The organism is Candidatus Symbiopectobacterium sp. NZEC151 (assembly GCF_025962655.1).
Taxonomy (GTDB): Bacteria; Pseudomonadota; Gammaproteobacteria; order Enterobacterales; family Enterobacteriaceae; genus Symbiopectobacterium.
On the sequence record NZ_JAGFPE010000001.1, the window covers coordinates 173,015 to 634,387 of the forward strand.

Sequence of the window (461,373 nt, forward strand, 5' to 3'; positions counted from 1 at the left end):
CACCAGCCCGTATCCGCCGGGCGAGGCGGCGCTGACTTCCTGGTTGATGGTGTGATAGTCGCCGTCAGCCTGATAGAACGTGCGGTTGAACCAGTCGTAAGCGCAACTGGCGGAGAGCAACGCGCCTTCAATCACGATGTTGCCCGGCAGGGCAGCGTGGTTGTAGGCAAAATGGCCGTCGAGTGGTGCAGTGCTTAGCGTTGCGGCCATGCCCATGACGTAGGCACCGGTGCCGACATTGACGATCACCCGGTCTGAAGCGAACTGCCCCATGCCCAAGGCGCAGCACTGCTGATCGCCACCGGCGCTGATCACCGGAATGCCCGCCGGCAGACCGACCTGCGCGGCGATCGACGGTTGCAGTGCACCGACCACGCTGCCGGGAGGGAGCAAGGTGCAGAGCTTGTCCTTATCGAGCTCGAACAGCGCCAATAAGCTGTCATCCCACTGCCGGGTGCGCAGGTTAAACAGGTTGGTGCGTGACGCCAGCGAATAGTCGGTACAAAAACGGCCGGTCAGCCTGTGTAGCAGGAAGTCGTGGATGCCGACCAACTTTGCGGCGCGGTGATACAGTGCCGTTTGGTTTTGCTTCAGCCATCGCATCTTGGCGGCGGAAAACACCGGTGAAATCGGCAGTCCGCAGCGTTGATGCACCTGAGGGGAGGCATCAGCCAGGCTGTCGCACAGCGCCTGTGAGCGCGTGTCTTGCCACATCAGCGTGGGTGACAGCGCGTTGCCTTGCGCATCGACAGCGATAATTGACGAACGCTGTGACGTCAACGCCAGCGCGTGCAGCGCCAACCCCTGAGCGGAGAGATACTGCGCCGCCGCGTGCAGCAGCACCGCCAATGCATCATGCCAACGCTGCGGATCCTGTTCCACGCGTCCGTCATCGAAATAGCGTGGCGTGGTGCTGACGGCGTGCTGAAACTGCGTGGCACCCTGTATGTCGAACAGCACCAGCTTCATCTGTGTGGTGCCGGTATCAATTACGGCGATCGTCATCTGTGCGGCCTCCCTTGTTTCAAATCTGTCTCGGCTCAAGCCTGCGTGGCCTGAGTGCGCATGGTATTATCCAGCCGTTTGAAAAATGGATAGTAAATCAGCGTGTTGAGCACGATCAGAAACACCTGTAGCAGCGCAAACAGCCAACTGCCCTGGATAAAGGCGTTAGCAAACACCGGCATACCGATCACGTTGAACACGCCAATCATGCGTGGCAGCACGTCGGTTGCGATCAGGAAATAGGCGACGGTGACGTTCAGTGCCGGGGCCAGCACGAACGGAATCGCCAGCATCGGATTAAGTACAATGGGAATACCGAAAATAATCGGCTCGTTGATGCACAGGAACGAGGTTGGCAACGCCATACGGCCTAACTTCTTCAACCCTTCACTTTTGGCTTTGAAGGCCATCAACAGGTTCAGACCCAGCGTGGAGCCACTGCCACCCAGACTGGCCCAGATGCCCCAGAAGGCATAGCCGACAATGTGCGGCAGCGGATCGCCATTTTGAAACGCGGTCAGGTTTTCCAGATCCATCGCCAGATAAAGCGGTTTCCAGATAGTGCCGGTGACCATCGGACCGTGAATGCCAAACAGCCACAGCACGTGCGCTACCACCACAAATGTGATCATACCGCTGTAAGAGCCGGTGATGCCGAGTAAGGGCTGCTGGATAATAAAGTAAATGTAGGCGTGCAAGCTGCCGGCGGAGGTCAGTTTGAACAGGGCCGCAATGGTGGCAAAAATAATGACGTTGATGATGGCGGGGATCAGGCCGTTAAAGGTCTCCGCGACCACTGGAGGGACGTTGTCGCCCATACGTATGGTGAGCTGGCGATCGACAACAAAGGAATAGATTTTATTCACCAGCAGGGCAACCATAATCGCCACAAACAGCCCGCCCGCCCCGAGATATTTAAACGGCATGACCTCCGCGCCATCCACTATCGTCACCGGACTGGTGATCAGAAAGCACATGATAGCAATCGAGCTGACCACCATTTCATTATGGCCCAGCGAGCCTGCCAGTTTATAAGCAATAAAGAAACACACGTAAATCGACATTATTTTTAACGTCACGCTGGCGGGTAATGCAATCGCCTGCTGTAATCCGTGTGCCTTAATAAAAGCCAAATAACTGTCAATCGGCAGATTCGCCAATAGCGTGGAAAATGCCCCGATAATAAATACTGGAAGTGCAGCGGTAAAACCGTTGGAAATTGACATCAAATATTTGTTGCTTTGCATGTGCGAGGCGGCTAATTGCAGCCCGGACATGGCATTTTGTAGGTTAGCCATCTTTCTTTCCTTTATAATTATACGTACCGGATAGAAAATTTTTGGTATAGAACGCCCGGCAACGTGACTCGCCTGGTCGATGCTTTATATATTTTCTACACATTCATTATGGATATGCGTTAATAACCTCTTTTGTTGATTGACTGATGTCCTGTGAAATAAAAAAACGGCAAAGGGTACATATTTCGTCTTCACTGATGTTCAGCGAAAACGCCTGTTCAATGGCGACCAGCTCGTGACGAATAAGACGAATCATCGCGTCATGCTGTTGTAGGTAACGCACCTTGTCGGGAAAGTCGCTATGGGTTGGCCCCTCCAGCAAACGATCGAGCAGGCACGCCAGATGCATGGTCAGCCCGATAAGCATATTGGAAGAGAGTGTTATCCCCAGCGCCGCAGACACGCGCGCGTTAAACCCTTTGATGGCAAGCAGCGCCGTATCGGGTTTCACATGCTGCAAAATCTGTGTCAGCGTTTCGGCTACCAGCAGATAGGTAGATTCTCGCTCGATCAGCCGATCCAACGCCGTCACGCCGTCGTAGTACAGCACATCGGCCAGATCGAACTGGGTGAGCGCCGTGGCGAGGGGGAACGGGCTGACCAGCGCAACCAGCGTATAGCGTTGGCCCAGTACGGCCAGTTCCTGATTGAGCTGGGCATCGTTATCAAAACGCTGCGAGAGCACGGCGACGCGCTGCATACGACTCGATAGCGCCTGTGACAGGCGGTTTTCCAATACTTTTGCCGTGCCTTCTCCGGTGGTGCAGATCATCACGATGGCCAGTTTCTTCTCGGCGGCGGCGGGCACGCGGGCGGGTGCTGGCTCTCGATCGCGCGGCACTTCCTGTTCAAGCAACTGGTTAACCATCAGCACGTTATGGTACACCTCCTGTAACGGTAGGCCGTTCATGGCGCTCTGGATCGCCTCGACAATGTGCATGGTGCTGATTAACTGTATGGTACGCGTTGCCACATCGCAGTGTTGCGCCAGGGCGGCACCAAAGGTAGTCAGTGAGCCCATATCGACCAGCAACAGCACTTCCGACACGCCTTCGCTGGCCTGAATGTGACGAATAATCCGCTCCAGCACCAACTGCGCCTTTTCGTACAGAGGAACGTTAAAACCCACCGCATAATTGACCCCGAGCAGCTCGTTGGCGGTGGCAACCAGCGCGCTGGCGGTGTCTATCCCATGCGCCACCACGATCACCTTGACATCGGTCTGTCGCTGCTCCAGATCCCGTTCGCTGTAGACAAAGAACATGGCGAGAAATCCCGCTTCATCGATGGGCAGCGTGATTTCCATCACTCGCTCTATCATGCGCAGGCAATCCAGCGCCGCATTGAAAGCCTCCGGGTGACCGGTGCGAATACGGTTTAGCTGCGGATGGACAATGCTTTTGTTGCGACGCACGCGATCGAGCGCATTTTCAATATGGGTAGCCAAACCGTAATAGACTTTATTGTCCAGCGTGCGCTGCAATTTCCCTTCGGCATAGCGGATGATCTCTTCGGTCAGGCGCAGCACCGCTGCCGTGACCAGATTCTCCAGACGACGCGTATCATATTTGCCCTGATAGCGGCTAATCCGAGTTTGGAAGTAGTCCGCGATATCTTTCTCAATCTCCTCTTCCAGGGTATTGCCATCAATCCCCTGGCTGCGCAGTTCCGACATGCGCAGATTAAGCATGTCGTAAATGTCGTTGAGCGCATCGTCTTCAAACAGCGGCGTGTTGCTGGTGCCAGAGAAGGTGACGCTCTTCTTGTTGATGCCAATAATGGTGTTCCAGATTTGGCGATGCTCAAGATGGGTATACAGCGCCTGACTGACGTGGTTAGGCAGCGTTCGACTGTTGATGGCGAAGCTGGTTTTTTTGCCGGTCATGAATTCCGCATACGCGCCCGCACAGGCGAAACGAATATCCGCTTTGAGCTGACCAATGTTGTTCGGGCAGTCATAGCTCAGCAGGGCGCGCAGGGCATTTACGGAAACGCTGATACTCTCCTGCAAATGCGCCGCTTCCTGATTGAAAAAAAACTGGATCAGCGCAAAACGTTCCTGAAAGGTGCGTTTTCGCAAGGCAGGTAAATGGATAACCATCGGAAAACGGCGGGTAAAGGTACGTAACAGGCTGGAGTCCGGCTCTTCCGTGGTGGCGGAAAAAATGCGCACGCTGGCGGTGCGTTCGACCTGCGTTTCCCCTAAACGGCGGAAAATTCCCTTATCGATAAAGGTGAAAAAGATTTCCTGTCCTTCTGGCGGCAAGCGGTGCACTTCATCCAAAAATAGCACCCCGTGATTCGCCTTTTCCAGCAGGCCAACCTTATCTTCATCGGCACCGGTATAAGCCCCTTTTTTACAACCAAACAACTGCGCCAGCAGCAGTTGCGGATTGTTGGCATAATCGGCGCAGTTAAAAATCACAAACGGAGCCTGTGCCGGCAGTTTGCCGATGGCTTTGGCATACTGGTACATCAGCTCGGCAAACAGGGATTTTCCCACGCCGGTTTCACCCAGAATCAGCATATTCATCCCGTTGGGGGGATAGAACACCGCCGCCTTGGCCTGCTCTATCGCCGGAAACAGACTGGCGTTGCTGCCGATAAACTGCGCGAATTCGCCTTCACTGCTGCGGGCCAGGGTTCCTGGGTTGATAGCCTGAAACAGAACGGGTTTACCTTTGATTTTGACCGCTTTTCCTTGCGCGACCAGGCTGTTCAGATCGTTGCTGACATTGGCTCTGGCATAGCCAAGCGCCTCCGCCAACTGCGGGGCGGAGATGCCAGATTCGACGCTAAGCGCCTTCAATTTGTCATAGACGATGTCGATCCGCATGCTCTGGTGCTCCTGATCCATTTGCGCAAAATAGTGCTGGTGCAAGGACTATCATTAGCCTGAGAACTATCTGCTGCCAATATACCGAGTGACGCACGGCGCGGCGAAACAATGCGCCAGTAATAACTACATGCTCACAAATTACGGGCGAATTCGAGTACCTTTCCACCGTTCATTGAGCCGTAATCCACGGCGTTAATCACCGCTATTTTCAAATTTGGGTAGCGGCTTTTCATCGTGCCTTCAATAAAACTCACCTGCGGCCCGATCAGTAAGACGTCGGTTTTGTCGGCGAAGTTTTTAAAATTGCTTTCGGAGGTTGCGTTAATTTCAACATCGAGCGCTTGTTTGACGGCATCCTCACGCATTCTTTTTACCAGCATGCCCGTGGAAAAACCGCCCATACAAACCAGCGTAATATGCAACATGGCCTACTCCTTGTTTCAATAATGTGCCTGGGTAAGTGAGAGTGCTTGCACCTGTTTGCTTAATTCAGCCATGTGCTGGTAGCAAGCCACCTGCTGCCGGGCCAAATCTTTCACCGTGATGGCGTTCATCAAATGATCCTGAGCGTGCACCATCAGCAGCGTGACGGGGTGATGCACACCGCGCGCTTCATCTTCTATCAGGTTAGTTTGTGCCTGATGAGCAACACGCAACGCCTCGGTGGCTTGTTCCAACAACTCCTGTGCAGGAGCAAACTCCTGACGTGCCGCGCACTCAATGGCCTTGATGGCATGGCTTCTCGCCTGACCTGCGTTGACAATGATGTTAATCACCAACTCCTCAAAATCGCTATCCACCTGCTCGTTCATCACTACCAGCTCCTTAAATGATGACAATCACTGCTCTGTTTTTCACTGACAAGGTATAAGCAATAACGATGCCAAGAAAATAAAATGATTATTTTCAATGTATTAAATGGTGTTTTGGCAAACTGTATCGATCTGTTTTACCCACAGCGCGTTATTGGCAATCGGGATAACGGGGTGAAATACGACACCCAGAAGGGCAGAAGCGGAGGACGTGCTCGCACAGGGGGAGAACGGCGCGAGTGTCTAGCCAGCGCGTCTTAACATAAGACGCGCTGGTGGCGTAGGGTTTAGACTTTGTCGAATCGTGTTAACGCGAACACTTTATTGCCCGGCTGACGCGGTAGAATAATACGCACAAAATGGGTGGAGTTGCGCTTAAACCATCGAGTTGCTGATTCATCTTCGTAATGAATGGGAATCTGCATCTCTGCGCCCAGTTTTAAGTTAGAAAAATAACTGATGTTTTTACCTGGCGCAGCAGCAGAAATCGAGAGGAAAAGTATTGGTTTGTCGCGCTTGGGTAACAATGGATAATAACCTTCTACCAAGTCAGTTCGATCGAAATAAATGTTTCTTCGCGCTGCATTTTGCAAATTGACGTGAACGCCCTGAATGACTGAAGAGTGAAAGTAAACATTGGCCGAATCACTTTGTTTATTGGTATTGGAAAAAAACTCCAAAAAATAATCCGTTACCGGTTGATCCTGATCGTCAGTAACGTAAAAGTTTGCCTGCAAATATTGATGGTAATAGTCGGCGTTTTCTTTTCTTTCCGCTGTTTTTTCACTGAATGCCTGCCACTCTAGTTGAATTTTCAGGTATTGGTCAAATGCGTCGCAGGCCAGCGCCTCTAATATAAACGTGCCCAATTGCGCTTTTTCTTCTGGTGTTTCTTCAATATCGTCCTGATTGCTTTTATCTGCTCTGTCAGGATCAATGACAGAGCCGTGGGTTCGGGTAGGTAATACGGCAAGCGGTATGGAAAAACCATCAAGCCGTGATTGCCAACAAGTGACGGCTTTATCAATGTCACTTTCCCGGAAATCAATCGTGATTCCTTGGGTATTCAAATTGGCGGCACAAACTCTTACTGTGCCGTCAGCGCCATCTTCATTGACGATTTGGCGTAATAGGGAGGTATAAGGATGGGTGCCCACAATTACAAACGGCCAGACTTTATCTTCACCGTAATAGCGTGCCGTGTCGTCAGAATCGGGGCCAATGAGCATGTCGCGCTGGGCTAATTCCCACTGGTAGGGTGAGCTCAGTTCAAGATCGTTAAGGATACCTTGCCCGGTATGAAACCAGTTGTTATAGCCCTTGACGATACGCCCCAGCATACTCTTGCCCGTTGCTGCCAGTTTGGATCCATAATTGGCGGGGGCGAGCATAATAAAACGTTTCATCGGACAGGCTTCGGCTTTACCACGGTAGTGTGAGGTGAGCCATTCACGCGTTACCAGTCCCCCGGTACTGTGAACAATAACGTCGAATAAGGGGGGCAACTCTGCTTTTTCCATCATGTCATCGATGACTTGCCCCATCTTTTTGCCGACATCGGCCACACGCACATCGTCATCCAGTGATATATAGTCTCCTAACCATAACTCGGTGGCTGCATAGTTATTTTTTCGTAAGAATTCAGCCAAAGCATAAAATGATTTAGAGGTGTCACTCCACCCATGAATAATTAACACATGTTTTTTCATTGAGGTATCTCCTCGATTGTGTGTGTAAGTCTGAAGTGAATTTTTATTGAAATAAAAAGAAGGTTATTATTTTATTATCAGTGGGTTCGGGACTTGATTTATGTGCAAATATATGCCATAGCACGATAATGTCGACGGCTACATGTAAAAGCAACGTGAGCGTATATCGGAATTTAAAGCCATCTTCAGCAAAGGCGAGAGATAATTTTTTACTTGTGAAAGGGATATTTTGTGCTTGCAAACGGATTTCATCACGCACGCTGGCGGCCAGTCGTGTACAAGGTAATAGCACGCCTAAATTGGCAAAGAAAAAAACGGCTGCGCCCAAGGCGATCCCTATTTTTTGATCAAGAATGAGCGTCTGTTTTCCTGAAAATAACCAACCCGCTATCGCAAATATAGCGACAGACCAATATGTCCAATAAGCATTAATACGGCTTTCAAGTCTTTCATGCAAATCAAGAAGCTCTTTAAATTCCATAAAGGTATGCCGCAAGATTGAACAATCTATGTTGTCAGGGGAGTCTATTCATAATGATTAATCATGAGTGATTATTTTATATTCGCTTTATTTATGATGGCTTTTTGTGATCGATATCAAAAAACGATTCTTTATATTTTTGCTTAGCGTGCAATGCTTTATTTCGGGTTGGGGTTTACATCTACCAACCCGATAATAAGGAAAGCATTATTCCATTAGGTGTGCCAGAGATACCCGAAACTCGATCAGCCTTCCGCCAACCGACGATAACGTTCAAAGCGATCTTTGGCATCCTGCTCGGTTTGCTCAAACAGGCTGTCGGCCACTGCCGGATGCTGGCGTTTGAGCGAGGCGTAGCGCACTTCGCCCATCAGAAAGTCTTGAAAATCCTCTTCCGGCTCGTCCGAATCGAGCACAAACGGGTTTTTGCCTTTATCCTGGCGCAGCGGATCGAAGCGATACAGGTGCCAGTAACCGGCGTCCACCGCGCGTTTTGCCTCGCGCTGGCTGCATCCCATGCCTGCGCTCAGTCCGTGGTTGATACAGGCCGCGTAGGCGATGATCAACGACGGGCCCGGCCAGGCTTCCGCTTCGGCAATGGCGCGCAGCGTTTGCGCCTTATCGGCCCCCATGGCAATCTGCGCCACATAGACGTTGCCGTAGCTCATCGCCATCATACCGAGGTCTTTTTTGCGCGTGCGTTTCCCCTCTGCGGCAAACTTGGCGATGGCCGCTACCGGTGTGGATTTGGACGACTGGCCGCCGGTGTTGGAATACACCTCGGTATCGAATACCAGCACATTGATATCTTCCCCGGAAGCCAGCACGTGATCCAACCCGCCATAGCCAATATCATAGGCCCAGCCGTCGCCACCGAAGATCCACTGCGATGGTTTCGGCAGATAGTCGCGATTCTGGTAGACGCGTGCCAGCAGCGGTGAGGTGGTGTGCTCCTGCGCCAACTGGGCGATAACGGCTTCAGCCCGTGCCCGCGTGCCATCGCCGCGCTCTTTGTGCTCCAGCCAGTCGGTGAGCGCGGTATGCAATGCCGGGGTGACAGGCAACGCCAGCGCGGTTTGAATATCGCTCGCCACTTGTGCACGCACGGCCCGGCTGCCGAGTAACATCCCTAAACCGAATTCGGCGTTGTCTTCAAACAGCGAGTTGGCCCAAGCCGGGCCTTGCCCCTTGTGGTTGGTGGTGTACGGGATCGACGGTGCGCTCGCGCCCCAGATTGACGAGCAACCTGTCGCATTGGCTACCAACATGCGATCGCCAAACAGTTGCGTCAGCAAGCGTGCATAAGGCGTCTCTCCGCAACCGGCGCAGGCGCCGGAAAATTCCAGCAGTGGCGTTTCAAACTGGCTGCCTTTGACGGTGGTTTTGCTAAACGGATTCACTTTGGGCGACAGTGCCAGCACATGTTCCCATAGTCCAACCTGATGCCGCTGGCTTTCCAGCGGTTGCATGGTGAGTGATTTGCCGCGTGACGGGCAGATATCCGCACAGTTGCCGCAACCGGAGCAATCCAGCGGCGATACCGACAGATGATACTCCATCGTCTTGGCCCCTTGTGCCGGGGTGCTGAGCAAGAAAACCGGTGCTGCTGCGCGCTCTTCCTCATTCAACAATGCCGGGCGGATAGCCGCGTGCGGGCAGATAAAGGCGCACTGGTTACACTGGGTGCAGCCTTCCGGCTGCCAAACCGGAACCTGGATCGCAATGCCGCGTTTCTCATAGGCTGCGGTACCGGGGGGAAAGGTGCCGTCTTCCATGCCGATAAAGGCGCTGACGGGCAACGCGTCACCTTCCTGGCGGTTCATCGGTTCCAGAATCTGGCGGATAAAATCGGGTACGGCGCGCGCGAGCGGGCGTGTGTCATCGGGCAGCGTGGCCCACACTGTGGGGATAGCCACTTCCACCAACGCCTGCATACCCTGATCGATCGCGGCATGGTTCATCTCCACCACCTTTGGCCCTTTACTGCCATAGGATTTAACCACCGCGCTTTTTAAATAGTCGGCGGCGGTTTCCGGAGGAATAATGTTGGTGAGCTTAAAGAAGGCGGCCTGCATGATCATGTTAAAGCGCCCGCCCAGGCCGAGACGTTGAGCAATCTGCACCGCATTGAGGGTGTAGCAGCGAATGTGGTTCTGGGCCAGATAGCGCTTCATGGCGGTGGGCAGCTTTAACGCCAGCTCATCCGGCGTCCAGGTGCAGTTGAGTAGAAAAGTCCCGCCCGGTTTCAGCCCGGCCAGCAGGTCATATTTTTCGACGTAGCTCTGTTGCGAACAGGCAATAAAATCCGCGTGATGAATAAGATAGGGTGAGGTGATCGGGCTTTGCCCAAATCGCAGGTGAGAGACGGTGATCCCACCCGACTTCTTCGAGTCATAGGAGAAATAAGCCTGGGCATAGAGCGGCGTTTTATCGCCGATAATCTTGATGGCGCTTTTGTTGGCACCCACCGTGCCGTCCGATCCCAGCCCCCAGAATTTGCAGGCGGTGGTGCCGACGCGCGCGACATCAATAACCGCGCTGGCCTGCGGCAGTGAGGTGTGGGTGACATCATCGGTGATGCCGACGGTAAAGCCATCCTGCGGCAGTGGCCGGGTAAGATTCTCAAAGACCGACACGATGTGCGTTGGCAAAATGTCCTTGCCGCCCAACCCGTAACGACCGCCGACGATCAGTGGCGGCTGAGCGTGACGATAGTAGGCATTTTTCACGTCCAGACACAGCGGCTCCGTTTGCGCGCCGGGTTCCTTGGTGCGATCCAGCACGGCAATGCGTTGTACCGAATCCGGGATCTGCGCAAAGAAGTGCGACAGCGAGAACGGGCGGTACAAATGCACCGTCAGCAATCCCACTTTCTCACCGCGCTGGTTGAGATAATCCACCGTTTCCTGAATGGTTTCGCATACCGATCCCATGGCAACGATCATCCGTTCGGCATCGGGCGCGCCGTAATAATTAAACAGATGGTATTCACGTCCGGTGAGTCGGGTGATGTCAGCCATGTAACTTTCCACCATCGCAGGCAGCGCGTCGTAAAAACGGTTGGCGGATTCTCGTTCCTGAAAGTAGATATCCGGGTTTTGCGCCGTGCCGCGCACCACCGGATGGTCGGGGTTCAACGCGTTGCGGCGAAAGCGGTTGAGCGCGTCGCGGTCCAGCAGCGGTTCCAGCTCATCGTACTCCAGCACTTCAATCTTTTGGATCTCATGGGAGGTGCGAAAGCCGTCAAAGAAATTGATAAAGGGCACGCGCCCTTTGATGGCCGTCAGATGCGCGACCGCAGACAGATCCATCACTTGCTGTACGCTGCTTTCTGCCAGCATGGCGCAGCCGGTTTGGCGTACCGCCATTACGTCCTGATGATCGCCAAATATATTGAGCGAGTTGGTCGCCAATGCCCGGGCACTGACGTGAAACACGCCCGGCAACAGTTCTCCGGCGACTTTATACAGGTTGGGGATCATCAACAGCAGCCCCTGCGAAGCGGTATAGGTGGTGGTGAGCGCTCCGGCCTGTAGCGCACCGTGCACCGCACCGGCCGCGCCGGCTTCGGACTGCATCTCGATCAAACGCACCGGCTGGCCGAACAGGTTTTTTTTATGCTGTGCGGCCCATTCGTCCACGTTTTCCGCCATCGGCGTAGAGGGCGTGATGGGATAGATAGCGGCCACGTCGGTAAAGGCGTAAGAGATGTAGGCGGCGGCGGCATTTCCATCCATCGTTTTCATTTTTCTGCTCATGCGGGCTTCCTCATTGGTATGGCGCGGGTGATTACGGGGCGCAGAGCGGTCGCGCCATCGATTCGCCGTTTCAGCGAGGCTTGAAGCACAGCCTGTGCCATTTCGCTATCGAGATGAAAAGATGTTTTTATTGAATGGGTTATGCGCTCTTCTTTGCCTCTGGTGCGGTGTGCCATCAGGGAAAATTGCATGAAATAAGACAGAAAGCACCACATCCTGTCGTGCAGCCAACAAACTGTCGTGCCTGTCACCGCAAAACCGCGTTGCCGCTCCTCCGTGGCGCGATTGTCCGCTTTACAACAATTGGTTTGCCCTTTGTCTTGTGTTTGTTTCCTCCCCGGCGGCTAAGCTTCTAACAAAATTAATACTTTCAATGTATTAACCGTTTTGGCATGGCTGGTACGTTCCCTGCAACAGGGAGAATGCAACATATTCGGCGTACCACACGCCGCCAACCCGAAACAGGAGAAGCAATCATGGCTTTGCGTCAATGTGCCATCTATGGCAAAGGGGGGATTGGTAAATCCACCACCACTCAGAATCTGGTCGCCGCACTGGCGGAAATGGGCAAGAAGGTCATGATCATCGGTTGTGACCCCAAGGCGGACTCCACGCGTTTGATCCTTCACGCCAAAGCGCAGAACACCATTATGGAAATGGCGGCAGAAGTTGGTTCAGTTGAAGACCTCGAACTGGAAGATGTTTTGCAAATTGGCTACGGCAACGTGCGCTGCGCCGAATCCGGTGGTCCGGAGCCGGGTGTGGGCTGTGCGGGACGTGGGGTGATCACCGCCATCAACTTCCTGGAAGAAGAAGGGGCGTATGAAGAAGATCTTGATTTTGTGTTCTACGACGTCTTGGGCGACGTGGTGTGCGGCGGCTTCGCTATGCCGATTCGTGAGAACAAAGCGCAGGAGATTTACATTGTGTGCTCCGGCGAAATGATGGCGATGTATGCCGCTAACAACATTTCCAAAGGGATCGTGAAATACGCCAAAACCGGCAAGGTGCGTTTGGGGGGGTTGATTTGCAATTCGCGTAATACCGATCGTGAAGATGAGCTAATCGTTGCGCTGGCAGAAAAACTCGGCACGCAGATGATCCACTTCGTACCGCGCGACAACATCGTACAGCGCGCTGAAATTCGCCGTATGACGGTCATCGAATATGACCCGAACTGCAAGCAAGCTAACGAATACCGCACGCTGGCCCAGAAGATTGTCAACAACACCATGAAAGTGATCCCAGTGCCTTGCACCATGGATGAACTGGAAGATCTGCTGATGGAATTCGGCATCATGGAAGAGGAAGACACCAGCATCATCGGTAAAACCGCTGCCGAAGAGAATGCGGCCTGATTGCTCAACGGCGTCAGCCCCCGCCCGTGGGAGCCTTGATGCAGAAGGAACAGTGAAATGACAAACGCAACCCGTGAACGCAATCAGGCGATCATCCAGGAAGTGCTGGAGGTTTTCCCTGAGAAAACGCGCAAAGAGCGCCAAAAACACATGATGGTTACCGACCCGGCGCAGGAAAGCGTGGGGAAGTGCCTGGTATCAAACCGTAAATCGCAGCCGGGCGTGATGACGGTGCGCGGCTGCGCCTACGCCGGTTCCAAAGGCGTGGTGTTTGGACCGATCAAAGATATGGCCCATATCTCACACGGTCCGATTGGCTGCGGCCAATACTCCCGTGCCGGACGCCGCAACTATTACACCGGGGTCAGCGGCGTAAACAGCTTTGGCACCCTGAACTTTACCTCGGATTTTCAGGAAAAGGACATCGTGTTTGGTGGTGACAAGAAACTCACCAAACTGATTGAAGAGCTGGAAATGCTGTTCCCGCTCAGTAAAGGGATCTCCATTCAATCGGAATGCCCGGTGGGATTGATTGGCGATGATATCGAAGCGGTGGCGAATACCAGCCGTAAAGCGATCGGTAAACCGGTGGTGCCGGTGCGCTGCGAAGGGTTTCGCGGCGTGTCGCAATCCCTCGGTCACCACATCGCCAACGACGTGATCCGCGATTGGGTGCTGGATAACCGTGAAGGGAAACCCTTTGAATCCACGCCGTATGACGTGGCGATCATCGGGGACTACAACATCGGCGGTGACGCCTGGGCGTCGCGTATTCTGTTGGAAGAAATGGGGTTGCGCGTGGTGGCGCAGTGGTCAGGTGATGGCACGCTGGTGGAAATGGAAAACACCCCTAACGTGAAATTGAATCTGGTGCACTGCTACCGTTCGATGAACTACATCTCGCGGCATATGGAAGAGAAGCACGGTATTCCCTGGATGGAATACAACTTCTTTGGCCCGACCAAGATTGCCGAATCGCTGCGCAAAATCGCCGAGCAGTTTGATGACACCATCAAGCAAAACGCCGAAGCGGTGATTGCCCGCTATCAGGCGCAAACGGAGGCGATTATCGCCAAGTATCGTCCGCGTTTGGAAGGGCGTCGGGTGCTGCTGTATCTCGGCGGTTTGCGTCCACGCCATATTATCGGTGCTTATGAAGATCTCGGCATGGAGATTATCGGTACCGGTTATGAATTCGGCCACAACGACGACTATGACCGCACGCTGCCGGATCTGAAAGAAGGCACCCTGCTGTTTGATGATGCCAGCAGCTATGAGCTGGAAGCGTTCGTCAAGGCGCTGAAACCCGATTTGATCGGCTCTGGCATTAAAGAAAAGTACATCTTTCAAAAAATGGGCGTGCCTTTCCGCCAGATGCACTCCTGGGATTACTCCGGTCCGTACCACGGCTATGACGGTTTCGCCATTTTTGCCCGTGACATGGACATGACGCTGAATAACCCCTGTTGGCGTGAACTGACGGCTCCGTGGCTGAAATCGGCCTAACCCTTATCCTGATATCCCGTTTGTTCACCGATTTGTGGCGCGGGAGGAGTACACCATGAGTCAAACTGCTGAAAAAACACAGTCCTGCTTTCCGTTGTTTGAGCAGGATGAATACCAGGCGCTGTTTCACAATAAACGCCCGATGGAAGAGGCGCATGATGAGCAGCGTGTGCGTGAGGTCTTCGAGTGGACCACCACCCCGGAGTACCAGGAACTTAACTTTGCGCGCGAAGCGCTGACCATTGATCCGGCGAAAGCGTGCCAGCCGCTAGGCTCGGTATTGTGCGCGCTGGGTTTTGCCAACACCTTGCCCTATGTCCACGGCTCTCAGGGGTGCGTTGCCTATTTTCGCACCTATTTTAACCGTCATTTCAAGGAGCCCGTCGCCTGCGTTTCCGACTCCATGACGGAAGACGCCGCGGTGTTTGGCGGGAATAACAACCTGAATGCCGGTTTGCAGAACGCCAGCGCGCTCTACAAACCGGAGATGATTGCGGTTTCCACCACCTGCATGGCGGAAGTGATTGGCGATGATCTGCAAGCGTTTATCGCCAATGCCAAGAAAGACGGGTTTGTGGACGCGCAAATGCCGATCCCCTACGCCCACACGCCGAGCTTTATCGGCAGCCATATCACCGGCTGGGACAACATGTTTGAAGGGGTTGCTCGCACCTTTACCGGCGGTGAAGACAAACACTACCAGCCAGGCAGCCTGGCGCGTCTGAATCTGGTTACCGGCTTTGAAACCTATCTGGGTAACTACCGGGTGCTGAAACGCATGATGGAACAGATGGGGGTGCCGTGCGCCATCCTGTCCGATCCGTCTGAGGTGCTGGATACGCCAGCCGACGGCCACTACCGCATGTACGCTGGCGGTACCACCCAGCAACAGATGCGTGACGCACCGAACGCCATCGATACGCTGCTGCTGCAACCGTGGCACCTGATAAAAACCAAGAAAATGGTGCAGGAGAACTGGAACCAGCCTGCCACCGAGGTGACGGTGCCGATCGGGCTGGATGCGACGGACAAACTGCTGATGGCGGTTAGCGCACTGACCGGCGTGCCGGTCGGCGAGGCGTTGACGTTAGAGCGCGGCAGGCTGGTGGATATGATGCTGGATTCCCACACCTGGCTGCACGGCAAACGCTTTGGCCTGTACGGCGACCCGGATTTTGTGATGGGGCTGACGCAATTCCTGTTGGAATTGGGCTGTGAACCGACGGTGATCCTGTGCCATAACGGCAACAAGCGTTGGCAGAAAGCGATGAAAAAAATGCTGAGCGCCTCGCCCTATGGGCAGGAGAGTGACGTGTATATCAACTGCGATCTGTGGCATTTTCGCTCGCTGATGTTCACCAACAAGCCGGATTTTATGATCGGCAACTCCTACGGCAAATTTATTCAGCGCGACACATTGGCGAAGGGGGAACAGTTTGAAGTGCCGTTAATCCGCCTGGGATTCCCCATTTTCGATCGCCATCATCTGCATCGCCAAACCACCTGGGGCTATGAAGGGGCCATGTCGATTCTCACGCAGTTGGTCAATGCGGTACTGGAGAAGCTCGACAAAGATACCATGAAGCTCGGCAAGACCGACTACAACTTCGATCTTGTTCGTTAATCCCCTGACCAAAGTGGCCTGCTTCGCGGCCCGGCACTGTCCGGGCCGTCACCTTGCCACTGAGGAGGTGTTTATGCCGATAGTGATTTTTCGTGAGCGCAACGCGCAGCTGTATTGCTATATCGCCAAGCAGGATTTGGAGGCGAGGGTGATCGGAATAGAGTTTGACCGTCAGGATTGCTGGGGGGGAGAGGTGGCGTTGGAAGGGGGAAAACGCTACTACGTGAACCCACAAACGGAAAAACCGCAGTTTCCCATCAGCCTGCGCGCCTCGCGTCCCGGCCTGGCATGAGGAGGTGAAGATGTCTGATGATGATCGTCTGTTCTGGCGACTGTTTGCGCTGATGCATTGCCTGCCAGAGCTGTCCTCCCCGCAACTGTTACGCTGGATTGCGCAACAGGATGAGGCCTCGCTCGATCTGGCCTATTTGTCGTCGCTGGATCAACCACAGCTGATGGCGCGTTTTCCCGGCGATCGCGCGGTGATGACCCGGGGCCGGTGGCAACGGGTGATGGCGTGTCTGCGCGGTGAACTGCCTGCGCATCTGGCGGTAATGTCGCCGCCGGGGCGCGAACCGCAACTGCTGGTGGCCTTTTCGTCACAGGATGGTATCGCGATTAACGGCCATTTTGGGCAGTGTCGCCTGTTTTTTATCTATGCGTTTGATGGCAACGGCTCGTGGCTACACGGGTTGCGTCGTTATCCCAGCGAACCGGGGGAGCAGGAAAGCAACGAAGTGCGTGCTCAACTGCTTGCCGGCTGCCACCTGCTGTTCTGTGAAGCAATTGGTGGTCCGGCCGCAGCGCGGATTATTCGCCACAATATTCATCCGATGAAGGTGCCGCCCGGTACCAGCGTCTCTTCACAACGTGACGCTTTACAAACGCTGATGGCCGATCGCCTGCCGCCCTGGCTGGCAAAACGGCTGGAGAAGGGTAACCCGCTTGAGACGCGGGTGTTTTAGCTATCGTAATAACCATACCGTTCCCGCGTAAGCGGGAACGGTTAACCGTGTAAATGCCTTTCTTGCTACAAAATCCCCTGATTCTCGTTTAATAGTGAAAAACGCTAATCTTGCTCCTCTCCGAGGATGAGCCCGCGCCGCGTTGCTATAGGTATAAGGGGGAACCTGATTCGTGAATTATCGCTTTTGTTCCATCAGCCGTGAGGAACAGGACGATAGAGTGTTGACGTGACAATGCGCCGTATATTTACCCGCATGATCGAGTCGTAAATTCAGAACCTGTACCCGTTGCGAAAATCAATGTTAACTCCCTGCGTGACTATCCTCTTTTTAATAAACGTACAAGGAAAGTAGACCATGCCAGTAATATCAACCGCGTCTCCTTTACTCAATGCTGTTTTGCCTCTCAACGCTGAAGCAGAGAAAAAGCAACATCACAAAAATCATTCAGTTAATAGCCATCTCGTTTTAATAACCTCACCGTCTGATGCTGATGCCAGACATTTAAAAAAAACCAGCGCCAGTGTTAGCCATAACCTACTGAGTTGGTTGAAGGCATGGTGTCCAATTAAAAACACCCAAAAGACCGCAGAAAATGATGAGCTCAGTGTCATGGGGCCTTCATTATTACAGCAGGCAGAGGCTATTTCCGCTCAGCGTCATGAGGGGTTGGCACCTTTCTCACCACCGCCCTTAAGGCTGAAGGGGAAAGCCGGATGGCTCATGGGGGCAGGTATTTTGGCGGGTGCAACAGCGGGTACATTAACGTTGCGTCACTACGCAGCGCATCAGTCGAGCGGCGCAACGGACTGGCCCGCAGGCACGCGTACACTCGCTGCACCCGGCAATGATTCGATTGGAGAATATCATCACATTGAAAATATCGGGTATTTTGAACATATTCCTCCCGCGTTACAAAGTGCCAACCTTATCAGCGAATCGTACCTGCACCCAGACGAAAAAGATCATTCAAATTCTGATAATAACCATGAAATAAGATCGGGTGTTATCGGGTTTTTGAAAAAGAATAATTTTCTGGATAAAAATGTAGTCAATAATCAAATCAAAAAAGAAGTTTTGGTCTCGGCGGTGGCTGAATATATTTATGGTGATGACGGTGATGCTGTTAAAACGCTAGCCAATAAAGAAATAAGCGTTGCCAAACATATTTTGGCGGAAACCGATCTCTACGGTGGAAGAAGAGGGGAGAGTATCTCTGCTGAATTTTCTCAGGCCGTAATCAGTCACTGGATGTTCAATCAGGTTCTCGGTATGTATCCGGGAGAGTATCTGGCGGATAAAATTAAATCTAACGACTACCCCTCCTATTTTACGGTCAGCAGCCTTAAGTACATTCTAGGATTGAATCAGATCTTTAATGATGGCCTGCTGAACTATCAAGAGATTCCTGCTGACCGCTGGGGGGAATTTAATAGCATGTGGTATTTATATGTAGAAAAAGAGATCCCCATGCTGAAATGGTCAGAAAAGAACATTGATAAAATTTCACTGGGGAGTCAGGTTTTTGCCGATCTCTATGCAGGGTCTGCCCTGTTAGATAAAACGCATGATTTGAAAAAATTCACCCTCAACGAAACGTTACAAATCGGAAGTGGGCTATGGGATATGGTGACCGACCAGGGCGCCGGCCTGGATAATATTGGCTATTTTTTGCTTCCCTCTCTCATTATTCCCGCGAGTAACCAGAAGAAACTGCCAGTCACCCGTGGACATTCATTCAGAACACAGGTTGCAGCTGTAGAGGATTATATTCATTATCGAAAAGAGGTAATGGCTATACAACAGGCGTTAACCAATCAGTTTGAAAGATACACCTCCGCTGTCAATGCCTGGCTCAGTAAAGGAAAACTGGCTGATAAAATTATTGCTGATTGCCCTACATCGGAGCTGCCAGGGTTGCCTGATTTAGCCGATGGGATTCGCTCTAAGCAACAAATGCGTGAAAAAAAAGAAAAACAAGCCAAGCAATTGTACTTGAATGAATTTGTAAAACCCTGCAAAAAAGCGCCAGAGAAACTCGATGATGAATATAATAAACTGACTCGCGAGGTAGTGAACAGTTTTCAAAAACTCGATGAGAATATTATTTTTTCTTCCTTTGGTACGATTGATAAAACTGAAGTGGATTTCATTTTATCATCAGATGTAAAAATAAATCCCGTGCAGTTTTATATGCGCGCCGATCGTCCCGTCGCTTGTGTGCACAGCGTCTGCCGAATCACTGATTTTGATGTCAAGTTAAAAGACACCGATCTGTTTTCTGTAAATAAAGATAATCAGGAGAGAATTTATGCGTTGAAGAGGGTGATGAGTCATTCAACCTTTTCCTATCGACTTATCCGTGTCGATCGTGATATCAGAAAGTATATTAATAACGGGCTGCTCGATAATGGTTTTACTAAAAATTACGTGGTTGAGACAGATCGAGTAATCGACAGCGATAATTTTAATTTCAGCATCACTACGCTACGTTCCCCAATCGAAAATAATAATACCGATGCTCATCCTTTGATAGGCTATCTTTCCAAAAAACACAGTGATGATTTCTATCATCAGTTATATGCTTCCGGTAATGATAAATCCGGATTGCAAAAAGCGTGGGGTTTTGTCAAACACGTAATTCCTTTTTATGATTGTATTGAGGGTATTGTTAATAATGATGCCGCACAAGCGGTTCCCGCTTGTATGATGGATATTATTGGTCTGATTCCTGTCGCAGGGCAGGCGGCAAACATGGCAGGTAAATTTGGAACGGGGCTGGCAAAAGGCTTACGCTATGGAGGTAGGTCGCTAATGCGCGGAACGGTAGGTGATGCCGGAACTGTGCTGCTTAAGGAAATCAGACTCCCCCACGCAAATGAATTCCTCGGGTTAAGTAAAAGTGCATTGAGAGCCGTAGACCCGGGGTTCGAATTATTAAGTAAGGGCGGTAAATTGTTGGACCGCAAATTAGAATCTTTTCTGAGAATGAAACAGAGTAGTATCCCGTTAGCGGATAAAATGTCTTCTTTTCGCTCGGTGGAACCATTACCGTTAACCACCAAAGCCTACATGACCGCGCGTTTGCCTCATTCAGAGATTGAAGTACCCATACAAAAAGTAGGTGCGGATTTACGCGGTGAATATTATTCATTGGTTAATCCTGAAACCGGCGGAATGTTTGGACGGCATTATCACCTATTAGACGACGGCAGGTTGAAACCTGTTGCAACGAGAATACATCAACAGAAAATCAGGCAAAAAAGCACAGTAGAAATAAACCGAATGGATCAAAACCATTTTCCTATGGCAGCCCATAGCCCTGCTATCGATATCACACACATCCCTCCGCTAAGGAAATTTTTGTCATCGTCTGCTTATCTTCCTCCGCATATGCAATTTAATCGCGCTCCCATTGTTCATCAGGAAATACAAAGGCATCTTTCTGACGATTTCACGCATATGGGGGTGGAGTTAAAAAATTTTGTTACCACCAACTATAACCAAAATGATGTCTATTTTGGTCGCTTTAGTCAGACTCCCGATGAAATTCCCGTGCGGTTTGCTCAATTGAAAAATAATCTTCAGCACTATAAAGAAGGTGTTTTATTGGCGAAGCACTGTGCCGATGCTTTGGAGTATGAATTTTCTCGTACGACGATGAGAAACATTCACGGTGAATTACAATTCGCCCCTAGGGGGAACAGGATTGAGTCCTATTTATCCAAAGTGATGAAACTGGATGAAATAGCAGATGCAAACATTGCTAAGATAATAAAGAAAGAAATGATGCAAAGACTGAGGTATCACACCGAAAAAATTAAAGATTATCTCAACAATGAGATTGATAATATCTATTTTGCCTCAAGTGACACTTATGCTCATCCTTATGTTTATAATCCTAATAGCCCAATGGGCTTTGTGGGCAAAGAGGATACTTTTAGACGAATCATTATCATGGTGGATAATTATCATGCCTCACCCCTACTCAGTACAAAATTACACCTTACGGCCTTACATGAGGCGTCACATTTTTCCGGAACACTCGATTTTCAGATTGCACCGTCAACCAGTTTGGTGGGCGATGCCAGTGAATTTATCGAAACGTTTAATGATGGATTGTTGGGGATCAATAACGAATACGTTCATATTGACGACGATTTTATCAATGCGTATCGGCGTGAATTCCCCCATATCGCCATTACTGAAGGCCAATTTAGAGAACTGCTCAAAAGAGATCCGGTGTTAAGAGCGAATGCCTTTATAGAGAATGCGGATTTTCTGGCAAGAATCATCTCCGATCTCGCCAGTCGCGCGCGCCACAATAGCGATATGTATCATCGGAGTAGGAGAGAAACTCAGTTACCTCGCTCGATGGTGTCCGTACTACTCTACCGATTGATGATTGCCAGCATGAAATCGGTAACACCGGATGCCCACGTCTAAGGCTGCTTCCGCCGCGCTGCATGGCGGTGTGTTGACGGGTTTTGCTCCTGTCTCTTTTACGTCATTGTCACGTTTGTTGCAAAGCGAACAATTGTATCATTATGAAATAAAGAGATTTATTCATGGCCCGCGAATTGCAATAGCGTCCTAAAGTCAACTGACATGACGAGGGCACTATGAAGGGGAATGACATTCTGGCGCTGCTTGATGAGCCCGCCTGTGAGCATAACCATAAACAAAAAACCGGGTGCAGCGCACCGAAACCCGGCGCCACGGCAGGGGGGTGCGCCTTTGATGGCGCACAGATCACCTTGCTGCCGCTGGCGGATGTCGCTCATCTGGTGCACGGCCCTATCGGGTGCGCGGGCAGTTCCTGGGATAATCGCGGCAGTCAGAGTTCCGGGCCAAGGTTGAACCGGCTCGGCTTCACCACCGATCTCAATGAGCAGGATGTGATCATGGGGCGCGGTGAACGGCGGTTGTTTCATGCCGTGCGCCATATCGTGGAACGCTACGATCCTGCCGCCGTTTTTGTCTACAACACCTGCGTTCCCGCGATGGAGGGGGATGATATCGATGCGGTGTGCCGTGCCGCAACCGTGGCAGTGGGCGTGCCGGTGATCGCCGTCGATGCCGCAGGTTTTTACGGCAGCAAAAATTTTGGCAACCGTCTGGCCGGTGAGGTGATGCTCAAACAGGTGATCGGCACGCGCGAACCGGCTCCGTGGCCGGAAAGCAGCCCGATCCCTGTCGCGCAGCGTCACGATATCGGCTTAATTGGCGAGTTCAATATCGCCGGTGAGTTCTGGCATGTACATCCGCTACTCGACGAACTGGGCATTCGCGTGTTGGGCAATTTGTCCGGCGATGGACGCTTTGCCGAAATTCAGACCTTGCACCGCGCACAGGCTAACATGCTGGTGTGTTCCCGCGCGCTCATCAACGTGGCGCGCAGTCTGGAGCAACGTTACGGCACACCGTGGTTTGAAGGCAGCTTCTACGGGGTACGTGCCATGTCTGACGCGCTGCGCCAGCTTGCCGCCCTGTTGCAGGACGATTCTCTGATGCAACGTACCGAAACGCTGATCGCTCGGGAAGAAGCCGCTGCGGAAAAGGCGTTGGCACCGTATCGCGCACGGCTTAAAGGGCGCAAGGCACTGCTCTATACCGGCGGTGTGAAATCCTGGTCGGTGGTATCGGCGCTGCAAGATCTCGGTATGACGGTGGTTGCTACCGGCACGCGGAAATCCACGCAGGAAGATAAAGCGCGCATCCGCGACCTGATGGGAGATGATGCCGTGATGCTTGATGAGGGCAATGCGCGCACCCTGTTGGACGTGGCCTATCGCTACGGTGCGGACATGATGATTGCCGGGGGGCGCAACATGTACACCGCCTACAAAGCGCGCATTCCGTTTCTTGATATCAATCAGGAGCGTGAGCACGCCTATGCGGGCTATCGCGGCATTGTCACGCTGGCAGAACAAATTTGCCTCACGTTGGAAAGCCCGGTCTGGCCGCAAACCCATCTCTCTGCCCCCTGGCGCTAAGGAGTACGCAATGGCTGACGTTATCCGTAATAAGAAACCCCTTGCCACCAGCCCTATCAAGAGCGGGCAACCGCTCGGTGCCATTCTGGCGAGTCAGGGTTTTGAGCAGAGCATTCCGTTGGTACACGGCGCACAAGGGTGCAGCGCTTTTGCCAAAGTGTTCTTTATCCAACATTTTCATGACCCGATCCCGCTGCAATCGACGGCGATGGACCCCACCACCACGGTGATGGGCGCGGATGGCAACATTATGACGGCGCTCAGCACCCTGTGTCAGCGCAATGCCCCTAAAGCCATGATATTGATCAGCACCGGGCTGTCGGAAGCGCAGGGCAGCGATCTGACGCGCGCGGTACGTGAATTTCGTGCAGAGCACCCGCGCTTTAAATCCACCGCTATTCTGACGGTGAACACGCCGGACTTCTATGGATCGCTGGAGAACGGGTTTAGTGCCGTGGTGGAAAGTGTGATTGAACAATGGGTGCCGGAAAAGCCGCCGGCGGGCGTGCGCAACCGGCGCGTCAACCTGCTGCTCAGCCATCTGGTGAATCCCGGTGAAGTGGAACTGCTGCGCAGTTACGTTGAGGCATTCGGCCTGCAAGCGGTGATGGTGCCCGACCTGTCGTTGTCGCTGGATGGGCATCTTGCCAGCGGAGACTACCAGTCTGTGACGCAGGGCGGGACAACGCTGCGCGCCATTGAACAGATGGGGCAGAGCCTAAGCACCATCAGCGTGGGGCTGTCACTCCAGCGTGCTGCCGGGTTGATGGCGCAGCGTAGTCGCGGTCTGTCGCTGACGGTGCCGCATATGATGACGATGGCAACGGTGGATGCGGTGATCCATCATCTGCAACAACTCTCCGGGCGCGAGGTACCGGCATGGATTGAGCGTCAGCGTGGTCAGGTGCAGGATGCGATGATCGACTGCCATATGGCGCTCCAGGGCAGAAAGGTGGCGCTGGCGGCCGAAGGCGATCTGCTGGCCGCGTGGAGTGATTTTGCACTGAGCCACGGCATGCAGCCGGGACCGGTGGTTGCTCCCGTCAGCCAGCCCGGATTGCTTTCTCTGCCGGTTGAACAGGTGGTGATTGGCGATCTGGAAGACATGCAGGATCTGCTGGTTAAACACCCGGCGGATATGCTGGTGGCGAACTCTCATGCTGCCGATCTGGCGGAACAGTTTGGTATTCCGCTGATACGCGCGGGCTTCCCGGTGTTCGATCGGCTGGGTGAATTTCGCAGGGTGCGACAAGGCTACGCCGGGATTCGGGATACCTTGTTCGAACTGGCGAACCTGATGCTGGAACACCATCATCCGGTCTCTGCCTATCACTCGCCGCTGCGTCAGCAATTTCGCAGCGCACCGCGTTCGGAGGTGGGGCATGCAACCTGTTAGCCGTCATCTTAGCACCATCAGTTCGGCCGTCTGGTCAATGCAGGTCGCCTTCGCCAGTTCGGATTACCACCATGTGGATCAGCATTTTGGTGCCACACCGCGGCTGGTGGTCTATGGCGTAAAACAAGATCAGGTGCGGCTGCTGAAGGTGGTGGATTTTAATGTGCAGCACGGCCATCAGGAAGAGAAGCTGGCCAGCCGCATCAATGCGCTGGAGGAGTGCGTAACGCTCTACTGTGTCGCCATCGGCGATGCGGTGTTTCGCCAACTGTTGCAAGTGGGGGTGCGCGCCGTGCGCGTGCCGCCGGAAACCTCTATCGCGCAACTGTTGCAGCAGATACAGCTGTGTTGGGCAGACAGCGAACAAAGTTCCCGTCGACGCCAGCGCGATCCGAACCGCTTTGTACACCTGCTGGCGGAATCCGAATGGCAGGATGAAGACGACGCCTGTTAAGCGCTGACAAGATCGTCGCTTGTGCGACAAAACCGACATAAACCGCGACATTGGTTGCGGTTTTTTTTGCCCATTAAACCTTATCACATTGATTATAGGCGATTTTTGTGAGTGGTATCACATTTGCTAGTTCCTTGTGAACCCGTCCATGACGTGCGTGTGGGAGGAAGACGACCCGTGAGGCCTTCCCCCGTCACCCTAGGGAGCAAACAGCATGTGGAACTATTCCGAGAAAGTGAAAGACCATTTTTTTAATCCGCGCAATGCCCGCGTGGTGGAGCAGGCGAACGCGATCGGTGATGTCGGCTCGCTGAGCTGTGGCGATGCCTTGCGGCTGATGCTGCGGGTGGACCCGATAACCGAAACCATTTTGGAGGCCGGTTTCCAAACCTTTGGGTGCGGCAGCGCCATTGCCTCTTCGTCGGCGCTGACTGAGCTGATCATTGGCCGCACCTTGCAGCAAGCCGAGCAAGTGACCAACCAGCAGATTGCGGACTATCTCGATGGCTTGCCGCCGGAAAAAATGCACTGCTCGGTGATGGGACAAGAGGCTTTGCGCGCCGCCATTGCGCAATACCGTGGTGAAACGCTGGACGACGATCACGAAGAAGGCGCACTGATTTGCAAATGCTTTGCCGTGGATGAAGGCCAGATTCGTCGCGCGGTGATGACTAACGGGTTGACCACGCTGCAAGAGGTGATCAATTACACCAAAGCGGGCGGCGGGTGCACCGCCTGCCATGAAAAAATTGAACTGACGTTGGAAGCGCTGCTGGCTGAGCGAGATGCCGCTCCGGTAATGGCAGTGGCCGCAGCGGTGGTGGACGTTAAAGATCCCCAGTGGCGTCAGGTAGCGGATGCAGTGGCGGAATTGCGTCCCCATATTCAGGCGGATGGCGGTGACATGACGTTGCTCAACGTCAGCGGCCATCAGGTCACGGTCAGCCTGTCGGGAAGCTGTAGCGGCTGCATGATGACTGATATGACGTTGGCCTGGCTACAACAAAAGCTGGTGGAGCGCACCGGGCGCTATATGGAAGTGGTTGTGGCACAGGCCGCGTGAGCTGACTGCGTATTCAGTGAGGCAACGAACATGAAAAATATCTATCTGGATAATAACGCCACCACCCGTCTCGATCCCATGGTGCTGGAAGCCATGATGCCCTTCCTGACGGATTACTACGGCAACCCCTCGTCGATTCACGATTTTGGTACGCCCTGTCGCGGGGCGCTAGAACGGGCGCGGCAGCAGGTCGCCAGCCTGCTCGGCGCGCGCCATGACAGCGAAATTATCTTTACTTCCTGTGCCACTGAGGCGACGTCTACGGCGATCCACTCCGCCGTTGCACTCGATGCCAAGCGGCGCGAAATTATCACCACCGCGGTAGAACACCCGGCGACGCTGGAAGTGTGTGAACATCTGGAGCGTCAGGGCTATACCATCCATCGCCTGGGCGTGTCGGCGCAGGGCGAACTGGATATGGCGCAGTATCGCGCCTTGCTAAGCGAACGCGTGGCGCTGGTGACGGTGATGTGGGCGAATAATGAAACCGGAGTGCTGTTTCCGGTGCGTGAGATGGCCGCTCTGGCCCATGAGCATGGCGCACTGTTTCATTGTGATGCGGTTCAGGCCGTCGGGAAGATCCCGATTGTGCTCTCCAGCTGCGAGATCGACATGCTCTCTTGTTCAGCGCATAAGATCCACGGGCCGAAAGGGGTGGGCTGTCTCTATCTGAAACGCTCCACCCGGTTCCGTCCGCTGCTGCGTGGCGGACATCAGGAGCGCGGACGCCGCGCGGGCACGGAGAATATTGCCGGCATTGTCGGTATGGGCAGCGCCTGCGAACTGGCAGACGTGCATTTACCCATGATGACTGCGGCGGTTGCCCCGCTGCGCGATCGCTTACAGCACGAGCTGAGCCAGATCATCCCAAGCGTGATGGTGATGGGTGGGGAGCAACCGCGCACCCCTAACACGCTCAATATCGCCTTTGAGTTTATTGAAGGCGAAGCCATCCTGCTGCTGCTCAACCACGCCGGGATCGCCGCTTCCAGCGGCAGCGCCTGCACATCGGGTTCGCTGGAGCCTTCCCATGTGATGCGCGCCATGAGCATTCCTTACACCGCCGCTCACGGCAGCATCCGCTTCTCCCTGTCGCGCTATACCCGTGAAAAAGAGATTGACGGGGTGATCGCCGCACTGCCGTCGATCGTGGAACGGTTGCGCACGCTCTCGCCCTATTGGCAGCAGGGAAAACCGCAGGCGACGGCGGGCGATTTTGCACCGACCTATGGCTGACACAGGGGAGAAAACATGGCGGATATGACGCTCAACGGCACGGTGATGATTAACGACACCACGCTGCGTGATGGGGAACAAAGCCCCGGTGTGGCGTTTCGCGCCAGCGAGAAGCTGGCGATTGCCGAGGCGCTGGTGGAGGCGGGCGTTCAAGAGCTGGAAGTCGGCACGCCTGCGATGGGCGGTGATGAGCGGGCACGCCTGTCGGTGATCCGCCGTCGTTTGCCGGAAACCGTGATGATGACCTGGTGCCGGATGAACGCGCAGGAAATACAGCAAAGTGCAGATTTGGGCATGAATTGGGTCGATATTTCCATTCCGGCTTCCGATCGCTTACGCCAGCAAAAGCTGCGCCAACCGCTTGATGCCTTGTTACCGCAGCTTTGCCAATTGATCGAGCTGGCGCGTCAGCAGGGGTTGCGCGTCTGCGTGGGGTGTGAGGATGCCTCTCGCGCCAGCGATGAAACCTTAGCCACGCTGGCGCAGGCGGCGCACGCTGCTGGCGCGCAGCGCCTGCGTTTCGCCGATACGCTGGGCGTGCTCGATCCTTTTACCACCTTCACCCGCATCAGCGCCTTGCGGCAGGTTTGGGCAGGGCAAATCGAAATGCACGCCCATAACGATTTGGGGATGGCAACGGCAAATACGCTGGCGGCGGTCAACGCCGGGGCGACCCATGTCAACACCACGGTGTTAGGGCTGGGCGAGCGCGCGGGCAATGCGGCGTTGGAAACGGTGGCGCTGGCGTTGGAGCGCTGTCTGGGATACGACAGCGGTATCCATTTTCCAAGGTTGCCCGCACTGTGCCAACGGGTGGCGAACGCCGCGCAGCGCACGATCGATAAACAGCAACCGCTGGTGGGTGAGCAGGTGTTTACTCATGAGTCGGGGGTTCACGTCGCGGCGCTGTTGCAGGACAGTGGCAGTTACCAGGAAATTGAACCGTCGCTGCTGGGACGGGAATATCGGCTGGTGCTGGGTAAGCACTCTGGACGGCAGGCGGTGGAAGGTATTTTTGCCCGACTTGGCTATCAGCCCGATGTGGCGCAGACCGCGGCGCTATTAACCGCCGTGCGCGAGTTTGCCGAAAGTACCAAGCGTAATCCGCTGGATTATGAACTGCTGGAGATGTTCCAGTCGCTGTGCGACAGCACGTTATTACCGGGGAGGCGGGACGATGGAATGGTTCTACCAACTGCCCGGCGTTGAAACGCTGGACAGCGCCGAGGCTTTTTTCAGGTTTTTCTCGGTTCCTTATGAAACCCAGGAACTTCAGGCGTGCAACCTGACGGTGCTCAGCGAGTTTCACCGTCGATTGCGCGCGGCGGTGCCGCTGCGCAATTCGCTGGAACTGGCGCCGGATGCTGATTGGCAACTGGCACGCCGTCTGTTGGCCGAGAGCTATCAGAGCAAACGACCGGGAGCTCTATCATGATGGCGCGCTTCGAATTTGGTGATGCGGTGCGCGTGGTGCGCCCACTGCGCAATGACGGCACGGTGGCAGGGCTAAAACGCGGTGAGCTGCTGGTGCGGCGTGGCAGTATCGGTTATGTGCGCGAATGGGGCACCTTTCTTCAGGACCAGCTGATTTATCAGGTGCATTTCCTCGAGGGAGACAAAATCGTCGGCTGCCGCGCACAGGAACTGATCGCCGCAGATGCCCCCTGGCACCGCGGCGAGTTTCAATACGGCGATTGGGTGGTTTGCCTGCACGCTCTGGCGGTAAACGGCGAGACGGTAGTCAGTGCGGGTCAGCAGGGACAGATTCAGGCGACCGATCAGGGCGAGCGCGGCGAATGTTACACCGTGGTGTTTGGTGAACGCTGGTTTCAGGTGCCCTCCAGCACGCTGGAACTGTGCGAGGAGACGTCCTGATGCTGGCCTGGCAGCGTTTTAGCCAGTGGCAACTGGCGCACAAACTGTGGAACAGCGCGCCTGATACGCTGCCACCCGAGCGCCAGCGCGCGCTGGAACGGCAACTGGCACCGCAGTTGCGCTTGGAGCAGGCCGTGGAGGAGGCGGCATTGCAACATCAGCCGACGCTTCCTGACGCCTTGACCCTTGCCGTAACCGATGCGCTGGCGGCTACGCTCGGCGAGGCGGGGTTCTCAGCGACCGATCGGCAGGCGGTGATTTTGCATCATACGTTGATGGAATGGCAGATGGCGCAGGTATCAGCGCGAGCAACTGAACCGACATCCTCAGAAGTGGACGACTGGTATCAGCAGCATGTAGATCGCTTTTGTCGCCCGGAGCAGCGACTGGCACGGCATCTGCTGCTGACGGTTGATGACGGAGAAGAGACGGTGGTGAAAGCGCAAATCCTGACGTTGCGGGACAAACTCACGCGTGAGGGTGAAACCTTTGCCGCGCTGGCGGCGCGTTACTCCCAGTGTCCGACGGCGATGGAAGGCGGCGTATTGGGCTGGGTCAGCCGAGGTTTGCTGTTTGCGCCGCTGGAACAGGCACTGTTTGCGCTGCCATCGGGCGCGTTGAGCGAGCCCGTGGCGACCGACCTCGGTTGGCATCTGTTGCAGTGCGAAGCGGTTCGGCCAGAAACACCGCTGGCACGGGAAGAGGCGTTGCCGAAAGTCTTTCAGCACCTGCTGCACCAGCGGCAAAAACAGCAGCAGCGGGCGTGGCTGCGCAGCCTGACCGATGCCTGGCGTGGCTAGCGCGTTTTCGTCATTTTCACATAGGCGACGCCCTCTTTGTGGCACACTTCGCCCGCCACCTGAAAGCCAAAACGCAGATAAAATTCCGTGGCGGTGAGTCGGGCGTTCAACATGATGTCATTGATGCCCTCCGCGTGGAGTTTATCTAACACCTGAGTTAACAGCCTGCTGCCATATCCCTGACGCTGAAAAGCGGCATCAGTGGCGAATTTGCGTATCTGCCGCGCTGTGTTGGTGAGTGGGAAAACAGAAAGACAGCTGACAAGCGTATCCTCCTGATAGAGCCCGTAATGCTGGGCCTGCTCATCGCCTTCCATACGCAGAAAATCGAGAGGGCGATCGGGCCACAACTCTTTTTGACGCAGTGGCAGACAGGTATCAACCGTGATAGGGCGGACAGTGATTGGCATGGTGTTCTCTTGCGGGGGCGTCGTCTCGGTGAGTATCAAGACTATGATGAAACCTGTAGGAGGGGAAAGCGGAAAATGCGGCGACGCTAAAAAAGACAAGGTGCATTTCGTCGTGGAGAAACACACCTTGTGCTCGATAACTGCATCAGGCGGCCAATGCGGTTTTTATCTGCTCAAGCCAACTGTCCAGTCGCTCTTCGGTCAGATCGTACTGGTTGTCCTGATCCAACGCTAACCCGACAAACCTGTCGTCAATCAGTGCGGCAGAGGTATTGAAATCATAACCTGCACTCGGCCAGGCACCGACCACGCGGGCTCCGCGATCGGTCACAGCGTCATACAACGCTTTCATGCCGCTGACAAAATTGTCTGGGTAGCCGACCTGATCGCCCAGACCGAACAGCGCAACGGTTTTGTCCGCCAGTTCCATGCCGGATAATCCGTCAATAAATTCCTGCCAGGACTCGCCTTCGCACCCGGCATCCATACCCGGTAGCTGTCCTTGCCCCAGCGTAGGCGTGCCGAGCAGCAGCACGGGATAGGACAGAAAACTGTCCAGCGTGGTTCGGTTGATATTGACCGGCGCGTCTGCCGCATCGCCCAGTTTTTGATGAATCAACTTGGCGATCTTGCGTGTTTTACCGGTATCGGTGCCAAAAAATATACCAATGTTCGCCATAACATGCTCCTGACTGACTCGATGAAAGTGGAAAAGCGGCGGTGGGTATCCGCACATTCTGGTGACTATCAGGGTGCGAAGATCGTGCCAGCTTTTGATAGGGTGCAGTTGGTGATAATTTGCACATTTATGGCGCAATATTGCACTATCAGTGACCGTTCTGGTGCTGATGCCACCCGAGAAAACAGGACAATGATCCAGGGAAAACGCCGCCAGCGCATGAAATGGCGAAAAAACCCGCATCAGGATCAATGTTCAGGCGAGTTAATGAATAAAAGGTGTAGTGTTTGCATGGTTATTCGCACCGGTAACAGGCCGGAGAAGGTTGTCGGATCGTGGCACAAATTGTTGCGAACCTGACATAACGGCGTCGGTTGTTGTAAGGATAAGCCATGACCATGAACCTGATGACGGAATCTTTCCCACTGGGGGAGATTGCCAGCCATTTATCGCGCCAGCATCCGGCGCTGTTTTCTACCGTGGTGGAGCAATCGTCGGTGGCCATTTCCTTAACGGACCCGCAGGCGCGTATTGTCTACACCAACCCGGCATTTTGTCGCTTGACCGGCTTTTCGCTGTCGCAGCTGCTAGGGGAGAATCACCGCGTGCTGGCGAGCCAGCAGACGCCGCGCGAGGTCTATCAGGAGATGTGGCATACCCTGCTGCAAGGAGAGGCCTGGCGCGGTCAACTTATCAATCGGCGCAGTGATGGCAGCCTTTATTTGGCGGATATCGACATCACCCCCATCGTGAACTCGCAGGGGGAGTTGGAGCACTATCTGGCCATGCATAAGGACATCAGCGCGCGCTATGCCCTCGAACAGCGGCTGCGTAACCACATGACGCTAACCACGGCGGCGCTGAACAATATCCCTGCGGCGGTGGTGGTGGTGAATGAAAACGACCGCGTGATCATGGATAACCTGGCGTACAAAACCCTGTGTGCCGATTGCGGGGGACAGGAACTGCTGGCGGTGCTGGATTACCACAATAATAAAGCGGCGCTGCGTGACGGTGTGCCGCAACCGGTGTCGGTGCGTGGCATGACGCGCTGGCTCACTGTGGGTATCTGGGCGCTGCCGGGCGTTAATGAAGAAGCCAGCCGCTATTTCACCGATAGCGCATTGCCGCGCACGCTGATTGTGATCACCGATTGCACCGAACAGCAACAACAGCAGCAGCAAGGGCAACTCGACCGATTAAAGCAGCAGATTACCAGCGGCACGTTGCTGGCGGCGATCCGCGAATCGCTGGATGCGGCGTTGGTGCAGCTTAACTGTCCACTTAACATGCTGGCGGCGGCACGGCGTCTTAACGGTGAGGATCGCAGCAATGTGGCGCTGGAATCCGCCTGGCGTGAGGGCGAAGAGGCCGTGGCGCGCTTACAGGCTTGTCGTCCATCGTTGGCGTTTGAAGCGCCAGGTGAATGGCCGGTTAAAACCCTGCTGGACGATCTCTGCGCCCTCTACCACACCCGTTTTAACGGCTTGCACTGCGTGTTGGCGTCGCCACACCTGACCGGATTTGGTCAGCGAACGCAGGTGCTGGCCTGCCTCAGTTTGTGGCTCGATCGCACGCTGGCATTGGCGACGGAGATTGTGCCCGCCGAGACCTTTCCTTTTTCACTGGCGGTACAGATCTACGCCCGGGAAGAAGGCGGCTGGCTATCACTCTACATTGAAGACAACGTCCCCTTGATGCAGGTGCGCTATGCCGCTGCGGCAGCAGCAACCATCAGCACACCGGGCAAAGGTATGGAGCTACGCTTGATACAAACGCTGGTGGCGCATCATCAAGGCGCTATCGATCTGACATCGCGTCCGGCAGGCGGTACGTGCCTTACGCTCCGCTTTCCCCTCTCTGCGGTTTTGACTGGAGGTGCAAAATGACTCGCGTACCTGATACCGGCACTGTGGTGTGGCGTTTCGATCTTTCACAGCAATTTACCGCGATACAACGTCTTAGCAGCGCCTTGAGCCGCTCAACCAATGTCCGTGAGGCGCTGCAATCCGTGCTGCGAATATTGCATGACGATGCCTTTATGCAACATGGCATGATCTGCCTTTATGATACCCAGCGCGGGGTGCTGGCGGTGGAAGCGCTGCACCAGGCAGATGAGCAGTTAATTGCCAGCGGCAGTCAGGTGCGCTATCGGCCCGGCGAAGGCTTAGTGGGCACCGTATTGTCTCAGCACCAACCGCTGGTGTTGCCGAGAGTGGCTGATGACCAACGCTTTCTCGATCGTCTTGGCTTGTACGACTACAACCTGCCGTTTATTGCGGTTCCCCTGTTTGGCGTGGAGACCCAACCCATCGGGGTATTGGCGGCCCAACCGATGGCGCGTTATGAAGAACGGCTTCCGGCCTGCACGCGCTTTCTGGAAACGGTCGCCAATATGGTGGCGCAAACGGTGCGCCTGATGCAGCCTGCGCGTCCGGGGGCGGAAGCGCCAAGCCCTGCCGAGCGCGCTCCTGTCTGTGCCGCTGCTCCGCGCCCGTTCGGGTTTGAAAATATGGTCGGAAAAAGTGCCGCAATGCGCCAAACCATGGAGATTATCCGTCAGGTATCGCGTTGGGACACCACGGTGCTGGTGCAGGGAGAAAGCGGCACCGGTAAGGAACTGGTGGCTAACGCCATTCATCACCATTCGCCGCGAGCCGCCGCACCGTTTGTGAAGTTCAACTGCGCTGCCTTGCCCGATAACCTGCTGGAAAGCGAACTGTTCGGCCATGAAAAGGGAGCATTCACCGGCGCAGTTCGCCAGCGTAAAGGACGGTTTGAACTGGCGGATGGCGGTACATTGTTTCTGGATGAAATTGGTGAAAGCAGCGCCTCGTTTCAGGCCAAACTGCTGCGTATCTTACAAGAAGGCGAAATGGAACGGGTGGGGGGTGATGAAACCCTGCGGGTCAATGTGCGCATTATCGCCGCGACCAATCGCAATCTGGAGGAGGAGGTGCGTGCCGGCCATTTTCGTGAGGATCTCTACTATCGTCTGAACGTGATGCCGCTGGCGCTCCCGCCGCTGCGCGAACGTCAGGAAGATATCGCCGAACTGGCACACTTTCTGGTACGCAAAATCGGGCAGCATCAGGGCCGTGCGTTGCGTATCAGCGACGGCGCAATCCGCTTGCTGATGAGCTATAGCTGGCCGGGCAACGTGCGCGAGCTGGAAAACTGTCTGGAGCGCTCCGCCGTGATGTCGGAAAGTGGACTGATCGACAGAGACGTCATTCTGTTCAATCACCGCGAAGCGGCCCCCAAGGCGAGCGTGGTGGCACCTGCGCACGAAGAGAGCTGGCTGGATCAATCGCTCGATGAGCGGCAGCGGCTGATTGCCGCGCTGGAGAAAACCGGCTGGGTGCAGGCCAAGGCGGCACGCCTGCTGGGCATGACACCGCGCCAGGTGGCCTACCGTATCCAGACGCTGGATATCAACATGCACCGTTTGTAATTATCCGCCCGTGTCGGGATTGTGGCATTAGAGACATTGTCGCGCCGCTGCGACAATCCCGACAAAGCCTCTCTAGGCAAAAATATGATAATTCATTGTTTATAAATGTTTTTTATATTAAATCCAATCGGTACGGCCTTTGCAACGCTACAGACAGGATTCCGTAACCGTAGGCACTATTATGACAGCATGTCCTTCCGCATCCGGCGCAGCAGGCTGCCGGACATCTCAATTCAACGGGTTGACGCCGTTGCAGGCCAGCAAAGCTGCGCACCATCCTTGCTATTCGGTGAATGGTCACCACCGGTACGCGCGTATGCATCTGGCAGTCGCTCCTGCCTGCAATCTGCAATGCAACTACTGCAACCGCAAGTATGATTGCAGCAATGAATCGCGACCTGGGGTGGTATCGACGTTGCTGACGCCCGAGCAGGCGGTGGCACAGGCGCGCCAGGTGGCCGCGGCCATTCCACAACTGTCGGTGGTGGGTATTGCCGGGCCGGGCGACCCGCTGGCGAATATGACGCGCACCTTTAACACCTTGACCCAACTGCGCGAGCAACTGCCGGATGTGAAACTGTGCCTGTCCACCAACGGCCTGCTGCTGCCCGAAGCGGTGGATCGTCTGCTGGACGTTGGCGTGGATCACGTCACCGTCACGCTCAACACGCTGGACCCTGCCGTTGCTGCACAGATCTATGCCTGGCTGTGGTTGGATGGCGAACGCTATACCGGCGAAGAGGCGGGCAGAATACTGTTGGCGCGTCAGGAAGAGGGCATTCGCCGCCTGACGGAGCGCGGGGTATTGGTCAAAATTAACTCAGTGCTGATCCCGGATATCAACGAGGTGTCGATGCTGGCCGTCAGTGAAAAAGCCCGCGAGTGGGGCGCTTTTTTGCACAACATTATGCCGCTGATTGCACGTCCTGAGCACGGTACGGTCTTTGGTCTGCAAGGACAGCCGGAACCGGATGCGGACTGTATGGCGCGCGTGCGGTCGCGCTGTGGTCAGGCGATGCCACAAATGTCGCATTGCCAACAGTGCCGTGCCGATGCAATCGGGATGCTGGGCGAGGATCGCAGCCAGCAGTTCCCGCTGTCGGCGCTGCCTGCCACGCCACAGCCGTACACACCGTTGATGCACCAGCGCGCGCAGTTGCATGCCAGCATGGCGACGCTCGGTGAGTCGGAGGAGCCTGACGCCTGTTTGGTGGCGGTGGCGTCATCGCGCGGCGACGTGATTGACCAGCATTTCGGGCACGCGCAACGCTTTCAGATATACAGCCTGTCGGCGGCGGGGGTGGTGCGGGTCAATGAGCGTTTTACCCCGCAATATTGTCACGGTAGCGCAGAATGCCCGCCGGAGGAAAATGGCGATCGCATGGCGCGACTGCTGGAACTGCTGGCGGATGTGCAGGCGGTCTTTTGTGCGCGCATCGGTTACGGTCCCTGGCAGCAGTTGGAACAGCGTGGCATTCAGCCCTGTGTCGAAGGTGCCTGGCAGAACGTGAACGAGGTGCTGGCCGACTGGTGGCAAACGCGGCAAGCACAGCCTGCTGTACAACCTAAGGCGCAAGGGGCGGCCTGATGACGCAAGCCCATTACTGGCTACGCCGACTGCTGGCACAATATGAATCGGGGGCAGCCAGCTTTCCTTACCATATGGGGCTATCCACGGCGGCCTGGCGCGCCTTGCTGGCGCAATTGCGCTGGTCGGCCGCGCCGCTCACCCCAGCGCATCAGCAGCGGTTGATACTGTTAACCGAGTTGCAATCACACCGCAACGCCGAGTGCGACCAGCTTGCCAACTGGCTGGACGAACATAGGGTAGACGACGCGGCACCGATGCACCGTGTGATTGCCAGCGCATCGCTGGGATTTAACCACCTGTGGCAGGATTTGGGGCTGGATTCACGGGCGGAACTGCGGGAGCTGATGACGGACTGCTTTCCATCGCTGGTGGCACTCAACGTGAACAATATGCGCTGGAAGAAATTTTTCTACCGTGAGCGGTGTCTGCACAGTGACGGGGAGCTGGTGTGCCGCTCCCCCAGTTGCGATGAGTGCTGTGAATGGGCGCACTGTTTCGCGCCCGAAGTGTGAGGGTTTAGAACGACGTGGTGACGCCCAGATAGTAGGCACGCCCCGGTTCGTTGTAGGTGGAAGCCCCATCTGCGGCGCGGTACAAGCGTTTATCAAACAGGTTACTAATGCCGCCGTTGACGCGCAGGTTTTTATTCACCTGATAGCTTGCGCCCGCCCCCCAGACGGCATAACTGCCGATGGTGCGTGAAGAAAGGCCATTTGGTACATTTTCTATGCGGTTAGTCGCGGTATGGCGCGGCTTCTGCTCGCCGTACTGCGTCCAGCTCAGGGTAGTGGAGAACGCCTCGGTAGCTTGCCATTCCAGTAGGGTGTTAACGGTGTATTTGGGAATGATGGAGAGCGGGTTACCGGTTTTCTTCTCTTTTGATTCGATCATGTAAGTGGCATTGGTGCGCCAGTTCAACACATCGTCGACCAGAGGAACCAGCAGATTGCCTTCTAGCCCTTGCACGATAGCCTTGCCGCCATTTTCCCAGCGCAGCACGTTATTGTTGCCGACTGTTGGGACAACCAGATTGGAGCCGGAAACGATTTTGTTGTTATAGTCGTTGCGGAAATAGGTCACACCCGCTTGGTAGCCCGCGTGATTAAACTCCAACCCGATTTCTTTGTTGATACTGGTCTCCGGTTTCAGATCCGGGTTTCCCAACAGGTAACAGCCGCCATTAGATATGTTTATCGGACAGCCGTTACCGCGCGAATAGAGGAGATAACCGGCCGATGACTGGTACAGGTTAGGGGCTTTAAACACACGCGCAATGCCAGCTTTCAGGCTAAACATGTCGCCCAGTTCCTGTTGCAGATTAAGGCTGGGGCTGTAGTTGCTGCCAAAACGGCTATGATAATCAAAACGCAACCCAGGGATCACTTTGGTTCCAGGCACCACTTCAATGTTGTCTTCCAGATAGACCGCGCTCAGATCCGCACTATTCTTGCTACTGCGCTGGCTGGGATCGATCGACGATCCTGGCAGTGTCACACCTGAATTGTCGGTATACGAACTGGAGGCCGGGTCATTTAACTGCTCGCGGTTCCATTCGGCACCCAGCGTCAGCGTCTGCTCGACCCATTGTTCCAGCGGAATATTCACTTCGCCATTAACGCGGTAGTTATCCAGTCGGCTGGTGTTGTAACGTCCCGGATCGGTGATCGAGCCTTCAAAACGACCATACAGCCCCTCTTCCAGACGGGTATTGTTGGTGTGATCGTAGGCAACGCCAACGCGTGATTGCCCCCAATCCCAAATGCCGTTATGGGTCAGCGCGTAGTTCTGGCGATACATGCGGTTGGTTTCTGCGCCACTTTCTGCCAGCGCCTGAGGTATTGCCTGGCTACTGCTGAATTGAGTGTCACCGGTATAGATATTGCCCTGACGGCTGTAGCCCGCATCGAAATCGATCATCTGCTGCGGCGACAGTTTCCATGACAGTTGGGTGTTGATGTCACGATTGCGCACCCCTTCGCGGCCCGCCGCGTAGGAACCGTTCTGATTATGGTTAATGTTCGGGTCATCCGCGTCAGTTTTATTGATATTGCCGTACATGCGCATGGTGAGTGCTTCACCGGCTAACGGGCCGGACAGCGTGAAATTGGTGCGTCGGGTGGCACCTTCCTTGCTGCTCTCTGGCTGGTTACCGTACAGGGATAGCGTGCCCGTCCAGTTATTGGTTGGGCGTTTGGTGATGATGTTGACCACGCCGCCGGCGGCACCGGAACCGTAACGCGCCGCTGCCGGGCCGCGCAGTACTTCAATGCGTTCCACGGCTTCGACCGGCACCCAGTTAGTATCACCGCGCGTGTCGCGTTCACCGTCCCACGAATAGCGGATGGCGTTGCGCGAAGTAACCGGGCGGCCATCAATCAGAATCAGGGTATTTTCCGGCCCCATGCCGCGCAGGTCGATTTGGCGGTTGTTGCCGCGCGCGCCCGTGGCGCTGTTACCGGTCAGATTCACCCCCGGCATCTTGCGGATGATCTCTGACAAATCGTTGACCGGCGGTGATTTTTGGATGTCTTCTGCTGTGATAATCGAAACACCCGGCTGCTGCTTTAGCTCCTGTTCGGCGGTGGCTCTGACGGTGATGGTATCTTCATCGGCAGCATACGCCATGCCGGAGACGGAACCGACCAAACCCGCGACGATCAGCGTCAGCGGCGTGAGTGTGAAGAGAGGCGCTTTGTGCATTGTCCTTTTCCCTTTTGTCAGTAATATGGGCTGCGCTGGCCCAAACGCTAATGATTCGCGTTCGCTAATCTGGCAAAAAATAGTACGTATGTACAGCTTTTTGTCAATAAAATGTAAAGGCACAAAAAGCATAAGGGAATGGCAATGCGTGGAGAGGCTCTCCCGCAGGAAAGCCGTCAGGGATTAACGGAAGGCGTGATACAGCGCGGCAATCGCCGGGTAAATTTGCCGATGGGTCAGCGGGTGTTCATGTTGCGTTAACAGCGCGCGAATGAAAAAGCCATTCATCAGCGTCCCGAGCGGCTGGGCGGCATTGTCGGGTACCACCAGTTTCAACAGCGCAATTACCGTGTTTGACCATTCCAGTGCCATAGGACGCAGGGAAGGGCGCGAAATAGCGGCGGTAAACAGTTCGTACTCGCGCGCCAGATCCTGGATGTCGGTGGTGCCGCGCAAAATAAACTGGGTCAGTACTTCGCAAGGGTCGTCATGGCGGCGCGCATTGAGCCAGTGAAACATATCTTCGCGAAACAGGGCGATGGCTTCACGCATCACTGCATTGAGCAGGTCGTCCAGGCTTTTAAAATGGTAGGTCGTTGATCCCAGCGGTACTCCGGCTTCAGCGGCGACCGCGCGGTGCGTCAGCGTGGCGATGCCGTCACGGCGGATAATCTGCGTAGCGGTGGCAATAATCTGTGCCGCGCGTGCATGCCTGCGCTCTACCGACAGGCTGACCCCGTTCACGCCGTTGGCGGATAACCAGGCGACCGCCGGTGTCGGGGGAAACGGTGGCGAACTGGGGGAATAGGCCTGTATTGAACCGCTAGGTCGTGCGGTTTCTTCATGGCTGTTATAGGCCGAACGCACCATATCGCAGACGTCATCAAGCATGGATTGGCGTTCATCCCGGCTGATGGCGGCAAAGCCGGTGCCGTGAAGCAAGAACACGCCTTCTGCGGCGAGAAAAGCAATGCGCAAGCGTTTGGTGAGCGGTGTCGCTTGTGCCAGACGCGCCAGTTGCGTGCGGTAAAAGGTTTGTACCGGTGCCAGCATGGCCGGGGCATGGACCAGCGCGGTCAGCAAGCCAATGGCGCGCGACGCAGTTTCTTCAGTCTCTTGTCCGATAGCGCTGATATGACCCAGCATGTCGGCACCCGGTGTGTCGCCATAACGCACGCATTGCTGCTCAGCGTCTTGCGAAAAACGAGTCAGTTCCCGCTGTAACAGGGTTTGAATCAGTTGATCCTTACTGGGGAAACGGTAAACCAGCCCACCTTTACTGATGCCTGCCTGAGCGGCAACGGCATCGAGGGTGAAACCGTGCACACCACTGCGCAGCAAAACGGTTTCCGCTGCATCAAGTATCTGATCGCTATCAATGGTTTGTTTGCGTGCCATTTCCCTACCTTGCATTTCCGACTGATCAGTCATATATTGCGCTGCGTATTACGCATGTTAGCCGATTGGTCAGCACTTTGCCGACGGTTATTACTTCTTTTGCATTGTTAACAAGGTTACATCAATGTCTGAGTCTTTACGGCCGGGCGTGCACCGTTTTACCCTTATCGCCATTCTCGGGATACTGTGCGCGTTTGACGCCATGTCCATCGACCTCTATTTGCCTGCATTCCCTGCGATCGCCCACGCCATTGGTGCCGATGCTGCTGGTATGCAAACTTCGCTTTCGGTGTTTCTTATCGGGTTGGCGTTCGGGCAGATTCTCTATGGGCCGTTTACCGATCGCTACGGGCGAAAAGGACCGTTGCTGTTGGGTATCGTGCTGTTTCTGGCTGCATCGCTGTGTCTTTCTCATGCGACCTCATTGACCGAGTTTGTTTTCTTCCGCCTGTTGCAGGGCATTGGCGGTGCGGCAGGGTTGGTGATCCCGCGAGCCATCGTGGCCGATCTTTACGCCGAGCGTGAAGCGGCCAAGGTGTTTTCGCTATTGATGCAGGTGATGGCGATAGCGCCGATTGTGGCACCGCCGTTGGGCAACCTGTTGTCGGGCACGCTGGGTTGGCAGGCGATTTTCTGGGGACTGGGTATCGTCGGGGCAATCATGCTGTTTGCCACCTGGCGCTGGGTGCCAGAGAGTCTGCCGCGAAGTCAGCGCATGCAGGGCAATATTGGTGCGGCTTTTGTCGGTTATACCGCGCTGTTTCGCCAGCGCATCTATATGGGATTCACCCTGTCCGGGGCGTTCACCATGGGCGGACTGTTTACCTATATTGGCGCATCGGCATTTATTTTTATCGATTATTTCCATCTCTCTCCCACCCTCTACAGCACCCTGTTTGCCGCGAATGCGCTGGGCATGGTGGTGTGCGGGCAGATCAACATCTTTCTGCTTAACCGCTGGCGCGAGCAGCAGATTCTCGCCGTGGGATTAGGGATACATCTGGTCGGAACCTTGTTGCTGGTAGGGCTGTGGTTGAGCGGTGGCGCGACGTTGTGGCTGTTAACGGCGCTGCTGTTTATGACCATGAGCAGCCTGAGCCTGGTGTTTGGCAACGGCGTGGCGGTCGCCATGGGATCGGCGGCGGGGCAGACCGGCGTGGCGTCGTCACTGCTGGGGGTGATGCAGTACCTGTTCGGCGGTGTGGTCGGCGTGCTGCTCGGCGTTTTACACGATGGCACGCTGTTGCCGCCGCTGCTCATGCTGGCCGTGTGTGCGCTGGCGGCGCTGCTGTGCTGGCGCGATGCGCATCGACAACAGGCGGGAAAACATGCCGCGTTGTCCTCCACCGCCTCTGAGATATCGCACTGATAGCTTGGTGAGCATAACAACGCTATCGCCAGCGAACTGGCGATAGCGCCGGGAAGGGCATTAATCCAGGTCGGATGCCTGATGGCGTTCTGCAACGCCATCGTTGCCAGTGCGGTTGACCTTACGGCCACGGATGGCTGCGGGGCGTGCCGCAATCTCATCAGCCCAACGTTTCACGTGGGTATAATCCTGTACGGATAAAAACTCGCTTGCGCCATACAAGGTGCCTTGCACCAGCCAGCCATACCAGGGCCAGGCGGCGATATCGGCGATGCTGTAGTCATCCCCCGCCAGATAACGGTTTTCAGCCAAACGGCGGTTTAATACGTCGAGCTGACGCTTGGTTTCCATCGCGTAACGGTTTATCGGGTACTCAAATTTTTCCGGCGCGTAGGCATAAAAATGGCCGAAACCGCCACCGACGAACGGTGCAGAGCCCATTTGCCAGAACAACCAGTTGAGGGCTTCGGTGCGCGTAGCCGCATCGTGTGGCAGCAGGGCACCAAATTTCTCTGCCAGATAGAGCAGGATCGAACCCGATTCAAACACCCGCACCGGTGTTTCACCGCTGCTGTCGAGCAGCGCCGGGATCTTGGAATTGGGGTTGACCTCAACGAAACCGCTGGAAAACTGATCGCCTTCGCCGATGCGAATCAGCCAGGCATCGTATTCGGCACCGGCATGTCCAAGCGCCAGCAGCTCTTCCAGCATTACCGTGACCTTTACGCCGTTCGGGGTGCCCTGCGAATAGAGTTGCAGCGGGTGCTTGCCGACCGGCAGCGCCTTTTCGTGGGTTGGGCCGGAAACCGGACGGTTGATATTGGCGAAAGCGCCGCCAGAGGGGGCTGGCTGCCATACGTTGGGCGGCACATAGGTCGAAGAACTGGCCATGAAAAACCTCCATTGATGGTTGACGTAGCGTGCAACAGCGCCTGAAACGCTGCTGCACACCCGAAAGGTAACGGTCCAGTTATAGCGCTGATGGGGGGTAAAGTCAGCACTGCGCCGAGAGTAAGCGCATTTTTCACCCCGAACTTCGCTAGCACCCCTTGCTGTGACGGTGTTATTTTCCTGCTTTAAAGCCGTCTTTTATCACGCGCTTTCCATCCATAGAGAGGGATGCCGTGACATATTTATTGATACCGTTGCTGGTTAATAGCCCATCCATTCTGATCGACAATACGTGCTTGTCATTAAACGGGCCCGGTTCATTTAGCGTTACGGAGTAAAGTGCGTGTTCGGAGAAATAGGTATCTAACCAGCTTTTTTTACCGTCAAGGAAAGGCTTGATGGCTGCGGCATCAACCTTGCTGAGCGCGATCAGGTAATCATCCAGTTTAAAGCTGTCGGCATTGCCCGTGACGGTGATTTTCACCGGAACCGGTGCTTTGAATTCGCCGGAAAAAGCATCCATATCGAGGCTGAGCAGTTTTTTGCCATCCTGCGGATCCTGGTATTCTACCGAGCAGGTTTTCAATACGCCTTTCGGTGTCACAAAGGCAGGGCTACTGCTCAATGCTTCGCCGGTGCCAAAAAAGGATTTAACCGACGTCACTTTGGTCTCTTTGCCCAATATCTCGACCACGCGGCGCAAGCAGATATCAGGGCCATCGGTTTGTAACGAATAACGATAATCGCTGGCAATGTCTCCACGCCGTTGTACCGGGGTTTTGGGTTTTTCCGCAGGAGCGGCAGCTGTCTGTTGTGTGGATTGATCGCAACCCACCAATAAGGTGGTGAATATCAGTGAAGCAAGCAGTGTTTTCGATTTCATCAGGTTCCTTCCTGCATTAAGAGTGACGCAGAAACCGAACGTCGGTTTATCACAAAATTAGCGCTACACGCTATTGCGCCAGCGACCTATTCCTTTAGCCACGCCGGTTTCTATCAATATCGCGGGGATTGTAGTAAAAGCTATTATAAATCTCTAGTATTTTCAGGTGACTAGGTGATTTTTCTCTTTTTTAATAATGGATGTGTCCCATAAAAGAAATTTTTATTCCAATAAAGAATAAAATCAACGTCGGGAATGGTTTATTTGCCGTTAACCTTGTGCGGTATTTTTTTGCTTTATATTTACCGCGTTAATTAATTATTTTCATCTGTAGGGTTGTGTTATTTTTGAAGTTGTATTTTTCATGAATCTTTTGTATTGTCGGAAGCGCATGAGGTCGTTTGAAAGGGTTCAAACGCACGCTGTACCCATAAAGGGGGATAAACATGCTACCTATTCCGCAGCAATGTATTCATACGCGGTCCACGCCTTTTTGGAATAAAGACACCGCGCCTGCCGGCATTTTTAAACGCCATCTGGATGCGGGCACCCAGCCCGGCGTTTACCCGCGGTTATCGGTGATACGCGGTGCCGTAAAGTATCTGGGTTTTGCCGATGCAACCACACCCGAACCTGAGCGTGAATTGCTGATTACTGCCGGACACTTTGGTGTATTTCCGCCAGAGAAATGGCACTGCATCGAAGTCATGACGGAAGATACCTATTTTAATATCGAATTTTTCGTTGAGCCCGACGTATTAAAATCTGCACCAGCAATGGTCAGTAACATCAAGGAATAATCATGATATTGATTCCTGAAAATTATATTCATAAATATGCCACGACGTTCTGGAGCAATACCACATTGCCAGAGCCGGTTTGCGGTATATATGCGAATAAGCCGGGCGTTTACGGACGTGTGTCGGTCATGCAGGGCGCAGTCAGCTATCAAGCGTTCTCTGCGGCGGATGCGCCGACGCCTGACAGCGAAACGCGCATTGAAGCGGGGGCATTCTTGGCAACGGCACCGTCGCAGTTTCAGCGTATCGCGCCGTTGACCGAAGATACCTATTTTATGATTGATTTCTTCGCCGATCCTGAGGTGAAGCTGCAAGGGTTTGGGTTGAAAAAAGTGTTGAACGCAGAGCGAGGTGTAGAATGAGCAAGATAACGTACACGGTGACAGTCACCAACAACAGCAACGGCGTGTCAGCCGATTATGAGACTGAAACCCCCATTACCTTATTAGCGCCGGACGTGGCGGCTGAAGTGATCAGGGAGTTGATTAATACCGTGCGCGCGTATGACACGGAAGATGAACATAACGTCTGCGGCTGGTAGTCAACAGGAAGTAGCAGACGCCGATTGACGTCTGCTTGATATCGCTATCCCGTCAGGCCAATGGCCTCAAACCGAACATCTGCCGGGCATCCTCCGGCGTCGCGACCTCGAAACCGATATTTTTGATGATGGTGCTCATGCGCTCAATCAATATCGCGTTGTGCTCCACTTTCTGCGTGGGCGACAGGTAGGCGCTGTCTTCAAACCCGACTCTGACCATACAGGCACCCAGACCCAACGCCGCCGTTAATATCGAAAAATCATCCCGGCGTCCGTAGTGGGTGATGCTCCACAGCGCATCGCGTGGGATGTATTGGCTAAACAGCGCCAGCGTGGCGGGCGTTGCCGGGCAGCCACCTTTATGGCCTAACACCATGGCATAGATAACCGGCGTCGGCAGCGGCATTTCCTGCGCGATAAGCTGCATGTTATGGATCATGCCCAGCTCGAACACTTCAATTTCCGGCACAATGCCGGTCTGCACACAGCGCTCGGTGACGTACTTGATCTCCGGCATCGGATTGCGATACACCACATCACCCAGATTCACGGAACCGGCATTCAGCGACGACATCTCCACCAGCGGGCAGTCCAGCGGTGAGCAGCGCTCTTCGATGGTCATAGCCGAAACGCCGCCCGTTGAGCCCTGAATAACCATATCGGTGTGTTGGCGGATCAAACGCAGCGTTTCCTGAAATTGCGTTGGATCGCGCGTCAATTGCCCATTACGCTCGCGCACGTGCAGGTGCACCATCGCTGCACCGGCATGGTAGGATTCGATCGCTTCTCTGGCGACATCTTCCGGATTGGCGGATGTGGTGTCTCCCGCCACCGGCGCGACGGAAATAACAATTTTTCTCATACCTTTGCCTCTGCGGTTAGTTCTGCGCATCCAGGCGCTGTTTCAACAACTGAATCCCGCGCTCTGGCGAGGTCAGCACCGGTACCGGCAGTTCACCCACTGACGCCAATACGCGCGACATTGACGCCTGAGCCAGCACGATGGCATCACAGTTTTTCCCGAGCGCTTCGTGAATACCCGCCGCCACGATGGCATCGTGTTTATTCAGTTCACCGGCCAGAAACGCGGTGAACGCGTCGGCCATCAACTGCGAGTGAATCACCGTCTGTTTACCAAGCTCGGCCGCTTTGCGTTGAATCAGCTCGAGTGTGGGTGCCAGGGTCGTGCCAACCGTCGCCAGTACGGCAATGGTGTCGTAACGTTCAACCGCCTCCAACGCCATGGCTTCATCAATACGCATCACCGGGATCGGGCTGATAAACTGGCAACGCTCCACGCTTGCACCAATCGAGGAGCAGGCGGTAAAGAAGATGTCGCAGCCAGCCAGATTCGCGCTGGTGACATAGGCGGCAATGCGCGCATTGATGGCGGGTGTGACGCCGCCTTGTGCCATGACATCGGCAATCATGGAATCTTCCACGATGTGCATCAGTGTGACGTCCGGCATGATGCGTTTTGCCAGCTCATCCACCATGGCGAGCGTCCCTTTACTGGTGTGAAATATGGCCGCTTTTTTCATTGTTAACCCCTTATTATTCTGAGATCGCGGAAACGATAAGTTCAGCTGCTTCGACATCTTCCGCAACGCTGATGCCACCCACGGCGACGGCGCCAATCACAGCCTGACCGCGCAGTACCGGGATGCCGCCGGGCAGCGGTGAAAAGTTGTCGTCAGCAAAATAGGAGAGCGAGAGATTTTCTTTTTGCAGCCGCTCCAGCAATTTTGCAGTGGGAATACCAAACTGTGCGGCGGTATAGGCTTTGCGCTGTGTCAGCGTTGCCGTGAAGGCCTTGGTGCCATCCATGCGGGCATAGGCCAGCAGTACGCCGCTGCGATCGCATACCGCGACCGTCAACGGACGACCCGCGTAGTTGTCTTGTGACAGCGCCAGTGCGACATTAACGGCGCGCTGCGCGTGTTCAAACGTCAGATTTTCCATGCTATTTCCTTATCCGCTGTCAACAGCCGGATGTAATGGTGTTAGCGGCTGCCGTTATAAGAACCCAATGGAAATCCACGGGAACATGGCAACAATAATCAGCCCGACCGTAGCTGCGCCCAGATAAGCCCAGATGTAAGGCAGCGGCTCATTGGGATCGGTTTTACTGACCGCACAGCAGCCGTAATAGCCGACGCCAAACGGCGGTGCGAACAGCCCGATGCCCATTGCCAGCACCACGACCATGGCGTAATGCACTTCGTGAACGCCCAAATCGCGTGCAATCGGGAACAGCAACGGCCCGAACAGCACAATGGAGGGAATGCCTTCCAGCACGCTGCCCAGAATGATGAACGCCACCACCGAGATAGCCACGAAGGTCATGCCGCCGCCCAGTGAGGCCATCAGTGTAGCCAGATCTTTGGAGAAGCCGGATTGCGTTAAGCCCCACGCCATGGCCGTTGCCGCACCGATGATAAAAATGATGGCACCCGACAGTGATGCGGTATCAATCAGCATCGACCAGGCGCGTTTCATATCAAAATGGCGGTAATACACGGCCCCAACCAGTGCGGTATAGGCCACGCCAATGGTAGACACTTCGGTTGCGGTAGCGACGCCTTCGATGACCGCGGCGCGGATGATGAACGGCAGGATCAGCGCGGGCAGCGCGATGACAAACAGCTTGGCGATCTCTTTTCTCTTATAGCGTTTGACCTGGCTTAAGTCTTCGCCCCGATTACGCCACCAGATAACCAGACACAGCATGGCACCGAGTACGGCAGAAGGCAGCAGCCCGCCGACAAACAGCGCGGCGATGGATACCCCGGTGACGGAGCCGATGGTGATCAGCACGATGCTGGGTGGAACCGTTTCTGTTTGCGCACCGGTGACGGAGAGCAGGGCGACCAAATCCCCGCGCTTGGCACCGCGTGAGGTCATTTCCGGCAGCAGCACCGGCGCAATCGCTGCCTGATCGGCGGTTTTAGAACCGGAGATACCAGACACCAGATACATGGCACCGACCAGCACATAGGAGAGCCCGCCGCGCACGTGGCCGAGCAGACTGGAAAGGCACTGCACCATGGCTTTTGCCATGCCGGTCATCTCGATCAACCCACCGAGGAACACGAACAGCGGCACCGCCAGCAGCATCATGTGCGACATGCCTTCTTCCAACCGACCGACCATGGTGGGCATCGGGGTCCGCGTGGTCAATGCCAGATAACCGAAGGTCGCCAGGGCAAATGAGAACGCGATAGGCACACCGGACAGCACGCCGATGGCGACAATCACCACAAAGAACAGGATCAGGTTCAGCTTGCCGAGCGGCATCAGAATCGAGCCGGAGAAGGAGAAGGCCACCACTGCGATCGCCACGACCAGCAAGCCGAGATAGGTTGCCTGTGAACGCGGTGCGGACAACATCAGACGCAGTAGCATGGTGATCAGCATCAGCGTGATGCCAACCGGGATCGACGCAGCGCGCCAGAATACGCTGATCTCCAGCGCTGGCGTCACCACGATCAACTCTTCCAGCGCGTATTCCCAAGCGGGTTCGAAAATCAGAATCAGGAAGGCCAATGACACGCCCATCGCCAGGGCTTCAACAAAGGCGCGTTTCCCCTCGGACAAATGTGACACCAGTGCCGTCATGCGCATGTGCTGTCCACGTCGCAGTGCAATGACCGCGCCCAGCATGGTCAGCCAGACGAAGCCAATGGTTGCCACTTCGTCGGACCAGACCAGCGGTGCGTGAAACACGTAGCGGGAGATAACGCCGGAGAGCAGGACGATAATTTCCGCCAGCACCAGAAGCCCCGCCAGTGCCTCGATGCCACGGCCCATATAGTCATAAAAAATTTCCAGACCAGTGGCCAGTCTCCCCGGTGGCAGGAGCGGCTTGATGTGATGTGAAACTTCCATTCGCTTTACTCTTGTGAATGTTTGATAAACAGGATCGTTCCTAACAGGCCGTGACCTTAACGGTTCGCCACGGTGCCAGGAGCGTTTACCTTGGAACGTGGCAACCGCGCGGAACGCCTTTAGGAAAGTTTGCCTACCGCCCCTTCCAGCAGGGCCCAGGCCTCATCACCAAATTTCTTGTGCCAGGTGGCGTAGTAGCCGCTCTCTTTGAGTTTTTGACGGAAACTGGTGGGATCGGTGGTGTTGAAGGTAAGACCGGTCGCTTTCAAATCGTCCAGCAGGCTGGCGTTCAGGCGGCTGATTTCCGCACGCTGATTCATCGCGCCTTCTTTGAACGCCGTGGCGACAATCTGCTGCAAATCAGGCGGCAAACTCTGCCAGGATTTTTTGTTCATGATGCACCAGTAGCCGTCCCAAATATGGTTGGTCAACGAGCAATACTTCTGCACTTCAAACAGCTTGCCGGTTTTCAGCACCACCAGCGGGTTTTCCTGCGCGTCGATCACGCGGGTCTGTAATGAGGAGTAGACTTCGGAATACTGCATGCCGACGGGGGCGGCACCCATGCCTTTAAACATGTCCACGATGATCGGGCTGACCGGCACGCGGATTTTCAACCCCTGCATATCGGCCACGGTGTTCACCGGCCCGGCATTGCTGGTTATCTGGCGGAAACCGTTGTCCCACATGTTTTCCATCGCGTGCAGTCCCACGCGGTCAAATCCCTGGCGCACCAGTGCACCGAGCGGGCCATCCATGGTTTTCCACACTTGATCGTAATCGGCGAAAGCAAAGCCAACGGCATTGATCGCCGCCACCGGGGCCAGCGTGGCAATCACCAGCGAAGAGGGGTTAAACATATCGATACCGCCGCGCCTTACCTGAGCCAGCATGTCGGTATCACCCCCTAACTGGTTGTTCGGGAACACATCAATCACCACGCGCCCTTGAGTGCGCTCTTTGATCAGATCGGCGGTTTTCTGTGTCCAGATGCTGAACGGATGCTCTTGCTGCAAATTGGTGCCGTATTTGAAATGGAATTCAGGCTGCGCAGCGTTTGCAATAAAAGGGAATCCCATAACCGCCGTGGCCGGCGCGACAACGGCGGCGGCTTTTAGAAATGTGCGTCGTGTGATGTTCGACATGATGTCCTCTCTTAATCATTCTGGTTAGGTACAGACTGGTTAGGTACAGAGAATATTGACCGGTTAGAACCGCTGGATCGGCCGGTTGGCTTATCTCTCGTTCAGTTCTGAAGCTGTTTTGTTGTTTTTTGTTAAATCTTGCGTCGGGCGGATTTACGAGCATCGACCGCTGGCGCGTTCTCGTTTTTATTTCTATAACGTGCTTATTTATCACGCTTTTATTATTATTTATAAATACTGTCACCTGAGTGTTAGCGCGTTTTGTGTCCAGCATCAGTATGCGTTAATCGAAATAAACCACAATGACCTAACGCCCAATTTGTGACTTTTGTATAATTTCTCGACCTTTTTTAAAAATAAATCACAAAAAAGTGCGCGAATCGGCGATAGTGTGACCCGTATTTAATATTTTTTCACAATCAGCGATGATAATGAGGCACTTTCCTCGACGACGGAACAGGGTTATCTCTATGCCAACCAACACACCACGGCCCCACGCCGTGCCGCCCAGAATAGGTGTTATCGCCGATGATTTTACCGGGGGCACCGATATCGCCAGCTTTTTGGTCAACGGCGGTTTGTCCGCTATTCAGGTGACGCAACTGGATGAACAAAAAATCACAACCGATGTGGATGCCATCGTTGTCAGCCTGAAGAGCCGTTCCTGTCCGGCAGAGGAAGCGGTCGCCCTGAGCCTTGAGGCGTTGCGTTGGTTGCAACAGCAAGGGTGCAAGCAGATCTACTTTAAATATTGCTCGACCTTCGACAGCACGGCGCAAGGCAACATTGGCCCGGTAACGGATAGTCTGCTGGACGCGCTGGCGCAGGACATCACGCTGTTATGTCCGGCATTGCCGGTGAACGGGCGCACCGTTTACCACGGTTACCTGTTTGTCAACGGCGTGCCGCTGGATGAATCCGGCATGCGTAACCACCCTGTGACGCCGATGCGCGATGCCAACGTGATGCGCTTAATGGAAGCGCAGGCGACAGGGCGCGCGGCAAACATTCCCTGTTCCGTGATTGATGCGGGCGTGCAGGCGGTGCTGCAGGCGATTGCTGATTTGCGTCAGGCGGGTTATCGCTATCTGGTGCCCGACGCGCTGAACTCCACGCATCTGGAAACCATTGCCGAGGCGAGCCAAACGCTGACGCTGCTTACCGGTGGCTCGGGTCTGGCGGGCGGACTGGCCGCCGTACAAACGCGGGGTTCATCGTCGGGTAACGTGGATGCCAGTGAGGCGGGCAAACCCGCTAACGGTGGCAAGACGGTGATTTTATCGGGTTCTTGCTCTGTCATGACCAATGTGCAGGTCGCCACTTATGCGGCTCAGGCCCCTGCGCTGCCGCTCGATGTTGCCGGTTGTATTGAACGCCTTGCGGATTACGTTTCAGAGGTGGCGGAGTGGGTCTGCCAACAGCAAGGTGCGCTTGCGCCGCTCGTCTATTCAACCGCTGGCGATGACGTTGCGCGCATTCAGGCGCGTTACGGTGCCAAGCCAGCCAGTGCGGCGGTAGAGGCTTTCTTCGCCGCGTTGGCGCTGAAGCTGGCTCAGCACGGGTTCGATCATTTTATCGTGGCAGGCGGAGAGACCTCTGGTGCGGTGATGCAGCGCTTGCAGGTGGGTGCGCTACTCATCGGCCCGCAAATCGCGCCCGGCGTTCCCTGGGTACGGGCGGCGAATGCAGCACGCTTTTTCGCGCTTAAATCCGGCAATTTTGGCGATGAACGCTTCTTTTTTACCGCACAGGATTTCTATCAGAAGGATAATAAATAATGGAACGTGAACTGCGTGAACAGATGGTTTCCTGCGGTGCGTCATACTATCAGCGCGGATATTCCGTTGGTTCTGCCGGAAACCTGTCGTTGCGCTTGCCGGATGGTCATATTTTGGCGACGCCCACCAACTCGTGTCTGGGATCGTTGAAGGCCGAACGGCTATCCAAAGTGACGATGGACGCAGAGCAAGTGACCGGCGATCGCATGTCCAAGGAGATCGCATTTCACCTGGCGATTTATCGCCAGCGCCCGGACTGCAATGCCATTGTGCACCTGCATTCGACCTACCTGACCGCGTTGTCCTGTCTGGACAGTCTCGATCCGGATAATATCATTCGTCCTTTCACCCCCTACTATGTGATGAAAGTAGGCAAGATGCCGCTGCTGCCTTATTTTAAGCCGGGCAGCATCAAGATTGCGGAAACGCTGGCGCAGCGAGCGCACGAGGCGAATGCCTTTTTGTTGGCAAACCACGGTCCGGTGGTGTTGGGAACCTCGCTGACGGAAGCGGCCAATGCCATGGATGAACTGGAAGAGACCGCAAAGCTGATGTTTTTACTCAAAGATAGCAACGTGCGTTATCTCACTGAGGCCGAAATCAGTGAGCTGCGTCCCTGAGGGCGAAAAGGAGACATGATGCCCAGATTTGCCGCTAATCTCTCGATGCTGTTTACCGAAGTGCCGTTTCTGGCACGGTTTGAAGCCGCTGCCAGAGCCGGGTTCAGCGCGGTAGAGTTTTTGTTTCCTTACGCGTATCCGGTGGAGGATATTCGCCAGGAACTGCGTCGCAATGGATTGCAACTCGCCCTGTTTAACGTTAACCCCGGTGATTATGCGGGCGGCGAACGCGGTTTGGCAGTGCTGCCCGGCCGCGAGCGTGACTTCGAAGAAGCACTGGAACAGGCTTTACACTATGCAGGGCACCTGGGGTGCAAAAAGCTGCACGTGATGTCGGGCAATACGCCAGCATCGCTCTCCACTGCTGATGCGACCGAACTATGGCTCACCAATATGCGGTTGGCCGCGGATCGGCTGGCGCAGCAGCAGGTAATGCTACTGTGCGAAGCGCTTAATCCGCGCGATGCGCCGGGCTATTTTCTGCACGACCAGCGCCTTACCGAGCGGCTGGTGAGTATGATTGACCGCCCTAATGCTCGCGTACAGCTGGATCTCTACCATGCCCAGATTACCCACGGCGATCTCAGCATGCTGATCCGCTCGCTGGCCGGGCGTATCGGTCACGTACAGATTGCGTCCGTGCCGGACCGGCATGAGCCGGTATCGGGGGAAATCAATTACGCCTTTATTTTTCGGGAACTGGCAAAGGCGGGATACCGTGACTGGATAGGCTGTGAGTATCATCCCGAATCCGGTACGCATGCAGGGCTCATCTGGCGGAAAGCGTTTGACGAACCATAAACAGAATTGAACAATACGCCTTGGCAATAAGCGTATTCCATCAGGCGGTTACCGGCGCATGGCCGGTGAAAAACAGTATAAAAAGGCGATAGATGATTCCAGCTAAAAGACAGCAATTGATACTCACAGCACTGGTTGAACGCGAGCTGATCTCGATCACCGAATTGACCGAACTGTTGGGTGTGTCACACATGACCGTGCGCCGGGATATCCAAAAGCTGGAACAGGAAGGACGCGTGCTTTCCGTGTCGGGAGGCGTGCAACTGTCGGAAAAAATCACTTCGGAACCGTCGCACCTGACCAAACGTGCGCTGCAATTTGCCGAAAAGACGCTGATCGCCCATGCGGCGGCGCAGTACGTTCAGCCGGGGATGTCACTGTATCTGGATGCGGGCACCACCTCGCTGGCACTGGCGCAGGCGTTGGAATCTCTGGACGATCTGCTGATCGTCAGTAACGATCTGATGGTGATCAACTACCTTATCGAACATTCCGACTGCAAGCTCTACCACACCGGTGGCTTGGTGTTGCGCGAGAACCGTTCCTGCGTCGGCGACAGTTCCACCCATTTTCTGCATAACCTTAACGTGGATATCAGCTTTATCTCCTCCTCGTCGTGGAATGCGCGCTGGATCTCCACGCCGACCGAGGCCAAAGTTGCCATCAAGAAAGCGGCGGTGGCGGCGGCGAATAAACGTATCCTGATTTGTGACTCCAGCAAGTACGGCAAGGTGGGCACGTTTAATGCGGTCTCACTGGAAGAGATGGATATCGTTATCACCGACAGTAATTTGCCGGAAAGCGCAAAAAGTGCCTTGCTGCAAACCGGCGTGCACCTGGTGGTAGCGGAGTAGGGAACGCAACACCGGAACATGCCCTTTCTGATCCACGGCCAGCGCAGCGGCTTTCTGATGGGCAAGGTGGCTGGCGATCAAAATGGGTTGTGTTGCACTAGATGGTGTCGACATCGCGCACTTAAAGTATGCCTTTCAGCGCGATGTACTGTAGCAACATGATGGTTTTGCCATCGGCGATCAGACCGCTGTCAATCGCCTCCAGCGCTTGCTCCAGGGGCATTTCCAGCACTTCGATATCCTCCCCTTCCGCTTTAATCCCTCCTCCGAAACCTGCACGATCGTGCGCGCGGTATTCGGCAATAAAGAAAAACAGCTTCTCGGTGACCGAGCCGGGGCTCATAAAGGCTTCAAACACTTTTTGCACGTTGGTGATGCGGTATCCTGTTTCCTCCTCCGCTTCCGCTTTTATCCGGCTTTCTGGATCCATGTTATCGAGCAGGCCAGCCGCGGTTTCGATCAGAAAACCGTGATAGCCATTGACATAGGTCGGAAAACGAAACTGGCGCGTTAACACCACTGTGCGCTGTTGCCGGTTATACAGCAGGATGGTGGCACCGTTGCCGCGATCGTAAACTTCACGGTGTTGTCGCTGCCATTCGCCGTCGCGGCGTTGTAAATCAAAGGTGTATTTTTTCAGCGTATACCAATCGTCAGAGAGAATCTGGCAGTTTTGTATGCGTATTTCTGCATGTTTAAATGGCATTTGGTGGCCTATTTGTGTATTTTAGGCATCATAAACAGCAAAAACACGCATGGTCAATTAATTTCGTGCATAAAGAGGACCCGATGCTCACGCCACAACGTAAAAAAGCCATTCTCGAAAAGCTTGCCAGTGATGGGCAGGTGTTATCTAAAGCACTCAGTGAGTGGCTTGAGGTTTCGGAAGACACGGTGCGTCGCGATTTACGGGAATTGTCCGCCCAAGGGCTGCTGCAACGGGTACACGGCGGCGCCGTGCCTGCCGCTGATGCCAAGGTCACCTTTTCCGAACGTCAGTCGCTACGCATGGATTCGAAGATGAGGGTGGCGAAAAAAGGGGCCGAACTGATTTCACCAGGCCAGGTGGTGATTATTGACGGCGGCACCACCACGGCTGAATTGATCAAATTTCTGCCTGTGGATTTATCCATTACCGTGGTAACGCACAGCCCAAGCATTGCGCTGGGGTTGGTGGCACATCCGCTGATCGAAGTGATTCTGATTGGTGGCAAACTCTACAAACACTCCATCGTGACCGTGGGTGCTGCCGCCTTGGAAGGTATTGCGCAGTATCACGCCGATATTTTCTTTATGGGCGTCACCGGTGTGCATCCGGAAGCGGGGCTCACCACCGGCGACTATGAAGAAGCCTGCATCAAACGTGCGTTATCAAAACGTGCTGCCGAGACCATTGTGCTGGCCTCGGCAGAAAAAATAAACGCTGCATCACCGTTTGTCATCGGTGATTTGTCAGTGATGAATACGCTGGTGGTGGAAGAGGACACCGATGTCACATTGTCAGCGGCACTGGCGACCCACGGTGTTAGCGTTATCAATGCTTGAGCCCCACGCTATAACTTATGCACCTTGAGTCCGTACTCTTGCGGGTTGGCGATGTTAACCAGTTTGCCAACCTGAGATAAATCCCCTTTGGATACCACGCTGCTGATATTGGTATCGGGAAAGCGCAGATTTTTCACTAAATGCACCACCGTCGGCCGGCCTTTGTTATCAATATCAAGGATCCAGCCCAGGAAACCGGCCGAGAATTTCGCCAGGCTACCGATGGGATAGGGGCCATAAATCTGGATATATTTCACCAACAGCGGCTTGTCATAGGCGTCGTGCGCTTCATGAATTTTGCGATAAGCCTCCAGCGGCGTGCGGGGCGAAACGCTGTTGCGCGCGTGTCGTAATGTGTTGACGGCTTTGATCACCGACACCAACCTGACCAGCGGTGACAGTTGAGTGCCCGATTTGCCCGCTGGATAGCCGCTGCCATCAAGACGTTCATTGGCATTCTCGATCACTTCACGGCAAATGGGACTCATTTCCCAGCCAAGTTCGCTTAATTTATGGCACAGTTCGGTAACATGGCCGCGCAGTATCGCTTTCTGCGCCGGGTTCATATTGACCTTCAGGGAGGGAAGGTTGGCATTGACTAACAGCGGCTTACCCATGGTGTGCAGCAGCGTACCGAGAACCGCTTCGCGTATTTGCGCATCGTGAGGATCGTGAAGCAGCAACATGTCGGCTACTGTTCCGGAGACCTGCACCGCATGCCGCACCCAGTCGGCTTCGTCGCGCAGAAAAGAGAGCGCGTACAAGAAGGCTTTGCGATCGTTTTTGACCAGATACAGCAAGGTGTCGACGCAGTCATAAAAAATTTCCAGCGGCAGCTGGTGGCGGGTTTTTACGTACATCAGTCCAATCTGGAGGCGATGTGCCACTTCCAGCACGCCGCGTTCCATCGGGGTTTGGCGCGTACGTTTCTCGCGTTCCTGATTTTCCCGTAACAGAATGCTTTTCTCCTTGGCACTCGGAATGAACAGCGGAGATTGATAGATCATGCTGCCGGTGATACCGGTACGAAATGCCGCCTCTCTTTCCACTTCGTTCGTGCAATGAAACAGCGCTTCAGATTGTGATGAAGATAAATTAATGAATTGAACACCCACTGCGGCATAACCGTTATTGCCAAAGGGGCGCATATGTCGAATTTTGCCTTGTGCAAACAGGGTGGTGCCATTAGGAAATTCTATGGTGATACCCGGAATGTCCTGACCCACTTCTACGGCAATACTTTCTACCAGATCGATTTCGACCAGGCAGCCACCGGTTGAAAGATTGCGTAATTTCCCGGTTACGGTCAGCACATGGCGATAGATTTCAACGCGCACGCGTGCCTGCATCCCGAGAATAAAAGGAATCCGAATCGCGCCTCGGTTTTCATTGATAAATACCGACTCTGGCAGTTGGCATTCCAGTCGGTACAGCATGCTGTCTACCTTAAACAACCGGGTCGGGATATTACACAGGCTGTAGGTTTCTCGCTCACTGCTATCGACGCCTTTGAGGGCCTCCAGATCGAAATTTAATCCCCCTTCATCGAGGTAGTGCTCAATATCAGACCCCGAGTATTCGACTTCCAATATCATACTGCTGGTATCGAGACTGAGCTCCCTGACATCGGCTTTCAGAGGATATGGCATATTTTTGGCATAAATTGACATCGCGTGAGGGTGTTGAATCAGCGAACGAATAACATTATTTGGCGGGGGGGCGTAATGCTCCATCATACGATATCCCTCTTGGTATAGATAAGCCCTGGTGTTTGGCGACGTTTCCGTTTTCTTAGCCGAATGGTAAGCAAATTATTTGATGGATTAACGTTGGTAATAATCAAAAAAATCTAATGATTTATTGGTTAAAAGCAAACGCCAATCCTGTTAATAAGCTAATAAACTCAGCGTTTTTTTCATCCTAACAAGGTTTATACGCGGTTACAATGACTCTATTATTGAGGTAAATCGAGGTATTTTGGGATAAAACGACATAATTTTCTTATTACAATTAAAATATTGAAATTTATCCTTATTAAATTCTTTTTTAATGGTTTTTAATGCTGCTTTATGATATAGATTTTAGCGATCATTAAATTGCGAGCAATAGATCAAACCTATCAAATGGGGATTATTGATCATTCTAAACAATTTTCAAATGCTTTGAATAAATGTTTAGAATTTATAAGGGCGAAATTAAAAAGCCTAATTCCTATGGAGAGGGAGTAAGACGGTAAGATGAACACGACTCTGTTATACGTTAATGGAAAACGGATTTGGCTAAAAGCCGAGTACCAACCTATCATTCATCTTCCTGAAAATAGAATCTTTAGGTATGAAACCCTTGCCCGGTTTTACGCTTCAAACGGCGAGTTAATCCCAACGCAATCAATGATAGAAGAGATCGAAGCGTGCGGATTGATTAACCAGGTCACCGATTTCATCTTCGATCTGGTCTGCCGGTTAATATATTGTAAGAAAACGTTATCAATCTCCTTCAACCTCTCGCCGCTTATTTTCAATAATATTGAGTATTTGGATAAGTTGCATCAAATATGCTTATTATATGATGTTGACCCGAGAAACATCGAAATAGAGTTGAGTGAAAAGATTACCCAAAAGCAATTGATTGAAGGCGTAGCGTTTTTAAACCAGGCAAAAAGGTATGGCTTCATGATCTCACTCGATGATTTTGGTGCTGGCTGCTTGAAAACCGATAGCCTTTCCTTGTTTAATTTCGATACGATAAAAATCGATCGCTCTATTGTTAATGGCATCGGTACCGATCCCAGCAAGTTGGAGAGGATGCAAAAATTATTGCATGTGTTAATTCCTCTTGGTGTCAATATCATCTGTGAAGGTGTCGAAAAAGCGGCGGATTTAAACAAGCTGAAACGCTATTTACCCATTTTTATTCAGGGTTATATTTTTTACCGTCCTCTGACGCTTAATCAGCTCAAGCTGTTGGAAAATTTTTAACCTTTCTCTCTGTCTCTCACCGTCCAGCGGGTGCCTGTGGGCACCTGAATCCCACCGTAGGCTAGCCGCACCCCAAAGCGGTTTAACACGCCATTGGCAAGGCGAACAGCACCTCGCCGGCCTTAAATCCACAAAATAATTGTGGAAATGCGGTGGCCTTCATAAATACACGGATACATTTCATCACTTCTTCTTACTTTTGATCAAAAGCAATATTTTGAATGCATCTTTTTGCTACTGATAGTCGCGGGTAATGTCATGACAGTTTTTGGGGTTATGTCGTATTGCTGTCATCAAGATAGGTAAAATGGCCGCCAGCGGGTGGCTCAATTCGGACATATATGCATGGTCAGGATCAGCATGTTAATCCCCTCTCTATGGGGCATGGTAGCCAGCCTTTTTATTCTTTTTTCCGCGCACGCGGAGGATGCAGCGCCTGCAAAAACGCCTGCCGCTGTTGAAGCACGTAACGATACCTTCACGCAAAAACATCCCGACCAGTACAACTCATGGAAAGCGACCAGTGAACAATCTGAGCGCCATGATGCCCTGGCCGAAGACCCCAGGATGGTGATCCTCTGGGCGGGTTATCCGTTTTCACGGGATTACAACAAGCCGCGTGGTCACGCCTTCGCCATCACCGATGTACGCCAAACCTTGCGTACCGGGGCACCCAAAAATGCAGAAGACGGTCCGCTACCGATGGCGTGTTGGAGCTGTAAAAGCCCGGATGTTGCCCGCCTGATTCAACAGGAAGGGGAAGACGGGTATTTCAAAGGGAAATGGGCGCGCGGCGGACCGGAGATTGTTAACGATCTTGGCTGTGCCGACTGCCACAACACCGCTTCGCCAGAGTTTGCGCAGGGTAAACCGGCACTGACGCTTTCTCGCCCTTATGCCGCCAGAGGCATGGCGGTGATTGGTAAGCCGTTCGAAAAAGCCGGTCGTTTCGACCAGCAAGCGATGGTCTGCGGGCAGTGCCACGTCGAGTACTATTTTTCCGGCAAAGACAAAGCGGTCAAACTGCCGTGGGACAACGGCACCAAAGTGGAAGACATGGAAAAATACTATGATGCCATTGCCTTCTCCGACTGGAACAACTCACTTTCTCGTGCGCCGATGATCAAGGCGCAACACCCGGAATATGAAACCTGGAGCGCGGGCATTCACGGCAAAAACAACGTGACCTGTATCGATTGTCATATGCCCAAGGTGAAAAACGCGAAGGGCAAATTGTATACCGATCATAAGATTGGCAACCCGTTCGACAACTACGAGCAAACCTGTACCAACTGTCACACACAAGACAAAGCATCTATGCAGGGCATCGTGGCTGAGCGTAAAGCCGCTATTCAATCACTGAAACTCAAAGCGGAAGATCAACTGGTTCACGCGCATTTTGAAGCCAAAGCCGCCTGGGATGCCGGTGCAACCGAAGCCGAAATGCAACCGATTCTGACCGACATCCGCCACGCGCAGTGGCGTTGGGATCTGGCGATCGCCTCCCACGGCATTCATATGCATGCGCCGGACGAAGGGTTGAGAATGCTCGGTACTTCTCTGGATAAAGCGGCCGAGGCACGAACCAAACTGGTGCGCCTGCTGGCGACCAAAGGGATCACGCAAGAGGTCAAACTGCCGGATATCTCCACCAAAGAAAAAGCGCAGCAGGCGATAGGACTCAACATGCAGCAAATCACGGCGGAAAAACAGGACTTCCTGAATACGGTGGTGCCGCAGTGGGATGAACAGGCGCGCAAAGCCGGGCGATTGAGCCAATAACCCCTCACCGCCCGCGTGCGGGCGGTCATTACGTGGAGTGGATATGAGCGTATTACGTTCGTTATTAACTGCCGGGGTGTTGGTGCTAGGCATGTTTTGGACCGTGCCGGGGCAGACGGAACCCGCATCTCAGGCAGCGACAGGAAAACGGTGGACGGTGATGCCACAGCGCAACCCCGATGAGGCGTGTTTGCAGTGCCATAAGCCGGAAGAAGAGGGCATGAAGGGGAAACACGCCAAGGCAATGAATCCGCAGAATCGGCAACCGATAACCTGTACCAGTTGTCACGGCAAGCCGTCGCTGCATCACCGTGAAGGGGTGAAAGACGTGATGCGCTTTAACGACCCGATGTATACGGTAGAGCAGCAAAACGGCGTCTGTATGTCATGCCATACCCCGAAACAGCTGCAAAAAGCGTTCTGGCCGCACGATGTTCATATGGCAAAAGTGGCCTGCGCCAGCTGCCATCAGTTGCACCCGACACAGGATAAAATGCAGGGGCTGGATGACAAGGGGCGCATCAAGCTGTGCGTCGATTGCCATAGCGATCAGCGCAACAACCCAGACTTCAATCCTTCCTCGGTTCATCTGGGTAAGAGGCAGCCATGAGTTGTTCTCGTCGTCAATTTATTGCTCGTATGGGCGGGTTGATTGCTATCACCAGCACCACCGGGCAGGTGATGGCGCAGACGCTGAATATCAACGGCGTGCGCTACGGCATGATCCATGACGAATCCCTGTGCATTGGCTGCAACGCTTGCATGGAAGCCTGTCGGGACGTCAATCAGGTGCCAGCGGGCGTATCGCGTCTGAAGATTATTCGCAGCGAGCCGATCGGCACCTTCCCGGATGTGAAGTACCGGTTTTTCCGTCACTCCTGCCAGCATTGCGACAACCCGCCGTGCGTGGATGTCTGCCCGACCGGTGCGTCATACCGCGATGCGGCAAGCGGCATCGTTGATGTCGATCCTTCCCTGTGCGTCGGTTGTCAGTACTGTATTGCCGCTTGTCCTTATCAGGTGCGCTTTATTCATCCGGAGAACAAGACGGCGGACAAGTGTGATTTCTGCCGCAAGACCAACCTGAAACAGGGAAAACAGCCGGCCTGCGTGGCGGTGTGCCCGACAAAGGCATTGACGTTTGGCAACCTTGACGATCCGGACAGCGACATCTCCCGTCTGCTTAATCAACGGGCGACCTATCGTTACAAAATTGCGCTGGGAACTCGGCCCAAGATGTATCGCGTACCGTTTAAATTTGGGGAGGTTCATCAATGACGCCTGTCTCTTCAAGCCCGTTCCACTTTGATTCATTAGTGTGGGACTGGCCGATCGCGATTTATCTGTTTCTGATCGGGATCTCCGCGGGGTTGGTCACGCTGTCGGTGCTGTTGCGTTGTTATCGCCCGGCTCTGGCAACGTCAGACAGTACCCTGATGCGCACCACGCTGTTGCTGGCACCCGGTGTGATTATTTTGGGATTGCTGATTTTGGTGTTCCACCTGACGCGCCCCTGGACGTTTTGGAAACTGATGTTCCATTATAGCTTTACCTCCGTAATGTCGGTGGGGGTGATGCTGTTTCAGGTTTACATGGCGGTGCTGGTGGTCTGGTTGGCGAAGATTTTCGATCAACAGCTGATTGGGCTGCAACAGCGCTGGTTGCCGAAACTCCGCATTCTGCCCGCGGTGCTGGCCCGGCTGACGCCGCTGATGAAAACGTTGGATATCGTGATGCTGGTGTTGGCGGTGATGCTCGGAGCCTACACCGGTTTCCTGCTGTCGGCGCTGAAAACCTATCCGCTGCTCAATAACCCAATCCTGCCGATACTGTTTCTGTTCTCGGGCATCTCCTCTGGCGCTGCCGTGGCGCTGATCGCCATGACGCTGCGCGCGCGCCGCAATCCGCACAGTGAAGAAGCGCACTTTATTCATCGGTTGGAAACCCCCATCGTTTGGCTGGAAATCTTTGTGCTGTTTGCCTTCTTTATCGGTCTGGCATTAGGCGATGAAGGGAAACACCGCGCACTGATCAACGCGCTGGCGGGAGGGTTTTGGGCCACATGGTTCTGGGTTGGCGTGGTGGGGATTGGGTTGGTCGCCCCGTTGCTGCTCAAATCCTGGGCCAATCGTTGGCATTCACCCTATGGCGTGCTGGCCGTCAGTGGCATGAGCCTGACCGGCGTGTTGCTGCTGCGTTTCTTTATTTTGTATGCGGGACAGTTAACCGTTGTGTAGCCCCCGACAAGAGGCATGTTGATGTTGCTATTGCCAGAGTTTGGCTATATTGCGTTGTTGCTTGCAAGCGTCGTCGGCGTGGCGACGACGCTGCTTACCGCATCAGGCTGCTACCGCCATTGGCACACGGTTTATCGATTGGCGCGCGTGTGGACGTGGGTGCTGTTCGGTCTGGTGCTGTTTGCGTTTGTCGTACTGACGCTGAGTTTCATGCTGAATGATTTCTCGGTCAATTATGTCGCACAGCACGGACACCGTGATTTACCGTTTGGGCTAAAAATAGCCGCCGTGTGGGGCGGCCATGAGGGCTCACTGCTGCTGTGGCTGCTCTGTTTGTCGGGATGGAGCGCGCTGTTTGCCTTTCGCTATCGTCACGCGCAAGGAAATCTGTTTCCGCTTACGTTAGCGGTGCTGGCCGCCATCGCCAGCGCACTGCTGATGTTCATCGTGCTTTTTTCCGATCCCTTTACGCGTCTGCTGCCGCCTGCGGTGGCAGGGCGCGATCTTAATCCGATGCTGCAACATATCGGCCTGATTCTGCATCCACCGCTGCTCTACCTGGGCTACGGCGGGTTGACGGTAAGCGCCGCGCTGGCGCTGGCGGCGCTGCTCAACGGGGAATTTGACGCACGCGCTGCCTGGGTGTGCTGGCGCTGGGCGCTGCCGGCCTGGTGCGCCTTAACCCTGGGCATCATGTTGGGGTCATGGTGGGCCTATAACGAGCTGGGGTGGGGCGGTTGGTGGTTTTGGGATCCGGTAGAAAACGCCTCGTTGCTTCCCTGGATCACCGCCAGCGCGCTGTTGCACAGTTTATACGTGACCCGGATGCGCGGGATCTTCCGCCATTGGTCGATGATGCTGGCGATATTGACGTTTATCCTCAGCCTGCTTGGCACCTTGATCGTGCGCTCCGGCATTCTGGTGTCCGTTCACGCCTTTGCGCTTGAACATGACAGAGCCGTGCCGCTGTTTATCCTGTTTTCCGCATTAAGCATGGCCGCGTTGCTGATTTATGGCTGGCGCGCAACAACCTACCGCCCAGCGGCGCGCTTCTGCGGCTGGTCGCGGGAAATTGCCCTTCTGCTGGCATTGTTGTTATTTGCCGCTGTTGCGCTGGTGGTGCTGCTGGGCACGCTCTATCCGATGGTCTACGGGCTGGCAGGGTGGGGCAAAATGTCGGTGGGTGCCCCCTATTTCAACACGGTATTACTGCCTTTCGCGGGCGTGATGTTGCTGCTGATTGGGCTGTCGGCAGGGGGTTTTTGGAAACGCAGCGCGCGTTGGTCAACGCGACGTATCGGTTGCACGCTGGCATTGAGCGTTATGACGATGCTGATGCTGTGGCCGCAGGGCGTTAACGTTGCGCTCGGTGCGGGGTTGGTGGTGTGGATGTTGACGGCACAGTGGTTACAACCGATAACGGCGCTGCGCCAGCAACTTCCTGCGCTGCTGGCGCATAGCGGCGTCGCGCTGCTGGCGCTGGGGATCATCTTCTCTGCGGGCAGCAAACAGGAGATCAGCGCCAATGTGGCGCAGGGTGAACAGATTGCGCTCGGGGATTACCGTTTCCATTTTCTTCAGCTTAATTTGCTGGTCGGGCAAAATTACACCGCCGAGCAAGCGGCGATCGCTATTTCTCGCGGTGACGTGCCCATCGCTACGGTCACGCCGGAACGCCGCCACTACAACGTACGCCAGCAGCAGATGATGGAGCCGGGCATCGCCTGGGGACCGATCCGAGAGTGGTACGCCGTGATGGGCGAAAAAACCGGTGAAAACCGCTACGCCATGCGTTTCTATGTACAAACCGGTATTCGTTGGATTTGGGGCGGCGGCCTGCTGATGATCGGCGGTGCACTGTTGGGATGGTGGCGCGGGAGGCAAGCGTATGACTAAACGTGCGATGCTGCTGTTCCTGTTACTGAGTGCGGTTGTGCAGGCGCAAGTGGTCGATACCTGGGCATTTTCCAGCCCTGTACAGCGCGAGACGGCGTTGAATATCGCCGGGGAGTTACGCTGCCCGCAGTGTCAAAATCAAAGCCTGCTGGAGTCGACTTCACCCGTGGCGGTCAGTATGCGGCATGAAGTGTTCTCCATGGTCGAACAGGGAAAAACCAAATCAGACATCATGGCGTTCATGACCGAGCGCTATGGCGATTTTGTGCAGTATAACCCGCCGTTAAAAATGCATACCGGCCTGCTGTGGTTCACGCCTCTGCTGCTGTTGCTGGCCATTGTTGCCATCCTGTGGCGCGTGGTACGCAAGCAAGCCAGGGGGCGGTCATGATAGTCACTGCTGCAACCGTGCTGGTGGTTATCGTTGGTGGCCTGCTGTGGCCGCTGCTTCCCGTTAAAAAAACCAAAGAAGACAACCGGCTGTCGGGTTTACCCCTGCATCTCTGGCAATGGCAGTGCCGACAGGCGAAAACGCAACTCTCGGCCCGTGACGCGCAGGCGTTGAGGGATGAGTTGGAGAAGGATCTACCCGTTGCCGAAGGCGCAGCGGCGGCACAGCGGACGATGCCGCTATTACCGCTGGTTATCGCCGTTGCCGTTATCGTGGTGAGCGGTTTTACCGGCTATTCCCTGAGTCACCGTGGTGAAGCGCTCGTGGCCGAGCGTCAGCGGCTTGCCGATCCGCTGCGTGGTTTTAGTGACGCGCAGCAGCAGGAAAAACAGCTTGCGACCCTGCAACGGGCGATTCGTGCCACACCGGATAACAGCGTGCTGTGGGCTGAACTGGGAGAGTATTACCTCTACCGTAACGCCTATGACAACGCACAGCGCGCTTACCGCCGAGCGATGGCGCTGAAAGGCGAGAATGCCGAGCTCTATTCGGCATTAGCCACCGTGCTGTACTACCAGTCCGGCCAGATAATGACGCCAGCGACGCGGGAAATGATTGATAACGCGCTGGCGCTGGATGCCAATGAAGTGACCGCGTTGATGCTGTTGGCATCGGATGCTTTCTTGCGCGCGGATTATGCCGCTGCCGTGACCCTTTGGCAGCGTTTGCTCGATGGCTACAGCCCGCGCATTAACCGGGTTCAGCTGATAGAAGCCATTAACACGGCAAAGCTGTTACAGCAGAGCCAGCAATAGACGCACGACAGTCCTCAATCGCCGGTTTTATTGATCTCGATAAAACAGATTAACTCTTTATGAGTAGGCCGCTGACGGGGGGAAACAAGGGCGTCATGGTATGCTAAAACCCTCTGTAAGGTAAGGAGTTAACGCCTGATGCTCGAAGCGCGCGATGTGGTCTGCATTCGTGATGAACATGTGTTGTTTAGCGCCTTATCGTTCACGGCCAGCGCGGGTGACATGGTGCAGATTGCCGGTGCGAATGGCGTCGGAAAAACCTCGTTGTTGCGCATATTAAGCGGCCTGGCAACGCCCGGTGCGGGTGAGGTGTACTGGCAAGGACAACGCACGGAGCGGGTGCGAGCGCGTTTCAACCAGCAGCTTTTGTGGTTAGGGCACCAGCCGGGTATCAAAGGCGTGTTGACCGGGGAAGAGAATCTGCGGTTTTTCTATCCGCAGCACAGCCAGCAATCACTGTGGCAGGCGCTGGCCTCGGTTGGCTTAGCGGGCTATGAGGATGTGCCCGTCGCGCGCTTGTCGGCTGGACAACAGCGGCGCGTGGCGCTGGCGCGGTTGTGGTTGACGGATGTCCCGTTGTGGATATTGGATGAGCCTTTGACGGCGCTCGATGTCGCCGGTGTCGACATGTTAACGCAACGCATGGAGCTCCATGTCGCGCAGGGCGGCATCATTATCCTTACCACGCATCAGCCGCTGCACCCGCGCGCTCAGAACATACGCTGTATCCAGTTAGTGCCGGATGAGGGAGACCGATAATGCGACGACTTATGGTGCGTGAACTGCGCGTCGCGTTACGCAACAACGCTGAAATCCTTAACCCGATGTGGTTTTTTCTGATTGTAATCATTCTGTTCCCGCTGGCGATAGGGCCTGAGCCGCAGCTGTTGCTGCGTATCGCTTCGGGCGTGGTATGGGTCGCCGCCTTGCTGGCGTCACTGCTGGCAATGGATCGCCTGTTTCGCGACGACTATCAGGATGGTTCGTTGGAACAGTTAACGCTACTGCCTTTGCCCTTGCCGTTAGTGGTTCTGGCGAAAGTGGTGGTGCATTGGATGGTCAGCGGGTTGCCGCTGTTACTGCTTTCCCCTCTGGCGGCACTGCTGTTTGGTCTGAGCTTTCGTGAGTGGTCGGTGATGGCGCTGACGCTGTTATTGAGCACGCCGACGCTCAGTTTTTTAGGCGCTATCGGCGCTGGGTTAACGGTCGGGTTACGCCGCAGCGGCGTGCTACTGAGCCTGCTGGTGCTGCCGCTGACCATCCCGTTATTGATTTTTGCCACGGCAGCCATTGAAGCCGCCATGATGCAATTACCGGTCGGTGGCTATCTGGCGATCCTCGGTGCCTTTCTGGCGGGTAGCGCAACGCTGTGTCCGTTCGCTACTGCCGCGGCGCTAAGGGTGGGCCTGAATTGATTATCGATCTTCGGATTTTATCGTCCCGCAGGGATGCGTTTTACGCAAAGTGAGCACACGATTATGTTGAATAAAAACCATCAGCATACCCCGCCACAGCGGCTTTATCACCGCTGTGGCACGCTTGTTCCCCTCTTTGCGCTGATCAGCGCAGTGATACTGATCGGCGGTCTGGTGTGGGGATTTGGATTTGCACCCGCAGACTACCAGCAGGGGCAGGGCTATCGCATCATGTACCTGCATGTGCCCGCCGCCGTCTGGTCCATGGGGGTTTATGCCACCATGGCGATTTTTTCCGTGTGGGCGCTGAGTAAACGCTCGCAGACAGCGGAGCTGATTATCGCGGCGATGGCACCCGTCGGCGCGGTGTTCACCTTTATTGCGTTGACCACCGGCTCCACCTGGGGGAAACCGATGTGGGGCACCTGGTGGGTTTGGGATGCACGCCTGACGTCTGAGCTGGTGTTGCTGTTTATCTATATTGGCGTGATTGCGCTCTACAACGCGTTTGACGATCGCCGGTTGGCCGGGCGCGCCATGGCTATCATGGTGTTGGTTGGCGTGGTGAATCTGCCTATCATTCATTTTTCCGTGGAGTGGTGGAACACCCTGCATCAGGGGTCGACGAAAATGCAAAAAACTATCGATCCGGCAATGCGTCTTCCACTGCGACTGATGATGTTAGGGTTTATGAGCCTGTTTGTGACTTTGTCACTGATGCGTTTACGTAACCTGATCCTGATGCAACAGCGCCGTTCCTCCTGGGTGGCTGCGCTGGTTAACCCAAAAGGAGCCGCACGATGAATATTGCGTTTACCAGTTGGCAAGCGTTCTTTGCAATGGGCGGTTATGCCTTTTATGTCTGGTTAGCCGCAGCGTTAACGCTGCTGCCGCTTTGTGCCCTGATAGGTCACACCCTGTGGTGCCGTCGCGTATTGCTGCGGGACATTGATCGTCAGCAGGCGCGTGAACAGCGCAAGCATCAGGCGCGCCAGAATCCCGGGGAGGTGATGCCGTGAGTGTAGCGCGCAAAACCCGACTTTATGCCATTGGGGCCGTTGTTTGCGGGCTGGCGCTGACGATGGGTTTGACGCTCTATGCGTTACGCTCGAATATCGATCTCTTCTATACGCCCAGTGAAATCCTGTACGGAAAAAATGAGACGCAAGAAATTCCGGTGGTCGGACAACGTTTACGCGTTGGCGGCATGGTGATGCCGGGCAGCGTGCGGCGTGATAGCCAAAGCCTGCAAGTGCATTTCACCGTGTATGACGCCCAAGGCTCGGTGGAGGTGACCTATCAGGGTATTCTGCCGGACCTGTTCCGCGAAGGGCAGGGTGTGGTGGCACAGGGCGTGTTGGAGTCTGAGAACCGCATTGCGGCAAAAGAAGTGCTGGCGCGTCATGATGAGAAATACACGCCGCCGGAAGTGAAAGCCGCCATGGACGGACAACATCAACACCAGCCATCGCCTGCGGCCAAAGAGGGTGCCCGCTTATGATGCCGGAAGTTGGGAATTATCTGCTGTGTCTGGCGCTGGGCGTGGCGTTATTGCTCAGTATTTATCCGCTGTGGGGGGCAACACGTCAGGATGCACGCTTAATGGCGCTGGCTCGCCCGCTTGCCTGTACGCTGTTTGCCTTGGTGTTGGCGTCGTTCCTGTTGCTGGTCTACGCGCTGGTCATTAACGATTTCACCGTGCTGTACGTAGTGAACAACTCGAATCGCGCTTTGCCGGTGTGGTATCGGGTCGCGGCGGCCTGGGGGGCGCATGAAGGCTCGCTCCTGCTCTGGGTGCTCCTGATGAGCGGCTGGACCTTCGCGGTTGCCCTGCTTAGCCGCGGCATGTCGAGCGACGCCGTGGCGCGCGTGTTGGCGGTGATGGGGATGATCAACGTCGGTTTTTTACTGTTTATCGTGCTGACCTCGAACCCGTTTATCCGCACGCTGCCGGATTACCCGATTGAGGGGCGCGATCTCAATCCGTTGCTACAAGACATTGGTTTAATCTTCCATCCGCCGCTGCTCTACATGGGCTATGTCGGGTTCTCGGTGGCGTTTGCCTTTGCGGTGGCGTCGCTGCTGGCGGGACGTTTGGACAGCGCCTGGGCGCGTTGGTCGCGCCCATGGACGCAGGCGGCATGGTCATTTTTAACCTTGGGGATTGTGCTGGGTTCCGGTTGGGCCTATTACGAGTTGGGCTGGGGCGGCTGGTGGTTCTGGGATCCGGTTGAGAATGCATCGCTGATGCCGTGGCTGGTGGGGACGGCGCTGATGCACTCGCTGTCGGTCACCGAAAAGCGCGGCAGCTTTAAAGCCTGGACGGTATTGTTAGCCATCGGCGCGTTCTCGTTGTGTCTGCTCGGCACCTTTCTGGTACGCTCGGGCGTGCTGGTCTCGGTGCACGCGTTTGCGTCTGACCCCTCGCGCGGGATGTTTATTCTGGCGTTTCTGGTGATGGTGATCGGGGGTTCGTTACTGCTGTTTGCCATCAAGGGCAACCGGGTGCGTTCGCGGGTCACCAACTCGCTCTGGTCGCGTGAAACCTTCCTGCTCGGCAATAACCTGATTCTGGTGGCGGCCACGCTGGTGGTGCTACTGGGTACGCTGTTACCGCTGGTGCACAAGCAGCTTGGACTCGGCAGTATTTCGATTGGTGCGCCGTTTTTCAACATCATGTTTACCGTGCTGATGGCCCCTTTTGCCCTGTTGCTGGGGGTAGGGCCGCTGGTGCGCTGGCGGCGCGATGAGCCGCAAAAACTGCGTAAACTGCTGATGATTGCCATGGGCGTGACGGCGCTGCTGTCACTGCTGCTGCCGTGGTTGTTGCAAGACACCATTATCGCCATGACGGTGGTCGGGTTGTCGATGGCGCTCTGGGTGTTCTTCCTGACGTTTTATGAACTGCACAGCAATGCGACCCGACGCCACGGCCTGCTACGCGGATTGACTTCGCTGTCTCGCAGTCAGTGGGGCATGACCTGCGCGCACCTTGGCGTTGCGGTCACCGTCGTGGGCATCGCGTTCAGCCAAAATTACAGCGTCGAGCGGGATGTGCGCATGAAGGCGGGCGACAGCGCGCTTGTCCATGATTACCGTTTTATCTTTGAAGGCGTGCGCGATGTGGCTGGCCCCAACTGGCACAGCGCCAAAGGAACCATTGTGATTACCCGCAACGACAAGCATGAAGCGACGCTGAAAGCGGAAAAACGCTTCTACACCACCAGCGGCATGATCATGACGGAAGCGGCGATCGATGCTGGCATCACCCGCGATCTCTATGCCGCACTGGGGGAAGAGCTGGATGACGGCAGTTGGGCGGTACGGCTCTATTACAAACCCTTTATGCGCTGGATTTGGTACGGAGGCGGGTTGATGGCATTGGGCGGTATCCTGTGCATGTTCGATCCGCGTTATCGCCTGCGCCGCGCCGTTCGGGAGAGTCAACCATGAGCCGTAGAGTGTTGTTTATTCCGCTGGCGCTGTTTTTGCTGTTGGCCGTGGCGCTGCTGTGGCAACTGGTGCGTAACAGCGGCGGTGACGACCCGATGCGGCTTGAATCCGCGCTGATCGGCAAACCCATCCCGGCATTCCGTCTCGAATCGCTGGACGTGCCGGGAAAAATCTACCAGCAATCTGAGCTGCAAGATGGTAAACCGCTGCTGCTCAACGTCTGGGCGACATGGTGCCCAACCTGCCGGGCGGAACACCGCTTCCTGAATATGCTGGCAGCGCAGGGCGTTCGCATTGTGGGGATGAACTACAAGGACGATCGCGTCAAAGCGGTTGACTGGCTGAAAGAGCTGGGCAACCCGTATGCCATGAGCCTGTTTGATGGCAACGGTATGTTAGGGCTGGATCTGGGCGTGTACGGTGCGCCGGAAACCTTTCTGATCGATGGTAAAGGTATTATTCGCTACCGCCACGCCGGCGATCTGAATATGCAGGTGTGGCAGGAGACGCTGAAGCCGCTGTGGGAGAAATACAGTCGCGAGGGGGGCGTATGAAACTGATGGCTTGGTTGGGCGCTCTGCTGCTGTCGTTTGGCGTACTGGCATCCTCGACTGACGCATGGCGTTTTGACAACGAGGTGCAAGAGCAACAGTTTCGTGAGTTAACCACGCAATTGCGCTGTCCGAAATGCCAAAACAACAGCATTGCCGACTCGAATTCGATGATTGCCTCGGATATGCGGCAAAAAGTGTATGAGCTGATGCAGCAGGGGCAGAGCAAGCAGCAGGTGGTTGACTACATGGTGAACCGCTATGGCTATTTTGTGACTTACGAACCGCCATTAACGCCCTTCACCATTTTGCTGTGGCTGCTGCCTGCGCTCTTTCTGATTGCCGGCATCTGGATGATTGTGCGACGTACGCGTCGCACCACGCGCACTGAGCCACCGATAAGTGAACAAGAGAAAAAACGGCTGCAAGCGTTGTTGGGACGCACGGAGAAACGACCATGATGTTACTGACAACCGTCATTATTTTATCGTTGGTGGGGCTGACTGCATTGCTGTTTGCGCCTTGGTCTTCGACAAGCGAATACTCGCGCGACGCGATAAATCAGGCGCTGTATCACGACCGCCTGCGTGAAATACACGCGGATATCGCCAATGAAGGCGAGCGCACGCCACTGGTGGAAGAGCTGCAACATACGCTGTTGCAGGACATTCCCGGCAGCGCGGGTGTGCCGCAACGTCCGCTGAGCCGCTGGGTGCTGTTGCCGGGCATTGTGCTGCTGGCGGCGGTAAGCCTGAGTGTGTTTTGGCACACCGCCTCGATCAATCGGGTGCAAGAGTGGCAGCAGGTGGTGACATTGACGCCAGACCTGTTGAAACGTGCACTCGACCCGCAAGCGGAGCCGCTGACCATGGAAGAGGTCACTCGTCTTGGTCTGGGGCTGCGCAGCCAGTTGGAAGCGCAGCCGGATAATGCACAGGACTGGTGGTTGCTGGCACGGATTTCGAGCTTGCTCAACAACTACGATATGGCGGTACAGGCCTATGCTAACGCCTATCGACGCGATCCGCACAACAGCGAGTTGGCGTTGGATTATGCGGATATCCTGTCGCGCTCTACCAACCCGCGCGACAGCGAGCGTGGCGGTGAGATGCTACGTGAACTGCTGCCAGCGGGTTCCACCAATGTGCGCGCCTTGAGCCTGTTGGCGTTCAATGCCTATGAAGGGCAACGTTATCAGGAAGCTATTGACGCCTGGAAGGGGATGTTGCGCGTCTTACCGCAAAACGATACGCGCCGTGGGGTGGTTGAACGCAGTATTCAGCAAGCGGAAGCCGCATTGGCGGCGACCCCGCAGCACCCGTGACGTTTTAATGCGTGGTCTGTTGTTGGTAAGTGTATTTTTGCCTCTACCGTTAGGGTTTCGTGCGCGCGGTTCGGACGGTATCTCTTTGTCCTCCTCGGCCTCTCTTTCGTCATCCCTGGCTTCCCACTCGTCATCCTCGGCTTCCCTCTCGTCATCCTCGGCGAAAGCCGGGGATCTCTGACAGAATAAACGCGTTTCTGCTGCAAGAGATTCCCGCCTGCGCGGGAATGACGGAGGTAGGTGGGAATGACGGAGGTGGATGAGAATGATTACTTTGGGTGAAATTCGCTATTTCAGTTAGGTTTTCAGCAGCAACGGAGTCAGTGTAAGCCGACCCCGTTGGGTAGAAAAGTGAGGATCAGAACTCGTTTTTGACACCGTGCATATCTGGCAACTGATGCGCGATGCCTTTATGGCAATCAATGCAGGTTTGGCCGGTTTTAATCGCCTCAGTGTGTTTTTCCATCGCCACCGTTTTTTGCCCTGAGTAGTCCATATAGTCAAAATTGTGGCAATTGCGGCACTCCTGCGAGTTGTTGTTTTTCATTCGTCGCCACTCGTTTTGCGCCATCGTCAGCCGGTGTGCTTCAAATTTTTGCGGCGTATCAATGGTGCCCATGATCTTACCGTAAAGCTCTTTGCTGGCCTGAATCTTACGCACCATCTTGGGCACAAACTCATGCGGAACGTGGCAGTCCGGACAGGTGGCGCGCACCCCGCTACGGTTGTTGTAGTGGGCGGTGGTCATGTATTCCTGATAAACGGTATTGTTCATCTCATGGCAACTGATGCAAAACGCCTCGCTGTTGCTGTTTTCCATGGTTTTCTGAAAGGTGGCCAGAAAGAAGATACCGCCAGCAAAACCGGCAATTAACAGCGTCCCTAACGCCAGCCGACTCGGTCGACGCCACCACTGCCATACGCTGCGTAGCCATCCCGCTTTTTCAGGTTGTTTCATTGAAAACCTCACTGTCCAAAACCTTTAGAAGGGGTGAAGGTGTTGCCGGTAATCGGTGTAGCATCCGTCTGCGGCACGTGGCATTGCAGACAGAAATAACGGGCAGGTGCGACATTGCCCAGCGTCTTGCCGTCACGATCGACAAAGTGGGTCGGGCTGACGCGCGGCGCGTTGGTGGAGCGGTAGTTTTCTACGCTATGGCATTGCAGGCAGCGGTTAAATGTCGGCGTCACCTGATAGCCATCCACGCTGTGCGGGATCATCGGCGGTTGGTTGACGTAGTTGAGCGCCATTTTTTCCTGCTGTTTGGGCATGCGCGTATTGCCCGGTTGGGCAGTGGAGACTTCCGGTGACTGGCTTAACAGATCGGCCTGCGCCGTTGCGAAGGTACTGACAATCATCGCCAGGGCGGGTATCCAGCGACACCATCCCGTTCTTAAGCTCTGGCTTTTCATGATTTTGCTCCCGATTTCCATCTAAGGGTTATTTTAAAAACGTCTTCTGCGCAGACATCAATACAGCGTCCGCAGGTTATGCAGTCACGGTCGGTAACCTGCACCGGACTGTGTTTATCAAGTAAAGGGGCGCGCAGCACCTGCGGTTCCGGACAGACATGAAAGCAGTCCATGCAGCGGGTACAGCGGGCGCGTTCGGTGGCTTCCACTACCAGTGCGCTTTTGCTGCCCAGTGCGCCATACAGCGCGCCCGTTGGGCAGAGGTGGCCGCACCAGCCGTGCTCAACCACCAGTAAATCAAATAAGAACAGTGCGATAAGCAGCCAGACGCCCGCGCCAAAGCCGAAAATCAGCCCACGGCCGGTTAATGACACCGGATTGACCCACTCCCACAGCAATCCACCGGTCACGGCGCTGCCGAGCAGGATCAGCCCCAGCAGCCAGTAGCGCAGACTGCGGGACAGCGTAGCGGAGGTGGTAATACCGAGGCGTCGCCGCAGCCAGGCCGCCAAATCGGTCAGCGGATTGACCGGGCACACCCAGCTACAAAACAGGCGCTTGCCTGCCAACGCATAGCCGACAGCAATAATCAGTGCGCCGACCAGTGCGAGCGTGGCGGGCAGGTGACCGCTGGCGAGGCTTTGCAGCACCATCAGCGGATCGCTGAACGGCACGGTATCAAGCAACCGACTGGCGCTGTAATTGCCGTGCAGGATCCAGACACCGAACAGCGGACCACTGAGAAACATCAGCAGTACCAGCGATTGTGTCAGTCGCCGCAGCGCCAGCCAGCGATGGCTGCGCCACCACCCTTTCCTGGCCTGCGCCTCGCGTCCGGCGTCTTGCTTACGATTTGCCATCGCGCGCCTCCAGCCAGCTAAAGCGGTAGTGATGCCCAAGTTCCCCTTTTGCCAGCGAACGCGGCAGCACCTTGATCGCCGGTTGCTCCAGTACGCAGGCTTTTTCGCATTTTCCGCAGCCGGTACAGGTATTGCTGTGTACCGTCGGCAGGAAGCGGGCGTGTTTGCCGGTGCGCGGGTTGCGTTCCGGTTCCAGCGTGATCGCGCTGTCAATCAACGGGCAGACGCGATAACAGACATCGCAACGTAACCCTTGAAAACTCAGGCAGTTTTCCTGATCCAATAGCACCGCTAATCCCATGCGGGCATCATCGATGGCTTCCAATGGCTGTAAGGCGCTACTGGGGCAGGCCGCGACACACGGGATGTCTTCACACATTTCGCAGGGGATATCGCGCGCGGTAAAATAGGGGGTACCCGCCGCCGGACCGGAAACCAGCGTCGCCAGTTTCAACGTCTGGTACGGGCACGCCTGTACGCACTGACCGCAGCGAATGCAAGCACCGGAGAATGCCGCTTCAGGCATGGCACCCGGCGGGCGCAGTCGCAGCACATCGGCCTGACTGCGCCGCTGCTGGAGACCGAGCACCGCCACCGCGGCCGATAATCCGGCAACGGTACGCACCGCGTCACGCAGAAAGCGACGGCGGGCAGGCGATGAATTTTCCGGGCGAGCCATCTGTGTTACACCTTAGCCAGCTTGACGGCACATTTCTTGAAATCCGCCTCTTTTGACAAGGGGTCGGTGGCGTCCAGCGTCAGGATGTTGACCAACTGGGCGGCGTCGAAGAACGGCATATACACCAGACCGCGCGGCGGCTTGTTACGGCCTCGCGTCTCGACCACGGAAACAATTTCTCCCCGGCGCGAGATAATCTTCACTTTTTCGCCGCGGCGCAGATTGCGCTCTTTGGCATCCAGCGGGTGGATAAACAGCACCGCCTCGGGAAACGCGCGGTGCAACTCCGGTACGCGGCGTGTCATGCTGCCGGTGTGCCAGTGTTCCAGAACGCGACCGGTGGAGAGCCAGAGATCGTATTCGCTGTCAGGGGCTTCCGCCGCCGGTTCGAAGGGCAGGGCGAAGATCACCGCTTTGCCATCCGGCTTGCCGTAGAAGCGATACTCTTCACCCGCTTTAACGTAAGGATCGTTCCCTTCGCTGTAGCGCCACTGGGTTTCTTTGCCGTCAACCACCGGCCAGCGCATGCCACGTACCTGATGGTAGGTGTCAAACGGCGCTAAATCGTGGCCGTGGCCCCGGCCAAAGGCGGCGTATTCTTCAAACAAGCCTTTCTGCAAGTAAAAACCGAGCTCGCGCGACTCATCGTTGAGCTGGTTTTCTGCCAGTTCACTGAGCGGGAAGCGTTTAACCGCATCGTTGGCGAACAGCACGTCATAGAGCGTTTTGCCGCGATATTGCGGTTTTTGCGCCAGCAGCGTTTCCGGCCACACCTCTTCGACTTTGAAGCGCTTGGCAAAGCTGACCACCTGCCACAGATCGGATTTGGATTCACCGGGCGCTTTAACCTGCTGACGCCAGAATTGCGTGCGACGCTCGGCGTTGCCGTAGGCACCCTCTTTTTCCACCCACATGGCGGTGGGCAAAATCAGGTCAGCGGTCAGTGCGCTGATGGTGGGGTAGGGATCGGACACCACGATGAAGTTGCGCGGATCGCGCCAGCCGGGCATACGTTCCTGGTTGATGTTCGGGCCGCCCTGCATGTTGTTGTTGCACATCACCCAATAGGCATTGAGCGTGCCGTCTTTCAGCGCACGGTCTTGCGCCACGGCGTGCAAGCCAATTTTTTCGGGGATGGTGCCAGACGGCAGTTGCCACAGTTTCTCCGCGATGTCGCGGTGTTTCTCGTTGGTGACCACCATGTCCGCTGGCAGGCGGTGGGCAAAGGTGCCGACTTCACGCGCGGTGCCACAGGCGGAAGGCTGGCCGGTTAACGAGAACGGACCACAGCCCGGTTGGGAGATCTTGCCGGTCAGCAGGTGAATGTTATAGACCAGGTTGTTGGCCCACACGCCGCGCGTGTGCTGGTTAAAGCCCATGGTCCAGTAAGAGATCACTTTCTTGTGCGGATCGGCATAGAGTTTTGCCAGCGCTTCCAACTGATCGGCGGGCACACCGCTGAGCGCTGTGGTTTTCTCCAACGTGTATTCCGCGACAAACGCTTTATAAGCCTCAAACGTCATCGGCTCAGACGCATCAGAACCGGGGTTTTTCGCTGCCTTTTCCAATGGATGGGTCGGGCGCAGGCCATAGCCAATATCCGTCGCGCCTTGACGAATGTTCACATGCGCCTTGAGGAATTTCTCGTTAACCGCATTGTTCTGAATGATGTAGTTGGCGATGTAGTTGAGAATGGCGAGGTCGGTTTGCGGCGTGAACACCATGCCGTTATCCGCCAGTTCGAAGCTGCGGTGTTGGTAGGTGGAGAGCACCGCCACGTTGACATTGGGGTTCGACAGGCGGCGATCGGTGATGCGCGACCAGAGGATCGGGTGCATCTCGGCCATGTTTGAGCCCCACAGCACGAATGCATCGGTTTGCTCGATATCATCGTAGCAGCCCATGGGTTCATCCATGCCGAAAGTGCGCATGAAGCCAACGACTGCCGAGGCCATGCAGTGGCGCGCATTCGGGTCGATATTGTTAGAACGGAACCCGGCCTTGAACAATTTGGCAGCGGCGTAGCCTTCCCAGATGGTCGACTGGCCGGAACCGAACATGCCGATACCGTTCGGACCTTTCTCTTTCAGCGCGGTTTTGAACTTCTGCTCCATGATGTCAAACGCCTGATCCCAGGAGACGGGGGTAAATTCCCCTTCTTTATCGTATTGACCATCACGCATGCGCAGCAGCGGTTGGGTCACGCGATCCTGTCCGTACATGATTTTCGGCAGGAAATAGCCTTTGATGCAGTTGAGGCCGCGGTTTACCGGTGCGTCGGGATCGCCCTGGCTGGCAACAATACGGCCATTTTGCGTTCCGACCAGCACGCCACATCCCACGCCGCAGAAGCGACAGGGCGCTTTATCCCAGTGGATGCTGTCCTGCTGCTCGGTCACGGCGCGGACAGCCGTCGGTATACTGATGCCTGCTACCGTTGCCGCCGCTGCGACAGCGTTAGCCTTCATAAAGTGTCGTCGACTGAGTTTCATGGTGTTTCCTCACCCTGAGGTTGTTCATCAAGCTGGTGATAAACCAGCGAAACCGCCAGTACGCCTGCAACTTCACGTATTGACGCTATGTGTTTTAACAGCGTGTCTTCTGAATCTGACTCCAGCACCACGGCCATTTTTCCGCTCTTGCTGTCGCAGGCGGCAACCTCCACGTTAGGGAGTGCGCCCACTGTCGCCGCCACGCTCGCGGTGTTTTGCGTGCGGGCGTGAACCACCAAACTGCAGACGTGCCAGACTGTGTTCATCGGTTTTCCTGTTGCGCCGTGAGACGCGGTGCGGGGGGGGGCGTAACCCCCGTTTTTATTATTGATATCGCGTGAGCGGGGCACCCGGCGATACAGGCGCCACAAGCGGTACAGACCGCCTCATCGAGTTGCGGTGTGGCAACGCGATGAAGCGTTGGGCGAAACAGGATGGCTCCCGCTTCGCAGCTATCCTGACAACTGCGGCACTCCACCCGCTGTTGCGCCAGACAGCGCTCGCCGATCGACAGGGAGTACTCCCAGGGCGTGGTGTGACGCTCGGCAAACAGCGCTTGCGGGCAGGCACTGGCGCAGTCATAACAAAACGTGCATTCACCGCGCAGGAAGTCGATCACCGGAAATCCCCCCGGTCCGCGTTGCACGATGCCGGTGTCGCAGGCATCAACGCAGGCGTTGCAGCGCGTGCAGGCATCGATAAAAACCGCTTCCGCACCGCTCCACGGAGGGCGCAGCGTGCTGTCTGCGCGCTGTCGGCCACCGCTGAACAGGAAACGACGGGAGAGATCGGTCATGGCAGTACGTTGCTCCGGCAGGGGAAAAATGCCCCCAGAAAAAACACTGTTTTTGTAGGGGTTACACTATTCCTCTTACCGTTTAGTGGATAATCACCCTTTAGAGGTAAATACGGATGCAGGATCAAGCTTATGCAGGATTACCCCACGGCCTGCTCGCCTGATTGACGGTAGAAAGTGATAATGGTGCCAGCAGCATTCTTGCTGCTTTCTGGGTGACTCATGTGATGTGAAAGGGGATTAATCGTCGTGATGGTCAAACGTCCTGTCTCTACCAGCCTTGCCCGCGCTTTCTTTTACATTGCCTTGCTGTCATTCCTGACAACCGGTATTGCGTTGTTAACCTTGGCCAGCGGCCTGCGCGATGCCGAAGCCATCAATATCGCCGGTTCAATGCGTATGCAGAGCTATCGCATGGGCTATGACTTGCAGGGCGATCGCGCCGAATTAACCCAGCACCGCCAGTTTTATGCGCAAACGCTGGATTCGCCGGTGTTTCATCTGTTGGCGCGTTGGTACGTGCCGCGTGAGGTGCATGAACAATACACGGCGCTGTTGGTGAACTGGACCCTGATGGACGAGCGGTTGGGCGCGGGGGATCTGGTCTGGTATCAACAGAATATTGCCCGCTATGTCACGCAGATCGACCATTTCGTACTGGCATTGCAGCACTATTCCGAGCGCAAAATGAAGATAGTGGTGGCGACATCAATGATTGGGGCCGTCACTATTTATATACTGATCTTCTTCACGCTGCGCCGCATTCGCCGTCAGGTGGTAGTGCCGCTTAGCAAACTGATGGCAGCCTGTGCGGCGGTGGAGAAAGGCTACTTCACCCATGCGCGCCTGGACACGTCGCTGCCAAATGAACTGGGGCTGCTGGCGCAAACCTTCACCCGCATGACGGACGAGTTGCATAAGGTGTACCGTTCGCTGGAGGAGAAGGTTCGGCAGAAAACGCTGCGCTTGCAAGAAGCGAACCGCATGCTGAAGGTGCTGTATAACTGCTCTCAGGCGCTGAATGTCAGCACCATCGACAGGCACTGTTTCCAGCGCATCTTGCAGATCGTCCACCGCTATGAAACGGTTGGCTGTCTGGAAATGTGTGTCGGTGAGAACTGGCGGCTGAGCGAAGGGAAGGAAAATGGGGGGGCGGCGTGGCAGGCATTGCCCATTCGCTTGCAGGACGTCGAGTTTGGGCAACTGCGCTGGCAGGCCTCCACGCAGCAGCCGTCGACGCAACTGATGGAGAGCGTCGCCAACATGCTGGGTCGCGGTCTCTATTTTAATCAGGCCCAGAAGCACTACCAACAGCTGTTGCTGATGGAAGAGCGCGCCACGATCGCCCGAGAGTTGCATGACTCGTTGGCCCAGGTGTTGTCGTATTTGAATATCCAACTGACGCTGCTCAAGCGCGCGGTATCGGAAGAAAATGTGCAGGCCCGGCATATCATCACAGATTTTGAGCAGGCGCTGAGCGATGCTTATCGTCAACTGCGCGAGCTGTTGGTGACGTTTCGTTTGACGTTGCAGCAGGCGGATTTACCGGCTGCATTACAAGAGATGATTGAACCGCTGCGTGCGCAAACCAGCGCCAGCATCCAGATCGATTGCCGCATTCCGACGCAGGCGCTGGATGCCGCGCAGCAGGTGCATTTGTTGCAGATCATTCGTGAAGCGGTGTTGAACGCCATCAAGCACGCGCAGGCAACGACTATCGTGGTCAGTTGCCGCACTCAGCCTGATGGCGGTCACTGTGTTGATATTCGTGATGATGGACGCGGTATCAGCAGCCACGAGGAGCCCGTGGGGCATTATGGCCTGAATATTATGCATGAACGCGCCGAGCGTTTGGGAGGCACGCTCTCTATCGGTTCCCATCCTGACGGTGGAACGCGGGTAAGCGTGTGCTTTTCAGCGCCAGCGACCGAACACAGCAGTACCAACAATATCAATGATAAAGAAGAATAAGATCTAGACCCTAAATAATTCGCGTGTTGTCTTGCAACGTGAAGTATGACGGGTATGTCCTTTGGGAGTGGGTAATGTCAGATACATTGAGCTACCGCGTGATGATTGTCGACGATCATCCGCTTATGCGCCGGGGCATCCGCCAGTTATTGGAAACCGATGCAATTTTTGAGGTAATTGGGGAAGCCAGTAATGGTATGGAGGCGCTTAGCCTCGCCAATCGCGATTCACCCGATATTATTTTGCTCGACCTCAATATGAAAGGGTTGAGCGGACTGGATACGCTCCACGCACTGCGGCGCGATGGCATCTGCGCGCGCATTATCGTGCTGACCGTGTCGGATTCACCGGGCGACATTTACGCGCTGGTGGATGCGGGGGCGGATGGGTATCTGCTGAAAGACAGCGCCCCGGAGAACCTGTTAGCGGCAATCCGTAACGGCGATGCCTTCAGTGAGCAGGTGAAGGAGGTTTTACAAAACCGCATGGCGGTGCAGGAGATCCCTTCGCCGTTTACCGTACTCACCGAGCGTGAACTGGACGTGCTTCAGGAAGTGGCGTCGGGGCTGTCCAACAAGCAGATCGCCTCTGCGCTGTTTATTTCGGAAGAGACCGTGAAGGTGCATATCCGCAATATCCTGCGCAAGTTAAACGTCAGTTCACGCGTGGCAGCTACCGTGCTGTACCTGCAAACGCGCGGTTTATAACGTCAGGGGCGTCAGATCTTCGGTTTTTTGATCAGCGCCCACTGGATCGACAATACGCTCACCATCACGATAATCAGCCCGGGCAACGCCATTCCCTGAATGCGCTGCCCGAGAAATACCCACCCGAGCACCACGGCCGTGACCGGGCTCAGCAGGCTCATCGCCGACACCGCGACCGGAGAAAGACGGCGAATGCCGCGGAACCACAGCGCATAGGCCAGCATCGCACCTGCCACGCACAACCACAGATAACCGGCAATCTGGGTGACTGTCAGCGTGGGTAGCGGCGGATCGACCAGCAGCGCCACCGGCAACAAAAAGATTCCGCCGAGCAGTAACTGCCATCCGGTCAGTGCCATCACCGGCATCGAGAGCGACCAGCGCCGTGACAGCCAGGTGCCCAATGCCATGCTGACCGCACCCAGAAATGCCGCGCCGATCCCGATGGTGTCTACCACCGTTTGCGGTGAAAGCAGTAACATCGCCATGCCAATAATACCGGTAACCGCTGCCAGGACGGCGGTTAGCGGGGATCGCTGCCGGTCAATACCCCAGGCCAGCAGCATCACCAGCAGCGGCTGTATCGCACCGATAACGGCAGCCATGCCGCCGGGTAAACGGTAGGCGGCGATAAACAACAGTGCCTGAAACGCGCCGATATTGAGGATGCCGGTGACGATGAGCTTCCACCATTCGTTTCGTAAAGGGAAATGGCGACACCATAACAGCAGCGCAAACCCGGCAGGCAGCACACGCAGCAGTGCCGCGATAAAGGGTCTGTCAGGCGGCAGAAATTGGGTGGTAACGATATAGGTTGTGCCCCAAATCGTAGGTGCCAGCGCGGTGAGCAGCAGATCGAAAAGGGGATAACGTGACAGAAAGGCCATGATTTTATCTTTGCTTCAAGCTAAATTAGTGAGCAAAGTATGCAATGATAATTATCTTGATATCAAGATAAATGAGCGAGTGATGACAAAAAAAACGCAGGCGGATGCCGTCGATCGAATTTTAGAACAGTGGAAGCGTGAACGCCCGGATCTGGATTGCAGCCCGATGGGACCGATTGGCCGCCTGAAGCGCTGCGCATTGCTGCTGGAGCCGCGTGTCGATGAGGCCTTCGTGGAGCATGGCTTGGTACGTTGGGAATTTGATATGCTTGCCACGCTGCGGCGCGCTGGTGCGCCGTTTGTGCTGTCACCCACGCAGCTGTTTTCGACCCTGATGATCACCTCTGGTACCATCACACACCGACTGAAAGCGTTGGAGAAACGCGCGTTTATTTCGCGACTGCCCAATCCAGAGGATGCTCGCAGCATGCTGGTGGCGCTGACGCCACAAGGCCGCGAGGTGATCGACCGCGCCGTCGAAACCCATATCGAAAACGAACGACACCTGCTGTCCGGGCTATCTGCGGCACAGCGCCAGCAGTTGAACGAGGCGCTATCCACCCTGATGCGCCTGCTCGAGGATGAGTAACGATCATCAGGGAAAATCTAGCGTAAGCTGCTGCGCCGCACGGGAAGGGCGTTGAACACGTGCCGCGACGGTGTTCCCGTTGCCGGGGCGATCACCAATTGGCACGCGGCTTCCGCCATCTCGGACAAAGGCTGGGCGAAAGTGGTCAGGTCATAGCCCAGCCAACTGGCCTGTTCGATATCATCGAAGCCGATGACGCTGATATCTTCTGGAATGCGTAGGCCGAACTCGTGCCGAGCGACGTCGATAAAGCCACAGGCAAGCAGGTCGGTGACGCAAAACACCCCGTCCGGACGCGATTCTGCGTTTAACAACTCGCGCGCGGCGGCAGCGCCAGTAAGGTAACTGGCGCTGCCCGGTTGGGTCAGCGTGACGTTAATCCCCCGTTCAGCCGCCGCATCGAGAAAGCGCGTTTCGCGCAGCACCATACTGGGAGAACGCGCCGATGACGACACCAGCGCAATCTGCTGACAGCCGGCAGTGAGCAACAAGTTCAACGCATCGGCCATCGTCGAACGGTAGTCAATCTCGATATTGTCCGCCCCGGAAAACTGTCCCATGCGGTTGATCAAAATCACCTGCTGTCCGCTTTGCAGGCAGGTTTCAATCAGCGCACCCGGCGGCTTTCCTGACAACACAATCGTTGCCGTCGAACGATAATTCAGGGTTTGTTGCAGGGCTTCCCTGACACTCTCTTCACCGTCGTCGGTGTTGATCACCATCACCGCGCGTCCGGCGTGGTTCAAACGACGGGTGAGGTGTTCCAGCAAACTGGCCTGATAAGGTGCAGCCAGATTACCGCCCAGAATACACACCGGGCGGCAGGCCTCTTTGGAGAGGCCGCGTGCCAGATGATTGACGTGGTAGTTAAGCGTTTGTGCGGCGGCAAGGACCTTGCGCCGCGTCTCCGCTGAGACGCTGCTGCCCGGCGTGAAGGTGCGCGATACCGCCGAGCGCGATACGCCTGCCAATTGCGCGACTTCGGCGGCGCTGGCAAACCCGCTGTTTTTGCTGTAACTGCTCTCACTCATCGTGCCATTCCGTTGCAATCAATGCCTTTTCACGCAGGATGGCATGTTCAGCCAGACGCGTCAGCGACGGCTTCGGCGTTTCAAACCATTCGTCCGGGTGTAGCTGACGCTTTTCTCGAATCAGCGCGATGGCATCGTCAAGCGTCGGGTAACGTTCCGGGCATTCAAGGTGCATAAACAGGGCGACCAGCGCCACAGAACGGCTGCGTCCGCCGCGACAGTTGACCAGAATATTGCCCCGACGGCGGTTGCGATAAGAGGGTTTATCGGGAATTTGCTGCAACAGCGCGGAGCGCATCAAGTGATAGCCCGCGTGAAGCATCTCCTGCGCATTGCCTTCGCCATCAATCAGCCCGAGTTTGTAATAGCGAACCGGTCCGGCACCGTGGGAAAGCAGATGGGCATCAGGTGCCGCTTCCTGGGTGGTCACCCAATCGATATCGAGATTCACCGCGCAATTAATCACAATACCGATATCGTGTTCGGCCAGCAGCGCGGCGTCGCAGACGCCGCTGGCACCGCCGATATAGATATCCATGCCCCAGCCGGGGAAGTTTTCGCTAATCAGGCTGATAGGCGGACGTGGGTATACCGGCGTGGACGGAGAAACTGGCGCAGGCGTGACCGTCCCGCTGGCCAACGGAATGCTGGCGGCGCGCGCCAACGCTGCGGCGACGCCCGGTGCTGCTGCCAGCACGGGCAAACCCTTATACAGGCCGGCGGCATCCTGAGGAATGATGCCGGTTTGCCCTCCCGCTTCGCGCACCAGCAATAATCCAGCCAGACAGTCCCAGGCGTTCATATGGATTTCCACATAACCCTCCGTGCGGCCTTCCGCGACCCAGGCCAGCGCCAGCGCGCCCGAACCGCCACGGCGAATGCTGGCACCCAGATTGAGCAGGGCGGCCATCACGTCCAGATAGCGGCGCTGGCTGTGACGCGCAGACCACCCCAGTTCAAAAGAGGCCAACTGCGTATCTGCGATGGTAGTGCAGCGCAGCGGTTGGTCGTTTTTCAAGGCGTAGTGTCCACGGCGTGCCAGATAGAGTTCCTGACTGACCGGGTTATAGATGGCGCCAAGCTCGGTGGTGCCACGATAAACCCAGGCGATGCACACGCAGAAATGGGCGATGCCGCGCGCAAAGTTGGCGGTACCATCAATCGGATCGACAACCCACAAACTAGCGGTGTTGGCGGGTTGGCGCGCGGATTCTTCACCCAAAACCAGATCGTCGGGAAAAGCTGCGCCAAGTTCCCGTAAAATCAGGGCTTCAACCAGGGTGTCTGCTTCGGTCAGGATATCCTGATGGCCCTTGAGTTCATATTCTCCCGCTTTGCGCGAAAGAAAATAGCGCAGGGCGGTATCGCCAGCGTCCAGAATGATGCGTTTTAATGCCGCTTCGCGCTGCTCAATGTCGATGTTCGTCAACGTAATCTGCCTGTTTAAAAGTGAAGTTGGGTAATGTCATGGTCAGCGTGAAACGTTATTTCTTGTAGTTCAGGCTCCAGATATCCTGCCAGTCCTGACGGCTTTTCCAATCCTCTTTAGCCGTGACCGTCAGGTATTCCATTAACTCTGAGCGGTACTTTTCGATCCCGGACGCTTCGTTGGCGGGCAGTGAGACCGTCTGGTTGGTGGACATTTTGCCATCGACGCTCTGCGGCTCAATCCCTTCTGCGGTCAGCAAATAGTGGATAAACAGCTTGGCGGCGTTAGGGCTGTGGCTGCCGGTGGCGATCACCCCCAGGCTGGGATAATTCCAGCCGATAAACGGTTTGAGTCCGTTACACAGTCCCAGCTTCATCCCCTGTTGGTTATCACGGAATTTCGCGGTTGAAACCAGACCGACAAAATCCGCATTGCCGTCCGGTGCGCCAATGGCAGAGGCCGCGTCATTATCGGAGTGGGTGAGCAACACGCTGTTTCCTGCCAGCGCTTTGACAAACGCCGCCGTAGCTGATTTCTCGCTGGTTTGCAGCGGCTTACCGAATTGTTGCTGATACGCATCACGAATTTGCTGATCGTAGTGGGTTTCCATCTGGCTAAACCAATCGGTGTAGGCAGGTTTGCCGGTCGGATCCTGCATCGCCACCTTGCCCCGCCACGCGGGTTGGGTAAGCTGCCAGATATTGGTGACAGGGCAGGTGGTGTGACGCGCGGTATTGTAGGCAAACACGTTAGGCGCCAGCACCACGGTTAATGGGTTTTGATAACGGGCGGCGATGTTGCCTTTCAGGTCATCCGGAACCCAGCTTTGCACATAGCCTTTACTGAGCAATTGCGTGATTGCCGCAGGGGTATCTTCCACGATGGCGACATCGGCCCTGACGTTTTTGGCTTGCGCTTCGCGGCTGATAATTTCGATGATTTGCGGCGCATCGGCTTTTACACCGGTGGCTTTAAGCCCGTATTTTTCGCTAAAGGCTTTGGCCTGCTGCACGATTTTACCGGTTGAAGCATAAACGGTGATCGGGTTCTCTTGCTGTGCGGCGGCGATCAGCGCTTGCAGTTCGGCGGTTTCAGCATGGGTTAATGGGCTGCTTAGCAAGGTACTGGTGACCAACAGTGCGGTGAACGTGCGCTTCATCATGACTCCTGATAATAAGTTAGGGGGTTACTGGGCGGCTATCTCGTGGCGCAGCCCGTGACGATTGAAAAAGTGCAGAGAGTGGGACGGCAACTGACAGAACACTTGCTGATGAGGCTGCCAGCGTGGCCGCAGTTGCGTCGAATGAAACAGGCGATCGTTGCCGGTGACCAGTTCAATGATCCAACTGCCGCCGGTAGGCATGATGTTATCGATGGTCATGGCAACGCCGTTATGGCCCGCATCCGCGCTGAGGACGATCTCTTCAGGTCGGATACCGCACAGCTCGGTGTGCTCGCTGTCGTGCAGGGAAAATCGCTGGTGCAGATGCTGTGCCAAATGGCTCAACGGCGGGTGTAACGGGATCATATTGAGCTTGGGCGTGCCAATAAATTCGGCGACAAAGCGGTTGGCGGGGGCGGCATAGATTTGGTCCGGCGTACCAACCTGCTGCATCTGCCCGGCGCTCATCACCGCGATGGTGGTCGCCAGGGTCATCGCTTCCCACTGATCGTGACTGACAAACACGATGGTGGTGCCAAAGGTTTCGTGTAAGCGACGCAGTTCGGCCCGCATTTCCAGACGCAACGTGGCGTCCAGATTCGAGAGCGGCTCGTCCAGCAACAGCACGCCGGGATTAACGGCCAGCATGCGCGCCAGGGCGACGCGCTGCTGCTGTCCTCCTGAGAGCTGTGCCGGATAGCGCTTGGCATAATCCGCGATGCGCAATTTTTCCATCACGTCCTGAGTGCGTGCGATACGCGCTTGTGTCGGGACTTTTTGCAAACGCAGACCAAAATCGACATTCTGTTCGACCGTCATATGGGGCCAGAGCGCGTAGCTCTGAAACACCAGACCGATGCCGCGTTTTTCGGGCGGGACATAAAGGCCCTGCGTGACGGAATCGACCACCTTGTTGCCGATGATAATCTCCCCGCCGCTGGCGTGCTCAATCCCGGCGATCATACGCAAAATCGTGGTTTTTCCGCAGCCAGACGGCCCGAGCAAACACATGAATTCGCCATCGTTGACGGTCAGACTGATGTTGTTGACTGCCGGACTGTCGCTGCCGGCGTAGGTTTTGGTGAGGTGGGACAACTGGATGGAAGGCATGTTAGTTCTCCAGCGCGTCAGCCAGACCGGTGCCGGTGATCTTCTGGATCATCACCGTACCTGCCCATGAAATCAGCGCAATCATCAGTACCACGGCGTTGGCCGCCTGCTGGTAGTTGTAGTCAATCAAACGCAGGGAATAGGTGGTCAGCACATCGGTTGCGGGGGTGGCGAGAATGACGAACAGACTGACGCCCTTAATGCCGGAGATAAACGGCAGCAGGATGCCGGTCGCCAGCGGGCCTGCTTGAATCGGAATCACGATGCGGCGCAGGCGCGCCAACCAACCGGCGCCGGCAATCTGCGCGGCTTCTTCGGCCTCTTTGCCGAGCTGGGTCATGGCGGCAATGCCCGAGCGGCTGGCATACGGCATTTTTTCTGCAATCAGCGCCAGAATTAAGATCAACGGCGTGCCGTACAGCGCCGGAATGGGGCCTCTTGCTACCGCAAACAGAGAGAGAAACGCGGTGGCAAAGGCAATGCCAGGCACCAGATAGGGCAGAAACGTCAACTGACGCAGGCAGGCGGCAATCCAGCGGAAGTGGCAGCGCATCACGGTATAGCCCACCAGCAGACCGAGCACGCCGCAGGTAACCGAGGCGGATCCGACGATAAGCAAGGTATTTGCCACCGTGCGCCAAAATTCAGGCGTCAGTAATATGCCGTTATGCAGCGCTACGGTATCGAGGTTGTGACCAACCCAGTAGGCCAGGGTGAAATTATCCGCCGTGAAGCGACCGGGCAGCAGCATCACCGTAGAAAGAAACAGCGTCAGCAGCGGAATGGCGACCCCTATCAAAATAAAAGTAAGCGGTACGGCGGCGGCCAACATCCGCCAACGCCCGAGCGCGCGGCGACGCTCCATGACCCCTTTGCCGCCTACCGTGACAAAGCGTTTCGCTTCGCGCAGCATTTTCATATCCAGCAGCAAGGTGATCATACCCATCAGCATGATCACCGTGGCGATAACCGCCGCCACGCCGGACTGTCGGGTGCTGATGGCCCGATACAGGCTGGTCGATAACGTATCAAAATGGACCGGCAGGCCGAGAATATAGGGCAGGGCAAACTCGCCGATGCAGTCGGCAAAAATCAACAACGACGCCGATAACAGCGCGGGACGCACCAGCGGGATAATGATTTTGAACGCGATCACCTTGCGTGAGGCACCCAGCACGCGGGCGCACTCTTCCATCTGACTGTCAATACGCCTCAGGGCATTGCCAACGATCAGGATAACCAGCGGTGTGTAGTGCAACGTCATGATGACCACAATGGGAAAATAGCCGTAGGCCATCCAGTTGGGCGTCTGGATCCCCATTGCCTCCAGCCAACCGGGCTGACCGCCAATCGCATGGTTCTTGAACAGGGTGGTCCAGGCCAGCGCGAAGGTCCAGGAAGGCAGCATAAACGGCACAATCAGCAGGGTGGCAAACCCTTTGCGCCCGGCAATATCGGTGCGGTGGATAAGCCAGGCCAGCGTGATGCCCACCACCAGTGCGCCCACGACGGTACTCACTGCCACAGCCAAGGTGTTCAGTAACGGTGTCCACAGCAACAGGTCGGACATTCTCGAGGCCAACGTGCGCAGCAGGTAATAGGCGGTAAATGCGCCCTCGGCGGCATCGGTGCGGCCTTCATCGCCGCTTTGCACCAGTGTTGCATTCAGCAAAACGGAAAGCACCGGTGACAGAATGATCCCGCTAAACAGCATCAGCAGCAGTGCGCCCAGTAAGTTGGCAGGCTCGTGGCTGGCGATAGACAGCGCATGGCGCAGCTTTGGCCACGCGATTTTGCGGTGGCGAATTTCGGCTTGGTAAGACACAGATTTACCCCTGTCTGTTGACAACAGGCAGGAATATAACGAGGCAATGTTACAGTTTGTCGAGTTGTTTGCACCTATGTGCAAATCCTATATTGCCGTTCATTGTTGTTAAGGTCAGGAGCCTAAATGGGCCCGTCTACAGAGAAGTGAGCCGCGACAACACCGCTTTTTTCAGGACGAACCAATCGCCACTGAATATTTTCTTTAGCGCAGCATGATGAAGTTTCGTCTATCGGCCCAGCCTTGGGCGTATTCTCTTTCTTCAACCTTGCTATTGATGGCACAGATTAACCTGATTGGTATCGAGCAATGAACGCGTTGCAGAAAGTTGCACTAGGGATTAAACGGACCCGCTGTTTTCAATTTGTGCGATGGCTTATTATAGGAATATTCTCATTCTGCTTCTTCAGAAAACTCCTCCCTACGAGCAGGCCCATAAACAAAGCATTGCGGGGCTGTTTCATTTTTGTCCAGTAAATCGATCAAATACGCAGATTTTCAGACTTTATTGCATTGCTCTTTTTGTCATTATCTGATTTTTAGGAATTTGTTTGCTGGCATTTGGTATAAGTGCGCGGATTTTATGGTTTATCATGTTGTTTTCCTCTGTGTTAACCCCAGAAAATAAAGGTGAGAATAATCCTAAATTAACACCGTGATGTTAATGGCTAATTCAGGAATGGTGGTATTTAATCGAGGTTTAAGAAAAAGGGAAAAATCAGAATAATATCCAAATGAATTACTTAACATGCTAACTATTTTATTTTTATTAAAATAAAAAGGGTATAAATACCTCTGTTTTTCCCTAATGAAAATCAGTCGTTTTTTGTTCGATTTTTTCGATTTTTAAAAAAAACTTATCAATGGATGTTATTTATATTGTTGTTTTTGATGGTTTTTTATTTTTTCCACGCTGTGCTTAGTGTCTGATTTAAGACCCGTTGACCGTTGGTTTATATTATGTGTATGATTGCGATACATGTGGCAACAGTTGTTTTTCTTCCTTTTTGGGTAAATATTTAGTTTGCTCCGTTTTACCGTGCATGCATGTCTTTAAATATTTATTTTCATTTTTTTAACACGGTTTTGAATTTTACATCGCTGGTCGAATGACAAATCTTATTTGCTCTCCGCAGGTTTGCTCTCTCATTACTGATGACAGCATCCAGTGGGATTCGGCTTTACTTTTCCCGGGTGATGGAGCCCTATACTGGTATAGACTTATGGCAAAAGGAACTGACGGTGCATCTGTCGCACCAAAAGAGCGTATTAATATCAAATATGTCCCCGCCACTGGAGGCCAGCAGGCAGAAATAGAGTTGCCGCTGACGTTGATGGTTGTGGGAAATATGAAAGGACGTACCGAAGAGACACCGATCGAGGAGCGTGAGACGGTATCAATCGATAAAAATAATTTCGCTTCGGTAATGAAAGAGGCCAAGCTGGAACTGAATTTCAACGTTCCGAATCGCCTGGAAGACGATTCTCAAGATGATATGCCGGTGAAGCTGAATATTGCTTCACTGAATGACTTTTCCCCCGATCGTATTGCTCAACAGGTGCCTGAATTGCGCAAACTGTTGGCGCTACGTGAAGCACTCGTTGCCCTCAAGGGGCCGCTCGGCAATATTCCCGCTTTCCGTAACCGTTTACAGGATCTGTTAGCCAGCGATGAAGCCAGAGAACAACTGCTGAAAGAGCTGGATCTGGTGAAACCGGCTGAATAATTGATGCCCACAACGAGATAGGGAAATAACGATGTCAATCATTGAAGCACAAACACAGGCCAACGCCGCCAGTGCCTCTGGCTCATTGCTGGATGAAATCATGGCGCAGGCGCGCATTACGCCGGTCGATGAGGGCTATAGCGTCGCCAAACAGGGAATTGCGGCGCTGGTGGCCAATATTCTTGACAACGGCAATGCCGCAGAACCGGTAAACAAAGCGCTGGTTGATAGCATGATCGTCGAACTGGACAAGACATTGAGCAAGCAGGTCGATGTCATTCTGCATGCTAAACCGCTACAGGAACTGGAATCCTCCTGGCGCTCGCTGAAACTGCTGGTCGATCGCACTGACTTTCGTGAAAACATCAAGCTGCTGGTGCTCCATGCTACCAAAGAAGAGTTGCTGGATGATTTTGAGTTCGCACCGGAAATTACCCAATCTGGCTTTTACAAACACGTTTATTCCAGTGGTTACGGGCAATTTGGCGGCCAGCCTATCGGTGGGGTGATCGGCGACTATGCCATGACGCAAAGCTCACCCGATATCAAACTGATGCAATACGTCAGCGCCGTGGGTGCCATGGCGCACGCACCGTTTGTTTCTTCCGTCGCGCCGACCTTTTTCGGTGTCGATAGCTTCACCGATCTGCCGACCATCAAGGATCTTAAATCGGTGTTTGAAGGCCCAGCCTATACCAAGTGGCGTTCGCTGCGTGAGTCCGAGGATGCGCGCTACCTGGGATTGACGGCACCGCGCTTCCTGGCACGTTTGCCCTACGATCCGATTGAAAACCCCATCAAGGGCTTCAATTACAAAGAAGATATTAGTTCCGATCACGATCACTACCTGTGGGGCAATACCGCTTATCTGATGGGCTCGGCCATCACCGACAGCTTCGCCAAATACCGTTGGTGCCCGAATATTATCGGCCCGCAAAGCGGTGGTGCTATTACCGATCTGCCCGTGCATGTGTATGAAGCCATGGGGCAATTGCAGGCAAAAATCCCGACGGAAGTGCTGATCACTGACCGCCGCGAATATGAGATGGCCGAAGAAGGTTTCATCACGCTGACCATGCGCAAGGACAGCGACAACGCCGCGTTCTTCTCTGCCAACTCGGTGCAGAAGCCCAAGGTGTTCCCCAATACCAAAGAGGGTAAAGAGGCGGAAACCAACTATAAGTTGGGCACCCAACTGCCGTACATGTTCATCATCAACCGTCTGGCGCACTACATCAAGGTGTTACAGCGCGAGCAGATTGGCGCGTGGAAAGAGCGTCAGGATCTGGAGCGTGAGCTGAATACCTGGATCAAACAGTACATCGCGGATCAGGAAAACCCGCCGGCAGACGTGCGTAGCCGTCGTCCGCTGCGTGCGGCGCAGATCAAGGTGCTGGATGTGGAAGGGGAGCCAGGCTGGTATCAGGTCTCGCTGTCAGTGCGTCCCCATTTCAAATACATGGGCGCTAACTTCGAACTGTCGTTGGTTGGGCGTTTGGATAAGGAATAAGGCCGATGCCGTCACTTTCTGCCTGGGAACGGGGAAATACGGCAAGTCTGTTCGATCGTATTCGGGGGGAGACGCAGCGCGCCTCCCCTGAAACGGAGCTTGAGACACTGATTTTGTCCATCAAACGCCAGTTGGACAACGTGCTCAATACCCGTCCGGGCAATTGCCGCAGTGCACCTGAGTTGGGCGTGATTGATTTCAATGACGCGACGCAGGGGGGGGCAGATATCTACGGCAAAATTTGCGAAGCGATCCGGCAGTGCATTTGCCGCTTTGAACCGCGCATTGTGCATGTGGACATCCTCGACTCGGGTTCGTTATCGAATCCTTTGGAGATGTCATTTCAGGTGACCGCTCACGTCAAGCTGGACGACTTGGAGCAGGTCACTTCGTTCAACATTCACATGGATAACCACCGCCATTACCGAATGGTCTGACCCTGTCATTGAGGCGTTATGTCATTGGAACAGTTTTTCAGGGATGAGTTGACCTTCTTGCGCTTGCAAGGGCGTGAATTCGCCAAGGCCCATCCTGAGCTTACGCGCTTTTTGTCCGAGCAGACTACGGACCCGGATGTCGAGCGGTTGCTCGAAGGGTTTGCCTTTCTGACCGGAAGCCTGCGCGCCAAGCTGGAGGATGAGTTTCCCGAACTGACTCACGGTTTGCTGGGCATGCTGTGGCCGAACTATCTGCGCCCGGTGCCGAGCATGACCATCATGCAGTTTTCGGTGCTGCCTGGGGCGCTGGCACAACCTGCTTTCGTGGCCGGAGGGTGTGAGCTGGATAGCTTGCCGATGGACGACGTGGTGTGCCATTTTCGAACCTGTCATGACGCGTGGATTTACCCGGCGGACATTCGCCACATCAATGTACAAAGCGGCAACGATCTCTCCACCATCACCGTTGATATCGCGCTGCATGGCCCGCAGTCGCTGCAACAGTTGCAATTGGACAAGCTGCGCTTTTACCTCGGCGGCGATACCTATACCGCCTCTGAGCTCTATTTCTGGCTTGCCAGTCAACTGTCGCACATTGAGCTGGAGGTAGCAGGACAGCGTTTTCGCCAGGAGGCGAGCGCGCTGAAGATGGTCGGCTTTGAGCGCGAAGACGCGCTGCTGCCGTACCCCGGTAATGTCTACTCCGGTTATCGCATTTTGCAGGAGTATTTCTGCTTTCCAGAAAGCTTCCAGTTTTTTGAACTGTCCGGCGCCCATTGGCCCGATTTGCCGCTGACGCTTACCTCGTTCCAACTGCATTTCTGCTTCGATCGTCCATTGCCAGCCGAACTGAAGATCCGATCGGACGCGTTTCTGCTCAACTGTGTGCCCGCCATTAACCTGTTTCAGCATGACAGCGAGCCTATCAACCTAAGCGGCCGTCAGACGGAGTATCCGCTCAAAGCCAGTTTCCGCCATGCTGACAGCTTCGAAATTTTCTCGGTGGATAACGTGGAAGGGTGGGTGGAAGGTCGAGCCGGGCGCTCGCGCGGCGTGCCACGAATCTACCAACCCTTTGAAAGTTTCCAGCATCAAATCGAACGTGCCAAAGGGCGGCTGGCGCTCTACTACCGTATTCGGGTGAAAGAGGCGGTAGAGGGCAATGGGTTCGAGCACCTGCTGTCATTTGTGCGCGGGGATGAACGTGAAGCGATCAATCTTGATGAATCGGTCTCGGTCACATTGACCTGCACTAACCGCGCTCGCGCCGCGCAACTGCCAGTGGGCAGCATCTGTGTGCCTACCGGCACATCGCCCACCTTTGCCACCTTTCGCAACCTGATGCGACCTACCCGGCCGCTGCGTCCGGCGATGGACGGCAGCCTGCACTGGACGCTGATCTCTAATCTGTCACTCAACTATGTGTCGCTGTTGCGCCGTGATGCGCTGGTGCAGATTCTGCGCACCTACGATTTTCCTGCGCTACACGATAAGCAGGCAGAACAGGCATCGCGCAAGCGATTGGCTGGGATAGAAACCATCGAAACCACACCGATTGACCGGTTGGTGCAGGGGATGCCGGTGCGTGGTCTGAAATCGGTACTGTCGGTGCGGCAATCGGCCTTTGGTAACGAAGGTGAGCTGTATCTGTTCAGTACCGTGCTGGCGCACTTTTTCTCACTGTACGCCAGCGTTAACGCCTTCCACCTGCTGGAGGTGGTCAATCTCGATAACAAGGAGCGCTACCGATGGCCGGTGCAGATAGGTCAGCACTCGATGATGTGACGTTCTATCAGGACGCATCGCGCTTTAATTTTTACCAGTTGGTGGAACTGCTTAACCAATTGGAAGGGGTGGATCTGGAACGGGCATTGGATTTCCGCCCGGAACAAGAGCGATTGCGTTTTCGTTCCACCGCGTCTATCGGCTTTCATCCCGGCGATATCGTACAGGTGGAGCGCGATGGGAACGGACGTCAGGCGCTCGAGGTGGCGTTTCTGGGCCTGCATGGCAGTCAGTCGCCACTGCCAGGCTACTACCTGGACGATCTCGCCTGGGAGTACGCGCAGGGTGAACAGAAACTGGGGCTGTTCCTCGATTTCTTTCATCACCGCTTGCTCACGCTGCTGCACCGTGCCTGGCGTAAATACCGCTATCACGTGCGTTTTCAGAACGATGGCGAAGATGGCTTCTCACGGCTGATGTTTGCGCTGGTTGGGCTGGGGAACGATGCAGTGCGCGACAGCTTGCCGGTCAACCGCGCCAAGATGCTCTCTTATGCCGGAGTACTCGCCAGTCCCAGTCGCTCACCGGAAGTGGTGGCGGGGCTGGTGAGCCACTGTTTTGATCTGGAGGACGTCGAGGTGCTGGCCTGGCAAAAACGGCGGGTGGCTATCCACGACAGTCAGCAGAACCGGCTGGGCAAGGCCAATATCGCGCTGGGCGGTGATTTTGTCATTGGTGACAGCGTCAATGACTGCGCGGGCAAGTTCCTGTTGAAGATTGGCAGCCTGAGCTTTAGCCGATTCCTTAGCTTCTTGCCCAACGGCGAGCACTTCCAGCCGCTGGTGCGTTTTGTCTCTTTTATCCTGCGCGATCAGTTGGCCTGGGATTTACGCCTTGGCTTTGCCGAGGGTGAAGCCAAAGGGTTGAGGTTGGGCAGTGAGCAGAGCGGCATTTTGGGTTGGAGCAGCTTCCTTGGGCAGCCTCCGACGGAGCCTTACGTAACCATCTGTGTTCAAGAGTAAATCGTGTCTTCACGTATACATTGCGTTCAGGAGTCAATGTGACCGTTAGTCATCCACTCACTCTGGTTGTTCTCAACAGCGAACAGCTGGATATCAATTCTCAGGTGCAGCACCAGTTTGACCACAATGGAGGCACGCTGGGGGCGTCAGGAAAGGACCATTGGCAACTGCGCGACAGGCTGGGTGCCGTGCTGCCGGAGCATGCCCGCATCGAGATGAGCGACGGCCATTTCAGTTTGTGCGATCTGAGCGGACAGTCTTTTATCAATGGCTCGCTGTCGCCGATCGGCCGCGGGCGTAAAGTGCTGTTGTCACACGGCGATGAGTTGGTTATTGGCCCATTTCGTCTCGGTGTCTATCTGAGCGACCTGATGCAGGAAAAAAGTATTGACCAACTGCTGGGGCAGGGCACCGCGCGTGGGCTCGATGGCTGGCTCGGGGATGCGACCAAACGTCAGACACAGACGGACGCCCCGCGCGATGACGTCACTAACGATCCGCTGTGGGCATTGCAGCAAGAACGGCGCCAGAGCCTGCTGAGTGCCCACGGTGACGATGCGCAGGCGGCGTTACCGACTGCGATTACCACTTTTTCAGCTGCTGAGGACACCATGGACCAGAAATTTGTGGAATTACCCGACATCAATAATCCCCTTGCGACGCAGGATGCCGCGGGTTCACTGGATAGCCACCTGTTGGCACCGTTGATGCGCGGGTTGGGACAGACGTTGACAGTGGAGGATGCCAGGCAACAGCGAGAGATGCTGGAAGAGATGGGAAAAAGCCTGCGTGCCATGGTGGAAGGGCTGTTGGTCTTGCAGCGCGGGCAAGGTGCATTGGCGGATACCCATCTGCGCCCGATTGAAGATAACCCGCTGCGTCTGGGCCTGGACTATGCCGACACCCTGCCATTGCTGTTTGCCGATGGGAAAAGTCCGGTACACCTTTCTGCGCCAGCAGCAGTCGCTGAAGTGCTGAATAACGTCCGGGTGCACCAGGCGGCAAACCAGCAGGCCATTACCGTTGCGCTGGAAACCATCCTGCAAGCGTTCTCTCCAGCGGCCTTGCTCGACCGTTTTGCCCACTATCGCCGCAGCGGCGAGCAAGATGTGGTGGATGACGGTTGGGCTTGGGAAATGTACCAGCACTACTACCGTGAACTGACCTCTGTTCGTCAGCAAGGTTTCCAGAAGCTGTTTCAGCAGGTGTACGCCCAGGCGTATGACCACGCGGTGCGCCAGCAGCAGGTACAACAATGATGTGGCGTCTGCTCTGTTTTGTCAGCCTGTTGGCTTTGCTGCCAGGCTGCACCACCCTTGGCAAGATGGCGAAAGTCGCCGCCAATCCCGATATTCAGGTGGGCAGCAACGATCATCAACCCTCCACGGTGGGGTTTAGCCTGCTGGCAGAGCCGGACGTAAACCCTAACGAGAGCGGTGATGCCGCGCCCATCGAATTCGAACTGGTGTTACTGGCTGAGGATTCACGCCTGCTGGCCGCCGACTACGACCAGATCACCGAGGATATCGAAAAAGCGCTGACCAAGAACTATGTCAGTCATCAGGACTATACCCTGCTGCCGGGGCAGTTTAAGTACCTGCCGCCCGAAGCGTTGGATGCCAAGGTGCATTACATCGGCGTTATCGCGCGCTATGCCGATCCAGAGAGTGCGGAATGGCGCAAGGTGATCAAACTGAAAAACACCGGGCGCAGTTATCAGGTTCTGGTGCACCTGCGCCGGGATGAAGTCGACATCAAAAAAGACCAGGAAGAAGAATAACCATGTCGAGTCGAAATCGCATTATTTGGCGGGAAGGGCTGTTCATCAAACCTCAGCATTTTCAACAGCAGCAACGGCATACCGACTACACCCTGCACGCGCGTCTTAGCGCGCTCAGCGACTATTTTTATGGCCTGCAAACGCTGGCTATTAACGAAGAGTACCTCAACTTTGGCCGTATCGCGCTGGTCAACGCCAGCGGCGTGATGCCGGATGGCACCGTGTTCAACATTCCCGGTGACGATGTGCTGCCACCGCCGCTGGAAATCACTGATGTGGCGCTGGCGAATCAAAAAGTTTATCTCGCCTTGCCGCTGGCGGTAAGCGGTGTCAGCGAAGTCGGGCAACCGGGGCAGGGGGTTGCCAGCCGCTTGCAGGCGCAACGCCACGATGTGCGCGATCTGCACAGCGAGGGCGGCGATGTGGTGTCGCTCGAGGTGGGCAAGGTCAGCCTGCGTCTGATGCTGGAGCGCGACGATCGCAGCGCCTACGCCTCATTGGCTATTGCCACTATTCTCGATAAACGCCCCGATGGCGGGTTGGTGCTCGATCCGAACTTTATGCCGTGCAGTGTGAGCATCACGGCCATTCCTGCCCTGAAGCGTTTTTTGGGGGAATCTGCCGGGCTGGTCGCCGAGCGTGCGCGCAGTCTGGCACAGCGCATCGCCGCGCCAGGACAACAAGGCGTCGCCGATGTGGCGGAATTTATGATGCTGCAACTGCTTAACCGCGCGCAGCCCCGCTTGTCCCACCTGGCGCGCCTGGGCACGTTGCACCCCGAAAGGTTGCATGAAGCGCTGGTCGCACTGTGTGGCGAGCTGATGACCTTTACCGATGAATCCCGACTGCCGCCAGAGTTTCCTGCCTATCGCCACGAACACCCGCAGAGCAGCTTCGAGCCGATAATGCTGGCGCTGCGTCAGGCGCTGAGCACCGTGCTGTCGCCGCGAGCCGTCTCGGTCCAGCTCATTAAGCAACCCTATGGGATTATGGTGGCGATGGTGGGCGACGCCGAGCTGTTGTCCAGCGCCGAGTTTGTGCTGGCGGTGAAAGCTCGGATGCCGCAGGAGCACCTGCGCAAGCAACTGTTGCAACAGACCAAGATTGCCTCCAGCGAGAAGATCCGCGAACTGATCAGTCTGCAACTGCCGGGCGTGCCGCTGCTGCCGCTGCCGGTTGCACCACGCCAACTGCCGTATCACGCCGGTTACAGCTATTTCCAATTGGACAGACAAAGCCCTTCCTGGCAGGTGCTGGTGTCCGGCAACACCCTGGCGTTCCACATCGCGGGCGAATTCCCGGAGCTGGATATGCAGCTGTGGGCCATCCGCGGTCAGGGTTAACTGAGGGGAAATGATGAGCATCGACGTGATTAAAAACGATCAACTGGGCGACCTGCTGTATGACCATGCCCGGCAACTGGATAGCGACTCCGATTACTGGTTCAGCCTGCGCGGACAAAGTATCAACCCGATGATCGATGCGGTGACGCCGCTGTTGGGGATGGTAGAGCGGGTGCGTCAGCTCTCGGCTTACGAGGGCGTGGCCGATCTCTACCAACGGGTGGTGTCCGAGATTCAGGCCATTGAGCAGGAGTTGCAGGCGCATGGCTACGAAAACGGCGTGATCCTGTCGTTTCGTTACATTCTGTGCACCGTTATCGATGAGGCGGTGATGGCGCGGGAATGGGGGGCGCAGAGTATCTGGTCCGCACATTCGCTGCTGACGCGTTTTCACAATGAAACCTGGGGCGGTGAAAAAGTGTTTGTGCTGCTGGATCGCCTTCAGGAAGACCCGGCTCGCTACCGCGACATCCTCGAGTTTATCTATCTGTGCCTGTGTCTGGGGTTTGAAGGGCGCTACCGGGTAATGGTGCAAGGACGTGAGGAGCTGGACCGTGTGGTGCGCAAACTGCACGACACGTTGCATCCGGAACCTGCTGCGATCCCTACGGTGTTTCACCAACATCTCGGGCAGCAGGCATCGCGCTATCGTCTGCGCAAACAGGTGTCGCTCAGCGTCCTGTTTCTCGGCCTGTGTGTCGTGCTGGCTGCGGCGTTCGGGGCTTACCACTACCAGTTGATTCACCAAACCCAGGATGTGCTACGCCAACTGGGCGAATTATTACAGTAACAGGAGCTGCACCGTGATTCGAATCGAACTGCCTACGCTGGTTGAACGTCTCAACCCTGTGTGTCGCCATATGCTGGAACAAGCGGCGGCGCTCTGCATACAGCATCAGGGCGCGGAAATCCGCATTGAGCACCTGTTGATGAACATGCTGGATACGCCGCTGTGCGACGTACGCCAGATCTGCACGCGCGCCGACGTGGATGTGCAGGCCCTCGGGGCTCTGCTCGAACCAACCGTCGCAGACAGCGATTTCGTGGCGGCAGGCTATCCCTCTTTCTCACCGCTGCTGGTGGAGTGGCTGCAAGACAGCTGGTTGCTGGCATCGGCTGAGTTCCAGCACAGTCACCTGCGCAGCGGCGTGTTGTTATTGGTATTGCTGATGATGCCAAACCGGTATCTGTCGGCAGTCGCATCGCGCCCACTGGCACACATCAACCGTGAACTGCTGCGCCAGCAGTTTGATGAGTGGGTGAAAGAGTCATCGGAAACTCCGGTTGCTGTGAACGCGATGGCTGCAACGGAGCAAGCGGCAGCGGTGAGCGCTCAGCTGGGCCGCTATACCCAGAATGTGACTGAGGCTGCACGGCAAGGACAGCTCGATCCGGTGCTGTGCCGCGATCGCGAAATCGATGTAATGATCGATATCCTTTCACGTCGCCGTAAAAACAACCCGATGGTGGTTGGGGAAGCCGGGGTGGGTAAAAGTGCACTGATTGAGGGATTGGCCCTACGCATCGTTGCCGGACAGGTGCCGGAACGGTTGCGCGAGGTGGAACTGCTGACGCTGGATCTGGGTGCGATGCAGGCCGGTGCTTCGGTGAAGGGGGAATTTGAGAAGCGCTTCAAAGGTGTGATGCAGGAGGTCAAAGACTCGCCCCGGCCTATCATTCTGTTTATTGATGAGGCACACACTCTGATTGGTGCGGGTAATCAGGCTGGCGGACTGGATGTCTCCAACCTGCTGAAACCCGCGCTGGCTCGGGGGGAGTTGCGCACCATTGCCGCGACCACCTGGAGCGAATACAAGAAATACGTTGAGAAAGATGCTGCACTGTCACGCCGTTTCCAACGGGTCAACGTGGGAGAGCCGAGTGCGAACGAAAGCGCCGTTATTTTGCGTGGGCTGCGCGCCATTTATGAGAAAGCGCACGGCGTACTGATTGATGAGGACGCGCTGCATGCGGCGGCACACCTCTCCGCGCGCTATATCTCTGGTCGCCAACTGCCGGATAAAGCGATTGATGTGCTGGACACTGCCAGCGCGCGGGTTGCCATCAACCTCACCACGCCGCCTCGTGCTGTCAGCCAGTTGCAAACGCGCCTGCATCAGCAGGAGATGGAAATCGCACAACTGGAGCGCCAACGTCGCATTGGGCTGGGTGATACCGCTGAACGACTGGCGACATTGCGTACCGAGTGTGAAACCTGTGTCGCAGAGCTGGCGCAGCAGGAAGCCGATTGGCAACAGCAGAAGCTGCATGTGCAGCGCATTATCGCCTTGCGCAGCGCTCTGCTGGCCGATGAACGACCTGATGATGATCAACTACCCGATGATATCGAAGCGATGGCTGATGAACTGACGGCGTGCGAGCGTGAATTGGAGGCGCTCCAGCAGGCGTCTGTATTGGTATCCCCACACGTGGACAAAACCCAGATTGCCGCCGTGATCGCCGAGTGGACCGGCGTGCCGCTCAACCGCATTTCGCAAGGAGAAATAGAGGTGGTGACTCGCCTGCCTGAGTTCCTGGGTGAAACCATCAAAGGCCAAACGTTGGCTATCGCACACCTGCACAAACATCTGTTGACGGCGCGAGCGGATCTGCGTCGTCCCGGTCGTCCGTTGGGCGCTTTCCTGCTGGTCGGGCCGAGCGGCGTGGGGAAAACGGAAACGGTGTTGCAGATTGCCGATCTGCTGTTCGGCGGGCGTAATTACCTGACCACCATCAACATGTCGGAATATCAGGAGAAACACACGGTATCGCGCCTGATCGGTTCCCCGCCCGGATACGTAGGGTTTGGTGAAGGCGGTGTGTTGACCGAAGCCATCCGTCAGAAACCCTATTCAGTCGTGCTGCTGGACGAAGTGGAAAAGGCCCATCCTGACGTGCTTAACCTGTTTTATCAGGCGTTCGATAAAGGTGAATTGGCCGATGGTGAAGGGCGGGTCATCGATTGCCGCAACGTGGTGTTCTTCCTCACCTCTAACCTCGGTTTTCAAACCATTGTTAACTATGCCGCCCATGCGTCACAGGATGTGCAGACGGAACGCTCGAATGATCTGCTGGATGCGCTCTATCCCGAGCTGGCGGCATTCTTCAAGCCGGCGCTGTTGGCGCGCATGGAAGTCATTCCCTACCTGCCGTTGGATCACGCCACGATGGTCGCCATCGTCCACGGCAAGCTGGCGCGCCTGGTGGCACTGCTGCAACAGCGTTTTGGTGCCGAAACCGTGATCGACGAGGCGGTGCCGGAAGAGATTCTGCGTCTGGCAAACCGCAGCGAAAACGGTGCACGAATGCTGGAATCGGTGATCGATGGCGCGCTGTTGCCACCGGTTTCATTGCAACTGCTGCAACGCCTTTCCGCTGGCGAGCCGGTTCGTCGGGTGCATTTCCAGGTGAAAGAGGGCCAGTTCCAGTCTGAGGTGGAGGGCTGAATATGCAACGAGCCCTCGATCTGGCGCTGGGACTCACGCAACCCCGCGACGAAGCGGCGTTGTGCGACTGGCTGCTGGAGACCATTCAGCGCGTCTGGCAACCGCAGGGGGTGCTGCTGGGCATGGTGGATGTCAGCGGCCGTCAACTGACGTGCCACGGGCACGTTCATGATGCGCCAGTATCGTTGCAACTGGCGGTGGATGATTTTAGCCACCCACTGGCCTACGTATTGCACAAAAATCAGGTGCGCACCTGGGATTCTTTGTACGGCGGCGCACGCATCGAGCATCACGATTTTCGTCAGATGTTGTGCCGTGTTGGCACGGCCTGCGGGCTGCATGCGTTACCGCTGTTGGCAGAAAATGGCAAACCGCTGGCGGTGTTGGCGCTGCTGGATTCGTCTGACCGCCTGTTTGCACTGCATCACAGCGGCGAGGGAGTGCGCCTTGGGCAAGTATTCTGCCGCCAGTTGATGTTGCTGCGTCAGTTAGCCATTACCCAGCGTGAACAGACGGCGCTGCGTGATTCGCTGCGCCAAATCAAAGATCAAGATGTGCATCGCCGCGATCGGGAGAAACAGGTTGAAGCGACGCTGATCGGCCAGTCTTCCGCCACCAAGGCACTGCATACCCAGATCTATCAGGCGGCGCATCATCGTCTCGCGGTGTTGATACTGGGCGAAACCGGTGTCGGCAAGGACGTGGTGGCACGCTTGTTACACCAGTGCTCGGACCGTGCGGATAAGCCATACGTCGCGATCAACTGTGCGGCTATTCCGGAGAATTTGGTGGAAAGTGAGCTGTTTGGCTACGAAAAAGGCGCGTTTTCTGGCGCGCAGAGCAACAAGGTTGGACTGGTGGCACAGGCTAACGGTGGCACGCTGTTTCTCGATGAAGTCGGCGATATGCCACCGTTGATGCAGGCCAAGCTGCTGCGCGTGCTGGAAACACACCGTTTCCGCCCGCTCGGCGCGGGCAAGGAGAGCCATTCCGATTTCCGCCTGATTGCTGCCACGCACCAACCGCTGGAGCAGCGCGTGGCAGAAGGCACCTTCCGTCAGGATCTCTACCACCGCCTATGCCAATGCCTGATGCAGATCGCGCCGCTGCGCGAACGCCCGGATGATATCAGCCTGCTGAGCGAACACTTTATCGTACAGATTAGCCGACAGCAGCAGAAACGCGTCGGGCCGTTGCACCGCGCTCTGTTGCGCCAACTGGTGGGATATGACTTCCCCGGCAACGTGCGTGAACTGAGAAACCTGCTGGAGATTGCCTGCGCGCATACGCCGGAGGGGGAAACGGTGACGTTAGCTGCCTTGCCACAAGAAATACGCGAACGCATGGCGGGAAGCGCGGAGGAAACCAAAGCGCATTTTCAGGAGATCCACGATCTGCGCGTCGCCACGCAGCAATATGAGGCCGCGGTGATCAAAGCACGCATGAGCCAGTTCCATGGTAACCGTCTGCTGGTGGCGGAGAGTCTCAATATTCCCAAACGTACACTCGATCACAAATGCCAGAAGCTGGAGGTGAACTGATGCTGCTGACTGCATTACCGCTGCTGTTAGCGACGACGGGCGCTCCGGATTCGGCTTGGCTGACATTGTGGGAACAGTGCCGCAGTGAAACCACCTCTGAGGTACGGCTGGCCTGCTATGACGCACTCAGTCGTGAAGGGGGGCGTGCGGGAGCAATGTCGTCTGCGGAGAAAAACGATGGCTTCCACTTACAGCGTGAGGCAAACGGTGGCGACATGACCTTAACGCGCTCGCTGGCTGACGGCAATCAACTGGTAGTGAGCTGTACCAGCAACATCACGCACCTGCGGCTGACGCTGGTGACGCCCTGGGTGGGAGAGGCGGTTAACGTGCAGTTGGACGGTATCCGCAGCGCAGACAGCTGGTTTGTGCGCAACCACGGTCAACTGCTGGAGTATGGGCGTGGCTTGCCGGCGATCGATGCACTTAAACGCTGGATGGGACATCAGCAATTAGTGTTAAGCGATGCCAGCGGCAAACCGCTCCGCATCGACCTTACCGGTCTTACTGAGGCGCTGACGCCGTTGCGTCAGCAGTGTCACTGGTGATGGCGGTGTTGAGGCATACCCATCCCTGGGCCGGGCGCTTGTTGACTCCATTGCCGGACGACCTGTTGCGCGCTGCCGTGGCGGCGGACGATCCCTTGTGGGAACAGGTGGAAAACGAGCTGGTCAAGCTGGGATCGCTGGCGCACAGCCAGGTGGATCTCAATGCGGTGGCGGGTCAATGCCTGACGCTGCTGGAGACGCGCACCAAAGATATGCGGGTGCTGGCGCAACTGTTGCGCTGTTTACAGCATCCCGCCAGAGCGACGCCGTTCACCACCGCGTTAACGCTGTTGGATGCCTGGCTGGCGCACTACTGGCAAGTCGCCTGGCCAGCCAGCCCGGTGCAGAAACAGAAAGTGATGATCTCTATCTTGCGCCGTTTTGAGAGCGTGCTACCGCGCGCCGTGGAAAACGCGTCTGCCAGCGAATTGGAACAGCTGGAGCGCCAGGCGCTGGCGCTATCAGAACGTTGGTGTCAGCTTGCAAACGACAAAACGGCACTGATGGATGAACTGGTCAGCAGCATCAGTCGTGTGCGGCAACGCCAGCAGGCTCAGGCCGATCGTGAGTCAACGCCTGCCGCAGCGCCGAGCCATGATGCGGCATCTTTGCACGTCACTGCACCAGCACCGGCCAGTGCCGTAGAGATCAATGCTTCCGATGAGCGCGGCTGGCGTCAGACACAACTCAATGTGGCGGCGCTGTTGGTTGAACGTCAACCGGATGCGCCGGTGGGTTACCGACTGCGGCGCAATGCCCTGTGGTCCGGCATTACCACGCCGCCGATGAGTACCCTGGGCAATAAAACCCCATTGGCACCGGTATCGCCGGACCGCGTGGATGAATACCAGGGCGCGCTGGCGCAGGCCGATCAAAGCCTGTGGCAGCGCATTGAACAGAGTCTGGTGCTGGCACCCTACTGGTTTGACGGTCATATGCTCTCGGCTACGGTTGCGACACACCTCGGGCACGCTGCGGTCGCCCACGCTATCGCGGATGAGCTATCCGTATTTCTCCAACGGGTGCCCGAACTTAGCGATTTGGCGTTTAGTGACGGTTCGCCCTTTTTAACCAGGAAGTGTCACCAATGGCTGCAATCCAGCCAGCCAGCACACGGTGGCGGCAGGCGTCAGGAGGGGTTGGCAACGGAAGTCGCCAACTGTCGCGTCGAAAAGGGCATCAATGCGGCGCTGGCGCTGATGGATGAACGGATGCATCGCCTGAAAGCGCCGCGCGATCGCTTTTATGCCGAGCTGGTGCTGGCGGATTTACTGATGGAAGAGGGCATGAAAGCGCTGGCCGCACAGCACTATCAGCATCTGTGGCAGACCTGTCAGCGTTTAGCGCTGATGCAGTGGGAGCCAGAAATGGTGGGCCGTGTGGAGCAATTGGCTGCGATCCGTCAACGATAAGAGATTCAGGAGTGAGTGGTTACCTATGTTCAAAACGATTTTAACGTTTTTGCGCAAGCAATTGCCAAAATTGAAACCCTCCTGGCTGTTGCTGGGTGTGCTGCTGTGGAGCATTGTGCTGATCGCGGCCTGGTGGTTCGGCCCACTGTTGCAGGTGGGGGAACGGCGTCCGCTGCAAGGGATATGGGAACGGGTGGTGTTCAGCGTTATCTGGTTATGGCTGGGATTTGCCTACAGCGCCTGGTGCGTTTGGCGACGCGTTCGACAACTGCGTGCCGAGCGGCGTGAACAGCAGGTCATCGAGCTGGATCCGCTGCAACGCGATGTTGACCATCAGCAAACCTTCCTCGATCGCTGGCTGGCGGCGTTCCAGAACCAACTCGGTGCGCGGGCGTTGTACACCATGCCGTGGTATCTGATGATTGGGCTGTCAGGCAGCGGTAAAAGCAGCCTGGTGCACCGCGCCAACCCGGCCAATAAGCTCAATCCCAAGCTGGATGCGGAACTGCGGGATATCGCTTCCGGCCAGCAGGTCAGCTGTTGGGTTGGAGAGTCGGCGGTGATTTGGGACCCTAGCGGTCACTTGTTAGCTCAGCCAGCGCTGGATGGCGATATGGACGGGCAGCGCCATGCGCGCCTGTGGCAGCATTTACTGCAATGGCTGTGCGAAAACCGTCGACGTCAGCCACTCAACGGCTTGGTGTTCACGCTGGATATCGCCTGGCTGGCTCAGGCCAGCGTGGCGGAACGTAAAGCCTATGCGCAGGTGATGCGGGCGCGGTTACAGGATATCGCGGTTAACATCAATACCCGGTTGCCGGTCTACATCGCCTTGACCCGGCTGGATATGTTGAGCGGTTTTGACAAAGTGTATCGTCAACTTAACCGTGAGGCGCGTCAGGCGGTGCTCGGTGTGACGTTTACCCTCGAATCGAGTCAGGGCAACGCGTGGCTGGATGATTTGGCTGGCTTTTGGGATTCCTGGACGGAACACCTCAACAGTAACTTGCCGGATATGTTGCTTAATCAGACCGATCGCGGCGTGCGCAATAACCTGTTTGCCTTTGTGCGTCAGTTGGCCGGCTTGAAAGCGTATGTGCTTGAGGTGCTGACGGAAACCCTGACGGCGGGCGATGAGCGCGCTTTCATGGTGCGTGGCCTGTATGCCTGCTCCGTGTACCAACAGGGCGTACCGTTTGATGCGTTTGCCCAGTCCGCTTCGCGACGCTATCAGTTACCGGAGCCGGTGAACAGCGCGATGCGCGGGGAGTCGACCACCTTTTTTGTACAGCGCCTTTTCCCTGAGGTGATCTTTTCTGAAGCGAGCCTGGCGGGGGAAAGTCGCCTGCATCATCTCTATCGCCGTCGCCGTTTGAGCATCGGCATCAGCGCTATGGTAGTGGCTGGCATTGCCTTGATGGGCGGCTGGCACCATTTTTATCGTGTCAACGAAGAAGCCGGGCGCAACGTGCTGACCAAAGCGCAAGCGTTTATCGGTACCAATGAACTGGAAGGCCAGCCGGGCTACGGTTTCCAGCAGCTACCGCGTCTTAATCTGATCCGCGACGCCACCTTGTCGTTCGGTAATTACCATGAGCGCACGCCGATGCTGGCGGATCTCGGCCTGTATCAGGGGGGGAAGATCGGTCCGTTTGTTGAAGGAACCTACCTGCAAATGCTTAATCAGCGCTTTCTGCCTGCGGTGATGCAGGGGTTGCTGGAAGATCTGATGCAGGCACCGGCCAACAGTGAACAGAAGCTGACCATTCTGCGCGTGATGCGCATGCTGGATGATGCCTCCGGGCGTAACAATGCGCTGGTGGAACAGTTTATGGCCCAACGTTGGCAGCGCGCGTTCCCGGGACAAGGCCCAGTGCAGGAACAACTGATGCAGCATCTGGATTACGCGTTGCTACATACCGACTGGCACCGTGACCGCGAGCAGAAAGACGCCGTGGCGATAAGCAGCTTTGAACCGTTCAATGCGCCGATTAGCGCGGCACAGCGGGAGTTGGGCAAACTCCCGATGTACCAGCGGGTGTATCAGAGTCTGGTGATGAGAGCAATGGAGGTGTTGCCACCGGATCTGGCGATTCGTGACGAAGTGGGGCCGACGTTTGAATCGGTATTTACCCTGCGCAATGAAAGCGCAGGCAGCGTGCCGCGCTTGCTTACCTATCCGGGGTTTAGCGACTACTACCTCAAGCAGGATAAGGCGTTGCTGGAATTGACGGCGCTGGATGCCTGGGTACTGGGACAGCGTGAACGCGCCCAGTTTAGCGACGCAGACCGGCGTGAGATTCTGCGCCAGGTGAACGATCGCTATATCACCGATTACATCAACCAGTGGCAAAAGGTACTGGCTAACATCGATGTGCAGACGTTGGCAACCCCGGAACAGGCGCTGGATATCCTGACGGATATCACCGGTAACGATCAACCCTTCCAGCGTGTGCTGACCACGGTGAACGACAATACCCGTATCCGTAAGCTGGCTGATGATGACAACGACACGGCGCAAAACATCAATACCCGCGCTGGTCGCCCCTTCATGGCTATTAATGCGGCATTGAGCGGCCGGGGAGAACAAGGCCCGCTGGTGCAGGAAGTGAACCAGAAACTGACCGATCTGTACCACTATCTGGATCAGATAGTGAATGCCACCGATCCCGGGCAGGCCGCACTTAAAGCCCTACAGGCGCGTCAGGGCAACAAATTTTCCGATCCGCTGTTTGCTTTGCAGCAATATGCGCGCGGCTTGCCGGCGCCGCTCGATCGCTGGGTGGGAAGGCTGGCCGCGGAGAGCACCAGCCTGGTTACGGGGCTGGCGATGTCGTCCCTCAATGATGAGTGGCTGAATAAGGTGGTGACGCCGTTTAACGAGAAACTGGCGAATCGCTACCCGTTCGATCCCACCTCTAACAAGGATGTACCACTGTCAGAAATAGAACAGTTCTTTATGGCGGGTGGCATGCTGGACAGCTTTTACCAGACCAACCTCAAAGCCATGCTGGAGAGCGGGATGCTGGAGGAGGGCATGTCAACGCCGGGCCAAACCGAGCTGATGAAGCAGCTGGAGCGCGCCAACCGCATTCGACAGACGCTGTTTAATGCGCAAGGCAGTCTGGAAGTGCATTTTGTGCTGGAGCCGCTGGAGCTGACCGCGAACAAGCGTCGCAGCGTATTGAACCTTGACGGCCAGTTGTTGGAATACACCCACGGTCGCCGTTTGAAAACGCCGCTGGTATGGCCGAACAGCATGCGCGATGGCGCGGAAAGCAAGCTGACGCTGGTACCGGACGATCGCGAGCGTTCGCCGCGCAGTGTGAGTTTTAGCGGACCCTGGGCGATGTATCGCCTGCTCGACAGCGCCCAGCTTACTCAAGTCAACGACAATACCTTTGACGTGCGCTTCGGGCTGGAACAGGGGGCGATGACCTATCGCGTCTACACCGATGCCAGCCACAACCCGTTTGCAGGCGGTCTGTTCAGCCAGTTTACGCTGCCAGAGTCTCTCTACTAACTAACCGGACGGGCATCCCGTGTGGTGCCTGCCTGCGAGATGAAGTGATATGCAAGATGCACAACAGGCCCTGAATGTGGGCCGCGATCCACGGATGTTGCCTGAGTTTGACGCGTTGCGGGCAGAGATCAACAAACTGAGTCACGCCTCGCGTCCTGATGTTGACTGGATGCGGGTGCATGATATGGCGACCACCCTGTTTGAAAAACAGGGAGTGGACTTGCAAACCGCCCTTTACTTCGCGCTGGCACGTTCACGGTTGGCGGGGCTGAGCGGTTTTACCGAAAGCTGCGAGTTTCTCGCCAATCTTATCGTCACCCAGTGGGACAACTTCTGGCCGCCGGTGCATCAGGAACGGGCACGCGTGGAGATGTTGGATTGGTTTATTGCCCGCATCAGTGAAGTGATTCGCCAGTACGACATCAGTCACGAAGATAAACGGCTGGTGTATCGCTGTGAACGCGCGCTGCAACTGATGAGCGAGAAGCTGCATAACGTTGGACTGAGCCGTATTCCGCGCGTGGAGAATTTGCTGCATTTTATCGAAGGTTATACCCACCTGTTTGATGAATCGGAAATCGTCATCGTGTCGGACGATCCGGCATTGAACAAGCATGACATGCAGGTCCCGCCGATGGTGTTTTTTCACTCCGAGATGGAGGCCGTGACGGCGGACCCGAGCGGCGTTGTCACGCGCGACGGAAAGGCGCCGTTACCAACGGGCAGCATACTTATCGGACGGGAGAAAGGGCAGATGAAACCGACGGTGCTGAAAATTGAGACACACAAGAAACCCACACCGGCCTGGTTGTGGTTCGCCGCTGGTGTGTTGAGCTGTGCGCTTCCCGTGGCGGCATTCAGCGTCTGGCAATACGTGCAGGAGCAAAAGGCGCAGGCGCTGGCATTAGTGCAGCAGTCGGCTTCTGCGCTGCCGAGTGCCCCCGATTACAACGCGATTCGCAGCGTACGCATTGCGCTGGGAGAACAAAAATTGCAAAGCATGGAAGGGACACTGATCGGTCATTATCAGACGCAACTGGAGCAGGTGAAAAATACCTCGCCGCTCTACCTCTATCAGTACGGCGATGGGCTGAAAAACGTCATGCATCAACTCTATCCCGATTCACTGGCGGTGAAGGAGATGGAGCGCCAGTGGCAACGCTCGCTTGACCAGCTCCAGGGAGAGCAACCGCGTATTACCGGCTACGAGCAGGCGCGTGCCAACGTTGACGATACCCTGCAACACTTGCTTGAACTGGAACGGCAGCGGCGTACGGTGACCCTCTCGTTCCTCAAATCCAAACTGTACGATCTGCAAAAGGATTTGGCCGCAGACGTGCCCTTTACCCTGCGCCTGCGTGAGCTTGAAGCGCGCAATGCCAAGCATCAATCGCTGTCTCCGGCTGAACTGCGCGGGATTGAGGATGAGCTGCGCGCTTTCTCCATCAGGCTGTATCGCCTGCAACAAGGCGATGTGGCGCGTTAATGATGAAACCAAACGGTCTAAATTGCATGTTCAAAGATAAACGACTCGCACTGGCGTTCGCGGCTTGCTGTTTGGTGGCGTGCCAGGCTCCGGTGACCACGTTGTCAGAGGCAGAACTCACTGCATCGGCGCAACGGGGCAACGGTGAGGCGCAGTATCAGTTGGCGAAACAGTTGGCGGGGCAGAGAAAGTATCCCGAAGCGATGAAATGGATGCAGCAAACGGTCGGAGAGACGCAACGTGCGGCGACGCCTGAAATGCGTGGCGCGGCGGCTCTGCAAGTCGGTGACTGGTATCAGGCTGGACTGGGGGAACCGAAGAATGCGCTTGCCGCACGGCACTGGTGGAACAGGGCCTCACGCCTTGGCAATGGTGAAGCGGGGTATCGTCTGGGAACGGATTGTCAGGCGCAGCATCAGGGCAAGCTGGTTGCCGCCTGTCTGGATGATTTTGAAACCTCTGCGGCCAATGGTTACGCACCATCACAGTTGAGGGTGGCGCAGTGGCATGCCAGCCGAACAGGCGGTGAGGCTGATGCCGCCAATTGGTTGCAGAAGGCCGCTGAGCGCGATAACCGGGATGCGCAATATCAACTGGCAAAACGCTATGAGCAGGGCAGCGGCGTGGCAGTTCGGCGCGATGTGGCGGAGCGCTGGTATTTCCGTGCGGCAACGCTCGGTCAGCCGCAAGCACAGCTGTGGATGGCGCAACATGAAAGCGGGCAGAACGCGTTGGCCTGGTATCAACGGGCGGCATCTAACGGCGATCCGAGCGCTCAGCTGTGGCTGGGTAAAGCGTATCGGGAAGGCACATTGCTACCGATGGATGGACAAAAATCCCACGACTGGCTGACGCGCGCGGCAGCTGGTGGATCGGGCGAAGCCAGCTATTTACTCAGCCAGCAGCAAACTCGACACGAAGGGCGTGAGCAACTGTTGCAGCAATCCTCTGCGGCGGGGTTTGTGCGGGCGCAGCGTGAATTGGGTGACGTGTTTTTCAAACGCAACGCGCTGGAACGCGCGCGCGAAGAGTATGCAAAGGCTGCGGCGAGCGGTGATACTGCTGCACGCGTGGCCTATGCCGATATGCTGCGGCTTGGGCAGGGTGGTAAAACTGATTATGTGGCGGCGGCAAAACAGTACGGACTGGCGGCGCAAACCGGGAGCCGCATGGCGCAATACCGGATGGGCATGATGCGCCAGGATGGGATGGGGGTTTCGCGTAACCGCATTCATGCTTATGCCTGGTACGCCATGGCGGCGACGGAGGGAATGAACGATGCCATTTATGCGCGCAACGATCTGGAAGCAGTGATGCAGCCCGATGAAATCAAAGCCGGGCAGCGGCTGGCGATGCACTGGTCGTCAGGGAAAATGGACGAGTAGACGGTGGATGTTTATCTGAGTCAAAAGGCGGCTAGTACCCAGTACTATGATGCACTGGGTCAACGTGCCGCTTTCAATCTTTTACTCACGCTAAAAAGGGCAGGTACAGGAAATAAGATACGGATTATGTCTAAGAGATATAATGAAGAGCCCTGTTATTTGTTTTTCTTACAATAGCGGTAAGATTTATAACTCAGGGGTAAAGCGCCAATATGAGATGTACAAAACAGGCCAAAGAGCGTCACGATAAAATTGCTTATAAACGATGGCGTACTGATTGGATATTTAAAATAAATGTTTAAAATAAACACTGCGATTATCAGCAAAACTATCGAAAATAGATTATAAAAGCGATTTTTTAAGGTATGCACTAAGGAAAGTAATGTTTCTTCGGTATCATCTTTTTTTACATCACGACTGATGATCTTTTTCATGTGCGCAATGTCTTTGGGCGTGAACCCCTTGCCCAGCAGTTTTTCTTCCATGTCATCGTTGCTCATGTTTGATCCTTCAATTTTTTGACTATCAAACAAGTATACATTATTCTATCTAATTGAATGTAGTGGTATTTGCTGCGTTCTCTGTCATTTTTGGGAATGATGGATATTATTCAGTGCCGATTCAAACGATAAGGATTTCGTAATGAGATGTTATACCCGTTTCACCGGCGGTGTGCTTTTGCTCGCCGCGCTTTCTCTCTGTCTGCCAGCCACAACCCTCGCACAAAACAGTCAAAAAAATGCAACAAGTATCGACAGTTTGAGTAGTGCGCGGGCAAAATTCAAGACCGAAATTATTGATACCAGTTTCCAGGGAGATGGTGAACCACAAACGCCACCTGCTGATATTTTTTCGCTGGTTCATTATCCCGCCAAAGATGGCCCCATGGCTGCTTTTCTTACGCCCAATCCTAATGATGGAAAAAAACATCCGGCTGTAATTTGGTTGGTGGGCGGGTATGGTGGTATCGGTGATGATGATTTTTTCTGGGCAGAGCATCCCAAAGATAATGATCAGAGCGGAAGCGCATTCAGACATGCTGGCTTGGTTATGATGGTACCAAGCTTTCGTGGAGAAAATAATAACCCAGGTCGCTATGAGATGTTTTATGGCGAAATTGATGATATAGCGTCTGCCAGAACGTATTTAGCCTCATTGCCGTATGTCGATCCAAACAGAATTTATTTGGCCGGGCACAGTACAGGCGGCACCCGTGTTTTGCTGGCGAGCGAAGCGCTGAGTGGTTTTAGAGCCGCGTTTTCTTTAGGAGGAATCCCCGATCTGAAAGCGCGTATTGAAGGCGGCCGCATGATGGTCGCTGTGCCATTTAACCAGAAAAATCCTGAAGAGTTCCGCCTCCGTTCACCCGGTATGTTCGTGACATCAATAACATCGCCAACGTTTTACTTTGAGGGTGAAGAAAGTTACTGGCCGGAATTTAATCGTTTAAAAAATCAGGCAAAAGATAATAACATTCCTTTTCATGTCTATGAGATTGAGGGGGCTGACCATTTCAATATAATTAGCCCTGTGACAGAAATGATTGCACAGAAAATAGTGAAAGATACGGGTGAAAAGGTAAATATTTCATTCAGTGCTGATGATATTAACCGAATAAAACGTGAGATTTCGCGTTGATTGGGGGCTACGCGGGCTAGCACTACACTTTTTTTGCTGGTCTGACGGAGAACGGCAAGGAGTGCAGAACCGCATTCAAGTAAACATGCTGTGCGTGTCTTGGCGACCACGCTCAGCATTTACGTCGGGCATCATGGGGCGCTGCTTACTCTGACTCGCAGGCTTGCTCTCGTCCTCAATGCCCGTTGATCCGTTCAAATACCTGGTCAAAGCGTCCTTCCCGTTCAGCCAGGCGCTGCAACCGGGCGCGTTCGACAACGATTTCTTCTGGCGTTGGCTTTTCGCAAAAGAGTGCCATTACCTCATCGATAAACGGCGTGAGCGGCAGATACCCTTCCCGGTCGGCCTGACCGGGCGTAAGTTCGGTCTGAACAGCGGGTGGAATCAGTTCGATGACTTCTATCTGCCCGGTAAGACGATGGCGTAAAGACTGGGTCAGGGAATGGATAGCGGCCTTGGTTGCGCTATAGATTGCCGCGTCAGTGCGCGGCACAAATGCCAGACCGGATGAGACATTGACAATGACAGGGGCCTGTTGCTTCCGTAGATGGTCAAGCAGGGCATTAGTGAGACGAACGGGTCCGAGTAAATTGGTAGTGATATGGGCCTCAGCATCAAACAAATCGCCGGTTGTACCGAGATCGTCGTAACGCATAATGCCTGCATTGTTGATCAGCACATTAAGAGCCGGATGCTCGTCCACCACCCGCTGTGCAAACGCGTTAATGGACTCGGGGTCATCGATATCAAGCTCAATCGCATATATATTTGCTCTTCCTGCGATCGTTTCTCTGAGGGACTGCAAGCGCCTGCCGCTGACAATGACGGTATTGCCTAGTTCGTGGAAACGCAGGGCAAGTTCCCGGCCAATGCCCGAACCACCCCCGGTGATGAGTATGGTGTTATCTGTTGTTTTCATGCTGAAGTCTGCCTTCTGAGTTGGCGTAAGAATGGGTACGCTTCAGACAGTAAGTGTATTTACTTTTTTTAGGAAGTAGGCACCGAAAAGTACCCTACTTACCTTTCGGTTAGATTTGGGCACACCTCAGCGGCGAGCCGTTTCATTCTGGTAAGAAAATTCGATTTGCCGCATACTTTCTGAAACAAACAGCCCAAAAGGGCGATAACCCTCGAAAAGAGAGTAAAGGTATGAGCGACAACACACTCGGTCATGAAGACGTGCAGAAAAAGCTCTCGCAGGCCGATAAACTGGACCCTCAGGTTGAAGCGCTGGTTAATGACGTCATCGCCAGGGTTGCAGACAAGTGGACCATGCTGATCCTCGAGGTACTGGCTGAACAGGGCAAACTGCGCTTTACACAACTGGCGAAACACGTGGCTGGGATCAGTCAGAAAATGCTCACGCAGACGCTGCGGGATATGGAACGGGAAGGGTTGGTTATTCGTACGGTTTATCCTGTCGTGCCGCCCAAAGTGGAGTACCAGTTGACGGATCTGGGTCTCAGTCTGGGGGCTGCATTTTGTGGCGTGTGGATGTGGGCTGAAGAAAACCTTGCAACGATCAAGCGTGCTCGCGCCACCTTTGATCAGCGAAAAAATGGCGAATAAAACGCACTGCTCCGGCGATCCAGCGTAAAAATGCGGGTGGGAGACGGGTACATTCATGTATTGATTGGGCAACAAAGCTCAGTAGACACGAACATGGCATTTCTATTGATGTGAATTGCCACTGGTTTAACAGGCATCTCGGAGTCGCAGTGCTAACTAACAGTCAAATTTTACTTCTGCTCCTCGCATATCGCTGCCCCACTTAACTTCCAGGCAGGCACCTTCGTGCCAGAAGAGGACTGTGCGTCCTTTATATTTAATAAATGACACATAGTCCTACGGGCATGTTACTCAGCTAAAGATTACCAACCCCGCCATCAACCAGCAGTTCTGTGCCAACGACGAATGAAGATTCATCAGAAGCAAGAAAAACTGCCGCTTTAGCTAATTCATACGGCGTTCCTAAACGACCGATAGGTACCAGAGCTCGAATCTCTTCTCGAAGCTTATCTTCATTTGCTCCGCCACTCAGTTTGTTCAATGCTGGTGTTTCAGTAGGCCCCGGACTTAAGCCATTTACCCGAATTCCACGGGGGTGAAGCTCCGCAGAAAGTGTTCGAGCCAGAGAAAGAAGAGCGGCTTTACTTGCAGCGTAAGCACTACTTTGTGGAAGACCAATCCGCGCGCTCACTGAGCCACAAACAATGACGGAAGAGGGATTAGCAAGCATTGGAAGCAGCGCCCTAATGAGGAAAAAGGGGCCTTTAAGATTCGTATTCATCAAACGATCGTATGCTTGCTCATCCCAGTTCTCCAGCGGTTTGTGCGTTACATCGCCTGCATTTATATACAAAATATCAAGTCTCGGCCATTGTTCCTGTAACGCTGCGGCCAGGCTGATTTGTTGGGCGATATCTCCGGCATCGCTTAGAAAAGTGGTGATGTCTCCGTACTCTTTTTTTATCTCCAAAAGTTTTTGTTCGCTACGACCTGTGATTGCTACCTTTGCTCCCTCTGCCAGAAACTGGCGCGCAGTTTCTAAACCAATACCGCTGTTGCCACCCGTAATCAGTGCATATTTACCATCAAGTCTGCCCATCGTTTCACCTCATGTTTTATTCGTGGCGTAATTATTTATCCTTTAGTATCCTTTGGGAAGTAGGCACCATTTGGATACTAAAGAACCACATGGGATGCTTTGACGTGAGGCGGGAGATGCTATGACACAAAATATTTTGCCCTTAACTGAGGCGGATGCAGGATGCCCGATGGTAAGTTTTGTGAGTCTGATTGCGGGGAAGTGGGCGATCCCAATCCTTTATCGTCTGATTTCATTAAATAAGCCTGTTCGTTTCAGCGATTTGCTGCGGGCTGTAGAGCCAATCACTCAAAAAGAACTTACTCGCCAGCTACGGCAGTTTGAGGCCCGCGGGTTAGTCACCAGAAAAGTGTTCGCTGAAGTTCCACCAAGAGTTGAGTACCAAATAACCGAGCTGGGGAAATCATTGCGTCCGACATTAGACTCATTGGCTGATTGGATGAGGGCTAACGCGGCTGCGTTGAAATGATTTGCCGCGGGCAATATTAATGGCCCTCAGCCATGAATATCATCATATCTGGTGTCTGCTTCTTGCTCTTATCAGCCCTGGAATCCCGCTAACGGGCGGCGCAATGCCAGAAGTGGTCGTTGCTAACATCACACTATGTTAATTTATGGGAAGCAGGTCATGAGGTGTGCTGTTCACGCACTGGGCAGACTGACTAAACGTATAGCATGCGTGGGGGAAATTTATGACAGATGATTTGATTGCACTCTCTGCTATTGGGATCGCAATCCTTTTTGGTGCAATGAGTCCAGGGGCCAGTTTCCTTCTCGTTGCCCGTACGGCCATGTCCAGTTCACGGCATGCGGCACTGTCCGTGGCAGCGGGTATGGGCCTTGGTGCGCTTATCTTTGCTGTTATCGCGTTAGCGGGCCTGCATGCTCTGCTGACGCTGATCCCATCGCTTTACACCGGTCTGAAAATTGCTGGCGGTTGTTATCTTTTATGGCTGGCGTTGAAAATGTTTCGTAGTCCCTCAAAGCCGCTTATCAACCCAACCGGTATAGGCGAAATGAGCGCGTTAAAAGCCTTTGCAACAGGCATCATTACACAAATCAGTAACCCCCATACGGCTTTGGTATTTGCCAGTATTTTCTCCGCCGCGCTCACCACGAATATCCAACCCGCCATGTATATCGTCTTGCCCGTAATGGCGTTTACTATTGATATGCTCTGGTATGCATTCGTCGCATTTTTATTATCAACTGACAGACCCCGTCAGGCGTACATTAAGTACCGTAAGCTCATCGACAAATTAAGCGGGGGAATAATGGCCTGGCTGGGAGTGCGGTTGCTGTTAAAGTGATCTGAACGCGAGGTGCTGGAGATATCCGAGTCTGTTGAACTCTGCGTTTATCAGGGCTGCAATACCAGCCCTGTGTGAGGCGTGGAAATTCATCACTGCATGCTAAATAAATCTGCACGACCATTAAGTATCATATCCAAGCCTTAAATTACATCAGACTGTGGAGACATACCAGAATAGCAAAACGGCTGAATTGGTCAGCATATGTGTCAATATTGGCATCAGCAGCCCTTTGCTGGTCAGGCGCGCGTAACATAGCAGCAATGATATTGTGATTAACTCAGTCAGCGTTACCGTGGATGTATATTGTGTATGCGCTGCGGCAAAGAGCAACGACACAAGAATACAACACGCCAGCCTATTGTTAGGCAACCACGTAAGAAGCCCTTGCAGCAAAAAACCTCGGAAAACGATCTCTTCAATGATAGGGCTGAAAAAGATCATCGCCAACACAACGCTCAGCCATCCTTGTTTCGAAAAATCAGCCATCTGCTGTACCCAACGCTCTTCACTGGGCATCATCATGCTTGTCAGCATCAAAATGAGCAGCACAACAAAGGCGAGTTTAAGCATCAAATGGGAGGAAAAAAGCCCGAGAGGCAGTAACCCATACCGTTTTGTATACCTAAACCAGAATGGCACAATGATAATAAAAGCCAGAAATGAAAAAAAAGCTAACGAATAGGCAGGATTAATCGATACACCGCGATATAGCCAGACCCCGGTAAAGATTGAAATACTGTACCAGAGTACGGGCAACCCGAAGCACCAAAGCGATTGTTCCAGACGATCTGTATGATGTGACATATCTTCCCTGAGTTAATGTAACTATCTCATCGTAAGTGAAATCTAATTTAGCAGTAACGAATATCACCTTCCTTCGACGCGCGCAAGGCATGGATTAATATGACGTAATTGAGTGAGGGGATCATGACTATTCGCCCTCCTGTTCGTTAGAAAAAGACAATTATGGTATCTGGTTGGAAAGATGCCCCATTATGAGCCAACAAGCGCCGCGCGATCTGTCGGAGTTGATGGACAGACTGGTGACGCTTTTGCTGGCGCGTTACATGGCCAGACAACAGACGATATCACTGGTAAACGACATGGTAGAGGTAGACGTAGAGGCTTTTTTCCGCGAACTGGCATACCGAGTGCCACAGCATGAGGAAGAATTGATGACCATAGTGCAGTGAACGCCTGGCTATACTGAAAATAGTTAACATCATGCGGCAGAATGACATGGATGATGCGTCTGTGATGAAAATGACAGGGCGGACAGCAGAGGAGTTGGCGCAACTGCATCAGTAATCGCTGATCAAGCGAAAACGTGTGCCGAGAACAGGGGCTATTGCTCTCAGCGCGTTACGTCATGTTATTCTTCTTCCCTTTAGAAAACTAAACTTACTACGTTCAAATTCTGCATTCCATTGATCATCTTCACGTTAAAACGTTGTGGTATCAACAATAAAGGTGTCAACAAAATAGCGTGCTGTCGGTAGTTTCATTATTGAAAATTGAAATTTTATTGATGTGCAGGAATAGCTGATTTACCGGTGATGGCGCTGATGCATTTATAGCGAGTGTCTGTGTGCGGTATGTTTTAGCTGGCGAGGAAGGCTATCTGTGTTAGAGAAGGGGATCGGGGCAATCTACAGACCATGCAAATCGGACAGTTTTATCAGGGTAACGGGAGGCTTTACGTTGCGGGTCTTAAGATCGTTAAGAGCCATTTGGGGGTCACTCCATTATCGAACCAATCTGACCCCAAATCTGACCACCACATTCTGCCGATACAGTGGGAAAAACGCACACGCATCGGGAAGGATTCTTGCGTTATTTTCTTGGATATAAAGTAAAGAGCAGACGCCCGAGGACATCTGCTTTTTTGAATTTGGCTCCTCTGACTGGGATCGCCTTTGCCAGTAACTGGCTAATAAGTAAACTAAACCTTGTTCCTCATTCTGTCAAGACCACCAGAATGACCACCAAGGGTTGTGGGTTGCACAAACTGATTTAAGCGCTCTGCTTTAGGAGGTTATCGTTCTCTGCAGGGGAAAAGTAGTAAGAACGAGCATCAAAGAGTCTACTTAAATAACTGATCCTAATACAGCTACACTTTTGCCAGACCATGTCGGCCATCCGGGAACAGGCTGGCTGTTTTCATAAAGTGGTGAACCTTTTTCAACAGTTGCCATATTGAGCGGCACTGATGGTTTGGGTAATGGTCTCATGCAGCGCCTGCCAGAGTCGTTCAATATGATTTATCCACGGCGAATAAACCGGTTGATAAATTACGATGAACTTCGGGTTGGCCTTCAGTCAGCGTTGTGTTTCATGGCTTTTATGAATGATGTAGTAATCCACGATTAGTGTGATGGTCTTATCCCGCCGGTGACTTTCTCTCAAGTGCTTCAACAGGCTGATAAACACCTTCGAACTTTTACTGCTGCTGACGACATGGCAGACCCACACGGTGCCGCTATTTAGCGCACCTGCAAGATAGTATTTTTCATTCTGATCGGTGCTCACCACCCGCTTTTGCTGGCCACGCAACTGCCAGTCAGCCCCGATTTTGGGGTCAGATAGATATCCACATAGTCTTCGTAAAAACAGGATTTTTTGCACAACACCGGGCCAGTACCGTGCTTATCACTGCCATTTTCTCCACCCGATGCTGATCACTGATACGCAGTGTGGGTGCGGCTCTGCGCCAGACCAGTCCTGCCGCTGGTAACCAGTTGCGCCAGTAGAGGGATGCAGATAACAGCCGGTTATCTGGTTGATTTTACCACCAGGAACTCTGTACTTCTGTGTGATCTCTGATAACCAAAGTCGCCGGGACTTCGTGCAACAAGTCGCTTCAGCAGGTTGTATATCTGTTCAAATAGCCAGCGTCGTCTTCTCCCTGCTGGCAGGGATTCAAGCCTGTCAAAGCTATAAAGTGTAAACCAGTTAATCCAGAGCTCGACGTAAGAACGGGCGCAGCAGGGCGCTCTGGCCACAACGCTGACGCGTTCACCCCGGTGCGACATCAGCATAGCGATAAGCCTGCGGGCGCGATTCTTATCGTGGGTATTGTGAATGGTTTTATGCATCAGGCATCGTTCACTACGGGGTATTGGTGCTATAATCGGCATCGCTTAGTCAGGTTGGTGATAGGGTTGGTTTGCGATTGATCAGATCGAAACATCCGGGCTGAGTTCCCTCAAAGTGATCTGCTATTCGGAACAGTTATTTAGCTAGCAGATGTGAATATTAGCCGAAATCACATAAAGGCATGCAGGTAAGGGAGACCTCTTGTCCACACCACGCTCGAAGCTGCAAAAGCCCTATGAGCACCAAGAGCCAGAAGTGAACGTTGCTAACCTTGTTTTATTCTAATCTAGGGCGAGACAAGTACATCACCTAACAATTCATCCGAAAGTTGGACTTTAGCTGAGATGGTGCCGCACATGGAAAACAAGAATATTGAATGGGGCAAGGAAATCGTCCAGGTAGGTAGTGACGTTGCTGGACTAGCTAAAGATGTTGGCATTCCCGGAGTCGGATTAGTAGCTAGATTCATCCAGCACTTCTACGATACACAACTCCAGAAGCGATTCGAGAAATTTATATCAGATGCGGAGATTGATGAGGAGCTACTTTCTAAGATTTCCAAGAGTGAAACATATTCAAACTGCTTCTACGGTATCTTGGAGACCGTGCGCCAAACCCACTCAAGGATCGGTCTTATTGCGCTGGCGCTCATCTACAAGGAGCGATGGAATGACGAGACATATCTGATCGCTGCAATGCAAGCATTCTCACAAGTTAGCGATGCAACAATCGATGCTTTTATCTCTCTATACGAATCAATCCCAGAAGATGATAACCACTTGATCCTCAAAATCCAAAATGGTGATGAGGGGCACTTCCACAATTTCTACAACGAAGCGGTAGAGCTGATTCGTCGGAATTTTTTTGTTATGAGCTCTGGGGCTAGTATGTACGCTAATGGCCCGGTGCAAGGAATGAAATGGGACCACACTGATTCGTACTACGCCTACTGCAAGTCGGCAAAAATTCTTGTTTAAGAATTAATTTTAGCTGATGCAGCTTCTTATCGTATTTAAATTTAGTCATTAATGCTGAGAAAAATTGGAGAAATCAGTGCCATTTCAAATTAAAGTTACTGAAATGATCGCTTACAGAGCTGCATATATCTGTAGTAACCCAGAATGCAATACTCTGACTATCGGTCCGGCTCTCACTGAAAGTGCATTAAAGAATAAAAAAGGTGAGGCCGCTCATATTTTTGGCGAAAAACCAGGTGCAGCAAGGTTCACCTCAAACCCAAGTGTTGATGTTAATGGTGTCGAAAATGGACTTTGGTTATGCGCTAACTGCCACACATTGATAGATAAAAATAATGGGATTGATTATAGTGAATTGAAACTTCTTGAATGGAAAAAAGAGCACGAAGAAACTATATCGGTGCTTCTGAGAACACATAAAAGCCCTCTTCCTCTGATATCGCGACAATCGACGAATCGCAAAATTGCTCAAAATATTGTTGATTATATTTCTTCAAAGGGCGTATTTTTTCAAAGTTCATTCATTGAAGATCCAATGCTTTGTATCAGCTCAATAGATCAAGTTAGAAAAATGATACAGAGAGAGATGCGAGAAATTGACGCTGATAAGCGTTTTAAAGAAATGTGTAGAGAAATTCAGGACGCGAACAGAGAATTTATGAATGAGCTTTCACTGGATAGCAGCATGCTTGATGCTCACTTGATTATATTACGAAAAAAAGTTGGTCGACAGTTAAAACGACTAAGAGATGAGATTGGTTGTGATATATCAGGGCAAATAACTAATATTATTCCATAGTAATTAAACTAACCGATGTTATCTAATAATTTTTCCTAGCTTCAGTATAGTACTACATAACCACTGGCTATGTTTGCTTCTCACTAATAGCAGATCTGCCGGCCTTTTAGCCTGACTTATAAGTGCCAGATATAGTCATTCGCCCCTGAGAATTACACTTTTAAGTTATTCAGGGTGTGCTACTCCCCGTTGATTAATACACGGTAATGTTAGTAATACCTCCAAGGTAGTGAGAGCAATTGCGAACTTCCGCTGTTCACTCATAGCCGCCTATGGTGTTCGTTGTGGTGCCTGGTTTGTGACAGAAGCTTACGTTCATCATTCAGGATCTTCAATTATAGCGTAGTGAATACGACTATCGAGAAAGAGCGTTTAGCGGAATGGTGCAGTCCAGTGATCTAATTGATCGCGGCACCCAATTCTGAAGCATAATTTATTGTTATTACCAATAATGCCAATATCCACAGCAATGATGAAAATTCTCAGGCTATTGTATTATCTGAAAATATTCTCTGAAGGAGAGCATATTGGGTTAACATGAAACAACTAATAGTTACCAACATCGAAGACAGTAAAGAAATTTTTTAACGCAGAAAACAGGTCTGCAATAGTGAGCGTGATTGTCACCACATTTAAATTATTTAAATAACTAACATGCAGTAGATCTCATTTAGAAATGTCAAATGAATCGATAAATTAATGATCTAGGATTTTTGAAACACCATAATTTGAGAATCCGGGAAAATCTGGATAAATAGTTGAATGATTATAACCGTAAATCTTCTCAAGGTCTTCTCTTATAGATTTTTTAGATTCTGCAGATATTTTTATTGAATAGACGGCATTTCGTGTATTATCACGGATATCTTTTGTTGGAATATTTTTCGGCTTAATGGCAAGGCATGTTAACTCTCTAAATTCATCTATCGGCAACCATTTTCCTGTGCTTGGGTTAACAACCTGAAAAGATGAGTTATTGTTTACGCGATTTTGGAAATCGATATACCCTTCACGTAATATAGTACCAACAACCCCACCGAAAATAAACCCTCCATTCTGTGCTGCTATCCTCCCGTCAAGTGATGGTGGCTTCCAAGCATAATAATGAGTAGTCCATTCATAATCCCAATTTTTAAGATATTCATCTAGCTCAATCGGATTTTCAAAAGATCCATGCTGAGATTTTTTAAAACTTTTACTCCAAGGCGTATCTAGCGAATCTTCCCAGTCCCTAAGATATTTATTTTCATTAATAATACGGTCTGTGATGTCAATTGCAAATATACGACCATTTTTTGATTCTTCATTTTTACTATATTCAGTAGCAAAAAAAGCAGCCACCAATGCATTGAAAGTAATATCGATAAGTCTTGTTGGTGTTCCATAATGTTGTAACATGGCAAGCTGGGATAAAATGGATAGTCTTCCTCCTATTCGTTGAGAGTGCAAACCCCACTTACGCAATTCAACGAGAATCCTTTGCTCAAGCTTGGAGAACTCTTTCTCAGTTATACGATACGGATTACTATTTATAAACGTTCTATAAAGCCTGCTTGTTAGCGGCCAGTTAGCATCAACTTGCCCTCGCCATACTATTGTTCTGTTCTTTTTTACTGCCATATGAGAAATTGAGGATATATGTCGTTGAAGATCTTCATAATTTCTGGCAGTTACTTCGTAATTTGACCAATAGTCAGAAACGTTCATTAACGTTTTTCCTTGATGAGATTTTTTCAGAATTTTATCCAAAGGCACGTTCACCTGCAATACTATGCTAATTCATGACAATATAGTTTTTTTTCATGCTGGATTATATCATTAAAGTGTAAAATGTCTCCAGAGTGTTATCCAGATAATGAAAAAATAATAATTTATGTCTATGCTAGTGTGGTTTTTCATTCATTTACTAGGAAAGTAAGATGGAGAATGTTAGCGCCGAAAAAGAATTAATTTATATAAATACGTATGCTCTTCACAACCAACTCTATCATAGTGATTACTAGCGTTTTTTTCAACAAAAATGTAAGCTACTTACTCTCTCAAGCAGGATATATAATTTGTACATCCTATGGATGTAGTATCTCTGGTCGATGGATGGATGCCTTGTGGAAATAATTGTCATAATATAATGAGTTTTTAATATTTTTCAGCTAATCAAATGTTAGGGGCTTGAAATAAATGCATAGATCTTGAAATTATTAACGTTTTTAGGCATAATTATTGCCATATTGAATGATACTAGTGAGTTAGGGTAAAAGTTAAATGTTTATCAGCTTCGATGAGTGGATTAATCAAAGGAAGATCACGTCATGGGGAACAAATTTCGGAACATCGCAAATAGCTTTTCAAGGTTGGCGACATTTCAAAGAGGCTTATGTTCCTGAATTAATTGAAAGAGCAATTAATGAAAGCCGAATACCGGTGACTAGCTGTCTGGATCCATTTGGTGGTTCTGGAACTACTGCATTAGCATGCCAGTTTTTAGGTGTTCACCCCTCGACAATCGAGGTCAATCCATATCTTGCTGACTTAATTGAAGCTAAACTTTCTACTTATAATATTCATTCATTAGTAGATGATTTTGGCTTCGTTATTAAAACTTCTTACGAAGATATACCAAATGTTGAAGAGTATATTAATTATTTGCCTCCAACATTTGTTGAGCCCGGAATTAATAATAGATGGATTTTTAATTTAGGTGTGGCTAATAGGATATATGCCATCATATCCGCTATAAAAAAAATAAATAACCCTATTAATGCAAGGTTATTTAAAGTGTTATTGGGTGGGATTTTGGTAGAGGTAAGCAATACCGTTGTCAATGGGAAAGGGCGGAGATATCGTAATAATTGGAATAATAGATTAGTTGAGAATTTCAAAGTTGATGAGCTATTTCAGATTTCTGTTAAAAGGGCGATATCTGACATTTCAAAATATTCTAATCGGAGATGCTTGTCGTTCGAACTTCTGCGTGGTGATAGTAGAGAACTTATTTCTTCAATAAAAAATATTGATCTGTGCGTTTTTTCTCCTCCTTACCCAAATTCTTTTGACTATACTGACGTATATAATATTGAGCTATGGGTATTACAATATTTAAACTCCAAAAATGATAATAAATTACTTAGAGAAAAAACATTAACTTCACATGTCCAGGTGCAACGAAGCTATAGTTCATACCCTGATGGTTCGGCTTTATTAAGTGAAACAATTGGAAATTTAGAGGTTTTGCAAAAGTCCCTATGGAATAAAAATATTCCGGCTATGGTTGGTGCATATTTTACAGATATGAAATTAGTAATAGATGAAGTATGTGAAAAGCTTTCTCCAAAAGGAGAGATATGGATGGTTGTTGGAGATAGTAAATATGCAGGAGTAAAAGTATCTACAGCACAAATACTTATAGAGTTAATGTCAAATAAAGGGATTAATCTCATTAATTATGAGGCTTTTAGATCAATGAGAACATCCGCCCAGCAGGGTGGGCAGAAGGGGTTAGATGAAACTTTAATTACTTTTCGGAAAGATTAATTTCAGATTGCCTTTTGCTTTCAGCTGAGTTATATAGTTTCCAACGCCATTGGTGTATGTTATTTTCTATAGAAAATTGTTTAGTATTGGCGAACCAATAATCATCATCATTGTCTGCATTACACATATCAAAACAGCATAACACTGTATGATATGGTTCGAGTGTTATGCTATACTCTTGAGCTTGCCTCATTCCTTTATCAATCCATCCTAATTGCTCGGAATTGTTATAAGTTTTTTTTCCAGAATTACTAAAAGAACGTAAAGCTTTTAATTCAAGCAATGCATGGTTAATTTGCTTTCCCTTTTCATGACTTTTTGAAATAAGGAGTAAATCTAATCGACCGCCAACAGTATTTATTTCTGGTAGAGCTAATAAATTACATCCAAAATGAGACGAAAAATGGCTATATAATCTTCCTTGAATGCCTTTTTCTATATTTTCTGCTGGAAAAAATTTCCCGGAATCTTCCCAAAGCTTAAATCCTGCATTTTGAGAAGCAATTGGTGTAATTAAGCTTGTTTGGTACAAGCTATCAATAGCATATTTAATACTATTTAAGTCTAAAAATTCTTTCTTAAGTGATATTATGTATTCTTCTGTAGAATTAAAACCTTTAGGGTACATACGTACTGTATGCTGACCATTATGTTTATCAAGCATTACAACAGGAGTATCGCCTAGACCATAATCGTTAATAAATACATCTATTAGATCATCTGGATTTGATAGATCCACTTCAAAATAACGCCCTCGTGTAAGGGTGAGGTTAACAAAGCAAACTTTATCCATAAAAGATATTCGGCCAGAGTCAAAAGTGATACTATTTTTTAATTTAATATTTTCATCTGATAACTCGGGTTTGTCGGGATGCAAGAAAAAAATACATGTGCCAAGATCGTTGTGATCTATTTTTCTTAACTCATAAAGTGTATATGCTAAAAACTGGCTATATACTGGTACTGATTCATCAAATACAGGCTTACCTGTGAGTTCTTCATTAACTGTATTCAATAAGTCTTGGGGATTCCATGCTCCAATGTTTTTACTCATTTAGCTACTCTCCCCATTAGAAGTTTTTGAGATAAATGCCTAATATAGAAATTAAGTTTCAATTCTTTTGTAATTAGATAGTTAGGTAAGCTCTCTTGGACAAATTCAGCTGCGTTTACACTTGGGTTATCATGAACCCATTCACCGAAATCTATTACATTACCAAAATCAACAGATTGATCTGCATATGTAGCATCAAATTCATTAGAGTTAATAATATCCTTATCAGACAATTCAGTCAGAGCAAGAGTCAGTTTTTTTAAGAAAGTAAACATTTCATACTCAGACCTCCAACTATTTAAATGTTCAATGGTTGAACTTGCCTTTTCTATATTTAATTCATAATCGGCAAAAACTCTCCAGTTATTTAAATCGTCTAAATAATGGTATTGCAAGTTTGATATCTTTATATATCCACCCAAAACAAGCCAATCGAGCTGATTTTGTAATTCTGGATAATAGGGACCGTTCTTAAGTCTTAGCACTTTCCCATCTAAAGCCTTGGCACTATATATAGGGGCTAGAATATTCGCGAAATATGCTATGTTATGAAAAACTTCAGCAGGTAAAGGTGTGATACCAGCACCTCGAGACGCTTCCAAAATCATTAAAGCTCTAACTTGTAGTTCTATGTTTCTATTAACAGGAGCCATATTCATAACTCCTCGTTCCTTGTCGTGAAGCGAGAAGATGATTCAATAATACTATTATATTTAGCATGATAATCATCTTTGTAATCATTTACAGCTTTCGAGGGAATGGCAATTTTAAGTAAGTTGATTATGCCGCTATTTAGAGCTTCATTATCATGAAGACTTGCCACTAGTCTAGGTAAAAGTTCTCCATCGATTAGATTTGATGTTAAGACTAATTTATTACCATCTTGGTTTGCAAAGTTGATAAATATATTTGCTGCATTCTTGACGAATATTGCATCTAATGAGGCCTCAGGAGTATCCATAACTATACTTCCAACACCGTTACTCCCCGTTGTTTTAATTAAGGCAATACGGAAAGCTAAATCAATGAACTCTCTTTGGCTTTCAGAAACTTGTGTCGGAGAGCTTCTTTCTGTTATTAATTGATGACCACCACTACGCATTTTAAAAATAAATGCAGGAAAATTAATCGGTTCGCCAGTTTGCCCCAATTTCCATGGAATTCTAAACCATGTGATTTCACATTCTTCGACTAAGAAATTTTGAACAATATTACTGAATCCATTTTTTATGACTTCAGTTTTTGATAGAAAATCAGCTTCCACAGTCTTTATAAATTCTCTAAATTCATCCTGTGCTGATTTAAGCTCTAAGTTTTTGTCTTTAACCATAGACTCAAGTGTTGATACCTTTAAATCAATAATATTACTAGGATCTCCTGTTTTAGCTAAATTAACCTCCATTGGCATTAATTTTAAATTTATTTCTTCAATGTCATTTTTATTTTTTTCGATGTGATAATTAAGTTCTAATATTTGTGATTCTAAATCTTTTTGTTTAACTGATTGTATTTCATAGTTTCTTTTTAAATTATGAATATTCTCTTCCAAGTATATTATCTTTTCATGAATGTCATTTTGATTGATTTTGTCTGATTTTATTTTGAAAATATTTGAAAGATAATATTGTATTAACTTTTGTAGTCGTTCTATTTTTTTTCCAGCCACATCAGAAGCACCAAAAATATCTTTTTGTGAGTTAATTGTGGCTAATATAAATAAAAGTGTATCATCCGCCTTTGGCAATGTAGAATCTAATATTTTGACTTTATTATTTTCTATATCTCTTTCTATACTGTCAATTTCCTGCTTATATCTTAATTGTAGAGAACGGATGGTACTTCTTTCATTACTTAAAACATCCAAATCATTCTGTAACTTATTTATATATTCAACTGTTTCTGCTCTAAGGCCTTTTAAAACGCCAATTTGATTTCGATGCCCAGTCTTATCCTCTGGGGTTTGGAAATTTTCTTTAATTTTTTTTATTTGTTTATTGACCGTGTTACGTAAGTTTCGAAAATCTGAGTCAAGCTCGAGTACCTTACGTGTCAGTTCTTTCCATTGAATTGATTTTTCATTGTCAAGAAGGAGTATCCGCAAAAGTTCTCTTTGTGCGCTTGTATCCCAAACCAATGCACGACGATTTTCCTGATAAAAAACAATATAATGTAATATTAAAAGCCAGTCCCCAAAGCTACTGACATTTGAAAGACCTTGAATTTGATCTTGGAATAATTCTTCATCATTAACTCGATTGGAAAGAGGTAACAATGTTTGACCAATTTTGATATCTATAATTGAAAGATTTGATAAATTTCTAGTTACGGATAACGTTGTGTTATCAAAATCAACTATTAATGTACATTTTGCATCTGTAGCATTATCGGAAACCCTATCAGAGAAAAAAGATTTCAAATCTTTTCTTTCTGCGGCGATGATATTTAAATTACCAAGTTCATCGTTTTGATCGAATTTTGCAAGGTCAAAAGGCCCTGATAACATCCTAAAAAGAATATTTATTAATGTGCTTTTTCCAAGACCATTTGCACCAAGAACAAGGGTCAGTCCTTGCTTAGAAAAGTCAATATGTAACCCTGGTTTTTCTGCTGTTCCTGGATAAAGGCCATACCCATCGATATCTAGTTGTTTTAAAATAGGAAAATTAACCACGTCCCCCCCAGTTCAATCAGTGATTCCTATCAATGATGGTTTTTTAAGACACATCCTATCTTATAGAAGAAGATAGAATGTTGAAGGTAAAGATTCAACACATTTATTAATTGAATATAATTGAATTAATACAATAACTTATGATTATTTTGTGATAATGATCAAAAATTCCAATTGATTGATGATTTAAATACATAATTGTGTAAACGATTTCATATCCAGTCACTCGCCTCTTGGTGTGACGTTACTCCCAGAAACTATGGGGCCAATGTGCGCTTATCTAGGTAGACCGGAGATAATAAGATCGCTGCTGGAATGAGTGTCTCGGTTGCAGGTTCTGCCCGCTGTTTGGCGTACTCTCCTAATGAAATCATTTCTTATATGTATGGCTTCGCTATGTGATACGACGATGTTAGTACCGACAAAAAGTTCCTGTCAGTGTAAGTTCAGGACCGAGTACTACCTGCCTATTTCACCTCTTCGGAGTAAGGGGGGCTACGTCCAGCAATGTAGTCTCCGATTTTTTCTTCCGCGCACTTTCCGTTCCCGTATCAGCTTCCGTCAAATCGTTTCCCAACACAACCCGTCCCGCAAGGGTAAATGGCACGCATGCTGCGCCCTTGCGTGCCGGAACGATGCCGGGAAAGCGAACCGTCAGGCGATACGAAGACGAAAATCACTCACTGACGGAGAAAAAACGATGACGATTTCCCTGCATACCACCCGGACAAGCGCCCCTAACACCGCAGCGGCGACCAGCGTATCCCCGCTGGAGCAGTCAGGCTCCTCAAAAACGAAATTTTCTAAAACCAGAACCGACATTTATCAGACCGTTACTGACAACATCATTGCAGCGCTGGAAGCAGGAGTTAAGCCTTGGGCGTGTCCGTGGCAGCGTGTAGCAGGTATGTCCGGATTACCTTCAAACTATGCTACTCAAGTGGCTTACAGCGGGATGAATATCATGTTGCTGTGGTGCAGCGCATCAAAACAGGGTTTCAGCGATTCACGCTGGATGACCTACAAACAGGCTCAGGCAGCAGGTGGACAGGTTCGCAAGGGTGAGCATGGAACAACAGCTATTTTCTACACCACCCTCGAAAAGGAAAACGACACCGGAGACATTGAACATATCCCGATGCTGAAAACCTTCACCGTGTTTAACGTTCAGCAAATCGACGGTTTGCCCCTGACAACGGAAACGGTCAGCCCAGAAGCGACATTTGACCCGTTACCGCAGGCTGAAAATCTGTTCAATAAGAGCGGCGCAAACATCATCGAGAAAGGACAAAATGCTTTTTTCAGCCCATCAACAGATGAAGTCTGGCTACCGGAACGCCATCTGTTTTCTGATGTGGCGAATTTCTACGCTACAGGCCTGCATGAGCTGGTTCACTGGAGTGGTGGCAAAAAACGCCTGAACCGTGAAATGAAAGGGAAGTTTGGCAGTGCGGATTATGCTCTTGAGGAGCTGATCGCCGAGCTGGGAAGCGCGTTCATGATGGCGGATCTGGGGATTGTCGGAGAGGTACAGCACGAGAGCTATATTGCTTCCTGGCTGAAAGCACTGAAGAACGACAAACGATATATTTTCAAAGCGGCCAGTACGGCATCAAAAGCGCATCGTTATTTGATGGATAAAGCTTGAGGGCAGGGTAAGAAGCCGCAAAGGAATGCGGCTTTGACCATATATTTCTGTGGGCAGATTCGTGGTGGTGTTAAAGATATAAGCTCTCTGCAAATTTTTCGTGGCACTGTGTGTCAGGAAAAATTCGCAGGCTGCGGGAGCGGGCGGCAAAGAGCCCGATCATCGCTCTAGATATATTGGCTCAGACTTGATCTGGCCGTGTTCTCTGTTAGCGCACCATTCAGCATGACAGTCGGCAAAGAGCTGTGAGTTCAACCGATGAACGCCTTTGTAGTTGAGCTATTTATTCTAAACCGTAATACTGTATAAATGCCGTTTATTAAGCTTTTCGTTTATTTCGGCTTTTCGCCCAAGGTAAACAAATTCCATTATGTCATTGAATTCTTCATTCTCAGTACTATTCTTATCAAGAACGCCTTCGTCTAAGTAGAGTGGTTTTGCCTGCTCAAAGTTATTGTAAAGCAACCCTTGCTTCTCAAGTATTAAGGCGACTTCCTCTAAACGGTCTAGGCAACAAATGTACATATTAGCAGGGGCGTTAGCTACAACTAACTCCGCATACAGTTTTCCATGGGCGACTTCAATGTCAGAAATAGCTTCAGGCGTGTACGGCAATATGCTAGATAACTCACTTTTCCTTTTGTTTAGCCAGTTTAATGCGTCTTTTTTGTCAAACGCTTTGAGCAGAACTAAACATAACTTATCAATTACTAGCAAATTGCTTTTATCACTATTATAAAGGTTGTCGAGAACAAAAAACCTAATGATTGGAGGGAGTATGGAAAATACGCTCACAATTTCATTGCTGGAGCCAAATTTATACTTTTTAAAGTACAAAATAAACAAGCTTGCATACAACTTAAACAACGCATCAATCGCAGAATCCACATCAGTATCAAGAATCGGTTTTGGGTTTTTTGTATGGGTGCATTTATTCCCTAATTTTTGTAGCTTTCTAACAGCCCCCATTAAAAATTTATCATTTGAACTTGCGGCCTTTAATTTTTTAATAACTTCGAAATTACCGAGTGTAACTTCTTCGCCTTGAGGGATGTCACATAATTTGCGTATGACAACTTCTGAATATTGTCGAATTGTAGAAATTTTACCTCTATTGGATCTGGATTCAATGTAAAAAGCGTCATTAATTAAATCTTTAACTAAATCTTCATAAACTTGATTTTTGAACTTCATTTTTCTGCATCCGTGAAAGTGAACTCTTGACCGGCTAGTATTTTAATAACACGCGTGCACGTTTAGCCACTTCGACCAGCCCGACCATGCTGTCAATGATTACTTAAGGTCAGACAATTACTGACAATTGTCAAATCCATTTTTTCACGATAACGCGTATGCGAGTTATCCCGCCAGAGAACACTTATAACTCATTGAATTTTCGATCACTACTGTACGCATGAATGATAAAGCTAGCACAAAATAAGTAGATCGCTTGTTGTTGCAAACTATGTGCGTGCCAACTAAGTCCGCTCCTGGCACAAAGCTACCTGCCAGATGAGGTTATGCACTGAGCCATAAAAATGTTAGCTCAAATCTGAGCTAACACACTCATAGAGGAATTTAACCCGTCTTCATTTATCAATGTGCCTTCCTGCATCATCAGAATGAGCTGTGGTACTCCGTGCTGCCGCAATACGCCTGCGAGCAGTTTTCACATAATCCTCTTCTCGCTCAATACCGATAAAACAGAATCCTTCCATCGCCGCAGCTTTGCCGGTGCTTCCACTCCCCATAAAGGGATCAAGTACAGTGCCACCTGAGGGGGTAATCAGACGGCAGAGGTATCGCATCAGTGCTGTGGGCTTTACACACATATGATTGTTCCCTTCATCGCGGTCATTTTTGCTGGCTTTCGCACAATAAAAGAACCGACTGGCGCTATTAATTTCCATCTGCTGAGGGGTATACGGGAACATCGTAAGTACTGCATCACTGCCATCATGGATAACATTGGCAGGCCAGCGACCATCAGGATTTCCTTGTCTGGCGATACCTCCATCACCTTTACTTCTGCCTCGCCACATATGGTTGGGCTCAGATCCACCCGGTCCATTTGGATAATCATAGGGGGATTCCCCCTCTGCCAGAGGGATCCTGCATTCGCCGATGTTCAGAACGCCGGTACCATACACGCCTACGTTGGATGCTATGGTTCCCTTGCTCGGCTTGCGGGCAAGGGTAATCGGTTCCAGCGCCGGTTTTAACGCGTGGTGAGATTTAGGAAAGCCCGAACCGTATACCCAGCCCAGTATTCCGTCACGTCCAAATGTCGCGTCCAGCAATTTGAGCTGGTCCGACGACAAACTTTCAATGAGGACCTGAGCAGCATTGCTGGTCTCGTAGAGAAATACGATCATGTCACGTATTTCAAAGCCCGCATCCTCAATACGCGCTGCCATCCGGTGTTGAGTACGGGATCCCGCGAAAGACAGCAAATGACCACCGGGTTTAAGTACGCGCAGACACGCTTCCCAGATGGCTTGTGAAGGGACATCATAGTCCCACGTTTTCCCCATGAATTTAATACCATATGGCGGGTCGGTCACTATGCTGTCCACAGAGTTGTCCGGCATATTGCGCAGAACCTCCAGGCAGTCGCCATGGTTCAAAATGTCATGCATGGCGTTCCCTCCCGACATCGTCACCAACTGATGAAGAGGGGCCCCCCTGTTTATCACTGACACTATTTTCCAGTTCATCAAGGGTGCGGAACAGGAACATCTCGCGTTGCTTCGCATCAAACGAAACAGGAACACTGTTTCTCATCACCGTTCTGATACTGACAAACAGCCTGACCAGCGATTCTTTAGTTTTATTATCCGGCATCACATACATGGCATAGTGCCAGCGACCGGCGTCGCTGGCTGCCAGATGACTGCCAATAATGCTGATGTAACGTGCGCAGGTTTTCATTGACCGCTCTGTTTCCACTGCGACGATGGCACCGCTGCTTAAGGTAATAATGCCGTCCGGTCGGTGCCGGATACCTGGGTACCGCGCCATAAACTCTCCCCGGTCGCCATTAAGCCAGCCTGTGCCGCCTTTTTCCTCCAGGGCGATCCTGACCCGCTGGTTTAACAGGCGATGTTCCAGCGTCGAGTTTTTGAGTTTGCCCGGCTCAAAATAGGCAGGGAAAACCTTGTCATTAGCACTAACCACCATTGCCAGTCCCTGCATGGTGATCCCCCACAATGATTTTTTCCCGGTCAATACTGGATACTCATGTTTATTTAGGAGACCCATTGAAACCGCTTTATTCAGCAGGTTATACATCGCATGGTTATGTTTACCTTTATAACCGACAACTCTTTTTAAGGTCCGGAAATCAGAGAATGTTTCTTCCTTGAGGAAATACAGCAATGCCCGCATTCTCCGATTCGCGGCTTCATTTCTTTCAGCAACATTATGAACAAGCATTGATAGCCTCATAGGTTAATGGAGGGTTTGTGAATTGGGCTTTCTTTTTCGCTATGCAGGTTTCTTTTATGTTCAAACGAAAACAGGTCGATATATTGTTTTTTCGCCGGTATATGGAATAGTTTGGTTGCCTTCGCCAAATCGTTTTGGGTAAAAACAAAACCAACGAACTTAGGAAGATTAAGCAGCATATTGCTGTCTATATAATATCGCTCAGCCTGGCGGATCATCCTGTCCGTTTCCATTTTCTCCGTCAGGGAGATATCCGTTTTAACTTTCCTCATTTCATCGTCAACCAGAATAGAGCCGGTCATCCTTGCCACCCAGTCGGCGGTGTCCGGATCGCGAAGGCGGTAAACCAGCATAAACTTGCAGTTCTCAATCACCGAACCAGCAACGGCATCACCCTCCAGATCTGCCGGACAATCATATAAATCTTTTACCGACTGGTGGGCCATTATTATATGCACACCTTTGTCCCTCGCAGCGCCAAGCCCCTCAAGCGCAGGGCGGGACAGGTGATATTTAAGTTCATCAAGAAAAATAGCGACAGGACGAGGTTTGCCTTTTATTCGATCACGCGTTTCGGCTATCTGAATCAAGCGAGTTAAAATTATGCGCTGAGCCGATATGATTTTCTGGTTACGCATCGAGCCGATGATGTAGCAGCATCCGCCTTCATCAAAAATGGTCTTTAAGGAAAATCCCTTATTGGCATTAATGGAGTTTACTAAAGCGATTTCCTCAAGCTCGCCATAAAAAGCAGGCACATCTTCACTGAGGGATTTCACAAAGTCAGTGTTAAATAAGTCGCGTAATGTCATTTCTTTTTCATAAATAGCTGCCGTATTTCTGGCTGCACGACGGTCGGCAATACGATAAAAGTCAGCACCTTCACCTTTTTTACCCAGGCTGAAACCTGCATTAAACAGCTCCTCCAGCTGTTCATGAGAAATATCAGCCAGTAAATCAAGCTGAAAATTAAGGTCATTCAGGTTAATAATGACAAATTGCTTTCCGGCTTTCTGACAAGCCTCCCGCAGTACATGCGGTGCCCACTCATCATTTTTAGGGTCTTCGACAAACACGCCTTCACCTGAAAGTATTGCCTGATAAAGCAGTACACAGGCACTGACGCCTTTACCGGAACCTGTGGTACCGATAAGGTCAGCGTGTTGAGTTTGAAATTCTTCGGCGGTGATATATTGCGGCTGGTTGTCTTTATCCAGCCCGATAAAAATACCGTTATTCAGGTCAATATAATCCAGCGGATTATACGCAATGCTGTCAGGTAACATGTCTCTGACTTCACGAACATCCGTTCTGACATTTCTTTCCAGCTTGCTTTTTTTAATCATCCGATGTTTCAAACTGTCGATTTCACCCGTCAGCAGCCTTCGGACTGCAATATGAAAAGCCAGACCTGCCAGCGTAAATCCGACAGTCAATATCCAGAGTGATAATCTGAGCAGGATGTCATTATCGAGCACTTTAAAGAAAAAACTCAGCCCCTGAATGGTCAGTGGTGACAGGGTGCCAAATATGAAAAAGAAGGTGGATACACCCGCTACCGATTTTAACCAGAGGGGGGCATTTTTTCTTTCTTCACGTGGCAGATGAAAGATGAATGGCAGCGTCAGCCCGGCAAATACGGACAATATTACCGGGTTGTGTTGTAGCCAGAGCAGAAAAAAAGAAAAGGCATCCGAAAAGGCATTCAGCCTTTGCATCAGATGGATTCCCATCGCAGTGATCTCCGGTCTGATTTCGGTGTGACGGGCGCATCACATGGGCGTCACCGATGGACGTTAAACCCCACGCCCACGCGCGACGCCTATTGAGGACGCCCATAAACGGATGAAGAGCACTGAACGTCTGCGACGCTCATGCCCGTTATCCGCGCTTTCAGAAAACAGCCGACGCATGGTCGTCAGCTCCCTGAAACGCCCGAATGACGGGCAAAGGCGTGTGACATACGCTCGTGCTGGACGCTCTCCCTGCATGTCACATGGGGGTAATGTCGTGGCTGGACGCCACCCCAAAACCCCCAACGGCAAAGGCGGCACACCGTCGCACGCTACGCGCGACCAACCCCTTTAAGACGCGCGTTTCGCCTGTTTTTTCTCGCAAGCTCCAAAAAACGGGAACGCTGCTTTAAAGGGGTTGGTCGCGCCTGATCGGCAATATTCCCCGCTGGGGCGGGAAATATTACCTGGCTTGACGGTGTGCGGGGCTTTGCCCCCCAAATAAACCGCTGTCGTGGGCGACAGCTTTTCGCTCGCTGGGGCGGCGAAATTTATTCGGCTCCCCCCGGCCTGCTCAATTCGCTTTAGGCGAATGTTCGCAGGTGGGCGCGGTGCCTGAAAATTAGCAATTTCTGCGAAATTAAATTTTCTGTCCGCGCTCCACACACTTATTTTACGGCTTAACAATTTCTCCGAAATTGAAGCCAAAATAAGCATGCTTTAAAACCGCCGTCTGTCAGTCTGTGGCGTCATTCGAGACATTATCAATGTTTGTTATTCACATCTGTTCGCGGGCTATTTCAGCCCGGCATTCTCGTTCCGCGTTTAATACCGCATGATAGGTGTCATCATCGACTTTCGTTCCCTGACTTTCGGCATACCGCCTGAGCTTCTCGGCGTCCGATTCATTAAGCTGTGACAGATGATGTCGCAATAAACCGGTAAATCGGCTTTCATAGATTTCGTAATAAAGCCCGCATCCCTGATTGGCTTCTTTTGACAGGGAATCATAGATACATGTGACAGATATTCTGTCGTGATGCGTTGAGTGAATATTGGCAATAAACAGGTCTTCTTTATTCACTTTTGTTTCTCCATGCAGGGAATATATTAAGATAGCGGCCAGGGTTCTATTACCCTCTGACCCTGCCAAATCTGGACAGGATTTTATTCACCGTCTCCGGGTTAGCACTGGCGCATTCTCCCAAAAAGGCTTTTCTGGCATTCAGTGTGTGGTTGGGTAAAAAACCGTGTTTATTCTTTTTAACGATATTAAAGAAAGCACGCTCCGCAGAACGACATTGACTTCCTCCACTGTTTCCGGTTGTTTTACCGTACATACAAAGCACAACTTCGCACGGGTCGGCAGCGAAAGAATAAACAGGCGTTCCGGCGACAATGCACAGCATTGCCGCCGCAATAGCGGAATATTCCATGATGACCTCCTTACGGTGAGGTGAATTTCAGGATGTGAGGGGGAAGATTTAATGCGAGAAATAAATTCGGGTGTCGCTGCATGTCAGTCTGCCAGAGACAGGCTGATATTCAATAACGTCTTTAGCGCCATATCGCCGTAGCCAGTTTTTTGCAGTAAAGAATTCTGCGCCTGATGGTGTAGCAACAACAATACGCGCAGAGTGGGCGACCGCGTAAAATATGGAGGGCGTCCAGCGAGTCTCATTAAAATTCCGTGCGTGAATGGTTAATAACCATGTATCTTTTACCACCGGAGAAGGAATAATAACCGGGTTGTCTCGCCATTGCGGTAAACCGGTATTGACTGACTTACCCGGTTTATCCCATTCAACAGGAACCGGTGGCGGGGGGGAAGAACAGCCTGAAAGCACCAGCGAAAATAACAGCATATGGATAACTTTTATCATGCTTTCATCTCCTCAAAAAAGGCGCTGCGGTGCAGTGGCCGGAAATAAATATCATTCATCCGACGCACATTACCGTCCAGGTCGATACTCACGATAACGTCCAGACTGTCCAGTACCTTGCGTAACATAAAGGTGTAAGGGAGTCGGGCGCATTGCGGGGTTTCATAACAGCGGGTAATAAAGCCGTCTACCGCTTCCATTGCCGAACCGGCATGGATAGAGGTCATACTGCCTTCATGGCCGGAACCGGTTATCTTGAGAAAATCCCAGGCCTCACCGCCGCGCACTTCGGTTAATAGTATGCGGTCGGGATTCATGCGGTAATTCCAGCGTAGCAGGCTGGCGGGCGTCACAATTGACCCTTTTTCATCTGCCGATTCCGACGGATAAAAAAGGTGGACGTAGTTTTTATGAATAAATAAGGTGATTTCTGGATTATCTTCAATGGTCGTAATACGAAGATGGCGCGGAATAAAACCAATAAGCATCTTCATATAGGTGGTTTTTCCGGTACTGGTTTCCCCGGCCACTGCGATGGTTTTGCCGTACTCCATGCACTTTTCCATAAAGCGTGGAATATCTTTTGCGTTATACAGGGCCAGTAATTCCTGATCGTGCGTCTGTATTTTTTCCGTGCCCGTCACTCTGTTATAAAACCCGGCGGCGATATAGTCCTGATGCGGGATTTGCACCTGTGAGGGTTTACGCAGGGTGATGGACACCGTGTTACGCTCGCAGGCCGGGGGCACAATAACCTGACAACGTTCGCCGGATTCCAGCGTGGCTGACAGCCCCGGCTTGATATCTTCGATATTGTCGCCGTGATGCTTAGCCAGACATCTGGCAAAGTTGTAGCAGCCCTCATAATCCAGCGGAACAGTATGCTGTTCCCAGATGCCATCAATTTTGGTGAATAGCTCGCCCGGGCGGTTGACGGCGATCTCTGTCAGTCCTCGGCGATCCAGAAAATCGCCAAAAAATCGCTGCTTATAGCGGTCGAGAGAGAGGTTTTTCATGTGATATCCTTTAATCGGATAAATGTGTGGAGGGAGCATGTCGAAGACGAAGGTACTGTTCGCTTATTGCCATGAACTGGGGCGCTGCTTGTCCATTGATGAAGCGCGAACGGAATTTTTTTCCAGAAAGCCGGAAGAAAGAAAGCGGTTCACTTTTTCCTGTAGCGATCGCAACTGTAATGTCACCATTAGCGGCGTTAACTATCACGTCAAAGCTGAAGATGGCGAAAAATTCAAGGCTGCACACTTCCGCTCTCCCCATCCTCACAAGTTTGGATGTGAATGGATCGCGTTCACCGAGGATGTCGATCAGGACAGACGGCCGGATGAATCAGAGGCTGATTTCACGGAAAGAAAAGCAAAGCAAAAGCTGACAGACTATATCAACTGCTTTGATCCTTCGATTGATGATCCTGAGGGTGAACCAGCCGATCCCGTTAAGCTTGTTACTCCAGCTTATGTAAAAAAACCTCTCGGGGATGATGAAGAGCCCGGTGCAGGTGAAGAGCCACGCTGGAGTCGATACACGCGAACCAACCAGCTGCAGCGGTTGATCGACACATGGCAGGAAGCGAAAGAAACGTTGCCTGATGAGTTCTGGGCGTTAAGACTCAGGATCATGAACTACGGTCAGATCTATCTTCATGAATATATAACGCATATTCAGCGAGGATTGACTAACCCGTACGCGGGCGTCATCTATGGCGGCGGGACGCTAATGCATCGGTATGGACGGGGTTTTCTTTTTAATTTCTTTGATAAACATGAGGGTAAACCTGTTCGCCTGTATGTCAGTAAAGATCTGATGGCGAAAGGCCGGTTTGGTCATTATATCGATGAAATACTGGACACAGAAAACGTCAGATATTTCCGTGTGTTTCTGCTCAATCCGGTTGTTTCTGAACGGGAAAACAGCGCAGGAAAATCTGTTATCAACCTTGAAATATCAAAACTACGTCAACTGGCGATTTACTACGAGCTGAACTCCAGCAAGGCAGATGATTCTCCATCACCGGAGAAGGATGGGGACAGTCCGGCATAGCGGGCTAATGTCGTCGCAAGAATGATAATATCGGTGACGTCAGGCAGCGATATCTGCTTATGTGCCAGCCGGATATCGTCTGAGGTAAAAGGCGCTACATCCAGAGAATCTTCACCGATGGTGAGGCAGAACGTTTGTTCTTCCCCAAAGTCAATGATGAACTCTGTCAATGCGCCCCCGGCACGATAACATGTCATGACTATTCTCCTGATCCCGGTAAGGTGTGACATTACGTCGTTGACTACAACATTGTTGTAATCGTCCCTGACGATGACGTCTGTCGCGGTGACGCCAAACAGAAACTTTCGATTATTCATTCTTCATCCTCAGTGTATAGATGCCGGAAAAATCAATATCCCGCCCTGTGATCAGATTGATGATCTCCCCCTGATTTTTGTAGAGGGTAGGCGGGATATTGATGCTGTTTTCCAGCGTGGAACGTGCCATATCCGCCATGGCCTGACGGCTGTTTTCGGTATAGTCCGTGTTACGGTCTTTCTGACCAGCACTGTTAGATGCCCATGCACCAATATCAGGGATCATCCCGACCAGTAATGCGCCACCGAAGCGCTCTCTGAAATGCGTGTCGATCCAGCCGTCAACGCCAGCCTCGCCCAGTTCTCCGGCAGCACGGGTATCGATCAGCGGAATATCAAGATAAGGGGGCTGGCGGGTACGCAGTTTTGTGATGATAAGAAAGGCGCGTCCCTGTCCTTGCGTCATTCCTGTCTCTGCACCAGTCTGATAAACGCCTGAAGCCGTGGTCCCTTTTTCAATCAGCTTCGTATTACCGCTGGCACTCCAGATATCGTCGGCGATCGTGCAGCGGATTTTCCCCGCCCGGTCCGAGACAAAGCGGTAATCCAGTGAACAGGGAATAGCGATATTTTCCGGGACGTACAGGTCCGGGTTGTAAGGAATACGCCGGACTGCTGCCGGGGAGAGTTCCGACGGTGGCGACGTGGTGTCTGGTTGCTGTCCGGCAGAGGCTGCCTGCGTCATCTCCTGCTGCCTGGTCCGGACCGGGTTTTGAGCCGCAGCGGCTGAACCATCACGCCGAACCAAAAAATGGGCTTTATCAAGTTGAGGCGGCATCTCAGGCTCCGGGGCTGTCGTCATGCGCGGGTTGTTTTCTGCCGGTTCGGATGCTTCGGCCCCGGTATCTTGCGTACCCAGATCGGTACGCTGCCGGTAATCGCTGCGGTTCGGCTGTGGCGTAGCATCCTGCCGCTTCTCTTCACCGGGTTGCCAGAGTAGATTGCGATATACCCAGTTGCCCGCCCATGCCAGCGCAATCAGCGCAACGGCGGCGATCGCCAGAAACGCGGTGGCTTTCCCGCGCCTGCGCTTTTTCAGTTTATTGACGGCGGGTTGTAGCGGGTCGTTCTCTTCATCGTCCTGCGCGGTGAGAAGCGTCGCTTCACGCCTTGCACGGGCTTCGCGCTCCAGCGCGGCAATATCGTCATCCTGTTGCGAAGGAGAAGGCTCTGCACCATCAGGCACCGGATGCGGGTGTTCATCGTTCATCTGCATGACTCCTCAGTTGTCAGTGGGTTGCGGGCTTTTCCACCCGGTCAACATGCGGTGAAACCGTGGCACCATCAGCGGTCTGGACTCTGCCGAAACCGCGATTTTCCAGGCCGACCACGGCGTTACCGGAACGCAGGACCAGACGGGGCGTGACCTCCTGAATGACCAATACGGTGAAGTTGCCTTTTCTGCGGATACTGCTGTTAACCACATGCTCCTGGCCGTTCAGCGCTTTTGTCACGGAGGGAATAGATTTGGCCGGGGAGAAGCCCACGAACGTAAAGCGGCCATCGTCATACGCAAAATCGGGGACAATACGGGTGCTGTCGCGCCCCGGATATTTGAGGTAGTCCCAGTTGCGTGGCGTCTGCGCGGCATTCAGGGCCTGCTGAATGTCAGTCTGCTGCTGTTTTTGCTCCCGTTCCAGCACTCTGGCCGCTGTCTCACGATTGACCTTCTCCCGGTCTTCGCCCGGATAACGGTAACTCACCTGGAAAGCGGGCTGCTGTTGTGACTTATCATCGATGACATTCAGCTCGACGTTGTACAGCCGACGGGTGGTGACGATCAGCAGGTTGGTATGCCAGTCCTGGCTGTTAGGGGGGATCACCACCTGCGTGGTGTTACCGTCCGCGCCGGGCGCACCCTGAACGAGCGCCACCGGGCGGACGTTCACCCGGTTGGCGTCCGGTGTGGCTTCCCACGCTTCTTCAAAACCGGGTCTGGCGCTGATAACCGCCTCGTCGCTATCAAAGACCAGTGTGGTCATGAAACCGGGACGGGTATTGACGACGGTAACGTTCAGCGGGTTATAGACAACCTGCTGAACGCGGGCATCATAGCGGCTCGCCTGCGGGATGGCCGCGCACCATGCCGTGCCACACATCATCAGCGCCAGCGGGATAAGAGAGATGCTTTTCATTATTCACCTCCCCGGATTTCACGGTCTGCCTGCCAACTGGTCACGATAAAACCGAACGGGTTAACCTCTCGTTCCGTATCGCTCATTTCTCGGCCGGGATCGGAGTGAAATGTCAGACGGGCATCCCAGTATTCGGTGCGGGTGCTGTTGTCTGCGAGGCGGCGGATGGTCTTTTTGTAACGAAGGGTGGCAACTTTATCGGGATCCGTGCCTGAGGTGATCTGGTTTGACAGAATGTCGATGCGTACGGTATTTGTCCCATTCTGGTACACCTTGTCCGGGGCGTCTTTTCCGGCATACAGCGCCAGATAGTCATCATTGACCTGAGGACTGTTATAAACCTGTACCGTGGCGTAATCGTCCTGCAGGGAAGGGTAAACGTACCGTTCACGCAGCCTGACGTAACCGGACGTCATCGCCTTCTGATAAGCTGCCTCCGCCGTCAGACTGGTTTTCGATGCACGGGTGACGTGCTCCACCCGTCCGGTATGATTATCCACGGTGTACAGTTCAACGACCGTCTGTTTCAGGGGCAGCATCAGCACCACGGCGATGAGTGCCAGTAGGGCGGTGAGCAGGCCCGCACCACCCACCATAAACCCGGCTTTTGTGGCACGTTTGTCCCGCTCAATCATCTGCTGCTCAAAGGTGCGAGAATCCGCAATGAGGGTCTGTTCACTCATGACTGTTTAACTCCGCCATTATCTGAGGGGTGTTCACCGGGATACCCTGACCACCAAAGGCTGGGGGACGAGGGGACTGCGAGCATCCGAAAAGCGCGCACAGCAAAACCAGCGCAATCAAGCGTTTCATGGGGTGTTTCCTTAGTGAGATGAAGACAGGGTTATGTTTTCGTCGGAGGAATTAACGGGAGTATTTCAGCAGGGATGACAGGTTTAACGATGGAATTTCTGAACGGCCGTTTCTCTTGATCGCGCCAGTCTCCGGGCTTCGTTGCGGGCGATCATCTGTTCAATCGCATTCTTACGTGCCTGAGCTGCGCTGTATCCCGGACCGCTGCCGGGTTTACCCGCACTGGCATCACTCCAGCCCTGGATAGTGTCCTGAAGGGTACGGGTAGTCTGCTTACCGGCTCCTGCTACCAGTTTCCCGGCACCAAACGCCGCCGCGCCGATACCCACCGCCGCGAGCCCCTGCATAGACACGGTTGCACTGGCCCCGGCCAGCGCGCTGGCCAGTTTTGCGGAGAGGTAGACCAGTATTGCTGCGCAGATACCGGCCAGACAGACCTGTGCACCTAGTTCCACAATGTTGGATTGTGCAGACAGTTGTGTTGCAATATCTAACCGCGAGTTTAAATAATTGACGACAATGCGTAGCGACAACGCAGAAAACAGAACCGTTAATATGGCGGCGAACACATTTTGCAGCCAGTTGTTAAACATGGGGCGTAAAAAACCATACAGCAGACAAAATATAAATATGGGGGCGGTAATACTCAGCAGTAAAACCATGACTTCCGCGATCATTGAAATAAAGGCGGTGATAATCATTAAAACGAATATCCCGAGCCAGACATAAAATTGAGCCGTCATACCCTCATCTTTTATGTATGTTGAGTTATCCATGTCGTGTAACGTTTTACCCAATACCTTCGCTTTACCCCATAAGCTGTCCAGTAACTGCCAGATATTATCGCTGCCGGAAAATCCCTCCTTCAGGCCATTAATGGCATCAATAACCCCATCGAGATAACCGCTGACATTTGCCACAAAGGACAGGAGGATTGCCATCCTCATGATGTCCCACGTGACATCCTCCATTGGCGTGGACAACTTACCTGCCAGGGTCTGGTATCCACGCCACATGATATAGAGCGTGGCTGACGTTGCCGCCAGCCCCACCATCATGGAGGAGTATGACATCATCAGTCCCTTTGTGGCGTCAGTAACTCCTCCTATCAGGTGTTTTTCAACACCGATAAATACACCACCGGGCATATTAACCTCACTATGAGTTCAGATCGGGAGTGGGAGCATTTAACTGCTGAATTTGATAATGGGCTTCATTGGCGTTTTTACAGTTATCTGAGGCATCGCCGGTTTTTTGGCATTTTTCATACACCGCTTTTAGCTCATCGGGATGATCTTTGTACCACTGAGTAGTTTTGGCTTCTTCTTTGCAGCCACTGATGATAAATAATAAAGACAGGAAAGAGAGGGTTAATAAACGCATGTGAGACTCCTTTAGCCGTTTAAATCAGGGGTTGGCGCAGTTAACTGTTGCTGATTCCACTGTTTAATACGCACATCCTCCAGTACTTTTTCGCGCTTTTCTGCTGCCTTCACGCTCATTTCCCACTGGTCAGTGAGCGTGTTCAGCATCACTGATTTTAGCTGAATACTGTTGGCAAGGTCCTGAGACTCCTTTGAGTCTTTGGATAGTGCGATACGGTTCGAGAGGCCGTTAATCTCGCCCAGCGTCTGGCTGACCTGCTCCTGGATCTCGCCAGTCTGCTCAAACTGTATCGCTTTGTTGATGACCAACTGTTTGCAGGTATTGGCATAACTTCCTGACTGTTCCGCATTGCAGGTATCGAAAACCCGGTATTTCGCGTACAGCGCATCGAACTGTCCTGAGGTGCCGCCGGAAAGTAGCAGATCATTGAGTGTCTGGCCTGGCTTGCGCAGTTTTTCCAGATCCGCTTTCAGACTCTTCGCCTGATCCACAAAATCTGCAATATCCCGGACGCCGGTGGCCGTCGCTAACTGATTTTTATACGCCTGGATCTGGCTCTGGTAATGTTGTGCGGTCTGCATCCAGCGCTGCGCTTCTTTCAGCCATTCGAGCTCACGCAGCGGGTCAGCATCAACAAGGACCGGAATACCAGCGTGCGCCAGCGGGCTGGCAATGACGCACGCGAAAATCAGGGCATGAAAACGCCTTTTCATCATGGATCTCCCTTGGGTTATCAGAGTGCCTGAGCCAGGTAGGATTCCAGCCATTCATGGGGCTGCATCCCTTCGCGGTACAGGGAATCAAAGATTTCGAGATTGTCGGCGCTGCCGCTCATGACCCGGGTGTATCTGCCGATACCGGAGAGGTCGAGCGTCACGCGTGCAGCAAAACGTTTTGTGTCGCCACGCCTGAACTGATTTTTCACTACCACATACTGACGGGCCTGCGGATCCAGATTTTTCACCACATCGAACACTTCCGGTTCAAACTTCATCCCGTCAACATAGTGCGCCCGGTCCGCACTGGGGTTGGCTGCCAGGATCTGTGTTCCGCACTGCTCAATGATGGCGGGCGCAATCTCATCCCTGATGATCTCCGCCGGGGACTGGGTCCCCACAACCAGCATACCGTTGAGCTTACGGATGGTTTTCAGGCGGTTATAGGCGAAATCCTTAAAGATCGGATCCCGTAGCCATTTCCAGAACTCATCCATGAAGATAACCAGTCGTCGGCCGTCGAGCAGAGTGGTGATGCGGTACAGCAGGTAAAAGGAGATCGGCGCACAGACGTTTGCATCATCCAGAAACTCCGTGCCGTCAATGCCGAAGTTATCGCAGTGGCTGATATCGAAGGTGTCTGATGCGTTATCAAACACCCAGCCAAACTCGCCACCCTGCGCCCACTGCGACAGGCGAATATTCAGACCGTTCTCCTGCGCCTCCCGGGTGGCAGGCTCTGGCAGATTCTCCAGTAAACGGGTGATCCCATCGATGCGATACTGTGGTTCATTACTCATCACCGCCAGCACGGCGTCATTCAGACGGCGTTCATCACGGGGTGAGATGGTCGCGCCGTTGCGTGTACACAACAGTTTTATCAGTTGACTGATAAAACTGATATTGCGTTTCGTCGGTGGCAGAGAAAACGGGTTCCACCCCGTGGGTTCGCCATGTGTGATGCGGTAGTAACGGCCTCCCAGTGCCCGTATATTCATCTCCGCGCCCCGATCCTTGTCCAGATAAACGGTAGTCAGTCGTTTGGTTTTCGCATCGGGGGAAAAACTGTCCTTACGCCCGTATTTCTGCTGCATGTTTTCAAGGAAAGTCATCAGCATGGTTTTACCCGAACCGTTGGTGCCGAGAATGCAGGTACTGGCCGGGTTCTTCTCATTGAATTCGTCCTTGTCCGCCAGCGTGTTATGCAGGTTCAGATAGTAACCATCGCCTGAGGGAGTGCGCAGTAGGGCCATCGCATCCCCCCAGGGCGCGTTATCGCGCTTGCCGGGGTAAAAATTGTGCAGTGCGGCCAGCTCAACAAAATTCTGGCTGCTCAGTTCGCCCTTGCGAGGCCGCAGATGATAATTGCCGGGCAGTTGCGCCATAAACGCTGCTGAAAGTGAAAGCGCGGCGGGAACCGGTGTAATGCCGAGGTTGTTCAGGGCATTGCTGATTTCACTGGTATCGGCCACCAGATTGGCCAGCGAGTGGGAAAACACCATGATGGAGAAATGGTGTTTTCCATAAGCGATTTTCCCCGATGTCAGCAGATCAAGTGCCACATCCAAATCCAGTCGCTGGGAAACGGCATCATCATCTGCACTCATTAACAGACGGCGGGTGCGCTTGATGGCCTTGCGGGCCTCTTCGCGAGACATGCAGGTGTAGGATTGCGTAACCACATAATCGCAAGGGGCGTACAGCAGTGAATCCATTATCCCTGTTGCGGTCTCCTCCGGGAATTCCTTTACCTCCAGCCCCCGGAAATACTGTGTGCCGCTGGCGTGGTTTATCTGCCCGGACTCCCCGGAAAAGAACAGCGCCGCCGACCCCATCATCGAATACGCCGGAGCGCGGGTGACGCGCACCTTGCGCCACTGGTGCGTCAGCAGGTACTCATAAAAGGATAACTGGGAGGAGAATACCGCGTGATCTTCGGTGAACGTGCCAAGAGAACGTGCGGCGTAGCGTGACAGTGCGGTATCGAGCGAACCTTTGATTTCCAGCATTTCCCGCAGCGCAGCGTCAAGCTCTTTCAGCTTCTGGCCGTCATTCATGCGTCTGCGCCCGGCCTTTTCCAGGCTGACAAACGGACGGTAACAGACGGTCAGGAACAGGCGGTTACGGCGAAACGGATCCGCCGCCAGCGAGGCATAATACAGACGGCTGATTTCATCGGCGTAAGGATTGCCGGACGCTTTATGCAGGGAATCGGTAAACGGCTCCCGCACGTTATGGATATAAAAGGTGACCGGCATCCCCTCGAATGAGCGGATGAGTCCGTGCAACTGGTTGCAGTCAATACTGAGGGTTTCTTCTGATTCGCAATCGAACGGGGTCCCCGTCAGTTCCCAGGTGCAGTAGAGATCACTGTGTGGTGAGCGAACAACATGCTGATGAATATGCGATGAATACGGAAAGTACTTCCTGAGCGTGGCACACTGATTCAGTTTCATAGCGTTGAGAAACTCCGCGATATCAACAGCATCATGCTCAACGGGCATAAATACTGTTGCACCAAACAGACGGTTTGCTGCCGGTTTTCCTCTTGCCCTGAGCCAGACGGCAATCAGGCTGAACCGCATGGGCTCATTCCGGGTGACGGATTTCATCACCAGAAATTCAACCGGGAGCAGGGCAAGGAAAGCGACAGAAGTCCAGACAGCGACGATGATGGTGATACCGGTGACGCCCAGCAGGGGCACCATCGGCACCCCCCACAGTGCCGCCGGGCGTTTCATTGCTTTGAGCAGCTTTGCCATAGACGACCTCTCAGCTCATCAGCAGCGCGCCGATCTCACTGCCCCCGCCAATCAGGATCCCGCCGATGATGATGTAGGCGCACTGGGACAGGCTTTCGCCTTTCCAGAGGGTCTTGTAACCCACCCAGATCACGGCCACGGTGATGGTGATGGCCGCCAGACCATGAAGGCCGGTGGAGACCTTTTCCATCACGGTATTTGCGCGAGTGAAACCATCGGCAAAGGCCGGGGTTGTAGAAAAAACCATGAGCACACCTACGGAAACAGCACTGACAGCGGTCTTTAGCTTGCGAAAAAGTGTCATTATTCTTCCTCACGGGGTGACTGAGAGAGGCTCCGGCGCACTGACGGCGCGGAGGTCTGTGCGATGGCGATTTTCCCCCGACGGAGTTTTGCGGGGACGCCCCGGACAACGGTCCCCGGCCAGATCACACGGGGAGGGGATGGCTTATCAGCAGGAATGGCTTCGAGGGGAGTCAGAGTTGTGGATTTATCCTCGCGGGTGCCCGGTACGGCATAACGGGGAGAAGCTGAAACATAACCCACCCGCTGCAGATAGCTGGTCCCTGAAAAAGCCGCTTCCGGCTGTTGTCCGGTATGGAAATTGCCGGAGTAATAGCAACTCAACGCTCTTTTCAGGGAACCGCCACGTTGGTAGCAGTCGCTGAGAATGCTTTCAAAAACTGACAAATTGGTACAGGGATCAAGCAGGTCAGAGGCCGTCACGCCGTAATGATGGAAATTGGTGCTGGTGATTTGCATCAGTCCCACAGAGTAACGGCGTCCCTGTGCCATAAGGCGGCGAATAATATGCTCAGCTTTGTCCCGGCTGGCGGGCTGATGGGAGATAACATTGTTATCTCCGAGGGCGCGAGTGGCCTTCGGGATAATTTCGGCGATGGCATAAGGGTTAAAACCGGATTCCACCCGTGCCACGTCGAGTGCAGTGGACGGATGAATGCTGGCGGCACACTGCATGGCCGCCGCCAGAAAGGCAGTGGTGGAAAGCATGATGGCCCCGGAATTGAATGAAGGCAACGTGCACAGTCAGTTGACCCGGCACGCTGCGGAGTAAGGAGTAATAAAGAAGGGTTAAAGCGCCGTTTCGCCGGGCTCCGCACTCTGTGGAAGATTGCTATCCTCCCGTGGCTCAAGCAGGACCAGTTTGCCGGAAACCGCAATACCGGGTGTCAGGACAATATTCAGGCCGGGTTTGCCGTTATGGGCAAATGCCACACCAACCCTGGTCCAGTAAGTGTTTTTTTCGCCCTGCATATCAGGCGGGCCTTCCTGGGTGACAAATACGTGGTAGATGGGTTTTCTCATGAATTATCCTCTCATCAGAACTACAACGAATGAAATAAACGAGTCACATCCCGATTCTGCATTCCGGTTTTAACGGGTCAGCGAGAACATTCAGCGGCACCCTGAATTGTGGTTTTGTGACAGCCCGTTCCGTATTATTAAAGAGCAATACCCGGCCCGGACGAATTAACGTCCATCAGGGCAACCATTCTGTAATGGCGTGTTCAGCATGAGTGATCTGGATCGAGTCATGAACGATAAACTCAAAACAAAAATGAAAGAGTTAATCGGATGGATAAATAAAGAAAGGGGGGGGCAGGAAAGGAAGTGGAAGTAAATTATGGGGGGTTATTTTTATTTTCTGATACAGATAAAGACGTATGAGAGTTTATTACTCATACGTCTTTTGGCTCACATTTAACACCGACGGCGTTCAAGTTTATCCTGACATTCCGTACAGGTTGTTACGCCCGGTAGTGCTTGCCGTCGTTTTTCAGGAATAGGTTTACCGCATAAACGGCAGTGGAATAATGATGGTGTTGTTCCTGGTTTGAAACGGCTCTGTTCAATCATCTCTTCCAGTCGTTGTTCATTGAACTCCTGATCGCGGTCGATCTCATCCGGCATGTGATGCCCTCCTGTTGGCGGCTTCCTTTTCGCAGAGTGTAATGCGCTTCCAGACTGTGGTGAGAGACAGTCTTTGGAACCTTGGTAGCAGGACTTCAGTTATCTGCATCATGGCCATCAGCGCATCTGGCGACTCCAAGTTTTCCACCCGGCGTTGTTGCCATTGCCGCCAGATAGAAGCATCCGTCTTCTCATCCGGTTCAGGCGTCCGGCCATACGGCACGCTGACACCCAGTAACCGACGGCGAAGGCAGACGTCATTAGACGTCAGGCCAAAAAACTGGTTGAGCAATGCGATAGAACCACCCAAGCGGATGGCCTTGTTAATCTGCTGATGTCGCAGGTATTCCTGGTGAGCCTGCGCCAGTAAATGATGCAAAACATCATGACGGACTGTGACCGCAATAAAAGGAGCTGCCATCCGGCTGACGGCAAAGAGTTCATCAAGTGATAGCTGACTGAGCGCATTCATTTCGTCGAAAGTAAATCCCAGTAATTCGCAGTAACGAATATTCCCTTCATGCAAAGCGCGCAAAGCATCTGTCAGAATGGTGTAATTAACTGATGGGATCATCATATTATCTCCTCACTCTGTAGTTCGGGAAGATGGTAAAACAGACAGGTGTCTTCAACTGGCTTCTCGCCCGGCTAATTTAAGGTTGATCCATTCATCAATTTCCGATTCGAGCCATGCCACACTTGCCGGTCCAATTTTTATAGACCGTGGGAACGAACCACTTTTCATATACAGGTAAATCTGGGAGCGTTTTAGGCCGGTTTTATCTTCGACCTGTTTTAAACGTAATAACTGATGTGATGTCATCGTATTCTCCTGTTGTGGAATAACTGGTATATGTCCAGAGAAAATAAAAAAACACAGCAGAAAACTTAGGGGAAGTCGAGGACCCCTTATTACGGACGGGAAGGCCCTTAGTACGGTTTTGTAGTAAAATAAATACGTCGTTAGTTGGATAATGATGTGGTGAAGGGGGATGCTGCAGGGCAGTTTCCAGCGTGTCGCTGTTGCAACGGCGTTATGGTTTAGCGTGATTATGAAGAGAATAAAAAGATGCGGTTAAATACATTCATTGCGAATTTCAGTCAGGGGGGCGTTACCACTCTGGTAGCAATACGCTATGAAGCATGGTCATAGAAGTGTTCTGTGTGGTCAAAACATATATGCTCAACTACTTCCTTGACACAATGCTAAATTGATTGTGCTTCCCGATCATGTATAGACCGATCCAGCAGATATAATACTGTCCTTTGATTCTTGTTATCGTTAAGGCGGCTGAGGCAATATGGTCCTGGCTGGAGGTTCCATGTGGTAAAGATTCTGTGGTGCGGTACCCCGCACAGGGAGACGGATACGTCAGGATGCTGCATACGGCTCTATGACTCACCTCTGGTTTCTTGGATAACCTGATGTCGCTAAATATCGGTTAAGTATGCGCTTGTTTTCCGTTCGGCAAAATAGTGCGCGGGTGTACTGCCCATTGTTTTTTTGAACATGGTGATAAACGCATTAACCGATTCATACCCCAGATTAGCTGCAACATTCTGAACCGAAACGCCGCTAGCCAGTTCCTGGAGAGCAATTATCAGTTGCAGTTGCTGACGCCAGCGTCCGAACGTCAACCCGGTTTCGCGCAGCATTAAACGCGCTAGAGAACGCTCGCTAAGCGCCAGTCTTTTTGCCCATGCTTTGAATGTGCTTCTGTCATCAGGTTGACTGACCAGAGCATCGGCCATGGCGCGGATTTTAGGATGCGACGACACAGGGAGGCTCAGTTTCTGCTGAGGCATGGTGGCTAATTCATCGAGTGTTACTCTGGTCAGTCTGGCGGGATGGCTTTCCGGTGGATATTCGACGCCCTCGCGGGTTAAACGGGCAACAAGTTCTTTAATCAGACTGGAAATTGCCAGAGTACAGCATCGCTCCGGCAGCGCGACAGCTCCGGGTTCGATAAACAGATAGTTGAGATGCGCATTCCAAGTAGCTTTGGCGCTGTGCGGCACTCCCCCAGGGATCCAGACGGCACAATCAGGCGGCACGATCCAGATATCATTTTCGGCGCGACAAATGACCGCCCCATAGAGGGCAATAATCAATTGCCCTTTGCGGTGCGTATGCACAGGCACTTCGGCCGCGTAATCGACAAAATCCAAATGACGCGCGACTGCGGGGCAGGGGGTGGCATCCGGATCAAACAGCGTATTGGCGAGTGGGGGTAACATAGATTGGCAACATTTAGGTATTTTTTGACAGAATAGAGTATTTAAGTGGATATGCAAGCCGGTAATAATTTCCGGCATGAAAAAAATTAACGCGAGTTACTTTCATTTTTTACACACGATATGCCAACGTCTTCGCGGTATGGCTTCTCCTTCACTACTGAATGATGCGAACGCTCTGCTCTATTCCGCGAAGAGTTTTGCCGCAGCGATGCTCGCATACTACATTGCACTGTCAATTGGCCTGGAGCGGCCTTCTTGGGCAATTATCACCGTGTATATTGTTTCCCAAACCTCCGTCGGAGCGTCGCTGAGCAGAAGTCTGTATCGTCTGGTGGGAACGGTAGTCGGCGCGGGCATAACGGTATTAATTGTACCTGCTTTTGTGAATATGCCGTTATTTTTCAGTGTGATACTGACGGGCTGGATCACCTTCTGCCTCTATTTATCTTTGCTGGAACGCACGCCCCGCGCCTATGGTTTTGTTCTGGCTGGTTACACTGCGAGTCTGATTGGCTTCCCTGCGGTATCCGATCCTGGTGCGATTTTTAACATCGCTATTGTTCGGGTACAGGAAATCATGATCGGTATCTTCTGCGCGGCACTTATTCATCGCTATGTATTGCCCGCGCGCATAACGGGCCAGTTCAACAGTAAATTGTCGCAGACGCTGCTCTCGGCGCGACAGCGTGTCGCAGATACTTTAGCAGGCAAACCCGACGCTGTTTCCGGGCCGCTGCATATGGCACTGGCATTACAGTTCCTGCAGGGTATCAGCCATCATATCCCTTATGATTTTGCGTTCTCTGTACCGGTCCGGCAAGCGAGAAAAAGGCTTCATGATCGGCTTGCCCGATTAGTCATTGTTAACTGTGAGTTACGCGACCGTTTAGCTCTGATAGCGACGATACCTGTAGATGTGCAAATTCTGCTGGGTGATGTTGAGGTCTGGCTGGCCTGCAAAGATGAAGGAAAATTCAAAAGCGAGGGTGAAGCGCTCAAAAAAAGGAGTGAAAAATTACTACAGCGCTATTCAGTGTATGAGCTGACGTTTGAAGAAGCGCTGCGTGTAAGTTTTATGCGCTACCTGTTAGAGGCCATTGTCCTTGTGCAGCAGTGCTATCGTCTTTCGGATGCCATTCATCACGCGAAACAGACGCCTGCGCACTCGGAAAAGAATACCGTGAAAGGATATGTATTCCACCGCGATCCTCTTACTGCTGCCCGCACCGCACTGGGCGCTTTCGCCATCATTATGAGCGGCTGTCTGGTGTGGATTTTCTCGGCATGGCCTGATGGTGGTACGGCGGTTTCTATCCTTGGCGTTTGTTGCACACTGTTTGGCAGCTTCGATACGCCTGCCCCGCATATTGTTAAGTACATTATCGGCTCCTTCTGGGGCGTTGTGATAAGCCTGATCTACAGCTTCGTTCTACTACCACAAGTCAGTGATTTTATCGTGCTGGTAACGGTTTTAGCTCCGGTATATCTGCTGGCCGGATCGCTCCAGGCCAGACCGCCTACCACGTTTATGGCTATGGGGATCACACTGACGCTGCCTATTTTGTGCGAGCTGGGTGCCCACTACAGCGGGGATTTTGCCGTGGCGGTGAATACCTCTATCGCACTATTTTTTGCTACTGGTTTTGCAGTGCTCGGCATGAGCCTACTGCAAACTGTGCAGGCTGATTCGGCGATAAAACGGCTGCTTCAATTATGCCAGCGAGATATTAACCGCAGCGTGGAAGGTAAGCTGAATACAGACGAAACCCTCTGGACCAACCTTATGATCGATCGGGCAGCGTTGATACTGCCGCGATTGCAGCGCAGCGGACAGTCACCGGAACGGGCACATCATTTGTTGTACGCCCTGCGTATAGGGCTGTGTGTAATGCGATTACGCCGATGTGATGCGCATGCGAACAAAGAAATAAAAGAAGTGCTCACTCTTCTTACATACTCGACAGATATTGACACCTTACTTCAACGGATCGCCAGTCTGACTGAGCGCAGCTTGAGCGTAACAGATGAACTATCGCGGCATTATGTTGATCAACTGGTTGATCTTTACTGCGCATTAAGCGTTCAGAAAATGGAGCCTGCTAATGATCAATGATTTCAATATTGAGGGCGTTTTTGTACCCGGTCTGCTGGTAATTGCCCTCGTTGCACTTACCTGTACACTATTTCTCGTACATCTTTTCTCTTTCAGCAAAGGTTACCGCCGCTTGCCCTTTAGACCGATGATCGATTTTTCCGTCTTCATTATTACTTTTTACCTGCTGTTGCAGGGACTGACCGAACTGGGGTTTTTTAAATGAAATCGTTACTTTCTCTACTGGGCCGCTACGTGCTGACGTTCAGCGCTGTGGCGGTGGCTACGCTTTTGGCTTTTATTCTCTGGAAACATTATGCGCAAACCCCTTGGACCCGCGATGGTCGGGTTCGTGCGGATGTGGTACAGATTGCGCCGAATGTCTCCGGACCGTTGCTGAATGTGTCCGTCCGCGATAATCAGTGGGTTAATCGGGGCGATGTGCTCTATTCCATCGACCCGCACTGGTTGAGGTTGGCAGTGGACAGCGCACAGGCAGATGTTGAGGCGAAACGTCATGAAATGCTGATGCGCCAGGATGCGGCGAGGCGACGCTCTCAGATTAAAGGGGTGATTTCCAGCGAGGATTTACAGCAAACAGCCAGCGCAGCCAGCGTCGCTGCGGCCAATTACCACGGTGCACTGGCTGCGCTGGACCTTGCAGAGCTTAACTTATCGCATGCTATTGTTCGGTCTCCGGTTGCGGGCTATGTCACACATTTGCGGCTTCGCCCTGGCGACTATGCCACAGTGGGAGAAACTAAAGTTGCCATCATTGATGCCCATAGTTTTTGGGTGGTTGGCTATTTTGAAGAGACTAAGTTGCAACATATCCGCACGGGAAATACTGCACACATAACGCTGATGGGATTTAAGCCGGTGATCACGGGTCATGTTGAGAGTATCGGACGCGGAATAGATGATAACAATGACGAGACCGGGGGGCTTGGCCTGCCTAATGTCGAGCCAACCTTTAGCTGGGTGCGGCTCGCGCAGCGTATCCCGGTTCGGATTCATATTGACAGATTGCCGGATGGAGTTGAATTGGTGGCTGGACTGTCTGCGAGTATATCCATCACACCATAATAAAAAGTATGGTCTCTATTGAGGATTTATGCAGAACTTATGGATTGTCAGTTCTTGATCTAACTGCCTGATGAGAATGTATTTCTGGTAGAGTAACTATGAGGTTTCGGTTATGAAAAACAGAAAATATTTTGTAAATGACTTAATTATTTGGATAAACAATAATATCGAGATGCCACTAAAAATTGATGATGTGGCTATCAAATCCGGATATTCAAAATGGCATTTGCAGAGAGTGTTTTTATCTGAAACCGGTCAGAGTCTAGGAGGTTTCATCAGAGAGAAAAAATTATGTCTTATTTTAGATGCTATTATCACAACAAATGAACCTTTGATAAACATAGCGATGCGATTTGGCTTTGACTCTCAGCAATCATTAACTAGGGCATTCCGAAAAAGATATAATGTCCCACCACACCGGTATAGGAAAAATGCCGTCAATATTAAAAATAACTCTTCCTGGGGGTAAGGTAATTACCCGTATCATAAGGATGAGTTTTTAAATCCTTAGTAAGCATCTGGATTATGGGCGGGGTTCATCTTGTAATAATGGTCTTAGTACCTCTGTTATAGATTTTTGAAGAAAATAAAAATTCTCATTTATTTCATTGTGAATGAACTTAAGGCTTTCTGTGCAATATGTTTTTTCATGCTTTTGCATGTGTAAGGTATCGGTTAGTACAGTCGGATTCATTAATTGGAATATAATTACGAACCCATGCATGTATTTAATAGTTGGATGAGCTAAAGTTAATCTATTTTGTGGATTTTGGATTCGATCGAACCTATGCAGGTCGGCTAAATCCTCCTTGAATAAGGAGTGGCTTTTATGTATGTGTGGGGTTGTGAGCATTTAAGTACTATTTTGTTTTTACATTTCTAATGCTTGGTAATTGATGATATGTATTTATACCCGTAATGCAGAAATATAATATCCCTTGAGGTGACAAGGAAAAAGGAGTCAAAAAAACTAATTATGTCCGTATTACTGATTTTAGAGTCCTTAATACGGACATTTAGGTTTGGTAAAATTCACTTGCGTCAATCCGACATTGATGTGGGGGAACCGCGTACGAGTGCAGTTTTTAACGTATCACCACTGAGCCTGTCGGTAATGCCTTCGTCAGATGCCCATTGTTCGAAAATAGATAGTAGTTTGTACGGTTTACTAATTAATGGACGGATGACTTCATTGTTTTTACAGGCCAGCCAGAAAAAACGAGATAGTGGTGTTGATATTCGCGTTGCAGATAATGGGGGCACTCTGCTATTGGTTATGATGTCAATGACTTTATCAAGTTCAGCATGTCGAATAACAAACCAGGCATCCCGAGGTAAAATATGAGCCGGGAAATACTCTTTCCCCAGGTAATTATTTATCCTCTTTGAGAATATCTCTTTATGTACATATGGTGAAATGTTTTTAGGGAGTTGCATAATTTTTTGTGTTATTCTTTCTTCCCATGTCATTTTATCGAATAGTTGAAATGGTTCTCCTTGTAAGCTAACTGTTATGCCATGATTAAAATCAATAGCTCCTGTTACAGGTAATGGTATTTTAAGGGATTGGGCAAGTAATTTTTGTACTAGAACATATTCATATCCAATCAATAGAGTGTCAATAACTCTCTCTGTGGGAATGATATATTTGCCAGTAGTGCTAACAATAAAATTATGTCCTTCAATAAACGCTTTTTTGTCAAGAAGGCATAAACGATTTATTGATGACATATCACATGCTCTGAGCCTTACTTTGTAGCCCGACCTCTGTATTTTTCGTAATGTAATTGGCGACTGAAAGTAAATAGAGAGATGAATGCTGCCATGTAATGCATGCCTGTAAATGTCACTTTTTTTTAATTTTCAGTCCTTTTTTATTTATCACTTCGACTGCTTCACGGATAGTCAGCCAGTCAGGCGAACTATAGTTTGTATTTGATAGTGTTTGTTTTTTTGACATAGTGGTTTGCCTCTATTTCTATTTTTTAAAAAAATACCATGAATTTTCCAGTGAAATTAATTTCATGGTGCGGGATCTATTACGTTATAATATTTGGATTATATTGACGCGGGGGCTTCTTGGCGTTTCAGTCCCCCATATCCGGCCTCATATTTCGCAGTGATTGAAAAGAAGAAAAAATATCAGGTTAAACTAATTCAATTCTCAAACATTATTTAAGTTGAATGGAAGACATTACATAAATCTGTCTGCTCCGCCTGATGCTTCAATTGTCTGTCCAGTAACAAACTGATTCCTCCCAGAAAGTAGGAACGCAGCAATTGCAGCAATATCTTCAGGAAGTCCAAAGCGGCCCACAGGCGTTTTCTCTTTACCCAGTAATGCCATTACCTCTTCGTCTGTTCTGTCAGCCAGTTCAGGACGACGATTGCGAACATTCGGTAGCATGTTCTGCGCCCAGTTATCCGTCGCGACAGCACCCACTCCGATCGCATTGACCAGAATGCCATCCGGAGCCACGCTAAGTGCTAAACTACGGGTCAGGTTGTTGATAGCGGCGCTCAGTGCGTGTGAGACGGTAAGTTGCGGATTAGGGTAGATACCGCCAATGGATGAGATATTGACAATACGCCCCCAGTTTCGTCTCTGCATCCCGGGGATGATTACCTTACAAAAACGTCGCATGGCGGAGAATTTGGTCTCAGTCATTATCTGCCAGTCTTCTTCCGAAGTGGTTAACAGCGTTCCCGTATGTGCTCTTCCGGCATTATTTACCAGTAAATCAATACGCTGAAAAACCTTTTCCACTTGTTCAACCACCAGGGAAGGGAGTTTGGGATCAGTCACATCCCCGGCAACAGGCAGCACCGAAACACCGTATTTCTCTGATATTTTTTTCGCAGCCAGAATCAGCTCAGGTTCTCGTCTGGCCACCATGACTAAATGCACACCATTCACGGCCAGTTCTTCACAAATGCTGAAACCAATTCCTGTTCGGGCTCCGGTTACCAGAGCCACTTTTCCAGTCAGTTTTAAATCCATTTGCTGCTCCTCAAGTTAAGCACAGTTAATAACATGAGCAGTATTAGTAACAAATCTCTTTTTCAGGAGCTTGTGCATCAGAATTCAGACGTCTGAAAAAAGCGGTCAAAGAGTTGGGATTTCCGTCTGCTTATACTCCAGACGATATTGAGTTTAGAGCCAGGAGTGGTCAATGCGAACGGACAATCATGAGCTTTCTTCTGCCAGGATTCTTATGCTGGCGATTATTTGCTGTATTGTTGTAGCTAATATTTATTTTAATCAATCTGTCCTGAATTTAATTGCCGGATCCTTTCCCAATGAATGGGGGGCTGTTTCTTTGATCCCCATGGGTACCCAGTTAGGCTATGCGGTGGGCTTATTCTTTCTGATCCCACTGGGCGATTATATTGAACGTCAGCGGCTTATCCTGCGTCAAGCGCAGGTGCTTTTCCTGGCACTGATCGGCATGATGTTATCGCCAACGGCGACAGTGTTGGTGTTCTTCTCCTTCCTTACCGGGATGGCTGCAACAGTAGCCCAACAGGTAGTGCCGCTTGCCGCCTCGCTCTCCAGAACTTCTGCACGAGGTAAAACCGTGGGTACGGTGATGAGCGGTGTCTTGGCAGGTATCCTTGCTGGCCGGGCTATCGGAGGCCTTATTGGTCAGTATTTCGGCTGGCGCGGTGTCTTTTTGTCCGGCGCGATGATGACATTGCTGGCTATATTTTTCATCTTGCGCATTTTGCCTGCTCAGTCGTTGCCAACGCCAAAGTTTAACTATCTGGCGGTATTACGTTCATTAGGACAGCTGTGGAAAAGCGAGCCGCAGGTGCGTGGTGCAACTCTTACACAAGCAATGCTGTTTGCCTCCTTCAGCGTGCTGTGGACCGTGCTCCCTTTCTGGTTAGCTCATCGCTACGATTACGGTGCAGGGGTAACCGGAACCCTAGCTGCTTTGGGGTTAATCGGTATTCTGTGCGCGCCTCTGGCGGGAAGTTTCAGCGATCGTCAGGGACCATTCCGAATGGTTGTTTTTGGTGTGATACTCATGCTGCTGGCTTGGGCTGTTTTTTGGAGATGGAACAGTATGGCGGGTATGGTGGTGGGCATTCTACTACTGGATGCGGGTGAACAATGTGTACTAATAGCTAATCAGCACACGATTTACTCTTTGCGTCCGGATGCCAGAAACCGCCTTAATACACTATTTATGTGCGTTATGTTTATTGGCGGAGCATGTGGCTCACTAACTGCCACCTGGATATGGGAGACAACTCATAACTGGGCGCTGATTTCTACAGCGGGGGCAGGGCTCGTGATCTTGGGGATGTTAATAACCGTGAGACGTAAATATTCAGGTCTCCATTCGGGCACATAGTGCCATAGCATTTCTTACATCCGCCGCCCTATCTGAGACATCAACATCATGTAAAGCGTCCTGTATCAATTGTTTAGCAGCCCATTTTTCCCCGGCTTCAGCCTGCAATGTCGCCAATGAATAAGCAATACGGAGGGCCCAGCCAGGAGCCTGTTGCTGGTGCGCTTTGTCTAGGGCCTGCTCCAACAGCAGGCGTTGCTCCTGAGGAGGTAATTGAGTGGCAGAAAGACGCATCAGCTCAGGCGTGCACCAGTTTTCATGATCCTGGCGGGCGGTTCTCAGCGATAACCCGGTATCAATTTCTGACAACAAGGGGGAATATTGCCAGTCTAATCCCATCGCCCGCAACGAGCTAAACAGTGTGGTCTGACTAACATCGGTATGACTGAACTGTTTGGCCCAAACAAGAAACAGCTCGCCGTATGTCTTCCAGAAATACAAATCATGCCTTTCTGCCAGATGAATAAGCCAGTTTGCGGCCCTTATAACCCAACGTGGATTACGATCCAGTGCCGCTGTCATACAAGCGCCTTCAGCCAGTGCACAGCAAAGAGAACAGACATGCTGCAAACGAGCGGCTTTTTTAACACCGCGCCATGCCATCTGTTTCGCGGCCTTATACTCACCCTGTAACCATAGTAAACGAGACAGAAAGGCCTGACCGGCGGTCTCTTGATCAAGACCAAAACGGAAAGAGTGACTTAATTCGCCATGTTCATACCAGTCAAGAGATTGCTGGAGATAATCACGCCCGACATAATGACGTCCCAAAAAATGCAGGGATACACCGAGAATACGCAGCCCGGTTGCCATCGCCTCCTCGTCACTAATGGACCGTGCTAGCTCGCACATAGATTGCGCATGCTCAAGCGCTTTATCCAGCTCGCCAGTACGGAGATAATACAACCATAATCCGTAATGAGCCTGTAAACGTATTTCTTTGTCGTCGAGCTTTTCTGCAAGTGCAAGCGCGGTTTTCCAGGCTGAATGTGTTTCAGGCGTAGGGCCTTTTGCCCAGGTTGACGCCTTACCTGCTACAGCGCTGAGATTCATTCTCTGGTGTAGCGTTAATACTACTCGAGAAGTATTTTCATAAAGCAGAGGATAGATATAGCGCTGACATTCATCGTAGAGTGAATATTCAATCCAAAAAGGGGTCATCTCTTGTAAGATCTCAAGCCCCTTAGAGGGATCGGCTCCCTCAGTCAACGTTTGCTGTAATACACTCCGCAAATCATTAAGCATATGGCTATAACGTTCACGCCACTGTCCCGTTGGCAGCATAAACCAATCACCTCGGGCCTCTTCTACCAGATCTTTATAATAACCGGCAAAACGGGCCTCAAGACCAGTATATTCACCCTGTTGCCTGAGTTTATCGCCTGCGAACTGGCGCATGGTTTCCAGCAGGCGGAAACGGGTCTCTGGTACCTGAGTACTGACCTGAATCAGGGATAAAGACAGCAATCTTTGCAGATCGTCAACAACCTGCCAGCGATGCTTGTCTTTAATCAGCAGAAAGTCGCTTACTGATTTCACACTGAACATATCGGTATAGATCCCCAGAGAGCAAAATAATCTTTGTTCACGTGTGTTGAGTAACTGATAAGTCCACTCCAGCGTGGTCAGTATTTTCTGATGTCTGGGCACCAGAGAGCTGTGCGTATTGCTCAATAGCTGGAAACGGTCTTCCAGTCGGCTATAGATCTCTTTGACACTCATGACTGGCAGACGGGAGGCCGCAAGTTCAATCGCCAACGGCAGACCGTCAAGATGACGGCATAACTCGCCAATCAACGACAGTTCGCTGGCTGATGGATGGAAATTATGTCGGTTGGCCTGCCCGCGTTCGATAAAGAGGCGGACACTGTCAAAAGTCAGTAACTCGTGGGTATCAGCCTCTTCGCTCTCAGGAACTTGTAATGGCGGTAATAGATATTGTTGCTCGCCGGCAACCTGTAACGCTACCTGGCTGGTCAACAACAGTTTTATATGGGGAGCCAGGTGCAGGAGAAACGTAATAACTGGTTCCAGTTCACTAATTACATGTTCACAGTTATCAATCAGCAGTAAACATCGACGCCGTGCAAGCTGTTGCCGTAAATCGGCATCATTATGAATGGCAGCTAATGGAAGATGGAGCGCTTGTGAAATAACAGATAGCAAGCTGGATGCTTCGGTGATATGCGCCAGTTCAGCCACACATATTCCATCAGGAAAATGCGAGTGTGTAAGGCTGACGACTTCCCATGCCAAACGAGTCTTACCCACGCCCCCTGAGCCTGTAATCGTCACCAGACGGTATTGATCCAATAAGGCGCATAATTCCTGCACAGCTTTATCACGCCCCAGAATCGACGCTAGAAAAGGGGTAACAGCGGGCTCAGGTATTTCTGATTTAGAGAGCGGTTCAGTTGGCAGTTTATTGATATTAAAGCGATAACCACAACCAAATTCAGTAATCAGTAGATGGCGGTCATGATCCAGTATGCGGCGTATAGCTGAAATTTGTGCCTGAAGATTATTTTCTTCGACAATTTCATTTCCCCACACTTGAGTAAGTAAAGATTCTTTACTTACCGCTTTACCTCCAGCACTCGCCAGAACAACCAGAACGTCAAAAGCTCTGGCAGAAATTCTTACTGGCTTACCCCGATGTAACAGAATCCTTAGCTGTGGCCAGATTTGCCAGTCAGCAAAGTGAATCTCATCAATTGATATCATAGTGTTGAGATCTTCTGTTTTGAGCATCACGAACTCTCGCTATGGAGTAAGCCATTTCTAACGAAAGCGGTTATCAGAATCAGGCTACATGTTGAATGTGTTGCATCGGAGTATCACTATTCAATACCACTTTTACCGTTAATGATTATAAAGCCAATAGTGCTATGTGGCATAGCTTTGCGATCAAACTGGTGATGAAAACTGAACTTCGACGAACGATCCACGCTGACAATAAGGCGACGATTGGCATCCAACGAAGCGATCAAAGGCTAATTATTGCGACGCCGGTCAGCACCACCACTGCACCGGCAATCCGGCGTGCCAGATGATTTTCACGAAACAGCCAGTACGAAAGAAGGGAGCCGACAATAATGGATGTTTCCCTGAGAGGAGCGACGAGTGCCAATGGCATGCTCTGCATGGCTGTCAGTACAAGGATGTAGGCAAGGGGAGAGCATACAGCAATGATAAGGATTGGGATGATATCCACACGTACAGCAGTTGGAATGCGATTTCGTCGCCGCATCGCACCAGGGGTAAGAATCAGACTCTGTAGCAGGAGTGTGCTGGCGTAGTAGCGCACTGGATCCAGGTGCAGAGAGATTACCGAATAACCGTCCCAGAGTGTATAGCCAGCGATGGCGGTGCCTGTCGCTGCCCCCCAAAGCATTCCCTGTAGTGGTCGGCTTCCGCTCCTGAACGGATTGCCGGTGACAACGAAAATACCAGCGATAACGATAAAAGCGCCGAGTAAAGCGCCTGGTGAAAGCCGTTCTCCCATGAGAAGGGTTGCAAACAGTATCGTCAGAACTGGTCCACTTCCTCGGGCAATCGGATAAACAACACCCAGTTCGGCGCGCTCGTAGCCAGCCTGCAAGATTAGAGAATAAGCGATATGAAGTGCAGACGAGATAACTGCGCCGACAGCGAGTCTCCAGTCGAGTTCCTGTTGTCCCTCAACTATCAGAATGAGGCTGAACGGGACCCACAGCAATGCTGAGGCACAGCTGTACGCCCAGACGAACACAAGAGTGTCTTCCCTCTTGTATTTTGAGGCTATATTCCATACTGCATGAGCTACCGCAGCAGTAAGAATCATTGCTACCGTGCTGAACTGCATCAGGACATATCGGGCAAATCAATACCCGCCCGTTCAGCCCGGCGACTTTGTTCTTTATCCCGCAGAGTGAGAGCAGCGACCAGCGTATCAATAACGACGAGCTGGGCCAGTCGACTCCCGGCAGCGGCCATCTGTGCCGGGAGTGGCATTCCGCCAACAACGAGCGAAACGTTGGCGAGTGTCGCCAGTGGGGTATCGTACTGGTTAGTTATTGCAATAAGCGATGCTCCTGCCGAGGATGCTGCATCAGCGATGGAGAGTGTGGATGATGTGCGCCCTGTTGAACTGACGACGATGATGACATCGCCTGGATCGAGTAGACGAGCAGCAATCATCGCTGATAAATAATCCTGGATACTGACGGTTATCACACCCGCCGTCCGCAAACGAAAGACCGCATCAGCGGCAACCGTCGCAGAGGGACCAGCACCAAATGCAAATACCTGGCGTGCGCTCTGGATTAAATCGACCGCCTCATCAAGTGCGGAGATTTCGATAGCACCGCTGAGCGCAGTCAGTGCGTCTACACCAGCACGAATTGATGTTTCCAGCACTGATGCCAGCGTCGCATCCGCTGTAAGAACTTCAGGCGGGGCAAAGAATTGGGCAGTGCCACGAGCCCGGGCAATCTCTATCTTAAGTTCAGTGAACCCGGTGAACCCGATCGCTCGTGCAGCGCGTATTACTGTCGGCGGTGATACACCAGCACGGGTGGCAACCTGTGCTGCCGTGCTTGTACCGACAAATAAAGGATCGACAAGCAGGAGATCGACAACTTTAGCCTCACTTGCAGCGAGGTCGCCGCTTCGGGCGTGAATGCTGCCAAGCCATTGCTGTAACCGCTGCTCACCTTCTGAAATTCTATTACCATTTTCTTTATTCATATGTAATATATTACATGTCCTTTGGGAAGGGCACAACCACCACGTAATTAGATTCTGTTGCAAGGAGTCCGCATTCATGAACACTGAAATCAATACAGTTGTTGCTGTTTTAGGTCCAGGTGCCATCGGCACAACAGTCGCGGCGGCGTTGCACGAAGTCGACCGCACACCATTGCTGTGTGGACGTACTCCCCGCGATCGCCTGACCTTGCAAGATGGCAACCGCTTTATCACCGTACCCGGTCCGGTACAGACGAATCCGGCACAAATCACTCGCACGGTTAATCTTATCTTTCTGGCAGTCAAGTCCACACAAATCGACGCGGCAGCAGAATGGCTCAGGGCGTTGACTGGCCCGGAGACGGTTATATGCGTGCTCCAGAATGGGGTCGAACAGTTGGACAGGCTCGCTACGTACTCTCTGCCCGGACAGATCGTTCCCGCTGTCGTGTGGTTCCCTGCGCAAGCGCAGTCCGATGGCTCGGTACGCTTGCGTGGTGAGGCGCGCCTCAGCGTGCCAGACGCACCAGCTTCCCGTGTAGTGGCCGCAGCGCTGCAAGGCACGTGGTGCTCCGTAGATCTGGCCGCGAATTTCAGCTCTCTGGCCTGGCGCAAGCTGATGCAGAATGCGGTGGCTGGACTCATGGCACTCACGCACCGCCGCTCAGGCATGTTTGGCCGTGCTGATATCGCCAGGCTTACGCTGGCTTATCTGCAGGAATGCCTGGCCGTGGCACGTGCAGAGGGCGCTGAACTCGGAGACGAAGTGCCGCAGGAGATCCTCGATAAGTTCCGGGCGGCTCCTGCAGACATGAGCACCTCCATCCTCACGGATCGAGAAGCTGGCCGACCGCTTGAATGGGATATTCGCAACGGCGTCATTGCGCGTCGCGGCCAGGTTCACGGCATTCCGACGCCTGTCAGCGACATCTTGGTGCCTCTTCTTGCGGCTGCGAGCGACGGCCCCGGTTGACCCCTGGAGCCGATGATCGCGCTATTAGTTCTCTTCTTCCTCGCCGTGCTGGCGTGCTCAGCGGCGTTGTCGGTACTGGCTCGTCGCTAATCATGCTGCCCGTCCTCACATGTGGACTTGCCATTGGCATCGCATTGCTCGTCGGTTCGATGATTGCGAAACGTCTCGTCCAGAAACTCCAGACGCACACGTTCGAGCTTCTCATTGATGCAGTTCTCGTCGCCGGGGCAGCTGGGATGTTCCTCGCTCTCAAATGAAATGGCACGCTTGGACTGACGGCGTAAGTGTGTTGTTATCGTGTAACAGCTTTCTACAGGCAGCGACGGGTCGAGATGAAGGGGCTGACAAGCTATTAGAAATGAATAAAGCCGTACCAGTGTATGCTGATACAGCTTTTTGTTATGGATCATGCCGCTTCGTTCTTTTTGCCCCGCTCTGTATTAAAAGGTGGTACGTATGCGAGCCGACATGTGTCCAGATAATCCGACCACCATTGCATCATCTCCTTGCGGGCTTCCAGATGCCCAGCCTTATGAATGTAGGCTGCTCGAACGCTATTACGTTCTTGATGGCTCATCTGCCGTTCAACCGCATCCTGCGCCCACAGTCCAGATTCCATCAGCGCACTACAGGCCATTGCCCGGAATCCGTGACCGCAGATTTCATCTTTTGTATCATAACCCATCAAGCGCAGCGCCTTGTTGACCGTGTTTTCGCACATGGGTTTATACGGATTATGGTCACCGGGGAATATCAGTTCCTGATGCCCGGATATATCCCGTATCTGTTTCAGAATAGCGATGGACTGACGGGAGAGGGGAACGATATGCGGTGTGCGCATTTTCGCGCCACGCCCGGAATAACGCACTCCGGGGATAGCCTCACGGGTTGCTGGAATGGTCCAGATTTTGTTTTTGAAATCGATCTCAGACCAACGGGCAAAGCGCAACTCGCTGGAACGGATGAACAGGTGCAGAGTAAGTGATACTGCCAAACGGGTTAATTCTCGCCCTTGCTTATAGTCCTCAATGCGAGTCAACAGTTCCGGTAGTTTCTCCAGCGGAAGGGCAGGGTAGTGACGTTGAACGGGAGGAGCGATGATACCGTGCAGATTGGCTGCTGGATTGTGTTCTATCAACTCTTGATGCACGGCATGACGCATGATGTTGCACATATGCTGCCGGGTACGCGCCGCCACTTCCAGCAGACCTTTTTTCTCAATCCCTTTCAGCAGCTCGATGAAGTGGCGAGTTTTCAGTTCTGTGACTGTCAGGTGTCCAATGATCGGGAAGATATGGTTATTCATGCTGGCAAGCAGGCGGGTGGCATGGTTTTCTGACCATGAGCGGTTGCTTTTATGCCACTCTAGTGCCACATGCTTGAATGTTTTATCTGGTGAGGAAGTGGCTCGTTCAGCAGAGCGCTGTTGTGCGGGGTTGATATTCTGCGCCAGCAATTTACGGATACCATCACGTTGCTGACGAGCGTCGGCCAAAGACACGTCAGGGTAGGCACCTAAGCCGAGGCGTGATTCTTTTCTATTGATGCGATATTTGAGATACCAGAGACGTGAACCGCCTGGATTAACTAAAAGGTACAGACCGTGAGAATCGGAAACTTTGAAGGGTTTTGCTGAAGGTTTTAAGTTGCGGATTTTAGTGTCGTTAAGAGACATTTGGGGGTCACTCCGTCATCGAACCAACTTGACCCCAAATCTGACCACCAAATTCTCCCGATGCGGAGGGAAAACTAAAAATGCACCGGGAAGATATTTCACGCTAACTCATTGAATCAGAATCACATAGGGATTCGCAGAGTGGCATGAAATCAAGAATTTGGCTCCTCTGACTGGACTCGAACCAGTGACATACGGATTAACAGTCCGCCGTTCTACCGACTGAACTACAGAGGAATTGCGTAAGCGGGGCGAATATTATCGGTCAGCTGGCAGGCTGTCAACGGTAAATTCGCCCGTATTGTCTGATTGCTTAGGCTGTGTACAGTTAAGGCTAATTCTTCATCAATAGAGTACGGGGGCCCGCTGGTTGGCCTGCTGCCAGGATTGTAATCGCGCCAGTGGGTCTTGCTGGTAGAAGCGACTAAAACAGCCATAAAGTGTCGGAAAACGTTCGAACAGAAGTTCTGGTGCACTAAAGAAGTATTCAGAGAGCACCGCGAAGCATTCCGTCGGATCCTGTGCTGCGTAAGGATCCATGCTGGCGGCATCCTCTCCTACTTGATCGATTTCATCTTGCAGTGCTTCCATTGCTGCATGTAACTGCGTTTCCCACTCCACCACATCGCGTAAGGGAATCGGTGGAATACCGGTGGCCTCCCCGCCGTTACGGATATCCAGCTTGTGTGTGACCTCGTGGATAACCAAATTGAACCCCGATAAATCAAAGCTGTCCTGCACTTCTTGCCAGTTCAAGATGATGGGGCCCTGATCCCAGCTTTGGCCGGATTGCACCACTGGCCCGGCGTGCACCAGACCGATATCATCCTGCCATTCATCATTAACAATAAAAGGGCCCGGATAGATTAACACCTCATGAAAGCCGTTTAGCCACTCTATGCCGAGCCGCAGAACGGGCAGGCAAAACAGCAGTGAGATCCGCTGCTCCATAACGGAAGTCAGCGTCAGTCCCTGTAAAGGAATGATGCGTTTTTGATGTAAAAATTCACTGGCAAGCACGATAAGTCGTTGTTGTTCGCTATCGCTCAACGGCGCCAACAGCGGAATGGCAAGGGCATCTTGCCACTGAATAGGGGTGTTTTCCGGTGCGTGCTGCGTTTTCCATGGCCATTTCATCGTCGTGTTGCTCGCTAAGTCGTCACTTGAATACAAAGGCAAGGATATCTGCTGTTAAAATGCCGTAAAACAGGGCATGATAGCAACCACTTAAACGGAGAGGTGCCAGAGCGGCTGAATGGACCGGTCTCGAAAACCGGAGTAGGGGCAACTCTACCGAGGGTTCAAATCCCTCCCTCTCCGCCACTATTCAAGCAGTTATAGCCATTCCCTTCTGTGATTAAAATCCCGCTGAGATGATCTGAGAGAAAATTCAGCTTGCGCGGTGCGTTCGTCGGTAGCCATTTTCCCCTTTCCCATTGAGACAAAAATAACCCCTGAAACGAAGGGTAATCCCTGAGCTTCCTGCCCTTTCGCTTGTATTCATTATTCCAGCGCCATGCGGATGCGTCGTTACTTATCTCACAACCCTAATTGTTATGTTATAACGTAATTAAAATTTGACAGTCATGACGGTTGTGGACTGGGTGTAGGTCTATGCCGGGAAATGACAGGGTGAAAATAGGGGAGGGATATGTCGGATACAGTATCAACGATGAGGTGGGGTAAACGAATACCGCTGATTATTCTCAATGGGTTTCTCGGTGCGGGGAAAACCACATTACTAAAAAGCTTACTGGTTCAAGCCCATAAACGCGACTATGCCGTTGCGGTGATTGTCAATGATATGAGCGAGTTGGATGTCGACGGCGTGCTGATTTCAAATACGGAAATTGTTTCGTCTCACCGCCAAAATATGGTCAGCATCGCCGCCGATAATATCAGTAGTGATACGGGGATTGTGAAACTCGACAACGCCATCACGCGCTTGTTAAGTAGACAAACGGGAAGTGATAAGACGCCTGATTTCATCTTGCTTGAGACCTCTGGCAGTAGTCATCCTCTTCCGCTGGTGCGCTATTTTCGCGATCACCCGCAAGTTTGTCTGCATGCTTTCCTGTCGCTGGTAGATGCGGTGATGCTCCATGAGGATTATGACGATGGGCATAGCCTTATCACTGCCTTGCAGCAACATCTGGATCAGGGAAAAAGAGGTGTGGTCAACCTGTTGGCAGAGCAACTTATGTTCTGTAACCAGATAATTTTGACCAAATATGACAGATTACCGCGCGAGACGCTCGCTGACATTGGCGCGGCTATTCATCCATTAAACCCACAGGTTGGCATTATTGCTGTACCGTGGGGAAACCTTGATCTGGAGGCAGTGCTGGCGTTACCCCCTTACGACTTTCACCGTGTCGCGCTGTTGATCGACGAATTGGCCGATGACATTGGCACCCGTTGTGCGCCGGAATCAACAGCACCATCGCACTCTGTTCTCTCTTCATGCGTCATTCAGGATGAACGTCCTTTCCATCCTCAGCGGTTGTGGGATATCTACCACCACCATATGGGTACCGGGGTGTATCGCAGTAAAGGGTTTTTCTGGTTGCCGGGAAGGGACGATCTTGCATTGTTGTGGAATCAGGCTGCTGGCAGCATCAGTCTGGCGTTCATTAGCTATTGGAAGTCGGGTGTGCTTGAACATACGGACAATCATTTGACCGCAGAAGAGCGACAGGCACTTCAACAGCAGTTAGCCACATCATCAGGTCGATTTGGCGATCGACATTGTCATCTGACCGTAATCGGCGAGAAAGCGGAAATAGAGGCGTTTGCTACCGTGCTGCGCCAATGCTTTCTTACTGAAGACGAGATTATCTGGTGGAAAACAGGAGGGATATTTGCCGATCCCTGGCCCAGCACGGTTGTTCATTTAAAGGGACACGGCACCCTCTGAGCTGATTTTCACTCGGCCCGACACTCCCCCTCTACAGAAATGGATTTATTGTCATTTACCAATTCTTAATTGTTATGTTATAACGTATCAATTCGTAACCTGTTGTATGGGAAGTGGCAAATATGATTGATGCCTCGGTGCACCTCAATGGATTGGCATTCGGGTATGGCCGTCATCCCGCGATAAAAAGTATCACAGGCACTATTGCCGCGGGCACATTAACGGCGTTGGTAGGGGCTAATGGATCGGGGAAATCGACGTTACTCAAAGGTATTGCCGGCATTTTGCGCCCGATGGCGGGTCGTTATACCAGGGCTCTGGGCGCGCGCATTGCCTATCTGCCACAAACGACTGAACTGGATCGCAGTTTTCCTGCTTGTGTGCGTGATGTGGTTGTGCTTGGGCTATGGCCTGAAAGGGGATTGCTCCGGCGACATCGCGCACAGGAGCGCCAAAGGGTGGTCGATGCATTAAGGGCGGTCGGTCTGGCGGGTTTTGAAAACACACCGCTTACCGCATTGTCAGGGGGGCAATTTCAACGAACGCTGTTTGCGCGGGTTATTGTGCAAAATGCTCACATCATTCTGCTTGATGAACCGTTTAATGCCATCGATGCAGAAACCACCCGGGTGATGTTGTCGCTCATTAATCACTGGCATCAACAGGGTCGAACGGTGCTGGTGGTTATTCACGATCTCAATCTGGTTAGAGACCACTTTCCTGAAACCCTAGCCGTTAATGGCGAGTTGCTGGCCTGGGGAAAGACTCATGCGGTGCTCGATTCGCTTGCGTCATCACTGTCAGCGGACACATCGTACGCCGTAGCGAATGGGGTTGTGGAATGATGGCCTGGCTTTATACCTCTTTATTCGCGCCCTTTATTGAATTTGGTTTTATGCGGCGTGCCCTGCTTGGTGCACTTTTCCTTTGTTTTAGCGCCTGCCCGGTGGGGGTATTTTTAACGTTGCGTCGCATGAGTCTGATGGGGGATGCGATGTCACATGCCATCTTACCTGGGGCTGCTGTCGGGTTTTTGTTGTTTGGGCTGGATATCGTTCCGATGACGTTGGGGGGCGCTGCCGCAGGGGTGATTGTGGCCCTGAGCGCAGGCGTGGTGTCGCGCTTGACGGTTCAAAAAGAAGATGCAGCCATGGCGGCGTTCTACCTGATTTCTTTGGCGTTCGGTGTACTTATCGTGTCACTGCGTGGTTCCAGCGTCGACTTGATGCACGTGCTGTTCGGTACGGTGCTGGCCTTGGGGAACGACGCGCTGTTGCTGATTTGGTCGGTAACGCTGCTCAGCCTGTTAACGCTGTTGGTTTTCTGGCGCGCGCTGATTGCCGAATGTCTGGACCCGCTATTCTTACGATCGGTTTCGCGCTTGGGCTCGCCGGTTCATTTTCTTTTTCTGATGCTTGTCGTGCTCAATCTGGTTGCTGGCTATCAGGCGTTAGGCACGCTGTTATCCGTGGGTGTCATGATTTTACCCGCGGTAACGGCGCGTTTCTGGGCCCAAAGGGTACAAACCATGTGCGCGCTTGCCGTACTGCTGGGGATCGTCGCCTGCGTCAGCGGTCTGCTGTTCTCTTTCCATTTCTCGTTGCCTTCCGGCCCCACCATCATTCTTGCCTGCGGGTTTTTATACCTGTTATCCGCCGCCATCGTTGTGCTGAAAAATAGTCATGTCATCACCCGAATCACTTTTCGTCGAGTGAATAACGGGCAATCCTGAAAGGAGTTAATGGTTATGCGTTTCACTGATTTTTTACGCGGTAATGTGGCGATATTGCTCTTTATCGCTGCGTGGAGTCCTTTACCGGCTAATGCAAAAATACAGGTTATTGCCAGCTTCTCGATTATTGGCGATATCGCCAGCAATATTGGTAAAGAACGCATTGAACTGCGCACGGTTGTTGGGCCAGACAGTGATGCTCACGTGTATGAGCCTTCTCCGGCAGATGCTATTGCGCTGTCCAAAGCGGATGTCATCCTCACTAATGGCTTGCAGTTCGAAGGTTTTATCACGCGACTGGTTGCCGCGAGTGAAACGTCGGCACAGATAATTGAGGTCACCAAGGGCGCGAATATTATTCAGGATCCCGCTGGTGGGCATTACCATTTTTATAATGGCAAAGCGGTATTTCATGCCGCACCTTTCGATCCCCATGCCTGGCAATCTATTGCCAACGTGCGTGTTTATGTGAAAAACATTGCTGATGCCTTCTGCGTTGCGGATAAACCAGGGTGTGATAGCTATCGGGCCAACGCCAAAATATATGATGCCAGACTGACCCAATTGCATGAACATATTCAACTCAGCATTAAAACGATTCCAGAAAACAGACGCACGGTGGTAGTAGGGCATAATGCATTTCGTTATTTCGAACGTGACTATGGCTTTCATTTTTTATCACCGCAAGGGGTGTCGACCGCATCTGAAGCGTCTGCGGCCGATGTGGCTGGAATATTAAGAGAAATAAAGAAGAATAACGCGGCAGCGGTATTTTCCGAGAATATCGCAAACTCGCGTCTGGTTGAGCAAATCGCTGCTGAAGCCGGGCTCAGTCTCGCCGGTGTGCTCTATTCAGACGCACTATCTGGCGCAGCAGGGCCTGCACCAACCTATATCGAGATGATGCAGCACAACGCCAATACGTTGATTGCTGCGCTGAGTAAAAACCAAAAGACCCAATAATTATCACCGTGACAGGTGAGATTTATCATTGCTGAAAATAATGAATATGGAGATAACCATGAAAAGACGCTTATTGTCATTAACCATTGCCACAATATTTATCGGGTTTGCTGCTACACCGTCTTTGGCTGAAGATGTCAATGCCTGGCGTTTATTCGTCGCCGATCATGATAAACCGGTGATCACTGTGATTGATGCGCTTGACGGTGACAAACTGAATACCTTTAGCGTCACAGGACCGGCCACGTTATACCGTAGCGAGAGTGGTGCGGTGGTTTTTGCGGTGCAGGGCAGCGCCAATACCGTAACGGCCCTTTCATCGGGAATTTCTTTCCACGATCACGGCGATCACGCGGATATTGACGTTGATGACCCGGCGTTGCTCAATGTCGAATTTACCGGTGCCAAACCCGGCCACTTTGTGGAGCGGCAAGGTAATGTGGCACAGTGGTTTGATGGCGAAAAGCATGCACTGCTGTTTAATGAACAAGCCGTTCTGCAAGGCAAAAATGCGGCAACCAGCGTGAACGTTGTGGCGGCGCATCACGGGGTCGCTGTGCCCTACGACCACTATGCTGTCGTCTCTATTCCTAACCCGGAGGATGCCTCCAAACGGCCTGTCGGGGCGCGCGTAGTGGGACTGGATGGGAAAAAAGTGGGTGAAGACGCCTTATGCCCGGGATTACATGGTTCAGCCGGTTCGGGAAATCGTTATGCGCTGGCATGCAGCACCGGATTATTGCTGATTACGCAAAACACTGCGGCACCGGAAATCAAACACCTGCCTTATTCGCCTTCGCTCCCGCAAGGCAGCGTATCCACGCTGATTGGCGGAAAAGGGATGCAATATTTTATCGGTAATTATGGCCCTGACCGCATTGTGTTGATTGATCCTACCCAGTCTGACAGCTTCCGGCTAATTCAATTGCCAACCCGTCGCGTGCATTTTGCCGTCGATCCGGTGCGCGCTAAATATGCCTATGTGTTTACCGAAGATGGCAAGCTGCATCAGGTTGATGTGATAAAGGGGCAAATTACCCAATCGGTCCGTGTCACCGAACCCTATTCTATGGATGGGCATTGGAACGATCCGCGGCCACGTATTGCGGTGGCTGACGACAAAATTTTTGTTACCGATCCTCTGAAAAGTAAAATACATGTTCTGGATGCCGTGGCATTCACCGAAAGCGGAGAAATCCCGGTTGATGGGCAGCCCTTCAATATTGTGGCTGTAGGCGGTTCCGGCAAGGTGCACGACGACGGACATCATCATCAGCACGAGCATCATCATGATGATGCAAAAAAAGGGAAATGAGGTATCACCTTTTGAGGTGATGTACTCCTGCTGAACTTGAAAAACGGCGCTGTCATGGATGGCGCTGTTTTTTTATTAGCGAATCGCGCTGAATTCATTTGTTTTTTCGCCATCAGAGCGCTTTTGTACTAGGTTGAATAGTGACGGGTTAATGGTAACCCGTGGTTTGTAACGGTGACTGGAGGTGACCATGGGATTCTGGCGTATTGTGTTAACCATTCTTCTTCCGCCGTTGGGTGTGTTATTAGGGAAAGGGGTAGGGCTGGCGTTTTTGCTTAATATCATACTGACATTGCTGGGTTATATTCCGGGCTTGATTCACGCCTTCTGGGTGCAGACTCGGCCTGAAACGCACTGAGCGCTTGCCGCGCTGTTGTTCACCAACACCACGGCACGCCGTGGTGTTTCATTTAAAGAGCATTTGCTGCTTTTAGCATCGTTGTGATGTCGATCGTTGACGTCTCTGGCCTTTTTGTGCTCATCAAAGGCGATTGTCATGATATCCCTCATTACTGGCGTAACGGAGAATGGTATTGTTACACCTTCACTGCTGCTGCATTTAACCCTGCTCAAGGCTGATGCGGTGCGGTCTGTTTTCGGGGATAAGAGATGGTTGATGTTCTGATAAAAGCGTTTTCATTTATTCTGGTTATTATAATTGGCTATCAATTAAAACGGCGTGGGGTTTTACAGCCGGAAAGCGGAACGGCGTTGTCCAAGTTGATGATGAATTTCACGTTGCCAGCCGCCGTTGTTACGGGTTTTGCCAGCTTTCAGGTCGATCACTCGCTGTTGATTTTGGTGGCGTTTGGGCTTGGCTGTAATCTGCTGTTGCTCGGCATTGGCTACATGATTGGCCGTCGTCGCCCGGAAGGGCTGAAAGCGTATTACATGATCAACTCACCCGGCTATAACATTGGCTGTTTTACGCTGCCCTATGTGCAGAGTTTTCTTGGGCCGGTTGGCATTGTGGCGACGTGCCTGTTCGATGCCGGTAACTCGGTCATCTGCACCGGGGGAAGCTTTGCGGCGGCGTCCGCAGCAACCGGCAGAAGCTCCGGTTGGCTGAATATTATCAAACGCTTGTTTTCCTCCGTGCCGTTTGATGTCTATGTGTTCCTGATGATTGCCGCGCTGATGGGATGGCATTTACCGCCGCAGGTAATCCTGGTGGTCTCTACGCTGGGCAATGCCAACCCGTTTGTGGCGATGTTGATTATCGGCATGCTGCTGGAGATCAATATTGAACGCTCGCAGTTAAAACACGTGCTGACCATCCTGCTGCTGCGTTACGGTTCGGCGGCGGCATTTGCCTGCTTGTTCTATTTCTTCACGCCCCTGCCGTTAGAGATCCGCCAGGTGTTAGCGGTGGTGGTGTTTGCGCCGCTCTCTTCGTTATCACCGATATTTACGTCGCGCTTTAGCGGCAATTTATCCGTGGTCGCCAGCTTTGCCAACTCGGCATCGATCATGATAAGCATTGTTATCATGACCGTACTGCTGACCAGTATGCAGCTTTAAAGTGATGGGTTGCGGCGATGGCGCTCTGCGTTATTGTCCGCACTTTCCACCCGGTTGCGGCCGAGTTGTTTGGCACGATAGAGCGCAATATCGGCGCGATTGATAAAGGTATCCAGATTCTCGTTTTCACGGTACTGGGTGACGCCCACGCTGATGGTGATATGGATTTTTTCTTTCTGGTAGGACACTTCGGCGATTTCCACGGCGCGGCGCAGAATATCCGCCCGTTGCAGCGCATTCTCCAGCGTACAGTCATCAAGTAGCACGACAAACTCCTCGCCCCCCCAGCGGCACGCCTGATCGGAGCTGCGGATCGCCTGAAGCAGAAGCTGTGCGATATTTTGTAGCACCAAATCGCCCACACCGTGGCCGTAGGCGTCATTGACCCGTTTAAAATGGTCGATATCCAGAATCAGGATCGACATGGGTTTGCGGTGAGTAAAACGCATGGCGCGCAGGCGTTTGAAAAAGTAATCAAACGCCTGACGGTTCATCACGCCGGTCAGCTTATCCGTGGTAGCCATGCGCTCGAGGCGACGCTGGTAGCCGCCAATGGTTAACCACAGCAAAAACAGAAACAACAGACTGGCGGTCAGGCTGACGCCGAGATTTTTCATTAAGGTAATCCACAGCCGATGTTCACTGGGATGGCTGCGCTGCTCGATCATCAAATACCAGTCAAATTCGGGAATCAGGCGCGTATTGAGAAATACCGGCCCCTCGTCGTCGTATTGATAGCTGCCGCCCGGATTGGTCAAAATGGCGGTCGCGAGGGCGGATAACTCCGGCTGCTGGTGGATATTCAGCGCATTACGAAAATCATCACCGTGCAACACTACCTGGCCGCTCTTGTCCGTAAAGTAGATGGTACGACGGTAACGCTCCTGATATTTCTCTATCAGATGTTTGACCTTTTCAACCGAAATCCCGACGCCAGCAATGCCGATAAAATTGCCGCTATAGTCTTTGACCTTGTGGTTGATAAAGATATCGAGGCGGTCGCGTTTTTCCGGGTCGTGTCCCACTTCAATCAGATAAGGATGTTCATCCGACAGTTCGCGCGCCTGAAAATACCACTGATCTTCTTGAACGTTCTCTGACATGGTTTTTAAAACCCGCTGCGGATCGTAATAACGTTTGGTTTTGTCAGAAATAAAGAAGGAAAAAATGGTATCAAAGCGATTATCGATTTCACGCAGATAGCGAATCATGGCTTGCGGATCGGATTCATTGTCCAACACCCAGTCTCGCACGAAAGTATCGTGTGCCATCAGCGAGGAAATAAAAATAGGGCGCAGCAGATCCTGCTGAATTTCTGAATAGACATTGTCACTGGTGAGCGGCAGGGTATTTTCTTTGATCTCTGCCTCCAGCGATTGTTGAGCCACTTTAAAACTGGTCCAACTGATGATCAGAAATGCGGTCAGAAGCATGACAGTGAACAACACGGCTGCTCGTGTTTTGTTTAACCATACAGCGCTTGTCATTAGATCTACACGCAAAGCTGTATCCTCGTAGTGTTCTGTGCTGGAGTGAAGGACGCCGATGATTATGCATCAAGATGATACATGCAGCTAACTGAAGTTAAGCAGTCACCTGACAAAACGGCAAACAGGAGCGCCATTTCTGTTGCGCACGCTCCTGATGTTGCTCAAGCGAAAGTCGAAAGCCATTCAATGTCATGTTTTGTAGACTATTGTCGCCTTCGGCAAGGGGCGTTGAGTGAACGATTTATCCTGTGGTTAAATCAAGGGTTGTTTGGGTACACCATACGGGAAAGACGATGATGCCGCCGATGATGACAAGCCAACAGGAACCCGTCACCGCCTTGCTGTTGATCAATGAAAAAGCGAGGAAAGGTGACTGCGCACGTGAAGAGGTGCTGGCTCAGTTAATGGCGCAGGGACTGCGCGTGATGGTTCCCAGCGCAGAATTGTCGATGACCTACAGCGAATTGATCGAGCACTATGCCGATCGCGTCGATATGGTTATCGTCGGTGGCGGTGACGGCAGCCTGAACGCCGCCGCGCCGGGCCTGGTGGCGACAGGGTTGCCGCTGGGGGTGCTGCCGTTGGGCACCGCCAACGATTTTGCTCGCACGCTGGATATCCCTTTCGATCTGAAAAGCGCCATTTCGGTTATCGTTGCAGGCCACCGTCGGGCTGTGGATTTAGGAAAGGTGAACGGTCACCTTTTCTTTAACGTGTCCAGTATCGGTTTCTCCGCGGTTTTGGCGCGTGAACTGACGGCTGAATCTAAAAAACGCTGGGGAACGCTCGGCTATGCGCTGGCTGCCTGTAAGCTGCTGCGCCAAAGTCGACCATTTCGTGCGGAAATTGTTCATGAAGGCGCGGTCGAACGTGTCAGAACGGTACAAATTTCGGTGGGTAACGGGCGTTTTTATGGCGGTGGGATGACGGTAGAACAGCGCGCCGCGCCGGATGACGGGCTGCTTGATGTCTACAGTCTTGAAGTGACTCACTGGTGGCAGATGATTGCGCTGATCCCGTTTTTGCGTCGAGGTACTCAGGGGCGTTGGCGTCAGGTGCGGGCGTTCTCCACGACGGAGCTGATTCTTAACACCCGGCGACCGCACGATATCAACGCGGACGGAGAGCTGATTGGCCGCACACCGGCACATTTTACCATCAAACAAAAAGCGATTGAGGTGTTTGCCCCACGCTGATTCAGAGGCGTAACTACGCCCCTGAACGTCAGTGCGGTTTATCCCTTATTTGAATACACGAAAGCGGGTTTCATCATCAATATAGGTTTTTTCACCGGCCGGTTGCTCGATGGAACCGAACGGTAACTGCGCCCGCAGCTTCCACTGTGCGGGCAAATCCCACGCTTGCTTCACATCGTCATCAATCAGCGGGTTGTAGTGCTGTAGCGATGCGCCGACGCTTTCTTGCGCTAAGGCGGTCCAGACAGCGAACTGGGCGATACCGGTGCCGTGTTCAGACCAGATGGGAAAGTTGTCAGCATAAAGCGCGAACTGCTTTTGCAAGGTCTCGATGACGTCGGTATCTTCAAAGAACAGCACGGTCCCTGCGCCCGCAGCAAACGAGGCCAGTTTTTTTTCTGTGGGTTCAAAAGCGTCCGCCGGCACGATTTTTTTGAGCTGGTGTTTAACGATATCCCACAGCTTCTTATGCTCTGCGCCGAACAGGATCACGACGCGAGAACTTTGCGAGTTGAACGATGACGGGCTCTGCTTGACTGCGGTAGTGACGATCTCGGTGATTTTCTCTTCAGAAATCGGCAGATGTGAACCGATGGCGTAGATGGAACGGCGAACCTTGATAGCCTGCAAAAATGCGTTGCTCATGCTTTATTCCCCTCTAATCATTCTTTATCAGGATGTTATTACACAACCTTGGCGCAAAATACCTATACCCTAAATAATTCGCGTTGCAGGAAGGCGGCAAGTGAATGAATCCCGATGAGCTTACTTAGGTAAGTGATTCGGGTAAGTGAGCGCAGCCAACGCATCTGCAACGTGAAGTATGACGGGTATATGATACTCTGGCACCCTTGGGTGACAGGTTCAAGTCTGATAACTCAATACCATAGAAGAATAGCTGCTAAGCAAAAATGTGCTCAACCTATGGGGGTAACCCGCGCTACCGTAGCCCGATCAGTGTCCGCACACCTCACAGTGTGGGCTTTTGGGTAGCGTAATCGTGCGAAACTGGGTGGTCATGGCGTCATACAATACCAACCGACCAACGGCCGGTTCGCCAAAATGCGCCAGCAGTTTTATCGTCTCCATCGCCTGCAAGGCACCGATGATACCGACCAGGGGGGACATAACGCCGGCTTCGGCGCAAGTTAGCGCGTTTTCACCAAACAGGCGGCTCAGGCAGCGGTAACAGGGTTCTTGTTCACCGTAGGTAAACACACTGATCTGGCCTTCCATGCGAATGGCTGCGCCGGAGACCAGCGGCGTTTTGCTGTCAAAACAAAAGCGGTTAAGGCGATCGCGTATCGCCACGTTGTCGGTGCAATCCAGCACCACCTGATGGCGGCTTACCAGCGCCTGCAAGGCGTCGTCCGACAGTTCGTCGTTAATACACTCCAGCGAAATATGGGGATTAATGGCGGCCAGTTCCGTAGCGGCAGAGGCCACCTTCGCCATATTGATACGCGCATCGCGGTGCAAAATCTGACGTTGCAGGTTGGAGAGCGCAACGGTGTCAAAATCCAGCAGCGTCAAATGCCCCACGCCTGCCGCAGCCAGGTATTGCGCTGCGGCACAACCCAAACCGCCCAAACCCACCACCAGTACGCTAGCCGCTTTCAGCGCTTCCTGTCCGTCAAAATCGAAGCCTTTTAGCATGATCTGACGGTTGTAGCGCAGCATTTCGCTGTGGCTTAGCACATCTTCACTCTCTGGGGCTTTCGGGGTGGTGGTTGACATCCTCACTCTCCCAGCAGCGCATTGAAGGGTTCAATTTCTACCCATTCTCCGGCGGCTACCGGCCCGCGTTCGGCTTCCAGTACGATAAAACAGTTGCCGAGGCTAAATGAGCTGAAGATGTGCGATCCCTGATGGCCGGTGGCTCTGACTTCCAACTCACCGTCATCATTCCGGCTGACTATGCCGCGTTGAAAATCGAGTCGACCTGGGGTTTTCTTCAACGCCGAGGCGGTTTTCACCCGTTGGCGCGCTGGGAAGTGCCACTGACTGTGGCCGGAAAGCTGCGCAATCAGCGGTTGCACCAATTGATAGAAGGTGACGGCGGCAGAGACCGGATTACCGGGCAGGCCGCAGAACCAAGCCTGACGCAGTTTGCCGAAAGCGAACGGCTTGCCGGGTTTGATTGCCAGCTTCCAGAAATGGATGTCACCAATATCGTCCAGAATCTGCTTGGTGTAGTCGGCTTCCCCCACCGAAACACCGCCGCTGCTGATCACCAGATCGGCCTCGCTGTCGGCGCGTTGAAACGCGTCGCGCAAGGCGACCGGATCGTCACGAATGATGCCGAGATCGAGAATATCGCAGCCCAGTTTTTCCAGCATCAGACGTACGGCAAAACGATTGGTGTCGTAAATTTGCCCTGCCTGCAATGGCTGGCCGATGTGCTGCAACTCATCGCCGGTGGAAAATATGGCTACGCGCAGGCGGCGTATCACGGTGACGTCAGCCACGCCCAGCGACGCCAGCAGTGGCAGGCGAGCTGGCCCCAATGCGCAACCCGCTGGCAAGACGCGCGCGCCGCGCTGAATATCTTCGCCTGCCAGACGGATATTTTGCCCCGCCTTCACCGGTTGTGTGAAACGCACGCCGTTAGCCTCTGCTTCGGCATATTCCTGCATGACCACCGCCTCTGTTCCCGGCGGAACCGGCGCGCCGGTCATGATGCGGATACAGCTTCCCGCAGGCCAATCACCCACGAACGGGTTACCGGCAAAGGCTTTCCCGGCCACGGGCAGCGGCGCATCACCCTGTGCCAGATCGGCCATGCGCACGGCGTAGCCATCCATCGCGGCATTGGCGAACGAAGGCACGTCGAGAGGGGAGGTAATGTCGCTGGCGGTAATGCGGCCGGCCGCCTGGTCAAGAGCGACGATTTCCGTCTGTGCCAGCGGTGAAACCAGCGCCAGCATACGTTGCAGCGCTTGCTCAAGCGCGAGTAAACCTGAGGTAAATGCTTCCATGATGACTCCATTCGCCGACGTCTATGCGTCGGGAGATCGGGCAAAACGCGATACAGTGCACTGGGATTATGCCAGCAAAGTGGACGCTATTATGTCAGAGAACACCCAGCGGGTGAATGTGACAACGTCAAGGTTATGGCAGGAAAGCGCACCATCAGGGAGTAACACGCTTTAATACTGAACAGGTATAGACGGATTGATTATGTGCTGTAACGCAATGTTATAAGACACATATTTTATTAATTGCACGGCAGTTTTATGCTAAACCTCCCTCAGTGTGCTAAATAAAACTAAAACCGTTTTTCATACGGACTGATTCCGCTACACGTTAAACAAGGAGAGAAACCGTTCATGATATCCCATGCGCCCGTGCGTGAAGCGACTGATACTACACTGATTCTGCCGGAACAGCAGATCCTGTCAGTGCGGTCACTCGGCGTGCGTTTTCATGCGCAGCGGGAGCCGGTATCGGTGATCCACGATCTCTCGTTGACGGTCACTCGCGGTGAAACGCTGGCGATCGTCGGTGAGTCTGGCTCGGGAAAGTCGGTCACGGCGCTGGCGATCATGCGGTTGATCGAGCAGGCGGGGGGCGATATTCATCGCGGCGAGATGTTGTTTCGTCGGCGTGACGGTCACATTCTGGATGTCACAACCGCCAGCCAGCGTGAGATGCGTCGTTTACGCGGTGCGGACATGGCGATGGTATTCCAGGAGCCAATGACCTCGCTCAATCCGGTGTTTCCGGTTGGTGAACAGATTGCCGAGTCCATTCGTCTGCATCAGGGCATGTCCGCGCGGGACGCGAAGGCAGAAGCGTTGCGCATGCTCGATCTGGTAAGAATTCCGGAAGCGAAAAACGTGCTGGGCCGTTATCCGCATCAACTCTCGGGCGGCATGCGCCAGCGCATCATGATCGCCATGGCGCTCTCTTGCAAGCCGACATTGCTGATAGCCGATGAACCGACCACCGCGTTGGACGTCACCATTCAGGCACAAATTTTACAACTGATTCAGCTATTGCAGCGTGAAATGGCGATGGCTGTGATTTTCATCACCCATGATATGGGCGTGGTGGCGGAAGTGGCCGATCGCGTGCTGGTGATGAATAGCGGCCACTGCGTTGAAACCGCGGGCGTGAGCGAGATATTTGCCACACCACAGCATGTGTATACCCGTGCGTTGTTGGCGGCAGTGCCGACGCTAGGCGAGATGCGCGGGCGTTGCGAACCTGCGCCGTTTTCGCTGCATCTCACCGACGCCGAAGGGCAGACGATTGCCAGACAGACAGCGGCCAGCGCGGCGCCGGCGAGCCTACCCAAACCGTCGACGCCCGTATTGCAGGTGCGCGATTTGGTCACGCGATTTCCGCTGCGCCGGGGAATACTCAACCGCGTAACCCATCAGGTGCATGCGGTGGAGCACATCAGTTTCGATCTTTACCCCGGCGAAACGCTGTCATTGGTCGGGGAGTCCGGCTGTGGAAAATCGACGGCAGCGCGCGCCTTGTTACAACTGGTGCCCAGCCAGCAGGGCACTATCACCTTTGCCGGTGAACGTATTGAAGGTCTGGGCAGTGAGGCGCTGCACCGGATACGCCGTAATATTCAACTGATTTTTCAGGACCCTTATGCATCGCTGGACCCCCGTCTGACGGTGGGGTTCTCGATCATGGAACCGCTGTTGGTGCACAAGGTGATGGATAAACCGGCAGCCGAAGCGCGGGTGGCACAACTGCTCAAGCGTGTGGGGCTGTTGCCGGAACATGCCGGACGCTATCCGCATGAGTTTTCTGGCGGGCAGCGGCAGCGCATATGCATTGCGCGCGCACTGGCGTTAAACCCCAAGGTGGTGATCGCCGATGAGGCGGTGTCAGCGCTGGATGTCTCGATCCGGGCACAAATCGTCAACCTGATGATGGAATTGCAGCAGGAATACGGTATCGCATTCCTGTTTATTTCTCACGATATGGCGGTCGTGGAGCGCATCAGCCACCGCGTTGCGGTGATGTATTTGGGGCAGATTGTGGAAATCGGCCCGCGTCAGGCGGTGTTTGAGAACCCTCAACATCCTTATACCCGTAAACTGATGGCAGCAGTACCGATCGCCGATCCGGGCCGCCGCCATCACCGCCATGCGCTGCTGGCGGATGATATACCCAGTCCTGTTCGGGCGCTGGGCGATGAACCAACCATTGTACCGCTGGTCGAGGTGGGTGAACGGCACTATGTGGCCCACCACACGATTGCGGGCGCTTATTGACTGAGGATACAGGGAGATACGATCACAATGACACTTTTGACTCGCGTTAATCTGCTCACCGCCAAACGTGCGGGTGCGCTGGCGGTGGCGGCAGCCTTGATGGCGTCTGCGCCCGCCTGGGCGGCGAAAGATGCTGTAATTGCCGTGGCATCCAATTTCACCACGCTCGATCCTTATGATGCTAACGACACCCTGTCGCAAACGGTGGCGAAATCGTTCTATCAGGGGCTGTTTGGTTTCGATAAGGACATGAAATTAGTCAACCTGCTGGCCGAGAGCTATCAGGTCAGCGACGATAACCTGACCTATACCATCAAACTGCACAGCGGTGTGAAATTTCATGACGGTACCGATTTCAATGCGCAAGCGGTAAAAGTGAATCTCGATCGCGCCAGCAATCCGGAAAATCGCCTGAAACGCTATAACCTGTTCAAGGTGATTGCGAAAACGGAAGTGGTGGATCCGCAGACGGTGAAAATCGTGCTGAAACAGCCATTCTCGGCCTTCATCAATAACCTGGCCCACCCTGCTGCGGTGATTATTTCGCCCGCCGCGTTGCAGCAATATGGCAAGGAGATTGGTTTCCACCCGGTGGGTACTGGCCCTTACAAGTTTGTCACCTGGAACCAGACCGACTATGTAAAAGTGGAGAAATTCTCCGGTTATTGGCGTGCGGGGCTGCCTAAGCTCGACAGTATTACCTGGCGTCCGGTGGTGGATAACAACACCCGCGCCTCGCTGCTCCAGACCGGCGAAGCGCAGTTCGCTTTCCCGGTGCCGTTTGAGCAAGCCAAGGTGTTGGAGAAAAACAACCAGTTGGCGGTAGTGACATCCCCTTCCATTTTGCACCGTTATTTGAGTTTCAACGTGACGCAAAAACCGTTCGACAATATCAAGGTGCGGCAGGCGATTAACTATGCCATCAACAAAGAGGCGCTGATCAAGGTGGCATTCTCCGGTTATGCGGTGCCGTCACAGGGACCACTGCCGAAGAGTATTGATTTTGCCCAGCAGTATCAGCCATGGCCTTACGACCCGGCAAAAGCGCGCGAGCTGTTGAAAGAAGCGGGCTATCCGGACGGATTTACCACCACGTTGTGGGCATCGCATAACCACAGTACGGCGCAGAAGGTGCTGCAATTTACCCAGCAGCAGTTGGCGCAGGTAGGGATTAAAGTACAGGTTACGGCGATGGATGCCGGGCAGCGTGCCGCCGAAGTGGAAGGCAAGGGCGTGAATGAAACCGGTGTGCGCCTGTTCTATACCGGCTGGTCTGCCTCGACCGGGGAAGCCGATTGGGCGCTGACGCCGCTGTTTGCCACGGCGTCCTGGCCTCCGGCGCTGTTTAATACGGCGTTTTACAGCAGCGAGCAGGTGGATGCAGACCTGGCGAATGCGTTGAAGACCACCGATCGTACGCAGAAGGAAAAACTGTACAAAGATGCGCAGGACAAAATCTGGGCGGATGCGCCCTGGGCTTTTTTGGTGACGGAACAGCTGGTTTCGGCTAACAGCAAGAAACTGAGCGGGTTCTATGTGATGCCTGATACCGCATTCAGTTTTGATGAGGCTGATTTGGCGCAATAAGTGGCACAGGGGTTTTCTCAGCCGCGAGATCGACGCGGCTGAGAACCTGCTGTTTTCGTGTTATCGCCGTGTGTAGAACAGGATGCAGAGCGCGCCATGCCAGACAATGAAACAAGAAGGATAATCATGTTGTTATGCTGAATTATTTCCTCAAACGGCTGCTGGGCATGATCCCCACCTTGCTGATTGTGCTGGTCGTGGTGTTTATGTTTGTACACCTGCTGCCGGGCGATCCTGCGCGCCTGATGGCGGGGCGCGAGGCTGATGCCGCCGTGATTGCTATGGTACGGCAGGATTTAGGTCTGGATAGACCGCTCTATGAACAATTCTGGCGTTTTTTCACCCATGTGCTGCAAGGGGATCTGGGCACCTCGATGGCCTCTAGGCGCCCAGTCACTAATGAGATAGCCATCCGCTTTCTGCCGACGCTGTGGCTCACCTTAACCAGTATGGTGTGGGCGGTTATTTTCGGCATGAGCATCGGTATGATTTCCGCTATCTGGCGCAACCGCTGGCCCGATAGGCTGGGGATGACGCTGGCGGTATCCGGCCTGTCATTTCCATCGTTTGCGTTGGGGATGCTGCTGATGCAGGTGTTTTCCGTTGAGCTCGGCTGGTTACCCACCGTCGGTGCGGAGAGCTGGCGTCACTATATTTTGCCCTCAATCACCCTGGGCGCTGCCGTTGCCGCCGTGATGGCGCGTTTTACCCGCGCCTCCTTTGCCGATGTGCTGCAAGAAGACTATATGCGCACCGCACGCGCCAAAGGTGTTCGTGAGTTTTTGGTCATCACCAAACATGGTTTGCGCAATGCGCTGATCCCGGTGGTCACCATGATGGGGCTCCAGTTTGGCTTTTTGCTGGGCGGGTCGATTGTGGTGGAAAAAGTGTTCAACTGGCCGGGGTTGGGGCGTTTGTTGGTGGACGCGGTGGAGATGCGCGATTATCCCGTGATCCAAGGGTTAGTGCTGTTGTTTTCACTGGAGTTTATTGTGATTAACCTGCTGGTGGATGTGCTTTATGCGGCAATCAACCCGTCAATTCGCTATCGATAAGGAACTGCGATGAAACATTGGCGACGTAAGGCCGTGCTGGCAACGCTGCCGCTGCTGCGGGAAACCACCATCCGCACTCCGCTCGGTGAGTTCTGGCGACGTTTTTTGTTGCAGCGTACCGCCGTGATGGCGGGGGTCTTTGTGCTGTTGCTGATCGCTGTGGCGCTGTTGGCGCCTTATCTGGCGCCGTTCGATGCGGAAAACTATTTCGATTATGACCGTTTGAACGAGGGGCCCTCTTCGTTGCATTGGCTCGGCGTCGACGCGCTGGGCCGCGATATCTTCAGCCGTGTTCTACTCGGTGCGCGTATTTCGCTGGCGGCAGGCATCTTGTCCGTCGTAGTGGGCATGGTGATAGGCACGCTACTGGGGCTGGTGGCCGGTTACTATGAAGGGGTATGGGATCGGCTGATTATGCGCTTGTGCGACGTGCTGTTTGCTTTTCCGGGCATTCTGCTGGCGATTGCCGTGGTCGCGGTGATGGGCAGCGGCATGGCTAATGTGATTGTCGCCGTGGCGATTTTCAGCATTCCTGCCTTTGCGCGTCTGGTGCGCGGTAATACCTTGGTGTTGAAACAGCAAACGTACGTGGAATCGGCGCGTAGCCTTGGCGCATCCGACAGCACTATTTTATTGCGCCACATTCTTCCCGGTACCTTCTCGTCAATCGTGGTCTATTTTTCAATGCGCGTGGGCATGTCGATCATTACCGCGGCCAGCCTCTCTTTTCTTGGCCTGGGGGCGCAGCCGCCGACGCCGGAGTGGGGCGCTATGCTCAATGAGGCGCGGGCCGATATGGTGATGGCACCGCACGTGGCGCTGTTTCCCAGCCTGGCGATTTTCCTGACCGTGCTGGCGTTTAATCTGTTGGGGGATGGTTTGCGCGATGCGCTCGATCCCAAATTGCGCCCGTAGTCCAATACCAATAAAAACGGCCCCGATAAAGGGGCCGTTATGTTTCAGGCAGTAAAATCGCTTAGAACGAGGTGCGTTTATAGCTGCGGTATTGCGGTTGCCAGAAGTTGTGCGTAATCGCCTTCGCCAGCGTATCGCTGGAGGTCACTTCTGCCACACCCTGCAACTGTGCGGCTTTTGCCACGTCCATCGCGATACGGCGAGACACATCCTGGATATCTTCCAGGTCAGGCAGCAAGGCACCTTCACCGTTGTTGGCCAGCGGAGAACAGTCGGCCAACGCGCGGCTGGCAGCCATCAGCATGCCATCGGTAATGCGTTTGGCACCACACGCCAGTACGCCCAAGCCAATGCCCGGGAAGATATAGGAGTTGTTACACTGGGCAATCGGGAACAGGGTGTCTTTGTGCTTGACCGGTGCAAACGGGCTTCCCGTTGCGACCAGTGCGGCACCGTCGGTCCAGCGGAGAATATCTTCCGGACGCGCTTCCACGCGGGAGGTCGGGTTGGAAAGCGGCATCACGATCGGACGCGCACAGTGGGTGTTCATTTCGCGAATGATCTCTTCAGTGAACAGACCCGGCTGGCCGGAGACGCCAATCAGGATGGTCGGTTTGGCGTTACGCACCACTTCCAGCAGTGAGATTGCATCGCTGGCAACGTCCCACTCGCTCAACAGCTCACTCTTCTGCACCAGCTTGCTCTGGAAATCGAGCAGGTTCGGCAGTTTGTCCGTCAGCAGGCCGAAGCGATCCACCATAAACACGCGGGCACGCGCTTCTTCTTCGCTCAGACCTTCAGATTTCATCTGCGCGATAATTTGCTCGGCAATACCGCAACCGGCGGAACCGGCACCGAGGAAGGTGACCGTTTGATCGCGCAGTTGTGTGCCAGCAGCACGGCTGGCGGCAATCAGGCTGCCCAGCGCCACGGCGGCGGTGCCTTGGATGTCATCGTTAAAGCAGCAGATTTCATCGCGGTAGCGGTTTAACAGCGGCGTGGCGTTGCTTTGTGCAAAGTCTTCAAATTGCAGCAACACGTTCGGCCAGCGGCGTTTCACGGCCTGAATGAATTCTTCCACGAAGGCATCGTATTCTTCACCGGTGATACGCGGGTGACGCCAGCCCATATAGAGCGGATCGTTCAGACGCTGCGGGTTGTTGGTGCCGACATCCAGCACCACCGGCAGGGTATACGCCGGGCTGATGCCGCCACAGGCGGTGTAGAGTGCCAGCTTGCCGATAGGGATCCCCATGCCGCCGATGCCCTGATCGCCCAGGCCAAGAATACGCTCACCGTCGGTGACTACAATCACCTTCACGTTCTGCTTGGTGGCATTTTGCAACATGTCATCGATGTTTTCACGGTTCGGATAGGAGATAAACAACCCGCGAGCACGACGATAAATATCTGAGAAGTGTTCGCACGCCTGACCGACCGTTGGGGTGTAGATGATCGGCATCATTTCGGTCAGGTGTGCGTCCAGCAGGCGGTAAAACAGGGTCTCGTTAGTATCCTGAATGTTACGCAGATAGACGTGCTTCTCCATATCATTTTTGAATTCCTGATACTGCCGCCAGGCGCGTTCTGCCTGCTCTTCAATGGTTTCCACGGCCTCAGGCAAGAGACCGTGCAGGTTGAAGTTGGCACGCTCTTCATTGGTGAAGGCGCTGCCTTTGTTCAGCAACGGGAATTCCAACAGGATAGGACCAGCATAAGGGATGTAGAGTGCGCGTTTGCTTTCGTATTCTAATTCCATGACTTTTCTTACTCTTCGGGTAACAGAAACGAATTTAGGTAATGACACGACATGACAGCCCGGATCTTAAATTACCCATAAAATATGTACAGAAAATGTTAATTAAAATAGTTACACATGACTTGCGTCACAACATTTTGTCCATACTCCCTAATGTGTTCATCATTTTTGTGCGCTGTATCAGTCGATAAAGTGTTGCTGTACATCGGTACACCCGGCTTCAGCCAGAATAATTTGCAACATCACCCACTGACTGATGGCGGTATTGCGCGGTTCAACCAGCGCGGCGCGGCGCACGCTGTGAATATCTTCACCGGCTAGATTCATCAGGTTCAGCGCTACCTGAAGCGGCGGCAGGCTGGGATTGAACGCGGCATTTTCTGCATAGCGTCCGGTATACACCGTGCCGCGTTCGGTTTCCAGCGCGACGCCGCTCAGGGCGTTGCTGTAGGGCGCATGACTGCGGTTGGCAGCGTCCAACGCGGTCTGCGCCAGCAGATCGGCATCAAGCAGGGTGCGCCCGTGATTGACCGGGTCCATCAACAGCGTGGTGATGTTCAGATCCTGCGGTCCAAAGGCATCGGGTAAATAGTGGTGCAGCCGTGCGGGTTCGCGCCCCGGCAGATGGATATGCAGCGTGTTTGCCCGGTTCAGTTCATTCATAAACTGACGGCAGTGCCCGCAGGGGGTGTAGTTCACCGTGATACTGGTCAAACCGCGCTCCTGGCGCAGCCAGGCATGGGCAATGGCGCTCTGCTCCGCGTGCAGCGTTTGCTGCAACGGCACCGCACTGAACTCCATGTTGGCACCAAAGTAGAGGTTGCCACTTTCTCCCTGAGCAACGGCACCCACTTGAAAGTGAGAAATCGGTGCAACGGCGCATGCAGCCGCAAGGGGGAGCAAGGCGTAGGCCAATGTTTCCGGTGTCAGACCGCACTGGGTGCACAGGGTTGTTACGTCATCAGCAAGCAGCATCCCGGCGAAGTCAGGACGCTCAAGTAGTGGCAGCAAGGCATGTTGCAGTGTGTCGGAAAGTTGTGCAAAAGGGGCGTGATAGCGTGGGTGCATAGCGATGTACTCTTTTTGCCATTATTGTTTGTTGTCAGGGTAAAAAGTAGCGTATCAATAAATTGTGATCAGTATCTCGTCGAACGTGAACTTATTGAAAATAAGATGCAAACTGCGCGATATATCTCAAATTATCGAGCAGAATGCAACGGCGCTGTGCTTCTCGCGCCGTCTGCATCATCTTTGCCGCTAGTGAAACAGTTGTACCAGCAGCGGAAAGATAAAAGGCGCAATCAGTGAGGTCATGATGCCGCAGATCACCAAGGCCAATGAGCTGAACGCCCCTTCCTGAAAATCGATCTCGACGCAGCGGGCGGTGCCCAGCGCGTGTGACGCCGTCCCCATGGAGAGTCCGCGCGCCGCCTTGGTGCGAATCCCCACGCGATTAAACAGTGTGTGCCCGAAGACCGCACCGAGGATGCCGACAAAAATCACACAGACTGCGCTGATGGCGGGAATGCCGCCGATGGTGCTTGCGACCGCCATGGCGATGGGCGTTGTCACCGATTTCGGCAGCACCGACGCGGCGATCTCCGGCGTAGCACCTAACCACAGCGCAATGACCGTGCCGGAAATAATGGCTGCCAGGCTGCCGATAAAGCAGACGCTGATGATGGATTTCCAACGCGCACGGATCTGATGAAGCTGTTCATAGAGCGGAAACGCCAACGCTACCACGGCGGGCTGCAACAGATCGTTCAGCACTTTACTGCCCGCGAAGTAGTTTTCGTAAGGAATATTGAGCAGCAGCAATAGCGGAATCAGGATAGCCATCGACACCAGCAGCGGGTTTAGCAGCGGCATTTTGCATTTTATCGCCAGCTTGCGCGCCGCGAAGAAGGTCAGCAGCGTCAGAGGCAACGACCACCAGATGTTGGACAACATCATTTTTTTCCTTCCTCATCCGGTGTTTCGAGCGTGGTGATGATGTGTTCACGTTGCATCAACTGCGTGCAAAAGCCAACGACCAGCATGACAACCAGCGTGCTGATAAGACAGGACACTACGATAGGGCCAAACTGCTTGCTCAGCAGATCATAGTAATTCATGACGCCCACGCCGATAGGCACAAACAGCAATGCCATGTAGCGAATCATCAAGTGGCAGCCGGGTTTTACCCAGGGCGCAGGAAGGATCTGCGAGGCTAACAGGGCAAAGAGGATAAGCATACCGATAATGCTGCCGGGAATAGTCAGCGGGAGTAACGCGGATATCGCATTACCTGCGAACAGACACAGATAAATAAGTGCGAAAGCGCGTAAATACTGCCCGCAAAGGATTGTCGTATTACGCATGGGAAGTTCCTGATAAGCTGAGGCGATTATCATAGCGCTAATCAATTTGGTGTGCCACAGATCACAGGTTTTTCCCGCTGACTTTCCCGCCGTTATTGAAACAACTCGGGCCGCTGTACGGCATCACGCAGTGCGCTGGTCAAGCGTGTTAAGGCTTCTGGCGAGATAATATAGGGCGGCATCACATACAGCAGCTTGCCAAAAGGGCGGATCCACACACCGCGCTCGACAAAAAAGCGCTGCACGCGCGCCACGTTCACCGGACGCGTGGTTTCCAGTACGCCAATCGCGCCTAAAACACGCACGTCTGCCACCAGTGCGGCATCCAGTAATGGCAGTAATTCCGCGTGCAGTTGGCGCTCAATCGCCATTACCTGTGTCTGCCACTCCCCGTCAGCAAGCAACGCCAGACTGGCATTGGCGGCGGCACAGGCCAAAGGGTTAGCCATAAAGGTTGGGCCGTGCATGAAACAACCGGCCTCGCCATTGCTGATGGTGTCTGCGACCTGTCGCGTGGTCAAGGTGGCTGACAGCGTCAGGTATCCTCCGGTCAGCGCTTTACCCAGACAGAGAATGTCGGGGGCGATAGCGGCATGTTCACAGGCAAACAGTTTGCCCGTGCGGCCAAATCCGGTGGCTATTTCGTCGGCTATCAGCAAGATACCGTATCGATCGCACAACGCACGCACGCGTTTAAGGTAAGTGGGGTGGTAGATACGCATCCCGCCCGCGCCTTGAACCACCGGCTCAAGAATAATGGCGGCGATGTCGTGGCTGTGCGTTTCCAGCAGATCGTGGAGCGGTTGGATGTCAGATTCGTGCCACTCGCCATCAAAACGGCTGCGTGGCGCGTCGGCAAAAAGATGAGACGGCAGGTATCCCTGATAGAGGCTGTGCATGGCATTGTGCGGATCGCACACCGACATCGCGCCAAAGGTGTCGCCATGGTAGCCGTGGCGCAGGGTCAAAAATCGCGCCCGACGCTCGCCGCGCGCCTGCCAATATTGCAGCGCCATTTTGAGCGCCACTTCGACGGCCACCGAGCCGGAATCGGCCAGAAACACGCACTCCAACGGCGCAGGCGTAATGGCGACCAACTTTTGGCACAACGCAATGGCTTGAGGATGGGTAATGCCGCCAAACATCACGTGCGACATCTGCGCTATCTGCTGCTGCAAGGCCTGGTTCAGGCGCGGATGGTTGTAACCGTGGATCGCCGCCCACCAGGAGGACATGCCATCCACCAGTTCTCGCCCATCGTCCAGTTGCAGGTGATAACCGTTGGCCGCTACCACCGGATAACAGGGAAGGGGGTGCGTCATTGAGGTGTAAGGATGCCAGATGTGGCGTTGATCAAATTCCAGGTCTGCGTTCGAAAGCAACATTATCAATAAACCGTATTGTAAACTAAATTCACACTCATATGGTTGACAGTATAGCGTTGTCATTTACACTTACGCCACATTTTCATGTCGCCTCGGCGGCATGGCACCCTGTCGAACAAAGAGGCCAACCATATGGCAGAACGTATTCACTGGACGCTGGAGCAAGCGCAACAACTGTTTGATAAACCGTTTTTAGAGCTGATGTTTGAGGCGCAGCAGGTGCATCGTCAGCATTTCGATCCGCGTCAGGTGCAGGTCAGTACGCTGCTCTCCATCAAAACCGGGGCTTGCCCGGAGGATTGCAAGTATTGCCCGCAGAGTGCGCGTTATCGCACCGGGCTGGAAGCGGAACGCTTGATGCAGGTCGAGCAGGTGCTGGATTCTGCGCGTCAGGCTAAAGCGGCGGGCTCAACCCGTTTCTGTATGGGCGCCGCCTGGAAAAACCCCCATGAGCGCGATATGCCTTATCTGCAACAGATGGTGAAAGGCGTCAAGGAGATGGGGATGGAAACCTGTATGACGTTAGGCACCTTGCATGGCGATCAGGCGGAACGCCTGGCTGACGCCGGGCTGGATTTCTATAACCATAACCTGGACACCTCGCCGGAGTTCTACGGCAATATCATCACCACCCGTACCTATCAGGAGCGGCTGGATACGCTGGATAAAGTGCGCCACGCGGGCATTAAAGTCTGCTCCGGCGGCATTGTCGGGTTGGGCGAAACGGTACGCGATCGCGCCGGGTTGTTGGTACAGTTGGCAAACCTGCCGACGCCGCCGGAAAGCGTGCCGATCAATATGCTGGTGAAAGTCAAAGGCACGCCGCTGGAAAACAACGACGACGTTGAGCCTTTCGATTTTATCCGCACCATCGCCGTCGCACGCATCATGATGCCGACTTCTCACGTGCGCCTGTCCGCCGGTCGCGAACAGATGAGCGAACAGACCCAGGCCATGTGCTTTATGGCTGGTGCCAACTCCATTTTCTATGGCTGCAAGCTGCTGACCACTCCCAATCCGAAAGAAGACAAGGATTTGATCCTGTTCCGCAAACTGGGTCTCAATCCGCAACAAACGGAAACGGAGGCGGGCGATAACCAACAACAGCAGCGTTTGGCGCAGCAAGTGTTGGAAGCCGACACCGAACAGTTCTACAACGCTGCCGTGTGACCATCATGGGATGGCAAGAACGGATAGACGCGGCGCTGGAACAGCGCCGTGAACAAGACGCTTATCGCTCACGCATTGTTAATCAGGGGGGCGGGCGTTGGTTGACGCAGCAGGGGCAGCGCTACCTGAATTTCTCCAGCAATGACTACCTGGGCTTAAGCCAGCATCCTGCCATTATCGACGCCTGGCAAACCGGTGCGACGCGCTATGGCGTGGGCAGCGGCGGCTCGGGTCATGTCACGGGCTATACCGACGCGCATGCGGCGTTGGAGGGCGAACTGGCGCAATGGCTGGGTTATCCGCGTGCGCTGCTGTTTATCTCCGGCTATGCCGCGAATCAGGCGGTGGTTGCTGCCCTGATGCAGGGGCAAGATCGCATTCTGGCAGACAAGCTCAGCCATGCGTCCTTACTGGAAGCCGCCGCCCAGTCACCGGCCACCTTGCGCCGCTTTGCACACAATCAGCCTGCGGCGCTGCAACGCCTGCTGGAGGGAGATGCTCCGGGCGAAACCCTTGCCGTCACGGAAGGTATTTTCAGCATGGACGGCGACAGCGCGCCGCTGGGCGCACTGCATGGGTTGACGCAGGCGCGCGGAGCCTGGCTGATGGTGGACGATGCGCACGGGGTAGGCGTGTGCGGCGAGCAGGGGCGCGGCAGTTGCTGGCAGCAGGGGGTAAAACCTGAGTTGCTGGTCGTGACGTTCGGTAAGGCGTTTGGCGCGAGCGGGGCCGCCCTGTTGTGCAGCGAACCGGTAGCCGACTACTTCTTACAGTTTGCCCGTCACCTGATCTACAGCACCAGTATGCCACCGGCTCAGGCTTGCGCATTGCGCGCGGCATTGTCCTGCATTCAGCAGGGCGACGCGCTGCGTGACAGGCTAGGCCACCATATTGCTCAGTTTCGCGCCGGGGCCGGGGATTTACCCTTTACCTTGATGCCATCGCAAAGTGCCATTCAACCGCTGATCGTCGGTGACAACGCCGCTGCCTTGCACGTGGCACAGCGTTTGCGTCAACAGGGATTCTGGGTGAGTGCGATGCGTCCGCCTACCGTGCCGCCCGGCAGTGCACGGCTGCGGATTACGCTGACGGCCAGCCACACGGATGATGACATCGCCCGCCTGCTTGCCGCTTTGCACACGGCGGCGCATGGGCAACAGGAAGGTGTCAATGAGTAATGAATTGCATAACAAACGGGCCATTGCCCAGGCTTTTGGCCGTGCGGCGCAGCGCTACACCCGGTTTGCCGAGCTGCAACGCACCAGCGGTGAACATCTGATGACCCTGGCGCTACCGCTTGCCGGACAGCAGATACTGGATGCGGGCTGTGGCACCGGGCATTTCAGTCAACGTTGGCGCGCGCTGGGTAAACAGGTGATCGCGTTGGATCTGTCTGCTGGCATGTTGCAACAGGCGGTGGCTGAACAAAGTGCAGATGCCTACGTACAAGGTGACATTGAGCATTTGCCGTTAGCGGATGCCAGTATCGATCTCTGCTTCAGCAATCTGGCGGTGCAATGGTGCGAGGATTTGCCGCGTGCCATCGCGGCCTGCTATCGGGCCACACGTCCCGGCGGCGCGGTGGCGTTTTCGACGCTGGCTGAAGGCTCCCTTGGCGAGCTGGCTCAGGCGTGGCTGCGGTTGGATGGGTCAAAACGCGTCAATGATTTTTTGCCGTTGGCGCAGATCGCCGATGCCTGTCGCCCCTATCGCCATCGGCTCTATCCGCAAACGCTGAGCTACCGTTTTGCGACCGTGAGCGATGTGATGCACTCCCTGAAAGGGATTGGTGCCACCTGGCTCCATGGCGATCGTTCGCGCGGTTTGCTCACCCGGCGACGCTTGCAAGCGCTGGCGCAGGTTTATCCTGCCGCACCGGGCGGGTTTCCCCTCAGTTATCATCTGGTTTATGGAATTATTTATCGTGACTAAACGTTGGTTTATTACCGGAACAGACACTGAAGTGGGCAAAACCATCGCCAGCGGCGCATTGCTACAGGCAGCAGCGCGGGCGGGGTATCGCTGCGCGGGCTATAAGCCAGTCGCCTCCGGGGCAGAGATGACACCGCAGGGCATACGCAATGAAGATGCTTGTCATCTGCAAGCGTGTAGCAGCGTGTCGCTTACTTACGATGAGGTCAATCCGCTGGTGTTTATTGAGCCAACCTCACCGCATATCGTGAGCAAGGTTGAGCAGCGACCAATTGATTTCGAGGTGATGTCGCGCGGTCTGGCGGCCTTGACCGAAAAGGCCGATTGGGTGCTGGTGGAAGGGGCCGGTGGCTGGTTCACGCCACTGACCGCACAGCGGACGTTTGCCGATTGGGTACAACATGAGCAACTGCCGGTGATTCTGGTGGTGGGTATCAAACTGGGGTGCATCAACCACGCCCTACTGACGGCTCAGGCCGTTACACAGGCTGGATTGACGCTGGCGGGCTGGATTGCTAACGACATTCAACCACCCGGACGCTGGCATCAAGCCTACCTGGAGACGCTGCAACATCATCTTTCTGCGCCGTTGCTCGGTGAAATTCCCTACGTTACTGCGCCCTCTACGCAGGATTTGGGGGCGTATCTGGATATTGCACTGCTGCGAGTTTGATACGTTATTGTCTGAAACAAAAAATAAGGCATTAACCTTCTTACTGATAGGTAAACGCCTGACAATAATGTGCCCTTATTCGTTAAGTGTTTCTTATCAGATAAGGGAGTTGTGATGACAAGTATTAGTACATTTTACAATATGGCTGCTTGCGCAGCTGGTGTGGAAAATCAGGAAGCAATAAATAAGGCTATATCGCCCAAAGGATTGCTGGAGCATATTATTAATTTCTTTACCTTTGGTTGCGTGCGCAAAGATAACAAAGAACTGTACCGTCAGATTAATGATAATATTATGCAGCTTATAAATTCTTCAGAAGCAATGCATGAGTTCACAAGTACAGGAACTATTGCTTTGAATGACATTCAAGGTTGTAAAGTAACCTTTACTCTGCCGGGTAATAATAATGAGAACGGTATGGTTATAGTGACCGTCAGCAAGGGTAAACATGAGGAAAAAGGTGAGGTTCCGAGTGATAAGTTTAAGTCTTCACTCGCAACAACGATGATGAGGCGGGGTGCGAATACGTCAAGTACCATTGTGAAAGACAATGGAGAGGATACTTGCTTTGCGTTCGATGATCACTATATCGATGATAATGTTGAGGATTATATTAGTACCCTTAATATACAGTATGATCCTGTCGATAGTGCTATAGATGAAGCTCTGGGCTTCCTTGATATTCAAGATGTGAACAATATCATACAGGAAGGCGGGATTTTTTCTGTATCAAGTAAGGATATCCCTGTTCAGCCATCCTGGAAATAATTTTCTATCAAAGATCGTATTTAAACGCGTTAATAAAAGCATCTCATAGGTCAATCACTGGACTATGAGATGCCGCTGCATTTATTTCCCTTCAATATCAATTGACGTTGCCGTATTTTATTAAACACCGAGAAGATATCTTCCCCATCGCTGAAGCGTCAATTTCATTAGGGTGATATTGTTTGCCACTCTGGTCTTGGGTCGGGCTAGACCCCCTCATGCCCTACGTGTTCGCTTCGGAGCCGCTACGCACCTGTGAACGCTCTCATGATAGCCACAGGTAAAGGATCTTAGGGGATAGATTTGAACGTTATTTGCCGGCAGTCTTGTTTAAGATAAGGTTTATCGATGGGCCGGTTGAGGAGCACAGCCAACACGCCTATAACACGAAGTCTGTTAGGTTGCGATAATTTTAAGGCCATGGGGCTTCGAAACCATGGTCGCGCAAAATCGCGGTCAAATTCCTGCTATGCCTGTCACTCTGTTCTCGATTGACGTTTGCTTACTTCGACTCTCCAGTTTGTGCGCCAAGACGCTTTTTTGTGCAAAACGGCAAAAAACCATGCAGATGTGAAATCCTCGCAAAAACGCTAAAAATATCCTGATTTCCTGCAGCCCCATAGCGATAAGATATTTCACTAACGCAGCAGGCATGCGGGCTTGTGGGAGTTATCCACTACTTCTGTGGATAACCATGTGCATTAGGTTTAGAAAAACGGTGGCAAGCGAGAGTTGGCGCGGGTTTTGGTTGAGTTGATGTGATTCTCTGCTTTTTTGTTTAATAGATATAAATCAGTCAGTTAATTAAAATCAAGCCTCGATTTACGCCTGACTGAGGGTTGCATGTTTTTACAACACTGGTCAAACCACTTTGTTAAGACAAATGTACGTTCTGGGGATAAATAGCACATTTTTAACTGGATAAATAGGTAACGCTGTGTTAGCGCTTTTTTTGCGCCATCTTGCCGTTTTTTTGCAACCCACCGACGCTGACCGAAGGTTTACCCCTCACCGCATTTTAATCAATAAATGACTGGATGCTGTTTTTATATCCAGTATACTGTCGCTAACCGAATTTCTGAGGCGCACTGTTAGTACTATGCACTGTTAGTACTATGCACTGTTAGTGCTATGCTTGACGCCTTATCCCCATTGTTGAATGTTACTGTGCGTTGCTTGGTTTCGCGACGTTTGGTCCACTGGCTGGCAGGTTGTTCATGAGCAAACCCTTTAAACTGCATTCCGATTTTACCCCCTCAGGCGATCAGCCTGAAGCGATCCGTCTGCTGGAAGAGGGGTTGGAAGCGGGGTTGGCGCATCAGACGTTGTTGGGGGTAACCGGTTCGGGAAAGACCTTTACCATTGCCAATGTGATAGCGGATCTCAACCGTCCCACCATGGTGTTGGCGCCCAACAAAACGCTGGCGGCGCAGCTCTATGGCGAGATGAAAGCGTTTTTTCCTGACAATGCGGTAGAGTATTTCGTCTCTTACTACGATTACTACCAGCCCGAAGCCTACGTGCCCAGTTCGGACACCTTTATCGAGAAGGACGCGTCGGTCAACGAGCATATTGAACAGATGCGTCTGTCAGCCACCAAAGCGCTGCTGGAGCGGCGCGATGTGGTGGTTGTGGCGTCGGTCTCTGCCATCTACGGGTTGGGCGATCCCGATCTCTATCTGAAAATGATGCTGCACCTGACGGTCGGCATGATCATCGATCAGCGTTCAATTTTACGCCGACTGACTGAGCTACAATATTCACGAAACGATCAGGCGTTTACGCGAGGTACTTTTCGCGTGCGCGGTGAAGTGATTGATATTTTTCCGGCAGAATCCGATGAGATTGCGCTGCGCGTCGAGCTGTTCGATGAAGAGGTTGAACGCCTGACGCTGTTCGATCCGCTCACCGGTCAGCAGCTACAAACGGTGCCGCGTTATACCATCTACCCGAAGACTCACTATGTCACGCCGCGTGAGCGCATTCTTCAGGCGATGGAAGATATCAAAGTGGATCTCGCAGAGCGCCGCAAGACATTGTTGGAAAACAATAAACTGCTGGAAGAGCAGCGTCTGACACAGCGCACCCAATTCGACCTCGAGATGATGAATGAACTCGGCTATTGCTCCGGTATCGAAAACTACTCACGTTATCTCTCCGGGCGCGGGCCGGGCGAGGCGCCACCGACGCTGTTTGACTACCTGCCAGCCGATGGATTGCTGGTGATCGATGAGTCCCACGTGACCATCCCGCAATTGGGTGGCATGTATCGCGGTGACCGGGCGCGTAAAGAGACGCTGGTGGAGTATGGTTTTCGTCTGCCGTCGGCGCTCGACAACCGGCCGATGAAGTTTGAGGAGTTTCAAGCCCTCGCGCCGCAAACCATCTATGTCTCAGCGACGCCCGGCAATTATGAATTGGAACATTCCGGCGATGATGTCGTCGATCAGGTGGTGCGCCCTACGGGGCTGCTTGACCCGTTACTGGAAGTCCGTCCGGTTGCGACGCAGGTGGACGATTTGTTGTCTGAAATCCGCAAACGCGTTGTGTTGAACGAGCGCGTACTGGTCACCACGTTAACCAAACGCATGGCGGAAGATCTCACCGAATATCTGGAAGAGCACGGTGAGCGCGTGCGCTATCTGCACTCGGATATTGACACCGTTGAGCGCGTTGAGATTATCCGCGATCTGCGGCTGGGCGAATTTGATGTGCTGGTGGGCATTAACCTGCTTAGGGAAGGGCTGGACATGCCCGAAGTATCGCTGGTGGCGATTCTGGACGCTGACAAAGAGGGCTTCCTGCGTTCGGAACGTTCCTTGATTCAGACCATTGGACGTGCTGCACGTAACCTCAATGGTAAAGCCATTCTGTACGGCGACAAGATAACGCCGTCAATGCAGCGCGCCATGCAGGAAACGGAGCGGCGACGTGAGAAGCAGCAGGCGTATAACGAAGCGCACGGCATCGTGCCTACCGGTCTTAACAAAAAGATCGATGACATTCTGCAATTAGGCAAGCCGACGGCGAAAGGCAAAGGCCGCGCCGGACGTAAAGCCGCTGAGCCAGCCGCAGAATATCATGCACTGACGCCAAAAGCGCTGGAGCAAAAGATTCGTGAATTGGAAGGTCAAATGATGACGCACGCGCAGAATTTGGAGTTCGAAGAGGCGGCGGCGTTGCGTGACCAGATTCATGCCTTACGTGAGCGATTTATCGCCGCATCCTGATTTCCCTGTGAGGGCAAGGTGCTGATATGACATTTTCTCTACCGGATGTAGATGTACTGTTTATCGCGGGCTTCGGCCCGATCGCTTCGGACGCGGCGGCAAGTCGTGCGCTCTATCTGGAGACGCTGGGTTTACCGCTTAAACCATTGGGGGAGTCGAGCGATTATCTGGTGGCCGATACCCTGGGGGGCGTGAAGCACTTTGCACTGTGGCCGTTGGCGCAGGCGAGCCAGTCTTGCTTTGGCACTGAACGCTGGCCGGAGGATGTCACCGTGCCGCAAAGCTGGCTGGAGTTTGAGGTTGCGGATATGGCGACCGCCACCGCTGCGGTTAAACGGGCGGGTTATACCCTACTGGTGGATAACCGGCTCGAACCGTGGGGGCAGTGGGTGACGCGTTTCCTCAGCCCCGAAGGCATGCTAATTGGTGTCACCCATACGCCGTGGCTGCGTAGCGAATAGCACGCTGACAGAGCGGTTTTAGCCCAGGCGTTGCAGGGTAATTTCCAGCGCCTGGCGCAGCAGTTCACGATCGTGATGGTGCGGCACGTCGGCAGCGCTTAATGGTTGTTGCACGATAAGACGATCGTTGATGCCTTGCACCTGCGTGTGTGGACTGACGATAACTGCGTCCACCACTTTACGTCCCACCTTGGTTTCGATCATGGCGAGCTTTTGTGCCAGCGTCATATGGGCAGCAGCCTGGTTGAGTTCACGCCCGAGATTGCCGATATAGACCATCTGCGCTGGCGTGCGGCGCAGGGCGCGCGCCAGATCGTCGAGCAACAGCAGGGGCATCAGGCTGGTCAGAAAGCTGCCTGGGCCAATCAGGATCAAATCGGCCTGATCGATGGCATCAATCGCTTCCTGGGTCGCCTTGACCACCGGGTGGAGTTGCAGATCCTGTGGCAGGACGTTCAGATTGTCTATTTGCACTTCACCGTAGATCTGGTTTCCTCCGCTGTCGGTAGCCACCAGATCGACGGGGTGTTCTGACATCGGGATCAGCACCGCGTCTACCTTCAGCAGTCCGCGAATCAGGTTAATCGCTTCCAGCGGTCGCACGCTCAGGTGATCCAGCGCTTTGAGCATCAGGTTGCCCAGATTGTGCCCGGCGAGTTCGCCGCTGCCGGTGAAACGATATTCAAACATGGCGGAGGCCACGCTGGGGCTGGTGATCAGTTGATTCAGGCAGTTGCGCATGTCCCCCCAGGCGATACCACCCTCTGCGCGACGGATCCTCCCTGTTGAACCGCCGTTATCGGTGGTCGTCACAATGCCGGTAAGTCGTGAACCCAATGAGGAAAGTGATGACATGACGCGACCGAGGCCGTGCCCGCCACCCAGCGCGACGACCTTGTCGAGATCGGCTAACGTGCGATTGCGCATAGAGACCTTTTGCAAAAGAGGGGGAATTCACGTGGCTAAGGTAGCTGATTTCCCTGATAAAGGCGAAAAAAACCAAAAATCTTTGCTTCAGGATGATTTACGACAATTTTTTCCGCCACTTTTCGACTATGCTGAAGTCCTGTGGAAGAGAAAAAACCTTTATATATCCGCTATATACATAAATATATAACGATTATCTGGGTGACGTAATGCATGAGTAACGTTAGACTCTTCTTTGATAAAATCAGACTCCTAGCCTTTGTGCCTAAGTGATGTGGCAGTGACTGCATCATACGGTGCTCTGGCCGTGGCCCTCGAGGTCACCAGGGTGCAGGGGAGAAATGCCCGCGCCTCCCGAATTTGGAAAGGTGTTTATGCTAAGTCAATTGACGGATGCGTTTGCGCGCAAGTTTTACTATTTGCGCCTTTCGATCACAGATGTATGCAACTTTCGTTGCACCTACTGTTTGCCTGAGGGCTATCAGCCTTCTGGCGCACCCACCAAGCGTTTTCTCTCTCTGGATGAGATCCGTCGGGTCAGCCGCGCTTTTGCTGCGCTCGGCACGGAAAAAGTGCGTTTAACCGGGGGAGAACCTTCGTTAAGGCGTGACTTTGTCGACATTTTGGCCGCCATCCGAGAAAATCCTTCGATCAAAACCCTGGCGGTAACCACCAATGGCTATCGGCTGGCGCGCGATGTGGCTGTATGGCGCGATGCCGGGCTAACGGCGCTGAATGTCAGCGTTGATAGTCTGGATGCCCGCCAGTTTCACGCGATCACCGGGCAGGATAAGTTTCATCAGGTGATGGCCGGGATCGATGCCGCCTTTGACTGCGGCTTTGCCAAAGTCAAAGTGAACACCGTGCTGATGCGTGATGTGAACGATAATCAGCTGAATGGGTTTCTGCACTGGATCAAGGACCGCCCTATCCAACTGCGTTTTATTGAGCTGATGGAGACCGGGGAGGGGAGGGAGCTGTTTGCCCGCCACCATCTGCCCGGAACGGTCATTCGCGACAAGTTGTTGGCTCAAGGCTGGCAACTGGCTCCGCGCGGCCGCAGTGATGGTCCAGCCCAGGTGTTCCGTCACGATGATTATCAGGGCGAAATCGGTCTGATCATGCCGTACGAGAAAGATTTTTGCCTGAGCTGCAACCGTCTGCGCGTGTCTGCCGTGGGTAACTTGCACCTGTGCCTGTTCGGCGAACAGGGCATTCCCTTGCGTGACCTGCTGGCGGAAGACAGCCAAATGGACGACCTGGCGCTGCGTATTGCGGGTGGGCTATCGCTGAAAAAACAGACCCACTTCCTGCATGACGGCAACAGCGGCATAACGCAGAACCTTTCTTTTATCGGTGGCTGATTTACCCTAAATAATTCGAAGAGGTGTGTGATATGAGCAAAGTCAGTGATGACTTCATTCCGCTGCAAATCGCGGTATTGACCGTTTCTGCGCGTCGCACCGCGCAAGATGATACCTCTGGTGACTATTTGCGCGAAGCGGCGCAAGAAGCCGGGCACCAGATTGTGGCCAGCGCCATTGTCAAAGAGAACCGCTACCAGATTCAGGCGCAGGTTACCGCCTGGATTGCCAGCGAAACGGTGCAGGTTATTGTGATCAATGGTGGCACCGGTTTCACCGCTGGCGATGTCACGCCAGAAGCGATCTCGCCGCTGTTCGATCGCTCGATTGACGGTTTTGGTGAACTGTTCCGCATGGTCTCCTATGAGGATATCGGCACCGCCACTATTCAATCCCGTGCTGTCGCTGGGCTGGCAAACCAAACGGTTATCTTCGCCGTACCCGGCTCGACACGTGCGTGTCGCACCGCCTGGGAACGTATCATTCAGGAACAGTTGGATGCCCGGCAAAAACCGTGCAATTTTTTCCCCCATTTAAAGAAATTGAATTAACCATGTCATCTCAGTTCACCCATATTAATGCCGCCGGCGAAGCCACCATGGTGGACGTATCAGCAAAAGCCGAAACGGTGCGCGAGGCGCGCGCGGAAGCCTTCGTCACGCTGTCAGCGCAAACACTGTCGATGATTATCAATGGGCAGCACCACAAAGGTGATGTGTTCGCCACCGCGCGTATTGCCGGGATTCAGGCGGCCAAACGCACCTGGGAACTGATTCCGCTGTGTCATCCTCTGCTGTTAAGCAAAGTGGCGGTGGAACTGACGGCCGAGCCCGAGCACAATCGGGTGCGTATCGAATCGCTGTGCCGTTTAACCGGTAAAACCGGCGTGGAGATGGAAGCGCTGACCGCCGCCTCGGTAGCCGCGTTGACCATTTATGACATGTGCAAAGCGGTGCAAAAAGACATGATTATCGGCCCCGTGCGGTTGTTGGCAAAGAGCGGTGGTAAATCCGGAGATTTTCAGGCGGAGGTGAAATGATCAACGTGCTGTTTTTCGCGCAGGTTCGGGAACTGACGCAAACGGATTCGCTTAGCCTCCCTGCGGAATTTCCCAACGTGGAGGATTTGCGTCAGGCGCTGGCCGCGCGCGGTGAACGCTGGGCGCTGGCGCTGGAATCCGGCAAACTGCTGACGGCAGTGAACCAGACGTTGGTCGAGCCCTCACATCCGCTGCGTGATGGTGATGAAGTGGCGTTTTTTCCACCGGTAACCGGAGGCTGATGATGTCAGTGAACCCACAACCTGAAACCCGTATTGAGGTCGGCACCGCGCCGTTTGACGTGGGGCAGGCCTATCAGTGGCTGGCGCAATGTGACGAAGACGGTGCCGTGGTCACGTTCACCGGCAAAGTGCGCAACCACAATCTGGCTAGCGATGTGAGTGCCTTGACGCTGGAGCACTATCCGGGAATGACAGAGAAAGCGCTGGCGGAGATCGTTGAGCAAGCCAGAGAACGCTGGGCGTTGCCGCGTGTCTATGTGATCCACCGTGTCGGGCCGCTCTTTCCTGGCGATGAGATCGTGTTTGTTGGCGTGAGTGCGGCGCATCGTCAGGCTGCCTTTGACGCTGCGCAATTTATCATGGATTACCTGAAAACCCGCGCGCCGTTCTGGAAACGGGAAGCGACGCCAGAAGGCGATCGCTGGGTGGATGCGCGTGACAGTGACCATGCCGCGGCTGAACGCTGGTAATTAACGTTCGTTGATGTTGGCGTGATTTTCGCCACATGCGGCACAGCGCCATGTGATACACTTATCAATGGTGGGCGATGCACGCCCGAGTCACAATCTCTGTCTGCGATGCCAGACAGCAACGTAAGGGTAGTATCATGGATCGGTTCCCTCGTTCAGGCGATTCGATAGTCGAACGCGCTAATAGCGGCCTTCAGGCGTATATGGCGCAGGTTTATGGCTGGATGACCTGCGGTTTATTGCTGACGGCGTTTGTTTCCTGGTATGCGGCACAATCCCCCGCGATAATGAGTTTCGTCTTTTCCAGCCGGATTACCTTTTTCGGGCTGATCATTGCTCAGTTGGGATTGGTGTTTGTGATTTCCGGCATGGTACAGCGCTTGAGCGGTAGCGTGGCGACAGGGCTGTTTATGCTCTATTCGGCGTTGACCGGGTTGACGCTCTCCAGCATCTTTATTCTCTATTCAGGGCAATCGATCGCCAGCACCTTTGTCATTACGGCGGGGATGTTTGGCGCCATGAGCCTGTACGGTTACACCACCAAACGCGATCTGAGCGGCCTGGGCAGCATGCTGTTTATGGGCCTGATCGGTATCGTGCTGGCGTCGTTGGTCAATATCTGGCTGAAAAGCGATGCCTTGATGTGGGCCGTGACCTATATCGGCGTGGTGGTGTTTGTGGGTTTGACGGCCTACGACACGCAAAAATTGAAAAATATCGGTGAGCAACTCTCTGCCGACGAAAGTGACAATTTCCGCAAATATGCCATCGTCGGCGCATTGACGCTCTATCTGGATTTTATCAACCTGTTCCTGATGCTGCTGCGTATCTTCGGCAACCGCCGCTAAGACGCAACAAGACAAATCGCCCCGTGCGTAATACGTGCGGGGTTTTTTTTTGGGCGTAACGTGGCCATTACCGTAGGGTTGACGTTGAGGTTTGTAACCTACTTGGTGATTATATTTTGATGGATGTAACCTAATGGGTTACAATTTTATTGATACCGAGCATGGATGCGCAGATGGAAAAGAAAACTCCACATACCCGTCTGCACGTCGTGCAGGCCATGGTTGCAGAGGGAAAAGTCAGGGCAACACGATCGGCGCTTGATTCAGCTGACGAACTGAATCTCGATTTTGATGGAATGTGTGCCGTAATCGTGGCACTGACCCGTCAGGATTTTTACAAGAGTATGACCACATACCACGATCATACGGTGTGGCAGGATGTGTATCGACCGATGATAAAGGGTATCAGGTTTTATATGAAAGTGACGGTACTCGATGATGTACTCATCGTCTCATTTAAGGAGAAGTAGAATGAAATGTCCTCAGTGTGGCGGTGCCGACATGGAGCAAACTGTAAAAGATGTTCCGTATTCATGGCGGGGTAAAAAAACGATCTTGCAGCAAATTCGAGCGTCACATTGCCCTCAGTGTGGTGAAGCCGTGATGGACAAAGCCGAGTCGGCCGAGTACATGGCGAAAGTGGTCGAGTTTAAGAATTCGATCATCAATGATACGGTCAAACCGGCGTATATCATGAACGTACGAAAGAAACTCGAATTATCGCAACGTGAAGCCGGGCGGATATTTGGTGGCGGTGATAACGCATTTTACCGGTATGAAGCGGGAAAATCTCAGCCGCATCCTTCTACGGTGAAATTGCTGAGACTTCTCGATCGTCACCCTGAGTTGCTAAGCGAAATCTGTGGTTGAGTTGAGCAAAAATCGATGACGGTTCACGACATATTTCGCCGAAACAACCCGTAGGCCGCGCTGCCAGTGGTCGCAGTAATAGCCAGCAACGGCCACAGGCTGTGCCATATCACGCTGAAATCGGCTCCTTTAAGGTAAATCTGCTTGGTGATGTCAGTGAAATGGCGGATGGGATTTACCCAGGTCAGGTTCTGTAGCCACAGCGGCATGTTTTCCACCGGTGAGACGTAGCCTGAGAGCAGGATGGCGGGCATCAGAAAGACGAACACGCCGATAAACGCTTGCTGCTGCGTGGCGCACAGCGACGAAATCAGTAAACCAAATCCCACCAGCGACAAGCCGTACAGCAGCATAGCGCCATAGAACAGCAGCAGTGAACCGGCAAACGGGATGTGGTAAGCGAAGATCCCAGCCAGCAGCACGATGGTGGCCTGGCCGGTGGCGACAATCAGCGCCGGGACCGCTTTACCAACGAATATTTGCCAGGTCGCCAGCGGTGACACCAGCAGTTGATCCAACGTTCCCTGCTCACGTTCGCGCGCTACAGAGAGCGCTGTCACAATCAACACTCCGATGGTAGTGATCATGGCGATAAGCGAAGGCACCACAAACCACTTGTAGTTCAGATTGGGGTTATACCAGTGACGGACCACCAGCTCGCTCTGGTTGCTGCGCGTTTTTCCTGCCATCAACTCCCGCTCGTAATCCTGAACAATCTGCTGTATGTCATTTGCCGCAATTTGCGCGCTGTTAGAACGCCGTCCATCGAGAATCACCTGAAGCGAGGTGCTGCTGCCGTGGGCAAGGTCGCGCGAGAAGTCGGGCGGGAACCGCACCAGCAGCAACGCTTTCTGATTGTCGATAGTAGGCGCAATGGCCTGTGGGCTGCGCAGGGTCAATACCTGAGAAAAGGTGCGCGCGTTGGCAATGCGCTGTGTCAGTTCAATTGATGCGGGTCCACTGTCTTCACTGTAAATAGCGATGGTGGCATTGGTGACATCCAGCGTCGCGGCGAACGGGAACAGAGAGACCTGAAGCACTACCGGGAGCACCAGCAGGCTACGGGTTTGCGGTTCGCGCAGCAGCGATTGTAGCTCTTTGACGATCAGCGTCCATAAGCGGTAAAACATCGCGATCCCTCCTAATCCAGTCTGCGCCGCGTTTTTAACGCGGTCAGCCCGATGAAAAACAGCGTGGCAAGGCTTAAAAAGCCGAGATTGACCAGCAAGATGCTGACCACGTTACCCGTGAGGAACAAGCTTTGCAGCGTACTGACGAAATAGCGTGCGGGGATAACGTAGGAGACGGCGCGTACCAGCGCTGGCATGCTGTCAATTTCAAAGATAAATCCGGAGAGCATGACTGCCGGCAAGAACGCGGCGTTCAGTGCCACCATCGCTGCATTGAACTGGTTGCGCGTCAGGGTGGAAATCAGCAGCCCCATGCCGAGGGTGCAGGCGAGAAACAGGCTGCTGATGCCAAACAGTATCCAGAGCGATCCGCGATAGGGAACACGCAATACGAAGACGGCCACCACCATGCACAGCACCATGGCTATCATGCCCAAGCCATAGTAGGGGATCAGCTTGGCCAGCAGCAGCTCTGCGCGCGTGACCTGGGTTGACAGCAGCGCTTCCATGGTGCCGCGCTCCCATTCTCGGGCTATTACCAACGAGGTCAGGATGGCACCAATGACGGTCATGATAATGGTGATGGCACCGGGAATGATAAAGTGCTGGCTGACGGCTGCCGGGTTAAACCAATAGCGTAGCTGTACTTCAATCGGTTGTGAAAATGTTCCCCCCTGAGCCAACGCGCGCTGCTCCTGCCAGACCTTCCAGACCCCTTGCACATAGCCGGAAACGAAATTGGCGGTATTCGGCTCGCTGCCGTCGGTGATCACCTGTAGCGGGGCCAACCCTCCGGGTCGTGATAACTGTTCGGCAAAGTCGCTGGGGATAGTGACCAAACCGCGAATACGTCCCGCCTGCATCAACTGAATCAACGTCTGGCGGTCGCGGCTGATGGTCGGTTCAATATAGGGGGAGGCGGCAAAGGTTTGGGCCAAATCACGCGCCGCTTCACTCTGTTCTTCCAGCAGAATACCGACGCGTAAGCGACTGGAATCGAGATTGATGCCATAGCCAAAAATAAACAACAACATCAATGGGATGACAAATGCAATCAGGCTGCTGCTGGGATCGCGCACGATCTGCTTGCTCTCTTTGCGACACAATGCCCGCAAGCGCCGCCATGAAAAGGTGGTGCTGCCCGACACGGGTTTGCTGTTAGCGTTAGTCATGTGCATTCTCCGTGTCGTAGGCATGAATCAGGGCGATAAACGCCTGCTCCATGGTGGGATCGGGCATGTCTGGCGTAACAACCTGCTGCTTTAAGGCATCGGGTGTTCCGCTGGCAATCAGTTTGCCGCGATAAACCAGACCGATACGATCGCAATATTCCGCTTCATCCATAAAGTGCGTGGTCACCATGACGGTCACGCCCCGATTGACCATACCGTTGATGTGCATCCAGAACTCACGGCGGGTGAGGGGATCGACGCCGGAGGTGGGTTCATCAAGGAACAGGATATCCGGTTCGTGCATTAAAGCGCAGGCCAGGGCTAAGCGCTGTTTGAATCCAAGCGGCAGGGCATCGGGTGTTTGTCGGCTTATTGGCGCAAAGTTGAATGCCTGTGTCATGGCCGCGACTTTGTCGCGTTGCTGGCGGCCACGTAGACCGTAGACGCCGGAGAAGAAACGCAGATTTTGTTCTACTGTCAGGTTACCGTACAGGGAAAATTTTTGTGCCATGTAGCCCAGATGCTGACGCGCTTTGCCTGAGCTGATGTTAAGGTCCATGCCCAGCACGCGCGCATGGCCTTCACTGGGCGTGAGCAGGCCACACATCATCTTGAAGGTGGTTGATTTCCCTGCGCCGTTGGGGCCCAGCAGGCCAAAAATCTCGCCGCGTCGCACGGTAAAATCGACTCGATCGGTGGCGACAAATTCGCCGAATTTTTTGGTCAGATGACGGGCTTCAATCACCTTGTCGTCGCCGTCATCGGGGATGAGCGGCATAATACGCGCCAGTGACGAATCGCCTTTCGGGCCGCCGCCCAACAGGTCGATAAAGGCATCCTCAAAACGGGGCGCTGTCACGTCGATGTTGTCCGGCGTCAGCGGGAGCGTATCACACAGGCTGTTCGGGGTTGCGCCTGCCTTAAGCATCAGGCGTAAATACTTGCCTTGAATCACGCCATCGCTGACCGCGGGATGTTGCAATGCCTGTTGCAGCAGCGTGCGGTGTGCAACGCCATCGGCATGCGCCAACACACAGCGCCCGGCCATGGTGGCAGTAAGATCTTGCGGCGCGCCGCGATACAGCAGTTCGCCGTTATTCAGCAGAAGCACATCACGACACTGTTCTGCTTCATCAAGATAAGAGGTGCTCCACAGGATCAGCATGCCGTCGTCGGCGAGTTCATGCACCATGCGCCACAGCTCGCGCCGCGAAATGGGATCAACCCCGACGCCCGGCTCATCCAGCAACAGCACGTTAGGCTGGCCCAGCAGGGTACAGGCCAGCCCCAGCTTTTGCTTCATGCCGCCAGAAAGCTTTCCGGCCAGACGCGTGGTAAAGCGCGTGAGGTCGGTAAAAGTCAGCAATCGTTCAAAGGTGTCCTGCCGCTGTGTGCCGATAATGCCGCGCAGGTCGGCGTAAAGCGTCAGGTTTTCCATCACGCTCAGGTCTTCATACAGCCCGAACTTTTGCGGCATATAACCGAGGATGGCGTGCAGTTGCCGGTCATCCTGTACTGGATCGAGCCCCATTACGCGCAGGGTCCCGCTGCTCGGCGTTAACAAACCGGCCAGCATGCGAATCAACGTCGTTTTACCCGCGCCGTCCGGCCCCACCAGGCCGATAACCGCACCGGCATCAAGCGTGGCCGTCAGCGGTTTCAGCGCGGGCGTGGTGCTGTCAGGGAAGGTTTTCTCTACCCCATCCAGCGTAATGCTCGGCAAGGGGCTGTTCATGGCGTTACGTTGTCAGCGGCGAAGCGCAACGTTACCGGCATACCCTGGCGCAGCAGGTCGTCCGGATCGCTCACGATAATACGCAACCGGTAAACCAGATCGGTGCGTAACGCTTGTGTTTCTACGCTTTTCGGGGTGAATTCTGCGCTCGGTGATACAAATCCGACCGTGCCGTGGTAGGGGCGGTCTGGGCGACTGTCCGTGTAAATCAGCACGTCTCGTCCCGGTTTCGCTTGCCCGAGCTGCGGCTCGTCAATGTAGGCGCGAATCCATACCGGGCGGGTTAACGAGAGGGTGAATACGGTGCCGCCCGCGCTTAGCATGCTGCCTGCTTCTACGGCGCGTGTGAGGATCACGCCATCAGAAGGGGCTGTTAGCGTGGTATCGCTCAGATCGAGAATGGCCTGTGCCTGTGCCGCTTGTGCTTGCGCCAGTGCAGCCTCGGCGGTGGTAATTTCCTGCGGGCGGTTACCGCTTTCGAATTGGCTCAATTTCTGTTTAGCGGCTTGCAGCGTAGCAAGTGCCTGCTGACGCGCCGAGCGGGCATCATCCAGCGTATTTTGTGCCACGGCACCTTTGCCCCACATGCCTTGCTGGCGTTGATAGAAACGGTCGGCGTAATCATAGGCCGCCTGCGCCAGGTCCACTTGAGAACGCACCTGAGCGACTTCTTCACGCCGGTAACCTTCCGCAAGCAGTGCCAACTGGGCCGCCGCGCTGGCAACATTGGCGTCAGCCTGACGCAGCGCATTATGGTGCGGTGCGGCATCCAGCGCCGCGATCGCCTGTCCCGCCTTGACGCTGTCGCCCTCATCCACCTGCAAGGTTGCCAGACGTCCACTGACGCGAAATGCCAGATTCACCGTGCGAATATCCACGTTACCGTACAGCGTGATGGGGGTGTCGCGGTGCGCATAGTGCGTCCAGCCCGCATAGAGTGCGGCTGCCAGCAGCAAAAGCACCACGATGGTCACGCGCGATTTAACTTTATTCATGAAAGGCGTCCCTTTTTGACCGGCTGAAGGCATCAGCGATGATGTGCGGCTCTCAGGCCGTCAAGCACCAGTGTTATGTGTTGTGTCACCACGTCGTTAATCACCAGACTCTGTTCCAGGCCGATGTCGTCCCAGCCCGCACGTAGGCGTATGGTTTCCCGAGCAACGCGGAACGCCAGCGCTTCACCGATCAGCGCATGGGCGTGGATAACGGTTCTACGATCGTTGCTGTCTAACCCGGTGTAACCGGCGACCAGTTGTGTCATCAACTGGTGCATGGGCGCGATAATGCGCTCGTGCATCAGCGGGTAGGCATCCGTCGGTGACAACTGCTCGCGCGACATAAAGCGGCTGAAGTGTAAGGTTTCCGGGCTGGTCATCAACCGGGTAAAATTCAGTACCAGTTTTTGCAGATAAGCCATGTAACGCTCTGGCGTGCCTGCGGGCTGTTGCAGGTACTCGGTAATTTCTGCGCGCAAAGGGAGATAGGTGTGCGCCACTTCATCGGCACTAGCGCTTGCTACCGCACGATATAACCCCTCTTTGGAGTGAAAATGATAGGTGATGGCCGCGATGTTCTGCCCGGCACGGCGGGCAATATCGCGCGTGGTGGCGGCTTGCAGGCCAAACTCGCCAAACACTTCAAGGGCTGCCTGTAACAGTCGCTGCTTGGTGTGATCGCCACGTGTGGACGATGTTGCCTGAAATAACATGGCATGCCGCCTTTTTAATCAATCGTATGATTAAATTTAGCCTATTCTCGTTTTTTATACGTGATTACCATCACGTTGCTGAATGTGAGCCCGTATCTGCTCGATGGCACTGACGCGAATAATTCAGAATAGTAGCTATCAGGATGGCATATCAGGAAGGTGAAATCTCTGTTACACTAGCGGCCTTATGCACCGTAGTTTGTGCCCGTTCATTGTGGTTGTTGCTCACGTCGTTATTCCTTGGTTGATGGTGGCTCAGCAAACCCGCCTGATGTTCCCCCTGGAAACTGCACCGGCTTTGGCTCGGTCAGGGTGGATCTGGAGTTGTTTTCTCTATGTCTTTTTCATCTCTCGGCCTGAGCGCCGATATTCTCCGTGCTGTTGAAGAACAGGGCTATCGTGAACCTACGCCGGTACAACGCCAGGCGATTCCGGTGGTGCTGTCTGGGCAGGATTTGATGGCAAGTGCGCAAACGGGTACCGGTAAAACCGCCGGATTTACCCTGCCGCTGCTGCAACTGCTGAGCACCAAGCCCAGTGACGTTAAAGGCCGTCGCCCGGTGCGTGCATTGATCCTGACGCCGACGCGCGAACTGGCCGCCCAGATTGGCGAAAACGTGCAGGCGTACAGCAAGTACCTGCGCTTGCGCTCGCTGGTGGTGTTCGGCGGCGTCAGCATCAACCCGCAAATGATGAAGCTGCGCGGTGGCGTCGACATTCTGGTGGCAACGCCGGGGCGTCTGCTGGACCTGGAACACCAGAATGCGGTCGATCTTTCTCATATCGAGATTCTGGTGCTGGATGAAGCGGATCGCATGCTGGACATGGGCTTTATTCACGACATTCGCCGCGTGCTGGCAAAACTGCCCGCCAAACGCCAAAACCTGCTGTTTTCTGCCACCTTCTCTGATGAGATCAAAACGCTGGCCAATACGCTGCTGACCCGTCCGGCGTCGGTCGAAGTGGTGCGTCGTAATACCCCATCGGAACTGGTGACCCAGAACGTGCACTTTGTCGATAAGAAACGCAAGCGCGAACTGCTCTCCTTGCTGATCGGCAAAGAGAACTGGCAGCAGGTGCTGGTGTTTACCCGCACCAAGCACGGTGCTAACCATTTGGCTGAGCAATTGGGCAAAGACGGTATTACCGCCGCGGCTATCCACGGTAACAAGAGCCAGGGGGCGCGTACCCGTGCGCTGGCGAATTTCAAAGAAGGGTCGATTCGGGTGCTGGTGGCAACGGATATCGCCGCGCGCGGTCTGGATATCGATCAACTTCCGCACGTGGTGAACTACGAGCTGCCCAACGTGCCGGAAGATTACGTGCACCGCATTGGTCGTACCGGGCGTGCGGAATCTACCGGTGAGGCGCTGTCGCTGGTGTGTGTGGATGAGCACAAGCTGTTGCGCGATATCGAGCGACTGCTGAAACGCGAAATTCCGCGCATTGCCATGCCGGGCTTTGAGCCCGATCCGAACATCAAGGCAGAGCCGATTCAAAATGGCCGCCAAAGCCAGCGCGGTGCACCGCGCGGCGGCGATCGTTCCGGCAGTGAACGCCACAGTACGGCACCGCGCCGCCAGCGCAGTGGCGAAGGCTCTCCTTCTGGAGAGCAACGCCGTGGCGGTCAGGGTAAACCTGCCGCATCGCGCCCGCAGGGTAACGGTCAGCGCCGTCCGGCACGCGCCAGAAGCGAGTAATAAAAGCGTTCGCAGGGGAGCTGTCATTCCCCTTTACTCGCCCCTCGTCATCCTCGGCTTCTCCCTTGTCATCCTCGGCGAAAGCCGGGGATCTCTGACAGAAGAAACACGCGCAGTCTGCCAGAGATTCCCGCTTGCGCGGGAATGACTGTATTCGGCAGGCCTTCCCATTACCCTGGTTTATCAGTAAGCTGCTTAACTCGCCCTCATCCGCAAGCCGACGCGCTTTGCCCAATAAAGACTGAATAATGAGAACAGCCGCCCCCGGTATCACTGAAGATGGTCTGCCGACCCCGCAGCGACACTATGCCATGTTGACCATTGCCATCAGTATCACGCTGGCAGTGATGGATGCCGTGGTTGCCAATGTAGCGTTGCCAGTTATTGCTACGGATTTCAATATTAGCGCGGCCAGCGCCATCTGGATTGTTAACGGTTATCAACTGGCGGTGGTGGTATGCCTGATTCCGTTCGCGCGTTTGGGCGAGATTTACGGCTATCGCACGGTGTATATGTACGGGTTGACCCTGTTTATCCTGTCGTCTCTGGCCTGCATGTTGGCGAACAGCATGCCGCTGTTAACGCTGGCGCGCGTGGTGCAGGGCATCGGCGCGGCAGGGCTGATGAGCGTGAACACCGCGTTAATCCGCTACATTGTGCCGCGCGCCAAGCTGGGCGGGGCGATTGGTATTAACGCGTTGGTGGTTGCCATGGCTGCCACTGTAGGGCCAACGCTGGCGGGAGGGATTTTATCCGTAGCTTCCTGGCCGTGGCTGTTTGCCATCAATCTGCCCCTTGGCCTCGCGGCCATTGTGTTGGCGATGCGCAGTCTACCGGATAACGATCGAAGCCAGCAGCCGTTTGACAGTGTGAGCGCGCTATTGAGCGCTCTGATGATCGGTTTGGCGATCACCGCCATCGAGAGCATCGGTCATAAAAGCAATGCCGTGCTGATCGGTGGGCAACTGGGGCTGGCACTGGTGGCGACCATACTGCTGGTTCGCCGGGAAGCGTCGGCCACTGCGCCGCTGTTCCCGTTTGATTTGCTGCGCATTCCAGTGTTCAGTTTGTCGCTGGCGACCTCAATCGCCTCCTTCACCACGCAGATGCTGGCCTTTGTTTCTCTGCCGTTTCTGTTTCACCATGAACTGGCGCTGACTCCGGCCGAAGTGGGGCTAATGATGACACCCTGGCCGTTGGCAACCGGCGTCATGGCTATGGTGGCTGGCAGACTTTCCGATCGGATGTCACCGGCGATACTGGGCGGTGTTGGCTTGCTGCTGCTTGCCGTCGGGATGCTGGCATTGAGCCAGCTTTCCCCGGTCACCACCCTGGCTGATATTGCCTGGCGCATGGCCCTGTGCGGCGCCGGTTTCGGGTTATTTCAGTCGCCCAATAATCGTTTGTTGGTCACCTCAGCACCGCGCCAGCGTAGCGGCGCTGCGGGCGGCATGCTGGGTACCGCGCGTTTGATAGGGCAGTCAAGCGGCACCGCGCTGGTGGGTATGTTGCTGGCACGGTTTGATATGCAGGGCGGTTACTATGCGCTTTATATGGGGTGCGGCACCGCTGCGCTGGCGTGCTTGTTGAGCTTCACCCGCCAGGCCTTCAATCCCTCGGTTGCGGATAAAGGTTAGCGGCAGAGTAACGCTTGCTTTTCCTGCCCGCCTCAGTACCATGGCGGGCTGATTTAACCGGCGCGCCGTGCGGCGTCCTGATGAGCTCAATAGCGTTATGCGTATCCTTCTTGCGCCCATGGAAGGCGTTCTCGATGCCCTGGTGCGGGAACTGCTGACCGATATCAATGACTACGATCTGTGCGTCACCGAGTTTTTACGCGTGGTGGATACGCTGCTGCCTGTCAAATCCTTCTACCGCCTTTGCCCTGAACTGCACCATGCCAGCCGGACGCCCTCCGGCACCCAGGTACGCATTCAATTGCTGGGACAATATCCGCAATGGCTGGCGGAAAACGCGGCGCGTGCGGTGGCGCTCGGTTCCTACGGCGTTGACCTCAATTGTGGCTGTCCGTCCAAACTGGTGAATGGCAGCGGCGGTGGCGCCACGTTGCTCAAAGATCCTGAACTGATCTATCAGGGAGCGAAAGCGATGCGTGAAGCGGTGCCGCGTCATCTCCCGGTGACGGTGAAAATTCGTTTAGGCTGGGATTCGGGCGATCGTCAATTTGAAATTGCGGATGCTGTTCAGCAAGCGGGCGCTACCGAGTTGGTGGTTCATGGGCGCACTAAAGAAGACGGATACAAAGCGGAGCGCATTAACTGGGCGGCCATTGGTGAAATCCGTAAGCGCTTATCGATCCCGGTGGTGGCGAATGGCGAAGTGTGGGACTGGCAAAGCGCCCAGGATTGCATCGCGGCTACCGGGTGTCAGGACATTATGATTGGGCGCGGCGCGCTTAACGTGCCTAACCTCAGCAAAGTGATTAAATACAATGCATCGCCGCTGCCCTGGCCCGAAGTGGTCGCGTTGTTGCAGCGCTATACCCAACTTGAGAAGCAGGGTGATACTGGCATGTATCACGTGGCGCGCATCAAGCAGTGGCTCGGTTATTTGCGAAAAGCGTATGCTGAGGCCGACGATCTGTTTCGCCAAATTCGAACCCTGACCACGTCAGAGGCCATTGCGCGAACCATCTCCGCACTGGCCTGACAGGGTGGTAGGCCGTATTGTCAGAAGGCAGCGGTGTTAAACGCAATGCGCCAAGGAGCGCGACGATGTTACCTGAGAATCCCCTTGCCGCGCTGTTGGCGCGCTCACCCGTGGTGATCCTGGACGGTGCGCTGGCTACCGAACTGGAAGCGCGCGGCTGTGATTTGTGCGATCCGCTCTGGTCGGCGAAAGTGCTGCTGGAAGCGCCCGCGTTAATTTATCAGGTGCATTACGACTATTTTGCTGCGGGGGCGCAATGCGCCATCACCGCCAGCTATCAGGCGACGCCGCAGGGTTTTGCGGCGCGTGGGCTGAGCGAAGCAGAAGCATTGGCGTTGATCGCGCGCAGCGTCGAACTGGCGGTGCGTGCCCGAGAAGATTATCGCGCGGCGCATCCCGATGCGGGCGCGCTGCTAGTGGCGGGATCGGTGGGGCCGTATGGGGCTGTTCTGGCGAATGGCGCGGAGTACCGTGGCGATTATCAGCTCCGGCAGGCGGAGATGATGGCATTCCACCGGCCGCGCATCGCCGCGTTGGTTGACGCGGGCGTTGACGTGCTGGCATGCGAAACCCAGCCCTCGTTGCCGGAGATGGCCGCTCTGTTACAGTTGCTGCGCGAGTTTCCCTCTATCACAGCCTGGTTCTCGTTTACCCTGCGTGATGAGCAGCACATCAGCGATGGCACCCCGCTGTGTGACGTTGTGGCGCTGTTGGATAACCATCCGCAAGTTGTCGCCATGGGCATAAACTGCGTCGCAGTGGACAGTGCGACGACGGCGTTAGCGCATTTATCCTCACTGACATCCCTGCCGCTGGTTGTCTATCCCAATTCCGGCGAGCATTATGATGCTACCACTAAACGCTGGCGCGCAACCGGGGAACAGGCGTGTGCGTTGACCGCGCATCTGTCAGCCTGGAGAGCCGCGGGCGCGCGCCTGATCGGTGGGTGCTGTCGCACCACACCGCAGGATATTGCCGCTATTTCTCATGCATGCAGGCATGAGGTGCATCATCATTGAGGGAGACATCATGACCAACGAGACCGAAGGCGCTTATCGCCAACTGTGCGACACACTGGCACTCACTTTACCCATCACTTTTCTTGATATCGCTGCCGAGCAAACCGTTGTCATGTCGTCGCCGGACGCTGAAGCGTTGCGGCTGGCGGTAGGGTATGAAAAAACCGCCGCGACTTTTTTTCGCCATCTGCCCCCGACGCCAGACGAAATGGAACGGGCAATCATGACCGTAGAGGATGAAGTCACACGCATTCGCCATCAGGTGGATACGCAACATCCCCTTTATCTGTGCGATCCGGCACTGGCGTCATTGGCCGAGGCGACCGGCGTGTCGGCCAATGCGCACGGCTGGCATATTGAGCAGGACGATATCGAGCGACTGTTTAAACGTTTCGAACAGGTGATGCTGGGCCGCCCCGCCAGTTGGGAAGCCATTCCGCTGGACAACGCATTTACTGCCCGTTTGCTGATTTTGCGCGAGTTTATGCACCACCTGGGCTATCTGTCGGTATTTATTGTTAACACCACGGCCAGCGAGTCCCTCTAACGCTTGCCTCTGCGCGCAGTCTCAGGGTAAGGTCAGATTTTCTCTGACCGTTGGTAGCGTGTTTATGGACATCCACGATCTGCATGACAACCCCGCGCGCATTGCTTGCGTTGCCGCATTGCTCTACGCCGAATGGTCGGCGTTTCCCCGCTGGTCGAGTGCGCCAGCCATTGAATCAGCGCTACGTCAGCGCGGCGTGGCGAGCGATTACGCCTTCACGCTGGGCATGTTTACTCCCGATGACAATGCGGTTGCCACCGCCAGTATTATCCGCTATGAGTTGCAAGATTGCCCGGAACGAGAATACTGGCTGGGTGAAGTGGTCACGGCTCCTTCGCAGCGCGGCAAAGGGTTGGCCACCGCGCTGGTGAATGCCTGTGTGGCGCGCTGCCAGCAGCAGGGCATCGAGATGCTGTATTTGTATACGCCCGACAAGCAGGCGCTCTATGCCCGAATGGGTTGGCAACCGCTAGAGCAGCGCCCGGTGGCGGGAGAAATTGTCACTGTGATGCGTTTATCGCTCGGAAAGTGAAACATGCTGGCAGACTGTGTGATGAAGTCTATTATCTGTGGTAGGTTTGACATAGTAGCGGATATGCAGGCTGTGTTTTATCCAAAGGGACAGCCGTAAGCAATGCCATGAGGGTTCTGGCGGCGCTGGCGGCCTCGTCGTTCACCGGACGTGGAGAAGAGTCATGACGACACACTTTTTGGGGAAATATGAGATTGAGCTGAAATTCAAGATTAAGGATATTAGCGATTTTCGTGACATTTTATTAAGTCTTCATCCAGAAGCTTTCGTGTTTGAGAATAATGAATACGATATCTATTACGATGACCCGCACGCCTCGCTACAAAAAAGAAATATGAGCATGGTGTTACGGGCTATGTCGCCTTCTGGAATTAAATTATGGATTGTTAAAGGTCCAGAGAAAAGGCGTTGCGAGGCTGTTAATATCGAATCATTCGAAAAAGCGGACAGCATGTTGCATACGTTAGGCTATATTCCCATTCATCGCGTGAATAAAACCCGCAGTATCTATTTCCTCGATCAGTTCCATATCACTCTCGACTATATTGATATACTGGGACACTACGTGGAAATATCGGTGATGACCGATGACGAGGCTGCGCTGTCAGACCTGGAAGAGGCCTGCGTGCAGTGCGCGCTGCGTCTGGGGCTGGATATGGAAAATAAAGAGCCTCGCTCATATCGTCAATTATTGGGTTTTTGACGGTGTCAACCTGGATTAAACTCGATGCATAGAATTGGCAAAAGGATTTATCATTCTATGATCGAGTTAAAATAATTATTCTGTTATCAGCGTAGTATCTGAATAAGCACCGTCGTTGCACGTCGTACACCATGATTAAAATCCATGATGGGGCCACGCGGTGTGAATTATGTTGTGAAAACATTAACGCTTTGTATAAGGATGTTCTGGGACGAATTGATTTTTCAGATATCGATGATAAGGGTGGCAGGCAGTAAATATTATATCATCGGCTTTTGTAAGTAAAAAAACCAATCGTGTTTGCTTCATCCTACAAAATAACAGAATAAAGGAACCGAATTATGAAAAAAAAGGTGCTGTTATTCAGTGCGCTGGCACTCGCTTTTTCTTCCATGGCGCAAAGTGAGACGCCCGAGTCTACCGACCTGCTGATCATCGGTGCTGGGGGCGCTGGCATGTCTGCGGCCATTGAGGCACATAACCAGGGTGCAAAAGTTATCCTGCTGGAAAAAATGCCGTTTGCCGGGGGCAACACGGCGCGCGCCGAAGCTGGCCTGAACGCAGCGGGCACGTCTTATCAAAAAGCCAAGGGCATTCAGGATAGCCCGGAGCTGTTCTTCCAGGACACCATGAAAGGCGGCCGTAACATCAATAACCCGGATCTGGTGCGCACACTGTCTGAACGTGCAAAAGATTCTGTACAATTTTTGAAAGATAACGGCGCTGAACTGGCCGATTTAACCCGTACTGGCGGTGCCAGCGTGGATCGTACCCACCGGCCTGCCGGGGGCGAACCGGCCGGTAGCTTCATTGCCACCGCGTTGATCAAAAAAGTGAAAGCGCTGAATATCGATCTGCGCACCAATACGTCCGCCACTGAAATTGTGCAAAATGACAAGGGCGAAGTCACCGGCATCAAAGCGAAAGGCAAAGATGGCAAAGAATTTGCGCTCAATGCTAAAAAAGTGATGATCACGTCCGGTGGATTTGGTGCCAACTTTGACATGATCAAGCAATACGATCCGAAACTCGCCAATTTCAAAACCACCAATGCGCCGGGTTCGCTGGGCGAAGGGGTTAAGATGGCGGAAAAAATCAACGCCAAGCTGGTGGATATGGAATATATCCAGATTCACCCCAGCACCGTGCCGGGCAAAGGTATTCTGATCACCGAAGCCGTGCGTGGTGATGGCGCGATTTTGATCAATGAAGAGGGCAAACGTTTTATCAACGAATTGCAGACGCGTGATGTGGTCTCTCAAAGTATCCTGAAACAACCGGGCGCTCACGCGTATCTGGTCTTCAACGATGACTTGGTAAAACAAAACAAGACCATCAACAGCTACTTCAAGCAAAAACTGGTGGCTGAAGGTGATACACCGGAAGCGTTGGCTAACGCCATCAAGGTTGATGCCAAAGAGTTGCCGCAAACGCTGAAAACCTACGCTGGCTATGCAAAAGCCAACAAAGATACCGAATTTGGGCGTGACAGCTTTAAACAGGCGCTGGATAGCGGTAAATATTACGCCATTGAAGTGACGCCGGGCATCCACCACACCATGGGCGGTATTGCCATCAACACCAAAGCGCAAGTGGTCAACAAAGACGGGAAAGTCATCCCGAACCTGTTTGCAGCGGGTGAAGCGGCGGGCGGTGTCCACGGTGCCAACCGTCTGGGCGGTAACTCACTGGCGGATATTGTTACCTTTGGTCGCATCGGTGCCGATGAAGCAGTGAAAGAAATCAAAGCAGGTAAATAAGTCATATTCTTCAGGGGACGCCGCTTCGTGAGCAGCGGCGTTGCTGTTAACACAAAACCAGAGAAAGCGAGAGCATGATGAAAAAAATCGTTCCATCGTTGGTGGCTACTGCCGCCTTGTTGTTTGTTGCCTCAGCCGGCGTTCAGGCTGCCCAAACGTATAAAGACGGTACTTACACCGGCAAAGCGCAGGGTAAAGAAGGGGAGATCGAAGTTTCGGTGAAAGTCAGCGCGGGTAAAATTGCCAATGTGGAAGTGGTAAAACACGAGGACACAGAAGCGCTGATGCTCGGTGTCATTGATAATATCGTGCCGGAAATTGTGGAAAAACAAACGGCAGACGGTATTGATGCAGTGACGGGTGCCACCATGTCCAGTACTGGTGTACTGGAAGCCGCGAAACAAGCGCTGGCGCAAGCGAAATCCTAATCGGTTAGACGCCTGTGGCCGATGTCACAGGCGTTATTACTGTCCTCACTGTTTATTCCTCTTTATTCTATATACCAAGCGGTATTTTTTTTATTCCAGCAATAACCCCTGCGTCGATATTCTCTCCTTTACTACATGTTATCGTCGAATGTTTTCATTATGTTGATGCCATGCGGGAATATTGATAATAAAAAGGTTTCATCATGCTGCCAGGTGTAATTCATCAGCAGTGGGAAAACTTGAGGTGTTATCATTTCATGATCGAGTTAAAATAATTATTCTGCTATGGGTGTAGTATTTGAAAGGCAGCGTCGTTGCACGTCGTAAACCATGATTAAAAGCCATGATGGTGCAATGCACTGTGAATATGTTGTGACACTATTATTGAATAAAGGAATATATCATGAAAAGAAAGGTGCTGTTATTCAGTGCGCTGGCACTCGCTTTTTCTTCTATGGCGCAAAGTGAGAACCGGGAATCTACCGATCTGGTGATCATTGGTGCCGGTGGGGCGGGCATGTCCGCTGCCATTGAAGCACACAACCAGGGTGCTAAAGTTATCTTGTTGGAAAAGATGCCGTTTGCCGGGGGAAATACCGCGCGCGCAGAGGGCGGTTTAAACGCGGCGGGCACGCCTTATCAAAAAGCCAAAGGTATTGAGGATAATCCTGAGCTGTTCTTTAAGGATACGATGAAAGGGGGGCGGAACATCAATAACCCCGAACTGGTGCGTATCCTTTCAGAACAAGCGAAAGACTCGATTCAATTTTTGAAAGCCAATGGCGCTGAATTAGCGGATGTGTCGCGAGCGGGCGGAGCCAGCGTCGATCGCATTCACCGGCCAGTGGGAGGGGAACCCGCAGGCAGCTTTATTGCTACGGCGCTGATCAAAAAAGTCAAAGCGCTTAATATTGACATGCGCACGCGCACTTCTGCGACGGAAATTATCAAAAATGATAAAGGTGAAGTCACGGGTATTAAAGCCAAAGGCAAAGAGGGGAATGTTTATACCATTGATGCCAAGAAGGTGATGATTACTGCCGGTGGATTTGGTGCCAACTTTGACATGATTAAACACTACGACCCCAAGTTGGTTGGTTTTAAAACGACCAATGCGCCAGGCTCGTTGGGTGAAGGGGTGAAAATGGCGGAAAGTATTAACGCCAAGCTGGTGGATATGGAATATATCCAGATTCACCCAACCACCGTCCCAGGAAAAGGTATTCTGATCACGGAAGGGGTGCGCGGTGATGGTGCCATTTTAGTCAATGAACAAGGGACGCGTTTTATTAATGAATTGCTGACGCGCGACGTGGTCTCGCAAAACATTTTAAAACAACCTAACGCCCATGCTTATGTGATATTTAATGACGCCCTGGTTAAACAGAATAAGACCATTGACACCTATTTTAAACAGAAACTGGTGTTTGAAGGTGATTCCGTTGAGGCCCTTGCCACGGCCATCAAGATGGATCCTAAACAGCTGTCTGCCACGCTCGCGGCCTACACCGGCTATGCAAAAGCGAAAAAAGACACCGAGTTTGGCCGTGAAAGCTTTAAGCAAACCTTGGATAGCGGGAAATATTACGCGATTGAAGTGACGCCGGGCATCCACCACACCATGGGCGGTATCGCCATCAACACCAAAGCGCAGGTGGTCGATAACCAAGGTAAGGTGATCCCGAACCTGTTCGCAGCAGGTGAAGCGGCGGGCGGGGTACACGGTGCCAATCGCCTGGGCGGTAACTCACTGGCGGATATCGTTACCTTCGGCCGGATCGGTGCCGATGAAGCGGTGAAAGAAATCAAAGCCGGTAAATAAGCGTCACCAAAAGCAGCGCCTGTGGCAGGGTCCACAGGCGTTATTGCATGTTCTTGCGTTCAGCGCGGTAGCAGGAAGAACAATCGCTGTTAAACTTTGTCACAAAAGCTTTTTCTGCTGCGCAGTGCGTAGCGGCGAGCGCTAACTTATAATGCCCGGGTTGTTACCGATACCGTAACCGTTATTTATTTAAGACGTTGAATAATGATTAAAAAACATAAGTTTTCTCTGCTCGCATTGCTGTTGCTGTCCACGCACATGACATTCACCCCCTCCGTGTTGGCGAAAACGGATGCGCCAGCCATTGCAAGCGCGCATCAAGAGATCGCCTCAGGCAGTGCGATGGTGGTCGATCTGCGTGATAATAAAGTGCTTTATTCCACTAACCCCGACGTGGTGGTGCCTATCGCCTCTGTCACCAAACTGATGACGGCGCTGGTGGTGCTGGATGCGAATTTACCGTTGGATGAAATTATCTCGGTCGATATCAGCCACACGCCGGAAATGAAGGGCGTTTATTCTCGCGTCCGCTTGAACAGCCAAATCAGCCGTCGCGACATGCTGCTGCTGGCCCTGATGTCCTCGGAAAACCGCGCTGCTGCCAGTCTGGCACATCACTACCCGGGGGGCTATCAGGCGTTTATCGCCGCGATGAACGCCAAGGCAAAAGCGTTGGGCATGACGCACACCCGCTACGTGGAACCAACGGGGTTGTCGATCAACAACGTTTCTACCGCACGCGATCTGATCAAATTACTGATCGCCAGCAAGCAATATCCGCTGCTGAGTCAGTTGAGTACCACGCAGGAGAAAACCGCCACCTTCACCAATCCGGGTTACAGCCTGCCGTTTCGCAATACCAATCATCTGGTCTACAAGAATGACTGGAATATTCAGTTGACCAAAACCGGGTTTACCAATCAGGCTGGGCATTGTCTGGTAATGCGTACCGTGATCAACCAGAAACCGGTGGCGCTGGTGGTGCTGGATGCCTTCGGGAAGTACACCCACTTTGCGGATGCCAACCGTCTGCGCCGCTGGATGGAAACCGGACAAGTAACCGCAGTTCCGGGGGCGGCACTGAGCTATAAAAAGCAAAAAGCGCTGGCTTCACGCGCGCCGGGTCAGGTGGCTCGCGTCGCAACGGATACCGAATAACGCATTATCACGCAGCAGTTGTGTGGCAAACCCTGACGGATACCTTGTCCGCCGGGGTTTCGTTCCCCACCGTCAGGCGCGAAAATCGTTCACCACAACGCGCTTGCCGTTATCCGTGACTTCATCTTCATGGGCGGGTTCGCGCCAGGTTTCCGCTAAGGCGCTGGTGTACCAGCGTTGCATGGCAGGTTGCGCTAACAGATGCTGGCAGTAGCTATTCACGGTTGCTGAAACCGGCAAATTATAGGTTTGAATGCGAAACACCACCGGTGCGAAAAAGGCATCCACGGCGCTGAAAGCATTCCCTGCCAGAAATGGCCCACCAAAACGGGTGAGTCCCTCCGTCCAAAGCACATCAAGACGCGCCAACTCGGCGTGCAATGCCGCTGAAATCTCTGGTAGCGCTACGCGTACACCACAGCTCATTGCACACTGATTGCGCAGTGCGGTAAAGCCCGAGTGCATTTCCGCTGATGCGCAGCGGGCCCAGGTGCGCGCCGCGCTCTCTTCCGGCCACACGCCGCGATGGCGTTCAGCCAGATATTCAATAATAGCCAGCGAATCCCACACCACCTGCTTGTCATCGGCCAGACAGGGCACTTTTGCCGTTGGAGAAAAGGCTTTGAAAGCGGTTTGTACCGCACCTGCACTGAACGGTGTCAGTTGTTCGGTAAAAGGAATCTCCAGTGCGGTCATCAATACCCAGGGGCGCAGCGACCAGGACGAATAGTTTTTATTGGCGATATGCAGTTGATACATCGTTAGTGATGCTCCAGGCAGTTTATACCCGTCATACTTCAAGCTGCAGGTGCGTTGGCTGCGCTCGTTATTCGGCCCATCCCTGGGCCTCACCTCTAACGAGGCCGCCGCACGCGGCGTTCAAATCTGCTCCCGGCAGATTTGTCACCCGAATCACTTACCTGGGTAAGCTCATCGGGGTTCATTCGCTTGCCGCGTTACGAGACTCATAAATGAGTCTCGCCCTAAAGGGCCAGCGCAAGCGCTGTTCAAAACGTAAACGTTTTGTCCTGCAACTCGAATTATTTAGGGTATAGCGGTGGGGAATATAAGTAGGAGTATCATGAAATGCGCTTAATGACACGCGGCAGATGAGAGATGGCGCAGGATTGCGTAATTCTTTCAGTTTTTACTAAAGACAATCAGAACAAATACATTATGATTACGCGCTGGATATTTTGACGACGTTAATGACGTCATCTTCAAACCTCACAGGCGCTCCCCGATGACGTGGAGTGCGGCATGCTTGGGCTAGAATAACGAATGAAATGGCTTACCCCTTTGACGATTGCGATTGGCTTGGCCTGCTCTCCGGCCGGGGCGCAACTGACCAACACTGTGCCGGTTGCGGCGCAAAGCGATGCAGCACAAAGTCATGCAGCACAAAGTCATGCAGCCCATCAGGCGCAGCGTGATGCCTTTGTCTCCGATCTGCTGCGTAAAATGACCACCGAGGAAAAAATCGGACAATTACGTCTGATCAGTGTGGGAACCGATAACCCGAAACACGTGATCCGCGAGATGATCAGAGACGGGCAGGTTGGGGCGATCTTCAACACGGTAACGCGTCAGGACATTCGAGCGATGCAAGATCAGGTGATGGAACTGAGTCGCCTGAAAATTCCGCTGTTCTTTGCCTACGATGTGGTGCACGGCCATCGCACCATTTTCCCGATCGCGTTGGGGTTAGCCTCTTCCTGGGACATGAACAACATCGCCAAAAGCGCACGAGTCTCCGCCTACGAAGCCACCGAAGACGGGCTAAACATGACCTGGGCACCGATGGTGGATATCACCCGCGATCCACGCTGGGGACGGGTATCGGAAGGCTTTGGCGAAGACACCTGGTTGACCAGCCAAATTGCCCGCGTGGTGGTGAAAGCCTTTCAGGGCGAGGCCCCGACGGACAGACATTCGCTGATGACCAGCGTCAAGCACTTTGCCCTCTATGGCGCGGTGGAAGGCGGACGCGATTACAACACTGTGGACATGAGTCCCCAGCGTATGTTTCAGGATTATTTGCCGCCGTATAAAGCAGCGATTGATGCGGGCAGCGGTGGGGTGATGGTTGCGCTGAACTCCATCAACGGCGTGCCTGCAACTTCGAACCGCTGGTTGTTAAAAGATTTACTGCGCGATCAGTGGAAGTTCCAGGGGATTACCATCACCGATCACGGCGCGATTAAAGAGCTGATGAAACACGGTGTGGCGAGCGATCCGCGCGACGCGTCGCGTATTGCCCTGAAATCTGGCATCGCGATGAGCATGAGCGATGAATATTTCGTGAAGTATCTGCCTGAGCTGGTGAAAAGCGGCGCTGTCACAGCGCAAGAGCTGGATGAGGCTTGCCGTCAGGTGCTGAACGTGAAGTATGACATGGGACTGTTTGCCGATCCTTACCGCATGCTGGGCGTTGCCAGTAGCGATCCGGTGGACACCAATGCGGAAAGCCGCTTACACCGTGCCGAGGCGCGCGATGTTGCCAAACGCAGTCTGGTGTTGCTGAAAAACCGCCTCAATATACTGCCGCTGAAAAAATCAGGCGTGATTGCGGTGGTTGGGCCGTTGGCGGACAGTAAGCGCGATACCATGGGCAGTTGGTCTGCGGCCGGGTTAGCGCGCCAAACGGTGACCGTGTATCGCGGTATTCGCACCGCTGTGGGCAATGACGCGACGGTATTCTATGCCAAAGGCGCTAATGTCAGTAACCACAAAGGCATTATCGATTTCCTGAACCAATATGAAGATGCGGTGCAGGTTGATCCGCGTTCTCCGCAAGCGATGATTGATGAAGCGGTGGCCGTGGCGAAGAAATCTGATGTGGTGGTGGCGGTCGTTGGTGAAGCAGCCGGTATGGCGCACGAGGCTTCCAGCCGTTCCAACATTGATTTACCGCAGAGCCAGCGCGATCTTATCGCCGCACTCAAAGCCACCGGCAAGCCGCTGGTGTTGGTGTTGATGAACGGTCGCCCGCTGGCGTTGGTGCGTGAAGATCAGCAAGCGGATGCGCTGCTGGAAACCTGGTTTAGTGGAACCGAAGGGGGCAATGCCATTGCCGATGTGCTGTTCGGTGATTATAACCCGTCAGGCAAGTTGCCGATGTCCTTCCCGCGCTCGGTTGGGCAGATCCCGATTTATTACAACCATTTGCCAAGCGGTCGTCCGTATACGCCGGAAAACCCCGGCAAGTACACCTCGCATTACTATGACGAAGCGAACGGTCCGCTGTATCCGTTTGGCTACGGCTTGAGTTACACCACCTTCAGTGTGTCAGACGTGAGCATGTCCAGTCCGCTGATGAAACGTAACGGCAGCGTGAAAGCGAGCGTAACGGTCACCAACACCGGTAAGCGTGCTGGCGAAACCGTGGTGCAGTTATACCTGCACGATGTGGTCGCTTCAATCAGTCGTCCGGTCAAGGAACTGCGCGGCTATGAGAAAGTCATGCTGCAACCGGGCGAAAGCCGCGTTATCAGCTTTACCGTTACTGAAGACGACCTGAAGTTCTACAATGCACAAATGCAGCAGGTGGTTGAGCCGGGCAAATTTGAGGTATTTATTGGTCTGGATTCGCAGCGTGTGAAACAACAGAGCTTTACGCTGCTCTGATCCCCGTCAGGTACTCACGATCCTCGGCATTTGCCGGGGATCGTCTGTCTTAACGGCATGGTTGGTGCGACGCTATCAACCGCCGTGAACCAGAATGATGTAGCCGACCAGCATCAGACCGCTGATGCCGCCTAACGTCATCAATGAAAACAAGCCGATCATGGCGATTTTGCCGAGATTCATAAGGTTATCCTTTTGTTAATCGCCATAAATTATAAAGCCTCTTGCGTATGAAACAAGCGGCCTGCACGTTTAACGGTATCAACCCGGCCATAACCCCAGCAACAGATAACCGCCAAACAGCATCAGAATAGCCCCTGCGCCGCGTTCAATCAGATAAAGGTAGCGTTGCAACGCTTGCTGTATGCGTTGTTGACCAATAACCGCAGCTAAGGCGATATCCCACAGTAATACCACGCTGAACATCCACCCTCCGCTGACGGTTTGCTGTATCAGTGTGACGGATGGGCCAAGAATACTGGCCATCAGGCTGATATAAAACAGCATATTTTTGGGATTAAGCAACGAGGAACCCAGGCCAAGTAACAACTGGTGTGTCAGTGAAGGCAGGCGATGTGTTTCTGTGGCCGTTAGCGCGGTGGTACGTGCTGAACTGCGCACCAACTGTGAACCTACCCACAGCAGATACAGCGCCCCGGCGAGTTGCAGCACAATAAACAGAGGGGGCGCCTGCTGAATGGCAGCGCCGCCCAGAATAGCCAGCAGGATATAGCATCCGTTGCCGAGCGCGATGCCTACACAGATGCCGATACTGCCGCGCAGGCGGTGGCGCAGCGCATAGGCGGCCAGCAAGAAGAAATCGGGACCGGGGCTGAGCAATGCGACAAAATGCGCTAAAGCGAGCGCGGGGAAATGGGCAGGAAACAGGGTATCAATAACCATAACAGTGACCTCAACAAAATAAACGAGGCCAAGTCTAGTGAGCTTGTCGGGCTAATTATTGTCAAATAGTGATCGCGGCAGAGGGGGACCCGCTTGCTTGCTGATATTGTCCCGGCGTCGCCGCCGTGTGCAGCACAAAGATTTTGTGAAAATGGCTTTGATCGCTAAAGCCGCTTTGGTATCCGGCATCAGCCAGCGGTACGCCCTGCTTGATCAGCGTCTTGGCATATTCAATGCGCGCATTGTTAAGGAAAGCCATGGGCGTGATGCCGGTATCTGCACGGAAATGTCGTACCAGTGTTTCCCGGCGCAGGTGCAGTTCCTGTGCCAGCGTGGTCAGCGACGGCGATGTTTGCAAATTGCTCAGCAGACGCTGGCGCATATAGCGCGTTGTGGATTGCTCCGTGAGTGGCTGCTGGGCAGAACAGTAACGAGACAACAGCGTGGATACCATTGCGTTCAACTGCGGTGTCGCGCTGTGTATATCGTGGCGATACAGGCTATTGAGCAGTTGCAGGCCATCACCAAACAGCGCGGGGTCTTGTACGCACACTGGGTGGCAATGGAGTGCGGCCACCGGCTGCCCGCACTGTTGGGACAAAATCGCCCGGCACCAAGCCGCATCGAGGTAAAACATATGATAGCTGCGCGTTTGTCCGGGCAGCGGGGTACAACTGTGCGGCGCATCGGGGTCTATCAACACCATATCCCCCGCGCGCAACAGGTGGTCTGCTCCGCGATAGTGGCAAACGGTGTTACCCGCCACGACTAAACCGAGGGAGAGCTGGGTGTGCGAATGGGTTTTGTAACCCTGAGCGCTGCACCAGGTTGAACGGCACTCGACCTGAGGCAGGTGCGGAGAAAACCAATACGCTTGTTTGACGCGGTGCACCGCAGACATGGGAAAGACTCGTTATCCGTATTTTCTTTACCCTACTGGCTGCGTGCGGGTTTGTCGAGGGGAATGGCGGCTGACGTTTGCCGCCGTCTGTGGGACAATAGCCGCAGAATTGGACAGACATTGAGATGGCATGGCGCTTACCCCCACAATCAAGCAGCAAATCGACCAGTGGTATAAGGCGCTGCAACAACATATTCCTGATTTTATCTCTCGTGCTCCGCAGCGACAGATGATCGCCGAAGTGGCGAAAACCCTGGCGGGGGAATACCCGCGTCACGCGGTTATTGAGGCACCCACTGGCGTGGGTAAAACCCTGTCCTACCTGATCCCCGGCATTGCAATTGCGCGCGCAGAAAGCAAGACGCTGGTGATCAGCACCGCCAATATCGCGTTGCAGGATCAGATTGTGACCAAAGATCTGCCGCTGCTGAAAAAATTCATCCCGGATCTCACCTTCACCGCCGCTTTTGGCCGGGCGCGCTATCTCTGCCCACGCAATCTGGCGGCACTGACCTCCGAGACGGCGCAAGGGGATTTGCTGGCGTTTCTCAGTGATGAGCTGGAACCGGCCAGTAAAGAAGAGCGCGGGGCCTGTCTCAAGATGGCGAAAGCGTTTCAAGGCTACGAGTGGGATGGCATGCGCGACCACTACAGCCTGACGGTCGAAGATACGCTATGGCGTAAGGTCAGTACCGATAAAGCCAACTGTCTGGGTAAAAATTGCCACTATTACCGTGACTGCCCGTTTTTTATCGCCCGCCGTGAGATTGAAAATACGGAAGTGGTGGTGAGCAACCACGCCTTGGTGATGGCGGCCATGGAGAGCGATTCGGTGCTTCCGGCCGCGAAAGATCTGCTGTTGGTGCTGGATGAGGGGCATCACGTGCCGGATGTGGCGCGCGATTCGCTGGAAATGGCGGGGGATATTACCCCGGCGTATGTCAAAACGCAGTTGGACAGTCTGATCCAACTGGTGGCGACCTGTATGGCGCAGTTCCCGCCCAAATCGCCGCCGCGTCTCACCCATCCCGAGCGGTTGACGGCACATATTGAAGAGATGCTCGAGCAGAACGCCGCCTTTGTTGCCATGAGTGAGCTGTTTCTGGGGGGCGAAGGGCAAGAAAGCGAGTATCGCTTCCCGATGGGGGTGATGCCGGAAGAGATGCGCCAGGTGTGCGTACGGCTGCATAAGTTGACGGATGGCCTGCGTGGCTTAACCGAATACCTGTCTCACGATCTTGGTGAGAAAACCGGTAAGCACGATGTGGTGCGGGTTCATCAGGCGCTATTGCGCATGAGCCGTGCCATGGGCTATCTGGAGAGTAAAACGCAGCTCTGGCATTTGGCTGCGCTGGAGAAAGTCTCCAATGCGCCGGTATCCAAATGGCTGCATCGGGAATACCGAGAAGGGCAGTGGCGGCTATCGTTACATTGTGCGGGAATACGCGTTTGTGACCAGCTCGACCGGCTACTGTGGCGCAATGTGTCGCACGTGGTGCTGACCTCTGCGACCTTACGCTCCCTAAACAGTTACCAGCGACTGAAAGAGCTTTCTGGCCTGGATGAAGAGGAGGGCGATCGTTTTATTACGCTGGATTCGCCTTTCAACCACTGTCAGCAAGGCAAACTGGTGATCCCCAAAATGCACTGTGAGCCGTTGTTGGAAAATGAAGTGCCACACATTGCCGAAATGGCGCGTTTTTTCCGCCAATCACTGGCGCAGCAGGCGCACAAAGGGATTTTGGTGCTGTTCGCCAGCCAAAGGGCGATGCAGCAGTTTCTCTCACAGGTCACCGATTTGCGCTTGATGCTGTTGGTACAGGGGGATCAGCCGCGTTCGCGCTTGATTGCGCTACACCGCCAACGCGTTGAGGCGGGCGATGTCAGCGTACTGGTTGGCTTGCAATCTTTTGCCGAAGGACTGGATTTGAAAGGTGAGCTGCTGTCGCAGGTACATATCCATAAGATTGCTTTTCCCCCGATTGACAGCCCGGTGATCCTCACTGAAGGAGAGTGGCTAAAAAGCCAAAAACGCCATCCCTTCGTGGTACAAAGCCTACCCGCCGCTTCCTTTAACCTGATTCAGCAGGTCGGGCGCTTGATTCGCAGCCATAGCTGTTTTGGCGAGATCGTTATCTATGACAGGCGTTTGTTGACCAAGGGATACGGTGCGCAACTGCTGGCGGCGTTGCCGGTATTTCCCATTGAACAACGCGATGTGCCAGCCTGATATAAACATGCTATTTTTGCACAAAGAGATCGATCGTCTTTTTCGCGGGAGAACGCATGGACTTTACCACCATCATCAAAGAGGTCGGGCGGGGGAAAAATCACGCACGTGATTTGGATCAAGACGCCGCCTACACGCTGTATCGTCATATGCTGCAAGGTGATGTGCCCGATCTGGAACTGGGCGGTATACTGATTGCCTTGCGAATCAAAGGGGAAGGTGAAGCAGAACTGCGCGGTTTCTATCAGGCTGCCAGCGAGCAAGTGTTACGCCTGCACGCGCCTGCGGGTCGCCCTATGCCTATCGTTATCCCTAGCTACAACGGTGCGCGACGTCAGGCCAACCTGACGCCGCTGCTGGCGTTACTGCTGGTTAAATTGGGCTTTCCGGTGGTGGTGCACGGCGTTGAAAATGACCCAACGCGGGTAACCAGCGCGGAAATTCTGCAAGCGCTCGGGGTGAAAAGTGCGAACAGCGCCAAGGCGGCGCAGTCATTGATTGATGAGGGCTTCCCGGTATTCATTCCAATTTCAGCCCTGAGCCCTGCCTTGGATAAACAGTTGCAGCTACGCTGGCGCATGGGCGTGCGCAATAGCAGCCATACGCTGGCTAAATTGTTGACGCCGTTCGGTGAGCAAGAGGCATTGCGTTTAACCAGCGTTTCTCATCCGGAATACGTTAGCCGCCTTAATCAGTTTTTTCTGGATATCGAGGCGCGAGCGCTGTTGATGCACGGCACGGAGGGCGAGGTGTATGCTAATCCACAGCGCTGCCCTGAAATTCACTTTATCCAAGGCCAACACAGCGTAGTGCTGCAACAGCGCCAGGATATTGTGGTAGCGCCGGATAAGTTGCCGATCGCCCGTGATGTGGCGACGACCGCGCGTTGGACCGCGCAGTGCCTGGCGGGGGAAATTGCGCTACCTTATGCCCTGCGTTTGCAACTTGCCTGTTGTCTGGTTGCGGGCGGTATGTCTCCGACCATGGAACAAGCGGTGGCGACGATTAGTAAACGTTTTGGCTAAAATACCAGTGTCTGAGCGCTAACATCACCCTTCATCCCCTGAAAAACCAGTCGAATACATTTGGTATTCACTGGTTTTTTTTCGACGCGTTTATCTCCCCCCCGATAGGTTTCCTGGTTACGACGGTTATTTGTTATTCACCCGTGCTAAAACTGATGATAATCAGATCGTATTTATCGAGTAATAAAGGGATTATCGCGAGCTCTGTTATATTTCTGTGTGTTAATTTCTATAGCAGGGGAATGGTTTAATTTGTATTTAGTACAGCGCTATATTATATGCCTTTAAGCAATATGCCCTATAACTATATAAGGAAATATCATGCCAAGAATTTCTTTGGTGGCGGATCAGCATCGACAAGTCATCGGTAATTATACTTATCAGCAAGATAAAAAATATGGGGATCAGCGTCAACAGGATGAGCAGGTAAAACGATTAGCCAGCACGCCGGGATTACATTCAGGAAATAGGGACAGGCACAGTATAGCTCATGCGCTATTACAGCTTTTATCATTACTCAGTACGGTGTCTAATAGCACGGTGAGCACCGCAAAGGCGTTAACCGGTTCGGAATTACAATCAGTTACGCCACGCAGCCCAGAGGGTGTGCCGCAACATGTCACCTTGAGCATCGGCATGATAAATCAGCTCGATAAGGCATCGCGGCCAGCAACGGGAGTAACACCTCTTTTCCCTATGCCTCCGGCTGAGGTGCTAACAACACACCCTATTATCCGGCATCGAAAAACGCCTTCGGTGAATAATGGAAAAAACAATGAAAACCTCATCCATTTTTTGAGAAAAAAAGGGGTGTTACCGTGCAGTGAAAAATATTGTGCTTTATCTAAAGAGCAACTGGTCTCTGGGGTTGCACATTGGCTTTTTAATATGGACATTGAGGGTGACTCAGTGCCATTACACAGAATGGATATCGTGGCCAGGCATATTCTCCGTGCCTCAGGGGAATATGGAAGTCAAAAAGGAGAGCATCTTTCGCGTGAGCAAGTTGCGATAGTGATCAGAAACTGGGTGTTTGACACCTTTCTGGGAATGCCACTCAGTGAATATTTAACCCGAAAAATGGCAACTGCTGATTACCCTAATTATTATACTGTGAGCAGTATTAAACACCTGGCGGCCTTGAGCACGCTTGACAGTGAAAAACATGTTAACCTAGAGAGCGTCCCAACAGAGTGGCGAGCCGATCTTGAAGCAATGTGGTCGTCATTTTTGCAAAAAGAGTTGCCGTTGCTCTGCTTCTCCGAGCAAAAAATAGATGACCTGTCATTAAACAGCACCGAATTTAGTCATTTGTATACGGGTACACGCTTCCTATCTGATGTTGGCCAGTTACGTCACTTTAACCGTGAGCAGAGTATTCAACTGGGCGAAGCGCTATGGCGTATTGCCCTGGAAGAAGGCGTCAGTGCCGATAAAGTGGTCTATTTTTTACTTCCAGCGCTGTTTTTTGCTGCTGAAAAAATACCGGGAAGGATCCATTCGGAAAAAAGATTTCACAGTATAAGTAGAGATATTATCGATAATTATATTGAGATCAGGAAAAAGAGTGAAGCAACGCGGCAACGGTTAATCACACAGTTGCAATGTTATCAATCTGCCGTAGACCACTGGCTCAGTAAAGGGCAATTGGCTGAAAAAATTATTGCTGATTGTCCGCCCCATGAGTTACCGGCTCTAGATGACAGGGCGGATGCCATACGAACACTGCAACAAAAACGTGAAAAATCGCAAAGTCAATCCAAACAGCTTTATATGAATGGTGTATTAAAACCTTGCCGCGCAGCGCCAGACAGCCTGGATGGCGAGTACCATCGATTGACGAAAAACGTCTCTGATTGCTTCGGTGAACTGGATAAAAGCCTGATCGGTTCTGTGTTGGAAAACATGGAAGAAAATGAGCTTAATTTCTTTTTTTCACCGAATGCGACGGTCTACCCTGCCTCTTTTAGTATGAATACGCGGCACGCCATGATTGTCGCTTATAACTATGCGCTGGATAAGAATTTATATATTAATTTAGAAAAAACAGATCTTCTATCTGTAATCCATGGTGAGCAGGAAAGAATTTACGCGCTGAAGTGGGGAGGCCAAGATACATCCAGCGGTTATTCTATTGTCAGGGTTGACCGTGATATTCTGCGTTACATTGAAGCTGATGTTCTCGATTATCGGGATTTTGGTCGTCATCGAGTGGTTGCTGGCCGAGAATTAACAACCGATAAAGATACGTTTCATTTCACTATTCTTACTGACCGAAAAAATCCATTGGGGAATGGAGATGATAAAAATAAAATCATTGGCACGTTGAGCGATATGCACAGTGAAAATCTCTATCACTTGCTCTACAAGACGGGCAATGATGCGTCTGAGTTGCAAAACGCCTGGAAACTCGTCAGTAAGGTTGTTCCATTCTATGACTGTATCGATGGAATTATCAATAATAATCCCGTACAGGCAGTGCCCTCGTGCATGATGGATGCGCTGGCGATCGCCCCTGTATTGTCTCAGGCTGCGCGTATGGGAGGGAAATTTGGTATGGGGTTAGGGAAGGCCGCCTATCATGCAAGAAAGGTTTTACGTAGAGGAGAAAAAATAACAGGAACTGAGGTCTTTTTGAAAGAGATATCAGTACCTACCCTGCAAGAAATGACGTCGCTGGGAAAAAACACACTCAGAAGCCTTGATCCCGGATTTGAACTTATGACAGGTATAGGAAGAGGATTTACTGAAAAATTGGTCGCTTTCCTCAACAGAGACAAAAACACTATCGCCCTTGCAGAAAAACTCGTCTCTGAACGGTGGCTGGAAAGGCTGCCAGTGCCTCCCTCTTCTGTCATTTCCGCTCGACTGCCTTATTCACAGGTAAGTGTACCTGTAGAAAGAATCAGCAGAGTGAATCATCCGGGTATTTATGTATTAGCCAATCCTGACACTGGCGCATTGGCGGGTAAACGCTTTCTATTGAACCAGGATAATCAGCTTATTCCACTGCATCGCCAGAATGTGATGCCACAGCATCTCATTCTTAACGCACAGATTCCTGAGCTGAAAAATACACATCTTCTCTACAATATTCCCCGGAGAATTGTTGAGGTTAACTCACAGACATTCGATGTTAATCTGGTAGAAAATGAATTTATCGAACACCTCGGTGTCTCTTTGTTAACCGATTTTTTACCACCACGATTTGGTCATACTCCCGAAAATAGAATAGATGTGGACCTTACTTTTTATCGGGAAACGGTGTTGGAAAATTACTTTCCCGACCAATGGTTGGACATCATCGCGGCAAAAACTGAAATGTCACATGTTTATATTCATAGTGTGGCCGATGGGCTTGAGTCTATCCCCGAAAGATTCTATTTTTTAAGAGAGAATTTATGGTACTTCACTTCAACCATTAATGATGCGAAAATAATGTCCAATGAGGTGAGAAATAAAATTTATGAAGTGTATTTCTCAAACGTTGAAAGGCGAGTTGATGCCGATATTTCTGAACGTATCATCAGTGATTATATGGAAGAAGTGCTTGCTATCGATACGCCTGAGATCATTGGTATCGCGTTGGAAAGACTCAAGCACTATTTAGATAAGATTTGCCATTATTTTGATAACTATTATGACAAAATCTATCTGGCTACCGCCAGACGAAGCGGCGTACCCTATGCCGAGACGCAAGGTTCATTAGGGTTTACTCACTATATTGATGCCAATAGGCGTGTAATGATTTTAGCGGACAGGTTTACTAATAGTGAATTATTTAATAATGCATTGCATTTGACGGCATTGCATGAGGTCTCCCATGTTGCTGGTGGAACGAGAGATTTTTTCCCGAGCCCCTACACCTCGAGAATTGGCGAGCCGGAGGATATCCCCGAGGCGTTCGAAGATCAATTAACCGGGAGAGATCAAACCAACATTTTACACTTTGATGATGACTTTTTAGAGGCTTACGCACAACGCGTCGGTATTCAACGCCCCAATATTGAACGGTTTAAACAATTGGTTCTCAATGACGATATGCTCAGAGCCAATATTATCATGGATAATGCTGATTCACTGGTCAATATTATCGATGATCTCCATGGCCGCTTGTTCCCCAGCAGGATGCCGCGCGATGTCGGGCAATCATCTATGCAATCCAACATATCAAAAGGTATGATTAAGAAAGCCTTGTTAAGCCTGACCGCTGTGGTAAGTGAGAGCAGAAAGGGGGCTTGATGTTTACTGACCGACGCCCTGATAGGGGCTTGGGTCAACTTTAGAAAGGGATGCATATGCAACAGGCTTTAGCGTATTTCAATGCTCTGAATCGCGACTATCTCGCCGTGCATCAGGAGAAAGAAGCGTGTTTTTGGCAACACTATATGGGGATTGGCGGTGACAGCGCTGCGGAGAAGTTCGCTGCTGCTGAAAGCGCCTATAAACGCTTTATCGCTGATCCTGAACGGTTGAAAGCGTTGCGTACTCATATTGCTGCGCTTGAAGCCCTGCCAGACGTGGGGCAGACCTCGCCGGTGGCTGAGTTACTGCATGGCTTGCAGGGGTGGTATCGTTTTTTTGATTGTAATGTGATTGAAGATCCGCAGGCGCAAGCGCTGATGGATGAGATTATCGCTGCGGAAAGTGCGCTCTATACGCGACGGAAAAATTATGAGGTCACTCACCTGAATGCTGAGGGGGTGAAAGTCTCTGCCTCCTTAGGTGAATTGCTCACCAATCAGGCAACCAACGACAACGAATCTTATCGCCAAAGTTCACAACAGGCCCTACGCGATGTGGAACAGTGGTTATTACACCATGGTTTCCCTGAACTGATTACACTGCGTAACCGGTTTGCCCGGCAGATGGGATATCGCAATTATTTTGACTATAAAGTGAATAAAACGGAGCGAATGACTCCAGAACAGTTGTTTGCCATTCTCGACCGTTTTGAAGCGCAAACGCGCGAAGCGAATGCGCGCAGTCTGGCCGCCCTCGCGAGCGAGAAGGGCGACAGCGCGCTGCAACCGTGGAATATTCGTTATGCCAGCGCAGGAGACGTTACCCGCCAACTCGACCCCTATTTTCCTTTTTCCGCCTCGTTAGAACGCTGGATTAACAGCTTTAAGCGACTGCACATCGGGTTTAATGGCGCAGAGATGCAACTGGATTTGTTGGTGCGTAAAGGTAAATATGAAAACGGTTTTATGCATGGCCCGGTTCCGCCCTTTGTTCAGGAAGGGCAGTGGCTGCCGGCAAAAATCAATTTCACCAGCCTGGCTAAACCGGACCAAGTGGGCAGCGGCGCAACGGGTATCAACACCCTGTTTCATGAAGGCGGCCATGCGGCGCATTTTGCCAATATCCGTCAAAATGCACCTTGCTTCTCGCAGGAGTTTCCGCCTACATCGATGGCTTATGCGGAAACGCAATCCATGTTTTGCGACAGCCTGCTGCACGATGCTGACTGGCTGAAACGCTATGCCAAGAACCGTCAGGGCGAAGCGCTCTCTGATGCGTTGATTGAGGCCGATATCGCTGTGCGCCAACCGATGCGTGCTTTTAACGAGCGCCATATTCTGTTGGTGCCTTACTTTGAATGGCAGCTTTACAGCATGGATGATGATGCACGCACGCCAGCTACCATCACCCAGCTGGCGCGAGACATCGAGCAGCGCATTTTGGGCGTTGGCGGGAGCCCGCGCCCTACCATTGCCATTCCGCATCTGTTATCGATGGAGTCGGCCTGTTCATATCAGGGTTATCTGCTGGCGCTGATGGCGGTTGAGCAAACGCGGCATTTCTTTCTCAAGCGCGATGGTTATCTCACGGATAACCCGGCCATTGGCCCGGATCTGGCCCTGCATTACTGGCGACCTGGCAACAGCGTCAGCCATGATGACACGCTGCGCAGTCTGACAGGCGAAGGGTTCAATCCGGCTTATCTGGCTCAGGCTTGTAATTTGACGGTTGAGCAGGCGTGGCAGCAGGCGCAAGCGGCTATCCAGCATGCCGCCCAGCATCCGCAACCTGAGGCTGATGCCGATTTGAACGCCCATATCCGTATTGTCGACGGTGCTCGCGTGCTGGCAGACAACCGCGATGGCGATAGTGCGATGTGCGAGGCGTTTGCTTTGTTTATTGAGCGCGAATATCCGCATATAGCGTGAATCGCTAAACCTTCTCGCTTCACCTCTGCCACCCGAGAGGGGTAAGGCGGCATACTATCGGCTGGCAGCAGGCGTAGTCAGTGGCTGTACGGCCAGACGCAATCCCATGGCCTTGAGGATTGCGGTCAGACTGCTCAATGCCGGATTGCCTTTGGGCGATAGCGTACGATATAACTGCGTGGGATTAAGGTGTGCTTGTTCGGCTACGCTCTGCACTCCGCCAAACGCTTGTGTGAGTTGGCGCAGAACGCTTAACAATTCCGGTTGGTCACCGTTGCTGAGAATATCATTGATTACCTCAAGAGCCAGAGCAGGATCGTTGCGGTAGAGCGTAGCCATTGCTTCGTCATGGGGTCTGCTTCTTTTCATCTTTGCCTCGTCGTTGCCCTGCGGCGGTCAAATAGTGCTCAATCTGATAGGTGTGCATTTTCGTTTATAAACGACTCTTCGTCAAGTGTGTTAACGCCTTGGCATTCCTCTACCGTATCGATGACTGACGACGGGCAACGGGATTGTCATGTCTAAGGTCATGGAGAACCTATTGGGGAGGGTAGCGTTGTGGTCACTAAAAGATCTATTCCGTGGGCAGGATCAAATGTAAACCTGGGAGAGGGCTCGAAGAGCGTTGTTTACTGATGTAATCTCAGGTGGATGGATAAAGAAAACGGGCGTAACCGTCAGGATACGCCCGTTATTGCGAACATGAGTACGAAGTCGCTCTATCAGGAAACGTGCTGCAAGAACTCCCGCAACCGCTCGCTGGGGGGATTGGTGATCAGTTCTTCAGGATCGCCATCTTGAGCGATACGGCCTTTATCAATAAAAATCAACCGTGAAGCGACTTTATGAGCAAATCCCACTTCGTGCGTGACGATGACCATGGTCATGCCTTCGTCCGCAAGATCTTTCATTACTGTCAGCACTTCGTGACGTAATTCGGGATCGAGTGCCGAGGTTGGCTCATCAAACAGCATCAGTTTGGGTTTGACGGCGAGTGCACGGGCAATTGCCACGCGCTGCTGCTGACCGCCAGAAAGCTCGGACGGAAAATGGTTCGCACGTTCAGACAGACCCACTTTCGCCAACAGTTCCAGTGCCAGCTTTTCAGCTTCCGCTTTGCTGGCACCGCGCACGCGAATCGGGCCAAATGCCACATTTTCCAGCGCGGTCAGGTGTGGGAAAAGATAAAATTGTTGAAACACCATACCCGCTTCCTGACGGATAAGGCGCTCATCAACTTTAGGGTCGTTCACTTTCAGGCCGTCGACAATCAGCTCACCGCTGGTAATTTCTTCCAGCTTATTGATGCAGCGCAGCAGGGTGGACTTACCGGAGCCTGAAGGCCCGATAATCACCACCACTTCACCCTGGTTGATATTCAGATTGATGTCATGCAACACCTTTGTCTGACCAAAGTGTTTAGAAACGTTCTTGAATTCAATCATATAATTTTAAGTTTTCTTTCCAGAAGACGCAAAATGAAACTCAGTACCAAGGTAATGACCAGATAGATCACCGCAACCGCACTCCAGATTTCCAGTGCGCGAAAATTGCCCGCAATGATTTCTTGTCCGGAACGGGTCAGTTCCGCCACGCCGATAACGATGAACAGCGAGGTATCTTTGATACTGATGATCCATTGGTTGCCTAATGGAGGTAACATCCGACGCAACGCCAACGGTGCAATCACATGGCGTAGCGTATCGCGTTTTGATAGCCCCAGTGCCAAACCTGCCTCACGAAACCCTTTGTGAATCGACAATACCGATCCGCGCGTAATTTCCGCGATATAGGCACCGGAGTTGATCATTATGGTGACTACCGCAGCGGCGAAAGGATCGATACGCACCGACGTCAGGATCATCGGCAAGGCAAAGTAAATAAACATGACTTGTACAACAATCGGTGTGCCGCGGATGATTTCAATAAACACCAACGCGATGTTATTGGAGATCCAGCTCCCGTAAACGCGGGCAAAGCCCGCGACAACACCGATAACCAAGCCACCCAGCAGACCCAGCACGGATATCAGCAAGGTCATTTTTGCCCCTTCTAACAGAAGAGGCAGAGAAGGCCAGATGGCACTCCAATCAAACTGCATGAACGTTCTCCAGACTGATACGGCAATTATTTCGGTTCAGTGCCGAACCATTTTTTATAAATTTCAGCATAGGTGCCGTTGTCACGCAGCGTTTTCAATGCCGCATTTACTTTTTCACGCAGTTCGCTGCCTTTCGGGAAGGCGACACCGTATTGTTGTGCCTTGATGGAATCACCCACCGCTTTAAACTGACCGTTGCCCGCTGTTTTGATGAAGTACAGGATATTCGGCGTATCATGCAGTACCGCATCGGCACGACCGACACCTAACTCCATGTATGCATTATCAATATTCGGGAACTGGCGCAGTTCTTTCGTCTTGATATTGGCTTTGGCGTAGTCAACTGAACCGGTGCCGCTTTTCACCGCCACCACTTTGCCCGCCAGATCCTGTTCACCCTGAATGCTGGTGTTGTCTGCTTTTACCATCACCAGCAAGCCGCTGTTGTAGTAACCATCAGAAAAATCGACGGCGCGTTTGCGTTCTTCAGTGATGGTGATCCCTGCCAGCGCCAAATCAATATTGCGGGTTTGCAGGGCAGGAATAATACCTGCGAAGTCCATCGGTTTCAGGGTGTATTCCAGTTTCAGTTCTTTCGCGATAGCGTCCCAGAGATCGATGTCGAAGCCGACGTATTTATCGCCTTGCTTGAACTCGAAGGGAACAAACGCTGTGTCTGTGGCAACGATGAGAGGCTTGTCCGCCGCGTAGCTGGAAACGCTCATGGTCAGCGCCAGCGCTGCCAATGAGGCCTTAAGTAGTGATTTCATCCGATCCTTCCTAATTAGCCGTTTGTGGGAAGCCTGTTTCAAGCAGGCACTACTAATAATAGTATTTAAGGAAAAAAGCTGTAGAAACAGAGGGTTATATTTTATAACTCCTTGTTTTTATTCAGTGTCGCCAATGCACGCGAACGTCGCCTCCGGCACGGGACGCCGCTATGAATAACTGATTATGCTGCGAGACACAACCGTTGATTGTGTTTGAAGGGATAAAAGCTAACTTTTTGTACGAATATTAAGAGGAAAAAGTGCAAAGGGTAGGGTACATAAAGCGTAACGGAATGTGTAGGCCATCGAGAACAGCATGTCTACGATGGCCCGCTAACCTATATGCCGGTATGACGCGGCGGTTATTCAGCGATGTTGGCTTCGATAAACCACAGGAATTTATCCAGATCGCGAGAGGCTGCCGTTAACATATCCGCACTGTCTTCATCGTCAGTTTTCGCAATAGCACTGCGCACTTCGTTCGCGACAACGCCGTAACGCTCCGCCAGCGCTTTCAAGTGATCCTGTACGCTGTGGATATTGGTTGGGTAGCTTTTCAGCGAGGTCTCTTTATTAATGACCTGTACCGTACCCAGTGCAACGCCACCCAGTTGTACTACGCGCTCTGCCAGCGTATCCAGATGGTCGGTAAGGGCGGTGCGGAAGCCATCCAGCATTTCGTGAACGGCGATAAAATTGGCGCCGCGCATGTTCCAATGGGCTTGCTTGGTGATCAATGACAAATCGATTAAATCGACAACTAACTTGTCCAATAGCTTGATGGTGGACGTTTTGACGTGCTCATCCAGATTATTGCGGGTATAGATGAGGTCGGATGCTGCTGCTTTTACCAATTTAGCCGTAGCCATAAGGTATCTCCTCCTGACAAGTGAAATAATAATCTGACTGCTCAATGGAAATAACTATAGCAGAGTTCGATGCAGGGAATAACAAGGTAATACCTATTATAGAAATTGCCCATGTACTGTGCAGGTGTATCTCTTTTTGGCTGATTTAATTATAAAAATCGCTCATCGTTATTATAGTAAATAACCATAATGAATGAGAGTTATTTAGCTCTGGTAATACCCTACGGCTATTCAGACGCTGGTATCATCCGTAATGCAATATATCTGAAAGGGACCTTCTCTTGCCGCAGTAGGTTGCCTGCAAGAGAAGAAACGCGATTGAATTCAGGCGGAGTGGGGTGTCAGCCTTGGGCGCTATCGGTGATGCGTGCTCGTTTTACTGTGAGCGTTGCACCGAGGGAAGCGGCAATGATGCAAAACAGCGCTAACCATTGTGTCAGCAACAGATGCTCACCGAGAAACAGAATCCCGGAAAGAGCGGCAATGACAGGCTCCATGCTCATCAGCGTGCTGAAGGTCTTGGCGGGAAGACGGGTCAGTGCCATCATCTCCAGCGAGTAGGGCAGTGCCGTGGAAAGGATCGCAATCGCGATGCCAAGCGGAAGAATGGCAGGAGAGAGCAACGACGTGTCTGCGAAATAAGCCCCTACAGGGCAAAACACCATGGCCGCAATCAATGAGCCAATCGCTGCCGTCGCTGGGCCATGGTTGGCGCCCGCTCTTTTTCCGAACACAATATATAACGCCCAGCAGGCTCCTGCGCCGATGGCACAGAGCGCGCCTTGCATATCGACGTTGGCGATGTCATTGTCCAGTGGCAATAGGAACCACATACCGGCTAGCGCCAAAAGAATCCAAAGGAAATCGAGCGCCTGACGCGACGAGAAAATGGCTACAGCGAGTGGGCCGGTAAATTCAAGCGCGACCGCTACGCCAAGTGGAACAGTGCGAATAGAAAGATAAAACAAAAAGTTCATGCCACCGAGGGTCAGGCCGTACAGCAACAGCGGCAATCGATTCCCCTGAATACGCATGCGCCAGGGTTTAAAAACAACGCACAAGATCAGAGCACCAAGCCCAAGGCGCAGTGCGGTGACGCCGGGTGCCCCTACTAACGGAAACAGGTTTTTCGCTAAAGCAGCCCCACTTTGGATGGAAAGCATCGCAATCACGATCAGAAGAACAGGCAGCAGCATCGAGCTGCGCAAAGCAGATAAGGTCATCCTTTGGGCCTTGATAAGCAGGGAAGTCGTTACGATGGTGTGGGAAAAGACGCCCATAAATTAGGATTTTTCCACATTAATCTAGTGTAAAGGATTTGTCGGCACCGCGCTTACTTTAATTGACTTTTATTTACGATATATTTATTTTCAGTGCGGGATGAATAGCGGGCTGTATATTAACTGAACGCAATATTAAGATTTATCTGTATTTTACTGCCGGGTGGGAATTAATTTTAGTTTCGTGGTCATCGTTTTTTAATGATTAAAAATCATCATGTTATGCATTCATTGAAAATATTTGTTACATCTGTAGGCCGTTTGATAAATATTTAATGCGCAGCATCATCGGTTTTTTTTGTTATATTAACCCTGCTTAAACTTCTTTCATAAGATGAATTCGAGGCAGTATATGAAAAAATTTGCGTGTCTTTCCGCACTGGCTTGCGTATTTGCAGTAAGCGCAGGTTCCGCATTCGCCGGCCAAAGTACCGTATCCGCCGGTTATGCTCAGGGTGATGCCCAGGGCGTGGTGAACAAAGCGAAAGGTTTTAACCTTAAATACCGCTATGAGTTTGACGACAGCCAGGTTGGCGTGATCAGCTCCTTCACCTATCTGGAAGACAGCCAGTCCAACGACGGTTACTACAATAAAGGCCAATACATGGGCTTTACTGCGGGCCCGGCTTACCGTATCAATGATTGGGCAAGCGTCTACGGCGTGATTGGCCTGAGCCACGGTAAATACACTTACAATGCGGCTGACGGTACTGATAACAACCATAATGATGATTATGGTTTCACCTACGGTGCTGGTCTGCAATTCAACCCGATTCAGGACGTTGCCCTGGATGTTGGTTATGAACAAAGCCGTATCCGCAGCATCGATGTTGGCACCTGGGCGGTTGGCGTAGGCTACCGTTTCTAACGGTGTCGCGCGGTCAGAAAATCAATTCTGAACCGGAATGCGATGTCATATAAAAATCCGCCATCATGGCGGATTTTTTTTGTCTGTAGCACGAAACGATAGCGCTAAGATGGCTGATTATTATCTTGACGTTAAGATAATTTGTGCAAAAATACGCGGTACGAACGTAAGCGACTACCTGCGTTTTTCATGGCACAACCCTCAGCGGTAAGATAACAATCACAGGATCATTTTATGCCCGCTTCCTCCAGGCACTCACGCCAGTTTCTCTTTATCGCCATTCTGCTGCTTGGGATAAACCTGCGCCCGATTCTGGCCGTGGTTGGTCCGTTGCTTGAACAAATTCAGCAGGCTACTGGTCTGGACGACAGTCAGGCTGGTCTGTTAACCACGCTGCCGATTTTGGCAATGGGGATCTGTGCGCTTTATGGCGGCTGGTTGCAACGTCATCTGGGGGAGTATCGCGGCATTCTGCTCGGCATTACCATCATTATGGTCGCTTGTCTGGTGCGTTTTCCATGGGATTCACGCGCTGGGTTGCTGGTGAGTGCGGCGCTTGGTGGGGTAGGGATTGCGTTAATTCAGGCATTGGTGCCGTCGTTTATCAAGCGCTTCTTTCTCCAGCGCAGCAGTCTGTTGATGGGGCTTTATACCACGGGGATCATGGCGGGGGCAGCCGTTGCTGCGGCGACGGCCTCGCCGTTATCGGGTCTCGCTGGTTGGTCTGGTGCGTTGGCATTTTGGGGTATCCTTGCATTTATCGCGCTGTTGGTCTGGCGCAAAGCGCCGTCTTCGCGTGAGGCTCACGAGCCGAATGCGATTTATCACCCTGCGCCGCACGGTTTGCAACATTGGGCCTTGATGCTGTTCTTTGGGATAGGAACGGGCGCTTACTCGCTGGTGCTTGCCTGGCTACCACCCTATTACATGCAGTTAGGCTGGAGTGCCGCGCAAAGTGGCTTTTTGCTGGGAGGGTTAACGCTGACGGAGGTGTGTGCGGGGTTGGCCGTTTCCGCATTGATTTCGCGCTTTCCCGATCGGCGTATGCTGCTGGTGCCGATACTGGTGTTACTGCTGGCAGGCATGATGCTGCTGTTGATCGCACCGCTGTCTCTGGCTTTTGTCGCGATGGTTCTTCTCGGGATGGGTATCGGCGCGCTGTTTCCACTTTCGCTAATTGTTGCACTCGATCATGCAACAAATGTGCAAGAAACCGGTCGATTGATGGGCTTTGTTCAAGGCGGTGGCTATATCATCGCGAGCGTGATGCCGACGCTCGCGGGTGTCATTCGACAGCACACCGAAGGGTTGGAACAAGCCTGGACCATCATGGCATGGGGTGTGGTGGTGCTTATTGTGATGGCATTTCGCTTTCGGCCATTGAACGTCCGCAAAACGCTCGGGCGCTAATGTAGCGCTGCTGGTCAAGCCAATAACGTCTACCGCGTATTAAGCGGCGGGAGGCCGGTAGCGCCACAGCCACCGGCCGCTGGTCATACGGCGATAGTACAACAGGCCGCGCACAATCCAGTCAAAGAACATGCCCATCCATACGCCGATAACGCCAAAGCCGAGCCAGATACCCAGGATATAACCCGCCACAATGCGGCATCCCCACATGCTCGCCATGGCTACCCACATGGTGTAACTGGCATCTTTTGCCCCTTTCAAACCCGCAGGCACCACCCAGGCCGCGGCCCAAAAGGGGGTGAATAGCGCGTTCAGCCACAGCAACTGCTTGGCAACCTCAATAACTTCCGGCTCGTTGGTATACAGTGATGACAGGAAACTGGCCGAAGGTATTGAGGATAAGGCGAGGATGCATAAACCGATATTGGAAAGCACAAAAATATACTGCAACTGGCGAATCGACTGAAAAACCTGCCCTTTACCCAGGCGTGTTCCAACGATGATGGTGGCTGTCGACCCCAGGGCATTGCCGGGGAGGTTGATCAGTGCTGCGATAGAGAAGGCGATAAAATTGCCCGCGATAACCTCTGTGCCCATTCCGGCGACAAAGCGCTGTGTGATCAACTTGCCCAGATTAAACATCACGGATTCTACGCTGGCAGGAATACCGATGCTTAACACTTCATACAGAATGGTGTAAGTGAAAGGGGCAAAATAGGATTTGAACGGAATGCGCAGTGCACCGTTAAAGCCGTGCATCAACGTGAGGATCACAAACACCGCACCGATATAGCGTGACAGCGTCGTGCCAATACCTGCGCCATAAAACCCCAGACCCTGCCAGGAAAAAATCCCGTATATCAGCACACTACTGATCAGTATGTTGAGGATGTTCATGCCGATGTTGATAAACATCGGCAGCTTGGTATTACCGGCACCGCGCAGCGCCCCACAGCCGACTAACGCAATCGCCATGGCCGGATAGCTCCAGCCAGTTTGCCGTAGGAACACCAGCGCCAACGCTTTAACATGTGGATCGGCGGAACCGGCAATCAGGTCGATAATGGCTTCACCTGCCAGTTCAATCAGCAACACTAACAAAAAGGAGACCAGTACCAGCAAAGACATAGACTGACGCGTTGCAGCGCGGGCCTGTTTGCGATTGCGCTGGCCCAGACTGAATGCCACCACGACTGCTGTGCCCAGCGCGACGGCGGTAAAGAAAGCGATGATGAGCATGTTGAAACTGTCGGCCAGACCCACGGCGGCCATGGATTCCTTGCCCAACCAACTGACAAGAAAGGTGCTGAATACCCCCATCAGTACCACACACAGTCCTTCGATAAAAATGGGCACGGCCAGCGGTGTGATCTCACGCCAGAGCAGAACACGGTTTGAGTGCCGCTTTTTGTACCAATCCGTTTGGTGATATCTATTGACTAATCGAGAGAAGTTTTTCATGCACCGCTTTGAATGTATTCTGAATAAGACCTGGTTGCGCAACAGTGTCATCGCGATAACGCTACCTGCTGGTATCATTACGCAAAGCCGCGATAGTGTGTCTTGTTTTACTACTGAAAACGTTGATCTGACTAATGATCGCCCCCAACAGTACGTCAGGTGCAGAAGAAATCTGAAACAGTGGACCGATTTTTAATAGAGTAACAGCCAACCGAACGATGCTCCAGCCCTGGTCACACTTTTAAGAGAAAACGCTTGATTTGTTTTAATCTTAATTTTAGCATTTACTTAATTAAGGCTATTCTAAAGTAATAATGATGCCAGATGCAGTGAGTGAATTGCAGCGGCGTGCCCATGACGCTGCGTTGTTGTTAAAGGCGATGGCCAATGCCAATCGATTACTGATCCTGTGTATGCTGGTTGAGCGTCAGCAGGTGAGTGCTGGCGCACTCGGGCAGGCGTGCGGCTTGAGCCCTTCTGCCACATCGCAGCATTTGGCGCGTATGCGTTCTGAAGGGTTGGTCGTCGCTCAGCGTGAAGGCACGACAATGTTATACGCGATCGCTAACCACGATCTGGAACGTATCATCACGACGCTCAAAGACATTTATTGTCCTTGAATAGAGAGGAATACCATGGCAACTCTGCCCTACCTTTCCCCGTTAGATGCTCGGCAGCGTCAGGCTGATGGGGCGTTGATGGTCGACATTCGCCAGACCGCTGAATTCCAGCGTGAGCACATTGCGCAATCACGCCTGTATTCACTGGCGGATCACGCCAACCAACCGCCGGGAATCACACTACCCGCGAATAACACGGTGGTTTTTTACTGTTTATCAGGGGCGCGCTGCGAACAATATGCACAACAGATAGCAGCACTGGTTCCCGGGCAAAACGCATTTTTGCTGGAAGGGGGACTCAACGCCTGGAAAAAGGCGGGTTTGCCGGTTGACGTGGACCGCTCTCAACCGCTGCCAGTGATGCGCCAGGTGCAAATTGTCGCCGGTGGGCTAACAGCGATAAGCGTTGTCTTGGGGTACACGCTGCATCCGGCTTTTTTTAGTGTCGCCGGTTTCATCGGTGCGGGATTGGTGTTTGCGGGTATCAGCGGATTTTGCGGTATGGCCAGATTGCTAATGCACATGCCTTGGAATAAGCGCCGTGGCCTTAATGGCTAAAACACGGGTTTGGTGCGTCAGCCAAAGCGGTTTCAGATAAAAAAAACCCCGACTGGAGTCGGGGCAAAGGTATCTAGAACCTTACTTATAAGGCGGTGCAGAGTATATAATTCAAAACAGCGTTCATACAATATAAAACAGCGTTTTATTTATCTGGATTGTGACGGCTATCTTGCTTTGCTGTTACGTCACGTCAGACGCTGCTTGCCCAGAAAAGCCAACGCCGCATAGCGTAAGGCTAGATTGACGCTATTTTTACGTTGGTCTCATCGAGACGAGAGGCATCCAGCACCTCTTTCAGTTCGACATTATCACCCTCAATAGAAAGACATCGAAACAAGGTGCGATCTTCAATCAGCACTTCCGCTTCATGCAGGTTTTGGGTAAACCCGCTGATGGCGTGTGCGGTATGGGTGACATGGATTTTATACAAGACTTGATGGGGTCCTTTACCGGCTTTGTGGGCCATCGCGATATTCTTGTCGGCGGAGGTGGATACAAATTTTTTAACCAGAAGTGTATCTCCGGGTTTTAAGGTCGCCCGGAGCTCGGGGGATAACTCGCCACCGCGATATACCACACCGTGAAAACTGGGCAGTTTGTTCAGCAACGACCGTATATTTGTCACCATCTGGAATGATTGTTCTGCGAACAGCGGACTCAAGAAGTGTTCAGGCATGTCGAGTTCAAGATACTCATTGATCATGTCAGAAACGTTGCGCGTGTAATCGTTAATGGCGCGTCGTTCGGCGGCGTTTGTCTGGTATTGTCCTCCGCCGCGCTCCCGATATTGGTTATAAAGGCTGGCGGCGGGGCGGGAAGCGCCAAGCGTCTCCATTATCGCTTCTGTTGGCGTGTGGATATACTGTTCACCCTGCAACAGGCTGAATTGAAATGTGGCAATCTCTTTGCGGCGTCGAAAGGTCGCTAACAACCCCGTTCTTTTCCGTGCATAGATGGTAAACACATTTTCCTTTTCCTTTATTCTAAAAAACCTGTCATCTAAGCCGATAAATTTCTTACCTTCAATATTGATAAATAAAGCCGGGTGCGCAGGATCTCGACCAATGATCATGGCATCTTCTTTGGTAAATCCCCTATCCCTGTTCCTGGTGAGGGCATCTTGAATGGATGTTGATATCCGAGTACAGGATGTGCCAGGCGCTCGGCGAGTACGGCATTCTGTATAGCTAACGCGTTCAAGGGGAGGTTGTTTTCTTTCAAAGTAACTGCCATCAAATAAAACGATCTCCCGATCATCATCAAGAACATACATGCCTTGAAATGTACCGGGGCGTACAGCATAAAAACGGTTTTTGATACAAATGGCTAATTTATCGGTAGCAGAATGTGGGTCTGAATAATGGAAAATGCCCTGCGCATCGGGTTTGGTCTCAGAGAAAAAGGCCTTATCCAGTTCAGGAAGGTTGTGCGTGCGTAGGTTAATGTGATGTGTGGCTGACAGCATCTCCGGTTCGGGGATATTGACGTTGACGTGCTCGAAAGAAAGGGTGTTATCAAGCACCACCGCGCGGCTCTCTTGTGCCAGTGAGTTTTTTATTTTATCAATAAACTCATAACCCTCTGTATTAAAACGACCGACCTTGTCTAACGTTATCATCAAGACAAGGTTGACGATGTCGTTCGATACTTTATTCCATTCTTGTTGCCTTTCCTCGCTGGTATCGCCTTCGAAAGCGTGTTCGAGATGAATTGCCAACGCAGCAAGAGGAGTGATTGGATTGGGCAGAATGGCCGAGGCATCAATGTCTCTTTCCCAGATGTCGCGAGTGACTTCGGCATCTGATGTTATCCGCGAATCCAGATCGCTGAAAAAACATTCGCGCTGCCTGTTCGCCATAAAAGTGAAGAAGGTTGAGGATGCAATAGGTGTGCGCTGTGCGCCTATTTTGTGTTTATCCCGTTCGCGATTAACGCTATTGGATTGTGACGTTAACCAATTATCTATGCCTGAGTAGATTACCCCATCCTGGCGGTTTTTGAGTGAAAAGTGAGAAGCGATGCTCTCCTTACGGGCGTTATCATGACCGCTATCGAGCACCCAATTTCGCATATCCTCTATACTGTCAAACTCAGCAAATTTATTCTCAGCTCTGGGTAGATACAGCGTAACACGGCGATTGCTGTTATTGTAAAAAACGATGAGATCGGTCGCCTGATAACCATTAATATCAAATAACCACGCCGTTACATTGTTATTTTTAGTCAACCCGGTTCCCGACAATAGATCAGATATCGCGCGGTGACTGAGTTGTTGAGAGGAGAGGTTGATAATAAAATCGATAAAGTTCTTTTTGCTATGGATGCCCTTGTTATTAAAGATGTCGGTGTAGATGGATGAGGCTTGTTGGTAAAAGTTGATATCCCACACCAGCTGGATAAACGTTGTTGGAAGTAGTTGAACTTCGTTTTCCCGGTCAAAGACATTGGCAGTATCAGGTGCAACGCGATAAATACCGGATTGGCTATTTACCGAAACCAGATTTTCCTGAGCATCAGCGGGGAAGTTTCGTAGCAGGTAGCTTGACAACGATCCATATTCTATCGGTTTTCCCGTGAAGCACCAACCACTAAAGCAATCCGAGCAACTCATCGCTGAATTGAACAGCATAAAGTAATTTTTATCTGGATCGATATCCAGATTGAATTTCTCTTTTAAGTTTTTTTTCATGATTGAGGCGGCCAGCGTTGTCAAAGAAGGCATTCGTTTCTGGTAATCAGCATAAAATTTCTTTAATGACATACCTGCATTTTCAAAAAAGATATCTCCTCTTTTTTTATCCACCGTATAGTAAGTTTTTTCGTCATTGGTAATGATGCCCGTTTTGCCAAACACATATATCTTTTCGGGCGATGACGCTGCCGAATGCGTGGCTCCATCGGTTATTGAATAGGTCGCTTCTCTGATTTTCCTGCGGTTTTTTTTTCATTATCATCGGTACATTGTTGGTGATTTGTTGTGATCTTTGTTTTGATGGGCAAACGTGCATCTAAAAAGGGCAGCGTTTGATTATATTTTTTTAATGCCAGCGGGGGAGGGGGGATGTCTAGGTTTTCGCCAGTGAGCACCGTATGTCCACGGACGTGATTCAGTAATAACATAAAGCATATTATTTGTTTTAATTGCAAACGGCGCCCCCTGTGTTGACAAGCATGATATGAGGGGGCGATGTTTTTAATATTCAAAGTGAATGTTATTTCTTGACTCTTGTTATACACTTTGTGTGATGCTTTCTTATTGCACTGCTTTGCATTTACTTCCATTTTATCATGATGATAATTTCCTATGAGCGCTCTATGCTGGTTTATGGTTATAGCCATAATGGTTGACCTCCTGTTTTCGGTTAGTAATAGACCTGAATAACATGTGGAAATAAGTAATAGGTTCTCTGAAAGGCGCCAAAATGAGCATAACGTTTAGGTGAAAAGAAAAAAAACTATTTCCGCTCTTTCCGCAATCAAATGGGTGAGGGTGATTACTGTTGTAAATCTGATGCTGTTGTAGGGAAATAATCCGTAATGAAACTGTTAGCACGGTGGTATATGGCAGATGAATCGCCTATGATAGCATCTGGTTAACCACTTTATGTCCTACCCATGACTATTTCTGTAAAAAACGATTATCATATCGAGCCATTATTGAGTGAATGGCGCACCCTGGTTGACATCACGCAGCCGGAAGCGCATGCCCTGCTGATATCCCTGAGTGATGATGAAATACGCTATCTGGTAGACCACTTTTATGATTACATGCTCAACGATGAGCATGCGCATCGCTATCTGAATACCCGCCAGGTCACAGAACAGTTAAGTATCAGTATGTTCCACTGGTTGCGCAGCGTGTTGGGCAGCTCTCAGCAAGATTTGGCTACGCTACTCGCCCAACAGCACCATGTGGGCGTGGTGCACGCACGCATTGGTCTGCCTATCGATTTGGTGGCACGCGGTGCCCGTAAATTAAAAAACGATCTCTATCCGCTGTTAACCAATAAAGGGGAACACTCTCCTTTTGTTATCAATAGCGCGCTTTGTTTTAGCGGATTGGCAATGGATACCGCTCTGGAAGCGATGACCATAGCCTATTCCCCTACCTATAAAAATGCCATGCGCGATCAGGAACGCTATCGCGTATTGAGCGTGTACGATGACGTTAGCGTAGAACGAGAAAGGCAGCTTGGGGCGCTAATGAACTGGGAAAACCAGTTTATCTATCACGTGGCGACAGAATTACCTTTGGCTGACATTACCCCCCTGGGGCGCTCGGAATTTGGATTATGGTTCTCTCACAAGGGAAAACACCTGTTTGGTTTCCCCGATCTGCTGCGTGAAACGGATACGCTGATCGACAAAGTTGACAGTGAAATCGATGTCGCTTCACCAGGGCAGGTTTCTCAGTCGGAGGAGCGCATGCGCCTGTTACGCCATGTGCGGCAACTCACCGGGCAAATTACGCTGATTATCACGTCCATGTTTGATGAACTGGTCAAGTTTGAAAACGGTAAGGACACTCTGACAAACCTGCTGAATCGGCGTTTTATTCCGACCATTATGCGCCGGGAAATTGCGCTGGCGACCAGCGACAGAAAACCCTTTACGGTAGTGATGATGGACGTGGACCATTTTAAACAGGTTAACGATCGCTACGGTCACGACACCGGCGATGCAACGCTGAAAAGTATTTCAGCCATGATCTACGATCACGTTCGCAGCAGTGATTATGTCTTCCGCTATGGCGGGGAAGAGTTCATGGTGCTGTTAGTGGAAACGTCGCTGCATCAGGCAAAGGTGATCGTCGATACATTGCGTGAAAAGGTGGCCGCAACGGCGATCAGCGCCTTCGGTAGCCAATCGTTTTCCGTTACCCTCAGCATTGGGGTGGCTGAGTTTGATTACCACCCGGATTACCAGCGACTGATCGATAAAGCGGACGCGGCGCTCTATCAGGCCAAAACCAGCGGCCGTAATCGGGTTGAATTACACGGTCGAGACCCTATTTATTCATAAGGGCCGTGTTTCATGTCTATGGGCAACAAGATTGTGTCGGCGAGCATTGAGAGCGGCAGATCGATAATCACCAGGTATTTCCACCAGCGATCCTGAAGCAGCCACTGCACGCCGGGATAGTATTGGTGGCCCTGTCCTTGTCCTTTGACCGTTCGGCTTATGATACTGCCACAGCCAGACAGTTGGCTGGTGATGATCAATGCAATCAGGAATCGTTTCACGGTGTAAACTCGGTTAGCCACTGGGCGGTGAGATAGTGGTGACATAGTGGTGAGACATAGTCTACCTGATAATCAGCGCGGTGCGCGGTATCCGCCTGCTGACAACAAAAGATCAATGCACCTGGCGTCTGCGGTGCTCTTTTTCTTCATACATCACGGTGTCGGCCGCACGCAGGGCTTCATCCGGCGTACTTAGCGCCGGGTTGATGGCAATGGTGCCGATACTGGCTCCCGCGTAGTCTATGTGACAGCCCTCAAGCGCATAGTGTCCAATCAATAATGGACTCAATCGTGCTTTGAAGGTCTGCGCGGCATCCTTAGCATTTTCATCAAGATAAGGGCCTGTCGTCGCGACGATGAATTCATCACCGCCAATACGTCCCAGCATATCTTCTGCGCGTATCCCTTGACTCAGTCGCTGGCCTACTGCACACAGAAAATCATCACCCGTCTCATGCCCGTAGCGGTCGTTAATCAGCTTAAACCCATCCAAATCGATAAAGGCGATGACAACAAAACGTTTAGTGCCTTGCGCTTGTGAGAATAATTGGGGTAACTGATTGAACACCGATCGTCGGTTGGGCAACTGGGTCAACTCATCGGTGTAGGAGAACGCGGTCAGCGCTGCGTTGGCGTCCTGTAATTGGCAGAGTAGCTGCTCTTTCTGGATATATTGAGCAATCAGCTCGGCAAACAGCTGTAATATTTGTTCGCTGCGGCCATCCAGTTTCTGTTTTTCACCGCTGACCGCGCACAGCGTGCCGTACAACGAACCGTCATCCAGACGTACCGGCGTGGTGACGTAGGTGGTGATACCCAGCTGTTTCGCCGCTTGAGAATCGCCCCAATGGCTGGGCACATCGTCAATAATACAGCGGTCTTCCGCTAACGCCCGTCGACAGAGCGTGTCCTCCCAGGGAACGGAAAGCCCTTCGGGGATCTGCATTTTTTTGCTATTACGGGAGAAAAGCACGTGTTGCAAATTTTTACCGGATTCAATACGGGTGAGGTATGTGGATTCCATATTGGTGACAAGTTCAAGCATTTCGAGAAGTTGTCTGACTAACCCCTCGAGTGATTTTTCTGACACCAGCACCGATGAAATCCGTGCGATCAGTGTTTCCTGCATAACCTTTTCCCCCGTATCACTTCAGCTCAACGCACCTTAATTGCGTTGTTTATATAACTATTATATCTGAGAAGAGGACATGTGAAATTGGAATAATCTACAGGTGATGGGTCATTATTAGGTCTATTTGTCGGTCACGTTGACCCTCTGGAGCTCAATGGATGTGGCGTATTCACGTGATCGGCATCAATGCTGAAGGGCGTAGGGCAGCGTAGCGTAACATGCCTACGAAGCATTGATGAGTGGGGCTGCTTTATGAAGAAGATGTTAACCATGGCAACGGTTGGATTGTTGATGACAATGAATGTGGCATCGGCTTCTGTGCAGGTGGGATTCAGCCCTGAAGGGAGTGCAAGAGCGCTGGTGCTGGAAGTGATCAATAACGCTAGCAAATCGATTGACTTGATCGGCTATGCGTTTCAATCGCCAGATATTGTGCACGCCTTGGTAGCGGCGCAAAAACGCGGCGTTGAGGTGCGCTGTGTGATTGACTATAAGCGCAACCAAAATAAAACCAGCAGGTCGGTAATCGAGTATGCCAGGGAGAATAATGTCCAGGTCCGTTTGAGCAAGCATTACCCTATTCAACATGATAAAACGATGATTATCGACGGCAACACTGTTGAAACGGGGTCTTTCAATTTTGCGCGCTCTGCTGAATTTGAAAATTCAGAGAATGTCCTGATTATACGCGATGAGCCTGCTATCGTAGCCGCCTATCAATCGCACTTTACCAGCCGTTGGAACCTTGGGAAATAATCCCTTGGTCATTTAACGCTTATCCCTGATGCGCGAATGACAACACGCTCATCGCTGAGTGCTTTCCTTCCTGCTTTACGGTTTTTGCTTTTGGCAATAGTAGGGAAGGAAAGGCACCTTTCAACGTTGGTTTTTGTCTAATCGACCCACTTCAGACCAGAATCCGTGGTCTCAATATTTTCAGAATCACACTCTGAACCATCGGCATAATTGCAGGTGCCGACCATCAGGAGAGAGACTGACGGATTTTTACCACAAGTTTTTCCGTAAGCTTCATTGGCTAACGTTCGGGATTCGTTGGGCTGAATGGGCTTATTGAAGCTGAAATGCGCGGCATCACACCGGAATCGGCCCTGTTCATTTTTTACAAAAATATAGGCTTCAAATTTCTTCAGCGGGCTGCTTTGCAGGTTTTTTACGGTATAGCTACAAGCGCAGCCGCCTTCAGTATCCTTGAGTTTGCCCTCGGTGATTGCCAGCATTTTGGTTGCAGCTTGCTCCGCAACGGGGGCAGCGGTTTCCGTTGCGCTAACCCAAGTAGACGTCACCAAAGATACCGTAAATAGAGCCAATAGCATGCGTTTCATTGTGTCTTCCCTGTTGAAATAATTAGACCTTATGTCTAGATAATTATATGAAAACAAATAGGAATGTTGAATTTATAAAAACAGCTGTGCGTTGATATGGCTTTTTATTCTGTTAATTTTTTATTGGTGAGCGTGTTCTGCTTTTGCGGGGCAGGATGTGTTTGCATGAGCGGACGATGCGCTGTCATTCACTTTGTATTGTTCGCCCGTCAGGATAGGCAAAAAGGATAAAGCATTGAGACGAAATGAGGGCGGGTAAGGTATTATATTTTGATTCAATTTATTTGAATGATTATAACGATTTTATCTGATATTCACCTCTGAGCGATGGCGCTATGATTTACTCCATCAAAGGCAAATAGCCTTTTCATCAAACATCGAACAGAAGGATTTATATCATGAACGTTATCAAAAAATTTGCCGCAGTTGTTGCTCTTGGTCTGGTTTCTTTCGGTAGCTTTGCTGCACAAGACGTTGGTACGGTGCAAGTGAGCGGTGCAGAAACGCTGAGCGCGTTTGAAGCTCAGGTGGCTGCAAAAGCTGAAGCAGCAGGCGCATCTTCCTACAAGATTGTGTCTGTCACCGGTAACGATCAATTGCGTGGTACAGCAATCCTGTACAAATGATGTCAAGATTGCAGGTGGGCCAGTCAGAAAGGGGAGCGAAAGCTCCCTTTTTTGTTCACCATTTTGATGGTAAACGCCGGTGTGTATGGAAGAGTCGCAGAATTTGGATCTCATTGTCTTTCACACGGTATGGGATGATGTAAGGATAGGGTTGTAACACCAGCTCGCGTGTTCCAATAACGCGGCCAGGTCTTCCCATTGCCGGTTGCTGTGGCAGTAGTTCTGTTACCCGTTGAACTTCGCTGACAAATTGGCGGGCAGTCTGTGGAGCGTCTTGTGCAATGAAGAGATATTCAGCTTCCAGATTGGCCGCTGCTTTGCGTAGCCATCTAATTTCCATGTCTCGAAGAACCTAGCTTTTTAAATAGGCCACTCATCTCATCTGCTGAAATAAAATCGTCAGCATCGGCTTCCTTGATGGCTTGCTCGATCTCTACGATCTGCCAGGCTTCTCGTGCAAGATAATCTTCAATGGCTTGCCCAGCCAAAAAAGAGCGGGTACGTCCAGTGGCTTTGGCTAGTGCTTCCAATTGCGCCGTGACTTCATCATTTAAACGAACTGACATGACACTCATCTGAGCACCTCACTACATTGTGTACATTGTATACAATGTAGTCTTTTGTATTTGATGAAGCAAGTGTCGTGGATCATTGAGCAACGACACTGGTCTATCCACAGATTGTAGCCGATAAAATGAAGTGAATCCCGTTAGGGTTTTACCATCGCCAAATTCCAGGCATAAAAAAACCAACCGTAAAAGGTTGGTTTTCTTGGGATTATTTGGTCGGCACGAGAGGATTTGAACCTCCGACCCCTGACACCCCATGTTAACTAGCAAAATACTCTGTAAGCCTTGCCAGCACTGGCTTTGCGAGCATTTGAATGGACAAACAAACAGTACATTTTAAGCATGATCCACTCTTTATACATCAATGACTTAGGTAAGGTTTTACCACAGTTATTTTGAGTTTCTGTAAACAAAATTATTACACCTAAGGCGCTCGAAGTGATGCCATAATTATTTGAAGAAATTGTTATATATGGATAAAAGCAAATTAGCTATCGAGACAGCCATAGTAACAAGCACCGGCCAAGCTTTTACCCAAGGTTTTTCATACCAAGGGGTGGATAGTATTATTTCCTTCTTGCTGGTAATTCTTTCTGATATATACTCTTTTATTGCATCAGTCTTTTTATCAATAGGACGTTTTTGTACTGAATCAGGAATCCCTTTCCCCCTGAGCTTTTGGTCTATATCTGCCATTTCTCGGTATACTTTTACACAGTAAGAAAAAAGAATTGCTTCTAACTCGTCCAATGCCTTGCAGTTATCTATATAATTTGCTTTTGCTTTATCATAAGTTACTGATATCTCATTGTTTATTAAGTCTTTCAAAAATGGCTCTATATAATCGCTCCAAAATATTTCTGAGGGTGAGCCTGAAAAATCGCTCCCCTCATAGGATATTTTTGTGCCATCGAAACGAGTTACATTAAGTCGTTTCGACGAGTGAAAAAACTTCCAAGGAGTTAACTGTTCTCTAATGATTTTTTTTGCTGACATTTCTACATGTTCTTGAATGTCTGTATGAATTGAGGTTGCCATCAGCGCTCCGAAGTAAAATAATCACTTTCTAAAGTTACACCTATTTATGAGAATAAATTAAATAGATGTCAATTGGTTACTGATTTTATGCCATTTGATAAGCTGATTTCAGCATGTGGCACAGCAACCCAATCAAGATGGTTTTGCGTGTAGATCTTCGTTGACTTGGCATCGCTGTGCGCCATCCTTGCCTGAGGATCCACCCCTTGACGTTCAAACATAAACGCGGCCAGCGCTCGTATCTCGTGGAATGTTGGGCGTTCTGCCGGAGGGTATTCTGCGGCAACGCCAACTGCATCACGCAGATCGGAAAATGCCCTACTCAGGTAGTTAGGGTTAACCTGGGTAGGGTGGTTAACATCTTTACTGATCGGGTTACTGTTTTTCTCGGGTAGCCGGTGGACAACATACGGGCTGGCGATCCGGTCACGGCTATCATCAATGATGCGCTTCAATTCATCCCCAATAGGAATGGCAATATGTGATGCCTCTTTCTTCTGCACTTTCTGCCGGTGGATGTATAGCACACCATGAATGCCACTTTCAGCGGTTTGATACCATACACACCCACAAACACCTTCCTTGGGTTGTTTTATTGAGTATCTAATTCGTGACACCTCCAGGCGGGCTTGCGTGGTTTGCAATGCCAGATCCATTGCAGTGCGTAGCCAGAGCGGTGCGGATGCCTTGATTCGCTGGAAGTCTTGAAATGATAATCGACGCCTCTTTTTTCCCTCCACTCTTCGCATTTTCTTGCGGGTTGCGGGGTTATCGATCATCAATGATTCATCGACCGCATAGCTGAACAGTTTTTTTAGAAAACTTACCTTCCTATTTTGGACGTTAGCCGACGCGTCAGCGTGGTAACTTTGGATATAACCGTTGACGTGCTCCAGCTCGATATCACATGCGGGCATGGTGAAATATTCCTTCACCCTGATGATGTCATTTATCCATACATCGCTGGTGGCTTTACCTGGTTGCTCGTCATCAATAGCGCGTTGGAGTAAACGATCTACATAACTGCAAAATGGCAGAGCTTCACCAGATACCCCGCCAGAATCCCTGATCAATGAATCAATAGAAACGGCAGACTCTGGCCGCATTTGATTGTTATATTCTCGGGCGATTGCAATAGCGAGAGCCCTATCAGAGCCAAGAGTTTTCTTTTTCCCGTTTATTAGAGTGAAACGATATGAATCCTTACTTTTATCGAAAAACAAATGATCGGGAAGAGAGCGATACTCTCTTTTTCGTGGGCGAGCAGCCATTTTTATGCCTCATTTATTAACCTGGTAACAGCCTGAGAGACAACTGAGTTAACGCCCCATTTTTCAGATGAACACACCCAAACAGCCCCATCAACGATGCGACCCTGTAAAAGGCCGTTTTCAATCCACCGCTTAATAGTTCTGTTATCGGGCTCTGATCCGGGTTCAAACTCCCGTCGTCCCCACTGGCTTGCCTTCATTAGCTTGCTCATACGCCATTCTCCACACCAATTAATCACTGCCTGACTGCACTCAGGTGTTTTAACGAAACCTGCCGTAGTAATCACCGATATTCCAGAACAGTATTTTCATGTCAGGGTCGGCTTTACCGGCTAATGCATGGGGTTGAAACCACATGCCTACTTTCTTTCTGAGCGGAAGATTCCGCACAAGCTGAGTACGCATCTACTCCCCCTTACGCATTGGAACCAGCGGAATATAAACATCGGTATCAGTGGCTGCATCTGGCTGTTGTTCTAACGTGAAGCACGCGCCGGTGTAGCGGTTCATGTAGCGGATTGGCTCGACCGGAGAGTTACCAGACTGGAGCAATGCTCGCAGAGCGTGACGTGGAACCGCGCCCCATTGGAGTATCGTATTTGGCAGGTCGTCATACTGGTCCGGCAGGGTGTTCTCAATTTCGTCCAACCAGTCACAAAGTCGTTGGAATGAATTTTCGGGAGCAACGTGGCACATCTCGCCATCAACCTCTTGCTGGCAACTATCATCAGCAAGCTCGAACGCGGCACCACAAACGCCGAGTAGCAACCCAATTACACGCTGGTGCTCTGCCGTTACGCCAGTTGCCAGTTGTGCTTCTAACTCGGCAGCTCGCGCCAACACTCCCCGCACATACTCAATAGAGTGCATGGTTTCGCGTTCACGCTTCAGGCTTGTAACTTCAACTTCTGCTGCGAGAAGGCGCGATACCAATTCCTCAGCTTCATGCGCTGGAATCATTACGTTGTGAGCATCGCCGTAGGTTTTTCGCCATGACGCTATTGTATTCAAGCGTTCCTTCGTCAAAGTATTCATGTTATTTAGTCCCAGTAGGTAAGTTCTTCTGCTACTGCTTCATCCGCAGCATCTTGACTATCGAAAACCTGACCGCCGTCCTCGACTGTTATTTGTGCGTAGTGGCGGCAGAAGGATTTCCATTCTTTCTTTCCGCCAGCCCAGCCACGATCCCATCCCAGTGCTTTGGTTTCTTTACGCCACGCGCGGTTTGCGTACTGCATTTGTGTTTTAGCCATCTATTCACCCTCAACCGGAATAACCCCCGATTTAACGAAAACTAACCAGTGCGTTTTGTCGCCTTTACCAACCCGCTGGCGGATAATTGGAGTTTCTGGTGTCAGTGCTAAAATCTGGCTGGTGGGAATTTGCGTTTCGTTCCACTTGAACAGCAAAACACCGAGTGGCCGCAGCACGCGAAACGCTTCGGTAAAGCCAATGCGTAGGTCGCTTCTCCACGTTTCGTGCTTTAACACGCCGTACTTCTTTCGCATCCAACCCTCTGGTCCTGCCCGCTCCAGATGGGGGGGATCGAACACCACAACCGGGAACGAATTATCAGCAAACGGTAGCTGGCGGAAATCGGCGATTACATCTGGGCTGATAACAAGTTTCCGGCCGTCACAAAGCGTATGTTCTTCCTTGCGGATATCTATGAACACACCGCGTTGGTCAGTCTTGTCGAGCCAAAACATGCGGGAACCGCAGCACATATCGAGAACCGTATTTTTGTTCACTTATTCACCTCTGGTGTGGTCTCGGCACCCAATACCCAGCGCAGGGCGGCGGCATAATCGCCGGTCGCATCATCAAGGGCTTTCGTGATTTCTTTCCGGGTTTTGAGTTTCGGTTTCGCGTCACCCATCACTTCACGCTGGCGGCGAACACGTTCATGCCCGGATACACCGCTGGTGGCCTGAACCAGTTCCTTTACCTTTTCCCGCTGCTGTTCGGGTTCAAGCGCTGCAAGCTGTCTGGCTTGAGTGATATTCACATGACCAGCCTCAACCGCCGTTTGTACCGCCTGGGTGCAATCGAGCAACGCAAGAGTTGAGCGAACGGTTTGCACACTACAACCGAAGGTCAGCGCCAAATCTTCTTCGTCATCACCGCGCTCGATCGCCGCTGCCATCTTTTTCGCGCGCCCAAGAGGTGTTTCTGGAATAAAGATCTCGTTCGCACTCACCATTGCTTTAGCTACGCGGCTTGCTGAACCGCGCCTGACGACTCCCGGCACTAACAGAGAATTCTCGCCTTTTGCCAGCAAGCGGCGGTTTACTTCTATGGTGTGCTTGACTCGCTGGCGACCTTCAACGATGCATGTTTTTCCTGTTTCTGGATCTTTCCAAACGACGATCGGTTCAATTACCCCCAGTTCCATAATGTTTAGGACCATCCACTCTTCGAGAGGCAGATGAATACGGTCGTCATACAAGGGATGGGACGGATCATCTACAAGATGCAATGACTCAGGCACAAATGTGAGGACGTTGGTTTTACCGCTGGCGCCGTAGGCGTCCTTTGAGTTCTTAGCCATGTCGCACACCCTCATAGCGATCCGGGTAGATAGGCTGGCCGTCATAACCCGTTTCAACATAGGGGCCGGCCAACTCAGAGAAACGGGCCATAAACTCACGTTCTGCCTCAAACGCCGTCATATGAACAATGATCCGCTCCGAACGTTCAACGCCGTCCAGAATGGGCCAGTGACCGGAATCTGGGTGCAGCAATGCATCCTTTTCAGTAGCCAGCATGATGAGGTCGGCGCGCTTCACTTCGGGGCTTGTTTTCAATGGCAACCCATAGCGCAGGCGAACAATGACCTCGATGTCGTTTTCAACGCGCTGATAGTCCGGCAGTAAGAGTTTCAGCGGCGACATCATGTCGCTGACATAGGCTTCATGCGCATCATGCATCAGTGCTTCAAAAGCGAATTCTGGCGGCACCAGGTAGCTCGCACCGATGCTGTGTTGAGCCACGGAGTAGGGCCAGTGAGTAGCACCACAGAAACGGTTTATCAGCGACAAGTGGTGAGCGATATCATGGATATCAACATCTTCCACACTCGGGGCGGTGTAATTGAAATGCCGACCGGTAAAAGTAGAAATCCACGTCATTATTCACCCGCCTTATTGAGCTTCACCGTCAACTCAGCAACACAATCCCGCGCAGCCTGTTTGTATGTTTCCGCCGCATCACCGGAATAGCGTTCATCAACGGCGGATTCGAACGCATCAAGCGTGTCCCAGAAGCAACCAGCAGCGATCCGGAAATTACCCTGCACCCACGCGGCGAAAATAGTCCGGCTTGAGTTGCCGCAGTTATCGCGGTAGGTGACGTTGTCAAAGCGTTGCGGATCGAGATAAAGCGATTCGCAGGACAAGCCCTCAGGCAGACTGGTGATGCCGGTGCCTCTGAGGTAGAGGGAGCCACCCACAGACAAGCCCTCAGGCAGGCCCTCAGGCAGACTGGTGATGCCGGTGCCTTCGAGGTCGAGGGAGCCACCCACAGACAAGCCCTCAGGCAGACTGGTGATATCAGTACGTCCCAGCAGAGACAAATCACCCTCAACTACGATAGAGCCATCATCATTAACCAAATGGTTAATATTTTTCTTTTTCAAAATATCCAGAACATTAGACATTTATATTTCTCCACACCGATTTTAGGTTGAGTAAATCCCTCGCCATGGGGCGATTAATTTGCACATTGGGATTTGCACTTCACTAAATGCCCCAAACCATGGGGCATTTAAGGCGGTGCAATTAGGCGCTAAACACGCCGATAAATGTTTCGATTTCGGTATCGGAGAATTTCTCGATCAGCAGATCACGGAACTCTTCGGCAATTTTCTCTTGCTCCGCCTCTAACTGGACGATACGCAGTACCAGGATCGGGCGGTCGCCGGTGATAATGCTTAAACGCAGTCTGAAAGCGCGTTCGGACAGACCTTCATAGGTGGTGCATTTAAACTGAAATGCGACAGGCATAATGTCTTTCGTCTTCGCTTCGACGCTTTCCATTACCGAACGCTTGCCGCTGAAATCTTCATCTTCATAATCGGCTTTGCTGTTGGCTTCGATCGTGATGCGACGAACGGCGGCGGCTGATTTCTTTGCATCGACGACATTGCCTTCGGCATCAAAGCCAATGAGGAATTCGGCCCAGTCTTCGAGCCATTCCGCGAGTTCTTTCTGGCTTTTTTTCTCACTATTGACATTCAGCAGCGCGGAATAAGCCGATGTACGTTTCAGTGAGAGAGTGGCTTTATTATCTGCGTGGCCGGGGCTATCAAGCGTCCCGAGGTTAAACACGGAAATGGAACGCATGCGATCGGCATCGATAAAGCAGCGGGCACCGGCTTCAAAATAGCCGATGGAATATTTTACAAAGTCGTCGATGCTGGCGGTTTCCAATTCGCCACGAAAGCGATAACGACCATTATTGAAACCTTCCAGGCTCTTAATGCCGATATTTGTCGGAACGGCAACGGCGGGGCAATTAACACCTTCAAGGCGGGTATCTAATTGCTGTGTGGCAATCAAATCACGAATTTGTTGAATAGCAGAAGCGTCTACAGTCTGAGACATGGTTGATCCTTAAAATATTGGTGAAATACGTTCAGGTCGTGACAACCTGAAATTAGACAGATTGTTTTAATTTCCCGTCTGGTTGCCCGCCCAGCGTAAATAGCTGGCCCTGGTCTTCCTGCAAAATCGTTAACTTACCGCCACGACCAACATACATTGGGGTTTCGGTTGTATCTTCTTCGGACGACTTGCCGCGAGGCGTTGGTTTGGAGAACGCCAGTTTGTGTTTGATGGCAATACGCTTTTCTTCAATCGACGCACTCAACCGATCGATATCAAACTGAACTATTACCTTTCCTTTGCCGCCATTGTTGATGACACCTAACGCGACCTCATTCAGTGCAGCAGCCAGCTTGTTTTCAAAAACACCGCCGTCAAGTTCACCAAAGAAGTCAGGGATATTTGTCATCTTGCTTTGTGCTTCTGACATATTCACACCCTCGTTTAATACGGCTATTGCCGCTGTTTCTCTACACACACAGAAGGGTGAAGGGCGTCGGGATACAGACCTCAGCATTGACTCACCAATAATTGAAGGGATTCGACACCCTTCTGTCTGTGCAGAAAAAAGTGCGGCTATTGGGAGATGGGCCCGCAAGCCGCCAAAAACAGCTACCTCTGATACTCAACACAACGATAAGAACACTACCTTTGTCCAACCTGACGCCGACCTGCTCTGTCATACGGTTTGTACCGGTTCCCGTCAGGCATCCATACTTTGGGCACTTCCTCAGCCACTGGTAAAACAGAGTTCTATGCGTGTTCCGGTGTAATGCTCTTACCTGTTGTGTGCGATTCACCCATCCCGGTCCGGCAGCGCTACCTCGCCGGGATGGATGCAAAGGGCAGTTACGTTGCCAGTCGGCTTGTTGGTCTGGCCGGAAGTATCAAGTCCCGACATCACGGATTCTGCTTCTCCGTCCCGATTTCACCCCCGCTATGCTTTAGCGCGCAAACCGAGAAAATCGCCTTCAAGTCTTTCGGCTTTCGCCATGTCCTTAAATTCAGTGACGCACCATGTTGCTAATGCGCTCGTAATCGCCATCAACCTGGCTTCCTGCTGTTAACTTGTCCCACAGGAGGAAAACGCCATGCATCCAATCGCGGTGCATTTCTTCTGCTGTTGATGAACAGTGCTCAGAGTTCTTTTTCAGCCGTTCAATCTCATCAACTGCCTTTTGTGTTATCTGGCTGTAGGTCAACATAAGCCCCTCGCTATTGTGTTTGCCGGTTACGGTTCCGGCGCCACCGTGGTGGCCGTACCCTGGTGTGGACGCTTACAAAAACTTCAATAACAGGAATGAGGACACAACCCCGATCAGCAGCAGAGCGACCACATAGAACGCTGCCCAAAGTTTTAGTTGGTGGTTCACATTTGCTTTGCTCATCTGGTCCTCACACCGTTCTGGTTAATCTGTGCCTGGTCACATCACCACCTCAGGCGGCAGTGGTCCCTGCTATTCCCCAACAGACAGGAATGCGTTAATCTGAATATCCCCAACAGAAGAAAGGTTTTTGTTATGAACAGAGAGACTTATTCAATTCGTTGGAAGTTGCACCAGGCCACAGCAGCCCTTGATTACTCACTTGAATGCTTTGGTGATGAACTTGCCAAGAAAAATTGCTACCCGAAAAGCGTCGATGGTTTTGATGCTGTTTACCTCTATCTGGCAAATAAGCATGGCTGGTTGATTAGCACCTGTAGAGCAATGAGTAGAGATGATCTCAGGCTTGCTCTTGCAGACGAAATGCAAGGCTGGATAATGCCGCGTGATGCTCGCTTTGGACTTCCTGCCCATGAAGGCGTTGAAGTTGTAATTGAGCGAGAGTAGTTTCAGCCTCCATTTTTACTAACGTCCAAAATTCAGTGGGCGTCATTTTCATTTGATCGTGCATAAATCCTCCACAAATCAGGTTTTTGGGGATATTCAGATTCTTAAAGAGCGAAGCGTCCTTACAGGGCGCTTTTTTTTGTTACCAGCGAATCATCCCGTTCTTCTACGCCACGGGCGGCTACGTTCGTGGGCGTCCTGCCTGTTCGCTGTTGGTGTGTTGAAAGATAGCGCTACGCTAATCATTAGTCAATAGCGTGGCGCTATTGTTTTTATCTTGGGACGAAAAAAAACCCGCCGCAGCGGGATGAGACAGTTTAGGAATTGTTATTTGAGAAAGTATTTTGATAGCAATGCGATGAGAACTGTGACAATCAATGCTATTACGATCTTCCATGTTTGACCGTTTAGTTCTTTGTGTAAGTCTTCTTTTGTGCACATCGTCGCCTTGATGACCGCCACGTCTGTACTGAGTGTAGAGACCTTATTTTCAAGGTTTTTAACCCTCTCTAACATACCATCGCCTCCATCATTACCGCCGCCATTTTTAAGAATGTCATCTAGTTGAACACTGGATGTGGGCGTGTGTGTATTGCCAGGGAAATTATGAACTGTTCCCATTTTTATCTCCATTCCTTGGCAATGGCAATAGAGCACTCAGATTGATGAATGAGCCCAGCGTCGTCTGTTGGTGCTGAGTCAATATTATGATCATAAAGAAATATTTTAAATGTATAGCAACCAGGCTGCTCGATTGTATAGGTTTCTATAAATGAATGCTGTACGCAATAATCACCATTGCGCGAAAGGTAGCCTTTATGACGTAGAGGGCTTGATTTTGTCTCGCCGCTTGAAATATCCAATCCATTATAAAGTACTGTTATATAAAATGAGTATGGCGCTCCTCTTGGGAGGTTCACGACAGCAACATTTAGCACGAAAGACATTTCATTTGGAAACTTATCACTATCAAGGCATATCAAAGCCCCATCAGGCGGCAATGAAGGAATCTCAGGATAAGAAACTTGGGAGCTGGACGCATAGAAATATGCAATTCTGGCTTGTTTCGCTTCAACTGACATTTTGATTTCCTGCTGTTACTTGTCGCAAAACTTTCCATCAGACCACACAAGCCTAAGCCCTTGCTTTCTCCGAATGGTCTGAACTCTTTCCTTTATCTATCCACTTCCTCACCCTTAATTCTATTGCATCTAAGTAAGCGCGAGCATCCTTGTCCGCCCAATCCGGTGGCGTTGAAGTATCTTTGGATAGAATGAAGTCAACAATAAGCTTGATCGCCTCATCTGCTGCTTGGTAGTCATTCCATGGGTGTGAATCGACATCATTAATCGGATGGTCTAGCGTACCTATTTCCAGTCCCAATTTTTCTTCGATTTCTCTGGCAAGAGGCGATCCCATATTTCTCGGATTGCCACTTTTGCTGTCCATAGCCTGATTTTTTATCTGTGACAGTGTTGCATCTGTCCTTGCTCTACCAAGAGCGACATTGAGACCGGCAATAGTTTTATGCTGGTTGATTAGTTCAAGCAGCCACTCTCGCCTTATTTCTTCAATCGTCTGCATGTCTTCATAAGCTCTTTGGTTTGAATAACGTTATTGAATAGCACTTCGCTAAGTATGGGAAGACGTGAAACGCTATTGACATGCATTAGCGTCACGCTATTATTTGTGTGTGAATAGCACATAGGATCGCCACTTGAATGAACCTTAAAACATACACAAACATGCTTCGCGGGCGAGCAGCTCGGCTGGGACGTGAGTTAAACGTTCCATCAGTGCTGATTTCCCAGTGGGCTAACGGAATCCGGCCAATCCCCGCTGAACGCTGCCCCGAGATCGAGAAAGCAACGAGCGGTGCTGTTACCTGCGAAGAACTTCGCCCTGATGTTGATTGGGCGTACCTGCGCAGTACAGATCGAGGGCAGGGTACACAACCCAGCCAGTTAGCGTAACTACCAGAAGAAAGGGGGAAAGGTAGGTATGGCCGACATCAAAGAAACCATCAAAGCGATGTGCAAGGCGTATCCAGGCGGACGTAACGCAATGGCCGGTGCCCTGGGTATGACTATCGCTCAATTCAACAACAACCTTTACGAGAAGAACGGTTGCCGTTTCTTCGAAAACCACGAACTTGAGGCTATGGAAGACCTCTCCGGCACATCGTTGCTGGCGGAATACTTTGCTCAACGCCGTGGGGCACTGCTGGTGGATGCACCGAAGTTTGACGACCTGGATCACGAGGAACTCTACACCCTTGCAATCCACACAGCTGCAAGCCGGGGAAGGGTAGATCAGATTATTGCGGCTGCTATTGAGGATGGCGTTATCGATGACAGTGAAGCGAAAGAAATCATGCATCACCACTCCCGTCACCTTGCGGCGCGTGAAGCGGAGATTCGTTCAATTCTGGCCTTGTTTGGTCGCAAGAAGAGGAAAACGCAATGAACGGGATATCCAGAAAGGGTGATGCCCCGAGTGTGCAGCTCAGGGCATCGGTGCGTGTAATTAATCGGTGTAGAGAAACTAAACGCATGAACAGTGTAACGCAGGCTACCGGCTTCCCGCAATTGCGGTGTGTTCCTGTTGCTGGTGGATGTTCACCGGTGCCGTTCTCGTATGAGCTAAATGTACAGGGCCAATGGACACCCATCAACTACCAGTTTGCCGCGTGGTTGGTAGATGAATTACGCCGCAAACATCGGGGTGAGTCATGCAAGAACAAGTCACAGAACTCGACAGGCGTTACCTCGATCCGTATGGAAAAGTTGTCCGCGTCATCGGATACGACCGCCAGAACGAGCGCGTTATTTTCATGCGGGAAGGGTATGAGCATGAATGCGTCCAGCCTCTCTGGCATTTCAAAGCAAAATTCACGAGGAAGCCATGAGCGTTAAGCTATCTGCATTTGTCTGGGACGGCTGTGCATCGTCAGGCATGAAACTAGCGTCAGTGGCCATCATGGCACGGCTTGCTGATTTCTCGTCTGATGATGGCGTTTGCTGGCCCTCAATCGACACCATAGCCAGGCAACTGGGGGCAGGGCCGAGCACGGTTCGCACGACTATAGCCAAGCTGGAGAAAGAGGGCTGGCTGACACGTACCCAGCGCCGGAAGGGCAACCGCAATGCATCGAACATGTATCAACTGAACGTTGCAAAGCTGTATGCCGCTGCTCAATCTCACCTGTCAGATTCTGACCCGTCAAAATCTGACACATCAAATCCTGACGCATCAAAATCTGAGGGTTCAAAATCTGACGCCTCAAAATTTGACCCGTCAAAATCGAGCAATAACGGCAGTTTTGACCCTCCAGAATCTGGCGGGGATCCGTCAGTAAATTCAAAACAAGATCCATCAGGTAAAACCTCTTGTCAGGCTGAACCGCCTGACGACCCTGATCAACGGGTTTTGGATCATTTCAACCAGGTTACTAACTCTGGCTATCGGGATGGCAAGACCACGATGGGGTACATCCGTGGGCGACTGTCTGAACCTGATTACGTCGCTGAGGACTTGATTCTGGTTGTGGACTACCTGACGGCGAAATGGCTTAACGATCCGAAGATGTGCGACTACCTGCGTCCCAAGACGATTTTTGGCCCTGAAAACTTCCCAGAATATTACGACAAGGCCCGAAAATGGGATGCCAGCGGTCGCCCTGCGTGCGTCGATGGGAAATGGATCCGACCAGGGGATATGTCCGCTGTTCCGGTTGATGTCACCGAACGTGATGCCGCCTACCGCCGTTTCATTGGCAGTGCATTACCCGCAAAGAACCCCAGCCAGATTGAAATTCAGGTGCGTTCCGAAGCCAGCAAAGCTGGGCTGAAATCAGCGAAACCAGAGTTTGCAATGAGCCGCTGGAATTCCATCTGGAAAGACGTTACCCAGCGCCAGCAGGGAGGGAAAGCCGCATGATAACCGACGATATCGCATTAGCCGAAAAGCTTGAAAGCAAACGCCTGTGGCGCAGAGCAGCCCGTGTATGGCTGACGGTACTTGATCAAACCAAAGGGATGCAAGCACGTGCAGAGGTGGCCCGCCGCCGTGAGAAATGCCAGATCAGCGCAAACGGACTGAGAAGCGAATACAGCGGCATCAGAGTGATGACGGCAGCGGGAGGGGTACTCCATGACTGACTTCTCCCAAACCGAGTACGTGCTGGCATTGAATGCCTACAAGGCGGAAGTTGCTCACAAACTTAAGGATGTTGGCGATCAATGGCGCACTCCGGATCCGCTGTTCTGGGGTATCAATGCAATGTTTGGACCTCTGGTGCTGGACCTGTTCAGCGACGGCGAAAACTCGAAGTGTGAAGCTTTCTACACAGCAGAAGATAACGCGCTGGCGCAGGACTGGTCCGCGTGCCTGGCTGAGTTGAACGGTGCAGCGTTTGGCAATCCGCCGTATTCCCGCGCCAAACAGCACGAAGGCCAGTACATCACCGGCATGCGTCACATCATCGAGCACGTTATAGCAATGCGTGAATTGGGTGGGCGCTATGTGTTCCTCATCAAATCAGCCACGTCAGAGGTTTGGTGGCCTGAACAGGCAGACCATATCGCGTTTATCCGTGGCCGTATTGGCTTCGACCTGCCGACCTGGTTCAAACCGAAAGACGAAAAGCAGGTGGCAACCAGTGCATTCTTTGCTGGCGCAATAGCCGTGTTTGACAAGCAATGGCACGGTCCGGCGAATGCCTATATCGAGCGTGATCGGCTGTATGCCCAGGGTGAAGCATTCATGGCGCAGATCCGCAAAGAGGCCGCGAAACTGGCACCACAGCAGCAGCCCACCATTCCAGAAACAACCAATACGGTGTGGCCCGCAGAGGTTAATTTTCTGTTCGATCAGGTGCCAACAGCCGCAGTGCTTTCAGCCCATTTGCAGCACAAGCTGCGCAGCCACATCAACCGCCTGAAACTTGAAGGCATCCCTGACAACACCATCATCACGACCGCAGAAGCACTTACCGCAGCAATGGGAGCAGCAGCATGAAGGAAATTATCGTTGATAACTTTGCTGGTGGTGGCGGTGCTTCCACTGGAATTGAAATGGCAATTGGCCGCAGTGTCGATATTGCGATTAACCATGACCCGAACGCGATCGCCATGCACACCACGAATCACCCAGATACGCTGCACTACTGCGAATCAGTGTTTGATATTGATCCGGTTGCTGCGACCGCTGGCCGTCCTGTTGGACTGGCATGGTTTAGTCCTGATTGCCGCCATTTTTCGAAAGCCAAAGGCAGTAAGCCAGTTAAAAAAGAGATTCGCGGTCTGGCTTGGGTTGTCCTGCGCTGGGCTCTGCAAACACGTTTTCGCGTTGGCATGCTGGAGAACGTGGAAGAGTTTAAAACCTGGGGGCCATTGAACACCGCAGAAGATGGGACACAACACCCCGATCCGGCGCGTGCCGGTGAAACATTTGAGGCATTCGTGGGGATGCTGACCACGGGTATCGCAATAAATCACCCCGCTTTGATTGAGTGCTGCGAGGTGCTGGGCATTGATGTTGACGGGGAAGATGCGAAAAGCTTATCCGCTGGCTTGGGTTATACCGTTGAATATCGTGAATTGCGGGCCTGTGATTATGGCGCTCCGACCATCCGCAAACGCTTTTTCATGGTGATGCGTCGTGACGGTAAGCCGGTCACATGGCCGGAGGCTACGCACGGGGATCCAAAATCACCAGCAGTTCAGGCTGGCAAGCTGAAACCGTGGCGCACAGCTGCCGAATGCATCGACTGGTCAATCCCATGCCCGAGCATCTTTGAACGTTCCCGTCCATTGGCCGAGAACACCTTGAAACGCATTGCGCGCGGCATTCAGCGGTTCGTGCTGGATAACCCGACGCCATTCATCGTGAAGTGCAACCACACAAGCACAAAGACCAAATACGATTGTTTCCGTGGTCAGTCACTGACAGAGCCGTTGCAGACCATCACCAAGACGCACGGTTATGCGCTTGTCAGCCCACATCTGACAAAATTCCGTACCGGTGCAACGGGGCAGGAGGTTACCGAACCAATGCCGACGGTTACCGCTGGTTCGTCGGTGCGACCTGGTGGTAATGGGCATGCGCTCGGCATGGTAGAGGCAACATTGGCGCCGTTCGTCGCTGGTGCTGGTGGCCCAAAATATTCAGCCAAACCTCGCAGCGTCGAGCAACCTATGCATACGCTGGTCAATACGAACCATGCATGCGTTGTTGCACCAGTTATCGCGCGTATCGGTCAAACCGGTTTTGGTGGAGGAAAGTCTCAACTGGTATCCGCGTTCCTGGCTAAACACTTTGGCGGAAATTATTCCGGCGCCGGTGTGGCGATGGATGAGCCAGCCCATACGGTCACGACAACCGATCACCACGCGCTCGTAACATCAAACCTCATCAAGATGCGCGGTACGAATACGGGACAGCCAACAGACACGCCGCTGCAAACCGTTACGGCCGGTGGCAATCATTTTGGCGAGGTCAGGGCGTTCTTGCTGAAATATTATGGCAACGAGAAAGAGGGGCTGAATATTGAGGATCCTCTGCACACGGTTACCAGCCGTGATCGGTTTGGCCTGGTCACGGTTGAGGGCATCGACTATCAGATTGTCGATATCGGCATGCGCATGTTGCAGCCACATGAGCTTTATGCCGCTCAAGGCTTCCCCAACTGGTACATCATCGACCAGGACTATCGTGGTGTGAAATACGCCAAGGACAAGCAGGTAGCTCGGTGTGGTAATGCGGTGCCGCCGCCGTTTGCAGAGGCGCTTGTGCGTGCAAACCTGCCGGAAATGTGCGTCGAACGTCAGGGAGTGGCCGCATGAAGCTCAACAAGAAACAGCGTGAAGAATTACGCATGAAGTTCGGCGGTCGGTGCGCTTATTGCGGTGAAATTTTAACTGCTCGTTTTCATGTCGATCACGTCGAGCCGGTATTGCGAAATATCAGCAAGAGTTACGCGATGGAAAGACCGGAAAACAACACGCTGGAAAATCTTTATCCCGCCTGTATCCCATGCAATCTGTACAAAGCCAGTTGCTCGGTAGAGCTATTTAGAGAGCGAATAGCAACACAGGTTGATGTAACTCGCAGGGCATCACGTAGCTATCGAACTGCCGAGGTATTTGGCCTTGTTAAGCCTACCGGAACCCCCGTCGTGTTCTGGTTCGAAAAATACCAGCGGGAGGACGCAGCATGAGCGGAAAGGTAATTCTCACTGAGTACAAGTACGACACAAGTAGTCATGAGTCTTTTAAAAAGTGGGTTGTCAGGCAGCGGAGCGGTATCACAGGCACGGTTCTGGAACAAAACGTAACGCTTGAGAGAAATGGTTACGGGAAGGTTATTCCGCATGTCGCGCTTGATGATTTTCCGCAAGGACTATCAGAGCGCGAAGCAATGCTAAAGCTGGCTGACTGGTTACACCGAATCAGCGTGTCGATAGAAGACCACTGGAGTACGCCATGAGATTAACCCTGCCATTCCCACCCAGCGTAAACAGCTACTGGCGCGCTCCGAACAAGGGGGCGTTAACTGGCAGGCACCTGGTCAGTGCTGCTGGTCGCAAATACCTTACCAACGCCATTGCTGACGTAGTGGAACAGCTAAACCGTTATCCCAAACCACGTACCGATTTGGTATCGGTAAAAGTCATCCTCATGCCACCCGATAGAAAACGTCGGGATCTGGATAACTACCTGAAAGCGTTATTTGACTCCCTTACCCATGCGGGTATCTGGCTGGACGACAGCCAGGTAAAACGGATGCTGGTGGAGTGGGGGCCGGTAACTCGTGGTGGCAAGGCTGAAATAACCATTGAGACGTTTTGAGGGATGGCATGAGAGCACTGTTTAAACCTGTCATCGTGCCAGAGCTGGGGCAAGTCATATTGCGCCCCGGTAAAAACCTGCTGTCACTATTCAATCGCCGTGTGCTGGTGGTCAGTGAGCCGGAGGAACTTAAAGGGCTTCCATCCGGTTTGCTGCCGAATCAGGAACAGCAACTAGGTAATGATCCGCGCTGGCGTTCATTCCTGACCAACGAACGAGTGATTAATGCCGCTGGTGGCACTGATGGGCTGATTTACTGGCTGAACCAGTCAACGGTGTGCCAGCGCGAAAGCGACCACCATGACAAGAACTTCATCACCATGAGGTACGGACATAGCGCCATTCGGTTGTGCTGGCACTGTGACAACAAGGTACACGGGCATGTGTCACCGGCACATGATGAACTGGCAGATCGGAATGCTGCCGAGTGGGTACTTAATCAGGCCCGTATCTGGCTGGCATTACCGGAGGCGCATCAGGTGACGGCACATGAGCTTAGTTGGTGGGCTGTTGTGAAACAGATATCAGACCTGCTGCCAGAGCATGCCATTCGTATCAGTCTACGCATGCCTGCACCAGAGGAGAAGCCAGGGCCTAAACGTGAATGCGACATCGTTTGGGAGACACCAATACACGACATCATTGGCGAGCGTATAGAGCGTGTTAAACCCATTATCGCGCTGGTGGAGGATGACGAACCAGCAGCCGGTTTTATGCTGCGTCCAAAGTTAAAGCGGTTGGAGTGTGAGAAGTACACCCGCTGGGTGAAGTCACAGCAATGTGCATGCTGTGGTGCTCCTGCTGACGATCCGCACCACGTAATAGGGTACGGGCTTGGCGGGATGGGTACAAAAACGCATGACCTGTTTGTTATTCCCCTGTGTCGCCGTCACCACGACGAACTGCACAGGGACGTAACGGCATGGGAAGCGGAATACGGCAGTCAACTGCTGCTTGTGGTCCAGACCCTCAACCGTGCATTGGGGATCGGGGCTATTTCAATCGGGAAACTAAAAGGTGTAGAGAATGCGTGATATTTCGATGGTGTTAGAGCGCTGGGCAGGTTGGGCGGCGAGTGATGGTAGTGGTGTGGACTATTCGCACGTTGCAGCCGGTTTTAAACGGTTACTACCACAAAAGAACGGTATGCGGCTGTCGTGCTCTGATGATGATGGGTTGGTCATTGAGAAATGCATGGCTCGCCTGAAGGAAAAGCGACCGGATGAGTATCACCTGCTTGTTGCTCACTATCTTTACCAAATATCAAAACGCAAGTTGGCCCGCTGGCGCAAACGCGATGAGAAAGTGATTCGCGTTGAGATGCAGATGGCAGAAGGATTCATTGAAGGGTGCCTTGCTGTACTGGATGTTCGGCTGGAAATGGACCCAGAGGTAGAAATTCCGCAAAATTCACACAAAACGCTATCGCGGTCCGCAAATTGTGTATTAGTGTGATAAGAGTGGTCGCGACGTTAAGCGGCTTATCCATTTCAAACCCTTGCTTCTGCGGGGGCTTTCCATTTTAAAGGCTCACTTCGGTGGGCCTTTTCTTTTCCCAGAAATCACACACAGCGCCACGGCAGAGCCGGAGGTGAGGTCATGCGTATGTCAAATATTACAACGGGCGTTTCCTACGGCGCTTCGGGTCTTAGCGGTGGCTACTGGATGTTGCAACTACTAGACACGGTTTCTCCGACGCAGTGGGCCGCTATCGGGGTTCTCGGTAGCTTGCTATTTGGCTTGCTCACGTTTCTGACCAACCTGTATTTCAAGGTCAAAGAAGACCGCCGTAACGAAGCGCGGAGTGAGTGAGCATGAGCAAGCGCAAAATTGCAGCCGGTGTGGTGTGCTCTGTCAGCGTAATCATCGGCATTGTGATGAATAACGGCCAGGTGCGAACCAATAAAGCGGGCCTGGAACTTATCGGTAATGCCGAATCATGCCGTCGTGACCCTTACGTTTGCCCAGCTGGTATTTTGACTGATGGCATTGGCAATACGCACGGCGTTGTTGATGGCACCCGGAAGATTGACGAGCAGATTGCCGCCGACTGGCAAAAAAACATCCTTGAGGCTGAAAGCTGCGTTGATAAATACGCCGGTGGCAGAAAGTTGCCGAGTAACCCGTTCAGCGCAGCAGTCAGTATCGCCTTTAATGCTGGCTGCACAAAGATTCAGGCATCAACCATGTTTCAGTTATTCCGTGCTGGAAACATTGTGGCTGCGTGTGAGCAGTTTCCTCGCTGGGTGTATAGCGGCGAGAAGAAACTTCCAGGACTTGTTGCTCGACGCGATAAGGAGCGGTCGTTATGTCTATCCTCTCAGGCTGGAAAATAACGGTTCTTGCGCTGCTGGCAGGGATAGTCATCGGTTGGTACGTGCAGGGGCTCCGCTGGGATGCTGATGTAGCAGAACGCGGCAAGAAAGCGTCTGAGGATATCAGCACAGGGCAACAGGCTGTAATTGCTGGTCAGGCATTTCAGTTTCAACGCTTCAACGAAATAGCACGCCAGGCTAACCAGTACGCTATCAACATCAAAGGGCAGTCAGATGAAAAGCAGATTGTTTACCGCACTATCATCAAACGTGACCCGGCTGGTCGCCAGTGCGTGCCTGATGATGTTGCTGGCAGGTTGCTCGACTACACGAACAGTCTACGTGCCAGCGCAATGCACGGAGATACCGGCAAACCTAACACAGCCAGTGTTAGCACCATTGCCACCGCCTGCCGACTGACATACGCACAGGCTGTTTACTGGATTGATCCGCTGCTGACGGCGATTGACCAGGCTAACAGCCAACTTGCAGGGATTCGAGAAGCAGAATCAAACCGAGCCTCACATTAGTGGGGCTTTTTTACGACCAGAAGAAGGAAAAGAAGATGTTTACAGTTAAACAAATTATCAATAACGCAACATCGCTCTACGAGGTTAAGGCGGTCAATATTGCTCGACCAGGTTCCGAACAGTGGAAACAGGCATTCGAACTGGCTGATAAGTTGGATATAGCGGTGCCAGATACCATTGAATGGGTGTTTCCCACTTATAAAGACGAGGGAATGACTCAGCCCATCGTGGAGGAACAGCATCTCTCTGTTGATCGGCAGGGTGGTAAGCGTGATGAATGCATCGCAATTATTTGCTCAGACCTAAATTGCGAAGCGTTCCCTGACTTACCTACTGGCGGGGGCATCGGCTATCAATTCCTGTACCGCGGCGATCAGCTATACGTTACAAACTCACATGGTGCGACCATTGAGACAGTGAAGTAGACATTACAGCAGGCATTCACTGAGTGCTTGTGATGACACTTGAAAAATTGGCAAAAGGACCAATATCAAAAATGGTTATTAATTGCAGCCATCATGATAATGGAGCTCACAATGCTGGATAAATATATTGTTAGATCAAGTGAAGAAGCGAATCGACTGGAAGCAGTGAGAGCAGCTTTGGAAATAATCAAAGCCTCCGCGTCTGATAGTGGTGTTTCCAATGTAATTGAATTTACTAAACAGGAGATTTCAAATCTTGCCGATGCAATACAGAGCGCTATAGATAAGCAATAAGATCTCAACACAATAACAAACCGCCGCTTCCTAGCGGTTTGTTGCTTCGACGCTCATTACGCCAAATTATACTCACACCAGCTATAACGACCGCACCTATTGCGGCTCACAACTGCACACTGTAGCCAACTGCCTTAAGACGTGGAGAGGTTCATCACGTCGCGCTAACCTGCGCTGTGGTTACTGTGGTGGTCAGGGCCATACATCAAGCGCATGTCCACACAATGCAACCGGCGCCCGCCGCAGAACGCTGAGTGATGACTTCTATCTCGATTGATGAACGAGTCATGCGACAGAGGGCCCGGTGCACGTGGTCGATGTCGGCAAGGGTGCTTAAATGGACGTTTAGAAGTCTAAATGAGGCATGAAAGCCTACTTTGTAATCAAATGATAATCATTATCGTTGCGGGTCCTCCCACAGGGGTCCTCACCACGGGGCGGGGGACTCGCGGGAAACGGCTAGTTTTTCGTGTTTGATCAACTTCATCATCATCCGTATAGGTTACTGATTTTTATAATGGTGGAGTTAGCCCACATGTCGAATCGTTTATTTTTTGTTCACCATCATCATGGATAAAGAGATCGAGTCAATCCGGTTCAATATTAACCAGCTTGCGGGCATCACCGGTCTGCACCGGCAGACGATTTCCAGCCGGTTAAAGAACGTCGAGCCCGCTCCCGGTAGTAACGCCCGCCTCAAGCTTTATGCCTTGCCCGCGCTTCTTTGCGAGTTGATGAAAACCGGCGAAACCTTCGAAGTTGATCAGATGACACCGCCTGATCGTAAAGCGTGGTTTCAGTCAGAGCGCGAGCGGCTCAAGTTTCAGCAGGAAGTGGGGGAGTTGATCCCCGCTGACGATGTGGTGCGCGAGTTCTCTTCAATGGCAAAAGCCGTTATTCAGATATTGGAAACGCTGCCGGACATTCTGGAGCGAGACTGCGCCTTGCAACCCGCAGCGGTAATGCGTGTTCAGAGCATCATTGATGATCTGCGCGACAACATTGCGCAGAAAATCATAGAGGCCGACACACCAGACAATACAGAGGAGGATGCCACCGAGGAGGATTGATGGTCGCTCAGGCAACCGCATCAGCGGTACGGAAGAATGTTGCCGACATGGTGAGAGCGCCCCGGCGCATGCCTGTGTCTGAGGCCGTCTCCAAATACATGCGGGTGCCAATGGGGGCGGGTAACTCTGTTCCGTGGGACCCTTCGGTCGCACCCTATCTTATTGAACCCATGAACTGCCTGACATCACGCGAATACGATGCCGTGGTGTTTGTTGGCCCAGCTCGAACCGGTAAAACCATTGCACTCATAGACGGATGGTCCGCCTACAACCTGATGTGCGATCCGTCAGACATGCTCATTGTGCAGATGACGGAAGAGAAAGCGCGTGAGCACTCGAAAAAGCGTCTGGCGCGCATGTACAAACTTAGCCCGGAACTGGCGAAACGTCTTAGCCCCCGGCGTAACGACAATAACGTTTACGACCGCATATTCCTGGCGGGGAACTACCTGAAAATCGGCTGGCCGTCAGTCAATATCATGTCGTCGTCCGATTTCAAATGTGTAGCGCTGACCGATTACGATCGCTACCCCGAAGATATCGACGGCGAAGGGGATGCGTTTACGTTGGCGTCGAAACGTACCCAGACGTTTATGTCATCCGGCATGACGCTGGTGGAGAGTTCGCCAGGTCGGGATATCCGCGACAAAAAGTACCGTCGCAAATCAACGCATGAAGCGCCCCCGGCAACAGGGATCATGTCTCTGTACAACCGTGGAGATCGCCGTCGCTTGTACTGGCCGTGCCCACACTGTGGTGAGCATTTTCAGCCTATAAAGGATGTGGTTACCGGCTATCAGGACATTCCCGATCCGGTCAAAGCCAGTGAGGCCGCATTTATTGAATGTCCACACTGCGCCGGAAAAATCACCGCTGACAAAAAGCGTGAACTTAATTTACGTGGTGTCTGGTTGCGTGAAGGTGAGCAGATAGATCGGAGCGGAAATATCACGGGAGAGGGGCGACGCTCACGCATTGCCTCTTTCTGGATGGAAGGTCCGGCCGCTGCCTATCAAACATTATCCCAGCTCGTTTATAAACTGCTGACCGCCCAGCAGGAATACGAGGTAACGCAGAGTGAAGAAACCCTAAAGACAGTTATCAATACCGACTGGGGAATTCCCTACATGCCGCAGTCAGGGCAGGAGCAGCGCAAATCTGAAACATTGAAAGATCGTGCCGAGAAGGTAATCAAGCGCACGGTGCCTGATGGCGTTCGTTTTATGGTCGCCACGGTGGATGTTCAGGGCGGGAAAAAGCGCCGTTTTGTGGTACAGGTCATAGGCTATGGCGCGCATGGCGAACGCTGGGTTGTCGATCGCTACAACATTCGCCAATCGCTTCGCCCTGGTAATGACGGCGAGAGTTTACCTATCGACCCTGCTGGCTATCTCGAAGACTGGGATTTGTTACGCACTGACGTTCTGGATAAAGCCTATCCCCTGGCAGATAACCCGGACAGCAGCATGCCGATACTGGCAATGGCGGTGGACTCAGGCGGGGAAGACGGCGTAACCGGCAATGCCTATGAATTCTGGCGGCAATGTCGCCGGGATGGCCTGCATAAACGTGTCTACCTGTTTAAAGGTGACAGCACCAAACGCAGCAAACTTATCAGCAAAACATTCCCGAACAACATTGACCGACAAGACCGACGCGCGGAAGCGCGCGGGGATGTGCCGTTGTACCTGCTCCAGACTGACCCACTAAAGGACCGGATCGACAACGCCTTGCAGCGTGAGACGCCGGGGGCCAATTACATTCATTTTCCTGACTGGCTCGGTGAGTGGTTCTACGACGAATTGACCTATGAGGAGCGTGGTCCTGACGGCAAGTGGCGTAAGCCGGGGCGCGGGCCAAACGAGGCATTTGACCTGATGGTCTATGCCCATGCGCTGGTTATCCTGCGCGGGTATGACAAAATCAACTGGGATAATCCACCGCAGTGGGTAACGCCTTCAGATGATGACTCCCCACAACAGCACAGACCCGCACCACGCCCGACACAGCCAGACACAACGACATCAGCCCGCGAGATAGTAGCCTCGGCCTGGGCTCCCATTAATTCATCAGGAGGCTGGGTGTGAACCAGGCAGAAATTCAAAACATGATCCAGCTCTACATGGATGCTGAAAAGGCAGTGCTGGAAGGAAAAAGCATCACGTTTAACGGCCAGCAGATGACCATGGAAAACCTGAACTTAATCATTGCAGGTCGGGAGAAATGGGAGCGCCGGTTAGCGGCGTTTCAACGGGCTCAGACCGGTAGCCCTATGTATAAAGTGGTGAGGTTTCAATGAAACTGCTGGATAACCTTATTGGGGCCATCTCTCCGGCGTGGAAAGCCTCTCGTCTGCGCAGTCGCTACATGATCAGCGCCTATGAGGCGACGATGCCAACACGCACGCACAGGGGAAAGCGTGAGAATCGCAATGCTAATCAACTGACGCAATTCGGCGGACGCTCCCTGCGCGAGCAGGCGCGCTGGCTGGATAACAATCATGACATCGTGATCGGCATTCTCGACAAGCTGGAGGAGCGGATTGTCGGGGCAAAGGGATTTATCGTTGAGCCGCAGCCTCTGCTCAAAGACGGGACCATTGCCGAAGATCTGGCCTCGCAAATCCGTGCACTGTGGGGTGAGTGGTCAGTGTCCCCGGATGTGACGGGGCAGTACACGCGCCCGGTGTTGGAACGGTTGATGGTGCGTACCTGGTTGCGCGACGGTGAAGTGTTTGCACAACTGGTGCAGGGCGCAGCAAACGGATTGCAGCCTGTTGCGGGCGTGCCGCTCTGGCTTGAAGCGTTGGAGCCGGACTTTGTTCCGCTGGATCGTACCGACCCGTCTAAAAAGTTGCTGCAAGGGGTATACCTCAATGACTGGGGCAGACCAACGAAATATATGGTGTACAAGCAACTGCCAACCATCGGGATGCTACAGGGCGATATTAAAGACGTTTCTGCTGATTTCATGCTGCACCTGAAATTTACCCGTCGCTTACACCAGGTACGGGGCAATTCGTTATTTTCCGGCATTCTGATTCGATTGAGTGGACTCAAGGATTATGAAGACGCGGAACTGACTGCCGCCCGCATTGCTGCATCGCTAGGCATGTACATCAAAAAAGGGGATGGGCAGTCATACCCTGAGGCTGACAGCAAAACGCGCGGTCCCGAGGAACTGAATATCGTTCCGGGCATGCTGTTTGATGGCCTTCAACCCGGAGAAGATGTCGGGATGATCAAGTCAGACCGCCCTAACGCCAATCTGGAATCTTTCCGAAATGGTCAGTTACGCGCGGTGGCCGCAGGTTCACGGGGCAGTTTCTCCAGCATTGCCCGTAACTATAACGGCACCTACAGCGCCCAGCGTCAGGAGTTGGTTGAATCCACTGAGGGATACCTGATTTTGCAGGACACGGTGATCGCTGCACTTACCCGCCCGATGTACCGCACTTTCCTGAAAATGGCGATTGCGGCTGGCCGGATAAAAGTCCCCCGCAATGTTAATCAAGAAACCCTGTTTAACGCGGTCTATTCCGGGCCGGTGATGCCATGGATTGATCCGGTGAAAGAGGCGACATCCTGGAAAATCCTTATCCGTGGTGGTGCCGCGACTGAAAGTGAGTGGGTGCGGGCGCGTGGCTCTAACCCTGATGATGTCAAACGCCGTCGTAAGGCGGAAGTTGATGAAAACAGCAAGCAAGGTCTGGTGTTTGATACTGACCCGGCAAATGACAAAGGAGGCAGAAATGCCACGGCCAAAAACACGGCAAAAGGTACGCAACAGCGCACAACGAACGCCGATTAATCAGGGTAATTCCTGGTTTCGTATGCAGGCGCAGAGTGACGGGGCGGCTGACATCTACATCTACGATGAAATCGGTTACTGGGGGGTAACAGCCAAGCAGTTTATTGCTGAACTGGAAGCCCTGGGTGAACTCTCCCTCATCAACCTCCATATCAACTCACCGGGTGGCGACGTGTTTGATGGTATCGCCATCTTTAACGCGCTCAAACATTGTGGCGCATCCATTACGGTGCATGTCGATGGCATTGCCGCCTCGATGGCGTCTTACATTGCGATGGTTGGCAATCCGGTCATCATGCCTGAAAACACCATGATGATGATCCACAAGCCGTGGGGCGTCGCCGGGGGTAATGCCGATGAGATGCGTGATTATGCCGACCTGCTGGATAAGGTGGAAAACAACCTCATTCCGGCCTATGCGGAAAAAACGGGAAAAACGCCGGAAGAGATTGCGGCGCTGCTGGCGGATGAGACCTGGTTGTCCGGCAGCGAATGTGTCGAACTCGGCTTTGCCGATCAGGTAGTCGCGCCCTTGCAGGCTATGGCCTGTATCAATTCAAAATGCATTGAGGACTTCGAAAAAATGCCACAGAACATTCGTAACATGATTAAACCGCCGCGAGCGACGGCTACCCAAAAACCTCAGACTCCAACGCAGCCCACAGCAACGATTGAGTCTGATCAAACTGCTATCCGCGCACAGGTGATGGCTGAGCAAAAAGCGCGTGTGAATGGTATCCGCGATTTGTTCGCCATGTTTGGCGGCAAGCATGCCGATCTGGAGTCGGAATGCATCGGTGATGTTGAATGCTCGGTGGATGCCGCCAAAGATAAGTTGCTGGCGAAACTGGGCGCGAACGCGACACCCAGCAACGCAGCAAACGCGCCGCATATCTACGCGGGCAACGGTAATTTTGTTGGTGATGGTATCCGCCAGGCACTGATGGCGCGTGCCGGGTATGACCAGCGCGATAACAGCAACGTCTACAACGGGATGACGCTGCGTGAATATGCTCGTATGTCGCTGACTGAACGTGGTATCGGTGTGGCCTCCTATAACCCGATGCAGATGGTCGGCCTGGCATTCACGCATACCAGTTCTGACTTTGGCAACATCCTGCTGGATGTATCGGCCAAGGCCTTGTTGCAGGGCTGGGGAGAAGCCGAGGAAACGTTTACCCAGTGGACCAAACGCGGTCAACTGGCCGACTTTAAAACGGCACATCGTGTCGGTCTGGGGGGCTTCCCCTCTTTGCGTCAGGTGCGTGAGGGGGCCGAGTACAAGTATGTGACAACCAGCGATCGCGGCGAACCTATTGCGCTGGCCACCTACGGGGAAATCTTCTCCATTAGCCGTCAGGCCATCATCAATGACGACCTAAACCAACTGACGGACGTCCCGATGAAACTGGGTCGTGCTGCTAAGGCGACGGTTGGCGATCTGGTTTACGCCATTCTGACCAGCAATCCCAAGTTGTCTGATGACAAGGCGCTGTTCCATGCCGATCACAACAACTTGTCTACGGGCGGCATCAGCGTATCTAGTCTGGATGCTGCGCGCCAGTTGATGCGCAAACAAAAAGCGCCGGGAACTGGGGAGAAAGGTGAAAAAGGCCGCACCCTAAATATTCGCCCAGCCTTTATGTTGGTGCCGGTGGCTCAGGAAACGCTGGCGAGCCAGACCATCAAGTCTGCCAGCGTCAAAGGGGCTGACGTCAACAGCGGGATCATCAACCCAATCCAGAACTTCGCAGAAATTATCGCCGAAGCGCGCCTGGATGATGCCAGTGCCAAGGCCTGGTATCTGACCTCGGCGCAGGGTACGGACACTATCGAGGTTGCTTATCTGGATGGCGTTGATACCCCTTACATCGAGCAGCAGGAAGGGTTTACGGTGGACGGTGTTGCTACCAAGGTGCGCATCGATGCCGGTGTATCTCCGCTGGATTATCGCGGTCTGGTCAAATCCTCCGGCGAATAATCCGAAGCGCAAAACAGTCTGCCCGAAAGGGCTTTTTTTATACCTGAAATCCGGCCTTGCTGGGCCGGAATGGAGATAAGCATGGCTACAAACTATGTGCAGGACGGGAAAACCATTCCCATCACGGCGGGCGCGTCTGTCATTGCCAGCGGTGAGCTGGTTGCTGTCGGCGATATCGTTGCCGTTGCGCTGGTGGACATTGCCGAGGGCGCGACGGGTGATGGTCGTGCGGAAGGGGTGTTTTCCTGCCCGAAACTGTCTGCTGATGTTATTGCTCGTGGCAAGAAGGTTTACCTGAATGCTGATGGTGTATTGCAGTTAGCTTCGGCCAGTGCCACCTACGCGGGGATCGCCTGGGCAGGTGCGGCGGCGGGGGCCACCGTTGTTGATGTGAAGATCAATGGCTAATCCCTTTGAACGTGTGGCAGCACGCATGGATGCAGCCACTGTGCGCAAGATGGGCAAGACGGTGGTGATCAACGGCACCGAACATATCGCCGTTGAGAGTCACCTTCTGCCCGAGATGGGGCCGGTATCCGGGGATGGTATCTCGCTGGTGTTTTTCACTGACTACCAACCGAACCGAAGTGATGCTGTGGTCTTTGATGGCAAAGACTACATGGTTACCCGCTGGCAACGGTTTAACGGCAAGCCACAGGTATTTATTGAGTAGGAGGAGGCATGTCTCTGTCCGGGCTTGAACAGGCGATCAGCAATCTAAACAGCATCAGTAAAACCGCTGTGCCCAAAGCGACAGCGCAGGCGGTAAACCGGGTGGCAGGGCGGGCCATCAGTCGCAGTTCACGCAAAGTTGCACAACAGACTAAGGTCCCCACCAAACTGGTGAGAGGGCGTTCACGGTTGAAAAAAGCAACCAGCAATCGCCCGATCGCCACCATCAAGGTCAATCGCGGGAACCTGCCCGCCATCAAGTTAGGTGCAGCCCGCGTTCAGTTGCGGCGAAAGAAAGGGGCCTTGCTGGCAGCGGGAAGTGTACTGCGGGTGGGTAAGTTCTCGTTTCCGGGGGCGTTCATTCAGCAACTGAAAAACGGGCGCTGGCACGTTCTGAGGCGTACGTCGAAATTACGCTATCCGGTCGAAGTGGTGAAAATTCCACTGGAAAAGCCGTTAACGGCGGCATTCCGTGAAGAGACGACTTCGCTGGTGAAAACGGACATACCGAAAGAACTCCGCGCAGCATTGAACAACCAGTTAAGGCTAATTCTTAAGCGATGAACAAACATACAGCAATACGCAATGCGGTGCTGTCTGCGTTGCAATCCAACATTACCGATGTTGATGTCGCGTTCTCTGACGGGCGTCCGGCGTTTATCGATGCCCAGTCACTCCCATGTATCGCTGTATACATAACCGATGCAGAAAGCGTTGATGATGGGTATCTGGATGAGGAAACCTGGCAGGCAATTTTGCATGTCGAGGTGTTTCTTAAGTCGTCTGAACCCGATACGGCCCTGGATGAGTGGATAGAACAACGCATCAAGCCAGTAACCAACAACATTCCCGCTTTGCAGGCGCTTGTGGAAAGCATCAGCACTCAGGGATATGACTACCAGCGCGACGATGAGGCTATCACCTGGGGTTCCGCTGATCTTAAGCATTTAATTATCTATCAAATGTGAGGACTCTATGTCTACAACGCAACCGATTAAAGGGGCTGGCACATCATTATGGATTTATGGTGGCACGGGAAACCCTTACACCAATCCACAAAGTGATACGGGGTGGACCCGGCTGGCAAAAATCAAAGATTTGGTTCCCGGCGAAATGACCGCTGAATCATTCGATGATACTTATCTGGATGATGAGAATGCTGATTGGGCCAGCACTGCACAGGGGCAGAAAACAGCCGGAGATGCCACCTTTACTCTCGCGTGGAAACCCGGTGAAAGCGGCCAGCAAGATCTTATTGACTGGTTCAATGAGGGCGATGTTCGTGCTTATAAAATCAAGTATCCCAACGGTGCAGTGGATGTTTTCAAGGGCTGGGTGTCGTCTCTAGGCAAAAATATTCCGTTAAAAGAAACGATCACTCGCACGGTAAAAATCACTAATAGCGGTAAACCGTCTCTTGCAGAAGAGGCTGGTGATGCTGCGGTGCCGGTTACCGGGATCACGGTATTACCCACTTCACTTGAGCTTGCTGTCGGTCAATCTGCTGATATTGCTGTAACCATTGTTCCCGCTAACGCATCAGACTCAACGTTTAACGTTGGTGCCGCCGATACCAGCAAAGCAACTGCTTCCGTGTCCGGCTCCGTGGTTACCGTTACTGGGGTGGCAGAGGGCAATACCAATATTGTGATTATGACCAACGACGGTAAAAAGACGGCCATTGTGCCTGTTGTTATTACTGCCGACTGATAACTTGCACTGCCCCACACTGTGGGGCCTTACGGGGTGAATAATGTTTTTGAAAAAAGAAAATACTGACATTGGCGGTAATCAGGTTGATTTAAACGAGCTTTCAGGATTGCAGCGCATTGAATATCTGGAATATTTAACAGAAATTCAAAAAATGAGTAAATCCTTTGAGGAGTTACCCAATGAGGAAAAAGGAGCGAAATACTTGCGCCTTAATCTTGATGTAAATGCCTGGCTTATTTCTCGCTCACTTTGGCATAACGATAACACCAAACAAGTGGATCAATTGAAAGACCAGGTGTTGTCGTCATGGTCGCCCAATAATATTTATATTGCTGCGGCTAAAGTCATGTCATTAAGTGGACTGAATGAATCCCAAGATGAAGAGTCGCCTCCCGCAATCACAGAATCCACTGAGGGAGCAACTGCGGAAGAGGCGGTGCCAGCGGAAAAGTATTAAACGCCGAACGTCAGTTTTCCATGCGGTTGGCCCGCGAGTTCCGGCGTCCTGACTGGCGTGGAATGTTAGCGGAAATATCGGCTACCGAGTTTATGGAATGGATTGAATTTTTCGGCGAAAAACCGTTTATGGACTCGCTGATTGATGCTGAGTTTTCAAACCTTACCGCAAATATTGTGACGTTAATTTCAGGAAAAACAGATCTGAATATGGATGATTTCAGCCTGCTTTCAGATCGGCGAGAGATAGTTGAGCGCACTGATGATGAACTGATGTTGCTTAGCGCGGGATTGATAGGGGGGACGCGTTATGGCCCAACCAGTGGGTGATTTGGTTGTAAATCTGGATGCCGATACAGCGTCCTTTAATGAGCAGGTTGAACGCGCTAAAACTCAGCTTGGTACATTTGGTAATTCTGCGAACAATGCGGCGAAAGTTACTGCTGATATGGCAGCAAAACAAGAAATCGCACTCCAGTCCTTGTTGGAGAAAATCGATCCCAACATCAAGGCCATGAATCGCCTGGATGAACAGTACACCCAGCTTATCTCGCATTTTGTTGATCGCCGGATTGATGGTGAACAATTCGTTAAGTTCAGTAACACCATCAACAAGACCAGAGAGGAATTATTAAAATCTGCTGCCGTTGCGGCCAATGACATGCCTGCCGCATTGTCGAAGCAAGCTATTGCGGCTCAGAAAGCGGGTATTTCTGTCGGCCAGTATCGTGCCGCGATGCAAATGCTACCGGCGCAGATGACGGATATTGTCACTCAGCTGGCGGGCGGGCAAAACCCCTTCCTGATCCTTATTCAGCAAGGTGGACAGATTAAAGACTCGTTTGGCGGACTGCGTGGGACATTCTATGCTTTATCCAGCATGATTAATCCCGCCTATCTTGGTGTGGCTGCTTTTGCTGGGGCGGTAGGGTATCTCGGCTATGAGGTTTACCAGTCGCATCAGCAGACTGAATCCTTGAATCAGTCGATGGCTAAAACCGGTAATATCAGCGGCCAAACCGCTACCGGGCTTAAAAGCCTTACCGACCAAATCGCCAAAAATATCGATGTTAGCAAGTCTGCCGCCGCCGCCGCTGTTGCCCAGTCCACCGGCTTGGGTCTATCCGTTGAGCAAATAAAACTTGTTAGTGAAACTGCTCTGTCTATGTCAAAGACGACCGGGCAGAGTGTTGAAGATCTGGTTAAGCAACTGGGGAAAATTTCTCAAGATCCGCTCAAATCATTTATCGATATCAATCAGCAATACAATTTCGCTAATCTGGCTCTTTATGAGCAAGTGAAGCGAATGATTGAACTGGGGGATAAAACCGGTGCTACAAAACTCATTCTTGATTCATTAAAGAATAGCCAGCAACAATTCGGTGATGAAACCAAAGGAACAATGGAGGAAATATCAGGATTCTGGGATAACCTGATAGAAAAACTGAAAACGACTCAATTCTGGTATGACAAGGTTGCTCAGAATGCGACTACAGCCAGACTTCCAGAAGTTAAGATGAGCGCTGGCCCTGTCTTTGACAGAATAAACGAGCAAATGGGGAATAGTACGGTAGATCCAAACCCTTCGCGCACTATGGCGGAAAATTGGAAAAACATTGAATCTAATGCTGCTGGCTTGCTGGGATTTGTCAATGACGTTAATGCTAAAACTCGCCAGTTTAATAAAGACCAGGTAGACGCAAACCAAAAGGCCGATGAATTTTTGAAATCGGCCCGAACGCATGCTGAAATGCGTAACGATCTTGAGAAGGATTACAAGCGTCAGCTAGACGCTGGTTATATCACCCAAGAAAAATACAATAAATTAATTTCGGCAGTTAATGAAAAATACAAAGATCCTAAACAGCGTGAAGAGAAAACGCCTACTGGGGATCGAGCGGAAGAGAACGCTCAGGCTGAACTGCTTGCGTTACAAACCCAACTGCGTGTATTGCAGCAGCATACTGGCATCAATGACACCATAAGCCAGCAACGAAAGGAACTCTGGCAAACCGAATCTAAGTTTTCCGTTCTTGAAGAGGCTGCGCAGAGCCGCAAACTGACAAAGCAGGAACAATCCTTATTAACGAACAAGGACCAAATCATTGCATTGGCTGAGCAGAAAGCCATTCTTGGTGACCAGATCGCGGCACAGGAACGTTTAAACAAGCTACAGGATGCTGCTGCCAAATATGCTACCCAGATGGCGGAAAAAACCAGTGCAATGAAAGTTGGGGCCGGTCTTAGCGATAGACAAGCTCAGCGGCAAATGGAAGAGGCTCAACTTCGTCAGGGCTGGTTAAACAAGGGCGGTAATTTAAACGATCAGGGATTTAAAACTGAGCTGAAAGCGCAACGTAATTATTATGCTGAGCAGGATGCCATGCGCGAAGATTGGATATCCGGTGCAAAAAAGTCACTGGCAAATTATGCGGAAGAGGCAACTAACTATAGCCGTATGGCGTCTGATGCAACCACATCAATTATTGATGGATCAGTTGATGCTATTTCAAGCGGAGTGATGGATATACTTGATGGAACTAAATCTCTCAGTGATGGCTTTAAAAGCATATTTGCGGGGATTGGTGAAGCTATTATTCAAACGCTGGTAAGAATGGCCGCACAATGGTTGGTGTATCAGGCGGTCCAGTTGGCCGTTGGTAAAGCAGGGCAGGTTGCAGCTAGCAGCGGTTTAACCGCTAACGCGCAAGCTATGGCATTGCAGGCGCAGTTAGCTGCATACGCTTCAACTGCCGCTATCCCTATTGTTGGCCCCGGTCTAGCTCCAGTTGCGATGGCTACTGCTGCGGGTGTAACAGAGCCCTTGGTGGCTGCGATTGCAGCCGTATCCTTGGCGGGCATGGCTCACTCTGGGATCGATAGTGTTCCGGCTACAGGGACATGGTTGTTGGAGAAAGGAGAGCGTGTTGTTACCTCTCAAACATCGGCAAAGCTTGATCAGACGCTGGAGCAGGTTAAACAAACCAGTGAAGATGCTAGGACATCCATTATTGCTGGTGGAGTGACTCAGAATATTAATGTGAATGGTAACCCTGATGATAGAACTATGGCTCTATTAGAGAATGCTGTAGCGCGGGGTGCAGAGCGAGGCTATCAAAAAGTGGCAAATCACTTGGCATCAGGGCAAGGGCAGGTATCCAAAGCGCTTGGCAATGGTTGGGCGACAGGAAGGAGGAAGCGGTGATCGAGGATATAGATCCGTAATTCAACAGGTGGTAACTTACTATCTCTTGCTACAACTGGGGTGTTAATGTGAAAAAACTGCTTTCTGCTGCGTTAATCGTTGTTTCATCGTTAATTATTACCGCCTGTGCACCCACGATTCAGACTATTGATTACAACCAAAAATCAATGCTGCTCTCGCTAGGGATGAGTAAAAATGATGTAATGCAAATTGTAGGTACTCCAAGACGAACCGATGTTAATCAAGATCGGGAGCGCTGGATTTATTGGAATAAAGCGCTCTATGGTTACACGATAATTGATAACGAGAATTTGGCAACCGATAGGCTTGTTGTTACATTCATTGGCGGGAAAGTTACGAAGTGGGGTAAGCAAAGTTTAGCTGATGACATCACTGAAAATACGCAGAAAATATATCAGCAAGCTCGTGAAAACCCTCAAACTGTAATTATTAAAAACCAATAATGCTTCAAAAGAATGAAAACCTCGCTTCGGCGAGGTTTTTTGTTGCCTGGAGAAAATATGGCTGATATTTATTACCCGCATAACTATTTACCCATACCGCTCCAAAATGGTTTTGGTATGAAGCCAGTCAGTCCGTTACTACGCACCGAAATGACCAGCGGGAGGGCCAGGCAGCGGCGGCAGTATACATCGACGCCTACACAGGCCGGTGTCACCTGGTCATTCAAGAAGGATGCCCAGGCACAACTGTTTGAAGCGTGGTATCGCGATACGATAAATGATGGTTCCGCATGGTTTTACATGAACCTCAAAACACCAAAAGGCGTTGAATCCTATAAATGCCGCTTCGTTGACATATATGAGGGGCCAATATTGTTAAGTGGTAAGTATTGGCAATATTCTGCCACTCTGGAACTTTGGGAGCGTCCGATACTAGCACCTGGCTGGGCTGAGTTTCCTGATCTTGTGGTTAACAGCAATATTATCGATCTGGCATTGAACCGGGAGTGGCCGCAATGACGGTATTAGAGCGCCTTTATGCTTCAAGCGGCATCGAGGTGATTATTGATACTCTTCAAATCAATGTTGGCAACGATGTTTACTACTTAACAAAAGGGTGGGAAGACGTTGTTGCGACATTAGAAGATGGGAGCACGATAGTCACTTTTATTGCAAGTGCAATTGATGTGGCGCTACCCGCACGTAATGCAGATGGAACACAGGACTTAAAGTTTGCCATCAGCAATATTGATGGGGCTGTATCATCATCAATTCAAAAGAGTATCGATAATCTTGAAGGGGCATCTGTAGTGTACCGTAAGTATATCTCTACGGATTTAAGCGCCCCGGCTGAACCTCCATATGCCATGGAAATAAAAGGAGGCTACTGGAAATCGACCGAGGCCCAAATTACAGCGGGTTATATGAACGTACTCGATCGTCTGTGGCCCCGCTTTCGCTACACACTGCCATTATTCCCCGGATTACGCCACACGTCGTAAGGATCACCAATGCTCAATATCGATAAATACCGTTCTGTCATCTGGCAGAAGGGGGGGCGCACTTACCCGCTACTTGACTGTTTTGGCATCGTGAATGAGGTGCGGCGTGATTTAGGTTTACCCATGTGGCCTGAGTTTAATGGTGTAACCAAAGAGGATAACGGGCTTGATCGGGAAGCCAAAAACCTGATGCGGGAATTGTCTCGCTGTGAGCCGTGTATTGGCGCGGGCATCGCATGTTATAGCGCCAGCCTTGTCACACACGTAGCGATTGTGGTGGAGCTTGATGGTGTTCTCCATGCCATAGAGTGCAACCCAAAAAGTAACGTAACGATTACCCCATTGCGTCGTTTCGCCCGCCGTTTTGTCAAAGTGGAGTATTACCAGTGACGATCTGCATTTATCCCTCCCGTTTGCCTGGTGAGCCGCTGGAAACCCATGAGCACGGTGTGATGACGCTATGTGACTGGTTCAGGCGGCATGTGAAAGGGTGGCAATTTGAGATGACTCACCCGGTTACCGTTGAGGTTGATGGCGTGCCAATCCCGCCCGGCGATTGGGGTGAATGCACGATCTTGCCTGAAAGTGATGTACGCATGTATCCAGTACCGTTTGGCATTGAGATCGGTGTCGTAGGGTGGATCGCTATCGCCGTCGCCGCTGCTTCCGTTGCTTATGCGCTATTCATGATGCAAAACATCAATACCAGTGGCTATACAACCACAGGCAACGGTGATTCTCTTGAGCTTAATCCGGCCAAGGCTAATTCAGCAAAACTTGGCGATCCGATCCGTGAAATCCTCGGACGTTACAAAGTTTGGCCTGATTACGTTGTTCAGCCGGTTAGCCGCTTTGTTAATAAAAAGAAATACTTCACACACATGTTTCTGTGCGTAGGTGTTGGTGATATTGAAATCCTGCGCTCAGGCATCAAAATCGGTGCCACTCCCGTTTCTTCTTTTGGCGATGATGTTCAGTACACCATCTATCCACCTGGTGCAGACGTGTCTGCTGATACGCGTACCGAGAACTGGTACAACGCGCCGGAAGTTGGCGGCACCAACGCGGGCACATCAGGGTTGGATTTGGGCTCCAGCGGTCCCGAAACAACGTCTGTAAATGCTGACGCTATTACGGTTTCAGGTACATCGATATCGATCGTAGGTGGCACATCGTCGGACGATGACGAAACTGATGACTCTGTTATTCCCGACTCATGGACGGAAGGCACAATCATTTATGTTCGCGCGCCGAACGATTACACCGTAAGTACGGCAGGGGGCTACAACGTTATAACTGGCCCCCTTGAAGAACTGGCACCTTATGTCGGCATGCCCGTGATTCTGGATTACCTCGATAAAGATTTTTCGTTGGTTATTGCCAGTTATACCCCAGCTGTTGAAGCCGATCCGGAAGATGATTTAAGCGTGGCCGCGCCCGCAAAAATCACGCTGGCCTACGGCAGTGCGGGCGGAACACCCTTTAACGGTTTACCCGATGGCACCCAGCGCCTGACGCTCGGCACCTCTGATTTCCGGTACAAAATCACTGAAATCGACGGGCTGACCATTTCTGTGCTGCGCGTTATCGATGTGACAACCACAGGGGAAGATGAAGAGGGCAACCCGACCTCAACCACCACAACCGAAGTTGATCCGTCATGGCCCGGCTTTATCGAGCGCACGATGCTGGACGCTTCAGTCACCGGCATCAATGATGATTACAACTGGCTTGGCCCTTACATGGCCTGCCCGGACAGTGAAACCACCAAGCGGTTTGAAATCAATTTTGCTTTTACCAGCGGGCTCTGCTCTTACGACAACAAGGGGAACAAGGGCGGGGCAGCGGTCACGGTCGCTATTCAGTATCGCGTGGTCGGTGATGATGACTGGACAGAGAAAACCATTCGTTACTCTGACAGCTCAGAAGATGCGATCGGCTTTACCGAAGTGTTTGACGTGGACACCGCAGGGCAAATTGAGGTTCGCGTGAGACGCACAACGGCGACCGCAGGCGGATCAACGCGTGACCTGGTTTACTGGCAGGCGTTGCGCTCTCGCCTCAGTAAACGGCCAGCACGTTACGCCGATGTCACAACCATTGCGCTGACAGTTCGTACCGGCAATCGTATCGCCGCACAGTCTGACCGGCGTGTAAACGTTGTGGCAACCCGCCAGTATGATGGTTACCCCAACCGCAGCATCAGCGGTGCCCTGCATCACATTCTTGATAGCCTGGGGATTGCCACTGACACCGAGACGATTGCTGCACTGGAGGCCAACTACTGGACGCCACGCGGTGAAACCTTCGACTTTGAGGCGAATGAAAGCAACAAGTCGGCGCTCGATATCCTCCAGACGATCGCCAATGCGGGAATGGGCTATTTTCTGTTATCTGACGGGCTGGCATCAGCGGGCAGGGAAGGGATAAAACCCTGGACGGGGGCCATCACGCCGCAGGAAATGACCGAGCCGATGCAGACCGCGTTTACTGCGCCATCAGAGGATGATTACGACGGCGTAGACGTTACCTACATCAACGGCACTACGTGGGCGGAGGAAACCGTTCAGTGCCGTACGGAGGACAACCCTACACCCCGCAAAGTAGAGGATTACAAACTGGATGGGGTTCTGGATCAGGACCGCGCTTACCGTATCGGCATGCGGCGTTTGATGGCGTACCGGCACCAACGGTTAACCCACACAACGACAACCGAACTGGATGCACTGTGCTACGAGTACAAGGACCGCATCATCCTCACCGATGACATTCCGGGGAGTAACACCATCAGTTGCCTCGTCACCGAAATGCACTATGACGACGCGGTGATCACCATCAATGTCAGCGAACCCCTTGACTGGACCTTTGACAACCCGCGCGTGCTAATACGGCATCAGGATGGCTCAGCATCAGCACTCCTGACGCCAACGCGCATTGATGAATACACCCTGACGGTGCCAAACAGCGAAGCGTTAGCGCCGGAAGGCTGGATCATGGATAGCCCCGACATTGAGCTACCGCGCCTGGTGTTCTGCTCATCAGAGCGCGTTGGCTACGATGCGATTATGGACTCTATCGATCCGGGCTCAGACGGAACCTGTGGCGTGACCGCCAAGCAGTACACCTCATTGCTTTACCAGTATGACGATGCGACGTATCCGGGTGATACGGATAACACGTCAGACGATTAAACCCATTTAACCAACCCATTGAAACCCGCCAAACGGCGGGTTTTTTGTTTCTGAGGTACACCCATGACAACGTATAAAACCGGCAATCCCCTTGGCTCTGCGGCAGCAAAAGATATCTACGATAATGCTCAAAACTTGGATTTTCTCGTTAATGACAGGGAAAACGAGTCGCATCCCGACCGCTTTGGTGTTGATCGCAAGACTTGGTATGGCATGCAGCAGATGTTTGTCCGAGCCATGGCGAAAATGGGGTGGGTTCCTTTCGGCACATTCGAGGCAGGAGCAACGCTGACGGATGCAACGCAGTCGCTGAAATATGAGGCGGATGGCAATTACTATCGCTGGGATGGTGATTTCCCTAAAACCGTTCCTGCTTCATCTTCACCTGAGAGCACTGGTGGCGTAGTGCAAGGTGCTTGGGTTAACGTCACTGACATGACGTTGCGTAGTGCGTTGGCTGGTGCCGGTGGTGCAGCCATGCTGGGGGCATCATCAGGAAAAAACGTTCAGGAAGAAATTGACAGCACCCATCAAGATGTATCAAGCATAAATGCTCTCATTAAAAGCAATTTCATATCCCATGTCACGCCTTCAGTTGTTCCAGCATCCACCAATGATGTTAAAGCGGTAATGAAAATTACCGGGTCACCAGACTTCTATATTATTTCAAAGAAATCGAATGGGAAATCTGGCTATGTATCAATGCGAGTAACTAATACAGTTTCTGATGCTGATGCAGAAAACTATGGTGGTGCCAGTCCGTTCCGGCTCGGGAGTGTTGATAATATTGTCACGGCACTAACAGCCAAACTTGTTCCGAGCGCTAAATCTGCCGGGGTAGTGTTGTCCACTCTGACTACCGCACAGATCGCAACTGTATACGGATTCACGGCATCCGGCGGCGGTTCTATTAATGCATCTCTCGCAACGGGCGATTTTTCACTATCGAGTCCGCAAATATATTCGGTGCCAAATACTGATAGCGTCACGTACCAGGTAACACAGAAAAAGGCGAAAATTCGATTTGCAAGAACAAACGCTTCATCTCAAATTGTAAACATCTACACAAGCATAAACGGAACTGATTGGGTGTTGAGTAAGACGCTAACCACCCAATTACCTCCATCGGGCACTGTTCGTGGTTATAATGTGGAAATAGATGGTATTACTGTAAGTACCTGGTATTTGAAGGTCGAGAACGCACATGCCAATCCCGCATATGTGGCGGGATTAAATATAGAGCCCATCGATGGTGATTTCATTTATGACTATGACCAATTTATCGGCACATTGTCGGCAGCACTCCCATCTGGCGTCTCGTATTACCTCGGCGGGTTAGGTGCGAACGAATTCGCAGCAAAAGAGAAATCGACGGGTAAATTCTTCGGCACCTATCACGGCGGGCATGAGGGATTTTTACAGCGCTTTAGAACGGATAGCGCATCGTACAATTTAGATTCATCAACCGCACCTGTGTTATTGCTTACAAAGCACGCACTGTTGCATAGCGCATCAACGCTTCGTGTGTCATCGACACTTTATTCCTACGTTGCATCAACGCAATTCGGCGACGGCGTAGCAATTACCAACTATGCGATAAAACTAGGCTCCGGCACCCCGATTCTGTGCGAGCGGATCTACACGCATATGTGCACATCGGCCCGCACGTTCAACTGGATACATTTGCCGATTGCTATTAACAAGGAAGATGATGGTGATGTTTTGCTTGGGCAGACGGGGATGATTCAGCAATACCGGGCAGAGGATGCTGTAACGATAAATTGCTATTTCTCGCAACTTAACTTGTCTCAGAACGGCAACGGCGGCGCATATGTGAGTTTTCAGCCGAATTATAACAAACAGTATTATGGGCCTGCGCTTGGTTCAACTGTTGGCTATCCAATAGTTGAGGGGACTTTTACTACCGCCAAAGAGTTTTTCTAACATAGTTACCCCACCAAGGATGGTTTGTCAGAACGGCGGCAAGCTAAACGAAAAGCCCACGCCGCTCGGCTATAAGGTCGAGCGCATCTTCAAGAGTAGGGAGTGGGTCTGGGTGAATGCTCCATGCCTCGTTACCCATGACGAGCAGCGACACATAGAAACCTGAATCCTCGATCACTGCGTAAGAGCCTTCTGGGCACTGTGTCAGCATGTCATTGTCGGCGAGCACGCAGATTCTTGTTCCGTTGAATTCTGTTATTTTCATGGGAAGCGTCATGTCCATTATGATCGTCTATCCACAGATTTTAGCCTATAAAATGAAGTGAATCCCGTTAGGGTTTTTCCCCCGTAATTCCCCCATTATTCCCCCGCCAAATTCCAGGCATAAAAAAACCAACCGTAACAGGTTGGTTTTCTTGGGATTATTTGGTCGGCACGAGAGGATTTGAACCTCCGACCCCTGACACCCCATGACAGTGCGCTACCAGGCTGCGCTACGTGCCGACGTTATGGGGCGCTATATTACCGTCTCCTGAACCGATTGCAATAGCCAGCTGGCGCGATCGCTTTAGATTTAGGCAGTTAGTTGGCAATAAATCGCCTTTCGCTGGTTAGCACCTGCAACAGCAGCGGTAAACTCGGTTTTTCATCACGCAATTTTTCACCGTCGCTGTTGTAAGCATCATAGTGACCATTGGCTTCCAATTGGATGATCTGCTGAGGCGTGGTGATCATCAACGAACCCCGGTTGCCGTTCACCAGCCAGTTATTACGTCGCTGGGCAGCAAACAGGTCTTCTCCTTGCGAGTAATCCGTGGCGGCCGTTTTTACATGCAGCAATCGCTGCATCAACGTGACCATAACGTCTTTTGGATCGGTCATTTTGCTGATGGTTTGCGCCGGTGTACCTGGCCAATGCACCACCAGCGGGATCTGCCACTGTGACCGACGGTAGAGACTGCCTTTATCTCGCTCGCTGGATTTGGCCGTAATAATCACCACGGTATTGTCCAGTTTGCCTTGGCTTTGCAACGTGTTGAGTATAGCGCTGATGCTTTGATCGGTGGCTTTAGCATCCGTTGGTGCGCGAGTGCCGTTGGTGCCAAGCTCGATATAAGAGAACCACGGCGATGCGGTTTGCGTACCGGTTTCCAGCCACGCCTGCCATTGTTGAACCGTCTCTGTATCACGCTGAATCACCGGTACTGACAGCGAAAAGTCTGACAGCAATGCCTGCCGATAAAGCGGGTTATCGAAGCCATTGCTAGAGAATAAACCAAATTGATATCCCTGTTGGTTCAAGGAACTCACCAAGGCTGATGGCGTGCGTGCACCCAATACCCCATCCATGTAGGTGGTCGAGATGCCGTAAAACAGGTTAAACAGGCTGCTTTGGGCATTCTGGCTTACATTGAAATGGTTGCTGAAGTGCACATTCTCTTCTGCAAAACGCATCAACTGCGGCATGCGGGTAAGTGGAAGCTGGTCTGCCACCACAATCAACAGATTGTAGCCGCTGCCGGCATCACGGAACTGAATATTGTTCAGCGGGTATTCTAGCGTAATAGCCTCAGGGTTGCCCTGTAGCGCAATGCGGCGCTCATAAGCTTGTGCGTCCAGCAGGCCATGTTTTTCCAGAAACCGTCGCGCCGTCATCGGATAGGATAATGGCAATGTCGCCCGCTGCATGGTGATAGGGCGATAAAAGTTGGCATCGGCCCAGATATACATCATATGCGAGGCGAAAAACGCGCTGATAAACACCGCGGCGACCGGCATGCCAATGCGGTGACGGTTCAGGCTACGCAGTTTTTGCCAGCTCCAGGTGCCAAACAGCATTTCAACCATGAAAATCACGGGAATGCCGATAAACATCAGTTGCCAATCACGGGCCAGATCGCTTTGCTCTGGGTTGATCACCAGTTCCCAGACGGTGAGATTCAAGTGAAGGTGGAAGCGGCTAAACACCTCCATATCGAGCAGCAGCAGCGTCAGCCCCGCGGTCGCCAACGCCGCAGAAAGAAAACGCAGTAAACGCTGCGACATCACCACGAACGTCAGCGGAAAGACAATCAGCAGGTAGACGGCAAAAACGATAAAACTAAAATGCCCCAGCCAGGTGACAAGGGCATAGCTACGGCCAAGTAACGACGAGGGCCAATCCGCCACAAACAGATAGCGGCTGCCCACCCCCAGACTCAACAGGATATTAAATAGCGCGAACCAATGCCCCCAACTGATCATCTGGGAAACTTTTTCGCGATAGTTGTGACGGTTGCTTACCATAGCCTCTGGTCGGTGTTAGTGCGCGTTATGGGTAGTGATGGATGCCTGCAACGCATCAGCAAAAGAACGAGCCAATACCTGACGCTGCCCCGGTGCTACGCTGGTGTTGATAAGGTTGGTCACCATGTTGCCCAATACCATCAAGGAGAGGTCAGTCGGGGCATGGTGTTTTTCCAATACGCTTACCAATTCGGAAAGCACTTGTTCGACGAGTTCGTCACTGTAACGGGATAATTGTGCCATAAAAGGGCGGTTCTCAGGCTGATAAAGGGGAATATCTTACCGTAACGACCTGAGGTTTTCCGCAATTTTATCATATTAGCCTCAACCGCTGGCGGGGAGAGGCTTTCTCTTGCAGGCGACCAGCGTTGGTGTTTGAATACGCTCCTTGCCAAAAGGAGAGTTTATCATGAGTCTGGATATCGACCAGATTGCCTTGCATCAGCTTGTCAAACGTGATGAGCAAACGTTGGAGTTGGTGTTACGGGATTCGTTATTAGATGCCACCCCCGCCGTTGACGAGATGATGGCCGAGCTGCACCGCGTCTACAGTGCAAAAAACAAGGCCTACGGCGTGTTCGAGGAACAGAGCGAACTGGCGCAGGCGCTGCGTGGCTGCCGTAAAGGGGAAGAGGATTTCCTCGGGTTTAGTCGCGCGGCCACCGCACGGTTACGTGATGAACTGGCGAAATATCCCTTTGCGGAGGGCGGTATCGTACTGTTCTGCCAATATCGCTATCTGGCGGTTGAATATCTGCTGGTGGCGGTGCTGAGCAGTTGCAGCAGCATGCGCGTCAATGAACAACTGGATATCAGCAGCACGCACTACCTGGATATCCCCCATGCGGATATCGTGGCGCGTATCGATCTTACCGAGTGGGAGACCAACCCGGAATCTCTGCGTTATCTGACTTTCCTCAAAGGGCGGGTAGGGCGTAAGGTTGCTGATTTCTTTATGGATTTCCTCGGTGCCAGCGCCGGGCTTGATACCAAGGCGCAGAATCGCGGCCTGTTGCAGGCGGTGGATGACTACTGCGCCGACGCGCAGTTGGATAAAAACGAGCGTCAACAGTATCGTCAGCAGGTTTACAGCTACTGCAATGAACAGTTGCAGGCTGGGGAAGAGATTGAGGTCGCTGCGCTGTCGCAGGAACTGCCCCCGCTGGGAGAGAAAACCTTCCATGCGTTTTCGGAGGAGCAGGGCTACGAACTGGAAGATAGTTTCCCGGCGGATCGCAGCACGCTGCGCCAACTGACCAAATTTGCTGGCAGCGGCGGAGGATTGACAATCAACTTTGATGCCTTACTGCTGGGCGAACGTATCTTCTGGGACCCGACCACTGACACGCTGACTATCAAAGGTACGCCGCCTAATTTGCGCGATCAGTTGCAGCGCCGTTTGAGCAGCGGTGATAAGTAAGTGGTGATAAGTCAGCGACCAGAAAACGAAAAACGCCGCATAAGCGGCGTTTTTCTTATCGACATTCTTGCTGGTTAGGAAAACACGCGGCGTCCCACGGGCTCTCCCAAACGATTAAGCGCGAACGAAGTCGATGTGAGTCAGTTTAGGCTTGAACGCGTGACGCTGAACGGCCTGAACTTTCACTTTTTCTTCTTTACCATCGACAACCAGGGTCAGAACTTCACCGTAAAAACCTTCTTTAGCTTCCAGGTTTTTAACGCTGTCGTGATCCAGGGCGATAGATACCGGCGCTTCCGCACCACCGTAGATGATGGCTGGGAATTTGTTAGCTGCGCGCAGGCGGCGGCTCGCACCCTTACCCTGCTCATTACGTACTTCTACATTAATCGTGATCATGATTTTCTCTACTTTAGAAAATACACCTGCTACAGGCGACCCAGCAACAGGTTAGGTTATTCGCAATGGAATGTGTTATTCACAATGGAACAGAGTGGCTTTTGCATGACAAAAGCGCGCTGCATTCTAACGGAATATCCACGTGGCGGCAAATGAAACCGCGTGGTGCCAGCTAACGCAATTCATTGGCGCGGCGAAAACGGCCTTCATAATCAAACAGTTTTTCCCGTACTTGCCAAAAGCCTTGCCGCTGTTTGCCCTGGCGTCGCGCCACGACAAAGTCTGGCGGACGCAGGGCGGCCTGCTGGCGTAAGATATCCTGTGCGGATTGCCAGATCAGCGCCAGCCCCGGCGCACGCTGGTGCACCCGTAAAAACTGCTGAGTAAACACGCGGCGCTGGGCTGGGGTATGCAGGCGAAAACGTTCGCTGACGTCTGCACCGTCTTCATCAACATAGGTGATTTTTAGCCATTCGCCTTTCTCATCCTGCCCGGTGGTCAGTTGCATGCCGCTACAGCGCAGCACCAGCGCATCTTTCAACTTGAGCGCGGCTTTCAGCATGTCGTCAGGATCGACCATAATGTGATCGCATTGGTGGCAGCGGCGCGCGGCAATGTCGTTTTCTGCGCCACATTCCGGGCACACTTTAAAGCGGAAACGGTAATCGCACTGCGCTCGTACTCCGTTGTCGTCCTCTTCATAGCCTTGGCAGCGGCGACCATAATGCTCAACGATATCCCCCTCCGGCGTGGTTTTTCCCCAAAACAGGTTGGCAAAACCACACTGCGGGCAAAGCACCTGTACTGGCTGACTGCCGCTGTGCGGTTTATGGCTGCCCACTTCCGGCATATACAAATCATGGGGATTTCCGGCGTAATCCAGAATCAGGCAATCGGTTTTGCCCGGTGACAGACGCAGGCCGCGTCCGACGATCTGCTGATACAGGCTGACGGATTCTGTCGGGCGTAGAATGGCGATGACGTCCACGTGCGGTGCATCAAAGCCCGTCGTCAACACCGCCACATTGACCAGATAGTGCAACTGTTGCTGCTTAAAAGCGGCGATCAGCGCATCGCGATCTGCGGCGGGGGTTTCACCGCTAATAAAAGCGGCTTTCCCCGAGGGCAACAAGCCGTGAATTTCCCGGGCGTGTTCCACGGTCGCCGCAAAGATCATCACGCCTTTACGTTCTGCGCCGTAGGTGACTATCTGATTGACGATCTGGGGGGTAACGCGCTGCTGCCGCCGTAATTCACGGTTGAGTTCCGCCTCGTTAAACAGGCCGTGGGACTGTACGCTCAGACGGCTGAAATCATATTGCACCACCGGCATATCCAGGCGCTGCGGTGGTACCAGAAAGCCGTGTTTGATCATGTAACGCAGCGGGAGTTCATAGATACAGTCGTGAAACAGGCACTGCTCATCACCGCGAATCATGCCGTGGTAGTGATACTGATAAATCCAGCCTTTGCCCAAGCGGTAAGGGGTTGCGGTAAGACCGAGCAGGCGCAATGCGGGATTTTGCGCGCGCAGATGCGAAATGATTTGCTGATATTGACTGTCGTCGTCATCGCTGATGCGGTGGCACTCATCAATAATCAGCAGCGAGAACTGGGTAAAGGCGGGCAGATTACGCGCCACGGATTGCACGCTGCCAAACACCACCTTGCCTTCGCTGCGGCGCTGGTTAAGCCCGGCAGCAAAGATGTCGGCATCCAATCCCCAGGCACAATATTTGGCGTGATTCTGTTCAACCAACTCTTTGACATGCGCCAGCACCAACACGCGCCCACGAGCCAACCGCGCCAGTTCGGCAATCACCAGGCTTTTTCCCGCGCCGGTGGGCAGCACGATCAGCGCAGGATGTTGATGTTGCCGAAAATAGGCCAGCGTGGCGGAAACCGCCTCCTGTTGATAGGGGCGTAAGGTGAACGCCATGGCTTAGTGTTGGCAGATCTTGCTGGCAGCCGTGTTGAATCCTGCGTCCTGCGGGATAAATTTGCCTTTGTTTGCCAGAAAATCCACCAGCTTGGCCGCGCTCATGTCGGCGGCGGAGCAGGTATGAAAGCGTGCCTCGGCGCCGAAACGCGCTTCAATGGCGGCAATCAGCCCCTCAGTGGTGTAGGATTCGGCAGAATCCAGCATCATATGTAGTACTTCATGACCGTGAATAGATGACATCGCGTGCTCCTGTAATAACCCTGAAAATAAAAGATGTATTTATTCTATATTTTTATGCGCCAGGGGCGAACCCTTGCCGGCGGTTAGTGAGACGCAATCGCACATTTTGTGCGTATCCATGAACACATAGGGGGGAAAACGCCGGACATTCTAGGAGCAATCGCCATCACTCGCTATACTACCGCATGATTTTCCTTCCTTAACCCAGACAGGCACTTGATTTTCTCATGCGATTGGACAAATTTTTATCCCAGCAACTCGGGATCAGCCGTGCATTGGTGGCGCGGGAGCTGCGTGCTCAGCGCGTAACGGTAGACGGTGAAGTGGTTAAAAACGGCGCATTCAAATTGTCACCGGAACATCAGGTCGAGTTTGATGGCAATGCGCTGATGCAGCAGAATGGCCCGCGCTACTTTATGCTTAACAAGCCACAGGGGTACGTGTGTTCAACGGAAGATCCGGATCACCCGACCATTCTCTATTTTATCGATGAGCCGGTTGCGCACAAACTGCATGCCGCGGGTCGACTGGATATTGACACCACCGGGCTGGTATTGCTGACCGACGATGGACAATGGTCGCACCGCATCACGTCGCCCAAACATCATTGTGAAAAAACCTATCTGGTGACGCTGGAACTGCCGCTGGCAGAGGATACCGCGCACCAGTTCGAACAGGGTGTGCAACTGCACGGTGAAAAATCGCTGACCAAACCCGCACAGTTGGAAAAGCTGGATGACCATCAGGTCCGGTTAACCATTAGCGAAGGGCGCTACCATCAGGTCAAACGGATGTTTGCCGCCGTGGGCAATCGCGTGGTTGGGTTACACCGGGAGCGCATTGGTGCCATTGCGCTCGAGGACACGCTTGAACCGGGCGAGTATCGCGCACTGACGCAAGAAGAAGTGGACAGCGTTATGCCGCATTGAGCCGCCTTACGCCATACTGGATTCAGTCTGCGTCATGCGCGTGTCATCAACCTGATGTAAACACGTTTTGGCCCTGAACCGGCCACCGAACCTCTCGTATCTGTCACCGTGGTAGAGGCCTGCCGCTGCGGTGAATTTTATTATTTTGCGGGCAAGAATTTGGGAGAGATGCAGTGGGGAAAGCGCCATCACATTTTGGCTTGATATTTATTCTTGGCTTGTTGTCGATGCTGACACCGTTTGCTATCGATATGTATTTGCCAGCGTTGCCAGTGATTGCCAAAGAGTTTGGCGTGGAACCGGGTCAGGTGCAGATGACGCTGAGCGCCTACATCATGGGTTTTGCTATCGGTCAGTTGTTCTACGGCCCGATGGCGGACAGCCTGGGGCGCAAGCCGGTCATATTGGGCGGTACGCTGGTGTTTATGTTGGCAGGTGTGGCCTGTGCGATGGCACAAACCATTGAGCAGCTTACGGTGCTGCGCATGCTGCACGGCTTGTCTGCGGCAGCGTCTGCGGTGGTGATCAATGCGCTGATGCGTGACACCTTCGCCAAAGATGAATTTTCACGCATGATGTCATTCGTGATGCTGGTCATGACGGTGGCTCCGCTGTTGGCCCCGATGTTGGGCGGCGTGTTGCTGCTGTGGTTTAGCTGGCATGCGATTTTCTGGACGCTGGCCGGGCTGTCACTGATCGCCTCGGTGCTGGTGATGCGCTTTGTCAAAGAGTCGTTGCCGGTAGAGAAACGCCAGCCGTTTCATTTTCGTACCACCGCCGGGAATTTCGCTTCGCTGTTTCGCCACAAAAAAGTCTTTAGCTACATGGTGGCAAGCGGGTTTTCGTTTTCCGGCATGTTCTCGTTTTTAAGCGCCGGTCCTTTTGTCTATATCGATCTCTACGGTGTGTCTCCGCAACATTTCGGCTATTACTTTGCCCTGAACGTGGTCTTTCTGTTCCTGACCACCTACACCAATAGCCGCGTAGTGCGCCGCCTGGGGGCGAACCAGATGTTTCGCATCGGGTTACTGATACAGTTCGCTGTCGGTATCGCGCTGGTAGCTATCTATGCATTGGATCTGGGCTTTTTGCCGTTGGTGCTGGGGGTGGCTATTTATGTCGGCTGTATCGCGATGGTGATGTCAAATGCCATGGCCGTGATACTGGATGATTTTCCGCATATGGCGGGCACCGCGTCCTCGCTGGCTGGCACGCTGCGCTTTGGCATGGGTGCATTGGTCGGAAGCCTGCTGTCACTGATGAGTTTTACCAGCGCCTGGCCGATGATCGCCTCCATGTCACTCTGTTCCGTTGCCGCTTTTCTATTGTACGGTTACGCTGCTCGTTCCCGCTGATTCCACCTGCTATTTCCGTTTGCCGCAGTGATGCGGTAAACGGAAGCCCCTGCTTGCTGACCTTCTCGGTCGAGCTGCATTATTGTGATCTTCCCTTTTTCTTCTCGGTCAAGTGGTATCGATGTCACATTGTCTTTTTTTGGAATGTTGTTCTATAAATGTAAAATGTATGATTTAAAAGTGAACAATGTAAACAAAAGGGGTTGAGATATTACAGGGAAAGCGTTAAATATAGGGCAACCTATAAAAATCTTAAAATGTGATCAACGTGGCATTAATCAGTATTGCAATCATTTCCATTCGCTAAGAAGGGTGACTTATGACTATTGCAACGCGGATTCTTGTAGAAATGCTCATTCAGCAGTGCCGCCTTATTCGGGCACTGCGTGTAAACGTTCTTTCTTTGACGTCATTGTCATTGCGCTTGTTCACCATCATCATACCTGAGGGAAAGTAACAGTGGACACTCTCCAACTTTCGGTAGTGCATCGTTTGCCGCAAAGTTATCGTTGGCTATCGGGTTTCGCCGGTATCAAGGTGGAACCGATTCCGCTGAGCGGTATACCCCTGCGGGGACGAGATGAGGACAACAACCTGATTGGCTTTAAATTATTAAGCCATGATGGAGATATGGCCTGGGTCATTTTACGCCAGTTGAACCAGTCTCTGGCTGAAATTCAGATTGATTGCGCAGTGTTGGAATGGGAAGGGGAACCCTGTCTGTTTTTGCACCGTGATGATGAAAGCACCGCATTGTGTCGCCTGAAAAACGTGGGCGTCGCTATCGCGGAACCCCTGAGCGCGCTCTATCCGTTTTAAACGCCATGTCTATGCCATGACATGGCGTATGTGCCTTACAGGGTAGCCATGCGCAGCAGTTCTTGTGTATAGGCGCTCTGTGGCGCGGAAAAAACCTGTTCACAACGCCCTTGTTCTACCACCTCGCCTTGACGCAGCACGATAACCTGATGGCACAACGCGCGCACCACCTGCAGGTCATGGCTAATGAACAAATAAGCCAGATGGCGTTTTTGCTGCAAGGTTTTCAATAATGTCAGAATCTGCGCCTGAACGGTCCTGTCCAGTGACGAGGTGGGTTCGTCAAGGATCAGCAGTGCGGGTTCCAGCACCAGCGCCCTGGCGATAGCAATACGCTGCCGCTGACCACCGGAGAATTCCGACGGGTAACGGTGACGAAATTCAGGATTAAGCCCAACTTCACGCATCACCTCGATAACCCTCATTTCTCGATCGGACGCACTCATCTTCTGGTGCACTTCCAACCCTTCTTCGATAATTTGCAGCGCGGTGCGCCGAGGATTCAACGACGAATTGGGGTCCTGAAACACCACCTGGATCTGGCTGCGCAGCGGCAGCATTTGGCGGCGATTAAACTGATGCAGCGGTTGTTCATCGAACACAATGTTACCGCGTGAGGCGATGAGCCGTAACAATGCCAGACCGGTGGTACTTTTACCTGAACCGGATTCCCCTACCAGTCCCAGGCTTTCGCCACGCCGTAAGGTAAAATTCAACCCATTGACCACGGTTTTTTCTGCCACCGTGCGGCGCAACAGCCCGCGCTTGATGGGGAATGAAATCGAAAGTTGCTCTACGCGTAGCAGCGGCGGTGAATCGTCGGGCAAAGGCAGAGCTGAACCCGAAGGCTCTGCGTCCAGCAGTTGCCGGGTGTAGCTGTGCTGCGGTGCGGCAAACAGGTCGTGGCAACGATTTTGTTCCACGCAGCGTCCACCCTGCATCACGGCAACCTTGTCGGCCAGTTGCTTGACGATATTGAGGTTATGCGTGATGAACAGCAGACTCATGCCCAGTTCCTGCTTGAGTTCACGCAATAAGGTGAGGATCTGTGCCTGCACGGTGACATCCAGCGCTGTGGTTGGCTCATCGGCAATCAGCAAGTCGGGCTGCATCAGCAGGGCCATCGCGATCATCACTCGCTGGCGTTCACCGCCCGACAGTTGATGAGGAAAGTCTTTCAGGCGCGTTTGCGCCTGCCGTATGCCTACGCGATCCAGACAGGTAAGCACTTCACTGCGCGCAACGTCTCGTGTCATTGCGCGGTGCAACGTCAACACTTCTATCAATTGCTTTTCAATGCTGTGCAGCGGGTTCAGTGACACCATCGGTTCCTGAAAGATCATGGCGATACGGTTGCCGCGCAGTTCGCGTAACCGTGTTTCTGGTGCATGCAGCAGCGATTCGCCGTCAAACAGGATATCCCCTTGAGGATAGATAACCGGTGGAGAAGGCAGCAAGCGCAGCACCGACAGCGCAGTGACGCTCTTGCCCGAGCCGGACTCGCCCACCAGTGCCAGCGTCTCACCGCGCTCGACGTTGAGGGAAACTGAATCCACCACCTGATGCACCTGCCCGCCCTGGCGAAACGCGATGCTGAGATCCTGAATCTGTAACAGCGGAGTTGGGTTCATATCAATGTGCCTTGCTGGGATCAAAAGCGTCGCGTACCGCTTCGCCAATAAAAATCAGTAACGACAACAGGGTTGCCAACACCAGAAATACGGTAATGCCGAGCCAGGGAGCCTGAAGATTGTTCTTACCCTCCAGCAGCAGCGCGCCCAGTGACGGCGAGCCGACCGGAAGTCCAAAGCCCAGAAAATCCAGAGAAGTCAGGGTGGTGATTGAGCCGCACAGAATAAACGGCAGGAATGTTAACGTCGCGACCATGGCGTTGGGCAGCATACTGCGCATCATGATCGCGCGATCGCTCACCCCCATGGCCTGTGCCGCGCGAATGTAGTCAAAATTACGGGTACGCAGGAATTCGGCACGCACCACGCCCACCAGACTCATCCAGCCAAACAGGATAGTGATGCTCAGCAGCCACCAGAAATCGGGCTGGATCACGCTGGACAGCAGGATAATCAGGAACAGGGTCGGCATGCCCGACCAGACTTCGATAAAACGTTGCCCCCACAAATCGAGCCTGCCGCCGTAGTAGCCCTGGGTTGCGCCGACCACAATGCCAATCAGGCTGGAGAGCAGGGTCAGGGAAAGCCCAAACAGCAGGGAAATGCGAAAGCCGTACAGCACTTGCGCTACCACATCTTTCCCCTGACTGTCAGTACCGAGCCAATTCTGCCCGGAAGGCGGGGAGGGGAATGACTGGGTGGTGGCATAGTTGATGGTGTCGTAGCGATAACGGATCGGCGGCCAGATACTCCAGCCGTGTTGCGCAATACGTGCCGCCACATAGGGATCGCGAAAATCCGTGGTGGTGGCAAACTGGCCGCCGAAGGTGGTTTCCGGATAATTCACCAGCAGCGGGGCATAGAAGCGATTGTCATAGCGCACCAACAGCGGTTTATCGTTGGCCAGCAGTTCGGCGAACAGGCTGAGGGTAAACAGCACCAGAAAGATCCACAGTGACCAGTAGCCACGACGATTGGCGCGAAAACGGGCCCAGCGCGCCAGATTTATTGGGCTGATTCGGCTCATTGGCGCCCCTCAAAATCAATACGCGGATCGACCAGCGTGTAGGTCATGTCGCTGACAATATTCAGCAGCAGGCCAATCAAGGTGAAGATATACAGCGTACCGAACATCACCGGGTAGTCGCGTTGCAGCGTGGCATCATAGCCCAACAGGCCCAGCCCGTTGAGTGAGAACATCACCTCAATCAGCAGCGAACCGGTGAAAAACATGCTGATAAAGGTGGCCGGAAACCCGGCGATTACCAGCAGCATGGCGTTGCGGAATACATGGCGGTACAGGATGCTGTTTTCATCCAGCCCTTTGGCGCGCGCGGTGACCACGTATTGCTTACGAATCTCATCCATAAACGAGTTTTTGGTCAGCATGGTCAAGGTGGCAAAGCCGCCAATCACCGTAGCCAGCACGGGCAGCGCGATGTGCCACAGGTAATCGGTGATTTTGCTGTACCAGGGCAGGGTGTCGAAGTTACTCGATACCAGCCCACGCAGCGGGAACCAGTCCAGATAGCTGCCACCGGCAAACAGCACAATCAGCAAGATGGCAAACAAGAACGCCGGGATAGCGTAACCGACAATGATCAGCGTGCTGCTCCAGGTATCAAACGGGGTGCCGTTTCTAACCGCCTTTTTGATGCCAAGCGGAATTGAGACCAGATAAATGATCAGCGTGCTCCATAATCCCAGCGTGATAGAAACCGGCATACTTTGCTTGATAAGCTCCATCACCGAGGAGCCGCGGAACAGGCTGTCGCCAAAATCGAATCGGGCATAGTTCCACAACAGGGTGAAATAGCGCTCGTGAATCGGCTTATCAAAGCCGTAGCGTTTGGTGATTTCCGCAATCACCTGTGGGTCCAGCCCGCGAGCGCCGCGGTAGGCATTTTCCACGGTCAGCGTTCCGCCGCCGCCGCCGCGTGCCATGGCGCCATCCATCCCGCCACCGGCACCAAAGCCGCTGCCCTGGCCCATCTCGATGGCGGCAATGGCTTGATCCACCGGGCCACCTGGGGCTATCTGCACAATAAAAAAGTTAATGGTAATAATGGCCCACAGCGTGGGGATCACCAGCAAAAGTCGGCGTAGTAAATAGGTTCCCACCATGGCTCCTTAACGGCGTTCGGGCGGCAATGACTGCGCCCGCTGTGCATCGTACCACCAGCTGTCCAGCCCTAACGTATAGGCCGGGCGGGTTGCTGGCATGGCGAATTTATCCCAGTAAGCGTAGCGATCGTGATTGGAATACCACATGGGGATCATAAATTGATTCCAGGTCACCACCCGATCCAGCGCGCGCCCTAATACCAGCAATTCCGCCTTATTACCCTGATGCGCATCGATTTGCTCAATGAGGGCGTCAATCGCCGGATCGCTCACGCCCGCTGTGTTATAGGTTGAATCCAGGTATTTCGTATGCCAGTAAAATTTGAGATTACCATCCGGATAAATTTTTGCTGGGTAAAGGCGGGCGGTCATATCAAAATCGCGGGCGCGCAGACGATTGGTGAACTGCGCGCTGTCAATCAGGCGCAGCTTCATGTCGATGCCCAAACGTTTGAGGTTTTGCTGGAACGGCAGTACGTACTGCACGTTGGCGGCGCTGGGAAGCAATAATTCGAAGGTAAAAGGCTGCCCGGTTTTGCGGTTAACCAACTTCTGGTTTTTCAGTTCCCACCCCGCGTCTTCAAGCAACTGCAAGGCTTGTTGCCAATGTGCACGATCGTAGCCGCTGCCATCACTCTCTGGCGGTTGAAAACTGGGGCCAAAGACTTCAGGCGGTATTTTGTCCCTGAGCGGCTCCAGCCATTTCAATTCTTCTGGGCTGGGGGTGCCTTGCGCGGCATATTCTGTGTTTTGGAACAGGCTGTTGACGCGTTGATAGGCGCTATAATAGAACGCCTTGTTCATCCAGTTAAAATCAAAATTAAGCCCGATGGCCTGCCGAATGCGGCGATCCTGAAACAGCGGGCGCTCACTATTGAATACCAGCCAGCGGGTATCCTGCGCCGCCTGATTCGCGAGATCGCGTTTGACGATATAACCGCGAGCGAAGTTACCGCCTTCATACTGTGTTGCCCAATGCTTGGGTGAACCTTCGACACGCATATCGAAAGCGCCCGCTTTGAACGCTTCCAGCGCGACACTGTCATCCAGATAATAGTCGTATCGGATTTGGTCGAAATTATTCAAGCCGCGATTCACCGGCAGATCGGCACCCCAATAGTCTTGCACGCGTTTATAGGTAACGTATTGGCCGGTGCGGTATGACGTGATGCGATAGGGCCCACTGGCCGGTGGGGGATAGGACAGCGGATCGGCCAGACTGTGATTTTTCCAAAAACTCTCAGGCATAACGGGCAATGTTAACAACCCCAGCAGCCGTTCCTTATCCGGTTCAGGCATTTCCAGCCGCACCGTGCGCGGCCCGACAGCGGTCACCGTGACCCCTTTGTACACCACGCGGAATTGCGGAACACCCTGTGTCATAAACATCGTGAAGGTGAAGGCCACATCAGAAGCCAAAATTGGCGAGCCGTCGTGAAACGTGGCTTTCGGATTCAGCTCCACTTCCATCCAACGAAAATCGTCAGAGTGGCGCGCATGCAGTGCAATCAGTGGGTAAAAGCTGCCTGGCTCATCATCGGATGAGGTAAACAAGGTATCGTACAGGCGTTCGGTACGTTCAGCCGCCACGCCGCGCAACGCAAAACGGTTGAAATTGTCATAGGTTCCCAGCGCGCTGAGCGTGATGCTCCCCCCTTTGGGCGCGTCAGGATTAACGTAACCAAAATGCGTGAATCCCTCGGGATATTTGGGCTCCCCCAACAAGGCGAACGAGGTGTTCTGTTGGACGGTGTCGGCAAAGGCTCCCCAACAAAGAGAACCGAGCAAAGCCAGAGTGGCCACACGTTTTAGCATTGCGCTGTGTTTCTCCTGCAAAGCCGTGCAATTATCTTGCATCAGACCAAAGTTGCGGTGATTTTCATTTGAATATAGGTCAAACCGATGTTGCCGCCTATGGGTAATAGGCAAACCCGTCCCTTTTTACCATGAAAATTACGCGTAACCTACTTTATATCAGAGGGTTGAACAGCTTTTCATCAAGAGTGGCTTTCAGCGTTAAGCGTGGAGGGGGATGCATGCAATTTAAGGACAAAAAAACGCCGCTGATTAAGCGGCGCTCTGTTTTCGTTTCGTTTTGCACATCAAGGGAAATGTGACTAACTGATAAGGCGGTTAACTGGTCGCGCTCTTGCTAATGACGCGACGGCCTTCTTGATAACGTTTGTTCCAGTACACTTCATCCATGCTGGAAATCATCACACCCGCACGGGTGGAGGCATGAACAAACTGGTTATTACCGATATAGATGCCAACGTGACGACCGGTAGAACCTGCACGGAACAGCACCAAATCGCCGGGGCGAAGTTTGCTACGTTGCACCTGGGTGCCCGTTTCCTGCTGTTCATAGGTCGAACGCGGCAGGTCCATGCCAAACTGTTCGCGGAAGGTACGCTGTACAAAGGCAGAACAATCAATACCTTTGCGGCTGTCACCGCCTAAACGGTAACGCACACCTTTCCAACTGGCATATTGATCCATCAGTTTGGATTTGACGTCCAGGTTACGCACCATGGCTTCAAATTCGTCCTGAGAGGCCTGCAATAAAAGACTGTCTTTATCATTTATTGCAGAACGATCAGTTTGTGCTTGATGAGATCCTGTATTTGTACAAGCAGATAGCGCAAGTGCCATCGCCAACGCGGGAATTGCCCGCCAGATATATCTCAGGCTCGGTTGAGATTTGACCATTATCGTTATGTTCCCTTGATTTCCTTAACGACCACCATCGTCATGTATGCAACTACGCCATATATAAACGCCGAAACGAAACGAGAGTCAGACTAAAACAGAGTTTCACCTGGACCAACCACTTGAGGATGAAACTGTGTGGAATCGCACATAATTTCTTCCATTGCGAGGATAAACGTGTTCGGTAAAACTCAAACTTTACCGAGACTACCCTAACGCTCCGGCGATTGCGAGCCTTTTTACGGAAATTCTTTATAAGAATTAATGATGTAATAAATCGTAAATTTGCGCATAGGATTTATCCTAAAAAAAGCGGCTTGCCATAACGCAAACAGATGACATCGCTATGACAGCCCGGCATCCAGGCGCTTGGGGCCAGAATGCCGGTATGGTAGGGGGGACGTTGCGCCAGAGAGGCGCTTTCAGCGACGGTAGCGTGCCGGTAATGAACGATGCAAAAAATTAATCATTGCGTCGCTGGCCGGCGAGATGAGCCACCAGCTTAGCGCCACCATAACCACAGACAGTGAACCCACTGCAATGTCGCTAAACCAGTGGGCACCGATCATCACGCGCGGTGTGGTAAAGACAACCACGATAGCTAATGAGACCAAAAACGAGCGGCGCGGAAAATAGCGCAGCATAAAAGCGGAATAAATCATCAGCATCATGCCATGGTCGCCAGGGAAGCTGTCGCGCGAGGCATCTTTGGTGGGCCAGCCGGTCAATTCGCCAACACGATTGATATCACTGAAGTAATAGGTCGGGCTGGCGTGTTGTACCGGCAGCAAGTGGCCCAACTGATTCAACACCACGGCGCTAATCAGCATTACCACGCCCAGGATCAGCAAGCGTTGGCGTTCAGTGCTATCTCCGCGCCGGTAGTGGTAAAGATACAGCAGCCCCATCGCCAGCAGCGCACAGGCATCGAAAGCGCGATTGTTGGTGATGGCGACGGTGTACAGCAGTAACGGATTGGTCGCCAGGTGCTGGTTAAAGTAGAAGAAGATGGCGCTGTCGAGGGTAAACCAGAATCCGTGGTTAGCAGGAAGATACCAGGAAAAGAACAGCGCCACGCCTGCTGCGTTGAGCAGTAGAATGGCAAAAAACTGACGTTGTGACATGCAAATAACTCAAAATATTAAGAAAAAAACGCTTTAATGCTATTCCTGCAAACTTAAACGAGAGCTCAACAACTGGCTTTGAAACTGGTTCCACGGGGCCGATGCGGTGTGAATCAACTCAATCCGACTGTCCAGTGGGGGAAGCGGTTTGGTTTCAATATGCAGGTCCAATCCCTGCCGATTGATAATCAGCGTGCCTTCGGGAATGCGCATTACGCCTTTAATGCGATCGACCGGCGTCAGCCGAACCCAATCCAACAGGGCGGCAGTGGAAAACTGTGTTTCTGGCGAGAAAATCCAGCCGCAGGCAAAGTAGCCTTGCCCTTCATTGAGCGCTCGTCGCCAGGATTCTCCGCCGGGCAGGCGCAGTGCGGCCAATCCGCGTTCCGAATTATGGGCATGATGATGCGCACCATTCGGCAGTTCGCGCGTATTGCGGCGCGGTTCATCAAGCAGTGACAGTAAGATTTCGCCCTGTGCGGCGCTGACGATAGGGCGATCGCCCGCTTCGGCCTGCTGCCAACGCTGTAGCGCGGCGATGTCGTCTGCGCTGTAGGTATCTTGCTTGTTGGCAACGATAATGTCCGCTGCGGCTAACTGATCGCGAAAGTTTTCGTTTTCAGTATAACGTTTATCCTGTAACTGGCGCGCATCCAGCAGGCAGAGAGAGGCCTGCAAACTGAGCCAGGGTTGATAACTTTCCGCGGTGAGCAACGAAAGAATTTGCTTCGGGTGTCCCAATCCGGTCGGTTCGATCAACAAGCGGTGTGGCTTCTTTTGTTGCAACAGCACATTCAGGCCAATCTGCATTGGCAGACCGTTCACGCAGCACATGCAACCGCCGGGGATCTCTTTCAATACCGCGCCGCTGTCAGACAATAACGCGCCGTCGATGCCGATTTCACCAAATTCATTGACCAGTACCGCCCACACTTCGTCTTCGGGTTTTTGTGTCAGCAGGTGTCGAATGGTGGTGGTTTTACCGCTGCCCAGAAAGCCAGTGATCAGGTTTACTTTGGTCAACACATCAGACTCCGGAAATGAGAGGTGAACGGGGGGAGAGAGGCGCGCCAGCCAATGACCGGCGCGAGAGAGACTTAGTCGGCGCGGCCCATATAGCGACGCTCAGCGATATGAATACGAATGTTTTCACCCGCGCTCAGGTATTCCGGCACCTGAACCACCAGACCGGTGCTCATGGTCGCCGGTTTGTTGCGGGCGCTGGCTGAAGCCCCTTTAATGCCCGGTGCGGTTTCCACAATTTCCAAATCCACCGTTTGCGGCAGTTCCAGCGCCAGGATTTGTCCATCCCAGGTCAGCACCTGGATGCCCGGCATCCCGCCTTCCGGTATAAACAGCAGCTCGTCTTCAATTTGCTCTTTTTTGAAGATATAGGGCGTGTAATCTTCATCATCCATAAAGACGTACTCATCACCGTCCACGTAGGAGAAGGTGACAAAACGGCGTGTCAGGGTGATGGTATCGAGAATGTCGTCGCCCTTGAAACGCTCTTCAACCTTCAGGCCGGTACGTACATCGGAGAAACGCATTTTGTATAACGTGCTGGCACCGCGAGCGCTGGGGCTTTGGATATCAACATCCTTTACCAACAGCAGCTTGCCACCGTAATTGATCACCATGCCACGTTTGATTTCGTTAGCTCTTGCCATGAAAAAACCCTGTAATAAAGAAAAAGACATTTTTGTGGCGACACGTTACTCGCGCCGCTGAATTCAGGCAAGCGGCATTTTATCATCCGCTCGCGCATTCATCGCTGTCGTTCTATTTTATCGCAGGTCGGTCAGGCGTACACCGGCAGAGCACCTAACAGCGTAAGCAGATGTGCCACGATGTTAATGGCACCAAACGCCAGAACGATAGCCACCAGCCACATTCCACCCGGTGCTCGATAGGTCGTGCTATCAGCAGCAAAGCGCTTACGGGCGGCCACCACCATACAGGCGGGAATGATCACCGCCCACAGCGTTGCCGCCAGCCCCGCAAAACCGATGGCATGTAGAAAACCGTCCGGGTACAGCAAGGCGGCTAGCGTTGGCGGGATAAAGGTAATGCAGGCGGCCTGTGTACGGCCTCGGGGCGTATCTTCTAGCGAAAAAGAGTCGTGAATATAATCAAACAGTCCTAATGAGACGCCGAGGAACGAACTGGCCAGTGCCATATAAGAAAAGGCGTTTAGCAAAGGGATCAGATAAACACTTTGCGCGGCGTTGCCCATGTGCTCAAGCAAATTGCCGATATTGCCGCCTTCGGCAACCACCGCTTTAAACCCGTCGCGCGGAATATTGCCCTGTATGACATACTGCCACAGCAAATAGATTGCCAGTGACAGTAACGTGCCATACAACAGGCTGCGCGCCACCGTGCGGCCCTCTTTGTGATAGTACTTTACCAATCCGGGCACATTGCCATGGTAGCCAAAAGAGGCCAGCAGGTAAGGCAACGCTGCCAGTGCGTAAGGAAAGTAAGGCGCATCCGCGGGGGCGCTCATCAGCAGACGAGGATGGTTGACCTGGGTGAAAAGATCGCTGACGGCCAACACAAAAGTAATCACCATGCCTCCAATCAGCAGGGTGCTCAGCCGGTCCACGGCGCGCGTGGAGAGCCAGACGATAAAAGCGACCAGCAGGGAAAATACCAACCCCGATGTGGCTTGCCCTACGGGAAAAACCTCTGCCAGCGTATGGGTGATGATTGAGCCACCCGCAGAAATGTAGGCATAGGTCAAGATATAAAGCACAAAAGCCACTGACAGACCGTTCAGGGTATTCCAGTGTTTCCCAAGCAGATCTTTCACCATGGTGTGAAAGCTGGCACCGGCGGGGTAATGCAGGTTGGTTTCCAGAATCATCAGCCCGGAGGCAAACATGCAAAACCAGGTGGCGACCAGCAACAGCACGGAGCCGCTAAACCAGACACCGGCGGTAACAATGGGAATGGAAAACATGCCTGCGCCCACGGCAGTGCCAGCAATGATCATGGCGCCGCCAAAGGCAGAACGAGAACGGGAAAGCGGGAAAACGTCGGCTGACATTGCAGCTCCAGGGTAAATGTATTGTACTAGTTTAATGATACGAAAAACTTATGGTTAAGTAAATCGTCGATCTGCCACGCAACCGTGAATTAGCCAACGCTTATCAGGATAAACGTAAAAAAAGTGGTGAATATCTCTGTATTGGACTGGTGTTATCGAGCAAATTTGCTAGGCTGAAGCCGCCATTAAACCCGCGTTGCGAGTAAACAGGATGGAATGTCGTTCAGGCTGTGGGGCCTGCTGTATCGCCCCGTCAATATCCAGTCCGCTGCCGGGAATGCCCGAGGGGAAGCCCGCCAATGTACGCTGCCTGCATCTGGACGCCGCGATGCGCTGCGGCCTGTTCGGTTCACCGCTGCGACCTGCGGTGTGTGCGACGCTGCAACCGCAGGCGGAGATGTGTATGACAAACCGTGATGATGCACTGACTTATCTGATCGATTTGGATAGGGCGACAGCGCCCTGAAACGAATAAACGTGGTAAGTGAAGTCTGAAGTGATCTGCCATTGCCGGTGTTAACAATGCCGAGTAAAAAACCGTTTTACTCGGCATTGATGCTACAGCATACGATGTGCGCTATGCGCCATTGACGGTATATTGCAAGGATGAACTGACCGGCTCAATTTTTTTGGTAAGGATTTTAACTCCATTGCGCACCAGCGATACTGCGCGAGGCGTATTGGTTTCTGGAATATTGATGTGAAATTTATTCATTATATTGCTTTCAATTCTTGAATTATGAAGCCGGAAACGTAAAGTCTGATTGCTTGATTCTACCCATAGTTGCCAATCTGCTGACGGTGATACCTCTTGGTTATCATTGTAGATATAGCCATATGCGCCATGTAGTGCAGGATAAATGTAGGGTTGTAAGATCCCTTGAGGATCGTAATAACCAATTAACGTTGTTACCGGAACGCCAAAGGCATAGGGCGCGCGCTCAACTGACAAATCAACCAGCTCGGGTTTCTGAATCCAGCTATTGCCATTAGAGATATAGTAAAGCGTATCTCCACCATTAACGACCCTACGCAGCCCATTAATAAGTAGTTCAGTACTTGACGTTGCAACATGTTTAATAATAATGACTTTTCTATTGTTATCCGGCGAACTGGGCGGAACGGAGATTGTGGGTGTCCAGTGTCCATCCCATATTCCAATATCGACAACGGTATAATCAGCGATATAGGATTGTAGATTAAGTGCTTCGTTATTTACCATGGGAACAGTAATTCTGAATTGGCTCTGATTCAGCAGAATTATTTCATTCCACAGGGTGCCATCGGATTTATAACTGGCCTGAAATCCTCTATGAATCTCGATAGGAGGAGCCTGATTTATATGCAGATAGCTGACGAATCCAGCGTCGTCATCAATGGTTATGACTCGCCCGGCATTGTTTAAATGCGCGATGGGAATGTGGATGTCTCTTGTCCAGTCACCATCGCGTAACACGATTGCCAGAACTGCATTGTTGGATAAAAATGCCGCTAAGGTGGGCGCACTTAAATCCGTATTAGGTGCGGTAAATGGCTTATCAATATCCACCCTATGAATATGCGGCACCATCGTTCTGGTGGTTGGATCCCACATGCGAAAGCCGCTAGGTGAGGTGCTGGAGAAAACCATTTTACTTTCGAGAAAAGTTTGAACAAGCTTTGCGGTATACGGTGTGTGCAGGGTAAAACTGTTAAATGGACTCATCGGTTCCCCATTTGCCATCGGATCAAAACCAAATGAGTGCCCGTAAAAGGGGAGCTGGCAAGTACCCTCAACACAAGACTGCGCATTATCTACCTGTGCTCTAAAGTTTGGCAGGAAAATATCATAACCGGCATCCCACCCCCATGTTGAATTAATGGTATTGGCTGGACGATGTACAGAACCATCAAACCCACCGGGGAAGTGTGACAAATCATAGGCATGTCCTACTTCATGACTGAATTCATTACCGACAGATTCATCCAGTGTTGCCATCCCTGAGCCACCTGAACCGCCGTGGATTTGTACCCCATTTTCATATTTACCCACGCTATTATGTACCGTGATTTGAGCTGAGTTGACAAAGTGCCAGTGGCCTGAGCCCTCCGAACTATTCAGACCATAATTGGCAAAGTTTATTCCTAGGGATATTAATCCTTTACCAATGTCTTCACGTAAAACACCATTATGCCAATCCCCCATGCCTGGTGCGCGGTCAGTATAAAAGTTTCCGTTTGGTAGCATAACTTCGGTTAGATGCACCGCTTGATATGCGCTAACGACCATCCGCGAAACGGGAACAGTTTGGAAATACTCGCGATGAAATTCCGGTGATTCGGTAAAGGTAAACTCATTACGCGGTGGTGTGAGCATGCCAATATCAATGGTATTTAGCAGTAGCTGTGTGGGTGCGCCGACAGGGATATTTTGCAAATCTCCCGTTAAATTGCCGCTAGTAAAGGTCATGGATACGCCAGGTTTAATCCATTGTGGTGGAAGCGTAACACTCCAGGTATGCTGCGCATAAAGAATATTTTCATTGTACAGTGCATTCTCTCTCAACCACCGGCTTTCAAAAAAAATAAATTTTTCTTCATTGCCGGTAAAAATAAAAGTGCTTGTGCCATTATAATAAACGGTGGTGGTTTGACCCGCAGTGGAATTAATGATGATCATGTTTCCGTAATTGGTATTTCGGGGTAGGTAGATGTTGTTAACCCATAACCCATCGGCAATGCGGATCCTTACTGATACATATTGTTGTAGCAGACTACTAAGATGGCTTGCCGTGGGATCGTTAAGGGTAAGGAGTTCTTCTTTAGTGTTGATAATGTGGTGAGATCCAGTAGGTGGTGTAAACGAGAGGCCTGAGGGCGTTGGCCTTGGTAAACTATCAGGTGGGTTTAATGATAATGGGCCTAACGTAGAGCCACTTGAATCTTTAACAGTAACGCTCAGATTGTTAACAATAACAGCGGGTCTGACCATTAACAATGTTCTGCGATTTTCCACCAGAGTGGGTTGTGTATCATCAGGGCGTGGAGTAGCAGGGATTATTTGACTTTGTGCGAAATGAACATTCGCTTGTAATGAGCCGGTTAAATCATTGATGCCTTCGTTAGTATTGAAAACTAACGTGTCAGCATTGAAGGGTGACGGAGGGCATGGATGGTGATGATTATTGTTCATATAAAACCTTTTTGTGAGTCATCGCCGCATAACATTCATTATGCAGGTTAATTAATTTTGACCAACGCTTAGCAAGGTATATATTAGGTGTGTGATAAAAGCGGTTTTCGGGTTTTACAGATTCCATTTTTCCCGTAAATATTTACTTTTTTATTTTAGTTGATATAAGAAACTGCATTATGGCTTGTATGAAAATAAGAGATTGCTTACAGCTGTTGTAAATATAATAAAATTCGCAGGATGTTATCCTGCGAATTATTATTGATTGAATTATGACGGTATTTTAAAGGCGACTATACATCCTTTATTTTCCACATACAGTAACCCGCCCCGACGCTCATTAACAGGGAGATAAAAAACACGGCGTGATACCCCCAGAATTGTGCCACGATGCCTGCCAGCGACCCGGAAATGATCCAACCCACGCGGGTGGTGTTGGTAAACAGCGTTGTAGCGGTGCCCGCTTGTCCTGGCATTAAATCCTGAAAATAGAGCATGCCAATACCGGCCAAAATACCGATGAAAACAGCGTTCAGCAGCTGTAATGCTAACAGCGCCCACTCTGTGCTGAACAGCACCAGTCCGACATAAAAAAGCAGTCCTGCGCCAACGGCAATACGCATCAAAAAGCGTTTGCCAACGCGTTTTGCCACATAGCCCGCAATCAACATAACAGGAATTTCCAGCCCTGCTGCGGTGCCCATCATGATCCCGGCCAGCTTCTCAGACAGCCCCAGGGCGTTGACCACATAGAGCGGCATGGAAATCAGGTAAACCCCGTTACACGTCCACATGGCGGTACAGGCGAAAAAAAGCAGCAGCGTGTCGTGCCGGTTTTGACGTGGCGATGCCAGCGTAGTATCGGTTTTCAATGCGGATTTCGGCATTGAAGGGAGCAGAAAGGTCACCAGCGCGCCGCACAACAAAAAGACAACCGCTGCGCTGAGGTACATCACCGGGAAGCCAAAACCCAGCGCCAGAGCAAACGCCACCGGCGGGCCAATCACCCAGGACAGGGAGATCTGGGCACGCATCACTGAGCTGAACATCGCCGCTTCACGCCCCGTGCGATCGGCATGCTCGCGCGCCAGCGCGAACAGCTGTGGGTTAGCGGTCGAACCAAAGCTTGAGAGAATGACGCCGACAATCAGCAAGATAAAGTAATTGCGGTTCCAGGCGTACAGCACACATCCCAACGCACCCAGTATGCAACAGTGCAGAATCAGCCGTTTACGATCGCCTTGCTTGTCGGAGCGCGTTGCCAGCATTTGGCTCACGACAATGCCGATAACGGCACTGCCCGTGTAGTAGAGCCCCACCATCAGCGGGTTTACCTTCACTTCGGTCGAAAGGAACAGGCTCAACGTCGGCAATTGCAATGCCCCGGCAATACCGGTCAGGAAAGCAATAACCAGGAACGCAGAGGATGTCAGATCGGGCTGACGCCGCAGTACGGAGTTCAATATAGACATAATTAACAATCTAGGGCAGTGCGTTTGTGAGTCAGAAAACGTATGGAAGATACGCGCGTGCAAAAAACGTGCAAGATGAGAGTCAGTGCCGTTTGAGTCAGAAAATGCAGGCTGTAATCACACAGCGCGCGTATTCTACGCGAGCATTGCGCATTCTGAAAAGATGTTTCATCTTTTTTGCTTCAGCAGGCCTTCAGCTAGTATGGTTTTTCACTATCAATTCAGCATGCTGAATAACTAAAATGTGCGTGATGTCAAAAATCCATCACATGAATGCCGTGGAATATTTGCATAAAAGCAACATTAGGCACAGACTCAGTGAAACGTTTCAGTCATCCTTTTTTTGCATTGCTTGCCATTTGTGGCCTTATATCTTCATTTGTTTGCTGAAACGATTCAACAAAAGCGGAGAGGAGCGTCATGTTCCAGTTATCACAGCAAGATATTCATATGGGGGCGACTGCTGGTAATAAGCAGGACGCTATCCAGCAAGTGGCGGCCGCGCTGGCTGCTGCCGGGTGTGTCAGCCCGGCGTATGTCGATGGCATGTTGCAGCGTGAACTGCAAACGTCGACCTATTTAGGCAACGGTATTGCTATCCCACACGGCACAACCGATACGCGCGATCTGGTGTTGAAAACCGGCGTTCAGGTGTTTCAATTTCCGCAGGGGATTGCCTGGGGAGAGGAAACCGCCTATGTGGTGCTGGGTATCGCTGCGCGTTCTGATGAACACCTGGCGTTATTGCGTCAGCTAACCCACGTGTTAAGCGATGAAAACGTTGCAGAGCGTATGGCAAAAACGGCGTCAGCAGAAGAGTTGCGCAGTTTGCTGATGGGTGAGCAGCAGGGCGCGGATTTCCGTTTTGATACCTCGTTGATTACGTTGGACGTCGCAACTGACAGCCTGCTGACGCTACAGGCGCTGAACGCGGGCCGCTTGCAGCAGATCGGTGCCGTCGATGCCGGGTTTGTCAGCGCGGTCGTCAGCCAGAAGCCGCTGTATCTGGGTCAAGGGGTGTGGTTGAGCGATAACCCACAGGGCAATCTGGCGAGTGCTGTCACCGTAAGCCGCCCGACCGCTGCGTTTACCGCACATGATGAGCCGGTGGCGCTGTTAATTACGGTTGCCGCCGCAGATGAACAAGCGTTGGCCCCGATTGATTATTTAAGCAACCTGCTGATTGCGCAGAAAGCTGAACGCTTGCTGAAGGCCGATGCTGCCACGCTGCTGGCATTGCTGACCAGCGACGTACCGGAAGACAACGACGTGCTGACCGCAGATTACACCATCCGTAACGAGCACGGACTGCACGCACGTCCGGGTACCATGCTGGTGAATGTTATCAAGCAGTTCACCAGTGAGATCACGGTGACCAACCTTGACGGTACGGGTAAACCGGCCAATGGCCGCAGCCTGATGAAGGTGGTGGCGCTGGGCGTTAAAAAGGGCCATAAGCTGCGCTTTACCGCAGCGGGCAGCGATGCTGAACAGGCGTTGGTTGCGATTGGCGAAGCGATTAATTCTGGATTAGGAGAGGGCGCAGCATGAGCAGGCGAGTTGCCACCATTACCCTGAATCCCGCGTATGACCTGGTGGGATATTGCCCTGAGATCGAACGGGGTGAAGTCAACCTGGTGCAAACGGCGGGTCTTCACGCCGCAGGCAAAGGTATTAATGTTGCCAAAGTGCTGAAAGACCTCGGGATTGACGTCACGGTGGGTGGATTTCTGGGCAAAGACAATCAGGACGGCTTTCAGCAATTGTTCAGCGAACTGGGCATTGCCAACCGTTTTCAGGTTGTACCCGGCCGCACGCGTATCAACGTCAAGCTGACGGAAAAGGCCGGTGAAGTGACCGATCTCAACTTCTCCGGGTTTGATGTTACACAGCAAGACTGGCAGCGCTTCGTCAATGATTCGCTCAGTTGGTTAGGGCAGTTCGATATGGTTGCGGTTAGCGGCAGCTTGCCAGCGGGCGTCGATCCGGATGCGTTTACCGATTGGATGTCACGCCTGCGTACCCAATGCCCGTGCATTATTTTCGACAGCAGCCGTGAGGCGCTGGTCGCCGGGCTGAAGGCCGCGCCCTGGTTGGTGAAACCCAACCGTCGTGAGCTGGAGATCTGGGCTGGCCGCAAGCTGCCCACGCTGGAAGATGTGGTAGACGCTGCCCACGCGCTGCGCGAGCAAGGTATCGCTCATGTGGTGATCTCGTTGGGGGCGGAAGGTGCTCTGTGGGTTAACGCCTCGGGTGCCTGGTTGGCCAAGCCACCGGCTTGCGATGTTGTCAGCACCGTAGGTGCCGGTGATTCGATGGTCGGCGGATTGATTTATGGCCTGTTAATGCGTGAATCGAGTGAACACACCTTACGACTGGCAACCGCAGTGTCTGCGCTGGCCGTAAGCCAAAGCAATGTTGGCATTACCGATCGACCTCAGTTGGCCGCGATGATGGCGCGTGTCGACCTGAAACCCTTCAATCACTAACAGCAAGAGATAGATCATGAAAACGCTGCTGATAATAGATAAATCACTGGGGCTTGCCAGAAGCCACCTGGTGAAAAAACTGCTCGGCGCGGCGGCCGCGAAAGCGGACCTGACGCTGACTGACAAGATCGATGAAAGCGAACTGGCGATTGTCTTGGGCGGTGCACTGTCTGCTGACAGCGCGCTAAACGGCAGAAAGGTGTATGTCGGTGATGTTGAGCTGGCTGCAAGCCAGCCAGAACAGTTCCTGACGCAGGCCAAAGCGCAGGCGGAGCCGTATCAGGCACCCGCGGCGGCACCGGTGAGTGCGCCTTCAGTGCCGCGTATCGTGGCAGTGACGGCGTGTCCGACCGGCGTGGCGCACACCTTTATGGCAGCAGAAGCCATTGAGCAGGAAGCGAAAAAACGCGGCTGGTGGGTAAAAGTGGAAACGCGCGGCTCTGTGGGCGCCGGTAACGCTATCACCCCGGAAGAAGTCGAGCAGGCCGATCTGGTTATCGTGGCAGCGGATATTGAAGTGGATCTGTCGAAGTTTGCTGGCAAAAAAATGTACCGCACTTCAACCGGCCTTGCGCTGAAGAAAACGGCGCAGGAACTGGATAAAGCGCAGGCAGAAGCCACGGTGTACCAGTCATCGGCGCAAAGTGGTGCACAGCCAGCCAGTACAGGACAGAAAAAGGGCGGCGCCGGACCGTACCGCCATTTGCTGACGGGCGTGTCCTACATGCTGCCGGTGGTGGTGGCGGGCGGTTTGTGTATCGCGCTCTCATTCTTGTTTGGCATTGAGGCGTTTAAAGAGGAAGGCACGCTGGCAGCACACCTGATGACCATCGGGGGCGGTTCTGCCTTTAAGCTGATGGTACCGGTGTTAGCGGGTTACATTGCATTCTCTATTGCTGACCGCCCCGGTCTGGCACCGGGGATGGTTGGCGGTATGCTGGCCATGAGTACCGGTGCGGGCTTCCTGGGCGGTATTATCGCGGGCTTCCTGGCGGGTTATCTGGCGAAAGCGCTCAGTGACCATGTCAAGCTGCCGCAAAGTATGTCTGCCCTGAAGCCGATCCTGATTATTCCGCTAGTGGCGACGCTCATCACCGGTCTCATCATGATCTACGTGGTAGGTACGCCGGTGGCGAAAATCCTGACGGGCTTGACCAGCTGGTTGCAATCCATGGGCACGGCTAACGCGGTGATTCTGGGCGCAATTCTGGGCGGCATGATGTGTACCGATATGGGCGGTCCGGTGAACAAAGTGGCCTACGTGTTTGGTACCACACTGCTCAGTAGCCAGATTTATGCGCCGATGGCGGCGGTTATGGCCGGAGGCATGGTTCCGCCGTTGGCGATGGGGCTGGCGACGCTGGTGGCCGCGAAGAAATTCAGCGCGTCCGAGCGTGAAGGGGGCAAAGCCGCATTTGTGCTCGGCCTGTGCTTTATCTCTGAAGGGGCAATCCCTTACGCTGCCCGTGACCCGATGCGTGTACTGCCGTGCTGTATTCTGGGGGGGGCCATTACTGGGGCGCTGTCGATGGCCGTGGGCGCACACCTGATGGCACCGCACGGCGGGCTGTTTGTGTTGTTGATCCCAGGGGCGATCACGCCGGTACTGGGTTACCTGTTCGCGATTCTGGCGGGCACGGCGGTGGCGGGTCTGCTGTATGCTGTGCTGAAACGTCCTGACGAGCAGTTGGTGAAAGCGGCGTAAGTGGTAAGCCAATACTGAACGCGATGCGAAAACGCCAGCCGTAAGGCTGGCGTTTTTTATGCGGCTTGTGCTTTTAGCCAGGCAATTTCATCGGCCCAGATATCCGGGTTAACGGTTTCCAGAATCAGCGGAATGCCGTCAAAACGCGGGTCGCGCATGATATAGCGGAAGGGCGCGTGCCCGATGTTTCCCTCGCCCAGACTGTGGTGGCGATCGACGCGGCTATTAAAGGCGCTTTTGGCGTCATTAAGGTGCATAGCGCGCAGATAATCAAAACCCACGGTACGCTCGAACTCGGCAAAGGTGTCATCACAGGCGGCGTCGGTGCGGAGATCGTAGCCACCGGCAAAGGCGTGGCAGGTATCAATGCAGACGCCCACGCGGGTTTTGTCCTCGACGCCATCGATGATGGCCGCCAGATGTTCAAAGCGGAATCCCAGGTTGGTGCCTTGCCCGGCGGTGTTTTCGATGACGGCCGTTACGCCTTGAGTGGCATCAAGAGCGATATTGATCGACTCGGCAATACGCGCCAGACAGTCACGCTCATCAATCTGTTTCAAATGGCTGCCGGGGTGAAAGTTAAGCAATGACAGCCCCAATTGTTGGCAACGCGCCATTTCATCAATAAAGGCGCTGCGTGATTTCTCCAACGCGTCGCTGTCCGGGTGACCGAGATTGATCAGATAGCTGTCGTGGGGAAGGATCTGTCCCGCTTGGTAGCCGTACTGCTGGCAGGCAGCCTTGAACTGCGCAATGACCGTGTCGGATAACGGTGCGGCCTGCCATTGGCGCTGATTTTTGGTGAACAAGGCAAATGCGGTTGCCTTGAGTTCGTGGGCTCTGATGACTGCCTGATCCACACCGCCGGCCGCGCTGACGTGTGCGCCTACATATTTCATGCTGTTCTCCTTATTGCTCTGGCGCACAGTATGCCATTGTTATTAACCAAAGGTGATCGCTTGCGCTAAAAAGCGTAACAACATGCTAACCGCTCAGCGCAAAAACGGCGTACTTATGCCAACAGGGCCGTGATGCCAACGTTGATACCGGCACCGCCGACAATCAGCCAGATAAACAGCAATAGCGCCAGCAGCAAAGGCTTGACGCCTGCACGACGTACGGCGCTAAGGCGGGTTGTCACGCCCAATGCGCCCATCGCCATCGTCAGTAACAGGTTATCAATCTGGTGGAGTGCAGTGAGCCAGGTATCAGGCAACCAGTGGAGCGAATTGAAGCCAGCAACGGCGATAAAACCCACGGCAAACCAAGGGAAGGCCATCGGCGTTTTTTCTGTTTCACCGCTGCTGGTGCGGCGTTGCAGAAATCCCCCCAATACCATGAGAAACGGAGCCAGCAACATGACGCGTAACATCTTGCTAATCACCGCGGTGTTTTCGACATCGGGCGCAATGCTGTGGCCTGCCGCCACGACCTGAGCCACTTCATGCACGGTAGATCCAATATAAACGCCGAACATCTGTGGCGAAATGGGTAAATAGTCGCCAGTCATGGCAAGCGAGTAGAGACAAGGATAAAGAAACATGGCGATAGTGCCGAAGATGACAACGGTGGCGACGGCAATCGCGACGCTGTCGCCCTCCGCCTTGACCGTTGGCGCGGTGGCGAGCACCGCTGCGGCGCCGCAAATGCTGCTGCCTGCACCGATGAGATATACTGTCTTGTCATCCAGGCCAAGCAGGGTTTTACCCAGATAGCAGGCAAGAAGAAAGGTGGATGTCAGCACCAATGCGTCAATGATGAGCCCGCTGATACCCAGTGCAGCAATATGTTGCAGGCTGAGACGAAAGCCATACAGCACAATGCCTAAACGCAACAGATGATGCTTTGACCAATTAACGCCATCATCACAGTAGCGTTGCAGGTGTGGATAAAGCGTGTTGCCGAGCAACGCGCCGCCAACCATGGCAAGGGTGAGTGAACCCAATCCCATGCGGGCAACCGAGGGCAGCGCGGCCAGTTGCAGCAAACCGACGGTCATAAGGGCAATAAAAAGCAAGCCAGGCAGCTTGCACAAAAGCGGATGGCTTGATTTATCGCCTTGAATTATAGAAAGAGATGCCATTGCAATACCTGTTTGAAGTCGAGCTAATCTGGGACATAGCCTATGATGAGTGGTCATAAAAGAGAAATTGATTATATGCTTATAACCTATTGCTATTTCCGGTAAGGGCGAACGATGCACATCACGTTGAGACAACTTGAAGTTTTTGCAGAGGTACTGAAAAGCGGATCGACAACACAAGCGTCCGTTATGTTGGCCCTTTCTCAGTCTGCCGTGAGCGCAGCGTTATCGGATTTAGAAGCGCAACTGGGCGTACAACTGTTCGATCGCGTTGGTAAGCGGCTGGTGGTGAACGAGCATGGGCGCTTGCTGTATCCGAAAGCATTGGCCATTCTGGAGCAGTCGCTGGAGATAGAGAAAATGTTCCAGCAAGAGAATGGCGCGCTACGCGTGTTTGCCAGCAGCACCATTGGTAACTATTTGCTACCTGCCATGATCGCTCGCTATCGGCAGGATTTCCCTTCCATCCCTTTCGAGCTTCACGTGGGAAACACCCAGGACGTAGTGACGGCGGTGGCGGAATTCAGCGTTGATCTCGGTTTTATCGAGGGGCCCTGTCATCACCCGGATTTGGTGACGCAGCCCTGGCTGGAGGATGAGCTTGTGGTTTTTTGCGCCCCCGATAGCCCCCTTGCGCAGCAGAGGCTGACAGTTCCCATGCTGGCGGAAGCGCCGTGGATCTTGCGTGAACGTGGCTCAGGCACGCGGGAAATCCTCGATCACCAACTGTTGGCACAACTGCCCCATTTCAAACTGGTGATGGAGTTAGGGAACTCGGAGGCCATCAAACACGCCGTGCGCCACGGCATTGGTATCAGTTGCCTGTCGCGCCGCGTCATTGCCGATCAGCTTGCTGCGGGGTCGCTGGTGGCGTTGCAATTGGAACAACCGCGTTTGATGCGCACACTTTATCTGGTGCACCACAGACAAAAACACCTTTCCAATGTGCTGCAACGCTTTCTGGAATACTGTCAGCTGGCAAAGTAGGGGTCGCAGCAGCCATTCGACTTTCTTATTGCTAATGATGGCGCGGCAGTTATGAAGCTCTCTTATAACTCGATAATGATTGCGCTTCTGTAGAAAACGATTTGCTACAATCCCGCCTCATTTTAGACAGAGCGCAGGATATTATGGCTCAGCAACAATTACATAGCACATCTCAGGGCGCGCCTACGCTGCGCCGTGAGCTTAAAGCGCGGCATCTCACCATGATTGCCATTGGCGGTTCCATCGGCACCGGTCTGTTTGTCGCGTCAGGTGCGACCATTTCCCAGGCCGGTCCCGGTGGCGCGCTGCTCTCCTATGCGCTTATCGGGCTGATGGTCTACTTTTTGATGACCAGCCTGGGCGAACTGGCCGCGTTTATGCCGGTGTCGGGATCGTTTTCCACTTACGGCGCCAAATACGTAGAAGAGGGTTTCGGCTTCGCGCTCGGATGGAACTACTGGTACAACTGGGCGGTGACGATTGCCGTCGATTTGGTGGCGGCGCAGTTGGTGATGGGTTACTGGTTCCCTGAGGTTTCCGGCTGGATTTGGAGTGCCCTGTTTTTAGTATTGATGTTCCTGCTTAACTACATCTCGGTGAAAGGGTTTGGCGAGGCGGAATATTGGTTTTCACTGATTAAAGTGATCACCGTGGTGGTCTTTATCGCCGTTGGCGTGCTGATGATTGTCGGTATTCTGCGCGGCGCAGAGAACGCGGGCTGGCACAACTGGCAAATTGGCGATGCGCCTTTTTCTGGCGGCTTCTCAGCAATGATTGGCGTGGCGATGATCGTTGGCTTCTCCTTTCAGGGGACCGAACTAATCGGCGTAGCGGCGGGCGAATCGAAAGATCCTGCGCAAAATATTCCACGCGCTATTCGTCAGGTATTCTGGCGTATATTGCTGTTTTACGTGTTTGCCATCCTGATTATCAGCCTGATTATCCCTTATACCGACCCCAACTTGCTGCGTAATGATGTCAAAGACATTACGGTCAGCCCGTTTACCCTGGTGTTCCAGAATGCCGGGCTGCTGTCAGCGGCGGCGGTGATGAATGCGGTAATCCTGACGGCGGTGCTCTCTGCGGGTAACTCCGGGATGTACGCTTCAACGCGTATGCTCTTTACCCTGGCGCAGGAAGGCAAGGCACCGCGGATATTCGCGAAACTCTCCAAAGGTGGAGTGCCGCGCAATGCGCTGTATGCCACTACCGTGGTGGCAGGTCTCTGTTTTCTGAGCTCGATGTTTGGTAACCAAACGGTGTATCTCTGGCTGCTGAATACCTCCGGCATGACCGGGTTTATCGCCTGGTTGGGGATTGCGATTAGCCATTATCGTTTCCGCCGTGGCTATGTGCAGCAAGGGTTGGATCTTAACGCGCTGCCATATCGCTCGGGATTCTTCCCCATTGGGCCTATCTTTGCGTTTGTGCTCTGTCTGCTGATCACCCTGGGGCAAAACTACCAGGCCTTTTTGCAGGATAACATTGACTGGTATGGCGTTACCGCAACCTATATTGGCATTCCATTATTTCTGCTGATTTGGTTCGGTTATAAGTTGTCTCGCGGAACGCGTTTTGTGAAATATGAAGAAATGACTTTTCCTGACTTTCACAAATAACGGTTAAGCGTGTGATTCGATCGCGCCATTGGTAATCTGATTACCAATGGCGTTTTTTATGGAAATAGACTGCTGTTGAATAATGTGGTGACATCGTTAATTCGCAACGCGTAAAAGAATTTCTCCGCTTATGTCGTAATTCAGTATATCCGCCGTGCTTTTCTATCATATTGTATAAGCGTAGTGACAAATAGTTTACCAAGGTAACTATTTGGCGCGCATCCACCATCATTTCGATCAAAAAGCGTCTTTCATTGGCGTCAGTCACAACGATGAATGTTAATAAACTCAATGCCATTTGCAGTTAACTTGATGTGCGAATTAACATTATTCCCGGTTGTTGATAACAACACGTGCTATTTAGTTAAAGTAAAAAAAGTGTCGAATGACAATAAGTCGTGGCAATATGAAAAAAATTAACCTTCATCGCATAAAAAACAGTATTCATTGTCGTTTTTAATGTTTGTTATTATCATCAAATAAATCACAACGATAACTCTCGGGGCTGACATCATGTTGAAAATCACTTTCCTGGATAAAGGGGCATTGCCTGAAACTATTTTCTGGAAAAAGCATTTTTTTCGCAGACCGCAATGTCAACACGAATGGATCGAATATAGCTATACGCCGCCGGAACTGGTGGTGGAACGCGCGCAAGGGTGCGAGGTGATTATCACCAATAAAGTGGTGCTGACGCGTGAGATCCTGCAAGCGTTGCCCGCGCTAAAACTGATCGCGGTTACCGCAACCGGTGTGAACAACATTGATATTGCCGCCGCACAGGAACTGGGGATCGCTGTACGCAACGTTCCTGCTTATTCGACGCAATCGGTCGCCGAACACGTGATCGCGATGATATTTTCTCTCAAGCATAGCCTGATGGGCTGGTATCGCGATCAGCTCAGCGATCGCTGGGCCGAGCACAATCAGTTTTGCTATTTCGATCATCCGGTAAAAGACATCGCGGGCTCAACGCTCGGCATCATTGGCTCCGGCGCGATAGGGCAAGAGGTAGCACGATTGGCCAGCGCGGTGGGAATGAAAGTGCTGTTTGCGGAACGGCGCAGCGCGGCGCAGTGTCGGCCCGGCTACTTACCGTTCGACCAAGTGATGCAAACGGCCGATGTTATCTCGCTGCATTGCCCACTGACAGCGGAGACCCAGGGTTTGATCAATGCCCAGACGCTGGCACTGTGTAAACCGTCGGCATTTATCATCAATACGGCGCGCGGCGCGTTGGTGGATGAACCGGCACTGCTGACGGTACTGTTGCAGCACCGTATCGCGGGTGCCGCATTGGATGGATTGACACAGGAGCCACCGGCGTTAGATAACCCGTTGATGAAAGCGGCGAAAACCATGCCAAACCTGTTGATTACTCCCCATATCGCCTGGACATCCGGCTCGTCGTTGCAAGTGCTGATGGAGAAAACCATCGCCAATATCGATGAGTTTGTGCAGCAGCAGGGGCTCTAACGCTGTTCCGTGTCTTGAGATAGCGCGCAGCGGGCCGTTATAGGCCCGCTACCGATAAGGCGCTTGCCGTGTTATTACAGTTTATCGTAGGGAAATGAGTTTTTGATGTAGCGCGTGTAGTAGCGATACTTTGCCGTGCTGGACAGCAACTCTTCATAGATCATCCGTGCGACACCTTTGTATAAATAGGTGCTGCCGTTCAGCAGTTCAACTTCCAGATGTTTTTTCTCTTCGTCATAGCCGACAGAAAACAGTTCGCTTGAAGCCACTCGTTTACGTTGCAAATCAAATCCCTCCCAGTGAAATCCCCCTGTTTAAACCTCGTCCTATTCTGACGCAGTGTTCAGCTAAACAGGTCCCTGAAACAGTTTCTTGCATTGCCAAGTCGATTTACGATTGTGTGACAAAAAAAGCAGTTTAACAATCAGTTGCTGTCTGCGATATCGCAAAAAACGCTATCAACGCGCGCTGTCATTGCTGATTGCCAAGTACCGAGTGACTGCGATCACAAAAGGAAAATGAGGCAGACCAGACGATCTGCCTCATTGGGGGAGGCCGGTTAGGCCTTCAAATGGCTGGCATGAAAACGCAAGTGGTCTTCAATAAAGCTGGCAATAAAATAATAGCTGTGGTCATAGCCAGACTGGGTGCGCAACGTCAGCGGCCAACCCTGTTCTGCTGCCTGCTGTGCCAAGCGCGCGGGCTGCAACTGGTCGGGTAAAAACTGATCGCTGTCGCCCTGATCGACCAGCAGCGGCAATCGAGCCGAGGTTTGTGACAGCAGATAGCAGCTGTCATAGTCACGCCAGGTCGTTTCGTCGGTGCCCAGATACGCGGTAAAGGCTTTGCGCCCCCAGGGAACCTCGCTGGGATTAACGATTGGCGCAAACGCTGAGGCAGACCGATAACGCTCCGGATGGCGCAGTGCCAGCATCAATGCACCGTGACCGCCCATCGAGTGTCCACTGATCGACTGACGATCGCTGACGTTGAAATGCTCACGCACCAAAGCGGGCAGTTCGCTGCTGACGTAATCGTACATACGATAATGCGCTGACCAAGGCGCTTGGGTGGCGTTGACGTAAAATCCTGCACCCTGACCCAGGTCGTAACCGGGATCGTTAGCCACCGTGTCTCCACGCGGGCTGGTATCTGGCATCACCAGCACCACCCCCAGTTCGGCAGCGATACGCTGTGCGCCCGCCTTGGTGGTGAAGTTTTCATCATTGCAGGTCAACCCGGACAGCCAATACAGCACCGGTGGTGGTGTATCGTCTGCGGTTGGCGGCAGATAAATGCTGAACGTCATCGGGCCATTCACGCTGCTTGAGGTATGGCGATAGCGCTGTTGCCAACCGCCAAACAAGCGATGCTCTTCCAGTAATTCCAGCGTCTGGTTCATGGGGGCGTGCCTCCTTGTGCGCGGATTAACGGTAGTGGATAACGGTACGAATCGATTTGCCTTCATGCATCAAATCGAAGGCTTCATTAATCTGTTCCAGCGGCATGGTGTGAGTAATAAAATCTTTTAGCGGAAACTCGCCCTTCAGATAGCGATCGACGATACCGGGCAGTTGGCTGCGGCCTTTGACACCGCCAAACGCCGAGCCGCGCCATACGCGTCCTGTCACCAATTGGAACGGGCGAGTGGCGATCTCTTCTCCGGCACCGGCAACGCCGATGATAACGGATTCGCCCCAGCCCTTGTGGCAGCATTCCAGTGCGGAACGCATCACGTTTACGTTGCCGATACATTCAAACGAGAAGTCCACGCCGCCATCGGTCAGCTCAACAATCACATCCTGAATCGGTTTGTCGTAATCTTTGGGGTTGATCAGATCCGTCGCCCCCAGTTTGCGGGCCAGATCGAACTTGCTGGTGTTGATATCGATACCAATGATGCGTCCAGCCCCGGCCATCTGTGCGCCGATAATGGCAGACAGGCCGATACCGCCCAGACCGAAGACGGCGACGCTGTCACCGGGTTTCACCTTGGCCGTATTCAATACGGCACCCATGCCGGTAGTCACACCGCAGCCCAGCAGGCACACTTCTTCCAGCGGCGCTTCCTTATTGATCTTCGCCAGAGAAATTTCAGGCACTACCGTCAGTTCCGCGAAAGTGGAGGTGCCCATGTAGTGAAAAATAGGCTTGCCATCTTTAAAGAAACGCGTGGTGCCGTCCGGCATCAACCCTTTGCCTTGCGTGCTGCGAATCGACTGGCACAGGTTGGTTTTGCCGGAACGACAGAACTTACACTCGCCACATTCTGGCGTGTACAGCGGAATAACGTGATCGCCGACGGCGACGCTGGTCACGCCCTCGCCAACCGCTTCAACGATACCGCCACCTTCGTGACCCAGAATGGCCGGGAATACGCCTTCCGGATCTTTGCCAGACAGCGTGTAGGCATCGGTGTGGCACACGCCAGTCGCGACGATACGCACCAGGACTTCGCCTTTTTGCGGCGGCATCAAATCAACGTCTTCAATCGAGAGCGGTTGGTTAGGGCCCCAGGCGACAGCGGCGCGGGTTTTGATCATGTTCATGGAGTGCTCCTATAGGTAATGCAGTTGCAGTAATGGGATGTGCCTCTCGTGACATTGTCCGGCGAGAGGCGCAAGCGGTTCAGGTATCGAACTGCTCGATAATCAGTTTCTTAAAGGCTTCCACATTGGGACCAAAGGCGTCTCGTCGCCATATCAGCCAGGTGGATGCGTTAGCCAGCGGCTCAGGCAGCGGGTGGCGTTGCACCCGATCGCGGGCTGCCAGCGCGTCAAGCACCGAAAGTGGCAACAGCGCCACACCGGCACCGCTCGCGACAGAGGCCAGCATCGCTGCATAGGAAGTCACCTCAACCGTATGACCGGGTGTGACGCCTGCCTGATGGAACCAGTTTTCCAATTTATGCCGATAGGCGCAGCCCGCGCGAAAAGCCAGCAGCGTGCTGCCTGCCATCTCCTGCGGGTCGGTAATGGGCGCATGGTCGAGGGCGGAGACCAGCACCAGCGTTTCGCCAAACGCGGCGCACCCGTTGAGCTCGTCGGCCTGTATTGGCCCGTCTACCAGCGCGGTCGCCAAGGTTCCGGCTCTTACGCGCTCGACGATATCACTGGACACCGAGCAGGTCAGGGCGACAGACACGGCGGGATAGCGCGTATGGTAGGCCGACAACAATACCGGCAGATGGCTTACGGCGAGGCTTTCCATCGCGCCCAAGGCGAAATTGCCGGTGGGTTCACCGGCGCGCGTCATGCTGATCGCTTCCTCACTCAATGCCAAAATACGTTCTGCATAGCAGAGAAAATTGTGCCCCACCGGGGACAAGCGCAGCCGCTGTTTCTCGCGGATAAACAGATCGCGCCCTAATTCCTGTTCCAATTGACGCAATCGGGTCGTCAAGTTTGAGGGGACACGCTGCAACAGTTCGGCGGCGCGAGCCACTGAGCCCGTTTCCGCCACCAGGCAGAACATCCGAAGCTGCGTCAGGTCCATACACCCACCTTTCATTTTGTGAGACTAACTTTGATGAACTTATTCATTTTAAGTGATTAACTCAGTCTAACGATTACGACCTGACTTGGCAACGTCCTTGTTACATCTGACAGAAAATCAGTGCTGAGGCGCAAGCCGTTCAGCACGATGCTAAAGCGTGATAAACCTATTTCAAGTCTGTTACAAAACCGCAATATTGCACCTGCTTCATGAAGGAAATGCCTGATCTTTTGCCATGTTATCGCAAGGTTATGGGTAACATTTTCCTCACTAAAGGGAGTGATACCGGATATTCACTGTGACTTTGTATAATTATTAGTTTGCTATATATAAAAATAAATTAATATTTCCTGGCTAAAACCCGAGAAATATCTACTGTTATTATGCCCGGAGCAGGGCGAATAAATACACGGTGTAAAAAGGCGCTGATGGCCAATGGTTTTTCATGTTCAAAAATAAAAAAACCAAATGAAAGCGGAATTTATTACGAAAAAAATCAGTTCGTGCTAACAATTGACTATATCTATTGTTGCCGATGTTTTTATCGTGTTTAATGCTCGGCCGGGGTAAAGGTGAGTCGTTTATTGCCGATGATGTTAGTTAAGACCAGTAAATGTTTTTTTTTGTTACACGACAAGGAGTGTTTGATACGTTGTGGCGCATCACCTATGTGTCACGCAGTGACGGCCGATCTCGATGAATACGCGGAAAACAGACAAAAAGCGTAAAAGAAGATCGCTGAATTAGTTACAGGAGTCATCCGTGAACTTTTTAAGAAATATCACCATCAGGGCAATGCTTCTTATCATTTTGGGGGCTTTTCTGCTGTTGTGGGCCGGCGTTTCCCTTTATAGCATGTCATCACTAAGCAAAATGACGGGGCTGCTTGAAGCGAGCGAAATACAGAAAAAAAATGTAGAAATGTTGTCGAGAGGTAATGACCAATATTTCCGTACTGTGACCCGCATGGTGCGGTCAATGGATTTCAAGCAGGCCGGTAACAGCGCAGACGCTGAAAAAACCTTGACCGCCGCCGCGACCGCATTAAAAAACACCAGCGAGGCTTTAGAACAATTCAAAAATACCGATCACTCTATCGTCGAGCCTGAGATTGCTTCTGCCATGGTCAACACCTGGCAGGCGGTTATCAGCAATGGGTTGCAGCCAATGATTGCGGCAGCGCAGGACAACAAACCTGAGCTGTTCCAACAATTGTTCATGAACACCTACCCGCCGCTCAGCGTTGCTTTTGGCGGTGCGATGGAAAAATACCAGAACAGCATTACGTCGCGGTCAACCGAGTCATTGCAGCAAGTCTACTCTTTACTGTCATGGGGCAGAAGTGTGCTTCTGGCGGCATTGGTGCTTGGTGCTCTGATGCTATTGATCACCGATCGTTATCTGGTGAACTATCTGGTGCGACCGCTAAACGATATCAAAGCGCATTTCCGTGTGATGGCTGATGGCGATCTTGGCAGTCCGGTCCAGGAGTTTGGGCGTAACTGCGTAGGACAACTGATCCCTTATCTCAGAGACGTGCAGAGTAAATTGATTGGCACAGTCTCCACCATTCGTGACAGTTCTGGTGCCATCTATCAAGGCTCCAGCGAGATTCGCAGCGGCAATAATCATCTCTCGGCGCGTACTGAACAGCAGGCTGCCGCCTTGGCCGAAACCGCTGCCAGCATGGAGCAACTGAGCGCCACGGTGAAACAGAATGCTGAGAATGTGCATCAGGCGAGTACGCTCTCGCAAGATGCGGCGGTAGCCGCACGGCGCGGCGGCGAAGTGGCGTCGGACGTGGTGGAAACCATGGCCAGTATCACCACCAGTTCGAAAAAGATTGCCGACATTACCAGCGTGATTAACGGCATCGCTTTCCAAACCAATATCCTGGCATTGAACGCCGCGGTGGAAGCCGCGCGGGCGGGCGAACAAGGGCGTGGGTTTGCCGTGGTGGCCGGTGAGGTACGTAGTCTGGCACAGCGCAGCGCTCAGGCGGCCAAAGAGATCGAAACGCTGATTGCCGAGTCGGTAGCGCGGGTCGGTAAAGGCTCCGAGCAGGTAGCGCAAACCGGTGACGTGATGAATGCCATTATTGTGGCGGTGACGCGGGTTAACGATCTGATGGGCGAGATCGCCAATGCGTCAGACGAGCAGAGCCGTGGTATCAGCCAGGTCGGGCAAGCGGTTGCTGAGATGGACGGTGTGACGCAGCAGAATGCGTCGCTGGTTGAGCAATCGGCAGGGGCGGCTGCATCGCTGGAAGATCAGGCACGTCAGCTCACCGAAGCCGTTGCGTTGTTCAAACTTTCTGATCAGGATAAACGTCAGTCACCTGCGGCGGCGCTGCCGCGCAAAAGCGCAACGTCTGCGCCTGCGCTGTTAGCCAGCAGCAAGAAAGGTGCCTCAGCAAACGATAACTGGGAGACGTTCTAACGCCCCGCGGCGTAATAGCGTCTCACTAAGCACCCTGTTATCCCACAGCGTCAGGCGGACAAGTCTGACGCTTATTTTTCGTTCCATGATCCGTTATCCCTCCGCATGAAGTTGAACCTATTTCACCGATCATGAAGTACAATCACTGGATAATCCTGCGTCACTCCACTAGAGTGAACGCGCTTGGAATGTCACACCTGCCGGAGAAGAAACAGAATGACCCCCACGTTGAGTCGCGAAGCGGCGCTGGTTCATGAAGCGTTGCTGGCGCGCGGTCTGGAAACCCCGCTGCGCGGCGCGCTGCTGGATGCTGCCACCCGCAAGGCGCGCATCGCCGAACACATGACCGAAATCATGAATCTGCTGAGCCTCGATCTGCAAGATGACAGCCTGGCGGAAACCCCGCATCGCATCGCAAAAATGTATGTGGATGAAATTTTCGCCGGTCTGGACTACGCCAATTTCCCTAAAATCACCATCATTCAAAACAAAATGAAAGTGGATGAAATGGTTACCGTGCGTGATATCACACTGACCAGCACCTGCGAGCACCATTTTGTCACCATTGATGGCAAGGCCACGGTCGCCTATATCCCGAAAGAAGGGGTGATTGGCCTGTCGAAGATCAACCGTATCGTGCAGTTTTTTGCACAGCGTCCGCAGGTGCAAGAACGATTGACGCAGCAGATTCTTGTCGCACTGCAAACCCTGCTGGGCACCAGCAATGTTGCGGTATCGATTGACGCCGTGCACTACTGTGTCAAAGCGCGCGGTATTTGTGATGCGACCAGCGCGACCACCACCACATCGCTGGGTGGTCTGTTTAAATCGAGCCAGAATACGCGTCAGGAGTTCCTGCGCGCCGTGCGTCACCACCAGCACTGATCCTCCTGCCGCAGCCACCGGGTGTGGCTGTCGGCGGCATGCGTCCCATTGGATTGGCACAAACTCCTATGATGCCTCACTCGCCTTCATCGCCGCGCCGTATCGCCACACTGGATTTCGTGCGCGGCGTGGCGGTATTGGGCATCTTATTGCTCAATATTACCGCGTTTGGCCTGCCCAAGGCCGCTTATCTCAATCCTGCCTACGCCGGTTACCCTGCGCTGCATGAGGCCCTGACCTGGGCTGTGATGGATCTGCTGGCCCAGGCGAAATTTCTGACATTGTTTGCCCTGCTGTTTGGCGCAGGTTTACAACTGCTTTTGCCGCGAGGTACGCGCTGGGTTCATGCGCGTCTGTTCTGGTTGATGCTGATTGGGCTATTGCACGGTATTTTCATGTGGGACGGCGATATCTTGCTGGATTATGGCCTCATCGGTCTGCTCTGCTATGCCATGATCCGACAGGCGGACAGCAGCCGTATGCTGATGCGTATCGGCGTGGTGATGTACGCCGTAGGCGTCGGCATGCTGGTGGTATTAAGCCAGATTCTCAGCCCGGAGCCGGGGCGCTACTGGTTGCCGAGTGATGCAGACATCGCCTACGAGGCCTATTGGCTCCAACTGGGTGGCGTAGAAGCGTGGCGCAATCGCATAGATCTGCTGATCGAGAGTCTATTGTCGCTGGGTGTGCAATATGGCTGGCTGCTGGCAGGCTCATTGCTGCTGGGCGCCGGGCTGATGCGCAGCGGCTGGCTGCGCGGTGAGTTCAGTGGGGCGCATTATCGCAAAGTTGCCCTGTGGTTTATCGCGATGGGACTGCTGATTGATGCTGTTGGCATGGTGTTGCAGTGGCATCTTGCCTGGGAGTACCGCTGGAGTGGTCTGTTGCTGCAAATTCCTCGCGATATTGCCGCGCCGATTCAGGCTATCGGTTATCTGGCACTCTGCTACGGGTATTGGTCAACGCTGCGACAATGGCGGGTGTCAGCCTGGATAGGAGACATCGGACGGATGGCGTTGAGCAGCTATCTGTTGCAGACGCTGATCTGCACCCAGCTCTTTTATCACTGGGGCGGTTTTATGCAGTTCGACCGTTTGCAATTGCTGGGCATCGTGCCGTTTATCTGGTTGATTAACGGCTTGGCGGCACATTACTGGCTGCGTCATTTCGAACAAGGCCCACTGGAGTGGGGATGGCGACGCTTAACCAGGCTGATTGCCGGGCCTTCGCGCTAATCCGGTCACCCGCATTACGGTTGTTGCGGTGCCGAGTTACCGTTGGCGTCGGCGCTAGCGTCATGCTCTTTTTCTGCCGGTGGGTTGTCTAACGTGCTAAGCAATTCGGGCGGTACGGCGGGATAATCAGGTTCATCCTTGGCAATTTTGTGCTCCGCCGGGATCGGTACCAGCGGCCCCAGAAAGCGGGGTTCGCGTTTGAGAATGTAGAGATCGAACAGCGTACCAAGCCGGGCACCCACTTCACGCAGCCGGATTGTCATCATGTTTTTCGGCGAAGGCACCGCATAACACTGTGCCTGAATGCCCATATGCATGGCGATAAACAGCGCCCGTTCACAGTGGAAGCGTTGGGTAATAATCGTGAAATCGTTGGTATCAAACACTTTGCGCGTGCGCACAATCGAGTCCAGGGTTCGGAACCCCGCGTAATCAAGCACAATGTCGCTGGGTGAGATGCCCGCTGCGATCAAATCGCGTCGCATGGTCATCGGCTCATTATAACTTTGCAGCGCGTTATCACCGCTTAGCAGCAAATAGCTGACTTTCCCGCCGTTGTAGGCATTGATAGCCCCCTGAATACGGAACAGGTAATACTGATTCAGTGCGCCAACGCGGTAATATTTTGCCGTGCCCAGTACCACCCCCACTTGACGCTCCGGCAGTGCGGCTAAATCGTCATAGATATAGGGTGCCGTTTTCCAGCCAATCCACCGGTCCAGTGCAAATGCTGACAGTAATGATACGCAAAGAACAATACCTGAACCGACTATCAGGCGCTTCCATATGCTCATACGGGTATCAAAATGAGAAAAATGATCATGAACAAAGGCTACTTTACCCGTCTGGCGTAAGCAAGCCATAGCCAAGCTAATAGCCGATTATTGATTGATTGTTGCGCGATTGCGCGAAAAGCAGGCAAAAAAAACCGGCCAGCAGGCCGGTTTATGCAGTGAGCGATCCGGTTAGTTTATCCGGCTGCCCCACAGATCGTATTCATCCGCGTGTTCGATAACCACCTGCACAACGTCACCCACTTTGACGTTGGTTTCGCCGTTAAGGTAGACGCTGCCATCGATTTCCGGTGCGTCGGCCATGCTGCGGCCAATCGCACCTTCATCATCCACTTCATCGATCAGCACCCGCAACGTGCGGCCGATTTTCTCTTGCAACCGTTCAGCGGAAATACGCTGTTGCAGCGCCATAAAGCGGTGAAAACGTTCTTCTTTGATCGCTTCCGGCACTTGATCCGGCAGGTCGTTTGCCGTCGCGCCGACGACCGGGCTGTATTGGAAGCAGCCCACGCGATCCAGTCGCGCCTCGCTCAGAAAATCGAGCAGCATTTGGAAATCTTCTTCGGTTTCACCGGGAAAGCCGACAATAAAGGTAGAACGCAGCGTTAAATCAGGGCACATCACGCGCCACTGTTTGATTCGCTCCAGCGTACGCTCTACCGCGCCGGGGCGTTTCATCAGCTTGAGAATTTTCGGACTGGCGTGCTGTAACGGGATATCCAGATAGGGCAGGATCTTGCCCGCGGCCATCAGCGGAATCACGTCATCCACGTGGGGATAGGGGTAAACATAGTGCAATCGCACCCACACGCCCAGTGAGGCAAGCTGTTCGCACAGGCTGACCATGCTGGTTTTTACCGGTTGCCCGTTCCAGAAACCGGTGCGCTGCTTCACATCGGCACCGTAGGCGGAGGTATCCTGTGAAATCACCAGCAGCTCTTTCACACCGGCTTCGACCAGTCGTTTGGCTTCATCCAGCACGCTGCCGATCGGGCGGCTATCCAAATCGCCGCGCATCGACGGGATAATGCAGAAGGTGCAGCGATGGTTGCAACCTTCAGAAATTTTCAGATACGCGTAGTGCTTGGGGGTCAGTTTGACGCCCTGCGCGGGTACCAGGCTGGTAAAGGGATCGTGTGCCGGTTTGGGAACATAGTGATGCACATGCGAGATCACCTGCTCATAGCTGTGCGGACCGGAGATTTCCAACACTTTCGGGTGCACTTCGCGGATTTGGTTCTCTTTGGCACCGAGGCAACCGGTAACGATCACTTTGCCGTTTTCGTTCAGCGCTTCACCAATGGCTTCCAGCGACTCTTGCACCGCGCTGTCGATAAAACCGCAGGTATTGACGATAACCACTTCGGCGTCATCGTAGGTGGGCACAACCTGATAGCCCTCATTGCGCAGCTCAGTCAGGATACGCTCGGAATCGACCAGGTTTTTCGGGCAACCGAGACTGACAAAACCGACTTTCGGCGCGGCGGCAGGTGTTTTTGTGTGGGACATTCAACGTTACTCACTTTGCATCAATGGCGCGGGATGTTAATGACATTACGGCAAACATTATACAGCTAAGTGTGGGGTTAATGCGAGAACGTGGCGATGCGCGCTATCAGGCGCGTGATTTGTGCGTTCAGGACGCGCTAACGTCAAGAAAAGTAAAACGTCGTCGCTTTTTTTGCGTGCACTGACTGGGCTGCCTACAGTTAGTGAAATGCCTTGCCTAGGAGCCCTACCATGCTGTTTTCATTGACCCGGATCGTTACCGCCCCTGCGCGTGGGTTGCTGCTGCTTGTTCTCACCGTTTCCACGCCGCTGTTGGCGGCAGAGCCTGTGGTGACCGAGCTGCAGGACAAGCTGGACCACCCCTGGTCACTGGCCTTTTTGCCGGGAAATAACGGGATGCTGATCACCGAACGCGCCGGGCAACTGCGCCATTGGCAGCAGGGAAAAGGGCTCTCCGCACCCATTGATGGCGTACCGGCGGTGTTTGCCAAATCGCAGGGCGGTTTGTTGGAAGTCGCTTTGGCCCCGGATTTTGCGCAAAGCCGTCGTCTCTACCTGAGTTTCGCCGAAGCGGGCGAGGACGGCAACGCGGGTACCGCCGTGGGCTATGGCCGTTTGTCTGAGGATTATCGCCGCTTAGAGCACTTCACCGTATTTTTCCGTCAACAGCCCAAACTCTCCAGCGGCAATCACTTCGGCGGTAAGTTGACTTTCGATAACCACGGCATGCTGTTTATCTCGCTCGGTGAAAATAACCAGCGTCCCACCGCGCAGGATCTGGATAAGCTGCAAGGGAAGATCGTGCGGCTGACGGCAGAAGGCAAAGTCCCTGTCGATAATCCCTTTGTGAACAAGGCCGGGGCGCGGCCCGAAATATGGTCGTACGGCCACCGAAATCCTCAGGGGCTGGCTTTTAACCCGGTTACCGGAACGCTGTGGGAGCATGAGCATGGCCCGCGCGGTGGCGATGAAATCAACTTTCCCGCCGCCGGAAAAAACTATGGCTGGCCGCTGGCGACGCACGGTATCAACTACTCTGGGTTGAAAATTCCAGAGGCGAAGGGAACCCGCGTGCCAGGCATGGCCGACCCGGCGCATGTGTGGGAAAAATCGCCCGGGATCAGCGGTATGGCATTTTATCAGGACGAGCGTTTCCCGCAGTGGAAAAATTCGGTGTTTATCGGCGCGTTGGCGGAGCGCAACCTGATTCGCTTAACGCTGGAGGGCGATCGTATCCTGTCTGAGGAGCGCTTGCTGACGGATCGTAATGAACGTATCCGCGAGGTCAGGGTCGGGCCGGATGGCTACCTGTACCTGCTGACCGATGACAGTGATGGCAAATTATTGCGCGTTGGACTGAAATAACCGGCGCACCCTGTTGGAGAGTCACGCCGGATAAATCACATCAGGTTAACGGCAACATGACCGTGTCGCGGAAGGCGGGGCGCGCGGTCAGCTGTTGATACCAGCGTTCCAAATGCGGCAATGACGGGCGTTCGATGTCCATGTTAAACCAGCCATAAGCGATACATCCCAGGGGAATATCACCAATACCAAATGCCTGCCCGGACAGCCAGGGTTGACGGGAAAGGGCATCGTCAGCAATCGCCAGCAGGCGTTCGCACTCCACTTTCTGTTTGGCAATCAGCGCAACATCACGCTGTTCGGGCGCGGTACGCACCAGGCCAATAAATACGGTGCCAAATGGCACAGCCAACGATATTGCCCAGTCCATCCACTTTTCTGCATTGGCGCGCTGACCGTGATCGGCCAGATAGAGGCTCTGCTGACCGTATTTGGCGGCCAGATAACGCACAATGGTATTGGATTCCCACAACACCAGATCGTCGTCTTGCAGGCAGGGAATTAGCCCATTTGGGTTCATGGACAGATAATCTGCTTCGCGATTACGGCCAAACTGACCGCCAGCCAGAATGTGCTGATAACTCAACCCCAGTTCTGCGGCGAGCCAGCGGACTTTTTTGACATTACTCGAATTCTCTCGGCCCCATAAAGTAAGCATGATAACCCTCTGATGGCGAATGGGAGGAAGCGCGTTGACGCCCCGACAGCAACAACATCAACCACTATACCTGCTTTCAATGGCGCGGAGGGAGAAGAAAAGGGAATTATCATCCTGAATAGCATGCTGTTTTGATCCCGGCTGGCGTGTGCTAACGTGTCGCCGACATAAAGATATGCCAATTTAATCTTTATCATCCCAAAGCGGATTTTTCATAATGCAGTACACAATATAAAACAGGGAAATCACAATGACTTTGACCCATCGTTTTCGCGCTTTGCTGGGCGCGGCGCTTATTTCCGCACTGCCGTTTGTGGCGGGCACTTCCTCGGCATTGGCCAGCACCGATCCGCAGACCTTGACGTTTGGCGTGGCACCCGGTCCCTATGGCGACATGGTAAACCAGACCATCAAACCGCAGCTCGAGAAAAAAGGCTACAAAGTGGTGGTGCGTGAGTTTAGCGACTACGTGCAGCCCAATCTGGCGCTGGCGAACGGCAGCATTGATGCCAACCTGTTCCAGCATTCGCTCTATCTGGAAAAGTTTGCGGCAGACAAAGGCTTGAAGCTGGCGAAGCTGATCATCGTGCCAACGGCAAGCATGGGATTCTATTCCAAAAAAATTCACTCGCTGGATGAGTTGAAAAAAGGCGACGTGATTACGTTGTCCAACGATGCGACCAATCTGGCGCGCGGACTGCGTTTTTTGCAATCGCTCGGGTTGATCACCATCAAACCGGATCTTGATGCTACCAAAGCATCAGAAAAAGATATTGTTGATAACCCGCGCGGTCTGGTATTCAAACCGCTGGAAGCGGCCCAGTTACCGCGCACGCTGGATAGCGTAACCGCCTCGCTGGTTAACGGTAACTTTGCGTTTGCCGCCGGGCTGAAGTTGTCCACCGCCCTTAAACTGGAAATTCTGGACGAAAACCTGAAAAACGTGATTGCCGTGCGTGCTGATGATATCGATAAGCCGTTTGCCAAAGATATTAAAGCTGCCGTTGAGTCCGACGCGTATGCCGCCGCGATCAATGCGCCGGGCAGCGTGTTCAGCGAATTTCAGAAGCCAGAATGGATGAAGGCGCGTGCCGCACAGTAAGCCGCTATAAGCTCGATAGCGTGTTATTATCCCGGCCTTTGGCCGGGATAATGTTTTTGGCCGGGATAAAACAGAGAATCGGTGATGATAGAACTCAACGCGATTAGCGTGAATTTTTCGCAGGGGAAAGCGGGCGCAACGGCGGCGGTCGATAACGTCAGCTTGCGTATCCAGCAGGGTGAAGTTTTCGGGATTGTGGGCACCAGCGGTGCGGGAAAGAGCACCCTGTTGCGTACCATTAACCTGTTGCAGCGCCCGACGAGCGGCAGCGTTACGGTGAATGGTGTCACGATCAGTGATTTAAGCGGCAGCGAGCTGCGCCGCGCCCGTCAGGGCATTGGCATGATTTTCCAGCATTTCAACCTGATGCAGACGCGTACCGTGGCGGAGAACGTCGCATTCAGTTTGAAAGCCGCGGGCAAATCTGCGCAGGAAATTGCCCAGCGCGTGCCTGAAATGCTGAATCTTGTTGGATTGTCCGATAAGGCGGATGTCTATCCTTCCCGCTTGAGTGGTGGGCAGAAACAGCGCGTCGGCATTGCACGCGCGATTGCCAACCATCCGCAAGTGCTGCTGTGCGATGAGCCGACCTCGGCCCTCGATCTGGAAACCTCAGCCGCCATTCTGGTGCTGCTCAAGGAGATTAATCAGCGCCTGGGGATCACCATTGTGCTGATTTCTCATGAAATGAGCGTCATCAAAACGGTGTGTGACCGCATGGCGGTGATGACGCAAGGCCGCGTAGTGGAAGAAGGTGAGGTGTTCGATGTGTTTGCCGCACCGCAGCATCCGTTCACGCAACAGTTGGTCTCCCACACGCTGAATCTGGAACTGCCCGCTCGCCTGAAAGAAGAGCTGCAAGGTACGTTGCTGAAAATTCTGTTTATCGGCGATTCCGCCGAGCAGCCGGTGTTATCCGATGTGGCGGTGCGTTATGGCGTTTCGGTCAACATTTTGCACGGCAAGATTGAATATATCGGCAACCGTGCGTTAGGTATTCTGGTGGTGTTACTGACCCACCCGACGGACAGCGAGCAACTGGCTGGCGCTATCCATTACGTTCAAACCCGCACGGCGCGCGTGGAGGTGTTACATGGGTGATTTTTGGCTCGACCTGACCGTTGCGTTTGGCGAAACCTTTCAGATGGTCAGCATCGCGACGCTGTGCGCCATTGTCGGAGGTCTGCCTTTGGGCCTGCTGATTTTTGTCACCGACAGAAACCTGTTTTGGCAAAACCGTGCGGTGTATTTGTGCAGCACGATTTTGGTCAACATTATCCGCTCTGTCCCGTTTGTCATCCTGCTGGTGCTGTTGTTGCCGCTCACCCAGATACTGCTGGGTAACACTATCGGGCCAGTGGCGGCCTCGGTGCCGATGTCGGTGGCCGCGATGGCGTTTTATGCGCGTCTGGTGGACAGCGCCCTGCGCGAAGTCGATCCCGGTATTGTCGAGGCGGCGGAGGCGTTCGGCGCCAGCCCGATGCGCATTATCGGGACTGTACTGCTGCCGGAAGCCAAGGCGGGCTTGCTGCGCGGTCTGACCATCACGCTGGTCAGCCTGATTGGCTACTCCGCGATGGCGGGCATTGTGGGCGGCGGCGGCGTCGGTGATTTAGCCATTCGCTTTGGTTATTACCGCTATGAAACGCAGGTGATGGTGGTGACCGTGGTGGCGCTGGTTATTCTGGTACAAGTGGTGCAGATGTTGGGTGACTGGTTTGCCAAGCGGGCGGATAAGCGCGATCGTCGCTAACGGCCCGCTACCGGCGAGCGCCCCATGCTGCTTGCCGGTTTTTCCTTCCTTCCATGAGAAAACTCTCATAACGCATTTATAAATCAGCGTATTTTCTAGACGTTTGCATTTCTTTGAGTATCTTTACAGAGTAGGGCGTTTCATTGTCATCCGGCGGACGGTAACGTTGGCAGCTTATTGCTATTCGTTGCAAAGAATATCGAAATTTGACCAGATTAACTGCGCGACTAACGACATGGAGGACGCATGAACACCACGGCCCATTTTCCCCAGACTCGATTTTCCAAGGCCGCGTGCTCCCGCCTGATGCTGTGCAGCGCGACGCTGCTGTGGCTGACGCTGACCCCACACGTACAGGCTGAACAGGTGCCAGCCGCGCCGCAGATCGACGCCAAAGCCTTTATTCTTATTGATTACCACAGCGGCGTGGTGTTGGCGGAACAGCGGGCGGATGAGCGGCTTGATCCCGCCAGCCTGACGAAAATGATGGCAAGCTACGTCATCGGTCAGGCGATAAAAACGGAAAAAATCAAACCAGACGATCTGGTTACCGTCGGTAAAGATGCCTGGGCAACAGGTAACCCCGCACTGCGTGGTTCATCGCTGATGTTTTTGAAACCCGGCGATAAAATTCCGGTCCTGGAGCTGAACAGAGGCATCGTTATCCAATCGGGCAATGATGCCAGCATTGCGTTGGCCGACTACGTGGCGGGCAGTCAGGATGCGTTTGTCAGCCTGATGAACAACTACGTCAAATCACTCAACCTCACCAATACCCATTTCCTCACCGTGCACGGACTGGATGCTACCGGGCAGTACAGCACGGCGCGTGATATGGCGCTGTTGGGGCAGGCGTTGATTCGCGATGTGCCGGAAGAGTATGCCCTGCACAAAGAAAAAGAATTCACCTTCAATAACATCAAACAGCCCAACCGCAACCGTTTGTTGTGGAGCAGTAACCTGAATGTCGACGGTATCAAAACCGGACACACCAGCGGTGCCGGGCACAATCTGGTGGCATCCGCGACGGAAGGCAACATGCGGTTGATTTCTGTGGTGCTGGGTGCACCGACGGATGCCATTCGTTTCCGCGACAGCGAAAAGCTGCTGACCTGGGGTTTCCGCTTCTTCGAAACGGTCACGCCGGTTCAGGGCAATACTACCTTTACCACTCAGCGTGTCTGGTACGGCGCACAGAGTGAAGCGCGGCTGGGGGTTGCTGACGATGTCGCCCTCACGGTGCCAAAAGGGCAAATGCGCAATCTGAAAGCCAGCTTTACCCTGACGTCGCCACATTTACAGGCACCGTTGGCGAAAAATCAGGCGGTCGGCACGGTGGATTTCCAGTTGGATGGCAAAGTGATCGCCCAGAGGCCGCTGGTGGTGCTGGATGAGGTGCCGGAAGCTGGCCTGTTCGGGCGACTGTGGGATGCGGTATGGCTAACCCTGACCAAATGGTTCGGCGGCTGGTTTTAACAGCCGGGATAGATCAGCATGATGCCGTTGTCGAGCGTGAAATCCTGATAAGTGCCCTGCGGGGCGCAGTCGGTCACCAGCGTGTCGAACTGCGTCAATGCGCCGATAGCGGCAGGCTGTATTCGGCCAAATTTGCTGCTGTCGGCCACCAAAATAGTGCGCTGCGATAGCGCCATCGCCCGGTGTTTGATATCCAGTTCGGCAAAATTAAAACAGGTCGCTCCCCGCTTGATATCGACCCCCGCCGCAGAGATAAAGGCTTTGTTGGTGCAGATCGGGTCCAGTTCACTCTGCCGCGTCAGCGGGGTGAAAATGGCATTATCGGGATGGAATTCTCCGCCGCATAAAATGACTTTGGCGGCAGGTTTGGCTTGCAGCGCCAGAAAGGTGTTCAGGGAGTAGCAAACAGCGGTAAAGGGCAGCGCTTCGTCGATGGCATCGATAATAAAGGGCAGGGTGGTGCCGCAGTCAAAAAAAACGGTATCACCGGCTTCGACCAGTTGCGCCGCCAGACGGCCCGCCACCCGTTTTTCCTGCACCTGCTGGTTCTGTTGATCGGACACAAAATAGTGACCCATAGCGCTGCCCTGTGGATCGTTTACCACGTAGCCGCCCAGAAGAATCACACTGGCTGAGGTGGCGTTCAGATCGCGACGCACGGTCATTTCGGAGACGCCCAACAGTTCTGCTGCTTGTTTCAAGTGCAACCGATCGCCATTCTTCAATGCCTGAGTCAGTTTGTTGATCCGTGCTGCGCGCCGTGTTTCCATCGTATGGTTATCCCCCGTGAGTCCGGCGTGAATAGTACCATTCAATAGAATCGGGTCGCAAAGGGAAGTCTGGTCGGTAAGAAAAGAAAAGGCCCATCATTCTTGAACCTGAAAAGGCGGGAACGACGGGCTCCTCAATAAGGGGATTTCAAAGAAAAGCAGCGGCACTTATTCAGACGTTATGCATGAGAAAAAGTTCGTTTTTTTTTAAAGAATAGTGACAATTTTTTTCAACCTGCTTAAAACGGCAATTCAGGCCAGATAATCACGATCAGTGAACCGGCCAATGTCAGCAACACGTTGGCGATGGCGTAAGTGCCCGCGTAGCCGAGCGCCGGGATATTACTGCGCGCGGTATCGCTGATGATATCCATGGCGGGCGCACAGGTGCGCGCACCCATAATCGCGCCAAACAGCAGCGCCCGGTTCATGCGCAGCACATAGGCACCAAACAGAAAGCAGATAACCACCGGGATCAGGCTGATCGCCAGTCCGGCAAACAGCATTTGTATGCCCACGGAGCCAAAGCTGGTGCCGATAGTGCTGCCCGCGCTCAGGCCAACGCCCGCCATAAACACCATCAGGCCAAATTCTTTTACCATATTCAGCGCACCCTGCGGAATATAGCCAAAGGTCGGGTGGTTGGCACGCAAGAAACCCAGCATGATCCCGGCAAACAGCAATCCGGCTGCGCTGCCAATCGCAAAATTGAAGTTGCGGAACTGGAAGGTGATAAGCCCGACCATGATGCCGATAATGAAGAAGGCGCAGAACGCCAGCAGGTCGGTGACCTGACTGTGGATGGAAATAAACCCGATACGATCGGCGATGCTTTTCACCCGCCGGGCATCGCCGCTCACCTGTAGCACATCCCCTTTGTTCAGCACTACGCCATCATCGATCGGCATTTCAATCTGGTTGCGCACGATGCGGTTTAAAAAGCAGCCGTGGTCGGTCAGTTTTAACTGGCTGAGGCGTTTGCCGACGCCGTTGTTGTTTTTGACCACAATCTCTTCGGTGACGATGCGCATATCGAGCAGGTCACGATCGAACACTTCCTTGCCATCGCGGAAATTGGAGTTGAGGCGTGCATGGGCATCCGGATAGCCCACCAACGCGATCTCATCGCCCAGTTGCAAGGTCGCATCCCCATCCGGCGTGGCGAGAATGCCGTTACGACGCAGGCGTTCAATGGAGCAGCCGGTTTGCCGGTAAATGCCCAGTTCGCGCAGATTTTTTCCGTCCGCCCAGGCAACCAGCTCCGGCCCGACGCGATAAGCGCGGATAATGGGGAGATACACTTTACGTTGACTGTCGGGATCGAGACCGCGTTCACGCGCGATTTGTTGCGCGCTGGTCGGCAGATCCTGATGCTGCAGTTTTGGTAGATAGCGTGCGCCAAAAATCAGGCTGACCAGCCCGATCAGATAGGTCAGCGCATAGCCAAGGCTCAGGTGATCCAATTCGACGCCAAGCTGTGGATTGACGCTGTTGGCATTGCGTAGCGCATCTCCCGCCCCAACCAGCACGGGCGTTGAGGTCATTGCACCTGCCAGCATGCCTGCCGTCAGGCCGATATCCCAGCCGAAAAGTTTGCCCAACAGCAGTGCCAACACCAGCGCCGAGCTGACCAAGACTAAGGCAAGGGCGAAATAGTTTTTACCGTCACGAAAAAAAATGGAGAAAAAATTAGGCCCCGCTTCGATGCCGACGCAAAAAATAAACAGCATAAAACCGAGATTCAGCGCATCGGTATTTATGGCAAAGTGCTGCTGCCCCAATAATAGCGATACCACTAAAACACCAATGGAATTACCCAGTTGAACGCTGCCTAGTCGTATTTTCCCCAGGCACAGACCCAATGAAAGCACCACAAATAACAGCAGTATGTAATTCCCGTTTAACAACTCAGCGACGTTTATATTCATGGCCTGTAACGTGTTGTTTACTAGTAAGTTCTTGATATTAATGAAGGTAAGGGCTAAATTTAATCCCATTCACTCAGAATACTCACTGTAGGGCAATAGTGGAACAGGGCGTGAAGAATCCGGCAGGGAAAGCGCGTGATTCGGCACAGGTGCCATCCGTTTCCTGAAAATAAATTGCCCGACGCGTAGCAAGAGTGCTGCCATTTTAGTTGGGTGTTCGTGTTACAGCCAGCCTTTATTTTATAAAAGTGATGCCGCCTTGCTTGCTGTTATATCAGGGATATTCCGATGTTGTTCCGATTAAATACACCTCATTCGACCTCGTCTGGCGACGTCGGCGTGGGGCAAAGAGAGGCGAATATGGGAAGCAATAAGGGGTGGGTAGGTGCAACCTGCTGTTTTTTGTTGTTTACCGTGGTGTTTTTGAGTCAAAAAATGGATGTCTTTTCCGCAACGCAAACGGGATTTCGGGGAGAGCCTGGGATGCTGTTGTTTTTGCTGCCCGGCATTGTAGCCAGCGGGTTATCGGCGCGTGGTCGTTTGCGTTACCCCTTTCTCGGCGCGCTGATGGCGATGCCGCTGTGCCTGATTATTCTGCACTTTTGGCGCACGCCAATGAACGCGTTCTGGCAGGAACTGGCTTACGTGATGAGCGCGGTGTTCTGGAGTTTGATGGGCGCGCTGGGGTTTTTGTTCGTGTATGTCTCGTGCCAGCGGTATTTTCGCTGAAGATAACAACACTCAAGGCGCAGAGTGCGCCTTGAGTGACGGGTTTGGTCACTGCGTTGCCGTTTTACTGAAACAGGTTCAGATTCGCTTTGGCATAGGCTTCGAAGTCGGTGCAACCGCCGATGTGTTTTTCGTCCAAAAAGATCTGTGGAACCGTTTCAACCGGTTTACCCACGGTTTTAGACAGGTCGTCTTTGCTGATCCCTTCGGCGTGAATATCAACGTAGCGGAAACTGAAGTCGTCACGTTGTTCAGTCAGTTTTTCTGCCAGCGCTTTGGCACGAACACAGTACGGGCAGCCAGGGCGGCCAAAAATAACAGCAAACATGTTAACTCCTTATCAAAACAAAAGGCTGTAAACGATATTGTTCTCGTCTTTCTGAGAGGTACTATGCCCCTATCCGCGCTGAAAAAAAAGCAGTAAATCCCTGTTGCATTAATATGTAATGGCTATCAAACCGCATAACATGCGCTGAGCAGCATTGGTCAGTCGCAACGGCTGGCTTATACTGCCTGTTAAGCGCCTGGCTGTCCGGTTCACAGAGCCGACCCCCGCTGCTTTCAGGACACACCATCATAAGGACTCGAAGAGTGACGCCAACTATCGATCTGCTGCTAAACCATCGCTCCATTCGTGCTTTTAGCACACAGCCTATTGCGCCGGACGCGCGCGATGCCATTATTGCTGCGGCCCAGAGCGCGTCCAGCTCGAGCTTTTTACAATGCAGCTCGATTATTCGCATTACCGATCCCACGCTGCGCCAGACGTTGGCCCGCTATTGTGGCGATCAGCAGCATGTGGCTGACGCCGCCGAGTTCTGGGTGTTTTGCGCCGATTTCCACCGTCATCTGGAGATCTTTCCGCAGGCGCAAACCGGGATGGCAGAGCAATTGCTGCTGGGATGCGTTGATACGGCGCTGATGGGACAGAATGCGCTGGTCGCGGCGGAATCGCTGGGACTGGGCGGCGTGTTTATCGGCGGTATCCGTAATCACATTGCCGAGGTCACCTCGCTGTTGTCGCTGCCACAGCAGGTGTTGCCGCTGTTTGGCCTCTGTCTGGGCTATCCCGCTGCGACGCCCGATCGCAAACCGCGCCTGCCCGCCTCGCTGGTGGTGCATGAAAATGGCTATCAGCCGTTAGATAAAGCCGCGCTGGCACAGTATGACCAGCAATTGGGGGATTACTATCAGCAGCGTGGCAGTAATCGTCGCCGCGATACCTGGAGTGAGCACGTGCAGCGCACGCTGCAAAAAGAGCTAAGGCCCTTTATTCTGGACTACTTGCATCAGCAAGGCTGGGCAATCCGCTAAAACAGGGGAGAGGAACTGATGAAGATCGCCATTTTATCCCGGGACGGCAGCCTCTACTCCTGCATGCGGTTACGTGAAGCCGCAGAAGCACGCAAGCACGTTGTCGATATTATTGACCCACTCTCGTGCTACATGAACATCAACTCTGCTGCGCCCACGGTGCATTATCGCGGGAAGCAGTTGGTAAAATACGATGCGGTAATCCCACGCATCGGCTCACAGATTACCTTCTACGGCACCGCCGTGTTGCGCCAGTTTGAAATGCTGGGAAGCTTTCCGTTGAACAATGCGCTCTCAATCACCCGTGCACGGGACAAATTGCACTCGCTGCAACTGTTGGCGCGCGAGGGCATCGATTTACCGATCACCGGTTTTGCTCACTCGCCGGACGATACCAGCGATCTGATCGCTATGGTGGGCGGCGCACCGCTGGTGGTTAAACTGGTTGAGGGCACTCAGGGAATTGGCGTGGTGTTGGCAGAAACGCGTCAGGCGGCCGAAAGCGTGATTGATGCGTTTCGCGGCCTGAATGCGCACATTCTGGTTCAGGAGTATGTGAGCGAGGCGCAGGGCAGGGATGTCCGCTGTCTGGTGATTGGCGATACCGTGGTGGCGGCCATCGAACGTCAGGCCAAAGAGGGCGATTTTCGCTCCAATTTACACCGTGGCGGCACTGCACGACCGGTTATCATCACGGAGCGTGAGCGTGCCATTGCGGTGAAAGCGACCCAAACGCTGGGGCTGAGCGTGGCGGGCGTGGATATTTTACGCGCGGCGCGCGGACCGCTGGTGATGGAGGTAAATGCCTCTCCCGGTTTGGAAGGGATTGAACGCACCACCCAATTGGATATCGCCGACATGATGATTGCGTTTATTGAGCAGCACGCATGCGGCTGAGTATCACCAGCCTGATAGGCAATCCCGCTTTTCTATTGGTATCGTGCGCAAATTTTACGTAAGCTAGTAAGGTTTTTACGTTACAGGCGCAAATGAGGCAAATTATGATGGATTCACTCATCGTTCCGGATCTGAATCTGCTGCGGCGGTGGTTGGATCAACTTAATATTCTCTATTTTGAATGCGACTCTTGTCAGGCGTTGCATTTGCCCCATATGCAGAATTTCGACGGCATTTTCGATGCCAAAGTTGATCTGGTGGACGGTGTTATTCTGTTTTCCGCGTTGGCAGAAGTAAAACCCAGCGCGTTGATTTCCCTGGCGGGCAACCTGAGCCAAATCAATGCCAGTTCTCTGACGGTGAAAGCCTTTCTTGATGTGCAAGACGACAATCTGCCAAAGCTTATCGTCTGCCAGACGCTCGACGTAGCGGCCGGCGTGGTCATTGAACAGTTCCGCCACTTTATGCAGCAGTCTGAAGAGCAGATCTCCATGGTTATTCTGGAGGCCTGTGCTAACAATATGCTGTTTCTCGGCGAAGAAGAAGAGAGCTCTCCTGCGCGCAGCCTGTCACACAGCCTGCATTGATTCTGTTGCTGCCTGCGGGCAGCAATCACTTTTTCTTATTTGCTGATTATGTTTGGTTTATTCTGCTAAAAATGATTTTTCTGATATATTCCACCGCCCAGAGTAATGACTTGCCGTTCACCGCGCCAACTCCTGCATAATTAATCGATAAAAGCCGTTTTTTACGTTGCACATATAGCACCGCGAACACGAGGCGGTTATGCTAACTTCCTGTGACCGTCAGGCGATGACAATGCATTTATGTCTGTGTGTACTATGATTATTTTTAGTGCATAGCCATTCAACATCCTCGTCCGTCGGCGCGATAAGTTCAGGTATGTGTCCGGTATCGTCCTGATACGGATTTTATTCCATGATTCACCCCTGGTATGGAGGAAGGAACGGATGTTCACCCAACGTAAAACATGGCTCTCGGGTGTTGTTGCCGGCTTGATGATGGCCGCGTCCGTCACCGCATCTGCGGAAGAAAAAACGCTGCATGTGTATAACTGGTCAGATTACATTGCGCCGGACACCCTGAGCAATTTCCAGAAAGAAACGGGCATCAAAGTCGTTTATGACGTGTTTGACTCCAACGAAGTGTTGGAAGGCAAATTGATGGCAGGCAGCACCGGTTTTGACCTAGTGGTACCTTCTGCCAGCTTCCTGGAGCGTCAGCTTGCCGCGGGCGTTTTCCAGCCGCTGGATAAAAGTAAGCTGCCTAACTACAAAAATCTCGATCCCGAGCTGATGAAGCTGATTGCTCAGCACGATCCGGATAACAAATTTGCCATTCCCTATCTGTGGGCGACCACGGGCATTGGCTTTAACATCGATAAAGTCAAAGCCGCGCTGGGTACGGATGCGCCAATCGACAGTTGGGATCTGGTGTTGAAGCCGGAAAATCTGGAAAAACTGAAAAGCTGCGGCGTTGCCTTCCTGGATGCGCCGGAAGAGATTTTCGCCACCGTGCTGAATTATCAGGGTAAAGATCCGAACAGCACCAAGGCTGATGATTACAGCAAAAGCGCCACCGACCTGCTGCTGAAATTGCGCCCGAGCATCCGCTATTTCCACTCTTCCCAGTACATTAACGATCTGGCCAACGGCGACATCTGCGTGGCTATCGGTTGGGCCGGAGACGTGAAGCAGGCGGCTAACCGTGCCAAGGAAGCGAAGAACGGCGTGAACATCGGCTACAGCATTCCGAAAGAGGGGGCGATGGCGTTCTTTGACGTGCTCGCCATGCCGGTTGATGCCAAAAATAAAGAGGAAGCCTATCAGTTCCTCAACTACCTGATGAAACCGGAAGTGATTGCCAATGTCAGCAATTACGTCTTCTATGCCAACGGCAACAAAGCCTCCGTTCCGCTGGTTGATGAAGCCGTACGTAATGATCCTGGCATCTTCCCGCCGGATGATGTGCGCGCCAAGCTGTTTACGCTCAAAGTACAATCACCGCAAATTGACCGCGCGCGTACCCGCGCCTGGACCAAGGTAAAAAGCGGCAAGTAACTGTTTTTGTACGTTGAGATTATGAGATAATCCGCAGGCGGCTAATACCCGCCTGTTTGTGCTGTTTGTGCTGTATGTGGTGTAACGCACGGAGGGAGCGAGGGTGCCTGTCGCAGATCCTTCTCCACCGTGGGTTATTCGTTTGTTCTGCTTTTGCCGGAGAGCAATGCTAAGTGAATGATGCAATTTCCCGTCCCCAGCCTAAAACGCACAAGGCCGTAACGCCACTGTTGGAAGTGCGCAATTTGACCAAATCCTTTGACGGTCAGGCGGCCGTGGATGATGTGAGTCTGACTATCTACAAAGGTGAGATTTTCGCGCTGCTGGGGGCTTCCGGCTGCGGTAAATCCACCCTGTTGCGTATGTTGGCCGGTTTTGAACACCCCACGCAGGGGCAGATTGTGCTGGATGGACAGGATCTGTCGCTGGTACCGCCCTATCAGCGCCCTATCAATATGATGTTTCAGTCGTATGCCCTGTTTCCGCATATGACGGTTGAGAAGAATATCGCTTTCGGTTTGAAGCAGGACAAGCTGTCCCGCGCTGAAATTAAAGACCGGGTGGAAGAAATGCTGACGCTGGTGCATATGCAGGAGTTTGCCGGGCGTAAACCGCATCAGCTTTCCGGCGGTCAGCGTCAGCGCGTGGCACTGGCGCGCAGTCTGGCTAAACGCCCGAAACTGCTGCTGCTGGATGAGCCGATGGGCGCACTGGACAAAAAGCTGCGCGACCGTATGCAACTGGAAGTGGTGGATATTCTTGAGCGTGTTGGCGTGACCTGCGTGATGGTGACCCACGATCAGGAAGAGGCCATGACCATGGCCGGGCGCATCGCCATCATGAATCGCGGCAAGTTTGTGCAAATCGGCGAGCCGGAAGAGATTTATGAACACCCGACCACGCGTTTCAGCGCCGAATTTATCGGCTCGGTCAATATGTTTGAAGGGCTGCTGAAAGAGCGTCAGGACGATGCGTTGATTATTCAAAGCCCGGGTCTGGTTCATCCGCTGAAAGTGAATACCGATGTCTCCGTGGTGGATGGCGTGCCGGTGCATGTTGCACTGCGCCCCGAAAAAATCATGCTGTGCGAAGAGGTGCCCGAAGACGGCTGTAACTTTGCTGTCGGCGAAGTGGTGCATATTGCTTATCTGGGCGATCTGTCGATTTACCATGTGCGTCTCAACAGTGGGCAGATCATCAGCGCCCAGTTGCAAAATGCTTACCGCTATCGCAAAGGCGCACCCACCTGGGGTGATGAAGTGCGCTTGTATTGGGAAGCGGACAGCTGTGTGGTGTTGACGGTGTGATAGGGCGAGATAATGACCATGTTTCCTGAACATAACTTTTCGGATGGTAAAGCGGCGGAACCACCGGATGCGCCGCGCAGTCCTCTGCGCCTGTTATTGACACAGTGGCACCTGAAATACGGGCGAAAACTGGTGATCGCGCTGCCTTATATCTGGCTTATTCTGCTGTTTATGCTGCCGTTCCTGATTGTTTTCAAAATCAGCCTGGCAGAAATGGCGCGCGCGGTGCCTCCTTACACCGATTTGCTCTCCTGGGCGGATGATAAGCTCGATATCACCCTTAATTTGGGCAACTATCTCCATCTGCTGGATGATCCGCTCTATTTCGAAGCCTATTTGCAGTCGCTGAAAGTGGCGGCGGTATCGACGGTACTCTGCCTGATCATTGGTTATCCGCTGGCTTGGGCGGTGGCACATAGCCAATCTTCCACGCGCAACATTCTGCTGCTGTTGGTTATCCTGCCTTCCTGGACCTCATTTCTTATCCGCGTGTATGCCTGGATGGGGATACTGAAGAACAACGGGATATTGAATAACTTCCTGCTGTGGCTGGGCGTAATCGATGAGCCGCTGATCATCCTGCACACCAATCTGGCGGTGTATATCGGTATCGTCTATTCCTATCTGCCGTTTATGGTGCTGCCGATTTATACTGCGTTGACCCGTCTGGATTATTCGCTGGTGGAAGCCTCACTGGATTTGGGCGCGCGCCCGTTAAAAACCTTTTTCCACGTGATTGTGCCGTTGACCAAAGGCGGAATTATCGCCGGATCGATGCTGGTGTTTATCCCGGCAGTTGGCGAGTACGTGATCCCTGAGCTGTTAGGCGGCCCGGACAGCATCATGATTGGCCGTATCCTGTGGCAAGAGTTCTTCAACAACCGCGACTGGCCGGTAGCCTCTGCGGTGGCGACCGTTATGCTGCTGCTGCTGATTGTGCCCATCATGTGGTTCCACAAGCATCAGAACAAAAGTACGGGAGATCAGGCATGAATAATTTACCTGTGGTTCGTTCCCCGTGGCGTACCCTGATTCTGGTTATCGGTTTTACCTTTCTGTATGCGCCGATGCTGATGCTGGTGATTTACTCTTTCAACAGCTCCAAGCTGGTGACGGTGTGGGCAGGCTGGTCGACACAATGGTACAGCGCGCTGTTTCATGACAGCGCCATGATGAGCGCCGTGGCGCTGAGCCTGACTATCGCTGCCGCCTCCGCCACCATGGCGGTAGTGCTTGGCACGCTGGCGGCGGTGGTGATGGTGCGTTTTGGCAGCTTTCGCGGCTCCAACGGTTTTGCGTTTATGCTAACCGCGCCGCTGGTAATGCCTGATGTGATTACCGGTTTGTCGTTGCTGCTGCTGTTTGTTGCCTTGGGGCATGCTATCGGCTGGCCCTCAGAGCGCGGCATGCTGACTATCTGGCTGGCACATGTGACCTTCTGTACCGCCTATGTCACCGTGGTCATCAGTGCGCGTCTGCGCGAGTTGGATCGTTCCATCGAAGAGGCCGCAATGGATCTGGGGGCGGCACCGCTCAAGGTGTTTTTCATCATCACCGTCCCGATGATTGCGCCGGCGCTGGTTTCTGGCTGGCTGCTGGCGTTTACGCTGTCGCTGGACGATCTGGTGATCGCCAGTTTCGTTTCCGGGCCGGGGGCGACCACGCTGCCGATGCTGGTGTTCTCCAGTGTGCGAATGGGCGTTAATCCGCAAATTAACGCGCTGGCCTCGCTGATATTATTGGTGGTAGGTGTGATTGGCTTGATTGCCTGGTGGTTTATGGCACGTGCGGAGAAGCAGCGTATTCGTGATATGCAGCGAGCCAGACACGGTTGAGCTCAGTGGTAAGGATATAAACTGCACAGCGCCACCCTTCAGGTGGCGCTGTTGTCTCTACAAAGGAACGCGATTAACGATGCTGCAAAGCAAGAAGACACTGGTTGCACAAGGTAATTACGCCCCTGTCGCTGTGACAGTTGCGGGCATCGGTATTATCGCCACCTGTGTACTGAGCCTTGTGATGCTGCTGTGGGATCTGGGATTAAGCAGTTTTGGTGGCTGGATTGGCAGCAGCGCCGAGTCCTGGGATTCAACGCTGGTGCTATTGGCCGCGCTGGTGATTCTCTGCTTCGAAGTGCGCTGCGGCGTGGCGGTGATGGCAGGGAAAAACTGGGGGCGCTGGGGCTACCTTATTGCTCAGGGCGCGATATCTGGCTACATGCTGCTGGCCTCTTTTAGCGATTTTTTGCCTGATATTTTTCACTTTAGCGGAGAGACCAACTGGGACGTTTTACACCAGTTTGCCACACAGCGTCTGCCCGACGCGTTGGTGATTTTTTTGCTTTTTGTCCCACATCGCAGCCGTCGCTATTTTCAACGCCATACCGCGTAGCGCTGCGCCATCACGCCTGACAGTGCTATAATGTCGCCCCAACTTTATTGGCTCCTCTTCTCCTATGCAGTGTGCACGATATACCGAAGGCAGTTGCCGTTCCTGCCAGTGGCTGGAAAAACCTTATACGCAGCAGCTTTCTGACAAGCAGCAACAATTGGCTGAACTGCTAGACCAACAGACGGTGGGCACCTGGCTGCCCGTGGTTTCCTCGCCACAGCAGGCCTTTCGCAACAAGGCCAAAATGGTGGTGAGCGGTAGCGTTGAACGCCCGGTGTTCGGTATCCTGCGTCAGGATGGCAGCGCGGTTGATTTGTGTGACTGTCCGCTTTATCCGGCATCGTTTACGCCAGTGTTTTCTGTACTCAAAACTTTTATTGCGCGTGCCGGGCTAACGCCCTATCAGGTGGCTCGGCGGCGCGGTGAATTAAAATATCTGTTGCTGACCGAAAGTCGCCTGCGCGGTGAGTTTATGCTGCGCTTCGTGTTGCGCTCGAAAACCAAGCTGGCGCAGTTACAGCAGGCGCTTCCCTGGTTACAGCAGCAGTTGCCGCAGTTGGCGGTGATCTCTGCCAATATCCAGCCGGTTCATCAGGCAATTCTGGAAGGGGAAGAGGAGATTGCGCTGACGGAAAACCAAATGCTGGAAGAAGCGTTCAATCAGGTGCCACTTTTCTTGCGACCACGCGGTTTCTTTCAAACCAACCCGCAGGTTGCCGCCACGCTGTATGCGACGGCGCGCGACTGGGTTGCGGCATTGCCGGTGACCAGCATGTGGGATCTGTTTTGCGGCGTCGGCGGCTTTGGCTTGCACTGCGCCACGCCAGACATGCCGCTGACCGGCATTGAAATCAGCGCCGAGGCTATCGCCTGCGCACAGCGTTCCGCCACACAGCTCGGGCTAACGCGGGTGACATTTCAGGCGCTGGATTCCACACAATTTGCCACTGGCAATGCCAGCGCGCCGGATCTGGTGCTGGTAAACCCACCCCGCCGCGGCATAGGGCGTGAACTGTGTGAGTATCTGAGCCAGATGGCCCCGGCGTATATCCTCTACTCAAGCTGTAATGCACAGACCATGGCGAGCGATATCAGCCTGTTGCCGGGATACCAGATTGTCCAGGTGCAACTGTTCGATATGTTCCCGCATACCGCGCACTATGAAGTGCTGACGCTATTGCAGCGCAAGCGTTTGGCGTAATATCACCATAAAGCTCATAGGGAATGGCTAATGTGAATTGGCATTAGCTTTTTCGCGCAATACAGACAAAATCCTGCCCAATAATCGGCTCATTCTCTAATAATTCAGAAACGCGGAGTATTTTTTGTTGCGTCTCTGCTTCTTCGAGCCGACGTTCAACATCAGGAAGCATCCAGATAGGGCCGACAACGCCTTTAATTTCAATCTGTTTAAAGTCAGCTTTCGCCACTTCAGCGTCCATTTCTTCAGGCAAGTGAAAGTGCCATGACGGTGAACGTGTCCTGAGTCCTGTTTTGACCTCATGGGATACCATGTCAAAATAAGCATCATCAAGAATCAGTTCGCGCTTGATGCCATAAAATACGCCCGCGTATCGATTGATTGCGAAAGCAAAGAGTATTCCTCCCGGTTTAAGAACCCGATAGGCTTCTTTTAACACCCTCAATCTGCTGTTTTCATCGGTAATATGATAGAGCGGGCCGTGCACGATGACGGCATCGAAGGTGTTGTCAGGAAAGGCTAAATCTTGAGCGTCGCCGACGTGAAAACCGTGCAACGCAATGCCGGTTTCTGCACTGACCTTTCTCGCTTTTTCGATATGTATCGGAACGATATCAAACAGGTGTACTTCATGACCGCATTTTGCCAGTTCAAAGGAATAGACGCCGGTAGCGCCCCCGATATCAATGACCTTCTGCTTATTCAGCAAGTATTTCTTTAGCAATTGAAGCGTTCGTCGTTGCTGAATTTTTCCAAAAGCATCTAAATGACGAAAATGTTCATTAAAGGTATTCGTATAATAGTCGACGACGTTGTTTTCCATTTTCGATCTCAGTTGTTAGCAGAACCGATCCAAATGAAATGTCCCAGCGGGGTTGCGCAGTACGTCTTATCCTTATCTCATAGCAACATAGGTAACACAATATGAAAGTATCGCCACGCGTCAAGACCGTGATGTATCGACGTTGCTGGTGTCCTGCTTGCTCCCGATCCCTGATGATGGCTACTGCGATCTAGGCGTGCAGCAAAAAAAAGCGCCCGAAGGCGCTTATCGTTGGGTTTATTCGTGATGTCGCACAGGGCAGACAAGGCCTTATTGCGGAAACCATTTGTCGTTAATGGCTTTATAGGTGCCGTCTGCTTTGATGGCGTCCAGCGCGCCATTCAGTTTTGCCAGCAGCGCTTTATCATCAGGACGAACGGCGATACCGAGACCAGTGCCGAAGTATTCTAGGTCAGTCACGTGTTCGCCAACGGAGGCCAGTTCCGGGTTATTCTTGATCCACTCATTGACCACCGCGGTATCACCGAAAACGCCGTCGATGCGCCCGTTTTTCAAATCCAGCACCGCATTTTGATAGCTGTCGTAGGACACGGTCTGGACTTCCGGGTGCTTGTCATTCATGTACTTCTGGTGCGTGGTGCCGTTTTCCATCCCAATACGCTTGCCTTTCATGGCGGCAAAATCACTGAATTTTCCCTTCTGCGCGATGACTACGGCAGAGTTGGCATAATAGGGTTGAGTAAAGGCCACTTGTTTGCTGCGCTCTGGCGTGATGTCCATCCCGGAGATCACGGCGTCGTAACGACGGAATTTCAGCGCCGGGATTAGGCTATCGAAAGCCTGGTTGGTGAAGGTGCAGTTAGCTTGCATCTGCTTGCACAGGGCTTTTGCCAGGTCCATATCAAAGCCGACGATCTCGTTGTTGGCATTGAGCGATTCAAATGGCGGATAGGTGGCGGAGGCGGCAAAACGAATAGTGTCTGCGGCGTTAGCGCCGAATGCCATACCTGCCAGTAACGTGGCGACCACGAATTTTTTCATGTTGTGCTCCAACGATTTTTTTAAATTTTTCCTGCGGCATGTTCCCCGCTCAACGGCAATTACATTGCCATCAAGTGAATTTATATGCAAATAAAATGATTAAAAATACATTTGAATGGCGATAAAACAGACAAAAAAAGCAGGCCGAAGCCTGCTGTTTATTGCAACGTAGAGATCAGTTGCGGTGTTCAAACGCCAGTGCACGCCGTTCGATAAGGCGCATCAATACTGTCAGCAACCCATTGACACACAGGTAAATAATCCCTGCGGCACCGAAAACGGCAACGTCATAGGTGCGGCCATACATCAGTTGGCTGTAACCCATCACCTCCATCAGCGTGATGGTATAGGCCAGCGAGGTACTTTTAAACACCAACACCACTTCGTTTGAATAGGACGACAGGGCGCGTTTAAAGGCATAGGGCAATAAGATACGCAACGTTTGTGCAGGTGACATGCCCAACGCCGCGCAGGATTGCCACTGCCCGGAAGGGATGGCGCGCACCGCACCGTAAAACAGCTGTGTGGTATAGGCCGCGCTGTTTAATGCCAGGGCTATCATGGCGCACAGCCAAGGCTGAGAGAGCAAGTGCCACAGCCACGGGATCTGCTGGATTGCCGGAAACTGGCCCGGACCATAATAGATCAGGAAGATTTGCACCAGCAGCGGTGTACCGGTAAACAAAGTGATGTACGCCCGGGACAGCAGGGACAACACCGGTGTTTTTAACGCAAGAACCGCCGTCAGTACCAAAGAGATAACCAGTGCGGCAATCAGCGCCACCAGCGTAAGGCTCAGGCTGGTGTGCAACCCTTTGAGCAATTCAGGTAAGTACGCGAGCATCAGGACGGCCTCCGTTCAAAGCGCGTAGTACGCAGTTCGATACGCTTCAGGACGTATTGACTCAACAAGGTGATTACCAGATAAATCGCTGCCGCAATCACATACCAGGTAAAGGGCTCTTGGGTACGTGTGGCGATGCTCTTGGTTTGCAGCATCAGATCGTTCACGCTAATCAAAGACACCAACGCGGTATCTTTCAGCAATACCAGCCATTGGTTGCCGAGGCCGGGCAGGGCATGGCGCCACATTTGCGGCATGATCAAGCGAAAGAAGATGGCCGCTTTACTCAACCCCAGGGCTTGCCCTGATTCGCGTTGCCCCTGAGGGACCGCTTTCAGCGCGCCGCGCAGCGTTTGTGACGCATAGGCGGCATAGAGCAGCGCCAACGCAATCACACCGCACAGAAACGGGCTGACTTCAAACGTCTCAATGTCTAACTTGATGGGAAACGCTGTGCCACCGACATTGAGCGTAAAGCCATCCGCCAGTATCAGCAGCAGTTGTGATGAACCAAAATAGATAAACAGCACCACCAGAATTTCCGGCAGGCCGCGTAGCAGCGTCACTAACGCTGTGCCGCACCAGGCAACGGGCTTCCAGCGGGCCATTTCCCATACGGCAAACAGCATCGCCAGAATCAAACCGAGTACCAGTGCACAAACGGCAAGGCCGACGGTCATGCCGGCGGCGCTTGCAAGAGGATGAAATTCTATCATTTAGCGAGATTACTGCTGAAACCATTTGTTGTAGATGGACTGATAAGTGCCATCCTGTTTGACTTTGTCCAGCGCGTCATTGAAGCGTTTGACCAGCGCATCGTTACCCTGACGCACCGCAATGCCCAAACCGATGCCAAAGTAGTTCTTATCCGTTACGCTGCTGCCTACGGTAGCCAACTGGTCGTTCTGTTTCAGCCACTCATTCACCACGGCAGTGTCACCGAATACCGCGTCCAGACGGCCACTTTTCAGATCCAGAATGGCATTCTGATAGCTGTCATACGGCACGGTCGTCACATCTTTGTGTTGATCCAGCAGATATTTCTGGTGAGTGGTGCCGTTCTGCACGCCAACGCGTTTACCTTTCAGGGCAGCGATATCGGCCACTTTGCCTTTCTGTGCGATAAACAGCGCAGAGTTGTCGTAGTAGGGTTGGCTAAAGGCCACCTGTTGCTGACGCTCCGGCGTAATATCCATCCCAGCCATAACGGCTTCATAACGGCGGAATTTAAGCCCTGGGATCAGGCTGTCAAAGGCCTGATTGCTGAACGTACAGGTGGCGTTCATCTCTTTGCACAGCGCGTTAGCAAGATCGACGTCAAACCCTTGAATCTTGTTATCATCGCCCACGAATTCGAACGGAGGGTAAGAGGCTTCGGTCGCAAAACGGATGGTTTCTGCGGCGCTGGCGGCAACGCTGGCGCTGGCGAGGAGTGCTGCAACGAGTAATTTTTTCATTGTCATTTCCATCTTGTTCATCAATGAGAAAGATAACTGGCGAACTCGGCGGTTTGCGGCGCGGCAAAGTGGCCCGCATCACCCTGTTCGACAATACGGCCATTTTCCATGTACACCACACGGCTGGCAGTTTTACGTGCAAAATCCACTTCGTGTGTGACAATTACCTGGGTGATACCGGTTTGCGCCAGTTCCTGAATAATACCGACCACCTGGGCCGTGATTTCAGGATCGAGCGCGGCTGTCGGTTCATCGAACAGCAGCACCTGAGGTTCCATCATCAGTGCGCGGGCAATCGCCACGCGTTGCTGCTGCCCACCGGACAAATGCAGTGGGAAACGATCGGCAAAATCGCGCAGGCGTAACCGTGTTAACAGTTTATCTGCACGTGCCAGCGCCTCGTCTTTGCTCAAACCCAATACCCGGCAAGGTGCCTCGGTCAGGTTTTGTGTGACGGTCAAGTGGGGCCACAGGTTGTATTGCTGAAACACCATGCCGACATTGCGGCGGAGTTCGCGGATGGCGCCGTCACTCGGCGGCTGCGCAAACGTAAACTGGTTGCCTGCGATGGCAAGTGTGCCCGAACGCGGCATCTCCAGCAGGTTCAATACGCGCAGCAGCGAGCTTTTTCCCGCACCGCTGGGGCCCAATAACACCAGCGTTTCGCCAGCCGGACAATCAAGGGTGACATCGAATAGCGCCTGATGCGCGCCATAGAAACAGTTAATGCTGTTTAGTTGAATACTCATGCGCAAGAATTGAATAGACATTGATGCCGCGAATGTTAACGTCGGCAGGATACTTATGCAATCGCCGTGGGTTAAAATTTGCTGATTAGCGGACTAATGCATAAATAATAGCACAAAATATCGGTTAAGCGGCGGGGTGGCTGTAATTGTCGGGACCGAAGGATAACAGACAGCAAATCTGCCCGTACCGGCGGCAATCATGCTGCGGTTTAGCGCCGATAGCCTCAAAAAATACAGGTTATGAATGCGTTATAGTGACGAATGGTTGAAGTTGTTTGTGGCAAGATTAATGGTTTGTATATTTTTGGTTATGGCGTTGGCGCGGCAATGGCGACGGTAAGCCGTGCTGGTGAGCAAGCGCGTACAGCAAAGAGCGTAATAGAATGAATGCAAGTGCAATTCCCATCCTGATGTATCACCACGTTGGCCCCAAGCCTGGGCTGGTGACGCTGTCGCCCGACACCTTTATTGAACAGATGACCTGGCTGGCTCGTGCCGGGTGGAAAACCGTGACCGCGGCTGAATTGGAAGGATTTTACCGTGGCGAGCCCTTGCCGCGTAAAAGTGTGATGATCACCTTTGACGACGGCTATTTGGACAATTGGGTTTATGCGTTTCCGGTGCTAAAACGTCTTGGGTTGCATGCGCATATTTTTCTGATTACCGGCCAGATTGGCGACGGACCGGTTCGTGAGCTGACTGAGGTGGCTTTCTCTCACAAGGCGTGTGAGGAACGCGTGGCTAACGGCCATGCTGACGATGTGATGATGCGCTGGTCTGAAATTGAAGAGATGCAAGCCAGTGGGCTAGTTGAGTTTCATGCGCATACCCATACGCATCAGCGCTGGGATTGGAACATAACGGATACTGCCGAGCGCCACCGCGCGTTGGAAACCGATCTGCGTCTGTGTCGTGAAACGCTGCTTGCGCGACTGGGATCGTGCAGCCGCCATTTCTGCTGGCCGATGGGATTTTATAACCACGATTACGCCGCCATTGCCCAGGCGCAGGGGTTTGATTATCTCTACACCACCGAGCGGCGGATGAACATGCCGCAGCATCTCACCTGGCGTTTGGGACGTATCAGCACCAAAGAGCGTGAAGATACCTCCTGGCTTAAACGGCGGCTGTTTATGTATACCACACCGGTTATTTCTTCATTGTTTGCGTTACATAAAGGTCAGCGTTATACCTGATGGTTTTTTTTGACGGCAATGACAACATGCCCAGAGTAATGTTCCTGGGCATTTTATGTATTTATTTTCTGAAAATGCGCCTCTGTATAAAAAGTATTTACCTTCCGTTTAGCTTCGCTCTCATAAAATTACGCCAGACGTGAAACACACTGTGCATATCCTCGGCCGAGGGTACGGTGTTGATTGTTTTTATTAGGTTTATTTATGAGAAAACGCATTCTCTACACAGAATCCTCTAAGCATGTTGGCGGGCAGGAATTGCAGGCTATGATGCAATTACACGCCTTGCAACATTTAGGTTTCGAGGTGTTATTGGCATGTCGTCCGGAAAGTGAAGTGGCTAAACTTGCCGCTGAAAAACATATTCCAATATACCCGATCATATTTAGAAATAGTTATCATTTCCCCTCTCTGTGGCGTTTCAGACAGCTTATTAATGAATATCATCCTTTATTTATCGTTAGTCACAGTGGGCACGATGCAAATATTGCTGCACTGGCCACTAAGCTGGTCTGGAACAAGCCAACGTTGGTGCGGCAAAAGACCTATCTGACCAGCAGAATCAAACCGTTCAGCACCAATTATCTGGCGGATCAGGTGGTGGTGCCCAGCGCTGGTATGAAGCGCTCGATGGTGGCTGGCGGCTGCCGGGATGAAAAGATCGAGGTGGTCGCGCCTGGGTTTGACTTTGCTACCTTGCATGCCCAAAGCGAGCGGCCCTTGCCCGCAGCTCTGCAATGCTGGCTGGAGGCCAGCACGTCGCCCGTCATTGCACAGGTAGGTATGCTACGCGGTGAAAAAGGGCACGCTACCGCGTTGGCTGCGTTGGCGTCGCTCAAGCAGTCAGGCCATGCGTTTCGTTATCTGATCGTCGGAGATGGCCCTGAGAGCAAGGTTATCAACGCGATGATTGCGCGCTACGGTTTACAAGATAACGTGATGATGGCCGGTAAACTGTTCCCAGCAGCGGCCGTCTATCGGCATGCGGATCTGGTGTTGATGCCTTCACGTAATGAGTCATTTGGCATGGCGCTGGTTGAGGCGATGTTTTTTGGCGTTCCGGTGATGGCGAGCAACGTTGGGGGCATTCCGGATGTTATCCGCCATCAGGAAAACGGCGTACTGTTACCGTGCGATGATGTCGCGGCCTGGCAGGACGCCATTGCCGATTTCCTTATGCACCCGGAACCCTACCGTCAGAGAGCCCGTCACGCCTACAATGACGTAGTGTCGCGCTATTCTATCGATGCCTGCGTTAAAAAAATTATAGCCTTGGCCTATAAGGAGCCCACACCCACAATTGCGGGTGTGGCGACGCCTTAACGTTGGTGCGTGATGCCCTGGCTGGGCGTTACGCCAACACCGTGTCCCCGTGCAGTTGGCAACTGCACGCCAGCACATAGCCTTGTGCAATCTCTTCTGCCGTCAGCGTCATGGTGCTACTGGTGGTGTAATCGCCGGAAAGCACTTTGGTTTTGCAACTGCCGCAGACACCTGCGCGGCACGCGGCATTAACCGGTATTTTATTGCTTTCCAACGCGGCTAACAGGCTGATACCAACAGGCACACGCAGCGTATTAAGCGGTTGGCGAATGGTCAGCGTCAGCTGTTCACCGTCCTCTTCCAATGATTCAGCGCCAATCTGGAACTGCTCTTTGTAGAAGCGTGTCGTGGGGACGCCAGCATCGGCAACCAGTGCGGCAACCTGCTGCATATACGGGGCCGGGCCACAGGTCATGACGATACGCTGTGCCAGATCCGGCACCTCTTGGTTCAGCAGCGCAGGTGTTAACCTTCCTGCGAGAAAACCGGGTTCGGCGTCAAACTCGGCGACCAACGTCAGCGTCAACTGTGATGGATACTGTTCTGTCAGGCGCTGCCACTCGGCGGCGAAAATCACCTGCTGCGGGTTGCGGACATTAAAGATCACCTGCAAGTGAACGTTCGGACGGTTTGCCAACAACCAGCGACTCATCGACATGATGGGCGTCACGCCACAGCCTGCGGCCATCATCAGATAACGTTCCTGCTCGGCATGGCCCGCATCGACGCAGGTAAACTCGCCCTGTGCATCGGAAAGCCACAGATAGTCACCGGGTTTGACCTGCTGCGTCAGCCAGCCTGAACCGGTGCCATCTTCCAACCGCCGTACCGTCAGCGTGATAAACGGGCTTAACCCTGGGGTTGACGACAGGGTATAGGCGCGCAGGGTGTCAGGGTTGTTGGCAATGCAAACCAGCGCGTACTGCCCCGGACGATAAGGATAGAAATCGTGGTTAATCAGCGAAAGCGTCCAGACGTCGGGCGTTTCCTGACGAATGGAGTGAACTTGCATGCGGTTCGGGCATGCGGAGGTCGGTTGTGTCATGTGTGCTCTCCAAACAGCACAAACGACGCGTTGCCGCGCCGCTTGTTATCCTATTGCTCTCAGGCGGACAAAAGGGTGTTGATGTCTTCTTCTACGGTAGTAATCGCGCACATACCGAATTTTTCGTTCAGCACGGCCAGCAGGTTATCCGTCAGGAAGCCGGGGGCAGTAGGACCCGTTCTGATGTTTTTCACGCCCAGCGACAGCAGCGTGAGCAGAATGACGATGGCTTTTTGCTCAAACCAGGAGAGTACCAGGCTCAATGGCAGGTCGTTCACGCCGCAACCCAGTTTTTCCGCCAGTTTCACGGCCAGAATAATGGCTGCGTAGGCATCGTTGCATTGACCGACATCGAGCAGACGCGGCAACCCTTCCAGCGTGCCAAAATCCAGCTTGTTAAAACGGTATTTGCCGCACGCCAGCGTCATGATCAGGCAGTCATCCGGCACGCTACGGGTGAAATCGGTGAAATAGCTGCGCTCGCCGCGGCTACCGTCACATCCCCCCACCAGGAACACGTGACGCAATTTGCCTTTAGCCACCAAATCGATCACGGTATCCGCAGCGCCAAGCAGGGTCTCACGTCCGAAACCAACGGTGATGTTGTGCTCGATTTCGCTGTACGGGAAACCGGCCAGGCTTTGTGCCTGAGCAACGATCTGGCTGAAATCATCCCCTTCCAGATGGTTGACGCCCGGCCAGCCAACAATACTGCGCGTCCAGATACGATCGCCGTAGTTTCCGACATACGGATCGATAATACAGTTGGATGTCATCACGATAGGGCCAGGGAACTTGGCAAATTCAACCTGCTGGTTCTGCCAGCCGCTGCCGTAGTTACCCACCAGATGCGAGAATTTTTTCAACTCGGGATAGCCGTGCGCAGGCAACATTTCACCGTGGGTGTAAATATTGACGCCAGTGCCTTCGGTCTGTTCCAACAGCATCCGCAGGTCTTTCAAATCGTGACCGGAAATCAGAATAGCTTTGCCTGCCACCGGGCGCACGTTCACCTGGGTCGGATGAGGATGACCGTAGGCGTCGGTTTCACCTTTATCGAGGATCGCCATCACGTTGAAGTTCATTTTGCCAATCGCCATGGCATTGTTCAGCAGCGTGTCCATGTCGCTCGGCTGCGTGCCCAGCCAGGCCATCAAAGCGTGGAATTCGGCATAGATAGCGTCATCGTATTGGCCGAGTACGTGGGCATGCTCCATATAGGCGGCGGCCCCTTTCAGACCGTACAGGCACAGCATACGCAGACCGTGCAGGTCGGCACCAATCGTGGCTTTATCATGATCCAGTGCGAATTGGCTGGCCTGTTGTAGCAGGGTCGGAATATCGTTGCCCGCCAGTTGCAGTTCAGACAGGGGATGGTCAACGCGGGCATCCGCTTCGAGCAGACGGCAGCGCGTTTTCAGTCCGTGACGCAGTTGGATTGCTTCTTGTGCGTAACCGATAATTCTTTGCGAGTCGAAGTTGACGTTGGTCAGCGTAGCGAAGAAAGCGCGAGGGACGAAGTTATCGACCGTATGGTCGATGATATCCAGCGAACGGGCTTTTAGTGCCCAGGCAGATAAACCTTGCAATACCGCGACCAGCAGGTCTTGCAGATCGGAGGTTTCAGCGGTTTTGCCGCACATGCCTTGCGCATAGGCGCAACCGTTTCCAGCCGGGGTACGGATTGTTTGCTCACATTGCACACAAAACATAACGTTATCCTTTTTTTAAAGTTGCATTTGGAATGCTTGTTTTGAAGCATAGTGATTTCGCCTCGAGTTAAAAAGGCTTTTTACATGCAATTTTAGGTAAATTTGATGTAGCGCAATTTTCATCTTGGCGGATGAAAATACGTCTCAATTCAGATTGTTCGCGCAGAGGGAGACAGTAAAGCCTACTTTATGAAAGGGGCTGTTAAGGCTTTCACGTAGAGTACCTGCCACTCAATAATCTGTAGCACAGGAGTTCTGTTGCATATGCTGGATGTTAGCTCTCAGGGGAACCGTGTTTGTCAGCAGTATGAAAATCTTGCTCAGTCATCATCGTCGAGCTTATCGACATCCTCCACATTGACCCGCCAGATCGTCAATATTGACAGCTTACCGGTGGAAATGATCCAAAAAATTGCGACCTACCTTCCAACCACTGATTATGACCATTTGAGAGTAACGAATCGGACGATTTGCGATGCCCTGATATCGATCAACAGTATGCACACTGCGTTGGCGGAAAAACCTCTTTATGGTGCACAAGGCGCATACTACAAAATTTGTGCAGAGGCTAAACATCTTGCGGCCCGTTGTCGTAGATTGACCGAGTGTGAAATCACAACGTTGCTGAACATACGCGTGCAACCAGATTTTACTATAAACAGGGCTATTTCGGTTCAGTTCCAATACCCGATAGACGATTTGACGTTGAACGATGGCATCATGGAGATCGTGGAGGCATTTTGCAAAAAGCTGACGACGATGGTCATGCACCAGAAACCGTCATCGTGCCCGGCGCTGCGCTACCGGTACCAATATAATATCAGCATTGAGATGCGCACCTTTGATGCGCAAGCCGAAGTGATTTTTCAGGCGAGTAACCTTTGCACATTATCCCAACTCAGTGATTTTTATGCCTGTGCGTACCAACTCTATAATGAACTAGCGATTCCGCAACGCATTTACCTGACCACAATGATGGTCAAATTACACCGGTTTTGGCGCGCGCACCCGCCCGCCAACCTTGACAGGCAGGAGGTCGATAACACCATTCGATCTTATGTGACGCTGCTGCGTTCAGGCAATGATGTGCTGGCGTACTGTAAGGCTGCGAAGAGAAACTCGTCTGGTGAAGCAAGTTCGAACCCGTAAGGGATCACAGAAAAGGTATCTGCCGGATGACACTGGCGTCGGGGTAAAGCACGCTGGTTAAGGTATACAATGAAAACAGCGCTGTGCAGTTGTGCAGCCCAAACATCAGGAGGTGTGCATGTACCTTGAAAGCGTGGAGGTTGTTGGATTCCGCGGCATCAATCGTCTGTCACTGGTACTGGAGCACAATACGGTCTTGATTGGGGAAAATGCTTGGGGCAAGTCGAGTCTCTTGGATGCCTTGTCTCTGCTGCTGTCGCCGGCATTGCCGCTGCATCACTTTTCTTTGCAGGATTTCCACTTTACGCCCGGCGATGAAGCGAGTCGGGAACATCACTTGCAGGTTATCTTCACCTTCTGTGAAAGCGGCGTCGGGCATCACCTTGGGCCGCGATACCGTGGCCTGGTGCCGGTTTGGGTCAGGGGCGAGGGGCGATTACAGCGCATTTTCTATCGTCTGGAAGGTGAAGTGGATGAAAGCGGTGCGGTGTGCACCTGGCGCAGTTTCCTTGACGCTGATGGGCAACCGCTGGCGCTGGACAACATTGATGCGCTGGCGCGTGAACTCATTCGTTTGCACCCGGTGTTGCGGCTACGCGATGCGCGTTTCACCCGGCGCAAACGGGTTGACGTCGCGCCGTTGCCGGTGCGCGAGAGTAATAGCGACGACCTGACCCAACACCTGAATCAACTGATGCAGGAACTGACCCGCAACCCGCAGCGGCTGACCGATCAGGATCTGCGTCAAGGGATGGTGGCGATGCGGCAACTGCTGGAGCACTATTTTTCCGAGCAAGGGGATGAGGGCTTCACGCCGCGCCATCCCCGCCACGCGCGCGCGCACAACGGAAAATCCTGGCGCTCTTTGGATAATATCAACCGGATGTTGAGCGATCCCAATAGCCGCAGCCGTCGTATCATTCTGCTCGAACTGTTTTCAACGCTGTTGCAGGCGAAAGGCGCGGTATCGCTGGATACGGAATCGCGTCCGCTATTGCTGGTAGAAGATCCTGAAACCCGATTACACCCGATCATGCTGTCGGTGGCCTGGGAGTTGCTGATGCATCTGCCGTTGCAAAAAATCACCACCACCAATTCCGGCGATCTGCTGTCGTTGGTGCCGGTGGAGCAGGTGTGCCGCCTGGTGCGGGAGTCCTCGCGGGTGGCGACTTACCGTATTGGCAAGCAAGGGATGAATCCTGAAGACAGCCGTCGTATTGCATTCCATATCCGCTTTAATCGCCCCTCATCGCTGTTTGCACGCTGCTGGCTGCTGGTTGAAGGCGAAACGGAAGTGTGGATGCTTAGCGAACTCGGCCGCCAATGTGGGCATCACTTTGAGGCAGAAGGGGTGCGCGTCATTGAATTTGCACAATCCGGGCTACGCCCGCTGCTGAAATTTGCGCACCGCATGGGCATTGAGTGGCACGTGCTGGTGGACGGCGATGACGCGGGTAAAAAATATGCCGCCACGGCGCGCAGCCTGCTGACCCAACAGGGCGAAACCGATCGCGACCATATCACGATGCTTTCTGCCCCCGATATGGAGCATTTTATGTATCGCAATGGCTACAAGGATGTTTTCCATCGCATTGCACAGTTGCCGGAAAATGTGCCGCTCTCAGCCGCAAAAGTGATTGTGAAAGCGATTCACCGTGCCTCAAAACCGGATCTGGCCATCGAGGTAGCAATGGCTGCCGCTGAACGCGGCAATGACGCCATTCCTGTCTTGATTCGCACACTTTTTTCACGCGTACTCTGGTTGGCGCGAGGGCGGGCCGATTGAGCCGATCCGCGCTCAGATAAGCTAAAATAAAAATGCCGGTCGTGAAACCAGCATTTTCTTCTGTGATAATGAGGAGCGTATTTCAGACCACCGCTAGGCAACTGCCTCGGCTACCAGCGGGACGATCAAACTGGCATGATTTCCTTTGGGCCCTTTGTGAACATCAAATCTGACCGCCTGGCCTGCCTTCAGCGTGCGATAACCGTCCATTTGTATCGTCGAGTAGTGGGCAAAGATATCTTCGCCTCCCCCTTCGGGACAGATAAATCCAAAGCCTTTGGCATTATTGAACCATTTAACAGTACCTGTCTCCATGCATTTACGTCCTTCGCAAGAGTGTTATCAAAACGAGAGGTTAGGTTATTTGGTCGACATGAATGCGAATTGATTAAAACCCCGTCAATTCACCTGTACACTCTAGTGAAATCGAAAAGAGCGTCAAGCCATCCCACAGGGGCAGCACAGGGCAGTTTGTCAAAGTTTGATGCAGGTAACGCAATTGATGATTTTGGTGCAGGGTTGTTGCTTCAATACGTGTGCTGTTACCGATGACATCACCGGACGATTTCTTGCTTCTTGGCAACACAGTGCGCGTGCAGGTGATAAAATAAAGAGTAAATGGCTGATGTGGGACACTCAGCATGGTGTCGCATTAATGAAGATGGATGAATAATGAGTAACCGCAGTAGGGTGATTGAAAATAAGTGGATGCAGGCTATCCACGATGATGCAACGTCGGGGATACGTATGGAAAGCCGCCCCTGGACGCATTCTGACAGCGATCTGCTGGAAAAACCGCAGCAAAAATTGCAGCCGCCATCGCTGTATAACGTGATTTTAAACAATGATGATTACACCCCGATGGAATTTGTTATTGACGTTCTGCAAAAGTTCTTTTCTTATGATATTGAACGCGCAACGCAACTTATGCTGACGGTTCACTATGAAGGGAAGGCTGTCTGTGGTGTTTACAGTGCCGATGTGGCGGAAACTAAGACGGTGCAAGTGAATCGCTACGCAAGGGAAAATGAGCACCCGTTGCTCTGTACGCTGGAAAGGGCCTGAAATCAGGTAATTTATTGTGGGGAGGCGCCTATGCTTAATCAAGAACTGGAACTCAGTCTCAACATGGCTTTCGCCAGAGCGCGTGAGCGCCGCCACGAGTTTATGACCGTGGAGCATTTGCTACTGGCGTTGCTTAGCAACCCGGCAGCGCGCGAAGCGTTGGAAGCATGCTCGGTGGATTTGGCCGCATTGCGCCAGGAACTGGAAACGTTCATCGAACAGACCACCCCGACGTTACCGCAAAATAATGAAGAACGTGAAACGCAACCGACGCTAAGTTTTCAACGCGTATTGCAACGTGCCGTGTTTCACGTTCAGTCCTCTGGCCGCAGTGAAGTCTCTGGTGCCAACGTGCTGGTGGCGATCTTCAGCGAGCAGGAATCGCAAGCGGCTTACCTGTTGCGTAAGCACGATGTGAGTCGACTGGATGTGGTGAACTTCATTTCCCACGGCACGCGCAAAGAAGAGCCCGGTCAGGCTCCTAACGCGGAAAACCCTGTCAACGAAGAGCCGGTAGGCGGGGAGGATCGCATGGAAAACTTCACCACTAACCTCAATCAATTGGCTCGCGTTGGCGGTATTGACCCCCTGATTGGTCGTGAAAAAGAGCTGGAGCGCACCATCCAGGTACTGTGCCGTCGGCGCAAAAACAACCCGCTGCTGGTCGGGGAGTCTGGCGTAGGGAAAACGGCCATTGCTGAAGGTCTGGCCTGGCGCATCGTTCAAGGCGACGTGCCGGAAGTAATGGCCGGTTGCACGCTCTATTCCCTTGATATCGGTTCGCTGCTGGCGGGCACCAAGTACCGGGGCGATTTTGAAAAACGTTTCAAAGCGCTGCTCAAACAGTTGGAACAGGATCAAAGCAGCATTCTGTTTATTGATGAAATCCACACCATCATCGGTGCGGGTGCGGCGTCTGGTGGACAGGTCGATGCAGCCAATTTGATCAAACCGCTGCTCTCCAGCGGCAAGATTCGGGTTATCGGTTCTACCACTTACCAGGAATTCAGCAATATCTTTGAAAAAGACCGTGCCCTGGCGCGTCGTTTCCAGAAAATCGATATTACTGAGCCCAGCGTTGAAGAGACCGTGCAAATCATCAATGGGCTCAAACCGAAATATGAAGCTCACCACGACGTGCGTTACACGGCCAAAGCCGTGCGCGCCGCCGTTGAACTGTCGGTTAAATACATCAACGATCGCCATCTGCCGGACAAAGCTATCGATGTGATCGATGAAGCTGGCGCGCGCAGTCGCTTGATGCCTGCCAGCAAACGCAAAAAAACGGTGAACGTTTCAGATATTGAATCGGTGGTGGCGCGCATCGCCCGCATCCCCGAGAAAACCGTGTCTGCCAGCGATCGCGATGTGCTGAAAAACCTGAGCGATCGCCTGAAGATGCTGGTGTTCGGTCAGGATAAAGCTATCGAAGCGCTGAGTGAGGCTATCAAGATGAGCCGCGCCGGTTTGGGCAGTGAGCGCAAGCCTGTCGGCTCTTTCCTGTTTGCCGGGCCGACCGGGGTTGGGAAAACCGAAGTCACCGTACAACTGGCCAAGGCCATGGACATCGAGCTTCTGCGCTTTGATATGTCGGAATACATGGAGCGCCATACCGTAAGCCGCCTGATCGGTGCGCCTCCGGGCTACGTGGGTTTCGATCAAGGCGGATTGCTGACGGACGCGGTGATCAAGCATCCGCATTCGGTGCTGCTGCTCGATGAAATTGAAAAAGCGCACCCGGACGTCTTCAATCTGCTGTTACAGGTGATGGATAACGGTACGCTGACCGACAACAACGGCCGCAAGGCCGATTTCCGCAACGTGATTGTCGTCATGACCACCAATGCGGGTGTGCAAGAGACCCAGCGCAAATCGATTGGCCTGATTCAACAGGACAACAGCAGCGACGCGATGGAAGAGATTAAAAAGATCTTCACGCCGGAATTCCGTAACCGCCTGGACGGCATCATCTGGTTCAACCATCTGTCAGCGCAGATTATTCAGCAGGTGGTGGATAAGTTTGTCGTGGAACTGCAAGCGCAGTTGGACGCCAAGGGCGTGTCGTTGGAAGTCAGCGAAGATGCGCGCAACTGGCTGGCAGGAAAAGGCTATGACAAGGCGATGGGCGCGCGGCCTATGGTGCGTGTGATCCAGGAAAACCTCAAGAAGCCGCTGGCAAACGAACTGCTGTTTGGGTCGTTGGTGAACGGTGGCTCGGTGAAGGTGGAACTGGACAGCGCGACGCAAGCGTTGACCTATAGCTTCCACAGTGCGCAAAAGCTAAAAACGGAAGGGACTGTGCACTGAGTGTGTCACTGAGCGGTAAAAGCAAAAGCAGTGCGAAAGCACTGCTTTTTTATTATCAAGCATAAACAGATGCATTCAAAACACCGAACGCATCATTGTGAATCAGTACTGAATTGAGCTATCAGCAAAGCGATTCATGTATTAACTGATCGGACTTTTGACAACGGTCAGTGACTGGGTTGTTCGCACAGACTCAATGACAAATGCATCATTTATTGGTCTGATATAACCAAATATCATGGCATGTACAAGTCTATTGTCAGGTTCATTCGGAAGGGGTAACTCATAAATTATCAATTGCAATCGTGTGCCTATAATGACCAGTTCACCATAATAGAAAGAAGGATCAAGCAAACTAATATGCATTTGGGAATCAAAGGATTCAAGCTCGATCACTGTATCCCCAAGTACCGAGGGAGTAACATCTAAAAATTTTCCACTTAATACAAACTGTCTCGAACCATAAGGTGCTTCCGGATGCTCATAAGTCGCTATTCCTGAAAAAGATTGCCCACCTTGTGCCGAGTAATATAATTGAGCTCTTAAACTTACAGGTATTAAAGCCCAATTCAGAGGCTGAACTGTACTCATGATAATGATCCTCATAATTGATTTCGTAATGCCATAGAATATGCACAGCATGCTGTATGATCTGAATGTTTTTCTAACTATTTTCTTTTATTACCATCTATTTCGTGATGAAAATCTAAATGGTGAAATTATTCTTTTACGTTGATGATTTTATTTTAGCTCTCTTGCCCCCACGCTACGGTGAGTGATTCCGTCGAACGTACTCGGTGGTAAATAGGATCACCGCCAGGGGTTGCGAGTTCCCCATTAATAACAGTGTGTAAGATTTGAACTCCATTTGGGTCGTATTCTTGGAACAATCTTATCTGTATGACAGAGTCTTGAATAACAAAATCTGCGTAAGTGATGAGGGTAGAATAAATGTCAAAAATAAACATCAAACCATGAAGTGTTTTGAAGTCGACAACCGTGTTTCCGAGTACAGGAGGTTCGGACTCTAAAAATTTACCGGTAAGAACGATTTGCCGTCTTTCGAACGGTTCTGAAAAATTAGTATACTTCACTATTCCCGCTAATGATTGCCCGCCAGTTTCGCTAAAATAAATTTTCCCTTCCATTTGAATAGGTATGTTACCGGAAGAGTTTAGTGGGTTTATACTCATGATAAATATCCTCATCGAAAAAATATTGGTGGCTAACTATTCTAGTACTCGCATGGTTCTGTTTGATACGGATGGTATTGATAGGTAAAGTCCATACGAAAAAAAGCAGGCGCAAGTATAGTTTGTTTGATTATTATTATCTTGTGAGGCTTTTCAGGTGTTTTATCATATTAATATGAAAAAGAATAACAGAGGGAAAAAGGAATGCAAATTTTCAAGGGGAGGAATAAAGTAAATATTCTATAGCAGAGAAATCATTTAACAGATAACGGATAATAGAATAACAATAACAGTTACCAATGGTTTGATAATTCGGCAATAAAAATGAATTTTATGAATGTGTCTTGGTGTGTTCCTGTTTAATGGATAAACAGTAGCTGGGTATTTCGGGGATTCGTTGGTATGCAGAGTAAAGCAAAAACCCTCTCCTGAAACAGGAAAGGGCACATAAGGCGGGTACATCCTCAGGTGTCGCAGCGTTAGCGACAGGAGAACCGATTAACGGCTACGGAAGACAATGCGGCCTTTACTCAGGTCGTACGGGGTCAGCTCTACAGTGACTTTGTCACCCGTCAGGATGCGGATATAGTTTTTACGCATTTTACCGGAGATATGAGCGGTAACCACGTGTCCGTTTTCCAACTCAACGCGGAACATGGTGTTAGGCAGTGTATCAAGCACGGTGCCTTGCATTTCAATATTGTCTTCTTTGGCCATCGAATCCTCTAGGTTTAACTACCTTTACTTTTTAACGGGCACGATAATGCCGAAAAACCGGCATTATGTAAAGGATCGTTGATCATCTCAACCGCAACTTTCGGATAAGAAGGGCGCAACGGCATGCTTATTCCCCCCCGATTGGAGCCAAAGGAAGGGCTTGCGGATGCCAACTGGATGCTGCGAGTGGGACGTCCTGCAACGCGCGTAGCGCCGTCAGATACCTCGCGCGCGACACCTCTGTGGCGCCAAGAGAAGCCGTGTGGGCGTTTAGCACCTGACAATCGAGTAACTGCCCGCCGCAGCGCATAAAATGCGTGACAAGGGCAACCAGGGCGCATTTAGAGGCGTTGTCGCGGCTGCTGAACATCGACTCGCCACAAAACAGCTTTCCTTGCGCAATGCCGTACAGTCCACCCACCAGTTCATCGTTGTGCCAGACTTCGATGGAGTGCGCATGCCCCTGCTGATGCAGTGTGCAGTAGGCGGCAATCATCTCTGGGCTGATCCAGGTTCCTTCCTGACGCGCGTGAGCGCAGGCGTGTATCACCGCAGCGAACGCGTAGTTTAGCGTGATGTGAAAAGGTTGCTTACGCATGAACTTGTGCAGGCTACGGCTGATATGCAGCGCCTCAGGATGCAATATTGCGCGGGGATCCGGAGACCACCACAGAATGGGATCACCGGGCGAGTACCAGGGAAAAATACCGGCTCGATACGCCGCCAAGACTCTGGCAGGCGATAGGTCTCCGCCAAAAGCCAATAAGCCGTTGGGATCTGCCAACGCTTTTTCCACCGGAGGAAACAGCGTGGTATTGGGTGACAGTTGAAATAGCTGCATCATGCCTGCCGGGTGGCGTGTTGATGGAACTGCCAATAGCGGCCGCGTGCTGCCAGTAGATCGGCATGGCGACCCTGCTCAACCAGGCGACCATTATCCAGTACGCAAATACGATCCAGAGACGCCAGATCGTGCAAGCGATGGGTAATGATGAGAACCGTTTTGCCGTGGGTGTGTTCACGCAGTAGATGCAGTATTTTCTGCTCGGTATCGGCATCCAGCCCTTCGGTTGGTTCATCCAGCAACACCAAGGGGGCAGGGTGGAGTAAGGCGCGAGCCAGCCCCAGGCGGCGTTGTTCCCCGCCGGAGAGTTGACGCCCGCCTTCACCAATCCAGGCATTAAGGCCCTCTGACGTTTCCAACAGATTGCCTAATCCAACTTGTTCCAGTTGTTGGCTCAGTTGGGCATCGCTGGCCTGCGGTGCAGCCAGCAGCAGGTTGTCACGCAGTGTGGCGCTAAAAATATGTATCCGCTGTGGCACCACGCTCATCATGCCGCGCAGCGCCGGTTCACTCCACTGTGCGAGCGGCAGGCCGTTCAGGGTAATGTCCCCGGCGTCGCAATCCCAGGCGCGGGTCAGTAATTGCAATAGCGTTGATTTGCCACACCCGGTACGCCCCAGCAGCGCAATGTGTTCGCCCGGCGCGATATCCAGCGTAATGTCCTGTAATACCGGCAGCGGTTGTCCCGGATAGGTGAAACTTACCCGCTGTAATGACAGCGTTGCCGTCGCGGTTGAGGCTGAGGAGGGGGTTGTCGTTGTGAAAACCACCGCAGGCTGCTGACGTAAAATCTGGTCAACGCGCGTGGCTGATGCGATCACCTGGCCCATGTGTTGAAACGCACCGGTAACCGGGCCTAACGCTTCGAACGCGGCCAGTGCGGCAAACACAAACAGGGCAATCAACGCCCCCGGTTGTGTGTCACCGCCGATCCCCGCCGCTGCCAGCCAGAGCATGGCGGTAACGGTAAAACCGGTGCAGAGCAGCATCAGTGCCTGCGACAGGCCCGTCAGACGCGCCTGCCGCTGCTGCTGCGTCAGCCAGGCCTGTTCCGTGTCGGTGAGCAGGCGGCGAAAGGCGGCTTGTGCGCCAAACAGGGTTAATTCGGCTTGCCCCTGTAGCCAGGTGGTTAACTGGGTGCGATAACGCGAGCGCAACAGCGTGAGGTGGGTACCAATCGGTTTGCCTGCACGATAAAACACCGGCGGTAGCAAGGCTAACAGCAGCAGCATAATGGTGCCGAGGGTCAATGCCAGCGAGGTGTCCAGCCAGCTCAGTCCGTAAGTGACCGCCAGAATCACCACCAGCGCGCTAACCAACGGCGATATGACGCGTAAGTAGAGGTGATCGAGCGTATCAACATCGGCAACCAGACGGTTTAGCAGGTCGGCCTGACGAAACTGGGCGAGCCCGCCCGGTGAAAGCGGAAGCGTACGCGAAAAGGTAAAAACACGCAGGTGTTGCAGTACGCGGAAGGTCGCGTCATGACTCACCAGACGCTCGGCATAGCGCCCGGCGGTACGCAGGATCGCCGCACCGCGCACGCCCGCCGCAGGCAGCATGTAGTTGAAGGTCATCAATCCGGCAAGGCCCGCCAGTGACGCCCCAGCGAGAAACCAACCGGAGAGCGTCAGCAACCCAATACTCGCCAGCAGTGTGATAATGGCAAGCACTACGCCGATGCTGAGCCGCCAAATGTGGCGACGATATAGCAGGAGAAAGGGTTTCAGTACCTGCAATGGGGTATTCTGCGACATATTAGTAAGCTCCCTGACGCTGCGCCAGAAGATCGGCAAACGGCCCTGGCTGTTGACTCAGCGTGTGGTAGTCACCCTGCTGCGCCAGTTGGCCTTTTTCCATCACCCATACGCTGTCGTAATGGCGGGTGTCATCAAGGCGATGCGTCACCAGCAAGGTGGTTTGCTGGCGTGCGGCGTTTTCCAAGGCGTGCATGACGCGCTGTTCACTGTGTGAATCCAGACTGGCCGTCGGTTCATCCAGAAGGAGTAACTGCGAGTGCTTTAACAAGGCCCGTGCAACGGCAACGCGTTGCGCCTGCCCGACAGAGAGTCGCGCTGCGCCATCACCCACCACGGTATCAAGACCCTGTGGCAACAGGGGCAGAAACTCGTGCACGTAAGCGTGTTCCACCGCCTGTTGCAGCGCGTCCTCGCTAGCGTGTGGATTCCCCAACAGAATATTGCTGCGCAGCGTTTCTTCTGGCAAATGCGGATTTTGTCCCAACCAACTGAGGTGTTTACGCCATGCATTGGCATCCAGCGTATGCAGTTCCTGCCCGTTGATACACAGCGAGCCGCGATAGGGTAAAAAACCGAGCAGCACGTTAAGCAATGAACTTTTACCTGCACCGCTCACGCCGACCAGCGCTACCCGCTGTCCCGGCTCGAGCGTAAAGGTCAGCGGTTCGGTTAACGCAGTGCCAGTGGGCGATAGCACCACCAGTTGGTCAGCTCGGATGGCAATGGTTTCCGCGTCAAAAGGCTGTGTGCCGAGGCCGACCTCTTCCGCTTCCGCAGTAAGAAAGCTCACCAGCGATTCCGCTGCGCCGACCGCCTGCGCTTTTGCGTGATAAAATGTGCCCAGATCGCGCAACGGCTGGAAAAACTCGGGGGCGAGAATCAAGACCAGAAAGCCGGCAAACAGGGTGACGCCGGTACCATAATGGCCGAAATTCAGCTCGCCAAGGTAAGAAAAGCCGAAATATACCGCGACGACCGCGATGGAGATAGAGGCAAAAAACTCCAGTACGCCGGAGGAAAGGAATGCCATGCGCAGCACTTCCATGGTGCGGCTGCGAAAATCTTCCGACGCCCGGCGAATGTCATCCACTTCTGCCGCCCCGCGATGAAACAGTCGCAACGTCTCCATGCCGCGCAACCGATCGAGAAAGTGACCGCTCAGCCGCGCCAGTGCCAGAAAATTACGGCGGTTGGCATCCGCAGCCCCCATGCCGACCAGCGCCATAAACAACGGGATCAGTGGGGCAGTCACCAGCAAGATAAGCGCTGCGGCCCAGTTGATGGGAAACACCGCGGCCAGAATCAACAGCGGAATCAAGGCGGCAAGGTACATTTGTGGAAGATAGCGCGCATAGTAATCCTGCATATCTTCGACCTGCTCTAAAATCAGCGTGGCCCAACTGCCGGCCGGCTTTCCCTGCACCCAGGCGGGACCCAGGCGCTGTAATTTCTCCAGCACCTGATGGCGAATTTGTCGCCGCACTGCCTCACCACAGCGAAAGCCTACCTGCTCGCGCAACCAGTGGTTGAGTGCACGTGCGGCGAACAATCCAACCAACAGCATGAAGGGGGTGACAAGTGCCTGACGCGGCACGTGCTCAATAATCAAGGCGTGCAACAATGTCGCCAACACCCACGCCTGTGCCACGATCAGCAGGCCGCTTACCAACCCCAGCAGTAAAGAGAGGCGGAGCCAGCGTTGTGCCAGTTTGCTCTGTTGTTTTAGCCAGCGTGCAAGTTGTTGCTGTCGAGTCTGTTTCATAGAGTACCGGGCTGCGCTATAGAAAGGGGAACACCCAAAAGGCCAACCTTTATGTAACTGTTATATAACAAAAAGCGGGCAGGTATTCAGCGTAGACTCATGTTACCGCGCTAAAGTGCAGGTGCAAACCAAAAGGAGAGAGAAAATGCGGGGAGAGATCAATTTTGCCAAAAGGGAGCCAGAATAACCCCCGTATTCAGGTGGGACGATCTGAATACGGAGGAAAGGGCAGCAGATTATCGGGTCGCGAGGCCATCCAGATAGCGCTCTGCATCCAGCGCGGCCATGCATCCCGTACCGGCCGAAGTAATGGCCTGACGGTAGATATGATCCATCACGTCGCCTGCGGCAAACACACCAGGGATGCTGGTTTGCGTGGCGTTGCCGTGGATACCGGACTGGACCTTGATATAGCCGTTTTCCAGCGCCAGTTGGCCGTCAAAAATGGCGGTGTTGGGGCTGTGGCCAATCGCGATAAATACGCCAGCCAGCGCCAGCTCTTCGCTCTCATCCGTGTGGGTGTTACGAAGACGAACGCCGGTCACGCCCATGTCATCGCCCAATACTTCGTCCAGCGTGCGATCGGTGTGCAGCACAATGTTACCGTTCTGCACTTTGTCCATCAGACGATCGATCAGGATTTTCTCTGCGCGAAAGCTGTCACGACGGTGGATTAAGTGAACTTGTTGCGCAATGTTGGACAGATAAAGCGCTTCTTCTACTGCGGTATTGCCGCCACCGACTACGGCAACGCGCTGGTTACGGTAAAAGAACCCGTCACAGGTTGCGCAGGCAGACACGCCTTTGCCTTTGAATGCCTCTTCGGAAGGCAGACCGATATAGCGAGCAGAAGCACCGGTCGCCACGATCAAGGCGTCACAGGTATATTCTTCACTGTCGCCAAACAGACGGAACGGACGCTGTTGCAAATCAACACGCTGAATGTGATCGAAGATGATCTCGGTGTTGAACTTTTCGGCATGAGCGTGCATGCGGTCCATCAGCAACGGCCCGGTAAGCCCTTCCGCGTCGCCCGGCCAGTTTTCCACTTCCGTCGTGGTCGTCAACTGCCCGCCTTTTTCCATGCCAGTAATCAATACCGGATGCAGGTTGGCGCGCGCGGCGTACACCGCAGCGGTATAGCCCGCAGGGCCAGAACCTAGAATCAATAGCTTGTGGTGCTTGACGGTACCCATGTGTTCCTCTTTTTTGCAACGGTCTACTTAACGCCGATTGTAAGGAAATTACCGGGCTAAAAAAAGTAGGCAGCAAAATTGTTACCTATTTGTTTAATCGGTTGCGCCAATAACCCATACAATTCACTGATAAGACAGCGTCATTTATTAGCAAAATGATTGAAAATGGTCTTACCGAGCGAGCAGTAGGGTTTTATTTGGCAGTTTCTTCTGATTTTCATTGTTTTGCTTTGACAATCGGCTACCGTTTTGCGAAAACATCTAAGGAAGAGGAAACTATTTGTATGTGAATGGTTGAAAGCTCGGTTTTTCTTTATGTTGTGGCTTTTACCGTGCGACCCGATGAGGGTGCGTTTATAACAGGACAGACAGGGTGTTATAAACGCAGGGATGACATCGTGGTACGCCGTGGCGGTGAAAGGAAAGTGACGTAAAGCGACCCTTGATATACCAAATAGACAGCGCGTCTTCTTTTAGGGCTGCTCTGATACATTGATGTGGGTCGGAGTGTAGCAAGGGCAAGGACGTAGTGAAGAGAGACAATAAGAATGGTAGACACAAAAAAACGACCGGGAAAAGATCTTGATCGCATCGATCGCAATATCCTGAATGAGCTACAAAAAGACGGCCGAATCTCCAACGTGGAACTTTCCAAACGCGTGGGGCTTTCTCCTACGCCGTGTCTGGAACGCGTGCGCCGCTTGGAGCGTCAGGGTTTTATCAATGGCTACACCGCATTGTTGAACCCGCATTACCTCGACGCTTCACTGCTGGTGTTTGTGGAGATCACGCTGAACCGCGGTGCGCCTGATGTTTTTGAGCAGTTCAACACTGCCGTGCAGAAACTGGAAGAGATTCAGGAGTGTCATCTGGTCTCCGGGGATTTCGACTATCTGCTGAAAACACGCGTGCCGGATATGTCCGCTTACCGTAAGCTGCTGGGTGAAACCTTACTGCGTTTGCCGGGTGTGAACGATACCCGTACCTACGTGGTGATGGAAGAAGTAAAACAGAGCAATCGTCTGGTGATCAGAACGCGCTAAACGCAGGGGTGCAAAGCCCGCTAATTTCAGCTACACTCCTGTGAATATATACAGTCACAGCGCCGAGTTCGCCTCGGCGTTTTGTCATGAACATGAACAGGACCCCTGGAGAGACGCTTGAGCCAGGAATACACCGAAGACAAAGACGTGGCGCTGAAGAAACTCAGCGGCAGTCGTCGTTTATTGGAAGCGATTTTAATCGTTGTCGCGCTATTCGCCGTTTATTTGAGCGTAGCGCTGTTAAGTTTCAGCCCGTCTGACCCGAGTTGGTCACAAACTGCCTGGCATGAGCCCATTCATAATCTGGGCGGTGGCGTCGGCGCGTGGCTGGCCGATACGCTGTTTTTCATCTTTGGCGTGCTGGCTTATGCCATTCCGCCGATCATGCTGTCGCTGTGCTGGGTGGCCTTTCGCCAGCGCGATAATCAGAGCGATGTCGATCTGTTTACTCTGTCTTTGCGCCTGATTGGCACCTTGGCGCTGATCCTGACGTCCTGCGGTCTGGCAGCACTCAATGTGGACGATCTCTACTATTTCGCTTCTGGCGGCGTGCTGGGCAGTTTGCTGAGCAGTTCAATGGTCCCGCGTTTCAACAGCATGGGCGCTACGCTGATTCTGCTCTGCGTCTGGGCGGCGGGCTTGACGCTGTTTACCGGTTGGTCATGGTTGACCATTGCGGAAAAGATCGGCGGGGCCGTATTAGGCTGTCTGACGTTCTTCTCTAACCGTTCGCGCGCAGAAGAAAACTACCGTGATGACGATTTGCACGACAATGCGGATCGGGAGAGTGAACAACCCGATACGTTAACCGCATCAACGGAGGCAATAACAGAAGATGTGGATGCGGATGATATATTGCTGGCACCGGCGCCGCGTGAGCGCGCCGCTGATGAAACAGGGCAAAACAGCACGCTGAGCGTCGCTGATGATCACATCACGCCGGTGCAGGAATCGGCTCCGGTTGATACGGTGCCAGACCCAGTGACTGCGCCCAGCGCATTCAACCCTGCGACGCCAGCAACCGCCGTCAGCCACGACACCACTGCGCCGGATTCATTGCCGCCGCTTTACGCGTTTGAATTGCCACAGGCGGCTACGCGGGAAAATACCCCGTTCCCCGCCTTTTCGCCCTCGCCGGTGCCCGATCGCGATCGCACGCCGCCGCTGGGCGCTATGCATGAACTGGGTGCTCCCACCGTGGCAACGGCTACGCCTGCGTCTACCGATATCGTGTCCTTTATGCCCGCTTTTACGGCCGCTGGGGAGGATAATCCTCAGGTGAAACAGGGGATGGGGCCGGAATTGCCGCGCCCAAATCCGGTGCGGATTCCTACCCGGCGTGAACTGGCGTCCTATGGCATCAAGTTGCCCTCGCAGCGTCAGGCGGAAGAGCAAGAGCGAGAAGCGCAACGTCAGGTTCAGTCCCAGCCTGAAATCGGCGAAATGGCAGCGCCAGACGCTGCTGACGTTGACGAGGCCGCACAAGAGTCCGCCTTGCGCCAGGCTTATCTGGAGCAACAAGAGCAGCGCTACGGCGAGGACTATGCCGAACGCGAGCAGGATGAAGAGGCGCTGTTGCAGGCACAATTGGCGCAGGCGTTTTCTCAGCAGCAACAGGCGCGTTATGAGGCCAGTGCAGCGCCAGATAGCCCGAGCGCAACGCCAGTCGTCGAGCCGATAGGTACCAAAGAGGCGGCCTCACTCAGTGCGGCGGCGGCCTTTGTCGCCGGTGTCGCTGAGGATGCCGATGCGGATGAACCGGTGTTCTCGTTCTCGCCGTTTAACGATTTGGTGGATGAATCGCCTAAAGAGCCCCTGTTTACCCTGTCGCCTGCCGATGTGGCTGAGCCCGAGCAGGCCGCCGTGCCCCCGTCGCCCACATGGCGTGCGGTGACCGACGACGATGATCGACCGGCAACGCACGCGCATCCGGTGACGGCGTCCCAACATGATGAGCAGTCCGCGTATGAGGATGAGCCGCAAAGCGATGCCGCGCCGTCATTGATGGATAGCCTGATTCATCCTTTCCTGATGCGTAACGATCAGCCGCTGCAAAAGCCAACCACACCGCTGCCGACGTTGGAGCTGCTTACGGCACCACCGGAAAACGAAGCCCCGGTTGACCATTTTGAGCTTGAACAGACGGCGCGTCTGATTGAAGCGCGTCTGGCGGATTATCGCATCAACGCCAGCGTGGTGGGGTACGATGCAGGGCCAGTGATTACCCGTTTTGAGCTGGATTTGGCTCCCGGCGTGAAAGCCGCGCGTATTTCCAACCTGTCACGCGATCTGGCGCGCTCGCTGTCGGTTGTGGCGGTGCGCGTGGTGGAAGTTATCCCCGGCAAACCGTATGTCGGGCTGGAACTGCCGAATAAACTGCGCCATACGGTTCATCTGCGCGAAGTGCTGGATTGCAAGGCATTTCGTGATAACCCGTCGCCACTGGCGGTGGTGCTGGGCAAAGATATTGCCGGTCAGCCGGTAGTGGCCGACCTGGCGCGGATGCCGCATCTGCTGGTGGCCGGGACGACAGGATCGGGTAAATCTGTCGGCGTGAATACCATGATTATCAGCATGCTGTACAAGGCAACGCCGCAAGATGTGCGCTTTATCATGATCGACCCCAAAATGCTGGAGCTGTCGGTCTATGAAGGTATCCCGCATCTGCTGACCGAAGTGGTTACCGACATGAAAGATGCGGCGAATGCGCTGCGCTGGTGCGTCGGTGAAATGGACCGCCGCTATAAGCTGATGTCGGCCTTGGGCGTGCGCAATCTCGAAGGCTATAACGAGCGGGTGAAAGCGGCGGAAACCATGGGGCGTCCGATCCCTGACCCGTTCTGGAAACCCGGCGACAGCATGGATACCACACCGCCAGTGCTGGAGAAATTACCTTTTATCGTGGTGATGGTGGATGAGTTTGCCGATCTGATGATGGCGGTTGGCAAAAAGGTGGAAGAGCTGATCGCTCGCCTGGCGCAGAAAGCGCGCGCGGCCGGTATCCATCTGGTGCTGGCGACGCAACGGCCTTCCGTGGACGTTATCACTGGCCTCATCAAGGCCAATATTCCGACGCGTATCGCCTTTACCGTGTCGAGCAAGATTGATTCGCGCACCATTCTCGATCAGGGCGGTGCAGAATCGTTGCTGGGGATGGGGGATATGCTGTATATGGCACCAAACTCCTCCATTCCGGTGCGCGTGCACGGCGCGTTTGTTCGCGATCAGGAAGTCCATGCCGTGGTACTGGACTGGAAAGCGCGTGGGCGTCCGCAGTACATTGACAATATCACCAGTGCCAGCGACGACGGCGAAGGCGGTAATCTGGAGTTTGGCGGTGATGAAGATCTGGATCCGCTGTTCGATCAGGCGGTGGCCTTTGTGGTAGAAAAACGGCGAGCCTCCATTTCTGGCGTGCAACGTCAATTCCGCATCGGCTACAATCGTGCCGCGCGCATTGTGGAACAGATGGAAATGCAAGGCATCGTCAGCGCGCCGGGGCATAATGGCAACCGAGACGTGTTGGCGCCGCCACCCATGGACTGATGCCATTTACAGACAATTCGCCTACCGAAGCGCGTGATTCTCTGGCAATAGTTATGGGTAGCACGACGAGCAGTACGACAGGTGCAAAGTACGATAGTCAGATCGCGATGGCGGTCTTTTGAATCGACAGCAAAGGATGTAAATAATGAGAACAGGCTTAGTGGCAGGCGTGCTGATCGCCGGGATGACGTCCAGCGCGGTCTATGCTGATGCGGCGAGCGATTTACAGAGCCGACTGAATAAAGTGAACAGCTTCCACGCGACGTTCACCCAGAAAGTCACTAGCGCTGAAGGGACGGCGGTGCAGGAAGGTCAGGGCGAACTCTGGCTGAAACGCCCAAATCTGTTCAACTGGAAGACCACCGCGCCGGATGAAAGCGTGCTGATCTCTGATGGCAAGACGCTGTGGTTCTACAACCCGTTCGTTGAACAGGTGACAGCGACCTGGCTGAAGGAGGCCACGGGCAATACGCCCTTTATGCTCATCACCCGTAACGATGCCAGCGAATGGGGCCAGTATAACGTGCGTCAGCAAGGGGATGACTTTGAGCTAACGCCGAAAGCGGCCAAGGGCAATCTGAAACAGTTTGCCATCAACGTCAATGCCAGCGGCACCATCAAGAGCTTTGTCGCGACGGAGCAGGATGGACAACGCAGCAGTTATACCCTGAAAAACCAGCAAAACGGCGCTGTGGATAGCAGCAAGTTCACCTTTACGCCGCCGAAAGGCGTGACGCTGGACGATCAACGGCAGTGAGGCCATCGTGAGTAACCTGTCGCTGGATTTTTCGGACAATAGCTTTCAGCCTCTGGCCGCACGTATGCGGCCCGCTACGTTGGCGCAATATATCGGTCAACAGCATCTGCTAGGCGCGGGTAAGCCCTTGCCGCGAGCGATAGAGGCGGGGCAGTTACACTCCATGATTCTATGGGGACCGCCGGGCACCGGAAAAACCACGCTGGCAGAACTGATTGGCCACTATGGACAAGCCGACGTGGAGCGGATCTCTGCCGTGACCTCCGGCATCAAGGAGATTCGCGAAGCGATAGAGCGTGCGCGACAGAATCGCGATGCCGGACGCCGTACCATCCTGTTCGTGGACGAAGTGCATCGCTTCAACAAGAGTCAGCAGGATGCCTTTCTGCCGCACATTGAAGACGGCACCATCACCTTCATTGGCGCAACCACCGAAAACCCTTCCTTTGAGCTTAATTCGGCGCTGCTGTCGCGTGCGCGCGTCTATTTGCTGAAGGCGCTCACCGCAGAAGATATCCAACAGGTGTTGCAGCAGGCGATGACCGATAGCGCGCGAGGGTTTGGCGGGCAGAACATCGTATTGCCACCCGAGACGCAGCGGTTGCTGGCTGAACTGGTGAACGGCGATGCGCGGCGCGCATTGAACAGTCTGGAAATGATGGCGGATATGGCCGAGGTCGACGCGCAGGGCAACCGAGTGCTGACACCTGAATTGCTGCACGAAGTGTCGGGCGAGCGTAGTGCGCGCTTCGATAACAAAGGCGATCGTTACTACGACCTCATTTCTGCACTGCATAAATCGGTGCGTGGATCGGCACCTGATGCCGCACTGTATTGGTATGCTCGTATTATCACCGCCGGTGGCGATCCGCTCTATGTTGCACGGCGTCTGTTGGCGATAGCCTCCGAAGATGTGGGCAATGCCGATCCGCGGGGAATGCAGGTGGCGATCGCTGCCTGGGATTGCTTCACCCGTGTGGGTCCGGCAGAGGGCGAGCGTGCTATTGCTCAGGCGATTGTCTATCTGGCCTGTGCACCAAAGAGTAATGCGGTCTACACCGCGTTTAAAGCGGCGATGCAAGATGCCAGAGAGAAACCGGATTACGATGTGCCGGAGCACTTGCGTAATGCCCCCACCAAACTGATGAAAGAGATGGGGTTGGGTGCCGAATACCGCTACGCCCATGATGAACCCAATGCGTATGCCGCGGGTGAGGACTATTTCCCTCAAGCCTTAGCGCAAACGCGCTACTATCAGCCAACGTCACGGGGTCTGGAAGCCAAAATTGGTGAAAAGCTGGCCTGGCTGACTGCACAGGATCAAAATAGCCCGACAAAACGCTACCGCTGAACTGGGCGTTGCGGTAAGGTTATAAGGTTCTTTTCTGCCGCGCGACGGGTGTCGCGCAACGTAAAATTTCACCAAAAAACATTAAAACAGGATTAGCATGCTCGATCCCAATTTACTGCGTAATGAGCTAGACGCAGTTGCCGAAAAGCTACTGGCTCGCAGAGGTTTTAAACTGGATGTAGACACGCTGCGTCAACAAGAAGAACGCCGCAAAGTGCTACAAGTAGAAACGGAAAGTCTGCAAGCAGAGCGTAACTCCCGATCGAAAGAGATCGGTGCGGCTAAATCTCGTGGTGAAGATATTGAACCGTTGCGCCGCGAAGTGAATACCCTGGGTGAAAAGCTGGATACGGCCAAGGCCGAGTTGGATGCGTTGCAAAATGCCATTCGTGAGCTGGCGTTAACCATTCCGAATATGCCGGATGACGCTGTGCCGCTGGGTAAAGATGAGCACGATAACCAGGAAATCAGCCGCTGGGGTGAGCCACGTCAGTTCGATTTCCCGGTGCGCGATCACGTTGATTTAGGCGAACTGGCAAAAGGCGTTGATTTCGCCGCAGGCGTTAAACTGACCGGCGCGCGTTTCGTTGTCATGAAAGGGCAGATTGCTCGCCTGCATCGCGCACTGTCACAATTTATGCTGGATCTGCATACCGAACAGCACGGCTACCAGGAAGCCTACGTGCCTTATCTGGTTAACCACGCCACGCTGTACGGTACCGGCCAGTTACCGAAGTTTGGTGAAGACCTGTTTCATACCAAGCCGTTGGACGAAGAAGCGGAAAGCAGCAATTATGCCCTGATCCCGACGGCGGAAGTGCCGTTGACCAATCTGGTGCGTGACGAAATTCTGGACGAAGACACACTGCCGATCAAAATGACGGCGCATACTCCGTGTTTCCGTTCTGAAGCGGGCTCTTATGGCCGTGATACCCGTGGTCTGATCCGTATGCACCAGTTTGACAAAGTGGAACTGGTGCAGATTGTGCGCCCGGAAGACTCCATGGATGCGCTGGAAACGCTGACGACGCATGCGGAAACCGTGCTGCAACTGCTGCAACTGCCGTATCGCAAAGTGTTGTTGTGCACCGGTGACATGGGTTTTGGCTCAACCAAAACCTACGATCTGGAAGTGTGGCTGCCAGCGCAGAACACCTACCGTGAAATCTCTTCTTGCTCCAACATGGGCGATTTCCAGGCTCGCCGCATGCAAGCGCGCTGCCGCAACAAAAGCGACAAAAAAACTCGCCTGGTGCATACGCTGAACGGTTCCGGTCTGGCGGTTGGACGTACACTGGTTGCCGTGCTGGAAAACTATCAGCAGGCGGACGGGCGTATCGCGATTCCTGATGTGCTGCGTCCTTATATGGGCGGGCTGGAGTTTATCGGCTAAACACCCTGTTTCTCCGCTGTTACAAGCGCCCTTCGGGGCGCTTTTTGCATTATGGCCGCGCGATATCACAAAACGTGCGGACCGAGATTGCCCTCGTTGACTTTTAAACGCGCAGTGGCATGATGCGCACACACTTCCTTGTTGTATTGGTTACCCACGCCCACTATGTCTGCTTTTTCTCGCCCAGTGCTGTTATTGCTCTGCGGCCTTATGCTGCTTACGGTTTGTATCGCTGTGCTTAATACGCTGGTTCCGTTATGGCTCAACTATCAGCATGCTTCCGTGTGGCAAGTGGGCGTCGTGGGGTCATCCTATTTTGCGGGTAATTTGCTGGGGACGCTGTTGGCCGGACGCTTGATTCTCCGCCAAGGGTTTAACCACAGCTACTACCTCGCCGCTGTGCTGTTTGGTGTGGCGACATTGGGACTGATGTTGTCCACGGACGTAACCAGTTGGCTGGTATGGCGCTTTGTTGCAGGCGTCGGCTGCGCGCTGATTTGGGTGGTGGTGGAAAGCGCGCTGTTGTGCAGCGGCTCGTCCGCGCACCGTGGTCAACTGCTGGCCGCCTATATGGTGGCCTATTATCTGGGGAGCGTCGTTGGTCAGCTCTATGTCGGCGTGCTGCCAACCGCAGTGGCGAGTGTGATCCCCTGGATGGTGATGTTGATTGTGCTCGCCGTGCTACCGTTGCTGTGTACCCGTTTACCGCGTCTGGCGCAGCCGGATCATCCGGTTCATGTCGGGAAAATGCTGCGTAAGCGCAGTGCGCGGCTGGGCATCAATGGCTGTGTGATTTCTGGCGTGATACTGGGGTCGCTGTATGGTCTGATGCCGCTTTATCTCTCCCACAGTGGCACCAGCGATGCCGACGTCGGGTATTGGATGGCACTGTTGATTGGTGCCGGTATCGTCGGCCAGTGGCCAGTGGGGCGCATGGCGGATCGCTATGGACGCTTGCTGGTGCTGCGCGTGCTGGTGTTTGCGGTGATTGTCGCCTGCGTTGCGCTCTTGAGCGTTGGGCATCTGGTGATGGCACCTGCGCTGTTTTTGTTGGGTGGAGCCGGTTTCACGCTCTATCCGGTAGCGATGTCCTGGGCGTGCGAAACGGTACGTCATGAAGAACTGGTGGCGATGAACCAGTCATTGCTGCTCAGTTACACCGTTGGCAGCCTGGTTGGCCCCAGTATGGCGGCTGCGCTGATGCAAACCTATTCCGACCGTGTGCTGTTTGTGCTGATTGCCGCCGTATCGCTGGTTTATCTGGTCATGCTGCTGAAGAAAAGCGATCGCCACCCAAAACCGCTGGCGGCGTAATGCGGAGCCCCACGCTTCCCAATGGGCAGCGTGGGGAGGACATCAGTAAATAACCTTATGCCCGTAGCTTTGCAGTATCGACTGCACGCGGTTCATGGTGTCCGCTTTCGGCGGTTTTACACCATCCAGCTTATACTCTTCCCCCATGGCGACCCACTTATGCTTGCCCAGCTCGTGGTAGGGCAGCAATTCGATTTTCTCGATGTTGGTCATGTCCTTGGTGAAATTCCCCAGCAGGTGCGCAGAGGCATCATCATCAGACCAACCGGGGACGACGACGTAGCGAATCCAGGTGCGCTGGTTACGTTTGGCTAAGTAGCGGGCGAATTCCAGCGTGCGGTGGTTGGATACCCCCACCAGATTCTGGTGGATGCCGTCGTCCATCTGTTTCAAATCCAGCATGACCAGATCGGTGACATCCAACAGTTCATCAATCACCGGATCGTAGCGGCGCACGAAACCGTTGGTGTCGAGGCAGGTATTGATGCCTTCTGCCTGGCACGCGCGGAACCAGTCACGCACAAATTCAGCCTGAAGAATGGCTTCACCGCCCGACGCAGTAACGCCACCGCCAGAGGCATTCATGAAGTGGCGATAGGTCACCACTTCTTTCATCAGATCCTCAACCACGATCTCCTTGCCGCCGTGCGTGTCCCAGGTATCGCGGTTATGGCAATACAGGCAGCGCATCAGGCATCCCTGAAAGAAAACGATGAAACGAATACCGGGACCATCAACGGTTCCGCAGGATTCATAGGAGTGAATGCGACCGATTAGTGACATTGCAAGTGTTTCTCCAAATGTGGCCGTTCAATAGCAGCCGGTGTTAACACGAACAGGGAAATGCAACGGTGCGCCGACGTCATGTAGGACGTGTAATAAACGAACGGTAAACCGTCTCGCCGATGTCGTGTTGAATCTGTTTTGCCAGCCCGCCGCAGTGCAAGGAGCGGGCTGGCAAAACAGGTTATCAGTGCGGGGGTGAGAAAAAGGCCCCACCGGGGTGGAGCCTTTATTTTACGCCTTTTCAGTCAGTCAGGGAAATTACATTGACTGAGTGAAAGTACGGGTAATAACGTCTTGCTGCTGTTCTTTGGTCAGCGAGTTGAAACGCACGGCATAACCAGAAACACGGATGGTCAACTGCGGATATTTTTCCGGGTGTTCCATCGCATCCAACAGCATTTCACGGTTCATCACGTTCACGTTCAGGTGTTGACCACCTTCGATGCTGGATTCGTGGTGGAAGTAACCGTCCATCAGACCTGCCAGGTTAGTCTTACGCACGTCATCATCTTTACCCAACGCGTTAGGTACGATGGAGAAGGTGTAAGAGATACCGTCTTTCGCATAGGCGAACGGCAGTTTGGCAACGGAGGTCAGAGAGGCAACTGCACCTTTCTGATCGCGGCCGTGCATCGGGTTAGCACCCGGTCCGAACGGTGCGCCAGCGCGACGGCCATCCGGCGTGTTACCGGTTTTCTTACCATATACCACGTTAGAGGTGATGGTCAGAACAGACTGGGTCGGAGTAGCGCCACGGTAGGTGGTCAGTTTCTGAATTTTCTTCATGAAACGTTCTACCAGGTCACAAGCCAGGTCATCAACACGCGGGTCGTTGTTACCGAACTGCGGGTATTCGCCTTCGATGTCGAAGTCGATAGCCAGGCCGTCTGCGTCACGAATCGGTTTCACTTTCGCGTATTTGATGGCAGACAGGGAGTCAGCAGCAACGGACAGACCGGCGATACCACATGCCATGGTACGGAATACGTCACGATCGTGCAGCGCCATCAGCGACGCTTCATAGCTGTATTTGTCGTGCATGTAGTGGATGATGTTCAATGCAGTGACATACTGCTTGGCCAGCCAATCCATGAAGTGGTCCATACGGTCCATAACCACGTCAAAGTCCAGCACATCGCCTTTGATCGGTTCAGATTTCGGACCGACCTGCATTTTCAGTTTTTCGTCCACGCCGCCGTTGATAGCATACAGCATGGTTTTGGCCAGGTTGGCACGTGCACCGAAGAACTGCATTTGCTTACCGATAACCATCGGGCTAACGCAACAGGCGATAGCATAGTCATCGCTGTTGAAGTCCGGACGCATCAGGTCGTCATTCTCGTATTGCAGAGAAGAGGTATCGATGGACACTTTAGCTGCATACTTCTTGAAGTTCAGCGGCAGTTTTTCAGACCACAGGATAGTGATGTTCGGTTCCGGAGACGGCCCCATGGTGTACAGGGTGTTCAGGAAACGGAAGCTGTTTTTGGTTACCAGCGTACGGCCATCAAGGCCCATACCGCCCAGAGATTCTGTTGCCCAGATCGGGTCACCGGAGAACAACTCATCGTATTCAGGGGTACGCAAGAAGCGCACCATACGCAGTTTCATCACCAGGTGGTCGATCATTTCCTGCGCGTCTTGCTCGGTGATTTTACCGGCTTTCAGGTCACGTTCGAAGAAGATATCCAGGAAGCTGGATACACGACCGAAGGACATGGCGGCACCGTTCTGAGATTTCACCGCAGCCAGGTAGCCGAAGTAAGTCCATTGAACCGCTTCTTTCGCATTGGTAGCCGGAGCAGAGATATCGCAGCCGTATTTGGCAGCCATTTCTTTGATCTGAGACAGCGCATGGTGCTGGTCAGCAATTTCTTCACGCAGACGGATAGTCGCTTCCAGATCTTCGCCGTTTTCCAATTTGGATTGCAGAGAAGTGAACTGAGCGAATTTGTCTTTCATCAGGTAGTCGATACCGTACAGCGCAACGCGACGGTAGTCACCGATGATACGGCCACGGCCATAAGCATCCGGCAGACCGGTCAGCACGCCAGATTTACGGCAGCGCAGGATATCCGGAGTGTAAACATCGAATACACCCTGGTTATGGGTTTTGCGGTATTCGGTGAAGATTTTTTTCAGTTGCGGATCCAGTTCACGGCCATAAACCTTACAGGAACCTTCAACCATTTTGATGCCGCCAAACGGAATCAGCGCACGTTTCAACGGCGCGTCAGTTTGCAGGCCAACGATCTGTTCCAGGCTCTGGTCGATATAACCGGCGTCATGAGAGGTGATGGTCGCTGCAACGTTGGTATCAAAGTCAACCGGCGCGTGAGTGCGGTTTTCTTGTTTGATACCTTCCATAACAGCATCCCACAGCTTGGTGGTTGCCGGAGTAGCGCCAGCCAGGAAGGACTCGTCACCTTCATACGGTGCGTAGTTCTTCTGAATGAAGTCACGTACGTTGACGCCATTCTGCCATTCACCCGCGCTAAAACCTTCCCACGCGTTAGCCAATTTTTCATTCAGTTCGGTCATATTACACCTACCTTTGGTTTGGAATTCATAACCCGATTTGCAGTCGGCGACAGATTAATGTTTGTCGCCACCGCGCAAATAAATAACCCAATACGTTAACCCTACCAGAAAACCGCCGCCGACGATGTTGCCCAGCGTGACAGGAATCAGGTTGTCCACGATAAAGTTGTGGAGGGTAAGGTGCTCAAATTGGGACGGCGCTTTGCCGATGGCTTCCCAAAATTCAGGCGCCGCGAAATTCTTGATAACGATCCCCATGGGGATCATAAACATATTAGCAATACTGTGCTCAAAGCCGCTGGCAACGAACATGCCGACCGGCAGGATCATCGCGAACATTTTATCGGTCAGCGTCCGGCCTGAGTAGCTCATCCATACCGCCAGACACACCAGCAAGTTGGCCAGTACCCCGAGGCAAAACGCTTCGACAAAAGTATGTTCCACTTTGTGTTCTGCGGTTTGCAGTACGTTCAAGCCCCATGCGCCGTTGGCGACCATGTGCTCACCGGCAAACCAGATCAGGGCGACAAAAAACAGTGCGCCGAACAGGTTGCCCACATAGACGTTACACCAGTTGCAGGCCAGCTGTTTCCAGGTGATACGGCCACTTGCCTTGGCAATCACTGTTAATACCGTTGAGGTAAACAGGTCAGCGCCGCAGACAACAACCAGCATCAGGCCGAGCGAGAAGCAGATCCCACCAATCAGTTTAGTCACGCCGTAAGGCATGGACGCGGCACCGGTTGTGGCTGTGATATAAAAAACGAAGGCGATTGAAATAAAGACACCAGCAGTAATCGCCAAAAAAAACGTGGTCAGGGGTTGTTTCGTAGCTTTATAGACACCAGCATCTTCAGCGACTTTCGCCATGGCTGCCGGTAGTAAAAGTGTAAAGGGGTTGTCAGCTTTCACACTAACGTTCTCCAAGATTTATCCGCGAGGGAATACTAACAAAGCAGTATAAAGCAAAATTTGACTTGGATCATATCCTGAAAATTTAGCAGGGTGAAACCCTTGGGGTAAGTGCACCAAATAACAGTCAACTAATTGAAATATATAATAAAAAAATATTTTAAAAATTATAAAAAGAGTTGAACGCAGGGGGTAGAATAGCGTGAAAAAGAGTTAAATGAAATGCGTTTTTGTATCATTTCGGTGTTCATGGTTGCTGCAAATTAATTAAAAATTCACCATTTAATAACAATAAGTACATTATTCTTCATTTTTTGCGAAATGCCGGATTATTCAGATTGCGTAGCGATAAGATAATGCGATGATGAAATCTTCCGTACTGCGGGAAAATTGATCGAAAAAAGGCAGGTATTGCGTCTGAGCTTGAGAAGGGTGAAGGCTCCCCGGCGCTAACCGGGGAGGATGGGCGATACGGCATTAGCCCCAGAAACGACGCTTCGCGGCTTGCAGTTTCTCGTACGCTGCCAGCAGCGATTGGTGCGCGGGCAAGGTGGCGAAGGTGTCATCGACGTCAAACAGTCCGTAGAAGCTCTGCTCACCGGCAATAGCCGCACCCGCTGCTTCGAGGGTGTCGCTGCCGTACATTTTCACAAACGCATCGTAATACTGCGATGGCTCACGCGCCTCGTCCAATGCCAGCGTCAACAGCGTCTGCAAACAGCGGTAGTAGTTGCTACGCACTGGACTAAAGACCGAGCCATTAAAGTCCTGCGTCCATTCCGCCCAGATTAATGCCTGTTCCAGATCGCCGCCTGCCAGTGCCAACATGGATTTTAATTCGCCGATGCGCAGCGTCAGCCAGCCGTTATCCTTGCCGGTTGCCAGCCCCAGCAATTCACGCACGCGGGTGAAGTCATCAAACCCTTCGTCATCCAACTGGGCGATCAGATCGAGATACGCCTGCTTTTCCCACTGACTGCCGGGCAGGGAGAGGATGGTCTCGCGTAAATGCACACCCATATTGTTGTTTGCCAACAGCAAATCGTCTGCCGGATAAATGTCGGACATCCCCGGTACGATAATGCGGCAAGCATACACGGACAGGTGCTCATAATCGGCGATGTACACCTCTTTATGCTCTTTGTGGAAAATCGCCATCAAGGTAGCAAATTCCTGCTCGGTGCTACCTTTGAAGCTCCAGTCAACAAAGGGATAATCCGCGTCGGTTTTAAACAAGTCCCAGGAGATCAAACCGCTGGAATCGATAAAGTGGGTTTCCAGATTGGCATGATCTGCCACATCGTCATTGTCGAAACTCGGCGGGGTAAACACGTCGAGATCTTTCAACCCGCGTCCTTGCAGCAGTTCGGTAACGGTACGCTCCAGCGCGACGCCGAAATCAGGGTGCGCGCCGAAAGAGGCGAAACAGGTGCCGTTGCTGGGGTTAAACAGCACCACGCAGATCACCGGATAGTTGCCACCCAGCGACGCGTCATAGGCGAGGATCGGGAACCCTTCTTGTTCCAGCGTGGCGATGGCTTCCACCACGCCGGGGTAGCGTTGTAACACGCTGTCCGGAATGGTCGGCAAGCTGATGGCTTCAGCAATAATGCGGTTCTTGATGTGGCGTTCGAACACCTCAGACAACCCCTGGACACGCGCTTCATTGGCGGTGTTGCCAGCGGACATCCCGTTGGAGACGTAGAGGTTGCCGATGATATTCATCGGGATATAGACGGTGGTGTCATCGGATTGCCGGGTAAACGGCAGGGCGCAGATGCCGCGTTCGTCGTTGCCGGATTGCAGATCGACCAGCATGCTGGCGCTCAATTCGTTGTCAGGATCGTAAAATGCGCGCAGGTGAGCATCCAGAATCCCTTCCGGCACGCTGTCATCGTCCGGCAGCGGGAACCACTGCTCGTTCGGGTAGTGTACGAAATCACCGTTAGCGATTGATTTACCCAGATAGAAGTCGGCAAAGAAGTAGTTGGTGGAAAGACGCTCGAAATATTCACCCAAGGCTGAGGCCAAGGCGGCTTTCTTGCTGGCGCCTTTACCGTTGGTAAAGCACAGCGGGCACTCTTTGTCGCGAATATGCACGGACCAGACGTTAGGCACCGGGTTCAGCCAGGAGGCTTCTTCGATGTTGAACCCCAGGTCACGGAGTTGCTGTTGAAAACGGGCGATGGAGTCTTCCAGGGCGGCGTCTTTGCCTGGGATGAACGTTTGGCTCATGATTGTCACTTTTCTCTTTTGTGGGACGTGCATCATACGGACTTTTCACGGACAACTCCACGCCGTCACCGTGCGGGTTTTATACGTGAAAGCGTAATAAGGATTGCAGCGGGAAGGAGCCAGTGATAAAAACAAATGATGACGGTTGCCGCAAAAAACCATGATGGCTGCTGCAAATAGCCAATGTGGTTGTTGCAAAAAACCATAATAATCGCTGTAAAACAGACAAAACGTTAAAAATAGTCGTACTAAATACGTGGTGAGGGGAAATGACACAAGTTTTCAATTTTAGCGCCGGTCCAGCCATGCTGCCGGTTGAAGTGCTGCGTCGTGCCGAACAAGAGTTGTGTAACTGGCGTGGACTGGGAACCTCCGTAATGGAAATCAGCCACCGCAGTAAAGAATTTATGCAGGTGGCGGCGGAAGCCGAACAGGATCTGCGCGATCTGTTAAAGATCCCCTCCAACTACAAAGTGCTGTTTTGCCAAGGCGGCGCGCGCGCGCAGTTTGCCGCCGTGCCGCTTAACCTGCTGGGCGACAGCACGAAAGCTGACTATATCGACGGCGGCTATTGGGCGCACAGTGCGATTAACGAAGCGGAAAAATACTGCAAACCGAACGTTATCGACGTGAAAACCCGCATTGACGGCCTGCGCGCCGCTAAACCGATGCGTGAATGGGCGCTGTCTGACGATGCGGCCTTTGTGCACTACTGCCCGAATGAAACCATTGATGGTCTGGCGATCGAAGAAACGCCTGACTTTGGCGACAAAATTGTGGTCGCTGACTTCTCCTCCAGCATCCTTTCCTGCCCGATCGATGTCAGCCGTTTCGGTGTGATTTATGCCGGTGCGCAGAAAAACATTGGCCCTGCGGGCTTGACGTTGGTGATTGTACGCGAGGATCTGCTGGGTAAATCCCGCAGCGTGCTGCCGTCGGTACTGGATTACAAAATCCTGGCGGACAACGACTCCATGTACAACACCCCGCCGACCTTTGCCTGGTATCTCTCTGGCATGGTGTTCAAATGGCTGAAAGAGTACGGCGGGCTGGTGGAGATGGAAAAACGCAATCGTGAGAAAGCGGATCATCTTTATGGCGCTATCGACAGCAGCGATTTTTACCGCAACGACGTGCTGGCTGCCAACCGCTCACGCATGAACGTGCCGTTCCTGCTCGGTGACGACGCGCTGGACAAACTGTTCCTGGAAGAATCTAAAGCGGCTGGGCTGCATGCGCTGAAAGGCCACCGCGTGGTGGGCGGGATGCGTGCGTCGCTGTACAACGCGATGCCGCTGGAAGGTGTGCAGGCGCTGACCGCTTTTATGGCGGATTTTGAACGTCGCCACGGTTAATACCGCTGCGAGTGACGTTGCGGTTTGACCGCGGCGTTGCAGGCCGTACCGTTGCCGCTGCGCGTTAAGCGGCAACCTGTTTCCAGTAAACCCCGGTTTGCGCCGGGGTTTGTTATGTTGATGACCGGAGTTAAGAGTTACATGCAGGAATCCCTTACCCTACAGCCTATTTCCCTGATTGACGGTGTGATTAACCTTCCCGGTTCGAAAAGCGTCTCTAACCGTGCTTTGTTGCTGGCCGCATTGGCAACGGGAACGACGCGTTTGAAAAATCTGCTCGATAGCGATGACGTTCGCCATATGCTCGACGCGTTGCAACTGCTAGGCGTGCAATATCAGCTTTCGCCCAGCCGCACCGAGTGCGACGTCACCGGTATTGGTGGGCCGTTCACCGCGTCGCAACCGTTAGAGCTGTTTCTCGGTAATGCGGGCACGGCGATGCGTCCGCTGGCCGCCGCGCTGTGCTTGACCCAGGGCGATATTGTCTTGACCGGCGAACCGCGTATGAAAGAGCGCCCGATCGGCCATCTGGTGGATGCGCTGCGCCAAGGCGGCGCGACCATCGACTACCTTGAGCAGACTGACTATCCGCCATTGCGCCTGCACGGCGGCTTCCAGGGCGGTGAGATCGCCGTGGATGGTAGCGTCTCCAGCCAGTTCCTGACCGCGTTGCTGATGACAGCGCCGTTGGCGAGCAAAGACACCCGCATCAGCATCAAAGGCGATCTGGTATCCAAACCCTATATCGATATCACGCTGCGCATGATGAAAGATTTCGGCGTCGACGTGCACAACGAGAATTACCAGCACTTCAGCGTGCAGGGCAACCAGCAATACCGTGCGCCGGGTGAGTATCTGGTGGAGGGCGATGCCTCCTCAGCGTCCTATTTCCTCGCCGCCGCTGCCATCAAAGGCGGAACCGTGCGTGTCACCGGCGTGGGGCGCAACAGCGTGCAGGGCGATATCCGTTTTGCCGATGTGCTGGAAAAAATGGGTGCGATTATCCGCTGGGGTGATGACTATATCGAGTGTCAGCGCGCTGAACTGCATGCTATCGATATGGACATGAATCACATTCCCGATGCGGCGATGACCATTGCCACCGCGGCGCTGTTTGCCGAGGGCGGTACCACGACGCTGCGCAATATTTATAACTGGCGGGTAAAAGAGACCGACCGCCTTGCCGCCATGGCGACAGAGTTGCGCAAAGTCGGTGCGACGGTGGAAGAGGGTAATGACTATATTCGCATTACGCCTGCCCCGCAGTTACGTTTTGCCGAGATCGGTACTTACAACGATCACCGTATGGCGATGTGTTTCTCGCTGGTGGCATTATCCGATACGCCAGTGACCATTCTCGATCCCAAATGCACGGCAAAAACCTTCCCGGACTATTTTCAACAGCTGGCACGCCTGAGCCACGGTTAATCACTGGGCGGGGGTTGCACTTTTCCTGTAGGGCGGGCATTAGCCCGCCCTGTGTTTTGCAAGGCATCTTCTGAAATTTTATCTTTCTCCGGGTGTTAGGTTAACGGTTTTGCTCGTTGGCGCGTATAATGAGGCACCGTAAGTCGTAACAGACCTCACGGTTGACCCGAGTAATAGGAGAAAGAGATGGCGGTAACGGCACCGGTAATAACGGTTGATGGGCCGAGTGGCGCAGGCAAGGGAACGCTGTGCAAGGCGTTGGCAGAAACATTGCAGTGGAATTTGTTGGACTCGGGCGCGATTTATCGCGTGCTCGCCTTGGCTGCCTTGCATCATCAGGTTGATATCGGTTCGGAAGAAGCGTTAGTGCCGCTGGCGTCGCACCTTGATGTGCGTTTCATTGCTGAAGACGGGCAACTGAAAGTGATTCTGGAAGGCGAAGACGTCAGTAATGAAATTCGTAATGAAACGGTCGGGAATACCGCCTCGCAGGCGGCCGCTTTCCCGCGTGTGAGAGAAGCGTTGTTGCGCCGTCAGCGCGCGTTTCGAGAAGCGCCGGGGCTGGTGGCGGATGGCCGCGATATGGGCACGGTGGTGTTCCCCGATGCGCCCGTGAAGATTTTTTTGGATGCCAGCGCGGAAGAACGTGCACAACGACGCATGCTACAGTTGCAGGAAAAAGGCTTTAATGTTAACTTTGAACGTCTTTTGTCCGAGATAAAAGAACGGGATGCGCGCGACCGGAATCGTTCGGTAGCGCCGTTAGTCCCTGCCGCAGATGCGCTGGTGTTGGATTCGACCGATATGTCTATTGATGACGTTATTGCGAAATCGCTCTCTTATGCGCGCGAAATCCTTGCTCAATCACAGGGTTGATTGAGGCGCGGTATAGTATTGTTTTTTTAACCTTGTTGTAAGGATAACAGCAGGGCATGTGAAACAACCCCATCAAGCAGGATGCCAGATGGACGTTAAATTGAAACCCTTAAGATTAACAACATGACTGAATCTTTTGCTCAACTCTTTGAAGAATCGCTGAAAGAAATCGAAACTCGTCCGGGTTCCATCGTTCGCGGCGTTGTCGTTGCTATTGATAAAGATGTCGTACTGGTTGACGCCGGTCTGAAATCTGAATCTGCCATTCCGGTAGAGCAATTCAAAAACGCACAAGGCGAACTCGAAATCCAGGTGGGTGACGAAATTGACGTTGCCCTGGACGCGGTAGAAGACGGTTTCGGCGAGACCCTGCTGTCTCGTGAGAAAGCGAAACGCCACGAAGCCTGGCTGATGCTGGAAAAAGCCTACGAAGAAGCTGCGACCGTTACCGGTGTTATCAACGGTAAAGTGAAAGGCGGCTTCACGGTTGAACTGAACGGCATCCGTGCGTTCCTGCCGGGTTCTCTGGTTGACGTTCGCCCGGTTCGCGATACGCTGCACCTGGAAGGCAAAGAGCTTGAGTTTAAAGTGATCAAGCTGGATCAGAAACGCAACAACGTTGTCGTTTCCCGCCGTGCCGTTATCGAATCCGAGAACAGCGCTGAGCGCGATCAACTGCTGGAAAACCTGCAAGAAGGCATGGAAGTTAAAGGTATCGTTAAGAACCTCACTGACTACGGTGCATTCGTTGACCTGGGTGGCGTTGATGGTCTGCTGCATATCACTGATATGGCGTGGAAACGCGTTAAGCATCCGAGCGAAATCGTCAATGTTGGCGACGAGATCACTGTAAAAGTGCTGAAGTTCGACCGCGAACGTACTCGTGTGTCCCTGGGCCTGAAACAGCTGGGCGAGGATCCGTGGGTTGCTATCGCTAAGCGCTACCCGGAAAACACCCGTCTGACCGGTCGTGTGACCAACCTGACTGATTACGGCTGCTTCGTAGAAATCGAAGAAGGCGTTGAAGGTCTGGTACACGTATCCGAAATGGATTGGACCAACAAAAACATCCATCCGTCCAAAGTGGTTAACGTGGGCGACGTGGTTGAAGTTATGGTTCTGGATATCGACGAAGAACGTCGTCGTATCTCCCTGGGCCTGAAACAATGCAAATCCAACCCGTGGCAGCTGTTCGCTGAAACCCACAACAAGGGTGACCGCGTAGAAGGTAAGATCAAGTCTATCACTGACTTCGGTATCTTCATCGGTCTGGATGGCGGTATCGATGGTCTGGTACACCTGTCTGACATCTCTTGGAACGTGGCTGGCGAAGAAGCCGTTCGCGAATACAAGAAAGGTGACGAAATCGCCGCTGTTGTTCTGCAAGTTGACGCAGAGCGCGAGCGTATCTCCCTGGGCGTTAAACAACTGGCTGAAGACCCGTTCAATAACTATCTGTCACTGAACAAAAAAGGTGCGATCGTTACGGGTAAAGTCACTGCTGTTGACGCAAAAGGTGCTACAGTTGAATTAGCCGATGGCGTTGAAGGTTACCTGCGCGCTTCTGAAGCCTCTCGTGACCGTGTAGAAGATGCTACGCTGGTTCTGAACGTAGGCGACGAAGTTGAAGCTAAATACACCGGTGTTGATCGTAAAAACCGTGTTGTAAGCCTGTCTGTACGTGCGAAAGACGAAGCGGATGAGAAAGACGCTATCGCTACCGTAAATAACAAGCAGGAAGAAGGTAACTTCTCCAGCGCAATGGCTGAAGCATTCAAAGCAGCTAAAGGCGAGTAATAGGGTGGGGTGAGTCGGCCATGCGGCTGACTCATTCTGTTACGGTAGTAAGTCAATCGTGGCTATCCAATATTGATATAACCACGCACTTGGAGGAATTATGACCAAGTCTGAACTGATCGAAAGACTTGCTGGACAGCAATCTCATATCCCGGCCAAGGTGGTTGAGGATGCAGTGAAAGAGATGCTCGAGCAGATGGCGGCAACGCTGGCTGATGGTGATCGCATTGAGATCCGAGGGTTCGGCAGTTTTTCACTTCACTACCGTGCACCACGCGTTGGGCGCAATCCGAAAACCGGTGAAAAGGTGGAGCTGGAAGGTAAATACGTTCCCCATTTCAAACCGGGTAAAGAACTGCGCGATCGTGCAAATATTTATGGCTGATACGCCGAGATAATCTGCACGGAACACCGTGGTATTACTTGCAATAGACTGTAATGTCTAGCTTTTCTGAAAGGCACCTGTTAAAGGGTGCCTTTTTTATTGCCGCTAAACCCAACTATCTTGCAATCGTTGTCAATATTGCGAGGTTTCCGCCAAAAGCGCAAAGCACTGATAAACCCGTCCGTTATGCCAACCGATAACCTTATTAAGTCTATGGTTTACTTTGTAAGGGAATATCATGTTGAAAAATATATCGATTCGTACAGGGTTATTAGCATTGCTCGGGGTGATGGCCGCACTGCTGCTGCTGGTCAGCGCCACGGGGATCATTGCCATCAATAAAAGTTACGATGCGCTGGTGGTACTTAATCGCATTCAGGGCGTGGAACTGGGCAATCTGGCGAGCAGTAACACCAATATGCAGCGTGTGCGTGTAGCGGCTTCTTTTGCGATTCGCGCGTTGGAAACGCAGCAGTGGGATGAGGCCATGGCGGCGGCGGGCCGTTCTGGGCAATATGCCATTGCCGCAAAAGCCGATTTAGACCGCTTTTTTACTGCAACCAAGGGCACCGGGCAGGGAGAGATACTGGCTCAGGATATTGCTCAAGCTTATAAAAACTATTACGAAAATGGCATCTTACCGATGCTGGATGCGTTAACAAGCCGCGACGTAGAGCGCTATTACCAGTATCAGGTTACCCAGCTCAAGCAACTCGGGACCGTATTTGATAAAGCCAACAAAACCTATTTCGACTATGCCCAGCAGGCTGGCGTTAATCAGCTTACGCAGGCTTCAGAAGGTCGGGTGCGTATGCTGTGGCTTATCGGCGCGTGCTGCGCCGCTGTGGTGGTGTTGATTGTGATCTCATGGTTAATGCTGCGCGCGCTGCTGCTTAAACCGCTCAGCAGTGCCATCAACCATTTGGAATTTGTCGCGGCAGGGGATTTAACCCAAACGTTACCCGCGTCAGCGAAGAATGAACTGGGTCGATTAAACAGCGCGTTGCACGATATGCAACAGTCGTTATCAGACTCCGTGGTGCGGGTGCGAGAGGCCAGCGAGCAGATAGACGTAGGCAGCCGTGAACTGGCGCAAGGCAATGAAGATTTATCACGCCGCACCGAGGAGTCTGCTGCCTCGTTGCAGGAAACGGCGGCCAGCATGGAGCAATTGACGGCTACGGTGCGCAATAACGCAGACAATGCGCGTCAAGGGCATGCGTTAGCGGAAGATGTGGCGCAAACCGCACAGCAGGGTAATAAAGTGGTGCAGGAAGTGATGGCGAAGATGCAGGAGATTGCCACCAGTGCCAACAGCATTGGCAACATTCTCGGTGTGATTGATGGTATTGCGTTCCAAACCAACATACTGGCGTTGAACGCCGCCGTGGAAGCCGCGCGTGCGGGTGAACAAGGGCGCGGTTTTGCTGTGGTAGCCAACGAAGTGAGGACGCTGGCGCAGCGCAGCGCGCAAGCATCAAAAGAGATTCATGCGCTGATCGTGGATTCTAACACGCGCGTCAGCGAAGGCTCTAATCTGACGGCACAGGCCAGTGAAACCATGTCTGCCATTTCTACGCAGATTATTAACGTCAATGCGTTAATGAAGGAAATCGCACAGGCATCCCAGGAACAGAGCCACGGCATCGATCAGGTCAATATTGCGGTCACTCAGATGGAAGTGGTTGCGCAGCAAAATGCATCGCTGGTCGAGGAGGCGACGATGGCAACCCGCTCGCTGGAGGATCAGTCAAGACAACTGATTTTGGCGATGGATACCTTTAAAGTGCGGCGCGCGCAATCGTTGCCGGGGACGGCATTGTCGTCATCGGCGCTGCTGACGCACGCGCCGCTGTAGGTTGCTGTTGATGAGCAGCAGGGAAATTCCGGCCTGGCCCGGAATTTCCCTGACAGTGATACCGCTATTTGCTATGACGCGCTTTCAGGCGGCCGATAATGGTTGCCAGATCCAGCTCTTGATCCTGCAACAACACCAGCAGGTGATACATCAAATCTGCGGCTTCGTTAGTCAGCTCTTCGGTATCGTGTACGGTGGCGGCCAATGCCGTCTCCAACCCTTCTTCGCCGACTTTCTGCGCAATACGTTTGGTGCCGCTGGCATACAGTTTTGCGGTATAAGAGCTGGCCGGATCCGCCTGTTTGCGGCTCGCTAACAATTGCTCAAGCTGATGCAAAAACAACCACTCGTGCTGTGCCGGGGCGAAACAGCTGCTGGTGCCTTGGTGGCAGGTTGGACCGATGGGATTCGCCAACACCAGCAGGCTGTCATTGTCACAGTCCGGCGTGATGCTTACCACGTTAAGGAAGTGGCCGGAGGATTCTCCCTTAGTCCACAGTCGCTGTTTGGTGCGCGAATAGAAGGTGACCTTGCCGCTCTGCTCGGTGGTGTCCAGCGCCGCCTGATTCATGTAACCCAGCATCAACACTTCGCCGGATACCGCATGTTGCACAATGGCGGGGATCATCCCGTCGGTTTTTTCCCAGTCGAGTTGGGCTTTCTGTTGTTGGCTTAACACGCTCTGATCTCCACACCTTGTTGCTTAAGGTATTGCTTTAACTCGCCAATATTGATGATTTGCTTATGGAATACGGAAGCGGCCAGCGCACCGTCTACCTGAGCCTGCTCAAAGGCTTGCAAAAAATGTTCAGGCGTACCGGCACCTCCGGAGGCGATCAATGGAACATGGCAGCGTTCACGCACCAATTTTAGCTGTTCCAGATCGTAACCGTTACGCACGCCATCCTGATTCATCATGTTCAGCACAATTTCACCGGCACCGCGCTGTTGCACTTCCTGCACCCAATCCAGCGTTTGCCACTGGGTAACACGGGTGCGGCTTTCATCACCGGTGTACTGATTCACATGATAACGCCCGGTAGCGCTGTCGAACCAGGTATCGATCCCGACCACGATGCATTGTACGCCATAACGATCGGCAAGGCGGGTGATAAGGGTAGGATCGGCCAGCGCCGGAGAGTTAATCGAAATTTTATCGGCACCGAACGAGAGGATTTGTCCGGCATCTTCGACGCTTTTAATGCCTCCGGCCACGCAGAAAGGGATATCAATCACTTCTGCCACGCGGGATACCCAGCTTTTGTCGACCACGCGCCCGTCAGACGACGCGGTGATATCGTAAAACACCAGTTCGTCAGCGCCTTCCTGAGCATAGCGCTGTGCTAACGGAACAATATCGCCGATGATTTCGTGGTTGCGAAACTGCACCCCTTTTACCACCTGACCGTCACGCACGTCGAGACAGGGAATTATCCGTTTTGCCAGCATGTGATAGCCTCCGTTACGTTGAATTTTCCTTCCAGCAGCGCACGGCCTACGATCACGCCTTGCACGCCGCTGCCGCGCAGGTTGGCAATATCTTGCAACCCGCCAATCCCGCCGGAGGCCTGAAAGGCCACCTGAGGATAACGTTGACATACCGCGCGATAGAGTTCGACGTTGGAACCGCTCAGCGTGCCATCACGGGAGATATCGGTACACAGCACGTGCTTGAGGCCGACCGGCAAATACTGCTCAATAACGCTTTCCAGCGTGGCACCCGAGTTTTCTTGCCAACCGCTGACCGCGACCTGTTTTTCGCCCTGCGCATCGATGCGCACATCCAGCGCCAGTACCAGCGCATCTGCGCCGTAACGGCTGAACCATTGCTGCACCAGCTCAGGCTGTTTTACTGCGGTGGAGCCGATCACCACGCGGCTGGCGCCTGCTTCCAGCAACGCAACGACATCCTGCTCGGAACGAATGCCGCCACCGACTTGTACCGGCACGCTGACACCGGCCAGCAGAGTTTTTAACAGCGGAATTTGTCGCGCGGACGGATCTTTCGCGCCGGTCAAATCCACCAGATGCAGCACCTCTGCCCCCTGTTGCTGATAGGCCTGCAAACGGGGGAGGGGATCGCTGCCATACTGGCGTTGCTGACCGTAGTCACCCTGATGAAGACGAACCACCTGTCCGTCGATAAGATCGAGTGCGGGGATAATCATGCTGATTACATCTCCAGAAAGTTTTTCAGCAACTGAGCGCCTGCGGCCCCAGAGCGTTCTGGGTGAAATTGCACGCCGTAGAAGTTGTCCTTCTGTACCGCGGCAGTAAAGGCCTCACCGTACTCTGCTTGTGCGATGGTGTTGGCACATACCGGCATGGCATAGCCGTGCACAAAGTAGAAGTAGGCACCCTCATCAATGCCCTGGAACAGACGGTGTCCGGCCTGCGGCGTGACCTGGTTCCAGCCCATGTGCGGTAGCGGCAGGCCGCGGTCTTGCATTTTTTTTACCGCAGCCGGAATGATATTCAACGTATCAATCCCGCCATTCTCGTCGCTGGCCGAGCCGAGCAGTTGCATGCCGAGGCAGATACCGAGCACCGGCTGGGTGCAGGCTTTGATCAGCGGGATCAGGTCACGGGCGGTAAGCTGGTCCATGGCGGCCTGCGCGGTGCCGACGCCGGGCAGAAACAGTTTGTCGGCGCGTAGCACCACCTCGGGGTCGCGGCTCACCACCGGGTCATAGCCCAGGCGATGCACCGCGTAAGTGACGGAGGCGAGATTGGCGCAACCGGTATCGAGGATCACCACGTTCATCACAGCACCCCTTTCGAGCTGGGCAGGGTATCACCCTCGACACGAATGGCCTGGCGCAGCGTGCGGCCAAACACTTTGAACAGGCTTTCCACACGGTGGTGATCGTTACGGCCTTTGGTTCTCAAGTGCAGGGTGCACCCCATGGCATAGGAGAGCGAGCGGAAGAAGTGCTCGACCATTTCCGTGCTTAAATCGCCCACGCGCTGGTAGTTAAATTCGGCTTTATATTCCAGATGTGGACGCCCGGAAATATCCAGCGCACAACGTGCCAGACACTCATCCATCGGCAGCACAAAGCCAAAACGGCCGATACCGCGCTTGTCGCCCAGCGCCTTGTTAAGCGCTTCGCCCAACGCCAGACCGGTGTCTTCCACCGTGTGGTGATCGTCGATGTAAAGATCGCCTTTCACATCGATGTTCATACGGAAACCACCGTGGGTGGCGATCTGGTCGAGCATGTGGTCGAAGAAACCGACGCCAGTGTGGATCTTGCTGCCACCTTCCTGATCCAGCCACACTTCCACATTAATGGAGGTTTCCCGCGTTACGCGATTGACCAGCGCATGACGGTTACGTTGGGTGAGCTTGTCGGTGATGGTCTGCCAGTCGAGGCCATCACGCTGATAGCGTAATCCGGCGATCCCCATGTTTTGCGCCAGTTGCACGTCCGTTTCGCGATCGCCAATCACGTAACTGTTGGCACTGTCCATCGGGTTCTGTTGCAAAAAGGCATCCACCAGCGCGGTTTTGGGTTTGCGACACGCGCAGTTATCCGCCGGGAGATGCGGACAAATCAGCACCTCGTCAAACTGAATGCCCTGTGAGGTAAGAATCTGCATCATCAACTGGTGCGGCGGATCGAACGTCTCCTGCGGGAAACTGGGCGTACCGAGCCCGTCTTGATTGGTGATCATCACCAGCTTGAAACCGGCTTTCTGCAAGCTCAGCAGGGAAGGGATGACGGCAGGCTCCAGCGCCAGTTTATCCAACCGGTCAACCTGGAAGTCTTGCGGCGGCTCGGCAATCAGCGTGCCGTCGCGGTCAATAAAAAGAAATTTCTGTCCCATGTCTGCTCCTGGTGATTACTCGTTAATGCCGGATAAGGCGCGCAGTGCGGCAACCACCTGCTGGCATTCGCCACGGCTGCCGACAGTGATGCGCAGGCATCCGGAAAGGCTGGGCTGTTTGTTCTGATCGCGTAAAATAATGCCCTGATCCCACAGCGTTTTGAAGACATTACTGGCGGCGGCGAAACGTACCAGAACATAGTTGCTGGCGCTGTCGAACACCTGCTCCACACAAGGCAGAGGCGCTAATGCAGCCATCAGCCAGGCGCGGTTTTCCGCAATCTCGGCGACGCGTTCGCGCATGGTATCGATCCCGGCGTCATCGAGCGCTTGCGCGGCGATATCCGCCACCGGCGTTGAAAGCGGGTAAGGCGCGATGACCTTCAGCAACAGCGCGATCACGGGTTCATTTGCCAACGTAAAACCGCAACGTAACCCTGCCAGCGCAAACGCTTTGGAAAGGGTACGCAGCACCACCAGATGCGGATAGTCAGCCAGCCAGCCTGCGACCGTGGAGTCGGGGTTGAATTCGATATAGGCTTCATCCACTACCACCAGCGCTTTGCCTGCGGCCAGTGCCAACAGCTTACGCAGATCGTCTGCGTTAAGGACGTTACCGGTCGGGTTGTTGGGGCTGCACACGTAAATCAGTTTTACGTTGTTGAGATTGTCTGCAATAGCGGGCAGGTCTAACTGCCAATCTGCGGTGCTGGGCACCGTGCGGCGTTCCACGCCCAGGGTTTCCGCGCTGACGCCATACATACCGTAGGTGGGAGGGCAATAAAGCACGGCATCTTGTCCCGGTTCGCAAAAGGCACGGATCAGCAGTTCGATCCCTTCGTCTGCGCCGCGACTGACCAGCACCTGTTCCGGTTTGACGCCAGCATAGGCAGCATAACGCGCAATCACCACGGGCGGCTGACATTCGGGATAACGGTTCAGCGTCTGAGCGGTGAGCTGAAATTCCGGTGCCTGAAAATATTCGTTGGCATTGAGCCACACATCACCTTTACCGCCCAGACGGCGCGCCGATTGATACGGCGTAAGCGTGCGTACATTGGCACGGGCCAGTTGTTCAATGCTCATTGGGACTCCTTCTCTTTCAGGGCAGCGACGCGCAGTGTGACGGCATTCTTGTGGGCAACCAGTTGCTCCGCCTGTGCCAACACCTCAATGGTGGGAGCCAGGCGCAGAAAACCTTGCGGCGTTAACTGTTGAACGGTCATCCGTTTCTGGAAATCCGCCAGTCCCAGACTGGAGTGAGTGGCGGTATAACCATAGGTTGGCAGCACGTGGTTAGTGCCAGAGGCGTAATCCCCTGCGGATTCCGGTGACCAGTCACCGAGGAACACAGAGCCTGCACTGGTGATTTGTGCAACCAGCGCTTCGGGTTCGCGGGTTTGAATGATCAAGTGCTCCGGGCCGTACTGATTACTGATGTCGATGCATTGCGCCAAATCGCGCGCCACGATGGCTCGGCTGCTGTCCAGTGCCTGACGCGCAATCTCTGCGCGCGGCAACTGGGCTAGCTGCTGCTGTACCGCTTGCGCCACGGCGCGGGCCAGTGCGGCATCCGGCGTGACCAGAATCACCTGGGAGTCCGGACCGTGTTCCGCCTGCGATAACAGATCGGAAGCCACAAACGCCGGGGTGGCACCGCTGTCGGCGATCACCAGCACTTCAGAAGGCCCCGCAGGCATATCGATGGCCGCACCGTCCAGACGCTGACTGACCTGACGCTTGGCTTCGGTCACATACGCATTGCCCGGGCCAAAAATCTTGGCAACGCGGGGGACGCTCTCGGTGCCGAATGCCATGGCGGCGATAGCTTGTGCACCGCCCAATTGAAACACTTCCTGCACGCCACACAGTTGGGCGGCATACAGAATTTCATCGGCAATCGGCGGTGGCGAACAGAGAATCACACGGCGGCACTCGGCGATGCGCGCTGGCGTTGCCAGCATCAGCACCGTAGAGAACAGCGGTGCGGAACCACCGGGAATATACAGGCCCACGCTGTCGATAGGGCGTGTTACCTGCTGGCAGCGCACGCCCGGCTGCGTTTCCACATCAACGGGCGGCAAACGCTGTGCGTTGTGGAAGGTCTCGATATTGCCGACGGCGACTGCCATCGCCTGTTTGATGTCGTTGCCCAGTCGCGCGGCAGCGGCAGAAATTTGCTCCGGCGTAACGCGAATCGCCTCTACGTCAACCTTGTCAAATTGGGCACTGAAAGCGCGCAGTGCGCTGTCGCCTTCGGCTTTTACCCGATCGAGAATCTCGTTCACGCTGCGGGTGATGCGGTCGGAAGCCGAAATGGCCGGACGGGTCAGTAACTGCTGGCGCTCTGGTTCGGCGCACTGTTCCCACTCAATAAGCGTATCGAAATTGCGGCTGGTCATGGCGGTTACTCCATCATCTTCTCGATAGGCAGCACCAGAATGGAACTGGCACCCAGGGTCTTGAGTCGTTCCATGGTTTCCCAGAACAGGGTTTCGCTACTGACCATATGCATGGCAACGCGGCTTTGATCGCCCGCCAGCGGCAGGATAGTCGGGCGCTCTGCGCCGGGCAGCAAGGCAATCACTTCATCAAGACGTTCACTGGGGGCGTGCAGCATGATGTATTTCGATTCGCGCGCCTGAATGACGCCTTGCATACGGGTCAGCAGCTTGTCAATCAACTGCTGTTTCTCAGCGGGCATCTCGCCGTCACGTTGAATCAGGCAGGCCTTGGAGCGGTAGATAACGTCCACTTCGCGCAGACCGTTTGCTTCCAGCGTGGCACCGGTAGACACCAGATCGCAAATGGCATCGGCCAACCCGGCGCGCGGCGCGACTTCCACTGAACCGTTTAACAGGCAGGATTTAAAATTGATCCCTTGTTTATCGAAGTATTTTTTCAGCAGGTGTGGGTAAGAGGTGGCGATACGTTTGCTATCAAGGCACTGAGGGCCGGTGTATTCTTCATCCAGCGGCATGGCCAGTGACAGACGGCACGCGCCAAAATCGAGGCGACGCAGCATAAAATAACGTGGGTCTTCCCCTTGCGCCCGGCGGTTGAGCAACTCTTCTTCCAGCACGTTTTCGCCAATGATGCCCAGATCGACCACGCCGTCCATCACCAGACCGGGGATATCGTCATCGCGCACCCGCAGGATATCGATAGGCATATTTTCTGCAAACGCGATCAAACGCTGCTGCTGCAAGTTAATTTTAATACCGCAACGCGCCAGCAATTCCCGGGAGTCATCGCTCAGTCTGCCTGATTTTTGCATTGCAATGCGTAAACGTGTTTTATCCAGCATGGAAACCTCTTTTACCTGTCAAAATGGATGCGCTGCTGACCACCACTTTTGTTTATCATCGGGCCATAAAAAAACCCTCGGAAGATGATCTTCCGAGGGCTCTCTTTAGGTTCTGCGCCACTGGAAGATCCGAATGTCTTCCAGCACCAACTGCCTGAAAGACTAATCAGGATGATGGTGATGATGGTGGTTTGACAGAACGCGTAACATAAAAAATTCTCTTAAATAAAGGGCACTAATTGCATTGCCAATAAACCTAAACCATCTCACTGTCGTTGTGCAACCTTTTTTTGTTGCGCGCGCTTTCGCTCCGTTTATTTCTGGAAAATGCACAAGCGGATTTTGTAACTGTAATGATAAATAGTCACATTATCGTCGGTGGGTTATGGATTAAATAGGATAATCTGCCAGCGAAGGGCGCGGGTTAGAACGAAGCTAGGGTTTTACGTAACGTTGCATTTTTTGGGGTCGCGCGGTGGGCAGATGAAGCGAAAAAGGCGTCTTGTCGGATACGGGGCGGCGATTCGAGAGTAGAATAGAAAGTAACCTCAGACAGCCGGGAGTGATGTCGATGAAAAAGGTGTCAATCGTAGGATTAGGGTGGCTAGGCATGCCGTTAGCGTTGGCGCTCAATGCGCGTGGCTACCGGGTAACGGGGACGAAAACCACGGCTGACGGTGTGGAAGCGGCGCGCATGAGTGGGATTGCCTGCTATGCGCTGCATTTAACGCCGGAACTGGTGTGTGATACCGACGATCTCGACAGCGTACTGAATGTCGATGCTTTAGTGATCACGCTCCCCGCCAGCCGAACGGCGCAGGGAGGGGAGAACTATCTGCTGGCCGTGCAACAATTGGTGAACAGCGCGCTGGCGCACGGCGTTCCGCGCATCTTGTTCACCAGTTCGACCTCGGTGTATGGCAAAGGCGCAGGAACGATGCGTGAGTCCTCTGCGTTGCATCCAGAGACGTCAGCAGGATATGTGTTGGTACAGTTAGAGCAATGGTTGCATGCCTTGCCCAATACCTCGGTGGATATTCTACGACTGGCCGGACTGGTGGGACCCAATCGACATCCTGGGCGATTTTTATCAGGAAAAACCGATCTTCCCGATGGGGACGTCGGCGTCAATCTGGTGCATCGCGATGACGTGATTGCCGCGATTGAATTGCTGTTACAACTGCCCGCAGGCGGTCATCGCTATAATCTCTGTGCACCACAGCACCCCACTAAGCGTGCGTTTTACACTGAGCAGGCGCATCGTCTCGGCGTTGTGGCACCACATTTCAACGCCGAGAGTGAGCCGGGCGGGCGAATCATTGACGGGCAGCGTATCTGTCGTGAGCTGGGCTTTGAGTACCAATACCCCGATCCCATGACCATGCCCTGGTAAGTGATCCTGATTGCCGCAGTGTTTGCCTGCGGCAATCAAGTCAGCGTCAAAAGTGCGTCCAATCCTGCTCATGGCCCGCAACCGGCGCTTTTGCTGGTAGAGCCTGGGTTGCCGGACGCGCCAGCCGCGACGGTGGTGTCGTTTCCGAATCGCCAAGCCGGAAGGTTGCCATCAGTTGGGTTAACACGATCGCTTGTTCTTCCAGCGTGTTAGCGCTGGAGGAAGAGGCGCTAACCAGTGTGGCATTTTGCTGTGTGGTGCTGTCCAGTTCGGTAATGGCGCGTGAGATTTGCTCAATGCCTCGGCTCTGCTCCTCCGAGGCTGACGAAATCTCTTCCATAATATCGTTTACCCGAGCGACCGAGTTGACGATGCTTTCCATGGATTGCCCGGCCTCAGCCACCAGTTTACTGCCCACGCCGGTGCGCTCCACGGATTCGTTGATTAACGCGGCAATGTCCTTGGCTGCCTGAGAGCTGCGCTGCGACAGGGCGCGCACTTCACCCGCTACCACGGCAAAACCGCGCCCTTGCTCACCGGCGCGTGCCGCTTCGACAGCCGCGTTAAGCGCCAGAATATTGGTCTGGAACGCGATGCCGTTAATCACCGTGGTGATATCGGCAATCCTCCTGGCACTGGCAGCAATATCATCCATGGTAGTAACGACGTTACGCACCACCTCTCCGCCTTTCTGTGCATTTTGCGCGGCTTCGGACGCTATTTGGCTGGCATGCCGCGCGTTATCGGTGTTGTTTTTGACCGTCGAGGTCAGTTGTTCCATGCTGGCGGCGGTTTCGACCACGGCGGCCGATTGTTGTTCGGTACGCGAGGCCAGATCGCTATTGCCTGCGGCAATCTCTGCCGCAGAGGATGACACCCGTCCAACGCTGTCGCGCACCTCGGCAATGACGTGGTGTAACCGGTTGTTCATTTGCGCCATGGCTGCCGTGAGTCTGCCCAGCTCATCATTGCTGTCGGACTGGATGGTGGCGGTCAAATCACCGCTGGCGATCCGTTCCGCCAGCGCCAGGTTGCGTTGCACCGGGCGTGAAATCTGGCGCACGATATAAACGGTGATCAACATACCGATCAACACCGCAATGGCACCTATCACCAGCGTGATAGTGGCAGAGCCGTAGGCCAGTCGGTCGTTTTGGTCTTTTATCGAGGCAATCAGCGATTTAATCACCGCGCTGCTTTTGTCTCCCCCCACTTTTACCGCGTTTTCTGTTTTCTTCAACGTGGCCATTGCGCTGTGATGCTCCTGATGCAGCGCGACGTAGCGTTGCGTATAACGCCACAGCTCATCAAGCAGTCCCTGTGTCTCTGCGGGAAGCGTCGGCAGCACCGCCTGATAGGCCTGCTGTGCGGTTTGATAACGGGCATCCAGTGCCTTTGCCGCGTCGTCGGTGTCGCTTTGATACAGCACACTGGCTACCTGCTTGAGCGCCGCGCTCAGGTAGGCAATATCATCCGCCCGTTGATACTCCGACAGCCCCAAAGGCTGCGCGGCAATGCCGTCGCGAAAACGCTGAATGGCGTCCTGCCCGTTTAGCTCGGTGATCTGTTTTTTTAACGCCACGGTATTCTGAGAGGCCTGGGACATCTCTTTGATGGCCTGTTGGAAATCGGCCAGGATACGGTCCAACGTTTGCAGGTCATTCTGCTCTTCAGGGCGCCAGGGCAGCGAATGCGCACTTTGCGTGAGCTCGGCGGCATGTTTGATGAAATTGCTCAGTACGTTCTGGGTGGCATCATCTGGCGTATAGAAATACTTAAGTCGATTGATTTTTGCCTGAAAGACTTCAATGTTGATGTTGTAAATCAGATTGGTTTTTTCATAGATGACGCGAATGTCATGAAAGCGCATGGCGCTCAGCGAAGAAGCCAACACCACTAACAGCAATACCACGCCGAAGCCTAAATAGAGCTTGTGCGAAATTTTAATGTTTTTCACTGCGTTGTTGAATAACCCCATGGAGATGCCCCTTGCGTGACGCTGTTGATTGGCCAATGCCGCAGGCCTTTTATTGTCATTTTTTATGTTATCGGTGGCGGTGGGGCACGAATTTAGCGTGTCGCCTGAGCAGGTGATGAATCTGTGATAAGGATTGATATTTCCAGCGGGGTGCCCATAGGTTGCTGGGCAAATGCACAGTTATCAACGTACTGACACAGTGAAGGCGGATAGCCGTACTTTACCATCGACAGCATCTTCCGTTGGCAGGGGTAGTGTATTCTCGATGAACGCATTGATAAGCCGGTGACAATAATCGCGGCACACTACTGTAATCGTTAATAAAATAAAGCGTAATTTGTCGCTATTTATATCTGCGTTTTTTGATAGAAAATAACCAGAATTAATATAGTGTTTACGTGTCGCGCAGGGCCACTAATTTTTATTTCCCTCTCATATTGCCAAAGAAGATCTGGAAACACTGAGCGGCGATTATTCGATCGTCGACAGGCTATTATCCGTCACGTTCCACTGCATTCCCGAAGAGATGTCAACGCATTCTATTTTTGTAGATAGCAATAATACCATGGCGGTGAACATGAAAGATGATATGAGTGATGTCAGGCGGGTTGATAAGGCGCACCGACCCGATTTACTTAAAAATAAAGGGCAGCGTATCTGGCACGATTATAAGGTGGGTGTGATCCCGCTACCGCTGTTTATTCTGGCGGGAGGATTGGTGGTACTGAACTGCGTCAACGATACCTTATCAAGTGATATTGTGGTGATGGTCGTGACCCTGGCTTTTTTCGGTTTTGCCTGTGGCGAATTGGGTCGTCGTTTACCGCTGGTGGGTAAAATGGGGGCCGCGGCCATTTGCGCCACCTTTATTCCCTCTGCCTTGGTCTATTACGGGCTGTTACCCCAGGCGGTGGTGGCATCAGTCAGCACCTTTTATCACGACAGCAATATTCTGTACCTCTACATTTGCTGCATTATCGTGGGCAGTACGCTTAGCATGAACCGCACTACCTTGATTCAGGGATTCTTACGCATCTTTATTCCGATGCTGTGCGGTGAGGTGGTCGGCATGTTGACGGGGATGGCGGTGGGCCTCGCACTGGGAATGGATCCGTTCCATCTGTTTTTCTTTTTGGTGTTACCCATTATGGCGGGGGGCATTGGTGAAGGGGCGATTCCGCTTTCGATGGGTTACGCGCTACTGCTGAATCAGGATCAGGCCGATGCGCTGGGTCATATGTTGCCGATCGTGATGTTGGGAAGCCTGACCGCCATTATTTTGGCGGGAATATTGAATCAACTCGGCAAACGCTTTCCACATCTGACCGGAGAGGGGGCGTTGATGCCTGACAGCTTGAGCCTCAGCAACAGCGCGCCCGACTTGTCTGCGCCGCCCAGCGCAAAGCCTGAATTAGCGTCTATCGCGGCGGGGGCGCTACTCGCCATGCTGCTCTACATGGTGGGGGTAGAAATATACCGTGTCTGCGGGTTGCCCGCCCCGGTTGGCATGCTGTTTCTGGCGATCGCGCTCAAGCTGATAAACGGGATTTCACCGTCGCTGCTGGCGGGCTCGCAGGTGGTGTATAAATTCTTTCAGACGGCGGTAACCTATCCCATTTTGTTTGCGGTCGGGGTGGCGATGACATCCTGGCAGGCGCTGGAAGAAGCATTGACGTTGGCGAACCTGTTGGTGATTGTTTCCACCGTGCTGTCATTGGTGATTACTGGCTTTCTGGTGGGCAAAAAGATCGGCATGCATCCTATTGACGTTGCGATTATCTCTTGTTGTCAGAGTGGGCAGGGAGGTACGGGAGATGTCGCCATTTTAAGTGCCGGAGAGCGGATGGCATTAATGCCGTTTGCGCAAGTCGCTACCCGCGTTGGCGGCGCATTGAGCGTGTCACTGGCGCTTCTGGCGCTGAACACGGTGCTGGCCTGAATGCCTGATGCGTATTGGCTTGACGCCATGCCTCTCCACACCGTAACGTTAAGGGGCTCAGCATCATTTCCTGCACGCCATGTAATGATAGTTTCGCAACCGCTGAGCTAAAGTTTACTAATCCGCTGCCGATACCCATGTGATGTTTTTTTCATGCGATTGGCTGCCGATGTGCATAGACCATTCATTTCATGATGGGGATAGGTGTGGTGGAACAGAATTCCAAAGAACAGTTTGTCAAGCGCAATAAACTGGCTATCTGCGCGACGTTACGCGACTTGCAAAAAAATGATATCACTGTGATGGTTAACCATGCGCGCGGGCAATTTATCAGTAAGATTCTGGATGTATTTCCAGACGATAACCTCTTTGTTTTCGACCTTGGTGGCGTTGAAACCGAAAACAGTCGCGCGTTATATGCAGGCGATCTTGCTTTCGTGGCTGAACCGGCAGGCGCTAAAGTAGAATTCAAGTCCAGTATTGCTCGCACTGTTGATTTTCAAGGCTTACCAGCGTTCACGGCCCAGGTTCCACCCGAGCTGTTCTATATACAGCGCAGAAACTATTTTCGCATTACTACCCCCGTGTGGCCACCGCTGCTGTGCCGCGGTGAGTTAGTGGATAAGACGCCGTTTCAGTTTGAAATTAAAGATATTTCCCTCGGTGGTTTAGGGCTGTATACCGAACGGGACATGAGCGACGTGATTTCGCCGGGCGACATTCTGGAAAATGTCGAGATGGACCTGGATGAATACGGCTTCTTCTGCGTCGATATGCAACTGGTGGGTCAGGCTGACAGCAAAGTCGTTGACAGCAAAGGCGAAGTGAAAGTGATGAAGCGGCTGAGCTTTAAATTCCCGGCGCTTTCGGCTTCTCAAGAGCGCGATTTGCAGCAGGTGATCTACGAATTGGAACGCTTACAAATCCAAAAAAGAAAGCGTTTTCAGGATTGATTGCTGGCGCTACCGCGCAGAATAATATTTTTTTACATTTAGCTCGGCGAGAATCCCACTAAATGTCATTAAGAATAACACTATAGCTTGTCAGAATACCCCAATTAGGGCATTATACGCGCCCTGTAAATAGCCGACGCTTCACTAGCGTCGGTTATTTTTTTGCATCAAACCATGACGCAACATCTGTGTTTTCAACCAAGAGGCCGGACATCGATCCGGATAGATAATCAGTATTCTGTGTGCCAAACGGCCACGATGAGGAAAGGAAAATGGGGCAATTTCTCAATAGGGCACCGGCGTTTGTCGGTCCAACGTTGTCTGTTGTGGGAATAGGAGAGGCTTATCATGTCTGTTAACAGTGCCGCTCCGGCTTCGCAACGTGCTCAGTTAAGAAAAACCCTGACGCTGTGGCAGGTGGTCATGATGGGGCTGGCGTACATGCAGCCAATGACCATTTATGATACTTTCGGCATCGTGACCAATTTGACGGATGGCCATGTCGCCACCGCCTATGGCTTCGCGCTGATTGGTATCCTGTTTACTGCTGTCAGCTACGGCAAACTGGTGCGCCGTTTTCCTTCCGCAGGCTCAGCCTACACTTACGCGCAAAAGGCGATCAGCCCGCACGTCGGCTTTATGGTTGGCTGGTCTTCGTTGCTCGATTATCTGTTTATGCCGATGATTAACATCCTGCTGGCGAGAACCTATCTGGAAGCGATTTTCCCAGGGGTACCGGCCTGGATTTTCGTGGCAGGACTGGTCGCCCTGATGACGATGTTCAACCTGCGCGGCATTAACATTGTTGCCAACCTTAACTCGATTATCGTGGTGGTGCAGGTAGCGATCATGGCGGTTTTCCTGGGCCTGCTGATTCACGGGGTGTCACAAGGTGAAGGCGCGGGTACGTTGGTCAGCACGCGACCGTTCTGGTCCGAGAATGCGCATGTCGTACCGATGATTACCGGCGCGACCATACTGTGTTTCTCTTTCCTGGGTTTTGACGGTATCAGCTCATTGTCAGAAGAGACCCCGGATGCCGGACGTGTGATCCCGAAAGCGATATTCCTGACCGCACTGATTGGCGGCGTGATCTTTATCGTGGTGTCATACTTCCTGCAACTCTATTTCCCTGACGTTGCCCGGTTCAATTCGCCAGAATCTTCTCAGCCGGAAATTATGCTGTACGTGGCGGGGAAATTCTTCCAGTCGATTATTCTGGTGTTCTCCTGCGTTACCGTACTGGCTTCCGGGATGGCTGCGCATGCCGGGGTTTCCCGCCTGATGTATGTCATGGGGCGTGACGGTGTGTTCCCAGAACGCTTCTTTGGTTATATTCACCCGCAGTGGCGCACGCCGTCGCTGAACGTACTGCTGGTCGGCGTGGTGGCACTCTCTGCGGTCTCTTTCGATCTGGAAGTGGCAACGGCGTTAATTAACTTTGGGGCGCTGGTGGCATTTACCTTTGTCAACCTGTCGGTGATTTCGCAGTTCTATCTGCGTGAAGGCCGTAACCGCACGCTGAAAGACACCTTCCACTATCTGGTGTTGCCGCTGTTAGGCGCATTGGCGGTGGGGGCGCTGTGGCTCAATCTGGAGAAAAGCTCCATGACGTTGGGGCTGATTTGGGCGTCTATTGGCCTGATCTACCTGGCGTTTGTGACTCGCACTTTTCGTGAGCCGGTACCGCAGTGCAGCGAAGAACTGCTGTAATGATGTAGTCGATAACCGCACGTTTCGATCTTGGGCCGGTTCACGATGTGAACCGGCTTTTTTATGCCTTAGCGCCGTAAAAATCAGCCGACCAACGTCTGCGTATAGACAAACAGGGCTTTCAGCAATTCAGTTTTGCGCTTGTCGTCTTCATGCTGGGCATAGAGGTCGTTCAAGTGTGAGACATAATCCTGAAGGCGCTCAGGCGTGAATACCGCTTTACGGTGCTGTAACCAACGCTGTTGCTCGCTGTCATCCAACGTACCGGGAAAATTTCTGGCGCGATAACGGAATAATAACTGCGCGATGCGATTGTCATTGAATGACAGATCCAGCGCGGGCAGGTTCTTTGCCGCTGTCTGCTGAATAATGTTCATGGCAGCCCGGTCGGCATCGCCAAAAAAGCCATCATATAACCGCATATCCACGTCACCGTCCGGCGTGAAGGGCGGCGCATCGGCATAGAGCGCAACCACTTTTTCGCGAAGATCGCTGCGTTGGCGTAACAGCGCCAGATTATCGAGACAGCGCTGGCGATCGATACCCAGTCGCGCAGCATCTTCTGGGCGCAGCGTGTTGGCGGGGGCCAGCACTGGGCATTTATTGATATGCACCAGTTTGATGGGGGCCGGGCTTTGCTCTGGAGTCAGACGATCACGCGGGGTATAGAGCCGTTCACGTAGCCCATCAGCATCCAGCTCAAGCAGCGGGGTGATATCACCGGCCAGATCGCACAGGATCACCGCATTGCGATTTTCCGGGTGCCAGGCCAGCGGTACCACCCAACTGGTATTGCCGCGCGCCGCGCCAAACATCCCACTGACGTGCACCAGCGGTTTCATTTGGGGGATATCGATAAGCTGACTGACCTTGTTTTTATTGCGCAGCGCAAACAGATACTGGAACAGTTTCGGCTGGGCTTGCTTGAACAACTTTGCCATGGCAATGGTGGCATACACATCGGACATGGCATCGTGGGCGTGTTCGTGCGCTACGCCATTGGCCTGTGTCAGGTGCTCCAGGCGAAAACTGGGCAAGCCATCATCATTTTGCGGCCACACAATGCCGTCCGGGCGCAAGGCATAGCAGGCGCGCAGCGCATCCAGCAAATCCCAGCGTGAATTCCCGTGCTGCCAACAGTAGGCGTACGGATCGTAGAAGTTGCGGTAAAAAATGTTGCGGCTCACCTCATCGTCGAAGCGAATATTGTTGTAACCCATGATGCAGGTGTTCGGCACGCTGAAGGCAGCATGAATCTGGCTCGCAAATTCCGCCTCGCAAACCCCTTTGGCCTGCGCGATTTGCGGCGTAATGCCGGTGATGAGCACCGCTTCCGGTTCGGGCAGGTAGTCATCCGTGGGCTGGCAGTAAATGACCAGAGGCTCACCAATGATATTGAAGTCCATATCGGTACGCACACCGGCAAACTGCGCCGGGCGATCGCGGGCAGGATGTTTGCCGAAGGTTTCATAGTCATGGATAAAGTACGTTGGCTGTATTGATGTGTCGCTCATTGTCTTATTAATCGCTCTCATGCGTTATTTTGTCTATTACAACCAGTGTGTTATGTAAAAAATCCGTCTTTGTTTGTCTTACTTGGCACCACAAACCGTTAAGTTGCATTTGCTAGACCGATGCCATTTGCGTACATAATTGCTACCTATTCCAATTTACTGCGTGTACACCATACTATTACGGCCCACTGCGACACAAAGCTAAAGTTACTACTTGGAAAATATCAGAGTTCACGCCCGTTTCATCCCAACTTTCTTTTTTATTCGGCATGTCGCGCATATAGGCGAAATCATGAAGGTACCTGATAGGACCGTGATTGCAGGATGATATCATGTCAAGTAGACTTGACAGTGAACCATGTGTTCAAAAGGGGCAATACATGAAAAAAGACCATAGCATATCTGGAAAAATTAGCTTCTATGCCAGTGGTATAGATTCAGTTAGGGTTTCCCGTCCCTTAAATATATTGAATGCCATGGATCAACTTGAAAAGTATTTCTCGGAGATAAATAGTGAATTCTCTGCCCGCATAGAGTACGGACGCCAGCTTGTGGCTGATATCACCTCTTTACCTTCACCTGTCAGTGAAGAACTCCTTACTCTGATTGAGAATGATCAGGAGTCTTTGCGAGCTATGTATCAAGACATGGCTGATAACGCAGGTGGGGTTATGGGATGCTGCAAGCCGGGAGAAACGCTTTACGAAGAATTGTTACAGGCAATGGCTGTGACGAAAGGACTGTTTGACCAGCAAGAAGCACTACGTTGGGCAATCATGGAACACAACGCGGATGTTATGCCGAAAGGGAAAGCGACAAAACTATCTTCTGCTGAAGAGGTGGACGCTTTTTTTGCCTCTTTATGAACAGAATAATCAGGCATATAGATGCAACCACGTACACAACGTTTGTTCTTTCTGCCAAAAGATTGCCTGATGACATAAAGCAGCATTTAAAAGATGCTATTAAAGAACTTCTGACAAACCCACAGCCTAAGAGGTTGAGGTTAGAGAAGTTAAAAGGCAACAACCAGCCTCCTGTCTTTACCATCCATATCACAGCAAATCATAGCCACAAACTCAGTTTTGAGCTAAACGGAGATGTAGCTGTGCTACGCAGGGTCGGAACCCATAAAGCGATAGATCGCAGACCATAGCCTCATCGTGATTTTCCCCAGCAACAGGGGACACGCGACTCAGTGAGTCAACGCTCAACCAGAAATAATTCACATGACAACGTCCGTACCAACCAGCAAGAAGCCCCTGTAAACCTCGCGTAGTGTCATGTCCACATTACGTGGGTAAGATCAAAGCACGGGTTTCCTGATGTGCATCAATTCCTAAGGGGCAGGAATCCCTATGCATTCGCATCGTCATTCGTTACAATTTCGCACTTTAATGCGAATGATAATTAAATTCCTTCTAACACGCAGTGCCGTGCAAGAAGGTAATTAACAAGGAGACGATGATGCGGTTTTCCAGTGCGATTAAAACGACGCTGTTAGCTTCTTTGCTGGTGGTAGCAGGGTGCGATCAGTCAGAGAAGTCCTCTACGGCCAGTTCAACCATTAGCGTTGAACATGCCCAAGGGGTAACAACGGTACCGCTGCATCCGAAAAAAGTTGTCGTGTTTGATCCCGCCATTCTGGATACGCTGGATGCATTGCAGATCCCGGTAGCCGGTGTGCCGCAAAGCAGCGCGCATCTTCCTCCTTTCCTGGCAAAATATTCCGGCAGTGAATACCTGAATGCCGGCACCCTGTTTGAGCCCAATTATGAAGCGCTGAGCAGCGCCAAGCCGGACCTGATTATTGCGGGTGGTCGTGCCCGTGATGCCTATGAAAAACTGAGCGGTATTGCGCCGACCATTTCTCTGGATGTTGATGAGCAGCAATTTATGCCGAGCTTTATCCATCGCATTGAGCAACTGGGTGAGATTTTCGGCAAACAGGATGAAGTCAAAGCCAAGCTCGACGATTTCAAACAACGCGTCGCACAAACCCGTGAAAAAGCGGGGCAAGCCGGTACAGCCATGGTGCTGATGGTCAACGGCGGCAAGATTTCTGCCTATGGCCCGAAATCACGCTTTGGCTTTGTGTTTGACGAACTGGGGTTCGCCACTGCCACCGAATTTCCCGATCCGGGTCGCCATGGCAACGTGGTTACCGCTGAGCTGCTGCTGAGTATCAACCCTGAATGGCTGTTTGTATTAGATCGTGATAGCGCTATCGGCACTACCGGTGGCTTGCCAGCCCAGCAAGTGTTGGATAACCCGCTGGTGACGAAAACCAAAGCGTGGCAGAACCAGCATGTGGTGTATCTTGATTCCGCGTCACTCTATATCGCCGGTGGCTTGCAGAGCTATTCGCGTCTGATTGATGACGTCAATAAAGCGTTAGACAAGAAGTAATCAGATAGCACGATGCTTGCCATGAAACCTGTCTATTTGTCGGCGGTATTCGTCCTGTTGGCGGGGATGATCGTTGCCAGCCTGTTTGTCGGTGCGGGTCAGGTGACCCTGGATGCCGTGTGGCGCGATCCTATTATGCGCGATATCTTCCTGATCAGCCGTGTTCCGCGCACGCTGGCGCTGCTGCTGGCGGGCAGTGCCATGAGCGTGGCCGGTTTGATCATGCAGTTGTTGACGCAGAACCGCTTTGTCGAGCCGTCTCTGGCGGGCACCACGCAGTCCGCCAGCCTGGGATTGTTGGTGGTGATGGTGTTAATGCCCTCCGCCTCGCTGCTGGTGAAAATGACCGTTGCCAGCCTGTTTGCTATGGCAGGCACCGTGCTGTTTATGCTGCTGTTGCGGCGCATCGTGCTGAAATCGGCGCTGGTGGTGCCGCTGGTGGGTATTATGCTGGGCGCGGTGATCGGTGCGATCACCACCTTCGCTGCGATGCACTTTGACCTGTTGCAGTCGCTGAGCGGCTGGGAATCTGGCGATTTCTCCGGCGTGCTGCGCGGGCGCTACGAGCTGTTGTGGCTGGTGGGCATTCTTACACTGATTGCCTGCTGGACGGCAGATCGCTTCACTGTTGCGGGCATGGGCCGCGAATTTTCCGTCAACGTCGGTCTCAACTATCGGCAAGTGATGCTGCTCGGGCTGGCGATTATTGCCATCATCAGCGGGGTGGTGATGGTGGTGGTCGGTACGCTGCCTTTCCTCGGTCTGATCGTGCCAAACCTTGTCAGTATGCTGCTTGGTGATAATGTGCGTAAAACCATTCCCTGGGTGTGCCTGCTGGGAGGGGGATTGGTGCTGCTGTGCGACGTGATTGGCCGGGTAATTCGTTATCCGTTTGAGATCCCGGTGAGTGTCATTCTGGGCGTCATTGGTGCGGTGGTGTTCCTTATCCTGTTGTTGAGTCAAAAACGCCATGTCAGTTAACGAGGTTAAACTATCCCGCAGCGATAGCGGACTGATGGCCGCTATCGGAACGCCAGCGAAGCGCTTGTGGTTACTCGGCGCGTTGGCGCTGACGGCGATCGTTATTTTTATGACCATCAAGCTCGGCAGCAATTTGCAGTACATTCTGGTGCATCGTGGCCTGACGTTGGCTACCATGCTGCTGGTGGCGTTCGCCGCCAGCACCTCCACGCTGCTGTTTCAAACGGTGACCAACAACCGCATTCTCACGCCCTCCATCATGGGTTTCGAAAACCTGTTTGTGCTGATCCAAACGCTGATCATCTTTATGTTTGGGGCTAAGGGCATTCCCTGGGTGGGCGTCAGCGGCAAGTTTCTGTGTGAAGCGCTGCTGCTGGTGATGTTTTCTGCGGTGCTTTATCGTTGGCTGTTTTTGGGGCGACGCGACAACCTGCATCTGGTGCTGCTGGTCGGCATTATCTGCGGCACGCTGTTTCGTAGCGCCTCGAGCCTGATGCAGCGCCTGCTGACGCCCACGGAGTTTGCCGTATTGCAAGGGCGCATGTTTGCCACCTTTACCCGCGCTGTGCCGGAGCTGATCGCGTTGACCGCGCTGATCGTGGTGGTGGTTGCCATTATTATCTGGCGGCGGCGTTTCGAACTGGATGTGCTGGCGTTAGGGCGTGATAGCGCAGTGAATCTGGGCATCAACTTCAACCGCAGTGTCACCCTGATTCTGCTGCTGGTGTCGGTACTGGTGGCGGTTTCTACCGCGCTGGTCGGCCCGCTCACTTTCCTGGGCTTTATGGTAGCCAATCTGGCGTATCTGGTGGCTGGCTCCAGCCAGCATCGCATTTTGTTGCCCACGGCGTTTCTGCTCGGGGTGATATCCCTGGTCGGCGGACAGCTGATCCTGGAACACCTGCTGAATATGGCGGGGGCATTGTCCGTTGTGATTGAATTTATCGGTGGGACTCTGTTTATCTTGTTGTTATTGAAAAAGGTTGCCGTGTGATTGAGATTGAGCATTTAACCAAGGCCTATTACGATCAAGTGGTGCTGAATGACATTACGGCCACCATTTCCCGTGGTGGCGTAACGTCAATCATTGGGCCTAACGGGGCAGGGAAATCCACCCTGCTGTCGGTAATAAGTCGCTTGTTGGCGGCGGACAGCGGTCGCGTCACCGTTAATGGGATGGATATTGCCACCACGCCCGGTGAGCAGATGGCGACCTGCCTCTCTGTGTTGCGCCAGGAAAACCGTTTTACCAGCCGCCTCACCGTTGAAGAGTTGGTCGGCTTTGGCCGTTATCCCTACACCAAAGGGCGTTTGAACGCTGAGGACCGCAAACGCATTGCGGATGCTCTGGCTTTCCTCAATCTCACCGAGTTTAAAGATCGTTTTCTGGACGAACTGTCCGGCGGTCAGCGCCAGCGCGCCTATGTGGCGATGGTATTGTGTCAGGATACCGAATACGTTCTGCTGGATGAGCCGTTGAACAATCTCGATATGAAACACGCGGTGGCGATGATGAAACAGATCCGTCGCGCCGCGGATGAGTTGGGCAAAACCATCGTACTGGTCATTCATGACATCAACTTCGCGTCTGCTTACTCGGATTATATTATTGCGATGCGCAAAGGGCAGATTGTCTATAACGGCAAGCCGGAAGAAGTGATGGTCTCCTCGGTGTTGGAATCCATTTTTGATACCCAGGTCGAGATTGAACAGGTACGCCATCAACGTATTGCCGTCTATTATCGTTGATATTGTCACCAATTTTCGCCTTTGAACGGGCGGCAGGTGGGGTAACTGAAAAACCGACTTGTCGAGCATAGTCACTCCCCTGTATCGTGAGCGGAGTGACGGTCAACACACCGTTGATCTCAAAGTTAACTGATCCACGTGAGGGGATAACAATGGATAAGGCGACCAAGCCCTGTTTCCAGGATGTGCTCGAGTTTGTGCGAATTTTCCGTCGCAAGAACAAGTTGCAGCGTGAAATTGTCGATAACGAAAAGAAAATCCGTGATAACCAGAAGCGCGTACTGTTGCTGGATAACTTGAGCGAATACCTGAAACCGGGCATGAGTATTGAAGATGTTCAGGGCATTATTGCCACCATGCGCGGTGACTATGAAGATCGCGTGGATGAATACATCATCAAGAATGCCGATCTGTCAAAAGAGCGTCGCGATCTCTCCAAGAAATTGAAAGAGATGGGCGAAATGAAGTGCGCCGTGCCGGGCCAAGACGCGTAAGCGCTACCTCTTTTTTATCAGGCCGCCTGTGCGGCCTTTTTTATTGCTGCATTTTCTGGTTGCTGCGTGATGCTTCTCGCGTTGCTCCAAGCCCGCTGACGATTGCGATCGCGCTTCACTCCTTGCGCTGCGTCCTGAAAATTGACGTCATCCCGTGCGAATCCCGCTGCAACTCTGCGGCATAAGGCTGTACCGTTCCACCACAACGCGTCACGCTGCTTGCTGCTGAATCATAAAGGAGGCAGCCATGGCGAGAATGACGTTTAGCATGGCGTCATGTGCCGTTATTGCGGGAACTCTGCCTCTGCTGTGGTTGCCGCAGATACCGTCACGCTGGGCTTCGGTCACGGTGTTGATGGTGTCGATGCTGCTGTTGGCAACCTGCCGCGCCAGAATAGCGCGGGTGTTGAGCCTCTCCGTTATCTGTTTGGCACTGGCGCTGCTTGATGCCCATTCCATGCTAACGACCATGGTCGACATCGATGGTAAAGCGCTTAGCGCTGAGGTGAAGATCGTAGAGATGCGCATCTCCGGTCATCAGGATCAACAGATTCTGGTTCAGGTCGAAAAGCTGCGAGGCAGATGGGTTTTTCCGGCGTTTTACGCCACGCTCACGGTGCCGAGTGCGATGGAGGCGTGGTGCGGTGGACAGCGTTGGCTGATTCGTACCCGTTTTCGTCCGCTTCATAGTCGGTTAAATCAAGGTGGATTTGACCGGCAACGCTGGGGGATTGCCAAGCGGCAGTTGGCGTCGGCGCGCGTGCTGCGTGCTACGCCGATTACGCTAGCGTGCGGTGCGCGTCAACGCCTGTTAACGCAGGTTGAACAGCACGCCAGCGCGCTGCGTTGGCATGCCATCTTGCTGGCGCTGGTGTTTGGCATAATGAAATCGTTAACGTCTGAAGCCAGCGCCGTGTTGCAGCAGACGGGCACCATGCACCTGATGGTGATTTCCGGATTGCATATCGTTTTGGCTGCCATGTTCGGTTGGGGACTGATGCGTGCTGTGCAACGCCTGTTGCCGTTGCGTTGGATCGTGCCGCAGTTACCCCTGTTGGCCGGTGTGCTCTTCGCATGGAGCTATGCGTGGTTAGCGGGCGAAAACCCGCCGGCGATCCGAGCCGCGCTGGCATTTAGCCTCTGGACGCTGATTCGTTTATGGGGCGTCACCTGTACCTCTTGGCAAGTGTGGTTGTGGTGTATCGCATTACTTTTTCTCGGCGAGCCGATGATGGTGCTGTCCAACAGCTTTTGGCTCTCTTGTGTCGCCGTCGCCGGGCTGATTTTCTGGTTTCAATGGGCACCGTTGCCCTATCCATTTCGCCAAGGGTGGCGTTGGGCTCTCTTGCGTGTGGCGCATTTGCAATGTGGCATTACCTTACTGCTGCTGCCGTTGCAGTGGGGGATTTTTAAGGGCATCAGCCTTACATCGCTACCGGCTAATATCTGGGCCGTGCCGCTGGTTTCTTTTATTACTACGCCCCTGGTGTTGTTGGCACTGCCGCTGGCGTCGTTCCCCACGTTAAGTTACAGCACCTGGTGGCTGGCGGATCGATCGTTGGATGTGGTGTTTCTGGTGCTCAAACCGCTGCAACGCGGCTGGATAGCCATTGACGAACACTACCTTGCCTGGAGCCTGATGGGGTGGTGCGGCGTTATTATCTGGCGCTTTGGCTGGTGGCGCCTCTATCCTGCCAGCGTGGCGGGGTTAGTGCTGTATCTGGTGCTGCAGCGGGCTGCAGCCCCGCAAGCGGAATGGCGATTGGACATGTTGGATGTGGGGCACGGATTAGCCATGGTTATCGAACGGGAGGGGCATGCAATCCTGTTTGATACGGGCAGCCAGTGGCCGGGCGGTGACATGGCGCAATACGAGATTTTGCCCTATTTACGCTGGCGTGGCATCACGCCCGAGTCGGTTATTCTCAGTCACAGCCATCAGGATCATATCGGTGGCTTGGGCTCTTTGTTGCAGGCGTATCCTGGGCTCACGGTGTACAGCCCGTTTACTCAGCCGGGGCATCGTGCTTGCATTCAGGGGGAGACCTGGCAGTGGCGCAGGTTGAGGTTCACGGTATTGTGGCCGCCAAAACGGGTGGCGTACGCGGGAAACGATGATTCCTGCGTGGTGCGTATCGATGATGGTAGACACCGCGTGTTATTGACCGGAGATATCGAAATGAAAGCAGAACGACGCCTTGAGAGCGCGATGCGAGACGAATTGGCTGCTGATTTGTTACAAATTCCCCACCACGGCAGTAAGACCTCATCCAGTGCACCATTTTTACGCGCGGTGAATCCCCAGTATGCGCTTGCCTCCACTGGACGCTATAATCCGTGGCGTCTGCCGTCTGCTGCGGTTATCGCCCGTTATCGCAAAGGTGGACATCATTGGGTCGATACGGCGCAATCAGGACAAGTCAGTGTACGTTTTTTCAACGAACACTGGCAGGTTTTACCCTATCGTGAGCGGCTATCGCCGTTTTGGTATCATCAGTGGTTTGGCGTAAAGCGCGATAGTGAGTAGAATAAGCGGCTATTTATAAATAATTCAGGTTTATTGCATGCTGAATGATAAAGACCTCTCCACCTGGCAGACCTTCCGTCGCCTGTGGCCGATGATTTCTCCCTTTAAGGCGGGTTTAGCCGCGGCGGCCATTGCGCTTATCATCAATGCGGCGGGTGACACGCTGATGCTCTCGCTGTTGAAGCCTTTGCTGGATGAAGGGTTTGGGAAAACCGATCGCAGCATTTTGCTGTGGATGCCACTGGTGGTGATGGGCCTGATGCTGGTACGCGGGGTAACCGGTTATGTGTCCGCTTACTGCGTCTCCTGGGTATCCGGCAAGGTGGTGATGAATATGCGCCGTCGCTTGTTTAGCCATATCATGGGTATGCCCGTCGGCTTTTTCGATCAGCAATCAACCGGAACGCTGCTCTCTCGCATTACCTATGATTCCGAACAGGTGGCTTCTTCTTCATCCGGGGCGTTAATTACGCTGGTGCGCGAAGGGGCGTCGATTATCGGCCTGTTTGTGCTGATGTTTTACTACAGTTGGCAACTGTCTATTATCCTGATTGTGATTGCGCCTATCGTGGCTATCGCAATCCGCGTAGTGTCTAAGCGTTTTCGCAATATCAGCAAAAATATTCAGAACACCATGGGGCAGGTGACGGCCAGCGCCGAGCAGATGTTGAAAGGCCATAAAGAAGTGCTGATTTTCGGCGGTCAGGACGTCGAAGTGGCGCGTTTTGATAAAGTCAGTAACCGCATTCGTACCCAGGGTATGAAAATGGTTTCGGCATCAGCGATTTCTGACCCGATTATCCAGTTGATTGCGTCTCTGGCGTTGGCATTTGTGCTTTATGCCGCCAGCTTCCCAAGTGTGATGGATACGCTGACGGCCGGGACCATCACCGTGGTGTTCTCCTCAATGATCGCCCTGATGCGTCCGCTTAAATCGCTCACCAACGTCAATGCCCAGTTCCAACGCGGGATGGCGGCCTGCCAAACGCTGTTTGCCATTCTGGATATGGAACAGGAGAAGGACGAAGGCACGCGCGTGCTGGAAAGAGCCGAAGGTGAGCTGGAATTCCGCAATGTCAGCTTTTCCTATCCGACCAAAGAGACGTTGGCACTTAAGAATGTCAGCCTGCACATTCCTCCGGGTAAAACGGTCGCGTTGGTCGGGCGCTCAGGATCCGGAAAATCCACTATCGCCAACCTGATTACCCGTTTTTACGATATCCAATCCGGCGAGATTCTGATGGATGGGCATGACCTGCGCGAATATACACTCTCCTCGCTGCGTCGTCAGGTTGCGTTAGTGTCGCAACATGTGCATCTGTTTAACGACACCATCGCCAACAATATCTCCTATGCCTGCGGCGATCGCTATTCGCGAGAAGACATCGAGCGCGCGGCTAAAATGGCGCATGCGATGGACTTTATCAGCAAAATGGATAACGGTCTGGATACCATTATCGGTGAAAATGGCGTCTTGCTCTCTGGCGGGCAGCGTCAGCGTATTGCCATTGCGCGCGCATTGCTGCGTGATTGTCCGATTCTGGTGCTGGATGAAGCAACGTCAGCACTGGACACTGAATCAGAAAGAGCGATTCAGGCTGCACTGGATGAACTGCAAAAAGATCGTACCGCATTGGTGATTGCGCACCGTTTATCGACCATCGAGAGTGCGGATGAAATTCTGGTGGTCGAGGATGGGCAGATTATTGAACGTGGGCCACACGCGGAACTGCTGGCGAAAAATGGCGCTTACGCACAGTTGCATAGAATGCAGTTTGGCGAATGATAGCGCGCATCTGGTCCGGCGCATCGCGGCTCTACTGGCTGCTTATCCCTTTCGCGGCGTTGTATGGACTGATTACGGCGGTTATCCGCTATAGCTACCGTGCGGGCTGGCGTCGAGTCTGGCGTGCGCCCATCCCGGTCGCAATCGTGGGCAACCTGACCGCCGGGGGAAATGGTAAAACGCCGCTGGTGGTCTGGCTGGTGGAACAACTGCAACGCCAGGGTTATCGCGTTGGCGTGGTGTCACGTGGCTACGGTGGCAAGGCGGAGCGCTATCCGCTGATGGTGGATGCCTCGGTGTCTACGGCCCAAGCGGGCGATGAACCGGTGCTGATTTACCAGCGCACGGGCGCTGCGGTGGCGGTATCCCCTGTGCGGCGCGATGCTATTGAGGCGCTACTGGCGCGTCAACCGCTCGACGTGATTGTCACCGATGACGGTTTGCAACACTACGCGCTGGCGCGGGATATCGAGATCGTGGTGGTGGACGGTGAGCGTCGCTTTGGTAACGGCTGGTGGCTACCTGCCGGGCCGATGCGCGAGCGGGCTGCGCGCCTGCACAGCGTGGATGCCATTGTGGTTAACGGTGGAGAACCCCAGTCCGGCGAAATTGCCATGCATTTGCAGCCGGGTGACGCAATTAACGTGCTCACGGGGGAAACCAGCCCGGTGGCGAGCCTGACGAGATGTGTCGCCATGGCTGGCATAGGTCATCCGCCCCGTTTTTTTGCTACGCTGCGATCGCAAGGCGTGAGCGTTGTGCGTGAAGTCACGTTTGCCGATCACCAAACGTATCTGCCAGAAGCCATTCAGGCGCTGACCGAGGATAATCGGCAGCCATTGCTGATGACGGAAAAAGATGCGGTGAAGTGTCGTACTTTTGCTCAGGCCAACTGGTGGTACGTGCCGGTAGATGCGCAACTTGCCGAGCCGGGAGCATCAATATTGCTGGATAAGATAACGTCATTGTTGACTTCACCACGCGCGTAACGTGGCTACCCCTTTTGTTTGTAAGCACCTTAATGGAGGATGCATGGATCACCGTTTACTCGAGATCGTTGCCTGTCCGGTATGCAACGGACGGCTGTACTACAACAAAGAGAAGCTGGAACTGATTTGTAAAGCGGATGCTTTGGCCTATCCGGTGCGTGAGGGTATTCCGGTCCTGCTGGAAAACGAAGCGCGCAAAATTCCCGCCGATGAGATTACACAATGAGTTTTACTGCGATCATACCTGCGCGCTATGCCTCAACGCGCTTACCGGGAAAGCCGCTGGCCGATATCAACGGTAAGCCGATGGTGGTGCATGTGATGGAACGCGCCCTGGAATCCGGTGCCAGCCGTGTGATTGTCGCGACGGATCATCCTGACGTTCAACGTGCGGTGGAGCTGGCCGGTGGAGAAGTGTGCCTGACCAGCGCCGATCACCACTCTGGCACTGAACGTCTGGCTGAGGTTATCGAACGCTACCAATTCCCAGATGATGAAATCATCGTCAACGTGCAAGGGGATGAACCTTTGATTCCTCCGGTGATTATTCGCCAGGTAGCGGATAATCTGTCCGTGTGTCAGGCCGGGATGGCAACGCTTGCGGTACCGATCACCACCGCAGAAGAAGCGTTTAACCCCAATGCGGTAAAAGTGGTGATGGATGCGCAAGGGTATGCGCTCTATTTTTCCCGCGCCACCATTCCCTGGGATCGTGAGCGTTTTGCCCAAAGCAAAGAGACGATTGGTGACCATTTCTTACGCCATATCGGCATCTACGCTTACCGCGCGGGTTTTATCCGTCGTTATGTGACCTGGCAACCCAGCAGCCTGGAGCAGATCGAACTGCTCGAGCAGTTGCGCGTGCTGTGGTACGGCGAGAAAATCCATGTTGCGGTAGCTCAGGCTGTGCCCAGCGTCGGTGTGGATACGCCAGAAGATTTACAGCGCGTGCGCGCTGCGATGGTGTAACGTTCGCCACTACACTCTTACTGTTATTCCTGTCTATCCCCCGTCATTCCCGCGTAAGCGGGAATCTCCTACAGGCTAAACGCGTATCTTCTGTCAGCGGTCCCCGGCCTACGCCGAGGATGACGGGAGGTGGTCATCTCGGCGCTCAGTTCCAAAACAATGCCGCAGCCTGCCGATGGCACTTTATTTGATCTATATTGAAGAAATTGACGGCGGTCCACCGCATGATGGCACGCGGGATCCTGAAGCAGGAGCGAGGTTTAGCAACGTATGGAACATTTGAAGGCTGAATTAAGCACGGTGTTGGGGGAAAAATTAAGCCGGCTCCAACGTATCAGTGAGCAGCCCTACGCACATTTGTACGCGCTGTATGACAATAACGGCAACGCCATGCCGCTGTTGGCGAAAAGCTATGTCTGTCAGGGTATTGCGCAGCAAGAGGCGTACAAGCTCTCCATGCTGGCGCGCGAGGGAGATGTACGCCTGCCAACGGTGTACGGTGTGGTGATCACCCAAGAAGCGCCCTATAAAGAACTGCTATTGATTGAGCGCCTGCGTGGTGTGTCAGTTGAAGCGCCGACCCGTACCCCGGAACGTTGGTCGTCGCTGATGGATCATGTGGTCGAGAGCGTGCTGCTCTGGCACCGTATCGACAGTCACGGCTGTGTGGGCAGCGTGGATAGCACGCAGGATAACGACTGGCTCAGTTGGTACGAACAGCGGCTGGAAGTGCTCTGGTCAACGTTATTGAATGTTGGCGCATCGTTACTGACGCAGGAAGATCGCAGCGTGTTGTACCGCTCACGCCAGTGTCTTGACGGCTTGTTTGATGATTTTGATGATAGCTGCGTATTGGTGCACGGTAATTTATCGTTGCGTAGCATGCTGAAAGACCCGCGCAGCGATCAGTTGCTGGCGATGATCAACCCCGGCATGATGTTATGGGCACCCAGGGAATATGACATGTTTCGCCTGTGCGAGCCGGGCATGTCAGAAGCGTTGCTCTATCGCTACCTGCAAAAAGCGCCGTTGGCGGAAAATTTTGTTTATCGCCGCTGGCTTTACGTCATTTGGGAAGCGGTTTCCCGCTACCTGCATACCGGGCAATTGGATCGGGCGCTGTTCGATCGCGCCACGCGCGAATTAACGCCCTGGCTGGAATAACCCTCTCAGTGTGATGCCGCTTCTGGCGGCGCTTCGCTGCCTTTCAGCCGTTGCCACAGCAAGCCCAGCGTTTCATACCAGGCGCGCTCGCTGTGCGACAAGTAAAACGCTGAAGGGAATACTTTTTCCCACGGATTGAGCGGGCTGGTAATGGCCAACTGATTAGCGGGGGCGGGCGTTGGATTCAGTCCCTGTGCCTGGAAGAACACCATGGCACGCGGCAGATGACTGGCTGACGTGACCAACAGAAAAGGTTGTTGCCCGATAAGGGCCGCCGTGCCTGCGGCTTCTTCTTCCGTGTCGCGCGGTGTATCCAGCGTGATGATGTCCTCGCGCGGAATCCCCAGACTCTCCGCAACCAATGCCGCGGTTTGTGCGCTGGTCATCGGATTTCCCTGCGCGGCTGCGCCAGTGAAGATCAGCTTCGCACCAGGATTGGCACGATAAAGACGCACGCCTTCGGTCACCCGTGACAGGCTGTTTCCGATCAAATTGGCGCTCGGTGCCCACTCAGGGTTATAGGTATAGCCCCCGCCCAGTACCACGATATAGGGAATAGGCGCCGCGCTCGCCCGCCAGGTCGCATAGTGGCTTTCCAACGGCAGCAGCAGCTTATCGGCGACCGGTTGCACACTCAGCAGCAATAACGCCAGCCAGGCGCAGGAAATAACGGCTTTTCCCCCACGTTGCCAGCGCGAGAACCACAGCAGCGTCAGACCGGCGCCCATCAGCACCAGCAGTAACGGAAGCGGTTGCAGCAGGCCGCCAACGACTTTTTTGAGGGTAAACAGCATGAAATCAGGGTCCCTTTGGGTGAAAAAACGGCATCCGGCAAAATATCGTGCGGTCAGGCGGTTTATTCTCGTTCCGCCTGTGCCAGAATAACAGGTTGAAGGAAATATGGCGTTATACCCGAATACCGGGTATATGAGGGCACACCGTGCCGCACGATCGCCCTAACGATGACGTGGAACGCAGCGCAATGCAAGATCGCAATTTTAACGATATCGCCGAAAAATTTGCCCGTAATATCTATGGCACCACCAAAGGCCAGGTGCGTCAGGCGGTGCTGTGGCAGGATCTGGATGGGTTGCTGAAAACGTTGCCAGCGCGGCCTTTGCGCATTCTTGACGCGGGCGGTGGTGAAGGGCACATGGCCTGTCGTTTGGCGGCTTTAGGACATCAGGTCTTGTTGTGCGATGTTTCAGATGAGATGATTCACCGCGCCAGCCGCATTGCTCAGGAACAAGGCGTGGCTGAGAACATGCGATTCGTGCACTGCGCCGCGCAGGATATTGCCACCTATATGGAGCATCCGGCGGATGTGATCTTGTTTCACGCGGTGTTGGAGTGGGTTGCTGAACCACAGGCGATATTGCGGACGCTAACGGATTGTCTGGCACCCGGCGGTGCCTTTTCGCTGATGTTTTATAATCATCATGCACTTTTGCTGCGCAATGTGGTGCTGGGTAATTTTGCCTATGTGCAAGCCGGTATGCCAAAGCGCAAACGACGTTCGCTATCGCCGGATCACCCCCTCGATCCCCAGCAGGTTTATGGCTGGCTCGAGGCGTTGGGGATGATGATTGAAGGAAAGACCGGTGTACGGGTGTTTCATGACTATTTGCAGAACAAGCAGCAACAAATCGATAATTTCGAGGAATTGTTAGCGTTGGAACAGCGCTATTGTCGCCAGGAGCCTTTTGTTAGCCTGGGACGCTATATTCATGTCATGGCGCGTAAACGCCCTATAAAGGATGCACTATGAGTGATTTTTCCCAGACAGTGCCGGAACTGGTTGCCTGGGCGCGAAAAAATGATTTTTCCCTGTCACTCCCCACCGAACGCCTGGCGTTTCTGCTGGCTATTGCCACGCTGAACGGCGAGCGAATGGATGGCGAAATGAGCGAAGGGGAACTGGTGGATGCCTTTCGTCACGTCAGCAAGGGATTTGAACAAACCCATGAAACCGTGGCAATGCGCGCCAATAACGCCATCAATGATTTGGTGCGCCAGCGCTTGGTTAATCGCTTTGTCAGTGAAGTGGCGGATGGCAATGCCATCTACCGGCTGACGCCGCTCGGCATTGGCATCACCGACTATTATATCCGTCAGCGCGAATTTTCGACGCTGCGCCTCTCGATGCAGCTCTCCATTGTGGCGCAGGAACTGTTGCGCGCCGCGGAGGCCGCCGAAGAGGGGGGTGATGAGTTTCACTGGCACCGAAATGTGTTCGCGCCGCTCAAATATTCGGTGGCGGAAATTTTTGACAGCATCGATCTCTCACAGCGCGTGATGGACGAGCAGCAGCAGGGTGTGAAAGAGGATATCGCTGCGCTGCTGACGCAAGACTGGCGCGCTGCCATTTCCAGCTGCGAGCATCTGCTGACAGAAACGTCCGGCATTCTGCGTGAATTGCAGGACACGCTGGAGGCGGCGGGCGATAAGCTGCAAACCAGCTTGTTGCAGATTCAGGAAGCGACGATGCAGCATCCTGAGCTGGAGTTTGTCGATAAACTGGTGTTCGATCTGCAAGCCAAGCTGGATCGCATCATCAGTTGGGGACAACAGACCATCGACCTGTGGATTGGCTATGACCGACACGTCCACAAGTTTATCCGTACCGCCATTGATATGGATAAAAACCGGGTATTCGCTCAGCGCCTGCGCCAGTCGGTGCAAAGTTATTTCGATCAGCCCTGGGCACTGACCTTCGCCAATGCCGATCGCCTGCTGGACATGCGCGATGAAGAGCTGGCGCTGCGCAGCGATGAAGTGACGGGCGAGTTGCCGCCGGAACTGGAGTATGAAGAATTCAGCGAAATGCGCGAACAGATCGCCGCGCTGATAGAAGCGGCGCTGCAAAAATATAAAACCGAGCGCATCCCGCTCAACCTGGCGGACGTGGTGCGTGATTACCTCAGCCACTATCCCCGGGCGCAGCATTTTGATGTGGCACGAATCGTGGTCGACCAGGCGGTACGCCTGGGTGTGGCCGAAGCGGATTTCACCGGATTGCCTGCGCTATGGCAGTCAATCAATGATTACGGAGCCAAGGTACAGGCCCATGTCATCGACAACTATTGATAAAATCATGCCAGCTAAACTGGCAACGGCGTTAGCCAATACCCTGTTTCCCGCGCTTGACAGCCAACTGCGTGCGGGGCGGCATATCGGCGTGGAAGAGTTGGAGAACCACGCTTACCTGATGGATTTTCAGGACGTGTTGGAGGAGTTCTACGCGCGCTATAACGTGGAACTGATCCGCGCGCCTGAAGGTTTCTTCTATCTACGACCGCGATCGACCACCCTGATCCCGCGCTCGGTGCTCTCCGAACTGGACATGATGGTGGGAAAAATTCTTTGTTATCTCTACCTCAGCCCAGAGCGGCTGGCGCAAGAGGGCATTTTTACTCAGCAGGAGCTTTATGAAGAGCTGCTGAGTCTGGCCGATGAAAACAAGCTGCTGAAGTTGGTCAACCAACGCTCAACCGGCTCGGATCTGGATCGACAGAAATTGCAGGAGAAGGTCAGAACCTCGCTCAATCGCCTGCGACGCTTGGGGATGGTCTACTTCATGGGCAACGACAGCAGCAAATTCCGCATCACCGAAGCGGCGTTCCGTTTCGGTGCCGACGTGCGCAGCGGTGACGATGCGCGTGAAGCTCAGTTGCGCATGATCCGCGATGGCGAAGCGCTGCCGCTAGACAGCGGCCTGTCGCTGAATGATGAGTTGGAAGAGGGCGAAAGTGCGCAAGACAATGCGGCAGAGCGTGGAGAGGAAGAATAACAATGATTGAACGCGGTAAATTTCGCTCACTGACGCTGGTCAACTGGAACGGTTTTTTTGCCCGTACCTTCGATTTAGACGAATTGGTCACCACGCTGTCCGGCGGTAACGGCGCGGGAAAATCGACGACGATGGCGGCCTTTATCACCGCGCTGATCCCGGATTTGACGCTGCTGCATTTCCGTAACACCACCGAGGCGGGTGCCACCAGCGGCTCACGTGATAAAGGGTTGCACGGCAAGCTGCGCGCTGGCGTGTGTTATGCCACGTTAGACGTCGTCAATTCCCGCCATCAGCGCGTGCTGGTCGGGGTGCGTCTGCAACAGGTCGCCGGGCGTGATAAGAAGGTCGATATCAAACCCTTCGCCATCCAAGGGCTGCCCACCACGTTGCAACCGACGCAGGTGCTGACCCAGTCATTGGGCGAACGCCAGGTTAGGGTTTTGACGCTGCAAGAACTGAAAGAGCGAGTGGAAGAGATGGAGGGCGTGCTGTTCAAACAGTTCAACTCCATTACCGATTACCATGCGCTGATGTTTGATTTGGGCGTGGTGCCTCGTCGGTTACGTTCCGCTTCCGATCGCAGTAAATTCTATCGCCTGATTGAAGCTTCTCTGTACGGCGGGATCTCCAGCGCGATTACCCGATCGCTGCGTGATTACCTGCTGCCGGAAAACAGCGGGGTGCGCAAGGCGTTCCAGGATATGGAAGCGGCACTGCGTGAAAACCGGATGACACTGGAAGCCATCCGGGTGACACAATCGGATCGCGATCTGTTCAAACACCTGATTTCGGAAGCCACATCCTACGTGGCCGCCGACTATATGCGCCATGCCAATGAGCGTCGGGTGCATCTGGACGGTGCGCTGGCGCTGCGTCATGACCTGTTTGGTAGCCGCAAACAGTTGGTGCATGAACAGTACCGTCACGTGGAAATGGCGCGCGAGCTGGCGGAACAAACGGACGCCGAAAGCGATTTGGAAACCGATCATCAGGCCGCCAGTGACCACCTCAATCTGGTGCAAACGGCGCTGCGTCAGCAGGAAAAGATTGAGCGTTACGACGGCGATCTGGAAGAGCTGCGCTCGCGTCTGGAAGAGCAGGACATCGTAGTAGAAGAAGCGCGCGAGCTGCTCGAAGAGAACGATGCGCGCGCGCAGGCTGCCGAGCTGGAAGTGGATGAACTGAAAAGCCAGCTCGCCGACTACCAGCAGGCGCTGGACGTGCAGCAGACCCGGGCGATCCAGTATCAACAGGCGCAACAGGCATTGGAGCGTGCTCGTTCCCTGTGTCAGTTGCCGGACTTAACCGCAGATAACGCCGACGAGTGGCTGGAAACCTTCCACGCGCGGGAGCAGGAAGCGACTGAGCTGTTGCTGCAACTGGAACAAACCCTGAGTGTCTCCGATGCGGCACATAGCCAATTTGAACAAGCCTATCAGTTAGTCTGCAAGATTGTGGGTAACGTTGCGCGCAGTGAGGCCTGGCAAGCGGCACGTGATGTGCTGCGCGACAGTACCTCCCAGCGCTATCAGGCCGAGCGTGTGCATCCCCTGCGCGGTCGCCTGGCCGAGCTGGAGCAGCGCCTGCGCGAACAGCAGGAAGCGGAACGCCTGCTGCAAGAGTTTGGTAAACGCTATGGTCAGTCCTGTGAGCCGGAAGACTTAGACAGCTTGCAGCAGGAACTGGAGGTGAAGATTGAAACCCTCTCTGCGCTGGTTGCGGAAGCCGGGGAGCGCCGTTTGGCGCTGCGTCAGGAACTGGAGCAGATCCAGCAGCAAATCCAGACATTAACCGCGCGGGCACCGGTGTGGCTGGCGGCGCAGGAAGCCTTGACGCAACTGACCGAACAAAGTGGCGCAACCTTTGCTGATGGTCAGGAAGTGACCGAGCATTTGCAGCAACTGCTGGAGCGCGAGCGTGAAATCACGGTAGAGCGTGATGATGTGGCGGCCCGCAAGCGTCACATTGACGATCAAATCGAACGCTTAAGTCAGCCGGGTGGTGCAGAAGATCCGCGAATGACCGCGCTGGCAGAACGTTTTGGCGGCGTGTTGCTGTCCGAAATTTATGATGACGTTACCCTTGATGATGCGCCGTATTACTCCGCGCTGTACGGGCCGTCACGCCACGGCATCGTTGTCGCCGATTTGTCGCTGGTGCGTGATCAGCTTGAAGGGCTGGATGACTGCCCGGAAGATCTCTATCTGATTGAAGGGGATCCGCAATCGTTCGATGACAGCGTGTTCGCGGTAGAAGAGCTGCAAAAAGCGGTGGTGGTTAAAATCGCCGATCGTCAGTGGCGCTATTCGCGTTTCCCTGAGGTGCCGTTGTTTGGCCGCGCGGCGCGTGAAAATCGACTGGAGAGCTTGCGTGACGAACGTGAAGCGCTGGCGGAGCAGTACGCTACGCTGTCGTTTGACGTGCAGAAAACCCAACGTTTGCATCAGGCTTTCAGCCGTTTTATCGGTTCTCACCTGGCTATTGCGTTCGATAACGATCCTGAGGCGGCGCTGCGCCCCTTGAGTTCACGGCGCGGAGAGTTGGACCGCGCCATCAACAATTTTGATGCAGAAAACCAGCAGCAACGTCAGCAATACGATCAGGCCAAAGAGTGCGTTTCACTGCTGAACCGCCTGATCCCGCGCGTCAGCCTGCTGTGTGATGATACGTTGCACGACCGGATCGAAGAGATTCGCGACGAGCTGGATGCCGCAGAAGAGTCCGCACACTTTATTGCACAGCACGGTGCGTCGCTGGTGAAACTGGAACCGCTGGTGGCGGTGCTGCAAAGCGATCCACAGCAGCATGAACAACTGCGGGCGCAGTACACCCAGGCACAAAGCGCACAGCGTCAGGCTAAACAGCAGGCGTTTGCCATAACGGAAGTGGTGCAACGGCGAGCCCACTTCGGCTATAGCGACTCAGCGGACATGCTGGGTGAAAATGCCGATTTGAATGACAAATTGCGTCAACGGTTAGAGCAGGCAGAAACCGAGCGTACCCGTTCGCGTGAGCAACTGCGCCAGCAGCAGGCACAGTTAACGCAGTACAGCCAGGTGCAGGCGTCGTTGCGCAGCGCGCATGAAGCCAAAAATGAGATGCACAAAGAGCTTATTCAGGAGTTGCAGGAGATCGGCGTGCGCGCGGATGCGGATGCCGAAGCGCGCGCCCGCACCCGCCGGGATGAATTGCATGCCGCCCTGAGTGCCAACCGCACGCGCCGTAACCAGTTGGAGAAGCAGATTACCTTCTGTGAAGCGGAAATGGATGGTTTGCAGAAGAAATTGCGCAAGGTGGAGCGCGATTACCACCAACTGCGTGAACAGGTGGTAACGGCGAAAGCGGGCTGGTGTGCCGTGATGCGGCTGGTGAAGGATAATGGCGTGGAGCGCCGTTTGCACCGACGCGAACTGGCCTACATGGACGCAGACGAATTGCGTTCTATGTCGGATAAGGCGTTGGGAGCATTGCGACTGGCGGTTGCGGATAATGAACATCTGCGCGACGTACTGCGTGCTTCGGAAGATCCGAAGCGGCCTGAGCGCAAAGTGCAGTTCTATATCGCTGTCTATCAGCATCTGCGTGAACGTATTCGTCAGGACATTATTCGCACCGATGACCCGGTTGAAGCCATCGAGCAGATGGAAATTGAACTTAACCGTCTGACGGAAGAGCTGACCGCGCGTGAAAAAATGTTGGCGATCAGTTCCAAGAGCGTGGCGAATATTATCCGTAAAACCATTCAGCGTGAGCAAAACCGCATTCGCATGCTGAACCAGGGCTTGCAGGCAGTCGCGTTCGGGCAGGTGAAAAGCGTGCGTTTGAACGTCAACGTACGCGAAACGCACACTACGTTGCTCAATGTGCTCTCGGAACAGCAAGAGATGCATCAGGATCTGTTCAGCAGCAACCGATTGACCTTCTCGGAAGCGCTGGCGAAACTTTACCAACGCCTCAACCCTGAAGTGGATATGGGTCAGCGCACGCCGCAAACCATCGGTGAGGAGTTGCTCGATTACCGCAACTACCTTGAGATGGAAGTGGAGGTCAATCGCGGTGCCGATGGCTGGTTGCGTGCAGAAAGCGGTGCGCTCTCCACCGGTGAAGCGATCGGGACCGGGATGTCGATTCTGGTGATGGTGGTGCAGAGCTGGGAAGATGAATCCAAGCGCCTGCGCGGCAAAGATATTATCCCTTGTCGTTTGCTGTTCCTCGATGAAGCCGCGCGTCTGGATGCGAAATCCATCGCCACATTATTCGAGCTGTGCGAACGGTTGGAAATGCAGTTGGTGATTGCCGCACCGGAAAATATCAGTCCGGAAAAAGGCACCACCTACAAGCTGGTACGTAAAGTGTTCCAGAATCAGGAGCATGTGCACGTGGTTGGACTGCGCGGTTTTGGCAGTGAGAATGAAACGCCGCAGGTGCAGGCATCGTAGCGATAACCCTATGACGTAACGTGCAGAGGCCGTGTTAAACGGCCTCTTTTTTTGTCTCTCTATTTCCCTTTTTTGCGCCGTACACATGACGGACCAGTGAAATAATCCTGCGGGAAGTGGCGCAAAAAACGTTGTCTCTTTATATACTAACTGTGATGATGAGCGAATAATTAAAGTGGCAAGTCATCTCACCGTTTTGCGCTATTTTATAACAATCAGTTTCTGCATAACGTGTGTTGGGGAGTCATATCCATTGGACCTTGTGGCTTTCATTGCCGATAAAAATATCGTGGCTGATATCGCGTTTATTGAATACAGGGGATAAATGGATGTTGTTATGTGAGCAAAAAGCGCAGAGCACGCTGTGCCGTGTTGGCACGCTGTGGGCCTTGGGCCTGTTTTCTTTCTGTTCGTTGTCGGCAACCGGGCAGGCGACGGTAATTCCCCATGCCGCGCCGAGTGTCTCTTCGCACACCGCAGGCACCGTTTCGCACGAAACCAGCGCGGCGGCGTTACAGGCACTGGCGGCGAAAGGCGTTAAACCGCATTATCTTTCAGAAATTACCGCACTCTACGCACTGCATCCGGCACAACGGCTGTGGGCGGATGAGCATGCCGTGGTGCAGCTTCAGCAGCAGTTGGCGGAAGTGGCGCTGTCAGGGGTTCAGCCGCAGTTTACGCAATGGGTTACCTGGTTGACTGATGCCAGTATCAACGGGACGGCGCGCGACGTGCTGTTGTCGGATGCCATGCTGGGCTATCTGCAATTTGTTGATGGCGTGGAGCGTAACGGCACCGACTGGCTCTACAGCAGCGTCCCCTACCGTTTGCAGCCGCCCGCGCCTGCGCGCGTGGAGCAATGGCGGCAGGCACTGGTCGCGGGCAACGGCGTCGGGTTTGTCTCATCGCTGGCACCGCGCCATTCACAATATGCCAAGATGCATCAGGCGTTGAAAACGCTGTTGTTGGACACGCGTCCCTGGCCGGTGTTGACGATGTCGGATACCTTGCGTCCTGAACAGCAAAGTCAGGATCTGGCGGTACTGCGTGAAATATTGCAACGCACCGGTATGCTTGCCACCCCAGAGACCATTACCCTGTTCAACGAGCAACCTGCTGCTGCCGACGCGGCTGCGCCGTCACCGGATACCTACACGGGCGATCTGGTCGAGGGGGTTAAGCGCTTCCAGCAGTGGCAAGGGTTGGAAGCCGACGGCGTCATTGGCAAGCGGACGCGGGATTGGCTGAACGTTTCGCCGCAAACCCGCGCCGCGCTGCTGGCGCTCAATATTCAGCGCCTGCGCCTGGTGCCGGATAATGTCAGCACCGGCATCATGGTGAACATCCCTGACTATTCGTTGAACTATTATCAAAACGGTACGCAGCGCCTCTCTTCGCGCGTGATTGTCGGACAACCGAAACGCAAAACGCCGCTGATGAGCAGCTCATTGTATAACGTGGTGGTTAACCCGCCGTGGAACGTGCCAACAACGCTGATTCGCCAGGATATCGTTCCCAAGGTCATCAAGGATCCCAGCTACTTGCAACGGAACAACTATACGCTGCTCTCTGGCTGGCACTCCGAAGCGGAGACCATCGATCCGACGATGATTGACTGGTCTGTAGTATCTGCCGATCGTTTCCCGTATCGCATTCGTCAGGCTCCCGGTGCCAACAACTCGCTGGGACGCTATAAATTCAACATGCCCAATTCCGAAGCGATTTATTTGCACGATACGCCGAATCATGGGCTGTTCCAGCGCGACATTCGCGCGCTCAGTTCGGGCTGTGTGCGCGTGAACAAAGCCTCCGAGCTGGCTGGACTGCTGTTGCAGGATGCCGGTTGGAACGATGCGCGCATTTCCTCCACGCTGGCGCAGGGAAATACCACCTATGTGCCGGTCAAGCAGCGTATTCCCGTCAATCTGTACTATTTGACGGCCTGGGTGGCTGACGACGGCAAACCCCAGTTCCGCACAGATATTTACAATTATGATGATACGGTAAAACGCGGGGCGGGCATCCTGGGCAAAGCAGGGCAACTGCTCCAGTAACCGCTGATATTCTGGGACGTTAGCGCCGTCACAGGGTTTACACCGGCGCGGAGGATCTACGCGATCCTCCGCATACCCTGTCGTAAAGCGGGTTGACTCAACTGCACTGCACGGTTATGGTGCCAAACGGCGCGTTTCTTGTCGCCGTTATGTTCATCTTTTAAGCCGGGGCACACTTCATGGAATTCATCGATCATCATCGCCGCAGATGGCTGGCGCTGGGCGGAGTCGCGTTGGGGGCTGCCATGCTGCCGGGTCAGGCGTTTGCCACGCTATCAACCCCGCGTCCGCGCATTCTCACGCTGGCAAACCTCAATACGGGCGAGTACCTCAAAACTGAATTCTTCGATGGTCGCCGTTACAACAAAGATGAATTGTCCCGTCTGAACCACTTCTTCCGTGATTACCGCGCCAATAAAACCAAAACCATCGATCCTGCGCTGTTCGATCAGCTTTATCGCTTACAGGTGATGTTAGGCACCAACAAACCGGTGCAGCTGATTTCGGGCTATCGCTCGGTGGACACCAACAATGAAATGCGCAGCCATTCGCGCGGCGTAGCCAAACAGAGCTATCACACCAAAGGTCAGGCGATGGATTTTCACATCGAAGGTGTGCAACTGACCAATATTCGCAAAGCGGCGCTGAAACTGAAAGCGGGCGGCGTAGGCTACTATCCTAAAAGTAATTTCGTGCACATTGATACCGGGCCGACGCGGAGCTGGTAACCCTTCACGCTGATAGACCCTGCGGCCTGACCGTGTCATGATGAGGGCCACGTAAGGGTGCTTTTTCGTGAAGTGGAGTGCTATGAAATACCAGATTGTTCCCGTGACGGCGTTCAGCCAAAACTGCACGCTGTTATGGTGTGAAGAAACCCGCGACGCGGCGATTGTTGACCCCGGTGGCGAAGCGGAAAAAATCAAACGCGCTGTCGCGCAGTGCGACATAAAGGTGTCGCAAATCCTGTTGACGCATGGACATCTCGATCACGTCGGTGCGGCTCAGCAGCTGGCCGAACACTATCAGGTGCCGATTATCGGCCCACACCCCGCTGATGCCTTCTGGCTCGATGGTTTGCCCGCACAGAGCCGTATGTTCGGCCTGACAGAGTGTGCGCCGTTAACGCCGACGCGCTGGCTGCAAGAAGGGGATTCGGTGACGGTGGGTAACATAGAGCTGTCCGTGTTGCATTGTCCGGGACATACGCCGGGCCACGTGGTGTTTATCGATAAGGCATCACGCTTGGCGCAGGTGGGCGATGTGATCTTCAACGGCGGTGTAGGGCGCAGTGATTTCCCACAGGGCGACCATCAGGCACTGATTACGTCTATCCGGACCAAATTGTTCCCACTCGGGGATGATATTACCTTTATTCCTGGACACGGCCCGATTTCGACGCTGGGGCAGGAGCGCAAGACCAATCCTTTCGTGCATGATTAATGCATCGGCATCCCCAGCGTAGCAGGGGATGCCTGGCGGCATATTACAGCACGGCCACAATGGCTTCGCACAGCGGAGCCATATTTTCCGGCGTCATACCCGCCACGTTAACCCGTCCAGAGTTCACCGCATAGACCGCAAATTCATCGCGCAGACGCAATACCTGCTCTTTGGTCAGTCCGCTGAAGGAGAACATGCCATTCTGCTGAATGATAAAGGAGAAATCCTGTGTCGCCCCTTTTTCCTGCAAGGTATTGACGAACAGATGACGCATGCGTTGGATGCGCTCGCGCATCGCCGTCAGTTCCTGCTCCCACAGCGTACGCAACGCCTCGTTGCCGAGGATGGTCGCCACCACCGCCGCGCCGTGAGCCGGCGGGTTAGAATAGTTAGCACGGATGATGGATTTCATCTGGCTGAAGGCTTTATCCGCCACATCAGCATTGGCTGCGACCAGCGTGCAGGCACCGACACGTTCGTTATACAAGCCAAAGTTCTTCGAATAGGAACTGGATACCAACAGTTCCGGGTGGGATGCGGCAAAAATACGCAGCCCCTCTGCATCCTCTTCCAGCCCACGAGCAAAGCCCTGATAGGCAAAATCAAACAACGGCAGCCAGCCTTTTTGAGCGGACAGATCAGCCAGCGTTTGCCACTGCTGCGCCGTAGGATCGATACCGGTCGGGTTATGGCAACAGCCGTGGAATAACACCACGTCACCCGCCTGAACCGCTTCGAGGCTTTTTACCATGCCGTCAAAGTCCAGCGCGTGGTTGGCGGCATCGTAGTAGTGATAATCGCACACTTCCAGCCCGGCAGCCTGGAACACGTTTTTATGGTTAGGCCAGCTTGGGTTGCTTACCCAAATGCGCTTGGCGGATGTCTGGCTGGCGATAAACTCGGCGGCGATACGCAGGCCACCGGTGCCGCCCGGCGTTTGTGCGCTACGCGCGCGTTTTTCACTGATAATCGCGCTTTGCTTGCCGAACAGCAGTTCCTGCGTGAGCAGGGCGAACTCGGGCAGGCCATCGATCCCGAGATAGTTTTTGGTGGCTTCATTTTCCAGCAAGAATTGTTCTGCTTTTTTTACGCTGGCCAGCACCGGTGTCTTTCCGGTTTCATCTTTGTATACGCCAATACCTAGATTGATTTTTTGCGGACGAGAGTCGACGCGAAACAGATCGGCCAGGCCAAGAATCGGGTCAGCGGCAGCGGCAGTAATATGTTCAAACATTGATGGCTATTCCATGACAGAGGTTAGGCAAGAACCTTCAGGTTACCGCTAGCCATAAGCTTTGCCAACCGTTTGCGATCAAAATGCAGGTGAATTAACAGGAAAAATTGTGGTAGGAGCGGTAGCCATAAATGGCGCTAATAGTCAGGTCGCAGAAAACAAAAAGACAGGGCGCAAGGCCCTGTCTTTTTCGTTATCAGACTGCGTAATGCAGTGCGGATAAAACGAAATTAGAACTGATAAGTTACACCAACAGCAACTTTGTCATCATCATTGATGCCGTAAGCGTTAGTGTCTTTGATCAGGTTGATGTCGTATTCAGTGTATACGGAGAAGTTTTTGTTGAATGCGTAAGTTGCACCCAGGCTCACGTATTTGGTGATGTAAGCGTTACGGTTGTTGGTGTCGTCTTTAGCTTTGCCAGAAACGTAACCCAGAGAAGGCGTCAGACCGAAATCGAAGTTGTATTGGGCAACAGCTTCGAAGATTTTGGTTTTGTCAGCGAAATCGGTATGCACACCACCAACAGTTTTGTTGATGTAAGAAGCGTTACGCAGTTCAGAGTAAATGGCTGCAACATAGATGTTGTTAGCATCATACTTCAGGCCAGTACCCCAAGCTTCTGCTTTCTTGCCACGACCAGAATCAGTCGCAACAGCATTTTGTTCGACAGTGCGGCTAACTGCAGCATAGTTGGCTATGATACCTACACCAACCGGAGATACGTATTCCAGAGAAGTACCCCAACCGTCACCGTTCGATGTGTCACGATCATCACGTTCGTTCAAAGTATCTTTACTGTTTTTACCTTGGTATTGCAGACCAAAGTTCAGGCCATCAACCAGACCAAAGAAATCTTTGTTACGGTAGGTCAGAACGCCAGTAGAACGACCGGTCAGGAAGTTATCAGAGTTAGACTGATCGCCACCCCATTCAGGCAGCACGTCGGTGTATGCCAGAGAATCGTAAGCGATACCCAGGTTACGACCGTAGTCGATAGTACCGAAATCAGCGATTTTCAAACCAGCGAAAGCGTAGCGGGTTTTAACATCTCTGCTATCACTGCCGTCTTCACTTTTGTTGCCAGCGAATTCAACTTCGTAACGGCCATAGCCTGTTACATCACTGTTGATCTGCGTTTCGCCTTTAACACCAAGACGTGCATAAGATTTGTCACCATCCTGACCGTTATTGTCAGAGAAACGGTGTTTAGCGGTAACTTTACCGTACAGGTCCACTTTGTTGCCGTCTTTGTTGTACACTTCTGCTGCGTTTACTGCGCCCGCAGCCAACAAAGCCGGGATTACTACTGCAAGAATATTGCGTTTCATCATTATTACCCTCATTGGTGTTTTAAGACACCCGCCGCTGCCATCAACAATTCTCGAAAAAAGTAATAAAACTCTTACGGAACTATCACTGGAAGTTTGGTGTCCTCCTGTGTCTGAACGCAGTGTTCCATTCACTCGCCCGTTAATCTACCCTAAAAATGATACTAAGTTCGTAATCGGGTAACAAAAAGAAAGATTGTGTTTCAATTTGTAAATTTCAGGGAACTTTGTGAGCCTTATCTGAAAGAAAAAAAAAGACCGCGATTTATTCGCGGTCTTTTTTCTAGTTATTTGTTTTACTTATGTTTAATGCGTATTTAGAAACTGGCGTTGCGCGGCGTGCGTGGGAAAGGGATAACATCGCGCACATTTTGTACACCGGTAACATAAGCAATCAGACGTTCAAACCCGAGTCCAAAACCAGAATGAGGAATGGTGCCGTAGCGCCGCAGATCGCGGTACCACCAGTAATCTTCTTTATTCAGCCCCATCTCTTCCAGACGGCTATCCAGCTGTGCCAGACGCTCTTCACGCTGAGAACCACCGATAATTTCGCCGATGCCCGGTGCCAGTACGTCCATGGCCGCGACGGTTTTACCGTCTTCATTCATACGCATATAGAAAGCTTTGATGTCTTTCGGGTAGTTTTTTACCACCACCGGCGCTTTAAAGTGCTGCTCTGCCAAATAACGCTCATGTTCGGAGGCAAGATCGACGCCCCAGAACACCGGATTCTCGAAGGTGTGTCCGCAATTCAGCAGGATCTCGATAGCGTCGGTGTAATCCACTTGGGCGAAATCCGCGCTGACAAAGTTTTCCAGACGACTAATAGCTTCTTTATCTACACGCTCGGCAAAAAACGCCATGTCATCGGCGCGCTCGTCGAGCACGGCTTTGAATACGTATTTCAACAGGCTTTCTGCCAGCGCTGCGGCATCGTCCAGAGTGGCAAAGGCCACTTCCGGTTCGATCATCCAGAATTCAGCCAGGTGACGGCTGGTGTTGGAGTTTTCGGCACGGAACGTAGGGCCAAAGGTGTACACATTGGAGAGCGCACAGGCGTAGGTTTCACCGTTCAGTTGGCCAGAAACGGTCAGGAACGCCTCTTTACCAAAGAAATCTTCACTGAAATCCACTTTGCCCGCCTCGGTACGCGGCAGGTTTTCCAGATCCAGCGTGGAAACGCGGAACATTTCACCGGCACCCTCGGTATCCGACGCGGTGATAAGCGGCGTAGAGACCCAAAAATAACCGTTCTCATGGAAGAAGCGGTGAATGGCCTGGGCCAGCGTGTGGCGCACGCGTGCCACAGCACCGATCAGATTGGTGCGCGGGCGCAGGTGCGCAACTTCACGCAGGTATTCAATGCTGTGGCGTTTTGCCGCCATCGGATAGGTGTCCGGATCGTCTACCCAGCCCACCACCTCAACGGCGGTCGCTTGAATTTCGAATGATTGACCTTCGCCCGGAGAGGCGACAACGGTGCCGGTGACGATGACCGAGCACCCGGTGGTCAATTTCAGAACGTCGTTCTGGTAATTGGGAAGATTATTATTTACGACCGCCTGTAACGGATTAAAGCAGGAACCGTCATAGACGGCGATAAAGGAGATACCGGCTTTAGAATCTCTCCGGGTACGTACCCAGCCGCGCACGGTGACTTCACTGTCAACGGCGACACGGCCTTGCAGTACGTCGACTACAGGCACTACGCTCATAAAATTCTCTCTTCTCAATGAATGGTATTTAACGGGTCAACCCCTAAGGGTGATTTGCTATGTTACTTGCCGTCTGGCAGGACACAAGCAGAAATCACCGGAATGCGTCAAGTTTTGCGCATTCCGGCAACGTTGGGTTAAATACTGAGCAGCCGGGGAGACTAACTGGCTTTTCTGATGCGCGGCAGATCGAACGCTTTGCGTAGCGCAGAAATAAACGCGGCGTCGTGGCAGATGGTTTTGCCGGGGCTATCGGAAAGTTTCGCCACCGGACGACCGTTGCATTCCACCAGCTTGATGACGATGTTCAACGGTGTCACGCCGGGAATATCGCAGGTCAAACGCGTGCCGATGCCAAATACCAGATTGATGCGCTGAGAAAAATGGCGATAGAGCGTAAGCGCTTTTTCCAGATGCAGGTTATCGGAGAACACCAGCGTCTTGCTCATGGGATCAATGCCTAAGCGCTGATAATGTGCGATGGCCTTTTCGCCCCAATCGATCGGATCGCCAGAATCGTGACGCAGACCCTGATAGGCGTTGGCGAAATCGAGATCGAAATCGCGCAGGAACGCGTCCATGGTAATGCAATCGGTCAACGCGATACCGAGCTGATCGGGGTATTCCACCAGCCAGGCGTGCAGGGCGGCACGTTGGCTGTTAGCCAATGTCGCGCTGAGTTGCTGATGCGCCTGAAACCACTCATGCGCCTGCGTACCTACCGGTGTCAGTCCCAATTGGCGCGCCAGATCGTAGTTGCTGGTGCCAATCAAATAGGGGAACTCTTGCTGCAACATGCTCACGATGTCATGTTGCACCTCGCGGGAGAAACGACGTCGGGTGCCGAAATCCATCAGTTTGAAATGGCTCAGATCGATACCCTGGCTGCGTTCACGGAATTGCGCCAACGTGCGGCGCAGTTGCGCCACGGCGTGCACGGCGCTGACGTCCGGGGTGCGCGAGCGGTGTATCACTTCACTGATGACCGCCAGCAAGGGCACTTCCCACAAAATCACTTCGCGCCACGGGCCGCGAATACGAATATCCAGCTTGCCGTGATGGTTGCTCACGGTAACCTGCTGTGGGTTAAAGCGAAAATGGCGTAACCACAGTAGATAGTCTGCGGTAAAAAAAGGCAGCGTAGAGAGGTAAGCGAACTCGTCGTCGCTGAGTGACAACTGGCTCATCAGCGCAATCTGCGCGGTGATAGCCTCTGCATAACTCCCTAACAGCTCATCGCCGCGGCAGCGGAATTCCGCTGTAACGTCCACATCATAATAATGATGAAACACCGCTTGCTGCATATGAAGCTTGTAAGCATCCGTATCCAGCAATGAGTTCAAAATCGGGGAAGGGTGTAAAGTCATAATGCGTTACAGCATCCTCGTCAGACGCGTTTCCACTATCAAAATCATCAGCAACGTTCGGTGAGTATACCTTGATTCACGCTGCGTTGTCGCTATCACCAGATAACATCATAATTCGGCCAGAAAAGAGAGGACCATTCGTGCTTTAACATGGTTATTATTCTCATTCACTTAGTCATGGCAACATCGTTGTAACAGGCATAAACTGAACTGTCAAAGCAAAGAGTGAGGTGTAAACATCCTATGAATCAACAGCCGCAAGTAAAATACCGTCATGATTACCGTGCACCGGACTATACCATCAGCGATATCGCGCTTGATTTTGTTCTGGATGCGCAGAAAACGCACGTCACGGCAGTGAGCCAGGTGGTTCGGCAGGGAGAGGCGGGGGCGCCGTTAAAACTGGACGGTGAAGGACTGACGCTGTTAAGCCTGACAGTGGATGGCCAGGACTGGCCGCACTATCAGGTTGAGGATGATGGCTTGGTGCTAACGCAACTGCCCGCCGCATTCACGCTCAGCATCGCCACAGAGATAAACCCCGCCGCCAACAGTGCGTTGGAGGGGTTATACCAATCTGGTGCTGCGCTTTGCACCCAATGTGAAGCGGAAGGGTTCCGCCACATTACCTATTATCTGGATCGCCCCGATGTGCTGGCGCGCTTTACCACGCGTATTACTGCCGATCCGGTTCGCTATCCTTATTTACTCTCCAACGGAAACCGCATCGCACAGGGCACCCTGGACGATGGCCGACACTGGGTGGAGTGGCAGGACCCGTTCCCGAAACCGTGCTATCTGTTTGCGCTGGTGGCAGGGGACTTCGATGTGCTCAGCGACAGCTTTACTACCCGTTCCGGGCGCGAAGTGGCCTTGGAGTTGTATGTCGATCGCGGCAACCTCGATCGTGCGGGTTGGGCGATGACCTCACTGCAAAATGCCATGAAATGGGATGAAACCCGTTTCGGTCTGGAGTATGACCTCGACATCTATATGATCGTCGCGGTGGACTTCTTTAATATGGGCGCGATGGAGAACAAAGGGCTCAACGTCTTTAACTCCAAATACGTACTCGCCAAGGCGGAAACCGCAACCGACAAAGATTACCTGAACATCGAAGCGGTGATCGGCCACGAATATTTTCACAACTGGACCGGTAACCGCATTACTTGCCGTGACTGGTTCCAGCTCAGCCTGAAAGAAGGGCTGACGGTGTTCCGCGATCAAGAGTTCAGCTCCGATCTGGGATCGCGCCCGGTAAACCGCATTGATAACGTGCGCGTGATGCGCGGTGCGCAGTTTGCCGAAGATGCCAGCCCGATGTCGCACCCGATCCGCCCTGATCAGGTGATCGAAATGAATAATTTCTACACCCTGACGGTTTACGAGAAAGGGTCGGAAGTGATTCGCATGATGCACACGCTGCTGGGTGAAGATAACTTTCAGGCGGGTATGCGGCTTTATGTGGAACGTCATGACGGCAGCGCAGCCACCTGTGATGATTTTGTGCAGGCGATGGAAGATGCCTCGGGAGTGGATCTGACGCAGTTCCGCCGTTGGTACAGCCAGTCGGGTACACCGGTGGTGACGGTGCGTGATGATTACAATGCCGCAACGCAGCAATATCTGCTGTCGGTCAGTCAAAAAACGCCCGTGGGCGCGGACGGTCAGGAAAAACGCCCGCTGCATATTCCGCTGGATATTGAGCTGTACGATCAGCAGGGCAACGTGATTCCGTTGCAATATGCCGGCCAGCCGATCGATTCGGTGCTAAACCTGACCGAAGCAGAGCAGACGTTTGTGTTTGATAATGTGCCGAGTCAGCCGATCCCCTCTTTATTAAGGGAGTTTTCTGCGCCGGTTAAGCTCAACTACGCCTGGAGCGATGCGCAACTGACCTTCCTGATGCGCCACGCACGCAATGATTTCTCGCGCTGGGATGCGGCGCAAAGCCTGCTAGCGAACCATATTCGCCTCAACGTGGCGCGCTATCAGCAACACCAACCGCTCTCGCTGCCCCTGCATCTGGCCGATGCGTTCCGTGGGGTATTGCTGGATCCGGCGCTGGACCCGATGTTGGCAGCACAAATACTGACGCTGCCCAGTGAAAACGAAATGGCAGAGTTGTTTGAGATTATCGACCCGCTAGCCATTGCGGCGGTGCGCGAAGCGATGGTTCGCACGCTGGCGACAGAGCTGGCCGATGAATGGCTCGCGGTGTATCGCGTCAACGCCACCGCTGAGTACCGCATCGAACATGCTGATATTGGCAAACGTGCGCTGCGCAACACTTGCCTCTATTATCTGGCGTTTGGCGAAGCGCTTCAGGCTGATGCGCTGGTTAGCGCGCAGTATCAGCAGGCGGACAACATGACGGATGCGTTGGCGGCACTCTCCAGTGCGGTCAGTGCGCAACTGCCGGTGCGCGATGCCTTGATGGCGCAGTTTGACGACCGCTGGCACACCGATGGTTTGGTGATGGACAAATGGTTTACCTTGCAAGCCTCCAGCCCGGCCAGTGATGTGTTGTCTCGAGTGAGAGCGCTGCTGCACCACCGTTCATTCAGCTTGAATAACCCCAATCGCCTGCGTGCGCTGGTCGGGGCGTTTGCCGCCAACCCGGCTGCGTTCCATGCCGCGGACGGTGAAGGCTACCGTTTCCTGACCGAGATCCTCAGCGATCTCAATACCCGCAATCCGCAGGTCGCTGCGCGGTTGATCGAGCCCCTGATCCGGTTGAAACGCTATGATGAATCGCGTCAGGCGTTAATGCGCCAGGCTCTGGAGCAATTGAAAACGCTGGATAACCTGTCTGGCGATCTGTTCGAAAAAATTGGCAAGGCGCTACGAAGCTAATCTGCCCTCGAGGTTCCCGTATCCGGCGCGGATCTCAGATTGATGAGAAAGTCACTTTACTGCTCGTCATCCTCGGCTCCCCTCCCGTCATCTTCGGCTCCCCTCCCGTCATCCTCGGCGAAAGCCGGGGATCTCTGCGAGGATAAACGCGTTTCCTCGGCCAGAGATTCCCGCCTGCGCGGGAATGACGGAGGAGGGGGCGCTGCTTAGTGAGTTTTGTCAGCAACCTCGCACCTGTTTTCTGTGATAAGTGTTTTACTTTCCCTCACGATCTCATTACCATTTCCCGCCGTGCGTCAGGAAGTCACCCGCTTTATTGTTGTTTTTGCATGCATGACTTTTGGGATCTCAGGAGACACTATGTTCTATCCCGTAATCAAGAAGGCACTCTTCCAGCTCGATCCAGAACGGGCTCACGAATTTACCTTCCAGCAGTTACGTCGTCTATCTACTACACCGTTTGAATTTCTTATTCGCCAATCCGTTCCCACCAAACCAGTTACCTGCATGGGCCTCTCTTTTAAAAATCCACTCGGTTTAGCCGCAGGTCTGGATAAAGATGGCGATTGTATTGATGCGCTGGGGGCAATGGGTTTTGGTCATATTGAAGTCGGTACGGTAACACCGCGTCCGCAGCCCGGTAATGATAAACCGCGTCTGTTTCGCGTCGTGGAAGCGGAAGGGTTAATTAACCGCATGGGTTTTAATAACCATGGCGTTGATAACCTGGTCGAGAACGTTAAAAAATCCCGTTTTGGCGGTGTGCTGGGAATTAATATCGGCAAGAATAAAGATACTCCCGTTGAGCA

Annotated in this window: 429 protein-coding genes, 3 tRNA genes, 3 pseudogenes, 1 riboswitch and 1 other annotated feature (2 of these 437 only partly in view); of the genes and pseudogenes, 244 read left to right on the forward strand and 191 right to left on the reverse strand. The window is 52.9% G+C overall.

Going from position 1 to position 461,373, the window contains the following annotated elements; genetic code table 11:
* From J5067_RS00745 to nifJ, 8 genes are all read right to left on the reverse strand, one after another.
* Positions 1-1,005: the 5' portion of an FGGY-family carbohydrate kinase gene (locus J5067_RS00745; RefSeq protein ID WP_264650197.1), read on the reverse strand. Its footprint begins 465 nt before the window's first position; only the first 1,005 of its 1,470 coding nucleotides appear in the window; the start codon lies at positions 1,003-1,005; the stop codon falls past the left edge of the window.
* Between the two features lie 35 nt (positions 1,006-1,040).
* Complete coding sequence (locus tag J5067_RS00750) at positions 1,041-2,303, reverse strand: PTS sugar transporter subunit IIC (RefSeq protein WP_264641971.1); 1,263 nt, start codon at positions 2,301-2,303, stop codon at positions 1,041-1,043.
* Positions 2,304-2,409: 106 nt separating this feature from the next.
* Positions 2,410-5,139 carry a sigma 54-interacting transcriptional regulator gene (locus J5067_RS00755; protein WP_264650198.1) on the reverse strand — a complete coding sequence of 910 codons (2,730 nt, stop codon included), beginning with the start codon at positions 5,137-5,139 and terminating at the stop codon, positions 2,410-2,412.
* A 134-nt stretch (positions 5,140-5,273) separates the two neighbouring features.
* Entirely contained in the window at positions 5,274-5,567 is a 294-nt protein-coding gene (locus tag J5067_RS00760; RefSeq protein WP_264627681.1) for a PTS sugar transporter subunit IIB, read from the reverse strand.
* A 15-nt stretch (positions 5,568-5,582) separates the two neighbouring features.
* Positions 5,583-5,954 (reverse strand): PTS lactose/cellobiose transporter subunit IIA, encoded by a 372-nt coding sequence (locus J5067_RS00765; RefSeq protein ID WP_264627684.1) that lies wholly within the window; start codon positions 5,952-5,954, stop codon positions 5,583-5,585.
* A gap of 287 nt (positions 5,955-6,241) precedes the next feature.
* Positions 6,242-7,663, reverse strand: coding sequence for a triacylglycerol lipase (locus J5067_RS00770; protein WP_264627682.1), 1,422 nt, complete (start codon positions 7,661-7,663; stop codon positions 6,242-6,244).
* 43 nt (positions 7,664-7,706) lie between these two features.
* The gene (locus J5067_RS00775) at positions 7,707-8,144 is read right to left on the reverse strand and encodes a hypothetical protein (RefSeq protein ID WP_264650199.1); all 438 of its coding nucleotides are present in this window, start codon (positions 8,142-8,144) and stop codon (positions 7,707-7,709) included.
* A 245-nt stretch (positions 8,145-8,389) separates the two neighbouring features.
* Positions 8,390-11,902, reverse strand: coding sequence for a pyruvate:ferredoxin (flavodoxin) oxidoreductase (gene nifJ, locus J5067_RS00780; RefSeq protein WP_264650200.1), 3,513 nt, complete (start codon positions 11,900-11,902; stop codon positions 8,390-8,392).
* Between the two features lie 476 nt (positions 11,903-12,378).
* Here nifJ and nifH point away from each other — a divergent pair, with 476 nt between their 5' ends.
* From nifH to nifM, 15 genes are all read left to right on the forward strand, one after another.
* Positions 12,379-13,260, forward strand: coding sequence for a nitrogenase iron protein (nifH, locus tag J5067_RS00785; protein WP_264641976.1), 882 nt, complete (start codon positions 12,379-12,381; stop codon positions 13,258-13,260).
* A gap of 57 nt (positions 13,261-13,317) precedes the next feature.
* Positions 13,318-14,766 carry a nitrogenase molybdenum-iron protein alpha chain gene (gene nifD, locus J5067_RS00790; RefSeq protein ID WP_264641977.1) on the forward strand — a complete coding sequence of 483 codons (1,449 nt, stop codon included), beginning with the start codon at positions 13,318-13,320 and terminating at the stop codon, positions 14,764-14,766.
* A gap of 55 nt (positions 14,767-14,821) precedes the next feature.
* Positions 14,822-16,390, forward strand: coding sequence for a nitrogenase molybdenum-iron protein subunit beta (gene nifK, locus J5067_RS00795; protein WP_264650201.1), 1,569 nt, complete (start codon positions 14,822-14,824; stop codon positions 16,388-16,390).
* A 73-nt stretch (positions 16,391-16,463) separates the two neighbouring features.
* Positions 16,464-16,682: a putative nitrogen fixation protein NifT gene (nifT, locus tag J5067_RS00800; RefSeq protein WP_264641979.1), complete on the forward strand. Its 219-nt coding sequence runs from the start codon at positions 16,464-16,466 to the stop codon at positions 16,680-16,682.
* Positions 16,683-16,692: 10 nt separating this feature from the next.
* Positions 16,693-17,355, forward strand: coding sequence for a NifB/NifX family molybdenum-iron cluster-binding protein (locus J5067_RS00805; protein WP_264650202.1), 663 nt, complete (start codon positions 16,693-16,695; stop codon positions 17,353-17,355).
* Positions 17,356-17,712: 357 nt separating this feature from the next.
* Entirely contained in the window at positions 17,713-21,801 is a 4,089-nt protein-coding gene (locus tag J5067_RS00810; RefSeq protein WP_264650203.1) for a hypothetical protein, read from the forward strand.
* Positions 21,802-21,977: 176 nt separating this feature from the next.
* On the forward strand, positions 21,978-23,351 hold the full coding sequence (nifE, locus tag J5067_RS00815; RefSeq protein WP_264650204.1) for a nitrogenase iron-molybdenum cofactor biosynthesis protein NifE: 1,374 nt from the start codon (positions 21,978-21,980) through the stop codon (positions 23,349-23,351).
* A 10-nt stretch (positions 23,352-23,361) separates the two neighbouring features.
* A complete protein-coding gene (gene nifN, locus J5067_RS00820) occupies positions 23,362-24,747 on the forward strand; it encodes a nitrogenase iron-molybdenum cofactor biosynthesis protein NifN (protein WP_264650205.1) in 1,386 nt (461 codons plus the stop codon).
* Positions 24,734-25,201, forward strand: a complete 468-nt coding sequence (locus tag J5067_RS00825; protein WP_264641984.1) for a NifB/NifX family molybdenum-iron cluster-binding protein — start codon at positions 24,734-24,736, stop codon at positions 25,199-25,201. Before nifN ends, J5067_RS00825 begins: the two co-directional genes overlap by 14 nt.
* 214 nt (positions 25,202-25,415) lie before the next feature.
* Positions 25,416-26,264 (forward strand): Fe-S cluster assembly protein NifU, encoded by an 849-nt coding sequence (nifU, locus tag J5067_RS00830; RefSeq protein ID WP_264650206.1) that lies wholly within the window; start codon positions 25,416-25,418, stop codon positions 26,262-26,264.
* 30 nt (positions 26,265-26,294) lie between these two features.
* Entirely contained in the window at positions 26,295-27,500 is a 1,206-nt protein-coding gene (gene nifS / locus J5067_RS00835) for a cysteine desulfurase NifS (RefSeq protein WP_264650207.1), read from the forward strand.
* A gap of 15 nt (positions 27,501-27,515) precedes the next feature.
* Positions 27,516-28,709 carry a homocitrate synthase gene (nifV, locus tag J5067_RS00840; protein WP_264650208.1) on the forward strand — a complete coding sequence of 398 codons (1,194 nt, stop codon included), beginning with the start codon at positions 27,516-27,518 and terminating at the stop codon, positions 28,707-28,709.
* Positions 28,678-28,935, forward strand: coding sequence for a nitrogenase-stabilizing/protective protein NifW (locus J5067_RS00845; protein WP_264629001.1), 258 nt, complete (start codon positions 28,678-28,680; stop codon positions 28,933-28,935). The genes nifV and J5067_RS00845 overlap by 32 nt, the downstream gene beginning before the upstream one ends.
* Positions 28,932-29,375, forward strand: a complete 444-nt coding sequence (locus J5067_RS00850; protein WP_264641988.1) for a nitrogen fixation protein NifZ — start codon at positions 28,932-28,934, stop codon at positions 29,373-29,375. The genes J5067_RS00845 and J5067_RS00850 overlap by 4 nt, the downstream gene beginning before the upstream one ends.
* Positions 29,375-30,175 (forward strand): nitrogen fixation protein NifM, encoded by an 801-nt coding sequence (gene nifM, locus J5067_RS00855; protein WP_264641989.1) that lies wholly within the window; start codon positions 29,375-29,377, stop codon positions 30,173-30,175. Before J5067_RS00850 ends, nifM begins: the two co-directional genes overlap by 1 nt.
* Here nifM and J5067_RS00860 read toward each other — a convergent pair.
* Both J5067_RS00860 and J5067_RS00865 read right to left on the reverse strand, forming a co-directional pair.
* Positions 30,172-30,585: a GNAT family N-acetyltransferase gene (locus J5067_RS00860; protein WP_264628439.1), complete on the reverse strand. Its 414-nt coding sequence runs from the start codon at positions 30,583-30,585 to the stop codon at positions 30,172-30,174. The genes nifM and J5067_RS00860 overlap by 4 nt on opposite strands.
* Positions 30,586-30,730: 145 nt before the next feature.
* The gene (locus J5067_RS00865) at positions 30,731-31,264 is read right to left on the reverse strand and encodes a flavodoxin (protein ID WP_264641990.1); all 534 of its coding nucleotides are present in this window, start codon (positions 31,262-31,264) and stop codon (positions 30,731-30,733) included.
* 392 nt (positions 31,265-31,656) lie between these two features.
* Here J5067_RS00865 and J5067_RS00870 point away from each other — a divergent pair, with 392 nt between their 5' ends.
* The 4 genes from J5067_RS00870 (at position 31,657) to J5067_RS00885 (ending at position 36,821) form a co-directional block, all read left to right on the forward strand.
* Positions 31,657-33,153, forward strand: a complete 1,497-nt coding sequence (locus J5067_RS00870; protein ID WP_264650209.1) for a PAS domain-containing protein — start codon at positions 31,657-31,659, stop codon at positions 33,151-33,153.
* The gene (nifA, locus tag J5067_RS00875) at positions 33,150-34,718 is read left to right on the forward strand and encodes a nif-specific transcriptional activator NifA (RefSeq protein WP_264650210.1); all 1,569 of its coding nucleotides are present in this window, start codon (positions 33,150-33,152) and stop codon (positions 34,716-34,718) included. Before J5067_RS00870 ends, nifA begins: the two co-directional genes overlap by 4 nt.
* A 181-nt stretch (positions 34,719-34,899) precedes the next feature.
* A complete protein-coding gene (nifB, locus tag J5067_RS00880; RefSeq protein WP_264650211.1) occupies positions 34,900-36,306 on the forward strand; it encodes a nitrogenase cofactor biosynthesis protein NifB in 1,407 nt (468 codons plus the stop codon).
* Positions 36,306-36,821, forward strand: a complete 516-nt coding sequence (locus tag J5067_RS00885) for a nitrogen fixation protein NifQ (RefSeq protein WP_264650212.1) — start codon at positions 36,306-36,308, stop codon at positions 36,819-36,821. The genes nifB and J5067_RS00885 overlap by 1 nt, the downstream gene beginning before the upstream one ends.
* A 4-nt stretch (positions 36,822-36,825) precedes the next feature.
* On the opposite strand, the gene J5067_RS00890 is transcribed toward J5067_RS00885, so the two are convergent.
* Together J5067_RS00890 and J5067_RS00895 are read right to left on the reverse strand one after the other, a co-directional pair.
* A complete protein-coding gene (locus J5067_RS00890) occupies positions 36,826-39,009 on the reverse strand; it encodes a TonB-dependent siderophore receptor (RefSeq protein ID WP_264650213.1) in 2,184 nt (727 codons plus the stop codon).
* Positions 39,010-39,192: 183 nt separating this feature from the next.
* Positions 39,193-40,407 (reverse strand): TetR family transcriptional regulator, encoded by a 1,215-nt coding sequence (locus J5067_RS00895; protein WP_264650214.1) that lies wholly within the window; start codon positions 40,405-40,407, stop codon positions 39,193-39,195.
* Between the two features lie 124 nt (positions 40,408-40,531).
* On the opposite strand from J5067_RS00895, the gene J5067_RS00900 reads away from it, so the two are divergent.
* Positions 40,532-41,776 carry a multidrug effflux MFS transporter gene (locus J5067_RS00900; RefSeq protein ID WP_264641997.1) on the forward strand — a complete coding sequence of 415 codons (1,245 nt, stop codon included), beginning with the start codon at positions 40,532-40,534 and terminating at the stop codon, positions 41,774-41,776.
* 60 nt (positions 41,777-41,836) lie between these two features.
* Here the strand turns inward: J5067_RS00900 and yghU are convergent, their stop codons facing one another.
* Positions 41,837-42,667: a glutathione-dependent disulfide-bond oxidoreductase gene (gene yghU / locus J5067_RS00905; protein ID WP_264650215.1), complete on the reverse strand. Its 831-nt coding sequence runs from the start codon at positions 42,665-42,667 to the stop codon at positions 41,837-41,839.
* A 172-nt stretch (positions 42,668-42,839) separates the two neighbouring features.
* On the reverse strand, positions 42,840-43,550 hold the full coding sequence (locus tag J5067_RS00910; protein ID WP_264628381.1) for a hypothetical protein: 711 nt from the start codon (positions 43,548-43,550) through the stop codon (positions 42,840-42,842).
* Between the two features lie 446 nt (positions 43,551-43,996).
* On the opposite strand from J5067_RS00910, the gene J5067_RS00915 reads away from it, so the two are divergent.
* Genes J5067_RS00915 through J5067_RS00925 form a run of 3 tightly spaced genes read left to right on the forward strand, consistent with a single transcriptional unit; the run spans position 43,997 to position 44,891 of the window.
* On the forward strand, positions 43,997-44,350 hold the full coding sequence (locus J5067_RS00915; protein ID WP_264642000.1) for a DUF1971 domain-containing protein: 354 nt from the start codon (positions 43,997-43,999) through the stop codon (positions 44,348-44,350).
* 2 nt (positions 44,351-44,352) lie between these two features.
* On the forward strand, positions 44,353-44,712 hold the full coding sequence (locus J5067_RS00920; protein ID WP_264650216.1) for a DUF1971 domain-containing protein: 360 nt from the start codon (positions 44,353-44,355) through the stop codon (positions 44,710-44,712).
* Entirely contained in the window at positions 44,709-44,891 is a 183-nt protein-coding gene (locus J5067_RS00925; protein ID WP_264642001.1) for a DUF1869 domain-containing protein, read from the forward strand. The genes J5067_RS00920 and J5067_RS00925 overlap by 4 nt, the downstream gene beginning before the upstream one ends.
* A 52-nt stretch (positions 44,892-44,943) precedes the next feature.
* Here the strand turns inward: J5067_RS00925 and J5067_RS00930 are convergent, their stop codons facing one another.
* From J5067_RS00930 to J5067_RS00950, 5 genes are all read right to left on the reverse strand, one after another.
* Positions 44,944-45,753: a 3-keto-5-aminohexanoate cleavage protein gene (locus J5067_RS00930; protein ID WP_264642002.1), complete on the reverse strand. Its 810-nt coding sequence runs from the start codon at positions 45,751-45,753 to the stop codon at positions 44,944-44,946.
* A 16-nt stretch (positions 45,754-45,769) separates the two neighbouring features.
* Positions 45,770-46,432 carry an aspartate/glutamate racemase family protein gene (locus tag J5067_RS00935; protein ID WP_264642003.1) on the reverse strand — a complete coding sequence of 221 codons (663 nt, stop codon included), beginning with the start codon at positions 46,430-46,432 and terminating at the stop codon, positions 45,770-45,772.
* A 13-nt stretch (positions 46,433-46,445) separates the two neighbouring features.
* Positions 46,446-46,853 carry a heme-binding protein gene (locus J5067_RS00940; RefSeq protein ID WP_264650217.1) on the reverse strand — a complete coding sequence of 136 codons (408 nt, stop codon included), beginning with the start codon at positions 46,851-46,853 and terminating at the stop codon, positions 46,446-46,448.
* 54 nt (positions 46,854-46,907) lie between these two features.
* Positions 46,908-48,779, reverse strand: coding sequence for a TRAP transporter large permease subunit (locus tag J5067_RS00945; protein WP_264642005.1), 1,872 nt, complete (start codon positions 48,777-48,779; stop codon positions 46,908-46,910).
* Between the two features lie 119 nt (positions 48,780-48,898).
* Positions 48,899-49,924, reverse strand: a complete 1,026-nt coding sequence (locus J5067_RS00950; RefSeq protein ID WP_264642006.1) for a TRAP transporter substrate-binding protein — start codon at positions 49,922-49,924, stop codon at positions 48,899-48,901.
* Positions 49,925-50,394: 470 nt separating this feature from the next.
* On the opposite strand from J5067_RS00950, the gene otnK reads away from it, so the two are divergent.
* The 4 genes from otnK to J5067_RS00970 all read left to right on the forward strand — a co-directional run bounded on the left by otnK (position 50,395) and on the right by J5067_RS00970 (position 53,977).
* The gene (gene otnK / locus J5067_RS00955; protein ID WP_264650218.1) at positions 50,395-51,702 is read left to right on the forward strand and encodes a 3-oxo-tetronate kinase; all 1,308 of its coding nucleotides are present in this window, start codon (positions 50,395-50,397) and stop codon (positions 51,700-51,702) included.
* Positions 51,702-52,322 carry an aldolase gene (locus J5067_RS00960; protein ID WP_264642008.1) on the forward strand — a complete coding sequence of 207 codons (621 nt, stop codon included), beginning with the start codon at positions 51,702-51,704 and terminating at the stop codon, positions 52,320-52,322. Before otnK ends, J5067_RS00960 begins: the two co-directional genes overlap by 1 nt.
* Positions 52,323-52,340: 18 nt before the next feature.
* Positions 52,341-53,123 carry a 2-oxo-tetronate isomerase gene (gene otnI, locus J5067_RS00965; RefSeq protein ID WP_264650819.1) on the forward strand — a complete coding sequence of 261 codons (783 nt, stop codon included), beginning with the start codon at positions 52,341-52,343 and terminating at the stop codon, positions 53,121-53,123.
* Between the two features lie 92 nt (positions 53,124-53,215).
* On the forward strand, positions 53,216-53,977 hold the full coding sequence (locus J5067_RS00970) for a DeoR/GlpR family DNA-binding transcription regulator (RefSeq protein ID WP_264650219.1): 762 nt from the start codon (positions 53,216-53,218) through the stop codon (positions 53,975-53,977).
* 121 nt (positions 53,978-54,098) lie between these two features.
* Here the strand turns inward: J5067_RS00970 and nudK are convergent, their stop codons facing one another.
* Positions 54,099-54,683: a GDP-mannose pyrophosphatase NudK gene (gene nudK / locus J5067_RS00975; RefSeq protein ID WP_264642010.1), complete on the reverse strand. Its 585-nt coding sequence runs from the start codon at positions 54,681-54,683 to the stop codon at positions 54,099-54,101.
* An 83-nt stretch (positions 54,684-54,766) separates the two neighbouring features.
* Between nudK and J5067_RS00980 the strand changes: the two genes are divergently transcribed.
* A complete protein-coding gene (locus J5067_RS00980; protein ID WP_264642011.1) occupies positions 54,767-55,522 on the forward strand; it encodes a DeoR/GlpR family DNA-binding transcription regulator in 756 nt (251 codons plus the stop codon).
* An 8-nt stretch (positions 55,523-55,530) separates the two neighbouring features.
* On the opposite strand, the gene J5067_RS00985 is transcribed toward J5067_RS00980, so the two are convergent.
* On the reverse strand, positions 55,531-57,258 hold the full coding sequence (locus tag J5067_RS00985; RefSeq protein WP_264650220.1) for an HD domain-containing phosphohydrolase: 1,728 nt from the start codon (positions 57,256-57,258) through the stop codon (positions 55,531-55,533).
* A 501-nt stretch (positions 57,259-57,759) separates the two neighbouring features.
* On the opposite strand from J5067_RS00985, the gene J5067_RS00990 reads away from it, so the two are divergent.
* The 17 genes from J5067_RS00990 to ccmI all read left to right on the forward strand — a co-directional run bounded on the left by J5067_RS00990 (position 57,760) and on the right by ccmI (position 72,364).
* Positions 57,760-58,500, forward strand: a complete 741-nt coding sequence (locus J5067_RS00990; RefSeq protein ID WP_264642013.1) for an EAL domain-containing protein — start codon at positions 57,760-57,762, stop codon at positions 58,498-58,500.
* A gap of 360 nt (positions 58,501-58,860) precedes the next feature.
* Positions 58,861-60,282, forward strand: a complete 1,422-nt coding sequence (gene nrfA, locus J5067_RS00995; RefSeq protein WP_264650221.1) for an ammonia-forming nitrite reductase cytochrome c552 subunit — start codon at positions 58,861-58,863, stop codon at positions 60,280-60,282.
* A 43-nt stretch (positions 60,283-60,325) separates the two neighbouring features.
* Entirely contained in the window at positions 60,326-60,892 is a 567-nt protein-coding gene (gene nrfB, locus J5067_RS01000; RefSeq protein WP_264642015.1) for a cytochrome c nitrite reductase pentaheme subunit, read from the forward strand.
* Positions 60,889-61,560 carry a cytochrome c nitrite reductase Fe-S protein gene (gene nrfC / locus J5067_RS01005; RefSeq protein WP_264650222.1) on the forward strand — a complete coding sequence of 224 codons (672 nt, stop codon included), beginning with the start codon at positions 60,889-60,891 and terminating at the stop codon, positions 61,558-61,560. Before nrfB ends, nrfC begins: the two co-directional genes overlap by 4 nt.
* Positions 61,557-62,519 (forward strand): cytochrome c nitrite reductase subunit NrfD, encoded by a 963-nt coding sequence (gene nrfD / locus J5067_RS01010; RefSeq protein ID WP_264642017.1) that lies wholly within the window; start codon positions 61,557-61,559, stop codon positions 62,517-62,519. Before nrfC ends, nrfD begins: the two co-directional genes overlap by 4 nt.
* A gap of 21 nt (positions 62,520-62,540) precedes the next feature.
* A complete protein-coding gene (locus tag J5067_RS01015; RefSeq protein ID WP_319802374.1) occupies positions 62,541-64,415 on the forward strand; it encodes a heme lyase CcmF/NrfE family subunit in 1,875 nt (624 codons plus the stop codon).
* Positions 64,408-64,806 (forward strand): heme lyase NrfEFG subunit NrfF, encoded by a 399-nt coding sequence (gene nrfF / locus J5067_RS01020; protein WP_264642019.1) that lies wholly within the window; start codon positions 64,408-64,410, stop codon positions 64,804-64,806. Before J5067_RS01015 ends, nrfF begins: the two co-directional genes overlap by 8 nt.
* Positions 64,803-65,621, forward strand: a complete 819-nt coding sequence (nrfG, locus tag J5067_RS01025) for a heme lyase NrfEFG subunit NrfG (RefSeq protein WP_264650224.1) — start codon at positions 64,803-64,805, stop codon at positions 65,619-65,621. The genes nrfF and nrfG overlap by 4 nt, the downstream gene beginning before the upstream one ends.
* A gap of 138 nt (positions 65,622-65,759) precedes the next feature.
* On the forward strand, positions 65,760-66,380 hold the full coding sequence (ccmA, locus tag J5067_RS01030; RefSeq protein WP_264650225.1) for a cytochrome c biogenesis heme-transporting ATPase CcmA: 621 nt from the start codon (positions 65,760-65,762) through the stop codon (positions 66,378-66,380).
* Positions 66,380-67,036: a heme exporter protein CcmB gene (gene ccmB, locus J5067_RS01035; RefSeq protein WP_264642022.1), complete on the forward strand. Its 657-nt coding sequence runs from the start codon at positions 66,380-66,382 to the stop codon at positions 67,034-67,036. Before ccmA ends, ccmB begins: the two co-directional genes overlap by 1 nt.
* 63 nt (positions 67,037-67,099) lie before the next feature.
* A complete protein-coding gene (locus tag J5067_RS01040; RefSeq protein WP_264642023.1) occupies positions 67,100-67,840 on the forward strand; it encodes a heme ABC transporter permease in 741 nt (246 codons plus the stop codon).
* On the forward strand, positions 67,837-68,055 hold the full coding sequence (gene ccmD, locus J5067_RS01045; RefSeq protein ID WP_264650226.1) for a heme exporter protein CcmD: 219 nt from the start codon (positions 67,837-67,839) through the stop codon (positions 68,053-68,055). The genes J5067_RS01040 and ccmD overlap by 4 nt, the downstream gene beginning before the upstream one ends.
* Complete coding sequence (gene ccmE, locus J5067_RS01050; protein WP_264650227.1) at positions 68,052-68,537, forward strand: cytochrome c maturation protein CcmE; 486 nt, start codon at positions 68,052-68,054, stop codon at positions 68,535-68,537. The genes ccmD and ccmE overlap by 4 nt, the downstream gene beginning before the upstream one ends.
* On the forward strand, positions 68,534-70,489 hold the full coding sequence (locus J5067_RS01055; protein ID WP_264650228.1) for a heme lyase CcmF/NrfE family subunit: 1,956 nt from the start codon (positions 68,534-68,536) through the stop codon (positions 70,487-70,489). The genes ccmE and J5067_RS01055 overlap by 4 nt, the downstream gene beginning before the upstream one ends.
* A complete protein-coding gene (locus J5067_RS01060) occupies positions 70,486-71,043 on the forward strand; it encodes a DsbE family thiol:disulfide interchange protein (RefSeq protein ID WP_264642027.1) in 558 nt (185 codons plus the stop codon). The genes J5067_RS01055 and J5067_RS01060 overlap by 4 nt, the downstream gene beginning before the upstream one ends.
* Positions 71,040-71,501 (forward strand): cytochrome c-type biogenesis protein, encoded by a 462-nt coding sequence (locus tag J5067_RS01065; RefSeq protein WP_319802375.1) that lies wholly within the window; start codon positions 71,040-71,042, stop codon positions 71,499-71,501. The genes J5067_RS01060 and J5067_RS01065 overlap by 4 nt, the downstream gene beginning before the upstream one ends.
* Complete coding sequence (gene ccmI, locus J5067_RS01070) at positions 71,498-72,364, forward strand: c-type cytochrome biogenesis protein CcmI (protein WP_264650229.1); 867 nt, start codon at positions 71,498-71,500, stop codon at positions 72,362-72,364. Before J5067_RS01065 ends, ccmI begins: the two co-directional genes overlap by 4 nt.
* Positions 72,365-72,722: 358 nt before the next feature.
* On the opposite strand, the gene napC is transcribed toward ccmI, so the two are convergent.
* Genes napC through napF form a run of 7 tightly spaced genes read right to left on the reverse strand, consistent with a single transcriptional unit; the run spans position 72,723 to position 78,604 of the window.
* The gene (gene napC, locus J5067_RS01075) at positions 72,723-73,322 is read right to left on the reverse strand and encodes a cytochrome c-type protein NapC (protein WP_264650230.1); all 600 of its coding nucleotides are present in this window, start codon (positions 73,320-73,322) and stop codon (positions 72,723-72,725) included.
* Positions 73,323-73,330: 8 nt separating this feature from the next.
* A complete protein-coding gene (napB, locus tag J5067_RS01080; RefSeq protein ID WP_264642031.1) occupies positions 73,331-73,777 on the reverse strand; it encodes a nitrate reductase cytochrome c-type subunit in 447 nt (148 codons plus the stop codon).
* Positions 73,774-74,637 carry a quinol dehydrogenase ferredoxin subunit NapH gene (gene napH, locus J5067_RS01085; RefSeq protein ID WP_264650231.1) on the reverse strand — a complete coding sequence of 288 codons (864 nt, stop codon included), beginning with the start codon at positions 74,635-74,637 and terminating at the stop codon, positions 73,774-73,776. Before napH ends, napB begins: the two co-directional genes overlap by 4 nt.
* Entirely contained in the window at positions 74,624-75,316 is a 693-nt protein-coding gene (gene napG, locus J5067_RS01090) for a ferredoxin-type protein NapG (protein WP_264642033.1), read from the reverse strand. The genes napH and napG overlap by 14 nt, the downstream gene beginning before the upstream one ends.
* Before the next feature lie 5 nt (positions 75,317-75,321).
* Positions 75,322-77,808, reverse strand: a complete 2,487-nt coding sequence (napA, locus tag J5067_RS01095) for a nitrate reductase catalytic subunit NapA (protein ID WP_264650232.1) — start codon at positions 77,806-77,808, stop codon at positions 75,322-75,324.
* On the reverse strand, positions 77,805-78,074 hold the full coding sequence (gene napD, locus J5067_RS01100) for a chaperone NapD (protein ID WP_264650233.1): 270 nt from the start codon (positions 78,072-78,074) through the stop codon (positions 77,805-77,807). The genes napA and napD overlap by 4 nt, the downstream gene beginning before the upstream one ends.
* Positions 78,071-78,604, reverse strand: coding sequence for a ferredoxin-type protein NapF (gene napF / locus J5067_RS01105; protein WP_264650234.1), 534 nt, complete (start codon positions 78,602-78,604; stop codon positions 78,071-78,073). The genes napD and napF overlap by 4 nt, the downstream gene beginning before the upstream one ends.
* Before the next feature lie 252 nt (positions 78,605-78,856).
* Here napF and narQ point away from each other — a divergent pair, with 252 nt between their 5' ends.
* Together narQ and narP are read left to right on the forward strand one after the other, a co-directional pair.
* Positions 78,857-80,575: a nitrate/nitrite two-component system sensor histidine kinase NarQ gene (gene narQ / locus J5067_RS01110; RefSeq protein ID WP_264643677.1), complete on the forward strand. Its 1,719-nt coding sequence runs from the start codon at positions 78,857-78,859 to the stop codon at positions 80,573-80,575.
* Positions 80,576-80,649: 74 nt separating this feature from the next.
* The gene (gene narP / locus J5067_RS01115; protein ID WP_264628303.1) at positions 80,650-81,282 is read left to right on the forward strand and encodes a nitrate/nitrite response regulator protein NarP; all 633 of its coding nucleotides are present in this window, start codon (positions 80,650-80,652) and stop codon (positions 81,280-81,282) included.
* Positions 81,283-81,293: 11 nt separating this feature from the next.
* Here narP and J5067_RS01120 read toward each other — a convergent pair whose 3' ends face one another.
* Entirely contained in the window at positions 81,294-82,169 is an 876-nt protein-coding gene (locus J5067_RS01120) for an EamA family transporter (protein WP_264642036.1), read from the reverse strand.
* Between the two features lie 82 nt (positions 82,170-82,251).
* Here J5067_RS01120 and J5067_RS01125 point away from each other — a divergent pair, with 82 nt between their 5' ends.
* A complete protein-coding gene (locus J5067_RS01125) occupies positions 82,252-82,758 on the forward strand; it encodes a MarR family winged helix-turn-helix transcriptional regulator (RefSeq protein ID WP_264642037.1) in 507 nt (168 codons plus the stop codon).
* Between the two features lie 17 nt (positions 82,759-82,775).
* On the opposite strand, the gene J5067_RS01130 is transcribed toward J5067_RS01125, so the two are convergent.
* The 5 genes from J5067_RS01130 to J5067_RS01150 are packed head-to-tail and all read right to left on the reverse strand — an operon-like array spanning position 82,776 to position 89,315.
* The gene (locus J5067_RS01130; protein WP_264642038.1) at positions 82,776-83,789 is read right to left on the reverse strand and encodes a substrate-binding domain-containing protein; all 1,014 of its coding nucleotides are present in this window, start codon (positions 83,787-83,789) and stop codon (positions 82,776-82,778) included.
* Complete coding sequence (locus J5067_RS01135) at positions 83,782-85,218, reverse strand: inositol monophosphatase family protein (protein WP_264642039.1); 1,437 nt, start codon at positions 85,216-85,218, stop codon at positions 83,782-83,784. The genes J5067_RS01130 and J5067_RS01135 overlap by 8 nt, the downstream gene beginning before the upstream one ends.
* Positions 85,219-85,273: 55 nt before the next feature.
* Positions 85,274-86,380 carry an ABC transporter substrate-binding protein gene (locus J5067_RS01140; protein ID WP_264642040.1) on the reverse strand — a complete coding sequence of 369 codons (1,107 nt, stop codon included), beginning with the start codon at positions 86,378-86,380 and terminating at the stop codon, positions 85,274-85,276.
* A 24-nt stretch (positions 86,381-86,404) separates the two neighbouring features.
* The gene (locus J5067_RS01145; protein WP_264650235.1) at positions 86,405-87,490 is read right to left on the reverse strand and encodes an ABC transporter ATP-binding protein; all 1,086 of its coding nucleotides are present in this window, start codon (positions 87,488-87,490) and stop codon (positions 86,405-86,407) included.
* A 1-nt stretch (position 87,491) separates the two neighbouring features.
* The gene (locus J5067_RS01150) at positions 87,492-89,315 is read right to left on the reverse strand and encodes an iron ABC transporter permease (RefSeq protein WP_264650236.1); all 1,824 of its coding nucleotides are present in this window, start codon (positions 89,313-89,315) and stop codon (positions 87,492-87,494) included.
* A gap of 1,223 nt (positions 89,316-90,538) precedes the next feature.
* On the opposite strand from J5067_RS01150, the gene tssB reads away from it, so the two are divergent.
* The 16 genes from tssB to J5067_RS01230 are packed head-to-tail and all read left to right on the forward strand — an operon-like array spanning position 90,539 to position 112,200.
* Positions 90,539-91,042, forward strand: a complete 504-nt coding sequence (gene tssB / locus J5067_RS01155) for a type VI secretion system contractile sheath small subunit (RefSeq protein WP_264642043.1) — start codon at positions 90,539-90,541, stop codon at positions 91,040-91,042.
* Between the two features lie 31 nt (positions 91,043-91,073).
* The gene (gene tssC / locus J5067_RS01160) at positions 91,074-92,552 is read left to right on the forward strand and encodes a type VI secretion system contractile sheath large subunit (protein ID WP_264642044.1); all 1,479 of its coding nucleotides are present in this window, start codon (positions 91,074-91,076) and stop codon (positions 92,550-92,552) included.
* A 5-nt stretch (positions 92,553-92,557) separates the two neighbouring features.
* Positions 92,558-92,989, forward strand: a complete 432-nt coding sequence (gene tssE, locus J5067_RS01165) for a type VI secretion system baseplate subunit TssE (RefSeq protein ID WP_264650237.1) — start codon at positions 92,558-92,560, stop codon at positions 92,987-92,989.
* Positions 92,990-93,007: 18 nt separating this feature from the next.
* Positions 93,008-94,774: a type VI secretion system baseplate subunit TssF gene (tssF, locus tag J5067_RS01170; protein WP_264642046.1), complete on the forward strand. Its 1,767-nt coding sequence runs from the start codon at positions 93,008-93,010 to the stop codon at positions 94,772-94,774.
* Positions 94,738-95,736, forward strand: coding sequence for a type VI secretion system baseplate subunit TssG (gene tssG / locus J5067_RS01175; RefSeq protein ID WP_264628229.1), 999 nt, complete (start codon positions 94,738-94,740; stop codon positions 95,734-95,736). Before tssF ends, tssG begins: the two co-directional genes overlap by 37 nt.
* Positions 95,737-95,774: 38 nt before the next feature.
* Positions 95,775-96,995, forward strand: a complete 1,221-nt coding sequence (gene tagH / locus J5067_RS01180; protein ID WP_264650238.1) for a type VI secretion system-associated FHA domain protein TagH — start codon at positions 95,775-95,777, stop codon at positions 96,993-96,995.
* Positions 96,995-97,516 carry a type VI secretion system lipoprotein TssJ gene (gene tssJ / locus J5067_RS01185; protein ID WP_264628183.1) on the forward strand — a complete coding sequence of 174 codons (522 nt, stop codon included), beginning with the start codon at positions 96,995-96,997 and terminating at the stop codon, positions 97,514-97,516. Before tagH ends, tssJ begins: the two co-directional genes overlap by 1 nt.
* Before the next feature lie 2 nt (positions 97,517-97,518).
* Entirely contained in the window at positions 97,519-98,859 is a 1,341-nt protein-coding gene (gene tssK, locus J5067_RS01190; protein ID WP_264642049.1) for a type VI secretion system baseplate subunit TssK, read from the forward strand.
* 13 nt (positions 98,860-98,872) lie between these two features.
* A complete protein-coding gene (gene icmH, locus J5067_RS01195) occupies positions 98,873-99,649 on the forward strand; it encodes a type IVB secretion system protein IcmH/DotU (RefSeq protein WP_319801668.1) in 777 nt (258 codons plus the stop codon).
* 13 nt (positions 99,650-99,662) lie between these two features.
* Positions 99,663-102,305, forward strand: coding sequence for a type VI secretion system ATPase TssH (gene tssH, locus J5067_RS01200; RefSeq protein WP_264650239.1), 2,643 nt, complete (start codon positions 99,663-99,665; stop codon positions 102,303-102,305).
* A 2-nt stretch (positions 102,306-102,307) separates the two neighbouring features.
* Positions 102,308-103,846, forward strand: coding sequence for a sigma-54-dependent Fis family transcriptional regulator (locus J5067_RS01205; protein WP_264650240.1), 1,539 nt, complete (start codon positions 102,308-102,310; stop codon positions 103,844-103,846).
* The gene (gene vasI / locus J5067_RS01210; RefSeq protein ID WP_264650241.1) at positions 103,822-104,394 is read left to right on the forward strand and encodes a type VI secretion system-associated protein VasI; all 573 of its coding nucleotides are present in this window, start codon (positions 103,822-103,824) and stop codon (positions 104,392-104,394) included. The genes J5067_RS01205 and vasI overlap by 25 nt, the downstream gene beginning before the upstream one ends.
* Positions 104,394-105,806, forward strand: a complete 1,413-nt coding sequence (gene tssA / locus J5067_RS01215) for a type VI secretion system protein TssA (RefSeq protein ID WP_264650821.1) — start codon at positions 104,394-104,396, stop codon at positions 105,804-105,806. The genes vasI and tssA overlap by 1 nt, the downstream gene beginning before the upstream one ends.
* Before the next feature lie 25 nt (positions 105,807-105,831).
* Positions 105,832-109,329, forward strand: coding sequence for a type VI secretion system membrane subunit TssM (tssM, locus tag J5067_RS01220; RefSeq protein ID WP_264650242.1), 3,498 nt, complete (start codon positions 105,832-105,834; stop codon positions 109,327-109,329).
* Between the two features lie 49 nt (positions 109,330-109,378).
* Complete coding sequence (locus J5067_RS01225; protein WP_264627763.1) at positions 109,379-110,815, forward strand: VasL domain-containing protein; 1,437 nt, start codon at positions 109,379-109,381, stop codon at positions 110,813-110,815.
* 26 nt (positions 110,816-110,841) lie between these two features.
* On the forward strand, positions 110,842-112,200 hold the full coding sequence (locus J5067_RS01230; protein WP_264627764.1) for a tetratricopeptide repeat protein: 1,359 nt from the start codon (positions 110,842-110,844) through the stop codon (positions 112,198-112,200).
* 155 nt (positions 112,201-112,355) lie between these two features.
* Here J5067_RS01230 and J5067_RS01235 read toward each other — a convergent pair whose 3' ends face one another.
* Complete coding sequence (locus tag J5067_RS01235) at positions 112,356-112,700, reverse strand: hypothetical protein (RefSeq protein ID WP_264650243.1); 345 nt, start codon at positions 112,698-112,700, stop codon at positions 112,356-112,358.
* Between the two features lie 142 nt (positions 112,701-112,842).
* Between J5067_RS01235 and J5067_RS01240 the strand changes: the two genes are divergently transcribed.
* Positions 112,843-113,838: a S9 family peptidase gene (locus J5067_RS01240; protein WP_264628089.1), complete on the forward strand. Its 996-nt coding sequence runs from the start codon at positions 112,843-112,845 to the stop codon at positions 113,836-113,838.
* A 175-nt stretch (positions 113,839-114,013) separates the two neighbouring features.
* On the opposite strand, the gene J5067_RS01245 is transcribed toward J5067_RS01240, so the two are convergent.
* The gene (locus J5067_RS01245; RefSeq protein ID WP_264650244.1) at positions 114,014-114,757 is read right to left on the reverse strand and encodes an SDR family oxidoreductase; all 744 of its coding nucleotides are present in this window, start codon (positions 114,755-114,757) and stop codon (positions 114,014-114,016) included.
* Positions 114,758-114,987: 230 nt separating this feature from the next.
* Between J5067_RS01245 and J5067_RS01250 the strand changes: the two genes are divergently transcribed.
* Both J5067_RS01250 and J5067_RS01255 read left to right on the forward strand, forming a co-directional pair.
* Positions 114,988-115,407 carry a helix-turn-helix domain-containing protein gene (locus tag J5067_RS01250; RefSeq protein ID WP_264642063.1) on the forward strand — a complete coding sequence of 140 codons (420 nt, stop codon included), beginning with the start codon at positions 114,988-114,990 and terminating at the stop codon, positions 115,405-115,407.
* A 30-nt stretch (positions 115,408-115,437) separates the two neighbouring features.
* Complete coding sequence (locus tag J5067_RS01255; protein ID WP_264628160.1) at positions 115,438-115,521, forward strand: Rpn family recombination-promoting nuclease/putative transposase; 84 nt, start codon at positions 115,438-115,440, stop codon at positions 115,519-115,521.
* Between the two features lie 181 nt (positions 115,522-115,702).
* Here J5067_RS01255 and J5067_RS01260 read toward each other — a convergent pair whose 3' ends face one another.
* Positions 115,703-116,446: an SDR family oxidoreductase gene (locus J5067_RS01260; protein ID WP_264628158.1), complete on the reverse strand. Its 744-nt coding sequence runs from the start codon at positions 116,444-116,446 to the stop codon at positions 115,703-115,705.
* 121 nt (positions 116,447-116,567) lie between these two features.
* Here J5067_RS01260 and J5067_RS01265 point away from each other — a divergent pair, with 121 nt between their 5' ends.
* On the forward strand, positions 116,568-116,915 hold the full coding sequence (locus J5067_RS01265) for a helix-turn-helix domain-containing protein (protein WP_264642065.1): 348 nt from the start codon (positions 116,568-116,570) through the stop codon (positions 116,913-116,915).
* A 223-nt stretch (positions 116,916-117,138) separates the two neighbouring features.
* Positions 117,139-117,756: a LysE family translocator gene (locus tag J5067_RS01270; RefSeq protein WP_264650245.1), complete on the forward strand. Its 618-nt coding sequence runs from the start codon at positions 117,139-117,141 to the stop codon at positions 117,754-117,756.
* 153 nt (positions 117,757-117,909) lie between these two features.
* Here the strand turns inward: J5067_RS01270 and J5067_RS01275 are convergent, their stop codons facing one another.
* Positions 117,910-118,563, reverse strand: coding sequence for a CPBP family intramembrane glutamic endopeptidase (locus J5067_RS01275; protein WP_264650246.1), 654 nt, complete (start codon positions 118,561-118,563; stop codon positions 117,910-117,912).
* 191 nt (positions 118,564-118,754) lie between these two features.
* Between J5067_RS01275 and J5067_RS01280 the strand changes: the two genes are divergently transcribed.
* Positions 118,755-118,952, forward strand: coding sequence for a hypothetical protein (locus tag J5067_RS01280; RefSeq protein WP_264650247.1), 198 nt, complete (start codon positions 118,755-118,757; stop codon positions 118,950-118,952).
* Positions 118,953-119,592: 640 nt separating this feature from the next.
* Here the strand turns inward: J5067_RS01280 and J5067_RS01285 are convergent.
* A pseudogene (locus J5067_RS01285) lies at positions 119,593-119,772 on the reverse strand (hypothetical protein).
* A gap of 97 nt (positions 119,773-119,869) precedes the next feature.
* Positions 119,870-120,896, reverse strand: a pseudogene (locus J5067_RS01290) (IS630 family transposase).
* Between the two features lie 315 nt (positions 120,897-121,211).
* Here J5067_RS01290 and J5067_RS01295 point away from each other — a divergent pair.
* The gene (locus tag J5067_RS01295; protein WP_264650248.1) at positions 121,212-121,832 is read left to right on the forward strand and encodes a hypothetical protein; all 621 of its coding nucleotides are present in this window, start codon (positions 121,212-121,214) and stop codon (positions 121,830-121,832) included.
* A 76-nt stretch (positions 121,833-121,908) separates the two neighbouring features.
* Positions 121,909-122,631, forward strand: a complete 723-nt coding sequence (locus tag J5067_RS01300; protein ID WP_264627732.1) for an HNH endonuclease signature motif containing protein — start codon at positions 121,909-121,911, stop codon at positions 122,629-122,631.
* Positions 122,632-123,327: 696 nt separating this feature from the next.
* On the opposite strand, the gene J5067_RS01305 is transcribed toward J5067_RS01300, so the two are convergent.
* A complete protein-coding gene (locus J5067_RS01305) occupies positions 123,328-124,380 on the reverse strand; it encodes an FRG domain-containing protein (RefSeq protein ID WP_264627731.1) in 1,053 nt (350 codons plus the stop codon).
* A gap of 513 nt (positions 124,381-124,893) precedes the next feature.
* Here J5067_RS01305 and J5067_RS01310 point away from each other — a divergent pair.
* Positions 124,894-126,162 carry a site-specific DNA-methyltransferase gene (locus J5067_RS01310; RefSeq protein WP_264650249.1) on the forward strand — a complete coding sequence of 423 codons (1,269 nt, stop codon included), beginning with the start codon at positions 124,894-124,896 and terminating at the stop codon, positions 126,160-126,162.
* Here the strand turns inward: J5067_RS01310 and J5067_RS01315 are convergent.
* The 3 genes from J5067_RS01315 to J5067_RS01325 are packed head-to-tail and all read right to left on the reverse strand — an operon-like array spanning position 126,143 to position 129,887.
* On the reverse strand, positions 126,143-127,216 hold the full coding sequence (locus J5067_RS01315) for a hypothetical protein (protein ID WP_264627786.1): 1,074 nt from the start codon (positions 127,214-127,216) through the stop codon (positions 126,143-126,145). The two genes, J5067_RS01310 and J5067_RS01315, sit on opposite strands and share 20 nt — an antisense overlap.
* The gene (locus J5067_RS01320) at positions 127,213-127,875 is read right to left on the reverse strand and encodes a hypothetical protein (protein WP_264627787.1); all 663 of its coding nucleotides are present in this window, start codon (positions 127,873-127,875) and stop codon (positions 127,213-127,215) included. Before J5067_RS01320 ends, J5067_RS01315 begins: the two co-directional genes overlap by 4 nt.
* Positions 127,872-129,887, reverse strand: coding sequence for an AAA family ATPase (locus tag J5067_RS01325; protein ID WP_264650250.1), 2,016 nt, complete (start codon positions 129,885-129,887; stop codon positions 127,872-127,874). Before J5067_RS01325 ends, J5067_RS01320 begins: the two co-directional genes overlap by 4 nt.
* Before the next feature lie 700 nt (positions 129,888-130,587).
* Here J5067_RS01325 and J5067_RS01330 point away from each other — a divergent pair.
* Positions 130,588-131,535 carry an ArdC family protein gene (locus tag J5067_RS01330; RefSeq protein WP_224653850.1) on the forward strand — a complete coding sequence of 316 codons (948 nt, stop codon included), beginning with the start codon at positions 130,588-130,590 and terminating at the stop codon, positions 131,533-131,535.
* Between the two features lie 288 nt (positions 131,536-131,823).
* Here J5067_RS01330 and J5067_RS01335 read toward each other — a convergent pair whose 3' ends face one another.
* The 9 genes from J5067_RS01335 to virB11 all read right to left on the reverse strand — a co-directional run bounded on the left by J5067_RS01335 (position 131,824) and on the right by virB11 (position 139,614).
* The gene (locus tag J5067_RS01335; RefSeq protein ID WP_264650251.1) at positions 131,824-132,729 is read right to left on the reverse strand and encodes a hypothetical protein; all 906 of its coding nucleotides are present in this window, start codon (positions 132,727-132,729) and stop codon (positions 131,824-131,826) included.
* Between the two features lie 395 nt (positions 132,730-133,124).
* On the reverse strand, positions 133,125-134,174 hold the full coding sequence (locus J5067_RS01340) for a site-specific DNA-methyltransferase (RefSeq protein WP_264650252.1): 1,050 nt from the start codon (positions 134,172-134,174) through the stop codon (positions 133,125-133,127).
* Positions 134,167-134,970: a MobC family replication-relaxation protein gene (gene mobC / locus J5067_RS01345; RefSeq protein ID WP_264628505.1), complete on the reverse strand. Its 804-nt coding sequence runs from the start codon at positions 134,968-134,970 to the stop codon at positions 134,167-134,169. Before mobC ends, J5067_RS01340 begins: the two co-directional genes overlap by 8 nt.
* Before the next feature lie 8 nt (positions 134,971-134,978).
* Entirely contained in the window at positions 134,979-136,715 is a 1,737-nt protein-coding gene (locus tag J5067_RS01350; RefSeq protein WP_264650253.1) for a type IV secretory system conjugative DNA transfer family protein, read from the reverse strand.
* 351 nt (positions 136,716-137,066) lie between these two features.
* A complete protein-coding gene (locus tag J5067_RS01355; RefSeq protein ID WP_261867628.1) occupies positions 137,067-137,432 on the reverse strand; it encodes a hypothetical protein in 366 nt (121 codons plus the stop codon).
* A gap of 61 nt (positions 137,433-137,493) precedes the next feature.
* Positions 137,494-137,799 carry a dpoa decarboxylase gene (locus J5067_RS01360; RefSeq protein WP_261867627.1) on the reverse strand — a complete coding sequence of 102 codons (306 nt, stop codon included), beginning with the start codon at positions 137,797-137,799 and terminating at the stop codon, positions 137,494-137,496.
* A 49-nt stretch (positions 137,800-137,848) separates the two neighbouring features.
* Positions 137,849-138,151: a TrbM/KikA/MpfK family conjugal transfer protein gene (locus J5067_RS01365; RefSeq protein ID WP_261867626.1), complete on the reverse strand. Its 303-nt coding sequence runs from the start codon at positions 138,149-138,151 to the stop codon at positions 137,849-137,851.
* A 48-nt stretch (positions 138,152-138,199) separates the two neighbouring features.
* Positions 138,200-138,598, reverse strand: coding sequence for a cag pathogenicity island Cag12 family protein (locus J5067_RS01370; RefSeq protein WP_264628498.1), 399 nt, complete (start codon positions 138,596-138,598; stop codon positions 138,200-138,202).
* The gene (gene virB11 / locus J5067_RS01375) at positions 138,595-139,614 is read right to left on the reverse strand and encodes a P-type DNA transfer ATPase VirB11 (RefSeq protein ID WP_261867623.1); all 1,020 of its coding nucleotides are present in this window, start codon (positions 139,612-139,614) and stop codon (positions 138,595-138,597) included. Before virB11 ends, J5067_RS01370 begins: the two co-directional genes overlap by 4 nt.
* 37 nt (positions 139,615-139,651) lie before the next feature.
* Between virB11 and J5067_RS01380 the strand changes: the two genes are divergently transcribed.
* Positions 139,652-140,656 (forward strand): hypothetical protein, encoded by a 1,005-nt coding sequence (locus J5067_RS01380; RefSeq protein ID WP_261867621.1) that lies wholly within the window; start codon positions 139,652-139,654, stop codon positions 140,654-140,656.
* On the opposite strand, the gene J5067_RS01385 is transcribed toward J5067_RS01380, so the two are convergent.
* From J5067_RS01385 to J5067_RS01455, 15 genes are all read right to left on the reverse strand, one after another.
* Positions 140,587-140,853 carry a hypothetical protein gene (locus J5067_RS01385; protein WP_261867619.1) on the reverse strand — a complete coding sequence of 89 codons (267 nt, stop codon included), beginning with the start codon at positions 140,851-140,853 and terminating at the stop codon, positions 140,587-140,589. The genes J5067_RS01380 and J5067_RS01385 overlap by 70 nt on opposite strands.
* 112 nt (positions 140,854-140,965) lie before the next feature.
* Positions 140,966-142,183 carry a VirB10/TraB/TrbI family type IV secretion system protein gene (virB10, locus tag J5067_RS01390; RefSeq protein ID WP_261867617.1) on the reverse strand — a complete coding sequence of 406 codons (1,218 nt, stop codon included), beginning with the start codon at positions 142,181-142,183 and terminating at the stop codon, positions 140,966-140,968.
* Positions 142,184-142,202: 19 nt separating this feature from the next.
* Positions 142,203-143,111, reverse strand: a complete 909-nt coding sequence (gene virB9, locus J5067_RS01395; RefSeq protein WP_261867652.1) for a P-type conjugative transfer protein VirB9 — start codon at positions 143,109-143,111, stop codon at positions 142,203-142,205.
* Positions 143,108-143,791: a virB8 family protein gene (locus J5067_RS01400; RefSeq protein ID WP_261867615.1), complete on the reverse strand. Its 684-nt coding sequence runs from the start codon at positions 143,789-143,791 to the stop codon at positions 143,108-143,110. The genes virB9 and J5067_RS01400 overlap by 4 nt, the downstream gene beginning before the upstream one ends.
* Before the next feature lie 213 nt (positions 143,792-144,004).
* Positions 144,005-145,069 (reverse strand): type IV secretion system protein, encoded by a 1,065-nt coding sequence (locus tag J5067_RS01405; protein WP_261867613.1) that lies wholly within the window; start codon positions 145,067-145,069, stop codon positions 144,005-144,007.
* Between the two features lie 10 nt (positions 145,070-145,079).
* On the reverse strand, positions 145,080-145,304 hold the full coding sequence (locus J5067_RS01410; protein ID WP_039356896.1) for an EexN family lipoprotein: 225 nt from the start codon (positions 145,302-145,304) through the stop codon (positions 145,080-145,082).
* An 11-nt stretch (positions 145,305-145,315) separates the two neighbouring features.
* On the reverse strand, positions 145,316-146,020 hold the full coding sequence (locus J5067_RS01415; protein ID WP_264650822.1) for a type IV secretion system protein: 705 nt from the start codon (positions 146,018-146,020) through the stop codon (positions 145,316-145,318).
* Between the two features lie 20 nt (positions 146,021-146,040).
* A complete protein-coding gene (locus tag J5067_RS01420) occupies positions 146,041-148,785 on the reverse strand; it encodes a VirB3 family type IV secretion system protein (RefSeq protein ID WP_264650254.1) in 2,745 nt (914 codons plus the stop codon).
* A gap of 10 nt (positions 148,786-148,795) precedes the next feature.
* On the reverse strand, positions 148,796-149,089 hold the full coding sequence (locus J5067_RS01425) for a TrbC/VirB2 family protein (protein ID WP_039356906.1): 294 nt from the start codon (positions 149,087-149,089) through the stop codon (positions 148,796-148,798).
* Positions 149,089-149,796, reverse strand: coding sequence for a lytic transglycosylase domain-containing protein (locus J5067_RS01430; RefSeq protein ID WP_264650255.1), 708 nt, complete (start codon positions 149,794-149,796; stop codon positions 149,089-149,091). Before J5067_RS01430 ends, J5067_RS01425 begins: the two co-directional genes overlap by 1 nt.
* A gap of 81 nt (positions 149,797-149,877) precedes the next feature.
* Positions 149,878-150,111 (reverse strand): hypothetical protein, encoded by a 234-nt coding sequence (locus tag J5067_RS01435; protein WP_130633784.1) that lies wholly within the window; start codon positions 150,109-150,111, stop codon positions 149,878-149,880.
* 396 nt (positions 150,112-150,507) lie between these two features.
* On the reverse strand, positions 150,508-150,717 hold the full coding sequence (locus J5067_RS01440; protein WP_048211278.1) for a TraR/DksA family transcriptional regulator: 210 nt from the start codon (positions 150,715-150,717) through the stop codon (positions 150,508-150,510).
* The gene (locus tag J5067_RS01445) at positions 150,707-151,291 is read right to left on the reverse strand and encodes a DUF2857 domain-containing protein (RefSeq protein WP_181829591.1); all 585 of its coding nucleotides are present in this window, start codon (positions 151,289-151,291) and stop codon (positions 150,707-150,709) included. The genes J5067_RS01440 and J5067_RS01445 overlap by 11 nt, the downstream gene beginning before the upstream one ends.
* A 54-nt stretch (positions 151,292-151,345) precedes the next feature.
* Positions 151,346-151,540, reverse strand: coding sequence for an AlpA family transcriptional regulator (locus J5067_RS01450; RefSeq protein WP_264627632.1), 195 nt, complete (start codon positions 151,538-151,540; stop codon positions 151,346-151,348).
* Between the two features lie 608 nt (positions 151,541-152,148).
* The gene (locus J5067_RS01455) at positions 152,149-152,955 is read right to left on the reverse strand and encodes a helix-turn-helix domain-containing protein (RefSeq protein ID WP_264627634.1); all 807 of its coding nucleotides are present in this window, start codon (positions 152,953-152,955) and stop codon (positions 152,149-152,151) included.
* A 76-nt stretch (positions 152,956-153,031) separates the two neighbouring features.
* Here J5067_RS01455 and J5067_RS01460 point away from each other — a divergent pair, with 76 nt between their 5' ends.
* The 4 genes from J5067_RS01460 (at position 153,032) to J5067_RS01475 (ending at position 156,602) form a co-directional block, all read left to right on the forward strand.
* A complete protein-coding gene (locus J5067_RS01460; protein WP_264627631.1) occupies positions 153,032-155,068 on the forward strand; it encodes an FUSC family protein in 2,037 nt (678 codons plus the stop codon).
* The gene (locus J5067_RS01465; protein ID WP_048822680.1) at positions 155,058-155,273 is read left to right on the forward strand and encodes a DUF1656 domain-containing protein; all 216 of its coding nucleotides are present in this window, start codon (positions 155,058-155,060) and stop codon (positions 155,271-155,273) included. The genes J5067_RS01460 and J5067_RS01465 overlap by 11 nt, the downstream gene beginning before the upstream one ends.
* A complete protein-coding gene (locus J5067_RS01470; protein ID WP_264627555.1) occupies positions 155,270-156,133 on the forward strand; it encodes an HlyD family secretion protein in 864 nt (287 codons plus the stop codon). Before J5067_RS01465 ends, J5067_RS01470 begins: the two co-directional genes overlap by 4 nt.
* A gap of 112 nt (positions 156,134-156,245) precedes the next feature.
* On the forward strand, positions 156,246-156,602 hold the full coding sequence (locus tag J5067_RS01475) for a helix-turn-helix domain-containing protein (RefSeq protein ID WP_264627554.1): 357 nt from the start codon (positions 156,246-156,248) through the stop codon (positions 156,600-156,602).
* Positions 156,603-157,174: 572 nt separating this feature from the next.
* Here the strand turns inward: J5067_RS01475 and J5067_RS01480 are convergent.
* Together J5067_RS01480 and J5067_RS01485 are read right to left on the reverse strand one after the other, a co-directional pair.
* Positions 157,175-158,093 (reverse strand): annotated as a pseudogene (locus J5067_RS01480) (hypothetical protein).
* 234 nt (positions 158,094-158,327) lie between these two features.
* Positions 158,328-159,134 carry an SDR family NAD(P)-dependent oxidoreductase gene (locus J5067_RS01485; protein ID WP_264650256.1) on the reverse strand — a complete coding sequence of 269 codons (807 nt, stop codon included), beginning with the start codon at positions 159,132-159,134 and terminating at the stop codon, positions 158,328-158,330.
* Between the two features lie 172 nt (positions 159,135-159,306).
* Here J5067_RS01485 and J5067_RS01490 point away from each other — a divergent pair, with 172 nt between their 5' ends.
* Positions 159,307-160,494: an MFS transporter gene (locus J5067_RS01490; RefSeq protein WP_264650257.1), complete on the forward strand. Its 1,188-nt coding sequence runs from the start codon at positions 159,307-159,309 to the stop codon at positions 160,492-160,494.
* On the opposite strand, the gene J5067_RS01495 is transcribed toward J5067_RS01490, so the two are convergent.
* The 3 genes from J5067_RS01495 to J5067_RS01505 all read right to left on the reverse strand — a co-directional run bounded on the left by J5067_RS01495 (position 160,471) and on the right by J5067_RS01505 (position 165,222).
* Positions 160,471-163,245, reverse strand: coding sequence for a winged helix-turn-helix domain-containing protein (locus tag J5067_RS01495; RefSeq protein WP_264650258.1), 2,775 nt, complete (start codon positions 163,243-163,245; stop codon positions 160,471-160,473). The genes J5067_RS01490 and J5067_RS01495 overlap by 24 nt on opposite strands.
* Before the next feature lie 235 nt (positions 163,246-163,480).
* Entirely contained in the window at positions 163,481-164,338 is an 858-nt protein-coding gene (locus J5067_RS01500; RefSeq protein WP_264628022.1) for a DMT family transporter, read from the reverse strand.
* Complete coding sequence (locus J5067_RS01505; RefSeq protein WP_264650259.1) at positions 164,338-165,222, reverse strand: MurR/RpiR family transcriptional regulator; 885 nt, start codon at positions 165,220-165,222, stop codon at positions 164,338-164,340. Before J5067_RS01505 ends, J5067_RS01500 begins: the two co-directional genes overlap by 1 nt.
* A 76-nt stretch (positions 165,223-165,298) precedes the next feature.
* Here J5067_RS01505 and J5067_RS01510 point away from each other — a divergent pair, with 76 nt between their 5' ends.
* Entirely contained in the window at positions 165,299-166,195 is an 897-nt protein-coding gene (locus J5067_RS01510) for an oxidoreductase (protein ID WP_264650260.1), read from the forward strand.
* Between the two features lie 86 nt (positions 166,196-166,281).
* Here the strand turns inward: J5067_RS01510 and J5067_RS01515 are convergent, their stop codons facing one another.
* The 4 genes from J5067_RS01515 to mtfA all read right to left on the reverse strand — a co-directional run bounded on the left by J5067_RS01515 (position 166,282) and on the right by mtfA (position 169,007).
* A complete protein-coding gene (locus J5067_RS01515; protein WP_264650261.1) occupies positions 166,282-166,605 on the reverse strand; it encodes a hypothetical protein in 324 nt (107 codons plus the stop codon).
* Entirely contained in the window at positions 166,602-167,870 is a 1,269-nt protein-coding gene (locus J5067_RS01520) for an integrase arm-type DNA-binding domain-containing protein (RefSeq protein WP_264650262.1), read from the reverse strand. The genes J5067_RS01515 and J5067_RS01520 overlap by 4 nt, the downstream gene beginning before the upstream one ends.
* A gap of 161 nt (positions 167,871-168,031) precedes the next feature.
* Positions 168,032-168,107, reverse strand: a tRNA-Asn gene (locus J5067_RS01525).
* Between the two features lie 108 nt (positions 168,108-168,215).
* Entirely contained in the window at positions 168,216-169,007 is a 792-nt protein-coding gene (gene mtfA / locus J5067_RS01530; protein ID WP_264642094.1) for a DgsA anti-repressor MtfA, read from the reverse strand.
* Between the two features lie 96 nt (positions 169,008-169,103).
* On the opposite strand from mtfA, the gene J5067_RS01535 reads away from it, so the two are divergent.
* The 8 genes from J5067_RS01535 to J5067_RS01570 all read left to right on the forward strand — a co-directional run bounded on the left by J5067_RS01535 (position 169,104) and on the right by J5067_RS01570 (position 176,318).
* Positions 169,104-169,193: transfer RNA gene (locus J5067_RS01535), tRNA-Ser, on the forward strand.
* Between the two features lie 328 nt (positions 169,194-169,521).
* Positions 169,522-170,787, forward strand: coding sequence for a GTP-binding protein (locus J5067_RS01540; protein ID WP_264650263.1), 1,266 nt, complete (start codon positions 169,522-169,524; stop codon positions 170,785-170,787).
* Between the two features lie 122 nt (positions 170,788-170,909).
* Positions 170,910-171,632 (forward strand): zinc ABC transporter ATP-binding protein AztA, encoded by a 723-nt coding sequence (gene aztA, locus J5067_RS01545; protein ID WP_264650264.1) that lies wholly within the window; start codon positions 170,910-170,912, stop codon positions 171,630-171,632.
* On the forward strand, positions 171,632-172,519 hold the full coding sequence (gene aztB, locus J5067_RS01550; RefSeq protein WP_264650823.1) for a zinc ABC transporter permease AztB: 888 nt from the start codon (positions 171,632-171,634) through the stop codon (positions 172,517-172,519). Before aztA ends, aztB begins: the two co-directional genes overlap by 1 nt.
* Before the next feature lie 15 nt (positions 172,520-172,534).
* Positions 172,535-173,482, forward strand: a complete 948-nt coding sequence (gene aztC / locus J5067_RS01555) for a zinc ABC transporter substrate-binding protein AztC (RefSeq protein WP_264650265.1) — start codon at positions 172,535-172,537, stop codon at positions 173,480-173,482.
* A 58-nt stretch (positions 173,483-173,540) separates the two neighbouring features.
* On the forward strand, positions 173,541-174,797 hold the full coding sequence (gene aztD / locus J5067_RS01560) for a zinc metallochaperone AztD (RefSeq protein ID WP_264650266.1): 1,257 nt from the start codon (positions 173,541-173,543) through the stop codon (positions 174,795-174,797).
* Positions 174,798-174,987: 190 nt separating this feature from the next.
* Complete coding sequence (locus tag J5067_RS01565) at positions 174,988-175,155, forward strand: YqaE/Pmp3 family membrane protein (RefSeq protein WP_264642100.1); 168 nt, start codon at positions 174,988-174,990, stop codon at positions 175,153-175,155.
* 251 nt (positions 175,156-175,406) lie between these two features.
* The gene (locus tag J5067_RS01570) at positions 175,407-176,318 is read left to right on the forward strand and encodes an AEC family transporter (RefSeq protein ID WP_264650267.1); all 912 of its coding nucleotides are present in this window, start codon (positions 175,407-175,409) and stop codon (positions 176,316-176,318) included.
* Here J5067_RS01570 and J5067_RS01575 read toward each other — a convergent pair.
* Entirely contained in the window at positions 176,315-177,820 is a 1,506-nt protein-coding gene (locus tag J5067_RS01575) for a sensor domain-containing diguanylate cyclase (protein ID WP_264642102.1), read from the reverse strand. The two genes, J5067_RS01570 and J5067_RS01575, sit on opposite strands and share 4 nt — an antisense overlap.
* Before the next feature lie 296 nt (positions 177,821-178,116).
* Here J5067_RS01575 and J5067_RS01580 point away from each other — a divergent pair, with 296 nt between their 5' ends.
* Entirely contained in the window at positions 178,117-179,004 is an 888-nt protein-coding gene (locus tag J5067_RS01580) for a lipid kinase (RefSeq protein WP_264650824.1), read from the forward strand.
* Positions 179,005-179,049: 45 nt separating this feature from the next.
* Here the strand turns inward: J5067_RS01580 and J5067_RS01585 are convergent, their stop codons facing one another.
* The 3 genes from J5067_RS01585 to moeA all read right to left on the reverse strand — a co-directional run bounded on the left by J5067_RS01585 (position 179,050) and on the right by moeA (position 181,982).
* On the reverse strand, positions 179,050-179,649 hold the full coding sequence (locus J5067_RS01585) for a nitroreductase family protein (RefSeq protein WP_264642103.1): 600 nt from the start codon (positions 179,647-179,649) through the stop codon (positions 179,050-179,052).
* Between the two features lie 309 nt (positions 179,650-179,958).
* Positions 179,959-180,741 (reverse strand): molybdopterin-synthase adenylyltransferase MoeB, encoded by a 783-nt coding sequence (gene moeB, locus J5067_RS01590; protein WP_264650268.1) that lies wholly within the window; start codon positions 180,739-180,741, stop codon positions 179,959-179,961.
* A 2-nt stretch (positions 180,742-180,743) separates the two neighbouring features.
* The gene (gene moeA / locus J5067_RS01595) at positions 180,744-181,982 is read right to left on the reverse strand and encodes a molybdopterin molybdotransferase MoeA (protein WP_264650269.1); all 1,239 of its coding nucleotides are present in this window, start codon (positions 181,980-181,982) and stop codon (positions 180,744-180,746) included.
* Here moeA and J5067_RS01600 point away from each other — a divergent pair.
* From J5067_RS01600 to gsiD, 5 genes are all read left to right on the forward strand, one after another.
* Positions 181,981-182,157 (forward strand): hypothetical protein, encoded by a 177-nt coding sequence (locus tag J5067_RS01600; RefSeq protein ID WP_264650270.1) that lies wholly within the window; start codon positions 181,981-181,983, stop codon positions 182,155-182,157. The genes moeA and J5067_RS01600 overlap by 2 nt on opposite strands.
* 176 nt (positions 182,158-182,333) lie before the next feature.
* Complete coding sequence (locus J5067_RS01605; RefSeq protein ID WP_264650271.1) at positions 182,334-184,244, forward strand: dipeptide ABC transporter ATP-binding protein; 1,911 nt, start codon at positions 182,334-182,336, stop codon at positions 184,242-184,244.
* A gap of 27 nt (positions 184,245-184,271) precedes the next feature.
* Positions 184,272-185,831, forward strand: a complete 1,560-nt coding sequence (gene gsiB / locus J5067_RS01610) for a glutathione ABC transporter substrate-binding protein GsiB (RefSeq protein WP_264650272.1) — start codon at positions 184,272-184,274, stop codon at positions 185,829-185,831.
* Between the two features lie 134 nt (positions 185,832-185,965).
* Positions 185,966-186,886, forward strand: coding sequence for a glutathione ABC transporter permease GsiC (gsiC, locus tag J5067_RS01615; protein ID WP_264650273.1), 921 nt, complete (start codon positions 185,966-185,968; stop codon positions 186,884-186,886).
* A gap of 9 nt (positions 186,887-186,895) precedes the next feature.
* Positions 186,896-187,801 (forward strand): glutathione ABC transporter permease GsiD, encoded by a 906-nt coding sequence (gsiD, locus tag J5067_RS01620; protein WP_264642109.1) that lies wholly within the window; start codon positions 186,896-186,898, stop codon positions 187,799-187,801.
* A 61-nt stretch (positions 187,802-187,862) separates the two neighbouring features.
* Here gsiD and J5067_RS01625 read toward each other — a convergent pair whose 3' ends face one another.
* From J5067_RS01625 to bioA, 5 genes are all read right to left on the reverse strand, one after another.
* Positions 187,863-189,560: an NAD-dependent malic enzyme gene (locus J5067_RS01625; RefSeq protein ID WP_264650274.1), complete on the reverse strand. Its 1,698-nt coding sequence runs from the start codon at positions 189,558-189,560 to the stop codon at positions 187,863-187,865.
* Between the two features lie 180 nt (positions 189,561-189,740).
* Positions 189,741-190,628 (reverse strand): cytidine deaminase, encoded by an 888-nt coding sequence (gene cdd / locus J5067_RS01630; RefSeq protein ID WP_264650275.1) that lies wholly within the window; start codon positions 190,626-190,628, stop codon positions 189,741-189,743.
* Between the two features lie 189 nt (positions 190,629-190,817).
* Positions 190,818-191,513 (reverse strand): CidB/LrgB family autolysis modulator, encoded by a 696-nt coding sequence (locus J5067_RS01635; RefSeq protein WP_264650825.1) that lies wholly within the window; start codon positions 191,511-191,513, stop codon positions 190,818-190,820.
* Positions 191,513-191,923 (reverse strand): CidA/LrgA family protein, encoded by a 411-nt coding sequence (locus tag J5067_RS01640; RefSeq protein ID WP_264642112.1) that lies wholly within the window; start codon positions 191,921-191,923, stop codon positions 191,513-191,515. Before J5067_RS01640 ends, J5067_RS01635 begins: the two co-directional genes overlap by 1 nt.
* Before the next feature lie 92 nt (positions 191,924-192,015).
* Entirely contained in the window at positions 192,016-193,308 is a 1,293-nt protein-coding gene (bioA, locus tag J5067_RS01645; RefSeq protein ID WP_264650276.1) for an adenosylmethionine--8-amino-7-oxononanoate transaminase, read from the reverse strand.
* Between the two features lie 132 nt (positions 193,309-193,440).
* On the opposite strand from bioA, the gene bioB reads away from it, so the two are divergent.
* From bioB to J5067_RS01680, 7 genes are all read left to right on the forward strand, one after another.
* A complete protein-coding gene (gene bioB / locus J5067_RS01650; RefSeq protein ID WP_264642114.1) occupies positions 193,441-194,478 on the forward strand; it encodes a biotin synthase BioB in 1,038 nt (345 codons plus the stop codon).
* A 5-nt stretch (positions 194,479-194,483) separates the two neighbouring features.
* Entirely contained in the window at positions 194,484-195,656 is a 1,173-nt protein-coding gene (gene bioF / locus J5067_RS01655; protein ID WP_264650277.1) for an 8-amino-7-oxononanoate synthase, read from the forward strand.
* Positions 195,649-196,410 (forward strand): malonyl-ACP O-methyltransferase BioC, encoded by a 762-nt coding sequence (gene bioC, locus J5067_RS01660; RefSeq protein ID WP_264642116.1) that lies wholly within the window; start codon positions 195,649-195,651, stop codon positions 196,408-196,410. The genes bioF and bioC overlap by 8 nt, the downstream gene beginning before the upstream one ends.
* On the forward strand, positions 196,403-197,083 hold the full coding sequence (gene bioD / locus J5067_RS01665; RefSeq protein ID WP_264628838.1) for a dethiobiotin synthase: 681 nt from the start codon (positions 196,403-196,405) through the stop codon (positions 197,081-197,083). Before bioC ends, bioD begins: the two co-directional genes overlap by 8 nt.
* 114 nt (positions 197,084-197,197) lie before the next feature.
* On the forward strand, positions 197,198-197,851 hold the full coding sequence (locus J5067_RS01670) for a hypothetical protein (protein WP_264650278.1): 654 nt from the start codon (positions 197,198-197,200) through the stop codon (positions 197,849-197,851).
* Between the two features lie 1,217 nt (positions 197,852-199,068).
* Positions 199,069-201,081, forward strand: a complete 2,013-nt coding sequence (gene uvrB / locus J5067_RS01675; RefSeq protein WP_264642119.1) for an excinuclease ABC subunit UvrB — start codon at positions 199,069-199,071, stop codon at positions 201,079-201,081.
* A 26-nt stretch (positions 201,082-201,107) separates the two neighbouring features.
* Complete coding sequence (locus J5067_RS01680; RefSeq protein ID WP_264628306.1) at positions 201,108-201,542, forward strand: VOC family protein; 435 nt, start codon at positions 201,108-201,110, stop codon at positions 201,540-201,542.
* A gap of 18 nt (positions 201,543-201,560) precedes the next feature.
* Here the strand turns inward: J5067_RS01680 and yvcK are convergent, their stop codons facing one another.
* Entirely contained in the window at positions 201,561-202,469 is a 909-nt protein-coding gene (gene yvcK / locus J5067_RS01685) for a uridine diphosphate-N-acetylglucosamine-binding protein YvcK (protein WP_264650279.1), read from the reverse strand.
* A 31-nt stretch (positions 202,470-202,500) separates the two neighbouring features.
* Between yvcK and J5067_RS01690 the strand changes: the two genes are divergently transcribed.
* The 9 genes from J5067_RS01690 (at position 202,501) to J5067_RS01730 (ending at position 207,302) form a co-directional block, all read left to right on the forward strand.
* Positions 202,501-202,659, forward strand: a complete 159-nt coding sequence (locus J5067_RS01690; protein WP_264642122.1) for a hypothetical protein — start codon at positions 202,501-202,503, stop codon at positions 202,657-202,659.
* 47 nt (positions 202,660-202,706) lie between these two features.
* Positions 202,707-202,856: riboswitch (molybdenum cofactor riboswitch) on the forward strand.
* Complete coding sequence (gene moaA / locus J5067_RS01695; RefSeq protein WP_264650280.1) at positions 202,844-203,833, forward strand: GTP 3',8-cyclase MoaA; 990 nt, start codon at positions 202,844-202,846, stop codon at positions 203,831-203,833. (Overlaps the previous riboswitch by 13 nt.)
* Positions 203,834-203,865: 32 nt before the next feature.
* Positions 203,866-204,384: a molybdenum cofactor biosynthesis protein B gene (gene moaB / locus J5067_RS01700; RefSeq protein WP_264650281.1), complete on the forward strand. Its 519-nt coding sequence runs from the start codon at positions 203,866-203,868 to the stop codon at positions 204,382-204,384.
* Between the two features lie 2 nt (positions 204,385-204,386).
* Positions 204,387-204,872, forward strand: a complete 486-nt coding sequence (moaC, locus tag J5067_RS01705) for a cyclic pyranopterin monophosphate synthase MoaC (RefSeq protein WP_264650282.1) — start codon at positions 204,387-204,389, stop codon at positions 204,870-204,872.
* Positions 204,869-205,114 (forward strand): molybdopterin synthase sulfur carrier subunit, encoded by a 246-nt coding sequence (gene moaD, locus J5067_RS01710; protein ID WP_264642125.1) that lies wholly within the window; start codon positions 204,869-204,871, stop codon positions 205,112-205,114. Before moaC ends, moaD begins: the two co-directional genes overlap by 4 nt.
* Positions 205,115-205,116: 2 nt before the next feature.
* Positions 205,117-205,584 carry a molybdopterin synthase catalytic subunit MoaE gene (gene moaE / locus J5067_RS01715; protein WP_264650826.1) on the forward strand — a complete coding sequence of 156 codons (468 nt, stop codon included), beginning with the start codon at positions 205,117-205,119 and terminating at the stop codon, positions 205,582-205,584.
* 137 nt (positions 205,585-205,721) lie between these two features.
* Complete coding sequence (locus J5067_RS01720) at positions 205,722-206,432, forward strand: Bax inhibitor-1/YccA family protein (RefSeq protein ID WP_264650283.1); 711 nt, start codon at positions 205,722-205,724, stop codon at positions 206,430-206,432.
* A gap of 173 nt (positions 206,433-206,605) precedes the next feature.
* Entirely contained in the window at positions 206,606-206,902 is a 297-nt protein-coding gene (locus J5067_RS01725; RefSeq protein WP_264650284.1) for a type II toxin-antitoxin system MqsR family toxin, read from the forward strand.
* Between the two features lies 1 nt (position 206,903).
* Complete coding sequence (locus tag J5067_RS01730) at positions 206,904-207,302, forward strand: type II toxin-antitoxin system MqsA family antitoxin (RefSeq protein WP_264642127.1); 399 nt, start codon at positions 206,904-206,906, stop codon at positions 207,300-207,302.
* Between the two features lie 23 nt (positions 207,303-207,325).
* On the opposite strand, the gene J5067_RS01735 is transcribed toward J5067_RS01730, so the two are convergent.
* Genes J5067_RS01735 through cecR form a run of 5 tightly spaced genes read right to left on the reverse strand, consistent with a single transcriptional unit; the run spans position 207,326 to position 213,047 of the window.
* Entirely contained in the window at positions 207,326-208,432 is a 1,107-nt protein-coding gene (locus tag J5067_RS01735) for an ABC transporter permease (RefSeq protein WP_264650285.1), read from the reverse strand.
* Positions 208,433-208,443: 11 nt separating this feature from the next.
* A complete protein-coding gene (locus J5067_RS01740; RefSeq protein ID WP_264642129.1) occupies positions 208,444-209,610 on the reverse strand; it encodes an ABC transporter permease in 1,167 nt (388 codons plus the stop codon).
* The gene (locus J5067_RS01745) at positions 209,597-211,339 is read right to left on the reverse strand and encodes an ATP-binding cassette domain-containing protein (RefSeq protein WP_264650286.1); all 1,743 of its coding nucleotides are present in this window, start codon (positions 211,337-211,339) and stop codon (positions 209,597-209,599) included. The genes J5067_RS01740 and J5067_RS01745 overlap by 14 nt, the downstream gene beginning before the upstream one ends.
* Complete coding sequence (hlyD, locus tag J5067_RS01750; protein WP_264650287.1) at positions 211,336-212,334, reverse strand: secretion protein HlyD; 999 nt, start codon at positions 212,332-212,334, stop codon at positions 211,336-211,338. Before hlyD ends, J5067_RS01745 begins: the two co-directional genes overlap by 4 nt.
* A 32-nt stretch (positions 212,335-212,366) precedes the next feature.
* Positions 212,367-213,047, reverse strand: a complete 681-nt coding sequence (gene cecR, locus J5067_RS01755) for a transcriptional regulator CecR (RefSeq protein WP_264650288.1) — start codon at positions 213,045-213,047, stop codon at positions 212,367-212,369.
* 335 nt (positions 213,048-213,382) lie between these two features.
* Between cecR and rhlE the strand changes: the two genes are divergently transcribed.
* From rhlE to pbpG, 11 genes are all read left to right on the forward strand, one after another.
* The gene (gene rhlE / locus J5067_RS01760) at positions 213,383-214,747 is read left to right on the forward strand and encodes an ATP-dependent RNA helicase RhlE (RefSeq protein ID WP_264642133.1); all 1,365 of its coding nucleotides are present in this window, start codon (positions 213,383-213,385) and stop codon (positions 214,745-214,747) included.
* Positions 214,748-214,995: 248 nt separating this feature from the next.
* The gene (locus J5067_RS01765; RefSeq protein ID WP_264650289.1) at positions 214,996-216,384 is read left to right on the forward strand and encodes an MFS transporter; all 1,389 of its coding nucleotides are present in this window, start codon (positions 214,996-214,998) and stop codon (positions 216,382-216,384) included.
* 97 nt (positions 216,385-216,481) lie between these two features.
* Complete coding sequence (dusC, locus tag J5067_RS01770) at positions 216,482-217,417, forward strand: tRNA dihydrouridine(16) synthase DusC (protein ID WP_264642135.1); 936 nt, start codon at positions 216,482-216,484, stop codon at positions 217,415-217,417.
* Positions 217,418-217,482: 65 nt separating this feature from the next.
* Complete coding sequence (gene mmuM / locus J5067_RS01775) at positions 217,483-218,436, forward strand: homocysteine S-methyltransferase (RefSeq protein ID WP_264650290.1); 954 nt, start codon at positions 217,483-217,485, stop codon at positions 218,434-218,436.
* A gap of 10 nt (positions 218,437-218,446) precedes the next feature.
* On the forward strand, positions 218,447-218,983 hold the full coding sequence (locus tag J5067_RS01780; RefSeq protein WP_264642136.1) for a hypothetical protein: 537 nt from the start codon (positions 218,447-218,449) through the stop codon (positions 218,981-218,983).
* A 64-nt stretch (positions 218,984-219,047) separates the two neighbouring features.
* Complete coding sequence (locus J5067_RS01785; protein WP_264642137.1) at positions 219,048-219,515, forward strand: GNAT family N-acetyltransferase; 468 nt, start codon at positions 219,048-219,050, stop codon at positions 219,513-219,515.
* A gap of 163 nt (positions 219,516-219,678) precedes the next feature.
* Entirely contained in the window at positions 219,679-220,218 is a 540-nt protein-coding gene (cyaB, locus tag J5067_RS01790) for a class IV adenylate cyclase (RefSeq protein ID WP_264642138.1), read from the forward strand.
* Between the two features lie 341 nt (positions 220,219-220,559).
* Positions 220,560-221,978 (forward strand): flavocytochrome c, encoded by a 1,419-nt coding sequence (locus tag J5067_RS01795; protein ID WP_264650291.1) that lies wholly within the window; start codon positions 220,560-220,562, stop codon positions 221,976-221,978.
* 74 nt (positions 221,979-222,052) lie between these two features.
* On the forward strand, positions 222,053-222,406 hold the full coding sequence (locus J5067_RS01800) for an FMN-binding protein (RefSeq protein ID WP_264650292.1): 354 nt from the start codon (positions 222,053-222,055) through the stop codon (positions 222,404-222,406).
* 403 nt (positions 222,407-222,809) lie between these two features.
* Complete coding sequence (locus J5067_RS01805; protein ID WP_264650293.1) at positions 222,810-224,228, forward strand: flavocytochrome c; 1,419 nt, start codon at positions 222,810-222,812, stop codon at positions 224,226-224,228.
* Positions 224,229-224,432: 204 nt separating this feature from the next.
* Entirely contained in the window at positions 224,433-225,386 is a 954-nt protein-coding gene (gene pbpG / locus J5067_RS01810) for a D-alanyl-D-alanine endopeptidase (RefSeq protein WP_264650294.1), read from the forward strand.
* Between the two features lie 72 nt (positions 225,387-225,458).
* Here the strand turns inward: pbpG and J5067_RS01815 are convergent, their stop codons facing one another.
* A complete protein-coding gene (locus J5067_RS01815) occupies positions 225,459-226,145 on the reverse strand; it encodes a glutathione S-transferase family protein (RefSeq protein ID WP_264650295.1) in 687 nt (228 codons plus the stop codon).
* A 522-nt stretch (positions 226,146-226,667) separates the two neighbouring features.
* Here J5067_RS01815 and bglX point away from each other — a divergent pair.
* Positions 226,668-229,013: a beta-glucosidase BglX gene (gene bglX / locus J5067_RS01820; RefSeq protein WP_264650296.1), complete on the forward strand. Its 2,346-nt coding sequence runs from the start codon at positions 226,668-226,670 to the stop codon at positions 229,011-229,013.
* A gap of 75 nt (positions 229,014-229,088) precedes the next feature.
* Here bglX and J5067_RS01825 read toward each other — a convergent pair whose 3' ends face one another.
* The 3 genes from J5067_RS01825 to J5067_RS01835 form a co-directional block, all read right to left on the reverse strand.
* Positions 229,089-229,196, reverse strand: coding sequence for a hypothetical protein (locus J5067_RS01825; RefSeq protein ID WP_264642145.1), 108 nt, complete (start codon positions 229,194-229,196; stop codon positions 229,089-229,091).
* Between the two features lie 78 nt (positions 229,197-229,274).
* Positions 229,275-229,916 (reverse strand): LysE family translocator, encoded by a 642-nt coding sequence (locus J5067_RS01830; RefSeq protein WP_264642146.1) that lies wholly within the window; start codon positions 229,914-229,916, stop codon positions 229,275-229,277.
* Between the two features lie 61 nt (positions 229,917-229,977).
* Positions 229,978-230,817 (reverse strand): AraC family transcriptional regulator, encoded by an 840-nt coding sequence (locus J5067_RS01835; protein ID WP_264650297.1) that lies wholly within the window; start codon positions 230,815-230,817, stop codon positions 229,978-229,980.
* A gap of 130 nt (positions 230,818-230,947) precedes the next feature.
* Here J5067_RS01835 and dinG point away from each other — a divergent pair, with 130 nt between their 5' ends.
* From dinG to J5067_RS01855, 4 genes are all read left to right on the forward strand, one after another.
* The gene (gene dinG / locus J5067_RS01840) at positions 230,948-233,047 is read left to right on the forward strand and encodes an ATP-dependent DNA helicase DinG (protein ID WP_264650298.1); all 2,100 of its coding nucleotides are present in this window, start codon (positions 230,948-230,950) and stop codon (positions 233,045-233,047) included.
* A 56-nt stretch (positions 233,048-233,103) separates the two neighbouring features.
* Complete coding sequence (ybiB, locus tag J5067_RS01845; RefSeq protein WP_264642149.1) at positions 233,104-234,072, forward strand: DNA-binding protein YbiB; 969 nt, start codon at positions 233,104-233,106, stop codon at positions 234,070-234,072.
* Between the two features lie 321 nt (positions 234,073-234,393).
* Complete coding sequence (locus tag J5067_RS01850; protein ID WP_264650299.1) at positions 234,394-238,314, forward strand: hypothetical protein; 3,921 nt, start codon at positions 234,394-234,396, stop codon at positions 238,312-238,314.
* Positions 238,315-238,370: 56 nt separating this feature from the next.
* Entirely contained in the window at positions 238,371-240,245 is a 1,875-nt protein-coding gene (locus J5067_RS01855; RefSeq protein WP_264650300.1) for a M3 family metallopeptidase, read from the forward strand.
* A gap of 54 nt (positions 240,246-240,299) precedes the next feature.
* Here J5067_RS01855 and J5067_RS01860 read toward each other — a convergent pair whose 3' ends face one another.
* The 6 genes from J5067_RS01860 to rhtA all read right to left on the reverse strand — a co-directional run bounded on the left by J5067_RS01860 (position 240,300) and on the right by rhtA (position 245,208).
* The gene (locus tag J5067_RS01860; protein WP_264628834.1) at positions 240,300-240,614 is read right to left on the reverse strand and encodes a DNA-binding protein; all 315 of its coding nucleotides are present in this window, start codon (positions 240,612-240,614) and stop codon (positions 240,300-240,302) included.
* Between the two features lie 353 nt (positions 240,615-240,967).
* Positions 240,968-241,690 (reverse strand): glutamine ABC transporter ATP-binding protein GlnQ, encoded by a 723-nt coding sequence (gene glnQ, locus J5067_RS01865; protein WP_264642152.1) that lies wholly within the window; start codon positions 241,688-241,690, stop codon positions 240,968-240,970.
* Positions 241,687-242,346 carry a glutamine ABC transporter permease GlnP gene (glnP, locus tag J5067_RS01870; protein ID WP_264642153.1) on the reverse strand — a complete coding sequence of 220 codons (660 nt, stop codon included), beginning with the start codon at positions 242,344-242,346 and terminating at the stop codon, positions 241,687-241,689. The genes glnQ and glnP overlap by 4 nt, the downstream gene beginning before the upstream one ends.
* A 26-nt stretch (positions 242,347-242,372) precedes the next feature.
* The gene (gene glnH / locus J5067_RS01875) at positions 242,373-243,116 is read right to left on the reverse strand and encodes a glutamine ABC transporter substrate-binding protein GlnH (RefSeq protein WP_264642154.1); all 744 of its coding nucleotides are present in this window, start codon (positions 243,114-243,116) and stop codon (positions 242,373-242,375) included.
* Between the two features lie 362 nt (positions 243,117-243,478).
* On the reverse strand, positions 243,479-243,985 hold the full coding sequence (gene dps, locus J5067_RS01880) for a DNA starvation/stationary phase protection protein Dps (protein WP_264642155.1): 507 nt from the start codon (positions 243,983-243,985) through the stop codon (positions 243,479-243,481).
* A 341-nt stretch (positions 243,986-244,326) separates the two neighbouring features.
* Positions 244,327-245,208, reverse strand: a complete 882-nt coding sequence (gene rhtA / locus J5067_RS01885; protein WP_264650301.1) for a threonine/homoserine exporter RhtA — start codon at positions 245,206-245,208, stop codon at positions 244,327-244,329.
* 409 nt (positions 245,209-245,617) lie between these two features.
* Here rhtA and ompX point away from each other — a divergent pair, with 409 nt between their 5' ends.
* Together ompX and J5067_RS01895 are read left to right on the forward strand one after the other, a co-directional pair.
* Positions 245,618-246,133, forward strand: coding sequence for an outer membrane protein OmpX (gene ompX, locus J5067_RS01890; RefSeq protein ID WP_264642157.1), 516 nt, complete (start codon positions 245,618-245,620; stop codon positions 246,131-246,133).
* Positions 246,134-246,367: 234 nt separating this feature from the next.
* A complete protein-coding gene (locus J5067_RS01895) occupies positions 246,368-247,543 on the forward strand; it encodes an MFS transporter (RefSeq protein WP_264650302.1) in 1,176 nt (391 codons plus the stop codon).
* A gap of 39 nt (positions 247,544-247,582) precedes the next feature.
* Here the strand turns inward: J5067_RS01895 and J5067_RS01900 are convergent, their stop codons facing one another.
* On the reverse strand, positions 247,583-249,004 hold the full coding sequence (locus J5067_RS01900; RefSeq protein ID WP_264650303.1) for an EmmdR/YeeO family multidrug/toxin efflux MATE transporter: 1,422 nt from the start codon (positions 249,002-249,004) through the stop codon (positions 247,583-247,585).
* 317 nt (positions 249,005-249,321) lie between these two features.
* On the opposite strand from J5067_RS01900, the gene J5067_RS01905 reads away from it, so the two are divergent.
* Positions 249,322-249,624 (forward strand): helix-turn-helix transcriptional regulator, encoded by a 303-nt coding sequence (locus tag J5067_RS01905; protein ID WP_264628100.1) that lies wholly within the window; start codon positions 249,322-249,324, stop codon positions 249,622-249,624.
* 15 nt (positions 249,625-249,639) lie between these two features.
* Positions 249,640-250,182 (forward strand): rhodanese family protein, encoded by a 543-nt coding sequence (locus J5067_RS01910; protein ID WP_264642160.1) that lies wholly within the window; start codon positions 249,640-249,642, stop codon positions 250,180-250,182.
* 238 nt (positions 250,183-250,420) lie between these two features.
* Here the strand turns inward: J5067_RS01910 and J5067_RS01915 are convergent, their stop codons facing one another.
* A complete protein-coding gene (locus J5067_RS01915) occupies positions 250,421-253,039 on the reverse strand; it encodes an ADP-ribosyltransferase (RefSeq protein WP_264650304.1) in 2,619 nt (872 codons plus the stop codon).
* A 47-nt stretch (positions 253,040-253,086) separates the two neighbouring features.
* A complete protein-coding gene (locus J5067_RS01920; protein ID WP_264627569.1) occupies positions 253,087-253,524 on the reverse strand; it encodes a hypothetical protein in 438 nt (145 codons plus the stop codon).
* Positions 253,525-253,800: 276 nt separating this feature from the next.
* Here J5067_RS01920 and J5067_RS01925 point away from each other — a divergent pair, with 276 nt between their 5' ends.
* Positions 253,801-255,207 (forward strand): GGDEF domain-containing protein, encoded by a 1,407-nt coding sequence (locus J5067_RS01925; protein WP_264627568.1) that lies wholly within the window; start codon positions 253,801-253,803, stop codon positions 255,205-255,207.
* Here the strand turns inward: J5067_RS01925 and J5067_RS01930 are convergent.
* Together J5067_RS01930 and J5067_RS01935 are read right to left on the reverse strand one after the other, a co-directional pair.
* On the reverse strand, positions 255,198-255,473 hold the full coding sequence (locus J5067_RS01930) for a YceK/YidQ family lipoprotein (protein WP_264627567.1): 276 nt from the start codon (positions 255,471-255,473) through the stop codon (positions 255,198-255,200). The genes J5067_RS01925 and J5067_RS01930 overlap by 10 nt on opposite strands.
* Positions 255,474-255,540: 67 nt before the next feature.
* Positions 255,541-256,557 (reverse strand): diguanylate cyclase, encoded by a 1,017-nt coding sequence (locus tag J5067_RS01935; RefSeq protein WP_264627566.1) that lies wholly within the window; start codon positions 256,555-256,557, stop codon positions 255,541-255,543.
* A gap of 255 nt (positions 256,558-256,812) precedes the next feature.
* Between J5067_RS01935 and J5067_RS01940 the strand changes: the two genes are divergently transcribed.
* Positions 256,813-257,316, forward strand: coding sequence for a phospholipase D family protein (locus tag J5067_RS01940; protein ID WP_264627565.1), 504 nt, complete (start codon positions 256,813-256,815; stop codon positions 257,314-257,316).
* A 137-nt stretch (positions 257,317-257,453) separates the two neighbouring features.
* Here J5067_RS01940 and J5067_RS01945 read toward each other — a convergent pair whose 3' ends face one another.
* Positions 257,454-257,903 (reverse strand): hypothetical protein, encoded by a 450-nt coding sequence (locus tag J5067_RS01945; protein ID WP_264627564.1) that lies wholly within the window; start codon positions 257,901-257,903, stop codon positions 257,454-257,456.
* A 398-nt stretch (positions 257,904-258,301) separates the two neighbouring features.
* Here J5067_RS01945 and J5067_RS01950 point away from each other — a divergent pair, with 398 nt between their 5' ends.
* On the forward strand, positions 258,302-258,529 hold the full coding sequence (locus J5067_RS01950; protein WP_264627563.1) for a YdgH/BhsA/McbA-like domain containing protein: 228 nt from the start codon (positions 258,302-258,304) through the stop codon (positions 258,527-258,529).
* 55 nt (positions 258,530-258,584) lie between these two features.
* Here J5067_RS01950 and J5067_RS01955 read toward each other — a convergent pair whose 3' ends face one another.
* From J5067_RS01955 to J5067_RS02025, 15 genes are all read right to left on the reverse strand, one after another.
* Positions 258,585-258,869 carry a type II toxin-antitoxin system RelE/ParE family toxin gene (locus J5067_RS01955; RefSeq protein WP_264627562.1) on the reverse strand — a complete coding sequence of 95 codons (285 nt, stop codon included), beginning with the start codon at positions 258,867-258,869 and terminating at the stop codon, positions 258,585-258,587.
* Complete coding sequence (locus tag J5067_RS01960) at positions 258,859-259,104, reverse strand: CopG family ribbon-helix-helix protein (protein WP_264650305.1); 246 nt, start codon at positions 259,102-259,104, stop codon at positions 258,859-258,861. Before J5067_RS01960 ends, J5067_RS01955 begins: the two co-directional genes overlap by 11 nt.
* Positions 259,105-259,548: 444 nt before the next feature.
* Complete coding sequence (locus tag J5067_RS01965) at positions 259,549-260,136, reverse strand: hypothetical protein (protein WP_264627952.1); 588 nt, start codon at positions 260,134-260,136, stop codon at positions 259,549-259,551.
* Positions 260,137-260,204: 68 nt separating this feature from the next.
* Positions 260,205-261,407 carry a phage integrase Arm DNA-binding domain-containing protein gene (locus J5067_RS01970; protein WP_264627951.1) on the reverse strand — a complete coding sequence of 401 codons (1,203 nt, stop codon included), beginning with the start codon at positions 261,405-261,407 and terminating at the stop codon, positions 260,205-260,207.
* Between the two features lie 2 nt (positions 261,408-261,409).
* Entirely contained in the window at positions 261,410-261,619 is a 210-nt protein-coding gene (locus J5067_RS01975; protein WP_264650306.1) for a hypothetical protein, read from the reverse strand.
* 49 nt (positions 261,620-261,668) lie between these two features.
* A complete protein-coding gene (locus J5067_RS01980) occupies positions 261,669-261,812 on the reverse strand; it encodes a hypothetical protein (RefSeq protein WP_264650307.1) in 144 nt (47 codons plus the stop codon).
* Positions 261,813-262,442, reverse strand: coding sequence for a hypothetical protein (locus tag J5067_RS01985; protein WP_264650308.1), 630 nt, complete (start codon positions 262,440-262,442; stop codon positions 261,813-261,815).
* Between the two features lie 5 nt (positions 262,443-262,447).
* Positions 262,448-262,660, reverse strand: coding sequence for a hypothetical protein (locus tag J5067_RS01990; RefSeq protein WP_264628320.1), 213 nt, complete (start codon positions 262,658-262,660; stop codon positions 262,448-262,450).
* Positions 262,661-263,158 (reverse strand): class I SAM-dependent methyltransferase, encoded by a 498-nt coding sequence (locus J5067_RS01995; protein ID WP_319802376.1) that lies wholly within the window; start codon positions 263,156-263,158, stop codon positions 262,661-262,663. It lies immediately after the preceding gene.
* Positions 263,155-263,958, reverse strand: a complete 804-nt coding sequence (locus J5067_RS02000; RefSeq protein ID WP_264650309.1) for a hypothetical protein — start codon at positions 263,956-263,958, stop codon at positions 263,155-263,157. Before J5067_RS02000 ends, J5067_RS01995 begins: the two co-directional genes overlap by 4 nt.
* Positions 263,951-264,538 (reverse strand): HD family hydrolase, encoded by a 588-nt coding sequence (locus J5067_RS02005; protein WP_264650310.1) that lies wholly within the window; start codon positions 264,536-264,538, stop codon positions 263,951-263,953. Before J5067_RS02005 ends, J5067_RS02000 begins: the two co-directional genes overlap by 8 nt.
* Complete coding sequence (locus tag J5067_RS02010) at positions 264,538-265,065, reverse strand: hypothetical protein (RefSeq protein WP_264650311.1); 528 nt, start codon at positions 265,063-265,065, stop codon at positions 264,538-264,540. Before J5067_RS02010 ends, J5067_RS02005 begins: the two co-directional genes overlap by 1 nt.
* Before the next feature lie 121 nt (positions 265,066-265,186).
* A complete protein-coding gene (locus tag J5067_RS02015; protein ID WP_264628178.1) occupies positions 265,187-266,011 on the reverse strand; it encodes a YfdQ family protein in 825 nt (274 codons plus the stop codon).
* 52 nt (positions 266,012-266,063) lie between these two features.
* Positions 266,064-266,441, reverse strand: coding sequence for a hypothetical protein (locus tag J5067_RS02020; protein ID WP_264628179.1), 378 nt, complete (start codon positions 266,439-266,441; stop codon positions 266,064-266,066).
* Positions 266,442-267,015: 574 nt separating this feature from the next.
* The gene (locus J5067_RS02025) at positions 267,016-267,216 is read right to left on the reverse strand and encodes a hypothetical protein (RefSeq protein ID WP_264627720.1); all 201 of its coding nucleotides are present in this window, start codon (positions 267,214-267,216) and stop codon (positions 267,016-267,018) included.
* Positions 267,217-267,531: 315 nt separating this feature from the next.
* Between J5067_RS02025 and J5067_RS02030 the strand changes: the two genes are divergently transcribed.
* Positions 267,532-267,843 (forward strand): hypothetical protein, encoded by a 312-nt coding sequence (locus J5067_RS02030; RefSeq protein ID WP_264650312.1) that lies wholly within the window; start codon positions 267,532-267,534, stop codon positions 267,841-267,843.
* 327 nt (positions 267,844-268,170) lie between these two features.
* On the opposite strand, the gene J5067_RS02035 is transcribed toward J5067_RS02030, so the two are convergent.
* Genes J5067_RS02035 through J5067_RS02045 form a run of 3 tightly spaced genes read right to left on the reverse strand, consistent with a single transcriptional unit; the run spans position 268,171 to position 269,427 of the window.
* Complete coding sequence (locus J5067_RS02035) at positions 268,171-268,464, reverse strand: hypothetical protein (RefSeq protein WP_264628076.1); 294 nt, start codon at positions 268,462-268,464, stop codon at positions 268,171-268,173.
* 2 nt (positions 268,465-268,466) lie between these two features.
* Positions 268,467-268,925 carry a hypothetical protein gene (locus J5067_RS02040; RefSeq protein ID WP_264628075.1) on the reverse strand — a complete coding sequence of 153 codons (459 nt, stop codon included), beginning with the start codon at positions 268,923-268,925 and terminating at the stop codon, positions 268,467-268,469.
* A gap of 52 nt (positions 268,926-268,977) precedes the next feature.
* Entirely contained in the window at positions 268,978-269,427 is a 450-nt protein-coding gene (locus J5067_RS02045) for a hypothetical protein (protein WP_264628074.1), read from the reverse strand.
* Between the two features lie 161 nt (positions 269,428-269,588).
* Between J5067_RS02045 and J5067_RS02050 the strand changes: the two genes are divergently transcribed.
* The 36 genes from J5067_RS02050 (at position 269,589) to J5067_RS02225 (ending at position 298,764) form a co-directional block, all read left to right on the forward strand.
* Positions 269,589-269,816 (forward strand): helix-turn-helix domain-containing protein, encoded by a 228-nt coding sequence (locus tag J5067_RS02050; RefSeq protein WP_264650827.1) that lies wholly within the window; start codon positions 269,589-269,591, stop codon positions 269,814-269,816.
* Between the two features lie 28 nt (positions 269,817-269,844).
* The gene (locus tag J5067_RS02055; protein WP_264650313.1) at positions 269,845-270,309 is read left to right on the forward strand and encodes a YmfL family putative regulatory protein; all 465 of its coding nucleotides are present in this window, start codon (positions 269,845-269,847) and stop codon (positions 270,307-270,309) included.
* Positions 270,310-270,574: 265 nt separating this feature from the next.
* On the forward strand, positions 270,575-270,751 hold the full coding sequence (locus J5067_RS02060) for a DUF4222 domain-containing protein (protein WP_264650314.1): 177 nt from the start codon (positions 270,575-270,577) through the stop codon (positions 270,749-270,751).
* The gene (locus J5067_RS02065) at positions 270,748-271,782 is read left to right on the forward strand and encodes a conserved phage C-terminal domain-containing protein (RefSeq protein ID WP_264650315.1); all 1,035 of its coding nucleotides are present in this window, start codon (positions 270,748-270,750) and stop codon (positions 271,780-271,782) included. Before J5067_RS02060 ends, J5067_RS02065 begins: the two co-directional genes overlap by 4 nt.
* Positions 271,779-272,003 carry a PerC family transcriptional regulator gene (locus J5067_RS02070; RefSeq protein ID WP_264650316.1) on the forward strand — a complete coding sequence of 75 codons (225 nt, stop codon included), beginning with the start codon at positions 271,779-271,781 and terminating at the stop codon, positions 272,001-272,003. Before J5067_RS02065 ends, J5067_RS02070 begins: the two co-directional genes overlap by 4 nt.
* A complete protein-coding gene (locus J5067_RS02075; RefSeq protein ID WP_264650317.1) occupies positions 271,996-272,862 on the forward strand; it encodes a phage N-6-adenine-methyltransferase in 867 nt (288 codons plus the stop codon). The genes J5067_RS02070 and J5067_RS02075 overlap by 8 nt, the downstream gene beginning before the upstream one ends.
* Positions 272,859-274,688, forward strand: coding sequence for a DNA cytosine methyltransferase (locus J5067_RS02080; protein ID WP_264650318.1), 1,830 nt, complete (start codon positions 272,859-272,861; stop codon positions 274,686-274,688). The genes J5067_RS02075 and J5067_RS02080 overlap by 4 nt, the downstream gene beginning before the upstream one ends.
* Positions 274,685-275,062: an HNH endonuclease gene (locus J5067_RS02085; protein ID WP_264628290.1), complete on the forward strand. Its 378-nt coding sequence runs from the start codon at positions 274,685-274,687 to the stop codon at positions 275,060-275,062. Before J5067_RS02080 ends, J5067_RS02085 begins: the two co-directional genes overlap by 4 nt.
* Entirely contained in the window at positions 275,059-275,331 is a 273-nt protein-coding gene (locus tag J5067_RS02090) for a hypothetical protein (RefSeq protein ID WP_264628291.1), read from the forward strand. Before J5067_RS02085 ends, J5067_RS02090 begins: the two co-directional genes overlap by 4 nt.
* Positions 275,328-275,693 (forward strand): RusA family crossover junction endodeoxyribonuclease, encoded by a 366-nt coding sequence (locus J5067_RS02095; RefSeq protein ID WP_264628292.1) that lies wholly within the window; start codon positions 275,328-275,330, stop codon positions 275,691-275,693. The genes J5067_RS02090 and J5067_RS02095 overlap by 4 nt, the downstream gene beginning before the upstream one ends.
* A gap of 8 nt (positions 275,694-275,701) precedes the next feature.
* A complete protein-coding gene (locus J5067_RS02100; protein ID WP_264650319.1) occupies positions 275,702-276,727 on the forward strand; it encodes a DUF968 domain-containing protein in 1,026 nt (341 codons plus the stop codon).
* Positions 276,720-277,148 carry an antiterminator Q family protein gene (locus J5067_RS02105; protein WP_264650320.1) on the forward strand — a complete coding sequence of 143 codons (429 nt, stop codon included), beginning with the start codon at positions 276,720-276,722 and terminating at the stop codon, positions 277,146-277,148. Before J5067_RS02100 ends, J5067_RS02105 begins: the two co-directional genes overlap by 8 nt.
* A 150-nt stretch (positions 277,149-277,298) precedes the next feature.
* On the forward strand, positions 277,299-277,505 hold the full coding sequence (locus J5067_RS02110) for a class II holin family protein (RefSeq protein WP_264650321.1): 207 nt from the start codon (positions 277,299-277,301) through the stop codon (positions 277,503-277,505).
* A 2-nt stretch (positions 277,506-277,507) separates the two neighbouring features.
* On the forward strand, positions 277,508-278,029 hold the full coding sequence (locus J5067_RS02115; protein ID WP_264650322.1) for a lysozyme: 522 nt from the start codon (positions 277,508-277,510) through the stop codon (positions 278,027-278,029).
* Positions 278,002-278,538, forward strand: coding sequence for a hypothetical protein (locus J5067_RS02120; RefSeq protein ID WP_264650323.1), 537 nt, complete (start codon positions 278,002-278,004; stop codon positions 278,536-278,538). The genes J5067_RS02115 and J5067_RS02120 overlap by 28 nt, the downstream gene beginning before the upstream one ends.
* Before the next feature lie 35 nt (positions 278,539-278,573).
* Complete coding sequence (locus J5067_RS02125) at positions 278,574-278,963, forward strand: hypothetical protein (RefSeq protein WP_264627874.1); 390 nt, start codon at positions 278,574-278,576, stop codon at positions 278,961-278,963.
* Positions 278,964-279,002: 39 nt separating this feature from the next.
* Positions 279,003-279,257 (forward strand): hypothetical protein, encoded by a 255-nt coding sequence (locus J5067_RS02130; protein ID WP_264650324.1) that lies wholly within the window; start codon positions 279,003-279,005, stop codon positions 279,255-279,257.
* Positions 279,258-279,826: 569 nt separating this feature from the next.
* Complete coding sequence (locus J5067_RS02135) at positions 279,827-280,327, forward strand: DUF1441 family protein (protein WP_264627875.1); 501 nt, start codon at positions 279,827-279,829, stop codon at positions 280,325-280,327.
* Positions 280,327-282,414 carry a phage terminase large subunit family protein gene (locus tag J5067_RS02140; RefSeq protein ID WP_264650325.1) on the forward strand — a complete coding sequence of 696 codons (2,088 nt, stop codon included), beginning with the start codon at positions 280,327-280,329 and terminating at the stop codon, positions 282,412-282,414. The genes J5067_RS02135 and J5067_RS02140 overlap by 1 nt, the downstream gene beginning before the upstream one ends.
* Entirely contained in the window at positions 282,411-282,626 is a 216-nt protein-coding gene (locus tag J5067_RS02145; RefSeq protein ID WP_264627881.1) for a hypothetical protein, read from the forward strand. The genes J5067_RS02140 and J5067_RS02145 overlap by 4 nt, the downstream gene beginning before the upstream one ends.
* Positions 282,623-284,137 (forward strand): phage portal protein, encoded by a 1,515-nt coding sequence (locus J5067_RS02150; protein ID WP_264627882.1) that lies wholly within the window; start codon positions 282,623-282,625, stop codon positions 284,135-284,137. The genes J5067_RS02145 and J5067_RS02150 overlap by 4 nt, the downstream gene beginning before the upstream one ends.
* A complete protein-coding gene (locus tag J5067_RS02155; protein WP_264650326.1) occupies positions 284,079-286,118 on the forward strand; it encodes a ClpP-like prohead protease/major capsid protein fusion protein in 2,040 nt (679 codons plus the stop codon). The genes J5067_RS02150 and J5067_RS02155 overlap by 59 nt, the downstream gene beginning before the upstream one ends.
* A gap of 81 nt (positions 286,119-286,199) precedes the next feature.
* On the forward strand, positions 286,200-286,526 hold the full coding sequence (locus J5067_RS02160; protein WP_264650327.1) for a DUF2190 family protein: 327 nt from the start codon (positions 286,200-286,202) through the stop codon (positions 286,524-286,526).
* A complete protein-coding gene (locus tag J5067_RS02165) occupies positions 286,519-286,791 on the forward strand; it encodes a DNA breaking-rejoining protein (protein ID WP_264650328.1) in 273 nt (90 codons plus the stop codon). Before J5067_RS02160 ends, J5067_RS02165 begins: the two co-directional genes overlap by 8 nt.
* 8 nt (positions 286,792-286,799) lie before the next feature.
* Positions 286,800-287,354: a phage tail protein gene (locus J5067_RS02170; protein ID WP_264650329.1), complete on the forward strand. Its 555-nt coding sequence runs from the start codon at positions 286,800-286,802 to the stop codon at positions 287,352-287,354.
* Positions 287,351-287,758 carry a phage tail terminator protein gene (gene gpU / locus J5067_RS02175; protein ID WP_102117875.1) on the forward strand — a complete coding sequence of 136 codons (408 nt, stop codon included), beginning with the start codon at positions 287,351-287,353 and terminating at the stop codon, positions 287,756-287,758. Before J5067_RS02170 ends, gpU begins: the two co-directional genes overlap by 4 nt.
* 7 nt (positions 287,759-287,765) lie before the next feature.
* The gene (locus J5067_RS02180; RefSeq protein WP_264628350.1) at positions 287,766-288,500 is read left to right on the forward strand and encodes a phage tail protein; all 735 of its coding nucleotides are present in this window, start codon (positions 287,766-287,768) and stop codon (positions 288,498-288,500) included.
* 43 nt (positions 288,501-288,543) lie between these two features.
* Entirely contained in the window at positions 288,544-288,960 is a 417-nt protein-coding gene (gene gpG, locus J5067_RS02185; RefSeq protein WP_264628349.1) for a phage tail assembly chaperone G, read from the forward strand.
* A 20-nt stretch (positions 288,961-288,980) separates the two neighbouring features.
* Positions 288,981-289,289 carry a phage tail assembly protein T gene (locus J5067_RS02190; RefSeq protein ID WP_102117878.1) on the forward strand — a complete coding sequence of 103 codons (309 nt, stop codon included), beginning with the start codon at positions 288,981-288,983 and terminating at the stop codon, positions 289,287-289,289.
* The gene (locus tag J5067_RS02195) at positions 289,270-292,164 is read left to right on the forward strand and encodes a phage tail length tape measure family protein (RefSeq protein WP_264650330.1); all 2,895 of its coding nucleotides are present in this window, start codon (positions 289,270-289,272) and stop codon (positions 292,162-292,164) included. Before J5067_RS02190 ends, J5067_RS02195 begins: the two co-directional genes overlap by 20 nt.
* Before the next feature lie 68 nt (positions 292,165-292,232).
* Positions 292,233-292,628, forward strand: coding sequence for an outer membrane protein assembly factor BamE (locus J5067_RS02200; RefSeq protein ID WP_264628112.1), 396 nt, complete (start codon positions 292,233-292,235; stop codon positions 292,626-292,628).
* 57 nt (positions 292,629-292,685) lie between these two features.
* Entirely contained in the window at positions 292,686-293,147 is a 462-nt protein-coding gene (locus J5067_RS02205) for a hypothetical protein (protein ID WP_264628111.1), read from the forward strand.
* The gene (locus J5067_RS02210; protein WP_264628110.1) at positions 293,144-293,629 is read left to right on the forward strand and encodes a DUF1833 domain-containing protein; all 486 of its coding nucleotides are present in this window, start codon (positions 293,144-293,146) and stop codon (positions 293,627-293,629) included. The genes J5067_RS02205 and J5067_RS02210 overlap by 4 nt, the downstream gene beginning before the upstream one ends.
* Before the next feature lie 9 nt (positions 293,630-293,638).
* The gene (locus J5067_RS02215; protein WP_264650331.1) at positions 293,639-294,019 is read left to right on the forward strand and encodes a nitrite transporter; all 381 of its coding nucleotides are present in this window, start codon (positions 293,639-293,641) and stop codon (positions 294,017-294,019) included.
* Positions 294,016-296,820, forward strand: a complete 2,805-nt coding sequence (locus J5067_RS02220; protein ID WP_264650332.1) for a host specificity factor TipJ family phage tail protein — start codon at positions 294,016-294,018, stop codon at positions 296,818-296,820. The genes J5067_RS02215 and J5067_RS02220 overlap by 4 nt, the downstream gene beginning before the upstream one ends.
* 63 nt (positions 296,821-296,883) lie before the next feature.
* Complete coding sequence (locus J5067_RS02225) at positions 296,884-298,764, forward strand: head-binding protein (RefSeq protein WP_264650333.1); 1,881 nt, start codon at positions 296,884-296,886, stop codon at positions 298,762-298,764.
* 43 nt (positions 298,765-298,807) lie between these two features.
* Here the strand turns inward: J5067_RS02225 and J5067_RS02230 are convergent, their stop codons facing one another.
* The 4 genes from J5067_RS02230 to J5067_RS02245 all read right to left on the reverse strand — a co-directional run bounded on the left by J5067_RS02230 (position 298,808) and on the right by J5067_RS02245 (position 301,293).
* Complete coding sequence (locus J5067_RS02230) at positions 298,808-299,047, reverse strand: hypothetical protein (protein ID WP_264650334.1); 240 nt, start codon at positions 299,045-299,047, stop codon at positions 298,808-298,810.
* 144 nt (positions 299,048-299,191) lie between these two features.
* Positions 299,192-299,268, reverse strand: a tRNA-Pro gene (locus tag J5067_RS02235).
* Between the two features lie 78 nt (positions 299,269-299,346).
* Positions 299,347-301,050, reverse strand: a complete 1,704-nt coding sequence (gene yejM / locus J5067_RS02240; RefSeq protein ID WP_264650335.1) for an LPS biosynthesis-modulating metalloenzyme YejM — start codon at positions 301,048-301,050, stop codon at positions 299,347-299,349.
* A gap of 15 nt (positions 301,051-301,065) precedes the next feature.
* Complete coding sequence (locus J5067_RS02245; RefSeq protein WP_195312827.1) at positions 301,066-301,293, reverse strand: YejL family protein; 228 nt, start codon at positions 301,291-301,293, stop codon at positions 301,066-301,068.
* Positions 301,294-301,459: 166 nt separating this feature from the next.
* On the opposite strand from J5067_RS02245, the gene yejK reads away from it, so the two are divergent.
* Complete coding sequence (yejK, locus tag J5067_RS02250; RefSeq protein ID WP_264650336.1) at positions 301,460-302,470, forward strand: nucleoid-associated protein YejK; 1,011 nt, start codon at positions 301,460-301,462, stop codon at positions 302,468-302,470.
* A 114-nt stretch (positions 302,471-302,584) separates the two neighbouring features.
* Here the strand turns inward: yejK and rplY are convergent, their stop codons facing one another.
* From rplY to J5067_RS02265, 3 genes are all read right to left on the reverse strand, one after another.
* Positions 302,585-302,869, reverse strand: a complete 285-nt coding sequence (gene rplY, locus J5067_RS02255; protein WP_264642167.1) for a 50S ribosomal protein L25 — start codon at positions 302,867-302,869, stop codon at positions 302,585-302,587.
* A gap of 172 nt (positions 302,870-303,041) precedes the next feature.
* Positions 303,042-304,808 carry a DEAD/DEAH box helicase gene (locus J5067_RS02260; RefSeq protein WP_264650337.1) on the reverse strand — a complete coding sequence of 589 codons (1,767 nt, stop codon included), beginning with the start codon at positions 304,806-304,808 and terminating at the stop codon, positions 303,042-303,044.
* Positions 304,809-304,811: 3 nt separating this feature from the next.
* On the reverse strand, positions 304,812-305,051 hold the full coding sequence (locus J5067_RS02265) for a YecH family metal-binding protein (RefSeq protein WP_264642169.1): 240 nt from the start codon (positions 305,049-305,051) through the stop codon (positions 304,812-304,814).
* A gap of 227 nt (positions 305,052-305,278) precedes the next feature.
* Here J5067_RS02265 and rsuA point away from each other — a divergent pair, with 227 nt between their 5' ends.
* From rsuA to J5067_RS02280, 3 genes are all read left to right on the forward strand, one after another.
* The gene (gene rsuA, locus J5067_RS02270) at positions 305,279-305,980 is read left to right on the forward strand and encodes a 16S rRNA pseudouridine(516) synthase RsuA (protein WP_264642170.1); all 702 of its coding nucleotides are present in this window, start codon (positions 305,279-305,281) and stop codon (positions 305,978-305,980) included.
* A gap of 173 nt (positions 305,981-306,153) precedes the next feature.
* Complete coding sequence (locus J5067_RS02275; RefSeq protein ID WP_264642171.1) at positions 306,154-307,335, forward strand: Bcr/CflA family multidrug efflux MFS transporter; 1,182 nt, start codon at positions 306,154-306,156, stop codon at positions 307,333-307,335.
* 459 nt (positions 307,336-307,794) lie between these two features.
* Entirely contained in the window at positions 307,795-308,154 is a 360-nt protein-coding gene (locus J5067_RS02280; RefSeq protein WP_264642172.1) for a YejG family protein, read from the forward strand.
* 35 nt (positions 308,155-308,189) lie between these two features.
* On the opposite strand, the gene yejF is transcribed toward J5067_RS02280, so the two are convergent.
* From yejF to mtr, 9 genes are all read right to left on the reverse strand, one after another.
* The gene (yejF, locus tag J5067_RS02285) at positions 308,190-309,785 is read right to left on the reverse strand and encodes a microcin C ABC transporter ATP-binding protein YejF (RefSeq protein ID WP_264650338.1); all 1,596 of its coding nucleotides are present in this window, start codon (positions 309,783-309,785) and stop codon (positions 308,190-308,192) included.
* A gap of 1 nt (position 309,786) precedes the next feature.
* Positions 309,787-310,812, reverse strand: coding sequence for an ABC transporter permease (locus J5067_RS02290; RefSeq protein ID WP_264650339.1), 1,026 nt, complete (start codon positions 310,810-310,812; stop codon positions 309,787-309,789).
* Positions 310,809-311,906, reverse strand: a complete 1,098-nt coding sequence (locus tag J5067_RS02295; RefSeq protein ID WP_264643686.1) for a microcin C ABC transporter permease YejB — start codon at positions 311,904-311,906, stop codon at positions 310,809-310,811. The genes J5067_RS02290 and J5067_RS02295 overlap by 4 nt, the downstream gene beginning before the upstream one ends.
* A gap of 9 nt (positions 311,907-311,915) precedes the next feature.
* Positions 311,916-313,724: an extracellular solute-binding protein gene (locus J5067_RS02300; RefSeq protein ID WP_264650340.1), complete on the reverse strand. Its 1,809-nt coding sequence runs from the start codon at positions 313,722-313,724 to the stop codon at positions 311,916-311,918.
* A 318-nt stretch (positions 313,725-314,042) separates the two neighbouring features.
* Positions 314,043-314,618, reverse strand: coding sequence for a bifunctional murein DD-endopeptidase/murein LD-carboxypeptidase (gene mepS / locus J5067_RS02305; RefSeq protein ID WP_264642176.1), 576 nt, complete (start codon positions 314,616-314,618; stop codon positions 314,043-314,045).
* A gap of 422 nt (positions 314,619-315,040) precedes the next feature.
* Positions 315,041-315,742, reverse strand: a complete 702-nt coding sequence (locus J5067_RS02310) for a phosphatase PAP2 family protein (RefSeq protein WP_264650341.1) — start codon at positions 315,740-315,742, stop codon at positions 315,041-315,043.
* Between the two features lie 39 nt (positions 315,743-315,781).
* Positions 315,782-316,768: a GTP-binding protein gene (locus J5067_RS02315; protein WP_319802377.1), complete on the reverse strand. Its 987-nt coding sequence runs from the start codon at positions 316,766-316,768 to the stop codon at positions 315,782-315,784.
* A gap of 71 nt (positions 316,769-316,839) precedes the next feature.
* Positions 316,840-317,412, reverse strand: coding sequence for an elongation factor P-like protein YeiP (yeiP, locus tag J5067_RS02320; RefSeq protein ID WP_264625602.1), 573 nt, complete (start codon positions 317,410-317,412; stop codon positions 316,840-316,842).
* Positions 317,413-317,543: 131 nt separating this feature from the next.
* Positions 317,544-318,794 carry a tryptophan permease gene (mtr, locus tag J5067_RS02325; protein ID WP_264650342.1) on the reverse strand — a complete coding sequence of 417 codons (1,251 nt, stop codon included), beginning with the start codon at positions 318,792-318,794 and terminating at the stop codon, positions 317,544-317,546.
* Between the two features lie 211 nt (positions 318,795-319,005).
* Here mtr and J5067_RS02330 point away from each other — a divergent pair, with 211 nt between their 5' ends.
* Positions 319,006-319,260 (forward strand): YkgJ family cysteine cluster protein, encoded by a 255-nt coding sequence (locus J5067_RS02330; RefSeq protein ID WP_264629196.1) that lies wholly within the window; start codon positions 319,006-319,008, stop codon positions 319,258-319,260.
* Positions 319,261-319,371: 111 nt separating this feature from the next.
* On the opposite strand, the gene J5067_RS02335 is transcribed toward J5067_RS02330, so the two are convergent.
* Positions 319,372-321,966, reverse strand: a complete 2,595-nt coding sequence (locus J5067_RS02335) for a M66 family metalloprotease (protein ID WP_264650343.1) — start codon at positions 321,964-321,966, stop codon at positions 319,372-319,374.
* Positions 321,967-322,259: 293 nt separating this feature from the next.
* Positions 322,260-323,438 (reverse strand): sugar efflux transporter, encoded by a 1,179-nt coding sequence (locus tag J5067_RS02340; RefSeq protein WP_264650344.1) that lies wholly within the window; start codon positions 323,436-323,438, stop codon positions 322,260-322,262.
* 420 nt (positions 323,439-323,858) lie between these two features.
* Between J5067_RS02340 and fruB the strand changes: the two genes are divergently transcribed.
* Genes fruB through fruA form a run of 3 tightly spaced genes read left to right on the forward strand, consistent with a single transcriptional unit; the run spans position 323,859 to position 327,632 of the window.
* Positions 323,859-324,989: a fused PTS fructose transporter subunit IIA/HPr protein gene (fruB, locus tag J5067_RS02345; protein ID WP_264642182.1), complete on the forward strand. Its 1,131-nt coding sequence runs from the start codon at positions 323,859-323,861 to the stop codon at positions 324,987-324,989.
* Positions 324,986-325,927 (forward strand): 1-phosphofructokinase, encoded by a 942-nt coding sequence (gene fruK, locus J5067_RS02350; RefSeq protein ID WP_264642183.1) that lies wholly within the window; start codon positions 324,986-324,988, stop codon positions 325,925-325,927. The genes fruB and fruK overlap by 4 nt, the downstream gene beginning before the upstream one ends.
* A gap of 16 nt (positions 325,928-325,943) precedes the next feature.
* A complete protein-coding gene (gene fruA, locus J5067_RS02355) occupies positions 325,944-327,632 on the forward strand; it encodes a PTS fructose transporter subunit IIBC (RefSeq protein ID WP_264650345.1) in 1,689 nt (562 codons plus the stop codon).
* 56 nt (positions 327,633-327,688) lie between these two features.
* Here fruA and nfo read toward each other — a convergent pair whose 3' ends face one another.
* Both nfo and J5067_RS02365 read right to left on the reverse strand, forming a co-directional pair.
* Complete coding sequence (nfo, locus tag J5067_RS02360; RefSeq protein WP_264650346.1) at positions 327,689-328,531, reverse strand: deoxyribonuclease IV; 843 nt, start codon at positions 328,529-328,531, stop codon at positions 327,689-327,691.
* 113 nt (positions 328,532-328,644) lie between these two features.
* Positions 328,645-329,715 (reverse strand): YeiH family protein, encoded by a 1,071-nt coding sequence (locus J5067_RS02365; RefSeq protein ID WP_264650347.1) that lies wholly within the window; start codon positions 329,713-329,715, stop codon positions 328,645-328,647.
* Positions 329,716-329,829: 114 nt separating this feature from the next.
* Between J5067_RS02365 and yieE the strand changes: the two genes are divergently transcribed.
* The 3 genes from yieE to J5067_RS02380 all read left to right on the forward strand — a co-directional run bounded on the left by yieE (position 329,830) and on the right by J5067_RS02380 (position 333,797).
* Positions 329,830-330,702 carry a DNA-binding transcriptional regulator YeiE gene (gene yieE / locus J5067_RS02370; protein WP_264650348.1) on the forward strand — a complete coding sequence of 291 codons (873 nt, stop codon included), beginning with the start codon at positions 329,830-329,832 and terminating at the stop codon, positions 330,700-330,702.
* A gap of 143 nt (positions 330,703-330,845) precedes the next feature.
* Positions 330,846-332,321 (forward strand): amino acid permease, encoded by a 1,476-nt coding sequence (locus J5067_RS02375; RefSeq protein ID WP_264650349.1) that lies wholly within the window; start codon positions 330,846-330,848, stop codon positions 332,319-332,321.
* Positions 332,322-332,834: 513 nt separating this feature from the next.
* Complete coding sequence (locus J5067_RS02380; RefSeq protein WP_264642189.1) at positions 332,835-333,797, forward strand: 2-hydroxyacid dehydrogenase; 963 nt, start codon at positions 332,835-332,837, stop codon at positions 333,795-333,797.
* 74 nt (positions 333,798-333,871) lie between these two features.
* Here the strand turns inward: J5067_RS02380 and J5067_RS02385 are convergent, their stop codons facing one another.
* The 4 genes from J5067_RS02385 to J5067_RS02400 all read right to left on the reverse strand — a co-directional run bounded on the left by J5067_RS02385 (position 333,872) and on the right by J5067_RS02400 (position 337,292).
* Positions 333,872-334,081: a KTSC domain-containing protein gene (locus J5067_RS02385; protein ID WP_264642190.1), complete on the reverse strand. Its 210-nt coding sequence runs from the start codon at positions 334,079-334,081 to the stop codon at positions 333,872-333,874.
* A gap of 275 nt (positions 334,082-334,356) precedes the next feature.
* Positions 334,357-335,199 (reverse strand): S-formylglutathione hydrolase, encoded by an 843-nt coding sequence (fghA, locus tag J5067_RS02390; RefSeq protein ID WP_264642191.1) that lies wholly within the window; start codon positions 335,197-335,199, stop codon positions 334,357-334,359.
* A gap of 25 nt (positions 335,200-335,224) precedes the next feature.
* Entirely contained in the window at positions 335,225-336,346 is a 1,122-nt protein-coding gene (locus J5067_RS02395; protein ID WP_264625882.1) for an S-(hydroxymethyl)glutathione dehydrogenase/class III alcohol dehydrogenase, read from the reverse strand.
* 79 nt (positions 336,347-336,425) lie between these two features.
* Entirely contained in the window at positions 336,426-337,292 is an 867-nt protein-coding gene (locus J5067_RS02400; RefSeq protein ID WP_264650350.1) for a LysR family transcriptional regulator, read from the reverse strand.
* Positions 337,293-338,054: 762 nt separating this feature from the next.
* Between J5067_RS02400 and J5067_RS02405 the strand changes: the two genes are divergently transcribed.
* The 3 genes from J5067_RS02405 (at position 338,055) to yeiB (ending at position 341,851) form a co-directional block, all read left to right on the forward strand.
* Complete coding sequence (locus J5067_RS02405; protein WP_264642193.1) at positions 338,055-339,731, forward strand: methyl-accepting chemotaxis protein; 1,677 nt, start codon at positions 338,055-338,057, stop codon at positions 339,729-339,731.
* A gap of 216 nt (positions 339,732-339,947) precedes the next feature.
* The gene (gene folE, locus J5067_RS02410; RefSeq protein ID WP_264642194.1) at positions 339,948-340,616 is read left to right on the forward strand and encodes a GTP cyclohydrolase I FolE; all 669 of its coding nucleotides are present in this window, start codon (positions 339,948-339,950) and stop codon (positions 340,614-340,616) included.
* 68 nt (positions 340,617-340,684) lie between these two features.
* Positions 340,685-341,851, forward strand: a complete 1,167-nt coding sequence (gene yeiB / locus J5067_RS02415; protein WP_264650351.1) for a DUF418 domain-containing protein YeiB — start codon at positions 340,685-340,687, stop codon at positions 341,849-341,851.
* Between the two features lie 14 nt (positions 341,852-341,865).
* On the opposite strand, the gene sanA is transcribed toward yeiB, so the two are convergent.
* Together sanA and rimO are read right to left on the reverse strand one after the other, a co-directional pair.
* Positions 341,866-342,639 carry an outer membrane permeability protein SanA gene (sanA, locus tag J5067_RS02420; RefSeq protein WP_264643688.1) on the reverse strand — a complete coding sequence of 258 codons (774 nt, stop codon included), beginning with the start codon at positions 342,637-342,639 and terminating at the stop codon, positions 341,866-341,868.
* A gap of 177 nt (positions 342,640-342,816) precedes the next feature.
* Positions 342,817-344,154: a 30S ribosomal protein S12 methylthiotransferase RimO gene (gene rimO, locus J5067_RS02425; RefSeq protein ID WP_264642196.1), complete on the reverse strand. Its 1,338-nt coding sequence runs from the start codon at positions 344,152-344,154 to the stop codon at positions 342,817-342,819.
* Positions 344,155-344,385: 231 nt separating this feature from the next.
* Between rimO and J5067_RS02430 the strand changes: the two genes are divergently transcribed.
* Complete coding sequence (locus J5067_RS02430; RefSeq protein WP_264650352.1) at positions 344,386-345,519, forward strand: PQQ-dependent sugar dehydrogenase; 1,134 nt, start codon at positions 344,386-344,388, stop codon at positions 345,517-345,519.
* A 40-nt stretch (positions 345,520-345,559) separates the two neighbouring features.
* Here the strand turns inward: J5067_RS02430 and J5067_RS02435 are convergent, their stop codons facing one another.
* The gene (locus J5067_RS02435) at positions 345,560-346,177 is read right to left on the reverse strand and encodes a glutathione S-transferase family protein (RefSeq protein ID WP_264650353.1); all 618 of its coding nucleotides are present in this window, start codon (positions 346,175-346,177) and stop codon (positions 345,560-345,562) included.
* A 250-nt stretch (positions 346,178-346,427) separates the two neighbouring features.
* Here J5067_RS02435 and J5067_RS02440 point away from each other — a divergent pair, with 250 nt between their 5' ends.
* The 4 genes from J5067_RS02440 to J5067_RS02455 all read left to right on the forward strand — a co-directional run bounded on the left by J5067_RS02440 (position 346,428) and on the right by J5067_RS02455 (position 350,508).
* On the forward strand, positions 346,428-347,279 hold the full coding sequence (locus J5067_RS02440; RefSeq protein ID WP_264642198.1) for a MetQ/NlpA family ABC transporter substrate-binding protein: 852 nt from the start codon (positions 346,428-346,430) through the stop codon (positions 347,277-347,279).
* 84 nt (positions 347,280-347,363) lie between these two features.
* Positions 347,364-348,380, forward strand: a complete 1,017-nt coding sequence (locus J5067_RS02445; RefSeq protein ID WP_264642199.1) for a methionine ABC transporter ATP-binding protein — start codon at positions 347,364-347,366, stop codon at positions 348,378-348,380.
* Positions 348,373-349,032, forward strand: coding sequence for a methionine ABC transporter permease (locus tag J5067_RS02450; RefSeq protein ID WP_264650354.1), 660 nt, complete (start codon positions 348,373-348,375; stop codon positions 349,030-349,032). Before J5067_RS02445 ends, J5067_RS02450 begins: the two co-directional genes overlap by 8 nt.
* A 306-nt stretch (positions 349,033-349,338) precedes the next feature.
* Complete coding sequence (locus J5067_RS02455) at positions 349,339-350,508, forward strand: serine hydrolase (protein ID WP_264650829.1); 1,170 nt, start codon at positions 349,339-349,341, stop codon at positions 350,506-350,508.
* Here the strand turns inward: J5067_RS02455 and deoR are convergent.
* Both deoR and J5067_RS02465 read right to left on the reverse strand, forming a co-directional pair.
* Entirely contained in the window at positions 350,505-351,278 is a 774-nt protein-coding gene (gene deoR, locus J5067_RS02460; protein ID WP_264650355.1) for a DNA-binding transcriptional repressor DeoR, read from the reverse strand. The genes J5067_RS02455 and deoR overlap by 4 nt on opposite strands.
* A gap of 239 nt (positions 351,279-351,517) precedes the next feature.
* Positions 351,518-353,206 (reverse strand): aspartate:alanine antiporter, encoded by a 1,689-nt coding sequence (locus J5067_RS02465; protein ID WP_264642202.1) that lies wholly within the window; start codon positions 353,204-353,206, stop codon positions 351,518-351,520.
* Positions 353,207-353,566: 360 nt separating this feature from the next.
* Between J5067_RS02465 and J5067_RS02470 the strand changes: the two genes are divergently transcribed.
* The gene (locus J5067_RS02470) at positions 353,567-353,935 is read left to right on the forward strand and encodes an inner membrane protein YbjM (RefSeq protein ID WP_264643691.1); all 369 of its coding nucleotides are present in this window, start codon (positions 353,567-353,569) and stop codon (positions 353,933-353,935) included.
* A gap of 64 nt (positions 353,936-353,999) precedes the next feature.
* On the opposite strand, the gene J5067_RS02475 is transcribed toward J5067_RS02470, so the two are convergent.
* Positions 354,000-354,263 (reverse strand): GrxA family glutaredoxin, encoded by a 264-nt coding sequence (locus tag J5067_RS02475; RefSeq protein WP_264642203.1) that lies wholly within the window; start codon positions 354,261-354,263, stop codon positions 354,000-354,002.
* A 263-nt stretch (positions 354,264-354,526) separates the two neighbouring features.
* Here J5067_RS02475 and nfsA point away from each other — a divergent pair, with 263 nt between their 5' ends.
* The 9 genes from nfsA (at position 354,527) to rlmC (ending at position 363,126) form a co-directional block, all read left to right on the forward strand.
* Positions 354,527-355,249 (forward strand): oxygen-insensitive NADPH nitroreductase, encoded by a 723-nt coding sequence (gene nfsA, locus J5067_RS02480; RefSeq protein ID WP_264642204.1) that lies wholly within the window; start codon positions 354,527-354,529, stop codon positions 355,247-355,249.
* An 18-nt stretch (positions 355,250-355,267) separates the two neighbouring features.
* Positions 355,268-356,146 carry a 30S ribosomal protein S6--L-glutamate ligase gene (gene rimK, locus J5067_RS02485; RefSeq protein ID WP_264628680.1) on the forward strand — a complete coding sequence of 293 codons (879 nt, stop codon included), beginning with the start codon at positions 355,268-355,270 and terminating at the stop codon, positions 356,144-356,146.
* A 107-nt stretch (positions 356,147-356,253) separates the two neighbouring features.
* Positions 356,254-356,733 carry a YbjN domain-containing protein gene (locus J5067_RS02490; protein ID WP_264643692.1) on the forward strand — a complete coding sequence of 160 codons (480 nt, stop codon included), beginning with the start codon at positions 356,254-356,256 and terminating at the stop codon, positions 356,731-356,733.
* Between the two features lie 384 nt (positions 356,734-357,117).
* Complete coding sequence (gene potF, locus J5067_RS02495) at positions 357,118-358,227, forward strand: spermidine/putrescine ABC transporter substrate-binding protein PotF (RefSeq protein WP_264642206.1); 1,110 nt, start codon at positions 357,118-357,120, stop codon at positions 358,225-358,227.
* 173 nt (positions 358,228-358,400) lie between these two features.
* Positions 358,401-359,534 (forward strand): putrescine ABC transporter ATP-binding subunit PotG, encoded by a 1,134-nt coding sequence (gene potG, locus J5067_RS02500; protein WP_264650356.1) that lies wholly within the window; start codon positions 358,401-358,403, stop codon positions 359,532-359,534.
* A 12-nt stretch (positions 359,535-359,546) separates the two neighbouring features.
* Positions 359,547-360,527, forward strand: a complete 981-nt coding sequence (potH, locus tag J5067_RS02505; protein WP_264642208.1) for a putrescine ABC transporter permease PotH — start codon at positions 359,547-359,549, stop codon at positions 360,525-360,527.
* Positions 360,524-361,369 (forward strand): putrescine ABC transporter permease PotI, encoded by an 846-nt coding sequence (gene potI / locus J5067_RS02510; RefSeq protein ID WP_195312871.1) that lies wholly within the window; start codon positions 360,524-360,526, stop codon positions 361,367-361,369. Before potH ends, potI begins: the two co-directional genes overlap by 4 nt.
* A 79-nt stretch (positions 361,370-361,448) precedes the next feature.
* Complete coding sequence (locus J5067_RS02515) at positions 361,449-361,925, forward strand: YbjO family protein (protein ID WP_264642210.1); 477 nt, start codon at positions 361,449-361,451, stop codon at positions 361,923-361,925.
* Between the two features lie 64 nt (positions 361,926-361,989).
* On the forward strand, positions 361,990-363,126 hold the full coding sequence (rlmC, locus tag J5067_RS02520) for a 23S rRNA (uracil(747)-C(5))-methyltransferase RlmC (RefSeq protein WP_264650357.1): 1,137 nt from the start codon (positions 361,990-361,992) through the stop codon (positions 363,124-363,126).
* A gap of 43 nt (positions 363,127-363,169) precedes the next feature.
* On the opposite strand, the gene J5067_RS02525 is transcribed toward rlmC, so the two are convergent.
* From J5067_RS02525 to artP, 6 genes are all read right to left on the reverse strand, one after another.
* The gene (locus J5067_RS02525; RefSeq protein ID WP_264650358.1) at positions 363,170-363,949 is read right to left on the reverse strand and encodes a class I SAM-dependent methyltransferase; all 780 of its coding nucleotides are present in this window, start codon (positions 363,947-363,949) and stop codon (positions 363,170-363,172) included.
* A gap of 270 nt (positions 363,950-364,219) precedes the next feature.
* A complete protein-coding gene (gene artJ, locus J5067_RS02530; RefSeq protein WP_264650359.1) occupies positions 364,220-364,951 on the reverse strand; it encodes an arginine ABC transporter substrate-binding protein in 732 nt (243 codons plus the stop codon).
* Between the two features lie 175 nt (positions 364,952-365,126).
* Positions 365,127-365,795, reverse strand: coding sequence for an arginine ABC transporter permease ArtM (artM, locus tag J5067_RS02535; protein ID WP_264650360.1), 669 nt, complete (start codon positions 365,793-365,795; stop codon positions 365,127-365,129).
* Positions 365,795-366,511 (reverse strand): arginine ABC transporter permease ArtQ, encoded by a 717-nt coding sequence (gene artQ, locus J5067_RS02540; protein ID WP_264642216.1) that lies wholly within the window; start codon positions 366,509-366,511, stop codon positions 365,795-365,797. Before artQ ends, artM begins: the two co-directional genes overlap by 1 nt.
* 9 nt (positions 366,512-366,520) lie before the next feature.
* Positions 366,521-367,252 carry an arginine ABC transporter substrate-binding protein gene (gene artJ, locus J5067_RS02545; RefSeq protein ID WP_264642217.1) on the reverse strand — a complete coding sequence of 244 codons (732 nt, stop codon included), beginning with the start codon at positions 367,250-367,252 and terminating at the stop codon, positions 366,521-366,523.
* A 20-nt stretch (positions 367,253-367,272) separates the two neighbouring features.
* The gene (gene artP, locus J5067_RS02550) at positions 367,273-368,001 is read right to left on the reverse strand and encodes an arginine ABC transporter ATP-binding protein ArtP (RefSeq protein WP_264643693.1); all 729 of its coding nucleotides are present in this window, start codon (positions 367,999-368,001) and stop codon (positions 367,273-367,275) included.
* Positions 368,002-368,262: 261 nt separating this feature from the next.
* Between artP and J5067_RS02555 the strand changes: the two genes are divergently transcribed.
* From J5067_RS02555 to J5067_RS02565, 3 genes are all read left to right on the forward strand, one after another.
* Positions 368,263-368,388, forward strand: coding sequence for a hypothetical protein (locus tag J5067_RS02555; protein WP_264642218.1), 126 nt, complete (start codon positions 368,263-368,265; stop codon positions 368,386-368,388).
* Positions 368,385-369,197, forward strand: coding sequence for a polysaccharide deacetylase family protein (locus J5067_RS02560; protein ID WP_264650361.1), 813 nt, complete (start codon positions 368,385-368,387; stop codon positions 369,195-369,197). The genes J5067_RS02555 and J5067_RS02560 overlap by 4 nt, the downstream gene beginning before the upstream one ends.
* 204 nt (positions 369,198-369,401) lie before the next feature.
* Positions 369,402-370,520, forward strand: coding sequence for a glycosyltransferase (locus J5067_RS02565; RefSeq protein ID WP_264650362.1), 1,119 nt, complete (start codon positions 369,402-369,404; stop codon positions 370,518-370,520).
* A gap of 28 nt (positions 370,521-370,548) precedes the next feature.
* Here the strand turns inward: J5067_RS02565 and hcr are convergent, their stop codons facing one another.
* Together hcr and hcp are read right to left on the reverse strand one after the other, a co-directional pair.
* Positions 370,549-371,565 (reverse strand): NADH oxidoreductase, encoded by a 1,017-nt coding sequence (hcr, locus tag J5067_RS02570; RefSeq protein WP_264650363.1) that lies wholly within the window; start codon positions 371,563-371,565, stop codon positions 370,549-370,551.
* 59 nt (positions 371,566-371,624) lie between these two features.
* On the reverse strand, positions 371,625-373,277 hold the full coding sequence (gene hcp, locus J5067_RS02575; RefSeq protein ID WP_264650364.1) for a hydroxylamine reductase: 1,653 nt from the start codon (positions 373,275-373,277) through the stop codon (positions 371,625-371,627).
* A 264-nt stretch (positions 373,278-373,541) separates the two neighbouring features.
* Here hcp and J5067_RS02580 point away from each other — a divergent pair, with 264 nt between their 5' ends.
* A complete protein-coding gene (locus J5067_RS02580) occupies positions 373,542-374,426 on the forward strand; it encodes a hypothetical protein (protein ID WP_264650365.1) in 885 nt (294 codons plus the stop codon).
* A 118-nt stretch (positions 374,427-374,544) separates the two neighbouring features.
* Positions 374,545-376,212, forward strand: a complete 1,668-nt coding sequence (locus J5067_RS02585) for an ATP-dependent endonuclease (RefSeq protein WP_264650366.1) — start codon at positions 374,545-374,547, stop codon at positions 376,210-376,212.
* A 93-nt stretch (positions 376,213-376,305) separates the two neighbouring features.
* Here J5067_RS02585 and cspD read toward each other — a convergent pair whose 3' ends face one another.
* On the reverse strand, positions 376,306-376,527 hold the full coding sequence (gene cspD, locus J5067_RS02590; protein ID WP_252318527.1) for a cold shock-like protein CspD: 222 nt from the start codon (positions 376,525-376,527) through the stop codon (positions 376,306-376,308).
* Positions 376,528-376,884: 357 nt separating this feature from the next.
* Between cspD and clpS the strand changes: the two genes are divergently transcribed.
* Entirely contained in the window at positions 376,885-377,277 is a 393-nt protein-coding gene (gene clpS, locus J5067_RS02595) for an ATP-dependent Clp protease adapter ClpS (RefSeq protein WP_264642225.1), read from the forward strand.
* A 30-nt stretch (positions 377,278-377,307) separates the two neighbouring features.
* The gene (clpA, locus tag J5067_RS02600; RefSeq protein WP_264642226.1) at positions 377,308-379,584 is read left to right on the forward strand and encodes an ATP-dependent Clp protease ATP-binding subunit ClpA; all 2,277 of its coding nucleotides are present in this window, start codon (positions 377,308-377,310) and stop codon (positions 379,582-379,584) included.
* A 141-nt stretch (positions 379,585-379,725) separates the two neighbouring features.
* Here the strand turns inward: clpA and J5067_RS02605 are convergent, their stop codons facing one another.
* From J5067_RS02605 to trxB, 7 genes are all read right to left on the reverse strand, one after another.
* Positions 379,726-380,175, reverse strand: a complete 450-nt coding sequence (locus J5067_RS02605) for a hypothetical protein (protein ID WP_264642227.1) — start codon at positions 380,173-380,175, stop codon at positions 379,726-379,728.
* A 155-nt stretch (positions 380,176-380,330) separates the two neighbouring features.
* Positions 380,331-380,777, reverse strand: coding sequence for a hypothetical protein (locus J5067_RS02610; RefSeq protein WP_264628578.1), 447 nt, complete (start codon positions 380,775-380,777; stop codon positions 380,331-380,333).
* A gap of 498 nt (positions 380,778-381,275) precedes the next feature.
* Positions 381,276-381,494 carry a translation initiation factor IF-1 gene (gene infA, locus J5067_RS02615; RefSeq protein WP_002211347.1) on the reverse strand — a complete coding sequence of 73 codons (219 nt, stop codon included), beginning with the start codon at positions 381,492-381,494 and terminating at the stop codon, positions 381,276-381,278.
* A gap of 127 nt (positions 381,495-381,621) precedes the next feature.
* The gene (gene aat, locus J5067_RS02620) at positions 381,622-382,335 is read right to left on the reverse strand and encodes a leucyl/phenylalanyl-tRNA--protein transferase (RefSeq protein ID WP_264650830.1); all 714 of its coding nucleotides are present in this window, start codon (positions 382,333-382,335) and stop codon (positions 381,622-381,624) included.
* On the reverse strand, positions 382,335-384,095 hold the full coding sequence (gene cydC, locus J5067_RS02625; RefSeq protein ID WP_264650367.1) for a cysteine/glutathione ABC transporter ATP-binding protein/permease CydC: 1,761 nt from the start codon (positions 384,093-384,095) through the stop codon (positions 382,335-382,337). Before cydC ends, aat begins: the two co-directional genes overlap by 1 nt.
* A gap of 1 nt (position 384,096) precedes the next feature.
* Positions 384,097-385,860 (reverse strand): cysteine/glutathione ABC transporter permease/ATP-binding protein CydD, encoded by a 1,764-nt coding sequence (gene cydD / locus J5067_RS02630; protein ID WP_264650368.1) that lies wholly within the window; start codon positions 385,858-385,860, stop codon positions 384,097-384,099.
* Positions 385,861-386,096: 236 nt separating this feature from the next.
* Positions 386,097-387,056 carry a thioredoxin-disulfide reductase gene (trxB, locus tag J5067_RS02635; RefSeq protein ID WP_264642230.1) on the reverse strand — a complete coding sequence of 320 codons (960 nt, stop codon included), beginning with the start codon at positions 387,054-387,056 and terminating at the stop codon, positions 386,097-386,099.
* Between the two features lie 548 nt (positions 387,057-387,604).
* On the opposite strand from trxB, the gene lrp reads away from it, so the two are divergent.
* From lrp to J5067_RS02665, 6 genes are all read left to right on the forward strand, one after another.
* On the forward strand, positions 387,605-388,099 hold the full coding sequence (gene lrp / locus J5067_RS02640; protein WP_196906846.1) for a leucine-responsive transcriptional regulator Lrp: 495 nt from the start codon (positions 387,605-387,607) through the stop codon (positions 388,097-388,099).
* 117 nt (positions 388,100-388,216) lie between these two features.
* Positions 388,217-391,645: a DNA translocase FtsK 4TM domain-containing protein gene (locus J5067_RS02645; protein ID WP_264650369.1), complete on the forward strand. Its 3,429-nt coding sequence runs from the start codon at positions 388,217-388,219 to the stop codon at positions 391,643-391,645.
* Positions 391,646-391,790: 145 nt separating this feature from the next.
* Positions 391,791-392,402 (forward strand): outer membrane lipoprotein chaperone LolA, encoded by a 612-nt coding sequence (gene lolA / locus J5067_RS02650; RefSeq protein ID WP_264642232.1) that lies wholly within the window; start codon positions 391,791-391,793, stop codon positions 392,400-392,402.
* Positions 392,403-392,409: 7 nt separating this feature from the next.
* Positions 392,410-393,753, forward strand: coding sequence for a replication-associated recombination protein A (locus J5067_RS02655; RefSeq protein ID WP_264642233.1), 1,344 nt, complete (start codon positions 392,410-392,412; stop codon positions 393,751-393,753).
* 97 nt (positions 393,754-393,850) lie between these two features.
* Positions 393,851-395,146 carry a serine--tRNA ligase gene (gene serS / locus J5067_RS02660; RefSeq protein WP_264650370.1) on the forward strand — a complete coding sequence of 432 codons (1,296 nt, stop codon included), beginning with the start codon at positions 393,851-393,853 and terminating at the stop codon, positions 395,144-395,146.
* A gap of 165 nt (positions 395,147-395,311) precedes the next feature.
* Positions 395,312-396,460, forward strand: a complete 1,149-nt coding sequence (locus J5067_RS02665) for an MFS transporter (protein ID WP_264650371.1) — start codon at positions 395,312-395,314, stop codon at positions 396,458-396,460.
* Between the two features lie 42 nt (positions 396,461-396,502).
* On the opposite strand, the gene pflA is transcribed toward J5067_RS02665, so the two are convergent.
* The 4 genes from pflA to ycaO all read right to left on the reverse strand — a co-directional run bounded on the left by pflA (position 396,503) and on the right by ycaO (position 402,934).
* Positions 396,503-397,243, reverse strand: a complete 741-nt coding sequence (gene pflA / locus J5067_RS02670) for a pyruvate formate lyase 1-activating protein (protein ID WP_264642236.1) — start codon at positions 397,241-397,243, stop codon at positions 396,503-396,505.
* A 261-nt stretch (positions 397,244-397,504) separates the two neighbouring features.
* Positions 397,505-399,787 (reverse strand): formate C-acetyltransferase, encoded by a 2,283-nt coding sequence (pflB, locus tag J5067_RS02675; RefSeq protein WP_264642237.1) that lies wholly within the window; start codon positions 399,785-399,787, stop codon positions 397,505-397,507.
* 54 nt (positions 399,788-399,841) lie between these two features.
* Positions 399,842-400,699 carry a formate transporter FocA gene (gene focA / locus J5067_RS02680; protein WP_264643695.1) on the reverse strand — a complete coding sequence of 286 codons (858 nt, stop codon included), beginning with the start codon at positions 400,697-400,699 and terminating at the stop codon, positions 399,842-399,844.
* A 477-nt stretch (positions 400,700-401,176) separates the two neighbouring features.
* The gene (gene ycaO, locus J5067_RS02685; RefSeq protein ID WP_264650372.1) at positions 401,177-402,934 is read right to left on the reverse strand and encodes a 30S ribosomal protein S12 methylthiotransferase accessory factor YcaO; all 1,758 of its coding nucleotides are present in this window, start codon (positions 402,932-402,934) and stop codon (positions 401,177-401,179) included.
* 269 nt (positions 402,935-403,203) lie between these two features.
* On the opposite strand from ycaO, the gene serC reads away from it, so the two are divergent.
* From serC to J5067_RS02715, 6 genes are all read left to right on the forward strand, one after another.
* On the forward strand, positions 403,204-404,289 hold the full coding sequence (gene serC, locus J5067_RS02690; RefSeq protein WP_264642239.1) for a 3-phosphoserine/phosphohydroxythreonine transaminase: 1,086 nt from the start codon (positions 403,204-403,206) through the stop codon (positions 404,287-404,289).
* 141 nt (positions 404,290-404,430) lie between these two features.
* A complete protein-coding gene (gene aroA, locus J5067_RS02695; RefSeq protein ID WP_264642240.1) occupies positions 404,431-405,717 on the forward strand; it encodes a 3-phosphoshikimate 1-carboxyvinyltransferase in 1,287 nt (428 codons plus the stop codon).
* 186 nt (positions 405,718-405,903) lie between these two features.
* Positions 405,904-406,593: a (d)CMP kinase gene (gene cmk, locus J5067_RS02700; RefSeq protein ID WP_264650373.1), complete on the forward strand. Its 690-nt coding sequence runs from the start codon at positions 405,904-405,906 to the stop codon at positions 406,591-406,593.
* A gap of 123 nt (positions 406,594-406,716) precedes the next feature.
* Positions 406,717-408,390, forward strand: coding sequence for a 30S ribosomal protein S1 (gene rpsA, locus J5067_RS02705; protein WP_264642242.1), 1,674 nt, complete (start codon positions 406,717-406,719; stop codon positions 408,388-408,390).
* Positions 408,391-408,490: 100 nt separating this feature from the next.
* Positions 408,491-408,775, forward strand: a complete 285-nt coding sequence (gene ihfB, locus J5067_RS02710) for an integration host factor subunit beta (protein ID WP_195312909.1) — start codon at positions 408,491-408,493, stop codon at positions 408,773-408,775.
* A gap of 238 nt (positions 408,776-409,013) precedes the next feature.
* Positions 409,014-410,633, forward strand: a complete 1,620-nt coding sequence (locus tag J5067_RS02715) for a methyl-accepting chemotaxis protein (protein WP_264650374.1) — start codon at positions 409,014-409,016, stop codon at positions 410,631-410,633.
* A gap of 64 nt (positions 410,634-410,697) precedes the next feature.
* On the opposite strand, the gene hisIE is transcribed toward J5067_RS02715, so the two are convergent.
* The 8 genes from hisIE to hisG are packed head-to-tail and all read right to left on the reverse strand — an operon-like array spanning position 410,698 to position 417,771.
* Positions 410,698-411,312: a bifunctional phosphoribosyl-AMP cyclohydrolase/phosphoribosyl-ATP diphosphatase HisIE gene (hisIE, locus tag J5067_RS02720; protein WP_264642244.1), complete on the reverse strand. Its 615-nt coding sequence runs from the start codon at positions 411,310-411,312 to the stop codon at positions 410,698-410,700.
* Entirely contained in the window at positions 411,306-412,082 is a 777-nt protein-coding gene (gene hisF / locus J5067_RS02725) for an imidazole glycerol phosphate synthase subunit HisF (protein WP_264650375.1), read from the reverse strand. Before hisF ends, hisIE begins: the two co-directional genes overlap by 7 nt.
* Entirely contained in the window at positions 412,064-412,801 is a 738-nt protein-coding gene (gene hisA / locus J5067_RS02730) for a 1-(5-phosphoribosyl)-5-[(5-phosphoribosylamino)methylideneamino]imidazole-4-carboxamide isomerase (protein WP_264650376.1), read from the reverse strand. The genes hisF and hisA overlap by 19 nt, the downstream gene beginning before the upstream one ends.
* 5 nt (positions 412,802-412,806) lie before the next feature.
* A complete protein-coding gene (hisH, locus tag J5067_RS02735; protein ID WP_264650377.1) occupies positions 412,807-413,397 on the reverse strand; it encodes an imidazole glycerol phosphate synthase subunit HisH in 591 nt (196 codons plus the stop codon).
* The gene (hisB, locus tag J5067_RS02740) at positions 413,397-414,464 is read right to left on the reverse strand and encodes a bifunctional histidinol-phosphatase/imidazoleglycerol-phosphate dehydratase HisB (protein WP_264650378.1); all 1,068 of its coding nucleotides are present in this window, start codon (positions 414,462-414,464) and stop codon (positions 413,397-413,399) included. The genes hisH and hisB overlap by 1 nt, the downstream gene beginning before the upstream one ends.
* 15 nt (positions 414,465-414,479) lie before the next feature.
* Entirely contained in the window at positions 414,480-415,550 is a 1,071-nt protein-coding gene (hisC, locus tag J5067_RS02745; RefSeq protein WP_264650379.1) for a histidinol-phosphate transaminase, read from the reverse strand.
* A complete protein-coding gene (hisD, locus tag J5067_RS02750) occupies positions 415,547-416,866 on the reverse strand; it encodes a histidinol dehydrogenase (RefSeq protein ID WP_264650380.1) in 1,320 nt (439 codons plus the stop codon). The genes hisC and hisD overlap by 4 nt, the downstream gene beginning before the upstream one ends.
* Positions 416,867-416,871: 5 nt before the next feature.
* Positions 416,872-417,771 (reverse strand): ATP phosphoribosyltransferase, encoded by a 900-nt coding sequence (hisG, locus tag J5067_RS02755; RefSeq protein WP_264642251.1) that lies wholly within the window; start codon positions 417,769-417,771, stop codon positions 416,872-416,874.
* Positions 417,772-417,836: 65 nt separating this feature from the next.
* Positions 417,837-417,958: a sequence feature (His leader region), on the reverse strand.
* Between the two features lie 384 nt (positions 417,959-418,342).
* Here hisG and J5067_RS02760 point away from each other — a divergent pair.
* Positions 418,343-419,164, forward strand: a complete 822-nt coding sequence (locus J5067_RS02760; protein WP_264650381.1) for an SDR family oxidoreductase — start codon at positions 418,343-418,345, stop codon at positions 419,162-419,164.
* A gap of 46 nt (positions 419,165-419,210) precedes the next feature.
* On the opposite strand, the gene J5067_RS02765 is transcribed toward J5067_RS02760, so the two are convergent.
* On the reverse strand, positions 419,211-421,142 hold the full coding sequence (locus tag J5067_RS02765; RefSeq protein WP_264650382.1) for a methyl-accepting chemotaxis protein: 1,932 nt from the start codon (positions 421,140-421,142) through the stop codon (positions 419,211-419,213).
* Positions 421,143-421,719: 577 nt separating this feature from the next.
* Here J5067_RS02765 and J5067_RS02770 point away from each other — a divergent pair.
* The 3 genes from J5067_RS02770 (at position 421,720) to J5067_RS02780 (ending at position 425,747) form a co-directional block, all read left to right on the forward strand.
* Positions 421,720-423,081 carry a 2-hydroxycarboxylate transporter family protein gene (locus J5067_RS02770; RefSeq protein WP_264650383.1) on the forward strand — a complete coding sequence of 454 codons (1,362 nt, stop codon included), beginning with the start codon at positions 421,720-421,722 and terminating at the stop codon, positions 423,079-423,081.
* Between the two features lie 200 nt (positions 423,082-423,281).
* The gene (locus J5067_RS02775; protein WP_319801669.1) at positions 423,282-424,034 is read left to right on the forward strand and encodes a flagellar regulator YcgR PilZN domain-containing protein; all 753 of its coding nucleotides are present in this window, start codon (positions 423,282-423,284) and stop codon (positions 424,032-424,034) included.
* Between the two features lie 348 nt (positions 424,035-424,382).
* A complete protein-coding gene (locus J5067_RS02780; RefSeq protein WP_264642256.1) occupies positions 424,383-425,747 on the forward strand; it encodes an APC family permease in 1,365 nt (454 codons plus the stop codon).
* A gap of 83 nt (positions 425,748-425,830) precedes the next feature.
* Here the strand turns inward: J5067_RS02780 and sbcB are convergent, their stop codons facing one another.
* Entirely contained in the window at positions 425,831-427,261 is a 1,431-nt protein-coding gene (sbcB, locus tag J5067_RS02785; RefSeq protein ID WP_264642257.1) for an exodeoxyribonuclease I, read from the reverse strand.
* A gap of 380 nt (positions 427,262-427,641) precedes the next feature.
* On the opposite strand from sbcB, the gene J5067_RS02790 reads away from it, so the two are divergent.
* From J5067_RS02790 to J5067_RS02845, 12 genes are all read left to right on the forward strand, one after another.
* Positions 427,642-428,127 carry a hypothetical protein gene (locus tag J5067_RS02790; protein ID WP_264628235.1) on the forward strand — a complete coding sequence of 162 codons (486 nt, stop codon included), beginning with the start codon at positions 427,642-427,644 and terminating at the stop codon, positions 428,125-428,127.
* Between the two features lie 601 nt (positions 428,128-428,728).
* Entirely contained in the window at positions 428,729-429,670 is a 942-nt protein-coding gene (locus J5067_RS02795; protein WP_264643696.1) for a siderophore ABC transporter substrate-binding protein, read from the forward strand.
* A gap of 21 nt (positions 429,671-429,691) precedes the next feature.
* The gene (locus J5067_RS02800) at positions 429,692-430,651 is read left to right on the forward strand and encodes an ABC transporter permease (RefSeq protein WP_264642258.1); all 960 of its coding nucleotides are present in this window, start codon (positions 429,692-429,694) and stop codon (positions 430,649-430,651) included.
* Positions 430,641-431,645 carry an iron chelate uptake ABC transporter family permease subunit gene (locus J5067_RS02805; protein ID WP_264650384.1) on the forward strand — a complete coding sequence of 335 codons (1,005 nt, stop codon included), beginning with the start codon at positions 430,641-430,643 and terminating at the stop codon, positions 431,643-431,645. The genes J5067_RS02800 and J5067_RS02805 overlap by 11 nt, the downstream gene beginning before the upstream one ends.
* Entirely contained in the window at positions 431,642-432,400 is a 759-nt protein-coding gene (locus J5067_RS02810; protein WP_264642260.1) for an ABC transporter ATP-binding protein, read from the forward strand. The genes J5067_RS02805 and J5067_RS02810 overlap by 4 nt, the downstream gene beginning before the upstream one ends.
* A 152-nt stretch (positions 432,401-432,552) precedes the next feature.
* Positions 432,553-432,894, forward strand: a complete 342-nt coding sequence (gene tmaR / locus J5067_RS02815; protein WP_264642261.1) for a PTS system regulator TmaR — start codon at positions 432,553-432,555, stop codon at positions 432,892-432,894.
* Positions 432,895-433,141: 247 nt separating this feature from the next.
* Entirely contained in the window at positions 433,142-435,421 is a 2,280-nt protein-coding gene (locus J5067_RS02820) for a ComEC family protein (protein ID WP_319802378.1), read from the forward strand.
* Between the two features lie 37 nt (positions 435,422-435,458).
* A complete protein-coding gene (gene msbA, locus J5067_RS02825; RefSeq protein ID WP_264642262.1) occupies positions 435,459-437,207 on the forward strand; it encodes a lipid A ABC transporter ATP-binding protein/permease MsbA in 1,749 nt (582 codons plus the stop codon).
* A complete protein-coding gene (gene lpxK, locus J5067_RS02830) occupies positions 437,204-438,196 on the forward strand; it encodes a tetraacyldisaccharide 4'-kinase (RefSeq protein WP_264650385.1) in 993 nt (330 codons plus the stop codon). Before msbA ends, lpxK begins: the two co-directional genes overlap by 4 nt.
* A gap of 43 nt (positions 438,197-438,239) precedes the next feature.
* Positions 438,240-438,422, forward strand: a complete 183-nt coding sequence (locus J5067_RS02835; protein ID WP_222157225.1) for a Trm112 family protein — start codon at positions 438,240-438,242, stop codon at positions 438,420-438,422.
* Positions 438,419-439,165, forward strand: a complete 747-nt coding sequence (kdsB, locus tag J5067_RS02840) for a 3-deoxy-manno-octulosonate cytidylyltransferase (RefSeq protein WP_264642265.1) — start codon at positions 438,419-438,421, stop codon at positions 439,163-439,165. Before J5067_RS02835 ends, kdsB begins: the two co-directional genes overlap by 4 nt.
* Positions 439,166-439,435: 270 nt before the next feature.
* Positions 439,436-440,329 (forward strand): YcbJ family phosphotransferase, encoded by an 894-nt coding sequence (locus J5067_RS02845; RefSeq protein ID WP_264650386.1) that lies wholly within the window; start codon positions 439,436-439,438, stop codon positions 440,327-440,329.
* 5 nt (positions 440,330-440,334) lie between these two features.
* On the opposite strand, the gene elyC is transcribed toward J5067_RS02845, so the two are convergent.
* Positions 440,335-441,123 carry an envelope biogenesis factor ElyC gene (elyC, locus tag J5067_RS02850; protein WP_264650387.1) on the reverse strand — a complete coding sequence of 263 codons (789 nt, stop codon included), beginning with the start codon at positions 441,121-441,123 and terminating at the stop codon, positions 440,335-440,337.
* A 188-nt stretch (positions 441,124-441,311) separates the two neighbouring features.
* Between elyC and cmoM the strand changes: the two genes are divergently transcribed.
* The 7 genes from cmoM (at position 441,312) to J5067_RS02885 (ending at position 452,058) form a co-directional block, all read left to right on the forward strand.
* Complete coding sequence (cmoM, locus tag J5067_RS02855; protein WP_264650388.1) at positions 441,312-442,097, forward strand: tRNA uridine 5-oxyacetic acid(34) methyltransferase CmoM; 786 nt, start codon at positions 441,312-441,314, stop codon at positions 442,095-442,097.
* On the forward strand, positions 442,094-443,416 hold the full coding sequence (gene mukF, locus J5067_RS02860) for a chromosome partition protein MukF (protein ID WP_264642269.1): 1,323 nt from the start codon (positions 442,094-442,096) through the stop codon (positions 443,414-443,416). The genes cmoM and mukF overlap by 4 nt, the downstream gene beginning before the upstream one ends.
* Entirely contained in the window at positions 443,397-444,119 is a 723-nt protein-coding gene (gene mukE / locus J5067_RS02865) for a chromosome partition protein MukE (protein ID WP_264650389.1), read from the forward strand. The genes mukF and mukE overlap by 20 nt, the downstream gene beginning before the upstream one ends.
* A 2-nt stretch (positions 444,120-444,121) precedes the next feature.
* Positions 444,122-448,561 carry a chromosome partition protein MukB gene (gene mukB, locus J5067_RS02870; RefSeq protein WP_264642271.1) on the forward strand — a complete coding sequence of 1,480 codons (4,440 nt, stop codon included), beginning with the start codon at positions 444,122-444,124 and terminating at the stop codon, positions 448,559-448,561.
* Between the two features lie 329 nt (positions 448,562-448,890).
* Complete coding sequence (gene ldtD, locus J5067_RS02875) at positions 448,891-450,615, forward strand: L,D-transpeptidase (protein WP_264650390.1); 1,725 nt, start codon at positions 448,891-448,893, stop codon at positions 450,613-450,615.
* A gap of 179 nt (positions 450,616-450,794) precedes the next feature.
* The gene (locus tag J5067_RS02880; protein ID WP_264650391.1) at positions 450,795-451,343 is read left to right on the forward strand and encodes a YcbK family protein; all 549 of its coding nucleotides are present in this window, start codon (positions 450,795-450,797) and stop codon (positions 451,341-451,343) included.
* An 82-nt stretch (positions 451,344-451,425) separates the two neighbouring features.
* Positions 451,426-452,058 (forward strand): MBL fold metallo-hydrolase, encoded by a 633-nt coding sequence (locus J5067_RS02885; protein ID WP_264650832.1) that lies wholly within the window; start codon positions 451,426-451,428, stop codon positions 452,056-452,058.
* A 43-nt stretch (positions 452,059-452,101) separates the two neighbouring features.
* Here the strand turns inward: J5067_RS02885 and J5067_RS02890 are convergent, their stop codons facing one another.
* The 4 genes from J5067_RS02890 to pncB all read right to left on the reverse strand — a co-directional run bounded on the left by J5067_RS02890 (position 452,102) and on the right by pncB (position 457,708).
* Complete coding sequence (locus J5067_RS02890) at positions 452,102-453,292, reverse strand: amino acid aminotransferase (RefSeq protein ID WP_264650392.1); 1,191 nt, start codon at positions 453,290-453,292, stop codon at positions 452,102-452,104.
* A 230-nt stretch (positions 453,293-453,522) separates the two neighbouring features.
* Positions 453,523-454,626: a porin gene (locus tag J5067_RS02895; protein WP_319802379.1), complete on the reverse strand. Its 1,104-nt coding sequence runs from the start codon at positions 454,624-454,626 to the stop codon at positions 453,523-453,525.
* A gap of 314 nt (positions 454,627-454,940) precedes the next feature.
* Positions 454,941-456,341, reverse strand: coding sequence for an asparagine--tRNA ligase (gene asnS / locus J5067_RS02900; protein ID WP_264642276.1), 1,401 nt, complete (start codon positions 456,339-456,341; stop codon positions 454,941-454,943).
* A 161-nt stretch (positions 456,342-456,502) separates the two neighbouring features.
* Positions 456,503-457,708, reverse strand: coding sequence for a nicotinate phosphoribosyltransferase (gene pncB, locus J5067_RS02905; RefSeq protein WP_264650393.1), 1,206 nt, complete (start codon positions 457,706-457,708; stop codon positions 456,503-456,505).
* Between the two features lie 243 nt (positions 457,709-457,951).
* Between pncB and pepN the strand changes: the two genes are divergently transcribed.
* Both pepN and pyrD read left to right on the forward strand, forming a co-directional pair.
* Positions 457,952-460,564, forward strand: a complete 2,613-nt coding sequence (gene pepN / locus J5067_RS02910; protein WP_264650394.1) for an aminopeptidase N — start codon at positions 457,952-457,954, stop codon at positions 460,562-460,564.
* Positions 460,565-460,924: 360 nt separating this feature from the next.
* Positions 460,925-461,373 carry the 5' portion of a quinone-dependent dihydroorotate dehydrogenase gene (gene pyrD, locus J5067_RS02915; protein WP_264650395.1) on the forward strand. 562 nt of this gene lie beyond the right edge of the window, so 449 of the gene's 1,011 nt are visible here — the first part of the coding sequence; the start codon lies at positions 460,925-460,927; the stop codon falls past the right edge of the window.

What these genes read in the sequence shown, in the direction of transcription:
- cydC (WP_264650367.1), bottom strand. Translation starts at nt 384,095, where the DNA reads ATGTCGCAGAATACCCCATTGCAGGTACTGAAACCCTTTCTCCTGCTA.
- J5067_RS02400 (WP_264650350.1), bottom strand. Translation starts at nt 337,292, where the DNA reads ATGGACCTGACGCAGCTTCGGATGTTCTGCCTGGTGGCGGAAACGGGC.
- tssC (WP_264642044.1), top strand. Translation starts at nt 91,074, where the DNA reads ATGTCAATCATTGAAGCACAAACACAGGCCAACGCCGCCAGTGCCTCT.
- J5067_RS02440 (WP_264642198.1), top strand. Translation starts at nt 346,428, where the DNA reads ATGACTTTGACCCATCGTTTTCGCGCTTTGCTGGGCGCGGCGCTTATT.
- nifV (WP_264650208.1), top strand. Translation starts at nt 27,516, where the DNA reads ATGGCGGATATGACGCTCAACGGCACGGTGATGATTAACGACACCACG.
- J5067_RS02845 (WP_264650386.1), top strand. Translation starts at nt 439,436, where the DNA reads ATGGAACATTTGAAGGCTGAATTAAGCACGGTGTTGGGGGAAAAATTA.
- J5067_RS01275 (WP_264650246.1), bottom strand. Translation starts at nt 118,563, where the DNA reads ATGTCACATCATACAGATCGTCTGGAACAATCGCTTTGGTGCTTCGGG.
- nifU (WP_264650206.1), top strand. Translation starts at nt 25,416, where the DNA reads ATGTGGAACTATTCCGAGAAAGTGAAAGACCATTTTTTTAATCCGCGC.
- J5067_RS01855 (WP_264650300.1), top strand. Translation starts at nt 238,371, where the DNA reads ATGCAACAGGCTTTAGCGTATTTCAATGCTCTGAATCGCGACTATCTC.
- J5067_RS01835 (WP_264650297.1), bottom strand. Translation starts at nt 230,817, where the DNA reads ATGTCTGCGGTGCACCGCGTCAAACAAGCGTATTGGTTTTCTCCGCAC.
- J5067_RS02050 (WP_264650827.1), top strand. Translation starts at nt 269,589, where the DNA reads ATGCTTCGCGGGCGAGCAGCTCGGCTGGGACGTGAGTTAAACGTTCCA.
- msbA (WP_264642262.1), top strand. Translation starts at nt 435,459, where the DNA reads ATGCTGAATGATAAAGACCTCTCCACCTGGCAGACCTTCCGTCGCCTG.
- J5067_RS00760 (WP_264627681.1), bottom strand. Translation starts at nt 5,567, where the DNA reads ATGTTGCATATTACGCTGGTTTGTATGGGCGGTTTTTCCACGGGCATG.
- J5067_RS00960 (WP_264642008.1), top strand. Translation starts at nt 51,702, where the DNA reads ATGGAACGTGAACTGCGTGAACAGATGGTTTCCTGCGGTGCGTCATAC.
- folE (WP_264642194.1), top strand. Translation starts at nt 339,948, where the DNA reads ATGACCCCCACGTTGAGTCGCGAAGCGGCGCTGGTTCATGAAGCGTTG.
- J5067_RS01670 (WP_264650278.1), top strand. Translation starts at nt 197,198, where the DNA reads ATGACAAGTATTAGTACATTTTACAATATGGCTGCTTGCGCAGCTGGT.
- ccmI (WP_264650229.1), top strand. Translation starts at nt 71,498, where the DNA reads ATGATGTTACTGACAACCGTCATTATTTTATCGTTGGTGGGGCTGACT.
- J5067_RS01930 (WP_264627567.1), bottom strand. Translation starts at nt 255,473, where the DNA reads ATGTCACCACTATCTCACCGCCCAGTGGCTAACCGAGTTTACACCGTG.
- nfo (WP_264650346.1), bottom strand. Translation starts at nt 328,531, where the DNA reads ATGAAATATGTAGGCGCACACGTCAGCGCGGCCGGCGGTGTGGATCAG.
- cmk (WP_264650373.1), top strand. Translation starts at nt 405,904, where the DNA reads ATGGCGGTAACGGCACCGGTAATAACGGTTGATGGGCCGAGTGGCGCA.
- J5067_RS02045 (WP_264628074.1), bottom strand. Translation starts at nt 269,427, where the DNA reads ATGCAGACGATTGAAGAAATAAGGCGAGAGTGGCTGCTTGAACTAATC.
- J5067_RS01970 (WP_264627951.1), bottom strand. Translation starts at nt 261,407, where the DNA reads ATGGCTGCTCGCCCACGAAAAAGAGAGTATCGCTCTCTTCCCGATCAT.
- J5067_RS01980 (WP_264650307.1), bottom strand. Translation starts at nt 261,812, where the DNA reads ATGCGTACTCAGCTTGTGCGGAATCTTCCGCTCAGAAAGAAAGTAGGC.
- J5067_RS02160 (WP_264650327.1), top strand. Translation starts at nt 286,200, where the DNA reads ATGGCTACAAACTATGTGCAGGACGGGAAAACCATTCCCATCACGGCG.
- J5067_RS01065 (WP_319802375.1), top strand. Translation starts at nt 71,040, where the DNA reads ATGAAACTGATGGCTTGGTTGGGCGCTCTGCTGCTGTCGTTTGGCGTA.
- J5067_RS00885 (WP_264650212.1), top strand. Translation starts at nt 36,306, where the DNA reads ATGACGCAAGCCCATTACTGGCTACGCCGACTGCTGGCACAATATGAA.
- hisC (WP_264650379.1), bottom strand. Translation starts at nt 415,550, where the DNA reads ATGAGCATTGAACAACTGGCCCGTGCCAATGTACGCACGCTTACGCCG.
- rhlE (WP_264642133.1), top strand. Translation starts at nt 213,383, where the DNA reads ATGTCTTTTTCATCTCTCGGCCTGAGCGCCGATATTCTCCGTGCTGTT.
- ycaO (WP_264650372.1), bottom strand. Translation starts at nt 402,934, where the DNA reads ATGAGCCAAACGTTCATCCCAGGCAAAGACGCCGCCCTGGAAGACTCC.
- artQ (WP_264642216.1), bottom strand. Translation starts at nt 366,511, where the DNA reads ATGATAGAATTTCATCCTCTTGCAAGCGCCGCCGGCATGACCGTCGGC.
- nifE (WP_264650204.1), top strand. Translation starts at nt 21,978, where the DNA reads ATGAAGGGGAATGACATTCTGGCGCTGCTTGATGAGCCCGCCTGTGAG.
- J5067_RS00970 (WP_264650219.1), top strand. Translation starts at nt 53,216, where the DNA reads ATGATTCCAGCTAAAAGACAGCAATTGATACTCACAGCACTGGTTGAA.
- J5067_RS01900 (WP_264650303.1), bottom strand. Translation starts at nt 249,004, where the DNA reads ATGAAAAACTTCTCTCGATTAGTCAATAGATATCACCAAACGGATTGG.
- J5067_RS02790 (WP_264628235.1), top strand. Translation starts at nt 427,642, where the DNA reads ATGAAAAAAGACCATAGCATATCTGGAAAAATTAGCTTCTATGCCAGT.
- potF (WP_264642206.1), top strand. Translation starts at nt 357,118, where the DNA reads ATGTTCACCCAACGTAAAACATGGCTCTCGGGTGTTGTTGCCGGCTTG.
- hcp (WP_264650364.1), bottom strand. Translation starts at nt 373,277, where the DNA reads ATGTTTTGTGTGCAATGTGAGCAAACAATCCGTACCCCGGCTGGAAAC.
- J5067_RS01570 (WP_264650267.1), top strand. Translation starts at nt 175,407, where the DNA reads ATGGTTGATGTTCTGATAAAAGCGTTTTCATTTATTCTGGTTATTATA.
- J5067_RS00950 (WP_264642006.1), bottom strand. Translation starts at nt 49,924, where the DNA reads ATGTCGAACATCACACGACGCACATTTCTAAAAGCCGCCGCCGTTGTC.
- J5067_RS02605 (WP_264642227.1), bottom strand. Translation starts at nt 380,175, where the DNA reads ATGAGTACAGTTCAGCCTCTGAATTGGGCTTTAATACCTGTAAGTTTA.
- J5067_RS02140 (WP_264650325.1), top strand. Translation starts at nt 280,327, where the DNA reads ATGGTCGCTCAGGCAACCGCATCAGCGGTACGGAAGAATGTTGCCGAC.
- J5067_RS02070 (WP_264650316.1), top strand. Translation starts at nt 271,779, where the DNA reads ATGATAACCGACGATATCGCATTAGCCGAAAAGCTTGAAAGCAAACGC.
- J5067_RS01120 (WP_264642036.1), bottom strand. Translation starts at nt 82,169, where the DNA reads ATGGCCTTTCTGTCACGTTATCCCCTTTTCGATCTGCTGCTCACCGCG.
- bioF (WP_264650277.1), top strand. Translation starts at nt 194,484, where the DNA reads ATGGGATGGCAAGAACGGATAGACGCGGCGCTGGAACAGCGCCGTGAA.
- J5067_RS01405 (WP_261867613.1), bottom strand. Translation starts at nt 145,069, where the DNA reads ATGCCCGGTGGTGTATTTATCGGTGTTGAAAAACACCTGATAGGAGGA.
- J5067_RS02470 (WP_264643691.1), top strand. Translation starts at nt 353,567, where the DNA reads ATGGGAAGCAATAAGGGGTGGGTAGGTGCAACCTGCTGTTTTTTGTTG.
- napA (WP_264650232.1), bottom strand. Translation starts at nt 77,808, where the DNA reads ATGAAACTCAGTCGACGACACTTTATGAAGGCTAACGCTGTCGCAGCG.
- J5067_RS01895 (WP_264650302.1), top strand. Translation starts at nt 246,368, where the DNA reads ATGCCCGCTTCCTCCAGGCACTCACGCCAGTTTCTCTTTATCGCCATT.
- J5067_RS01975 (WP_264650306.1), bottom strand. Translation starts at nt 261,619, where the DNA reads ATGAGCAAGCTAATGAAGGCAAGCCAGTGGGGACGACGGGAGTTTGAA.
- J5067_RS01320 (WP_264627787.1), bottom strand. Translation starts at nt 127,875, where the DNA reads ATGAATATGGCTCCTGTTAATAGAAACATAGAACTACAAGTTAGAGCT.
- J5067_RS00810 (WP_264650203.1), top strand. Translation starts at nt 17,713, where the DNA reads ATGCCAGTAATATCAACCGCGTCTCCTTTACTCAATGCTGTTTTGCCT.
- J5067_RS02890 (WP_264650392.1), bottom strand. Translation starts at nt 453,292, where the DNA reads ATGTTTGAACATATTACTGCCGCTGCCGCTGACCCGATTCTTGGCCTG.
- J5067_RS01415 (WP_264650822.1), bottom strand. Translation starts at nt 146,020, where the DNA reads ATGAAAAGGCGTTTTCATGCCCTGATTTTCGCGTGCGTCATTGCCAGC.
- J5067_RS01540 (WP_264650263.1), top strand. Translation starts at nt 169,522, where the DNA reads ATGTCGGATACAGTATCAACGATGAGGTGGGGTAAACGAATACCGCTG.
- moeB (WP_264650268.1), bottom strand. Translation starts at nt 180,741, where the DNA reads ATGTCAACCACCACCCCGAAAGCCCCAGAGAGTGAAGATGTGCTAAGC.
- moaB (WP_264650281.1), top strand. Translation starts at nt 203,866, where the DNA reads ATGAGCAAAGTCAGTGATGACTTCATTCCGCTGCAAATCGCGGTATTG.
- J5067_RS01960 (WP_264650305.1), bottom strand. Translation starts at nt 259,104, where the DNA reads ATGAGTGTCATGTCAGTTCGTTTAAATGATGAAGTCACGGCGCAATTG.
- J5067_RS01015 (WP_319802374.1), top strand. Translation starts at nt 62,541, where the DNA reads ATGTTGCTATTGCCAGAGTTTGGCTATATTGCGTTGTTGCTTGCAAGC.
- J5067_RS02150 (WP_264627882.1), top strand. Translation starts at nt 282,623, where the DNA reads ATGAAACTGCTGGATAACCTTATTGGGGCCATCTCTCCGGCGTGGAAA.
- deoR (WP_264650355.1), bottom strand. Translation starts at nt 351,278, where the DNA reads ATGGAAACACGGCGCGCAGCACGGATCAACAAACTGACTCAGGCATTG.
- lrp (WP_196906846.1), top strand. Translation starts at nt 387,605, where the DNA reads ATGGTAGACACAAAAAAACGACCGGGAAAAGATCTTGATCGCATCGAT.
- tssB (WP_264642043.1), top strand. Translation starts at nt 90,539, where the DNA reads ATGGCAAAAGGAACTGACGGTGCATCTGTCGCACCAAAAGAGCGTATT.
- nifJ (WP_264650200.1), bottom strand. Translation starts at nt 11,902, where the DNA reads ATGAGCAGAAAAATGAAAACGATGGATGGAAATGCCGCCGCCGCCTAC.
- moaC (WP_264650282.1), top strand. Translation starts at nt 204,387, where the DNA reads ATGTCATCTCAGTTCACCCATATTAATGCCGCCGGCGAAGCCACCATG.
- J5067_RS02335 (WP_264650343.1), bottom strand. Translation starts at nt 321,966, where the DNA reads ATGAACAATAATCATCACCATCCATGCCCTCCGTCACCCTTCAATGCT.
- cmoM (WP_264650388.1), top strand. Translation starts at nt 441,312, where the DNA reads ATGCAAGATCGCAATTTTAACGATATCGCCGAAAAATTTGCCCGTAAT.
- mukE (WP_264650389.1), top strand. Translation starts at nt 443,397, where the DNA reads ATGTCATCGACAACTATTGATAAAATCATGCCAGCTAAACTGGCAACG.
- J5067_RS01510 (WP_264650260.1), top strand. Translation starts at nt 165,299, where the DNA reads ATGAACACTGAAATCAATACAGTTGTTGCTGTTTTAGGTCCAGGTGCC.
- J5067_RS02165 (WP_264650328.1), top strand. Translation starts at nt 286,519, where the DNA reads ATGGCTAATCCCTTTGAACGTGTGGCAGCACGCATGGATGCAGCCACT.
- J5067_RS01350 (WP_264650253.1), bottom strand. Translation starts at nt 136,715, where the DNA reads ATGGGAATCCATCTGATGCAAAGGCTGAATGCCTTTTCGGATGCCTTT.
- aztA (WP_264650264.1), top strand. Translation starts at nt 170,910, where the DNA reads ATGATTGATGCCTCGGTGCACCTCAATGGATTGGCATTCGGGTATGGC.
- J5067_RS02430 (WP_264650352.1), top strand. Translation starts at nt 344,386, where the DNA reads ATGCTGTTTTCATTGACCCGGATCGTTACCGCCCCTGCGCGTGGGTTG.
- gsiB (WP_264650272.1), top strand. Translation starts at nt 184,272, where the DNA reads ATGACACTTTTGACTCGCGTTAATCTGCTCACCGCCAAACGTGCGGGT.
- glnH (WP_264642154.1), bottom strand. Translation starts at nt 243,116, where the DNA reads ATGAAATCACTACTTAAGGCCTCATTGGCAGCGCTGGCGCTGACCATG.
- artP (WP_264643693.1), bottom strand. Translation starts at nt 368,001, where the DNA reads ATGAGTATTCAACTAAACAGCATTAACTGTTTCTATGGCGCGCATCAG.
- fghA (WP_264642191.1), bottom strand. Translation starts at nt 335,199, where the DNA reads ATGAACCAGACGCTGGAATTACTGGAAGAGCATCGCTTGTTTGGCGGT.
- J5067_RS01990 (WP_264628320.1), bottom strand. Translation starts at nt 262,660, where the DNA reads ATGGCTAAAACACAAATGCAGTACGCAAACCGCGCGTGGCGTAAAGAA.
- tssF (WP_264642046.1), top strand. Translation starts at nt 93,008, where the DNA reads ATGTCATTGGAACAGTTTTTCAGGGATGAGTTGACCTTCTTGCGCTTG.
- J5067_RS01830 (WP_264642146.1), bottom strand. Translation starts at nt 229,916, where the DNA reads ATGGTTATTGATACCCTGTTTCCTGCCCATTTCCCCGCGCTCGCTTTA.
- J5067_RS01580 (WP_264650824.1), top strand. Translation starts at nt 178,117, where the DNA reads ATGACAAGCCAACAGGAACCCGTCACCGCCTTGCTGTTGATCAATGAA.
- aztC (WP_264650265.1), top strand. Translation starts at nt 172,535, where the DNA reads ATGCGTTTCACTGATTTTTTACGCGGTAATGTGGCGATATTGCTCTTT.
- hisA (WP_264650376.1), bottom strand. Translation starts at nt 412,801, where the DNA reads ATGATTATCCCCGCACTCGATCTTATCGACGGACAGGTGGTTCGTCTT.
- ccmB (WP_264642022.1), top strand. Translation starts at nt 66,380, where the DNA reads ATGCGACGACTTATGGTGCGTGAACTGCGCGTCGCGTTACGCAACAAC.
- J5067_RS01475 (WP_264627554.1), top strand. Translation starts at nt 156,246, where the DNA reads ATGAAAAACAGAAAATATTTTGTAAATGACTTAATTATTTGGATAAAC.
- J5067_RS02340 (WP_264650344.1), bottom strand. Translation starts at nt 323,438, where the DNA reads ATGTCTATATTGAACTCCGTACTGCGGCGTCAGCCCGATCTGACATCC.
- mmuM (WP_264650290.1), top strand. Translation starts at nt 217,483, where the DNA reads ATGTTACCTGAGAATCCCCTTGCCGCGCTGTTGGCGCGCTCACCCGTG.
- ccmD (WP_264650226.1), top strand. Translation starts at nt 67,837, where the DNA reads ATGAATATTGCGTTTACCAGTTGGCAAGCGTTCTTTGCAATGGGCGGT.
- aztD (WP_264650266.1), top strand. Translation starts at nt 173,541, where the DNA reads ATGAAAAGACGCTTATTGTCATTAACCATTGCCACAATATTTATCGGG.
- rlmC (WP_264650357.1), top strand. Translation starts at nt 361,990, where the DNA reads ATGCAGTGTGCACGATATACCGAAGGCAGTTGCCGTTCCTGCCAGTGG.
- J5067_RS01295 (WP_264650248.1), top strand. Translation starts at nt 121,212, where the DNA reads ATGGAAAACAAGAATATTGAATGGGGCAAGGAAATCGTCCAGGTAGGT.
- J5067_RS01425 (WP_039356906.1), bottom strand. Translation starts at nt 149,089, where the DNA reads ATGACACTTTTTCGCAAGCTAAAGACCGCTGTCAGTGCTGTTTCCGTA.
- J5067_RS02210 (WP_264628110.1), top strand. Translation starts at nt 293,144, where the DNA reads ATGACGGTATTAGAGCGCCTTTATGCTTCAAGCGGCATCGAGGTGATT.
- J5067_RS00775 (WP_264650199.1), bottom strand. Translation starts at nt 8,144, where the DNA reads ATGGAATTTAAAGAGCTTCTTGATTTGCATGAAAGACTTGAAAGCCGT.
- J5067_RS01270 (WP_264650245.1), top strand. Translation starts at nt 117,139, where the DNA reads ATGACAGATGATTTGATTGCACTCTCTGCTATTGGGATCGCAATCCTT.
- J5067_RS01465 (WP_048822680.1), top strand. Translation starts at nt 155,058, where the DNA reads ATGATCAATGATTTCAATATTGAGGGCGTTTTTGTACCCGGTCTGCTG.
- nifT (WP_264641979.1), top strand. Translation starts at nt 16,464, where the DNA reads ATGCCGATAGTGATTTTTCGTGAGCGCAACGCGCAGCTGTATTGCTAT.
- J5067_RS02100 (WP_264650319.1), top strand. Translation starts at nt 275,702, where the DNA reads ATGAGAGCACTGTTTAAACCTGTCATCGTGCCAGAGCTGGGGCAAGTC.
- J5067_RS02820 (WP_319802378.1), top strand. Translation starts at nt 433,142, where the DNA reads ATGGCGAGAATGACGTTTAGCATGGCGTCATGTGCCGTTATTGCGGGA.
- J5067_RS01985 (WP_264650308.1), bottom strand. Translation starts at nt 262,442, where the DNA reads ATGAATACTTTGACGAAGGAACGCTTGAATACAATAGCGTCATGGCGA.
- rimO (WP_264642196.1), bottom strand. Translation starts at nt 344,154, where the DNA reads ATGTCCCACACAAAAACACCTGCCGCCGCGCCGAAAGTCGGTTTTGTC.
- aztB (WP_264650823.1), top strand. Translation starts at nt 171,632, where the DNA reads ATGGCCTGGCTTTATACCTCTTTATTCGCGCCCTTTATTGAATTTGGT.
- J5067_RS02020 (WP_264628179.1), bottom strand. Translation starts at nt 266,441, where the DNA reads ATGTCAGAAGCACAAAGCAAGATGACAAATATCCCTGACTTCTTTGGT.
- mepS (WP_264642176.1), bottom strand. Translation starts at nt 314,618, where the DNA reads ATGGTCAAATCTCAACCGAGCCTGAGATATATCTGGCGGGCAATTCCC.
- rhtA (WP_264650301.1), bottom strand. Translation starts at nt 245,208, where the DNA reads ATGACCTTATCTGCTTTGCGCAGCTCGATGCTGCTGCCTGTTCTTCTG.
- nrfG (WP_264650224.1), top strand. Translation starts at nt 64,803, where the DNA reads ATGATAGTCACTGCTGCAACCGTGCTGGTGGTTATCGTTGGTGGCCTG.
- J5067_RS02475 (WP_264642203.1), bottom strand. Translation starts at nt 354,263, where the DNA reads ATGTTTGCTGTTATTTTTGGCCGCCCTGGCTGCCCGTACTGTGTTCGT.
- aat (WP_264650830.1), bottom strand. Translation starts at nt 382,335, where the DNA reads ATGCAGCTATTTCAACTGTCACCCAATACCACGCTGTTTCCTCCGGTG.
- J5067_RS02260 (WP_264650337.1), bottom strand. Translation starts at nt 304,808, where the DNA reads ATGGCGTTCACCTTACGCCCCTATCAACAGGAGGCGGTTTCCGCCACG.
- gpU (WP_102117875.1), top strand. Translation starts at nt 287,351, where the DNA reads ATGAACAAACATACAGCAATACGCAATGCGGTGCTGTCTGCGTTGCAA.
- J5067_RS01955 (WP_264627562.1), bottom strand. Translation starts at nt 258,869, where the DNA reads ATGGAAATTAGATGGCTACGCAAAGCAGCGGCCAATCTGGAAGCTGAA.
- rpsA (WP_264642242.1), top strand. Translation starts at nt 406,717, where the DNA reads ATGACTGAATCTTTTGCTCAACTCTTTGAAGAATCGCTGAAAGAAATC.
- J5067_RS02895 (WP_319802379.1), bottom strand. Translation starts at nt 454,626, where the DNA reads ATGATGAAACGCAATATTCTTGCAGTAGTAATCCCGGCTTTGTTGGCT.
- J5067_RS01740 (WP_264642129.1), bottom strand. Translation starts at nt 209,610, where the DNA reads ATGCACATGACTAACGCTAACAGCAAACCCGTGTCGGGCAGCACCACC.
- bioC (WP_264642116.1), top strand. Translation starts at nt 195,649, where the DNA reads ATGAGTAATGAATTGCATAACAAACGGGCCATTGCCCAGGCTTTTGGC.
- ompX (WP_264642157.1), top strand. Translation starts at nt 245,618, where the DNA reads ATGAAAAAATTTGCGTGTCTTTCCGCACTGGCTTGCGTATTTGCAGTA.
- sbcB (WP_264642257.1), bottom strand. Translation starts at nt 427,261, where the DNA reads ATGAGCGACACATCAATACAGCCAACGTACTTTATCCATGACTATGAA.
- napD (WP_264650233.1), bottom strand. Translation starts at nt 78,074, where the DNA reads ATGAACACAGTCTGGCACGTCTGCAGTTTGGTGGTTCACGCCCGCACG.
- J5067_RS02155 (WP_264650326.1), top strand. Translation starts at nt 284,079, where the DNA reads ATGCCACGGCCAAAAACACGGCAAAAGGTACGCAACAGCGCACAACGA.
- J5067_RS01785 (WP_264642137.1), top strand. Translation starts at nt 219,048, where the DNA reads ATGGACATCCACGATCTGCATGACAACCCCGCGCGCATTGCTTGCGTT.
- J5067_RS02300 (WP_264650340.1), bottom strand. Translation starts at nt 313,724, where the DNA reads ATGCTAAAACGTGTGGCCACTCTGGCTTTGCTCGGTTCTCTTTGTTGG.
- cdd (WP_264650275.1), bottom strand. Translation starts at nt 190,628, where the DNA reads ATGCACCCACGCTATCACGCCCCTTTTGCACAACTTTCCGACACACTG.
- J5067_RS01420 (WP_264650254.1), bottom strand. Translation starts at nt 148,785, where the DNA reads ATGGCAAAGCTGCTCAAAGCAATGAAACGCCCGGCGGCACTGTGGGGG.
- ldtD (WP_264650390.1), top strand. Translation starts at nt 448,891, where the DNA reads ATGTTGTTATGTGAGCAAAAAGCGCAGAGCACGCTGTGCCGTGTTGGC.
- J5067_RS01920 (WP_264627569.1), bottom strand. Translation starts at nt 253,524, where the DNA reads ATGGCTATAACCATAAACCAGCATAGAGCGCTCATAGGAAATTATCAT.
- cyaB (WP_264642138.1), top strand. Translation starts at nt 219,679, where the DNA reads ATGACGACACACTTTTTGGGGAAATATGAGATTGAGCTGAAATTCAAG.
- J5067_RS02000 (WP_264650309.1), bottom strand. Translation starts at nt 263,958, where the DNA reads ATGGCTAAGAACTCAAAGGACGCCTACGGCGCCAGCGGTAAAACCAAC.
- J5067_RS00895 (WP_264650214.1), bottom strand. Translation starts at nt 40,407, where the DNA reads ATGGCACGCAAACAAACCATTGATAGCGATCAGATACTTGATGCAGCG.
- rimK (WP_264628680.1), top strand. Translation starts at nt 355,268, where the DNA reads ATGAAGATCGCCATTTTATCCCGGGACGGCAGCCTCTACTCCTGCATG.
- J5067_RS01910 (WP_264642160.1), top strand. Translation starts at nt 249,640, where the DNA reads ATGGCAACTCTGCCCTACCTTTCCCCGTTAGATGCTCGGCAGCGTCAG.
- J5067_RS01240 (WP_264628089.1), top strand. Translation starts at nt 112,843, where the DNA reads ATGAGATGTTATACCCGTTTCACCGGCGGTGTGCTTTTGCTCGCCGCG.
- glnQ (WP_264642152.1), bottom strand. Translation starts at nt 241,690, where the DNA reads ATGATTGAATTCAAGAACGTTTCTAAACACTTTGGTCAGACAAAGGTG.
- cecR (WP_264650288.1), bottom strand. Translation starts at nt 213,047, where the DNA reads ATGTTATTTCAGGCAACATCGTCCACACGTGGCGATCACACCAAGCAG.
- J5067_RS00825 (WP_264641984.1), top strand. Translation starts at nt 24,734, where the DNA reads ATGCAACCTGTTAGCCGTCATCTTAGCACCATCAGTTCGGCCGTCTGG.
- lolA (WP_264642232.1), top strand. Translation starts at nt 391,791, where the DNA reads ATGAGAACAGGCTTAGTGGCAGGCGTGCTGATCGCCGGGATGACGTCC.
- J5067_RS00750 (WP_264641971.1), bottom strand. Translation starts at nt 2,303, where the DNA reads ATGGCTAACCTACAAAATGCCATGTCCGGGCTGCAATTAGCCGCCTCG.
- gpG (WP_264628349.1), top strand. Translation starts at nt 288,544, where the DNA reads ATGTTTTTGAAAAAAGAAAATACTGACATTGGCGGTAATCAGGTTGAT.
- nrfB (WP_264642015.1), top strand. Translation starts at nt 60,326, where the DNA reads ATGAGCGTATTACGTTCGTTATTAACTGCCGGGGTGTTGGTGCTAGGC.
- J5067_RS02455 (WP_264650829.1), top strand. Translation starts at nt 349,339, where the DNA reads ATGCTGTGCAGCGCGACGCTGCTGTGGCTGACGCTGACCCCACACGTA.
- J5067_RS00920 (WP_264650216.1), top strand. Translation starts at nt 44,353, where the DNA reads ATGATATTGATTCCTGAAAATTATATTCATAAATATGCCACGACGTTC.
- J5067_RS01505 (WP_264650259.1), bottom strand. Translation starts at nt 165,222, where the DNA reads ATGAATAAAGAAAATGGTAATAGAATTTCAGAAGGTGAGCAGCGGTTA.
- J5067_RS02765 (WP_264650382.1), bottom strand. Translation starts at nt 421,142, where the DNA reads ATGGGGTTATTCAACAACGCAGTGAAAAACATTAAAATTTCGCACAAG.
- hisB (WP_264650378.1), bottom strand. Translation starts at nt 414,464, where the DNA reads ATGGGACAGAAATTTCTTTTTATTGACCGCGACGGCACGCTGATTGCC.
- J5067_RS02760 (WP_264650381.1), top strand. Translation starts at nt 418,343, where the DNA reads ATGAAAAAGGTGTCAATCGTAGGATTAGGGTGGCTAGGCATGCCGTTA.
- napH (WP_264650231.1), bottom strand. Translation starts at nt 74,637, where the DNA reads ATGGCAAATCGTAAGCAAGACGCCGGACGCGAGGCGCAGGCCAGGAAA.
- mtfA (WP_264642094.1), bottom strand. Translation starts at nt 169,007, where the DNA reads ATGAAATGGCCATGGAAAACGCAGCACGCACCGGAAAACACCCCTATT.
- J5067_RS02105 (WP_264650320.1), top strand. Translation starts at nt 276,720, where the DNA reads ATGCGTGATATTTCGATGGTGTTAGAGCGCTGGGCAGGTTGGGCGGCG.
- virB10 (WP_261867617.1), bottom strand. Translation starts at nt 142,183, where the DNA reads ATGAACGATGAACACCCGCATCCGGTGCCTGATGGTGCAGAGCCTTCT.
- J5067_RS01310 (WP_264650249.1), top strand. Translation starts at nt 124,894, where the DNA reads ATGTTTATCAGCTTCGATGAGTGGATTAATCAAAGGAAGATCACGTCA.
- nifH (WP_264641976.1), top strand. Translation starts at nt 12,379, where the DNA reads ATGGCTTTGCGTCAATGTGCCATCTATGGCAAAGGGGGGATTGGTAAA.
- J5067_RS00890 (WP_264650213.1), bottom strand. Translation starts at nt 39,009, where the DNA reads ATGCACAAAGCGCCTCTCTTCACACTCACGCCGCTGACGCTGATCGTC.
- J5067_RS00765 (WP_264627684.1), bottom strand. Translation starts at nt 5,954, where the DNA reads ATGAACGAGCAGGTGGATAGCGATTTTGAGGAGTTGGTGATTAACATC.
- J5067_RS01950 (WP_264627563.1), top strand. Translation starts at nt 258,302, where the DNA reads ATGAACGTTATCAAAAAATTTGCCGCAGTTGTTGCTCTTGGTCTGGTT.
- J5067_RS01245 (WP_264650244.1), bottom strand. Translation starts at nt 114,757, where the DNA reads ATGAAAACAACAGATAACACCATACTCATCACCGGGGGTGGTTCGGGC.
- J5067_RS02115 (WP_264650322.1), top strand. Translation starts at nt 277,508, where the DNA reads ATGAGCAAGCGCAAAATTGCAGCCGGTGTGGTGTGCTCTGTCAGCGTA.
- J5067_RS01940 (WP_264627565.1), top strand. Translation starts at nt 256,813, where the DNA reads ATGAAGAAGATGTTAACCATGGCAACGGTTGGATTGTTGATGACAATG.
- J5067_RS01635 (WP_264650825.1), bottom strand. Translation starts at nt 191,513, where the DNA reads ATGTTGTCCAACATCTGGTGGTCGTTGCCTCTGACGCTGCTGACCTTC.
- infA (WP_002211347.1), bottom strand. Translation starts at nt 381,494, where the DNA reads ATGGCCAAAGAAGACAATATTGAAATGCAAGGCACCGTGCTTGATACA.
- J5067_RS01385 (WP_261867619.1), bottom strand. Translation starts at nt 140,853, where the DNA reads ATGACATGTTATCGTGCCGGGGGCGCATTGACAGAGTTCATCATTGAC.
- J5067_RS00940 (WP_264650217.1), bottom strand. Translation starts at nt 46,853, where the DNA reads ATGGAAAATCTGACGTTTGAACACGCGCAGCGCGCCGTTAATGTCGCA.
- clpS (WP_264642225.1), top strand. Translation starts at nt 376,885, where the DNA reads ATGAGTAACCGCAGTAGGGTGATTGAAAATAAGTGGATGCAGGCTATC.
- J5067_RS02610 (WP_264628578.1), bottom strand. Translation starts at nt 380,777, where the DNA reads ATGAGTATAAACCCACTAAACTCTTCCGGTAACATACCTATTCAAATG.
- narP (WP_264628303.1), top strand. Translation starts at nt 80,650, where the DNA reads ATGTCAGATACATTGAGCTACCGCGTGATGATTGTCGACGATCATCCG.
- J5067_RS01400 (WP_261867615.1), bottom strand. Translation starts at nt 143,791, where the DNA reads ATGAGTGAACAGACCCTCATTGCGGATTCTCGCACCTTTGAGCAGCAG.
- J5067_RS02290 (WP_264650339.1), bottom strand. Translation starts at nt 310,812, where the DNA reads ATGAGCCGAATCAGCCCAATAAATCTGGCGCGCTGGGCCCGTTTTCGC.
- J5067_RS00910 (WP_264628381.1), bottom strand. Translation starts at nt 43,550, where the DNA reads ATGAAATCGAAAACACTGCTTGCTTCACTGATATTCACCACCTTATTG.
- J5067_RS01225 (WP_264627763.1), top strand. Translation starts at nt 109,379, where the DNA reads ATGCAAGATGCACAACAGGCCCTGAATGTGGGCCGCGATCCACGGATG.
- nifS (WP_264650207.1), top strand. Translation starts at nt 26,295, where the DNA reads ATGAAAAATATCTATCTGGATAATAACGCCACCACCCGTCTCGATCCC.
- J5067_RS01450 (WP_264627632.1), bottom strand. Translation starts at nt 151,540, where the DNA reads ATGACATCACATCAGTTATTACGTTTAAAACAGGTCGAAGATAAAACC.
- J5067_RS01330 (WP_224653850.1), top strand. Translation starts at nt 130,588, where the DNA reads ATGACGATTTCCCTGCATACCACCCGGACAAGCGCCCCTAACACCGCA.
- J5067_RS01410 (WP_039356896.1), bottom strand. Translation starts at nt 145,304, where the DNA reads ATGCGTTTATTAACCCTCTCTTTCCTGTCTTTATTATTTATCATCAGT.
- nrfC (WP_264650222.1), top strand. Translation starts at nt 60,889, where the DNA reads ATGAGTTGTTCTCGTCGTCAATTTATTGCTCGTATGGGCGGGTTGATT.
- J5067_RS02395 (WP_264625882.1), bottom strand. Translation starts at nt 336,346, where the DNA reads ATGAACATGATCAAAACCCGCGCCGCTGTCGCCTGGGGCCCTAACCAA.
- bglX (WP_264650296.1), top strand. Translation starts at nt 226,668, where the DNA reads ATGAAATGGCTTACCCCTTTGACGATTGCGATTGGCTTGGCCTGCTCT.
- J5067_RS02795 (WP_264643696.1), top strand. Translation starts at nt 428,729, where the DNA reads ATGCGGTTTTCCAGTGCGATTAAAACGACGCTGTTAGCTTCTTTGCTG.
- J5067_RS01145 (WP_264650235.1), bottom strand. Translation starts at nt 87,490, where the DNA reads ATGCCTTCCATCCAGTTGTCCCACCTCACCAAAACCTACGCCGGCAGC.
- pncB (WP_264650393.1), bottom strand. Translation starts at nt 457,708, where the DNA reads ATGACTTTACACCCTTCCCCGATTTTGAACTCATTGCTGGATACGGAT.
- J5067_RS01800 (WP_264650292.1), top strand. Translation starts at nt 222,053, where the DNA reads ATGATGAAAAAAATCGTTCCATCGTTGGTGGCTACTGCCGCCTTGTTG.
- J5067_RS01280 (WP_264650247.1), top strand. Translation starts at nt 118,755, where the DNA reads ATGAGCCAACAAGCGCCGCGCGATCTGTCGGAGTTGATGGACAGACTG.
- J5067_RS02445 (WP_264642199.1), top strand. Translation starts at nt 347,364, where the DNA reads ATGATAGAACTCAACGCGATTAGCGTGAATTTTTCGCAGGGGAAAGCG.
- nifN (WP_264650205.1), top strand. Translation starts at nt 23,362, where the DNA reads ATGGCTGACGTTATCCGTAATAAGAAACCCCTTGCCACCAGCCCTATC.
- J5067_RS01355 (WP_261867628.1), bottom strand. Translation starts at nt 137,432, where the DNA reads ATGCTTATTTTGGCTTCAATTTCGGAGAAATTGTTAAGCCGTAAAATA.
- nrfF (WP_264642019.1), top strand. Translation starts at nt 64,408, where the DNA reads ATGACTAAACGTGCGATGCTGCTGTTCCTGTTACTGAGTGCGGTTGTG.
- tssK (WP_264642049.1), top strand. Translation starts at nt 97,519, where the DNA reads ATGTCGAGTCGAAATCGCATTATTTGGCGGGAAGGGCTGTTCATCAAA.
- J5067_RS02120 (WP_264650323.1), top strand. Translation starts at nt 278,002, where the DNA reads ATGTCTATCCTCTCAGGCTGGAAAATAACGGTTCTTGCGCTGCTGGCA.
- J5067_RS02585 (WP_264650366.1), top strand. Translation starts at nt 374,545, where the DNA reads ATGTACCTTGAAAGCGTGGAGGTTGTTGGATTCCGCGGCATCAATCGT.
- icmH (WP_319801668.1), top strand. Translation starts at nt 98,873, where the DNA reads ATGAGCATCGACGTGATTAAAAACGATCAACTGGGCGACCTGCTGTAT.
- nudK (WP_264642010.1), bottom strand. Translation starts at nt 54,683, where the DNA reads ATGCCATTTAAACATGCAGAAATACGCATACAAAACTGCCAGATTCTC.
- J5067_RS02040 (WP_264628075.1), bottom strand. Translation starts at nt 268,925, where the DNA reads ATGTCAGTTGAAGCGAAACAAGCCAGAATTGCATATTTCTATGCGTCC.
- J5067_RS02080 (WP_264650318.1), top strand. Translation starts at nt 272,859, where the DNA reads ATGAAGGAAATTATCGTTGATAACTTTGCTGGTGGTGGCGGTGCTTCC.
- nrfD (WP_264642017.1), top strand. Translation starts at nt 61,557, where the DNA reads ATGACGCCTGTCTCTTCAAGCCCGTTCCACTTTGATTCATTAGTGTGG.
- gsiC (WP_264650273.1), top strand. Translation starts at nt 185,966, where the DNA reads ATGCTGAATTATTTCCTCAAACGGCTGCTGGGCATGATCCCCACCTTG.
- serS (WP_264650370.1), top strand. Translation starts at nt 393,851, where the DNA reads ATGCTCGATCCCAATTTACTGCGTAATGAGCTAGACGCAGTTGCCGAA.
- J5067_RS00900 (WP_264641997.1), top strand. Translation starts at nt 40,532, where the DNA reads ATGTCTGAGTCTTTACGGCCGGGCGTGCACCGTTTTACCCTTATCGCC.
- J5067_RS01370 (WP_264628498.1), bottom strand. Translation starts at nt 138,598, where the DNA reads ATGATAAAAGTTATCCATATGCTGTTATTTTCGCTGGTGCTTTCAGGC.
- J5067_RS02075 (WP_264650317.1), top strand. Translation starts at nt 271,996, where the DNA reads ATGACTGACTTCTCCCAAACCGAGTACGTGCTGGCATTGAATGCCTAC.
- fruA (WP_264650345.1), top strand. Translation starts at nt 325,944, where the DNA reads ATGAAAACGCTGCTGATAATAGATAAATCACTGGGGCTTGCCAGAAGC.
- artM (WP_264650360.1), bottom strand. Translation starts at nt 365,795, where the DNA reads ATGCTCGCGTACTTACCTGAATTGCTCAAAGGGTTGCACACCAGCCTG.
- J5067_RS01500 (WP_264628022.1), bottom strand. Translation starts at nt 164,338, where the DNA reads ATGCAGTTCAGCACGGTAGCAATGATTCTTACTGCTGCGGTAGCTCAT.
- nifK (WP_264650201.1), top strand. Translation starts at nt 14,822, where the DNA reads ATGAGTCAAACTGCTGAAAAAACACAGTCCTGCTTTCCGTTGTTTGAG.
- ccmA (WP_264650225.1), top strand. Translation starts at nt 65,760, where the DNA reads ATGCTCGAAGCGCGCGATGTGGTCTGCATTCGTGATGAACATGTGTTG.
- J5067_RS02225 (WP_264650333.1), top strand. Translation starts at nt 296,884, where the DNA reads ATGACAACGTATAAAACCGGCAATCCCCTTGGCTCTGCGGCAGCAAAA.
- trxB (WP_264642230.1), bottom strand. Translation starts at nt 387,056, where the DNA reads ATGGGTACCGTCAAGCACCACAAGCTATTGATTCTAGGTTCTGGCCCT.
- elyC (WP_264650387.1), bottom strand. Translation starts at nt 441,123, where the DNA reads ATGCTGTTTACCCTCAAAAAAGTCGTTGGCGGCCTGCTGCAACCGCTT.
- yejF (WP_264650338.1), bottom strand. Translation starts at nt 309,785, where the DNA reads ATGAACCCAACTCCGCTGTTACAGATTCAGGATCTCAGCATCGCGTTT.
- narQ (WP_264643677.1), top strand. Translation starts at nt 78,857, where the DNA reads ATGGTCAAACGTCCTGTCTCTACCAGCCTTGCCCGCGCTTTCTTTTAC.
- J5067_RS02005 (WP_264650310.1), bottom strand. Translation starts at nt 264,538, where the DNA reads ATGACGTGGATTTCTACTTTTACCGGTCGGCATTTCAATTACACCGCC.
- J5067_RS00990 (WP_264642013.1), top strand. Translation starts at nt 57,760, where the DNA reads ATGAACACGACTCTGTTATACGTTAATGGAAAACGGATTTGGCTAAAA.
- mobC (WP_264628505.1), bottom strand. Translation starts at nt 134,970, where the DNA reads ATGCTTGTTCATAATGTTGCTGAAAGAAATGAAGCCGCGAATCGGAGA.
- J5067_RS02125 (WP_264627874.1), top strand. Translation starts at nt 278,574, where the DNA reads ATGTTTACAGTTAAACAAATTATCAATAACGCAACATCGCTCTACGAG.
- J5067_RS01455 (WP_264627634.1), bottom strand. Translation starts at nt 152,955, where the DNA reads ATGTTACCCCCACTCGCCAATACGCTGTTTGATCCGGATGCCACCCCC.
- J5067_RS01250 (WP_264642063.1), top strand. Translation starts at nt 114,988, where the DNA reads ATGAGCGACAACACACTCGGTCATGAAGACGTGCAGAAAAAGCTCTCG.
- moaD (WP_264642125.1), top strand. Translation starts at nt 204,869, where the DNA reads ATGATCAACGTGCTGTTTTTCGCGCAGGTTCGGGAACTGACGCAAACG.
- J5067_RS02375 (WP_264650349.1), top strand. Translation starts at nt 330,846, where the DNA reads ATGGCTCAGCAACAATTACATAGCACATCTCAGGGCGCGCCTACGCTG.
- J5067_RS00865 (WP_264641990.1), bottom strand. Translation starts at nt 31,264, where the DNA reads ATGGCGAACATTGGTATATTTTTTGGCACCGATACCGGTAAAACACGC.
- uvrB (WP_264642119.1), top strand. Translation starts at nt 199,069, where the DNA reads ATGAGCAAACCCTTTAAACTGCATTCCGATTTTACCCCCTCAGGCGAT.
- yeiP (WP_264625602.1), bottom strand. Translation starts at nt 317,412, where the DNA reads ATGGCAAGAGCTAACGAAATCAAACGTGGCATGGTGATCAATTACGGT.
- pflA (WP_264642236.1), bottom strand. Translation starts at nt 397,243, where the DNA reads ATGTCACTAATCGGTCGCATTCACTCCTATGAATCCTGCGGAACCGTT.
- gsiD (WP_264642109.1), top strand. Translation starts at nt 186,896, where the DNA reads ATGAAACATTGGCGACGTAAGGCCGTGCTGGCAACGCTGCCGCTGCTG.
- J5067_RS02450 (WP_264650354.1), top strand. Translation starts at nt 348,373, where the DNA reads ATGGGTGATTTTTGGCTCGACCTGACCGTTGCGTTTGGCGAAACCTTT.
- cspD (WP_252318527.1), bottom strand. Translation starts at nt 376,527, where the DNA reads ATGGAGACAGGTACTGTTAAATGGTTCAATAATGCCAAAGGCTTTGGA.
- J5067_RS01445 (WP_181829591.1), bottom strand. Translation starts at nt 151,291, where the DNA reads ATGATCCCATCAGTTAATTACACCATTCTGACAGATGCTTTGCGCGCT.
- J5067_RS01490 (WP_264650257.1), top strand. Translation starts at nt 159,307, where the DNA reads ATGCGAACGGACAATCATGAGCTTTCTTCTGCCAGGATTCTTATGCTG.
- J5067_RS00870 (WP_264650209.1), top strand. Translation starts at nt 31,657, where the DNA reads ATGACCATGAACCTGATGACGGAATCTTTCCCACTGGGGGAGATTGCC.
- J5067_RS02135 (WP_264627875.1), top strand. Translation starts at nt 279,827, where the DNA reads ATGGATAAAGAGATCGAGTCAATCCGGTTCAATATTAACCAGCTTGCG.
- J5067_RS01040 (WP_264642023.1), top strand. Translation starts at nt 67,100, where the DNA reads ATGTTGAATAAAAACCATCAGCATACCCCGCCACAGCGGCTTTATCAC.
- J5067_RS01435 (WP_130633784.1), bottom strand. Translation starts at nt 150,111, where the DNA reads ATGAGAAAACCCATCTACCACGTATTTGTCACCCAGGAAGGCCCGCCT.
- J5067_RS01585 (WP_264642103.1), bottom strand. Translation starts at nt 179,649, where the DNA reads ATGAGCAACGCATTTTTGCAGGCTATCAAGGTTCGCCGTTCCATCTAC.
- J5067_RS01485 (WP_264650256.1), bottom strand. Translation starts at nt 159,134, where the DNA reads ATGGATTTAAAACTGACTGGAAAAGTGGCTCTGGTAACCGGAGCCCGA.
- artJ (WP_264642217.1), bottom strand. Translation starts at nt 367,252, where the DNA reads ATGAAAAAATTACTCGTTGCAGCACTCCTCGCCAGCGCCAGCGTTGCC.
- J5067_RS02025 (WP_264627720.1), bottom strand. Translation starts at nt 267,216, where the DNA reads ATGTTGACCTACAGCCAGATAACACAAAAGGCAGTTGATGAGATTGAA.
- J5067_RS02380 (WP_264642189.1), top strand. Translation starts at nt 332,835, where the DNA reads ATGTTGAAAATCACTTTCCTGGATAAAGGGGCATTGCCTGAAACTATT.
- J5067_RS02770 (WP_264650383.1), top strand. Translation starts at nt 421,720, where the DNA reads ATGAAAGATGATATGAGTGATGTCAGGCGGGTTGATAAGGCGCACCGA.
- nifA (WP_264650210.1), top strand. Translation starts at nt 33,150, where the DNA reads ATGACTCGCGTACCTGATACCGGCACTGTGGTGTGGCGTTTCGATCTT.
- J5067_RS01905 (WP_264628100.1), top strand. Translation starts at nt 249,322, where the DNA reads ATGCCAGATGCAGTGAGTGAATTGCAGCGGCGTGCCCATGACGCTGCG.
- dps (WP_264642155.1), bottom strand. Translation starts at nt 243,985, where the DNA reads ATGGCTACGGCTAAATTGGTAAAAGCAGCAGCATCCGACCTCATCTAT.
- J5067_RS01850 (WP_264650299.1), top strand. Translation starts at nt 234,394, where the DNA reads ATGCCAAGAATTTCTTTGGTGGCGGATCAGCATCGACAAGTCATCGGT.
- J5067_RS00980 (WP_264642011.1), top strand. Translation starts at nt 54,767, where the DNA reads ATGCTCACGCCACAACGTAAAAAAGCCATTCTCGAAAAGCTTGCCAGT.
- napF (WP_264650234.1), bottom strand. Translation starts at nt 78,604, where the DNA reads ATGACCGATCTCTCCCGTCGTTTCCTGTTCAGCGGTGGCCGACAGCGC.
- J5067_RS00945 (WP_264642005.1), bottom strand. Translation starts at nt 48,779, where the DNA reads ATGGAAGTTTCACATCACATCAAGCCGCTCCTGCCACCGGGGAGACTG.
- J5067_RS02095 (WP_264628292.1), top strand. Translation starts at nt 275,328, where the DNA reads ATGAGATTAACCCTGCCATTCCCACCCAGCGTAAACAGCTACTGGCGC.
- J5067_RS01235 (WP_264650243.1), bottom strand. Translation starts at nt 112,700, where the DNA reads ATGAGCAACGATGACATGGAAGAAAAACTGCTGGGCAAGGGGTTCACG.
- J5067_RS00860 (WP_264628439.1), bottom strand. Translation starts at nt 30,585, where the DNA reads ATGCCAATCACTGTCCGCCCTATCACGGTTGATACCTGTCTGCCACTG.
- J5067_RS02565 (WP_264650362.1), top strand. Translation starts at nt 369,402, where the DNA reads ATGAGAAAACGCATTCTCTACACAGAATCCTCTAAGCATGTTGGCGGG.
- J5067_RS02230 (WP_264650334.1), bottom strand. Translation starts at nt 299,047, where the DNA reads ATGGACATGACGCTTCCCATGAAAATAACAGAATTCAACGGAACAAGA.
- dinG (WP_264650298.1), top strand. Translation starts at nt 230,948, where the DNA reads ATGGCGCTTACCCCCACAATCAAGCAGCAAATCGACCAGTGGTATAAG.
- J5067_RS01600 (WP_264650270.1), top strand. Translation starts at nt 181,981, where the DNA reads ATGATGACTCCATTCGCCGACGTCTATGCGTCGGGAGATCGGGCAAAA.
- J5067_RS02065 (WP_264650315.1), top strand. Translation starts at nt 270,748, where the DNA reads ATGAGCGTTAAGCTATCTGCATTTGTCTGGGACGGCTGTGCATCGTCA.
- nrfA (WP_264650221.1), top strand. Translation starts at nt 58,861, where the DNA reads ATGTTAATCCCCTCTCTATGGGGCATGGTAGCCAGCCTTTTTATTCTT.
- J5067_RS01815 (WP_264650295.1), bottom strand. Translation starts at nt 226,145, where the DNA reads ATGTATCAACTGCATATCGCCAATAAAAACTATTCGTCCTGGTCGCTG.
- potI (WP_195312871.1), top strand. Translation starts at nt 360,524, where the DNA reads ATGAATAATTTACCTGTGGTTCGTTCCCCGTGGCGTACCCTGATTCTG.
- J5067_RS01730 (WP_264642127.1), top strand. Translation starts at nt 206,904, where the DNA reads ATGAAATGTCCTCAGTGTGGCGGTGCCGACATGGAGCAAACTGTAAAA.
- pepN (WP_264650394.1), top strand. Translation starts at nt 457,952, where the DNA reads ATGAATCAACAGCCGCAAGTAAAATACCGTCATGATTACCGTGCACCG.
- J5067_RS02490 (WP_264643692.1), top strand. Translation starts at nt 356,254, where the DNA reads ATGGATTCACTCATCGTTCCGGATCTGAATCTGCTGCGGCGGTGGTTG.
- otnI (WP_264650819.1), top strand. Translation starts at nt 52,341, where the DNA reads ATGCCCAGATTTGCCGCTAATCTCTCGATGCTGTTTACCGAAGTGCCG.
- J5067_RS01965 (WP_264627952.1), bottom strand. Translation starts at nt 260,136, where the DNA reads ATGGCAACCTCAATTCATACAGACATTCAAGAACATGTAGAAATGTCA.
- J5067_RS01055 (WP_264650228.1), top strand. Translation starts at nt 68,534, where the DNA reads ATGATGCCGGAAGTTGGGAATTATCTGCTGTGTCTGGCGCTGGGCGTG.
- vasI (WP_264650241.1), top strand. Translation starts at nt 103,822, where the DNA reads ATGCCAGAAGCTGGAGGTGAACTGATGCTGCTGACTGCATTACCGCTG.
- J5067_RS01735 (WP_264650285.1), bottom strand. Translation starts at nt 208,432, where the DNA reads ATGTTTTACCGCTTATGGACGCTGATCGTCAAAGAGCTACAATCGCTG.
- J5067_RS00805 (WP_264650202.1), top strand. Translation starts at nt 16,693, where the DNA reads ATGTCTGATGATGATCGTCTGTTCTGGCGACTGTTTGCGCTGATGCAT.
- J5067_RS01335 (WP_264650251.1), bottom strand. Translation starts at nt 132,729, where the DNA reads ATGAAGTTCAAAAATCAAGTTTATGAAGATTTAGTTAAAGATTTAATT.
- kdsB (WP_264642265.1), top strand. Translation starts at nt 438,419, where the DNA reads ATGAGTTTTACTGCGATCATACCTGCGCGCTATGCCTCAACGCGCTTA.
- napB (WP_264642031.1), bottom strand. Translation starts at nt 73,777, where the DNA reads ATGAAAAGCCAGAGCTTAAGAACGGGATGGTGTCGCTGGATACCCGCC.
- bioB (WP_264642114.1), top strand. Translation starts at nt 193,441, where the DNA reads ATGGCAGAACGTATTCACTGGACGCTGGAGCAAGCGCAACAACTGTTT.
- J5067_RS02110 (WP_264650321.1), top strand. Translation starts at nt 277,299, where the DNA reads ATGTCAAATATTACAACGGGCGTTTCCTACGGCGCTTCGGGTCTTAGC.
- J5067_RS01315 (WP_264627786.1), bottom strand. Translation starts at nt 127,216, where the DNA reads ATGAGTAAAAACATTGGAGCATGGAATCCCCAAGACTTATTGAATACA.
- J5067_RS00850 (WP_264641988.1), top strand. Translation starts at nt 28,932, where the DNA reads ATGATGGCGCGCTTCGAATTTGGTGATGCGGTGCGCGTGGTGCGCCCA.
- J5067_RS02665 (WP_264650371.1), top strand. Translation starts at nt 395,312, where the DNA reads ATGTCTGCTTTTTCTCGCCCAGTGCTGTTATTGCTCTGCGGCCTTATG.
- nifB (WP_264650211.1), top strand. Translation starts at nt 34,900, where the DNA reads ATGACAGCATGTCCTTCCGCATCCGGCGCAGCAGGCTGCCGGACATCT.
- J5067_RS01720 (WP_264650283.1), top strand. Translation starts at nt 205,722, where the DNA reads ATGGATCGGTTCCCTCGTTCAGGCGATTCGATAGTCGAACGCGCTAAT.
- yghU (WP_264650215.1), bottom strand. Translation starts at nt 42,667, where the DNA reads ATGGCCAGTTCTTCGACCTATGTGCCGCCCAACGTATGGCAGCCAGCC.
- J5067_RS00930 (WP_264642002.1), bottom strand. Translation starts at nt 45,753, where the DNA reads ATGAGAAAAATTGTTATTTCCGTCGCGCCGGTGGCGGGAGACACCACA.
- J5067_RS01515 (WP_264650261.1), bottom strand. Translation starts at nt 166,605, where the DNA reads ATGATCCATAACAAAAAGCTGTATCAGCATACACTGGTACGGCTTTAT.
- J5067_RS01805 (WP_264650293.1), top strand. Translation starts at nt 222,810, where the DNA reads ATGAAAAGAAAGGTGCTGTTATTCAGTGCGCTGGCACTCGCTTTTTCT.
- J5067_RS02465 (WP_264642202.1), bottom strand. Translation starts at nt 353,206, where the DNA reads ATGAATATAAACGTCGCTGAGTTGTTAAACGGGAATTACATACTGCTG.
- J5067_RS01125 (WP_264642037.1), top strand. Translation starts at nt 82,252, where the DNA reads ATGACAAAAAAAACGCAGGCGGATGCCGTCGATCGAATTTTAGAACAG.
- moaE (WP_264650826.1), top strand. Translation starts at nt 205,117, where the DNA reads ATGTCAGTGAACCCACAACCTGAAACCCGTATTGAGGTCGGCACCGCG.
- hisG (WP_264642251.1), bottom strand. Translation starts at nt 417,771, where the DNA reads ATGCTGGATAAAACACGTTTACGCATTGCAATGCAAAAATCAGGCAGA.
- yeiB (WP_264650351.1), top strand. Translation starts at nt 340,685, where the DNA reads ATGATGCCTCACTCGCCTTCATCGCCGCGCCGTATCGCCACACTGGAT.
- J5067_RS02060 (WP_264650314.1), top strand. Translation starts at nt 270,575, where the DNA reads ATGCAAGAACAAGTCACAGAACTCGACAGGCGTTACCTCGATCCGTAT.
- moeA (WP_264650269.1), bottom strand. Translation starts at nt 181,982, where the DNA reads ATGGAAGCATTTACCTCAGGTTTACTCGCGCTTGAGCAAGCGCTGCAA.
- serC (WP_264642239.1), top strand. Translation starts at nt 403,204, where the DNA reads ATGACACAAGTTTTCAATTTTAGCGCCGGTCCAGCCATGCTGCCGGTT.
- virB11 (WP_261867623.1), bottom strand. Translation starts at nt 139,614, where the DNA reads ATGAAAAACCTCTCTCTCGACCGCTATAAGCAGCGATTTTTTGGCGAT.
- J5067_RS02365 (WP_264650347.1), bottom strand. Translation starts at nt 329,715, where the DNA reads ATGGCATCTCTTTCTATAATTCAAGGCGATAAATCAAGCCATCCGCTT.
- J5067_RS01825 (WP_264642145.1), bottom strand. Translation starts at nt 229,196, where the DNA reads ATGAATCTCGGCAAAATCGCCATGATCGGCTTGTTTTCATTGATGACG.
- hisD (WP_264650380.1), bottom strand. Translation starts at nt 416,866, where the DNA reads ATGACCAGCCGCAATTTCGATACGCTTATTGAGTGGGAACAGTGCGCC.
- rplY (WP_264642167.1), bottom strand. Translation starts at nt 302,869, where the DNA reads ATGATCACGATTAATGTAGAAGTACGTAATGAGCAGGGTAAGGGTGCG.
- J5067_RS02030 (WP_264650312.1), top strand. Translation starts at nt 267,532, where the DNA reads ATGAACAGAGAGACTTATTCAATTCGTTGGAAGTTGCACCAGGCCACA.
- pbpG (WP_264650294.1), top strand. Translation starts at nt 224,433, where the DNA reads ATGATTAAAAAACATAAGTTTTCTCTGCTCGCATTGCTGTTGCTGTCC.
- J5067_RS01205 (WP_264650240.1), top strand. Translation starts at nt 102,308, where the DNA reads ATGCAACGAGCCCTCGATCTGGCGCTGGGACTCACGCAACCCCGCGAC.
- J5067_RS01625 (WP_264650274.1), bottom strand. Translation starts at nt 189,560, where the DNA reads ATGGAATTAGAATACGAAAGCAAACGCGCACTCTACATCCCTTATGCT.
- J5067_RS02525 (WP_264650358.1), bottom strand. Translation starts at nt 363,949, where the DNA reads ATGGAAAACAACGTCGTCGACTATTATACGAATACCTTTAATGAACAT.
- J5067_RS01680 (WP_264628306.1), top strand. Translation starts at nt 201,108, where the DNA reads ATGACATTTTCTCTACCGGATGTAGATGTACTGTTTATCGCGGGCTTC.
- mukB (WP_264642271.1), top strand. Translation starts at nt 444,122, where the DNA reads ATGATTGAACGCGGTAAATTTCGCTCACTGACGCTGGTCAACTGGAAC.
- J5067_RS02015 (WP_264628178.1), bottom strand. Translation starts at nt 266,011, where the DNA reads ATGTCTCAGACTGTAGACGCTTCTGCTATTCAACAAATTCGTGATTTG.
- yvcK (WP_264650279.1), bottom strand. Translation starts at nt 202,469, where the DNA reads ATGCGCAATCGCACGTTAGCCGATCTCGACAAGGTCGTCGCGCTGGGT.
- J5067_RS02055 (WP_264650313.1), top strand. Translation starts at nt 269,845, where the DNA reads ATGGCCGACATCAAAGAAACCATCAAAGCGATGTGCAAGGCGTATCCA.
- J5067_RS02880 (WP_264650391.1), top strand. Translation starts at nt 450,795, where the DNA reads ATGGAATTCATCGATCATCATCGCCGCAGATGGCTGGCGCTGGGCGGA.
- clpA (WP_264642226.1), top strand. Translation starts at nt 377,308, where the DNA reads ATGCTTAATCAAGAACTGGAACTCAGTCTCAACATGGCTTTCGCCAGA.
- J5067_RS02090 (WP_264628291.1), top strand. Translation starts at nt 275,059, where the DNA reads ATGAGCGGAAAGGTAATTCTCACTGAGTACAAGTACGACACAAGTAGT.
- J5067_RS02435 (WP_264650353.1), bottom strand. Translation starts at nt 346,177, where the DNA reads ATGCTTACTTTATGGGGCCGAGAGAATTCGAGTAATGTCAAAAAAGTC.
- J5067_RS02885 (WP_264650832.1), top strand. Translation starts at nt 451,426, where the DNA reads ATGAAATACCAGATTGTTCCCGTGACGGCGTTCAGCCAAAACTGCACG.
- J5067_RS01925 (WP_264627568.1), top strand. Translation starts at nt 253,801, where the DNA reads ATGACTATTTCTGTAAAAAACGATTATCATATCGAGCCATTATTGAGT.
- J5067_RS00925 (WP_264642001.1), top strand. Translation starts at nt 44,709, where the DNA reads ATGAGCAAGATAACGTACACGGTGACAGTCACCAACAACAGCAACGGC.
- cydD (WP_264650368.1), bottom strand. Translation starts at nt 385,860, where the DNA reads ATGAAACAGACTCGACAGCAACAACTTGCACGCTGGCTAAAACAACAG.
- J5067_RS02180 (WP_264628350.1), top strand. Translation starts at nt 287,766, where the DNA reads ATGTCTACAACGCAACCGATTAAAGGGGCTGGCACATCATTATGGATT.
- glnP (WP_264642153.1), bottom strand. Translation starts at nt 242,346, where the DNA reads ATGCAGTTTGATTGGAGTGCCATCTGGCCTTCTCTGCCTCTTCTGTTA.
- hisF (WP_264650375.1), bottom strand. Translation starts at nt 412,082, where the DNA reads ATGCTGGCAAAACGGATAATTCCCTGTCTCGACGTGCGTGACGGTCAG.
- potH (WP_264642208.1), top strand. Translation starts at nt 359,547, where the DNA reads ATGACCATGTTTCCTGAACATAACTTTTCGGATGGTAAAGCGGCGGAA.
- yejM (WP_264650335.1), bottom strand. Translation starts at nt 301,050, where the DNA reads ATGGTAAGCAACCGTCACAACTATCGCGAAAAAGTTTCCCAGATGATC.
- J5067_RS02780 (WP_264642256.1), top strand. Translation starts at nt 424,383, where the DNA reads ATGTCTGTTAACAGTGCCGCTCCGGCTTCGCAACGTGCTCAGTTAAGA.
- J5067_RS01130 (WP_264642038.1), bottom strand. Translation starts at nt 83,789, where the DNA reads ATGAGTGAGAGCAGTTACAGCAAAAACAGCGGGTTTGCCAGCGCCGCC.
- napC (WP_264650230.1), bottom strand. Translation starts at nt 73,322, where the DNA reads ATGAAACAACCTGAAAAAGCGGGATGGCTACGCAGCGTATGGCAGTGG.
- tssJ (WP_264628183.1), top strand. Translation starts at nt 96,995, where the DNA reads ATGTGGCGTCTGCTCTGTTTTGTCAGCCTGTTGGCTTTGCTGCCAGGC.
- J5067_RS00935 (WP_264642003.1), bottom strand. Translation starts at nt 46,432, where the DNA reads ATGAAAAAAGCGGCCATATTTCACACCAGTAAAGGGACGCTCGCCATG.
- J5067_RS02330 (WP_264629196.1), top strand. Translation starts at nt 319,006, where the DNA reads ATGGAATGTCGTTCAGGCTGTGGGGCCTGCTGTATCGCCCCGTCAATA.
- tmaR (WP_264642261.1), top strand. Translation starts at nt 432,553, where the DNA reads ATGGATAAGGCGACCAAGCCCTGTTTCCAGGATGTGCTCGAGTTTGTG.
- J5067_RS01260 (WP_264628158.1), bottom strand. Translation starts at nt 116,446, where the DNA reads ATGGGCAGACTTGATGGTAAATATGCACTGATTACGGGTGGCAACAGC.
- ybiB (WP_264642149.1), top strand. Translation starts at nt 233,104, where the DNA reads ATGGACTTTACCACCATCATCAAAGAGGTCGGGCGGGGGAAAAATCAC.
- J5067_RS01945 (WP_264627564.1), bottom strand. Translation starts at nt 257,903, where the DNA reads ATGAAACGCATGCTATTGGCTCTATTTACGGTATCTTTGGTGACGTCT.
- J5067_RS02265 (WP_264642169.1), bottom strand. Translation starts at nt 305,051, where the DNA reads ATGTCATCTATTCACGGTCATGAAGTACTACATATGATGCTGGATTCT.
- J5067_RS01765 (WP_264650289.1), top strand. Translation starts at nt 214,996, where the DNA reads ATGAGAACAGCCGCCCCCGGTATCACTGAAGATGGTCTGCCGACCCCG.
- lpxK (WP_264650385.1), top strand. Translation starts at nt 437,204, where the DNA reads ATGATAGCGCGCATCTGGTCCGGCGCATCGCGGCTCTACTGGCTGCTT.
- J5067_RS01565 (WP_264642100.1), top strand. Translation starts at nt 174,988, where the DNA reads ATGGGATTCTGGCGTATTGTGTTAACCATTCTTCTTCCGCCGTTGGGT.
- J5067_RS02805 (WP_264650384.1), top strand. Translation starts at nt 430,641, where the DNA reads ATGTCAGTTAACGAGGTTAAACTATCCCGCAGCGATAGCGGACTGATG.
- dusC (WP_264642135.1), top strand. Translation starts at nt 216,482, where the DNA reads ATGCGTATCCTTCTTGCGCCCATGGAAGGCGTTCTCGATGCCCTGGTG.
- J5067_RS00755 (WP_264650198.1), bottom strand. Translation starts at nt 5,139, where the DNA reads ATGCGGATCGACATCGTCTATGACAAATTGAAGGCGCTTAGCGTCGAA.
- J5067_RS02800 (WP_264642258.1), top strand. Translation starts at nt 429,692, where the DNA reads ATGAAACCTGTCTATTTGTCGGCGGTATTCGTCCTGTTGGCGGGGATG.
- J5067_RS00845 (WP_264629001.1), top strand. Translation starts at nt 28,678, where the DNA reads ATGGAATGGTTCTACCAACTGCCCGGCGTTGAAACGCTGGACAGCGCC.
- J5067_RS01265 (WP_264642065.1), top strand. Translation starts at nt 116,568, where the DNA reads ATGACACAAAATATTTTGCCCTTAACTGAGGCGGATGCAGGATGCCCG.
- artJ (WP_264650359.1), bottom strand. Translation starts at nt 364,951, where the DNA reads ATGAAAAAATTCGTGGTCGCCACGTTACTGGCAGGTATGGCATTCGGC.
- J5067_RS02835 (WP_222157225.1), top strand. Translation starts at nt 438,240, where the DNA reads ATGGATCACCGTTTACTCGAGATCGTTGCCTGTCCGGTATGCAACGGA.
- bioA (WP_264650276.1), bottom strand. Translation starts at nt 193,308, where the DNA reads ATGTTGCTTTCGAACGCAGACCTGGAATTTGATCAACGCCACATCTGG.
- J5067_RS02245 (WP_195312827.1), bottom strand. Translation starts at nt 301,293, where the DNA reads ATGGCACAATTATCCCGTTACAGTGACGAACTCGTCGAACAAGTGCTT.
- J5067_RS01460 (WP_264627631.1), top strand. Translation starts at nt 153,032, where the DNA reads ATGAAAAAAATTAACGCGAGTTACTTTCATTTTTTACACACGATATGC.
- tssE (WP_264650237.1), top strand. Translation starts at nt 92,558, where the DNA reads ATGCCGTCACTTTCTGCCTGGGAACGGGGAAATACGGCAAGTCTGTTC.
- mukF (WP_264642269.1), top strand. Translation starts at nt 442,094, where the DNA reads ATGAGTGATTTTTCCCAGACAGTGCCGGAACTGGTTGCCTGGGCGCGA.
- J5067_RS01340 (WP_264650252.1), bottom strand. Translation starts at nt 134,174, where the DNA reads ATGCATGACATTTTGAACCATGGCGACTGCCTGGAGGTTCTGCGCAAT.
- fruB (WP_264642182.1), top strand. Translation starts at nt 323,859, where the DNA reads ATGTTCCAGTTATCACAGCAAGATATTCATATGGGGGCGACTGCTGGT.
- hisH (WP_264650377.1), bottom strand. Translation starts at nt 413,397, where the DNA reads ATGAACGTGGTGATCCTCGATACCGGTTGCGCCAATCTCGCCTCCGTC.
- mtr (WP_264650342.1), bottom strand. Translation starts at nt 318,794, where the DNA reads ATGTCAGCCGACGTTTTCCCGCTTTCCCGTTCTCGTTCTGCCTTTGGC.
- J5067_RS01060 (WP_264642027.1), top strand. Translation starts at nt 70,486, where the DNA reads ATGAGCCGTAGAGTGTTGTTTATTCCGCTGGCGCTGTTTTTGCTGTTG.
- J5067_RS02515 (WP_264642210.1), top strand. Translation starts at nt 361,449, where the DNA reads ATGCTGCAAAGCAAGAAGACACTGGTTGCACAAGGTAATTACGCCCCT.
- moaA (WP_264650280.1), top strand. Translation starts at nt 202,844, where the DNA reads ATGCTAAGTCAATTGACGGATGCGTTTGCGCGCAAGTTTTACTATTTG.
- rsuA (WP_264642170.1), top strand. Translation starts at nt 305,279, where the DNA reads ATGCGATTGGACAAATTTTTATCCCAGCAACTCGGGATCAGCCGTGCA.
- fruK (WP_264642183.1), top strand. Translation starts at nt 324,986, where the DNA reads ATGAGCAGGCGAGTTGCCACCATTACCCTGAATCCCGCGTATGACCTG.
- napG (WP_264642033.1), bottom strand. Translation starts at nt 75,316, where the DNA reads ATGGCTCGCCCGGAAAATTCATCGCCTGCCCGCCGTCGCTTTCTGCGT.
- J5067_RS02310 (WP_264650341.1), bottom strand. Translation starts at nt 315,742, where the DNA reads ATGTCACAACGTCAGTTTTTTGCCATTCTACTGCTCAACGCAGCAGGC.
- J5067_RS01605 (WP_264650271.1), top strand. Translation starts at nt 182,334, where the DNA reads ATGATATCCCATGCGCCCGTGCGTGAAGCGACTGATACTACACTGATT.
- J5067_RS01380 (WP_261867621.1), top strand. Translation starts at nt 139,652, where the DNA reads ATGTCGAAGACGAAGGTACTGTTCGCTTATTGCCATGAACTGGGGCGC.
- J5067_RS02555 (WP_264642218.1), top strand. Translation starts at nt 368,263, where the DNA reads ATGGTTGAAGTTGTTTGTGGCAAGATTAATGGTTTGTATATTTTTGGT.
- J5067_RS01255 (WP_264628160.1), top strand. Translation starts at nt 115,438, where the DNA reads ATGCGGGTGGGAGACGGGTACATTCATGTATTGATTGGGCAACAAAGC.
- aroA (WP_264642240.1), top strand. Translation starts at nt 404,431, where the DNA reads ATGCAGGAATCCCTTACCCTACAGCCTATTTCCCTGATTGACGGTGTG.
- J5067_RS01430 (WP_264650255.1), bottom strand. Translation starts at nt 149,796, where the DNA reads ATGCTTTCCACCACTGCCTTTCTGGCGGCGGCCATGCAGTGTGCCGCC.
- J5067_RS02035 (WP_264628076.1), bottom strand. Translation starts at nt 268,464, where the DNA reads ATGGGAACAGTTCATAATTTCCCTGGCAATACACACACGCCCACATCC.
- J5067_RS02215 (WP_264650331.1), top strand. Translation starts at nt 293,639, where the DNA reads ATGCTCAATATCGATAAATACCGTTCTGTCATCTGGCAGAAGGGGGGG.
- J5067_RS02010 (WP_264650311.1), bottom strand. Translation starts at nt 265,065, where the DNA reads ATGTCTAATGTTCTGGATATTTTGAAAAAGAAAAATATTAACCATTTG.
- J5067_RS01470 (WP_264627555.1), top strand. Translation starts at nt 155,270, where the DNA reads ATGAAATCGTTACTTTCTCTACTGGGCCGCTACGTGCTGACGTTCAGC.
- J5067_RS01935 (WP_264627566.1), bottom strand. Translation starts at nt 256,557, where the DNA reads ATGCAGGAAACACTGATCGCACGGATTTCATCGGTGCTGGTGTCAGAA.
- hlyD (WP_264650287.1), bottom strand. Translation starts at nt 212,334, where the DNA reads ATGAATAAAGTTAAATCGCGCGTGACCATCGTGGTGCTTTTGCTGCTG.
- J5067_RS01860 (WP_264628834.1), bottom strand. Translation starts at nt 240,614, where the DNA reads ATGAAAAGAAGCAGACCCCATGACGAAGCAATGGCTACGCTCTACCGC.
- nifM (WP_264641989.1), top strand. Translation starts at nt 29,375, where the DNA reads ATGCTGGCCTGGCAGCGTTTTAGCCAGTGGCAACTGGCGCACAAACTG.
- J5067_RS02560 (WP_264650361.1), top strand. Translation starts at nt 368,385, where the DNA reads ATGAATGCAAGTGCAATTCCCATCCTGATGTATCACCACGTTGGCCCC.
- tssA (WP_264650821.1), top strand. Translation starts at nt 104,394, where the DNA reads ATGGCGGTGTTGAGGCATACCCATCCCTGGGCCGGGCGCTTGTTGACT.
- tssM (WP_264650242.1), top strand. Translation starts at nt 105,832, where the DNA reads ATGTTCAAAACGATTTTAACGTTTTTGCGCAAGCAATTGCCAAAATTG.
- tssG (WP_264628229.1), top strand. Translation starts at nt 94,738, where the DNA reads ATGGCCGGTGCAGATAGGTCAGCACTCGATGATGTGACGTTCTATCAG.
- pflB (WP_264642237.1), bottom strand. Translation starts at nt 399,787, where the DNA reads ATGACCGAACTGAATGAAAAATTGGCTAACGCGTGGGAAGGTTTTAGC.
- J5067_RS01365 (WP_261867626.1), bottom strand. Translation starts at nt 138,151, where the DNA reads ATGGAATATTCCGCTATTGCGGCGGCAATGCTGTGCATTGTCGCCGGA.
- J5067_RS01640 (WP_264642112.1), bottom strand. Translation starts at nt 191,923, where the DNA reads ATGCGTAATACGACAATCCTTTGCGGGCAGTATTTACGCGCTTTCGCA.
- J5067_RS01520 (WP_264650262.1), bottom strand. Translation starts at nt 167,870, where the DNA reads ATGTCTCTTAACGACACTAAAATCCGCAACTTAAAACCTTCAGCAAAA.
- J5067_RS02715 (WP_264650374.1), top strand. Translation starts at nt 409,014, where the DNA reads ATGTTGAAAAATATATCGATTCGTACAGGGTTATTAGCATTGCTCGGG.
- J5067_RS02195 (WP_264650330.1), top strand. Translation starts at nt 289,270, where the DNA reads ATGGCCCAACCAGTGGGTGATTTGGTTGTAAATCTGGATGCCGATACA.
- J5067_RS01230 (WP_264627764.1), top strand. Translation starts at nt 110,842, where the DNA reads ATGTTCAAAGATAAACGACTCGCACTGGCGTTCGCGGCTTGCTGTTTG.
- J5067_RS01140 (WP_264642040.1), bottom strand. Translation starts at nt 86,380, where the DNA reads ATGATGAAGCGCACGTTCACCGCACTGTTGGTCACCAGTACCTTGCTA.
- otnK (WP_264650218.1), top strand. Translation starts at nt 50,395, where the DNA reads ATGCCAACCAACACACCACGGCCCCACGCCGTGCCGCCCAGAATAGGT.
- ihfB (WP_195312909.1), top strand. Translation starts at nt 408,491, where the DNA reads ATGACCAAGTCTGAACTGATCGAAAGACTTGCTGGACAGCAATCTCAT.
- J5067_RS02170 (WP_264650329.1), top strand. Translation starts at nt 286,800, where the DNA reads ATGTCTCTGTCCGGGCTTGAACAGGCGATCAGCAATCTAAACAGCATC.
- yieE (WP_264650348.1), top strand. Translation starts at nt 329,830, where the DNA reads ATGCACATCACGTTGAGACAACTTGAAGTTTTTGCAGAGGTACTGAAA.
- hcr (WP_264650363.1), bottom strand. Translation starts at nt 371,565, where the DNA reads ATGACACAACCGACCTCCGCATGCCCGAACCGCATGCAAGTTCACTCC.
- J5067_RS01725 (WP_264650284.1), top strand. Translation starts at nt 206,606, where the DNA reads ATGGAAAAGAAAACTCCACATACCCGTCTGCACGTCGTGCAGGCCATG.
- nifD (WP_264641977.1), top strand. Translation starts at nt 13,318, where the DNA reads ATGACAAACGCAACCCGTGAACGCAATCAGGCGATCATCCAGGAAGTG.
- J5067_RS01745 (WP_264650286.1), bottom strand. Translation starts at nt 211,339, where the DNA reads ATGAACAGCCCCTTGCCGAGCATTACGCTGGATGGGGTAGAGAAAACC.
- J5067_RS01795 (WP_264650291.1), top strand. Translation starts at nt 220,560, where the DNA reads ATGAAAAAAAAGGTGCTGTTATTCAGTGCGCTGGCACTCGCTTTTTCT.
- J5067_RS02190 (WP_102117878.1), top strand. Translation starts at nt 288,981, where the DNA reads ATGCGGTTGGCCCGCGAGTTCCGGCGTCCTGACTGGCGTGGAATGTTA.
- J5067_RS02205 (WP_264628111.1), top strand. Translation starts at nt 292,686, where the DNA reads ATGGCTGATATTTATTACCCGCATAACTATTTACCCATACCGCTCCAA.
- J5067_RS00770 (WP_264627682.1), bottom strand. Translation starts at nt 7,663, where the DNA reads ATGAAAAAACATGTGTTAATTATTCATGGGTGGAGTGACACCTCTAAA.
- J5067_RS01495 (WP_264650258.1), bottom strand. Translation starts at nt 163,245, where the DNA reads ATGCTCAAAACAGAAGATCTCAACACTATGATATCAATTGATGAGATT.
- J5067_RS00915 (WP_264642000.1), top strand. Translation starts at nt 43,997, where the DNA reads ATGCTACCTATTCCGCAGCAATGTATTCATACGCGGTCCACGCCTTTT.
- J5067_RS02580 (WP_264650365.1), top strand. Translation starts at nt 373,542, where the DNA reads ATGCTGGATGTTAGCTCTCAGGGGAACCGTGTTTGTCAGCAGTATGAA.
- J5067_RS01780 (WP_264642136.1), top strand. Translation starts at nt 218,447, where the DNA reads ATGACCAACGAGACCGAAGGCGCTTATCGCCAACTGTGCGACACACTG.
- asnS (WP_264642276.1), bottom strand. Translation starts at nt 456,341, where the DNA reads ATGAGCGTAGTGCCTGTAGTCGACGTACTGCAAGGCCGTGTCGCCGTT.
- J5067_RS02085 (WP_264628290.1), top strand. Translation starts at nt 274,685, where the DNA reads ATGAAGCTCAACAAGAAACAGCGTGAAGAATTACGCATGAAGTTCGGC.
- J5067_RS00985 (WP_264650220.1), bottom strand. Translation starts at nt 57,258, where the DNA reads ATGATGGAGCATTACGCCCCCCCGCCAAATAATGTTATTCGTTCGCTG.
- J5067_RS01440 (WP_048211278.1), bottom strand. Translation starts at nt 150,717, where the DNA reads ATGCCGGATGAGATCGACCGCGATCAGGAGTTCAATGAACAACGACTG.
- yejK (WP_264650336.1), top strand. Translation starts at nt 301,460, where the DNA reads ATGAGTCTGGATATCGACCAGATTGCCTTGCATCAGCTTGTCAAACGT.